Here is a 461,373-nt window from a genome sequence, read left to right on the forward strand (position 1 = left end):
AGGCTCAGCCCGGTGGCCCGCGCGCTCAGGTCCTTGGCCAGCCCGAAGTCGCCGAGGACCAGGCGCTCGTCGGCGGCGAGCAGCGGCGCCGCGTGCACCGGGGCGGCGCCCGCGTCGCCGGCCGGGTCCGCGAAGATCAGCAGGTTGGCGGGCTTGACGTCGCGGTGCACCACGCCGGCCTCGTGCACCCGGCGCAGCGCCAGCGCCACCTCCCGGGCCACCGCGAACGCCGCCCCGGCCGGCACCGGACGGCCGGCCGCGAGCCGGTCCTCCAGGGTGCCGCGATCCGCGTACGGCATCACGAAGTACGGCCGCCCGTCCGGCACCTGCCCGATGTCGTGCACGCCGACCAGCCGGCGCCCGCCGATCCGGCGCAGCAGGCGGGCCTCGTTCAGGAAGCGCTCGCGGATGTCCGGGTCGAGCGCCCACCGCTCGGCGAGCACCTTGATCGCCACGGGGGACTCGAGATCGTCGTCGACGGCGAGGAACACGTCGGCGAACGCGCCGTTGCCCAGCCGGCGCATGATCCGATAACGGCCGATGAATTCGATCTCCACGCTCCCCCGTCGCCATTTGAATACCGCCGGTTATACCATTTCCGGATGCCGCACGACGATCTCCAGGAACTGGCGGAACGGGCCGCCGCCGGGTCCCGCCGGGATCTTCAGGAATTGCTGCACGAGATTCATGTTCGACGGCTCGCACACGGCGGGGCCCGGCGGGTGCTGGCCGACGCGGCGGACGTCGACGACGCCGCCCAGGAGACCCTGATCGCGGTGGCGCGCGGGATTCACACCTTCGAGGGACGGTCCCGTTTCTCCAGCTGGCTGCACCGGGTCGCGGTCAACGCGGCGCTCGAGGTGCTGCGCCGCAAGACCCGGGCCGGCGTGCCGGCCGACGAGGTGCCGGAGACCGGGGCGCTGCGCCGGATGAGTTCGGTGGCGGCCACCCGGATGGACGTGGAAAATGCGCTGAACCGATTGCCCGAGCAATATCGGGAGGCATTGCGACTGCGCGAGTTCGAGCAACGGTCGTACGAGGAAATTGCTGATCTTCTGCATCTCCCGGTCGGCACCGTGCGCTCCCGGATTTCCCGCGCCCGTCGCCTGATCGGGGTTTATCTGAATCTGACGCCCGGTTTGCCGGAGTAAGCGATTACTGAGAGCGCACGGTTGCGTGCGCAATGTAACGGGAACATCACGGGCCCCTGCCGCCGGCATGGAAGGAGCTCTGGTGTCGGTCAGCTGGCCCTGGGCCCTGTACGCACTCCTCGCCGTCCCGCTCCTGCCCGCCGCCCGCTGGTGGTTCCACCGCCGCCGCCGGCGCGCCGCGGTCCTCGTCTCCAGCGTCGCCCTGATCCGCGCCGCCCTGCCCGCCCGCAGCGCGTGGCGGCGGCGCGTCCCGGTGGTGTTGTTTCTCGCCGGGCTGTTCGCGCTGGCGGTGAGCGTGGCCCGGCCGCAGGCCACCGTCGCGGTGCCCCGCGACGACACGTCGATCCTGCTGGCCATCGACGTGTCCGGGTCGATGTGCTCGACCGACGTCGCCCCCAACCGGCTCGCCGCGGCGATCGGCTCGGCCCGCGACTTCATCGCCCGGACCGACAGCCGGACCCGGATCGGGCTGGTCGCGTTCTCCGGGACCGCCGGGCTCGCCGTGCCGCCGACGACGGACCGCAAGCAGCTGCTCGACGCGGTCGGGAAGTTCCGCACCGCCCTCGGGACCGCGATCGGCGAGGCGATCCTGACCTCGATCGACGCGATCGCCGAGGCCAACCCGGCGGTCGCGCCCCGCGGCGTGGAACTGGCCGCGTCCGGCACCGGCGGCTTCGAGCCGGACACCATCGTGGTGCTCACCGACGGGTCGAACACCACCGGCGTGGATCCGCTCGTCGCCGCCGGCCAGGCGGCGGCGCGGCACCTGCGGGTCTTCACGATCGGCTTCGGCACCACCCACCCGGGCCCGATGGTGTGCGATCCCGGTCAGCTCACCTCGGGCTCGTTCGGCGGCGGGCCGGACCCCGGCAGCGGCAGCGGCTACGGGCAGTCCCTGGAGATCGACGAGCGGTCCCTGATCCAGGTCGCCGAGACGACCGGCGGCCGGTACTTCCGCGCCGAGGACGCCGGTCAGCTCGACCAGGCGCTGGGCGGACTGCGCCGGGAGATCGGCCTGCACCGGGAGCGGACCGAGACCACCGTGTGGTGGCTGCTCGCCGCGACCGTGCTGGTCCTGACCGCGATCACGCTGTCGCTGTGGTGGAGCCGGCCCGCGACCCCGCGCCGCCGATGAGGAAGTGAACTACACTCCCGGCGTTCGGTTCCGCGATCCTCGGAGTTGCCCGGCATGTCCCTGTACAGCACCCAGCGCCTTCATGCGCTCCGCATGATCGTCACCGGAGGCGGGACCGGCGGCCACACCTACCCCGCCCTCACCACCGTGCACACCCTGCAGGCCCGGCTGGCCGAGACCGGCACCGCGCCCGAGCTGCTGTGGGTCGGGGTGGCCAGTGGCCTCGAGGCCACCGTCGCCGCCCGCAACGACATCCCGTTCAAGCCGATCATCACCGGCAAGCTGCGCCGCTCGACCAGCCCGCGCGACCTGGCCCGCAACTTCGTCGACGCGTTCCGGATCCCGCTCGGCGTGGTCCAGGCCGCGTTCACCGTCGCGCGGTACCGGCCCACGGTCGTGCTGAGCACCGGCGGCTTCGTCTCGGTGCCGATCGGGCTGGCCGCCCGGCTGTTCCGGGTTCCGCTGCTGATGCACGAGCAGACGCTCAGCCTCGGGCTGGCCAACCGGATCCTGGCCACGGTCGCCACCCGGATCCTGCTCAGTCACGAGGCGTCGCTGGAGCGCCTGCCGGCCAAGGCCCGCAGCCGCGCGGTGGTCACCGGCAACCCGGTCCGGCCCGCGGTGCTGCGCGGCGACGCGGCGAAGGGCCTGGCCGCGTACGGCCTCGACCCGGCCGTCCCGCTCGTGCTGGTCACCGGCGGCGCGTCCGGGGCCCAGCAGGTCAACCGGATGCTCAGCGGGGCGCTGGCCGAGCTGCTGCCGTACTGCCAGATCGTGCACCAGTGCGGCGGCCTGAGCCTGGCCGAGATGCAGGAGGTGGCCCGCGGCCTGCCCGCCCACCTCGCGCACCGCTACCAGGTGTACGACTTCATCCACGACGAGCTGCCCGACCTGCTGGCCGCCGCGACCGTCGTCGTCGCGCGCAGCGGGGCCGGGACGGTGGCCGAGCTGACCGCGCTCGGCAAGACCTGCGTGCTGATCCCGTACCCGTACGCGGCCGGCGACGAGCAGCGGATCACCGCCCGGCACCTGGCCGCCCGCGGCGCCGCCGTGGTCCTGGACGGCGACGAGGCCACCCCGGCCCACCTGCGCGACACGATCGGCGGCCTGCTCTCCGACCCGCGGCGGCGCGCCGAGCTCGGTCAGGCGGCCGCGGGCCAGGGCCGCCCGGACGCCGCCGACCAGGTCGTCACCGAACTGCTCACCGCCGCGGCCAACGCCTGATCCGCGGCTGCTCCGGCCAGGCATTTACTTGCGGCCGAGGATCTTTCGGCAGCCGACCCAATCGGCATCTACAGCGGGAGCAGCGTCCACATCCCGTCATTTTCATTGACGAAGGTGGTGGGCACCTCAAGCGTCCGCTCCTGATACGCCGACGACCGCGAAGCAATATGCACCTCAACATTACCGCTCGGCGTATTCGCAGTCTTAATGAAAACCAGATCCTCATTCGGCAGAAGCTGCCACACCCCATCATCCTCGTTCACAAAAGTAGTAGCCACCTCAAGCGTCCGCTCCTGATACGCCGACGACCGCGAAGCAATATGCACCTCAACATTACCGCTCGGCGTATTCGCAGTCTTAATGAAAACCAGATCCTCATTCGGCAGAAGCTGCCACACCCCATCATCCTCGTTCACAAAAGTAGTAGCCACCTCAAGCGTCCGCTCCTGATACGCCGACGACCGCGAAGCAATATGCACCTCAACATTACCGCTCGGCGTATTCGCAGTCTTAATGAAAACCAGATCCTCATTCGGCAAAAGCTGCCACACCCCATCATCCTCGTTCACAAAAGTAGTAGCCACCTCAAGCGTCCGCTCCTGATACGCCGACGACCGCGAAGCAATATGCACCTCAACATTACCGCTCGGCGTATTCGCAGTCTTAATGAAAACCAGATCCTCATTCGGCAAAAGCTGCCACACCCCATCATCCTCGTTCACAAAGGTAGTGGCCGTTTCCAGCACACGCTTGAGGTAGCAGGTCGCACCCGATGCCAGATGAACCTCGACATGATCGCTAGGAGTATTGCCCGCCTTGATAAAGCCAAGGGTGCCCTTCACCGCCGGCCTGATCACCGTCGTGGGTCTTCTCAGCCACGCTTCGCATGCGATCGCATTCAGCGATGACGCGTCCAGGACTCCGATGGAGTTCCAGGTAAAAACAGAATAACCGGCCGCAGTTCCATCTACCCCGGGTGGGACATTCACACCTAACTGCTGAGCCAGCCAAGCCAGCGATCCGAAGCCGCAGAGTGAAACGCAATGGTCATAGTTGCTGTCAGGCTGGAATCCTGTGCCGAACCACCCCGACCGGCGATCAGCAGCCGCCCAGGCAGCCTCGATCTGGTGCCCTGCTAAACAAACCTTGACAGGACCCTCCGCAATTGCATTCTGAAGAGTCGCAGGATCTAAGAATGCCACGTACCGATAAGGGCCGTCATCGTAGATCACGGAATCGCCCGGAAATCCGTCGATCTGCATCCATGTCAAAACATCGGTATTAGAGGCAATGTCGAGTACGCCATGACCGCTCGCCCAAGATATGACATCGTCATCCGACACGAAAATCTCGGGAGACTCGCATGCCTTGGCGAAAGCTTCCTCGGCACTGACACAGTTTTTGTGGATGTCGTTACCCCACCAAGATATCCTTTCGGGCTTTGTGATGAAATTCTCGGGCGCCACGGCGGACGGAATGTAGGTCAGCGCGGCGTCAATCACGGTACGAGGCGACGGCCGCGCGCCGCGTCTGGGTGACCGGTCCGGCATTCTGACTCCCTTGCCTCAGGACATGTGCGAGAGATCCCCAGGATCGCCGCCCCGAACCGACCAGATTTCCGGTAAGCCGAGAATCCACCGAAAGAGTCGCAGATCTCCCGAGGCAAATGAATGCTATTCGCCAAGATCCAGTTGAGTTCGACACCCCAAAGCCCTTGCACGATGCACTGAATCGGCTTTGTTCACGCGATCAGCCGATCAACGTCGTCGTTTCCTGCCGGCCTCGGCCTACGCACGCCGCTCCTGGACACCAGGCGCACCGACACGCCCGGGCTGGCCGGGCAATTCGGTTGATCAATGCCGCCGCAGCATCAGGCGGTTCCGGTGGTGCGGAAGCGGGCGCGGTAGGTCGTCGGGGAGACGCCCAGGTGCTGGTGGAAGACGCGGCGCATGGTCTCGGCGGAGCCGAAGCCGGCCGCCGCCGCGACCGCCTCGACCGAGTCGGCGCCTTCCAGCAACGCCTGGGCGGCCTCGACCCGGATCGACTCGACGTACCGGCCGGGGCTCAGGCCGGTGTGCGTGCGGAACAACCGGGTCAGGTGGCGCGGGCTGACCCCGGCCCGGGCGGCGAGCCGGTCGGTGGTGTGGTCGGCGGCCGGGTCGCCGGTGACCGTGTCCAGCGCCGCGCGCAGCACCGGATGCTCGGTCTCGCGGACGCTGAGCCGGGCGCTGAACTGGGACTGCCCGGCCGGCCGGGCCAGGAACACGACCAGGTGCCGGGCCACCTGCCGGGCGATCCCGGCGCCGTGGTCCGCCTCGACCAGGGCGAGCGCCAGGTCGATCCCGGCGGTCACCCCGGCCGAGGTGAAGACCCGGCCGTCGCGGGCGAACACCGGGTCGCTGTCGACCCGCACCGCCGGATAGGCCCGGGCCAGCTCGCCGGCCAGCTGCCAGTGCGTGGTCGCCCGGCGGCCGTCCAGCAGCCCGGCCTCGGCCAGCAGGAACGCGCCCGCGCACACCGACGCGACCCGGCGGGCCCGCGGCGCGAGCGCGTGAACCAGGGCCATCGACGCGTCGTCGCGCACCGCCGCGCGCCAGTCCGAGCGCCCCGGCACGACCAGGGTGCCGAGGCGCCGCGGGTGGTCCGGCGCGGGGCCGGCGCCGAGGCGGACGCCGGACGAGGTGGTCACGTCGGCGCCGGTTCCGGAGATGACCCGGACGTCGTAGGCCGCGCCGAACCCGTTGGCCGTGGTGAACACCTCGGCCGGGCCGGCGACGTCGAGGAGCTGGACGCCGTCGAATGCCAGGAGCGCGACGAGATGGGCTACTCGGGCCACGGGGAGTCCTGGATCGTCCGTACAAAATCGGTCTTTGGGAAGTCGGGCACGAAGTGCCCCAGGACGTCGGCCTTGACGGTGCCGAAGGTGGTCGCGGGCTTGGGCGCGACCCCGGCGGTGAAGGCCGCCAGGATGCGGCGCTTGAAGTCCGGCCGCGGGTGCAGCGCGGTGATCTCGGCACGCTCCTCCGGAGAGATCAGATCAAAATCCATTCCCAGTACGTCGTACTCCACGCCCGCCGTCACCAGCGCGACCTCGGGCTCCAGGAACTGCGGCACCCCGGGCGTGGTGTGCAACGCGATCGCCAGCCAGACGCGCCGGACGCTGTCCTCGGGCACGCCGCGCGCCTGCAGGAACCGCCGCGCCTCGTCGGCGCCGTCCACCTCGAAGCGCCGCCCACTGGCGTGGAACCGCTCGCCGAGGCCGAGGTCGTGGAACATCGCACCGACGTACAGCAGCTCGGGGTCGAAGCTCAGGTCCCGGTTGCGGCCCTGCCGGGCGCCGAACAGGTAGACCCGGCGGGAGTGGTGGTAGATCAGCTCGGGGGTGGTGTCGCGGACCAGCTCGGTGGCCTCGCGGGCGAGCTGGGTGTCCGGCACGTCGATCATCGTCATGCGTCGAGTCTTCGGTGCGGCGCGGTTCGCGGCCATGTCCCCGCGGACGAGCATCCCACAGATCCGGCCACGGCTCAGCCGGTCGGATCCTGCGCCCGCAGCCCGTCCAGGAACAGGTCGACGCCGGTGATGAACTGGTCGCGGTCGTTGTGGTCGCCCAGCTCGGCGGCGATCCGGGTGATGAACGGGAACCTGGCCGGGTCGAGGGCGGCCCAGCGCTCGGCCTCCTGCCCGAGGTGCTCGTTCCGGTTCACGCCCGGCTCGACCGTGGTGGCGCGGGAGCTGTCCTGGGCGGTCACCCCGGTGAGGTAGAGGAACAGCGCGGTGGCGGCGGCGAAGTGCCGCCGGGCGGGCAGCGACGTCTCGGCGATCAGCGAACCGACCCGCTCCAGCAGGAGCAGCGCGCTGGGCATCGAGTGGGCCGCGACGACGTGCGGCGCCGCCCAGGAGTGGTCGTCCAGGACGTCGTACATGGTCAGCAGGAGCGTGCGCAGCCGGGTCTCGGCATCCGTTCCGGGCTCCGGGCTAAGCGTCGCGAGCGCGTCGCCGATCACCTTGTCGGTGGCGAACAGGATCAGCTCGTCCTTGTTCGCGACATGCCAGTACACCGCGCCGGCTCCGGTCTGCAGCCGCTCGGTGAGCAGCTTGAACGTGAAACCCCGCTCGCCGTGCTCGTCGAGCAGCTCGACCGCGGCACGGACCACGACGTCCTTCGAGAGGGCGTCGGTGCGGCGACCCCGGCTACGTGTCTGTGACATGACCACATCTTGACATGGACTGGAACGGCATTCCAGACTGTAGGCGTAATGGAACGTCATTCCAGAAGGAGGCTCGTATGAGTGCCGACGTCCTGGAGGTGCCCGTAGCGACGACGGCGCGCTCCGCCACCTCACTGCGGGCCGTCTGGCCCGCCATCCTCGGCCTGTCGGTCGTCTTCCTGGTGGAGATGCTCGACAACACCGTGCTCAACGTGGCCCTGCCGACCATCGCCCGGGAGCTGAACGCGTCCGCGTCGGCCCTGCAGTGGATCACCTCGGGCTACTCACTGCTCTTCGGCGGCCTGATGATCGCCTTCGGCGCGATCGCCGACCGGTACGGCACCCGCAAGATCATGCTGATCGGCCTGACCCTGTTCGCCCTCGCCAACCTGCTGGTCCTGTTCGTCACCACCCCGGGCCAGCTGATCGCCGTCCGGGCCGCGATCGGGATCACCGCCGCGATGACCGCGCCCGGCACCATGGCGCTCTGCTTCCGCCTGTTCGACCAGGAGAACCTGCTGATGCGGGCCACCTCGCTGATCGTCACGGTCGGCCTGGTCGGGATGGCGACCGGCCCGACCCTCGGCGGCCTCGTCCTGCAGGTCCTGCCGTGGCAGACGCTGCTGGTGATGAACGTGCCGATCGCCCTGCTCGCGATCGCCTGCATCCGCTTCGGCATCCCCGCCGACGACCCGGCCAAGCGCAACCCGTCACCGCTCGATCTGCCCGGCGCCCTGCTCGGCACGACCACGATCGTCCTCGCGCTCTGGACCGCCACCCTCGCCGTCGAGGACGGCTGGACCTCGTCCACCCCGTGGCTCGCCGGTGCCGGTGCGGTGCTCGCCGCCGTCGCGTTCGTCGTCCGGGAGCGCACCACCGCCCACCCGATGTTCGACTTCGCGCTGCTCAAGCGCCCGGCGGTGTCGGCCAGCCTGGCCTACGAGGCGTCGCTCGGCCTCGGCATGGCGGTGATCGGCTTCACCGTCACGCTGCAACTCCAGCTGGTCTGGGGCTGGTCTCCGGCGCAGGCCGCGCTCGGCAACCTGCCGCAGGTGGTGGTGATGCTGGCGATCGGCCCGTTCGTCGAGAAGATCGTCGACAAGCTCGGCACCAACCGGGCCGCCGTCCTGGGCGCCTCGTCGTTCCTGGCCGGCCTGCTGATCTACGGCGTGCTCGGCCGGCAGAACTACGTGTGGATCGCGATCGCGCTCGCCCTCACCGCGGCCGGCATGCGGGTCGTCGCCACCATCGCCGGGGTGACCGTGATGCGCGGCCTCCCGGAGGACCAGACGTCGATCGGTGCGGCGATGAGCGACACCAGCCAGGAGGTGGCCAGCAGCGTCGGCATGGCGGTCACCGGCACGATCGTGGCCGCGGCCCTCGGCGGCTCGCTGATCACGATCGGCGCCGGCGCGGCCGGCGCCCACACGTTCGAGAACGCGGTCACGACGGCGACCCTGGTGCTGACCGGCCTGTGCGCGGCCCTGATCGTCTGGGCGGCCCGCCGCGCCGCCAAGGCCCCGGCCACCGCCCTCGCCGCCACCGCCGACTCCGACGACTCCGTCGCCGCTCCGGCCCCGGCCGCGTAGCCGGACCGCACCGATCGATGCCCGCGGCCGGGTCGGCCGCGGGCATCAGCCGTTCGCGGAGTTCACCACCCGCTCCCACTCGCCGAGCAGGCCGTCGGCGAGCATCCGGTCCAGGACGCCGGACTCGATCTCGCCGATGTCCTCCCCGGCCAGCGCGACCATCAACGCCACGTCGTGGTCGGCCGAGATCCGGCAGGCGGCGCCGAGCAGCTCTTTGACCTCGTCCAGGTGCGCCCGGTCCACCTCGCGGTCCAGCTCCGCACCCCACGGCGGCCGAGCCGTGTAGATCGACAACACCAGCCCGTCGGCGAACCTCGGCGGGCCCAGGACCCACGATCGCCGCCCGGCGAGCTCGTCAGCGGCGGCCCGCAGCGCGTCGGCGACCGCCGGCGGCAGCGGCCCTTCCACCGTGACGAACAGGCGATCGATCGGATGCTCGTCCCTCATCGGAGCACCACCGGGCGCTCGAACCAGGTGGAGCTGATGGACCGGTCGCCCTTGACCGCATAGCCGGTGAACGTGCCGACGATCGTGAACCCCCGCGACAGGTGCAGCCCCACGGACGCGTCGTTCGGCAGGGCCACGGCCGCCACGACGCGATGCGCCCCGGTGCCGGACAGATCGGCCAGCAGCCTGTCGTAGAGCCGCCCGCCGAACCCCCGGCCGACCGCGTCGGGCGCGAGGTAGACGCTGGTCTCCACCGTGTGCCGGAACGCCGGGTGCGGCCGGTACGCGCTGCTGGTGGCATACCCGACCACCCGTCGCCCCGCAGCCGCCACCAGCAGCCGATGCGCACCGACCGGGGAATACGCCGACCACCAGGCGCGGCGCTCGGCCAGGCTCACCTCGGCCTCGTCGAAGGTCGCGTAGCCGTGCCGCACGTGATGGTTGTAGATGTCCAGCAGGGCCGGCAGGTCGTCCTCGACCCCGGCCCGGAGATCGACGGTCACCCGCCGCATTCTCCCGGACCGGCCGGCCGGATGTCAGCCGGCGATCTTGTCGAGTTCGGTGAGGTCGTCGTCGGTCAGGGACAGGGCCGCGCCGGCGATGTTCTCGTGCAGGTGGGCGACCGACGAGGTGCCCGGGATCAGCAGGATGTTCGGGGAGCGCCGCAGCAGCCAGGCCAGCGCGACCGAGATCGGCGTCGCCTCCAGCCGGGCGGCCACCGCGGACAGCGCCGACGACTGCAGCGGGCTGAAGCCCCCGAGCGGGAAGAACGGGACGTACGCGATGCCCTGCCCGGCCAGCGTGTCGATCAGCTCGTCGTCCTGCCGGTGGGCCAGGTTGTACCCGTTCTGCACGCACACGATCGGCCCGATCGCCTGTGCCTCCGCGACCTGCTCCGCCGTCGCGTTGCTCACCCCGAGGTGCCGGATCAGACCGTCGCGCCGAAGCTCGGCCAGCGTCGAGAACGCCTCGGCGAGCGACCCCGGCTGCGGCCCCTCGGCGTTGCCCAGCCGCAGGTTGACCACGTCGAGCACGTCCACGCCGAGCGTCGTGAGGTTGTCGTGGACGGCCCGGCGCAGGCTCGCCGGATCCCGGGCCGGCGGCCATCCGCCCTGCTCGTCGCGGACCGCGCCGACCTTCGTGACGATGTGCAGCGACTCCGGGTACGGATGCAGCGCCTCCCGGATCAGCCGATTGGTGACGTGCGGCCCGTACGCGTCAGCCGTGTCGATGTGCGTGATGCCCCGCTCGACCGCCGAACGGAGCACGGCCAGGGCACCGTCGTGGTCGGCGGGCGGCCCCATCACCCACGGGCCGGCGAGCTGCATGGCGCCGTAGCCGAAGCGGCTGACGGTCAGGTCGCCGAGCGTCCAGGCACCACCGGGAAGAGAAAGGTTCATGCGCTTCACTCTGGTGGGGTAACTTCCTGTTGGGAAGTAGGCACCTCAAAGTGCGTAGCCAGGGAGCGACCGATGACGACACCCCGGACCAAGGCGGAGTACGACGCCTTCCTCGCCGTCTGCCCCAGCCACAAGCTGCTGGAACGGATCTCCGGCAAGTGGGTCACGCTGATCCTGACCGCGCTCGGCAGCGGCCCGGACTGCACCGGCGACCCGCGCCCGATGCGCTACTCGGAGCTCGCCCGCCTGCTGGCCGGCGTCAGCCAGAAGATGCTCACCCAGACGCTGCGCAACCTGGAACGCGACGGCCTGGTCAGCCGCACGGTCACGCCGACCGTGCCGGTCACCGTCACCTACGAGCTGACCGGCCTGGGCCTGTCGCTGCACCGGATGATGCGCGGCCTGAAGTCCTGGGCCGAACACCACATGGACGACGTCGCCGCCAACCGTGCCACCTACGACGCCTCCGTCTGACCCCGTTCACGACCGAAAAGACCGATCAAGACCTGATTCGGTACGACCTCCGCCCCGTCATGCGGCACTCGCCCCGGCCGGATACAACGGTTGGGTCACGTCCCCCCGCGGCCCGGCGCCCTCCCCCGCGATCGATCGGTGCGCCCGGCCGGATCGACACACACGCCGTCCCGGAGGGATAGCGCCAGGCCAGTCGCATGTCCGACATGTCGCCGGGGCCTGGGCGGCGACGCAGCCGCCGATCGATAGCGGACACGGGTGGGTGAACGCCGGGCTGAGCTGGGGTGATCCCCCAGTGGCGGCGGTTCGCGCGGAGGGCCATGATCTACGGCATGATGGAGACCGAACTTCCGCGGACCGGGGTGCACGACGTCGACTGGTCACTGGTGGAGGACGGCTCCGCCGTACGCCAAATGCTCTCGAATCTCGCCGGCGGCGACGCCGCGGCCCGGACCACCGCATTGCGGAGTCTCTATCGGATCGCGCCGGACGGCGCCGATGTCCGCCCGTGGGTCGCCGCGGCCCTCCCGGTGCTGCTCGGCCTGGTCGAGGAGCCGGAGCAGGCCGATCGCGGGCGGATCCTGCGCCTGGTCGGCGACCTCGCCGGCGCGGACCGGATGTGGCAGATGTCCGGCGAGACACTGCGGGCGAAACGGATCCTCGCCGAGCACGACCACCTGCTCGCCCTGCTCACCGACGAGGACCCGGAGGTGCGCGACGCCGCGGCCTACACCGTCCGGGCGGTCTGCCGGCTGTCGTCCGAGCTGGTCGAGCTGCTCTGGGAACGCTACATCGAGGAGCCGGACCCGGGCGTGCGCCTGACCCTGGTCGGCAGCGGCGTGCTCGCCGGCGCGGTCGGCACCGGCTGGGAACCGACGAAACGGCTGCTCGCGTGGGTCGCCGACACCGACGCCGACCTGCGGGTCCGGACCACCGCGCTGGCCGAGCTGATGGCGCTGACGAATCCGCCGCCGTTCGACGTGGAGACCGCGCGGGACACCGTGCTGGAGGCCTACCGGGAGGGGCTGAACCGCGAGCCGGCCCGGCTGGACGACCTGGTCGCGCCGCTGCTGGCCGGGCAGTGGCTGGCCGCGCGGCAGTGGACGCCCGGCTATCCGCAGGTGGTCAGCGCGGTCCGGGGCGCGTTCCGGAACGACGTCGCGCCGCAGCTGGACCTGCTCGAACGGATGCTGGAGCTGGACGGCTGGGACGCCCGGCAGGACGCGCTGTACGAGGCCCGCTCGCTGGTCCAGCGCTTCCGCGGACCGTACGGGCCCCTGGTCGACCGGGCCGCCGAGCTGGTGCGGGACCAGGACTCGCAGGTCCGGGCCGCGGCGCTGAGCCTGCTCTGCGGCATCGGCGAACTGGCCCGCCCGGCCGCCGACGCGGTCTGGGCGAACCTGTCCCGGGGCGGCTTCTGGATCAACGACGGCGCGCACGGCCCGATGCTGACCCCGACCGTCCGGCTGCTCGCCGACCTGCGCGACGTGCGCCTGCTGCCGACCCTGGAACGGATGCTCGACGAGGCGCCGGACACCGGCGACCTGCACCCGGCGATCGCCGGGTACGGGATCGCCGCGCGCGGGCTGAGCCGGACGCTGCGGCGGCTGCTGCGCGCGCTGGACCCGGCCGGCGCCGCGGACCGGGCCGGTCTGCTGCGCGCGCTGGCCGCGGTCGCGCCGCACGAGGCCGCCGACCATCTCGCGGACGACCCGATCGACCTGGACACGCTCGCCCTGCTGGCCCGGGCCGGGCGGGCCGCCGCCGGCCGGGCCCCCGACATCAGGGCCGCGCTGAGCTGCGGCGATCCGGGGCTGGAGCTGGCCGCGGCGTACGCGATCTGGCACGTCACCGGCAACGCGGACGCGGCCGCCGAGGTCTATGACCGGTACTTCGACGACCGGCGGGCCGCGCCCGAGCACGCGGTCGCGGCCCTCGACGGCCTGCGGGAGCTGCGGATCCGGGTGAAGGACCGGGCCCGCCGCCTGGTCCGGCTGCGGCGCCGGCAGGCGAACCCGGCGGTGCTGGCGGCGACCGCCGACGCGCTGTGGTGGGTGGCCGGGAATCAGGACGCCGCGCGGGCGATCGGCCCGGTGTGGGAGGCGGCGGCGCCGGAGCGCCCGCGGATCGCCCGGCTCTGGCTGGCGACCGGCGACGTGCGGTACGGCGCCCGCTACGCCCGCGCCGAGCTGGACAATCCGCTGCGGCACAACCTGCGCGGGCACAGCGTCCGCCCGGCCGAGGTCAGCGCGGACGAGCGGCTGCTCACCCTGTGCCGGGAGGTGCTGGCGCAGGCCGGCTGACTACGATCGGCGGGTGGAAGACGCGGAGCTCGTCCGGTGCGCCCGGGGCGGTGACGTGGCGGCGCTCGGCGTGCTGCTGCGCCGGCACGAGGCGGGGATGCGGGCGGTCGCGCTGAGCCTGCTCGGCCACGGGCCGGACGCCGAGGACGCCGTGCAGGACGCGATGGTCAGCGCGGTGCGCCGGATCGGGGACCTGCGGGACCCGGCCGCGGCCGGGGCGTGGCTGCGGACCGCGGTGCGGAACAACTGCCGGATGCATCTACGGTCACGGCCGCCGCTGCCGGTGGCCGATCCGGAGTGGCTGCTGCCCGGGTCGGGCGGGGTCGAGGAGGTCGTCGAGCGGGCCGAGCTGCGGGACTGGGTGTGGTTCGCGATCGGGCAGCTGTCCGAGCGGGATCGGCTGGTGACGATGCTGCGGCACTTCAGCAGCGTCACGTCGTACGAACAAATTGCCCTTGTCTGTGGTCTTCCGATCGGCACCGTGCGCAGCCGGCTCAGCCACGCGCACCGCAGCCTGACCGCGGCGCTGCGGGCCAGTGCCGAGCGGGCCTATCCGGACAGCGACGCGCTCCTCGGGGCCCGGCGCCGGGAGGCGGCCGACGCGATGACCGCGGCGATGCGCGGGGATTTCCGCGATGTCGTGGACGAGCTGTGGTGGCCCGACGCGGACATGACGGTGCCGGCGTCCGGGCAGGGCGGCGGGACCGGGTTCGCGCTGCGCGGGATGGAGTGCGATCTGCGGTCCGGGGTGCGGCAGCGGCTGGTCGACGTGGTGGCCGGCGAGGACGTGCTGATCTGGGAGACCGAGCTGATCAGCGAGCACTGCCCGCCCGGCGCGGTCTGGCTGCACAAGCTGGACAAAGGCCGCGTCCGGCGGCTGACCCTGTGCCATCCGAAAAATTCTTCGGCGTAGAGCGAACTTTCCGCGCCCGCGCGCATCTGGTCCGGTCAGCACCTCATCGGATCGGAGCTCATCGTGACCATCACCACCCACCGGATCAGCGTCGGCGGCGTCCCGCAGGTCTACCACGTCGCCGGCACCGGGCCGATCTGCGTCGCGCACTCCGGCGGCCCCGGCATCGACTGGGCGTACCTGCGGATGCCGCTGCTGGAGCGGCACTTCACCATGGTCTACCCGGAGCCGGTCGGCACCGGGGACTCCGGGCGGCTCGACGGGTACGACCTGGCCGGCTACGTCGAGTTCGTCGACGCGGTGGTCGCCGCGCTCGGCGTGCCCCGGGTGTTCCTTCTCGGTCACTCGCACGGCGGCTTCGTCGTGCAGCAGTACGCGCTCGACCACCCGGAGCGGGTCGCCGGGCTCGCCCTCTACGACACGTCGCCGGTGACCGGGCCGGAGTTCTGGGACGCGGCGATGGCCGGGGTGATCGCCTACGGCGCCGTCGACCCGGCGATCCCGGCGGCGTTCGAGCGGGCCGTCACGGCGACCGACGACGCGGTGCTGTCCGCCGCGTTGCGCGAGGCGGTGCCCGTCTACTTCGCCGACTTCCCGGGCCGGCGCGCCGAGTTCGCCCAGTTCGTCGCCGGGGTCCGGGCCTGGGCAGTGCCGCAGGACGCGAAGCCGTTCGACGTGCGGGCGCGGCTCGGGGAGATCACCGTGCCGACCGTGATCATCGTCGGTGAGCACGACTTCATCTGCGGCCCGGCGTGGGCGGCGATGCTGCACGCCGGGATCCCCGGGTCGCGGCTGGTCACCCTGACGTCCAGCGGGCACTTCGGCCACGTCGAGCAGCCGGCCGAGTTCGCCGCGGCGGTCACCGCCTTGCTCGGCTGACCCTTTCTCTTTGGTACGGGGTGAAGCACGCCCGTGCGGTCGTGCGGGGTGTGCTTGCCCCGCACGACCGCATCGGTGGTTCCAGCCGCTCAACTCGACGAGCTGGGCACCCTGCTGGACGCCGTGCTCGCGAGCTGAGAACTCAGCAACAGCGCACAGAAAGCCGTCCCGAGCAGCACGAACAGTCCGGTGTCGCCGGCCAGGTACTCGTTGACGACGACCGGATGGGTGGTGCTGATCGCATACGCCCCGACCCAGGCGAACGTCGCGTTGTGCGCGAAGTGCGCCAGCACCGGCGGCCAGAGACTCCCGGACCGCAGCCGCAGCCGCCCGAACAGCACCGCGAACGCCAGCACGCTGCCGGTGAACAGCGCGAGCACCAGCGCCCGGTTCCCGTCGTGGTGATAGTCCGGCGTGAGCAGTAGGTACGGCAGGTGCCAGGCGGCCCAGACCACCCCGCTGACCAGGAACGCTCCGCCCTCCCCCAGCCAGAGCAGCCGCGGCAGCAGGTAACCCCGCCAGCCGATCTCCTCGGCGAACGCCAGCACCGGCCCGGTGACGCAGAGCGCCGCCAGATCGGTCAGCCAGGCCCCGCCCGGCACCACGAACCGGGCCAGACCGCAGACGACCACCGCGCCGGCGGCCAGCATGCTCACCCCCACGGTGGTGCCCACCGCGGCCGGCCAGTCCCGCAGCCCGAGCCGCCCGGCCCCGAGCCGCCGCCACCCGTCCCGCCGCCACCCGTCCCGGGTCACCACCAGCAGCATCAGCAGCGTGACCAGCAGCGGCGACAGCACCAGAACCAGCCCGCCGAGCACCCGCGCGGTCCCCAGCGAGACACCCAGCACGAGAACGATGAACGTCAACGCCGAGCCACGGTCAGATAATCGTCGAAACACCCACCCAGTCTTCAAATCCGGACAGCAAAGTCCATCCGTCCAAAGTAGGAGATCCCCCGCCACCCCTCGGCCGCACGGCCGACCGGGCGGCGGCCTGCCGCGATGACGTGCTCAGGACAGGGCGTCGACGGCGTTCTCGACGATGGTCGCGAACTCCTCGGGCGGGATCCTGGTGGTGAAGAACCGGCCCAACTCCTCCGGCACGGGGTGGGTGTCCCGCCAGAACCGGAAGCCGAGGACCACGTCGCCGTCCAGGTAGGCGTAGGTCGAGACGTTGTCGACGATCTCGGTCCAGCGCAGGAACCAGAACCGCTCCCGGAACTCGGTCCGGTCCGCGTGCACCAGCCCGAAGATCTCCTCCGGCGAGCGGCCCGGAAAGGGGCAGGCCGGCAGGTCACCCGCACGGACCCGCTGCGCGTCGGCCCGCATGTAGAAGGCCAGCGACGGCACATAGGCCGCGTTGTCGTCGACGGTCAGCCGCCGCCCGGCCGCCCACACGTCGACCACTCGCAGGCCGGGCGTCGCCACCCCGCCGATCTCCACGGCGAACGTCGCCCGGTCCCCGAATCGCTCAGTCATCGATCGGGGACATTACCGGGTGACGGGTGGCCGGCGGTGTGGCAGAGTGCCCGCCATGAACCGGACCCGAAAGGCCCATGGCGCGTAGATCGCCACGCGCCGTGCGCGAGCAGTCCTACCCACCCCTGGCCCAGCCCGTCGAGGGCTTGTCGGCCCGGGCCAATGCCGAGGTCGCCCGGCTTCAGGGGCGGCATCCCGGTATCGAGGTCAGGCGGGCTCTGGTCGGCTACCGGCGCTCGCTCCGGCACCCCGGGCGGATTCACTTCCACGACGACCACGGGCTCGACGACGACGTGCTCGAGCAGCGGGACATGCTCGGCGACGCGATGCGGCTGCTTCCCGCCGCGGCGGGAAACGAGCTCCGGCGGCTGGTCGACCCGCTGGACGACGAGTTCCTCCGCAGGACGCTGCCCGATCCGCTGGCGCCGACCGTCCCGTGGCAGCGGGACGGCTGGTGGCACCAGCGGATCAGGATCCGCTGAGCTACGTCACCCGGTGCAGGAGACGATCCTGGGCCGGGCGCCGCTGTTGCCGTTCATCATCGTGGTGAAGCCGAACGTGTTGCCGCTGCCGTTCGGGCGCACCGTCATCGTGCCGCCGCTCCAGCTGAAGGTGCCGCTCCACGTGGTGGACACCTGCTGGGGCGAGGTGATCGCGACCGTCACGGTCCAGGCGCTCGACCCGCTGACCGTGACCGACGTGTTGTAGCGGTCGCCCCACACCGTGCCCGGGGTGATCGTGGCCGTGCAGCCGGCACCGGGCTGGGACGACGAGGTGGACGGGGACGGGGACGGCGAGGACGGTGTCGGTGACGAGCCGCCGGTCAGGGTCGGGGTGGACCAGGTGCGCCACTGCGCCAGGTTCCCGGCCTTGGACCCGGCGATGCGGAACGTGCCTGCCGCCGTACCCGATTTGAACAGGTATTTTTGAATGTTCTGTTGAAGCGGCGCGCGCCATTCACCGCGGACCGCGCAGTGCGTCCCGTCGCTGACGTCCGACCAGTAGCTGATGTTGTCACCCGCGCCGAGCGCCTTGTAGATCTCCGCCCCGCCGAGCGCCGCCACGCTGCCGGACCGGGCGGCCAGCCAGTCGATGTGCGGGTTCTCCATGATGAACAGCCCGCGTGGCGCGACCAGCCCGACCACCTCGTGCATGTCGACCGGCAGGCTGTTCGGGTTGCCGGTGAACGAGCTGAACGCGTCGCCGAGCCACGGCTGCTCGCTGTAGGCGCTGCTCAGCGGCTGCGCCCCGGATTCGCCGGGGATGCCGCGCAGGATCGGCACACCCCCGCTGCCGGACTCGATCGGCATGGTCAGCGCGATCCGCTGGTCGAAGGCGCCGATCGCGAACGCGCCCTTGCCGTACCGGGAGCACCCGGTGACGCCGAGCCCGTCGGCGCGCAGCACGCCGCCACCGGACTGCTCGATCACGTCAATGATCCGGCTGACGCCCCAGGCCCACGCCATCAGGACACCGGTTCCGCTGGTCGCGCCGTAGAGCGTGTAGAACGCGCCCTGCTTGTTGTTCCGGGCCGTCCCCTCCTTGCCCACGGCCAGGGGGTCGTAGTTGATCACCGCGGCGCCGGCGTTCCGGATGGTGTCCGTGTCGGCGCCGAAACCCCCGACGACCACGACCGCGGGGTACGGCGCGGACCCGCCCGCGGGCAGCTGGACGCTCGCCGAGAAGCTGGCGCTACGTCCCTGGTCGGACACGTTCACGGTGATGTTCGTGCCGGTCACCGTGCCGGTGACGGTCGCCGGCTTGGCGGGTTTCTGGCCGTACACGTGCCGTTCGGCCATCTCGCGGATCTCGGCCCGCCGGCACCGCCAGTCGCTCGCGGTGGTGATCCGGCTGCCGTCGATGCGGGTGAACGGGTCGGGCAGCTGGGCGTTGCTGATCGTGCTGGTCGCGGGCACGGGGCAGTCGGCGCCGTCGTCCTCGACCGCGGCCGCCGACGCACTGCCGGGGATGGCGAACACGGCCGCCGCGGCGGCGACTACCAGGACGGTTACTCGCTTGATCACGTGGCCTCCTCTCGGGGAACGGGAGGAGCGTCACGTTACGAAGAAGTTTCGGCCGATTCAACGACGTCGATGAATGCGCTGAGCAGGGCACTCCGCGCGGATGCCCAGGTCCGGAACTTACGCCATTCTGCAGAAGTTACGGTCCGCGAAGTGTTATGAGCACGGATTTCCGCCTACGAGGCGCTCCGAAACTTCCGGGGATTCACCTGACCGGTATCGGTGCCGCCGCCTTCATCCCCTCCAGCCGCAGCAGGGTGGTGAGGCGCCGCGCCCCGGCCCGGGTCAACAGGCGCAGCACCCCCTGCAGCTCCCGGCTGTCCGCCGCGGCCACGTGCAGCAGCACGTCGTCCGGCCCGGCCACCGCGTCCGCCCGCAGCACCGCCGGGATGCCGGCGATCGCCCGGATGAACCGGGCGTCCCCCGCGTCCGAGTGCTCCTCCAGCGCCACCAGCACGAACGCCTCCACCCGGGTGCCCACCTTCACCGGGTCGACCAGCGCCCGCACCCCGGTGATCACCCCCTCGGCCCGCAGCCGCTGCACCCGGCGCAGGGTGGCCGCCGGCGACATCCCGAGCCGCCGGGCGAGCTCGACGTTGGGCAGGTCCCCCTGCTCCTGCAGCACTTCCAGAATCACGCAATCTTTGTCATCCAAAACGGCCATGCGCTGATGATAATTGCGTCGGACACCGCTGTGACCTGGTGGAAGTTGTCAACCGCCGGATCCGGTCCCAGGCTGGGCCGCATGTTCAAGAACAGGCCGGAGCCGGCGCTCATCCTGATCACCGCATTCTGGGGCGCCACGTTCCTGACCGTGCAGCACGGTCTCTCGCTGACCGGCCCGTGGGCGTTCGTCGCCCTCCGGTTCGCGATCGGCACGCTCGCCCTGGCCGCCCTGTCGCCGCGGGCGCTGCGCGGCCTGACCCGCCGGGAGCTGGGCGTCGGCGCGCTGATCGGGGTGATGCTCGCGGGCGGCTACGGCCTGCAGACCGTCGGCCTGCAGTCGATCCCGAGCTCCACCTCGGCGTTCCTGACCGCGCTCTACGTCCCGCTGGTGCCGCTGCTGCAGTGGGCCTGGACCCGGCGCGCGCCGAGCGCCGGCGCCTGGGCCGGGATCGTCTGCGCATTCGGCGGCATGCTGCTGTTGACCGGCGGCTCCGCGGCCGGTCTGCACCCGGGCGCCGGGGAGATCGCGACGCTGGTCAGCACGGTCGCGATCGCCGGCGAGATCCTGATCATCGGGCACTTCGCCGGGACCGTCGACCCGCGCCGGGTGACCGTGGTCCAGCTGGCGGTCTGCGCGCTGATCGCGGCCACCATGGTGCCGCTGACCGGCGAGTCGCCGCCGCGGTTCTCCTGGCCGCTGCTGGCCTTCGCCGGCGGCCTCGGCCTGGCCAGCGCAATCATCCAGGTGACGATGAACTGGGCGCAACGCTCGGTCTCGCCGACCCGCGCGACGATCATCTACGCCGGCGAGCCGGTCTGGGCCGCGCTGGTCGGCCGCCTGGCCGGCGAACGCCTCACCCTCGCCGCCCTCGCCGGTGGCGCCCTGATCGTCCTGGCGGTCCTGGTCGCCGAGCTCAAAGACCGATCAAAACCGATTTCGCCGTACGACGGCAGCACCGCTCCACCGATCGGTGGAGCGCCCCTCTCCACCCCGCACCCGGGTGATCGGGTGAGCCACTGACCGGGGTCCCGCTGCGATGCTGAGTCCCGTCAGGACACCGGACGGCGCTCGGCACGCCGCCGGCGCGGCTACTAGATTGTTCGGCCGGGGGGTGAGGTGAACGACATGCGGAGCTGGCAGACGGCCGGGCCGGTGGCGTGGGAGCAGCGCTTCCAGGCGATGGTCACCGTCGTTCCCTACGTGCTGCTCGCCGCGCTGGCCGGGCTCACCGTCGTACTGTCGCCGGATTTTGGTCTTGACCTTGTCCTGTGCGCGGTGGCCGCGGTGTGGAACCTGGTGTTCTTCACCGTGCACCCGCCCTGGCGGCGGCGGCCCGGGATCATGGCGGTGTTCCTCACCGGGCTGATCGTGATCGGGTTCGTGCTGGCCGCCCGGCACGCGTGGTTCGGCTTCTACACCCCGGCGCTGTACTTCTTCGCCTTCCGGATCATCGGCTGGCCCCGCGAGGTGTTCTACATCGCCGGGGTCGCCGTGGTCGCCGGCACCGCCCAGGCCAACGGCTCGGACTACGGCACCTGGGCCGGCCGGCTCACCTGGCTCGCCGTCGTGCTCGCCAACCTGGTCCCGATGTGCCTGCTGGCCTGGCTGACCCAGCTCGGCGCCCGGTACTTCGCGATCCGGGAGGCGGCGCTGGACGAGTCCCGGGAGGCGAACGCCCAGCTCGCCACGGCCCTCGCCGACAACGCGGCGCTGCAGGAGAAGCTGCTCGAACAGGCCCGGGCGGCCGGCGTCCTGGCCGAGCGGTCCCGGATGGCGCGGGAGATCCACGACACCCTCGCGCAGGGCCTGACCGGCATCGTCACCCAGTTGCAGGCGGCCGACCACGCGGCCGGCGACCCGGTCGCGTGGCGGCGGCACCACCAGGCGGCGACCGCGCTGGCCCGGGAGAGCCTGACCGAGGCGCGGCGCTCGGTGAACGAGCTGCGGCCGGAGCCGCTGGAGACCGGGCGGCTGGCCGACGCGGTCGGCGAGGTGGCCGCCCGGTGGTCGGCCCGGCAGGGCATCCCGGTGCAGGTCACGGTCACCGGGGACACCCGCGTGATGCGGCCCGAGGCCGAGGTCGCGCTGCTGCGCACGGCCCAGGAGGCGCTCGCCAACGTGGCCAAGCACGCCGGCGACGCCGGCCGGGTCGGGCTGACCCTCTCCTACATGGACCGGGAGGTCGCGCTCGACGTGCGCGACGACGGCCCCGGCTTCGACCCGGCCGCGCGCACCGGCGGGTTCGGGCTGGAAGCGATGCGGCAGCGGATCGAGGCGCTGTCCGGCACCCTGCAGATCGAGTCGGAGGTGGGCGGCGGGACGGGCATCTCGGCCTGCCTGCCCGCCCAGCTTCCGGAGGTACCCGCGTGACCACTCCCGTCAGACTGCTGATCGTCGACGACCACCCGGTGGTCCGGGACGGGCTCAGCGCCATGTTCGCCCGGGACCCGGAGTTCACCGTGGTCGGCGAGGCGGCCGACGGGGCCGAGGCGGTGCGGCTCGCCGAGGCGGTCACCCCGGACGTGATCCTGATGGACCTGCGGATGACCGGGATGGACGGGGTGACCGCGATCGGCGAGCTGGCCCGGCGCGGCGTTCCGGCGCGGGTGCTGGTGCTGACGACGTATGACACGGACAGTCACGTGCTGCCCGCGATCGAGGCCGGGGCGACCGGGTACCTGCTCAAGGACGCGCCGCGCGAGGAGCTGCTGCGGGCGGTGCGGTCGGCCGCCCGCGGCGAGGTGACGCTGGCGCCGTCGGTGGCGGCCCGGCTGATGAGCCGGCTGCGCGCGCCCACGCCGACGACCGGGCCGCTCAGCCAGCGCGAGCTGGAGGTCTTGCGGCTGGTCGCCGGCGGGAACACGAACCGGGAGGCGGCGGCGCGGCTGTTCATCACCGAGGCGACGGTGAAGACGCATCTGATCAACATCTACGCCAAGCTGGACGTCAACGACCGGGCCGCCGCGGTCGCCGCCGGCTACGACCGGGGCCTACTGGGTTCTTAGCACCTGGCCCGACGGGCCTACGGGGTTCGGGACACCTGGCCCGAGGGCCTATGGGGTTCGGGACACCTGGCCCGAGACGTCGCCGAGGGCGCTGCGGACCCAGTCCTTCTGCGCCAGCCGGAAGTGCAGCTCGTGCAGGCGGGCGGTCCGCCGGCCGGGGTCCGCCGGGCGCACGTGATCGGCGATCACCGCGAGCGGGGTCGCGTCGTCCAGGTCCGCCGGCAGCGGGCAGCGGCCCTCCTGGCGGGCCCGGCGCAGCCCGGCCTGCGCGGTGAGCACGGTCAGCGGCGCGGTGCCCAGCTCCCGGCGCAGGTAGTCGACGTCCACCCGGTCGACCACCTTGTTACCGGCGAAGAACAGCAGGTCGGCGACGCCGGCCGCGGTGGCCAGCTCGAGGTAGCGGCGGGCCACCGTGGTCGACTCCGGGGTCGGCTCGACCACCACGACGATCGCGTCGAACTGGGCGTGCAGCGAGTTCGCGAACGCGTCGGTGCCGGCCACCATGTCGCAGACCACCCAGTCGCCGTCGGCCGGCCGCAGGTGCGACAGCAGGTTCTCCAGGATCGCCAGGTGCCCGTGGTAGCAGCCGCCGCCGATGTCCTCCGGCTCGTAGGTGCCGACGTGCATGACGTGCGTGCGGTCGTCGAGCGCGACCCCGTGCCCGGTCAGCACCGGGTCGCCGGGGTCCAGCGTGACCAGGCGTGACCCGGGGCCGGGCGGGGTGGTGGCGACGAACCGCTCCACCCCGCCGACCAGGGCGTTCGTGCCGAGCAGGTGACGGCGGACCGCGGTGACGTTGGCCGGGTGCGACAGCGCCGCGGTGCGGTCGACGGTCACGCTGAGCAGCGGCGCGAGGTGCACGTTGACGTCCGCGTCGATCGCCAGGACCCGGCGGCCGGCGGCACGCAGGTGCCCGACGAACAGCGCGGCGAGGGTGCTCTTCCCACTGCCACCCTTGCCAGTGAAAGCGATTTTCATTACCGAAACGCTAGGGCCCGGCCCGCCCCCGGGCAAGCGGAACACGCCAATCCGCGATGACAATCATTTCCAGTACGGCGGATGACGCCCGCTGTTCACCCGGCCACCCGTGAGGCTCGTGCCGGCGTGGACCGATCGGCGCGGCGGCAACTGCGCGGCGGGCCGCACCGGCAACATCACCTCGGCCGCTGGTGCGCCCGGCCCGGCCCGCGCCGCTGCCATCGCGGCCGGCGATCGAGGTCGCGCCGGTCGCGGTGTCCGGCGTGGTGTCCGGTCGCGGTGTCCGGCGTGGTGTCCGGTCGCGGTGTCCGGCGTGGTGTCCGGTCGCGGTGTCCGGTCGCGGTGTCCGGTCGCGGTGTCCGGTCGCGGTGTCCGGTCGTGGCTGGTTCCGGCTGGGCGGGGCGGTGAACGACCCGGTGGCGAAGCTGCTCGGCGGCGGCGGGCTGATGGTGGTGGTGGCCCGGGTTCGGCTGCTGCCGGCGTACGTCAAATTGGCTTTTCTGCCTTTGACCTGGTTATTCGCTCTTTCCTGGGCCGGCGGCAGTTCCCGTCGCTCACGCGGTGATCGCCGGGTGGCTCAGGAGATCGCGGCGGCGAAGGTGATCGAGCCGGTGTGGTATTCGATCGGGTCGACGAAGAGCTGGAACGTGCCGGTGGTGGCGAGTTTGACCGCGGTCGAGCCGTTGCTGACGCCGGTGCCGATCACGATGCCGTCCGGACGCTTCATCGACCAGTAGACGTAGCAGCAGCCCAGACCGGCCGACGCGTTGCTGGCGGTGATCGTGATGGTCTGCCCGGCGGTGCCGGTGAAGGTCAGGTAGCCGTTCTGCCCGACGTTGTTCAGCGTCACCGTCTTGGTCGTGCCGTCGGTGGCCAGCGTGCCCAGAGCCGTGTCGGCCGGCACGGTCCAGGCGGCCACCGTGATCGTGCCGGTGCGGATGTCCTGCGGGTCGAACCGGATCTGGTACGTCCCGGTCGCCGGCAGCGTGGCCGTGTCCAGGTAGTCGTTGCCGACCCGGGTCCAGCCCTGCTGCGAGCCGTCCGGCGCCCACAGCCCCCAGTACAGGTAGCAGCAGCCGAACCCGGCCGACGCGTTGGTGGTCTGGATCGCGACCCGCTGCCCGGCGGTGCCGGCGAAGGTGACGTAGCCGTTCTGCCCGGCGTTGCCGAGCGTCACGTTCTTGACGGTGCCGTCCAGCACGACCGCGCCGGCGTTGAGGTCGGTGGCGGCGCTGTACGCGGCGAACGTGATCGAGCCGGTCCGGTTCTCCGCCGGGTCGAGCCGCACCTGGTACGTGCCGGTCGAGGGCAGGGTGACCGCGTCCAGGTAGTCGTTGCCGACCTTGCTCGAGCCGACCCGGGTGCCGTCCGGCGCGTACAGGCCCCAGAGCACGTAGCAGCAGCCGAACGCCGCCGACGCGTTCGTGGTCTGGATCGCGACCCGCTGCCCGGCGGTGCCGGCGAAGGTCAGGTAGCCGTTCTGGCCGGGGAGGCTGATCGACACGCTCTGGTTCGTGCCGTCCAGGGCCAGGACGCCGAGGTTCACGTCCGCCGACGCGCTGTACCCGACGACGGTGATCGAGCCGGTCCGGGTGTCCGCCGGATCCAGCCGCACCTGATACGTCCCGGTCGACGGCAGGGTGACCGCGTCCAGGTAGTCGTTGCCGACCTTGCTCGCGCCGATCTGGGAGCCGTCGGCCGCGTACAGGCCCCAGGTGAGGTAGCAGCAGCCGAACGTGTTCGGGTCGGTGACCTGCAGCGCGACCCGCTGCCCGGCGGTGCCGGCGAAGGTCAGGTAGCCGTTCTGCCCGGGCGTGGTGATCGCCACGGTCTTCGCCGTGCCGTCCAGGATCAGCGTGCCCAGGTTCGCGTCGGCGGCGACCAGCCAGGCGTTCAGCGTGATCGCGCCGGTCCGGAAGTCGGTCGGGTCCAGCCGCAGCTGGTAGGTGCCGTCGCGGGGCAGCGTGGTCGGGTCGAGCAGGTTGTTGCCGTACTTCTTCACGCCGACCAGGTTGCCGTCCGAGCCGTAGATCCCCCAGCTGATCTCGCAGCAGCCGTAACCGGCGCTGCCGTTGCTCGCCTGCACCGAGACGCGCTGCCCGGCGAGGCCGGCGAAGGTCAGGTAGCCGTTCTGGCCCGGCGTGCTCAGCGTGACCGTCTTCGACGAGTTGTCCAGCACCAGCGCGCCGAGGTTCGTGTCGGTCACCGAGTTGACCGTGACGTCCAGGGTGCCGGCCGTGGCCGAGGTGTTCTTCAGGACCAGCGTGCGCGCCCCGGCCACGCCGGTCGCCGCCACGGTCTCGATCCAGCCGGTGCTCCCCCAGCACGACGCGGTCCCCGAACCGGACAGGCCGGTGTCGTAGAGGCGCAGGTCGAACGCGCACAGACTGGGCGAGGCGGCCTCGGCGGTGACCGAGAACCGGTCGGTGACGGTGCCGTCGAACAGCCGCAGCACCGCCTTCCCGGCCGGCACGCTCAGCGTGGTCCTCGTGCCGACGGTGATCCGGCCGGTGCCGCTGACGTCGGCGGTCGCGGTGTTCGACGGGACGACGAACAGGTCCGCGGCGCTGGTGGCGGTGCCGCCGGGCGTGCTCACGGTGATCTTGCCGCCGCCGGCGCCGGCCGGGACGACCACGGTCAGGCTGGACGTGGTCTTCGCGGTGACGGTCGCGGCCACCCCGTTGATCAGGACCGTGTTGGTGTCCGGGTCGGGGTTGGTGACCTGCAGCGTGATCGCGTCGCCGACGGCCGCGGTGGCGGGCGTGAACGAGGTGATCGCCGGCGCCGCGGCCCAGGCCGGGGCGGCTCCCGCCAGGGCCAGGACCAGGGCGGTCACGGTCACTACGATTCCCCTGCGCATGGCCGCTCCCCCGTCGGAATCCCCCTGGTTCAGGGCGTTCTGACCGTAGCCGAGAGCTGGTCGCCCGATCCCCGGAATCCATCGACTCGCATTGACCGGGCATCGACCCGGAGCAACCGCAGCGCCGCCTCGTCCGGCGACCCGGGCGCGGCCGAGTAGGTGAGCAGCCGGTGCCCGTCGTCCTCGGGCAGGTGCAGCGCCTCGAACCGCAGGGTGAGGTCGCCGACCAGCGGATGGTGCAGCCGCTTGGCGCCGGCGCCGCAGACCTTGACCGGATGCTGCGACCAGCAGGCGGCGAACTCCGGGCTCTTCACCACCAGCTCGCCGACCAGGCCGGTCAGCGCCGGATCGTCCGGATGCCGCCCGGCCACCACCCGCAGCGAGGCGACCGCGCGGCCGGCCTCCTCGGCCCAGTCCCGGTACAGCTCCCGGGTGTGCGGGTCGAGGAACAGCAGCCGGGTCAGGTTCGGGCGATCCGCCGGGCGGCCCGGCGCCTCCGGGTCGTGGTGGCCGGCGAAGAGCAGGTGGCCGAGCTCGTTCCAGGCCAGCACGCCGGTGCGCCGGTCCAGGACCAGCGCCGGGACGTCCCGCATCGCGGCGATCAGCTGCCGGACCCCGGGCCGGGCGAACTCGGGACGGGCCGGGCGGGGTGGCTTCCCCGGCCGGGGCCGGGCCAGGTCGTGCAGGTGGGTGCGCTCGTCGTCGGTCAGGGCCAGCGCCCGGGCGAGGGCCTCGATCACCGACTCCGAGGCGTTGGTGCTCTGGCCCTGCTCCAGGCGGGTGTAGTAGATCAGGCTGACCCCGGCCAGCCGGGCCAGCTCCTCACGCCGCAGCCCGGGGACCCGGCGGACGCCGTACGAGGTGATCCCGGCCGCCTCGGGCCGCAGCCGGGCCCGCCGGGTCCGCAGGAAGTCCGCCAGTTCGCTCCGCATGCCGTCCATCCTGCCCGGCGGCCACCCCGCCTGCCTGTCCCTGCCGGTACCAGTCAACGCGGTGGGCTGGCTGCGTCCCGCCCCGGGATCGAGGGTTCGGGGCATGGTTCTCGTCGTACTGCTGACGGCCGCATTCACGCTGGCCGTCGATTTCTCCATCCTCAACGTGGCGCTTCCGGTGATCGGCGCCGACGTCGGCTTCTCGCTGACCGGGTTGCAGTGGATCGCCACCTCGTTCGCGGTCTGCGCGGCCGGGTTCACGCTGCTGTTCGGGCGGGTCGCGGACCTGGCCGGGCGGCGGCGCCTGTTCCTCTACGGGATCGCGCTGCTCGGGGCGTCCTCGCTGGCCGGCGGGCTGGCCGACAGCCCGGCGGTGCTGCTCGGGGCACGGGTGGCGCAGGGGCTGGCGACCGCGGCGGTCACCCCGGCCGCGCTGGCGCTGATGACCGTCTCGTTCCCGGAGGGGCCGCGCCGGGAGCGGGCGCTGGGACTGAACGGGGCGCTGATGGCGGCCGGGTTCACCACCGGGGCGATCCTCGGCGGGGTGCTCACCGACCTGGCGAGCTGGCGCTGGGCGTTCTTCGTCAACGTGATCGTCGCGGTCCTGGTCCTCGCGGTGGCACCGGTCGTGCTGGCCGAGAGCCGGCCGGCGGAACGGCCACGGCTCGACGTGCCGGGGGCGGTGCTGGTGACCGCGGGACTGGTGGTCCTGGCCTTCGGGACACTCTGGTCGACCCTGCTGGGTGGGCTGCTGCTGGTCGCGTTCGGGCTGGTGGAACGGCGGGCCGCGGAACCCCTGGCGCTGCTGCCGATGCTGCGGCGGCGGACCGTGGCCTGGGGGAACCTGGCCGGGATGCTGGCGTTCGCGACCGAGACCTCGCTGGTCTTCCTGCTCACGCTGGACCTGCAGCAGGTGCGCGGGTTCACCGCGCTGGAAACCGGGTTGTCGTTCGCGGTGCTGGGCGTGGGCACGGTCCTCGGCGGGATCCTGGGACCGCGGGTGATCGCGTACCTCCAAAGCCCGCCGAAGGCGGTGGTCCTGGGGTTGACGGCGCAGGCCGCGGCGACCCTGGTCCTGGTGTTCCCGGTGCCCCTGCCGGTCCTGCTCACGGCCACGTTCGCCGGCGGGGTGGCGAATCTCGTCGCGATCGTCGGGTTCATGGTGACCGCGACCGCCGGGCTGCCCGACGGCGAGCAGGGCCTGGCCGCCGGGCTCGCCACGATGAGTCAGCAGATCGGCATCACGCTCGGCATCCCGGCGATGTCCGCGGTCGTCGCCGGGACCGTGCCGGCGCTGGGGATCGGGACCGCGTTGCACGTCGCGGTCGCCGTGAACGCGGCCCTGTGCGTCCTCGGTGCCCTGGCCGTCCGGGTGTTCCTGCCGGCCGCCCGGCCGGCGGTCGCGGTGTGAGGCGTCAGGCCTTGCCGAGGTCGGCGGCGGTCGGGGCCAGCACGATCCGGGGATGCTGGGCCGGGTCGAGCCACTTCAGCAGGGTGACGACGTTCGCGCGGCTGACCGAGACGCAGCCGGCGGTCGAGCCCTTGCCGCTGGCGTGCAGGAAGACCGCGGAGCCGCGGCCGACGTGGGACGGGGTGCCGGTCACGTACTCGCCGTGCGCGGCGTCCCAGCGCACGCCGGCCGGCCGGTTGAAGTCGATCACCGCGGCGTAGGCGTACTGCGTGGGATAGGCCGCCAGGCGCTCGGCCTCGGCGACCCGCCAGGTGCGGTGCTTCGAGGCCGAGGGCTCGAAGAGGTTGTACGTCCGCGGATCACGCTTGTCGCCCACCCAGTAGTCGTTGCCGTCGACCTTGCGGTACGGCAGCCGGGTCCCGGGGTCGGCCCGCACCCCGAACGCCTGGGTGATCGTGAACGTCCCGGCCGGGGTCAGCCCGGTGTCCTGGACCCGGCGGGCGGCCCACGCCCAGCCGCCGTAACCGGTGCGCGCCGGCATCGCCGCGAACGTCTGCCGCCACTTGCCGTCGGCGCCGCGCTGGTAGGCACGCAGGGTCGCGGTGGTCGACTTCCAGCCGTGGCCGGTGACCACGATCAGCTGCCGGGCGTTGCCGACGTGGGCGAGCACCGGCACGGCCGCGGCGACCGGACTGGCCGGCACCAGCACAACCGTCACCAGCAGGGCCAGAAGCACCAGGAGTCTGCGCACGAGCAATGATCCTGACCGATCCGGCCGACAAGATCTAGTGCCGCGTGTGCCAGGTGGCCGTCGCGACCGTCCGGAAGCCCAGCGACTCGTAGAGCGGCCGGCCCGCCTCCGTCGCGGTCAGGGTGCAGACCTGGTCCGGGTGGGCGGCGAAGACACCGTTCATGAGGGCCCGGCCCAGCCCCCGCGACCGGAACTCCGCGAGGGTGGCCAGCCAGTACAGGCCGACCGCGGCGCCGTCGTCGTAGGTGTACGCCGCCGCGGCGGGCTCGCCCTCGGAGTAGGCGAGCCAGACCTTCCAGCCGGGCAGGCCGAGAACCCGCGGCGGCAGCGCCCGGCCGCGGACGACCGGCTGGTAGCGCGGGAACGGGAACCCGTCGATCATCACGCGCTCCGCGACGGCCAGGTCGTCCTCGCCGGTCACCGGCACCACGTTCGGGCCCGGGGCGGACGCGGGCGGGCCGGCCGGGCGGTTCATCACGGGCATGCGCAGCACGGTCGCCGGGGGCGCCGTCTCGTCCGTGCCGAAGACGTCCTCGATCGTCACCGGGCGGGACGTCGTGGCCAGCAGCGGCGCGATCGGGATCGGGCGCCTCAGCAGGATCCGGGTCGCCGCGGGCAGCTCGGCCCGCAGGTGGTCGCCGTGGTCGTGGGACTCCGGGGCCAGCGCGGACAGCATGGCGGCGGCGTTGGTCACGTAGACCTCGGCGTCGTTGGTGAGCACGGGCGCGACTCTAACGCGTACCAAAAAATGATTTGACCGTGCCGATAATCTGATCCTCCGTGCTTGCGGTCGGAGCCGGGAGGGGGCCTCTGCCCTTCTCCCGACTCAGGAGTCATCGATGCGCCGGGCACCCGCCCTCTCCTTTCTGCTGCTCACCGTCTTCCTCGACATGCTCGGGCTCGGCCTGGTCGTGCCGATCCTGCCCGCGCTGCTCGGCGCGGTCACCCCGCACCCCGCGCTCTGGTCCGGGCTGCTCGGGTCGGTGTTCGGGCTGCTGCAGCTCGCCGCCGCGCCGCTGCTCGGGCGGCTCTCCGACCGGTACGGGCGGCGGCCGGTCCTGCTCGCCTCGCTCGGTTGCCTCGGCGCCGACTGGGTGGCCCACGCCCTGGTGTCCGCGCCGTGGCCGCTGCTGATCGTGCACGCGCTGGCCGGCGCGTGCGCGGGGACGAACACCGTGGTGAACGCGTACATCGCGGATGTCTGCCCGGCCGGGGCGCGGGCCCGGGCGTACGGCCTGGTCGGTTCCGCCTTCGGTCTGGGTTTTGTGGCCGGCCCGGTGCTCGGCGGCCTGCTCGGTGGTGTCGACGTGCGCCTGCCGTTCCTGGTGGCGGCCGGCCTGTCGGTCGCGAACGTCGGCTACGGCTGGCTGGTCCTGCCGGAGTCCCGCCCCGGGGACGGTAGGACCGCGCTGAGCCTGCGGCGGGCCAACCCGTTCACCGCGATCGCCGCGGTCCTGGGACGGCCGGTCCTGGGCCGGCTCGCGCACGCCCGGCTGCACGCCGACCTGGCCCGGATGATCCATCAGTCGACCTGGGCGTTCTTCCTCACCTACCGGTTCGGCTGGGACACCACGCGGGTCGGCGTGATGATCGCGGCGGGGGCGCTGGCCGGGGCGCTGTTCCAGGCCCGGGCCGTGGGGCCGGTCGTCGACCGGCTCGGGGAGCGGCCGACCGCCCTGCTCGGCGCCGGGCTGGGCGTCGTCGCGTTCCTGGGTACGGCGTTCGTCACCGAGCCGTGGATGCTCTACGCCGTGCAGGGGGTCGCCGTGCTGTCGTCGGCGGGCGGCGCGGCCGCGAGCGCCTGGCTGTCCCGCGGCATCGGCGCGGCCGAGCAGGGCAGTGTGCAGGGCGCCCTGACCAGTCTGTCCGCGGTCCCGGAGACCGTCGTGCCGCTCCTGGCCGGGGTGGCTCTGACCTGGTCCCTCGCGCACGGGATCCCGGGAGCCGTCTACCTGGGAGCCGCCGCGTTCACGGCGATCTCCGCGCTGTTGCTCGCCACCACCCCGTCACTAAGCTCCGTGGGTGTCCCGCCTCGCTGAGCTACTCGCCGCCCCGGACGAGGCCGTCGTCCCGCTCCTCTGTGGTCTCACCGCGGCGGAGCGGGCGGCTCTCGGCCGGGACGTCGACGCGGTGTTCGCCGTCCCCCGGAACCTCAGCGCCCAGGACCACCACCGGCTGTGCCTGAGCCGGATCGCCACGCTGCCGCGCACCGCCGCACCGGTCGAGGTCCTGCCCCGCACCGACGAGGAGATGCGGATCGCCATCGCCCGGGGCCGCCCGCACGTCCAGGCGATCGCCGAGACCGCGATCCGGGAGCTGGGCTGGGCCGACGGTCTCGGGTGGTCCTTCGCCGGGGTCCGGGAGCTGGAACGGCGCGGCGCGGTCACCCTCCCGGCGGACGACGACTACGTGTGCGCGGTCATCGGCTCCTACCTGGAGAGCGGCAGGTGGCCGGGCGGCGTGTTCACCCCGAACACCGCGAGCTCCCCGCGCACCGCCGAGCGGCTGCTGGCCGAGCCGGACCTGCTCGACCGGGTCTTCTGGCGGATCTTCGAGGTGGACCGGGAGCTGGGCCCGAGCCTGGCGGGCACCGACCGCGGCCTGGTCCGTCCGGGCCTCACCTGGCGGGACGCGGTCCTCGACCTGATCGCCGCCGGGTACGCCGGCCACGGGCGGGTGCTCGACGCCACCCTCGCCGCGCTCGGCCACGCGACGTCGGCGTTCCGGGCCGGCTGGTTCGTCCGGCTGCACCGCGACCTGGCGCCGGGACCGGACCGGACCGCGTCCCGGCAGCCCGCCTACGACCTGCTGCTGCGCTCCCCGATCGGCCCGGTCGTCACGGTCGGCCTGGACGCGTTCCGGGCGCTGCGCGTGACCGACCCGCCGAGCCTGGTCGACGCGGTGCTGTCGCCGGGCAAGGCGGTCGCGCTCAAGGCGCTGAAGCTGGGTGGGCCGGCGCTCGCCGAGACCGCCATTGAACACCCCCATCCCGACGTACGGGCGGCCGCCGCCCGTCTCCTCGGCCGCCCCGCACCGGTCCCGGTCCGGCCGCCGGCCGCCCCCGCGCCGGCCGGGCTCCCCCCGTTGGCCGCGGTGACCCCGATCGCCGGCCACGCGGAGCTGGCCGAGGCGTTCGCGATCCTGGTCGAGGACCCGTCCGACGCCGACCTGATGGAGCGCGCCCTGTGCGCGGCCGCCCGGCTGGGTCCGGATCCGGATCCGGAGCGGCTGCGCACGGTCGCGCGGCGGCTGCGGCGCCGCATCGGGACCGCCCCGTTCGAGACGGACGTCCTGCTCGTGCTCGGCACGGTCGTGTGCGCGGCCGCCGGGCGCCCGGCCGTCGAGGGCCACCGGCCACCGGCCAAGACGGGCCTGCTGGTGGCCCGGGCCGCCGAGATCGCCACGGCGCTGCGGTCCGGCGTCCGGTTCGCGCCGCTGGCCGAGCCGACCCACGCCGGCGGCTGGATCGACCCGGCGGTGCTGGCCGGCCGGGTGGTCGCCGCGGACCGCCCGGCCGACGCGATCGCCGCCCTGCTGCGGCTCGGCCCGGATCCGGCCGCCGGCGGGCCCGAGCCGGCGGCCGAGGTTCCGGGGCCGTTCGGCGCGGCGTTACGGCACGCGCTCGGCGGCCCGGCACCGGCCGGGGTCGACGACCGCCTGTGGATCGCCGCGGCCCGCGCCCGCGCGCCCTACGGCGACCTCACCGACCTGATCGCCCACGGGTGCGACGACGCCGGGGCCGGCCGGGCGCCCGCGCTGACGCCCCGGCTGCTCGCCGACGGTGGGATCGGGTTCCTGGCCGCACGACCGATCCGGCCCGTCAACGCCGATCCGCTGCTGCCCACGGTCGCGCTCGGCACCATCCACGAGCGGCCGGACGAGTTCGTGGCGACCGCGTGGTGGCCGTGGCTCGCCGCGACCTGGCCGGGCAATCTCGACGTCCCGGCCGCGCTCGCCCTGCTCCAGTGGCCGTCCGGGGAGACCGGCCGGGTCACCGGCGAGGGCGTCCTGCGACCGCTGCTCGCCGCCCGCGCCGGGCTTCCGCCGACCGCACGGGTGCTGGTCGCCGCGGTCCTGGGGTCCGAGCGACCGATCGATCGGGTGACCGCCGCCGACGCCGTACCGGATCTGGTTCCTGATCGTCTTTCCCCGGCCGACCTGGGTGCGGCGATGGCCTGGCTCGCGCCGGTGACGCCGCTGCGGCGCTGGGCGTCGTCGCTGCGGGCGGTCGCGGAGGCCGGTCACGGCACTGTCGTCGCGGCGATCCTGGCCGCGCTGCTGCCGGCCCTCGACCGGACCCGGGCCGGCCTGTTCGAGCTGGTCGAGCTGCTGGCCGAACTCGCGCTCCCGGTGTCCGGGAACGATCTGCGGGAGTGGCTCGCCGGCTTCACCGGCACCGGCAAGGCCGCCCGGGCCGCCCGCGCGGCGCTCAGCCCGCCGGGCTCAGGAGACTGAGCACCGCCGCGTGATAGGTCGCCTGGACCGGCGGGATCGACGAGATCAGGATCCGCTCGTCGGTGCCGTGCAGGCCCTCGTAGGTCACCCCGAACCCGGCGGTGGCCGGGATCCCCAGTCCGGCGAGATAGTTGCCGATGTTGGACGGCCCGGCCACCTTCGGCGTCACGGCCAGGCCGAAGGTCCCGGCGGCGGCCAGCATCGCGCGACGCAGCGGCGAGTCCGCGGCCAGCTCGTAGGCCGGCCAGGTCAGCACGTGCTCGATCGTCGTCGCGGGCGTCCCCGGCCAGCGCGGGTCGACGGCCGCGACCGCGCCCCGGATCAGGGTTGCCGCGGCGACCGCGTCGAAGTCGCCGATCGTCCGCACGTCGACGCTGACCATGCACCGGTCCGGGGTGACGGAGAAGCCCGAGCCGCCGTCGACCGCGGTGACCGTGATCTTCCCGCCGGCGGCGTCCAGGGCCGCCAGCGACCGGATCACCTCGGCCGCCTTCACGATCGCGTTCGGGGTGCTGCTCCGGCCGCCGGAGTGCGAGGCCACGCCGTACACCTGGATCCTGAGACGATGGACGCCGCGCCCGCCGATCACCAGGTGGTCCGGGCCGGGATAGCCGATCAGCACGCCGGCCGGCGCCGCCCGGCCCGCGAAGTACGCCTTCGCCCCGCCGAATCCGCCGGTGTGCTCGTCCAGGTCGAACAGCAGCGTGAGGGTGCCGTGCAGGCGGTCCCGCCGCGCCGCGAGCCGGGCCGCGACGTGACAGAAGATCGCGACGCCCGCCTTCGAGTCCGCGCTGCCGCGCCCGTGCAGCCAGCCGTCCTCGACGATCGCGCTGGCCGGCGGGTGCGTCCACCGGCCCTCGTCGCCGAACGGCGCGGTGTCGAGGCAGGCGTCCAGCACGTACCGCGGACCCGGCTGGCTCCCGACGACGTCACAGACGACGGCGACGGCGTTGCCGCCGCCGTCGAGCAGGGTGGTGGAGACCAGGCCGCGACGCGCGAGCCAGTCCGTGAGAAAAAAGACGATTGCCGGGTACGGATCCACGCCGCCCCGGCTGGGAATCGCCACCAGCCCCCGGGTCAGCTCCACCACCGACCCGGCGTCTGCCCGCGCCACCTCCAGCACCCGGCCGACCCTACGCTGTCAACATGATCGATCCCACGGCACCGATCCGCATCGCCCGCCCGAGCCGCGACCTGGCCGCCGCCGAGCGCTTCTACGCCGGCGGCCTGGGCCTGCACGTCCTCTACCGCGGCTCGGCCACCGCCCCCGGCGAGCACGACCTGGTCATGCTCGGCCTGCCCGGCGCGGCCTGGCACCTGGAGCTGGTCGGCGGCGCCAACCTGACCGCCGAGCCGACCCCGACCGACGAGGACCTGCTGGTCATCTACGTCGGCGGCCCGATCGACGAGGAGCTGATCGCCCGCCTCGAGGAGTCCGGCGGCCGGCGGGTCGGGCAGGGCGACTACTGGGACCGCTGGGGCGTCACGATCGCCGACCCGGACGGCTACCGTCTGGTCCTGTCCACCCGGACCTGGTCCAACGGCTGACCCCGCGCGCGGCACGGCGCGGGCGACCGGATCGATAGACTGCGCGGCGGCGAGCCGTAGCGCAGAGGTCGTCGCGTCGCACTGCAAATGCGAAGGACGCCGGTTCGATTCCGGTCGGCTCCGCCACCCCCGCCGGGTGCGGTTGTTAGGCTTCCGGTCGCGGTGGGGCCGGTAGCGCAGAGGTCGACGCACACGGTTCGCATCCGTGGGGACGCCGGTTCGATTCCGGCTCGGCCCCACCGCCCCGACGTCAGCCGGCGGTCACTCCTCCCGGGCCTTCGCCCAGCCCAGCGGCGACCGGCCGTGGTAGGGGTCGTGGTACTCGTTGACGACCTCGCCGGTGACCGCCAGCCACCGCCGCAGATCCGCCACCATGACCTCGTCACCGGCCGGCTCGAACAGGTTGACCAGGCATTCGAGCACAATCCGCCACCGGTACGCGTGGGACCCGTGCCAGGCGCTCCGGTCCTCCGTGGCGGCCAGCGACGCGGCGTACAGCAGGTGGGCCTCCAGCCCGATCCGGGCCGCCACGTGCGGGTTGTTCAGCACCGCCGGGACGATCCGGGTCAGCCGCCAGGCCGACTCGGCCCAGTCGGACTCCGGGCCGCGCTGGCCGACCGTGACCAGGCTCCGGGCGTTGTCCGCGCCGCCGAGCGCCAGCACCTCGTCCGGCACCTCGCCGTCGCGGAGCATCGAGCGGGCCTGGTGCAGGGCCACGCCCAGGGTCATCCGCACGGTGGCGGGGGCGGCCCACTCCTGTTCGGCGTGCGCGGCGAGGCCGGCGTCCACCTCGCGCGCGACGTCGCGGTAGCGCCGCGCCAGGTCCGCCTTGCCGAGCTCCCCGGTGAGCTTGCCGTAGTACGCCGCGGCTCGGACGATGGAGACGCGGTACATCGGCGGCAGGGCCATCGTCTCGCCGATCAGCGACGGGATCTCCGACGCGTCGATCTCGGCCCAGGTGCCGACCGCCACGCCGCCGGCCGCCTCGGCGATCTCGGTGCGCCCCTGCCGGGCGTGCTCGCGCATCGCAATCGTGGCGGCGCAGCGCAGCACGTCGACGTAGTAGTCGTTGTCGCCCTCGAGCGTGTTGATCTTCAGTTGTCGGGCGAGCATCAGCCGCACCACCTGGTCCGCCGAGCCCAGGATCAGATCGGGGTCGCCGTAGTCCGCCATCAGCAGCGCGTTGGTGTAGAGCAGCCGGCAGAGGCCCAGCTCGTGCTCGAACGCGTCGCCGGCCGGCCCCTCGGCCACCACCGCCCGGACCACCCGGTCCATCGCCAGGATCGCGTCGGCCACCCGGCCCTGCCCGTGGAACGCCCGGGCCCGGCGCACCCGGACATCCGTGATCCACTGCGCCGCGTCCGCCCGGCCGCTGTCGAGCGCCGCGCCGTAGGCCTCCTCGGCGGCGTCGAGCGCGGCCAGCGCGTCGTCCGGCCGGCTCACCGCCTGCAGGCTCGACCCCAGTCCGTAGTTCAGCGCGCCGAGCATGACCAGGTCGTCGACGGTGATCTCGCCCTGCGAGGCGATGACCGCGTCGACCAGCTCGACGGCCTGTTCCTGCAGGGGCACGGCCTCGGCGACCCGGCCCTGCCGGAACAGTTCCAGCGACTGCTCCTCCAGCAGGGCGGCCTGCGATCGTCGCGCGTGGTTGGCGTCCTCGTCCCGTGACCTGCGTCCCCACCTCATGGCCGGAATGCTTCCACATCCGCGCTCGGCCATCGTCCACAGTCGCCGGTGACCCGGAGCCGCGGCTCAGCCACCCGGCCGGCATGCCGGTACGAATCCGGCGCGGACCCACCGCCCGGAAACTGGCTGGGGGTCCGGCCCGGTCGATCATTAGACTGCGCGGCGGCGGGCCGTAGCGCAGAGGTCGTCGCGTCGCCCTATCAAGGCGAAGGACGCCGGTTCGAATCCGGCCGGCTCCGCCAGTTCACGGGGAGAGGACGCGGTGGATCTCGAACGGCGGCAGGACCGCGAGCGGTACGCGACGATGCTGGACCTCGCGGCGCCGGCCGGCATGATCGCGGCGGCGACGGCCGCCCGGCTGGCCGGGGACTGGCGGGCCGCCTGTGCCGCCGCCCTGGTCGACGTGCACCTCGACCTGCGCGGCGTGGCCGACGTGTTCGGGGCCGGCCCGGCCGCGAAGATCGAGGCGGACCTGGCCGGGTTCGCCCCCGACTTCGTCCGCCGGCACCTGCCGCGCGAGTTCGACGGCCCGTTCTGGCCGCACCTGCGGGTGGTCCTGTACCGGTCGGCCGAGCCGATCACGGTGAAACGGTGGCGGGGCGCGCCGGTGCTGGTCCTGACTCTGCCCCGGATGAACGACATGGCGCAGCGCCCGGCGTTGCGGGTGGTCGACGCGAGCGACCTGACGGGGACGTGGAAGGAGCTTCCGGCGTGGGCCTGGTACGCCGGCGCGGTGCGGGAGCGGACCCGTGCCTACGAGTCGCCGGCCGGATACGGGCCGGCGGGGTCCAGGTCCCGCGCGCCGCAGGACGCGGCGCTGGTGCGCGCGGGGACGCTGACGCCGGACCAGCTGCATCCGCTGGTGCACGAGGCGCTGTTCCCCGACCGCACCCAGGACTGGCAGCCGATCAGGCACGAGACGTACGGCGCGCACCGGGTCCGGTGCGGCACCGACTGGCATCTCGTCGAGGTGCTCGGCGCGAGCGTGGAGACGCCGTACCACGACGAGGCGGAGCTGCGCCGGGAGGAGACCCTGCGGGCGCTCGGCGGGCGGGTCAGCGGCTGCGCGGCGGCGGCCGCCGGTTTCCGGGCCGGGGGCAAGGGCATACCGAAGGAGATCCGCCGGCATCGGCAGCGCATCCTCACCCGGGCGTTCTACGGCGACACCGACGGGCTGCTCGCCGACCTGGCGGCGGGCTGTGACCCGCGGTTCCGGGACGCGGAGGGCCGCACGCTGATGCACCGGCTCGCCCACGTGGACCATGCCCGGGTGCTGCCGGTCCTGCTGGCCGCCGGGCTGTCGGTGGACGAGCCGGATCACCACGGCCGGACCCCGCTGCACGCGGCGGCGTACTCCGGCGCGGAGGATGTGATGGCGGCCCTGATCGCGGCAGGCGCGCGGGCGAGCGTCCAGGACGCGGGCGAGGTCCTGAGCGTCCACCGGCAGCGGGAGATCGGCAGGTGGACGTGAACCGGGAGGAGCTGGCGGCCTGCCTGGCCGCGCTGGACCGGCTCGACGATCCGGAGCTGGACGCCGATGACCGGCTGGCCCTGGAACGGGCGGTGACCACGGCCGCGCGCAAGATCAAGCAGCGAGCCAAGGCGCGCCGGTCGGCGGCGACCCGGGCCGCAGACCGGGTCCTGCTCGCCGCCGCGACCCGCTTCCACACCGAGATCCCCGCAACGGATCCGGAGCAGTCCGATCCGGATCAGCCGCCGATCGGAACGCTGCGGCGCGGCCGGCTGTGCTACGTGTGCAAGGACGAGTACCGGACGGTGGACGCCGACTACCACCTGATGTGCCCGGCCTGCGCCGAGGAGAACCGGGCCTGGCGGCACGCGCGCACCGACCTCACCGGGCGCGGCGCGATCGTCACCGGCGGCCGGGTGAAGATCGGCTTCCAGGTGGCGTTGAAGCTGCTGCGCGACGGCGCGGACGTGGTGCTGACCACCCGCTTCCCGGCCGACGCGGCCCGGCGGCTGGCCGCGCTGCCGGACTTCGGCGACTGGTCCGGGCGGCTGCACGTCTACGGCCTGGACCTGCTCGACCTCGCCGCCGTGCACGAGTTCGTCGGCTTCGCCGGGCGGCACTTCACCAGCCTGGACCTCCTGGTCAACAATGCCGCGCAGACGCTGTACCGGCCGCCGGCGTACTTCCGTGAGCTGCTCGCCGGCGAGGTCGCGCCGCTGCGCGGGCCGGCGTCCCGGCTGGCGATCACCGGTCCGGTCACGGATCGCGCGCCGGTCCTCGCGGACGACTTCTTCCCGGCCGGGTTCGTCGACGAGACCGGTCAGCAGCTCGACCTGCGCCCGGTCAACTCGTGGACGCTGCGGGACGCCGACGTCACCCCGCACGAGTGGCTCTCCGCGCACGTCGTCAACGCGTTCGCCCCGTTCCTGCTCACCTCGCGGCTGCGGCCGCTGCTCACCGCCGGCCCGCCCCGGCACCGGCACGTCGTGCAGGTCTCCGCGATGGAGGGCAGCTTCTCCCGCGCGAACAAGACCGTCCGGCACCCGCACACCAACATGGCCAAGGCGTCGCTGAACATGCTGGTCCGCACGTCGGCGGCGGACTACGCCACGGACGGCGTGCTGATGAACGCGGTGGACACCGGCTGGGTCACCGACGAGCGCCCGCACCCGAGCAAGCAGGACCAGCGGGCCGCCGGCTTCCGGCCGCCACTGGACGTCATCGACGGCGCGGCCCGCGTCTACCATCCGGTCGTGGCCGCCGAACGGGGCGAGCCGATCAGCGGAAGTTTCCTCAAGGATTATCGGAGCGTGCCCTGGTGACCATGCCGATCCGTTGCCCGGCGATCCAGAACCCGGAGGCCGGCCTGGCCCCGGCGACCGATTTCGATCCGCTGGTCGCCTGGCTCACCGACACTCCCGCCGCCACTCCCGGCCCGCTTCCGGCTCCCGGTCCGCTGTCCGGCGCCGGGCCGTCGACGCTTCCGGCTCCCGGTCCGCTTTCCGGCGCCGGGCCGTCCGGGCTTTCCGAGGACCAGATTTCGCCGTACGGCGTTCCGCCCGCGCCCGCCGTCTTCCCGCGCGGCGCGATGCAGCCCGACGGCCGCCTGGACCTGTGCAAGCAGGGCATCGGCCCGGTCGAGGTGGGCCGGATCGCGGCCGCCGCGGCCGGTTCCCCGCACGTCCGGCACCTGCTGCTGGGCACGAACGCGCTGGGCAGCGAGGGCGTCCGGGCGGTCGCCGGGGCGCTGCGGCCCGGGCACGGCATCGAGACGCTCTACCTGGGCTGCAACCGGATCGGGCCGGACGGGGTGGCGATCCTCGCCGACCGGCTGGCCGGCGACGACACGGTGCGCGCGCTGTGGCTCAAGCGCAATCCGGTCGGTGACGAGGGCGTGGCGCGGCTCGCGGGCGCGCTGGGCGGGACCGCCAACCTCCGTACCCTCGATCTGGTCAACACCGGGATCACCGCGACCGGCCTGACGACCCTGACCGACGCCCTGGTCGCCGGGGGTCCGCGCCTGCAGCGGCTGTTCCTCGGCGGCAACGGCTTCGGGCCGGAGGTGGTGCCGGTGCTGGCCCGGCTGATCCACGAGGCCGGCGTCCGGGAGCTCTACCTGGCGGTGAACCACCTCGGCGACGAGGGCGCCGCCGCACTGGCCTCGGTGGCCGCCGGCGTGCCGATGACTCTCGGACTCGGCGGCAACGGCCTGACCGCGGCCGGCGCCGCCGCCCTGGCCCGGCACTGCGCCGCCTGGCAGGTCCTCGACCTGGCCCGGCCGCCGTCCCAGCAGGCCCTCGGCGGCAGCCCGAACGAGCTGGGCGACGCGGGTGCGGCGGAGTTCGCGGCGGCCCTGCCCGGCGCCCGGCTGCGCCGCCTCGACCTGCGCCTGACCGGCATCCGCGGCCGCGGCGCCCGGCTCCTGGTGGACGCGATCGCTTCCGGTCATCCGACGCTGGAGTACCTGGGCATCAACGGCGGCGTCCCGCGCCGCCAGCGCCGCCGCGCCGGCGACCTGCTGTCGGAGCGCACCCCGACCGCCCCGCACCCGGACATCCGCGCCATCGCCAGCATCTATCGCTGAGGCCGCGGGCACAGTCATGGCCTGCGTCGTCGCGTACCTCGATCGGATCCCGTTCGCGCTCAGTGGCTGGAGCTGATGCCGCGCCGGGGCGGCGGCCAGTGGGGCTGACGCCGCACCGAGACGGCGGTCACCGGATCTGGCGCCGGGGCGGCGGTCAGGCGGGTTCCAGGACGGCCCAGCCGGGGCCGGGGACGAACGTGCCGTTGTCGATGTCGTCGTGGGTCAGGACGGTGCGCAGCGGGCCCTCGTCCAGGGTGAAGTCATGGCCGTGGTCGGCCGCGTTGAGCAGGACGATCAGGCGGCGGTCGCCGTCCGTGGCCTCGTACGCGAACTGCTTGTTGGCCACGTGCAACGGCCGGGTCACCGCCCGGTGCAGCCAGGAGTGCCGGCGCCGGAGCCCGATCAGCTGCTGGTGCAGCCGGTAGGTGGGCCGGCCCAGCTCGGACAGGCCGGCCGGGGTCGCCGGGAACGCCGGGCGGATCTCGTCGTCGCCGAACTCCCGGTCGTGCTTGACGCCGGTGAAGGCCTGCTCGTCGCCGGCGTAGATGCTGGGCACCCCGCCGACGGTGAACAGCAGGGTCAGGGCCAGGCCCAGGTGGCGCGGCTCGGTGAGCGCGCTGGCCAGGCGGGTCACGTCGTGGTTGCCGACGAACGTCAGCGGCGCGAAGTCCCGGGAGAACGTGTTGTGCCGGTCCAGCGCCCAGGCCAGCTCGAAGAAGTTCAGGTCGTTCAGGCCGCTCCAGACGGCCTTCCAGAGCTCGTACTGGGTGACCGAGTCGAGGCCGCCGTCGGTGACCCAGGCCGGGTAGTCGCCGTGGATCACCTCGCCGACGAACCAGCCCTGGTCGATGCGGCCGGCCGTCTTCTTCCAGAACGGCAGGGGCACCGCGTACGCCGCGTCGAGGCGCCAGCCGTCCACCCCGAAGTCCAGCCAGTGCCGCAGCACGCCGGTCACGTAGTCGGCGACGGCCGGCTCGTCGTGGTTCAGCACGACCAGGGCCCGGTGCCCCTCGAAGACCTCGTAGTCGTCGCCGGCCCGGCGGAACCAGCTCGCGAACGCCGGGTCGCCGAACCGGGCGAACCCCCGGCCCACGTGGTTGAACACGCCGTCGAAGAGGACCCGGATGCCCCGCCGGTGGCACTCGTCGAGCAGCCAGCGCAGGTCGTCCTCGGTGCCCAGGCGCGGGTCGACCCGGTAGTGGTCGACGGTGTCGTACCCGTGGGTCTCGGAGGCGAAGATCGGGCCGAGCGCGAGCCCGTTGCAGCCGAGCTCCAGCAGGTACTCCAGCCAGGGTTCGAGGTCGCGCAGGCGCGGGACGGGCGGGGCGCCGGCCGGCAGCGCCGCACGCGGAGCGCCCAGGAACGTCAAGGGGTGGACGTGCCACCAGATCACGTGCTCGGACCAGCCGGTCATCGAAACCCCCGCCTCAGTCAACTACCCGGTCCTGACGGGCCGGGCTGATAGCTCTCTGCCACGCCGGCTGCGAGGTCAGGCAATGGACGGGCGGTTGACTGCGCCCCGGCCCGGACGAATCCGGGCCGTCATGGCTGCGACATCAACGGTCCGCGATAGCCGTTCCCCGATCGCGCGGGTGCGTCGGGACCTCCGCCGTGCCGCGAAAAAACTAGCACGCTTGTTCAGATCGGCGACACAGGCGGCCCGGGAGGGTGATCAGCCCAGCTCGGCCAGCGGGACGGACGGGTCGGCGAGGCGGGCCGGGTCGACCGGCCGGTCGGCGGCGATCAGGGCCTGGATGTCGTCGGTGACGTCCCAGACGTTGAGGTTCATCCCGGCCACCACCCGGCCGCCGACGGTCCAGAACACGATCGCCTCGAGTTTGCCCAGGTCACCGCGGACGACCAGGTCGGCGCCGGGTTCGACGCGGCCGGCGAACTCCATGCCGAGGTCGTACTGGTCGGTGAAGAAGTACGGCACCGCGGTCCACGGGGTGCCGCGGCCGAGCATGGACCGGGCCGCGGCCGGGCCGGAGTTGAGCGCGTTCGCCCAGTGCTCGACGCGGATCCGGCCGTAGCGCGGGTGGTCGACGTTGGCGACGTCACCGGCGGCGAAGACGTCCGGGTCGCTGGTGCGGTGGTAGGCGTCGACCAGCACGCCGTTGTCGACGGCCAGCCCGGCGCGCTCGGCCAGCTCGGCGTTCGGGACCGCGCCGATCGCCACCAGGACGTGGTCGGTGTCGACGACCGCGCCGCCGGCCAGCACGACCTGCTTCTCGCGCAGCTCCTGGACCCGGGCGCCGAAGCGGAAGTCGACGTCGTGGCCGCGGTGCAGCTCGCCGAAGAGGGCGCCGACGCGCTCGCCGAGCGGCTCGCGCAGCGGGACCTGGTCCGGGGTGATCACGGTGACCGCGACGCCGCGCTCACGGGCGGCCGCGGCCACTTCGAGGCCGATCCACCCCGAGCCGACGATCGTCAGATGCCGGGACGCCTCCAGCACCGCCGACAGGGCCGCGGAGTCGTCGTAGGTGCGCAGGTAGTGGCCGCCTTCGACGGGCAGGCGTCGGGGCCGGGCACCGGTGGTCAGCAGCAATTTGTCGTACGAAATAATCTCTTGACTGGTTTTGAGGGTCTTGTCGGCGAGGGACAGCTCCTCGACCCGCTCGCCGAGCCGCAGCTCGATGTCCCGCCCGGAGTACCAGTCCGCGTCGTGCACGAACGGGCTGTCCAGCTCGGCGGTGCCCAGGAGCAGGCCCTTCGACAGCGGCGGCCGTTCGTAGGGGCGGCGCGGATCGTCGCCGATCAGCACCACGCGGCCGGGGAAACCCTCCGCGCGCAGGGTCTCGGCGGCCTTCGCCCCGGCCAGACTGGCGCCGACGATCACGTACGTCTCAGGCATGGTCTTGATGGTCCTTTCGCATCGACGACGGCTCACCCTCGATTCCCCCACGCGGACCCTGTGGTCGGCAAGGCGGCTATAACTGGATCATGCAGACCGAACCGGTGATCGTGGACGTGGACGGGCGGGTCGGGCGGCTGACGCTGAACCGGCCGAAGGCGATCAACGCGCTCACCCCCGAGATGGTGGCGATCATGCGGCGGGCCCTCGCCGAGTGGGCGTCCGACGACCGGATCCGGACCGTGGTGATCAGCGGCAACGGCGAGCGCGGGCTGTGCGCCGGCGGGGACATCCGGGTGATCCACGCCGACGCGGTCTCCGGCGGCACCGCCTCGATCGACTTCTGGGCCGAGGAGTACCGGCTCAACGCGACCGTCGCGGCCTATCCCAAGACGATCGTCGCCGTGATGGACGGCCTGGTGATGGGCGGTGGCATCGGGATCTCCGCGCACGCGTCGGTCCGGGTGGTCACCGAGCGGTCCCGGCTCGCGATGCCCGAGGTCGGCATCGGCATGCACCCCGACGTGGGCGGGTCGTGGCTGCTCTCGCACGCGCCCGGCGAGCTCGGCACGCACCTGGCGCTCACCGGCTCGCCGGTCGGGGCGGCCGACGGGATCGCCGCCGGGCTGGCCGACCACTTCGTCCCGGCCGCGTTGCTGCCCCGGCTGATCGCGGAGCCGGAGGCGGTCGCCGAGCTGGCCACCACCCCGCTGCCGGGCGACTTCGCGGACGCCCGCGAGTGGATCGACGCCTGCTACGCCGGTGACTCGGCCGGCGCGATCGTCGCCCGGCTGGCCGCGCACCCCGCGCCCGGCGCCCAGGCCGCGGCCAAGGAGATCGCGACCCGCTCCCCCACCGCGCTGACCATCACGCTGCGGTCCCTGCGGACCGCCGCCCGGCTGCCGGATCTCGACGCGGCCCTGGCCCAGGAGCTGCGGCTGTCGGCGGCCATGCTGCGCCTGCCCGACCTGGCCGAGGGCATCCGCGCGCAGATCATCGACAAGGACCGCAACCCGCGCTGGCGCCCGGCCACCCTGGACGAGGTGTCACCGGCCCTGATCGACGACTGTTTCGCCGGGTGACGGCGGACCGCCGGGGCGGCACCGCAACGGCAACCGGACGTGACCGGGTTGCTCTCCGGCGGCCCCGATCCTCGTCTGCATGGCCACTCCCAAGCAGGCTCGCCGCGCTGCCGCCCTGACCGTCGCGACCGCCGCCGCCGTCACGCTCGCCTCCGCCCCCGCGGTGGCGGTCACGCGGGCCGCGGGTGCGCACCCCTCCGCTCCGGTCGTCTCGGTCCGGGCCGACAAACCGTCCACCAAGGTGCCGACCGGCAGCGCGGTCCTCCCGGGGTTCGGCTCGACGGCCGGCGGGACGACCGTCACGATCACCGGCAGCGGGTTCTCCACGATCGACATCAGCGACCCGGCCGCGGTGAAGTTCGGGGACGTCAACGCGGCGTCGTACGTGGTGATCTCGGACGCCAAGCTGACCGCGGTCACACCGGCCGGCGACGGCGGCAACGTCTACGTGAAGATCACCAACGTGAACGGGACCAGCACCGGGAAGCTCACCTTCGCCTACCGCACGCCGCTGACCGCCGAGTTCGAGTCGCTGGTCGGGGCGAAACCGGCCGGTGGGACCGTGCTGGCGGTGACGGTCTCCGGCGGCACGGTCGGGACCAGCACGAAGGAGTTCGCCGCCGAGAAGGTCACCGCGCGGGTCGGCGAGACCAACACCACCGTGGGCTGGGTCGACCCGACCCACGTCAAGGTGCTCCTGCCGGCCTCCATGAAGATCGTCCCGCAGACGATCACCCTGATCCACGACGGCGTGATCGGCCCGGTCTCCGAGTCGACGGTCCGGTACGCGCCGGCCGTCACCTCGATCGCCCCGGCGAAGGTGTCCACCGCCGGCGGCGAGACCGTCACGATCACCGGCGCGGGCTTCTCCGACGAGGTCACCGGGGTCACCATCGGGGGCGTGGCGGCGACCAGCTTCGCGGTGAAGTCGGCCACCCAGATCACCGCGGTGGTCCCGGCCGGCGAGAACGGCACCGTCCCGGTGGTGGTCACGTCGGCCGGCGGGACCGGCACGATCCCGCTGACCTACCGGGCGCCGCTGGGCATCGAGATCCCGGACGGCACGGCCGCCCGCGCGAACGGCGGCACGGTCCTGCTCACCGTCACCGGCGCGACCATCGGCGCCACGGCGGCGGCGTTCGCCAACGAGAAGATCACCGCCACGGTCGGCAGCGCCAAGATCTCGCCGGCCTGGGTCGACGCGACCCACGTCCGGGTGGCGATGCCGGCCTCGTCGGCGGCCGCGGGCACTGTCACGCTGCTGCACGACGGTGTCGCCGGCGCCCCGGCCGCGGTCGACTACGTGCCCGTGGTGGCCAGCCTGTCCGGCAACGCCGACAAGCTCGCCGGCGGCGCGAAGGTGATCGTGAAGATCGCCGGGGGCGAGCCGACCAGCGCCAAGGACTTCAAGTTCGGCGGGGTCGCGGCGACCTGCTCGTCGCAGGGCGCGGGCGCCTACGCCTGCATCGTCCCGGCGGCGGAGCAGGCCGGGCCGACCTGGGTGACGTTCACCGCGAGCAGCGGCACGGCCAGCCGGTTCACCCCGCAGGCGACGTTCAACTACACCGACCTGGACTGAAGCACGTGCAGCGCCAGCTCGCCCCAGGAGATGTTCTCCCGCTCGAAACTGATGCCCCGCTGGAGCGTCAGGTACGGCCCGATCCGGTTCCCGGTGGCGAGGAACTCCTCGTGACCGCGGCTGCCCAGGATCTCGGCGAGCTGGCGCTCGTACGCCTCCAGGCGTTGTTCACTCTGTTTGATCCGGGTCTCGATCGAGGACCGGACGGCGGCGCTGTCGGCCCAGGCCAGCGCCTCCACCTGGACCAGCAGCTCGTCGCGGACCGTGGTCGGCCGCGGCTCCCGCCGGGTGAACTCGTGCAGCGCGGCTCTTCCGGTGCCGGTGACCGTGAAGAGCCGCTTGTCCGGGCGTTTGTCCTGCTTGACCACGCGGGCCGAGAGCAGGCCCTCGGCCTCCATCTTGTCCAGCTCGCGGTAGAGCTGCTGCGGCGTCGCGGTCCAGAAGTTGGCGACCGAGACCCGGAACCGCTTGGCCAGGTCGTAACCCGACGACTCCCGGTCGATCAGCGCCGCCAGCAGGGCATTTCTCAGGGCCACAGACGAATCCTACGGGCCCGCTCGCGGAACGCCGGAGTCTCCTTCTTGAGCACCGCGCGACGCAGGATGCCGGTGTTCGGCAGCCGCAGCAACCGCAGCTGCTCCCGGCGTTCGCGCCCGAACGTGCGCCGGGCACTGCCGGTCAGCGCCCCGTCGATCAGGCGTTTCGCCGCGGCCAGGGCGTCCGGCGACTTCGGCAGCAGGCTCTCGGCGAACGCCGTCGCGGCCTTGACCGGCTCGTCGTGCAGCTCGGTGACCAGGCCGAGCTGATGCGCCCGCGCGCCGTCGAACTGCTCGGCGGTCATCGTGAGGCGCTTGGCGACGTCCGGGCCGACCGCCTCGGTGAGGCTGCGCACGCCGGTCATGTCCGGGATGATGCCCCACTTGCCTTCGAGGACCGACCACTTCGAGTCCGCGGTGGCGAAGCGGAAGTCGGCGGCGAGCGCGATCTGGATCCCGCCGCCGTAGCAGTGCCCCCGCACCGCGGCGATCACCGGGACCGGCAGCCGCCGCCAGGCCCAGCAGGCCTCCTGGAACGTGTTGGTGCCGCGCCACGGCGCCGGGACGAACGCTTTGGCGACCCGGCCCGGCGTCTTCATCGTGCCGGCGATGTCCAGCCCGGCGCAGAACGACGGGCCCTCGCCGGCGATCACCACGGCCCGCAGGGTGCGGTCCTTCTTCAGGTCGCGGGCCACGCGGATCAGCTCGTCCAGCGTGTCCAGCGTCAGGGCGTTGAGCTTGTCGGGGCGGTCGAGCCGGACCTGAGCGATGCCGTTGTCGACGGTCAGCGACAGATATTTCATTTTTTGTCTCCGAAATCAGACACGAGCGGCGAGCTCGGTGGCCTGCTTGATCGCCCGTTTGGCATCCACCTCGACGGCGACGTCGGCGCCACCGATCACATGCACGGTCTTGCCGAGCTCTTTCAAGGGCTCGATCATTTCCCGTACGGACGTCTGCCCGGCGCACAGCACGATGGTGTCCACGGCCAGCACCCGGTCCGCGAGATGCAGACCGTCGTCGTCGATCCGCTGGTAGTCGACGCCGCGCAGCATCGTCACCCCGGAGTCCTGCAGCGTCGCCCGGTGCACCCAGCCGGTGGTCTTCCCCAGTCCCTTGCCGAGTGCCGTCTCCTTGCGCTGCAGCAGGTGGACCTGGCGCTTCGCGGCGGTCTTGACCTTGGTGGCCAGGCCGCCCCGCTCGACGTCCGGGTCGGTGACGCCCCAGCGTCGCATCCAGTCGTCCAGCGGCTCGTCCGGCGCGTGCACCAGGAACTCCGCGACGTCGAAGCCGATGCCCCCGGCCCCGATGATCGCGACCCGGTCACCGGCCGGCGCACCGTCGATGAGCTGCTGATAGGTAAGAACAGACGGGTGGTCGATGCCCGAGATTTCAGGAATTCTCGGACGTACGCCGGTGGCGATGACCACCTCGTCGAACCCGGCGAGATCGTCCACCCCGGCTCGTGTCCCCAGTCGCAGCTTCACCCCGCGGATCTCGATCATGTGCTGGTAGTAGTCGAGGGTCCGGGCGAACTCCTCCTTGCCGGGAATCCGCGCCGCGAGCCGGAACTGCCCGCCGATCGCCTCCCCCGCCTCGAAGAGCTCGACCTGGTGCCCGCGCCCGGCAAGCTCCACGGCCGCGGTGAGCCCGGCCGGCCCGGCGCCGACCACGGCGACCCTCTTCGCCCGGCGGGTCGGCAGCAGAATCAGCTCGGTCTCGTACCCGGCCCGCGGGTTGAGCAGGCACGACGCCCGCTGGTTGCGGAACGTGTGGTCGAGGCAGGCCTGGTTGCAGGCGATGCACGTGATGATCTCGCGTTCCCGGCCCTGCTCGGCCTTGACCACCCACTCCGCGTCGGCGAGCAGCGGCCGGGCCATCGACACCAGGTCGGCGTCGCCGTCGGCGAGGATCTGCTCGGCGGCCTCCGGCCGGTTGATCCGGTTCGAGGCGATCACCGGGATCGACACCACGTCGCGCAGCTTGCGGGTGACCCAGGTGAAGGCGCCCGGCGGCACCGAGGTGACGATCGTCGGCACCCGGGCCTCGTGCCAGCCGATCCCGGTGTTGAACAGGCTCACCCCGGCGACCTCCAGCCGCCGGGCCAGCTCGGCGGTCTCGTCCCAGGACTGGGCGTCGTCGACCAGGTCGAGCAGGCTGATCCGGTACTGCACGATGAAGTCGTCGCCGGCCAGCTCCCGGGTCCGCCGGACGATCTCGACCGGGAAGCGCATCCGCTTCTCGGCGGTGCCGCCCCAGGCGTCGGTGCGGTCGTTGGTCCGGGCGGCGAGGAACTGGTTGATCAGGTAGCCCTCGGAGCCCATGATCTCCACGCCGTCGTAGCCCGCCCGCCGGGCCAGCTTCGCGGCGCGGGCGAACGCGGTCGCGGTCCGGTCGACCTGCCGGGACGACATGGCCCGCGGGCGGAACGGGGTGATCGGCGACTTGCGGGCCGAGGCGCCCTGGCTGAACGGGTGGTAGCCGTACCGCCCGGCGTGCAGCACCTGCAGCAGGATCTTGCCGTCGTGCTCGTGGACCGCGTCGGTGACGAGCCGGTGCGCGTCCGCGTGCCGGCCGCTGGTCATCGTGCTGCCGAACGGCGCCAGCCAGCCCCGCCAGGTCGGCGCGTAGCCGCCGGTGACCATCAGGCCGACGCCGCCCTTGGCCCGCTCGGCGAAGTACGCGGCGAGTTTGGGCAGGTCACGCTCGCGGTCCTCGAGCTTGGTGTGCATCGAGCCCATCACCACGCGGTTGCGCAACGTGGTGTGGCCGAGGTCCAGCGGGCTCAGCAGGGTCGGGTACCGGCTCATGGACCAGGACTATACAAAGAGTTGCATAGTAAAGGAAGTGACTACGTCGCCCTGGCGGTCACCCCGTCGACCACCAGCTGCAGCATCCGGCCGGCCTGGTCGACGTCGGCCGCGGCGAGCATGACGCCGGCCATGCTGGCCGAGACGTCGCCCGGCCGGACGTCACCCCGGAGACTGCCGTCGGCCCGGCCGGCCGCGAGGATGGCGTCGATCGCCCCGTTGAGGTGCTCGCGGGTCTGACCGGACGTGATCGCGCCGCTGGCGATCACCGCGCGCAGCGCCTCGGCCATCCCCCGCTTGGTGGCGACGAAGTCCTGGTAGCGCCGCATGAACTCACGCAGCGCGGCGGGCGGGGCCAGGTCGGCGGCCAGCCGCGGGGCCATCGCGCAGAGGCGGGCCAGCTCGCTGCGGTAGACCTCCTCGACCAGGGCCTCGCGGGACGGGAAGTTGCGGTAGAGCGTGCCGACGCCGACGCCCGCCTCCTGCGCGATCGTCTCGATCTTGACCAGGTCGCGGCCGTCGGCGAGGGCCTTGGTGGCGGCGTCGACGATGCGCTGCCGGTTGCGCTGGGCGTCCCGGCGGCGCGCGGGCGGTCGTTCGGGCTCGGAAACGGGGATCACCTCCGAAGCGGAATCGATTCCGCTTCTGCTACGGTCGGCTACGGGAAGCGGAATCGATTCCGCTTCCGTGCCATCGTATCGGGAGGGCCACCATCATGACCAAGTACGGGAAGCTGGGCGACCACGAGGTCCTGCGGGTCGGCTTCGGGGCCATGCAGCTCGAACACGGCGACCCCGCGGACGCCGTCGCGGTCCTGCGCCGCGCCGTCGAGCTCGGCGTCGACCACCTGGACACCGCCCAGTTCTACGGCCCGGGCACCGTCAACGCGCTGATCCGGACCGCGCTGCACCCGTACCCCGCCGGGCTGCGCATCGTCAGCAAGGTCGGCGCCGCGTCGCATCCCACCGCGCGGCTCGTCGCCGCGCAGCAGCCGGCCCAGCTGCGGGCCCAGGTCGAGGAGAACCTGCGCGCCCTCGGCACCGACCACCTCGCGGTGGTCAACCTGCGCCGGGCCGACCTGGCGCCCGGCATCATCGCCACCGGCGACCAGGCCGTCGACCTCGACAGCCAGCTCGCCGAGCTGATCGCCCTGCGCGACGAGGGAAAGATCGGCGGGATCGGGCTGAGCCACGTCAGCCTCGCCCAGCTGCGGCAGGCCCTGCCGGCCGGCATCGTCTGCGTGCAGAACCTGTACAACGTGCTCACCCGCGACCACGAGGACCTGCTGGCCGCGTGCGCCGGGCACGGGGTGGCCTGGGTGCCGTTCTTCCCGCTGGGGTCGGCCTTCGACGGTTTCCCCAGCGTGGCCGGTCACCCGACGGTGGTCGCCCACGCGCAACGCCTCGGCATCACCCCGGCCCAGGCCGGGCTGGCCTGGCTGCTCGGGCACAGTCCGGCGACGCTACTGATCCCTGGTACGCGGAGCCTCGCCCACCTGGCGGAGAATGTGGCGGTCGCCGGGATCACGCTGGACCGGGAGGCGACGACCGCGTTCGACAGCGTGGCCCAGGGGTGACCCCGCCAGTTGGCGGGGAGGATCCGCCGCGTGGCGGTGTGCCGGATCACCGGGCCGCAACAGGATGGTCATCACCCAGCAACACGCCGAGGAGGCACCTCGTGACCATCCAGATCGGCCCACCGCCGCCCTTCGACCCGGAACTCGCCGCCGCGCTCGACGTGCTCGGCGCCAACCTGCCCAGCGCCGTCACCGCCGAGATGATCCAGCCGATGCGCGACGGCGCGCTGCTCGCCGTCGCCGGCGAGCCGGACCTGACCCGGGACGGCGCGTTCACCGTCACCCGGCGCACGGTCCCCGGCCCGGCCGGCGACCCCGGGATCGAGCTGCTGATCGTGGCCCCGGCCGGCGCCGACCGAGCGCTGCCCGGGCTGTACCACATCCACGGCGGCGGCATGATCCTCGGCGACAACACCACCGGCATCGAGGTGCTCCAGGACTGGGCCGCCGAGGTCCCGTCGGTGATCGTCTCGGTCGAGTACCGGCTGGCGCCCGAGCACCCGCACCCGGCCCCGGTCGAGGACTGCTACGCCGGCCTGGCCTGGACCGCCGCGCACGCCGCCGAACTGGGCATCGACCCCGACCGCCTGATCGTCGCGGGGGCCAGCGCCGGCGGCGGGCTGTCCGCGGCGGTCGCGCTGCTCGCCCGGGACCGGGGCGGGCCCGCGCTCGCCGGCCAGATGCTGCTCTGCCCGATGCTCGACGACCGCAACGACACCCCGTCGACCCTGCAGATGACCGGCCGGGGCGTCTGGGACCGCACCTCGAACGACACCGGCTGGACCGCGCTGCTCGGTTCGTCCCGCGGCGGTCCCGACGTGTCCCCGTATGCCGCACCCGCCCGGGCCACCGACCTGGCCGGGCTGCCCCCGACGTTCATCGACGTGGGCTCGGCCGAGACGTTCCGGGACGAGGACGTCACCTACGCCACCCGGATCTGGCAGTCCGGCGGGCAGGCCGAGCTGCACGTCTGGCCGGGCGGCTTCCACGGCTTCGACCTGCTCGCCCCGCAGGCCGCCATCTCGCAGGAGGCCCGGGCCGCCCGCCTCCGCTGGCTCCGCCGCCTCCTGGCCGGATAGCCGGGGGCCCGGGCGGCGGGGCAGGATGTCACCGTGAGGGATCTCGCCGCCCGGCTCACCGCGCTGGACCCCGACGCCGGGGCGGCGCTGCAGGTGATCGCCTACTTCGACCGGCTGACCGAGGCGCGGGCCGGGCTGCAGTCCATCGTCCGGGGCGCCGCCGTCCTGGCCGGCTGCCCGGCCCGCCTCGCCGACGAGCACCGCCGCATCCACCTGCGCGTCCACCCCGACGGCACGAACGCCGCCGCGCCGATCCCCACCGCCGAACAGCCCGGCCGGGCGCCGAGTGCCGCCGCCGACCAACCCGGCCCGGCGCCGACCTCCGCCACCGTCGAACAACCCCGCCCGCCGTCTGACTCCGCCGCCGGGCAGGTCGATGAGGCGTGGATGTCGGTTGTCGTCGCTGACGGGGCGTTGCTGTGGCTGGAGCGCGCCGGGCCGCCCGGACCGGTCGACGCGATGATCCTGGAACGGGCCGCCGGAGCCGCACGCACCGTCCTGGACCGCACCCGCCATCACCCGCCGCCGGCCGACCCCGCCCTGCTGGAGCTGCTCCTCGACCCGGACGCCGCGGAACCGTCCCGGCTCAAGGCCGCCGCCCGGCTCGGCCTCAAACCAGACGCGGAGGTACGGGCGGTCGCCCTCCCCGACGGCCGGGCCCGCCTGCAATCCACCGCCACCCCGCCCCCGGACGCCACCATGCGCGCCGGGATCGGTCCGGCCGGGCCGATCGCCGCGCTGCCCAGCTCCTACGCCGCGGCCCGGGTGGCGCTCCGCTTCACCGCCGAGGGCACCGAGCAGGACCCCGGCCCGCGCGTGGTGCACGCCGACCACCTCGGTGGCCTCGCCCTCCTGGCCGCCGCGACCGACCCCGGCGGCGACCCGATCCCGGACGTCCAGGCCCTGCACCGCACGGCGGCCACCGCCCCCTGGGCCCTGGCCACCCTGGACGCGGTGGCCGAGTCCCCCAGCCTCCGTACCGCCGCCGGCGCCCTCCGGGTGCACCACTCCACCCTGCAGGAGCGGCTGTCCCCTTTCGATCACCTGCTGGGCTGGGACTTCCGTACCCCACAGGGGCGTCTGCGCCTGCAGCTCGCGCTGGCCCTGCACCGCCTCACCCGGCCGCCGAGTCGTTAGGGCCGCACCCGGCGGCGGGACGCGTGCAGCGACGCCAGCAGCCGCAACCGGTCGGCATCCGGGCTGCCCGGCGCGGCGGTCCAGACCTGCATGACCGGGCCCGGGTTGCCGGGCAGCGGATATGTGTCCCAGTCCAGGGTGAGGTCGCCGACCTCGGGCACCCGGAACGTCTTGGTGCCGCGGACCGACTCGCGCACGTCGTGCCGGGCCCACAGCCGCGGGAACTCGGCGCTGCGGATGCTCAGCTCGCCGACGATCTCGGTGGCGCGCGGATGGGTGGGGTCGGTGGCGATCGCCGCTCGCAGCATGCCGATGTAGTCGAGCGCCTGCCGCTCCCAGTCCGCACAGCTGCGCTGCCGGGTCAGCACGTCGTCGAAGAGCAGCAGGAGCATGTTGAGCCGCTCCGGCGGATAGTCCGCCGGGTCGCCGAGCAGTGCCTCGGCCATCGGGTTCCAGTCGAGCAGGTCGAGGTGCCGGCCGAGCACGACCGCCGGGGTGTCCAGCACCCGCAGCAGCCGGCGGGTGCTCTCCGGCACCCGCTCCGGCTCGCGGACCACCCGGGACGGCATCGGCCGGCGGGCGGCGTAGGCCAGCGTGAAGAAGTGCCGGCGCTCCTCGTCGTCGAGCTCCAGCGCCCCGGCCAGCGCGTCGAGCACGTCGTCGGACGGGCGCACCTCGCGGCCCTGCTCCATCCGCTGGTAGTAGTCGGTGCTGAGCCCGGCCAGCAGCGCCAGCTCCTCCCGCCGCAGCCCGGTGACCTTGCGCCGGCCCCCCGGCTCCAGGCCGACGTCGCGCGGGCTCAGCCGGCCGCGCCGGGCGCGCAGGAAATCGCCCAGCTCACGGGCGTACGGATGGCTCATGCCGACAAGTCTGCCCCGCTCCGCCGCGCCCAGGGTAGGACTGCCCGACCTAGGTAGCCGGGAACGATCGAGACCGTCCGCGGTGCTCCTAACGTCGTCGGGGTACCCCGTCGACACCCTCAGGAGCAGCACATGGACCGCATCCCCGACCAGCACGGACGGGTCGCCGTGGTGACCGGCGCGAACTCGGGCCTCGGCCTGGTCACCGCCACCGAGCTGGCCCGCCACGGCGCCCACGTGGTGCTCGCCGTCCGCAATGTCGCCGCGGGCGAGGAGGCCGCCCGGCGGATCGGCGGCGACGTCGAGGTGCGCGAGCTGGACCTGGCCTCGCTGGATTCGGTCCGCCGGTTCGCCACCCGCCTCACCGCTGACCACCCGGCGATCGACCTGCTGGTCAACAACGCCGGCCTGGTCCTGCTCGGCCCGCGCCGCACCACCGCGGACGGCTTCGAGCTGCAGTTGGGCACGAACATGCTGGGCCACTTCGCGCTGACCGGCCTGCTGCTCGCCACCCTGACCGCGGCGCCGGCGGCCCGGGTGGTCAGCCTCAGCTCGATCACCCACAAGAACGCCCACCTGGACTTCGACGACCTGATGTCCGAGCGGGGCTACCGGGCCGCGCCCGCCTACGGCCGGTCCAAGCTGGCCACCACGATCTTCGGCCTGGAACTGGACCGCCGGCTGCGCGCGGCCGGGTCACCGGTGCTCAGCGTGCTCGCCCACCCCGGGATGACCAGGACGAATCTGACCCCGCGCGCGTGGGAGCACCTCGGCCGGGCGGGCAAGGTGCTGGCGGCGGCTGGGCTGATCCTCACCCAGCCGGTCGAGCGGGGCACAGAACCCCAGTTGCGGGCCGCCACGGCTCCCGCCGTACGCGGAGGTCAGTTCTTCGGTCCTCAGGGTTTTCTGGAGATGCGCGGCCGCGTCGGCGACGCCAAGCTCAGCCGCGAGGCCGCCGACCCCGCGGTCGGCCGGCGTCTCTGGTCCGCCGCCGAGCAACTGACCGGGGTCCGCTACCTCGATCAGGCGTAGCGGGCGCTCAGCACTCGATGACGTTGACGGCGAGGCCGCCGCGGGACGTCTCCTTGTACTTGATCTTCATGTCGGCGCCGGTCTCCTTCATCGTCTTGATCACCTTGTCGAGGGAGACGTGGTGCTTGCCGTCGCCGCGCAGGGCCATCTTCGCCGCGGTGACCGCCTTCACCGCGGCCATCCCGTTCCGCTCGATGCACGGGATCTGCACCAGTCCGCCGACCGGGTCGCAGGTCAGGCCGAGGTTGTGCTCCATCCCGATCTCGGCGGCGTTCTCCACCTGCTCGGGCGTGCCGCCGAGCACCTCGGCGAGCCCGGCCGCGGCCATCGCGCACGCCGAACCGACCTCGCCCTGACAACCCACCTCGGCGCCGGAGATCGACGCGTTCTCCTTGAACAGCAGCCCGATCGCGGCGGCCGCCAGCAGGAACCGGACGACCCCGTCGTCGTCGAAACCCGGCACGAACGCCCGGCAGTAGCTGAGCACCGAGGGGATGATGCCCGCGGCGCCGTTGGTGGGCGCGGTCACCACGCGACCTCCGGCCGCGTTCTGCTCATTGACGGCCATCGCGTACGCCGTGAGCCACTCCATGGCGTGCACGGCCGGGTCCCCGGCGGCCCGCAGCTGACGGGCGGTGGCCGCGGCCCGCCGACGGACCTTGAGGCCCCCGGGCAGCACGCCTTCGGCGTCCAGTCCCGCGTTCACGCAGTCGTCCATGACCTGCCAGATGGCGAGCAGCCCGGACTTCACCTCGGCGGCCGGGCGCCACGCGGTCTCGTTGGCCAGCATCAGGCGGGAGATCGACAATCCGGTCGTCCGGGTCAGCTCCAGCAGCTCCGCGCCGGAGCTGAACGGATGCGGGAGCGGGGTGTCGTCCGTACGTACCCGGGAAGTGACCTGATCCACGACGAAGCCGCCGCCGACCGAGAAATAGGTCTTGGCCAGCAGCTCGGCGCCGTCGGCGCCGAGCGCGGTGAAGGTCATGCCGTTGGGGTGCTCGGGCAGCGACCGGCGGCGGTGCAGCACCAGGTCGACGCCGATCTCGTGACCGTTGCTGATCACGATCCGCCCGTCCGTGGGCACCTCCAGGGAGGTGTCGACGGTCTCCGGATCCTCCCCCATCAGGCCCAGCAGCACGGCGCGCGGGGTGCCGTGGCCGTGGCCGGTGGCGCCGAGCGAGCCGAAGAGCTCCGCGCGGACGCGGGTCACCCGGTCGTCGAGGAGCCGGGTGAACAGCCGGGCGGCGCGCATCGGGCCGACCGTGTGGGAGCTGGAGGGGCCGATGCCGATCGAGAACAGGTCGAAGACGGAGACGGCCATGGGTTGTCAGACCTCCGGGTGGAGCGGGTTCATAAGGTTTCCTTGGTTGTTGCCGTTGCCGTTGCCGCTGCCGCTTCGGTGAGCGCCGGGGTCGGCAGTTCGGGCGGCAGTTGGGCGGCGGTAGAACGGGAGCGGGACGACTTCGACCTCTTCGTGGACGCCACGAACATCGACCGCCAGAGCCACCTTGTCCAGATTTTTCGTGACATATGCCAGCGCAATCGGATACCCCAGCGTCGGCGACGGCGCCCCGCTGGTCACCTCACCGACCTTCACCCCGGTCACCGCGTCAACCACGGAATACCCCGCCCGCGGCGACCGACGCCCCTTACCCACCAGCCCGACAAGCTCTTTCCCGGACGAGACGAATTCGCTCCCGCCATCGGCATCTCGCCCCTCGGGCCGGCCCACCAGGTCGTTCCCGGACGAATCGCCCGCCGCGTCCCGCGCAGCCGCCTCCGGCGCAGCCGTGTCCCGCGCAGCCGCCTCCCGCGCAGCCGCCTCCCGCGCAGCCGCCTCGCGCAGCGCCGCCGCCCCGACGAAGTCCCGCTTGTCGAGCGCCACCACCCGCCCCAGCCCGGCGTCGAACGGCGTCGTGCGAACCGTCAGCTCATGCCCGTACAGCGGCATCCCCGCCTCGAGCCGCAGCGTGTCCCGGCAGGCCAGCCCGGCCGGATTCGCCCCGCTCGCCACCGCCCACGCCCAGATCCCGGCCGCATCCGCGTTGTCGCAGTAGATCTCGAACCCGTCCTCGCCGGTGTACCCGGTCCGCGCCAGCAACACGTCCCGCCCGGCAACCTGACCGTTCTTGATCGCGTAGTACGGCAGTTCCGGATGCGCCCCGACGATCCCCGCCGCGCCCGGCCCCTGCACCGCGATCAGCGACCGGTCCAGCATCGCGATCTCCACCGCGAACCCGCCCGAGTGCTCCCCGAGCATCGCGCGCACGACCTGCGCGTTCGCCGCGTTCGCCACGACCAGGAACCGCCGCTCGGCCAGCCGATAGACGACGAGATCGTCAAGCACCCCGCCTGTCGTGTGGCACAGCATCGTGTACTTCGCCCGCCCCACCCGGACCGCGGACAACCGTCCGACCAGGGCAAAATCCAGGAACGCTGCGGCTTCCGGTCCGCTGACCTCGATCTGCCCCATGTGGCCGAGATCAAAAAGACCGACCGACTTGCGTACGGCGTGGTGCTCGGCCACGTCACTGCCGTACCGAACCGGCATCTCCCAGCCGGCAAAACCGGTGAAGGTCGCGCCGTGGCGCTGGTGAACGTCGAAGAGCGCGGTGCGTCTCAACAGGGAGGCTCCTTGTGTGCCGGGGCCTCCCTCGCTCTGTCATCTCTGCCTGAGAGGTTCACCGCTGTCGAGCGGTTTGCACCGTGGGCGCAGCCTCCGAGGAGACTGACTTTCCAGAGTCGCCTGACCGCTGCGGTACGGGGGCCTGAGAGATTCTGAGGGAGAAGTTGCTCCTTCGGCGACCCGCCGGTGTGGCGAGTGCTCTCCCGCAGCGGTTGTCGCGGCGAAGTCTTCACTTGTCGGCTGCGACCATACCGCCTGACGATCGCCCCGGGTAACTCCCTTCTCGATCTTGCCAAGTCGCGTTCATCGCCCGGTCATGGCCCGTGCTGGCCCGCGTTGTGCTTCTCCCCCGCCTGCGCCAGCCGTTCCAGCGCCGGCAACGCCCGCACGATCGCGTCGACGTCGTCCGCGCTCAGCTCCCCGAAGAGCTGGTCGAAGGTCGCCGCGTAGTAGGCGTGCGTCCGGTTCAGCAGGTCCCGCCCCTCCGGCTCGACCTCGACGAGCACGCCGCGGCCGTCCGTCGGGTCGGGGGCGCGGCGGACCAACGCGGCCTTCTCCATCCGTCCGACCAGCTGCGTCATCCCGGGCTGGGACGCCCGGGTCAGGCGCGCCAGGTCGGTGACCCGGGCCGGGCCGTCGTCGGAGAGCCGGCGCAGCACGGACAACGAAATCGAGCTCGGGTTGTCCGGCCCCTCGAGCTGACGCAGGAAGCGCACCAGCTGAGCGAGCACCGGCAACAGCTGTGATCCATGGCTCTCGCCGCTCACCATTTGTATTACTCCATTATTTTTTCAGCGTGGAAACCATCTAGATCTTTTCGTATGCCGAGGTGGCCCTGTGAACGCGCCTCCCGCCCACCCCGGCGGTCCCGCCGTCGACTCCGAAAAGCCGTTCAACCCCACTAAAACCCGGCTTCGCGTACGGCGACAGCCCGACTGCCGCCTCGTGCGATCCCAGGCGCCGACCATTTCGCCCCGCCGGCACCCCTCCCCCACCCGGCACCCTCGACCACCCGACACCCCTCGCCCCGCCGGCACCCTGGCCTCGCCGGCACCCCTCGCCCACCCGGCCACCGAAGTGACGCAGGTGACAGCCCCGTTCGGGCGGGAACGCGCACGGTAGCCTCGCCCGCGTGGATCTTCTCGGGCGGCGGCCAGAACAGGACACCCTCGGCCGGCTGCTCCGGGAGGTGCGGGGCGGGCAGAGCCGGGCGCTGGTCCTGCGCGGCGAGGCCGGCTGCGGCAAGACCGCGCTGCTCGACCACCTCGCGGCGCGGGCGGATTTCGCCCGGCTGCTGCGGGCCTCCGGCGTCGAATCCGAGTCGGAGATGGCGTACTCGGCGTTGCAGCAGCTCTGCGCCCCGCTGCTGGACCACCTCGACGTGCTGGCCGGGCCGCAGCGGGCCGCGCTGAGCACCGCGTTCGGGCTGGCCACCGGGCCACCGCCGGAGCGGCTGCTGGTCGGGCTCGCCGTACTCGGGCTGTTCGCCGAGGCGGCCCGCACCCGCCCGATGCTCTGCGTCGTCGATGACGCGCAGTGGATCGACGACGCATCCGCGCTGATCCTCGGCTTCGTGGCCCGCCGGCTGTCGGCCGAGTCGGTCGCCCTGGTCTTCGCCGCGCGGGACACCGGCGCCGACCGGATCCTCGCCGAACTGCCCGAGCTGCGGATCGGCGGGCTGCCGCACGCCGACGCCCGGGCGCTGCTGGACGCGGTGCTGACCGGCCCGGTCGACGCCCACGTCCGGGACCGCATCGTGGCCGAGACCCGCGGCAACCCGCTCGCGCTGCGGGAACTGCCGCACGGGCTGTCCCCGGCCGAGCTGGCGTTCGGCTTCGGCGTACCCGGCACCGGCCCACTGACCAGCCGCGTGGAGGAGGGCTTCCAGCGGCGGATCGCGGCGCTGCCGAGCCCGGCCCGGACCGTGCTGCTGACCGCCGCGGTCGAACCGGTCGGCAACCCGGGGCTGCTCTGGCGGGCTCTGGAACGGCTGGGCCTCGGCCCCGAGGCCGCGTCGCTCGCCGAGGCCGACCAGTTGATCGAGTTCGGCGCGCGGGTCCGGTTCCGGCACCCACTGGTGCGGTCGGCCGCCTGGCGATCCAGCCCCGCGGCCGATCTGCGGCGGGTGCACGCGGCGCTGGCCGAGGTGACCGACCCGGCCACCGACCCGGACCGGCGGGCCTGGCACCGGGCCCACGCCACCGTGGGCACCGACCCCGGCGTCGCCGCCGAACTGGAGAGCTCGGCCGGCCGGGCCCTGGCCCGGGGTGGCTGGTCCGCGGCCGCCGCCTTCCTCGAGCGCGCCGCCGAGCTGACCCCGGACCCGGCCCGGCGCGGCGAGCTGCTGGTGTCCGCGGCCACCGCACGTGCCGACGCCGGCGCATACGCCCTGGTCCCCGCCATCCTCGCGGCCGCCGAGCTGACCCCGCTCGCCCCGCTGTCGCAGGCGCGCGCCGAGAGCCTGCGCGCCCGGGTCACCTTCATGCTGCACCACGGCCGCGCCGCCGGACCGCCGCTGCTGGCCGCGGCCCGCCGCCTGGGCGGACTGGACCCGGAAGCGGCCCGGGACGCGTTCCTGATGGCGGTCGGCGCGGCCTTCTGGGCCGGCCGGTTCGGCGGCGACGACCTGCGGGTGGCCGCGACCGCCGCCCGGGACGCCGCGCCGCCCGGCGAGGGCTTCCCGGACCTGCTGCTGGCCGGCTTCGTGTCGTGGGTGCTCGACGGACGGACGGTCGCTGTCCCGGCCCTGAACCGCGCCCTCGACGCGATGGGCTCGGCCGCCGACTTCGGGCACGTCTGGCTGGCCGCGGCCGCGGCGCACGAACTGTTCCGGCTGGGCCTCGCCCACCGGATGACCCAGCGGGCGGTCGAGCTGGCCCGGGGCAGCGGCGCCCTGTCGCTGCTGCCGAACGCGCTGACCATCCAGGCGCACAGCCTGATCGACGAGGGCCGGCTCACCGAGGCCGCCGACCTGCTGACCGAGGTGGACACCGTGATCCGGGAGACCGGGGCCACCGTTTACCAGCTGTCGCGGCTGCTGCTCGCCGCGCACCGCGGCCCGGAGCAACAGACGAAGGACCTGCTCGCGGAGAAGCTTCAGGACGCCGCGGCCCGCGGCGACGGCCGCCTGCACACGGTCTGCCGGCGTGCCCTCGCGATCCTGTACAACGGACTCGGCGACTTCCCGGCCGCGGTCGAGGCGGCGCGGGACGCCTGCGCCCACGACGAGATGGCGCTCGCCGTCTGGTCGCTGCGCGAGCTGGTCGAGGCCGCCGCGCTCGCCGGGCGACCGGAGCTGGCCGCCGACGCCCGCGCGCGTCTCGCCGAGCGCACCGCGGTCACCCCGACCCGGGCCGCCCGTGGCTTCCAGGCCGTCGCGGACGCCCTCGCCGGCCCGCCCGGTAACGCCGAAGCCTGTTACCGGGACGCCGTCGAACTCCTGTCGATCGCCGACACCGCCACTCAGGGGCATCGGGCCCGGTTGCTCTACGGCGAGTGGCTGCGCCGGCAGGACCGGCCGGCCGAGGCCCGGACCGAGTTGAAGACCGTCTACGACGCCTTCACCGGGATGGGCGCGTCGTTCTTCGCCGCCCGCGCCGAGCGCGAGCTGGCGGCGGCCGGCGAGCGGGTCACCAAGGCGGCCCGGGCCGGCACGGTCGAGCTGACCACCCAGGAGGCGACGATCACTCAGCTGGCCGTCACCGGCCGCACCACCGCGGAGATCGCCGCCGCCCTGTTCCTGAGCCCGCGCACGGTCGAGTGGCACCTCGGCAAGGTCTACCAGAAGCTCGGCATCAGCTCCCGCCGCGAACTCGCCGCCGCGCTGCCGGCCCGCCGCTGACGCGAGGCCGGCAACCCACCCGCTGAGGAGGCCGGCAACCCATCCCCTGATCATGAGAACTCCGTGCTCAGGGCCAGCTCGCGGCCGGCCTCGACATCCGCGGTCAGCGCATCGAGCCGAGCCTTGGCCAGGCCGTAGGAGTCGGAGCCGAGCAGCTGGTGCAGCGGGGCCCCGCCGTCATCGGCAACCCGGATGATCGCGGCGGCGGCCCGCACCGGGTCGCCGAGCTGGGTGCCGGGCATCTTCAGATGGTCCGACGTCATCTCGCGGATCGCCGGGTAGCCGTCGCCGGCATTCGACGCCAGCGCCAGCGACGACGCGCCCAGGAAGTCGGTGCGGGTGTAGCCGGGCTCGATCACGTTCACCCGGATGCCGGCGCCGGCCACCTCCGCGGCGAGCGCGGCCGACAGCCCCTCCAGCGCGAACTTGGCAGAGCAGTACAGCCCCCAGCCGGGAAAGGCGGTCAGGCCCAGGATCGACGAGACGTTGATGACGTGACCACTACCGGCGAAGCGCATGCCGGGCAGGACCGCTCGCAGCACGTTCCAGACGCCGAAGATCTGCACGCCGAACATCTGCCGGACCTCGGCGTCGGTGGCCTCCTCGACCGCACCGAGAAATCCATAGCCGGCGTTGTTGACGACGACGTCGATGCCGCCGAAGCGCTCGACGGTGGCCCGGACCGCCTCGGCGACCGCCTGCTCGTCGGTGAGATCCAGTTCGAGGGCGAGCAGCCGCTTCCGGTCGGCGGGGCCCAGGGCCGCTTCGAGACGCCGCGCCGATCGCGTCGTCGCCGCGACGGCGTCGCCTCGCTCCAGCAACTGCGTGACCAGTTCGAGGCCGATGCCCCGGGACGTGCCGGTGATGAACCAGGTGGTCATGGTGTGCTCCCTACTCGGTGCCGTTCGACGCATCCCATGGTTCGTCGTCGCGACGGCTCCGGAAACGGCCAGCCAGGCCCAGCTCTGCCTGGGAACGGCATGCCCACCCAGGGCCTGTCCGCGGGCTCGCCGGCGGGCCATTATTGGGCGCATGACAGATCTGGGCGACTTCCTTCGCAGGTGCCGGGCCGGCCTGACGCCGGAGGCTGCCGGCCTGCCCGGTCCATCGAGCGGGCGGCGGGTCCGTGGCCTTCGCCGTGAGGAGGTCGCACGGCTCGCCGGGGTCAGCACCGACTACTACACCCGCTTGGAGCAGGGCCGGCACGCCAGCCCGTCCACCGCGGTGGTCGAGGCGCTGGCCCGGGTCTTCCGGCTCGATCCAGCGGCGTGCGGCCATCTGGCCGACCTCGCGCGGCCGGTCCGGCGGCAGCCCCGGCAGCCGCAGACCCAGCGGGTGCGCCCGGCGATGCGGCAGTTCATCGCGTCGATGACCGGGCATCCCGCGCTGATCCTCGGGCGCCGCACCGACGTTCTCGCGGCGAACGATCTCGCCCGTGCCCTGCTCACCGATTGGACCTTGCTGCCGCCCGCGCAGCGCAACTACACCCGCTGGATCTTCCTCGACCCGGCCGCCCGGGAGATGTTCGTCGATTGGGCCGCGGTGGCCGCCGAGTCCGTCGGCACACTGCGCCTCTACGCGGGCCGCAATCCCGACGACCTCCGCCTCGGCGAGCTGGTCAAAGAGCTAAAGGAGAAGAGCCCAGAATTCGGTACGTGGTGGACCGCCCACCAGGTGCACGAGCGCACGCACGGCTTCAAGCGCATGAACCATCCGGCCGTCGGCCCGATCACCCTGCACTTCGAGGCGATGACGCTCTCGGGTGACGCCGAGCAGACCCTGTTCGTCTATCACACCGACCCGGGCAGCCCGTCCCAGGACAACCTGCGACTGCTCACCATGCTGACCCTCGACCAGCCGACCCGGACCAGGCGATGAGAGCGCACTACGCGGCCCAGCCCCGGGGACAGCCTGCGTGCGCCGGCCCGGAGGTGGCCGGCGCCGGCGAACGAGGGTGAGCAACATGCGCGAGCACGGAGACAGCCGGCATGCCGCAGGCCGGTGGCGGGCCGCGGCGGGCGACAGCGGCGACGGGCAGCGAGGGCCGGCGAGCGGCCAACAGCGGGCGGCAGCGGCCGGCGGGTGACGGGTGACGGCGGCCGGGAGCCGGTGGCGGGCAACCGCTGGCGGGCGGGCCGCTGGCCGGCGGGCGGGCCGCTGGCCGGGACGGGCGGCCGCTGGCCGGTGGCCGGGTCGAGCGGCCGCGGGCCGGGTCCGGGCGGCGGCCGGCGGCGGGGTGATGGACGGCGACGGGTGGGCGGGTGACGGCTGGTGGGTGGTGGGGTCAGGTCGGGGTGGCTGGTGGGGGTGGGGGTGCCGGCAGGCGGATCGTGAAGGTGCTGCCGTGGGCGAGCGTGCTCTCCGCGGTGAGGGTGCCGCCGTGGGCTTCGGTGAGTTTGCGGGCGATGGCCAGGCCCAGGCCGCTGCCGCCGGTGGTGCGGCTGCGGGACCCGTCGGCGCGCCAGAAGCGGTCGAAGATGCGGGGCAGGTTCTCCGGGGCGATGCCGACGCCGGTGTCCCGTACCGAAATCCGGTCTTCGGACGCGGCGAGGGTGACCGAACCGCCTGCCGGGGTGTAGCGGATCCCGTTCGCGACCAGGTTGCCCACCACCTGCCGCAACCGGACCGGGTCGGCGGTGACGACCGGGTCGCCCTGGACCGCGATGGTCAGCTCGACCCCGGCGGCCTGGGCCGGGGCGCGGTGGCTCTCCGCGACCTGGGTGAGCACGTCGCGGACGTACGTCGGCTCGGGGTGCACCCGCAGCGTCCCCGCGTCCGCCGCGGCGAGGTCGGTCAGGTCGTCGATGATGTGCTGGAGCAGCAGCGCCTCGTCGTGCAGCAGCTCCAGCAGCTGGCCGTCGGTGGGCGCCAGATCGTCCTGGGCCGCCTCCAGCCAGCTGCGGATGTTGGTGAGCGGGGTGCGCAGCTCGTGGGCTACGTCGCTGACCATCGCGCGGCGCTGTGCCTCGGCCCGGTCACGGCGCTCGGTCGAGTCGTTGAGCGCGCGGGCCAGGCGGCCGATCTCGTCCTGCGTGGACACCGGGACCGGCCGGTGCCCGTCGGCGGCGTCGGTCAGCGCGCGCAACGGCCGGACCAGGCGGTAGCCGACCAGCACGGTGACCAGGATCGTCGCCAGCAGCACCCCGCCGGTGACGGTCACGATCCGGATCGTGTTCGACCGGGACAGCGTGAACCGGGTCTGGTCGGCGCCGGAGCGCGGGTCGGTGACGAACAGCAGGGCCGGCGGGGCGACGTAGGCCTGCAGCATCGCGCGGCGGGCCTTTTCGACGCAGCCGCTGATCCGGGCGCTCGACGCCGAGGCGACCGGCTGGACCTCGGCGACCTTCACCGAGTCCACGGCGCTCGCGTAGAACACCGAGAAGTCCGGCCACACACCGAGCCGGTACTTCGCGGACAGCCCGGCACAGCTGGTGGCGAGCCGGCCCAGCTGGGCCAGCGGCTTGACCTCGGCCTTGGTCGTCACGAACGCCAGCTTCGACGCGCAGCCGGCCGCGTAGCTGTCCGGATCGAAACCGGACACGACGATCGAGGGCCGGCCGTTCGGCAGGTCCACGACCCGGCCCTGGGCGCCGACCTTGCGGATGCAGGACAGCGCGTCGGCCGCGACCTTGTCGAGTTCGTCGCGCTGCGCGGCGGGTACCCGGAACGGGCCGACCGCCCGCGGGTCGATCCGCGCGGCGCCGCCGGTCAGCGCGGTGTCCCCGTTGAGCGGGCCGCCGGTCAGCGCGGTGTCCACGTTGAGCGGGTCGATCGTGGCGGACGGCCGGGCGGCAGCCAGCGACGGGCCCGGCCCGGAGTCGGCGAGCACCGCCCGGTCCAGGGTCATCAGCGTGATCCGCCGGTCCAGTTTCGCGGCCCGGGCCTGGATCAGCGCGGGCGCGCCGGACCAGTCGCTGTGCGTGGCGGCGTAGCCGAGGAGCATGTCGTAGACGCCCTTGTCGTCGGTCAGCGACTGCCCCTGCTCCTGCGAGATGGCCCGGGTGGCGGTGCTCGCGGCCAGCCACGCCGTCGCCACGATCGCGGCGATCACGATCAGCACCGACGTGACCAGCAGCCGCGTGACCAGGCTGTGCCGCAGCGGCACCCGGATCACGCGGGACCCGCCGAATCTGGCACCGGCCCCGAGGGCAGGCCTGTCGAATCCAGCACCGGCCTCGGGGGCAGACCCGCCGAATCTGGCACCGGCCCCGAAGGCAGACCTGCCGGATCCAGCACCGACCTCGGGGGCAGACCTGCCGGATCCAGCACCGACCTCGGGGGCGGACCTGCTGGATCCAGCGCCGGCCCCGAGGGCGGGCCCGCCGGATCTGGCGCTTTCCCTGAGGGCTGGCCTGCGGCGATCTTGTAGCCGACCCCGTAGACGGTGATCAGCTGGGCCGGCCGCTGCGGATCAGACTCGATCTTGCGGCGGAGGTTCATCACGTGGACGTCGATGGTCCGCTCGGTCGAGCTCCGGTCGATCCCCCGCGTGTGGTGCAGCAGCTGCGCCCGGGTGAACACCCGATCGGGCTGCTCCGCCATCGCGGCCAGGATCGCGAACTCGCCGCGCGTGCACTCGACCTCGACACCGTCCACGGTCACGTGCCGCCCGGTCAGGTCGACGCCGAGCCGGCCGATCCGCCGCACGTGCGAGCCGGCCGGCTCGGACGCGCCCCGCGACGCCCGGCGCAGGAGCGTGCGCACCCGGGCCATCAGCTCGCGCGGGCTGTACGGCTTCGTCAGGTAGTCGTCGGCCCCCAGCTCCAGCCCGAGCAGCAGGTCGTCCTCGCTGGTCCGGGCGGTCAGCATCAGCACCAGCACGTCGGACTCCGACCGCAGCGTCCGGCACACCTGCAGCCCGTCGAGGCCGGGCATCATCACGTCGAGCACCAGCAGGTCCGGCCGCCAGCGCCGGGCCTCGTCGAGCGCGGCCCGCCCGTCGTGCACGACGAGCGCCTCGTGGCCCGCCGCGGTCAGGTACCGCCGGACCACCTCCGCCTGCCGGGGATCGTCGTCGGCGACCAGGACCTTCGCACACATGGCGGCGATGATAGGGCGGCCCCGCGCGGGCGCGGCGAACTTCCTCGCATACCTGACAGCTTTCTAACGATCTCCGGCCACGCTCGTCGCCATGCATCCGAAGGCCGACGCGCCCACCGCCGTGATCCCGATCGTCCCGCAGCCGCCGCCGCGCCGGCCCGGGCGCGTGAAGTGGCTGGTGACGGCGCTGGTCGTGGCGCTCGCGGTGGGCGGCGCGACGGTCGCGGTGACCCGCCACCGGGCGGGTCACCGCGAGCCGGTGGCTGAGGAGAGCGCTCAGGTCGAGACGGTGCCGCTGGCACGCCGTGACCTGTCGACGACGAAGAAACTGGACGGCAGCATCGGTTTCGGCCCGCCGCGCCCCCTCGCCGGGCACACCGAGGCGACCGTGACCTGGCTGCCGGCGGTCGGCACCACGATCAAACGCGGTCAGCAACTGTTCCGCGCCGACGACAAGCCGGTCACCCTCTTCTACGGCAATATGCCGCTATATCGGGCAATAGCGGCGCCCAACCAGATCGGCCGCGACATCCGGATCATTGCCGAAAACCTCAAATCCCTGGGGTACGCCATCGGCCGCCAGCCGTCACCCGGCGAAAGCGTCACCCCCGCCGCGGCCACAGCCGGAGACACCGCCCCGACCACAGCCGGAGACACTCCCCCGAGCACGGACGAAGCCACTTCCCCGGGCGCCGGCGCAACTCAGGCGAAGGTGAAGGCGAAGGTGAAGGTGAAGGTCAAGGACGGCGAGAGCGTCCTCACCCCAGCACTGATCAAGGCGATCAAGAAGTGGCAGGAGGCCATCGGCCGCCCGATCACCGGCCGGATCGCGGTCGGTGACGTCGAGGTGCTGGCCGGCGCGATCCGCGTCGACTCGATCGCGGTCCAGCCCGGCTCCCCGGCGAACGCCCCGCTGATGGCGGTCACCCCGACCCGCAAGGTGATCACGGTCGCCGCGGCGCTGAGCGAGGCCGCCGCCCTGCGACGCGGCGACCGGGTCACGGTGACGCTGCCCGACGACCGTACCGTCAAGGCCCGGATCCTCGCCGTGGGCCGCGACCTGGCCGCGCCGGAGGGTGGCGTCGCCGCAGGCGAGCCGAAGTTGACGGTTTCGGTCACGGTCGACGACCCGAAGACCATCGACCGTCTCGACGCGGCCGACGTCGCGGTCAACGTCACCGGCCGGACCGCCGAGGACGTGCTGGCCGTGCCGATCGAGGCGCTGATCGCGCTGAGCGAGGGCGGCTACGCCGTGCAGGGCCCGAACGGCCTGGTCGCGGTCGTCACCGGGATGTTCGCCGACGGCTTCGTCGAGGTCACCGGCGCCGGCCTGACCGAGGGCATGCCGGTGGTGGTCGCGTCATGATCACGCGGCTCACCCACGACCGCGACCTCGCCGGGTCGCTACCCCGCCGGGGAAAAACCCGCGACGGGCGGCCGGCCCGATGAGCCCGCTGGACCTGCTGGACCTGGGCCTGGTCGGGTTGCGGACCCGCCCCGCCCGGGCCGCGCTCTCCGCCCTGGGGATCGCGATCGGCATCGCCACCATGATCGTGGTGACCGGCATCCCGGCGTCGAGCCAGGCCGCGCTGGTCACGAAGCTGAGCGCGCTGGGCACGAACACCCTGCAGGCGATGGCGGTGCCGGACATGGATCCGCCGGCCGCGCTGCCGGAGTCCGCGGTGGAGATGGTCCGCCGGATCGGCCCGGTCACCGCCGGGAGCGCGGTGGCGAACACCCATGCTTTCGTACGCCGTAACGACCGTCTCGACGCGAACAACGCCGCCGGCCTGACCGTCCTGGCCACCCGCCTCGACCTGCTGCCGACGATCAACGCCCGCGTCCGGTCCGGGTCGTGGCTGACCCCGGCCACCGAGCGGTTCCCGGCCGTGGTCCTCGGCTCGGTCGCCGCGAACCGGCTCGGCGTCACCGATCTGCCGCCCGGCACGCCCGCGCCCCAGGTCGTGATCGCCGACCGGGCGTTCACCGTGGTCGGCATCCTGGCGACCACCCCGCTGACCCCGGACATCGACCGGTCGGTGCTGGTCGGCTGGCCGGTCGCGAAGTCCGAGCTGGGCTTCGACGGGCATCCGACGGTGCTCTACGTGCAGGCCGAGGAGGCGCGGATCGAGGCGGTCCGCGGCGTGCTCGCCGAGACGATCTCCCCGGAGCGGCCGGGCGCGGTGACGGTCACCCGCCCGTCCGACGCGCTGGCCGCCAAGCGCGCCACCGAGCGCAGCTTCTCGGTGCTGTTCCTGGCGCTGGCCGGGGTCGCCCTGGTGGTCGGCGGGATCGGGGTGGCCAACACGATGGTCGTCTCGGTCCTGGAACGCCGGTCGGAGATCGGCCTGCGCCGCGCGCTGGGCGCCACCCGCGGCCAGATCCGTGGCCAGTTCCTGACCGAGTCGGTGGTCCTGGCCACGGCCGGCGGGCTGATCGGCACGGCGCTCGGCCTGCTCGCCACGGCCGGTTACGCGAGCTGGCAGGACTGGCCGGTGGTGCTCCCAGCGCGGTCAGCGGCGCTGGGAGTCGGCGGGGCGATCGTGATCGGGGTGCTGGCCGGGGTGTATCCCTGCGTCCGCGCGGCACGGCTGACCCCGACGCAGGCGCTGGCCACTGTCTAGCCCTTGAGCTTGGCCTAATCCTTGAGCTTGGCGGCGGTCGCGCGCTCGCATCCGGGGATCAGGTCCATCCCCATCGAGATCGAGCGCGCGTCGTTGTCGTCGCCGCCGAGCGCGATGCTGATCCCGTCGTCGCTGACCTCGACGTACTTCACGCCTTTGCTCTTCAGGCATTTCACGACGTCCCGGGCGAAGTCCTTGGACTCGGGATTCGCCGGATCCTTCTCCCACGGCGGCAGCGGGAAGTACTGCGGCTCGCAGATCCGGTTCGCCTCGTCGAACTTCGCCGTGTCCTTGTCCGAGCCCGGCTTCGCCACCGCGCCCTTGGCCAGGTCCGACTTCGAGAGGGCGCCGTGCTCGGCCATGCAGTTGTTGTACGGCGCGAGCATCGCCTCGAACTCCTCGGGCGTGGTGTCCAGGCGTTCGCGCGGGCGCTGCGGCGCCGCCGACGCGGACACCGCCGCGGACGGGCTCGCCAGCGTCGCCACCTCGGGGGCCGCGGTCTCCTTGGCCGGCGAACCGCACGCCGACAGGGCGAGCACCGCCACTACCAGTACGGGGATCCTGTGCATCGATGATTTCCTCTCGTTGACCAACCGGTCGCGGAGGAAGCTTTCCGAGCAGTCGTTTGGAACTGGTCAGATTTCCGGCGGGGCGGCCGATTCTTCTTGTACGTGCCAGCGGATGCCGGAAGGATCATGAGCCTTACCTCTCCGTGGAACCGTTACCTCGCCGTCGTCACGGCGATGGCCGTGGCGCACGTCGTCACGGCGCTGGCCGGCGCTCCCGAGTCGATCAAGGGTGGGCTGGCCGCGGCGTCGGTCGCCGCCGGCCTCGGCGCCACGCTGTGGGGTATCCGCCTGTACCGGCCCGGGGCCCGGTGGCCGTGGATCATGGCCGGCTGCCTGCTCCTGGCCGTGGTCGGCAGCGTGCTCCCGGCCGGGGTGCTGGCCGGCAACGCGCCGTCCGCGGCCGACGCGTGCTTCATGGGCGTGTCCACCGGCGGCGCGCTGACCCTGCTGCTGATCCTGCGGCGGCGCAACCCGGGCCGGGACCTGCCCGGGCTGATCGACGCCGGGATCATCACGGTCTCCGCCGGGCTGTTCTGGTGGATCTACCTGATCGACCCGATCGTCGCCGGCGCCGACGTCGGGCTCCGGACGCGCCTGGTCGCGGCCGCGTACCCGCTCGGCGACCTGATGCTGGCCGCGCTCGGCGCCCGGCTGCTGCTGGACACCGGCCGCAAGTCGGTCGCCGTCTACAGCCTGACCGGCTACCTCGCGCTCACCGTCGTCCCGGACACCATCAGCACGCTCGACACGCTCTCCGGCAGTGTCCGGTGGCACGCGCTGAGCGTCGTGCTCTGGGGGATCTCGCCGCTGGTCGTCGGCCTGTGCTGCATGCACCCGTCGATGCGGGAGCTGGACGCGCCGAGCGCGGTGCCGACCCCGGACATGGGGAACTACCGGCTCGCCACGCTCGCGGTCGCCTCGCTGCTCGCCCCGGCCACCCTGTTGATCCAGTTCCTGCGCGGGGCCGCGCTGCACATCCCGCTGATCTGCGCCACCTGTGGCGTGCTGTTCCTGCTGGTGATCGGGCGGCTGGCCGGGCTGGTCGGGGACATGCGCCGGATGGCGACCACCGACGGCCTGACCGGGCTGCGGACCCGCCGCTTCTTCCAGGACGCGCTCACCCACGCCGGGCAGCGCGACCACGCCGTGATCCTCTGCGACATCGACCACTTCAAGCAGGTCAACGACACGTTCGGGCACGACGGCGGGGACCGGGTGCTGCGCGAGGTCGCGGCCCGCCTGGACGGCGCGATCCGCCAGCAGGACGTGATCGCCCGGTACGGCGGCGAGGAGTTCGCCGTCCTGCTGCCGCAGACCTCCCCGGAGCAGGCCCGCACGGTTGCCGCCCGGATCCACGCCGCGGTCCGCGACCGGCCGATCGCGGTCGGCCCGACCGAGTCGATCACCGTCACGGTCTCGGTCGGGGTGGCCTGCACGCCCGACGACACCGACTCGGCCCGCCTGCCGCTGCTCGCCGACCAGCTCCTCTACCAGGCCAAGGACGCCGGCCGGGACCGCGTGGCCGCCTCCGCCTGAGCACCCCACCCGCCCGGCTCAGCCCGCGATCTGAGCGAACGCGGACGGCCCCGGTCCGCGGACCGGGGCCGTCCGTTCTCAGTGCTGTGTCACTCGGCGATCGTCACGGCGACCGTCGCCTGGTTGGCGCCGTCGGTCTGTCCCGAGCCGATCAGCGCGGTGGCGGTGCCGAGCGAGCCGAGCGGCGTGCCGGCCGGGGCCGTCAGCACCCACTCGAACGTGCGCGTCTCGCCCTCGGCGGTCTGGCCGTCGACCGAGCAGCCGTTGACGAAGCCGTCCGGCGGGGTCGGCAGGATGCCGCCGCCCGTGCAGACGCCCTGCGGGTTGCTGGCCGCCCACGGGTCGATGCCGGCCGGCGTCGCGAGCTCGGTCCAGAGTCCGCTGTTCGGGGCATCGCTGTCGCTGCGGACGCTCACCGGGAGAACCCCGAGGAACGAGCCGTCCTCCTGTCGGTGCAGGGTGACGTCGTTCGCGGTCACGGCGAACTGCGACACGGTGTCCTGCACGTAAGGCTTGGGGTTGGCCAGCTTGCCGGTGGTGGACCGGAAGATCGCGTCGAACTGCGCGGTGGAGCCGGCCGTCTCGACCGTGCCCGGGTCGGGGGCGATCTGCGGGAACGGCTGCGGCTTGGCCGGCGACTGGAAGTTGATCGTGACCACGCCGTTGGCGCCGGGCTGGATCGGGGTCGCGAGCTCGCAGACGGCGGTGACCCGGCCGGACGAGTTGAGCAGGCAGGGACCGGTGCCGACGAACTGGCCGAAGGTGCTGGCGATCGGCTCGGTGATGGTGAGGTAGTCGTTGAACACCCCGCTCGTGCGGTTCTTGATGGTGATCCGGACGCTGCCGGTGTGACCGTACTGCCCGGGCTCGAAGACCAGGCGGTTCACGCTGAAGGTCACGGTGCCGGCGGCCGCCTGGGCGGCGACGCCGCTGCTCAGGACGAGGGATCCGGCCGCGAGCGCGATGGCGCCCGCACGCAGGATGGTACGCATGATGATCTCCCTATATCGATACCCCGTGTGCCGGGCCGCACGGGCCCGGCGCATCGATCGCCGATGAATCTAGCGAAGATCATCAACCTCATCCACCCCGTTTCCTCCACTGTGGTCACAACTTGTAAACATCGATCAACGGCTACCTCGCGGTCATCCGGCCGATCATCCGCAGCGAGCTCTCGACGGTGTCGAAGCCGCGCGGGAGCATCACCCGCTCGTAGGCGGCGACCGCGTCGATCAGATCCTTTCCGGACAGCAGCTCGGCGGCGAGCGTCGCGGCGTCCCGCAGGGCGGCGTTGGCACCGACGCCCCCGGCCGGCGGCATGGTGTGGATCGCGTCGCCGAGCAGGGTCACGGGGCCGGGCCGCCACGGACCGACGCGGTCGCCGGCACGGATGGTGATCGGGAAGAACGAGGTGCTGTCGCCGTACCCAATGAGGGTTTTGATTCTCGGGTCCCAACTGGCTGTAGTCTCGACCACTGTCCGATACGGATCGGGGCCGACCGCGCCCGGCGTGGTGACCATGGCGATCATCAGGTAGCCCCCGGGCCGGTGCCGGAAGCGGACCGGGGCGAAGCCCACGCCGGTGCCGTCGTCCCCGGCGACCCAGCAGAAGCCCCGCCCGAGCGGGGCCGGGATCAGCGGCTCGGTCTCGGCGTTGATCGGCATGCGCCCGTAGACGCAGGTCAGGCCGAGATCGCGCGGACCGTGACCCGGAATCAGCTGCTCGCGCACGGCCGAGCCGACGCCGTCCGCCCCGACCAGCAGATCCCCCTCGTCGGCGCCGCCCTCGGCGAACCGGACCCGGACCCGGCCGGTGCCGGTGATCGTGTAGCCGGCCACCGTCCGCCCGAAGACGACCCGGTCGGTCAGCAGGCCCCGGCGGAACGTGTCGCGATCCACGTTGGAGATCTCGGCATCGGGGATGCCGGGGAACTCCTGCGCGAAGACCTGCTCCAGCCGCTGGGTGAGGGTGGCGACCAGGTCCCCGTTGAGCCCGCTGGTGTCGCGGACCCGGTCGAGGACCTCGGGCGGCAGGCACGCCCGCAGCGCCTCGTTGCCATCGGCGTCGAGGTGCAGGCGATAGCCCTGGTCGCGGGAGTGCGGGGCCGGATCCCGCTCGAAGACGGCGACGTCGAGGCCGCCGCGGTGCAGTGCCTGGGCGAGGGCGAGCCCACCGATGCCCGCCCCGCTGATCAGTACTCGGGTCATGCCCGACACGGTATCAAGCGTCCGCCTGCTTTTGTCAATCAGGTGAATACTTGACTGTCTCAGGCGGCGGTATGATCGACCCGTGACATCTCCACGTCCGCGCAGGTCACCGAAGCCGCAGGAGCGTCAGCGCGACCCCGAGCGCACCCGGCAGAAAATCATCGAGGCGGCCGCCGCCGAGTTCGCCGAGCACGGGTTCGCCGGCGCGCGCACCCGGGCGATCGCCGCGCGCGCCGGCGTCAACCAGCAGCTGGTGTCGTACTATTTCGGCGGCAAGGAGGGGCTGTTCCGGGTGATGACGGAGCAGTGGGTGCACCGCCGCGAGGAGCTGGCCCCGCCCGGCATGCCGGTCCGCGAGCAGCTCCGGGAATATGTGCTGGAGTCGCTGCGCAACCCCGAGGGCGCCCGGATGTTCGCCTGGAGCGGGCTGCAGTGGACCGGCCCCGACGACGATCCGGACCGCGACACCCGCACCCAGATGCTCGGCGACAGCGTCACCGAGCTGCGCGCGATCCAGGCCGCCGGCCGGCTGCCGGCCGAGCTCGACCCGGTCTGCCTGGAGATCATGCTGATGGCCGCGTGCCTGGCCACCACGACGTTGCCGCACGTGATCGAGGGCCTGGTCGGCGCGGATCCGCGCTCCCCCGAGTTCGTCGAGCACTACGCGAACCAGGTCGCCCTGCTGGCCGAGCACATCGGGCTGGGCTGATCAGGCCGCCGCCACCAGGACCACACCGATCGCCACCAGGACCGAGGACAGGATGCGGTAGCGGCCGAACGGCTCGCCGAACCGGAGCACGCCGATCACCGCGGCGATCACCACGCTGCTCTCCCGCAGCGCCGCCACCGGGGCCAGCGCGCCCCGGGTCTGCGCCCACAGCACCAGGCCGTAGGCGAGCAGGGAGAAAACCCCACCCCAAAGACCGATCCAGCGGTACGGCCGGAGCTGCCCGGCAAGCGCACGCCCGCGCGTCACCGCGGCGATCGCCGGGATCACCGGCCCCTGGAGCAGGAACAACCACCCGGCGTACCCGATGGTGGTCCCGGCCTCGCGCACCCCGACACCGTCGATGGTGGTGTACGCGGCGATGCTGACGCCGGTCAGCAGGGCCGCGCCGAGCGCCGGGAGCCGCGCCCGGGTCGGCCGGCCACCCGCGAAGATCAGCAGGATCAGCCCGGCCGACACGGTCACCACCCCGAGCAGCTGGACCGGATGCGGGACCTCGCCGACGAACAGGGCCGCGCCGACCGCCACCAGCAGCGGCGACGTGCCCCGGGTGAGCGGGTAGACCTGCCCGAAGTCGCCCAGCCGGTAGCCGCGCATCAGCAGCAGCGCGTAGATCACGTGCAGCGCCGACGAGATGATCAGAAGCGGCCAGGCCCGGGCGGACGGCATCGGGGCGGCCAGCACCATCGGGACCGCGAGGACGGCGGTGGCCGTCTCGATCAGCACGAAGCCGATCAGGCGGTCCGGGATGGCGTGGGCGATCGCGTTCCACACCGCGTGCAGGACGGCGGCCAGCAGGACGGCGCCGATGATCCCGGCCGACAAACGGCGTCTCCTGACGTGCACTCGGACGGGACGTCCACACGATACGGTCCGGCCGCGCGGAACGACTGGACGCGGGCCCGGCCGGGCTTGTACCTTGCTCTCGACCGCGACACCGCCCGAGGAGGTGAGACCCATGACCGCTGTATCGATGTGGGTGCTCCCCTCGCCGTCCCGGTCGCGCGATTGACGTAGTTGTCGCCGGGAGCGCCCTCCACCAAGGCACTCCCGAAGGGCAACACATGTTTGACGTGATCATCGCCGGCTGCGGTCCGACCGGCGCGATGCTCGCCGCCGAGCTGCGGCTGCACGACGTCCGGGTCCTCGTCCTGGAGCGCGAGCCCGCACCGGTGCCGTTCGTCCGGATCGTCGGCCTGCACATCCGCAGTCTCGAGCTGATGGCGATGCGCGGCCTGCTGGAGCGGGTCCGCGAGCGCGGACGGCAACGCCCGGCCGGCGCCTACTTCGCCGCCATCGACAAACCCGCGCCCGAAGGCGTCGACTCCGCCTACGCCTACCTGCTGGGCATCCCCCAGCCGGTCGTGGTCCAGCTGCTGGAGGACCACGCGATCGCTCTCGGCGCGCAGGTCCGGCGCGGCGCCGCGGTGGCCGCCGTCGAGCCGGACGACGACGGGGTGACCGTCGAGCTGGCCGGCGGGGACCGGCTGCGGTCGCGCTACCTGGTCGGCTGCGACGGCGCGCACAGCACGGTCCGCAAGCTGCTCGGCATCGGCTTCCCCGGCGAGGCCTCCCGCAACGACACGCTGATGGGCGAGCTCGAGGTGACCGAGGCGCCCGAGGAGATCGTCGCCCGGGTGGCCGACACCCGGTTCAGCTTCCGGCCCGCGGGTGGTGGGGCCTATCGCGTCATCATCCCGGTCGCCGGGGTCGGCGATCGCGCGGAGCCGCCCACCCTCGACGACTTCCGGCAGCACCTGCGGGCCATCGCCGGGACCGACTTCGGCGTGCACTCCCCGCGCTGGATGTCCCGCTTCGGGGACGCCACCCGGCTGGCCGAGCGGTACCGGGCCGGGCGGGTGCTGCTGGCCGGCGACTCGGCGCACATCCACCCGCCGATCGGTGGGCAGGGCCTGAACCTGGGCATTCAGGACGCGGTCAACCTGGGCTGGAAGCTGGCCGCGGAGGTGCGCGGCTGGGCGCCGGGGTCGCTGCTGGACACGTACCAGGCCGAGCGGCATCCGGTTGCCGCGGCCGTGCTGGACAACACCCGCGCCCAGGTGGCGCTCTCGTCCGCCGAGCCGGGCGCGCAGGCCGTGCGCCGGCTGCTCACCCGGCTGATGGACTTCGACGAGGTGAACCGTTACCTGCTGGAGCAGATCACCGCGATCGGGATCCGCTACGACTTCGGCCCGGGCCCCGACCTGCTCGGCCGCCGGATGCCGGACGTCGAGGTGAAGTCCGGCCGGCTCTACGACCGGCTGCACCACGGTCGCGGCCTGCTGCTGGACCGCACCGGCCGCCTGACCGCCGCCGGCTGGTCCGACCGGGTCGACCACCTCGACGACCCGGGCGCGGCGCTGGACGTCCCGGCCGCGCTGCTGCGCCCCGACGGCCACGTCGCCTGGCTCGGCGACGACCAGGAGGACCTCGACGCTCAGCTCACCCGCTGGTTCGGCCCGCCGACCGACTGATCCCGGGTCACGGCGGCGCACCGGCTCCGTCACCGCGGATCCACAGGCTCTGGTCAGCCGGTTTTCAGGCTTCCGAGGTTCCATAAGAGCGTGATCTTCGATGGCCGGGAGGGAGAAATCCGGTGACCATTCCTGAGCAGCGTCCGGATACGTCGGCATACGGACCCGGGCAGCATTGGCCGGTCAACACCGGCTGGACTCCGCAGGGGCAGTGGGTGGGCCAGGGCCAGTGGCCGGCCCCGTCCGGCTGGCCCCCGCAGCCGGAGCCGCCCCGGCGGCGCACCGGCCGGACGGCCGCCCTGGTCGGCGGCGGGCTCGCGGTGCTCCTGGTGACCGCGGGCGGCGGCTTCGCGGCGGGCTGGTCGATGAAGCCCGCCCCGGCCGCCCAGTCCAGCGCGACCTCGCCCTACCTTCCGTTCGACCCGGGGGCCGGAAGCGGGTCGCAGTTCGGCGGCGCCGACCCGGGCTCCGGGTCCGGCACCGGCACCGGCACCGGCTCGGGCGGCACCACCGCCTCGGGCGGCGCCACGCAGGACCAGGTCGCCGCGGTCGCCGCGAAGGTGGACCCGGCGCTCGTCGACATCGACACCGTGCTCGGCGCGCAGAACGCGGCGGCGGCCGGCACCGGCATCGTGATCGCCGCCGACGGGATCGTGCTCACCAACAACCACGTGGTCGCGGGCGCCACCAGCATCACCGTCACCGACATCGGGAACCACAAGGCGTACCGGGCGGCCGTGATCGGATACGACCGCTCGCACGACATCGCGGTGCTGCGGCTCTCCGGCGCGTCCGGGCTGACCACCGCGACGCTGGCGACCGCCACGGTCAAGGAGGGCGACCCGGTGGTGGCGATCGGCAACGCCGGCGGCACCGGGGGCACCCCGAGCGCGGTCGGCGGGGCGGTCGCCGCCCTCGACCAGTCGATCACCGCGTCCGACGAGTCGACCGGCGCGTCCGAGAAGCTGACCGGCCTGATCGAGGTCAACGCGGACATCGAGGCCGGCGACTCGGGCGGCCCGCTGCTGACCACCTCCGGCGAGGTGATCGGCGTGGACACCGCGGCGTCGACCGGGTTCCAGTACCAGGCCGCCGGCGGCGACGGCTACGCGATCCCGATCAGCGCCGCGATGAAGATCGCCGACGCGATCCGGGGCGGGACGGCGTCCAGCAGCGTGCACCTCGGGTCGACGGCGTACCTCGGCATCGAGACGACCAGCAGCGAGCGCGGCTCGCAGGGCGTGACCGGGCCGGTGGTCCTCGGCGTGGTCAGCGGCTCCCCGGCCGCCTCCGCGGGCCTCGCCCGGGGCGACGTGATCACCGCGGTGGCGGGCACCCCGGTCGCCTCGGCGACCGACCTGACCAACCTGCTCGACCACTACCACCCCGGCGACAAGGTGCGGATCGCCTGGACCGACGTCAGCGGCCGCTCACTCAGCGCGACCGCGAAGCTGGCCACCGGCCCGGTCGGCTGACCCTCACCACCAGGGCGGCGGGGCTCCTCCGCCGCCCTGCAGCCGACGCCGAAGCCGAGGCCGAACGCGTCACGGGCGCCGGGTGAGGACGCGCGGGCCGGTCTCGGTGATCGCGACGGTGTGCTCGGAGTGGGCGGTCCGCGACCCGTCGGCGCTGCGGATCGTCCAGCCGTCCTTGTCGTACTTGATCTCGTTGGTCGTCGCGCACAGCCACGGCTCGATCGCCACGGTCAGCCCCGGCTCCAGCTTGATGCCGCGCCCGGCCCGCCCGTCGTTGTTGATGTGCGGCGCCTCGTGCATGGTCCGCCCGACGCCGTGCCCGCCGAACTCGAGGTTCACGGTGTATCCGTAGTCCCGCGCGACCCCGCCGATCGCCGCCGAGATGTCGCCGAGCCGCCCGCCCGGCTGCGCGGCCTTGATCGCGGCCTCCAGGGCGACCTCGGTCGCCTCGATCAGCTTCAGGTCGGCCGGGGCGGCGGTGCCGGCCACGACCGAGAGCGCCGAGTCGGTGACCCAGCCGTCGATCGCGATGGCCATGTCGATGCTGACCAGGTCGCCGTCGCGCAGCACGTAGTCCTTCGGCAGCCCGTGCAGGACCGCGTCGTTGACCGACAGGCACAGCACGTTGCGGAACGGCCCGCGCCCGAACGAGGGCGCGTAGTCCCAGTAGGACGACTCGGCGCCGCGCTCCTTGATCCGGCGCCGGGCGTGGCGTTCGATGTCCATCAGGTTGACCCCGACGTCGACCAGCCCGGCCAGCTCGGCGAGCAGCTCGCCGAGGAACTGGCCGGTCACGGCCATCCGGTCGATCTCCGCAGGGGTCTTGAGCTCAATCACGGTTACCCTCCTTATGCGGTATAGTTATACCACCGCCGGAGAGGAGCCCGATGATCCGCCCACCGCTCACCCCCAATCTGATCGCCGCCGGCGAGCGCCTCGGCGCCGCCCTGCGCAGCGCCCGCGGCACCCGCAGTCAGGCCGAGGTCGCCCTGGCCGCCGGCATCTCCCCGGAGACGCTGCGCAAGATCGAGGGCGGCCGGGTGCCGACGCCGGCGTTCGGCACGATCGTCTGCCTCAGCGAGGCGCTCGGCATCCCGGTCGCCGACCTCGCCGAGATCTGGCTCACCGGCACGCCCGCCGGCACGCCTTCCTAAATCAAGGTCAACTTCCTAAATCAAGATCAACCCCGGTTCGCCGTACGGCGGAAAGCCCGGTCTTGATCTGTCAAGCGCTCGCCCGGATCCGTTCCGACAACTCGGGCCAGAGTCCACGACCCGCGCCGATGGTCAACTCGGTGGTGAACTCCGGCCCGCGACCGCCGAGCACCACCCCCGCCTCCTCGGCGACCAGCGCCCCGGCCGCGATGTCCCAGAGGAACGTGTCCAGCGCCACCCCGCCGTCCAGCCGCCCGGCGGCCTGGTAGACGAGGTTGAGCGCGGCCGGCAGCCGCCGGATGTCCCCGACCACCGGCAGCAGCTCCCGGATCACCCGGGCGGCCCGCTCCTTGGTCTTCGGGTTCGGCTGGAAGCTCACCCCGACCAGCGCCTTCTCCAGCGACGCCCCGTCCGGCGCGGTCAGCGGCGCGCCGTTGAGGAACGCGCCGCCGCCGGCGATCGCGCTGAACGTCTCCCCGGCCACCGGCTCGTGCACGACGGCGAGCCGCGGCCGGTCCTCGTGACGCAGCGCGACGCACACCGACCACGGACCGGTCCGGCTGATGTAGTTCCGGGTCCCGTCGAGCGGGTCGACGATCCACGTCCACCCGCTGGTGCCGGCCCGGCCACCGCCCTCCTCGGCCTGCACCGCGTCGTCCGGCCAGGCGGCCCGGATGGCGTCCACGATCAGCTGCTCGCTGGCCAGGTCGACATCCGAGACGACGTCGTTGACGTGCGCTTTCGGCGCGCCGACCCGCAGCGTGTCGCGTCGTTCGAGCTGGAGTTGCCCGGCGCGCACGGCCACCGCGGCGACCAGGTCCCGGGCCGCGAGAAGATCTCGATCCATCCCGGCCACGCTAGCCGACGAGCGCGCCGCCGGGGTCCGGGCCGTCGTCACCATCCGGCGTGACCATTTTCTGACCCGCGAGATGTTACGGTCTGCGGCCGAAGCCGGTCCTGCCTCCGGCGGCACCGGACGAACGGATCTGGGACGACCCGATGGCCCTTCTCGACCGCGTCCACGCCGGTCCACGCGTCGCCCTGCCCCACTGGTGGCGCCGGCCCGACGTGGTGGCCGGCTCCCTCGCCGGCGTGCTCAGCCTGATCTGGGGGCTGTGGCTGGCCCGCGACGCCGGCGACCTGGCCGCGCAGTACGCCTGGACCGCGTTCGTCCGGCACCACCCGGGCTCGGCCTACAACCTGTCCTGGTACGGCGGCATCCACCCCGCGACGTACAGCGTGATCTCGCCGTACCTGATGGCCTGGCTCGGCGTCCGGACCACCGGGGTGCTGGCCTGCACCGGGACGGCGGCACTCGCCGGGTTCCTGCTCTCCCGCTCCGGCGTCCCCCGGCCGCTGCTGCCGGCCCTGTGGCTGTCGGTCGCCGTCTGGGGGAACCTGGCCGCCGGGCGGGTGACGTACCTCCTGGGGTTGTTCTTCGCGCTCGGCGCGGCGATCTGCCTGCTGACCGGAACCGGGCACGGCCGCCCCCGGCCGGTGGCCGCCGCGGTGCTCGGCACGATCGCCACCCTGGGCAGCCCGGTCGCCGGCCTGTTCATCGAGGTGCTGGCCGCGGCGCTGTTCCTGACCGGCCGCCGCCGGCACGCCCTCTGGCTCGCCTCCGGGCCACCGGTGGTGATCGGCGCCACGTCGATGCTGTTCCCGTTCTCCGGCGTCCAGCCGTTCCACTGGTACGCCGCCCTGGTCACGGTCGGCGCCGCGATCGCCGTCGCGGTGCTGACCCCGGCGAACTGGCGGACGGTCCGGGCCGGCGCCTGGGTCTACGCGGTCGGCGTGGTGCTGTGCTGGCTGCTGCCCACCCCGATCGGCAGCAACGTCGAGCGCCTCGCCGTCCTGGTCAGCGCCGCGTTCCTGATCTGCACCGCCGCGATCAGCAAGACCCGGGACGTCAAGACCATCGCGACGTACGTGGTAGCCATCGGTCTCGCCTCGTGGACCGTGATCCAGCCGCTCTACGACTACTCCCGCACCTCGACGGTGACCGCCACGGTCGCCGACGCCCAGCCGCTGATCGCCGAGCTGCAGCGCCGTAACACCGGGCAGCGCCGGGTCGAGGTCGTGCCGCTGCGCACGCACTGGGAGGCGGTCGGGATCGCCCCGTACGTCAACCTGGCCCGCGGCTGGAACCGGCAGACCGACGTCCGGCGTCACCCGCTCTTCTACGACAACACCCTGACCCCGGAGTCGTACCGCACCTGGCTGCACACCTGGAGCGTCGGCTTCGTCGTGCTGCCCACCGCCGAACCGGACGACGCCGGCGTCGCCGAGGCCCGGATCATCGCGGCCGGCCAGGCCTGGCTCCCGCTGGTCTGGAGCGACCCGAACTGGCGGATCTACCAGGTCGAGGGTTCCGACCCGCTGGCCTCGACCCCGGCCACGGTCACCTACGCCGGCCCGGCCGCGGTCACCGTCCACCTGCCCAGCCCCGGCTCCACCCTGGTCCGGATCGCCTGGTCACCGTGGCTGGCCATCCACGGCTCGACGCCGCACGCCTGCCTCGCCCAGAGCGGCGAGTGGACCGAGCTGGTCGCCCAGGCCGCCGGCACCTATACGATCGAGGCCCGCTACACCTTCGACCGCGGCACCCCGTGCCCCACCGCGTCCCCGTCGTCGAGCCCCACTGAGCGGCCGACCCCGCGGTGACCGGCCGGACCGGTCGCGGCGGGGTCATGCCCGATCGCCGTCCACGAGCTCACGCACGCCGGCCGGATCAGGCTGGCGGCCGCCGGCCGCCTCCAGCAGCGCACGGAGCAGGACGTCGAACAGCCCGGGCGACAGTTCCGGCGCGGCGAACACCTCCGCCTGGCCGGGCAGCCCGGACGGCGGCACCGGCAGACCGATCAGCAGCACCCAGGGACGCAGCCCCGGATTGCCGTCCGCGGCCCGGCCCCCGGTCAACTGGCCGGCCAGCAGGCCGACCGCCGTCGCGACATCCGTGGTTCCCTCCTCCGCCGGCACCCGGATCTCGTCGCCCTCGTCGAACGGTTCCCGGAGGACCACCGGCTCCGGACCGGCCGCCACCACCCCGATACCGATGTACCGCACCAGGTCCGGATGCGCGTCCCGGACCTCGAGCAGGTTGCCGATCTGGGTCTCGAGCTCCTCGCGCCGCCCGGTGGTCGGATCGACGACCAGGTAGAGCGTCCAGGGCGGCTGGCCCCAGGCCGGTAGCGGCTCGGCGCCCGGGATCATCCCGGGCGCCGGGCTCAGCAGCTGAGCGGCCGCGCCGACGAACGGCTCCACGTCACTGGACTGGATCAGCCCGTTCGTCAACAACATCTCGAAGAGTTTCTGCCGGTTGTCGCGGTCCGCCCCTTCGAGCCGGGCGAGCACGTTCAGCGCGGTCTCGGTGTCCTGGGGATTGCGCGCCAGATGCAGCGCGATGAGGCTGCGGACATCGCCGATCGGCGCGTCCGGCCGGCGGGCCCTCTCCAGTTCGTGCGCCTGCTCCTGCCGAAGTCGTTCGACCTCGTGCCTTGCCGCCGCCGTCTCGCGATCGAAACCTGCCTCGTAGCGTTTCCGCAGGAAGTCACGGGCCAGCGGGTCGAGCGTCAGATGGACCGCCAAGCGGTACACCGTGATGCCCACCTCGTAGGGCCGCGGGCTGTCGAAGGCGGTCCGCGCCGCGTGTTCGGCCATCGTCACCTCCACCGCCGAGAATCGCCGGCAGACGTCGCGCAGCTCATCGTGCAGCCGGGCACGAAGATGGTCCGTCCCCGAGTTGACGCCGCGCCGGACGATCTCCATCGGGTCGTGGACGCGCCAGCCCACCTGGACCTGGGCGGAGAACGACAGTGCCTCCTCGACACTGGGCAGCCCGTCGAACGTCAGGACCTCCTCGTGATCGGTGACGTCGACCTCATAGGCGAACCGTGCCGACCGTGGCGCCACGCCCCCGTTCGCCACGAAGAGCGAGCCGTCCGCCGTCGAGCAGACCGTCGCCGTGCCGATCCCGGCCATCCGGCGACCGGAGAACAGGCCGACCGCCCGTTGCGACCGGATGAGAGCCTGGCCGTCACCGATCATGAGAGAGAGCTCCTTCGTTCATCGCGGCGAAGACCGCCGCGGCCACGTGGGGTGACGTGCGTGGGGTGCGGTGCGAGACCCAGGTCGTGGCGAGCGTCCGCAGGATGCGCCGGGTTCGGGGGTGATCGCGGGCCATCGACACCACCAGACGGTGAAACGCCGGGCGGATCGCCGGCTGTGCCTCGGCCACCGACGCCCAGACGGTCAGGACGGTCCGGGCGTCCGTGTCGTAGAACCGCTCGTTGAGAACCCGTTGCCACAGGTGCACGACGAGGGCGTCCACCTCGGCCGAGGACTCGGCCAGGGCCAGCAGGGTGGGCCATGAGAACCCGGCCCGGTGCTCCGTGGTCAGATCAGTGGCGAGGACCAGGAAGGCCAGCTGCCCGGTGCGGTTGCGGGACGGATCGCGCACCCGCACCCACTCGGCGATCGTGCGCAGCACGAGGACGGCCGATCGCGGGTCCCACTCGACAAGTTCGGCGAGGCTGTCGGCGACCGCGAGCGACGCGGTCTGCTGGCCCGTTCCGGCCAGCGCATCCAGCCGGGTGAGGGCGGCGCCGGGGTCGACGTGCCCGACGCTCGCGCCGAGGGCTCGTCCCGCCGCCGCGCTCAACGCCGGTGTGCCACTCTCGATCCACCGGTCCAGGGTCCCGCGCACCCGCGCGTACAGGTGCGGGTCGAGGGAGGGCAGATGCAGGGCGCACGCCGCGGCATCGCGCAGCCTCGGGTCACCGTCCCCGGCCCAGGGCTCGACCACCACGTCTCGGACATGGTCGAACGCCAGCGTTGCCAGCATGCCCGCGGCCGTCGCAGCGCGGATGCGGACGGCCTCGTCGGGGTCGCCGCCGAGCCCCAGCAGCCAGTGCAGCAGCACGTGCGGCACGTCGTCGTACTCACTCCAGGCATACCGGAGGACGGCGCTGGGATACGCCGCGTCCCGATACCGGACCGACTCGGTCCGGACCTCACCGTCGGGCGTCGTCGCATAGTCGGCGAACACCTCGGCCCGTAACCGTTCCAGGCGCGCGCTCCGCAGATGGTGCCGGGATGCGCGCGGCACATCGGCGTCGAGCAGCACCGTGACCGCCGGCGCCTCGGCGAAGGCCCGGGCAAGTCGTTCGCCGTGGCGCCGGACCAGGTCGTAGGGCAGTCCGTCGAGCACTGCCAACGCCAGTGCGTGCCCCCGGTCGTCCCAGCCGGGCAGCGCCGCGAACCAGTCGTCGAGCTCGCCCTCGGCACGCCGCCGCAGGTCCCGCAGAGCCACACCGTCGGCGGGCGCCCGGGCGCCGGTCATCCCCTCCACCAGCCGATCCAACTGATGTGGCCGGTTGCCCAGCGCCGGGCCGATGAGCTGCCCGGGCGTCACCCTCGCATCGAGTTCAAAGCAGTCCGCCGCGAGTGCCTGCCGCAGGCCGCCCTCGGGCCGCGCGGCGACCACCAGGCGGGACCGCAGCGGGCCGATCGCGGCGCGGACCAGGCGCAACAGTCCGGCGATGCGGACATCGTCGGCGTCGTCCCCGGTCTGGTCCAGAAGGTAGCCACAGGAGGCGTGGAACTGCTCGCCCATCGGAGTGCTCCGCAGGCCGGCCGCAGTGAGCCGGTACATCCCGTCGTGGTTCTGGTCGCGCAGCAACCGCACGGCGGTCGGCACGCTGACGTCCGGATCATCGGAGAGCAGGACCGTCATCGGCCGATGGGTGCTGAACTTCAGCAGCTCGGCGTAGCCCGCCGAACCGGTGTCGACCGGGTCGGCCAGCGCCATCGTCGCGGCATCCAGCGCGGACGGACCGGTGACCGGCGCGGCCACCGCCGGCTCCGGATACTGGTGGTAGATGACGTCGCCGGCCACGAAGTCGCGGCCGGCCTCCGCCCCGCCGAAGAAGACCCGCCCGGCCAGCCGCCGTGCGCGGGCGAGACGTGAGCCGGCCCCCAGGCCGTTCGGCGGATCGGAGTCCGGGCTCGGCTCAGGACGCGTCATCGTCGCCGGGACGCTGCTGATAGGTCACGTCGCCGACGACGAAGTCCCGCCGAGCCGTCACGTCGCCGTGGATCGTGACTCCGCCCGCCGGAGGCCCGGTTGCCGCGCCCCCGCGGAGACCGAGAACTGTCAGGACGATCGCCGCGATGTTCAGGAACAGGCCGAGAACGCTGGCAAGCTTGTCGGCCCGATCGAGTCCGGCCCGGATCAGGAAGACGCCGAGGCCGGCCAGGAGGACAGCGGCACCGATGAACAGGCAAGCTCGCGCGGCACGACCCATGCCCACATACTGTCACGCTGTCCGCACGCGACAAGGACAGCGCGTCTGTCCTACCCGGACATCCGATGACCGGCCCGGATCAGGTGGCCGGGACGCCGGCTGGTGGGTAGGCCGGGAGGGGCCAGGCGCCGCCGCGGTCCTCCTTGGCGAAGCGGGCGGCGAGCTCCGGCAGGTGCAGGAACGAGCCGGCCGCGCCCATTGCCCGCAGCGCGCCGATCCCGAGCCGGCTCCGCGGGAAACCGAAGCGCAGGATGCGTGGGTTGACCTCGGCCTGGATCCGGTCCACGAACGGGCGCAGGGTCTCTTCGTAGGCGGCCAGGGCGGCGGGCAGGTCCCCGGGACTCTTGTTGATCTCGCCGGCCAGCACGTACGCACCGGCCAGGCCGCCCGAGGTGCCCATCCCGCTGTACGGCGACGGGCAGTAGGCGGCGTCCCCGACGACGGCCACCCGGCCGCTGGACCAGGTGTCCATCCGCACCTGCAGCACCTCCTGCGAGTAGAAGAACTCGGCCGGCTCCATACCGGCCACGAATCGTCCGGTCTGCCAGCCGGCGTCCCGGAACCGCTCGGCCCAGAACCGCTTCTGCCGCTCGACCGGCTGCCGGTGGATCGCGGACGCCTCGGCGGACCGCTCCCACAGCGCGAAGTAGACCTGCGTCTCGGTGGCGTTGTGGCTACGCCGCATGATCATCCGGCCACCGGGCGCGTTGTACGTCTCGCGCATGTCGCTGTCCGACCCGATCCGCGGCACGAACCAGTACGCCATGTGGATGCCGACCGGCCGGTACGGCTCCGGCTCACCGGCCGGCAGCATGGCCCGGCGCACCCGCGACCCCTGCCCGTCCGCCCCGATCAGCAGGTCGAAGTCCTCCTCGACGCCGTCCGAGAACCGCGCCGTGACGTGCCCCTCGTGCTGCGCGAAGCTCTCCACACCACGGCCGAAGGCGAACTCGGCGCGATCCTTCGTGGCGTCGTGCAGGATCCGCACGAGGTCGCCGCGCATGATCTCGTACTCCGAAGTCAGGGTTTGTTTTCCCTGGCCCGAGGTGTTGGCCAGGACCGTGCCCCAGCGCCGGCCGTGCCCGTCGACGAACGCGACGCCGGGCTCGTGCACGAGTCGGCTCCGGACCGCGTCGAGCAGGCCCATCCGCTCGATCGCCTGGACGCCCTGGCCGCGCAGGTCGATCTGCGCGCCGGTGGCCCGCAGCGCCGGGAAGCGCTCCGCCACCGTGACCCGGTGCCCGCCCCCGGCCAGCCAGAACGCCGCGGCCTGACCGGCGATGCCGGCACCACAGATGAGGATCTTGAGACTGGTCATGGCCCAACCTTTCAGTGATAGATTTTTGATGGTTACCTATCACCGATAGACTGTCAAGGTGGCGAAACTGAACCGGGAGACCGTGATCACCGAGGCGCTCGACCTGCTCGACGAGGTCGGCCTGGACGCGGTGAGCACGCGGCGGCTGGCGCAGCGGCTCGGCGTAGAGCAGCCCTCGCTCTACTGGCACTTCAAGAACAAGGACGTGCTGCTCACCGCGATGGCCGAGGCGGCGATGGCGCCGCACGCGACGGCTCCCCTGCCGGGCCCCGCCGACGACTGGCGCGCCTGGTTCACCGAGAACTCGCGCGGTTTCCGCCGGACGCTGCTGCTCCGGCGGGACGGCGCCCGCCTGCACGCCGGGACCAGGCCGCGCGGCGAGGACCTCGACCGGGCGCTGGCCAAGTTCGCGTTCCTGGTCGCGGCCGGGCTGCCCGAGGCCGACGCGCGGACCGCGATGCTGACCGCCGGCCACTTCACCGTCGGCAGCGTGCTGGAGGAGCAGGCCGCCGACGACGACGCGGGCTTCGCGGAGGCGTTCGAGGCCGGGCTCGCGCTGATCGTCGACGGGCTGGCCGCGCGGCTCCGCTGAGTCGTTCGCCACAGATATACAAAAGGACCTTATATAAATGCCGATGACGGGCGGATAGTGACTCGGAGATCCACCCCTCGGAGGTCCTCATGCCGACCAAGAACACCCACGAGACCACCGCCGACAGGCTCAAGAGCCTGCTCGAGACGTTGCTGCAGACCCCCTTGCCGGTACGGCTCCAAGCCTGGGACGGCACCCGATCCGGCCCCGCCGGCGCCCCGCTGGTGATCGTCCGCCACCGCCGCGCGCTGCGCCGGCTGATGTGGCAGCCCGACCAGCTCGGCCTGGCCCGGGCGTACGTGGCCGGCGAGATCGACGTCGAGGGCGACCTCTACGACGCGCTCGCCCGCCTCGCCCCGCTGCTCTGGAACTCCCCCGGCGCCCCGGACGTGCCGCTGCGCGCGATCGCCGGCGAGGCCCTGCGGCTGGGGATCATCGGCAGCCGGCCGAAGCCGCCGCCGGAGGAGATGGTCGTCACCGGCAGCCGGCACAGCCGGGGCCGCGACCGCCGGGCGATCAGCCACCACTACGACGTCGGCAACGACTTCTACCGGATCGTGCTCGGCGAGAGCATGGTCTACTCGTGCGCCTACTGGACGTCGGACGACCCCGGCTACGGGCTGGCCGACGCGCAGCGCGACAAGCTCGACCTGATCTGCCGCAAGCTCGGGCTGCAGCCCGGCATGCGGCTGCTCGACGTCGGCTGCGGCTGGGGCGCGCTGGCGATGCACGCGGCCCGGGAGTACGGCGTGCACGTGCTCGGCATCACGCTCTCCACCGAGCAGGCCGACTTCGCCCGCAAGCAGGTCGCCGCGGCCGGGCTCGGCCACCAGGTGGAGATCCGGGTCCAGGACTACCGCGACCTGGACGACGGGCCGTTCGACGCGATCTCCAGTGTGGGCATGGCCGAGCACGTCGGCACCGGGCCCTACCGGGAGTACGCGGGGATCCTGTACCGCCAGCTCAAGCCGGGCGGGCGGCTGCTCAACCACCAGATCTCCGCGCTGCACCCGGCGCCGGCGGGCGCGCCCCGGCAGCGCAGCTTCATCGACGCGTACGTGTTCCCGGACGGCGAGCTGGCCCCGGCCGGCACCACCGTGACGTTGCTGGAGGACGCCGGGTTCGAGGTCCGCGACGTGCACGCGTTGCGCGAGCACTACGGCCGTACCCTGCGGGCCTGGGTGGTGAATCTGGAGTCGGACTGGGCCGCCGCGGTGGATCTGGCCGGTCCCGGCCGGGCCCGGGTGTGGCGGCTCTACATGGCGGCCTCGGCGCTCGCCTTCGAGCAGGCCCGGATCGGCGTCAACCAGGTGCTCGCGGTGAAGGCCCACCGGGACGGGACCAGCGACCTGCCGCCCACCCGCGGCGGCCTGCTCGGCTGAGCCGGGCCGGCGAGGCTCTGCGGAACGCGAGGTAGGCTGCGATAATGCGGCGGTCGGCGGTCATCGACACAGCCCGTGGTCTGAGCCTGCACGACCACGTCGGCTGGGTCTTCGAGCAGCCCGCCGACTTCCGGGCCAACGCCGGCCAGTTCCTCGCCGACGGCCTGGCCGCGCGCGAGCGGATCCTCTACGTCGGCGGCGCCGGGACAGCCACGCCGCTCGGCCTCGACGGGCTGGCCGCCGCGATCGCCGGCGGCCAGGCCGAGGTCACCTCGATCGGGCAGATGTACAGCGCCGGCGAGCCGATCGAGCCCGAGCGGCAGGTCGACCGGTTCTTCGAGGCCGCCGACCAGGCCCTGGCCGACGGGTGGACCGGGCTGCGGATCGCGGCCGACGTCACCTCGCTGGTCCGGACCGACCGGCAGCGCGCCGCCTGGATCCGGTACGAGCATCTGGCCGACGCGTTCATCGCCCGGCGGCCGGTCGCCGGGCTGTGCGGCTTCGACCGCACGGTGCTGGACCGCACCGCCCTGGCCGAGGCGACCTGCCCGCACGCGGCGCTGACCCCGGGCGGCAGCGAGTTCCGGCTCTACGCCACCGGCGGCCCGGCCGCCGAGCTGGCGCTGGCCGGCGAGATCGACCCGGACAACCGCCGGGTCCTGGCCGCCGTGCTGCGGCACGCCCGGCCGGCCCCGCGGGACGGCCGGCTCACCGTCGACGCCACCGCGCTGGCCTTCGTCGACCATCGCGGCCTGGCCCTGCTCGCGGCGTACGCGAACCGGCTGGGCGTGACCGCGGTGCTCCGGGCGCGGGCCGAGAGCGTCCCGAAGATGATCGCCGATCTGGTGCCGATGGGCGGGCTGGAAGTGCAGGTGGTGTCCGCATGAGGTCCGGGGCCGCGGCCGGCCACTCCGGTTACTTCCACGAGACCGCCTTCTACGGCTCCGACGAGCAGTTCCTCGCCGTGATCGTGCCGTTCTTCACCGACGGGCTGGCCGCCGGCGAGCCGGTGATCTCGACGTTCGCCGCCCGGAACCAGGAGCTGGTCCGCCGGGCGTTCGGCGCCGGCAGCGGGATCGAGTTCCTCGACGGCGGCGAGCAGTACGCGCGGCCCGCCACCGCGATCCGCCACTACCGCAAGCTCTTCGGGGAGTACACGGCCCGGGGCGTGCACCAGATCCGGGTCGCCGGCGACGTCCCGCACCCGGGCACCGGCGCGCGGTGGGACTGGTGGGCGAGGTACGAGGCGGCCATCAACCACGCGTACGACGACTTCCCGGTGTGGAGCATCTGCCCGTACGACACCCGTACCGCCCCGGCGGACGTGCTCGCCGAGGTCCGCCGCACCCATCCGCACGTGGCCGACGCCCACCGGCACGCGGCCAATCCGGCCTTCGTGGACCCGGTCGACTTCCTGCGCGCCCGGTCGGACACCTGGCGTGACCCGATCGAGCAGGGCCCGCCCTGGCTGGAGCTGGTCGACCCGACCCCGGTGCGGGTGCGCGCCGCCGTCACCGCGGCCGCCGCCGGCAGCGCGCTGACCCGCGACGACCTCAACGGCCTGCTGGTGGCGGTGAGCGAGGCGGTGGCCAACGGGCTGCTGCACGGCAAGCCGCCGGTGACCGTCCGGGCGTGGGCGGCGCCCCGGCGCGTCGTGGTCACCGTGACCGACGCCGGGGAGGGCCCCCGGGAGCCGTACGCCGGGCTGCTCCCCGCGGACCGGCCGGCCGGCAGCGGTGGGCTCGGGCTGTGGATCAGCCACCAGATGTGCGGCTTCGTCGGCCTGCACCGGGGCCCGGAGGGCTTCACCATCCGCCTGGTCGCCGGCGAGCTCGACTGAGCGCCCCGGCCAGGGACAAAACGGGCCCCGGCCAGGGACAACAACGCGCTCAGCTCGTGCAGGGAGTCCCGTCGACCCGGCAGTCCTGCGGGGCCGCGTCGATCAGCGTCGCCCCGGTCACCCCGAACGAGATCTCCACCGAGCCGTCCGCCGGGACCCCGGCGGTGTCCGCGTCCGGCGCGAAGGTCCAGGTCGAGCCGCTCTGGGTCGCGGTAGCGCCGGCCACGTTGGTGACCATCAGCGTCGGCCGGGGCAGGGTCACCGTGAGCGCCCAGCCGTCCTTGGCCGTCGCGCCGGGGTTCGCCACGGTGACGGTCATCCTGTAGCCGAGCAGCCCGATCGTCGCCGACGAGATCCGGTAGGACGCGGTCAGCGGCACCACCGCGGTCCCGCTCGCACCCGCCGAGCCGGACGCCACCGGCGGGCGGGACGACGGCCGGGTCGCGGTGACCGCCGCCCCGACGCTCGTCGCGGCCCGCACGGACGCGACGGCCGACGGCGCGGCGGCGGCCGGCGGGGACGGCGCGGCCGGCAGCGCGTCGGCCTCGTCGGGCGACGCGGCCGGGTCGCCCGAGCCCCGGACCAGCAGGATCGCCACCAGGGCGGTGCCGGCCAGCGCGACGACCGCGGCGGCGATCAGGACGTAGCGCCCGGCGCCGCCGCGGGTACGGGGCTCGCGGACCTTCGGGGTCGGCGCGGGTCCGGACAGGACGGTGGAGAGCCGCAGCAACCCGTCGAGGATCACCACGGACAGCGACCGCCGCTGCCGTGGTCCGGTGTCGTTCATCAGGTCTCCGGGAGTCGGTCTCAGGACGGGGGCGCGGAACAAGCGGTTCAGAACGACCGGCTCAGAGTGAGTTCAGGCCGCTGAGCAGGCGGTCCAGCACGTCCGGGGACGCGTCCCGGCGCCGGGCCTCGATCAGGCCGGCCTCGTGCAGGTCGGCGAGCAGCAGCCGGGTCGCCCCGAGCGGCAGGCCCAGGTGCGCGGCGATCTCGGAGAGCGCGACCGGCTCCCGGGCCAGCCGCAGCGCCGACCGCTGGTCGGGGGTCAGGCCGTCCGGCTCGGGGACGTCCGCCATCCGGTGCACGATGGCGCTCATGTCGAGGCCGTCGTGCACCGCCGGGGCGCGTCCGCCGACCCGGGCGTAGAGGCGGACCAGCGGGCCGGCGTCGTCGTCGTACCACGCCTCTTCGGTCGGGCTCATCAGTTGATCACCGGTTCCAGGTCGTGGAGGGTGGTGTCGTTGTCGCTGTCGACCGGGCTGATCAGCGCGGCCGGCAGGTCCACGCCGGCGATCAGGCCGCCGTCGGGTCCGTTGTGCAGGGTGATCGCGATGCCGCTGCGGGCGGCGAACCGGCCGGCCGCGTACAGGCCCCACCAGGTGCCGCCGGCCGGTGGTTCCGGGTCGGCCAGCACCCGGGCCGCGGTGGCCAGGTCGTCCTCGGTCATGCCGGGCCCGACGTCGGTGACCGTGATCCGGTACCCGATCCCGTGCCGCTCGCCGAGCACCCGCACCCGGGTCTCGGCGGGCGCGAACGTCGCGGCGTTCTCGACCAGCTCGGCGAGCAGGTGCATCAGGTCGGTGATCGCGGGTCCGGCCAGGGCGACCGGGTCGATCCGGGAGGTGGAGACCCGGCCGTACTCGCTGATCTCGGCCGCCGCCGCCCGGACCACCTCGCCCAGCGGCATCGGCCGGGACCAGCGCCGGCCGGGGGTGCCGCCGGCCAGCGTGATCGCCTTCTCCAGGTTGCGGCGCATCCGGTTGGCCAGGTGGTCGGCGCGGAACAGGTCGCCGAGCGTGTCGTCGTCGGACTCCCGGCGGGCCAGCGTGTCGAGCAGGCGCAGCTGCCGGTGCAGCAGGCCCTGGTTGCGCCGTTCCAGGTCACGCAGCAGCGGGTCGAGTCCGGCGGCCCGGTCCGGCCCGGCGGCGGCCCGCGCCGGCGAGCGGGTGGCGCCGGTGGTACGGCGGCGGGACCGCAGGGCGGTCAGCAGCACGGCGATCACCGCGATCAGCCCGACCCCACCGATCAGGCCGGCCCGGACGACGGCGGCGACCGCGGTCCCGGCGGTGGCGTCGGTCGCGGCCTGGGCGCCGGAGTTCTGCAGCGCCCACAGCTCGGTGTTGGCCCGGTTGTACGCGGTCGACCAGACCGTCCCGTCGTTCTTCCCGGCCAGCAGCGCGGCCTCCGCGGTGGCCAGGTCGGCGTCGACCGAGGCGGGCAGTCCACCGCCGACCGCGGCGAGCAGCGTCCGGCGGGCGCCGGCCAGGGTGGACAGCCGGGCCCGGTCGGCGTCGGTGCGCTTGGCCGTCCCGGACGTGGCGGCCAGCAGCGCGTCCTGTTCGGCCAGCAGCTCCCGGGCCCGGCTCAGCGCGGACAGGCCGGGCGCCCGGTCGCCGAGCTGGTCCGGGTACACGGTCGGGGTCGTCAGGCCGACCGGGTCGATCAGCGCGGTGTACGCGTCCGCGACCCGCACCGGCGTCAGGGCGCGGGCGTCGACCTGCGCCCGTACGTCGGCAAGTTTTCCGGTCCTGGCCAGCAGAAGGTCGGTCTGCCGGACCGCGTCGGAGCCGGCCAGGTCGCGGGTCCAGCCGTCCCGCGCGGCACTCAGCTCCTGCCGGGCGTGGTCGGTGTGCACGCGCTGGGCGGCCAGCTCGGCGGGCGAGCCGTCGGTCACCGACTGCCGGCGCTCGGTCTCCAGGGACAGCACCAGCGTGCCGGCCGGACCGCCGAGATCGGTCGCCGCGACCCGGGCCGACATCAGCCGGACCGCGTCGGCCAGCGCCGGCCCGGCGGCCGCCACCCAGAGCACGACCAGCAACGTCAGGCCGGTGATCACCTTCGTACGGGAGCTCAATTCTCATCCTTCGTGCCCAGCAGCGTGCGGAGGCGGATCAGCAGTTCCGGACGGCCGGTGACGTCGAGACGCTGCCGGATCCGGGCGAGGTGGTGTTCGACGGTCTTCGCCGAGAGGTAGAGGCGTTCGGCGATCTGCTTGTAGGTGAGGCCGTCCAGGACCAGCGCGGCGACCTCGCGTTCCCGGTCGCTGAGCAGCTGCGGGTCGCGCGCGGCGACCGGCTGCGCGGCCGGCCCGGCGACGCGTTCCTGCAGTGTGCGGGCGCAGTCCAGGAGCAGCGTCATGGCCTTGCGGTCGGTGGTCCGGATCGCCGCCTGCCCGACCAGCCGGGCGCCGTCGCCGATCAGGCCGAGCGCGCTGAGCTCGTGCGCCGCCGCGATCACCGCGTCCGGGTCGGCCCGCCCGGCCAGCACCGCGGTCCACTGGGTGGCCGCGGACGCCACCGCCGCGGTGTACGGGCTGAACTCCCGCAGCCCGGTCAGCGACCCGGTGTGCCGCGCGGCGGCGTCGTGGTCCTCGGCGAGGATCGCGGCGTGCAGCCGGCTCCAGTGCAGCGGCGCGCTCCACAGCGGCGGGTCGCCGAGCGCGGCCAGCAGCCGGTCGGCCTCGGCCAGGTGCCCGGCGACCCGGTGGTGCTCGCCGAGGCGGGCCGCGGTGACCGCCAGCTCGCCGAGCGGGAGCAGGGTGAACAGGTCGACCGGCTGGCCGATCAGCGCGTGACAGGCGTCCGGCCAGGAGCTGCGCAGGCCGACCAGGTCGCTGGCCCGGCGGCTGAGCCCGGCCCGCAGCGCACCGGCGAGGAGCCGGTCGCGGCCGGGACGCCCGTCCGGGACCGGGGGCCGCCCGCCGCGCTGCATCAGCACCCAGGCCTGCAGCAGGCGGTGCCGGTCGGCGAGCAGCGCGCCGCCGGCGCCGGAGTGCACCGCGCGGGCCAGCAGCGCGTCGGCGGTGTCGAGTTCGGCGCAGTGCAGGGCGATCGTCGCGCCGAGCGCGGCGGGGGTGTCCGGGAGCAGCACGGCCGGGCCGGCCGGCTCGATCGTGGTGGCCGCCTGGACCAGCGCGGACAGCGCGGCGGCCGGGGTGCCGGTGACCGACTCGGCCACGCCGCGGGCCATCAGGGCCACCGCCGAGTGCAGCAGGGTCGGCGGCGCGGTGCCGGACCCGGCCGGTGTCTCCGGGTCGTCCAGGTGTCCGGTGGCGATCCGGGCGATCGACCCGAAGCCGGCCGCCACCGCCGACGGCGACCAGCGGTAGAGGGCGGCGGCCTGGGCGGTCTGGCCGCGCTGGGTGAGGACGGCGGCGGCGACGTACGCGGCCTCGGCCCGCTGCTCCGGCGCGTCCGCCGCGAGGGCCTGATCGGCCAGCCGGGACGCCTCGTCGAGGTCACCGGCGAGCGCGGTGGCCAGGGCACGGCGGGCGGCCGTGCCCTGGCCGGCGCCGGCCGCCGCCGCGAACAGCTCGGCGGCCAGCCGGGGGTCACCGCCGAGGGCCTCCTCGCCGGCGGCCGCGTACACCTTGCCGAAACCGCCGCCGGCCGCGTAGACCTCGCCGGGACCGAAACCGAGGCCGAGACCGGGACCGAGGCCGCCACCGGCCGAGCCCGCGACCAGGGCGCCGTCCCGGAGCAGCGGGCGGACCAGGGGCAGGACCGGGCCGCCGCGGGCCAGTTGCAGGGCGGCCAGGCGCTGCCGGACGTCGATCCGCAGACCGATCGGGCCCAGGGCGGCGATCGCCCGGCGGGCCAGCGGGACGAGCGAGCCGTCGGCGGCCAGCAGGCCGGTGGCGCGACCGGCGTCCACCAGCCGGGCGACCGTGCCGGCGTCCGGGGCGGTCGCCGCGTCGAGCAGGGCGGCGACCAGGTCGAACGACAGGCCCGCGCCGGCCTCGGCGGCCAGCAGCACCGTCCGTACGTCGGGATCGAGGTCGTCCAGATCGGCGGCGAAGCCGGCGAGCGCGCCCAGCGGGATCCGGACCGCCGCGGCGTCGGCCGGGGTGAGCGCGTCCGCGACCCGGGCGACGTAGCGGGGCACTCCCCCGGTCTGCTCGGTGACCAGCGCGACCAGCTCGGGCGCGGGATCGGCGACCACCCGCGCGAGCCGGTCGCGGACCTGGGCGGCGGTCAGCGCCGGCAGCCGGACCGGTGGGCGGGCCCGGCGCAGCAGGTCGATCAGGGCGGGCAGGCCGCGGGGCTGCGGCCACGGGCGGTAGGCGACGACGATGCGGGCGCCGGGCCGCTGGGCGTGGGCGATCAGCGCGTCCAGCCGCGGCCCGTCGAGCCGATGCGCGTCGTCGGCGAGCAGGACCTGCTCCCCCACGGCTTCGGCGGCCTGCCACGGGGTCACCACCGTGACACCCGCCTGTCGCCAGACCGCGGCCAACTCGTGCAGCAGGGTGGTCTTGCCGTGGCCGCCGGGTGCGCCGATCGCCGCCTGCACCGGGGCGAGCGGGTCGGCGGTCACCTCGGCGAGCAGGCCGGCGGTGGTCACGGGCGCGGTCATCGATCTTCCGACCGGGCCACGGCGCGGTGCTCCGCCCGGAGTGCGGCGACCGCGACCGGAGGGCGGGGCGGACGGTCGGCGACCACCTGGCCGGCCCGGGCGATCTGCGGCCACGCGTCGGTCGGCATCGTGGCGACCGCGGCCGGCGTCTCCTCCGGCGGGTTCAGCCGGCGGGCCTGCGGCCGCACGGCGAGGGCCGCGCCGGCCGCCACCGTCATCGGCGGGTCCTGGTCGCGCAGCACCGGCACCGGGAAGGCGGCGGCGAGCAGATCAGACACATGGGGATATACGGCCCCAGAGCCCCCGGAGATCAACACCGCGGAAAGATCACCCGGCGCGATCCGGCAGCCGCGCAGCGTGTGCAGCGCGAGATCCACCGTGGGCTGCAGGATCGCCCGCGCGTCGACCGGAGTCGTGCCATCAAGATCAAAGCCGGCCACCTCGTCGACCTCGGCGCTGCCCAGCAGCTCCAGCCGCCCCGGCCCGTGCGGCGCCACCACCGCGACCTCACAGACCGACCCGCCGATCCGGTACGTCAGCAGCAGCCCGCCCACGGCCGGCACCCGCCCCGCCGCCTGGTGGCTCTCCACCACCGCCCGGGCCCGGGTGACCAGCGCGGCGGGCGCCAGACCGGCCTCGCCGAGCGCGGCGTGCAGCAGGTGCAGCCGTCCGCCGCCCCAGCCCGACGGGTGTGCCACCGCGATCCGCTCGGGCTCCTCGTCGCACTGCTGGACGACCCGGTCGACGACCCAGCGGGCCATCGCGGCGACCATGCCGTGCGCCGGGAACCAGTCGCCGCCGAACAGCATCGGCGCGCTGTCCCCGACCCGGCGCAGGTAGCCGCCGACCGCGCTGCCGTCCGCCTGCCGGCCCAGGTCACCGGGGACGACGTCGCCCTCCGGGGTCATCGCCAGCGCCGAGGAGACGGTCCGCGAGCGGATGCCGAGCGGCACCGGCTGCGGCGGCCCCCAGCCGCGGCCGGGACCGGCGTCGGCGCGCCGGCAGACGGCGGCCTTGGTGCTGCCGGCGCCGATGTCGATCCCCAGGACGTAGGGCACGTGGTCGCTCCTCGATAGGTGAGTCGCAACGTTCGTACCAGATGTCCGAGCTGTGATCGTCCCCCAAAAATTCGCGGGCGTGATTCCCCTAATCCCCTAATCCGGATCGGGGACGGTGGCCCGATGTCCAGATGAGGCGGCGTCCGTACGTTGTGGTTCGGTACCGGACACGGCCTCAAAGGAGCCTCATGGACTCGTTTCCGACGTTGCAGGAATTCGTCCTCAACCTGATCTACGACCCGGCCGCCCGCTCGGCGTTCGAGGTCGACCCGGAGTCGGCGCTGCACGCGGCCGGCCTGAGCGACATCACCGCGGCCGACGTGCAGCAGGTGATCCCGCTGGTCGTCGACTCGGCGCCGGTGACCGGCCTGCCGGGCCTGGCCGGCGGCGCCGACGACCTGACCACCGGGGTGGCCAACCTGGACGTCGCCGGGGCGGTGTCGCACCTGCAGGCGATCACCGCGCAGGTCGCGCTCAGCCCGGCCGGGCACCTGAACGCCGAGGTCACCAGCGGCTTCAGCGTGAACGCCGCGGTGCTCGGGGTGGCCGGCGACAGCAACTGGGGTGGGCTGGGCGCGGACCCGGGCGCGCACCTCGACAGTCACCTGGACAACCACCTGGTCACCGACGTGGTGGTCCCGGTGCCGCAGGTCGACCCGGGCCTGCACGCCGGCGTCGGGAGCGTGCTCGACAGCGGAGTGGACACGATCGGCCACCTTCCGTCATCGGTTCCCATCGATCACGTCCCGAGCCTTGACGACTCCGGCCTCGGCGGGGCAACCTCATCGATCGGATCGGTGATTACGCCGGATTTGGGACATGTGCTGTCGCACGACCCGGTCACCACCGTGCACGACACCGTCAGCGGCGTCACCGGAACCGTCGGTGACGTGCTGCACGGCGTGACCGGTACGCCGGCTCAGGAGGCCCCGCACGGGCTGCTGGGCGACCTGCACCTGTAGGAGAACGAGAGACGGAGCGGGCGCGAATGACGAACTGGGAGACCGGACCCACGGCCTATGCGGGTCCGGCCTCCCTCGCCCCGCCGGCGCGGGTGCCGTCCCCTCGGACGGAACCCGATCCGCTGCGAGCCTCCGGGGCCCCGCTCTGGCTCGACGTGCTCGACGCGACCATCCGGACCTGCGCCGAGCACGGCCGCTCCGAGATGGCCGAGTGGCTGTCCCGCCGCCGCGCCCAGCTGCTGCACCCGGAGCTGCGCGTGCTGGTCGTCGGCGCCGCTCAGCAGGGCCGCAGCCAGCTTATCAACGCGCTGATCAATGCCACCGTGTGCGGTGCCGGGGTGCCGACCGTGGTCCGGCACGCCGCGGCGCCGGCCGCGCACCTGATCCGGCGCGGCTCGCCGGCCGCCGACTGGACCGCCCCGGTCGGCGTGCAGGACCGGATCCCGCTCGGCCTGGACGCCCTGGACGCGTCGATCGCCGAGGCCACCGCCCGGCTCCCGGCCGGCGCGCCGGTGCACGCCGAGGTGGCGGTGCCCCGCTCGCTGCTCGCCGGCGGCCTGGTGCTGATCGACACGCCGCCGCTGCCCGGGCTGCCCGGCCCGGCCGACCGCGACGTCCGGGCGGTCACCGACCTGGCCACCAGCGCCGGCGCCGACCTGGTGGTCTACGTCTGCGAGGCCGGCCGCGGGCTCGACGACCCGGAGATCGCGCTGCTGCGCGGCCTGTCCCGGTTCTTCCCCGGGCTGCTGGTGGTCTTCACCAAGACCGACTACGCCGTCGACTGGCGGCGCAACCTGGCCGACGGCCGGGACCGGCTGGCCCGGGCCGGCGTGCCCGCGGCCACCACCGCGGTCTCCTCGGCGCTGCGCCTGCACGCGCTGCGGGCGGACGACACCGCCCTCAACGGCGAGTCCGGCTTCCCCGAGCTGATCGCCCACCTGCAGAAGACGGTGGCCGCCAAGCCCGGCTCGCTGGCCCGCGAGACGGTCGGCCGGCTGAGCCGGATCACCCTCGAGGAGCTGGCCGCACCGCTGCGCGACGACCTGGCCGCCCAGCGCGACGCCGGCATGCCGGAGGCCGTCGCCCGGCTGCACGCCACCCAGCGGCGCCTCGACGACCTGCGCAAGTGCGCGGTCCGCTGGCAGAACGCGCTGTCCGACGAGATCGGCGACCTGATGTCCGACATCGAGCACGACCTGCGCGAGCGGACCCGGGCGGTGCTCGCCGAGGCCGACCAGTACTTCGCCACCGCCGACCCGGCCAAGGCCTGGGACGAGTTCGAGCCGTGGCTGCGCGGGTCGTTGCAGGAGCTGGCCGAGACCAGCACCACCTGGCTGGCCGAGCGGACCGAGTGGATGGCCTACCAGGTCGCCTCCCGGTTCCCGGCCGAGGCCGGCGAGGTGCTGCCGCCGCCCGCGCTGGTCGCGGCCGGTGCGCCCGGGGACGACCGGGTGCCCGGGCTGGACGCGCCGCCGGTCGCCAAGTTCAGCCCCGGCCAGAAACTGTTCATCGGGCTGCGCGGCTCGTACGGCGGCGTGGTGATGTTCGGCCTGGTCACCAGCCTCGCCGGGATGTCGCTGATCAACCCGATCTCGATCGGCGGCGGCGCGATCTTCGGCGGCAAGACGATCCGCGACGAGAGCAGATCGCTGCTCACCAAGCGCCAGGCCGAGGCCCGGCAGATCGTCGCCCGGCACGTCGACGACGTCTTCGTGCGGCTCAACAAGGACGCCCGCGACACCGTCCGCCGGGTCCAGCGCGCCCTGCGCGACCACTTCACCGCGGTCACCGAGGACCTGCAGGAGATCATCATGGACTCGTTGCGCAACGCGAAGGCCGCCGCCGACCAGGACGTCGCCGCCCGTGAGCAGCACAGCCGCCGGATCGAGCGGGAACTCGCCGCGCTCGCCCAGCTGCACACCCAGGCGCTCGCCCTGAACGGCCGCGCGTGATCGACGACGAGGAGCTGGAGCAGCGCGTCTACCGGCTGCTCAACGAGGCCGCGCACGTCTACCGGGCGGTCCCGCCGGCCGCCGCGCTGCTGCGCACCACGCTGGACCGGCTCGCCGACCCGCTCCGGCTGGCCGTCGCGGGCCCGCCGCAGTCCGGCAAGTCGACCCTGGTGAACGCGCTGATCGGCGAGGAGCTGGCCCCGGTCGAGCTGCCCGGCGAACGGCTCACGACGGTCGCCTACCGGGACGCCACCCAGCCGGCCGCCCGGTGGCACGACGCCGAGATCCCGATGGTCCGCACCGGGCACGGCCTGCGGCTCACCCCTGACGCGCGGCACGACCGGCGGCCGGACGACCCCGGCCGGGCCACCATCGCCTGGCCCAGCCGGGTGCTGCGCCGCACCGAGCTGTCCGACACGCACCTCCCGCCTGCGCAGGCGCTGCGCGACGCCGACGCCGTCCTCTACGTCACCCCCCAGCTCGGTGCCGGCGACATTCAAAACCTGCAGACCACGATTGACGTACGGGGTCAGCTCGCCGCCCCGATCCACGTGCTGGTCGTGGTGTCCCGGGCCGACACGGTCGGCGGCGGCCGGCTCGACGCGCTGCTGACCGCCAAGCAGCAGGCCCGGCGCCGCCGCCGCGAGCCCCGGGTCGGCGCCCTCTGCCAGGACGTCCTCGCCGTCGCCCCACTGATCGCCGCGACCGCCCGCACCCTGACCGACGACGAGTTCAGCACGCTGGCCACCCTCGCCGCGCTGCCGAAGTCCGAGTCGGAGCCGTACCTGCTCTCCACCGACCGGTTCACCGCGGCCGGCGCGCTGGCCCCGGTCGACGCCCAGCGCCGCGTCCACCTGCTGCAACGGCTCGGCCTCGGCGGCGTCCGGCTGGCCCTGACGCTCACCCGGACCGGCTGCGACACCGGCGCCGCCCTCGCCGAACGCCTCCAGGAGCACAGCGGCCTCAAGGACCTGCAGGCGTCGATCGCCGAGCTGTTCACCAGCCGCCGGGCGGTGCTGCGCGCCCGGTCGGCGCTGACCACGCTCGACCACCTGCTGCGCACCCATCAGGTCCCGCCGGCCGCCAAGCTGCTGGCCGACCTGGAACTGCTCGTCGCCGACACCCACGAGCTGCGGGAGCTGCGCCTGCTGTCGGCGCTGCGCGGGGGCCGGGTCGCGCTGCCGCCGGAGCACGCCCCGGACGCCCGCCGCCTGCTGGGCGGGACCGGCACCAGCGTCGGCGAGCGGCTCGGCATGTCCCCGGACGCGACGGCCGAGGACACCTGGACCGCGGCCGGGGCCGCCGCGAGCCGGTGGCGCGACCTGGCCCACGGGCGTGCGCTGTCGCCGGCCCAGACCCGCGCCGCCGAGACCGTCCTGGCCACCTGCGACATGATCGCCAACCGCCTGGAGCATCTCGCCGCCCCGGCTCCGCTCTACTGACCCTTTCTTTCCATCGACGGGTGTCAGCACTCCGGTGTTGGGTAACCGGGTGAGATGCGAGGCGGAGTTGCGCAACGCGCGGACGGCGGGGCCGGGGTGTCCCGGCGCGTCGTCCGGCTGTTCGTGCTGCTCGGGCTGGCCTTCGTGGCGTATCTCGGGCTGATGCTTTTCGATCATGCGGCGCGCGCCGACACCGGATCGATCGGTCAGCCGGTCGCTCACACCGCTGTGCCGAAACTGGTCGACTCGGTAAAGACCGCGGCAACCGGCGTAACCAAGGTTGCCCCGAAGCACAAGTCGATCACGCCGAAGGTCCACGTCGCGAAGGTGCCGGCGAAGGTCCGGGTGCAGGTCAAAGTGCCGAAGGTTGGTAAGACCGCGTCCCATGTGGTCCGGGACGTTGCCCGGACCACGGTGCCGGTGGTGCGAAGGTCGGTCGCCCGGAAGGTGTTGCCGACCGCCGTCGAGCTGCTCTCTCCGCCCGTACCGTCGGATCTGTTGCAGGCCGGACCGCCCGCCTTGCCGCAGCTACCCGCCCTGCCCTCGCTGAATTTCCCGGCGCAGCCGCAATTGCCCAGCTCGCCGCCGGCGGAGATCGCCACACTGCCCGCACTTTCCTCCGGCCCGGCCCAGGCCGACGTCGTGCCGCTGCCGCCGGCCCAGCCTTCGATCGAGGCGTCGCCCAGCAGTCTGACGCCCCATGTGCCGGAAAGGGCGCCGGGGACGACGCCGCCCCCGGGCGCGCCGCAGCAGCCTGACCGGTCGACACCCACCGGGCAGACAGCCAACTCCGGCGGCGGCACCGCGCCCGCGACGGGCACCGTCCCGTCGTCGTGGCAGCCCCAGCTCGCGGCCACCGGCCGCGGCCTGGCCAGTGATCTGCTCGCCCGCGGACGCACCGTCCGCTACGCGGGCCCGCCCAGCTGAACCACCTCCCGCAGGAATCCGGAAACCGGCCGGCCCGAGTCCGGCCGTCCCGAAGCTCCGACCCTGGCTGGGAGGCCATCATGATCCGCATTCTGCTCGTCGAACCCGTGACCCTGCTCCGCGGCGCCCTGGCCGCGACCCTGTCCCTGGAGGACGACCTCGACGTGGTCGCCGACCTGGGCGACCTCGATCCGGCGCTGGACATGGCCCGCGCGGTGTCGCCCGACGTCGCCGTGGTCGACATCGCGCTGCTGGCCGGCGACGGCCTGGCGACGTTCGACCGGCTGCGCGCCGGGCAGCCCGGCTGCGCGACCCTGGCACTGGCCGGCCCGGACGAGCCGGTGCTGCTCAACCGGGCGCTCGACCGGCGCGTCGGCGGGGTGGTCAGCACCCAGGCCGCCCCGTGCGAGCTGGTCCGCGGCATCCGCGGCCTGGTCCGGGGCGAGCGGGTGATCGACGCGGGCCTGGCCGTGGCGATGGTCGCGGCGCCGCGCAGTCCGCTGTCGGCGCGCGAGCTCGACGTGCTGAGCGTCGCCGCGTCCGGGGTGCCGTCCACCGAGGTCGCGGCCGAGCTGCATCTGAGCACCGGCACCGTCCGGAACTACATCTCGGCGATCCTGCGCAAGACCGGCGCCCGCAACCGTCTGGAGGCGGTCCGCCTCGCCGAGAACGCCGGCTGGCTGGCCTGACCTGGCTCAGCCGCACCCACCGGGGGTGCGGCTGAGCCGGTGTCACCGATCGATCAGAGCTGGCCGAGCAGCGCCAGGATCGCGTTCAGGAGCGCGGCCAGGCCGCCCGCGGTCGGGGTGCCGTCGAGCAGGTGGGTGATCGCGCACAGCAGGTTGCCGAGCAGGTTGCCGGGCGCCTGCACCGCGGTGATCAGCAGGTGCACCTGGTTCAGGTCGACCACCAGGCCGAGCAGGTCCAGGTGCAGCGGCCCGAGCACCAGGTTCAGCACCTGGCACGTCGCCGCGGCGATGGTCACCGGCATGCTGACGGTCCGCGAGACGGTCCCGACCGTGTCCCCGGACGAGTCGGTGACCGTGCCGGTCAACAATCCGGTGGCCAGCAGGTCGCCGTTCCGCGTCGAGAAGTTCGACGGGGTGAAGGTGCCGGCGAACGAGCCGCCGTTCTCCGCCGTGCCGGTGACCGGGGTCGCGAGAGCGGTCACCGGGGCCGCGGCCGCCGGGGCGCTGGGCGCGGCGCTGGCCACTCCCGCACCCATGAAGCTGAGCCCCATTGCCGCGAGCACTGTTACGACGACCATCGATAGCCGTTGCCGAGATGTCATCGTTCCTCCTGCCGATAAAGGGTTCTGCTGTCATCGGCAAGCCTCGTCGCGGGCGGGGTCGCGCCCCAGTGAGCGGAGTCAGCGAGACCGCTGACATCTGTCACGTTTCGATCCGCTCACTGGGGCCGCGGACCTGGACGCCTATAGTAGGTTCACCGAACCTTCACTGAACCTTCCGGACGGGCGATGGACGACCTCGGGCTGATCAGCATCGGCAGCGCGGCCACGGCCGCCGGGGTGCCGCCCTGGCAGCTGCGCTCCTGGGAGGACGCCGGCCTGCTGACCCCGGTCCGCGCCGCGAACGGGTACCGGCTCTACTCCCCCGCCGACGTCCGCCGCGCGATCGAGCTGCGCACCGCGGCCGGCAGCACGAACCGGCTCGGCGTGTTCGCGGCGCACGGCGACGAGCGCCCGGCCGCGCCGGCGACGGCGGCCCTGACGGCGGCCCCGCCCCCGGCGGACGGCCGGAAGATGCGGATCCTGCGCCGCCTGGCCCACGCGATCCGGCACGTCGACGACCTCGACCACGTCCTCGCCACGGCGCTGGACAGCGCGCTGGGCATGGTGAACGCGCAGATCGGCGCGCTGTCGTACGCGGACATCGCCACCCAGCGCTACGTGCTGGCCGCGCACCGCGGCCTCTCCGACGCCTACGTCCGCGGCATCGACACGTGGAACCTGCACGAGGGCCTGGCCGGCGAGGCGTTCGGCCTGCGCGAGCCGCTGACGATCGCCGACCTGAGCACCAACAGCACGGTCTCCCGGGAGGTCGTGCACGCCGAACGGCTGCGCGGGTACGTCTGCGTGCCGCTGCTGCGCGGCCAGCGCCGGCTCGGGATCGTCGAGGTCTTCGACCGCGAGCCCCGGGTCTTCTCCGCCGACGACGTGCAGTCCCTCGAACTGATCGGCGCGTGCGTGAGCTCGATCGTGGAGAGCATGGTCCTGACCCAGGAGCTGCGCTTCCTGCGCGCCGAGCGGGCCAAGGTGCTGCGCGAGTGGACCGTGCAGGCGCTGTCCGCCGCCGACACCGAGCGGGCCGAGCTGGTCCGGGTGCTGCGCGCCGAGGCCGACGTCCTGGCCGGGACCGGCACCGGCGGCCCGGCCGCGGCCCGGGTCCGGTCGCTGGCCGGGCGGATCGAGTCCGCCGAGCGCGAGTGGGTGGACATGGTCCCGCTGATCCGCGAGCAGATCGTCGACGGCTGGTCCGAGCACGCCCGCAAGCGCGTGCACCTGGAGGTGGCGGACTGGCCGGCGACCCTGCCGCTGGAGCTGACCACCCGGCTCTACCTGCTCATGCACAGCCTGGTGGCGCTGGCGGTGCGGGCCGCCGAGTCCCGGGTGACGCTCCGGCTGAGCGGCGACGACCAGGTGATGTGGATCCAGGTGTGCGACGACCGGGCGGCCGCGCCGAGCGCCGACCAGATCTCCTCGTTCGCCCCGGAGGTGGTCAGCTCGGTCAAGCGGCTGGGCGGCAGCCTGATCACCGTGCGGGACGCGTCCGGCCTGCTCGGCGTGCGGGTGCTGCTGCCGCTGTCGGCGGCCCGGCCGGAGGGGCACGCGCTCACCGCGCGGGAACGACACGTCCTGGAGGCGCTGTCGGTCGGCACCAGCAACCGGGTGATCGCCGCCGACCTGGGCATCTCCCCGAAGACCCTGCAGAACCACCTGACCGCCATCTACCGCAAGCTCGGCGTCACCAGCCGGGCCCAGGCGGTCCGGTTCCTGCGCTGAGATCCGGGAGGGGTCCTATCCCGGCAGCGCGGTAAAGAGCCCATGGAGCTGCGGTAACGCGCTGCCTAACTTCGTCGCCATGAAGATGCTGATTGACGGCACGTGGGTCGGAGCGGGCGACCGCAAGGTCATCGAGGTGACGAACCCCGCGACGGGCGAACTCGTCGACACGGTCCCGCAGGCGACCGCGGCCGACGTCGACGACGCGGTCCGCGCCGCCCGCACGGCCCAGAAGTCGTGGGCGCAGACCTCCGCGCTGGCCCGCTCCACGATCATGCTGGACTTCGCCGGGCGGGTCCGGGAGTCGCAGCGTGAGCTGGCCGAGCTGCTGACCCGCGAGGGCGGTTCGGCGCTGGCCGAGAACATGGACGAGATCCGCTGGGTCGCCGAGGCCACCGAGTTCTACGCCCAGATGGCCCGCAACGTCGGCGGCCGGATCGTGCCCTCGCAGGAGCCCACCCTCACCAACCTGGTGGTCAAGCACCCGATCGGGGTGGTCGCGGCGCTGGCCCCGTGGAACTATCCGGCGCTGCTGCTGGCCTGGAAGATCGCCCCGGCGATCGCGGCCGGCAACACCGTGGTGGTCAAGCCCCCGCCGGAGACCCCGCTGACCGTACTGCGGATGATCGAGCTGTTCGACGCGCCGCCCGGGGTGATCCAGGTCGTCACCGGCGGCCGGGAGACCGGCATCGAGCTGGTCGAGCACCCCGGCGTCGACATGGTCGCGTTCACCGGTTCCCTGGCGGCCGGGCAGGCGATCATCCGGTCGTCGGCCGAGCGGGTGAAGCGGGTCTCGCTGGAGCTGTCCGGGCACGACCCGTTCATCGTCTGCGACGACGTCGACCTGGACGACGCGGTCGAGGCCGCGCTCTGGGCCGGCTTCACCAACGCCGGTCAGGTGTGCACGTCGGCCGAGCGGGTCTACGTCATGCGCGGCATCTACGACGCGTTCGTCGAACGGCTGGCGCGGCGCGCGGACGAGCTGGTCGTCGGCGACCCGATGGACACCGGCACGGACGTCGGCGCGCTCGGCACCCCGGAACAACTGGACAAGACCATCGCGTACGTCGAACGGGCCCGGCTCGCCGGAGGCGAGATCCTGGCCGGCGGCGAACGGATCGCCGGACCCGGGCTGTTCTTCCGCCCGACGGTCATCACCGGCCTCAGCCACGAGTACCTGACCGAGGCCGGCGAGGTGTTCGGCCCGATCATCCCGGTGCTCCCGGTCGACTCGTTCGACGAGGCACTCGACAAGGCGAACGACAGCGCGATGGGCCTCGGCGCGAACGTGCTGACCACCAATCTGGAACGGGCCTGGCGCGCCAGCAAGGAGCTGCGGTTCGGCCTGGTCTGGATCAACAACCCGCTGGTCGACAACGACGCCGGCCCGTTCGGCGGCCAGCGGTCCAGCGGCCTCGGCCGGGAGCTGGGCGAGGAGGGCCTGGAGGCGTTCATGGAGACCTCCCACGTCAGCTTCGACTACCGCCTGGAGCGCAAGTACTGGTGGTACCCGTACTCGCACTACTCCGACGTGATGGGCCTCAACGACGGCCGCGCCGCGGGCTTCCTCGGCGGCCACGCCGGAGCCACGGCGGCCACCCAGGCCGGCCAGTGACCACCATGCGCATGCGAGCGGCGATCTTCGACGGGCCCGGTCACGATCTCGTCCTGACCGACATCGACATTCAAGATCCAAAACACGACGAGGTACGGGTCCGGATCACCGCCGCCGGTATCTGCCACAGCGACTACCGCGTCCTGGCCGGCGAGTGGGGCGCGACAACCCCGCTCGTGCTCGGTCACGAGGGCGCCGGGATCGTCGAGTCGGTCGGCGCCGGCGTGCACAGCCTGCGCCCCGGCGACACCGTCGCGCTGTCCTGGACGCCCAGCTGTAACCGCTGCCGGTACTGCGTGACCGGCCGCCCGCAGCTGTGCCGGTCGGCGGTCGCCAACGCGTACCGCAACGTGCTCCCGGACGGCACCACCCGGCTGTCCCGCGACGGCGAGGACGTCTACAGCTACCTGTCGGTCGGCTCGTTCGCCGAGTACGTCGTCGTCCCGGAGAGCGGCGCGATCCGGATCGACCCGGGCATCGACCCGGCCGTCGCCGCGATCGTCGGCTGCGCGGTCACCACCGGGGTGGGCGCGGCGATCAACACCCGGCCGGTCCGGGTCGGCGAGTCCGTCCTGGTGATCGGCGCCGGCGGGGTGGGCCTCTCGGTGATCATGGGCGCCGCCCTGCAGTCGCCGGGCCGGCTGATCGCGGTCGACATCGCCGACTCGAAACTGCAGCTGGCGAAGTCGTTCGGGGCCACCGACACGATCGACGCCACGGCCGGCGACGTCGTCGAGGCGGTCCGCGAGCTGACCGGCGGGGAGGGCGTCGACCTGGCGTTCGAGGCCAGCGGCCGGGCCGCCGGGGTCGAGCAGGCCTACGCCAGCCTGGCCGCCGGCGGCACCGCGGTCGTCGTCGGGCAGGTGGCGACCGGGGAGCGGATCTCCATCGACCCGATGGCGATGTCCGGGCGCGAGCTCACCCTGACCGGCAGCAACTACGGTTCGGCCCGCCCGGCCGTCGACTTCGGCCGGATCCTGGACCTCTACCGGCGCGGCCTGCTGCCGCTGGACCGCCTGGTCACCGGCCGGATCCGGCTGCCGGAGCTGACCGACGCGTTCCGCACGATGGGCCGCTCGGCCACCGAGGGCCGCTGGGTGGTCGAGTTCCCGTGACCGCCTCGCACGATCGCCACGGCAATCCCTACCGGTCGCGGTCGCTCTGGCTGGACCGGCTCGGCGACCTGACCCGCCGGCCGGCGCTGACCACCGACCTCGACGTGGACGTGGCGGTCGTCGGCGGCGGCTTCACCGGCCTCTGGACCGCCTACCACCTGGCGCTGCGGCAGCCCGACCGGCGGATCGCGGTCATCGAGGCGGAGATCGTCGGCTACGGCGCGGCCGGGCGCAACGGCGGCTGGGCCGGCGCGGGTATCGCCGGGAGCGCCGGTCGCTACGCCCGGCGCAGCGGCTGGCCCCGCACCCGGGAGGCGGCCGCCCTGGTCGAGCAGGCCGTCGACGGGATCGGCGGAGTGACCGAAACCGAGCGCATCGACTGCGGCTTCGTGAAGGGCGGCACCCTGGCCATCGCGACGACCGGGCCGCAGTGGGACCGGCTGCGCGCCCGGTTCGAGGCGCAGACCGGCACCGGCATGCTGGAGTCCGGCAGCAAGCTGCTGGATGCCGCCGAGGCCCGGGCCCTGGTCGCGACGCCGGGCCTGGTCGGCGGCAGTTTCACCCCGCACTGCGCGCGGATCGACCCGGCCCGGCTCGTCCGCGGTCTGGCCGAAGCCTGCGAGGCGCGCGGCGTCCAGATCTTCGAGGGCACCCCGGCCACCGCCGTCGCGGCCGGAACGGTCCGGACCGCCGGCGGCACGGTGACCGCCCGGTCGGTGCTGCTGGCCACCGAGGCGTGGACCACCGGCCTGTCCCGGTCCACCGCCTCGTTCCTGCCGCTGACCTCGATGATGATCGCCACCGAGCCGCTGCCGGCCGCGGTCTGGGACGAGCTCGGCTGGCCGCACGGCCTGACCGTTCGCGATCAGCGGCACCTGTTCTTCTACGCCCAGCGGACCCCGGACGACCGGATCGCGATCGGCGGGCGCGGCGCCCCCTACTCGCTGCGCGACCCCCTCGCCGAGTTCGACGCGCGCAACAGCGAGGTCTGGGCGCGCCTGGAGAAGACCCTGCACGAGCACTTCCCGGCGACCGCGCGCTACGCGGTCACCCACCGCTGGGGCGGCGCGCTGGCGGTGCCGCGGGACTGGAGCATGTCGGTCGGCTACCACCCGGCGACCGGCCTGGGCCACGGCGGCGGCTACTCCGGGCACGGCGTGATCGCGTCCTACCTGGCCGGCCGCGCGCTCGCCGACCTGGTCGCGGGGCTCGACACGCCGTACACCCGGATGCCCTGGATCGGACACCGCAGCCGCCGGTGGGAACCCGAGCCGCTCCGCTACCTCGCCGCCAACGCGATCGTGCGCCTGCTCGAATCCGCCGACCACCACGAGGACACCACCGGCCGGTCCGCCCGTCGCGTGCGTCTGCTGCGCCCCGTCCTGCCACCCGCTTGAGGAGCCAAAACCATGAAAACCACGATTGACGTACGGACGTTGCCGGCGGCCTGGATCGGCGGCGAGCCGGTCGAGGGTGACGGCACCGCCATCGACGTCATCGACCCGTCGACCGGCGAGACCATCGCCGCCGTCGGGCGCGCCGCCCGCGACACCGTCGAACGCGCCGTCCGCCGCGCCCGGGACGCCTTCGACGACTGGGCCGACACCACCCCGGTGCAGCGCGACGACCTGCTCAACGCCCTGGCCGCCCGCCTGCTGGAGCAGAAGGACGACCTCGCCCGCCTGGAGGCCCGCAACACCGGCAAACCGCTGCGGGTGGCGCTCGGCGAGATCGACAGCGCCGCCGACCAGCTCCGGTTCTTCGGCGGCGCCGCCCGCGTCCTGGAGGGCAAGGCCGCCCGCGAGTACCTGCCCGGGCGCACCTCGTTCGTCCGGCGCGACCCGGTCGGCGTGATCGGCCAGATCACCCCGTGGAACTACCCCCTGGTGATGGCGATCTGGAAGATCGGGCCGGCCCTGGCCGCGGGCAACACCGTCGTGCTCAAGCCCAGCGAGCTGACCCCGCTGAGCACGCTGCGCCTGGCCGAGCTGGCGGCCGGGATCCTGCCGCCCGGGGTGCTCAACGTCGTCGCCGGCGACGGGCCGGGCACCGGCAACGACCTCACCACGGTGCCCGGCGTCGACATGCTCTGCGTGACCGGCAGCGTGGCCACCGGGCAACGGGTGCTGCGGAACGCGGTGCCGCGGATCGCCCGTACCCATCTTGAATTGGGTGGAAAAGCTCCGGTGGTGGTCTTCGCCGACGCGGATCTCGACCTGCTCGTCGACCAGATGCGCGTCGCCGCCTTCTGGAACTCCGGACAGGACTGCACCGCGGCCGCCCGGATCCTGGTCCAGGACGACGTCTACGACCGGGTGGTCGACGCGCTGGCCGGGATGGCCGCGACGATCCGGGTCGGCGGACCGTTCGCCGAGGGCGGCAGCGACATGGGACCGGTGATCTCCGAGACACACCGGCAGCGGGTGCTCGGCTACCTCGACCGGGCCGTGGACGCCGGGGCACGGATCGTGACCGGCGGCAACGCGCTGCCCGGGCCCGGCTGGTTCGTCGCGCCGACCGTCGTCACCGGCGTCAGCGCCGACGCCGAGATCGTGCGCAGCGAGGTGTTCGGGCCGGTCGTCACGGTCGAGCGGTTCGGCGACGAGCAGCAGGCCCTGACCCTGGCCAACAACAGCGACTACGGCCTGAGCGCGTCCGTCTGGACCAGCCGGCTCGACCGGTCGATGCGGATGGCCCGGAAGCTGCGCTCCGGCGCGGTCTGGCTCAACGACCACCTCACGGTGGCCGACGAGATGCCGCACGGCGGCTACAAGATGTCCGGCTACGGCAAGGACCTCTCCACGTACGCGATCGAGGACTACACGGTCGTCAAGCACGTCATGGCACGCATCTCCTAGCACCTTTCTCCCTGGCGTCTCCTGAGAGGAACCACGGTGACCACCCCCATACCGCACACCCTGACCTGGCGCGACGGCTTCGCGCTGACCCTCGTCATCCCGATGGGCATCTTCGCCACCCTCGGGCCCCTGATCGGCAGCGTCGGATCGGGCACGGTCGCCGCGCTCTACGTCGCCTGCGGCGTCCTCGCGATGATCCAGAACTTCTTCCACGCCGAGATGGCGTCGATGTTCCCGGACAAGGCCGGTGGCATCCCGCTCTACGCCCACGAGGCGTGGAAGAAGTACCTGCCGGCGATCGGCGCCGTGGTCACCTTCGGCTACTGGGCCGGCTGGGCGTTCAGCAACGCGGTGTACGCCCTGCTCATGGGTCAGCTGATCCAGGGCGAGTTCTTCCCGGACGCGACCTGGAGCTTCTCCACCGGCACGTCGCAGCTCGGGCTGCCCGGCCTGATCGGCATCGCCACGCTGATCGTGGTGTGGCTGCTGAACGCGTACGGCGTCCGGCAGACCGCCCTGATGAACAAGATCCTCGGCTCGCTCGCGGTCCTGCTCATCGTGATCCTGGTGGTGCTCCCGGTGCTCCAGGGCAACTTCCACAGCTCCGGCATCACCTGGGGCCTGACCTCGGACGGGCCGTGGCACGGCTGGCGGCTGGTCTTCGCGTTCCTGTTCGTCTTCGCCTGGACGACGTACGGGACGGAGGCCGCCGCGGTCTTCACCCCGGAGTACCGCAACCCGCGCAAGGACACCCCGAAGGCACTGCTCTCGTCCGGCGCGTTCACCGTCGTCATGGCCGTCGCCCTCACCCTGGGCCTGGGCGGCACCCTGGGCGACAAGCTGATCGCCGAGGACCCGGGCTCGATGTACGTCCAGGCGTTCGCCAAGGTGATCGGCCCGGCCTCGGCCGTGATCACGATCCTGCTGGCCGCCGCCCTGTTCGTGATCATGAACTCGTGCACCGCGGTGGCCGGGCGCGCGCTCTACGCCCTGGCCAAGGACGACATGACGGTCAAGCAGTTCAACCACCTCAACGAGCGTGGCCTGCCGGCCCGGGCGATGTTCGCCGACCTGGTCCTGAACGTCATCATGATCGTCTTCGTGGGCAACACGCTCGGCATCATCTTCGCCTCCAACATCGGCTACCTGGTCGCCACGGTGATGGTGCTGATCGGCTTCGTCCTGCTCCGCAAGGACCGCCCCGACTGGCCCCGGCCGATCCGGGTGCCCGGCGTCCTGGTCCCGCTCGCCGCCCTACTCGCCCTGGTCAACGCGGTCTTCCTGGGGGTCGCCTTCCTGTTCCCGGGCGACGCCGGGTACGGCGGGGTGGCCGAGCAGATCATCGGCGTCGGGGTGCTGCTGGCCTCGCTCGCGCTCTACGCCTACCGCCGCTACGTCCAGGACCGCCACGCGGCGCCGGCCACCCCGCTCCCCGACCGGATCGAGACCGGCCAGTGAGGTCGTGTACCGCGGATGCGGTACCGGAGATGACCGCGGTGGGTTGATGCGCCGGCGCGGAACCGGCGCGATGCTGGCAACCGCTGTCCCTCTCCCCCCTGGAGCCCGGGTGGACGCCCCGCCACGTCCACCCGGGCTCGCCCCGTTCCGCCGGAATGCCGATCTCCGTGATCGTGGGCCGTCCGGCCTGGTGATATTGGCCTACCAAGTCGATCCGGCGGGTGCGAGGACGAGTGACTGAGAACGGCCGCTACGCGTGGCGGATCTGGCTGCCGCCGCTGCTGGTCGTCATGATCATGGTCTGCAGCGTCGCCTATCAGGACGGCCGGGCGAGCCGGGCGCCGACCGGCGCCCAGCTGATCCTGATCTTCCACAGCGCGGCCGCGCTGCTGGTGCGGCAGCGCTATCCGCTGGCGGTGGCCGTCGTGACGGTCGCCGCCGGCGTCGTCCTCCCGGTGACCGCCCACCACCTGGTGCTGGTCGACGTCGCCGCCATCGTCGCGCTCTACACCCTCGCCACCCTGCGGGGCCGGCGGATCTCCTGGATCACCGGCGCGGCCGCCGCCGTGGCGCTGACCGCCGCGGCCATCCCCTGGCAGGCCGATGGCCTGTTCGACATCGGCAACCTGATCCCGGCCAACTACGTCGGGCTGGCGGTCGCGGTCGGCTACGCGATCCGCAACCAGCGGGCCCTGCTCGCCGAGATCCACGAACGCGCCGCGCTCGCCGAGCGCACCCGCGAGCAGGAGGCCCACCAGCGGGTCCGGGAGGAGCGCATCCGGATCGCCCGCGACCTGCACGACGTCCTGGCCCACCACATCACGCTGGTCAACGCGCAGGCCGGCGTCGCGCACCACCTGATGGCCGAGCACCCGGACAAGGCCCGCGAGGCGCTGGCCGGAATCCGGGACACCAGCCGGGCCGTCCTCGACGAGCTGCGCGCGACGGTCGGCCTGCTGCGCCAGGACGACGACGCCGCGCCGAGCCGGCAGCCGGTGCCCGGGATCACCGACCTCGACGCGCTGTTCGACGGGTTCCGCTCCGCGGGCTTCGCGATCGAGGTCACCCGCTCCGGCGAGCCCGCGCCCCTGCACGGCGTGGCCGACCTGGCCGCCTACCGGATCGTCCAGGAGGCCCTGACCAACGCCGGCAAGCACGGCACCGAGCGGCACGCCGGCGTGGACCTGCACTACACCCCGGCCGGCCTGCACCTCACCGTCACCAACCCGGCCCACCCGGCCCGCCGCGGCGACGGCACCAGCCACGGCCTGATCGGCATGCGCGAACGGGCCCAGGCCGCCGGCGGCACCCTGACCACCGCGATGGACACCGCCGGCACCTACACCGTGCACGCCCGCCTCCCCCTGCACCCGGCACAGACGTAGGGCCCGTGCCGCTGCGGCGGCACGGGCCCTACGGGTCGGGGCGTCAGCGGATCACTGGTGGTGGCCGGCGCCGGCGAGCACCGCCGGCTCGTGGTCGGCCGGTGCTTCCGCGGGGCCCTCGACGGACACCTTCGGGGTGATCTTCTCGGCCCAGCGCGGGTAGAACCAGTTGGCCCGCCCGATCAGCGTCATCAGCGCCGGGATGAGCGTCATCCGGACCACGAACGCGTCGATCAGCACGGCCACCGCGAGACCGATCCCGATCATCGAGACGATGCGCTCGCCACTGAAGCCGAACGAGGCGAAGACGAACAGCATGATGGTGGCCGCCGCCGCGATGACCTGGGCGGTCTCGGTCAGGCCGACCCGGATCGAGCGGAGGTTGTCCCGGGTGTGCGTCCACTCCTCGTGCATCCGGCTGACCAGGAACACCTGGTAGTCCATCGACAGGCCGAACATGATGCCCATCACCAGGACCGGGACCAGGTAGGTGATCGGCGCGCCGGTGCCGACGCCGAGCAGCCCGGTGCCCCAGCCGAACTGGAAGATCGCGGTGACCGCGCCGAGCCCGACCAGGATGGTGGCGATGTTGCTGATCGCGCCGATCAGCGGGACCAGCAGGCTGCGGAAGGCAACGGCGAGGAGCAGGAAGCCGAGCAGCGCGATCAGCCCGAGGTAGAGGGGCAGCTTGCTCAGCAGCGCCTCGGCCAGGTCGATCGTGCTCGCGGTGCTGCCACCGACGTACACCCGCAGGTTGTTGCCGTTCTCGGCGGTCGTGATGACCTGGTCACGCAGGTTGGTGACCAGGTCGGTGGTCTCCTGGGTCTGGGCGCTGGTGACCGGGGTGACGGTGGCCACCGCGATGGTCTGGCCGTCCTTGATCGGCGCGGCCGAGACCGAGGCGACGTCGGCGACCGACGGCAGCTGCTTGACCAGGGCGGTGAACGCGGCGGCCGACGCGGCGTCGGGCACCTCGGCGACCAGCAGCAGGGAGGCGTCGAAGCCGGCGCCGAACCCGGCGGCCATCAGCTCGTAGTAGTTGCGGGAGTCCGAGCCGACCGGGTCGCTGCTGGCGTCGGCGTCGCCGATCCGGATGCTCAGCACCGGCGAGGCCAGGATCACCACGGCCAGCACGGCGCCGGCGACCGCCCGCAGCGGGTTGCGCTGCACCAGGCCGGCCCAGCGGGCGCCCCGGGTCGGCTTCGCCGCGACCGGGACGGCCGGGATCCCCTCGGCCAGAGCCTTGCGCTGGCGGCGGGAGAGCACCTTGCGGCCGAGGATGCCGAGCAGGGCCGGCAGCAGGGTGATCGCGGCGGCGACGGTGAACAGCACGGTGACGGCGGCGGCCTGGGCCATGCCGGTGAGCACGCCGAGCTTGACGACGTACATGCCGAGCAGGGCGACGATCACGGTGAGGCCGGCGAAGACGACGGCCCGGCCGGACGTGTTGACCGCCTTGACGATCGCCTCGGGGACGCTGTCGCCGGCCATCATCGCCTTGCGGTAGCGGTTGACGATGAACAGCGCGTAGTCGATGCCGACGCCGAGACCGATCAGCGCGCCCATCGTGATGCTGGTCGAGGCCAGGTCGATCACGTGCGCGGCCAGGACGACGACCAGCAGCGAGGTGGCGACGCCGACGATGCCGGTGATGATCGGCAGGGCCGCGGCCCACGCGGAACGGAACACCAGGAACAGGATGACCAGGGCGGCGAGCAGGCCGACGACCTCCGGGCCGTGCGAGCCGCCGGGGATCGTCTCGAAGGCCTGATCGCCGAGGGCGACCTGGACGTCCGGGCTGCGCAGCGCGGTGGCCGCGGTCTCGATAGCGGCGGTGTCGGTGTCCTTGGCGACGGTGATCGTCGCGTACGCGGTGCTGGTCCTGGTGTTGATCTGGCTCTTGCCGGCCGCGTCGTAGGGGCTGACCACGCCCTGCACGCCGGGCAGCGCGCTGATCTGCTTGAGCATGGCGGTGAACTGCTGCTTGACGGCCGCCGAGTCGACCGCGGCGCCGGTGTGCCAGACGATCGTGCCCGACTCGGTCGCGGCGCCGGATCCCTGGGAGCCGGCCTGCTGGGCGCCCATCTGGGCCATCAGGCTGTAGGCGGTCGCCGACTCGCTGTCCGGCATGCCGGGGTCCTCGGAGAACGCCGTCCCCGACCCGATCGTCAGCGCGACCAGAGCGACCAGAGCGGCGACCCAGCCGCCGAGAACGGCGAACCGCCACCGGAAGCAGCCACGGGCAAGTGATGTCACGACGGTTACCTTTCGAGGGAGAATTCCGACCTCGTCCAGAGTCGCCGTGACGTGGCGTTTCGTCGTCAACCCAGCGCCGTGGCCGGTGTACCGCAGGTGCGGTACGCCGTCATTCGTCCAGCGGCCGGCTGAGACCCAGGACCCGGTCGAGCCATCGATGGCGGAACGCGGCGCTGAGCGTGGCGAACCAGGGCAGCAGCGCGAGGTGGACGACCAGGTAGACCACCCGGACGTGGGTGATCAGGCCGAAGTACGAGGACAGGGCCGGCACCAGGACGACCGCGCTGAAGACCAGCAGCAGGCCGACGACCAGCAACGCGGGCCGCCGGTCACCGGTCGGCCGGGTCCAGGCGGCGAAGATCCGGGCCGGCGGGGCGAGGAACAGCAGCAGGACGAACGAGGCCAGGCAGAAGAACGTCGACAGGCCGGTCTGGGCGGTGATGGTGGCCGACGCGGTCGCGAAGTCCGTGCCGCTGCCGTAGGCGAGGCCGGTGTAGCGCTCGAACTCGGCCACCACCTTGGCCGGGGCGAGCCCGGAGCTCAGGCCGCGCAAGGTGAGCTGGTAGAGGGCGGCGTAGATCGCGGCGCTGAACGAGGCGGTGATCACCGCCGCGGGGATCACGAACCGGGCCATGTTGCTGAGCAGGCGCGGGTCCGGTGGCGCCGGCTTCGCCCAGACGGTCAAGGAGAACGTCGGGATGCCCACGGTCAGCAGGGTCAGCCCGACCTGGGCCGGCGAGTACGGGAAGCCCAGCCCGAGCATGGTCACGGTGAGGATCACCAGGCCCTGGGTGGCGACCCGGGCCAGGAAGACGTACAGCGAGATGCTGATCCCGGCGATGATCCGGCGGCCCTCCCGCCGGGCCGGCAGCAGCGCGGCCAGGGAGTCACCGGTCAGCACGATGTCGGCCACGTCCCGGGTGACCGCGCTGCCGCTGCGCATGGCGACGCCGACCTGGGCCTGCTTGAGGGCGCGGGCGTCGTTGACCCCGTCACCGATCATCGCGACGTACCGGCCCTGCCGGCGCAGCGACCGGACGATCCGCTCCTTGTGCTCGGGCGCGACCCGGCCGAAGACCGTCGTGCCGGCCACGACGCGGTCCAGGGCGCCGTCGTCGAGCCCGTCCAGCGCGGCGCCGGGCACCGGCTCGCCGGGCTCGATGCCGGCCGACGCGGCGACCGCGGCGACGGTCCGGGGATCGTCGCCGGAGAGCACCTTGAGCGCCACGCCGCCCTCCTGGAAGCCCCGGACCGTGTCCGGCACCTCGGGACGCAGCTCGTCGGCGAGCACGATCAGCCCGACCGGTCGCAGCCCCGGCAGGCACGGCCGGCCGTCGCCGTCGCGGAGCTCCGCGCCCGGCTCCTCGGCCCGGGCCAGCAGCAGGACCCGCAGGCCCCGCTCGGTGCGGCTGCTGATCCCGCCGTCGTCCAGCGCACGGCCGAGGTGCCCGGCCAGGGCGTCCGGGGCGCCGAGGATCCAGGTGCCTTCGTCGGCGGTGACGCCGGACCAGCGCAGCGCGGAGCTGAACGGCACCTCGTCGTGGATCGTCCACCCGGTCGCGGGCAGCGCGGCCATCAGCGACCGGGCGGTCTGGTTCGGGGCGGCGGCGTTGTGGACCAGACCGCCGAGGGCCCGGGTCACCTCGGCGTGCTCGTGCCCGCCGAGCGGCACGAGCTCGTCCAGCGCGAGGCGGCCGGTGGTCAGCGTGCCGGTCTTGTCGGTGCAGACCACGTCCACGTTGCTGACCGACTCGACCGCGTTGACCTGCTGGACCAGCGCCCCGGCGCGCGCGATCCGGGCCGCGCCGGCGGTGTAGGCCACCGCGATCAGCAGGAACAGCCCATAAGGGATCAGACCCGACAGTACGGCCGTGATCTGCACGACGCGCAGCAGCGAGAACCCCTCCAGCGCGGCCTGCGCGAGGATGGCGCCGGCCATCAGCACGGTCAGGGCCATGACCAGCCGTACCACGAAGTCGATCCGCCGCTGCAGCGGCGTCTTGTCGGTGGTCGACCGGCGGGCCTCGGCGGTGAGCCGCCCGGCGTAGCTGTGCGCACCGACGTCGCGCGCCCGCTGCCGGCCCTCGCCGGCCACGCACAGGCTGCCCGAGCGCAGGTCGTCGCCGGGCTGCTTGGCCACCGGGTCGGACTCGCCGGTCAGCAGCGACTCGTCGGCCTCGACCCGGTCACCGTCGAGCAGCGGGCCGTCGACCACGATCTGGTCGCCGGCGCGGATCCGCAGCAGGTCGCCGCGCACCACCCGATCCGCGGCGACCGCCACCTCGGCGCCGTCGCGGATCACCACGACGTGGCCGGCGTCCAGCAGCTGCAGGCGATCGAGCTTTCGTTTGGCCCGGACCTCCTGCGCGGTGCTGAGCAGCGCGTTGATCAGGCCCAGCCCGACGCTGATCAGGGCGTCGCTGTAGCGGCCCAGGCTGAGCAGCGCCACGCCGATCACGAACAGGATGACGTTGAAGAACGAGAACAGGTTGGTCCGCAGGATCGCGCGATAGGTGCGCGAGCCGCCGCCGGGCACGGTGTTGCCCGCACCGTTCCGCCGCCGGGACTCCGCCTCGGCCGCGGAAAGCCCGGCCGGCGGGGCCGGGAGCGCCACTGACTGCGTCATGCAGCCGGTTCTACCAGCGACGTCGCCCGGTTGCGGCAATTCGGCGGCCGGGATACCGCAGCCGCGGTACCCCGGCCGGGACGCGTGGTACCGCGGTACCACCGCGCCCGGGAAGATCGCACCGCGGTACGACGGATCGGCGCCCGCCCGGCCCTAGCGTTTGCCCCGAACAGACGCGAGAGGACAGCGATGATCGAGGCACGGCAGCTCACCAAACGGTACGGCGACAAGACCGCCGTCGACGGGATCGACTTCACCGTCCGGCCCGGGGCGGTCACCGGGTTCCTGGGGCCGAACGGGGCCGGCAAGTCCACCACCATGCGCATGATCATCGGGCTGGACGCGCCGACGTCCGGGACGGTGACCGTGAACGGGCGCCGCTACGCCGAGCACACCGCCCCGCTGCACGAGGTCGGCGCGCTGCTGGAGGCCCGGTCGATCCATCCCGGACGGTCGGCGTTCGACCATCTGATGGCGCTCGCGTACACCAACGGCATCTCGCGGGCCCGGGTCCACGAGGTGATCGAGCAGGCCGGGCTGCAGACGGTGGCCCGCAAGCGGGCCGGCGCGTTCTCGCTCGGCATGGGCCAGCGGCTGGGCATCGCCGCGGCGCTGCTCGGCGACCCGCAGACGATCATGCTGGACGAGCCGGTCAACGGGCTCGACCCGGAGGGTGTGCTGTGGATCCGGAACCTTCTCACCGGGCTGGCCGCGGAAGGCCGTACCGTATTCGTCTCCTCGCATCTGATGAGTGAGATGGCGCTGGTGGCCGACCACCTGGTGGTCGTCGGCCGGGGCCGGGTGCTGGCCGACACCACGGTGCAGGAGCTGGTCCTGCAGGCCGGCGGGGACGCCGTCGTGGTCGCCACCGCCGACCCCACGGAGCTGCGCCGGGTGCTGGCCGGTCCCGGTGTCGAGATCACCGGGCGGCCGGGCTCGGAGCAGCTGACCGTGACCGGGCTGCCGGCCCGCACGATCGGGCTCAAGGCGGCCGAGCACGGTCTCGCCCTGTTCGAGCTGACCGCCAAGACCGTCTCTCTGGAGGAGGCCTTCATGGACCTGACCCGCGAATCCGTGGAGTACCACGCGACCGGCATCCCGGTGAGCGCGGCATGACCGTCGACACCCGCCTCAAGGTCACCGGGCCCCGGGTCCTGCGCTCCGAGTGGGCCAAGCTGCGGTCGTTGCGCTCGACCTGGATCACGCTCGGGCTCGCGCTGTTGTTCCTGCTCGGCCTCGGCGTCATCGCCACCCTGCGCTACAAGTCGGGGATCGGCGACGACCGGCCGGCCGATCGGGACTTCGCCGACGCCACCACGTACAGCCTCTCGCTGTTCGGGGTGTCGTTCGCGCTGATCGCGATCGGCGTGCTGGGCGTGATGACCTCGTCCGGCGAGTACACCTCCGGCATGATCCGCTCGACGCTGGCCGCGGTGCCCCGCCGACTGCCGATGCTGTGGTCGAAGGCGGCCGTCTACGGCGCGCTCGCGTTCCTGGTCGGCGTGGCCGGCGCCGTGCTCGTGTTCCTGATCGGCAGCGGCATCCTCTCCGGCACCACCATCGCGATGAGCGTCTCGGACGACGGGGTGCTGCGCGGGGTGCTCGGCGTCGGGCTCTACCTGGGGCTGGTCGGCGTGATCGGGGTGGCCCTGGGCGTCCTGCTGCGCTCGACCGCGGGCGGCATCTCGCTGCTGATCGGCACGTTGCTGCTGGTCCCCGGCCTGAGCCAGCTGCTGCCGGCGTCCTGGCGGTCGAACCTCACGCCGTACCTGCCGTCCGACGCGGGCGAGTCGATCTACGCCCTGCACCACGTCGACGGCACGCTGTCGGCCGGCGCCGGGCTGCTCGTCCTGCTCGGCTGGACGGTGCTCGCGCTCGGCGGCGCGGCGTACCGGCTGACGCGCTCGGACGCCTGAGCGCCGGTTGGTGGAGGATGGTGCCGTGAGCAGCGAGGACAGCGCGGCCGGGGCCCTCATCGGGCACCCGGTGGCCGCCCGGCTGTTCCAGGCCGGGCGGCGTCTGCGGGAGCTCGACGCCCGCCGCCCCTGGCTGCTGGACACCGCCGTGGTGCTGCTGGTCTTCCTGGTCACGTGCACGACCGACCTGCTCCCCCGGCACGGCCACGACGACTCGCCGCTGATCATCACGGATCGCCCGGTGGCACAGACCCTGGCCCTGCAGGCGGCCCTGGTGCTGCCGCTGTGGTGGCGGCGCCGGGCCCCGCTGGCCGCGTTCAGCGCCGTGCTGGCCGCGCTGCTGGTGGAGTGGGCCGCCGGGATCATCCTGCGCGCGGACGCCGCCGTCCTGGTCGCGATCTACAGCCTGGTGCTGCACGGCCGTCTGCGCCGGCTGCCCTGGGCGGTGCCCGGGCTGGCCGTCGCGGTCACCGTGGTGCTGGTCCGGCTGTCCGGCGTCGTCCGGGTCTGGGACGTGCTGTTCTTCGTCGCCAACGTCGGCACCGCGGCGGTGGCGCTGGGCTTCGCCGTCCGGATCCGCCGCGCCCAGCTCGCGGTGCTGCGCGAACGCGCCGTCCGGCTGGAGGTCGAGCGCGATCAGCGCAGCCGGCTGGCCGCGGCCACCGAGCGCACCCGGGTGGCCCGGGAGATGCACGACATCCTCGGCCACAGCCTGTCGGTGATCATCACGCTCGCCGACGGCGGCAAGTACGCCGCGGACCTCGACCCCGAGCGCGGCAAGGAGGCGCTGCGGTTGATCGGCGACACCGGGCGTACCTCCCTGGCCGAGCTGCGCCGGATGCTCGGCCCGCTGCGCGAGCAGAACGGTGAACCGGCCCTGAGCCCGCAGCCGGGCGTCGCCGACCTGGACCCGCTGTGCCGGCAGATCCGGTCCGCCGGGCCGCAGGTCGAGTACCAGAGCGCCGGCGTGCTGGACACCCTCGACCGGGGTGTGCAGCTGGCGGCCTACCGGATCGTGCAGGAGGCGCTGACCAACGCGCTCAAACACGCCGGGCCGCGCACCCGGATCCGGCTGAGCCTGCGCCGGCAGGACAACGAGTTGCGGATCTCGGTCCGCGACACCGGGCCGGGCGACGGTGACCGGCCCGAACCCGCCGCCGGCGAGGGCCACGGCGTGCTCGGCATGCGCGAGCGCGCCGCCATCTACGGCGGGACGGTCACCGCCGGGCCGGCCCCGGACGGCGGCTGGGTCGTGGACGCCGGACTAGATCTGGAGAACGCGCCGGCATGATCACCGTGCTCATCGTGGACGACCAGCCGCTGCAGCGCCTCGGCTTCCGGATGCTGCTGGAGAGCCACCCCGACACCCAGGTGGTCGGCGAGGCCCGCAACGGTGTCGAGGCGGTGCGGCAGGCCAAGGAGCTGCGCCCGGACGTCGTGCTGATGGACGTCCGGATGCCCGGGCTGGACGGCATCGAGGCCACCCGGCGGATCATCGCGGACGGCGGCCGGTCGCACGTCCTCATGCTCACCACGTTCGACCTGGACGAGTACGTGCACGCCGCGCTCCGGGCCGGGGCCAGCGGCTTCCTGCTCAAGGACGCCTACCCGGAGGAGCTGCTGTCCGGCATCCGCGCGGTCGCCGGCGGCGACGCGGTGATCGCGCCCGCGCTCACCCGGCGCCTGCTCGACGCGTTCGCGGACCATCTGGACGGGGGCCGGCCGTCGAACGACCCGTGGCTGGCGACGCTGACCGACCGGGAACGCGAGATCCTGGTCGCGATCGGCCGCGGCTGGACCAACGGCGAGATCGCCGCGCGCCTGGTCCTGTCCGAGTCGACGGTGAAGACCCACGTCGGCCGGGTCCTCGCCAAGATCGGCGCCCGCGATCGGATCCAGGCCGTCATCTTCGCCTACGACCTCGGCCTGACCAGCCCGAACAGCCCGGGCTGAGGGCAAAATTCAAAGACTCAGAATCAGCTTGCGTACGTCGTCAGGCCGCGACAGAAACGGATGATGACCGGCGTCGATCTCGACAGTCCGGCCGGCCCGCCTGGCGAACTCCCGCTGCATCCGGGCCGGCGTGCCCCGGTCGTCGGCGCACACCAGGTAGGTCGACGGGATGTCGTGCCAGGCGGCCGCCCCGACCGGCTGCCCGGTCACCCGGACGCTCTGCCGCGCGAGGTGTTCCGGCGCCTGGGCCCACACGTCCGCGTCGCAGTCCTGCAGGAACGTGTCGACGAGCAGGCCGGGGTCGACCCCGAAGGTGCCAGCGACCGGGTCGATGTCCAGGAACGGGGCGGGCCCGCCGTCGCCGAAATCGGACAGGCTCTGCCCGATCTCCGGCAGGTAGCTGGAGATCAGGAGCAGGTGCCGCACCGAGCCGATCCCGGCGGCCGCCTCCGCGGTCACGATGCCGCCGTAACTGTGCGCCACGACGATCGTCGGCTCGTCGCCGTCCAGCAGCACCCGCCGTACGGCCGCGATGTCCTCAGCCAGGCCGGGGCCGTCGGTCCCGGCCGCAACCCCGGCCTCGCCGCAGCTGGGGAGCGCCGGCGTCACGCTCGCCACGCCGTGCTCCGCCAGCAGCGCCGCCGTCCGGTGCCACCACCACGATCCATCCCGCACGCAGGCGCCGTGCACGAACACCACTCTCATCACTACCTCCACGTCCGCCCTGGTCAGGCCGTCCCGATCAACGGTAGACGTAGCGATCGTTACGCGAAAAGATGGGGCGATGGGACGGCGGACGCAGCCCGAGATCAGGGAACGGTTGCTCGACGCGTGCACCGATCACGCGCTCGCGCACGGCCTGCCCGACCGGCTCGGGCCACTGGCGCGCGGCACCGGCACGTCGGCGCGGATGCTGATCTACCACTTCGGCACCCGGGACGCGCTGCTGCGGGCCGTGCTCGGGCGCGCCCGGCAGCGCCAGCTCGACACGTTCGGTGACCTGCTGCGGGCCCGGCCCGGCGAGGACTACCCGGCCACGCTGCGGCAGGCCTGGGCCGCGATGACCGGGCCGGCCGGGCGGCCGTTCCTGCGCATGTTCGGTCAGCTGCAGCGAAGCTCGGACCTGTGGCCGGACTTCCGGCGGATCGCGACGACGGACTGGCTGGAACCGCTCGCCGCCGGCTTGCGCACCATCGGCCGGGAGGAACTCGCCACCCTGCTGCTGGCCGTGATCCGCGGCCTGCTGATGGACCTCGACGCCACCGCCGACACCACCCGCGCCGACCAGGCCTTCCACCAGTTCCTCACGATGCTGGACCCGGCGCCGGCGCCGTGACGCCCTCCGGATCGCGGGCGGCCAGCACGACCGCGACCGCGACGCCACGGCGGACGGCCAGCCGGCGCCGCCGCCGCACCTGCGCGCCGGTGCGCGGCCGGAATTTCGGCTCGCGACCACAGCCGCACGCCTCGAAACCCTCGTAGCGCAGCCCCGCGGCGAGCACCGCGGCCACGGCTGCCCAGCCGGCGGCGTCCCGGCGCCGCGGGGCGGCGAAGTCCCGGCCCGCGAGCACCATGGGTGCACGGCACCGCGGACACGGATGGTCCACTCCGTCCTGCGGCTGCTTGCCGCTACTGCGACACGGCACGCACACGTAGTGAACCCGGTAAGGGCTTCCCCAGCACATCCGGATGGCCCGCCCGACCCGCGCGCGTCAGCCGGTGACCATGCGGATCAGGGCGTTGCCGCCCAGCATGATCAGGTCCGCGCCGGCGACGAAGGCCATGCTGCGCCGCATCCAGTGCGCGCTCTCCTCCGGGTCGGCCCCGGTGATGCCGCGCGCCGCGTAGACCAGCGCGGCCAGCACCAGCGGGATCCCCGGCAGGAGCAGGAACGCGTTCGACCGCGGCGCGTTGCCGCCGGTCACCAGCAGGGTCAGCATCACCGCCGGGAGGACTCCGAACAGGAGCACGGCGACCCCGCCGTACCAGCGCAGTGTCCGCACGTCCGTCATGCGGCAGAGCTTAGCCGCGCGGTCGCCGGACGGTCAGGCGGGGACGCCGCCGAGGCCGGTCCGCAGCTTCGCGAGCGCCTTGGTGAGCAGCCGCGACACGTGCATCTGGGAGATCCCGATCTGCTCGGCGATCTGCGACTGGGTCAGGTTCCCGTAGAAGCGCAGGCTGATGATCTTCTGCTCGCGCTCGTCCAGGGCCGCCATCGCCGGGCCGAGCGCGACCCGCAGCTCGGCCTCCTCGAAGCCGGCGTCCAGGCAGCCGAGCGTCTCGCCGAGCTCCGAGCCGTTCTCGCTGACCGGCGTCGACAGGCTGGCCGAGTTGTAGGCGCGGGCGCCCTCCAGGCCCTCGATCACCTCGTCCTCGGTGACGCCCAGGTGCTCGGCGATGTCCGCGACGGTCGGCGAGCGGCCCAGCGTGTGGCTGAGCGTGTTGTTCGCGCCGGTGATCGCCAGGCGCAGCTCCTGCAGCCGGCGCGGGACCCGCACCGACCAGGTCTTGTCCCGGAAGTGCCGCTTCAGCTCGCCGACGATGGTCGGGATCGCGAAGCCGGCGAAGTCGACGCCGCGGTCCGGCTCGAACCGGTCGGCGGCCTTGATCAGCCCGAGCACCGCGACCTGGTAGAGGTCGTCGCGCGGCTCGCCCCGGTTGGCGTACCGGCTGGACAGGTGCCGGGCCAGTGGCAGCCACGCCTCGATCGCGCGGTCCCGCAGGCCGGGCCGGGACGGGTGCCCGGCGGGCAGCGCCGCCATCGCGGTGATCAGGTCGCTGGCCAGGTCCGTGCTCGCGGACGCGTCGACGTGCACATCGGCGTGGACTGCGGGTTCGGTGATCACGGTCATCCGGCTGCGCTCCTCGGTGTCGGCTGTTCGGCGGGGCGACCCGCGGGCACCTATTCCCCCGGGCGCATGCTGCCGGAAACCATCCTTTTGGTTAACGGTTCATGTCCGTGTGTCTGTTGCCAATCGATCGTCCATCCACTAGTGGCGGCGCATGTGGACACGAGCAGCAACAGCCCCGCCACCAGGTTCGGGCCGGACACCGAACCCCCGTGGTGATGACCGGCGAGCGTCATCAACGATCCGTGCGCGGCCAGCATCGCCGCGGTCATCGCCGCCGTCATCAGCCAGGTCACGCGGTCCGGGCCCCGCCACAGCCGCGCCACGCACGGCAGGCACAACACCGACATGCCCAGCGCCAGCCCGGCCAGGCCGAGGTTGCCGGTCCGGATCCCGGCGTACGCCGTCGACAGGTGGGCCACCGCGCACACCACGCCGAGCCCGGCCGCGAACCGGGCCCACCCCCGCCCGGTCACCCGGCCGTGTCCAGCGCCGTCCAGGCCAGCGCCACCGCCGCGTCGAGCAGCGCCTTCTCGGCCGGCCCGCCGACGCAGTGCGCGGCGAACTCCCGCTGGTGGTTCAGCGCGGGCAGCGACCCGATCCCGACGTACGGATGAATCGCCGGCACCACCAGCGACACGTTCCCCATGTCGGTCGACGCCCGGTTCATCCGCGCCGCGTCGCTCCCGTCCGCGAACCGCCGCCCGAGCGCGACCGCGTTCGCCCGGTAGAACCCGAGGGCCCGCGCGTCGGCCCGGAACTCCGAGTACGGCTCGCTCTCCGGCTCGACGGTGAGCGTGCAGCCGGTCGCCAGCGCCCCGGCCTCGAAGCAGCGCCGCACCCGGGGCTCCACGGTGGCCAGTTCGGCCAGCGTGGCGGCGCGGACGTACCAGCGCCCCTCGGTCTGCTCGGGGATCGCGTTCGGCGCCTCCCCACCCCGGGTCAGCACGCCGTGCACCCGCACCGAGGCCGGCAGCTGCTGCCGGAGCAGCCCGATCGCCACCTGGGCCACGGTGAACGCGTCGGCCGCGTTCACCCCGTGCTCCGGGTAGGCGGCGGCGTGCGCGGCCTTCCCCCGGTAGGTGACGTGCGAGTGGGTGACCGCGAACGGCTCCGCCTCGGCCACGTCGACCGGCGCCGGGTGAGCCATCATGGCCAGGTCCAGGCCGGCGAACGCACCCCGTTTGAGCAGCTCGATCTTGCCGCCACCGCCCTCCTCGGCCGGGGTGCCGTAGACCTCGACGGTCAGGCCGAGCTCGTCGGCCAGCGGCGCGAGCGCGAGGGCCGCGCCGACCGACGACGCGGCGATCAAATTGTGCCCGCAGGCGTGCCCGAGCCCGGGCAGCGCGTCGTACTCGGCGCAGATCCCGACCCGGAACGGGCCGGAGCCGTAGGTGGCCAGCAGCGCGGTCGGGAAGCCGAGGTAGTTCGCGGTGACCGTGAAGCCGGCCTCGGCGAGCAGCGCACCGACCCAGTCCGCGGCCCGGTGCTCCTCCCACGCCGTCTCCGGGTGCGCGTGCAGCCGTTCGGAGAGCGAGATCAGCGAGTGCGCGGCCCCGGCGACGGTCGCGGCCGCGGCGGCCTTACTCATCCCCGGGTACGCCGTACGCCGGCGCCCCGGACGGCCGCAGCGCCCGGGTCACGTAGTCGTCGCGCTGCGGCAGCCAGCGCCCGACCAGGTCACGCATCGCCGCGATCGGCGTGTCGTGCCAGTCGACGCGCAGGTCGGTCTCCGGCCACGGCACCCGCCGGACGACGATCAGGCCGGCCGAGTGGACCGGGCCGGCCTCTCCCCCGGCGGCGAGTCCCGCTTCCAGGGCGGCGAGCAGCCGGAGTTCCAGGTCCCCGTCGGCCGCCTCGAACGCGGCGGTCATGGCGGCCGGGACACCCGGGTCGGCGAGCAGGTTGCCGGCGGCGACCGCGGACGGGCCCGAGATCGCGCCGGTCACGCCGAGGGCGTCCGGGCCGGTGTAGTGCGCGCTGTCGCCGTACGCCGAAATCGTGGTGAGTTGCCGGAAGCGGATGTCGCGGCCGGAAGCGGTGACCGACGCCAGGGCCGCGGCGGGTTTCTCGCCGGCGGCGAGGAGATCCAGCAGCGCAGGGCCGAGGCGCGGGTCGGTGATGTTCTGCGAGCAGACCGCGCCGACGCCGGGCCGCACGTGCGCGCAGCGGGCGGCGACGGCCGGGCTCGATGACGCGATCGCGATCCCGAGCGCCCCGGAGTCGTCGGCGGCGGCGATGCTGAACGTCACGGCAGCACCGCGATCGCGTCGATCTCGACCAGCCACTCCGGACGGGCCAGACCGGAAACGATCAGGCCGGTGGAGATCGGGTGCACGCCCCGGGTCCACCGCCCGACGGTCCGGTAGACGGGCTCCCGGTAGCGCGGGTCGACCAGGTAGATGGTCAGCTTGACCAGGTGCTCCATCGCCGCCCCGGCCTCGCCGAGCAGCATCGCGATGTTGGCCATCGCCCGCTCGGCCTGCGCCTCCACGTCACCGATCCCGACCGACCCACTGGTCTCCAGGTCCTGCCCGATCTGCCCGCGGACGTAGATCGTGTTCCCGGCGACCACCGCCTGGCAGAGGTCGTTGTCGAGGCGCTGATCGGGGTAGGTGTCGCGGGTGTTGAACGGGCGGATCCGGGTGTGCCCGCCGGCGACGATCGGGGGGTTCATGCGGCCTCTCCGACGGCTAGATATCCACGCTGTGTCTGAATGTGACCAGCGACGTGCTTGGCGTCGTGCCAGACGCCCCAGATGAAGCTCGACCCGCGCCGGGACAGCCACGGCAGGCCGAGGAAGTAGATGCCGGGCTCGGCCGCGACGCCGCGCCGGTGCCGGGGCCGGCCCTTCTCGTCGAACGTGTCGACCTGCAGCCAGCCGTAGTCGGCGGCGAACCCGGTCGCCCAGACGATCGAGGTGACGCCGGCGTCCGCGAGGTGCAGCGCCCCGGCCGCGGCTTCCGGCGCCGGGCCGAGCAGCCGAGCCTGCGGCTCGTCCGGAAGATCAATCCCATTGCGTACGACGTACGCGTCGGCCTCGTCCAGCAGCCCCAGATAGCTGGCGTCCCCGGCCGCGATGTTCGCCCCGAGATCGTCGGCGAAGGTGAGCGTCCCGTCCTGAAAGGAGCTGGTCATCCCGACCAGCCGGACCCCACCGGCGGCCAGATCCCGGAAGTCCACGGTGTGCCCGCCGCGCGCCCCGCTGACCGCGATCGTCACGTGCTCGGCCCCCTGCGGCGGCGTCTCCATGTCCCACTTGCCGAGCACCCCGAGCCACCAGCAGAAGTCCCGCCCGCGGTAGTCGCGCGGCGGCCGCTCGTGCGGGCCGACCGACAGGAACACCTCGCGCCCGGAGCGCCGCAGCTCGTCCGCGATCTGCACCCCGGACGAGCCGGCGCCGACCACCAGGACCGCGCCGGCGGGCAGCTGCCCCGGGTTGCGGTACGCACTGGAGTGGAGCTGGTCCACGACCGCGCCGGCCGGGACGATCGGCGGGATGACCGGCCGCTGGAACGGCCCGGTCGCGGCGACCACGAAGCGCGCGTCGACGATCCCGTCCGAGGTCGCCACCCGGAAGCCGGGCCGGCCGGCGTGCCGCCGTACCGAGAGCACCTCGACGCCGGTGCGGATCGGCGCGCCGATCTTCTCGGCGTACGCGGTGAAGTAGTCGGCGACCTGCTCCTTGCCGGCGAACCCGGCCGGGTCCACGTCGGTGAACTCCAGCCCGGGGAACCGGTCGTGCCAGGCCGGCCCGTTCGCCACCAGCGAGTCCCACCGCTCGGAGCGCCAGCGCTCGGCGATCCGGTGCCGCTCCAGCACGAGATGCGGCACCCCGGCGTCGCCCAGGTGCTCGCTCATCGCCACGCCGGCCTGTCCGGCGCCGACGACGAGGACTTCCACCTCTTGTCTCAAGGCCCCTCCTCGGGTTGCTGAGTCGAGCATCAGCGCACCCCTTCCATTAAGCAAACAGATGTTTTCGGGGAACTACATCTGTCCGGCAGATGCAATGAGGTCGGCCGCCCGCTCGGCGACGACCATGACGGTGACCACCGGGTTCACCGAGGGGATGACCGGCAGCACCGAGGCGTCCACCACCCGCAGCCCGGCCACGCCACGCACGCGCAGCTCCGGGTCGAGCACGTCGCCGAGCGCGCACGTGCCGGAGACGTGGTAGACGGTCTGGTGGGTGGCGCGCAGCGCCGCGGCGAGGTCCCGGTCGCCCGGGAACACCTCGCGGACCAGCCAGGACTTGAACGGCTCCTGCTCGGCGATCCGCCGGGCGGCGCGGATGCCCTCGATCAGGATCCGCTCGTCGTGCCCGTCCGGGTCGGTGAAGTACCGGTAGTCGATCGACGGCGGCACGTCCGGGTCGGCCGAGGTGATCCAGACGCGACCGCGGCTGCGCGGCCGGGCCACGTTCGGCGCGATCTGCACGAGGTGTTCGGGCAGTTCGACGCCGTAGTTCGCGGCGTGCACGGCCCACGGCTCGACCGGGAAGTGCATGAGCACATCCGGCCGGGCCGGATCGCCGTCGACGCTCAGCATCGCCCCGGCGTCCCACCCGCTCGCGCAGGCCGTCGGCGGCGGCTTGGCCGCCTCCCACAGGATCAGCCCCTCGGCGTGATCCATCAGGTTCTCGCCGACCCCGGGAAGATCAATTTCCAGAGGTACGCCGGCGGCCGCCAGCACCGCGCGCGGCCCGATCCCGGAGAGCTGCAGCAGCCTCGGCGAGTCGATCGCGCCGCCGCACAGAATGATCTCCCGCGCCGCCCGGAACGTCCCGCTGTCCGTCACGACGGCCACCGCGCGTCCGCCCTCGATCAGGATCCGGGTGGCCCGCACCCCGGTCCGCACGGTCAGGTTCGGCCGGTCCAGCACGTCGTGCAGGTAGTGGATCGAGGTCGACCCGCGGATGTTCGTCGCCGGCTCGTAGCCGACCTCGAAGAACCCGGTGCCCTCGGCCCGCTCGTCGAGCCGCCCGTCGTTCCAGCGCTCCTGAACCGGCACGCCGAGCGCCGTCGACGCCGCCTCGACGACGTCGGCCACGAACGGGTTGCGGTCCTCGGGCGCGACCGGCTGGATCGGCACCCGCAGCCGGTCGAAGTACGGCAGCACCTCGTCCGGCCCCCAGCCCTCGACCCCCCAGTCGCGCAGGTCGGCGGCGAGCGGACGCCAGGCGATCATGGTGTTCGCGGTCGAGCAGCCGCCCAGGATCCGCAGCCGCGCCTGCCGGATCGCGCTGTTGCCGCGCTCCTGCGGGACGCTGCGGTAGTCCAGGTCGTACTCGCCCTCGATCATCTCGGCCCACCGCCGCAGCGCGCGGGCCCGCGGCTCGCCGACGTCGGACGGCCCCCATTCGAGCAGCTCGACGGTGACGTCCGGATTCTCCGAGAGCCGGGCGGCGAGCAGGCAGCCGGCCGTCCCGCCGCCCACGATCAGGTAGTCGCTCACCGGTAGTTCACCCAGGTCGTCTTGAGCGCGGTGAACTTGTCCAGGGCGTGCGCGGACAGGTCCCGGCCGAAGCCGGACTGCCCGAACCCGCCGAACGGCACGGTCACGTCGAGCGCGTCGACGGTGTTGACCGAGACCGTCCCGGCCCGCAGCCGGCCGGCCACCCGGTGCGCGCGGCGCAGGCTGTCCGACCAGACCGAGGCGGCCAGCCCGTAGATCGAGTCGTTGGCCAGCGCGACCGCCTCGTCCTCGGTGTCGAACGCCTGGACCGCGAGGACCGGCCCGAAGATCTCCTCCCGGGACAGCCGGCTGTCCGGCCCGACCTCGAAGATCGCCGGCCGGACGAACGCGGGCCGCCCCTCTACCGGGCCGCCCGCCAGGATCGCCCGGCCCTCCACGTGCCCCAGCTCGATGTAGGACAGCACCCGCGCCGCCTGCGCCGCACTGACCAGCGGCCCCATCGTGGTCCGCGGGTCGAGCGGGTCGCCGAGCCGGATCCGCCCGGCCTTCTCCGCGACCAGGGCCAGCAGATCCGGCAGGACCGCGCGCTCGACCAGCAGCCGGGAGTTCGCCGAGCAGACCTGGCCGGCGTTGGTGAAGATGCCGAAGCAGACGCCGTCCGCGACCGCGTCCAGGTCGGCCGCGTCGGCGAAGACCACGTTGGCGCTCTTGCCGCCGCACTCCAGCCAGACCTGCTTCATGTTCGACTGGCCGGCGTACTGCAGGAACAGCTTGCCGACCGGCGTCGACCCGGTGAACGTCACCGCGTCCACGTCCGGGTGCCGGCCGAGGGCGCGCCCGGCGATCGGGCCCTCCCCCGGCACCACGTTCAGCACGCCGTCCGGCAGGCCGGCCTCGACCGCCAGCTCGGCCAGCCGCAGCACCGACAGCGGGGACTCCTCGGCCGGCTTGAGCACCACGGAGTTGCCCGCGGCCAGCGCCGGGGCGATCTTCCAGATCGCCATCTCCAGGGGGTAGTTCCACGGGACGACCGCCGCCACGACGCCCAGCGGCTCCCGGCTGACCAGGGCGAGGTCGCCCCGGGCGGTGGGGGCGATCTCGCCGTACGTCTTGTCGATCGTCTCCGCGTACCACTGCAGGATCGCCGCCGAGCCGGGCACGTCGATCGTGGACGTGTCGCCGATCAGCTTGCCCGCGTCCAGGCTGTCCAGCACGGCCAGCTCGGCCGCGTTGGCGCGGATCAGCTCGGCCAGCCGGAGCAGCACGGACTTGCGCCGGCCCGGTGCCGTACCGGCCCATCTGTGGTCCTCGAACGCACGCCGCGCCGAAGCCACCGCCCGGTCCACGTCCTCGTCGCCGCAGGCGGCGATCTCGGCCAGCACCGCGCCGGTCGCCGGATCGACCGTCGGGAGGCGCCGGCCGTCGGCCGCCGGCACCGGCTTGCCGTCGATGAACGCGTCCGAGCGGAACTCGACCGTGCCGGCGATCGCGTGCCAGTCCGTCATGATCAGGCCTCCTGGACGGCCGGCGCGGGTGCCGCGCTGCGCTTCATCAGCACGTAGTAGAGCGGGCAGATCACCGCGAGTCCGACGATCCACGAGATGTCCACGCCGCCGAGGCCCTTCGCGATCGGCCCGGTGAACAGCGTCGTGCTCAGGAACGGGACCTGGATCAGGATGCCCAGCACGTAACAGACGATCGCGTTGACGTTGAACCGGCCGTAGACGCCGCCGTCCCGCTCGAACAGCGAGGCGATGTCGTACTCCCCGTGCTTGAGGTAGTAGTAGTCGACCAGGTTGACCGCGGTCCACGGCACCAGCACGCAGAGCAGCAACAGCATGAAGTTGGTGAAGTTGACCAGGAAGTTGTCCTTGCCGGCCAGGGCCATCACCATCGCCACGGCGAAAAGGACAAAAGAGATTACGGTACGACCGGTGGCCCCGGCCTTCCAGCGCGGGAACAGCGTCTGCCCGACCGTGATCGTCGACAACGCCCCGCAGTAGAGGTTCATCCCGTTGCTGACCGCGATGCACAACCCGAAGATCGCGACGACCAGCGCGCCGACCCCGGAGGTCAGGTGCGACAGCCCGGTCACCGAGTCGTCCGCCGGGAACGCCGCGCCGACCAGCACGCCGAGCACCATGGTCAGCAGCGAGCCGGCCACCGCCCCGCCGTAGGTGGCCCAGAACGCCGGCCGGACCCCGGTGTCCCGGGGCATGTAGCGGCTGTAGTCGGAGACGTAGGGCGCGTACGCGATCTGCCAGAGCGCGGCCAGCGACAGCACCCCGAAGAAGCCCAGCCAGGTGAACTCGCCACCGGACGCGGCCCCGGCCGGCAGGCCGTTCACCCCGAGCGCCCAGACGAACGCGACGACCAGCGCGGCCCCGGCCACCACGCTCATCAGCCCGCCGAGCAGGTGCAGGAACCGGTAGCCGAGCAGCGGCCCGAGCAGGCTGATCGCGCCGACCAGCACGATCGACGGGGTGTCCGGCAGGCCTGTCACGTTCGCCAGTGCCTGCCCGCCGAGCACCATGTTCGAGGCGAAGAACCCGACGTACATCAGGATCACGATGCCGACCACGAGCAGGCTGCCGTACGAGCCGAACTGCGCCCGGGTCTGCAGCATCTGCGGGACGCCCATCTGCGGCCCCTGCGCCGCGTGCAGCGCCATGACCACCCCGCCGACCAGGTTCCCGATCGCCAGCGCGACGATCGCCGGCCAGACCGGCAGGCCGTAGACCGCGGTCGCCACGGCCCCGGTCGCCACGGTCAGCAGCATGATGTTCGCGCCGAACCAGATGGTGAACAGACTCCGCGCGGTGCCGTGCCGCTCGGTGACCGGAATATGCTGAATAGTGTGTGACTCGACCTGAAGCGTCGAGGAGTGCTGTCCGTCCATGGCGTCTCCTGGAGGGCCGTGGGCTGATGTGTGGACTGCACTATCAGCCGCCCCGACCCCATCGGACAAACATCAGTAACCGGCACTCTGCATCTGTTCAGTTGATGCAATCACGAGACCTCACCGCCGGTAACCGCAATGACATCCCGGCCACCCCCGAGTTACCGGACAGTGTCCGTGCATCAGCCACACCGATGCCCTGAACCGCAAAAACCGATGCAGCCCGCGGCCACTACCGGTAGGCGTCGCGGGCCATGGTGAGGAAGGCTCGGGCTCGGTGGGTCAGGCGGACGCCGCGCATCCAGGCCACCACGATCTCCAGGGGCTCGACCTCGTCCCGCAGGCGGAGCGGGACGACCGGGCTGCCGTCGTAGGTCGAGTCGCTGGCCGGGCGCTGGTTGAGCAGGGCGTAGCCGCGCCCGTGCGCGACCAGCGCCCGGACCGTCTCGAACCCGGTCGTGCGGTGCCGGATCGTCGGCGCGATGCCGGTGCGGGCGATCAGGCCCTCGAAGTACGTCCCGCTGTGCGGCAGGTCGAGCAGGATCATCGGCTCGACCGCGAGCTCGGCCAGGGACACCTCGCCCCGGGCGGCCAGCCGGTGCCCGGCGGCGACGATCGCGTACGGCGGCGACGCGTCGATCACCTGGCGTTCGATGTCGTCGGCCAGGTCGTACCCGTAGGAGACCGCGACCTCGCACTCCCCGGCCCGCAGCGCGCGCTGCAACGTCGCGTGCTCGGCCTCCAGCACGTCGACCCGCACCTGCGGGTACTCCGTCTCGTAGCGGCTGAGCAGCCCGGGCAGCCGGAACGGCGCGAGCGTGGAGAAGCAGCCGACGGTCAGGTCGCCGATCAGGCCCTGGCCGGCGATCCGGGCCGACTCGGCCAGCTCGTGCGAGTGCGCCAGGAAGCTGCGCAGTTCGCGGTGGAACGCCTGGCCGGCGGCGGTCAGGGTGAGCCCGCGGGCGTGGTGGCGCAGCAGCAGCTGCACCTTCAGCTCCTTCTCCAGCTGGGCGACCGCGGTGGAGACCGCGGACTGGGAGACCCGCAGCTCCTTGGCGGCGGCGGTCATGCTGCCCAGCTCGGCCGCGGCGGCGAAGTAGCGCAGCTGCAGGAACGTGAACGCGGGGTCGGCGGCCATGGTCAGCCCTTCAGCTCGACGCCGGTGGCCAGCGTCAGGTAGGCGAGCAGCCCGGCGCGGGCCCGCTCGGGCGGGACGTGCGGGTTGCGGCCGGCGATGTGCAGCCCGAACCCGTCCTCCAGCGCGACCGCGTTCGCGGCGATCTGGTCGGCGGTGGCCGGGTCGAGCGGGATGGCGCGCAGCACCTGGCGGTAGAGCGACACCTCCCGGTCGAACAGGGCGGTCATCAGCACCGCGTGGGTGCGGTTGCGGGCGGCGTGCACGTGCAGCTCGTAGAGGACCAGGCAGGTCGGGTCGTCGGCGCCGCTCGCCACGCCGGCCCGGACCAGCGCGGTGAGCTGGGCGGCCGGGCTGCTCGCCGCCTCGATGGCGCGCAGCCGCTGCCAGTAGAACCGGTCGACGGCGTCCTGGTGCACGTCGGCGAGCAGGTCGTCGAAGTCGCGGTAGTAGTAGCTCACCGAGCCCGGTGACAGGCCGGCCTCCTGTGCGACGTCCTTGATCCGCAGACCGGCGAGCCCGCGGGCGACGATGGCCCGCTGGGCGGCGGCGACGATCTCCCCGCGCCGCGCGGTCTGCTCCTTGGGCCTGGCCAAGAATCGCTCCTCACCTGCGGCTATGCGCTGAGTTGATGCCGCGCATCAAAAAATACCTTCCGGCATTTCACCAGTTTGAAATGGATCTCCGGCAAGGTCAACCGCCAAAGTTTGGGTCACATCGCAAAGAACTCCAGGAGGCCTGTTGTGACATCCGCGGACTGGATCTTCCACGGCGGCGCGATCCACACGATGACCGGCCGGGCTGCGGCCGCGGTCGCGGTGGCGGCCGGCAAGATCATTGCAACCGACGACGACGTACGGGCGGTACGCGGCCCGAAGACCGAGGTCGTGAACCTGGCGGGCGGCGCCCTGCTGCCCGGTTTCCAGGACGCGCACGTCCACCCGGTCCCGGCCGGCCTGCAGCTGACCGGCTGCGATCTCGCCGCCGTGCACGGCCTGGACGACTACCGCGCGCTGATCGCCGCCCACGTCCGCGACCACCCGGGCCCCGGCTGGGTGCTCGGCTCGGGCTGGTACGGCGACGTCTTCCCGGGCGGCTTCCCGGACCGGCACGAGCTGGACCGGCTGATCCCGGACCGGCCGGCCGCGTTCCTCAGCCACGACGCGCACGGCGCCTGGGTCAACTCGGCCGCCCTGGCCCGCGCCGGGATCGGCCGGGACACCGCCGACCCGCACGGCGGGGCGATCCACCGCGACGCCGCCGGCGAGCCCACCGGGATGCTCAGCGACGCCGCGTCCGACCTGGTCATGCGCCTGGTCCCGCGGCCGGACCGGGCCGCCCAGGAGCACGCGCTGCGGACCGCGCAGCGGCACCTGCACGCGCTCGGGATCACCGGCTGGCAGGACGCCGCGGTCGGCGACGTGTTCGGCACGCCCGACCCGTTCGAGGTGTACCGGGCCGCCGAGTCGGCCGGCTGGCTGACCGCCAAGGTGACCGGGGCGCTGTGGTGGGACCGGGACGCCGGCGCCGAGCAGGTCGAGCGGCATCTGGCCCGGCGCGCCGAGACCCTCGGCGGACGGTTCCGGGCGACCGCGATCAAGATCATGCAGGACGGGGTGTGCGAGAACCTGACGGCCGCCGTGCTGACGCCGTACGCCGGAAATCCGCATCTCCACGGACCCAGCTTCCTCGCCCCGGAGGTCCTCGCCGAGGTGGTCCGGCGCCTCGGCGCCGAGCGGTTCGACGTGCATCTGCACGCGGTCGGCGACCGCGCGGTGCGGGAATGCCTGGACGCGGTGGAAGCCTCCGACCCCGGCTGGGACCACCGGCACCAGATCGCGCACCTCGACCTGATCGACCCGGCCGACGTGCCCCGGCTGCGGGCCCTGCGCGTGATCGCCAACCTGCAGCCGCTGTGGGCCCGGCTCGATCCGGTGCTGGTCGAGACGAAGTTGCCCTACCTGACCGCCGGGCAGCAGCGGATGCACTTCGCGTTCGGCACCCTGGCCGCGGCCGGCGCGCCGCTCGCGATGGGCTCGGACTGGCCGGTGTCCAGCCCGGACCCGCTCTGGGGCATCCACACCGCGGTCAACCGGACCGCGCCCGGCGCCGACCCGCACGCCCGGGACGAGCGCGCGCAGACCGAGCCGCTGCTCGCGCACGAGCGGCTCGTCGTCGAGGCGGCGCTGGCCGCGTACACGATCGGCGCGGCCCGGGCGAGCCGGCGCGACGACACCACCGGTTCCCTCGAGGTCGGCAAGGCGGCCGACCTCGTGATGCTCGACGCCGACCCGGCCGCCGTGCCGGCCGGCGAGCTCTCCGCCATCCGCGTGCAAGCGACGTTCGTCGACGGCGTGCCCGTCTACGGCAGATAACCCCGAACAGGAGTCCTCGTGGACCTCTCCACCAGCCTCGCGCGTGAGCAGACCGGCCGTCTGCACCGCACGCTCGGCCGCTTCGACATCATCTTCCTCATGATCGCCGCGGTGGTCGGCCTGGAGACGCTCGGTCAGGTCGCCGGCTACGGCGGCGAGGCGTTCACCTGGGCGCTCGTGCTCGCGGTGACGTTCCTGATCCCGTACGGGCTGATCTTCGCCGAGGTCGGGTCGACGTTCCGCGAGGAGGGCGGCGCGTACATCTGGGTGCGGACCGCGTTCGGCCGGGGCCCGGCCGCGATCGCCGCGCTACTCACCTGGGTCACCCAGCCGGTCTGGGTGGGCGGGTCGATGGCGTTCCTGGCCGCCGAGACGTTCTCCGGGCACCTCACCGAGCTGCGGCCGGGGTCGGCCGGGGACTACGCGTTCAAGCTGATCTTCATCTGGATCACCGTGGCGGCCGCGATCGTCAGCCTGCGGCGCGGCAAGTGGCTGCCGACGATCGGGGCGGTGGCCAAGGTCGGGCTGCTGGTGATCTTCGTGGTGACGGCCGGGATCTACGCCGTACGCAATGGTGTGGTTGATCTTTCGGTGGGCAGTTTCTCGCCGACCCTGGCCGGGTTGTTCGGATCGGTGCCGGTGCTGCTCTTCGCGTATCTCGGCTTCGAGTCGTCGAGCAGCGCGGCCGGCGAGATGAAGAACCCGGCCCGGGACGTGCCGATCTCGATCGCCCGCTCGTGCGCGACCGCGGCGGCCTGCTACCTGATCCCGATCCTGGCGATCCTGCTGGTCATCCCGGCCGACCGGATCACCGGCATCGGCGGCCTGCTCGACGCGGTGCACACCGTCTACTCGGTGTACGGCGCCGCGGCCGGCCCGATGCTCACCATCACCGCGGTCGTGCTGATCTTCATCCTGGCCAGCCAGGGCTCGGCCTGGATGATCGTCTCGGACCGGATGCAGGCGATGGCCGCCGCCGACGGCTCGTTCTTCGGCGGCTTCTTCGGCAAGTTCTCGGCCACGCTGGGCACGCCGGTCCGGGTGAACCTGCTCTCCGGCGTGGTCGCCACGGTGTTCATGCTCGCGTCGATGCGGATCACCGGGGACAGCGCGGCGGTCTTCGGCGTGGTGCTGACCATCTCGATCTCCACGTTCCTGCTCAGCTACCTGCTGGTCATCCCGGCCGCGATCCGGCTCCGCCGGGTCGACGCCGAGCGGCCGTTCCGGGTGCCGGTCTCCGACCGCGGGTTCGCGCTGCTCGGCGGGCTCTGCTTCGCGTGGGTGCTGCTCGGCTCGTGGGTGGCGGTCTTCCCGGGCACCCTCGAGGCGCTCTTCGGCGTCGACTACGCGTTCACCGACGTCTGGGGCGTCAGCCAGGCCCGGTTCGAGGCCTTCACCCTCGGCACCCTGGCGGTCCTGCTGATCCTCGGCGCGGCCGGTTACCTGCGCGGCGCCCGGGTCCGTTCCTGAGGTTTCCTGATTCAGGTCATCAGCAATCACCTGCCTCAAGCACCAGCTCGCAGTGCCATACTTTGCGACGCACCGCAAAGAACAAGGAGAGCCGCCGTGACCCACCCCCTGGACCGTCTGACCCGTGACGAGATCGCGCACAACCGGCGGATCCTCGACGAGCACGGGCTGATCGGGCCGGCCACCCGCTTCCCGCTGGTGATGCTGGTCGAGCCGGCGAAGGCCGCGGTCCTGGCCCACCGGCCGGGCGATCCCTGGGACCGGCGGGTGGGGACCGTGCTGCTCGACCGGGCCACCGGCGAGGTGCGGGACGTGCTGGTCTCGCTCACCGACGGCAAGGTCCTCGACGCCCGGGTGGTGGACGTCCGGGCCGAGGGCCAGCCGCCGATCATGGGCGAGGAGTTCGCGCTGGTCGAGAAGATCCTCTGGGCCGCGCCGGAGTGGTGCGCGGCGATGGCCCGGCGCGGGCTGACCGAGCCGTCCCGGATCCGGATCTCGGCGCTGAGCGCCGGGGTGTTCGACATTCCGGGCGAGGAGGGCCGCCGGCTGGTGCGCTGCCTGTCGTTCCTGCAGCTCGGCGACGACGACAACGTGTGGGCGCACCCGGTCGACGGGATCGTGGCCTACGTCGACCTGATCACCGGCGAGGTCGTCGAGCTGATCGACGACGGCGACTTCGCCGTGCCGCTGGCCGCCCAGGACTTCCACCTCCCGCAGGTCGAGCGGGTCAGCCAGAAGCCGATCCGGATCACCCAGCCCGAGGGGCCGAGCTTCAGCGTCGACGGGAACGTGGTGACCTGGGAGAAGTGGCAGTTCCGGATCGGGTTCGACCAGGTCGAGGGGCTGACCCTGCACCAGATCGGGTTCGCCGACGGCGGGCGGGTGCGGCCGATCGTCTACCGGGCGTCGGTGGCCGAGATGGTGGTCCCCTACGGCGACCCGTCGCCGGTGCGGTTCTGGCAGAACTACTTCGACGCCGGGGAGTACTCGCTCGGCAAGGACACCAACGCGCTCACGCTCGGCTGCGACTGCCTCGGCGAGATCCACTACTTCGACGCGGTGATCGCCGACGACGACGGGCACCCGCGGCACCTGCCGAACGCGATCTGCATGCACGAGGAGGACTACGGCCTGCTCTGGAAGCACACCGACATGTACAACGGGTCGTCGTCGGTGCGGCGCCAGCGGCGGCTGGTCATCTCGTTCTTCATCACCGTCGGCAACTACGACTACGGGTTCTACTGGTACCTGTACCTGGACGGGACGATCGAGCTGGAGTGCAAGGCGACCGGGGTGGTGTTCGCGTCCGCGCACCCGGGCGGGGACTACCCGTGGGCCAGTGAGATCGCGCCGGGGGTCGGGGCCCCGTACCACCAGCACCTGTTCTCGGCGCGGCTGGACATGGCGATCGACGGGGCCGGCAACGCGGTCGACGAGGTGGACGCGGTCCGGGTGCCGGTCTCGGCGGCGAATCCCTACGGGAACGCTTTCACCCGAAAGGCCACCCGATTGCGTACGGAGTCGGACGGCGCCCGGATGGCCGACGGCACCGTCGGCCGCACCTGGCACATCTCCAACCCCGCGGTCCTGAACGCGGTCGGCCGGCCGGTCGGCTACACGCTGCACCCGGAAGGGCAGCCGACCCTGCTCGCCGACCCGTCGTCGTCGATCGCCCGCCGGGCCGCCTTCACCACCCGGCACCTGTGGGTGACCGCGCAGGACGACACCCAGCGCTATCCGGCGGGCCGGTTCGTGAACCAGAACCCCGGCCTGACCGGCATCGACACCTGGGTCAAGGCGGACCGGGAGATCGACGGGACCGACATCGTGGTGTGGCACACCTTCGGGCTGACGCACTTCCCGCGACCGGAGGACTGGCCGATCATGCCGGTCGACCGCACCGGGTTCACGCTCAAGCCGTCCGGCTTCTTCGACCGGAACCCGGCCCTGGACACCCCGGCCCCGCAGGCCCACCCCGCCCCGGGCGGCTCGTGCTGCGCCGGCTGAGGTCAGGTCGCGTGGAACTCGCGGCTGCCGGGGTCGGCGCCACTGTCGCGCGGGGCGTTCCGTAAGCCGGCGATCAGCGAGTCGACCAGGAAGCGGAAGCTGCGGTCGACGTCGCGGGGCAGGCCGAAGCCGCCGGCCACCTCCAGGCTGACGAAGCCGTGCACGGTCGAGCGCAGCACCCGGGCGGCGTCGACGGCGTGCGTGCCGTGCAGCTCGAAGCCGGCCAAGACGTCGTACATCAGCCGCATGACGTCGTTGCTGACCCGGCGGAACGCCTCGTCGTCGTCGCCCGGCCCGGGTGCCCGGACCGTGGCGGCGTACCGGCCGGGGTGGTCCAGCGCCCAGCGCCGGAACGCGTCGGCGAACGCCCGGACCGCGCCCTCGCCGGACTGGCCGACCGCGGCCCGGGACACCGTCTCGGTGAACTCGCCGATGGCCCGCAGCGTGATGCCGCGGCGCAGCGCGTCCAGCGAGTCGACGTGCTTGTAGAGCGACGGGGTGCGCACGCCGAGCCGCTCCGCGAGCAGGCCCATGCTGAGCTTGTCGAAGCCGATCTCGTCGGCGAGCGCGGCCCCGGCCTCGATCACCGCAGCCGGGGCGAGGCCGGCCCTAGGCACGGGCGTTCGCCTGCAGGAAGGTGACCATCAGGGACACCGTTTCGTCGGGGAACTGCACGTGCGGGTAGTGACCGGCGCCGTCGATCATCGCAAGGCGGGCCCGGCCGGCCGGCATCGCGGCCACGATCGCCTCGCCCTCGGCGCGCGGGTCGGTCCAGTCCGGGTCGAGCGTGCCCTCGACGATCAGCGCCGGGCAGCGGACGTTGCCCAGCTGGGCGCCGGCGTCGGCGGGCGAGGTCTGGGTCATCTTCTGCAGCGCCTTCATCCGGCCCGGCTCGCGCAGCATCGCCTCGACGCCGGCCAGGTCGGTGGCCCAGTCGGCGGGCTTGGCGCCCGGGTAGGCCAGCTCCAGGTAGCCCTTCCACGAGGAGAGGCTGCCCAGCATCGTGCCGGCCATCTTGACCGTGCCCTTGCGGTACGCACGGTGCGTCAGGTCGCCCAGCTTGAACGCCATCGCCCGGGTGAACGGCGCCAGCTCGACGATCCCGCTGATCAGGTCGGGCGCCTGGGCCGCGGCGATGGTGGCGGCGCCGCCGGAGATCGAGTGCCCGACCAGCACGGCCGGGCCGCCGAGGTGCCGGATCAGCGCGACCAGGTCCCCGGCGATGTCGGTGCGCGAGTAGGACGCCCACTGCGCGCTGGACTCGCCGGCACCGCGAATGTCGGTGGTGGCGACCCGGTAGCCGGCGGCGGCCAGGCGCGGCGCGACGAACCGGTACGCGCTGCGGCTGTTCCCGATGCCGGGCGCCAGCACGACCAGCGGCCCCTCGCCGGTCACGTCGTAAGCGATCGTCCCGCCGTCGACGGTCAGGTACTCGGTCATGTCGTTCTCCCCAGATTCGGTTCGGCTATCTCCGTTAGCCAGAAAGCTACTCGGATTAGCTTTGCCCGTCAAGCCGCCCCCGGATCGCTGATCTCCAGCCGGCCGAGCTCCTGGGTGCAGCGGGTCAGCGCCACGTACAGCCCGTTCCAGCCGCGCGGCTCGGCGGCGATGCCGTCCGCGTCGATCAGCAGGGTGGCGTCCCACTCCAGGCCCTTGGCCTGGGTCGCGGTCAGCACCGGCACGCCGTCGAGCGCGGCCCGCAACTCGGCGACGCGGGCCGCCGGGGCGACCACCCCGACGGAACCTCCGGACCACCGCCGGCCGAGCTCGGCGACCGCCTGCGACGCGGCCGCGGCGACATGCGCCGAGGCGACGGTACGGATCCACGGGGCGATGCCGGACGACCGGACGGCCCGCGGCGGCGCGTTGCGGCTGCCCGCCGCGGCCAGCACCGGCCCGGTCAGCTCCATCACCTCGCGCGGCGTGCGGTAGCAGACGGTCAGCTCGGCCGCGGTCCAGCGCTCCCCGAGCACCGCGTGCACGGCCCGCTCCCAGCTGGTGTTGCGGTGCGACGCCTCGGCCTGGTCGATGTCGCCGACCGCGGTGATCGACCGGGCCGGGCAGCGCCGCACGACCATGTGCCACTGCATCTCGGACAGCTCCTGGGCCTCGTCGACGACGACGTGGCCGTACACCCAGTCGCGCTGGTCGCGGGCGCGGTCGGCGACCGGGACGCCGTACGGCGAGGAATTTCCGGTCTTGATCTCCCCGAGCAGATCGGCGACCGCGTCGAGCAGTGGGATGTCCCCGGGCGCCCACGCCTCGGGCTCGGCGGTGACCAGCGCGATCTCGGCTTCGGCGAGGTCCGGCGCGAACCGGCCGAGCAGCGCCGGATCGCCGAGCAGCAGCCGCAGCGTGTGCGCCGGGTCCCGGGTCGGCCACCAGGCCTCGACGAACCGGGCGATGGCCGGATCCTCGGCGATCCGCTCGCGCAGCTCCTCGACCTCCTCCTCGGAGAGCAGGCCGTCGATGTCCGAGCCGGTCTGCGCGGTCCGCTCCGGGCCGGGTTGCGCGCGCCGGTCGAAGTTCGCGAGCAGCTCCTCGTAGCCCTCCTCCATCTCGGCGAGGAGCGCCTCGCGCTGCTCGGCGACCGCCCCGGCGAGCAGGTGGTGCAGCTGGTCGGCGAAGGCGGCGCGGGCCCGGTGGTACGAGCGCCCCCGGGTCGCCGAGGCCAGCGCCTGCCGCACCGCCTCGGCCTCGATCCGGTAGAACTCGCCCGCCCAGCGCAGCCTCAACGGCCGGGCCGGCGGGAGCAGCGAGGTCACGTACCGGTCCAGCGCGTCCTGCCAGAGCGCCCGGCCCTTGATCTCGGACACCGTGCGGCTCTCCGCCCGGCCCACCGCGACGCCGGGCAGCAGCGTGTCGCAGGTGGCCGCGACGATCGCGGTCTCGCCGAGCGCCGGCAGCACCTGCGCGATGTAGTCCAGGAAGCGCGGCGACGGGCCGAGCACCAGCACCGCCTGGTCGGCCATCTGCTGGTGGGTGAAGAGCAGGTAGGCGACCCGGTGCAGGGCGACCACGGTCTTGCCGGTGCCCGGCCCACCCTGCACGATCAGCGGACCGGTCGCCTCGGCGCGGATGATGTCGTCCTGCTCGCGCTGCAGCGTCGCGATCGCGGTCGACATCCGGCCGGTGCGCCGCTCGTCGAGCGCGGCCAGCAGCGCGCCCTCGCCGACCAGGTCACCACCCGCGGAGCCGTCGAGGGGCTCGTCGTCGACGCCGGTCACCAGGCCCGCGCCGGTCCGGATGTGCCGGCGGCGCGCCTGGCCCAGGGGTTCGCGCGCGGTCGCGGTGTAGAACGGGCGGGCGGCCGGGGCGCGCCAGTCCACGATCAGCGGGTCGGCGTCCTCGTGCTCGTGACGCAGCCCGGCCGGTCCGATGTGCCGGATCGTGCCGTCCAGCCCGTCCAGCCGGCCGAACACCAGGCCGTCGCCGGCGCGGCCCAGGTCGTGCAGCTGTTTGCGGAGGCCGCGCTGCCGGGCGGCGGCCAGTTCGTCGCCGGCGGTCGCCAGCTCGGCCCGCAGCTGCTCCAGCAACTGATCGCGGCGGGCCATTGCCACGTCCAGGAATTGCTGCTCCTCGGCGACCGCTCGCATGTGCACTCCCCGTATCAATGGTTCCGTTCCGTCGAACGGAAACAATAACCACGGAATCGTCATTCGGCCGGTGAGAAGGCAGACATTGCATTCGACGGCCGGGTCATGTCTCGCCATCCGAATTACATTCTTGACGGCCCGCCGAAATTGTGGCCCCACACGATTCCGGGCCGGCCGGGCGGGCCGCGCCGGCCCGGGGCCGTTTGGCAGCCAGTTTAACTATTAGGACTCCTAACCTTGCGGCACGGCCATCGATACCTGAGGATGTACCGCAGCGGCGCCGCCCTCCCCCGCTCCCCTGAGGCATCGAGGTATCCACGTGGCCAGAAAGCTGCTCAGACGCGCCCTAGCGGCGACGATCGCCCTGCTCACCACGGTCGCCACCGGCCTGGTCGGGCACTCCGCGCCGGCCGTCGCGGCCACCCCGTTCAAGGTGCTGGCGTTCTACAACGGCACCTGGGACGCCGCGCACATCGACTTCGACAAGGAGGCCCGGGACTGGTTCCCGAAGGCCGGCGCGCAGAACGGCTTCACCTGGGAGGCCACCACCGACTGGAGCCGGCTGAGCGCCTCCGGCCTGGCCGGCTACCAGGTGATCATGTTCCTGGACGACGGGCCGCCGGCCGAGCGCCGGGCCGCGTTCCAGACCTACGTGCAGAACGGCGGCGGGTTCCTGGGCTTCCACGTCAGCGCGTTCACCACCGACGCGAACTCCTGGAGCTGGTACTACAACACGTTCCTGGGCTCGGGGAACTTCGTCTCCAACACCTGGGGGCCGACCGCCGAGACGCTCAAGATCGAGGACCGCAACCACCCGTCCACCGCCGGGCTGCCCGCGACCATCCAGTCGTCGGTCAGCGAGTGGTACTCGTGGAGCAACGACCTGCGGCAGAACCCGAACATCGACATCCTGGCGTCGCTCGACCCGTCCACGTTCCCGGTCGGCAGTGACCCGAACCAGCAGTGGCGCAGCGGCTACTACCCGCTGATGTGGACGAACAAGAACTACAAGATGCTGTACGCGAACTTCGGCCACAACGGCATGAACTACGAGACCAACACGCGTACGTCGTCGACGTTCGAGAGCGCCCAGCAGAACCAGTGGCTGATCCAGGGCCTGCTCTGGCTCGGCGGCCAGACCACCACCACACCCCCGCCGACCGGCACCATCGACCCGGCCGCGTGGTACTCGGTGATCAACAAGAACAGCGGCAAGTGCGTCGACGCGAAGGGCGCCGGCACCGTCAGCGGCACCGCGATCCAGCAGTACACCTGCAACGCCTCGACCGCGCAGCAGTACCAGTTCGCCACCACCAGCGGCGGTTACGTGCGGATCAACAACCGCGGCAACGCGGCCCAGGCGCTCGACGTGACCGACGTTTCCACCGCCGACAATGCCAAGATCCAGACTTGGACGTACGGCGGCGGCAACAACCAGCAGTGGCAGCCGGTCGCCGAGACCGGCGGCTACTACCACCTGGTGAACCGCAACAGCGGCAAGTGCCTGGACGTCCCGGCCGCGAGCACCGCGGACGGCGTCCAGCTGGTCCAGTACACCTGCAACGGCACGGCGGCCCAGAGCTTCCGCCTGCAGTGACCGCTCCGGCGGCCCGGGAAGTCCCGGGCCGCCGGCCGGTGTCACTCGGCGGCCTTGCTCTTCTTCCACTTGAACGGCGACGAGACCAGCCCGGCGACCGACGACGCGGCCTTCCCCGCCGCCGAGCCCGCCGCGCCGGCCACCGACGTCGCCGCACCGGCGGCCGAGGTCGCGGCCCCGGCGATCGCGGCCCCGGCGCCCTTGACCACGGTCAGCGCCTGCGCCTCGTCGGGAATGCCGTCGCCGTCCAGGTCCACGCTCTGGAACGGACGCGCCACGGTGCCGGCGACCGTGCCGACCCCGCTCCCGATCGTCTGCGCGGACCCGCCCAGCCAGTTCCCGGTCGAGCGGGCCGCGTCCTGCATCGCGGCCAGCGCCCGGTTCGGCTCGAGCTCCTCCTCGGTCTTCTCCCGCAGCTCCAGGTGCGCCGGGAACTGCTCGGGCGCGTCGGCGAACGCCTCCCGGGCCGCCTCGATCACCTCGCGCCCGAACGTGAAGCGGGTGACGCCGCCGGCCACCGCGCCGGCGCTGTACTCCACCAGGGCCTGCTGCTTCGCGCCCAGGCCGGTGCGCACGTCCTCCAGCTTGCCGGTCTGCATGCCGCGCATCAGCTGCTGCGCGGCGCCGGCCGGCAGCGTGTGGGCGAGCGTGTCGGCCCAGTGCGACCAGTCCTGCCGGCCGCCCGCGATGGTCCGGCCGACGTCGACCGCGCCCGACGACCGGGCCAGATCGGCGGCCATGCCGGCGATCTGGCCCTGGGCGACACGCTCGTTGGTCAGGCCGTAGATCAGGGTGTGGGTCTTGTCCTGGTCCAGGACCATGCCGTGCAGGTCGGCCAGGGCCAGGGCGTAGAGCGCGGTGATCTCGAACTGCAGCTGCTCGTCGCCGGCCGGCAGCACCTTGGTCACCACGTGCTGGGCACCCATCTTCGTGGCGTTCAGCGCCATCTCCTTGGCGACCCGCTTCGCGGCCACCTTCGCCGCCTCCCGGCCGGCCACCTTCGCCGCGCCGCCGCCGGGAAGCAACCCGATGCCGACCTCCAGCGCGATGCTGCCGGCCGTCACCAGCCCACCGGCCACCGTGATGGCGGTGAGGTAGTGGCGCTCCAGAACCGTGACGATCTCCGCGGGCGTCGCGGCGGGATTGCGGCCCCGCACCCACATCACATACTTCCGCGCGACGGAATGCCGCCCCTTGACCGCGTTCTCGATGCCGCGCCCCGCGGCCTCCTCGGTCAATTCGGCTTCGATGACGTAGGTCTCGATATCAGTCACGGCTCATCTTTCCGGGCGCACGATATTCCATCCGGCAATTCGGGCGAATTACCGGCCCGGAATTGCTCGGTGGCCCACCGTACCCGGCATTCGGCCGGAATTCATCAGCCGGGTGTCGGGCCTGGACAGTGCCGTTCGGCCGATGGTCAGAGCCGATCGAACGGTGCCCATCCCTTGACCGCGAACGCGTCGCCGTGCCGCTCGATCTCCAGGGCGCCGTGCCCGCTCAGGTGCGCCGGCAGCACCAGCGCGTTGCTGTCCGCCGCCCAACCGAGCAGCTCACGACGGCTGCGAACGGCCTCGGCCGGGTCCTCGCAGAAGCAGCTGTTGTGCCCCAGCTCCCGCAACTGCAGCGGCGTGTGGATCAGGTCGCCGGCGAACAGTCCCCGATCGGAACCGGACACCAGCTTCACCACACCGGCACCCGGGGTGTGCCCCGGCGCGGCCGCCAGCCGCAGATTCCCGTCAATCACGTGGTGCCCTTCCCACAATTGCACCTGTCCGGCGGCGAGCACCGGCGCGACGCTGTCCTCGAACGCATTCTGGTTGACGTGCCCGACGAGTCCCGGGTGATTCGCCGGGTTCCAGTACTCGACATCGACGCGCGGCATCAGATAGGTGGCGTTCGGGAAGGTCGGCACCCATTCCCCGCCGACCATTCTGGTGTTCCATCCGATGTGGTCGAGGTGCAGGTGGGTGTTGACCACGACGTCGACGTCCTCCGGCCGCACCCCGGCCCGGGCCAGGTTGCCGAGGTAGTCCAGATCCAGGTGATCCCAGGCCTCGACGGCCGGCCGGGACTTCCCGTTGCCGACCCCGGTGTCGATCAGGATCACCCGGCCCTCGCTGCGCAGCACCCAGCTCTGCATCGCGGTGTGCACCATCTCGCCGCCGAGATGGTCCGGGGTGAGCTCGTCCCGCTGCCGTTCCCAGGCCGCGCCGGGAATGGTCGGGAAGAACGCCCCGGTCGGCATGATCGGCCCGTGCATCTCCTCGACCCGGCTCACCAGAACGTCGCCCAGCTTGATCTCGTTCATATCCGTTCTCCGTTTTTCGGGCGCACGGCAGCACCGCACGCATTGCCAGATCAAAAGAAAGAGAAGAATTATTCGGTACGGAGTGGGCGCGCCGATTCCGTCGATTCCGCGAACGCGACACTGTGCGCCAGCAGCGCCATCGCCGCCCGCGACGGTGACCCGGCCACCGTCGTCGCGATCACCACGGTGTGCCCCTGCTCGGTCTGCAGCGCCTGCTGGGTGACCGTCATCGCCCCGACCAGCGGGTGCCGCATCGCGTAGGTCGCGTCCCCACCGGCCTTGACCCGGTGCGCCGCCCACATGTCGGTGAACTCCGCACTCCGCACCGTCAACTCCCCGACCAGCGCCGACAGCGCCGCGTCGTCGGGGTACCGCCCGGCCGCCACCCGCAGCGTCCCGACCACCGCCCGCGCCTTGACCGGCCAGTCCGCGTACAGCTCCCGGGTGTGCGGGTCGAGGAACACCAGTCGCGCCAGGTTCGGCCGCTGCCGCACGTGATCCGGCGCGGCCGGGTCGAGGTGCCCGGCGAACAGGGCGTGCCCGGTCCGGTTCCAGGCCAGCACGTCGCTGTGCCGGCCGAGCACCACCACCGGCGCCTCCCCGAGCGCCTCGACCAGCTGCTCCAGCTCGGCGGTCATCCGTTCCGGCGGGGACCGGCGCGGCGCCGGCCGGGCCCGGGTGCCGGCCGCCAGGTCCCGCAGGTGGCGGCGCTCGGCGTCGTTGAGCCGCAGCGCCCGGGCGATCGCGTCGAGCACCTCGGGCGAGGCGTTCAGCGAATAGCCCTGCTCCAGCCGGGCGTAGTAGGAGGCGCTCACCCCGGCCAGCAGCGCGAGCTCCTCGCGGCGCAGGCCGGGCACGCGCCGGCGGTCGCCGTACTCCGCCAGGCCCACGTCCGCCGGCCGCACCTGCGACCGGCGGGTCCGCAGAAACTCCCCGAGGTGCCGTCTGTTGTCCACGGATCGAGTATCGGCGGCGCCCCGGCAGCCAGCCACACCCTGCCGTGGGTAGGCATGGTCCACGCGGTTGACACATCGAGGCTTGTCGAATAAACCTTGTTTCCAATGGTGACTGACATCGATGTCATTGTGGAGGGCCGCGTGCTCAGATCCCGTACCGTCGCAGTGCTGTTGGGGGTTGCCTTGAGCGTCCCGATCGGCGCTGTCGCAGCTCAGGCCGCATCTGTACCGCTCGTCGACGATCCCGCGGCCTACGTCGACCCGTTCATCGGCACGACGAACCTCGGCAACACCTACCCGGGCGCGGTGACCCCGTTCGGGATGCTGGCGTGGAGCCCGCAGACCTCGCGCGGCAACCAGATCTCGACGCCGGCGCCGGGCGGCTACCAGTACACCGCCACGAAGATCCGGGGCTTCAGCCTCACCCACCTCAGCGGCGTGGGCTGCTCCGGCGGCAACGGGGACATCCCGGTCATGCCGCAGGTCGGCGACGTCGCCACGTCCCCCACCGCGGACGCCACCGACGCGGCGTTCGCCAGCACGTTCGCGCACGCCAACGAGAGCGCCAAGCCCGGCTACTACGCCGTCGACCTGGACAGCGGCGCCGGCGCCGAGCTGACCGCGACGCCGCGCACCGGGGCCGGGCGGTTCACCTTCCCCGCCGACAAACCGGCGAACCTGCTCTTCCGTACGTCGTTGTCGGAGACCGGAAGCGAAGCCGCGACCGTGCACCTCGACGCGGCCACCCGCACGGTCACCGGCTCGGTCCGCGCGGGGAACTTCTGCGGGCCGCAGAGCACCGACAACAGCCACGCCTACTACACGCTGCACTTCGTCGCGGTGCTCGACCAGCCGTTCGCGGCGACCGGCACCTGGAAGGACGCCACGCTCACGCCGGGCGGCACCGACGAGAGCGGCGGCAGCGGGTACAGCGCGGCCGGGCGGCCCAACGCCGGCAAGGGCTCCGGCGGGTACGTGACGTTCGCGCCCGGCACGACCAGCGTGGGCATGCGCGTGGCCGTCTCGTACGTCAGCCTCGACGGCGCCCGCGCCAATCTCGCCGCCGAGAGCGAAGGCCGCGGCTTCGACCAGATCGCGGCGAAGGCGCGGGCCGCGTGGACCGCCCGGCTGAAGAAGATCGCGATCGGTGGCGGCACCGAGGCGCAGCGCCGCACGTTCTACACCGCGCTCTACCACGCGCAGCTCGAACCGACTCTGACCAGCGACGTCACCGGTCAGTACAGGGGCGCCGACGACGTCGCGCACGCGCTCCGCGGCAAGCAGCACGCCCAGTACGGCACGTTCTCCGGCTGGGACGTCTACCGCGCCCAGGTGCAGCTGCTGACGATCCTGGACCCGGCGATGGCCAGCGATTTCGCCCAGTCGCTGTACAACTACGCCGGTCAGCGCGACGGCGAATGGGACCGCTGGCTGCTGGTGCACGGCAAGACCGCGGTGATGTCCGGCGATCCTTCGGCGGCGGCGATCGCGGCCATGCACGCGTTCGGCGCCCGGGATTTCGACGTCAAGGGCGCCTTCGATTCCTTGGTACGGGCGGCCACGGTCCCGACCGCGAACGACAGCAGTGACGCCGGCTGCAACGTCGAATGCGTCGGCCAGCGCCCCGCTCTCGACAAGTACCTGCGGCTCGGCTACGTGCCGGCCGACGACTGCCACTGCTGGGGCGGCGCCGCCGAGACCCTGGAGGACGCGGCCGCCGACTACGGACTGTCCCGGCTCGCCGGGGCGCTCGGCGACAAGGCGAACCAGCAGACGTTCCTGGACCGGTCGCACAACTGGCGCAACGTGTTCGACCCGGCCGCGAAGGCCGACGCCGGTCTGGAGCACAACATCCGGGAGCAGATCGCGGCGGTCACCGCGAGCGGCGAGAACCCGCCGTACGAGGGCAAGGCCAAGGCGTTCGACGGGGACCGCGGCACGAAGTGGCTCACGTTCGCCACCACCGGCTGGGTGCAGGCGCAGCTCGCGCAGCCGCAGACGGTCACGACGTACGCGCTGACCTCGGGCAACGACGAGCCCGGCCGGGACCCGAAGGACTGGCGGCTGCTCGGCAGCGACGACGGCGCGACCTGGGACGTGGTCGACGCGCGGACCGGGCAGGCGTTCGCCCAGCGCGGGCAGACCGTCGAGTACACCGTGGCGGCGCCGAAGCCGTACCGGTACTACCGGCTCGACGTGACCGCCAACGGCGGCGAGGACATCGTGCAGCTCGGCGAGCTCGAACTGGCCGACCCCGCGGTGGCGACGCCGACCCCGCCGGACGGGCCGTTCGTGGGCTGGATGCGGGACCGGTACGCCGACGGGAGCTGGGCGCCCGGCTTCAGCCCGTCGACCGGGACCGGGTTCGTCGAGGGCAGCAGCGCGCAGTACACCTGGATGGTCTACTCCGACGTGCCGGGGCTGGCCGCGGCGATGGGCGGCAACGCGGCGGCGGCCGAGCGGCTGGACGCGTTCTTCCGCAAGCCCGACGGGACGTTCGACCTGACCGCGACGAGCAGCACGAAGTTCGACGCGACCAACGAGCCGGACATCCAGACGCCGTACCTCTACAACTACCTCGGGCAGGCGTACAAGACGCAGGAGACGGTCCGGGCGATCATCGACGGGCGCTGGAGCGACGGCACCGGCGGGATCCCCGGCAACGACGACGCCGGGACGATGAGCGCCTGGTACGTCTTCTCCGCCCTCGGCCTCTACCCGACCGTGCCGACCCGGGCCGAGCTGGCGCTGACCACGCCGCTGTTCCCGCGCGCGGTCGTGCACCTGGCCGGTGGGCGGTCGCTGAGCATCGACGCGCCCGGGGACGGGAACTACGTCACGGGCCTGAAGCTGGACGGGAAGCCCCGGAGCAAGGCGTGGCTGCCGGCGACCGCCGTCCGCGACGGTGGGCGCCTCGTCTACACCCGGGCGGCGACGCCCAGCCGCACCTGGGGTTCCGGGGCCGGTGACGTACCCCCGCAGAATTAACGGTTTTTGCTGGTGACAGCCGTCTCGACGGGGTGGCGTCGAGACGGCTGTCGCCAGGTCAGCGCCGCCCGCACCGGGCGGCAGGGCCGATCAGTCGCCGCGGTCCCGTTCCGGCCCGCGGCGCGCACTGTCCGCCCATAGAGATAGACGCCCGGCACCGCCCGGACGTTGCCTCGACAGGGGCATGATCGCCGTCACACGATCCGGTAGAAAAGTGGGATGACCCTCGACATCGCCGCGGAGATCGCCGCGTCCGTGCTCGCCCGCCCGCCGGTGTCCGGCATCCGGATCGTCGGCGTGGACGGGCGCAGCGGGACCGGCAAGAGCTTCCTCGCGGGCCGGCTGGCGACCCTGCTGGCGGCTCCGATCATCGAGATCGACGACTTCGTGTCGTGGGACCGCTTCGCCGGGTGGTGGCCGCGCTTCGAGGAGCAGGTCCTCGTGCCGCTGCTGGCCGGCCGGGACGCGACCTACCAGGCCCGGGACTGGACCGACTGGTACGGCTCCACCCTCGGCGACTGGAAGACCCAGCCGTGGGCGCCGACGATCATCCTCGAAGGCGTGACCTGCACCCGCCGGGACACGATCGGGCGCCTGACCTACGCGGTCTGGGTGGACGCGCCCGCCGAGCTGCGGCTGGCCCGCGGCCTGGCCCGGGACAGCGCCTTCCCCGGCAAGGAGGCGCTGTGGCAGACCTGGATGCGCGAGGAGGACGACTTCTTCACCGCCGACGCCACCCCCGACCGAGCCGACCGCATCGTCGACACCTCGGCCTTCGGCGCCGGCGGCTGACCGGGGAGACGCCCGAACGGGCGAACCTCGGCCGGCAGGTCGTCGCGGGAATCCGGATGTGTACCACATGGTACATTGACTGAATGCGATACGAGGAGACGGTCCTCATCGACGCGCCGGTCGCGGTGGTCTGGGGCCTGACCACGCGGATCGCCGACTGGCCGGCCTTCCTGCCGACCGTGCGGCGGCTGACCCGGCTGGACTCCGGGGAGCTCCGGGTCGGCAGTGCGGCCCGGCTCGACCAGCCCGGGCAGACCCCCGCGATCTGGACCGTGACCCGCCTGGAGCCGATGCGCGAGTTCACCTGGGCGACGCGGCGGACCGGGTTGCGCCTGACCGGCCGGCACCTGCTGGAACCGGCCGGCGCGGGCACCCGGATGACGCTCGTGCTGGAGACCGCCGGCCCGCTCGCCGGGGTGACGTCGGTGCTGTTCGGCGCCCTGCTGCGGGCGTCGCTGCGCCGCGAGAGCGAGGGTTTCGCCCGCCGGGCGACCGCCGTGCGCTGACCCCGCCGGGGTGCCGGACTCGGTCCAGGTCTCGCCCTGTCGGCCGCGGCGCCGGGCGAGCCCGATACGGTTATCCCTATGACGACCTACTCCGGGCCGGCGAGGCTGACCCTGATCGACGGCACTCAGGTGTCGGGCATGGCTTCGCTCAGCACCAATCAGCGCGGAGGCATCGAGGGCTGGGGCGGCACCTTCCGGCCGGACCAGACGAGTGAAGACCTCCGCAACGCCAGTGACGGCCTGTCGCTGGAATTACCGTATGACCAGATCGGGCCGGTGGCTGTCACCGGAGTCCGGAAGCTGCTCGCGACGCAGATGCTCGTGTCGCTGACCGGCAGCGGTCCCGCCCCGTTCTGATCCCCGAGACCGCCGTCGGCGTGCCCATCCTGCGGACCTGGTCGCCGCAGCGGACGCACGTCGCGGGCGGACGGGAGCCGCGCGCGCCGAGGCCTGACGCGAAAGGGCCGGCTCGGAAGCCGGCCCTCCCCCTGATCGACAACCGCCGGGTCAGGCCCCGATCGCGCAGGTGCCGGGCGGCGCCGACGGCGTGCCGATCTGCGCCATCGACTGGTTGACCTCGGTGAACGTGGCCAGGTCCTGGAACTTCGACCCGATCACCACGTCGACCACGTCGGTGGTCCGGGTGGGCACGTACTCCGGCTTGGCCTCGCCGAGGAAGTAGGCCCGGATCCACTGCGCGGCGCCGATCGCCTTCGGCCCGTACTGAATGACGGCGACCTGGGCGACCTTGGTCTTGTTGTCCTTGGCCGGCTGCATCACGAAGCCCCGGTCCTTGAACTCGTCGCTGACCGCCTCGGCCAGACCCGGCGTCTTGGTGCCGTTGAGCACCCGCAGTTTCACCTGACTCGCCTCTTTCGGCAGCGCGAGATTGGCCGGCGTGGTGCCCGCCGGGCAGTCACTGCCCGCTGTCGTCCCGCCCTGACTGTCCCGGAACACCGCGATCCCGACGGCCACCATCGCGGCGACCACCAGGACGCCGACCACCAGATACGCCCTCAGGCGTGTGAAACCCATGTCTGTATGACGCTCGTCGATCCGATTAGGTTGCCTCCGGGATCAAGGTTGAGACAAATTCCACCTCATTTTTGCGTACGGAGGGTGAGCTGCTCCCGCAGCCAGTGGTAACTCGCCCGGGGTGTCCGGGTACCGGTCGAATAGTCCACGTGGGCGAGCCCGAACCGTGGACCGTAGCCCCGCGCCCACTCGAAGTTGTCGATCAGTGACCAGTAGAAGTAGCCGCGCAGGTCCACCCCCGCGTCGGTGACCGCCCGGGCCGCCGCGGCCAGGTGCTCGGCGACGAACCGGATGCGGGCCGGGTCGGCGCCGGGGTCGTCGCGCACCTCGGCGACGCCGTTCTCGGTCACGTAGACCGGCGGCAGGCCCGGGTACCGCCCGGCCAGCCCGGTCAGCGTGTCGTAGAGGCCCTGCGGCTCGATCGGCCAGCCCAGGTCGGTGAGCGGCACCCCGGGCCGGGGCGCCGACCGGACCCCGATGTCGTTCGCGGTGCGTTTGACCGGGTCGCTCTGCTCGTACGGCACGTCGGCGGCGTGGATCCGGTAGTAGTAGTTGACCCCGAGGAAGTCCAGCGGGGCGCCGATCAGCTCCAGGTCACCGGGGCGCCGGAAGGACAGGTCGCTCACCCCGGCGTAGAGGCGCTCGAACCCGTCCGGGTAGGTACCGCCCAGGACCGGGTCGGTGAACTGCCGGTTGAGCAGCAGGTCCATCCGGTTCGCGGCGGCCTCGTCGGCGGCGGTGGCGGTGGCCGGCACGGCCGGGGACAGGTTGAGCGTGATGCCGACCCGCGCCTGCGGGCGGACCGAGCGCAGCGCCTCGACGGCCAGGCCGTGCCCGACGAGCAGGTGGTGCGCGGCGGCGAGCGCCCCGTGCCCCTCCCGGGCCCCGGGGGCGTGGCGGCCCTCGGCGTAGCCGGCGATCGCCGACACGTACGGCTCGTTGAGCGTGATCCAGTCCCCCGCGCGGTCGCCGAGCCGCCCGGCGACCACCGCCGCGTAGTCGGCGAAGCGCTCCGCGGTGTCCCGGGACCGCCAGCCGCCCTCGTCCTCCAGCGCCTGCGGCAGGTCCCAGTGGTAGAGCGTGACGAACGGCCGGATGCCCCGTTCGCACAGCGCGTCGACGAGCCGGTCGTAGTGGTCCAGGCCGGCCCGGTTCACCGCGCCGTGCCCGGCCGGCAGCACCCGGGGCCAGGCGACCGAGAACCGGTACGCGTCCACCCCGAGCCCGTCCAGCAGGTCGACGTCGTCGCGCCAGCGGTGGTAGCTGTCGCAGGCCACCGCGCCGGAGCCGCCGCCGGCGATCACGCCCGGCCGGCGGCAGAAGGTGTCCCAGATCGAGTCGCCGCGGCCGTCCTCGGCCACCGCCCCCTCGATCTGGTAGGCCGCGGTGGCGGCCCCCCAGACGAAGCCGGCCGGCATCTCGGGCAGGTCGAACGGGTTCATCCTTTGATTGCTCCTTGCATGATGCCGCCGACGATCTGCCGGCCGAGGACCATGAAGATCACCAGGATCGGGAGCGTGGCCAGCAGCGTGCCGGTCAGGGTGAGCGTGTAGTCGGTGGTGTAGCCGCTGGCCAGCGAGGAGAGCGCGACCTGGACGGTGGCGTTGTTCTGCAGGACGACGAGCGGCCAGAAGAAATCGTTCCACGCCTGCATGAACGTGAACAGCCCGAGCACCGCCGCCGCGGGGCGGGCGGCCGGCAGCACGACGTGCCAGTACAGGCCGAAGGTGGTGCAGCCGTCGATCCGGCCGGCCTCGAGCAGCTCGTCGGGGACCGCGCGGCCGAGGTACTGGGTCATGAAGAAGACGCCGAACGCGGTGACCAGGCCGGGCACGATCACCGCGGCCAATTGGTCGGTCCAGCCGAGCTTGGCCATCAGCAGGTAGAGCGGGATGATGCCGAGCTGCTGCGGCACCACCGAGGTGGCGATCGCGAGCACCAGCAGCGGTTTCCGGCCGCGGAAGCGCAGCTTGGCGAAGGCGAACCCGGCGAGCGTGGAGAAGAACACCACGGAGACCGTGACCGACGTGCTGACCAGCAGCGAGTTGAGCAGCGCCCGGGCGAAGTCGGTGGTGTCGAAGACCCGCGCGATGTTGTCGAACAGGTGGCCGCCGGGGATCAGGACCGGGGGCACCTGGGCGACCGCCTCGCTGGTCTGCGACGACACGACCAGCGACCAGTAGAGCGGGAAGACCGACCCGGCGACGACCGCGAGCAGGGCGCCGTACGTCCAGACGGACGCCCGCCGCGGGTAGCCGAGGCCACGGCGGCGGGATCGGCGCGGGGGCGGTGCTCCGGCCGTACCCGAAGAAGCAGTTGATCTTTGATCTAGAACGGTCACGGCGGGGCCTACTCCTCGTCGTCGGCGATGCGCCGGGTGAGCAGGTAGTTGGCGACCGCGAAGACCGCGATGACCAGGCAGAGCGTCCAGGCGATCGCCGAGGCGTAGCCGAACCGGAACTCCCGGAAGCCCTGCTCGTACATGAACAGCGCGGCGGTCTGGAACTGCCGGTCGGAGCCGCCGGTCGGGGTCGAGGTGCCGGCGAACAGCAGCGGCTCGGCCATGATCTGCAGGCCGCCGATCGTGGAGATGACCGCGGTGAAGATGATCGTCGGGCGCAGCTGCGGCACGGTGATCCGCCGGAACTGCTGGCCGGACGACGCGCCGTCGAGCTCGGCGGCCTCGTAGAGGTCGTGCGGGATGGCCTGCATCGAGGCCAGGTAGATCAGCGCGTTGTAGCCGGTCCAGCGCCAGGCCACGATGACCGAGATGGCCAGGTGTGAGCTCCAGGTGTTGGCCTGCCAGTCGACCGGGCCGACCCCGATCAGGCCGAGCAGCCAGTTGATCATGCCGAAGTCGCGGCCGAACATCTGGGTGAAGACGATCGTGACGGCCACGATCGAGGTGATGTTCGGCAGCAGCACGCCCATCCGCAGGCTGGTCCGGGCGCGCAGCCGGTGGTTGAGCAGGTGCGCGATCCAGAGCGCGGCGAGCAGCTGCGGGACGGTGGAGAGCAGCCAGATGCTCAGGGTGTTGCCCAGCGCGTTCCAGAAGTACGGGTCGTGCAGCAGCTCGCGGTAGTTGGCCAGGCCGACCCAGGTGTGCTCGCCGGCGTCCAGCAGGTTCCAGTCGTTGAACGAGACGTACCCGGTGTAGATCAGCGGGAACAGCCCGAACGCGCCGAAGAGCAGGAAGAACGGCAGGACGTAGAGGTACGGCGAGCCCTTCGTGTCGAGCCGGCTCAGTGCGGGGAGGGTCATCGTCAATCCTTCGTCACCGGGGTGGCCGGCGGTCCCCCCAAGGACCGCCGGCCGTGCGAGGTTGGCCTATTTCTTGAGACGTCCGACGTCGCTGACGGTCTGCTGCCAGGACTGTTCGGAGGTCTGCTTGCCCTGCTCGACCCGGACGAGGCCGTCGCGGATGGTGGTCTGGATGTCACCGGTGCGCGGGCCCTGGTACTGCGGTTTGAGCTGCTTCGCGGCGGTGGTGAAGATCGTGCCGACCGGCGCGTTGTTGAAGAACGGATCCTTGAACTGGGCGATCTCCGGCTTGTCGTAGAGCGCCGGGATCGACGGCAGCAGCCCCTTCGAGGTGAAGATCCGGGCCTGCTGCTCCGGGGCGGTCAGCCAGGCGGCCAGCTTCTTCGCCTCGTCGACGTGCTTGCCCTGCTTGGGGACGGTCAGGTACGACCCGCCCCAGTTCCCGCCGCCACCGGGGACCGCGGCCACGTCCCACTTGCCGGCGTACGCCTTGGCCTGGTCCTTGATCTTGGTCATCATCCAGGCGGGACAGGCGATCGTGGCGAACTGGCCCTTGGCGAAGCCGTTGTTCCACTCCGGCGAGCTCTCGATCAGCTTGGCCGACAGGTTGCTCTGGATCGCCTGCACGACCAGGTCCCAGGCCTTGCGCACCTCGGGGTTGGTGCCGACCACGATGCTGTCGTCGGCGGCGTAGAAGCCCTCCGGCGCCTGCCCGATCACGGCGTTGTACAGCGCTCCCCCGCCGTCGAAGAACGCCGTGCCCTTCGGCGCCTTCGCGGTGTACTGCTTGCCGGCCGCGATGTACTTGTCCCAGCCGGAGGCCCACAGCGCGGACACCGCGTCCCGGTCCGCGGGCAGGCCGGCCTGCTCGAACAGGTCGCGGCGGTAACAGATGGCCAGGCCGCCGACGTCGGTGCCGTACCCGATCTGCCGGCCGTCCTTGGTCAGCGACGCCTGCCACTTCCAGGGCAGGTACTGCGACGCGCGGTCGGTGCCCAGGTCGGTGAACTGCTTGCCGACCGCCCGCATCTGCGCGATGAAGCCGGTGTCGACGCCCTCGATGTCGCCGGCCCCGGTCCCGGTGGCCAGGTGGGTGGCCAGGTCCCGGTGGTGGTCGTTGTAGGCGGCGGTGTGCTCGGCGATCTTGATGGTCGGATGCGCCTGCGAATACTCCTTGTACAGCTCCTGGTAGCCGAAGTTGCCGAACAGGTTGACGTTGAGCGTGATGTCGCCGCCGTCGCTGCCGGCGCCACCGCCGGAGCCGCAGGCGGTCAGCATCACTGCGGCGGCCGTGGCCGCGGCGAGGACGCGCGCTGTTCGGGACAGACGCATGCCGAAGTCTCCCTTCATCGGGTGTAACCGGTTTCATGAAACCGGTTACACGACGCAGAGCACGAAAAATCAAAACCAAGTTGGCGTACGGGGGAAGCAGCCGGATCAGGGTGCGCGGCGCTCCGGATCGGGGTGGGGTGTGCGCCCTTGAGCCAAGAGTTTGCCGTCATCGATGCCCGCCATGTCAAGTCACGAACCGGTAACGAGATCCACGTCGTTGACCCGCGCGACACGTCGATGTTACGGTCATGAAACCGGTTACATAGGGGCGTATCAGGGTGTCCAGCATCAGGGAATTGGCACGTCGGTGCGGCGTTTCCGTCGCCACCGTCTCCCGGGTCTTCAACTCACCGGAGGTGGTCAGCCAGCAGACCCGTCAGCTCGTGCTCGGCATGGCCGTCGAGATCGGCTACCTGCCGAACGAGTCGGCCCGCACCCTCGCGACCAAGAAGTCCAACATGGTCGGCCTGGTCTGGGACACCGACCACCGCCGGCCCGGGTGGCGGCACCCGTTCCTGCAGGACATCCTGGTCGCGCTGAAGAGCGCGCTCAGCGCCCAGGGGCTGCACCTGCTGATGCTCGCGCCCGACCAGAGCCCCGGGCTCGACGAACGGCAGCGCTTCCGGCGCGCGGTCCAGCGGCACAACGTCGACGGCGTGGTGATCATCGACAACGGCAGCCGGGACCCGGCCGTGCTCGCCCTCGCCGACGCCGGGGTGCCCTGCGTCGCGCTGGACCTGCGCTTCACCGGGCCGTCCTGCACGTACGTCACGTCGGACAACACCGGCGGCGGGCGCCTGGCCGCGCAGCACCTGATCGAACGCGGTCACCGGCGGATCGCGACCATCACCGGGCCGCCGCCCGCCTGGCCGGCCGTGGACCGGCTGGCCGGGTTCCGGGCCGCGCTCGCCGAGGCCGGCGTGCCCCTCGACGACGCCGACGTGGTGGCCGGTGACTGGTATCTGGAGAGGGGCTACATCGCCATGAAGCAGCTGCTCGCGCGGGATCCCCGGCCGACCGCGGTGTTCGCGGCCGGCGACGAGATGGCGGTCGGGGCGCTGCGGGCCGGGCACGAGGCCGGCCTGCGGGTGCCCGGCGACCTCGCGATCATCGGGTTCGACGACATCGAGGTGGCGGCGCTGATCCCACCCGGACTCACCACGATCGCCCAGGACAAGACCGGCATCGGCACGGCCGCCGCCGAATCGATCATGGCGATGCTGCTCGGCACCGCCACCCCGGCGCCGACCGCGTTGCCCACCACCCTGATCGTCCGCGGCTCGACCTGATCAACCCGCTGTTCGTCCACGGCCAGACCCCTCCGGCGGCGATCAGGCGGGTGGCTTCGGGGCGTGCCGCTGCTGGTGAAGGGCCGCGGCGTAGAGAGCCGTGACGACCGCGAAGCCGGCGGCCGGCCAGAAGGTGTGCAAGCCGTAGATCGCCGGGCCGAGCTGGAGCATGGTCAGGCCGAGCAGGCCGATCAGCACCCAGGGCTGGTAGGACGGCTTGCCGCCGGGGAGCAGGAAGTCCCGGAACCGGCCGCGCTTCCCGGCCCGCCACACGATGAACCGCACGATCTCCGACACCAGCGCCCCGAACATCAGGGCCAGGCCGGCGAACGCGACGCCGAGTCCGATCCAGTCCCGCACTCATCCCCCGAAATGTGCCACGGTCGGCGTGCGCCGGCCCATGGCCATCCTATTGACCGTGATCAAGGTGGTTTCGGGGCTGACGGCGTACGTCGGCAAGCATGTGATCGTGAAAGTCAGCGGCGGGCGCGACCGAAGGCCGCGAGGGCGTGGAAAGCGGCCTTGGGGGTCCAGGAGCCGTCGGGCAGGACCCGGACGACGCCGCGGGCGGCCAGGTCGAAGTCGCGGGCCGGGTCGCCGGTGGTGGGCAGGTGCCGGTTGGCGAACGTGTAGACGAACGCCGCCTCGACCCCGCCGGCCTCGTAGTCGCGCAGCAGGTCGACGAGGTAGCGGGCCTGGCCCTCCTCGTCGCGGTCCAGGTCCGCGGTGAGCTCGGCGGCACGGCCGTGCTCGTCGTAGGTCACCGGCTCGCCCGCGCCCGCGACGTCGGCAGCGCCGCGGTACGTGCAGCAGCCGAACTCGGTCGCGGCATACGGTTTGCCCTGCCCCACCGCCGCCGCCAGGCTCTGCGGGAACGTCGCGGCGTTGCTCGCGTCCCGGTAGCCGGCGTCGCTGGCGATGATGTCGAACCCGGCCCAGTCGACCGCCTCGAACGGCAGCGACGCGTAGGTGATCGGGCCGCCGAACCGCTCCCGCACCGCGGGCACCGCCTCGGCGAGGAAGTCCCGCACCGCGGCCCGGGCGGCCGGGATCGCCGCGCGCAACCGTGCCGGGTCGGTCAGCAAAGCCATCCGTTCGGGCAGGTCACGGCCGGGCAGGAAGCCGTCGGTGACCATCGCGAGCTCGGAGCCGGTGACGTAGACGACCGCCGCGCCGGACCGCCGGAGCCGCTCGGCCCGCTCGGCGCCGTCCAGGACGAACGCCAGGAGCCCGGCGCGGTCGAGTCCGTTGGTGAACGGGCAGTACCAGACCTCGAGGCCGGCCTCGGCGGCGAGCCGGGCGGTCAGTTCGAGCCGGTCCTGGATCCCGCCGGTGATCCGCACGGCGTCGCAGTGCAACTCGTCCCGGATGACCCGCAGGTCGCGCCGCACGGCCGCGGGATCGAACGGCTCGTGGGTGGTGGACCCGGCGCTCACGAAGCCGGTGTCGTAGGTCATCCCGAAGACGCGCACAGGAGCCCTCCTCGCAAAAAAGGTACTGGCCGTACCCTATAGAGTACGGCCAGTACCTTTCAAGACGGGAGCGCCGGAGGTCAGTTGCCTTCGGCGGCGGAGCGCTGACGCATCTGGGACGTCGGCGCGAGCTGCACCGTCCAGGTGCGCGCCGCGCCGATGACCTCACTGGCCCGGCACAGCAGATCGCAACCCATCTGGGTGGTGCCTTCCGCGAAGCCGCGGTTGATGAGGCTGATCGCCCTCGCGTGGTCGCCGGCTTCCAGTGCATCCTCTAGCCCGGCCGTGAGGACCCGGGCGAGAGCGGCGTGGAAACTCGCCGCTCCCCTGTCGCGCAACGTTGAGGTGGTTACCGTGGTCGGAACTGACACGAGAGTGGTTCTCCTCTGGTCTCGGTGGTGCACGGTCACACCGGGCCGATCGGCCAGGCGTCAGTCATGCACTCCGAAGTCGATGGCGCACGGATTCGCTCGGCCCTTGAACCTGGAGGTTGTCGGTAGGGACCGCCGAGACTCGCAGAGCGCCCGGTAGACGCCGGCCTGCCGATGACACCGGCAGACCGATCCGTACACCACTCTACGGGATGAACGTGGCAGTTCCTGTGATGGGGATCGCCGGATTGAAACGAGCGGCGCCGAAAATTTTCTGTGCTACGTTCGTTGCGTTGCAGTTTTGATTTCCAAAGACGTTTTCAACGCCTGACGGGTTATCTCAACCTGGCGGGCGTTTTTTCGTTACGTGTCGGTTCGGCGCGGGTGATCAACGCAGCGGCGTGCGAGGAGACCGCACAGTGTGGTCTCCAGCAGCCTGCGAAGGAGCAGACATGGTTACAGGTACCGTGAAGTGGTTCAACGGTGACAAGGGCTTCGGCTTCATCGCCCAGGACGGTGGCGGCCCCGACGTCTTCGCCCACTTCTCCGCGATCTCGGCCAGCGGTTTCCGTAGCCTCGACGAGAACCAGCGCGTGGAGTTCGACATCACGCAGGGCCAGAAGGGCCCGCAGGCGGAGAACATCCGCTCGCTCTGATCCAGATCTGAAGAACGGCGGTCCCACCGGTTCGGTGGGGCCGCCGTTTCTCGTTTGCCATGGACACCGGAAAATGTAACGACCGGCCTGATCTTGTTTCTGGGTCGGCGCTCTGCCTACGGTTGCCGGCGTGAGCCGGGTAATGGTGGTGGGGGCGGGGGCGATCGGCCTGACGGTCGCGCACGAGCTGGCGGTCGCCGGTCATCGGGTGCGGATCGTCGCGGACCGGGCGGCGCGGGACAGCGTCTCGGCGGTCGCGGCCGCGATCTGGTTCCCGCACGACGTGGCCGTCGACGACGGCGTCCTGGAGTCGGCGCGGGTCACCTACCGGCGGCTCGAGAGCCTGGCCGAGGATCCGGCGAGCGGTGTGGTGATGCGGTCCGGCCTGGTCCGGATCCGGCACGCCGACCCGGACCTGGCCTGGACCACCGCGATCCCCCGCAGTGAACGTGTCCCGGACGGGGTGCGCTGCGTCCTGCCGGTCGTCGAGACCGGCCGCTACCTGGAGTGGCTCGGCGCCCGGGTCGCGGCACTGGGCGTCGCCACCACCCGGGCCGAACTTGACGACCTCGCGGACCAATCGGACGACCTGATCGTCGTGGCGGCCGGGCTCAGGTCCGGGGCGCTGCTCGGCGGGGACGACGAGGTCTACCCGATCCGCGGGCAGGTCGTCCGGCTGGCGAACCCCGGCCTGACCGAGTGGATCCTCGACAACGACCACCCGGACGGGCTGACCTACGTCGTGCCCCGGGCCGGCGACGTGGTCTGCGGCGGGACCGGGCAGGCCGGCGACTGGAACGAGCAGGTCGACCCGGCGACCGAGGCGGCCATCCTGGAACGGGCGCGCGGACTCGTCCCGGCCCTGGCCGGGCAGCCGGTGCTGTCCCGCGCGGTCGGGTTGCGCCCGGCCCGGTCGCAACGGCGGCTGGAGCGGATCGGGCGGGTGGTCGCCTGCTACGGGCACGGTGGCTCCGGCTTCACCCTGTCCTGGGGCGACGCGGCCCGCGTGGTGGAGCTCTGCGCCCGATGACGCGGGCGGTGACGCATCCCGGGGAGCCGCACGACGAGTCCGCGGCCGGGCGGCTCAACTGGCTGCGGGCCGGCGTGCTCGGCGCCAACGACGGCATCGTGTCGACCGCCGGGCTGGTCGTCGGCGTGGCCGGCGCGACTACGTCGACCGGGCCGATCCTGACCGCCGGCCTGGCCGGGCTGGTGGCCGGCGCGGTCTCGATGGCGCTCGGCGAGTACGTCTCGGTCAGCAGCCAGCGCGACACCGAGCGGGCGCTGCTGGAGAAGGAGCGCCGGGAGCTGGCCGACTTCCCGGAGGAGGAGTTCGAGGAGCTGGCCGTGCTCTACGAGGCGAAGGGCCTGACCCCGGCGACCGCCCGGCAGGTGGCCCTGGAGCTGACCGCCAACGACGCGTTCGCCGCGCACGCCGACGTCGAGCTGCACCTGGCCCCGGACGAGCTGGCCAACCCGTGGCACGCCGCGCTGGCGTCGGCGATCGCGTTCACCACCGGGTCGCTGCTGCCGCTGGCGGCGATCCTGCTGCCGCCGCCGCACGTCCGGGTCGTCGTCACGTTCCTGGTGGTGATCGCCGCGCTGGCCGCCACCGGCTACCTGAGCGCCCGGCTCGGCGGCGCCCGGCCGGTCCGCGCGGTGCTGCGCCTGGTGCTCGGCGGGGCGCTGGCGATGGCGGTGACGTTCAGCGTCGGCGCGCTGGTCGGCTGACGGCCCGGTGCCCATGGCGCGTTCGTAGGATGACGCCGTGCCACGTACCAGGACCGGGAGCTATCCCACCGGCCGCCGCCGCCGCGAGCGCATCGTCGAGGCGGCCGTCGCCCAGTTCGCCGAGCGCGGCTACCACCGCACCTCGCTCGCCCAGATCGCCGCGGCCGCCGAGATCACCGAGGGCGGCCTGCTGCACCACTTCCCGTCGAAGCGGCACCTGCTGCTGGCGGTCGCCGAGCACCGGATCGAGGCGACGGCGACCTGGTGGGACGAGCTCGGCCCGGCGCCGTCGCTCGCCGACGTGCTCGCGCACCGGGCCCGGACGATGGCCCGGTTCCTCGACCAGCCGGGGTTGATCCAGCTGAACGTCCTGGCCGCCGCGGAGGCCGCGGACCCGTCGAGCCCGGCGCACGCGGCGCTGGCCGATCGCTACCGGGCCGCGGTCGACGGGCTCGCCGCGATCCTCGAACGCTGCACCGACCGGGCGAGCCTGCCGGCCGGGACCGACTGCACCGCGCTGGCCCGCGAGTTCGTCGCGGTCAGCGACGGCCTGCAGCTGCAGTGGGTGCTCTCCGACGGCGCGATCGACCTGGTCGCGGGCATCCAGGAGCACAGCCGCCGCTTCCTGCCGCCGGCCCCGACTTGAGATCAAAATCCGATTGCCCGGGTACGGCTACCGGTACGGCCGGCCGGGGATGGCGGCGGTCACCGTCGTGCCGTCCGGGCCGGTCTCGATGGACAGCTCGGCGGTCAGGTGCCGGCAGATCCACAGGCCGCGCCCGCCGTCACCGGCGGTCGGGCTGGGCCGGACGTGCCCGGCCGAGCCGCCGACGATGCCCGGGCCGTCGTCACTGACCTGGCAGAACAGCGCGTCGTCGCGCTGCCAGAGGCGGATCCGGCCGCCCCCGCCGCCGTGCCGCACGGCGTTGGTGGCCAGCTCGCTCGCCACGATCAGCAGGTGGTCGATCTGGTCCTCGTCGGCGCCGAGCCGGTCGGCGTGGGCGCCCAGGGTCTCGCGCAGCTCGTACAGACCGTCGCCGGTGAAGGGCTGGTCGACCTCGAACACCGGGAGCGCCGGGCCGGCCGGGCCGTACGGGGGCGGCTCCGGACTGGTCACGGACACAGGCGTACCCGAAGCCGGGGCGCTTCAGTCCCGCCGATCGCGTCCAGCACCGTGGCGACCCGCCGGCGACAGGTCACCGTCATCCGCCGGGAGGCCGGCAGCCGGACCGCGGCGGCGACGATCACGGTGGCGCAGGCGCCGTCCAGGTAGTCCAGGCCGGCCAGGTTGACGTGCGGGTTCCGGTCCAGCCGCAGCGACTCGGCCAGGGCCTGTTCCAGGATGTCGCGGTGCTGGTAGTCGATCTGACCGGCCAGCCGGATCCCGGGCGGACTGTACTGCCGGCAGACCCGCAGCAGCGCGTGCTCGAAGTACACCTGCGCGGCGACCGTCTTCGGGTGCGCCTTCGCGGCGAACGCCAGGGTGACCGCGTCGAACCGGTCCCGGTCGTACTGACAGATCAGGCAGAGCCGGCCGTCGGCGAACAGCTCGGCGACCCCGGTCTCGAACGCGATCAGCTCCTCGGCCGCCGCCATCGGCCGGGTCGCCCAGGCCATGTCCGCGGTCACCCGCAGCCCCGGGTAGCCCTCCCGGGTCGCGGTGTCCAGCTCGGCGGCCAGCACGTCGACCATCGCCCCGGCGCTGTCCGCGTCCTCGCCGAGCAGCGCGCCGGTCATCGGGGCCAGGCGCAACTGGCCCCGGCGCAGCGCCGCGCCCAGCCGCACCGACCGGGTGGTCAGCTGCCCGGCCAGGCGTTCCGGGGTGATCGCGTCGGTCCAGCAGACCACCTTGCACCCGGCCCGGAGGCCGTCCCGCACGAACGCCGCGATCAGGTCCAGCCGTTCCTCACCGTCGGTGAACGTCAGGCACGCATGATCACCCGCGTCGACCGTGTCCGTGGTGACGGCGTTGGTGATGACAGCATCCGACATGGATCCCCGCTCGCGACGTGTTCGAAGGCGACATCAGGGTAGAGGACGACGAACGGTCCTTCTCGGGGTGGAGAAGGACCGTGGACGATCGTGTCAGGCACCGGCCTGCTGCTGGCGCTGATGGCTCTCGTTCTGCCGGAGGGCCTCGGCCAGCTGGTCCTCCAGGATGATGATCCGGACGGCGGCCTCCAGAGCGGTGCCCTGGTCGACCATCTCCCGGGCCCGCGCCGCCAGCCGCAGCTGGTAGCGGGAGTACCGGCGGTGGCCGCCGGCCGATCGGAAGGGGGTGAACAGTTTCGCCTCGTCGAGCCGCCGCAGGAAGTCCGGCGAACCACCGATGATCTCCGCGGCGCGGCCCATCGTGTAGGCGGGGTAGTCGTCGTCACCGAACATGTCGTCGGGTTGGGCCATATACGCATCACTCCATGACGAGGGCCCCGGCGCGGAAGCGCCGGGGCCCAGGGTTACGGGATAAAAACACCATCTGCCGACGGGTTCGTCGGTTTGACGTATCCGCATCTGTCGCCGAGGGCGACATGACGACGCGGGGATCGCGTAAGCGTGACCGGAGACCACCTTTCGTTCGATGGAAACTGCGGTGTCCGCCCAGGATCGGAACTGACTCCTGAGAGCGGGCGATCCAACGGTGTTCAGCCCTCCCTTTCCTCTGCTTCCAAAACCTCTGTGGCACTTGATCTGTTGCCCGCCGGTGCCGGAACCCCACGCCAACCTCATGGCCCCGTGCACGTGCGACGGCCCTACCTGCCCTGACCTGGAATGACGTCAAGGTCTTGTCGTGCTGATGCTGCGGGCGGTGACATCCGTGTCCACCGCGGTGCCGAGCGAGCCACGAAACCTTCCGGGCCCTGCGTAACGCTCGGTCTTCGTCTGCGTGTTCCGCGAACTGCTCTGTCAACACCAGGAACACTAGCCGCTCCTGGTGACAAAGTCTAGTCCGTACGTCAGAGGTTTTCTCGGCGTGGCGTCGAACTGTCCGGCCCGTCGGTCCCGGCGGCGGCGAATTGATTGACGATCATCGCTGATTTCGCCGATGTTCTTGACGGGCTGGGCGGGGGCGGGCAACGTTCGGCGGGTGACGATCTCACGCCGTACCTTCATGGTTGTGGCTGGTGCCGGAGTCGCGGCCGCGACCGCGACGCCCGCCCTGGCCGGCGGGCGCTCGGTGGTCCGGCCGTGCGCGCTCCGGCCCGGTGACCGGGTCCGGGTGGTCGCGCCGGCCGGGGTGCCCGACACGCGGCTGGCCCGTGGCATCCAGATCCTGGAAAGCTTCGGGCTGGTGGTGGAGACCGGCGCGCACCTCTACGACCGGTTCGGCTACCTGGCCGGCACCGACGCGGACCGGCTCGCCGACCTCAACGCGGCCTTCCGCGACCCCGGCATCCGCGGCGTCTTCGCCGCCCGGGGCGGCTACGGCACCCAGCGGATCATCGACGGGCTGGACCTGGCCGCGGTGCGCCGGGATCCGCGGGTCTTCGTCGGGTTCAGCGACCTGACCGTGCTCAGCGGGCGGCTGTGGACCGCGGCCGGCCTGGTCAGCTTCTACGGGCCGATGGTGAACTGGACCGACTCGCGGACCGGGCCGGCCGAGATCGAGTCGCTGCGCCGGGCCGTGATGACCGCCGAGCCGATCGTGCTGACCAGCGACCCGGCCGAGCCGAGCGCCGCGGTGTCGGTGCCCGGGACCGCGACCGGGACGCTGCTCGGCGGGAACCTGACCATGCTGCAGGCCAGCGTGCACACCCCGGACCTGCCGGATCTGCGCGGGGCGATCCTGGTGTTCGAGGACACCGACGAGGGGCCGTACAGCTACGACCGGATGCTGACCCACCTGATCCGCTCCGGGGCGCTGCGGCGGATCGCCGGGGTGGCGGTCGGCCAGTTCACCAACGCGACCGGGTCGGCCGGCCAGTGGACCGCCGCCCAGGCGGTGCAGGACCGCCTGGGCGGCCTGGGCGTCCCGGTGCTCGGCGGGCTGCGGATCGGACACGGCAACGGGCAGCTGACCGTGCCGCTCGGCAGCCGCGCGACCATCGACACCGCGGCCGGGACGCTCACCGTGCAGGCCGGGGTCCGGGCTACGCCGGAATACTGACCAGCTCGCCGCCGTCCAGCCGGTAGGCGGCGGCCAGCTCGGCGGCGGGCAGCGTCGCCAGGGCGAGGACGGCCGCGCCGATCGCCGCCGGGTCCGGTACGCCGGCCAGCCGGGCCCGGAACTCGGCCGCGGTGATGCCGGAGCTCGCCGCGTACGCCTCGATCCCGGTCTCCCCGACGGTCGTGCCCGGGGTCATGCCCGGCAGCAGGGTCGTCGCCACCAGCCCCTGCGCGGCCGCGTACGCCGTGGTCAGCCGCACCGTCGCCTTCGCCCCGGCATAGCTGCCGCTGAGCGGGGACCCGCGCAGCTCGGCGGCGCTGCCGAAGACGATCGCCCGGGCGTCCGGACCGAGCGGCAGGCGCAGCGCCTCGCGCAGCCAGGTGAACGCGATCCGCACATCCGCGTGCAGGTTCACCGAGAAGCTTTCCCAGGTGTGCTCGGTGAGCGGGCGCATCACCGGCGGCGCGCCCGCGGTGATCACCAGCAGGTCGGGCCGGACCCCGGCGAGCACCTTCGCGGCGAAGGTCTCGTCGGTGGCGTCGCCCTGCTCGCCCTCGCCGGTCAGGTGCCGGGCGACGACGGTCACCCGGGCGCCGGCGTCCCGGGCCGCCCGGGTGACGCCGAGTCCGAGGCCACGCGTGCCGCCGACCACCACCATCGTCTTTCCTGCCAGTGTCGTCATCGCAATCCTCCACAGCTGTCGGTTGTCAGCTGTGCAGATCCGGCTGGTCCGCCGGACTCACCGGCAGGCCGAACATTCCGAACAACTCCGGCTGCAGGAAGATGTGGATCCGCCGGATGCCGCCGGCCGCCGGCTCCAGGACCTGCACCGCGTGCGGGACGAGAGCGCCGGTGTACAGGCCGAGGGTGGGCAGGCCGTTGGCGAGCCGGGGCGGCACCCGGACCGTGAAGCGGCCGGGCTCGCTCAGCACGTGGGCGGCGAGGAAGCCGAGCACCGGCGCGCGGCCGGCGAACCAGGTGGCGTGCGGGGGCATCTCCAGGGTGACGTCCTCGCGGAGGACCGTGGCCAGGGCGGCGACGTCGGCACGGGACCAGGCTTCGACGTACCGTCGCAATCGGGTTTTGATCTCGGGGTTGTCCTGCTCGGTGATCTCGTGCGGGTCGAGGTCGGCGCGGGACAGCCGGTCCCGGGCCCGCAGCAGGGCGCTGTTGACCGCGATCGTGGTGGTGCCCAGCGCGGTGGCCACCTCGTCGGCCGGCATGTCGGCGACGTCGCGCAGGATCAGCACGGCCCGCTGCCGCGGCGGCAGGTGCTGCAGGGCGGCGATGAACGCCAGCCGGACGCTCTCCCGCACGCCGGCCACCTCGGCCGGATCGAGCGGCAGCGGACCCACCCAGAGCGTCTCGGCCGGGGCCGGGCGGGCCCGCGGCCGCCAGTCCGGCTCGGCGTCGCCCAGGCCGGCCGGCAGGGTCCGGCGCCCGCGCTGCTCCAGCAGGCGCAGGCAGGCGTTCGTGGCGATCTGGTGCAGCCAGGTCCGCACCGAGGAGCGCCCCTGGAAGCGCTCGAAGCCGCGCCACGCGCGCAGGAACGTCTCCTGGACCGCGTCCTCGGCATCCGCCGCCGAGCCGAGCATCCGGTAGCAGTGCGCGAGGATCTCACGCCGCAGCGGCCCGGCCGCCTCCTCGAATTCCACCGCATCGCCCCCTTCGCCGGTGTGGATCCGCGCGCCCGCCGGAACTCACCGGGCGGGCGATTATTCGGTGAACTCGGCGCTGGAGACGACCCGGTCGAAGCGGCACTCGGCCAGGTCGGCCCGGGCGATCATGAAGCGGGCGTTGACGTACTCGTGCATCGGGTCGGGCAGGCCGAACTGGGCCAGCGGGCGCCAGTCCCGCAGCACCTCGGCCTCCCGGTCGTCGCCGGCCGACTCACCGTAGAGCTCGGCGGCCACCGTCGACTCCGCCGAGTACTGCGCCTCGAAGCCGTGCCCGCCAATGATCATCGTCTCCCGGTCCGGCCAGCTCACCTCGGTCCACTGCCGCTCGGCGAGCGCGCCCAGCTCACTCCAGTGCGGGACCCGCCGCTGGAAGTCCTCGTCCTCGTCCAGCTCGTCGGGCACGCTCAGCCGGACCGACGGAAAAAGATCATTCCTTGGGTACGCGGTCACGACCGCCGCCCCGTCGTCCCCCAGCGGCACCGGCGTCTCCCCCGCACCGTCGGGCACGTGCAGCACCCGCATGTTGTCCCGCTCCGCGTGGCCGTCGCCCACCGCCCAGAACGTCCGCTCGTAGTCCAGGAAGAACAGCAACGTGCCGGACTCGGGGACGACCACGTCGACGCCGTCGCGGGGCACCGCCGCGCAGTGGATCGCGGCGACGAACGGCAGCGCCCGCCCGTCCCGGCTCACCGGCCAGGGCAGCTCCGGCGGCAGCGCGGGCAGCCCGCCGATCCGGCCGGCGACCGGCCCGGACCCGGCTCGCGCGTCCAGTTGCACGCAGACCCGCGCGACGCCGAGCCAGGCCGCCACCTCGTCCGCCGGGATGCCGGACGCCGCCGCGGCGTCCCGGAAAGCCCCGATGCCCGTCATGGTGAACCTCGATCCGATCGCCGGAATACCGTCGCCCATGATCACGTACCGGCGCCACCGGTTGGTTCGAACAGGTGACCGCTCCGTTACCTGATGAACTTTCTCCACACCGGATCGACCCGGTGGCACCGGACCCGTAGCCTGACGAATCGGAAAACGTCAGGTGACGAAAGGTTTGACGGATGACCGCCACGACGGTCGACATCGGCACCAGCCCGGACGGCACCCTCGTCATCCGGCCGCACGGCAGCCTGGACGACACCGACGCGGTCGACCTGCAGCGCACGCTGGTCCACGCGATCCGGCACACCCGGCCGTTGCGCCTGGTGGTGGACCTGATCGAGGTCGGCGAGCTGGACCCGATCAACCTCGGCACCCTGGCCGCCGCCTGCCACCTCGGCGACGAGCACCAGGTCGCGGTCTTCCTCGACCACCCGCAGCAGGCCATCGCCGACCGGCTCGCCTCGGCCGGCGTCCCGGCGCACCGGGTCCGGGACGTCGGCACCCACACCGGGTAGCGGCCGCCTCAGTTGTTGTCGTGGATGACCCACATCTGGTCTTGGAGACCCGCGATGCACGGCCAGACGATCGCGTGCGTCCCGGCGTCCTTGGAGCTGCCCGGGATGGCCAGGCACTTGCCGGTCTTCACGTTCTTCAGCGTGTAGGTGTAGAGCTGGCTGCCGGCCGGCGTCTTGATCCAGAGCTGCTCGGTGTTGCCGACCTGGTTGGTGATCTGGTTGACCGGCTGGCTCGTCCCGGCGACCGAGCTGTTCACGCTCATCGCCATCCACCCGGCGGTGGCGGCGTTGCGGAACCGGACGTACGAGCCCTCGGTCTGCATCAGCCAGTCCTGGCGCGGGCTGGGCTGCTGGATGATGCTGATCGGGTCGAAGAAGGTCTGCAGGATGGTCACGCCGTACTCGTCGGTGCGGCCCTGCAGGGCCAGGTTGCTGTGGTCGTTGATGATGCGGGACCAGCCGTCACCGGCGGTGGCCTGCGCCGGGCCGGCCGGCACGACGACGACCGCCGCGGTGATCGCCACCGCGAGGGCGGCGATGCAACGTCGGAACATGGAATCACTCCCCGTTGATGCGAGAGGGGCCGCGCCGCGGGATGGGCGACCCGCCATCGAGGACGCTAGCGACGCCAGGGATCGATCGGGATCGAACGAACGGGTGATCGTCGATCAGTGCGGGGTGGGGGCCGGGCGGTGGAACGGGAAGGCCAGGGTGGCCCGGATCGGGGTGCCGGTCAGCAGCATGACCAGGCGGTCGACGCCGAGACCCAGGCCGCCGGTCGGGGGCATCGCGAAGTCCAGCGCGGTCAGGAACGCCTCGTCGAGCTGCATCGCCTCGGGGTCGCCGGCGGCCGCCCGCAGGGACTGGGCGGTGAGCCGGTCGCGCTGCTCGACCGGGTCGATCAGCTCCGAGTACGCCGTGCCCAGCTCCATCCCGAAGGCGACCAGGTCCCAGCGTTCGGCCAGCCGCGGATCGTCGCGGTGGGTCCGGGTCAGCGGGGACGTCTCCAGCGGGAAGTCGGTGTAGAACGTCGGGTACGTGGTCTGCTTCTCGACCAGCGCGTCGTACAACTCCAGGACCAGCTCGCCGGCGGTGGCGTCGGCCGGGGCGTGGACGTTGTGGCGGGCGCAGACCTCCCGTACCGAAGCAATCGGGGTCTGTGAAGTCACATCTGAGTCAGTCGCGCGACTGACCGCGTCGTGCACGGTCACCACCGGCCAGGGCGCGCTCAGGTCGACCGGGCCCTCCGGCCGGATCGCCACCGGACGGCCGTGCACCGCGGTCGCGACCTCCAGGATCAGCTCCCGGGTCAGCTCCCGCATCGTGGTGTAGTCGGCGTAGGCCTGGTACGCCTCGAGCGAGGTGAACTCGGGGTTGTGGGTGGCGTCCACGCCCTCGTTGCGGAAGTTCCGGTTGAGCTCGAACACCTTCTCCATCCCCGCCACGCAGAGCCGCTTCAGGTACAGCTCCGGCGCGATCCGCAGGTACAGCTCCATGTCGTAGGCGTTGATGTGGGTCCGGAACGGGCGCGCGGTCGCGCCGCCGTGCACGGCCTGCAGCATCGGGGTCTCGACCTCGGCGAAACCGCGCACGGAGAACGCCTCGCGCAGCGCCCGCACCGCGGCGCTGCGATGCCGCAGCACCCGCATCGCGTCCGGGTTGACCAGCAGGTCCAGGTGACGCTGGCTGACCCGGGCCTCCGGATCGGTGAAGCCGGCGTGCGCGTCCGGCAGCGGCCGCAGGCACTTGGCGGCCATCACCCAGGTCGCGGCCAGCACCGACAGCTCACCGCGCCGGGAGGTGACGATCTCGCCGGTGACGCTGACGTGGTCGCCGAGGTCGACGGTCCGCCGCCACCGGTCGCGCTCCGGCTCCGGGGTGTCCTTGCCGGTCAGCATCACCTGCAGGGTGGCGTCGCCCTCCTGCAGGACGGCGAACCGGACGCCGCCGAGATCGCGCAGCGCCCGGACCCGGCCGGTGACCGAGACGACCGCGCCGGTCCGCGCGTCCGGCGCCAGCCCCGGGTGCGCGGCCCGGACCTCGGCCAGTGTCGCCGTGCGCGGCACCGCCACCGGGTACGGCTCGGCCAGCCGGTCCCGCTTCGCCAGCCGGGCGCGTTGCTGCTGGCTCAGCCGCCGCTGCGGGCGCACCGGACGCAGCAACTCCTGCTCCTGGGCCCGGACCGCGTCCAGGAACGGCACCTCGCCGACCAGTTCGCTCGCCGGGTCGGGCGCGGGCGGGGCCAGCGACGGCAGGAACCCCTCGGCGATCCCGGCGGCCAGCACCGCGCGGCTCAGCGTCAGCGACGAGTCGTAGCAGAGGAACCGCGGCACCCAGGCCGGCCGGTACTTGGCGTTCGCCCGGTACAGCGACTCCAGCTGCCAGAACCGGGACGCGACCGACAGCACCGCGTCGGTCATCCGGGTGACCGGGCCGGCGCCGACCATGTCCGCCGAGCTGAAGACCGACCGGAACATCGCGAAATTCAGAGAGATATGGCGTACGCCCAGATCCGGCCCCGCCTCGATCAACGCCGCCACCATGAACTCGGTCAGCCCGTTCTCCGCCTGCCGGTCCGCGCGCATCAGATCCAGCGACAGCCCGCGCACCCCCCACGGCACGAACGTCAGTACGCCCCGGACCACCCCGGCCGGATCGTGCGCGGTCACCACCACGCACCGCTCGTCCGCCGGGTCGCCGAACCGGCCCAGCGCCATCGAGAAGCCCCGCTCCGAGCCGTCCCCGCGCCAGGCCGCGGCCAGCCCGTCCAACTCGGCCAGCTCCGCCGCGCCGATCGCGCCCTGCCGCCGGACCGAACACGTGTAGCCGGCGTTGCGGACCCGCGTCACCGCCCGCCGGACCGGGCGCATCGCCGGCCCGGCCAGGTGGAAGCCGCCGACCTCCAGGATCGCCTCGTCGCCGATGCTCAGGGCTTTCAGACCGGCTTCGACGTACGCGTTCGCCCCCGCCTCACTCGCCGACAGCACCGCCGGGAACCAGCCGTGCCGGCGCGCCTCGGCCCGCCACTCCTGGATCGCCGCCGGCCACGAGCCGACGTGCCCGATCGGATCCGCGCTGGCCAGGCTCACCGAGGCGACCACCCGGTAGGTGATCGCGGCCCGCCCGTCCGGCGAGAAGATCACCGACTTGTCCCGCCGGGTCGCGAAGTAGCCCAGCGAGTCCCGCTCGCCGTCGGCCAGCACCAGCCGGCGCAGCCGCACCTCGGACTCGGCGCCCAGGTACTGCTTGGCCCGCGCCGAGCGCAGGAACACGCTGACCGCGCCGAGCAGCACCAGCGCCGACAGCGTCGACGCGGCCACCGACAGCCAGTGATGCCCGTGGTGCCCGTGCAGCCCGGCGTTGTCGCCGGCCGCGCTCAGCCCGAGCGCCGAGTGGTTCGCCCAGGCGACCCGCTCCCGCACCCCGCGCAGGGTGTCCGGGAAGACCCAGGTCCAGGCGAACGCGACGGCCCAGGCGGCGGCCAGGCCGCCGATCAGGACCGCCATCGCCGTACGGCGGGAGGCATGCGCCAGCCGGGCCGGGAACGCCTTGCGCGCCCGCCACAGCAGCACGGTCACCACGACCCCGATCGGGGCCGCGGCGATCGTCACGATCAGCTCGGTCCGGGACAGGTCGAGATCGGCCTTCGCCGGCTCGTTCCAGTACGCGATCCCGATCGCCGCGATCGCCGCGTCCACCAGCGTCGCCAGGATCTGGTAGACGAACAGCAGCAGGAACGCGGCCCGCAGCCGGCGGCGCAGCGCGCTGCCCATCAGCAGCAGCACCGCGGCGATGAACAGGTTCGGCGAGGCCGGGACGTTCACCAGCCCGAACGCGTAGTCGACCGTCCAGGTCCAGTGGAACGCGCGCAGCGGGAAGCTGAGCAACACCCAGGCCCCGGCGATCGTGACGATACGTCCGGGCCAGGCCGCGATGCGGTCCTGACCCCCGGGCCCTGCGCTGCCGACTGATGCCACGATCGCTCACGCTATCGGAGGTGCGCTCACCGGCCTGCCCCCGGTGATCACGCCGGGTAGAGGCGGGCCATCGCGCGGACGTGGTCGGTGAGGTAGGTGACCAGGTCCGGGGGTGCGACGACCTGTGCCTCCGCGCCGAGCCGGAGCAGCAGGCCGGCCGTGTGCGGGACGCTCTCCATCGGAATGGTGACCCGCTGCCGGCCGTCCGGCTCGTCCGGTTCCAGGGTGGCCAGGGCCAGCCGGGCGGCCTTCGGCCCGAGCACGCCGGGCAGCGCCCGGACCCCGTCGGCGGTCAGCCGGACGACCGCGACCTCGCCGGTGTCGGTCCGCTCGTAGCGGTCGACATGCTCCCGCCAGAACCCGGCCAGGTCGAAGCCGTCGGGCCGGAGGAAAACGTCGGGCAGGGCGGTCAGCGACACGATCGACGAGACCCGGTACGTCCGCGGCCCGCCCCGCCCGGCGGCGACCAGGTACCAGACGCCGGCCTTGAGGATCAGGCCCAGCGGGTCCAGCCGCCGGGTCACCTCGCCCGGCTCCGGGGACCAGCGGCGGTAGCGCACCTCGACCGACCGGTCCTGCCAGAGCGCCTCGGCCACGGCGAGCAGGTGCGGCACCGCGTCCGGCTCCCGGTACCAGCCCGGCGTGTCCAGGTGGAACCGTTGCCGGATCCGGGTCGAGGCCTCCCGGTACGGCGTCGGCAGTGCCGCCGTCAGCTTCAGCTCGGCCGCCGCCAGCTGCGCGCCCAGGCCCAGCTCGGCGGCCGGCTGGGACAGCCCGGTCAGGAACAGCGACTCGGCCTCGTCGGCGGTCAGCCCGGTCAGCCGGGTCCGGTAGCCGTCGAGCAGCTGATATCCCCCGGCCGGCCCCTGCTCGGCGTAGACCGGCACGCCCGCCGCCGCGAGCGCCTCCACGTCCCGGTAGATCGTCCGGACGCTGACGCCGAGCTCGGCGGCCAGCTGGGTGGCGCTCATCCGCCCCCGGTTCTGCAGCAGCATCAGCAGGGACAGCAGTCGACTGGCACGCACTCCACAGAGTCTGCCAGCCCCCTGACAGAAGATGTCAGGGGTAGCCCGCGACGATCTTCCCCGTGAACGACTTCGACTTCTTCATCGGCTCCTGGACCGTCGTCAACCGGCGCCTCAGCACGCTGTTCGCCGGCAGCGACGACTGGCAGACCTTCCCCGGCACCAGCGTCTGCCGGCCGTTCTTCGACGGCGGCGGCAACACCGACGAGATCATCTTCCCGACGCTCGGCACCCGGGGCTTCACCCTCCGCCTGTACGACGTGGACCACGCCCAGTGGTCGCTGTACTGGGCCAACGACCGGTCCGGGGTGCTGTTCCCGCCGGTCGTCGGGTCGTTCGCGGACGGTCGCGGCGACTTCTACGGCGACGACACGCACGAGGGCAAGCCGATCCGGGCGCACTTCATCTGGTCGCACATCACGCCTGCCTCGGCCCGGTGGGAGCAGGAGTTCTCCGCGGACGGCGGCCTGACCTGGGAGTCCAACTGGATCATGGAGTTCACCCGGGCATGACGATCACCGATGAGCAGCTCGCCGCGGCCGGCAACGTCGTCGACGACGACTACCGGCACGTGACCAAGCAGATCTCCGCCGGCGAACCGCTCGTGCTGCCGGGCACGATCCTCAAGTGGTACGGCCTGTGCCGCGCCGACCAGGTCGTCGACTCCGCGGCGGCGCGCGCGTTCGTCGCCGCCGAGGTCACCGCCGGGCGGCTGCCGATCGCCGGGGACCTGGGGTTCGTCATCCACCACCTGTCCGGCGAGCACGTTCACCTGCTGCTGGTGTGCACGTGGCGGGGGAACAACGAGATGTGGGAGACGATCTACGCCCGGGACGACCGCGAGGACACCGGCTTCGGCCTGATGGGACAGACCCCGCACCGGGGCGTGATGTGCGTGTGGGAGTTCGGCGCGGTCGCCCACGAGCATCGGGCCTGGACCCGGTACCTGCGCTCGGCCCGCGACGCCCCGGCCAAGCGCGCCTACGTCGAGTCGTCCGTCACCGGCCCGATCTGACCTCAGGCGGCGGTGAGGGTCGCCGCCGCCACCGCCAGGAACTCGGTCAGCAGCGGGTTGGTGTCCGAGTTCCGGGACGCGACCACCACGTGGGTCGGCTCGGCGTCGGCCAGCGGCACCGTCGCCAGGTGCGGATGGGCCGCCGGCCGGTGATCCCCGGCCGGCACCACCAGCACCGACTCCCCGGCCGCGACCAGCTCCAGAGTGTCCTCGAACGACTCGTAGACGGCGGGCGCGTCCAGCACGGCGACGCCGCCCGCCCGCGGTTCGAGCCGGGCGAACCCGTTCCACGCGCTGCTCGCCGCCGCACAGGTCGGGAACGCCTCGCCGGTCAGGTCGCCGATCGTGATCGACTCCTTGCCGGCCAGCCGGTGGCCGGCCGGCAGGACGGCGACGCGCCGCTCCGCGTACAGCTCGGTGACCCGCAGATGCTCGGTGGCGAACGGGATCGGCGTGTAGAGGACCACCGTGTCGACCCGGCGCTCGGGCAGCGCCCGGCCGTCGGTGCAGCGCAGGTGCCGGGTCCGGATCCGGGCGTCGGGGTGCCGCCGGCGCAGCACCGACACGGCCGGGGTGATCACCAGGTTGCCGAGGTATCCGATGGTCAGCTCGCGCGGCGCGGCGGCCTCGCGGGCCGCGACGGTCGCCCGCTGCGCGGCGCCGAGCAGCTCCCGCGCCTGCGGCAGGAACGCCCGGCCGGCGTCGGTGAGCCGGCTGCCCTGCGGGGTGCGCTCCAGCAGCCGCACGCCCAGATGCTCCTCGAGGCGCTGGATCTGCCGGCTCAGCGACGGCTGCGCGACGTGCAGCGCCGCGGCGGCCCGCCCGAAGTTGCCGTGCTCGGCGACGACCGTGAAGTAGCCGACCAGCCGCAGATCGAGCTCGGAACCAGGCACGCGCACCTGGCCAGCGTACCCATGCCCGGAGCGCATGACGACGTGCGAACCAGGTCTTGGACGCGGCGGCGGCGCCGGCCGTTGGATGGAGACGTCCCCGGAGACACACGGACAGACCATCAAACCCGAGGAGCAAAACCATGATTTCGTACGCCGGGAAGACCGCCGTCGTCGCGGGCGGCACCAGTGGCATCGGCCTGGCGATCGCCGCCCTGCTCAGCGCCGAGGGCGCCCGGGTGCTGGTCACCGGGCGGTCCGCGGAGGCGCTGGCCGCCGCGCGCGACAAGCACGGCGTGCTGACCGTCCGCAGCGACGCGACGGTGGCCGCCGACCGGGCCGGCCTGGCCGAGCGGGTGCGCGCGGAGCTGGGCCCGGTCGACGGGCTGTTCGTCAACGCCGGGGTCGCCGGGGCCGGCCCGTTCGAGCAGGTCACCGAGGCGGAGTACGACCGGGTGATGGACGGCAACACCCGGGCCCCGTACTTCACCGTGCAGAGCCTGTCCCCGCTGCTGGCGCCGGGCGCGGGCGTGGTGCTGACCACCTCGATCGTGAACGAGTCCGGGCCGGCCGACCTGAGCGTCTACTCGGCGAGCAAGGCGGCGCTGCGCTCACTGGCCCGCACCCTGGGCCGGGAGCTGCTGCCCCGCCGGATCCGGGTGAACGCGGTCAGCCCCGGGCCGATCGACACCGGCATCCTGCAGCGCTCGCTGCCGGCCGAGGTGGCCGGGCGGATGATCGACGAGTACACCGCGGCCAACCCGATGCGGCGGATGGGCGAGCCGGACGAGGTGGCCCGGGCCGCGGCGTTCCTGGCCTTCGACGCGACCTTCACCACCGGCGCCGAGCTGGCCGTCGACGGCGGCGCGTCGCAGCTGTGACCGGAGCCGTCCCGCGCACCTCAGCAGGACCATCCGGCACTCCGGCAGAACCTCGTCACCGCTGGTCGCGACATCGGCGAAGGCGGCCCCCGGGCGACCTAACCTGAGGACATGTCGTACGTCGCCACCCGTGACGGGCGCAAGAATCGCAGCGCCGCGCACCGGGCTCCAGCCGTCCCTGACCGGATCGACGACCTTCACGGAAGCAGCCTCGGCGTCCTCGAGGTCCCGCATCACATGGCCTGCGGGCACGCCAGCCGCCGCCGGTACGACCTCGAGGATCCCGCCCAGCTCCGGCACGCCTACGAACAGGTGCTGTGCGAGGCGGCCGGCTGCGGCGAGGTCGAGGACCTGATCAACCCGGCGATGCTGCGCCGGGTCTGGCGGGACCTGCACCTGCCGTCCCGGGTCCGGGAGGCGTGGGAGAGCCGGCATCCGAGCCTGCGCCGCACGATCAACCGCACCCGGCCCGGCGCGCCCACCGAGGACGCGTTCACCGTCCGGACCCCGAGCCGGGGACCGGCGCCCCGCGGCTTCGCCCGGCGCGGCCGCGGCCAGGTCGGCCGAACCACCACCGTCCGCGGCGTCGCGGCCTGATCCTCAGGCCGGGGTCGGCGTTGCCTGATCTCAGGCCGGGTCGGCGATGTCGGCGGTGACCGCCGAGGTCGGTCGGCCGACGCAGGTCAGGACGTAGCCGTCGGCTCGCTGGGCCGGGGTCAGGCAGTTCGGCTCGCCCATCACGACCGAGCCGGCGCGCAGCCGCACCACGCATTCCCCGCAGTTGCCGACCGTGCACGAGTACGGCATCGGCACCCCCGCGGCCAGCCCGGCCGACAGCAGCGTCTCGCCGGGCCGGACCGTCACCGCCGCGACCGGGTGGCCGTCGTCCTCGACGGTCATCCGGTGCGGGCCGGTCGCCGGGCCCGCCGGAGTGTCCGCCGCGCTGGTGTAGCTCTCCCGGTGGATCCGGTCGGCCGGCACCCCGCGTCCGGTCAGCACGTCGTGGACGGTCCGCATCACCGGCTCGGGCCCACACAGGAGGTAGTGGTCGCGCGGCCCGGCCGTGGTCGTGTCGAGCCAGGCCTGAACCGCATCGGGGTCGAGGCGGCCGCGGCCGCCGGTCCACTCCGGGCCGGGGCGGGTCAGCCGGTGCATCACCGACAGCCGCACCGGGTGCTCGCGCCGGAGGCGGTCGAGTTCGGCGGCGAACAGGACACTCGTCTCGTCCCGGTTGCCGCAGAGCAGGGCCAGCCGGCTGTCGCCCGGCACGGCCAGCGCGCTGCGGATGACGCTCATCATCGGGGTGACGCCGCTGCCGGCCGCGACCAGGACCAGGTCACCGCCGGGGCCCGGCCGGAACGTCCCGGACGGGCCGCGGACCGTCAGCCGGTCGCCCGGGCGTAGCACCTCGGTGGCGTGGGTCGAGAAGAGACCGCCGGCGGTCCGCTTGACGGTGATCTCCAGGCGGTCCGCGCCCGGGGCCGAGGACGCCGAGTAGGCGCGCCGGACCGGCCGGCCGTCGATCTCGGTGACCACGGTGAAGAACTGGCCCGGACGGAAGTCGATCGGGCGGCCCGGATCGGTGGTGTCGACGAGCACGATCGTCACCGCGTCCGGGGTCTCCGGTCGTACGTCGGCGATCGTCATCTCCCGGGATGCGGTCGCGGCGCGGCCGGAGCCCTGGTCGTAGCCCTCCTTGCGGATCTGCGAGCGGAGCTCGGCGCCGAGCACCCGGCTCATCGGGCGGGCCAGGAGGGTCAGGGCTTTCGACAAAAGGCGCAGGGGGCGGTTGCCCGCGCGGGCGGCATTGGCCGCGGCATGCCGCGCGGCCAGGACATTCAGATCCGGTACGGCGTGGCCGGCGACGTGCGTGGACACCTGCCAGAGGCGCGCGGCCGCGACCGCGGGGCTCGCCGACACCTCGGCCGCCTCGACCCGGATCAGCAGCGCGGCGTGCGGCGGCATCCCGCGCAGGGCCATCGTCGCGAGCAGCCCCGGGTCGTCGGTGATCGTGGCCGTGCCGCGCAGGCGCAGAATCTGATCGCGGCCGGGGCGCAGGGCGGCGAGCGCGATGCGATCGTCCTGCAGGAGGTTGCGCAGGGTGTCGGCGCGCCGGTTGCCCTTGCGGTCCGGGATGGCGATGGTCTCCGCGTCGAGAATCCGGACGAAACCGGGGCGGTCGCCGCGGGGGCTGGTGTCGCTGCCGCCCTCGGCGTCGCCCGAGGTGACCACGAAGAACGGCATGGCGGCAAGGAAGTCGCGGACGCCAGGCCCGTCCAGTGGACCGTTTCCGATCAGGTCCTGGGGTGCCCGCCGGGCGGCTCTGGCCGGTGGTTGCCAGAGCTGGGAGCGCATGATGCACCGGGCGCAGTGGACGTAGGCCTCGTCGACGTCGACGCGCAGCCGCCCGTTGTCCCGGCCGGCGGCCGTTCCGTTGAGCCGGAGGGTCTCGCCGACCCCGGGCAGCAGGAAGACGAACGAGACGCCGCCGGTGATCTCCTCGGCGACGTCCACGGAGAGGTGCCGGGGGCTGTGGACCGCCGGCTTTCCGCTGACGAAGGTGGCCTGGCGATCGCCGTGGGCGTCCAGATAGCCGAAGCCGGCGATCGGCGAGTTCGCCAGCACCGTGACGCAGCCGTCGTCGAGGCGGTCGATCTGCTTCAGGTCGATCAGCGAACTCGGCCGGCCGACCGCCGCCTCGATCTCGGCAACCGTCGTCAGACTTGAGTATTCCCAGCTCATGACACTATTGTGAGCAAGAATTCAACTTTTTGGTACTCGCTTTCCGGGGGTCTGGATGCCGCAGCGCAACGAGCCTCGTCGCAGGCCGCGACAGGTGCGGGCGGAGCTCACCCGGGAGCGGATCCTGGCGGCGGCTGCTCACGTTTTCGTCGAGTCCGGATACCAGGGCGGGACCACCAACCGGATCGCCGAGCGGGCGGGCGTGTCGATCGGGTCGCTCTACCAGTACTTCCCCAACAAGGACGCGATCCTGGCCGAGTTGCTCGTCCAGCACATCGACGACAGCGCGCCGCCGCCGGACCCCACCGGACTGGACCTGACCGGGGCGGTCCGGCAGTTCGTCCGCCAGGCCGTCGACCACCACCGGATCGACCCGCGGTTGTTGCGGATGATGGTGGAGGAGGCGCCGCTCTCCGAAGATCTGAAAACCAAGATTTCCCGGTACGACCGGAAACGGTCGGCCGAGTTGCGGACGCTCGTAGCGGCGTTCCCGGAGGCCCGCCTGACCGACCCGGACACGGCGATCCGCATCATCGTGACCACGGTCGAGATCGTCACCCACACACTGATGGCCGCGCCGGACCCGGTCGACCCCGCACGCCTGGAGGACCAGTTGGTCGAGCTGATCACCAGCTACCTGCGCTGATCTTCCGGACGCTCGGCACTCGGCCAGATCGCCACCGCAGTCCGGTCGTCCATGTAGCCCCGTTTCGCGAAGTCGAGCTGCGCCGCGAACGCCAGCGGTTCCGGCGGTTCCCGCCACACCTCGGAAAGAAACGTTCCGACGGGACCGGAAGCGGCGAGCAACGGTCCGCCGAGGCCGTCGGTCATCAGTACCAGCACTTCACCGGGCCGCAAGGTGTCCCTGGTCGGCCAGATCCCCGATTCCGGTTCCAGCGGTAGTACCGGGATCGGCCTCGTAGGGATCTCATCCACGTTCCTGAGCACACTCAACGACTCCCAGTTCCCGTTCTGACGCAGGAGCCACGCGGCGGAGTCACCGAATCCGCAGTGGTACAGCGAGTAGCCGTCGGCTGAAGGAACAAGATCGATCACGCCGAAGTACGCCGTCGCGGCCATGTGTGAAGCAACAGCACGACGGTCGAACGGCCGTCCGCCCGCCGGCGCGTGGAGGTAGCTCCCCGCGAGCGCCCGGATCTCCTCGCCCAGCTGATATGTCAAAGCGGTCCAGTCCAGGTCCTCCGCTGATCCCGAGGCGAGCCCGGAAGCCATCAGCTCGCAACCCCGGCGAGCAACCAGTGTGGCGGCGAGGTGGGAAAACCGGCCAGTGCTCACGCCGTCGGAGACCGTGACAACCAGATAGCGACCGTCGTCGGTGCGACGGAACGCATAGTCGTCCTGACGGACTCCGCCTTCATGACGATGCGCGTGCCCGCGCAAACTGGCCGCGCGCAGGTCCAGCCGCGCGACCCCCTGGGCATCCTGGATCTCAGCTCCGTCGAGGACGGCATCACGGCGACTCCAATCCGCCGGGCCCGGCACCGCGCGAGCCAGCGCTGTCCGGCCGGGGTGGCCCACCGAGTATCTGGTGAATCCGCCTGCCCAACCCTGGTTCGGAGGTGCGGGCTCCGGTGGAGTTTCCGATCGCGGCGTCAGGTCCGAAAGAAACTGGTCCGCAACCGCACAGACCGATTTGCTGTCGTCCTTCGCGAGACCACGAATCTCGTCCAGGACGATGCCTCGAACAACATCGTTACCCGTCGAGTGCAAGCGCATCAGATCGCGCAGGGCAACGTGCCGATAGTCGACGATCGGGCTGTTCAAGCCGGCCCGCACGTACTCCGGCAAGGCCCAGTGGACATTCCGGGCGACGAAAATGCGTCCGGAGATGTCCTCCTTCTTCTTCGGACGCTGCTGCGGCATGACCCTGACGACGTTGTCGTGGACGAACGCGTACAGCTCGTCGAGGGCGATCTCGCCGTCCCCGTCGGCATCAGCGCTGCCGTCCCGGATACCGTCGACGAAGAATCTGGTGAACACCGACTGACTCGCCGAGCCACTCACCTGGTCGTCCTCGAAGGCGTACTGCGTGGCATCCGACGAGGTGAGGACCACGCGCCCGCGGCCACTCAACCGGCTCAGGGTGTGGACCGCGTCGTCGCCCTTCACCCCTCGGCCGGCCGGATAGGACCCGCTGTAACAACAGTCGAGGACCAGCACCTGCTGGTGCGAGACCGCCGCGTCCATCGTCTGATCGATGTGCTCGGCCGACAGACCGCTGAACATCAGGCCGTCGCGCCTGGTGTCGGTCATCGCGAGGTAGAGCTTGCCCGCGTCGTCCTTGAGGCCGTGGCCGGTGAAGTACAACAGGGTCAGATCGTCGCGCCGCCGGTCCCGATAGAGATCGCTGATTGCCCGGCCCACCCGCGAATACGGCTCGTTGATCAGGGTGGTCACCTCGAATCCGGCGATCGCCGGATCCTGCAGCACCTCGGCGAGCGCTTCCGCATCGTGCGCGGGCGCGGTCAGCCGCCGGAGACCGGCGTCCTGATACTCGTAGGTGGCGACCAACAGTGCCAATCGGCGGCCCACGGACTCAGTCCTGTCCCCCGCCGGTGTGCCGTCGCAGGAACGCCTCGACGATCCGCCGCCGTTCCTCGTCCGACGCCCGGTCCAGCTCGATGCTGTCACCGTCGATGGTGATCGCGATCCGATGGCGGCCGGACTGGCGCTCGATCCAGCTCCGGATCGTCTCGATCATCGCGGTGAACACGCCGCCGGAGGCGCCGAGCGCCACGATGATCGCCCCGATCGTCACCGGGTCGGCGGCTTTGGCACCCGACGGGAGTTCACCGGGGCCGACCCGTTCGATCCGGTCCACGTCGAGCTCGGAGATCTCCGCGACGAGCCGGCGGGTCAGCCGGTCCGCCGCCTCGTCATCGATCTCGGGATCCGGGGTCAGCACCAGTCCCACGGTCATCAGCTCGGCGTCGTCGGTCTGCACACGAACACCCTAGGACTGGTCAGCCGGGCACGAAACGCCCATGCGGTGCGTCCGCGCCCGCCCGAAAGGCCACGGCCGTGACCCGGCGGAACCGGATCACGGCCGTCAGCGGCGTCAGGCGGCGGCGAGTGCGTCGGCGGAGACCTGCTCCAGGGCGGTGCTCAGGATGTCCCGGACGTCCGACACGATGTGGACCGTGAGGGCGTCGAGGACGTCCTGGGGGACGTCGTCCAGGTCGGGCTCGTTGCGCTGCGGGATGAAGACCTCGGTCAGGCCGGCCCGCTGCGCGGCGAGCAGCTTCTGCTTGACCCCGCCGATCGGCAGGACCCGGCCGGTCAGGGAGACCTCGCCGGTCATCCCGACCTCGGCCCGCACGTTGCGGCCGAGCAGCAGCGACACCAGCGCCGTGGTCATCGTGACGCCGGCCGACGGGCCGTCCTTCGGGACCGCGCCCGCCGGGACGTGCAGGTGGATCGGGTGGTCCAGCTGCTCCGGGGAGATGCCCAGCTCATCGGCGTGGGCCCGGACGTAGGAGAGGGCGATCTGCGCGGACTCCTTCATCACGTCGCCGAGCTGGCCGGTGACCGACAGGCCGCCCTTGTCGCCGGGGAGCAGGGACGCCTCGATGTAGAGGACGTCGCCGCCCATGCCGGTGACGGCCAGGCCGGTGGAGACGCCGGGGACCGCGGTGCGCTCGGCCGACTCCGGGGTGAACCGGGGGCGTCCGATCAGGTCCTTGAGGTCCGCGGCGTCGACCGTGGCGGGGAGCTCGCCCAGGGCGGCCTTGCGGAACGCCTTCGCGAGCAGGCGCTCCATCGACCGTACGCCCGCCTCTCGGGTGTAATTGGCGGCGATCTCGCGCAGCGCGTCCTCGGTGACCGTCACCTCGCCCTCGGACAGCGCGGCCTTCTCCAGCTGGCGGGGCACCAGGAAGTCGCGGGCGATGGCGACCTTGTCGTTCTCGGTGTAGCCGTCGATGCCGATCAGCTCCATCCGGTCGAAGAGCGCCTGCGGGATCGTCTCCAGGGTGTTCGCGGTGGCGATGAACAGCACGTCGGACAGGTCCAGGTCGAGGTCGAGGTAGTGGTCGCGGAACGTGTGGTTCTGCGCCGGGTCCAGCACCTCGAGCAGCGCCGCGGCCGGGTCGCCGCGGTAGTCGCTGCCGATCTTGTCGACCTCGTCGAGCAGGACGACCGGGTTCATCGAGCCGGACTCGCGGATCGCCCGGACGATGCGGCCGGGGAGCGCGCCGACGTACGTACGCCGATGTCCTCGAATTTCCGCCTCGTCGCGGACGCCGCCCAGGGCGACCCGGACGAACTTGCGGCCCAGGGTGCGGGCGACCGACTCGCCGAGCGACGTCTTGCCGACTCCGGGCGGGCCGGCCAGCAGGATCACCGCGCCGGAGCCGCGGCCGCCGACGACCGACAGGCCGCGGGACTCGCGGCGGGCGCGGACGCCCAGGTACTCCACGATCCGGTCCTTGACCTCGTCGAGGCCGTGGTGGTCGGCGTCGAGCACCGCGCGGGCGGCGGACAGGTCGGTGTTGTCCGTGGTGCGGACCGCCCATGGCAGGTCGAGCACGGTGTCGAGCCAGGTGCGGAGATAGCCGGCCTCCGGGTTCTGGTCGCCGGCGCGCTCGAGCTTGTCGACCTCGCGCAGCGCCGCCTCGCGGACGGCGTCGGGCAGCTCGGCCGCCTCGACGCGGGCCCGGTAGTCGTCGGTGCCGTCGGCCTCGCCCTCGCCGAGCTCCTTGCGGATCGCCTTGAGCTGCTCGCGGAGCAGGTACTCACGGTTCCGCTTCTCCACCGATTCCCGTACGTCGGTCTCGATCTTGTCGTTGACCTCGGACTCCGCCAGGAAGTCCTTGGTCCACTCGATCAGCAGCCGCAGCCGGGCCTCGACGTCGGGCGTCTCGAGCAGCTCGCGCTTGCGGTCGCTGGACAGGTACGGCGCCCAGCCGGCGGTGTCGGCCAGGTCACCGGGGTCGTCGATGGCGCTGACCGAGTCGAGCACCTGCCACGCCTCGCGGCGCTGCAGGACCGACACGACCAGCTTCTTGTACTCGGCGGCGAGCTCCCGGGCCGGCTCGCCGACCGGGGCGGGAACCACCGGCTCGGCCTCGACCCAGAGCGCGGCGCCGGGGCCGGTCACGCCGCTGCCGATCTTGGCGCGGGCGCCGGTCCGCAGGACGGCGGCGGGGGCGCCGCCGCGGAGCTTGCCGACCTGCTGGACGGTGGCCACCACGCCGTAGGAGGCGTAGCGGTCCTCGAGCCGGGGGGCGATCAGCAGCTCGGAATCGGCCGAGGTGCGGGCGGCGTCGACCGCCGCCTGGGCCTTCTCGTCGAGCTCGACCGGCACGACCATGCCGGGGAGCAGGACGATGTCGTCAAGGAACAACACGGGAAGTCGCTTGCTGGTCACCGGGTACCTCCGAGGAGTTGAGTACATGCGGCTCAACCGTGGCGGGGGTGCCGATCTTCCGGCGTTCACTGCCAGCGAAATCAGGGCCTCGATCAGGGCTGCAGGATCTGCTCCCAGAGGATGACGTCGTGCCAGGCCCCGGCCAGGTAGATGTGCTCGCGGGCCACCCCGTGCGGGCGGAAGCCGTTGCGGCGCAGCACGGTCTGCGAGGCCAAATTCTCGAACCGGGTGGTGGCCTCGGCCCGGTGCAGGCCGAGCTCGCCGGTCATCACCTCGAGGATCTCGGCGACGGCCCGGGTGGCGTGCCCCCGGTTGTGGAAGACGCTGCCGATCCAGTAGCCGACCGAGCCGTTGCGCAGGTACGGCTGCGGCAGGATGGTCCCGACCGTGACCTGCCCGGCGACCACCCCGTCGACCAGCACCACGCCCGGCCAGGTGGTGCCGGCCCGGTGCCCGGCCAGCAGGTTCTCGATCATCGTGGCCTGGCCCTCGACCGTGCTGAAGTTGCCCGGCCGGGCCGGCTCCCAGCGGGCGAAGGCCGGCTCGTCGCGGACCCGGTGCTCGGCGAGGGCGGGCGCGTCGGCCGCCTCGATCAGCCGGACGGTCGTCTGGCTCCCCGGCTCAGTCAAGGCAGAACTCGTTGCCCTCGACGTCCTGCAGGGTGATGCAGGACTCGTTCTCCCCGTCGGCCTCCTGGACCAGCACGATCGAGGCGCCGAGCGCGACCAGCCGGGCGCACTCCGCCGTGAGCACGGCCAGGCGCTCCGCGCCGGTGAGGCCGGTGCCGACCCGGACGTCGAGGTGCACCCGGTTCTTGACGACCTTGCCCTCGGGGACGCGCTGGAAGAACAGGCGCGGGCCGACACCGGTCGGGTCGGAGCAGGAGAACCAGGCGCCGCGGCGGTCGGCGGGCTGCGCGTGCTCGTAGTCGGACCAGGAGGCGAAGCCGGCCGGGGGCGGAGGCACCTGGTAGCCCAGGATCTCGCACCAGAAGCGGGCGACCCGCTCCGGATTCTCGCAGTCGAAGGTGACCTGAAATTGTTTGACCGACGCCATCGGCCCACCCTAAACGGATCATCTCCGGCCATGGGGGCGGGCCGGCGCCGATCAGAGGCCGGGGACGGGCCGGCCCAGGGATCGGCTCCGCCCGCGGAACTCGGCGATCACCTCGTCGTCGGCCGCGCGCCGCACGGTCACGTCGTAGAGCCCGGACCGCCCCCGCCGCACCCGCTCCACGGCCCGGGCGCGCAACCGGTCCCCCACCCGCGCCGGCTCGAGGAACGTGATGTCGAACCCGGCCGCCACGGTCACCTCGCCGTAGGAGTTGCAGGCCACCGCGAACGCCGAGTCGGCCAGCGTCGCGATCAGCCCGCCGTGGCACAGCTCCCACCCGTTGGTCATGTCCGGCCGCACGGTCATCGACACCTCGGCGGTGCCCGGCCCGACCTCGTCCAGGCTGATCCCCAGTGCCCGGCTCGCGGTGTCCGCGGCCAGCATCACCTCGGCGCTGCGCCGGGCGATCTCGTCCACCGGCCCTCCAGCCATTTACCAACCGATCGGTCTGCAATAACGTAACAGGTGTGCTCGATCTCACCCCGCGCGCCGAGGATCTCGACCCGGCCGAGCGCGCCTCGGTCGACGAGCTGCGCGCCCTGCAGCTGGAGCGGCTCCGGTGGACGCTGCGGCACGCCTACGACAACGTGCCGTTCTACCGCCGGAAGTTCGACGCGGCCGGCGTGCACCCGGACGACTGCCGCGCGCTGAGCGACCTGACCCGCTTTCCCTACACCACAAAACAAGACCTCAGAGACAATTATCCGTACGGCATGTTCGCCGTCCCCCGCGACCGCATCGCCCGCATCCACGCCTCCAGCGGCACCACCGGCCGCCCCACGGTCGTCGGCTACACCCAGCGCGACCTGGACACCTGGGCCGCCGTGATGGCCCGCTCGATCCGCGCGGCCGGCGGCCGCCCCGGTCACCGCGTGCACGTGGCGTACGGCTACGGCCTGTTCACCGGCGGCCTCGGCGCCCACTACGGCGCGGAGCGGCTGGGCTGCGCGGTCATCCCGGTCTCCGGCGGCATGACCGAGCGTCAGGTCCGCCTGATCGTCGACTTCGAGCCGGACGTCATCATGGTCACCCCGTCGTACATGCTGACCATCCTCGACGAGTTCGAGCGCCAGGGCGTCGACCCGGCCGGCACCAGCCTGAAGGTGGGCATCTTCGGCGCCGAGCCGTGGACCGAGGACATGCGCCGCGAGGTGGAGAGCCGGCTCGACATGCACGCCGTCGACATCTACGGCCTGTCCGAGGTGATGGGTCCGGGCGTCAGCCAGGAGTGCGTGGAGACCAAGGACGGCCTGCACGTCTGGGAGGACCACTTCTTCCCGGAGATCATCGACCCGTCGTTCGAGAACCCGCTGCCCGACGGCGAGCTGGGCGAGCTGGTGTTCACGTCGCTGACCAGGGAGGCGATGCCGGTCATCCGGTACCGCACCCGGGACCTGACCCGCCTGCTGCCCGGCACGGCCCGCCCGATGCGCCGGATGGCGAAGGTCACCGGCCGCAGCGACGACATGATGATCCTGCGCGGCGTCAACGTCTTCCCCACCCAGGTCGAGGAGCTGATCCTGCGCGTGCCCGGCCTGGCGCCCCACTACCAGTGCGTCCTCGATCGGCCGGGCCGCCTCGACGAGATGACGGTCCGCGTCGAATCGCGCTCCGACCGGCCCGTGGCGGGCGCCGGCCCGAGCCTCGCGGATCTGATCAAACACAACATCGGCGTTTCGGTACGGGTCGAGGTCGTCCCCCCGGCCACGCTGGAACGCTCGATCGGCAAGGCCCGCCGCATCGTCGACAACCGTCCCCGGGCATAACCCTCGGCACCGCTCCCGGCAACGGTGTGCGGGGTCCGCGGGATGGCGGCCGTCCGCCGATCCGTGCCACCTCAGACCACCACGGTGAGTCCGCCGGCCGGCGAGGCCGGATAGACGGCCTGGTACCGGGAGTTGCCGGGCTTGTCCCACCTCCGCGTGGTCGAGGACCGGTAGTTAAAGAACAGGGTGGGCACCGGCCCGCGCCGACCGGCGTCGATGACGCGGCGGACCGCGGCGACATCGGGGTGTTTGAATTTCGCGCCGTTGGTGGACACCAGGAATCGCGGTGAGCGGATCAGGGCGAGCAGCTCGGTGGTCACGTTGGCGGCGCTGCCGTGGTGAGGCAGCTTGACCAGGTCCACATCCAGGACCTTCAGGCCGCGCTCGGCCAGCAGGCGCCGCAGCCCGGCGGCAAGAACGGGGCTGTGTCCGTCGCCGGTGAACAACGCCGACCGGCCGGCGTGCTCCAGGAGGAACGCGATGCTGGATGCGTTGGCCACCGAGCTGTCCAGCCGCTCGCCGCCGAGCGTCCCGTCCAGACCTCGGAGTTCGGGTCGTTGCCGGAGCCGTTCGAGCACCTCGTCCTGCCGTCCGGGGGTCATGCCGGCCAGTGCCAGGACGCGGACCCACTGGGACCGAAGCTTGCGCAGCTGGTCCTCGCCGGGTGAGAGCACCGTGGCCCGGGCGCCGCAGGGCAGCTGGAGAACGGGAAGCGGCCCGCGCCCCGGCACCATGATCGCCCGATCGTTGGCCGGCAGCGAGTGTCGCCTGATCATGGCGCCGACCATCTCGCCCTGGTCGGCGCCGAGCGTCGGCGCGAAGGGTTCGAGCTGGCGCCAGCCGTTGAACCAGACCTCGCCCACCGTGGCCCGGAGCGGCTTCCAGTCCTGCAGCAGCCGGACGACACCCTCGATGTGATCGGCGTCGATGTGTGTGACGACCAACCGGTCGACGTGGCGGTGCGCGACCGGCAGTGCCCGGACGCGGTCGCGCACCGCCGTGTACGTCGTCCGCGGGCCACCGTCGATGAGCATCCGGCCGCCATCCCACTCCACCCAAAGCGCGTCCCCGTGCGCCGCCGGAAGCATCGTCACGCTGATCATGTCCCGCTCCGGGCCGGCACATCCCAATCGGCGTCGCCGAACGCCACCACGGAGAAGGCGATCGCCAGCCCCTTGGCGAGCAGCGCCCGCCGCGCGGCCCGCATCAGATCGCCGAACCGGCGCGGCCCGCCGGCGATGGCAACGGCGATCTCACACGCCGCCTCGGCGGCCTGTCCGCCCAGCGTCTCGACGACCGTTCCGATCACCACCGCGGCTGAGCCGTACCGGAACCGGCTCACCGGGTCCTGCCACGGGGTGTCCGAGATCGCGGTGTTGCATCCCAGGAGCACCACCACCGGCCCCGGTACGCCGGCGTCCTGCCTGGGCGGCACCACGTACTCCGTACCGACCACGTCGATCAGAACCTCGCTTTTCTGGCCGATCTGCAGCACGCGCGTGTTCTGCTCCCGCCCCTCCGTGTTATGCGAGAGCAGCACCAGCAGAGGCGGGCCGTGGCTGTCCACGAGTCTGCGCCACTGCCGCCACGAGGTGGCCTCGTCGACGCGCAGGCCGAGACGGCGGCGGTAGGCGTCCCGGATGCGGCCGCGATCGGCGGCGCTGACCGGTCCGTGCTTCGCCGCGAAGACCATCGCATCGATCTCCCGAAGCGAACGGCGCCCGGGCAGCGGGTCGGTCTGGAAGACGGCGGTGCCCCGGGTGGCACCGGCGCCGGCCAGCATCCGCCGTTCGATGACCATCCGGATGCCCCAGAAGCCCAGCGGGCAGATCACTCGCCGGGCCTTGGTACCGGGTGCTTCCGGGCAGTCGCAGCGGCCGGTGTCGAGGGCCTGCCGCCACCGGCGGCAGAGCCGGGCGTGCGCGTCCGGCACGCCACGGTCGTACACCATCTCGATTGGCCAGGCGCCGTCCTTCTCGGACGTGACCACCTGCACGAAGACAGCTCCGGAGAGGTGGGCGAACCCCTGCCGGACAAGTTCCTGGTAGAACGCGATGCCGAATCGGGCCAGGTCACGCAGCATCGCGGTCTGCTGCGCGCTACCGGGCCGGGCGTTCACCGCACCGTCCTCGCCGACCGCGCGCCGCAGGATGTCGGTCAGGTTGCGCTGCAGCTCCGCGAGTTCCACCGTGTCGAGTCGTGCGGGACGATCGGCGCCGACGATGACCGCCTCCCCATCGCCCCCGGCGTAGAAGCCGAGCGACGCGTCGAAGGGCTGCCGTGCCCCGGTGCCGGCCGGCATCGGCCGCAGCAGGCTCCGGACCGCCGACAGGCGGGCGCCGCCGACCGTGACGTCCTCGTCCGCGACCGGGCCGACCAGGTCCAGCACCTGCACGACGCGATTCTGCTGGTACACATGGACGGACAGGCGCAGCGTGTCCTGGGCGGCCGGCACGTCGAAAGCGAACGAGAGTTCACGGGACGCCCCCTGCCGGGGCAGCACCAGGGTCCTGGGTTCGGTTGCCAACACCCCGGTGGTGAGGTTGACGGTCAGGAACACCCGGACCGTGGCGCCGTGCTCGTCCCAGTCCAGCGGCTGCTCCTCGATCGGCCCGGAATCCAGCCAGGTGTCGTCGTGCGGTCCGATCCGGACGCTGATCTCGTGCCGGGCGCCGCGCCGGAACGCGCGCCGCCGGCGGATCCCGGCCGAGTCGTAGACCTGAACTGCGAGGTAGCGCGGTTCGTCGTCGATGACAGGGCTCGACTCGGATCCGTCGCTGGGCAACGGGCGTCCCTCCCGGGCCGGATCGGCGGCGTCGGGTTCCGGGGGCGGCTCGGTCAGCAATGCCTCGGGGTGCGCGACGATGATCGCGAACTGTCTGATCGCCACATCCAGCGGCTGGTGGTGCGCCGCCGCGTCCACCAGACTCCGTACCGCCTCGTCAAGCCCGGCGTCGCCGATCGCCCACATGCCGGCCGACATCAATTCGGCGGCAGCGCCGATCGTCCGGAGTACGGCCGCGCCGGGCAGCCCGCCGGGCGCCAGCGTCAGAAGGATCCGCGCGCTGAACGCGCCGGCCCGATCCAGGTCGCGATAGTCGTCGAGGACCAGCACATCGCAGGCCCCGGCGGCGTCCGTCAGCACCCGTAGCTCGGCGGGAACTCCGGTCAGCGAGCCGATCATCGATGAGCCCGGGAGCACGCCGATACGCAACCGATCGTCGCTCAGCGGGAACGGGCACAGACCCTCGTCAGCGAGGAAGGCCGAGGCGACTCCGGTCGCCTTCCGCAGACGCGCGAGCGTCGGCGACGCGTCCGCCAGTTCCACGCCGCTGACGGCCAGCCGGATGCCGCCCGGCGACTCGTCGATCACGGTTTGCCAGGATCCGATCAGTTGAGCCGGGTCGGACCTCGCCAGCCGCGGACCGGCGTCGTCACCGTGCCAGGCGAGCGGCTGCGCGAGATCGGTGAGCTGGTCGGCCCGGAGACCGGCGTCGGCGAACGCATCGGGATCGAACGATGAAAGATTTCCGGCCATGGGCAGTCCCGGCTGTCTCGTCCCCGCGAGGTCTGATGCGACCACTGTGGCTGGCCGGCGACGGGTTGTCCGTCGTACGGCCGACAGCGGCGTCCCTTCGCGGCCTTGACGGAACCACACGTCGGGTACGTAGCCTGTGGCAGAACGTGCGCGTGTTCCGGCGGCGAGGCGAGGCGTCGATGGTTGTCTACCACCTGAGGGACCACGAGCAGAGCGAACTGCGCCGGCTGCTGCAGGCGGTCTTCGACGGCCCGGAGGACTTCGACGAGTTCCTGCAGTACCGCCTGAACGAGCGCCTCTGGAACATCGCGGGCCCGACGGACACCTTCCCGCGGGCCCTGTTACGGGTGATCCGCCGGGCCGACGCCAAATTGTGGTGGCCGTCCCTGGTGGTCGAGGCGAGAAGAGCCGTGCCGGACGACGTCGCCCTGCTGACGTTCGCCGCCCGGCACGGTCTCGCCTCGACGATCGTCGCGGACGGCCAGGAGATCGAGGACGCCGGCCATGTCGAGGCGACGGTCAAGCGCGGCGGCGAAACCTACGACGCCGTGGAGTGGCTCGCCTGCTTCCAGAGAGTCGGGGGCCAGGTGTGCAGGATCGACGTCGGCGGCCGGTCGGGCACGGGCTTCCTGGTGGGGCCGGAGACCGTGCTGACGAACCACCACGTGGTGTCCGAGGTTCTCGACGGGGACGTCGGGCCCGCCGAAGTGAGATTGATCTTCGACTACAAGTCGTTGCCGGACGGTCTGCGGGTGTCCAGCGCGACAGTCGTCCGGCTGGCCGCCGACTGGCTCGTGGACGCCAGCCCGCACAGCGCCCAGGACGCCGTCCCTGACTCCGGCACCGATCCCGAGCCCGACCAGCTCGACTTCGCCCTGCTGCGGCTGGCGCGGCGCCTCGGTGACGAGCCGATCGAGGGCGCGGAGGCCGGACCGCGCGGATGGGTACGGGTGCCCGCGCAGGCACACGACTTCGCTCGCCATCGTGCCATCACCATCGTCCAGCACCCGGACCGCCGGCCGCTGAAGTTCGCGGTCGAGACGAACGCGGTGGTACGCGTCAACCAGAACCGGACCCGGGTCCGTTACACGACGACCACGGCCGGAGGTTCATCCGGATCCCCCTGCTTCACCATGGACTGGCGATGTGTGGCGCTGCATCGTGGCACCGAAGCCACCCGGCGCGGACAGCTGCCGCGGTTCAACGTCGGCGTGCCGGTGGCGGCGATCCGGCGGCTGACGGCCGCCCGCGGCACCGACGCCGCGTTCGCGAGCTGACCGGCCCGCCATGCCCGAGATCAGATTCGGCGGTCCGCAGGAGATTCGGCTCGTCGACCTCCTGATCAACTCGTTCGGCGACGACGACATGGACGAGCTTCTCGCCAAGACCGACCATCGCTACGACCAGTTCAAGATCCATGGCGCGAGATCGCGTGCGCATGTCCTCGCCGCCATCCGGGAGGCCACCACCGACGGCTGGCTGCTCGACCTGCTCGAGAAGGCGTGTACGGCGGCGCCTCGTGAGCCGGAGCTCCGGCGGATCTTCACCGAGTTGACCAACCCGGCGACGGCCGCCGCCGCGGAGGCGGCGACGGCCGACCATCTGTCGCTGGCGCTGATCTTCGCTGAGCGCGACGGCACGGCCGCCGCCCACGACGTGGCCGACGCACTCGCCGAGCTGCCGGTCACCGTCCGGGACAGGACGGCCGCCAACCGTTTCACCGGCGCGGACGCCGTGGTGCTGGTCCTCACTCGCCGCGCGGTCGACGACGATGTCTGCCGGACCGAGATCGACCAGGTCCTGGCACGCGAGCTACCGGTCGTGGTGGTACGGGCCGACCCGGACGTCCCGGTACCGTCCCGGCTCGCCGAGGCACCGGCTGCTGGCCTCAGCACCGACCCGGCCACGGGCCTGCCGGGCCTTCGGGACCGGATCTCGTACCTCGCCTCACCGGAGTACCGGCTGGCGGCTCTGGTCACGCGGCGCGACTCGTTGCAGCGGCGCGCCGACAGTGCGAACCCCGCCACGCGCCGGTGGTTCGATGCCGAACTGGCCGTCTTGGACCGCCGGATCCGGGAGGCACGGGCCCGCTGCGACGATCCCGCCGCGGCACAGGGCCGCGTCGACGACGAGCTCAGCGAAGGGATCCAGGAGGAGTACGAGCCGGATGCCGCACCCGACGACCAGGCGGGCATCGTCTGTGTCGGCCGGCCGCCGGCCAGCCCGCCCAACGAGTTCCGCAACCGCGTCCAGGAGATCAGAGACCTGGAGAACTACCTCGCCGACGGGAACGTCCGGCTGGTCGCCCTGACCGGTGCGGCCGGCATCGGCAAAACCGGGGTGATCGGGCGGATGCTGGGCCGCGCCGGCACCCCGCGGTCCCCGGTGACCGCACGACGGTTCGTCTACCTGCCGATGCTGGGCCACGACCCGGTGAACGCCGGCACGCTGGTCTGGAGGCTGGCACGGACGGTCATCGAACCCGAGGCGAGACGGCCGCTGCTCGTTGTGCTGCGTAGCCAGCAGCCGGTGACCGACAAGCTCGACGCCGTGCTGCGGACGCTGCGCCGGACCGAGGTCGTCGTCTTCGTGGACAACGCCGAGGAGCTGATCGACGACCATGGCGAGCTGTACGACCGGGAGCTCAGCCGGCTCGTCGACTGCCTGCTCGACGGCGACGATCACCGCGTACGGATCGTCCTCAGCTCCCGGAAGGCGCCGGACTGCCTGCTCGACCGGGCCGGCGAGCACGGCCGGAGGTTGCCGATCGGCGAAGGGCTCTCGCTCGACCACTCCCGCGACTTCCTGCGGCGCCTGGACGGCGAAGGTCTCGGCATCCTCTCCGGGGCGGACCGGCACGACGTGGATTGGCTCGTCGAACTGACCGGCGGCTCACCCCGGCTGCTGGAGCTGGCATTCGGGGTGCTGCGCAGCTCACCCGGCCAGACACTGTCCTGGCTGGTCCACCGGATGGCCCCGGTCCGTCCCGACGCGCTGGGCCGCCGGCTGATCGAATGGACCTTCGACGAGCTGGACTCGGTCGACCGCAGGATCGTGCAGGCGCTGGCGATCTACCGCTGGCCCGTGAAGCCTTCGGCCGTGGTCCATCTGCTGCGGGATTTCGTCCCCGGGCAGAGCGTCGGCGAGCGGCTGGCCGACCTCTGCCGGCGCCGGCTGGCGCGCTGCGACGGCCCCCACTACTTCCTGCCTCGCGACCCGGACGGCGACTATGTCCTCGCCACCATCGACAGGGGAGACGCGTCCGAGACGCCGCAACTGACGCGCGAGTTCCTCTTCCGGCGGGCGGCCGAGTACTTCGCCGCACTGCGCAAGCCCACGGCCCAGGTCCAGAGCGCCGAGGATCTCCACCCGAACTTCGTGGAGATCGACCTACGCCTCTGCGCCGGGCAGTTCGACCGGGCCGTGGATCTCATCGCGGCCATCGAGGACGCCCACCTGCTGCGCTGGGGGCAGAACGGCGCGCTGATCCCGGCCCTGAAAGGGGTGCCGGAATTTCCGGCGGACTTCGACCGGGACTTCCTGCGCCGGGCGCTCCTCATCCGCGCGTACAAGCAGGCCGGCGATCTCCGGAGCGGGCTGCGGTGCGCCGAGGAGGCCACGGTCACCGCCCGGCGGTCCGGCCGGAAAGCGGCGATCTCCCGCGCCCTGAGCCACGCCGGCGCGGCCCACTTCGAGTTGGGCGAGATCGGCCGGGCGATCGACTGCTACCGGGATGCGCTGCGGACGGTCAGCGTGACCCAGCGCTGGCACCTGCCGTACGAACGTATCGTGGCCCACGAAGGGCTGGCCCTCTCCCTCGGCCGGGCCGGCAAGCTGTCCGGCGCGCTGCGGCACCGCGCCGCTGCTGTCCGGCTCCTGCCGAGGCTCCCGCAGGACCGGGACCCCCGAATCGAGACGTTCCTGTCGATGGCCGCCGGCTGGGCCGAGACACAACGCGGCCATCCGGATCGCGCACGCGAGCTGTTGCGCACCGGCTACGAGGTGGCCCGGGGACGAGAGATCTGGCTGCTGGCCGGGCAATGTCTGCAACTCGAGGCTGACGCTCTGGTTGATCTCGGCGATCGCGGTGACGCCGTCACGATCGCCGGTCAGGCCGCCGACCTGGGGCTGCGCTGCAACAGCGGCGTCCTCTGCCGGACCGCCAACGAGACGCTGGCGCTGGCGTTGCTGTTCGGTCGCCGCCTGCCGGAAGCCGCCGCGGCGGCGGCGCTCGCCACCCGCCAGGAACCCGGCCTGTACGGACTGGTGCTGTCCGGTCTCATCGCCGTGCATCGAGATGACGGGGAGGCGTCCCATCGGGCGTTCGGCCTGGCCCGCGACCTGGCCGAGCAGCTGCGCGAGGCCGACGACACCGACTTCCAGGTACGCGATCTGCACGGGGTCGCCCTCCTCGGCCTGGCGCGGTACGACCGCTCCGGATCCGTCGAGGACGCGTGCGAGGCGTTCCAGGACGCCCGGCGCGCCACCTCCGCCCGGGGCGCGGTGGGCCGGGTCCAACGGCTGCTACGGCAGTTCGAGGGCCACACCGACACCCCGTCATTGACCCGGGCGCGGCGGGCGGCCGGGCACGCCTAATGCGCGGCGGCAAAGACGCCCAGGCAGACCAGGATCAGCACCACCGACACCAAGACGATCAGGACCACGTGGCTGTTGGATTTTCCGGCACCCTTTTCCGGGTCAGGCGCGAGATACCGCCGGTTCAACATCGTGACCGCCTCTCGGCCGGGTTCCGCCCGAACCGGCCCTCCGGAATCCGACGCTAGGAGCGCGGGCGGGCGCGGGTCCATGACGCATCGATGCGGGCGTGACCATGACGGCCCGGGCAGCGGCACGCCGCGAACGGTGATGGCCCCGGCGGCGGCCATGGGTGAGGATCTCAGGCGCACCCCGCCAGACCCGACTCCCGGAGGATCGCGCATCGATGCTGGCCCGCGTCGCCGTTTCGGATCCGCTGCCGCTGTTCCGCCGTGGCGTCATGGCGGCGCTGGCCGATGCCAGCGTTGCCGCCGAGGTGCCCGACGATCTCATGGCATGGGTACGCACTGACGAACGCCGCATCGTGCTGCTCACCGCCCGGACGCCCGAGGACTGGGCCCTGCTGGCCGAAGTCTGCGCGGCCCGCGACGCAACGATCGTGATCGCCGTCGTCGAGGACCCGAGCGTGACCGTGCACCTGCGGGCGCTGACCGCCGGAGCGGTTGGGGTGCTGTCCCGTGACACCTCCCCCGAGCAGCTACGGGAGGCCCTGGCCGCGGTGGCGCGGGGCAGCAGCATCCTGCCGATCGCCGTGGTCCGGGAGCTGGCGGCGCGGGCCGGCGGCGCTCCGCCGGGCGACGCCCGGACCGGCCCGACGACCGAGGAGATCGGCTGGCTCCGGGCACTGGCCGGAGGTAGCAGCGTCGCAACCGTGGCCGACCAGGCCGGCTACTCGGAACGGATGATGTTCCGGCTGCTCCGCCAGGTGTACACCCGGATGGGCGCCGCCGGCCGCACCGAGGCCCTGATGCACGCCCGCGCAGCCGGCTTGATCTGACACGCGGGACACCGCTGTCGACCCGGTGTGATCAGAGCGGCGCCGCCTCGCCCGGGCGGACCAGGCCCGCTCTGGTACGCGATCACCACCAGCTGCGCCCGATCGCGCGCGCCGAGCTTCATCATCGCCCGGTTGACGTGCGACTTCACGGTCAGCGGCGAGACGTACAGACGCTCGCCGATGATCCTGCGCGGCGTCAACGTCTTCCCCACCCAGGTGGAGGAGCTGATCCTGCGCGTGCCCGGCCTGGCGCCCCACTACCAGTGCGTCCTCGATCGGCCGGGCCGTCGAGACACCGGCCGTACCCTCGCGAATTTGATCAAACTCACCATCGGCGTTTCGGTACGGGTCGAGGTCGTCCCCCGGCCACGCTGGAACGATCGATCGGCAAGGCCCGCCGCATCGTCGACAACCGGCCGCGCCCGGCTCAGTCCGGGCGCGTGCGCGCGTGACCGGTCGCCCAGGTGAGCGCGTAATCGGCCACCTGCTCCCAGCCCGGCTCCACCCCGGTGAAATGGGAACGGTCGGAGAACTCGTAGTACTCGGTGAGCGCGTCGGAGTCGCGGTACTTCTTCGCGTTGGAGCGGATCACCGACGGCGGCATCAGGTGGTCCCGGCCGCCCGCGAGGAACAGCAGCGGCGCCCGGTCGTCCAGGTCGTAGTCGACCCAGGTCTCCTGGTGGCCGGGCTTCCAGTTGGCGATCAGGCCGTAGGCCCACACCCAGTTGCCGGGCGCCGGGATGTGCAGCCGGTCGTACGCCGCGTCGGACTCCTCCCGGCTGACCGTGTTCGCGAACGCGTAGTGGAACTGCTCCTTGGTGAAGCCCACCGCGCGGTGCCGGTTCGCCGGGTTCTTCAGGACCGGGAACAGCGACCTGATCTGGGACGGCGGGTTGACCCGGACGCCCTCGGGCGGCGCCGAGTCGATCGTCACCGCGGCCGCCCCCAGTCCCCGGTTGACCAGCAGCTGGGTGAAGGTGCCGCCGAACGAGTGGCCCATGATGATCGGCGGCCGGTCCAGGGTCTCCACCACCTCGGTGAGATGTTCGAGGGTCTCCGGCACCGAGGCGTCCTCGATCACCTTGGGGTTCGCCCGCAGCGCCTCCACCTCGATCTCGAATCCCGGGTAGCTCGGCGCGACGACCTGGTGGCCCTTCGCCCGGTAGTGGTCGACCCAGCGGTCCCAGCTGCGCGCGGTCATCCACAGCCCGTGGATCAGCACGATCGGCAGCGGATCGGTCGGCTCGCTCATGATGCTCCTTCCGTCGGGGGTTATCACGGGTCCCAGCCACGCAGGTGCCGGACGGACAGGCGGTACTCCCACTCGATGGCGTCCTTGAGCAGGTGCGCCAGCCGCCCGCCACTGGTGAACCCGGCGACGTCGGCGACCCCGCGGCGGACCCCGACCGACACGACGAAACCCTTGTCGTGGAACGTGAACGCCTCCCGCGAGCGGCCCGCCAGCTCCGCGTGCAGGTTGCGGGCCACGGTCTCGCCCTCCTCCAGCGCCACCTGCGCCAGCGGGGGCAACACGTGGCCGCTGTCCGGGTCGGTCACCGAGGCCAGGTCGCCGGCGACGTAGATGTCCGGGTGGTCCAGGGCGCGCAGGTACCGGTCGACCTTGACCCGGCCGTTGTGGCCGGTCGGCAGCCCGGATTCGGCCACCAGGCCGGGCGCTTTCACCCCACCGGCCCAGACCACGACACCACCGCGCACCACCTGGCCGTCAGTAAGCCGGAAGCCCTCCTCGGTGGCGGCGGCGACCACCGCGCCGGTGCGCACCCGGACGCCCAGGCCGGCGAGAATCCGGGTGGCCTCGTCGACCAGCTTGGTAGAGGAGCCGGCCAGGATGGCCGGGCCCGCCTCGATGAGCAGCACGGCGGGCCGGTCCGGCGCCAGGCCGTGCCGGACGGCCACCTCGGGCAGCATCTCGGCCAGCTCGCCGGCCAGCTCCACCCCGGTGGCGCCCCCGCCGCCGACCACCACGGTCGCCCGGCGGCGTTGCTCCTCGGCATCGGTGGCGAGCGCGGCGTCGTCGAGCGCCCGGCCGACCGCCGCCCAGACCCGCTCGGCGTCACCGACCGAATACATCGGCAGCGCGCGCTCGGCCAGGCCGGGAATGGCGAAGTCGTTGGGCCGGCTACCCAGGGCCAGCACCAGCCGCCCCCAGCCGATCGGCCCGGCCACGGTGCGCAGTTGCCGCCCGGCCGGGTCGAGGCCGGTGATCTCGGTGCGGACGAACCGGACCCGCTCGGCCAGCAGGTCCGGCAGCGGCAGGCGCACCGCGTCGGCGGCGCGGGTGCCGGCGGCGACCCGGGGCAGTTCGGTGAGGACCTGGTGGTAGTCGTTGCGGTCGACCAGGATCAGCTCCACCCCGGGGTGGTCGCCGAGCCGGGCGGTCAGGCGCAGGGTGACGTGCAGCCCGGCATAGCCGCCGCCGGCGACCACGATCGGGCCGCTCGGGCCGGGGGCGGGTTCCTCCACGCCGTCCGGTGTAACACCCGGGCCCGCGGCCGGAACTCATCCGTGCGGGATGAACGGCCCGGCATGATCAGAGCGGCGCCGCCTCCCCCGGGCGGACCAGTCCGCTCTGGTACGCGATCACCACCAGCTGCGCCCGATCACGCGCGCCGAGCTTCATCATCGCCCGGTTGACGTGCGTCTTCACGGTCAGCGGCGAGACGTACAGGCGCTCGCCGATCTCGTCGTTGGACAGGCCCGCGGCGACCAGCGCCATCGTCTCGCGCTCCCGCTCGGTCAGCGCGCCGAGCCGCTCCGGGGCGGGCAGCGGGCCGGGCTCGGGCTGGGCCAGGAACCGGGTGATCAGGCCGCGGACCGCCTTCGGGGAGAGCAGCGCCTCGCCGCGGGCGACCACCCGGATCGCCTCCTGCAGGTCGGCCGGCTCGACGCTCTTGCTGAGGAAGCCGCTCGCCCCGGCCCGCAGCGCGCGCAGCACGTTCTCGTCGAGCTCGAACGTGGTCAGGATCAGCACCCGCACCCCGGCCAGGTCCTCGTCGGCGGTGATCGCCCGGGTCGCCTCGATGCCGTCCATCCCGGGCATCCGGATGTCCATCAGGATCACGTCGGCGCGGGTGCTCGCGGCCAGCGCGACCGCCTCGGCGCCGGACGTCGCCTCGCCGACCACCGTCAGGTCGGGCGCGCTGTCGACCAGCACGCGGAAGCCGGCCCGGATCAGGGTCTGGTCGTCGGCGAGCAGGACGCGGATCGTCATGCGGACTCCTCGGGGATCGGCAGGAACGCGTCGACGGTGAAGGTGCCGCCGGGGTCCGGGCCGGCCCGGACCGTGCCACCGACCGAGCTGACCCGCTCGCGCAGGCCGATCAGGCCGTGGCCGGTCCCGGTCGCGGCCCCGCGTCCCGGCCCGGCCGGGTTCCGGACTTCCAGACCGAGACCCTTGCCGCCGTACGCGATCAGCAGCCCCGCCGTCGCCGAACTCCCGTGCTTGTGGGCGTTGGTCAGCGCCTCCTGCACGATCCGGTACGCCGCCAGGTCCACCGCCGACGGCAGCGGACGGGCCGCCCCGTCCTGTCGTTGCTCGACCCGCAGACCGGCCGCGGCGAACGACTCCAGCAGCTGCGGCAGCCGGCTCAGCCCGGGCGGCGGCGCGGTCTGCTCCCCACCTGGGCCAGCCTCCCCGCCCTCCCCACCCTCGCCGGAGCGCAGCACGTCGAGCACGGTGCCCAGCTCGGACAGCACCTCCCGGGCCGCGCCCCGCACGTGGGTGAGCGCCTCCTCGGCCCGGTCCGGCTGGTCCCGCAGCAGGTGCACGGCGACGCCGACCTGCACGTTGATCACCGCGATGTGGTGCGCCACCACGTCGTGCAGGTCCCGGGCGATCCGCAGCCGCTCCTCGACGACCCGGCGGCGGGCCTCCTCGTCCCGGCCGTGCTCGGCCTGCCGGGCCCGGTCCTCGACGGCGCGCAGCTGCGAGCGGCGGCTGCGGACCGCGTCCCCGACGGCGACGGCGACCGCGCCCCAGGCGACGATCGTGGCGTTGAGCGGGTTCGTCCAGGTCCGGCCGGCGCCGATCACCACCGCCACGTAGACGGTGACGATCGTGACCGCGCCGGCCAGCACGGCGACCCGGCGGCTGGTCCGGGACGCCACCGTGTACGTCCCGATCACGCTCGCCGCGAGCAGCGGCCCGGCCAGCGCGGCGTGCAGGTTGAACGCCGCCGTCGCGACCGTGATCGTGGCGAAGACCGGCAGCGTCCACCGGCGGCGGGCGGCGATCAGCAGCACCGCCAGCGCACCTTCCACGAGGTCCTCCACACCGAGCGTATGGGCGTACATGTCGGCGGGACCGAACCGGCGGGCCAGCAGCACGACGCCGACGACGAGCACGCCCAGCGCCGCGTCGCCGAGCCGCGGATGCGCCCGGAGCTGACGGCGGAGACGGGCGAACCCGCGGTCTTCCATGGACGGCACGCTATCCGGTGCCCCGCGCCGGAACGTCGTCTCCCCGCAGTAGCCGCGATCTACTGCGCCGGGACGACGTGGACTACCGAGCCGGCCGGTGATCGTCATCGCCATGAATCAGCACAGTGGACTCGGTCGCCGGCGCCTGCTCCAGGCGGCCGGGGTGATGGCGCTGGCCTCGGTGGCCGGTTGCGACAAGGCCGCGGGCGGCGCGACCGCGGCCGGCGACGAGTACGGCGGCAAGCTGCTCACCTCGGACGCGAAGCTGCCCGAGCCGTTCACCACCCGCCTGCCGATCCCGCCGGTCAAACGCCCGTCCCGCAGCACCGGCGACACCGACCACTACGAGCTCACCGCGCGGGAGACCACCGCGGAGATCCTGCCCGGCCTGCGTACCCCGATCTTCGGCTACGACGGGATCTTCCCCGGCCCGACGATCGCCGCCCGGCGCGGGCGCAGGACCGTGGTGCACTACCGCAACCAGCTCGGCGTGCCGACCGTCGTGCACCTGCACGGCGGGCACACCCCGGCGGAGAGCGACGGCTTCCCGACCGACCTGGTCCTGCCGGCGGCCGGCGGCTCCGGCTACGCCGCGCAGGCGGTCGGCGGCACGGCCAGCACCGGCACCCGCGACTACACGTATCCGATGGACCAGCGCGCGGCCACGCTCTGGTACCACGACCACCGGATGGGGTTCACCGGCCCGCAGGTCTGGCGCGGCCTCGCCGGGTTCTTCCTGATCACCGACGACGAGGAGCAGGCGCTGCCGCTGCCGCGCGGCGCCCGGGACATCCCGCTGATGATCACCGACCGGGCGTTCGCGGCGGACGGCGCGCTCAAGTACCCGGCGATGGACCCGCACCTGCTCGCCATGCCGGGCATCGACGCGGCGCACATGCAGGGCGCGGCCGGCGACGTGATCCTGGTCAACGGCGCGCCCTGGCCGGAGCTCGAGGTCGACGCGGCCCGCTACCGGTTCCGGATCCTGAACGCGTCCAACGCCCGCCGCTACGAGCTGACCCTCGACCCGCCGGCGCCGATCACCCAGATCGGCTCGGATCAGGGCCTGCTCGAGGCGCCGGTCGAGCACACCACGATCGCGGTCGCCCCGGCCGAACGCTACGACGTGGTCGTCGACTTCACGTCGTACGCAAAAGGCTCGAAATTGATCTTGAAAAATGGCGATGGGCAGGTGATGCGCTTCGTGGTGACCGGGAAGGGCGCCGCCGACGAGAGCCGGATCCCGGCGCGGCTCGCGGCGATCGAGGCCCTGCCGCGGAGCGCCGCGCAGACCCGGGACTGGATGTTCCGCAAGGGCCGGGTGACGAGCATGGGCGCGGAGGCCGACGGCTGGATCATCAACGGCCGCGAGTTCGACCCGCAGCGCGTCGACGCCACCCCGCGCCTGGGCGAGGTGGAGATCTGGCGGCTGGCTTCGGACGCCCACCACCCGGTGCACATCCACCTGTCGCCGTTCCAGGTGATCTCCCGGGACGGCGGCGCGCCCGGCCCCGGCGACCACGGTTGGAAGGACACCGTCGACCTGCGCCCGCACGAGCTGGTCGAGGTCGCGATCCGGTTCGACGACCACGCCGGGCGCTACCTGCTGCACTGCCACAACCTGGAGCACGAGGACATGGCGATGATGGCCACCTTCCGGGTGAGTCGCTGATCCGACCCGGCCCGGCGTGACCACGAGCGCGATGGATGCGTACTGTATTGCCGGTCTTGTCTTTCCATGATCGTGAATGGGTTGGCCGATGAAGAGCCCGTTGCGTCCCGGCGACCCGCGCTCGCTGGGTGGCTACGAGCTGGTCGCCCGGCTCGGCGAGGGCGGCATGGGCGCGGTCTTCCTCGGCCGGCGCGCCGACGGACTGCAGGTCGCGGTCAAGGTGATCAAGTCGGAGTACGCGCACGAGGAGGAGTTCCGCGGGCGGTTCCGCAGCGAGGTCAAGCGCGCGAGCCAGGTGCCGCCGTTCTGCACGGCCGCGGTGCTCGACGCCGACCCGGAACACCGCACGCCGTACCTGGTGGTCGAGTACGTCGACGGCCCCAGCCTGGACGAGGTGATCCAGCGCCACGGCCCGATGTCCGACGGCCAGCTGCACAGCGTCGCGGTCGGGGTGGCGACCGCGCTGACCGCGATCCACGGCGCCGGCGTCATCCACCGCGACCTCAAGCCCCGCAACGTGCTGCTGGCGATGGGCGCGCCCAAGGTGATCGACTTCGGCATCGCCCGCGCGCTCGAGGTGACCAGCCAGCACACCCATCCGGACCAGATGGTCGGCACGGTCGCGTACATGGCGCCGGAGCGCTTCGACGGCATCCACCGCGAGATCACCCCGGCCGCCGACGTGTTCGCGTGGGGCGCGGTGATCGCCTACGCGGGCACCGGCCGCACCCCGTTCCGGGCCGACTCGCCGGTCGCCACCGCGGCCCGGATCCTGACCCAGCCGCCGGACCTGACCGGCCTGTCCGGACCCCTCGCCGACCTGGTCGCATTGTCGCTGGCCAAGGACCCGCAGGACCGGCCGACCGCGCACGAGCTGCTCAACCTGCTGCTCGCCCAGCACACCGGCGGCCAGGTGATGAGCCCGAACACGCTGGATCCGCGGTTGCGCCGGGCCGCCGAGGCCGCCCAGCTGTCCGGCCGCCACGTCTCCGGCGGCCACCAGGGCCTGGGCACCCCGATTCCACCCCCGAAACCTAAAAACCGCCGCTTGCGTACGGCGACAGCCGTCACCGCCGCGGCCGCCGTCCTGATGGCCGGCGCCGGCCTGTACTCCCGCAAGTTCGGCGGCACCGAGCCGGCCGCGGCGCCCCAGCCGACCGCGTCCGCCGCGGCCCCGCTGCCCGCGATGCCGACCCCCGGCGCGGTCCTCGGCCCCTGGGTGGTCGACGCGCTGGACCGGCCCGGCCAGTGGAAGAACTCGACCGACAACTACGGCGGCCGCTGCGCGTTCACCGGCGGCGCCCTGAAGATGACCACCCCGGACATCGGGATCGAGTGCCCGGGCACCACCCAGACGTTCGCCGGCGACCAGGCGATCAGCGCCACGGTCACGGTGGCGACCCCGACGTCCTGCGCGACCGTCTCGTTCCGGGCGGCCGGCGACGGCGCCTACTGGCTCGACCTGTGCCCGGCGACCGTGCGGATCCGGCACCAGGGCGCCGTCCAGACCACCACGCTGGGTGAAACGGCCACCGACCTGTTCGCCCCGGGCCAGGCCCGGTCGGTCGTGCTGACCCTGCGCGGCGATCGGGCGAGCCTGGCCGTCGACGGAGCCGCCGTGCTGACGGCCGGGCTGACCGATCCGAGCCTGCTGGCCGGCAAGGTCGCGTTCGGCGTCGCCCCGGTCCAGCTGGACAGCGAACCGGACCCGTCCGCCACCGCGGTCGTCGCCCACGCCGAGATCCGGCCGATCCCGGCCGCCGCGCCGGCGCCTTCGGCGTCCGCGCCGACCACGATCAAACCCTTCACCGACGTACGGCGGGAGAACGCCGAGTCGATCGTCATCGTGCACGCCTACACCCCGAAGTCCCACTCGATGGTGGTGGAGCCGGTGCTGTTCATGTCCGGTGACGAGTACTGCAAGACGTTCGCCCTGAAGCCCTCGGCCGACGCCCCCTGCGAGCGGGAGTGGGTGACCGAGGACAGCCGGATGACGGTGACGTTGCCGACCTCGGCCACCCCGAAACTGACCAGCTGGCTGGACGACACCGAGCGCTGCGCCGGCGATCCGGTCACCGTCGGGACCTGCAAAATCAGCGCTGAGCAGCTCGCCGAACGGCTCACCGACGGTGCGCTGGCCCAGGTCACGACGAAGAACGGCGTGATCGTGGCGGTGGCGGAGGTCTTCACGCCCTGACCGCCGTACCGGAGCGGGCTTGACAACGATCTTGAATTTCGCAAAATTCATCACCCTGGTGGTCAACTTTTTCGGCCCCGGGCACGTCTTCTATGTATGCAGGAACCAGCGGCACCCCCTCGAATGCGAGAGCCATGATTCAGCGACGTAAGGTAATCATCGGCACACTGGGTGTGGCCGCGGCGGCCACGACCGCCGGCTGTTCCGCGCACGCCTCGGCGAGTTCCGGCAACACCGTCTGGACCGACCCGGTGGCGGACACCGAGGCCGCGTCCGCGGCGCCCACCGCCGCCGCGGTCCAGCTGACCGTGACGCCGGCCGACAAGGCCTCCGGGGTCGCCCTGACCAAGCCGATCACCGTCGCCGCGCAGTCCGGCACGCTGCAGTCGGTCACCGTCACGGCCGGCAAGACGAAGATCGACGGCTCGATCCAGTCCGACGGCACCTGGCAGTCGACCGACGACCTGGCCTACGACAAGTCGTACAAGGTGGTCGTCAAGGCCGCCGACGGCTCGGGCGTCGCGACCGAGCAGACCTCCACGTTCAGCACGGTGAAGCCGAAGGGCATCGCCCGGATCACCTTCCAGGCCAACGCGATGAACGCGCTGCACAACGGCGGGACCTATGGCGCCGGCCAGCCGGTGATCATCGCGTTCAGCAAGGCCGTCGACAAGGAGGTGGCGGAGAAGGCGATCGACATCACCACCTCCCCGTCCGTCGAGGGCAAGTTCTACTGGGTGAACAACAGCACCGTGCACTGGCGCCCGGCGAAATACTGGACCGGCGGCACCACCGTCAAGGTCAGCGTCAAGGTGCTCGGCGCGAACCTGGGCAAGGGCATCTACGGCGAGAAGAACGCCTCGGCGAACTTCAAGATCGGCCGCCAGCTGGTCGCGCTCGCCGACACCCGGACGCACCAGACGAAGGTCTACATCGACGGCAAGCTGGTCCGCACCATGAAGAGCAGCATGGGCATGGGCGGCACCACCAAGGGCGCCAACGGTCAGGAGATCAACTTCTGGACGGCGGGCGGACCGCACGTGGTGCTCTCCAAGGAGCGCACGCACAGCATGAGCTCGTCGAGCTACGGCGTCACCGACCCGAACAACCCGTATTACTACGGCGCCGAGACCATCGAATACTGCACCCGCATCTCCTACTCCGGCGAGTTCCTGCACGCCGCGCCGTGGAACCACGCGCTCGGCATGGCGAACAAGTCGCACGGCTGCGTCAACCTGAGCGTCGCGGACGCCAAGTGGGTCTACGAGAACTTCATGGTCGGCGACGTCGTGGACGTGAAGAACAGCCCGCGCACCCTGCAGATCTGGAACGGCCTCGGCGACTGGACCGTCTCCTACGACAAGTACGGTCGCTGACCCCGGCGGGCAGCGCGCCGGCCGGTCACCGGGCCCGCGCTGCCCCAACGCCCGTCCCGCCGCGCCCGGCTCGCCGCGCCGGCCCTGGTGAGCTGACCCGCTGCCCGGCGACCGCCAGCCGATCCACCCCGCGCATCACCGCCTGCCCGCCGCCCAGCCACGCCGCGCTGCGCCACCCCGTCACGCCGCCCTCCAGGCCGCGCCGTGCCACGCTCCCCCGCCACGCCGGTCCCTCTGGCCACGCCGCGCCGCCACGCCGCGCCGCCACGCCGCTCTCCCTGCCAGGCCGCTCCGCGCCGCCTTCCCAGCCACGTTGCCACCACACCGCCACGCCGGGCCACGCCACCCCGCCACGCCGCGTCGCCGGGGTGCGGGTATCGCAGCCAGGTGCGGGCTGCGGCGGCGGTTAAGGTGGAGCGCGTGGTCGATGTCGCGGGCCGGCCCGCGCGGGTGGAAGACGTGCACGAGCTGGCGTCGGGGATGCCGCACGTCACCGTCGAGCACGGGACCGGCGACAATCCGGTCTATCAGGTCGGCCGCAAGTCGTTCGTCTTCTTCCGCAATCCCCGGCCGGACGCGGTCGATCCGGTCACCGGCGAGCGCTACCCCGACGTGATCGTCTTCTGGGTGCCCTCCGAGGAGGACAAACAGGCCCTGGTCCAGGACGCGGCATCGCCGTTCTTCACCACCAAGCACTTCAACGGTCACCCGTCGGTCCTGCTCCGGGCAAGCCGACTGGACGAGCTGAGCCGCGCCGAGCTGGCCGAGGTGATCCAGGACGCCTGGCTGTCCCGCGCCTCACCGACCCGGGCGGCAGCCTGGCTGGCCGCGCACCCACCCTCCGAGCGCTGAACGTCCTCAGGAGGTGCGGGGTAGGGCGGGCAACTCCGGGCGGTCCAGCCAGGCGGCGAACAGGTCGTCCAAGGGGCGGGCCGCGAACCGTGCGGCGTGTTCGCGGAACTGCTCGGTGGTCACCGTCCCGTGCCGGTGCTCGGCGACCCAGGACCGGACCAGCGCGAAGAACGCCGCCTCCCCGACCCGAGCCCGCAGCGCGTGCAGGGTCAGCGCCCCCCGCTTGTAGACCAGCGGGTCGAACATCCGGTCCACGCCCGGGTCGGCGACCGTGATCGTGGCCGGCTGCGCCGCCGCCCAGGCGTGCCACTGCGCGGCGTGCGCGGCCGCCGACGGCCCGCCCGAGGCGCCGGACCACAACCATTCCGCGTACGTCGCGAACCCCTCGTTCAGCCAGATGTGCCGCCAACTGGCCACGGTCAGGCTGTTGCCGAACCACTGGTGGGCCAGCTCGTGCACGACGAGCCGTTCATGGGTGCGCTTCCCGTCGACGTGGTTGCGCCCGAAGACGGCCATGCCCTGCGCCTCGATCGGGTCGTCCAGGTCGTCGTCCGCGACCACCACCACGTACTCCCGGAACGGGTACGGCCCGAACAGGTGCTCCAGCGCCGCCATGATCTCGCCGTGCCGGCCGAAGTCGTACCGGAAGTTCTGCTGCACGCGCGGCGGGATCGCGGCCCGCTGCACGATCCGCCCCGGGGCCAGTTCCACCAGGTCGTAGCGTCCGACCTGGATTCCCATCAGGTACGGCGCGGTCGGCTCGTTCCGTTCGTACACCCAGGTGGTGGTCGTCGTCGCGCGGCGCCGCGCGACGAGGTCGCCGGTCACCACCACCGCGTACGCGGACGGCGCGGTCAGCGTCACCAGGAAGCTGGCCTTGTCGTCCGGCCGGTCGTTGCACGGGAACCACGACGGCGCCCCGTTCGGCTGGCTAGCGACCAGGGCGCCGTCGGTCAGCTCGTCCCAGCCGATGTCGCCCCACCGCCCGGAGATCGGGGCGGGCCGGCCGCCGTACCGAATCTCGATCTTGAAGGTGGCGCCGTAGGCGATGGGTTTTTCCGGGCGGATCCGGAGCTTGTCCGGCCGGTGGTCGAACTTCGCCGGCCGGCCGTCCACGTGCACGTCGCGGACCCGGAGCCGCCCGAGGTCGAGCGAGAACCGGGACAGCGACTGCGCGGCCCGCGCGGTGATCACCGCCTTGCCGGCGATCCGGTTCTGCGTGATCCGGTATTCCAGCTCCAGGTCGTAGTGCAGGACCCGGTAGCCGCCGTTGCCGTGCCGGGGCAGGTACGGATCGGTCGAATGCTCGGCACCCGGCGACGCGCCGACCGGCCCCGGTGGGGTCACGGCCGGCGGACAGCCGGGGCCGGCCAGGCCGCGATCGGGTTGCCGAGCCAGCGGCTGCCGCCGGGCACGGCGTCGCCGCGGGTCACCAGCGAGCCGGGGCCGACCGTAGTGCCGTCGCCGATGCTCGCGCCGGGCAGCACGATGCCGTGCGGGCCGAGCGTCGCGCCCGCGCCCAGAGTCACCTCGTCCATGGCCATGATTCGATCATGGAACAGGTGGGTCTGGACAACGCAGCCCCGGTTCACCGTCGCGCCGGCGCCGAGCCGGACGAGGTCGTACTCCGGAAGCCAGTAGGTCTCCAGCCAGACACCGCGGCCGATCTTGGCGCCGAGCGTGCGCAACCACATGCTCAGCAAGGGGGTGCCGTTGGCGAAGCGGAACAGCCACGGCGCGGCGAACGCCTCGACGAACGTGTCGGCGAGCTCGTTGCGCCAGACGAACGACGTCCAGAGCGCGTGCTCGGTGACCCGGAACCGGCCGACCAGCAGCCACTTCGCGGCCGTCGCGAGCAGCGCGGCGGCGATCGCCCCGGCCAGCAGGACCGGACCGGCGGCCAGCGCGGCCACCCAGCCGCCGGCGTTCTGCCAGATCAGCGCGAGCGTGGCCAGGACCAGGGTGACCAGCGTGCCGGCGGCCATCACCGGGACGACCCGGCACAGCTCGATCACGGCCCGGGCCACCTTGAGCCGCAGCGGCGGGGCGTAGGTGCGGTTGGCGTCGGACGCCTCGACGGTGCGGCGCAGCGGCATCGGCGGGGCGCCGAGCCACGACGAGCCCTTCTTCGCCTTGCGCGGCGCCGAGGAGAGCACGCCGACCAGGCCGCGCTTCGGCACCGAGCGGCCGGGGGCGGCCATCCCGGAGTTGCCGAGGAACGCCTGCTTGCCGATCCGGGCCGGGGCGACCCGCAGCCAGCCGTGGCTGAGCTCGTAGGTGGCGACCATGGTGTCGTCGGCCAGGAACGCCCCGTCGTCGACGGTCGTCATGGCCGGCAGCGCGAGCACCGTCGAGGCCTCCACGTTGCGGCCCACCTTGGCGCCGAGCAGGCGCAGCCACACCGGGGTGAACAGGCTGGAGTAGATCGGGAACAGCGCGACCCGGGCCATCCCCATCAGCCGCTCGGTGGTCCACACCTGCCAGGCCCGCCGGCCCTGGACCGGGTGGAAGCCCTCCCGCAGCCCGATGCTCAGCAGCCGGACCGCGGCCAGCACGACGATCGCGTATCCGAGCAGGTAGGTGACGGCCGCGACCGGGGCGGCGAGCAGCGCGGCCCCGACGGTCGGCCGTTCGGCGACCGCCCAGCCGAGCACGGCCAGCGGCGGCAGCGCGGCCACCACCGGCACCATGCTCAGCAGGTGCGCGGTGAGGCTGTACGCGGCCACCCAGAACCGGGAGCCGAGCGGCGACCGCGCCGGGCGCTCGACCGGCCAGCCGGCCCGGTCCTTGGCCGCGACCGGGACCGCGGGCGAGCCGCCCCAGCGCTGGCCGGCCGGCACCGCGCCGGAGACGGTCGAGCCGGCCGCGATCTTCGCGCCCTTGCCGACCCGGGCGCCGGGCATCAGCGTGCTGCGGGAGCCGACCCGGGCGCCGGCCCCGACCCGGACCATGCCGATCCGGACGATGTCGCCGTCGATCCAGTAGCCGGACAGGTCGGCCTCCGGCTCGATCGCGGCCCCGCGGCCGAGCTTGAGCAGGCCGGTGACCGGCGGCGCGGAGTGCAGGTCGACGTCCCGGCCGATCCGGGCGCCGAGCGCCCGGGCGTAGGTGATCATCCAGCCCGCGCCGGCGACGCCGTTCGCCCCGGTCAGCTCGGCGAGCCGCTCGGCCGCCCACAACCGCAGGTGGACGCTGCCGCCGCGGGGATAGTTGCCGGGTCCGACGCCGCGCAGCAGCAGCCGGGCGCCGCCGGCCGCCACCGCGATCCGGCCGCCCGGGCTGAACAGCACCGCCCAGCTCGCGGCGATCCACCACCAGGAGAGCTGCGGCGCCCACGGCGCCGGGGCGAGCAACGCGAGGATCTTGCCGAGCGCGGCGAGGACGGTCAGCCAGCGCAGCCCGACGAGCGCCAGCATCGGCAGCATCAGCAGCGCCTGGACCAGCCCGGCGCGGCGGGCGGTGGGCCGCACCTCGCGGCCGGACGCCTCCTGCGCGCCGAGCGCCTCGATCGCCGTCGCCATCTGCGACAGCCGCGGGTTCTGGTAGATGTCGGCGACCGACATCTGCGGGTACGTACGCCGGATCCAGGCCACCAGCTGGGCCGCGTTCAGGCTGCTGCCGCCGTTGCTGAAGAAGTCCGCGTCGGCGTCGGCCGGGCGCAGGCCGAGGATCTCCTCCCACCCGCCGGCCAGCCAGTCCTCGGCCGCGGTCAGCTCGGCCGCGGACTCCCCGGCGACGATCAGTGGCCAGGGCAGGGCGGCCCGGTCCACCTTCCCGGACGTCCGGGTCGGCAGGTCCTCGATCACCGCCAGCAGCGGCACCAGCGCGGCCGGCAGCTGCTCCCGGATCAGCTGGTTCGCCGCCGCCACGTCCAGCTCGGCGTCGCCGCGGGGCACCAGGTAGCCGACCAGCAGCTGGTTGCCGGCGGCGGTCTTCTTGATCGCGACGGCGGCGCCGGCGACCCCGGGCAGCGCCTGCAGCGCGGCGTCGATCTCGCCCAGCTCGATCCGGCGGCCGCCGAGCTTGACCTGCTCGTCGCCGCGGCCCAGGAACAGCAGGCCGTCGTGCTCGGCGCGGACGATGTCGCCGCTGCGGTACGCCCGCGGCCAGCCCATCGACGGCAGCGGCGCGAACTTCTCGGCGTCCTTGGCCGCGTCCAGGTAGCGGGCCAGCCCGACGCCGCCGATGACCAGTACGCCGGTCTCGCCCATCGCGACCGGCTCGCCGTCCGGGCCGACCACGACGAGCTCCCAGCCGGCCAGCGGCAGACCGATCCGCACCGGGCCCTCGCCGGTCAGCCGGGCGGCGGTGGCGACCACGGTCGCCTCGGTCGGCCCGTACGTGTTCCACACCTCACGGCCCTCGACGGCCAGCCGCTCGGCCAGCTCCGGCGGGCACGCCTCGCCACCGAAGATCAGCAGCCGGACGTCCTCCAGCGCCTCGACCGGCCACAGCGCGGCGAGCGTCGGCACCGTGGAGACCACGGTGATCCGCTGCTCGGCGAGCCACGGGCCCAGGTCGACGCCGCTGCGCACCAGCGAGCGCGCGGCCGGCACCAGGCAGGCGCCGTGCCGCCAGGCCAGCCACATCTCCTCGCAGGACGCGTCGAAGGCCACCGACAGCCCGGCCAGCACCCGGTCCGGCGGCCCGAGTGGCTCGGTGCCGTCGTCGACCAGGAACAGCTGCGCCTCGGCGTCCACGAACGCGGCGGCCGAGCCGTGCGAGACCGCGACCCCCTTCGGCGTGCCGGTCGAGCCGGAGGTGAAGATGATCCAGGCGTCGTCGGCCGACCCCGGTCGTCCCGGAACCCCGTCCGGCGTCCGGCGCATCGCGACGGTCAGGCCGTCACCGAGCACCGCGCAGACGTCCGCCTCGGCGAAGACCAGCGCGGCCCGCTCGTCCGGGTCGTCCGCGTCGACCGGCACGTAGGCCGCGCCGGCCGCCAGCACCCCGAGGATCGCCAGGTAGAGCTCCGCCGACCCGGACGAGATCCGGATGCCGACCCGGTCGCCGACGCCGACCCCGTGCTCCACCAGCACCAGCCGCAGCGCCTCGACCTCGTCGGCCAGCTCGCGATAGGTGAGCGTCACGTCGCCGGCGTCGATCGCGGGCGCTCCGGCGTGGTCGCGCACGGTCGCGTCGAGAACGTCGACCAGGGTGCGGCGCAGCGGGGCGGAGCTGGACCGGAAGACCGCCGGCGCCTCGGGCTGGACGGCGGACTCGGGAAGTTCGATCAGACGCAGGTCAGTGGTCACCGTCACCGGGCGCGCTCTCCTTCACCACAGGTTCGACATCGGCCAGGGGCACGGCGTCGAGCCGCCCGGGGCAGCACTCCAAGTTACGGGAAGGAAACACATTTCGGCGGGTGATCGCCCCATACGTGTCCACTATTACAGCGCCCAGCCCGGCACCCAGGTCCCGGCGCGGTCCGGAACGGCCACCGCGGCGGTGAGGTGGGCGCGCAGGGTGGCCAGGCCGGGGTGCGGGTTGTCGCGGTGCCACAGCAGCGCGTGCGGATAGACCGGCATCGGCCCGCTCACCGCGACCCGCCGCAGCCCGTGGCTTTCCGGCCAGACCAGCCGGGTCAGCTCGCCGATGAACGTGGCGAGCGCCGGCGTGTCGGCGATCGTGTCGAGCAGCGCGTCCGAGCCGAAGTTCGGCCCGGTCGCCTCGATGGTCAGGCCGAACTCGGCGGCGAGCGCGTCGTAGTAGGCGCCCCACTCGGTGCCCGGCGCGATCCCCGGCATCCAGATCCGGTGCCCGGCCAGCCGCGCGAGCGGCACCGACCGCGCCGCCGCCAGCGCGTGTCCCGGGCCGACGAGCAGCTGCAGCGGCTCGTCGAGCACCCGCACCGCGGCGATGTCGTCCGGGAGCGGCCGGCCGGGCATCGCGACCGCCCGGAACGACGCGTCGAGCACGCCGGACCGGATCGCCTCGACCGCTGCCTCGACATCGAAGAGCTTCACCACATCAAGATCGATTGCGGGGTACGCCCGATGGAAGTCCCGCATCAGCCCGGACGTCGCCAGCCGCGAGGCGATCACGTCCACCCGCAGCGGCCGGCGCCCCGGGCTGACCGAGGCGACCGCCCGTTCGGCGACCCGCAGCAACTCCCGCGCGTGCGGCAGGAACGCCTGCCCGTCGATGGTCAGCTCCGCCCCGCGCGGCGTCCGGGTGAACAGCCGCACCCCGAGGTGGCGCTCCAGGGCGGCGATCCGCTTGGAGACGGCCTGCTGGGTGATCGACAGCTCGGCGGCGACCTCCTGGAACTGCCCCGCCCCGGCGGCGGCCACGAAGGTGCGCACGGCCTCGAAGTCCATGCCCGCGAACCCTACCCGCACAACCATCGGTTGTGGCCTTCCGGCGTGGCGGTTGTTTGATTCGCAGCACCGCCCCTTGCTTGGATCTGACCGGTCAACGTCGAGTTGTGGAGGTCGGATCCGTGGGACGGCAATTCCGGTGGCTGTGGGTGTCGTTCACGGCGAGCACGCTCGGCACCTGGCTCGGGTTCGACGCGTTCCCGCTGATCGCGATCCTGGTGCTGCACGCCGGGCCGGTCCAGGTGTCGCTGCTGGCCGCCGCGGGGCTGGCCGCCGGAGCGGTCCTCGCGATCCCGCTCGGCCCGTGGGTGGAGTTCCGCCGCAAGCGGCCGGTGATGGTGACGATGGATCTGGTGCGGTTCGCCGTGCTGGTCAGCGTGCCCGTCGCGTACGTCGGAAATCGTCTTTCGTTCTTGCAGCTCGTGATCGTGTCGGTGGTCTCCGGGGCCGCCGACATCAGCTTCCGGGCGGCCAGTGGTTCGTTCCTGAAGTCCCTGGTCAAGGGCCCGGATCTGCTCGTCGCGAACGGCCGGTTCGAGGCCACCACCTGGACCGCCACCGTGCTCGGCCCGCCGCTGGGCAACGCGGCGATCGGCATGCTCGGCCCGGTCGTCACGGTGCTGGCCGACGCGGTCAGCTACCTGCTCTCGGCGGTGGCGATCGGCGCGATCGGGGGCCGGGAGCCGCGCCCGGCCCGCACCGATCGCCCGCGCCCGCGGCCCGGCGACCTGCTCGACGGCTGGCGGCACATCCTGGCCCATCCGGCGCTGCGACCGCTGTTCGTCAACACCGTCCTGGTCAACGGCCTGATCCTGGCGACCGCGCCGCTACTCGCGGTGCTCATGCTCGGGCGGCTCGGGTTCGCGCCCTGGCAGTACGGGCTCGCCTTCGGCCTGCCCTGCGTCGGCGGTCTGATCGGCGCCCGGCTGTCCGGCCCGCTCGTCGCCCGGTTCGGCGAGCGCCGGGTCCTGCGCACGGCAGGCACCCTGCGCGCGTGCTGGTCGCTCGGGCTCGCGTTCGTCGTCCCGGGCACCGCCGGGCTCGCGCTGGTCATCGCCGTCCAGTTCGGCCTGGTCGCCTGCATGGGCGTGTTCAACCCGGTGTTCGCCACCTACCGCCTGGAGCAGACCGCGCCGGACCGGGTGGCCCGCACGCTGTCGGCGTGGTCGGTGACCAGCAACGCCACGATCGCCGCGACGACCGCGCTGTGGGGCCTGCTCGCCGCGCTCGCCGGCGCACGCCTCGCGATCGCCGCCGCCGGCCTGCTCCTGCTGCTCACGCCGCTGCTGCTGCCCCGGCGTGAGCCCGCTCCGACGCCTGCCGGTCGCCCCACCCGGTCGGCAGGGCTCACCCGGTCGGCAGGGCTCACCCGGTCGGCAGGGCTCACCCCGCCGGCAGGGCTCACCCCGCCGGCAGGTGAAGGGTGAACATCGTGCCGCCGGCCGCCGACGGGCCCGCCGTGATCGTGCCCGCGTGGGCCTCCAGGATCGCCTTGGTGACGGCCAGGCCCAGCCCGGTGCCCTTGATCCCGGCCTGGGTGGCGTTGCTGGCCCGGAAGAACCGGCTGAACAGGTGCGGGTACTGCTCGGCGGGGATGCCGATGCCGTTGTCGCTGATCTCGACGGTGATCCCGGCCCCGGTCCGGCGGGCGGCGATCACGACCGTACCCTCGTCGGGGGTGTATTTGATCGCGTTGGACAGCAGGTTGTCGAGCGCCTGCCGCAGCCGCCGGCCGTCGGCGTGCAGCGTCAGCCCCTCCTCGATCCGGTCGACGACGGTCAGGCGCTTCGCGGTCGCGCTGGGGCCGTGGCTCTCGATCACGTCGCGGATCAGGTCGCCGACGGCCAGCGGGCCCGGGTCGACGCTGATGTGCCCGGTGGCCAGCCGGGCCAGGTCCAGCAGGTCGTCGACGAGGCCCTGCAGGTGCAGGGTGGTGCGCTCGATCACGTCGGCGTAACGGCGCTCCCGCTCGCCCAGCGTCGCCGACTCCAGCAGCGTCTCGCTGTAGCCGCGGATCACCCCGACCGGGTTGCGCAGCTCGTGGATGACGACCGCGGCGAGCTCGTCCTTCATCTGGTCCAGGGCGCGCAGCTGCTCGACCTGCCGGCGCTCCTGTTCGAGCAGCTCCTCTCGCCGGTCGGCGAGCTCGCGCCGCTCGGTGACGTTGGTGCTGAGCCCGTCGACGAAGTACCGGTCGTCGTCCCAGCGGGCCTTGGCCCGGGTCCAGACCCATCGGGTCTCGCCGTCGAACCCGAGGATGCGGCACTCCAGCTCGGCCGCGTCGCCGTCGGCGAGGTCCCGCTGGAAGGCGACCATCAGGTCGGCGTCGTCAGGGTGCAGGCGCCCGGACAGCGTCGGGGTGTCCGTGTCGTCCGGGATGACGCCGAACACGCCGGAGGCGTTGGGGCTGCCGTAGACCAGCCGGGGCGGTTCGCCGCCGATTCCCTCGACCGTCCAGACGTAGTCGTTGACCTGCTCGACCACCCGGTTGAAGCTGCGCCGGGCGTCGGCCAGGGCCAGCGACATGTCCTCGGCCCAGCGGCGCTCCAGGAAGTGCCCGAGGTGGGCGCCGACCGCGTCGAACATGCCGGCGGTGTCCGGGTCGTACGGCAGGTCCGCGTCGGTGTAGAACGCGAGCACCCCGAGGGTCCGGCGGCCGGAGCGCACCGGCACCCCGACCGCGACCCGGATGCCGACCTCCCGCAGCGCGTGCCGGCCGAACGACACCATGTCCTCGGGCATCACCCCGGTCCGCCACCACACCTCGTTGTTGCGGTGCCAGACCAGCCCCGGCAGGCCCTCGCCGCGGACGAACGCGAGCGGCTGCTCGCCGCTGAACGCGGACAGGTCGCCCTCGCCGGTGGCGTGCGAGCTGAGCCGGACGATCTGCTCCCGGTCGTCGGTGACCTGCCAGTACTCGCCGCAGAGCCAGCCCAGCTCGTCGGTGATCGCGGCGACCGCCCGGATCGCGGCGTCCTCGGCGTCGGTCGCGACCGAGAGGATCTGCGCGACCGCGTGCCGGGCCCGGCGCAGCTCCTCGGCCCGGTACGCCTCGGTCACGTCCTCGATCACCGAGACCGCGCCGAGCCGCCGGCCGTCGGCGGTGTCGATCGGGCGCGCGTTGGAGATCACGTGCCGCCGCTCCTCGCCGCGCCAGATCAGCAGGCGCTCGCCGCGCACCACCTCGCCGGCCTGCGCCCGGGCCAGCGGCAGCTGCCCGGCCGGGTGCCGGCCGTCCGGCTCGTAGATCCCGTAGTGCCCGGACCAGTCGCCCATCGCCAGGTCGGCGGAGGCGTCCTTGCCCCCGACCATGTCGCGCAGGCTGCGGTTGAAGTAGGTGAGACGGCCCTGGTTGTCGCAGGCGGCCACGCCGGCGTCCAGGCTGTCCAGCAGCGCCTGCAGGAACGCGCTGTCCGGGGCGAACGAGTGGTACAGCACGTCGTCGACGAGCTGCGACATCATCTCGGCCGGGAACTCCTTGCCGTTGTTGCCGGCCACCGTCACCGGGATCTGCTGGCCGAGCACCGAGGGCAGGTCCCGGAACCGGTCCGGGATGATCAGCTCGGCAAGGGCGCGGCCCCGGGCCTCGGCGGCCGGGTAGCCGAACATCCGCTCGGCGGCCGCGTTCCAGGACAGCACGTGGCCGGCGTGGTCGGTGCCGATGAACGCGTCGTGGGTGCCCTGCAGGATCGCCTCGGTCCGTTGCCGGGCCGCGGTCTCCCGGGCGCAGGCCAGCCGCAGCGCGACCTCGGTCGAGGCGGCGGCGGCCAGGTCGGCGAGGATGGCCAGCTGGTCGGCGTCCCAGTCGCGCCGCCGGGCGTCGACGACGCAGAACGAGCCGAGCACGCACCCGTCCGGGGCGGCCAGCGGATAGCCGGCGTACGCGATGGCCCGGTCGTCGGCGATGTCCCGCAGCCGCGGGTCGGCGCGGGCGTCCGGCACGATCAGCGGCGCCTCGTCCTGCACCACGAACTTGCAGTAGGAGCGCTGCAGCGGGGTGTCGGCGGGGAGGTCCGGGAAGCCGTGCGAACTGACGAAATGCTGCCGGTCGATGTCGATCAGGGTGACCAGGGCCCCGCCGGCGTCCAGCAGACGCGCGGCCAGAGACGTCAACCTGTCCAACGACGGCACCTGACCGGCATCCAGCAGGCCGGTGGCACGCAGCGCCTGCCGGCGCCGCTCCTTCACGCTCTGTGACATGCCCGCCACTATCGGTAGGACAGATGAGCGCTTGAGATGAACTGCTCCCCCGGTGCAACTAGCTCCGGGACGGTGGCCGCGGCAGCGGCGCGGGCCGATGAACCGGCCCGCGCCGCGCAACCTCAGTGCAACTCGGCCGCGTAGAGCGAGCCGATCTCCGCGTCGGTCAGGGCCCGCCCGAAGGCGTGCACCTGGTCGATGCCGCCGGACCAGTAGTCGGTCTTGTTGCCGGCGTACTTCGCCCGCCCGACCGACAGCGGCCCGGTGCTGATCACATCCGGTCCCGCGGTGGTGGCCGCGACCCGCTTGCCGTCCACGTAGAGCCGGACCTCACCGGTGGCGTGGTCCCGGACCCCGGCCAGCTGGTACCAGCGGTTCAGGTCGGGGGTGACCACCTGCCGGGCCCGGTTGCCGCCCGGCGTGCTGAACGCGAACGCGCCCTGCCCGTACTGCAGGTAGAACGGGTTCTCGGTGACCCGGCCGTCCTGGCTGACCACGGTCGCGTAGTTGCCGGGCAGCTTGTCCAGGGTGACCCAGGCGGTGATCGTGTAGTCGCCGGTGGTGTCGACGACCGGCGCGGTGGTGTCCGCGTAGTCGCCGTCACCGTCGAACTTCAGCGCGGAGCCGGACACGCCCGGCGCCCAGGTGGCGTTCCCGGCCAGGGTCAGGTCGCTGGCCCCGCCGCTGTCGTGCGCGACCGTGCCGGTGTTCTCGTCCAGAGCCCAGTCGCCGTGACCGGGCGGCGGCGGCTTCAGCGCGGCTGCGGCACCCGCCGCGATGACGCGCTGATTGACCGCCCGTACGGCCGCGGGGTCGACCTTGATCTGTCGCCGGTCGTAGGTCCACAGGCCGTTGAGCTCGGTCTCCAGATCGGTGATCTGGGTGTAGACCGATCCGGACAGCTCGGCCCCGGCCGCCTCCAGGTAGAAGCGCTCGGTGTTGTCGACGTACTTGGCGGTCAGCGCCGCCTTGTCGGCCACGCCGCTGTAGATCACCGCGGGCGTGCCCGGCCACATGTGCCCGGGGGTGCGCAGGGTGAAGCCGCCGTGCTCGCCGTCCATCGCGACCCGGGTCGCGTCCGGGTAGGCCGGGTCGGTGTTGTTGTAGTCGTGGTGGTCGATCACGTCGCCCTTGCCGGAGTCACCCTTCGACGAGCAGCAGTTGACGCCGCTGTGCGCGTTCACGATCCGGGTCGGGTCGGCCGCCTTGACCTGCTCGGCGAGCTGACCGGTGGTGGTCCGGTCCCACTCGCCCCAGCCCTCGTTGAACACCACCCAGCCGATCACCGACGGCGAGTTGTGCAGCTGGTTCATCATCTCCCGGCCCTGGCTGAACCAGGCCTGCTGACCCGCCGTGCCGGTGATGTCGGCCGACACGAAGTCCTGCCAGACCAGCAGACCCAGCTCGTCGGCGTGCCGGTACCAGCGGGCCGGCTCGACCTTGATGTGCTTGCGGACCGCGTTGAAGCCGAGCTTCTTCGTCTCCACCAGGTCGAACCTCAGCGCCGCGTCACTCGGCGCGGTGTACAGCCCGTCCGGGAAGAACCCCTGGTCCAGGGTGGCGAGCGAGAAGATCGGTTTGCCGTTCAACACCAACTTCGGAAAACCCGCCACCTTTTGTACGGCGATGGACCGCATCCCGAAGTAGCCGCCGACGGAGTCCCGCCCCAGCGTGACGTCCAGGTCGTACAGGTAGGGGTCGTCCGGCGTCCAGAGGTGCGGCTTGGCGATCGGCAGGCTCAGCTCCGCCCCGACGACACCGGTCACCGTGCCGACCTTGCGGCCCTTCTTGTCCCGCGCGACGGCGGTGACCTTCGTGCCGGCCTTGGCGGACGCCGACTTCACGGTCACGTGCAGCGCGTTCGCCGCCAGGTCCGGCGTGGTGACGATCTCGTCCACCGCGACCGCCGCGACCGGCTCCAGCCAGACCGTCTGCCAGATGCCCGACGACGGGGTGTAGACGATGCCGCCCGGGTTCAGCGACTGCTTGCCCTTCGGCTGATCCGGACCGGTCAGGTCGGTGACCTCGACCAGGATCTCCTGCGGCCCGTGGCCCCGCAGCGCGCCGGTGATGTCCGCGGTGAACGCGGTGTAGCCGCCGGTGTGCTCGGTGACCAGGGTGCCGTTGACGTACACCTTGGCCTGGTAGTCGACCGCGCCGAAGTTGAGCTTGACCCGGTCCTTCCAGCCCTTCGGGACGGTCACCAGCTTGCGGTAGAACATGTGCGACTCGCGGCGCTCGATCCCGGACAGCTGCGACTCGACCGGGAACGGCACGATGATCCGCTCGCCCAGCTTCTTGCCGAAGACCGGCTGCTCACCGGCGGTGGCGCCGGCGAACTCCCACGGGCCGTTCAGGTTCAGCCAGTCGTCGCGGGTCAGCTGCGGGCGCGGGTACTCCGGCAGCGGGTGCCGGGTGTCGACCTTGTCGCCCCACGGCGTGGTCAGCCGGTGCGTGGACGCGTTGGTCGCCGAGCGGATGATCTGCGGGACGGTCTCGCCGCCGACCGCCAGGCCGCCCGCGCCGTCGTAGTTGACCCGCACCTTCTGCCCGGCCTGGATCGGCTCGGCCAGGGTGACGGTCAGCCTGGTCCCGCTCGCCTTGATCGACGAGATCGGCATCGGCGTGGTGTCCGCCTCGATCACCAGGTGCGCCGCGGTGGTGCTCGCGGTGACCGGCGCGTCGAAGGTGGCGACCAGCTTGCGCCCGTCCGCCCCGACCTCGAAGCTCGCCGGGAAGACCTGGAACCCGTCCGGCGGCGTGAAAGCGCTCTCCGGGACGATCTGCTTCGAGAGCCCGGCCCCCGACCAGCGCAGGAACAGATTCGCCCCGCCGACGTCCTGGAACATCTCCACGCGCACGTCGTGGGCCTCGCCCGCGGTCAGGTGCACGGTCTGGCTGGTCTGCTCGACGTCCCAGTCACCGACCCAGTGGTCGATCACCGGCTGCCCGTCCAGGTAGAACCGGAACCCGTTGTCGCCGATCAGGTAGAACGTGTAGTCCCCGGTCGCCGGCGCGGTCAGCTTGCCGGTCCAGCGCGCGGTGGTGTTCTCGGTCCGCCCGAGGAACGACTGAAACGTGCCGGTCAGGTCGGACAGGTCGATGTTCGGGTCCAGCGAGATCCCACCCAGGTCGGTGAAGTCCCGAGCCCCCGGGGCGGACATCCGGAAGTACTCCCCCTTCAGCCCGTGCACGGTGACGGCTTGAGCTTTCGCGTCGGCTTGCGCTCCTACCGGCGCGACCAGGACGGACAGGACCAGCAGGGCGGCCAGGAGTAGCGGCCTCCACGGCGATCGCGGCATCGAGTGTTTCCCTTCGCCATACGACGTAACACGTTCACATTGAGGCAGTTACATGTGTGATGTCAACGAAAAGAAACAGGAACAAACGCGTTCGCAAGATTTTCCGTACGCGCCCCGCCCCACACAGCCCCGCACAGCCCCGCCCCGCACAGCCATCGATCACCGCCGTGACGGCGTGACCCAGCCGGAAGCGCCCCCAAGCGAACCCACCAACAACCCAGCCCCGGCCGCACCACCGAACAGCCCTCAACCCGGCCCCGCCCACACCCCGGCACCGCCCTCACCCCCCGCCGCAGCCCTCAACCCCGCACCGCTCCCACCCCGGCACCGCCCTCACCCCCCGCGCCGCCCCACCCGCGCACCGCTCCCACCTCGGCACCGCCCTCACCCCCCGCGCCGCCCCCACCCGCGCACCGCTCCCACCTCGGCACCGCCCTCACCCCCGCACCGCCTCCACCCCGACGCAGCCTCACCCTGAGCGCAGCGCACAGCACGAGCCCCCAGTGCAAGGCCCGCGCGGAAACAGCGGAACGGCGGCAAATCGCGTCGCGATGGGGACGGACGTGTGTTTGGGTGACGGCATGGGTCAACCCACGTTGCGGAGTGAGCGGCTGCTTCTCGTCCCGCTCGCGGACCGGCATTTCGACCTCGAGGTCGACCTGGACGCGGACGCCGAGGTACTCAAGTACATCTGGGGCCGGGCCCGGACCAGGGACGAGGTGGTCTCGTCCCACGTCGAGCGAATGACGCTCGGCACCAAAGTGGACGGCCTCGGCTTCTGGATGGCGTTCGGGTCAGACGGCGGCCGCCGCGACTCCGGCCTGCCGGAGAGCGAGACCGAGGGCGAGTTCGTCGGCCTGATGATGTTGCCGCCGGCGCACGGGGACGACCAGCCGGACGATCCGACCGTGGCCGAGCTGGGCTACCGGCTGGCGCGAAAATACTGGCGCCAGGGCCTGGCCAGCGAGGCCTCACGGGTACTGCTACGGCACGCATTCGACACCGTCGGGCAGAGCCGGGTCTACGCGCAGACCATGGCGGTGAACACCGGCTCGCGCGGAGTGATGGAGACCATCGGGATGCGGTACCTCCGGACGTTCCACCCACTCTGGGACGACCCGCTGCCGGGAAGCGAGGCCGGCGAGGTGGAATACGAGATGACCCGCGCGATGTGGGAGGCCCGGCGCGGGACGCTGTAGAACCACGGTCACCGCTCGCGCGTATCCCGCATTGCCGTTGCTCGTGATGGTTTTGTGCCGGAATCGTGGAGATGTCGTGCACGCGGGCCGCGATCCGCGCTGACGGTGATGGAATCCGGCCATGCTGAGGACCGTCAAGGCCGCCGCCTACGCCCTGTATGCCCGTCGCCTCCGGGCCCGGCTCGCCGGTGCCACGCTCCCCCGCCACGTCGCGATGGTGATGGACGGGAACCGGCGCTGGGCTCGGCAGATGGGCTTCGACGACCCGCGGGTGGGGCACCGTTACGGCGCCGAGCATCTGGGCGAGGTGCTCGGCTGGTGCCGGGAGATCGGCGTCCGGCACGTCACGGTCTTCATCGCCTCGGTCGACAACGTGACCAAACGGGACGCCGGCGAGGTCGACAACCTGATGCGGATGATCGAGCAGGTGGTCGCCGCACGGCTGAGCCGGCCGGGCAGCCGGTGGCAGGTTCACCTCGCCGGCCGCCTGGACGTGCTGCCGGACTCGACGCGGCACGCGCTGAAGCTGGCCGAGGAGGCGACCCGGGACAGCGGCGCGGACTCCCATGTCACGATCGCGATCGGTTACGACGGCCGCGACGAGATCGTGAACGCGGTCCGCTCCCTGCTGGAGTCCGAGACGGCCGCCGGGCACGGTGTCGACGACATCGCGCAGCGGCTGACCGCCGACCGGATCGCGGAGCACCTTTACACCCACGGCCAGCCCGATCCGGACCTGGTCATCCGCACCAGCGGGGAGCAGCGCATGTCCGGCTTCCTGCTGTGGCAGGCCGCCTACTCGGAGCTGCACTTCTGCGACGTGTACTGGCCCGGCTTCCGCAAGGTCGACTTCCTGCGGGCCCTGCGCTCCTACGCCGCCCGCCACCGCCGCTTCGGCGCATGACCAGCCGCGGCGGCGTTCATCGCAGCGCATAGCGGGCCAGCTCAGCACGAGTGAAACGGACCCGATCGGTCTCCTGGCCACCGGCCGCGGCCAACTGGTCGGCCAGATCGTGAGCAGCCTCCAGCCGATGCCGCCGACGACGCCGCTCAGCCGAACCGCCACCGCCCTTGGCCCCGCGACGGCGACCGCCGCCGCCCACGGCACCAGCACCAGCACCAGCACCAGCACCAGCACCAGCACCAGCACGGTATCGGCGGCGCTGTCGCCAGCCCCCGGACAGGGCATCCGCCTCTTCCGGGGTGAGCACACCGGAGGCCACCTCGGGCGCCACCACCGCCCGCATCGCCTCGCGCTCCGGCCGCACGGTGATCTGGAAGACCGCGGTCACGATCGCGAACGCCAGCAGCGTGATCCCGATCAGCAGCGCGAGCAGAACGGTCCCGTTGCCCTGGGCCAACGCGCTGGTCGAGTCCCACAGGAAGTGCAACAGCATGGCGAGCAGCATCAGGAGCACGCCACGGGCCGGACGGCGCCGCTGCCCGGGCGTGCCGAGCAGGTAGATCAGGCCGGCGCCGAAGACCGCGGAGTACAGGATGTGCGAGGAGAAGCCGGTCAGCAGCCGCAGCAGGACCGTGCTGAGGCTGGTCCGCAGCTGGTGCGAGCCGAACTGCTCGGGGGCGGACTGCAACGCGTACAGAATGTCCTCGAGGATCTCGAAGCCGAGCCCGCAGAACGCGCCGAGGATGAACCCGTCGTAGGCGGTGCGGACCACCTTCGGGGCCAGGTAGAGCAGCAGCAGGACGCCAGCGCCCTTGCCCAGCTCCTCGAAGAACGGCGCGGTCAGGCCCGCGCCCCAGTCGAGGGCGAAGTCCTGACCGAACAGTTTCTGGTAGAGGTTCATCAGGCTGCTGTTGCCGTTGATCGCGATCGTCCAGGTCGCTCCGAACGCGCCCCAGACGAACGCGGCCACGCCGAGCCCGACCGGCTGGCGGGAATACCGGTCGATGCGGGCGGTGAACCACCAGAACAGCAGGCCGTACACCGCGAAGATCGCGCTGGCCGCGGCCAGAGCCGGACCGTAGACCCGGACCTGGGAGTTGACCAGGCCGAACGCATACCAGGAGCCGTAGCCGACCACGGCCACGTAGACCCAGAAGCAGGCGTTGCGCGGCTGCCACGGGTGGAAGCGGTTGCCCCAGCCGGTCCGCTCGATGGCGGCTTCCCGGGAGAGCGTGGGCGACGTCATGCGGCCACCGCCCGGACCGAACGGATCATCTCGGTGACCGCGGGCGCGGAGCTCTCGTCCACGCTCTCCGGCCCGATCGCGATGATCTCGACGCCGGTGCGCCCGAGGACGAACGCGGCGACCAGGCCCTTGGCCTCGGTGCCGTCGAAGTGTGCGAGCACGCCCCGATCCCCCGCGCTGTTGGTGAGGGTCACCGGATCGCCGGTCACCCGGAAGCCGCCGTTGCCGCGGAAGCCCTCGTTGTTCCGCTTGATCTGGGCCAGCAGCTGGGCCGGAGTGCCGTCATAGGTGTCCGCCACGACGCGGAAGGTGATTCCCCGATACGTCAGCACGACGTGATCCGGAAAGCCGGCCGCGGCCGTGGCCGCACCGCGCCGCAGCCCGTCGACCAGGTTGGCGCCGGTCACCGGCACGAACTCGACTCCCGGCCCGACCTGGATCACGTCGCCGGCGTGGATCGGATCGTCGACCGGCACCGCGTCGTCGATGCCGGGCACGATCCACAGTGCCAGCGCCACCAGCAGGGCGACCAGCCCGGCCGGCAGCAGCGTTCGCCGATCCAGACCCAGGAACCGGCGCTCGACGGGCACCCACTGATCCCGCCACCGACGGTCTTCCGGACTCAGCGTGATCGACTCCGCCATGTCCCCTCCCCCACAGCCACGGATCTGGATGCCGACGCTAACAAAAGATCAGCTACTGATCGATGGTCGCCAGGTTGCTCTGCGTCACCTCCGGAGCGTCGGCGACCACGCCCCCGAAGCCGGCGACGGCCTCCCGCCCGCTCCTCTGGTTCTCGGTGACATAGGGACGCAGCTCCCGCTCATACCTCTCGAAGGCGACCGCGTGGTCGCCGCCGGCCTCCACCAGGCAGCGGGCCAGGACGGACGCGGCCAGCAGGGCCTGCGACGTGCCCATGCCGCTGGTCGGTGCGGAGCAGTAGCCCGCGTCGCCGAGCAGCGCGACCCGGCCGACGGACCACGAGTCCAGGTGGACCTGGCTGGTGGAGGCGAAGTAGAAGTCCTCCGCGGTCGCCATGTCGGCGAGCAGGCGGGGCACGGCCGGCCACGGATGGTCGGCGAACGCGGTGCGCACGGCGGCCTCCTGTGCGGCACGGTCCGGGAAGGAGTCGGCGGCCGTGCTCGCGAACGACAGGCTCACCGTCATCCGCGCCGGGTCGCCGGCCGAGAACGCGTAGACGGCGCGCCCCGGCCCGGCCTGCAGCAGCCCGCGATGGTCGAGGCCGAACTCGTTGGCGCTGGTGAAGCCCGCACCGGACATGCCGAGGTGCAGGATCGGGTCGATGCCGGGAAACGCGAGCCGGCGCACCGCGGAATGCACGCCGTCGGCGCCGAGGACCAGGTCGAAGTCCCGGGTCGGCGCGCGCTCGAACGCGACCGTCACCCGATCGTCGTGCTGGGTAAGAGCAGTGATGGTGTCGTCGAACAGCGGCTCCACGCCGGCCACCCGGTGCAGGATCCGGGTCAGCGCGCTCTTGGGGACCTCGAGCTCGCCGCCGAACGCGGAGGCGGGCAGCTCCCCGACGGTCAGGCCGGACTGGTCCAGCAGGGTCGTGCCCCGCATCCGGATCTCGTGGTCGCGGACCTCGTCCAGGATGCCCATCTCGTCGAGCACCGCGAGCGCGGCGCCGCGGAAGTCGACCGCGTAACCGCTGTCGCGTGGGCCGGGCGCCCGCTCGACGACGGTCACCTCCCATCCGTCACGCCGCAGGAACCAGGCCAGGGCAGGTCCGGCGACGCTGGCGCCGGAGATCAGTGCGCTCTTCATGCCGATGACCCTAGCGTCGATTTATCCATCCGGTCAATCCGTATGGATAAACCACGCGGTTAAAAAGTGCGGTAGCATCGGGCTCGTGGGAAATCGGGATGCCCTCATCGAAGCGGCGAAGCAGTGCCTGACCGACCGAGGCTGGGCGCGCACCACCGTGCGCGACATCGCCTTCACGGCCGGCGTCAACCATGCCGCGATCGGCTATCACTTCGGCTCGCGCGAGTCGCTGCTGATCTACGCGCTGGTCGAGGCGGTCGAGGAGCTGTCGGACACGGTCGCCGACAAGGCCCGCGACGGGACACCGGAGGAGCGCTGGCAGGCGTTGATCGACACGTTCGGCACCCATCGCGCGCTGTGGATCGCCCAGCTCGAGGCCGCGGTGCAGGCCGAGCACTCCCCCGAGCTGCGCGAGCGACTCGCCGCCGCCCAGCGCCAGGGCCGGGAGGGTCTCGGCGGGTCGGTCCCCCTCGCCGTCCTCTCCGGCCTGATGATGCAGTGGCTGATCGATCCCGACCATGCTCCCGACGGCGCGCAGGTGGTCCGCGAGCTGCGCGCCCACGCCACGGAGGTGTGACCGCCATGCCCGACGTCCGCGGCGCGCTGGCCACCGCCCTGCCCGGCTATGTGGTGGAGTCCGTGTCACTGCTCGGCGAGGGGCTCGACAACACCGCTTTTGAGATCAACAACGAATTGATCGTACGATTCAGCAGGTCCCCTGATCCGGAACGGACAGACCGGGAAGCGCGCCTGCTGACGTTGCTGCACCGGATCTCACCGCTGCCGGTCCCGGAGCCGATCATCGTGCCCGGCGAGCACTGGCTGGCCTACCGCAAGCTCCCCGGCACCCCCCTGCTCAATCTGGCGGCGCCCCCGCACCCGGCGAAGATCGCCGCCACGCTCCGCGACTTCCTCCGGGCCCTGCACGCGGTGCCCGCCGACCAGGTCGCCGGCCTCGTCGACACCGATGATCAGTCACCGCGGGAGTGGCGGAGCGACGCCGCCGAGATCTACTCGGTCGTCGCCAAGCACGTGCCGTCGCTGTTCCGCCGCCGCATCGAGGCGTTCCTGAACGCCGAGCCCCCGCCGGCGACGTCCCGGCTCGCGTTCTCGCACAACGACCTGGGCATCGAGCACGTCCTCGTCGACCCGCGCACCGGGGCGGTCACCGGCATCATCGACTGGAGCGACGCCGCCCTGGTCGACCCGGCCTACGACTACGGCCTGCTGTTCCGCGACCTCGGCCCGGTGGCCCTGCCCCCGGACGACGACATCGAGCCCGGGATCCGTGAGCGCGCCGTCTTCTTCGCACGATGCAGCGTGCTGGAGGACTTGGCATACGGGGTGGAGACCGGCCGGCAAAGGTATACCGACAAGTCCCTTGCCGCCCTGAGCTGGCTCTTCCCCGCCACGGAGCCCTCGGGCGGGCAACCAGAGGGCGGCGCGCGATGAAGCGAGTCGCGCCGCCGACCCAGGTCACGGCAACCGGCAACGACCAGGCCTCCCCGCCAGAGCCGGAGACCGTGACCCCGGTCCAGGGCGGGGCCACGACCGGCGACCGGGTGTCGAAGCAGGCAACGCCGCAGATCCGGGACGTGGCGGCGGCCGCCGGGGTGTCACACCAGACCGTGTCCCGGGTGCTGAACAACTCGCCGAACGTGCGACCGGACACCCGGCAGCAGGTGCTCGACGCGATGGAGCGGCTGCGGTACCGGCCGAACCGGTCGGCCCGCGCGCTGGGCCTGGGGCGGGCGAACGCGGTCACGGTGGTGACGGCGAATACCACGCTGTACGGGTATGCGGGGGTGCTGCAGGGCGTCGAGGAGGCCGGCCGGCTGCTCGGTCTGACCGTCGGGGTCCGGGTGGTCGAGTCGGAGGCGGCCGGCGACGTGCGGCACGCGGTGGAGTACGTGACCGATCCGAGCTGTGGAAACGTGATCGTGGTGGCGTTCGACCCGGCGGGTTCCGGGGTGTTGCGGGCGATGCCGGAGGGCGTGCCGATGGTGGCCGCCACCGAGGCGGGCGGGCTGCCCGGCGTCGATCGGCGGATGATCTACCTGGACGAGCGGCAGGCCGCGGCCGACGCCACCCGGCATCTGCTCGACCTCGGGCACCGGACCGTCCATCATGTGGCCATCCCGTCCGAGATCCGGGACAGCGCCCGGCAGAGCGGCTGGCGGGTGGCCCTGGAGCAGGCCGGGGCGGAGATCCCCGAGGTGGTCCAAGCCGGCTGGGACCTGGCGTCCGCTCATCGAGCCGGTCAGCTCCTGGCGGCAAACCCGCTGGTCACCGCGGTCCTCTGCGGCAACGATGACACGGCGCTGGCGGTGCGGCGCGCGCTGCACGAGGCGGGCCGTGACGTTCCGGGCGACGTCAGCATCGTCGGCTTCGACGACGTTCCGGGCGCGGCCTACTGGACGCCGGCCCTGACGACGGTCCGGATGGACTTCGCCGGCCTCGGCCGCGCCTGCGTCGCCGCCCTGGCCCACGCCACCACCCCGACGCGCCTGGACCCACCAAGCCTGATCATCCGCGAGTCCACAGCACCCCCGCCCGACGAATCACGACCCAGATGACGCGAAGCCGAAACAGCACAGAAGCGAAGACGCGCCAAGCGCAGCGCGAGCGACAAGCGGCAAACGCAGCCCGAGCGACGGGCGCGGCCCGGCCCGGCCCGGCCCGGCGCGGCCCGGCCCGGCCCGGCGCGGCGCGGCGCGGCGCGGCCCGGCGCGGCCCGGCGCGGCCCGGCGCGGCGCGGCCCGGCCCGGCGCGGCCCGGCGCGGCCCGGCGCGGCCCGGCGCGGCGCGGCCCGGCGCGGCCCGGCGCGGCCCGGCGCGGCCCGGCGCGGCGCGGCCCGGCCCGGCGCGGCCCGGCGCGGCCCGGCGCGGCCCGGCCCGGCGCGGCCCGGCGCGGGCGCGGCCCGGCGCGGGCGCGGCGCAGCGCAGCGCAGCGTGGGCCGGGCGCGGCGCAGCGCGGCATGACGCGGGCGCAGCGCGAGGGCGGCGCGGCGCGAGGGCGGCGCGGCCAGCGCGTGCGGCGTGCGGCGGCTGGCTGGGAAGCGGCGGCGGGCTGGGGCCGCGAGTGGCGGGTTTCGATATCTGTTGGTAACGAAAGCGTAACGCAGTCTTCCGCACCAACCGTGTGACCGGTCACACTCAGGCCATCCACCGACCATGTGACCGGTCACATCTCCATGAAGGAGACCCCCGTGCGATCGAGACACATCACCGCCTCAGTGCTCGCGGCCACCGTCCTGGCCGCGAGCATCCCCGCCACCCCGGCCCTCGCCGCTACCTCGCAGTTCACCGTTGACCTGGGTGTCAGCACCGGCGCGCTGCGCTATGGCGCGACCGGCTTCCTCTACGGCCTCGGTGACGAGGGCATCCCCAACGAGACCATGCTCGCCGCCCTCAAACCGCAGGTCACCGCCCAGAAAGCCCCCGACGGCCTGCAACACCCGAACGGCGACGCCCTGAAGATCGCGCCGATGTTCAAGCGCGCCGGCGGCCGCGAGATCCAGATCTACATGCAGGACGTCTACCAGCAGTGGCCCTACGAGAACCTGGGCCTCGCCGACTACCTCGCCAAGGTCGACACGATGACCCGCAAGGTCGTCGCCGATCCGTACCGCAGTTCCTACGTCTACGTCCCGTTCAACGAGCCCGACCAGATCTGGTACAGCGGCAACCTCACCGCCCTGCTCTCCGACTGGAAGACGGTCTACCAGCGGATCCGCTCGATCGACGCGACGGCGCGGATCGCCGGCCCGAACTTCGCCGCCTACCGTTCGGCCGACCTGCGCGCCTTCCTCACGTTCGCGCGGGACAACAACGTCCTGCCGGACGTGATGACCTGGCACGAGCTGGGCGACGACTTCTTCACCAGCTGGCAACAGCACTTCGACGACTACCGGGCGATCGAGACCAGTCTCGGCGTGAGCAAGCGGCCGATCTCGATCAACGAGTACGCCCGCTCCTCCGGCGACCTGGGCGTCCCCGGCAACCTGGTCCAGTACGTCGCGAAGTTCGAGAACAGCAAGGTGGACGGCTGCCTCGCCTACTGGACCACGGCCGGCGGCCTGAACGACCTGGTCACCCGCAACAATCAGGCGACCGGCGCATGGTGGCTCTACAAGTGGTACGGCGACCTGACCGGCACCACGGTCGCGGTCACGCCGCCGTCGGCGAGCGGTTCGCTGCAGGGCCTGGCGGCGTGGGATCCGGCGAAGAAGCAGGCGCGGGTCATTCTCGGCGGCAACAATCCGGCGACCGGCACCTACGACACGAACGTACTGGTCAAGGGCGTCCCGTCGGACCTCGGCACGACCGTGCACGCGACCGTCTGGGGTGTCGACAGCTCCGGCACCAACCCGTCGACCGGGCCCTACGTCGTGAAAGAGGGCGACTTCACGGCGTCGAACGGCCAGGTCACGGTGCCGTTGACCGGTCTCAAGGGGCAGTCCGCGTACCAAATTATCTTTGCGCCCAACAAGGACCTGACCGCGGCCTCGACCACCCGCTACGAAGCGGAATATGCCGCCTTCGGCGGCACGGCGAAGCTCACCTACGGCAGCAATTCCGGATATTCCGGAACATACTTCATTGAGGGGTACGGCGGCAGCAGCACCGCCTCCACGAACTTCGTGGTGACCGCGCCCGCCGACGGCTACTACAACCTGGCGCTGCGCTACTCGGCCGGCCCCTACACCGGCGCGCCGGCGACCCGGTCGATCCGGCTGCGGGTCAACGGCACCGACCTGACCGACGTCAGCCTGCCCGGGACCACCGACTGGAACACCTGGAAGACCGCGACCACTCGGGTCTACCTGCCGGCCGGGATCAACCGGATCGACTACCACGCGTTCGCGAGCGACGACCGGGACGCGGTCAACCTGGACTATCTCGACGTCGCCGCGACCACCGGAACGGTCACCGCCTACGAGGGCGAGAGCTCGGCCAACACGCTCGCCGGCGCGGCGGCCGTGGTCAGCGACACCGCTGCCTCCGGCGGCAAATATGTCGGCTGGCTGGGCGCGGGCGCGGCCAACACGTTGCGCTTCAACGGTGTGAGCGCGCCGGCCGCGGGCCGGTATCGCCTGGTCGTCGGCTACGCGAACGCGGAAGTGGTCGGCGAGCACGACTACAACACCAACATCGTCGATCGGTACGCCGAGATCAGCGTCAACGGCGGCGCGGCGAAGAAGGTGTTCTTCCGCAACACGCTCGCCTGGTCCACCTACTGGACGACGGTCGTCGACGTCGATCTGGCGGCCGGCACCAACACCATCACGTTCGGTAACGCGTCGACCGGCTACGCACCGAACATCGACCGCATCCAGGTCGCCGCGGTCCTGGGCTGAGCAGCCGGGCCGCGAGCACCCCGAGAGCAAGGAGCACCACAGGTGGAATGGGGAAACCTGGTCATCGACGTCAGCGGGGACGGACCGGCGCGACTGCACGGCTCCGGGCAACCGCTGGTGGAGATCCTGGCCGCCGGCGAGGGTCGTGACCACGTGTCACGGCGCTTCTCGGAGACCGCGATCGGCCGCCGACTGCGCGTCACCGGTGTCGCGGAAACTCGCGACGGGATCTGGCGTGGGCTGCGGCTCGACCAGCACGACGAGCGGACCGGCATCGCCGTACGGCTGGATCTGCGGTCCTCGGGACCAGCGGCCTTTCAGGCGCGGACCACGGTGACCAACGGCGGACCCGATCCGATCCTGCTCCTCGGCGTGACCTCGTTCGCCGCCGGCCTGCCAAGGCCGGCGGCAGAGCGAGGATCCGGCCTGCCAGGGCCGGCGGCGACCGGAAATGATCCGCACGCGGATCGGCTCGACCTGCTCACCGGGGACAGTGAGTGGCTGGGCGAGGGTCGCTGGACCCGGCGGCCGCTGCGCACCGTCGTCCCCGATCTGAACCTCCGGATGCACGGTCAGGACGGGCGCGGCTGCTACACCGTGACCAGCGCCGGAACCTGGTCGACCGGCACCCACCTGCCCACCGGCGCGCTGCTCGACCGGGTCACCGGAGACGGCTGGTACTGGCAGGTCGAGCACAACGGCCCGTGGCGCTTCGAGATCGGCGAGCGACGGGACGGCGTCTACCTCGCGCTGCTCGGACCGACCGACATGGATCACCAGTGGCAGCAGCCGCTGGCCCCGGGCGAGTCGTTCACGTCGGTGCCGGTCAGCCTCGCGGAGTCGGTGGCGGCGCTCACCGCGCACCGCCGGGCCCTGGTCGGCGCGCCGACGGAGCACCCGGTGATCTTCAACGACTACATGAACACGCTGATGGGCGACCCGACCACGGCGAAGCTCCGCCCGCTGATCGACGCCGCGGCCGCGGCCGGAGCCGAGGTGTTCTGCATCGACGCCGGCTGGTACGACAACGACGCCGACTGGTGGGACAGCGTCGGCGAGTGGCAGCCGTCCTCGACCCGGTTCCCGGACGGGCTCGGCGAGGTGCTCGACCGGATCCGCGGCCACGGCATGATCCCCGGCCTGTGGCTGGAGCCGGAGGTGATCGGCGTCCGCAGCCCGATGGCCGACAAGCTGCCGGACGCCGCGTTCCTGCGGCGGGGCGGCGTGCGCACGGTCGAGCACGGCCGCTACCACCTGGACCTGCGGCACCCGGCCGCGGTCGGGCATCTGGACGAGGTGGTCGACCGGCTGGTCGAGGAGCTCGGCGTCGGCTACCTGAAGCTGGACTACAACATCGACCCCGGCCCGGTCCCCGGCCTGCTGGACCACAATCGCGCGCATCTGGCCTGGCTGGACCGGCTCCGCGCCCGGCATCCCGCGCTGATCCTGGAGAACTGTGCCTCCGGGGCGATGCGCGCCGACTATGCCCTGCTCAGCCGGATGCATCTGCAGTCGACCAGCGACCAGCAGGACTTCCGGCTCTACCCGCCGATCGCGGTGGCCGCACCCCTGTCGATCCTGCCGGAACAGGCCGCCAGCTGGGCTTATCCGCAACCCGGGATGTCCGACGAGGAGATCGCGTACGCGATGTGCACCGGCCTGCTCGGCCGCCTGTACCTGTCCGGACGCCTCGACGTGATGCGCCCCGGCCAGCGGGAGCTCGTCCGGGACGGCGTTCTCGCGTACCACGGGATCCGCGAGATCCTCGGCGCGGCGACGCCGTTCTGGCCGCTGGGGCTGCCGCGCTGGGACGACGGATGGCTGGCCCTCGGCCTGCGCGCCGGCGACACCACCTTCCTGGGGGTGTGGCGGCGGCCGGGTGCCGCCGAGAAGATCACGATCCCGCTGCCGGGCGAATTCGAGACGGTCTATCCCCGCAGGCTGCCCGAATGGTCCCGGATGCAGAGTTCACACGCGACAACCCTCACCGCCAGTGCTCCCTACACCGCTCGGATCTTCCAGATCCACCAACCATGAGGACGACATCCATGAGACGTTTGATAACCGCCGCCGGCGCGCTTCTGCTCACCGCCGGGCTCGCCGCCTGCACCGACCCGGGCGCCCCCGACGACGTCGCCGCGGCCGAGACGATCACCTGGGCCGACCCGACCGCCAAGCTCGACGGTGTGCAGCTGACCATCTGGGCCGCGCAGAACAGCAACACCGTGCCGAAGAAGGTGATCGAGGGCTTTCAGCGGGCCACCGGCGCCGCGGTCCGGGTCGTGACCATTCCCGACCCGTACGAGCAGGGCATTCAGACCAAGGTCGCGACCGGCGACAAGCCGGATCTGGCGTTCTGGCAGCCGACGGCGTCGATGCTGACCGCGATCAACGCGAAGGCGAACCTGCAGCCGCTGACCGGCGCGCCCTGGCTGGGCAAGCTCGACCCGAAGCTGACCGACATCACCGGGCTGCTCGACGGCACCCGGTATGCCGCGCTGGTCACCAGCCCGGCGGTCGAGGGCGTCTACTACAACAAGGAGGTCTTCGCGGCGAACGGGATCACCACCCCGCCGAAGACCTTCGACGACCTGGTCACGCTGGCCCGCACGCTCAAGGGCAAGGGCGTCACCCCGTTCTACGAGATGGGCGCGGACCGCTGGGCGACGCAGTGGTGGGTGCAGGTCCAGCTCGCCGACGCGGCCCGGGCCGGGCTCTGGGATCGGATCAATACCGGTCAGGAGAAGTTCACCGACAAGACCGTCCTGGACGCGATCACCCGCTATGACGCGCTGATCAAAGAGGGTCTTTTCAACAAAGACATCAAAACCGCCAAATTCGAGGATCAGGGTACGGCGTTGCTCGGCGGAAAGACCGCGATGGTCGTTCAGGTGAACTCGTTCTTCGGACAGTTGCAGGCCAAGGCGGACACCGCCACGCTGAACCAGAAGATCGGCTTCTTCCCGATCGCGCCGTCCGGCAACGTCGGCACGTTCATCCCGGACCAGTCCAACGCCCTGGTCGCGTTCCAGACCGGCGACGACAAGCGGGAAGCGGCCGCCCGGCAGCTGCTGGCCTACTGGATGGGCCCGGGCTACGCCGACTTCGTCACCGACCGTAACACCGTCTCACTGGAGACCGGCGTGCCGAACCCGGCCGGGGTGCCGCAGGCGCTGCTCGACGTGCACGCCGCGGTCGCCGGCTCGGCCGGATCGATGCAGGCCCTGGCGGTCGCCAACCCCGACCTGTACCTGAACCTGGCCGACATGATCGCCGGGACGATGACCCCGGCGCAGGTCGCCAAGGCCACCCAGGACCAGTTCGAGCAGCTCGCCAAAGCGGCCGGTTACTTGAAGTGACGACCGCGCTCGGTACGTTGACGAAGGCCCGGGCGCTGCCGGTGGCGGCCCCGGGCACCATCACCCGGCGGACGCATCCGTTGTGGTTCCTGCTCCCGGCGTACGCAATCCTTCTGATCTTCTTTGTTCTTCCGACGGTTTATCAGTTCGCCTACGCGTTCACCGACTGGTCGGGATTCAAGGCGTCGATAAATCCGGTCGGGGTGGACAATTTTGTGCAGCTCGCGTCGGACGGCACGCTGTTCCGGGCGCTGCGGATCACGGTCGTCTACGCGGTGCTGGTGGCGATCTTCCAGAACCTGTTCGGTTTCGGTCTCGCGGTGCTGCTGGAACGGGACACGGTGATCAATCGGATCGCCCGGACGTTCCTGATGCTGCCGGTGCTGATGTCCGCGCTCGCGGTCGGCTACATCTTCCAGGCGCTGCTCAAGCACACCGGCGCGCTCGCCGACACCACGTGGACGATCGTGGTGGTCAGCCTGATCCACGCCTGGAAGTGGATGGGCCTGGCGATGTTGATCTACCTGGCCGGGCTGAAGACCGTCCCCGAGGACGTCGTCGAGGCCGCCCGGATCGACGGCGCGTCACCGTGGCGCGCGTTCTGGGCGGTCCGGGTGCCGCTGCTCGCGCCGGCGATCACGTTCAACGTGGCGACCGCGCTGCTCGGCTCGATGAACGGCTTCGACGTGGTGCAGGCGACGACCGGCGGCGGCCCGGCCCGGACCACCGAACTGCTCAACATCTTCATCTACCGCACGTTCGGACAGGGCCTGTTCGCCCAGGCCACCACGATGAGCCTGGTCCTGTTCCTGCTGGTGGCGCTGCTGGCGTTCCCGGTGATCGTGCTGCTCCGCCGGCGTGAGGAGATCCTGTGAGCCGCCGTCTGCAACCCGTCGCCGCGATCCTGCTGGTGGCGGCGCTGATCGGGGTGCCGCTCTGGCTGGTCGTCGCGACCGCCGGCAAGTCCCGGGCCGAAGCCGTCGACCCGAACCTGTCCCCGCCCGGCCAGTGGCATCTGTTCGACAACCTGCGCCAGGTGTGGACCGAGGCGGACGTGCCGGCGGCGTTCTTCGGCAGCCTGCTGATCGTCGTGCCGACCGTGGCCGGGGTGCTGATCCTGGGCTCGATGGCGGCGTGGATCCTGGCCCGGCGCACGTCGCGGCTGACGGCGGCCCTCTACGCGCTCGGCATCAGCGGGATCATCCTGCCGCCGGCCGTGGTCACCGTGGTGCTGCTGCTGCGGCAACTCGGGCTGGCCGGGACGGCACTCGGGATGATCGGGGTCTACCTGGGCATCTACCTCTCGACCGTGATCTTCTTCGTGACCGGATTCGTGCGTACGATCCCGGCCGCGCTCGAAGAGGCCGCGCGCATCGACGGCGCGGGCCCGGTCGACGTGTTCCGCCGGATCGTGCTGCCGCTGCTCCGGCCGGTGCTGGCCACCGCGACGATTCTGATCTGCCTGTATGTGTGGAACGACGTGTTCTACGCGTTCTTCGTGGTCGGGGGTCGCCTGGACACGCTGCCACTGAACCTTTTCCGGGTGGCCAGTGCGGGACTGTATCTGAACAATTGGCACCTGATCTTCGCGTACGTAATCCTGATGAGTCTGCCCTTGATCGTGGTCTTCGCCGTCGCCCAGCGGAAGATCATTTCGGGGATCACCGGTGGCGCCGTCAAATAGAGGTGTCGCTTATCCGCCAGTCGGTATCAGCACGGGCGGCGTTAGCCTCTTCACGCTCAGTGGGCTCGACGCGAAGGGTGACCATGGACGCTCTAGCCGGCCGTCTGGCGGCCGAAACTGACATTCGCACGCTGCAGATGGGCCAGTACTCAGGCTATTTCGACGATCTTCCGACGCCCCGGCACGGGCTGCAACCCGACGGCCGGTTCCACCTCGGCGACGTGCTGGTCGACCTGCCGCCGACCGAGCCGATCGGCGACGTCGGCTTCCAGAACTGCGTGCCCGCCGCGATGGCGCTGCTCGCGCAGTCCTGGTTCGCCGCGGCGAAGGAGCAGTACAACCCGACCCTCGACGACACCCTCAAGATCTACGAAAAGGTGTCACCGTTCCGCCGCGACCCGGGGCCGGCCGCGCTGGCGCGCACCGCCCAACCGCATTCCGGCCATCGAGAAGCACACAACGATTTCGGTACGAGCCTGCTGCTCGCCCTGAAGGTGTGGGTGCACCAGGACCAGCCGCTCGCCGGGCTGCTCCCGGAGGCACGATCCTTCCTGGAGATCGAGCCACGCAGCCTGGACCAGGTGCGCGACGCGGTCCAGCGTTTCGGTGGGGTGCTCGTCGGGCTCTCCCTTCCTCAGTCGATCAAGGACACTTCGGGGGCGGTGCGGGACTCGTGGTTCGTGCCCGGTTACGGGCCGGTCTACGACGCGACGCCGGGCAGCCTGTCCAGCCACTGCGTGGCGATCACCGGGTACTCGCAGCGCGAGTTCTTCTGCCTGAGCGCCGGACGGATCCGCCGGTTGTCGCCGGAGTTCCTCCTCACATACGTGGAGGAGGCGTACACGGTGGCGACGCCCGGGGCACTGGACGCCAATCCGCCGTTGCGGGATCGCATCCAGGCCGATCTCGAGGACATCCGCAAGAGCGATCGGCCGGCGGGGATGCCCGCTTTCAACCACCGGTGGCGTGGCGGCAACATCATGTGATTCGGGCAGCGGCTCCTTTCTTCGTGCCCGATCCATTTTTCCGGATTCTGCTTTCCTGCTTTCCTGATCCTTCTTCCTGATCCTCCTTTTCCGCATGACGGGTCTTCGCCTGCCGCAATCGCGGCTAGCTCCGGCTTGCTCGCGCGGTCGGTTCGTCAATCGCTTTCCGGCAGCCCTTTGGTCCGTTCGTAATGCGGGCCGAGGGGCTGCCCCATGTGGGCGGCCCTCGCGGTCTCCGGCCATGTTATGCCGTTGGCGGGGCGCTCGGTGCGTTGTCCACACCAGGGAGTTATCCACAGGCCGTCGGCATGATCTTGCGGTTTTGCGGGATAATGGCGAGGTGGCGGGATGCCCCCTGGTAGGGCGGGGAAAGGCCGAATGCGGATGATCTAGGTGGACATTTGGCGCATTCGGCGGCTGGACACGAACTTTCCGCGGAATGGCTGGGGGCTGCGGCGGGCTGGTCTGTTGCGGGCTGGCCTCTTGCGCGGCGAAGGCACCCCTCGCGGGGCCGAGTTGCTGGGTTGGGCCGGTGTCCCGGACCGGGCAAGCCCGCTGCGCCGGGCCGATCATCGGCGTGAGGCTGGATGCCGGCTCGGGGCTGGATGACAGCTCGGGGCTCACTGCCGACATAGGGCCGGCTCCGTGCGTCGGGTCGGCGGCGGCCGGGAGAGGGCCAGCGGGAGGTGCCTCGGCAGGGGCAGCGGCGGCGGGAGGTGCCTCGGCGGGGAGAGTGGCGGCGGCGCGTTCGCGGATCTGGCGTAGGCGCTCGGCGTGCCGTCGCTTCAGGCCCCACGCGCGATGCCTTTCGTGCTCCCGGCGGAATTCATCGCGGCTCGCCGAATAATTACGGGACAGAGTCCGGTCCCGCATCCGACTGGTATCGCTCCTGCTGAACAACGATAATTGCGTCGCCTGCGCCATACCTAAATTGTCCCGCTCTTCACGGAACAAGTGTAAGTATTCGATCATGCCATTCGCAGAAAATCACGAAAAAGACCAGCGACCCTAGTCATATAATCGTGCCAGCTAAATGCAACACCAGCCACCCAGAACCACAACCGGCGCCACCAGCCACAACCGGCCGCCACGCCGCCTGGCAAGCCACCCTCGACCCACAACAATGCCCAACCCTAATCGCCACCAGAAGCCCCCGCAATGTCGATCAGAAAAACCGATCGAGAGGCCACCTCAGGAAGACTCACCCCGATAAAGCAACGCCGCCTCCCACCGATTCCCCACCCCCAACTTCGCCAAAACATTAGAAACATGCACACTGACAGTCTTCTCCGAAATATCCAGACTACGAGCAATCCGCCCATTCGTATAACCAAGCGCAATCAACTCCAAAACCTGCCCCTCCCGCCGGGTCAACCCCCACCGAACAACCGGCACCGCCAGAACCGGCCCCGACTCCAGCACCACCCCCGCCAGCTCAGCCATCCGACTCAACTCCCGGGTAACCCCCCGAGCCCCCAACCCCTCAGCCACCCGAGCCGCCCCCACAAGCTCCTTGTGAAGAGCCGAAGTAGCCCCCCGCCGAAGCAGACAATCCGCCAGCCGAACCCGAGCCTGAACTTCCGGATACGGATGCCCCATCACCCGCCACGTCTCCACCACCGCACCCCAGGCCGCCTCCTGAGGCTCCCCCCGAACCCGGAGCAGCGAAGCCCCGGCAACCTGACTCAACGCCTCAGCAACCGGAAGCGCCCCAGCCCGACGCAACTCCGCCATCGACTCGGAAACCCGCTCCGCAAGCGATTCCGCCCACCCGAGCCAATGCTCAGGAGCCGCCTGCCGGGCAAACGCCTCCCCCGCCGCCTGCAACCCGCAAACCGCCAGCCGAAGCGCCGGAAATGCCCCTTCCCCATCCCCCAGCTTGGCCAGCCCTTCATCCACCGCGCGCCGGGCCGCGCGCCAATTCCCTTCAGCGATCTCCAACGCCGCCAGCGCCGAATAGGCATGACCCACGAAGTCCTGATCGGTCTTCCCCACCGACCGGCTCATCACGAGATCCAGAATCCCCCGAGCCGCCGGCAACTCGTCCCGCGCGACACACACCTCGGCCCGCACATATTGGATGTACAGCGGAAGATCATCAGCCGCTTCCCCGGGCAGCACCTCCCCGATCAGCCGCTCGATCTCGTCCCACCGCCCGAGGTCGAGCAGAATGTCCGCGGCATTCCCGACCAGCACCATCCCGGTCGTCATCCGCAGCCCGAACCCGGCCGCCAGATCACACCCCCGCCGCGCCAGCGCCAGCCCTTCCTCCAGCTCGTTCAACATCTGCAGGCAATAGGTCAGATTTGTGTACGCCCGCAGAATGTTCTCTTTGCTGTCCGTGCTCTCCGCGAGTGCCAGCCCTTCCCGCAGTTGCGTGACCCCGGCCTCCCGCTCCCCCAGGATGAACCGCACGGTCCCGAGCGTGACCAGCAGATATCCCCGCTCCACCGGCGACTCGGCGAGCGCCAGCGCGGCCGACGCCTGCTCGATCGCGGCCCGGTAGTGCCCGCTGAGCATCAGCACCCGCGCGTACACCTCCCCGGCCCGCGCCTGCAGCGCCGGATCGGACAGCCCGTCGAGCAGCGCGATCGCCCGCCGGGCCGCCGCGACCGCACCGGGCGTGTCGTTGGCCCGCCACCGCAGCCGGGCGAGGTGCTCGTGCAGCGCCGCCTGGTCCCGCGGGTCGGACCCGACCATCTGGATCGCCTCGCTGGTCAGCTCCACGGCCCGCTGCGGGTCCCCGGCGTAGTCGAGCACCTCGGCCGCCTCGTCGAGCAGCCGTGGATAGGTGCATTCGCAGAGGTCGGCCGCGTCCGGCACCCGCCGCCACAGGTCGAGCACCCGGCCGTACTGCCGGCGCGCCTCGGCGTAGGCGTGCACGGTCGCCGCCGACCGGGCCGCCCGCAGGGTCCAGAACAGCGCGTCGTCGTCCTTCTGCCCGTGGAACCAGTGGTGGGCGAGTTCGGCCTGGACGATCGGCGACGCGTCGGGGCCGGCCGAGCCGGCCAGCGCGGCGGCGACCGCCCGGTGCAGGCCGGCCCGTTCACCGGGCAGCAGGTCCTGGTAGAACGTCTCGGCGGTGAGCGAGTGCCGCAGCTGGTAGCTCTCCTCCGTGGTACGCACGAGCACCTGCCGGGTCACCGCGTCGCGCACGCCGGAGCGCAGGGCCGGGCCGGCCAGGCCGCTCGCGGCTTCCAGGAGCGCGCCGGAGACCGGCCGGCCGGCGGCGGCGACCACGCCGACCACCTGCTGGCCCTCGTCGGAGAGCCCGTCGACCCGCATCATCAGCAGGTCGCGCAGGTGGTCGGGGACCGGGCCGCCGGGGTTGCGGCGTTCGGCGGCGAGGATCTCCTGGGCGAGGAACGCGTTGCCGCCGGAGCGTTCGTGGACCTTGGCCACCACCTCCGGAGCGAGGTCGCCGCCGAGCAGTTCGCCGAGGTCGTCCCGGCCGAAGCGGCCGAGCTCCAGGTAGGTGGAGGACCGGCCGCGGATCAGCTCCCCGAAGACCACCCGGTGCCGGGAGTCCTCGTTGAGCTCGTCGGTGCGGAAGGTCCCGGCCAGCAGCACCGGCACCCGCCGGAGGTTACGGCTCAGGAACAGCAGCAGGTCGAGCGACGACGCGTCGGCCCAGTGCAGGTCCTCGAGGAGCAGGACGAGCGGCCGTTTCGCGGCGAGCCGCCCGAGCAGTTCGAGGAAGAGCGAGAACAGGTGCGCGCGGGCCAGTTGCCCGCCCTCGGAGGGCCGGCCGGCGTCGGACAGCGCCGGGATCAGCGCGGAGAGCGCGGCCTGGTCCCCGCGGGCGCCGTCGACCAGCGCGTCCGCGCCGACCGCCGCCTCGACCGCGTGCATCGCGGCGAGCCACGGACTGTACGGCAGCTCGCCGGCCCCGACCGACACGCACGCGCCCCGGGCGAGCAGCAGGTCCTGCCCGTCGCAGCGGTCCTCGAACTCCTCGATCAGGCTGGTCTTGCCGACCCCGGCCTCGCCGGCGATCAGGACGGTCCGGGGGTCACCCCGGATCGCGTCGCCGAGTGCCCCGGCGAGGGCCGCGAGTTCGGCCGCACGCCCCACGAAGCCCTTCCACGCCGGCATGCCTCCTTTCTATCCCGGTTTCGACCCGCGGGATAGGACCGGTCCGAGCGCGAGATCGGAACGATTCACGCGTAAGACAGGACCGGGAAGACGTGGGCCAACTGCGCCCGGTTGGCCACCCCGAGCTTGCGATACACCTTGGACAGGTGGAACTCGACCGTCTTCGGGCTGAGGAACAGCTGCTCGGCGGTCTCCCGGGTGGACACCCCGGTGGCCACGATCCGGGCGACCTCGAGCTCCGCGGGGGTCAGCCCGGGCCGGCTGAGAGTCTCCGCGGTCCCGTTCAGCTCCCGCTCGGCGCGCTGCAGCCACGGCGTCGCGTCGAGGTCCTGGAACGTGTCGCGGGCGAGCCGCAGCTGATTGCGGGCGGCCCGCCGGTCGCCGTCGCGGCGCAGCCGTTCGCCGTGCGAAAGGTGCACCCGCGCGTTGTCGAACGGCAGGTCCATCGCGTCGTGCAGCCGGGTCGCCCGGGCGAAGCAGTCGCCGGCGCCGTTCGGGCTGGTCAGGCCGAGGACCCGCCAGGCGTTCGCAGCGATCGGCGCGGTGCTGGAGCGGGTCATCCCGTGCAGGGTGCTCAGGTCGCGCGGGCTCAGCGCGCGGTTCCGGATCAGGCGGCACTCCAGCAGGTCAGGAAGGAATTCGGCCGCCGGCGCGGCCTCTTCCGAGGCATCCGGGCGGCGGTGGGCCAGGCCGGCGAGCAGCGCGAGGCCGATGCCCACCGGGTCCGACGGCGAGGGTACGACGTCAGCCCCGGCATGTCCGCTCAACACGTTCAGCAGCGTCCGGGTGTGCCGCGCCCGCGCCACCGCCTGCTCGTCCCCGTACAGCGGCGCCAGCGTGAGGGCCTGCTCCGCGTCCGCGGCCGCCCCGGCCAGGTCCCCGGCCCGGGCCAGCGCCCAGCTCCGCATCGACAGCACGCTCGGCAGCCGCCGGATCGCCCCGGTCGCCCAGAACCGGCCGGCGATCGCCGCTAGGCCCCGTTCCGCCGCCCGGTAGCGGCCCCGCGCCATCTCCCGCCGCGCGTCCGCCACCGCGTCGCCGACCAGCGGCGCCCGCAGCGGCTCCCCGGTCGCGGCGGCGCGGCGCAGCAGGTCGGCGGCCCGGCCGGGCTCGCCGGCCAGTTGCGCGTCGGCGGCCGCCAGGGTCAGCAGCCGGCGGCGGCCGTCCTGGGCCACCTCGGCGGCCAGCTCCAGGGCGGCCGCCGCCGCGGCGTGTCCGGTCGCGCCGCGGGCCACCGTGGAAAGATGCTCCAGGATCTCCACGGTCGGACGCTCGGCAAGGGCGGCCACCGGACGGGGGCCGGCGAGGGCGGTCATCGCGGGCCGCCGAACGCGGTCGCGATCACCCGGCGGGCCCAGGCCATTCGCCGTACGGCGAACTCCGGCACCTCGCCGTAGCAGGCCGCCACCTCGGCCGCGCAGCCCCGTGATCCGTGGTAGTCGCGGACCATCGCGCGGACAATGGCGTCGACCTCGTCCCGGGCCGGCCGGGATCCGGTCGGCAGATCACTGACGAACAGCGCGTCGGTGCGCGCCACGCTCAGCATCATCGCGGACATCACTCGCTCCCCCCGCCGTTTCCGGCTTTCCTGGAGAGCTTCGGGCGCGCGCCCGCCCGTACGTTAGGAAGGTCTTCCTAGCCCGCGGCGGCACGCCTCCCTAGTCGGCCGGCTCGACCTCCCTAGAGCGGCCGCGGCGCCGCCAGGCGACGATCGCGAAGTTGAGCCAGATCGCGGCGGCGAGGATGCCCTTGGTGGTGCGCTCGAGCCCCGGCCGGTTCTCCCCGGCCAGCGCGTCACCGGTCCAGATGACCGCCATCAGGATCAGCCACCAGTAGCTGCGCAGCGGCGGCAGCCGGTCGGCCTTCACCATGATCGGCGACCACAGCGTGGCCAGTCCGATCAGCACGGCCAGCACCAGCAGCCACATCAGCCACGTCATGCGCACCAGTATGTGGTACACGATCATCGATGGCCGACCCGCCGTCGTCACCGGGGCGTCATGATCGCAGGATGTCCGACCGCGCTGTCGTCCAGAAACTGATCAACGAGGCGGCCCGAGCCACGCTCGCGCCGCTCGGGCTGAGGCAGAAGGGCCGGTCCCGGCTCTGGTTCGACGACCGCGGCTGGTCCCTGATCGTCGTCGAATTCCAGCCCGGCCGCGGTCCCGGCACCTACCTGAACGTCGGCGTGATGTGGCTGTGGGCCGAGCGGAACCACTGGGCTTTCGACGAGGGCGCTCGGGTGTACTGGCGCGACGACGAGACGTTCACGTACCGGCCCGAATATGGCGAGCGCGGCTGGAACCAGCATGTCGGCTTCATCCGGGCCGGCCATTTCGCGCGGGACGTCGCGCCGGCCGCCCGGGTCGCGGCAGCCGTGGTGCGGCATTTGCGGGAGCGGTTCCCGGACCTCGCCGCGACCGCGGCCGAGCTGGCGGGCGCTTCGGCCAAGGTGGGCCAGGATCCGCTGTGGCACGCCTACCATGCCGGCGCCGCGGCCGCGCTCGGCGGCGATCCGGCGTTGTCCGACCGCTTCCTGGCCGAGGTTGCCTCGACGGACTCGTCCCGGCCGTGGGCGGTCGACCTGGCCCGGGGGGCCGCCGAGCTCCTCCGATGTGATCACGCCGCCCGGCGGGACCGCCTGGTCGCCACCATCGGGCGCACCCGCGCCCTGCTCGCGGTGCCGCCGGTGACAGCGGGGTGAGAGCGGTTCGAGAGCGGGGTGCGGGAGCATCGGGCGCGCCGGGCGGGGTGCGGACGCCCCCAAGCCCCGCCCGGCCCGTGCGCGGGCCCGTATCGGGGAGGGGCCCGCGCACGGTGCACATCCTCAGCTCAGGGTCTGGATCACCCCGCCGGTGAGCAGCGACTGGTAGTAGGCGCCGCCCGGGTAGTACGACGCCGTCGTCGTCCCGTCGGCCGCGTCGATCGCCCAGTTCACCGCGAGGGTCTGCAGCGCCGCCACGTTCGCCGCCTTCGACGTGCCCGCGGTGAGCGTGCACAGGAAGTTCGTGCTGGCGCCCTCGGCGTCGCAGTGCGAGCCGGTGGTCAGCCGCACGCCGAGGAAGTCCCGGTCCAGCCGGTCGGTCAGCTCGACGGTGCCGCTGGCGTTGCTGTTGGCCAGGTACGGCGGCGACGAGATCGCCCGGATCGGCAGGGTCGTGCCCGCCAGCCCGGTCAGGCCGGTGGCCATGTTGTCGCCGGCGATCGACTTGACCGGGTCCAGCAGCTGCAGGTACCTCAGGTGGGCGAAGGCGGCCGGATACGTCGTACGCAAAATCTCGGCGATGTAGGTGACCGCCTCCCCGCCGGCGGAATGACCAGCGAGGATGTAGTTTGCCGGCAGCGTGCTGCCGGTTCTTCCGGCGGTCCTGGCCGCCGCGGCATAGCTGGTGGCGAGCGCCGCACCGGGATCGGCGGCCTGGCCGATCCACGCGGCGACGTTGCTCAGGAACACGGTGTTGTTGCCGAGGTTGTTGACGGTGCAGCCGTAGATGTCCGCGGACGGCAGGGTCGGCGCGAAGACCAGAAAGCCGGCGGCCTGGTACCTACGGGCCAGGTCGGCGACGTTCGCGTTCGATCGGGAGAAGCCGTGCTGCAGGTAGACGAGGGCTTTCGGGCTGGTGGTGGCCGGGAAGTACCAGTCGGCGTCGGGCGTGTAGGTGAACGTGTAGCAGGGGACGGTGATCGATCCGTCGACCTCGGTGGCCGCGGCGTGGGCGGCGGCGGGAGCGGCCGTGAGGGTGGCAGCGGATAGGGCGAGAGCAGCGAGAACACGGCGCAGCGACCGGAACACGGGACCTCCATGGGGTCATCCGTAACACTCTCCGAAACAGTGTTTCCATTAGCGTGCGTCCATCGGGAACTGTCAAGGGCTCCGCCCGGGGCGCCGGACCGTCACCGATATCGATCACGCCGGCAGCGCAACAGCCGCTCACGCACCCCCCGCCGAGCGGTAGGGTCGTGCACCGCGATCTTGTATTTCGACCGAATTTGCTCACTCAACCTCAAGCGGGCCCCGAAGTGGCCGATCGTCGAGCACAAGGAGCAAGACGCCCGGATGAGGAGGAGCATGATCGGCTGGTCGGCGGTGATCCGTCACGCCCGCGCCGCTGCCTTCCTCACCGGCCTGCTGGTGCTGGTGTTCAGCGTGTTCTCCAGCGCGCTCGCGGCCCGCGAGAAGCAGGTCGCCACCCAGGACCATGCCCTCGACCTGACCCTCGGGCAGCAGGTCGCGGCGGTCAAGAACTACTTCGAGCAGTCCCGCGCGATCGCCGAGGTGCTCGCCGACAGCCCGGTGTTCATCGACTTCTACCAGGCGCCCGGCACCACCGAGCAGAAGATCGCCAAGGGCGGTCCGCTGCTGGAGCGGGTCGACGACGCGCTCGCCTACCTGGAGCAGCTCTACCCCGGCCGGATCGGCGAGGCCTGCTTCGTCGACAGCGACGGCCGGCAGATCGCCCGGATCGTCGACGGCGTGCCGTCCAAGGCCGCCGAGCTGCGGCAGTACGAGAACAAGACGCAGTACTTCAACCCGACGCTGAACCTCGGGCCGGAGCGGGTCTACCAGGCCCAGGCCTACGAGTCACCGGACACCCACCACGCGGTCATCTCCAACTCGATCGTCGTCTCGGCCAGCGGGCACACCGGCATCGTGCACTTCGAGATGGCCCTGGACAGCCTGCGGATGCCGGCCACCACCGGCGGGCGGGCCGCGTCGATCATCGACGCCGGCACCGGCCGGGTGATGGTCGACTCGCGGGCCGCGACCAGCACCACCGGCACCGGCGACCAGACGTTCGACCCGCTGGTCAAGCACGGCGGCCTGGCCGGCATGACCACGCTGGAGGACCGCCGGGTGGCGTACCAGCGACTGCCGGCCACCCTGAACAACGCCAACGACTGGTACGTCGCGGTCTCCGCCCCGGTCTACGGCGCCGGCTGGACCCGCGGCTTCAGCGTCGGCTCGCTCGCGCTGCTGCTCGGCGCCCTGGTCACGATCCTGGTCTCCGGCGTGAGCTGGCGCAGCCACATGCGCTCGGTGCGCCGGGCCGCGACCCACGACGCGCTCACCGGCCTGCCGAACCGGGCGCTGTTCACCGAGCGGACCCAGGCCGCCCTGCGCGGCGGCCGGCCCGCCGCCACCCTGATCATCAACCTGCGCGGCTTCCGGAACGTCAACGACGTGCTCGGCCACAAGCACGGCGACCAGCTGCTCAACCAGGTCGCCCAGCGGCTGTCCGACGGGGCCCCGGCCGGCGCCACGGTGGCCCGGGTCGGCGGCGCGGACGACTTCGCCGTGCTGCTGCCCGGCGCCGACCTGGCCGGGGCGCGGGCGACCGCCGAGGCGCTGCTGGCCGTCCTGCACCGGACGTTCCTGATCGACGACTTCCACGTCGACGTGGAGGCGAACGCCGGCCTGGCCGCCGCCCCGGAGCACGGCGCCGACGCGGAGACCCTGCTGCGGCACGCCGACAACGCGCTGCACCTGGCGAAGGAGCAGGCCAGCGGCGTCCAGCAGTACGACGCCGAGCACGACGGGAACACCGCCAGCCGCCTGGAGCTGCTCGGCGACCTGCGCCGCGCGATCGGCACCGCCGACCAGCTGTCGCTGCACTACCAGCCGAAGGTGTCGCTGGCGACCGGCCGGGTCACCGGCGCCGAGGCGCTGATCCGCTGGCAGCACCCGGTCCGCGGCAAGGTGTTCCCGGACGTGTTCATCCCGATGGCCGAGTCGACCAGCCTGATCCACCCGCTGACCAGTTACGTGCTGGAGCTCGCGGTGGCCCAGGCGAAGACCTGGGCGGACCGGGGCACCCCGATCCCGGTCGCGGTCAACCTGTCCACCCGCTGCCTGCTCGACCCGGGCTTCGCCGCCCAGGTCTTCGGCCTGCTCTACCGGACCGGGCTGCCGGCCTCGCTGCTCAAGCTGGAGATCACCGAGAGCGTGGCGATGGCCGACCCGGAGAAGGCGCTGACCGTGCTGCGCGCCCTGCACGACGGCGGGATCAGCCTCTCCATCGACGACTTCGGCACCGGGCACTCGTCGATGACGTACCTGCAGCACCTCCCGGTCGACGAGTTGAAGATCGACAAGTCGTTCGTGCAGGCGATGGCGACCAGCCACGGCGACGAGGTGCTGGTCCGTACGGCGATCACGCTCGCGCACAACCTGGGCCTGTCGGTGGTCGCCGAGGGCGTCGAGGACGAGGCCGCGGTGATCGCGCTGCGGGCGCTGGACTGCGACATCGCGCAGGGCTACCACTACGCGCGGCCGATGCCGGTGCCCGATTTCGATCAGTGGCTCGCGGACTACACGGCCAAGCTCGCGGCCCGGGTCGCCTGAATCCACCAGCCATGCCAAAGCCTGTCGCATCGATCGGGAACACTTCTCAGCGCGGGAGGATCCGGGCAGGATGAGCGGAGGCCCCGGTCGTCGCGGGGCCACCGGCCCGGCGCCACGGGACAGGCGTCCAGACCCGAAGGCCGTGATCACGATGACCGTCACCGCCTACGAACTTGCGTCCGACGGCGGGCTCGTCACCATCCGCCTCGCCCGGCCCGGCGACCGCACCGGCCCGCTGCGTTTCACGCTCGCCGCGCACGCCGACGAGCACCTGACCCTGGTCGCGCTGGACGGGCCCGCCCTGATCGGGGCGGCGGCCTGCGCCCGGCTCGGCGAGGGCAGCCCGACCGCGGAGGTGGTCTGCCACGTCGCCCCGCACCACCGCGGGCGCGGCATCAGCACGCTGCTGCTCGATCACCTGTCCGCCCGGGCCCGCCCGGTCGGCATCACCGAGTTCGTCGGCGAGATCCCGGACCGCGGCGTGGAGCTGCGGCCGCTGCTCGAACCCCGCTCGGTCGTGGTGATCGGGGCCGGGTCGCGGCACGGCGGCGCCGGCCACGAGACGTTGCGCGCGCTGCGCGACTACGGCTTCGCCGGCCGGCTGTACGCGGTCAACCCGGCCGGCCGCCCGGTCTGCGGCATCCCGGCGCACCGCGGCGTCTCCGACCTGCCCGAGATCCCGGACCTGGCGGTCGTCGCCGTCCGGGCCGATCTCGTCCCGGCCGCGCTCAAGGAGGCCGGCCAGTTCGGGGTGCGCTGCGCGGTGGTGCTGAGCAAGGGCTTCGGGCCGTCCGGCCCGGTGAACCGGCAGCGCCGCGCCGAGGTCCTGCAGATCGCCCGCGAGCAGGGCATCCGGGTGCTCGGGCCGAGCAGCATCGGCGTGCTCAGCACCGCCGAGCGGGCCCGGCTCAACGCCTGCCTGTCCCCGGAGCGGCCGCCGGCCGGCGGGCTCGCGGTCGCGTCGCAGTCCGGCGCGGTCGGCATCGCCCTGCTCGCCGACGCGGCCCGCAGCGGCTGCGGGCTGTCCGGCTTCGTGTCGCTCGGCGAGGTGCTCGACATCGACGAGAACGACCTGGTCGCGTACTGGTTCGACGACCCGGGCACGCACGCGGTCGCGCTCTGCCTGGAGTCGATCCGGGACCCGGGCGAGTTCGCCCGGATGGTCCACGCCCTCGGCCGGCGCAAGCCGGTCCTCGCGGTCACCCGGGCCGGCGCCCTGCTCGAACAGGCCGGCGTCATCTGCACCACCGGCATCGGCGAGATGCTGGACACCGCCCGGGTGCTGATCGGCCAGCCCCCGCCGGCCGGCGCGCGGATGGCGATCGTCGGCAACGGCGGCGGCCTGACCGCGCTCGCCGCCGATCGGGCCGAGGCGTCCGGGTTCACCCTGCTGCCGCTGACCACGCCGACCCGCCGCCAGGTGCCGCGCGGCCGGGACAACCCGATCGACCTCGGCATCGACGCGAGCCCGGCGGCGATCGCGTCGGCCGCCGAGTGCGTCGCGAACAGCGGTGAGGTCGACATCCTGCTGCTGATGATCGTCGGGACCCGGGCGAACTGCCCGATCGGGATCATGACGGCCCTCGGCTCGGTCGTCGACAACCATCCCGACGTGACCATCGCGGCCGTGCTGACCGGCGGGAACGACGGGATCCAGACGTTCGGCGAGCGGGGCGCGCCGGTCTATCCGGAGGCCGAGCGGGCGCTCCGGGCGCTGGCCTACGCGCACCGCTACGCGCTCTGGCGGCAGCAGCCGCTGGGCCGGCGGCCCCGCCTGGAGGCCGCCTCGTGACAGCTTTTTAACGACCGGAAATCTTGACTCCGTCGATGGACGGGAGTTGCGTGTCACCTACGGCTTCACATAACGAAGTTACGTAGGGAGACACCTGCATGTTGATCCCATCCAGACTGAGGTACCGGGTCACCGCCGTCGTCGCGCTGGGCGCGGCCGTCGTCTCGGTCGCCGGCGCGACCCCCGCGCAGGCCTCGCGGCCGGGCCGGCACACCCTCAACGGCAGCAAGCCCCGGTGGATCGGCCGGGCGAAGGACGCCGGCACGCCGGCCGCCGCCAGCACCGTCAATTTCGGCCTGCTGCTCACCGTGCGCGACCAGGCCGCCGCGGAGGCGCAGCTCGCCGCCCTGTCCGACCCGGACGGCGCGAGCTACGGCAAGTACCTGACCGACGCCCAGTTCACCGCGGCGTACGCCCCGTCGGCCGCCGACGTGAAGTCGGTGACGTCCTGGCTCGCCGGCCAGGGCCTGCGGGTCCGGGACACGCTCGCCGGCGGCCTGTACGTCGAGGCGTCCGGCACCGTGGCCCAGATCGACAAGACCTTCGGCACCACCGTGCGCGACTACACCTACCAGGGCACCACGGTCCACGCGAACAGCACCGACCTGTCCCTGCCCGAGGACGCGCCGGCCGTGGTGACCGGCCTGGTCAACGCGGTCGTCGGCATCGACCAGGGCTCGCTGCTGAAGAAGCCGGCCGAGACGCTGCCGCCGCCGGCCGACGGGTTCCGGGCGGCCACGCCCTGCTCGTCGTACTACGGCGAGAAGACCGCGACCACCCTCCCGGCCGCGCCGGACGGCAAGAAGAAGCCGTACGTCGTCTGCGGCTACACCCCGAAGCAGTACCAGAGCGCGTACGGTGTCACCGACCAGCTCAAGCAGGGGCTCGACGGCCGGGGCGTCACGGTCGCGGTCACCGACGCGTACGCCTCCCCCACGATCGCCAAGGACCTGGCGACCTACAGCCGCAAGTACGGCCTGCCGGCCCTCAAGCCCGGCCAGTTCTCCCAGATCACCCCCGCGCCCGACGGCTACAACAACGTCGAGGAGTGCGACGCCGCCGGCTGGTACGGCGAGGAGACCCTGGACATCGAGGCCGTGCACACGATGGCCCCGGGCGCGAAGATCGTCTACGTCGGCGCGAGCGACTGCTTCGCCGGCATCGACGAGGCCTGGGCACAGACCATCGACGACCACGTCGCCGACATCGTCACCAACTCGTGGGGCTCCGGCACCGACGACGTCGCGCTGCTCGGCGCCGAGACGGTCAAGTTCTACCAGCTGTTCTCGCTGAAGGCGGCGCTGACCGGGATCACCGTCGACTTCTCCAGCGGCGACGCCGGCGACCAGACCTCGGGCGGCACCGACCTGCCGTCGAAGTCGGTCAGCTTCCCGTCCGACCTGCCGTACGTGACCGCGGTCGGCGGCACCAGCGTCGGCATCGACAAGCGGGGCGAGCGCGTCTGGGAGCACGGCTGGCAGAACGCGTACCAGACCCTGACCAACGGCGCGTGGGCCCCGTCCGCCTACACCTCCGGCGGCGGTGGCGGCACCAGCATCCTGTTCCCGCAGCCGTTCTACCAGAAGGGCAAGGTACCGGGTTCGATCTCCAAGTACTTCTCGCCGACCCCGGCACGGGCCACCCCGGACATCTCGATGCCCGGTGACCCGAACACCGGCTTCCGGGTCGGCCAGACCCAGACGTTCCCGGACGGGGTCTACTACGACGAGTACCGGATCGGCGGCACCAGCCTGGCGTCCCCGCTGCTCGCCGGCGTGCAGGCGGTCGCCGACCAGAAGGCGCGGCACCCGCTCGGCTTCGTGAACCCGCTCTACTACCGCGAGCTGGGCACCTCGGCGCTGAACGACATCACGGCGCCGCGCACCCCGCTCTACGAGGCCCGCGCCAACTACGTCAACGGCGTGGACGCCTCCGAGGGCCGCGCGTACATCCTGCGCCAGGTGGACGTGCAGTCCACCACGATCCACAGCACGCCGGGCTACGACGCCGAGACCGGCGTCGGCGTACCGGGGGAGAAGTTCTTCGCGGCCGTTCCCGGCCGCTGGTGAGATCGGCCGGGCAGGGTTTCCCCGCGGAGACCCTGCCCGGCTCGGCGTCCGCTTCTTCGCTCAGCTCAGAGCTTTGCTTCGGTACGTCGGGAAGTCCGCCCGGCTCAGTCGCATCGCCCCGAGGAACGCGTCCAGCTCCGGCCCGTCCGGCACCGGAACGGCCAGCACCGACGCGCCGACCCGCATCGTCACCACGCCGATCCCCCGGTACCGCGGGTGGTCCTCCACCGCGGCCGCGGTGATCCGCGGGCGCGCCAGGATCGTCCGGGCCAGCGAGTGGTCGTCCCCGGCCGGCGTGAACCAGTCCCGCCGGTGCAGCACCTGGATCTCCCGGTCGTCGCCCACCACGATCGACGCGTGCATGGTCATCGGCCGCAGCCGCTGCACGATCGGGCTGAACGGCCCGGCCGCCGGCGACACCACCCGGCGCGCGGCGGCGTGCACCACCCACATCCCGGGCTCCTGCGCGACCACCTCCCGGTACGCCTTGACCAGCGCGATGTCGGACGGCCCGAGGTACGGCTCCGGCCGCGCCACGTCCGGGCCGGGCACCACGCCGAACGGCAGGTACGACTCGCGCAGCAGCCGGGTCAGCTCCAGCACCAGGGGCCGCGACGACCCGTTGTACCGGATCGCGATCGGCGGCCCGTCCAGCGTGTGCAGGGTGTACCGCCCGTCCAGCATCCGCACGCTGTCCTCGATCGCGACGATCCGGTCGAACGGCAGCCGGACCGTCGCGTACCCCGACGCGGTGCGGGTCAGCACGGTGAGCAGCTCGTCCCCGACGGCGATCAGCACGTCGTAGAGGTCCATCGCCGGGTTCGCGTCGCGCCGCTCGATGTTCCGCGGCACCTTCAGTACCAGCCGGAACGCCGCCGGCTCCAGCTCCGCCGCCCGGAACAGCCGCGGCACCTCGTCAACCGTCCGCACCGGAACGATCCACGGCCCGAACGCGTCGAACTCCTTGCTGCTCACGACGGCGAACTATAGCGTTCGGGGCCTGCGCTGATTAGCGTTCGGGGGCGTGACCAAGGCTCTCGTTCTCGGCGGCGGTGGCGTGACCGGCATCGCCTGGCATCTCGGACTGCTCTGCGGGCTCCGGCGGGCCGGTGTCCCGCTCGGCGACGCGGACACGATCATCGGCACGTCGGCCGGGTCGGTCGTCGGCACGCTCGTCGCGGCCGGCGTGGACCTGGAGGCCGCGGTGGCGCTGCAGGAGCAGGAGGTGGTCGTGCCGGCCGGGCGGTCCGGGCCGCGCCCCGGCACCTGGATGGCCGCCATGTCCGCCCTGCTCGACCCGTCGATCCCGGCGCGGGAGGCGCGCGCCCGGGTCGGGGCGATGGCGCTGGCCGCGTCCACCGTCGACGAACCGAAGTGGCTCGCGCGGATCGCGGAGCAGCTGCCGGCCCGCGAGTGGCCGGCCGGGGACCTGCGGATCGTCGTCGTGGACACCGCCGACGGGCAGGACACCGTGCTCGACGCGGCGTCCGGCGCGCCGCTGCTGCAGGCGGTCGCGGCGAGCTGCGCGGTGCCGGGGCTGATGCCGCCGGTGACGATCGGCGACCGCCGGTTCATGGACGGTGGCGTGCGGCTGGGCGCCGGGGCCGACCTGGCCGCCGGGGCGGACCGGCTGGTGGTGCTCGCGCCGATGGCGATGCTGACCCGGGACCGGATCCTCGACGAGATGGCCGCCTCGGGGGCGGCGAAGACGCTGCTGATCGAGCCGGATCCGCTCGCGCTGGAGGCGTTCGGGCCGAACTTCATGGATCCGGTGCGCCGGCCCGCGGCGGTCCGGGCCGGACTGCGCCAGGCGGGCGACCTGGCTGACGCCGTACGGACGATGTGGTGGTGATCTAAACCGATTTCAACATCGACACCGCGGCGCGGCCGGGACCGGTCCGCGCGACCGACTCGCGGATGATCACGTGGATGGACCGGACCGGCGTCGGGCGCACCACCGGGATGATCACCACGCCGGGCGGCGGCAGGTCGGCGCCGAGCGCGGGCAGCACGGTGATGCCGATGCCGGCCGCCGCGAAGGCGAGCGCGGACCGGTAGTCGTGCGCCTCGACGTGGAACGCGGGCCGGAAGCCGACCGCGGCGCACGCGTCGAGCGCGACCCGCCGGCAGTGGCCGTGGCTGAAGTCGTTGTCGATCCAGCGCTCGGCCGCCAGCTCGGCGAGCTCGATCTCGGCCCGGCCGGCCAGAGGATGACCGTCGGGCAGGACGACGACGTACGGATCGTCGCGCAGATGTTCCGCGACGAAGCCGGCCCGCGCCGGCACGTCCCCGGTCACCACCAGCTGCAGGTCGGGCCGCTCGTCGACCCGGTCGGCGATCTCGTCGCAGAGCCGCAGGTCCAGCCGCACCCCGGGGAAGTCCCTGGTCAGCCCGGTCACCAGGGCCGGCATCCAGACGACGCCGGCCGACGGGAAGTACGCGATCGACAGCGACCCGGTCCGCCCCGACCGCAGGTTCGCGACCAGCTCCTCGGCGGCGCCGACCCGGGCGAGCAGCTCGTCGGCCTCGGCCGCCAGCGCCAGCCCGGCGGAGGTCGGCCGCAGCCCGCGACCGGCGCGTTCCAGCAGCACCAGCCCGGTCTCGCGCTGCAGCGCGGCGAGGTGCTGGCTGATCGCGGACGGCGTGTAGCCGAGATTCGTGGCGGCGGCGTGCACCGAACCGCTGGCCACCACCGACCGGAAGATCCGCAGACGATGCAGGTCGAGCATCTCCGCACTGTAGCGCGGCTGAACGGTCCACCCGGTCCGGGCAGTCGCACTGAAGTGCCCACAGTGGACTCACAAGCATTGACGCATCGACAAACGTAATGACATAGTGCAGCGTTGTCGGCCTACCGCAAGGAGGCAACAATGCGTTACTTCCACTGACCCGCGCCGGTGGGCGGCTGCGACGGCCGCGGCCGCCCGCAACATTCCGGGAACGACATGGAAACCATTCCCGATCCGTTCTTCGATCCGCTGTCCGCCGATGTGATCGCCGATCCACATGTGGCTTATCGGCGGTTACGTGACCGCGATCCGGTCTACTGGCACGCCCAGCTGGACTCGTGGGTGATCACCGGGTACGAGCAATGCCGGCAGGTCCTCGGGGACGTGGCCGCGTTCGGGTCCGACTTCCGCCGGGTCGGCGCGGACGTGCCCCCGGCGCACCTCAGCGTCCAGTCGCTCGACCCGCCGGAGCACGGCCCGATCCGCCACCTCCTCGTCACGGCGCTGCGGGAACAGCCCCCGGCCGCGCTGAACCGGGACGTCGCCGCGATCGTCGCGGACCGGCTCGCCGCCCTGCCGCGCGACGGGGCGGTCGTCGACCTGGTCCCGGCGTTCGCGCGGCCGGTCGCGCGGGCCACCATCGAACGGTTCCTCGGTGGAGAATTGCCCGATGGGCCGGAATTCGAGAAACTGTCGAACGCGATTGTCCGGAGCATGGACGCGGGATTGGCACCGGATCGCGCCGGGCCGGGTGCGGCGGCCCGGGCGGAGCTGAGCGCGATGATCGAGAAATGGCTCGCGGATCCCCCCGAAAACGGATTTCTCGGCGCGGTGCGGCGGGCGAAAGAAGACGTTTCCGAGGCAGTCGTGGCGAATTCCCTGCGAACCGTGCTGCACGCCGGATACGAGTCGGTGAGCCGGTTGATCGGGAATGCGCTCGGACGTCTCGCCCGGGACGGGCTGCGGGCCGATCCGGGACTGGCCGACGAGCTGGTGCGGCTGGACGGGCCGGTGCAGGCCGACGCCCGGGTGTGTGTCCGGGAGACGCGGGTCGGGGCTCATGTCGTACGCGAAGGACAGATTTTGATCGTGATGTTGGCGGCGGCGAACCGGGACCCGGCGGTCTTCCCGGACCCCGACCGGGTCGACGGCGGGCGGGCGCGCGGGGTGCATCTCGGGTTCGGCCGCGGCGCGCACGCCTGCCTCGGTGCGGCGCTCGGCCTGCGGCAGCTCCAGGAGGTGTTGCGCGCCCTGCGCGACGGCGGGATCACGCTGGTCCCGGCCGGTCCGCCGCGCCTGGACCGGACCGCGACGCTGCGCGGGTTCAGCAGCCTTCCGGTCCGGCTGGCATGACCGACGGCTACGCCGGCGCGGCCGGACTCTACGACCTCTTCGCCGCCGCCCAGGGCCGGGCCGCGCTCCCCCGCGTCGCCGAGTTCGCCGCGCTCGCCCGGCCCGGCATGCGGGTCCTCGACGTCGGCGCCGGGACCGGCCGGGTCGCCCTCGCGGTCGCGGAGCTCGGCGCCGCGGTCTGGTGCGTCGAACCGTCCGCCGACATGCGCGGCGTGCTGCTCGCCAAGATCGCCGAACGGCGGGCGATCTGGTCCCGGATCACGGTCCTGGCCGGCGCGGCGCCGGAGCTCCCGGTCCGGGGCCCGTTCGAGTACGCCTACCTGGCCGGCTCCCTGCAGTTCCTGACCGCCGCGCAACGTCCGGTCGCCTTCCGGGCGCTCGCCGACCGTCTCGGGCCCGGCGGGGTGCTGGCCCTCGACATGGTCGGCGACGTTCCGGCTCCCCCGCCGGGCGTGACCGAGATCGCCCAGGTCCGGGTCGGCACCCGCCGGCACGTGCTGACGGCCGAGGTGATCACCGCCGAGGCGGGCGCGACCCTGGTCGAGTACGGCTACGACGAGCTGCGGATCCGGCGCTGGTCCCATGCCCATCCGCTGCCCGACGTGGCGGCCGACCTGGCCGCCTGCGGGTTCTCGGCCACCTCCGTCCGGGATCGTGCCGCGGTGCTGGTGGCGACCCGCTCATGACCGATACCGACAAGCCCGCCGCCCGCACCCGGCAGCTGTTCACGGCCGGCTACCGGCGGCCCACGCTCGGCGTCGTGGTGGTGCTCACGCTCGTCGCGTTCGAGGCGTACGCGGTGCTCACCGCGCTGCCGCAGGCCCTCGGCGACCTGCACGGCGTGCGCTGGTACGGGATGGCGTTCGGCCTGAACCTGGCCGGCGGCCTGTTCGCCAGCGTGATCGCCGGCGGCCTCACCGACCGGTTCGGGCCACTGCCGCCGTTCCTGGGCGGCGGCCTGGTCTTCGCGCTCGGCTCGCTCGCCGTCGGCGCCGCCCACGATCCGGTGACCTTCCTGGCCGGCCGGACCCTGCAGGGCCTCGGCGGCGGCCTGCTCTCGGTCGTCGTCTACGTGCTGGTGATCCGCCGCTACGCCGAGGAGCTGCGCCCGAAGATGTTCGCGGTGATGGCCAGCGCCTGGATCGTCCCGTCGGTGGCCGGCCCGCCGCTCGCCTCCCGGATCACCGAGCTGGCCGGCTGGCGCTGGATCTTCCTGGCGATCGCGCCGCTGCTCGTGCCCGCGCTGCTCGCGCTGATCCCGGACCTGCGGGCGGCCGCCGCGCCGCCGGAGCAACCCCCCGCCGACGCGGAAACTGATCGCCCTGGCCGCCGGGACCGCGGTCGGCGCGACCCTGCTCCAGTACGCGATCCAGGCCCGCACCCCGGTCACCGTCGCCGTCGGCATCGTGGTCGCGCTGGCCCTGCTGGTGGTCAGCGTCCCGCCGCTGCTGCCCGCCGGCACCCTGCTCGCCCGTCCCGGGGCGCCGGTGTTCGTGCTGCTCCGCGGCCTGCTCGCGGGCGCGTTCTTCGGCGCCGAGGTGCTCGTCCCGCTGCTCGCCGCGGCCCGGCCCGGCGGCGGCCCGGCCCTGAGCGGCCTGCTGCTGGCGGCCGGCTCGCTGGGCTGGGCGGCCGGCTCCTGGATCCAGGGCCGCCGGGCCGACCCGCGCCGGCTGATCGTCGGCGGCTGCCTGCTGATCACCGGCGGGACCCCGCTGATGCTGACCGGCGCCGTCCCGGTCGTCGCGGGCGGCTGGTTCCTCGCCGGGATCGGCATGGGCCTGGCCTTCGCCACCGTCAACCGGCTCGCCCTGGAGGCCGCCGAGCCCGCCGAGCAGGGGCGGACGTCGAGCGCGCTGCACGTCAGCGACACCGTGGCGAGCATCCTCACCACCGGGGTCGGCGCCACGGTGGTCACGGCGACCGGGCGGTTCGGGGCAGCGCTCGCGATGACCGCCGGGTTCGCGGCGGTCGCGGCGGTGATCGCGCTGCTCCGGACGCATCCTCGGGAACCCGGGATGGTGGCGGCCGATTCGGCCTAGCCTGCCGGATATGCGAGATCTTCCCGGGCGCAGCGGCACGGCACTGGCAACCGCCTTCCAGCTCTTCGCGGCTTTTATGGCTTTTGCGGCTTTTGCGGTTGCCGAACCGGCTGCGGCTTTTGCGGCCACCGCGCCGGCTGCGGCTTTTGCGTCGGCCGCGGCTTTTGCGTCGGCCGCGCCGACTGCGCCGACTGCGGCGGTTCCGGCGGTGCCCCGGCCGGCGGCGGCGGACTGGGCGCAGGACGGTCACGATGCCGGACACAACGGCTTCAACCCGGACGAATACGCCATCACCGCCGGGACGGTCACACGCCTCGCCCTCCGCTGGACGATCGCCACCACCGCCGGGGCAACCCAGCAACAAACCCCGATCATTTCCGGTACGCAGTTGTTCCTCGCCGACAGCACGGGCATCGGCGCGCACAGCGCCACCACCGGAGCCCTCGACTGGCGATTCCCGCTCCCCAGCGTCCCGGGACAGCGCCCGCCCGTGCTCGCCACCGACGGGCAGACCCTGCTCGCGTACCTGCGCTCCGGCGAGCCCCCGGCCGAACCGGCCGGCGAGCTGGTCGCCCTGGACGCGCTGACCGGCGCGGTCCGCTGGCGCGCGCCGGTCCCGTCCGGCGCCCCGGCCGGCCGGCTGCTGCTGGACCACGGCGTCGCGGTCGCCGGCGGCAACGACGGCGTGACCCTGGGCGCGTGGGCGTTCGACGTGGCGACCGGGCATCCGCTGTGGCAGAAGCTCGGCCTGGACCCGCAGTGGCCGGTCGCCGACGGCAAGCTCCTGCTGTCACGGCCGTACCAGGGCGGGACGCTGGCCGCCGACCTGGTCACCGGCCGGGTGGCCTGGGAGAACGGCAACGACTGGTTCGGCTACGCGGCCGACCCGACCGGCCGGTTCTTCCTGGTCGGCCACGACGCCGAGCTGCTGAAGATCCGCGCCGACACCGGCTTCGTGGTGTGGCGGCGGGCCGGCCTGTGGGGCAACCCGGCGATCGACCACGACCGCGTCTACACCAGCACCGAGGACGACCCGGAGACGGTCGTCGCCGTCGACCTGTACTCCGGCGAGACCCGCTGGACCCTGGCCGCCGGCGGCACCCCGTCGGTGGCCGGCGGCGTGCTCTGGACCAGCCACAGCACCCCGGACTCGGGCTGGCGGCTGGAGGCCCTCGACCCGGCCACCGGCGTCCCGCTCGACCTGCCCGCCCTGGTCCACAGCGCCGGCGGCCCGGACCGGGCGGTCGTCGCGCACGGCTGGCTCTACACCACCGACGGCGCGACCCTGCGCGCCTTCACGGTCGGCTGAGGCTCATTCGGTCGCGGCCGGGTCGGTGACCCGGAAGCGGGGCAGGCGGATGCCGCACGCGTCGACGTGCTCCGGCCGGGGCTCGCCCTCGACCACGAAGCCGAACAGCGCGCCGAGCGCCTCCTCCCCCAGTTCCAGCGGGTGGAACGGCAGCGGATAGGGCTCCTCGACCGGATCGTCGTCCTCGACCGGGTGGGCGCCGTCCCAGAACGGGCGCTCGAAGGCGAACGGCTCGCCGAGGTTCTCCGCGATCCCGCCGTCCGGCGACAGGCTCAGCGACCGGACCAGCGAACCGTCCTCCCACACCGCGAAGCACAGCCAGTCGACCACCGAGTGCATCCCGTGCATCAGGATCCGCCGGCCAGCCCCGAGCGCGAGCAGGTGCCCGGGCAGCTCCGACGGGCGGTCGAGCACCAGCCGGCGATCGGCGAGGAGGTCGGCCCCGCGCAGCACGGTCGCACAGGTGACGTCGTCCGGCGGATAGCAGCCGTCGAACAGATCGCTGTCGTCGTAGGGCGTCACGCCGTACCCCGGGAAAGCCCGCCGGACCAGCCCCTCGGCCGGGCCGGAAGGACCCGCGGCCCGGAGATGTTCCCGCAGGTCACCGTCGGCGAATGCGAGCAGTGCTGTCTTCGCGCCCATGTCACCCCTCGTGCGGCCGCTCTCCCCGTTGACCATCATCGCAGCGTTAGGGTGAGACATGGACGTCATCGACGATCTTGAGGCCGAGCAGGATCGGCTGGAGTCGGTGCTGGCCGCGTTGACCCCGGCCGACTGGGCGCACCCGTCGGCCGCGGCCGGGTGGACCGTCGCCGATGTGGTGCTGCACCTGGCGCAGACCGAGGAGGCGGTGGTCGCGTCGGCCGCCGGCGATGCCGGCGGCATCGACTGGCGTCGCTTCGGAAAAACCGTCGACGAGGGCATGGCGGCGATGGTCCGGGCCCAGCGGGCTTCGCCGGAAGAGATTTTCGTACGGTGGCAGGCCGCCCGCCGAGCCGCGATCCGCGCCCTGCGCACGGCCGATCCGCAGCGCCCGCTGCGCTGGGTCACCGCGTCGCTGAAGCCGCGCACCCTGGCCACCACCCGGCTCGCCGAGCACTGGGCGCACGCCCTGGACATCACCGGCCCGCTCGGCATGGACTATCCGGACACCGCCCGCCTGCGGCACGTCGCGTGGCTGGCGCACAGCACGCTGCCGTACGCGTGGCACCTGGCCGGGCGCCCGGCCGTGCCGGTCCACTGCGACCTGACCGGGCCCGGCGGCGAACGGTGGGAGTTCGGCGACCCCGCCGCCGAGTCGGCGATCAGCGGCGCGGCCGGCGCCTTCTGCCGGGTCGGCGCCCAGCGCCTGTCCCCCGCCGGCTCCGGCCTGCACACCCACGGCCCGCACGGCGCCGAGGCCCTCGCCCTGCTCCGCAACTACGCGGTCACCTGAGCGCTCCGTGCCGCCGCGATCAACGCGCCGGGAGGTTTCCGACCCGAGACCCGGCCGACCTGACCGATCGTCGGCGGCGGCGAGCCCGACGGGTCCGGGCCGGCTCAGTCGAACGCGATGGTCATCTCGGCGACCAGGCCGTCACGGCGGAGCAGGGTGAGGGTGCCGGTGCCGCCGCGGGACCAGGCGAACGTGATCACGTCGCGGGAGCCGTCCGAGCGGACGCCGTGGATCTCGATGGTGTCGTCGGGCGGCTGGGCGGCATAGGCGGCGGCGATCGCCTCGCGGCCCCGGAACGGCCCGGCCGGTGGGCCGATGAACGCCATCACCGCGTCCGGGTGCAGCGCGGCGAGGAACACCGCCCAGTCCCCGGTGGTGACCGCCGTGTTGAAGCGGGCGACATGCACCGCGGCCTCGCTCATGGCGGTCACCGTACCGGGCCGGCCGGTCAGGGCAGGGCGTTGAGGAACGGCTCGTGGCTGTTCCGGAACTCCCAGCCGTAGAACCTGTCCCAGTTGATCGACCAGGTCATCAGGCCGCGGAAGTTCGGGTTGGTGCCGCTGCGCGGCGCGTACGAACCGCAGCTGACGCCCTTGACCAGGCAGTTGACCGCCTCCTGGACCGCGGCCGGGGCGACGTAGCCGTTGCCGGCGCTGACCGAGCTCGGGGCGCCGAACGCGATCTGGTCCTCGCGCAGCGCGGGGAACATGTTGGCGGTGTTGCCGGCGACCGGGAAGCCGGCCAGCATCATGTCGGTCATCGCGATGTGGAAGTCGGCGCCGCCCATCGAGTGGTACTGGTTGTCCAGCCCCATGATCGAGCCCGAGTTGTAGTCCTGCACGTGCAGCACGGTCAGGATGTCCCGGACGGCGTAGATCACCGGAAGGTACGAGCCGGCGCGCGGGTCCTGGCCGCCCCACGGGCCCGAGCCGTAGTACTGGTAGCCGAGCTGGACGAAGAACGTCTCCGGCGCCATGGTCAGCACGAAGCCCGTACCGTAGCGGGTCTTCAAGGTTTTGATCGCACTGATCAGATTCACGATCACCGGCGTGGTCGGGTTCTTGAAGTCGGTGTCCCCGGTGTTGAGCGACAGCGAGTGGCCCTCGAAGTCGATGTCGACCCCGTCCAGACCGTACTTGTCGATGATCGCGCTGACCGAGCTGACGAACTTGTCGCGGGCCGCCGTCGTGGTCAGCTGGACCTGGCCGTTCGCGCCGCCGATGGAGAGCAGCACCTTCTTGCCGGCCGCGCGCTTGGTCCTGATCGCGGCGATGAAGTCGGCCTCGGACTCGACGCCGGGGCACTCGGCGACCGGGCAGAGCTTGAACTGGATGTCACCGGAGGTGGCGCTGGTCGGCTCGCCGAACGCCAGGTTGATGATGTCCCAGTCGGCGGGCACGTCGGCCATCCGCAGGTAGCCGGAGCCGTTGGCGAAGCTGCTGTGCAGGTAACCGATCAGCGCGTGCTTCGGCAGCCCGCCCACCGGGATCGGGGTGCTCGGCGAGGTCGACGGCGTCGGGGAGGCCGATGGCGAGGTCGACGGGCTCGGTGACGCCGGAGTGGAGACGGACACCGACGGCGACGGGTTGGTGGTGCCGCCGCAGGCGCCGTTGTTCACCCACACGTCCCATTGGCCGCTGTGCGTGGCCGGGTCCTCGTTCTGGGTCCACCACTTCGCGGTGTAGTTGTTGCCGCCCTTGGCGGCGACGTTGTCCTTGACGTAGGTGGCGCTCGCGCTCCAGGCCGGAGCGCAGGCCGTGGCGGCGCTCGCGGAGGCCGCGACATAGACGGTTGAGCATGCAGCGGCCAGGGCAGCCACCGCCGCAAGGATCACGGATCGACGCATGCGCAATTATTAGGACTGTTAACTGAAGATGTAAAGAGGTGACTACCAATTGGCCAGCACGCGAGCCTGACCTCCGGAGCCGCCCTCGTAGGGAATCAGCCCCACGAATATCTTCGCGCCCTGGCGCGGCAGGTGCGCCAGATTCGCCAGGTTCTCGATCCCGTAGCGATCAGCCGCGGTCAGCGCGTGGTGCGTCTCGAACGCCGTGGACGGCGCCGGATCGAGGCTGAGCGTGTCCACCCCGAGGGCGCGGATCTTCCGCTCGCGCAGCAGCCATCGGCAGGCATCAACCCCGAAACCCGGAAAATGCGCACGGTACGCCGCGGCGTCGCCCACCTTCGCACCCCAGCCGGAGTACATCAGCACCGCCGCCTCGTCCGGTATCCGGCCGTAGCGCCGCTCGAACGCGCGCAGATCGTCGACGGTCACCACGGTGTCCGGGCTGCGCGCCGCCCGGGCCGCGATGTCGATCACCACGGCCGGCAGGTACAACTCGGACGGGCGCAGCTCGGTGGAGGTCCGGCCGCCGGCGGTGAAGTGCGCGGGCGCGTCCACATGGGTGCCGATGTGCTCCAGGACCCGCCACTCCTGCATGAAGTAGCCGTCCGCCTCGATGGTCGTCACGGTTCGCCGGACGGCCTCCTCGCCGGGCTCGAACCCCGGGAAGGCCGGCCCCAGCCGGTACGTGAGGTCCAGCAGCCCCGGCCGGCCGGCGGCGACCGCGGGCGCGGTCAGGGCCAGGGACGCGGCGATCCCCGCGCCGCCGAACAGGGCGGCTCGGCGGCTCAGATGTCTGGTGCACATGGACGGTCGGCCCCCTCCGGACGATGTGGCTGCGCCCCCATCCTCCCGTCCGGGCCACGATCCCCGCGCGAAGTGCCGGAATCCGTCACCCGCCCAGGTGGCCGGAGACCTCGTCGAGCGCCCCGCCGCTCCGCCTGTGACCTGCGGCACGGCTGAAGATCAAACCCAGGACCGATTTCTTCCCGTACGGCGTCAGAGGTCGAGCACGACGTCCCCGTCCGGCCTCGCGCAGCAGAGCAGCGCGTCCCCCGGCCCCGGCAACTCCAGCGGCCGCGGGTCGTAGCCGACCTCCCCGGCCAGCACCGGCGTCACGCAGGTGTGGCAGACCCCGGACCGGCACGCCCACCGGGTCGGCACGTCGCACGCCTCGGCCAGGGTGAGCAGCGACGTCTCGCTCGCCGGCCAGCGGGTCGACAGGCCGGCCCGGGCGAACGTCACCCGCGGCCCGGTTCCCGGCGGGCCGGGCGGCTGGTGCGGTGGTCCGGTCACGGCACCGGTCACGCCGGGATTGATCGCCGAGCGCTCACCGAACCGCTCGGTGTGGACCGCGCGCGGGTTCAGCGCGGCCAGCGCCGTACCCAGGTCGTCCATGAATCGCCGCGGCCCGCACAGATAGGCGGAGGCCTGGACGGGAAGGCCCAGGCTGGTGATGGTGTCCGCCGTCAGGCGCCGGCCCTCCGCGGTCAGGAAGACGTGCTGGTGGGCGTGCGGCAGGCCGGCCAGCAACGCGGTGACCTCGGCGGCGAACGCCAGCTGGGCCCGGTCGCGGGCGGTGTGCAGCCACCACACCGCACGGCCGGTGTGCTGCGCGGCGAGCCGGTGCAGCATCGCCAGCAGCGGCGTGACGCCGACCCCGGCGGAGATCAGCAGCACCGGCTCGGCGCCGTCGGCGAGGACGAAGTCGCCGCGCGGCGCCGCGACGTCCAGGGTCATGCCGGCCCGCAGCTCGCGGTGCAGCCACGAGCTGACCCGGCCGTCGCGCTTGACGCTGATCCGGTAGGCGGGCTCGCCCGGCGCCGACGACAGCGAGTAGCTGCGCACCGGCGCCGGATCGCCGGGCACCCGCAGCGTCAGGTAGCGGCCGGCCTCGGCCGGCGGCAGCGCGGTCCCGTCCGGCGCGGCGAGCCGGATCGACCGGATCGACGCGCTCTCCGGAACGATCTCGGTCACCACCAGCGGCCGGAAGCCGGTCCAGCCCGGTTCGGCGCCGACCGGCGGCGCGCCGCCACCGGCCAGGATCTCGCGGAACGACTGCTGCCAGCCGGGGCTGAGCGCCGGGATGTCGGCGGCCAGCCGGACCCGGTCCAGGTCCCGGCCGGGCAGGTAGAGCAGGGCGTCGATCTCGGCCACGGTCATCGCGTGCCGGCCCTTCCCGACCAGCACGATGTCGTCGCCGGCCCGGACCTGCCCCTCGGTGATCACCCGCAGGTAGAAGCCCGGCCGCCGGTGCGACACCAGCAGCGCCGGCAGGGTCGGCGCGTCCATCCGCATGCCGAGCCGGTAGCAGGTGACCCGCGGCTGGGTCACCTCGAAGACGGCCTCGCCGATCCGGTACCGGTCGCCGACGCAGACCTCGTCGTCGGGCAGGCCGTCGACGGTGAAGTTCTCCCCGAACTGCCCGAACTCCCAGCCGTCCCGGCCGAGCTGGGCGCTCCAATAGGCGAGGGACTCCACCTGGTAGACCAGCACGGCCCGCTGCTCGCCGCCGTGCCCGGCCAGGTCGCCCTGGCCGTCGCCGTCGAGGTTCAGCCGGCGGGCCATCCGCGGACCGGTGACCGGCGTCTTGCCGATCCCGGTCCGGACGGTCCGGCCGCGCCAGGCCACGTCCTTCGGCATGCCGACGTTCACCGACAGCAGCGTCGCCATCGTGCTCCTCCGTGCCAGGTGGAAATCCCTCAGCGCATTCTTACTTGCCGGCGGGCGGTGCCGGTTTCTTACCTGCCGGCGGTGCCGGTTCTTACTTGCCGGTGGTGCCGGTTCTTACCTGCCGCGGTGCCGATTCTTACTTGCCGGTGGTGCCGGTGGCGGCGGCCATCCGGTCGATCGCCTCCTGGTGCACGTGCAGGCCGGCGCCGAGTTCGAGCAGCTGCTCGCGGCTCAGCGGCACGTCCGCCTGGATGGTCGCGTAGACCTTCGGCGACACCAGGATCATCAGCTGCTGGGTGGGACCGATCCCGTGGATGACGGCCGGGTGCCCGCCGACGGTAACTTTCTCCCCGTCGTCGGTCCCCTCGCGGTAGAACTTCGGCTCCAGGTAGATGCCGATCTTGCCGCCGAGGTCGCGCGGGTCGTACATCGGCGCCTTGGACGGGTCGATGCCGGCCGGCGGGTTCCGGACCGCGTCCGGCGCGATGGTCAGGCCGCCCTCGTCGTCGTTCTGCACGAAATAACCCTCCGGCACCTTGTCGACGGTGAAGTTCTTCGGCTGCTCGCCGGCGTAGTCGACGAGCCGGAGGCCGCCGGCCGCGGTGCTCCCGGCGACGGTGCTGCTCCCGGCGACCGGCGGCGCCGTCGGCGTGCCGGTCACCGCGCCGGTGACCGAGATGGTGGCGACGATCGCGGCGACCCCGAAGGCGGCGACCGCCGCGGTCTGGAACGTCCGGCGGCGGCGCGCGGCCCGCTGCCCGCGGGCCACGTCGGCGGCCACGAGGTCGGCGGAGGCGGCCTCGATCGGCCCGCCGAAGCGCTGAAGCCTGGTCTGCAGATCCATGTCAGTTCACTCCCACTTCTTGAAAGGTGTCCAGGCCGGCGCGCAGTTTCTCCAGCGCCCGGGCGGTCTGGCTCTTGACCGTGCCGACCGAGCAGCCCAGCGCCCGGGCGGTGTCGGCCACGTCCATGTCGTGCACGAACCGGAAGACGATCGCCGCGCGCATCCGGGGCGGCAGCTCGCCCAGCGCCCGCGCCAGCTCCGGGTCGCCGTCGTCCGCCGAGGGCGTGCCGGGCTGGTCCGGCACCTCGGCGAAGGGCCGCTCGAAGCGCCGCCACACCCGGCGTTTCTCGTCCAGGAGGGCATTGAACAAAGCCCTCCGGACGTACGCGTCGGGGCTGCCCGCCCGCCGGAACGCGGCCCAGGACACGTACAGCTTGGTCAGCGCCGTCTGCACGAGATCCTCGGCGAGATGAGCGTCGCCGGCGGTCAGCAGGCGGGCGGTGTGCAGCATCCGCCCCCGGTGCTCCCCGACGAACCCGGCGAACTCCTGGTCACGCTCGTCTACTTTCATGCCCCTCAAGACCGTCGCGGGTGCGCGCCAGGTTGCACGGCACCCGGCACGAAACATGTAGGCCATCATTCTGCAAACCTTTGCAACTCCTTGTGATCACATCGACGGGTGCCTATCGTCCACAGGAAAGCGCTTTCCCCCGCGTGATGCACATCCCCGAAGACGAAGGTGAGACACCCCGAATGAGACGATCAGTCGCCCTGCGATGGGCAGCCGGCGGAGCCACCGCGATCACCACCGCCGCGATCATGCTGATGCTCCCGACGGCCCAGGCCATGGCCGCCGACAACCTGAGCCTCAGCTCCACCGCCGGTGCCGACGGCTCCAGCAAGGCCAGCGGCACCAGCTACGGCAACGTCCGGGACGCCAGCACCACCACCTACTGGGCGCCGAACGCCACCACCGGCTACGTCTCGGTCAAGTGGAGCAGCGCCCTGACGGTTTCCTCCGCCGTCATCCAGCAGGCCTCGGGCGGCGGCACCATCACCGCCTGGCGGATGCTCAACGGCGACTCGGGATCCGTCCTGACCAGCGGGAGCGGCAGCCCGGGCACGATCACGTTCACCGCCACGTCGCTGAAGAAAATCACCTTCGAGATCACCGGCGCGTCCAGCGCGCCGCGGATCGCCGAGTTCGAGACCTACAACGGCGGGACGACCCCGACCACCAGCCCGACCGCCACCGCCAGCCCGACGCCCAGCTCGACCGGGGGCAGCGGCAGCACGCCGACCGGCGCGTGGCCGTCCTCGGCCGGGAACGTCTCGGTCTCCGGCACGATCAACGTCACCGGCACCTACGACGGTGGCATGAAGACGTTCTGCTGCATCGGGGACGGCTCGCAGAGCGAGTCCCAGGACCCGATGTTCTCCATCGCCAACGGAGGCACCCTGCAGAACGTCATCATCGGCTCCCCCGCCGGTGACGGCGTGCACTGCGAGGGCACCTGCACGATCAAGAACGTGTGGTGGAACGACATCGGCGAGGACGCCGCAACGTTCAAGGGCACCGGCGGCGGCACCAGTTACGTCATCGGCGGCGGCGCCAAGGCCGGCAGCGACAAGACGTTCCAGCACAACGGCAACGGCACGGTCAGCATCTCCGGCTTCTACCTGAGCGGCTCCGGCAAGCTGTACCGCGCCTGCGGCAACTGCACCAACTCGTACCAGCGCAACGTCAAGATCGACAACGTGCTGCTGAACGACATCGACATGGTCGCCGGCATCAACACCAACTGGGGTGACGTCGCCACCATCACCCGCGTCACGATCACCAACGCCTCCAGCGCGGTGGTCTGCGGCCAGTACAAGGGCGTGGCCAAGGGCAGCGAGCCGACCTACCTCGGCCCGGGCTGGAACAACGCCAACTGCAAGGTCACCCAGAGCGACGTGACCTACAAGTAGGCCGGTTCCCGGGCGGGGCGCTCACCGTAAGGTGGGCGCCCCGCCACCCTCGCGCCCCGCCACCCTCGCGCCCCGCCACCCTCGCGCCCCGCCACCCTCGCGCCCCGCCACCCTCGCGCCCCGCCACCCCCGCGCCCCGCGCTGCCGCACCCCGCACCCCGGCGCCACCGCGCCCCGCGCTGCCGCACCCCGCACCCCGCGGGGCCGCACCCCGGCGCCGCGCCGCCGCCGAGCCCAGCCGCCACAGCGCCATCTCACCGGCAACCGCTGAGCCACGGGCGGCCGGTTCAGTCCCTGCCGCGGTGCTTGTCGCTGACCGCCGCCTCCACCTCGGCGAAACCATCCACCGCGTGCCGGCGGATCAGTGCCGCCGCCGGACCAGCCGCCGGACGGCGACCGCCAGCCGCTGAATCCTCGTCAGCAACAGGTCCCCGAGCACATACCGCGGCGCGAGCAGCGTGATCCTCCGCATCAGTCCGCCGCCGACGACAGATAGGCCAGCCAGCCCCCGTGCCCGGTGATGTCCGGGGCGCCGTCCATCGCGACCGGCTCACAGAGGAACCCGGTCACCGAGCTCCCGTCGGCGAGCCGGACCTTCCCGAGCGCCATCGGCTCGGGCAGCCCCGCCAGGAACGGCCCGAGCGCCGCCGGCGGCACGTCCCACACCTCCCCGTCGATCGCGGCGCCACCGGCGAGGACCCGGACCAATCCGGGTTTGCCGGCCGGCAACGCGTACAGCCGGTACTCCGGCGCGGTCCGGACCGCCCCGACCAGCCGCGCCCCCACCGAGGTGAGCTGATGGTTGAGCGGCTGCCCGGCGAGGTGCGCCCCCACCACCAGCAGCGGCAGCCCGCGGACCGGCGCCGGCGCGGGCGGCTCCCCGACGATCAGCGCCGCGATGTCGGCGGCGACCGCGTCCGCGAAGCCGCGGGTGACCACCTGCACCCCGATCCCCGGCGCCGGCACCGCGACCGCGGCCAGCCCGAACAGGTTGCAGAAGTTGGTGTACGTCCCGACCAGCGCGTTCACCCCGATCGGATCCGCCCGGACCTCGGCGATCGTCGGGTGGACCGGCGCGGTCGGCAGCAGCAGCGCGTCCGCGTCCCCCCACTCCGCCATCGCCGCCCGCCGCAGCTCCGCCAGCCGTTCGGTGTCGGTGACGAGCACGTGCGCCGGGATGTCCCGGGCCTTGCCGATGATCGCGCCGACCGTCGGGTCCACGTCGCCCGGCGCCGTGTCGACGAACGCGCCCACGGCCGCGTACCGCTCGGCGACGAACCCACCCTCGTACAGCAGCTTGGCGGCCTCGAGGAAAGGCTCCAGGCGGATCGGCCGCAGCCGCGCCCCGGCCGCCTCCAGGGATTTCGCGGCCCGTTCGAAGGCCGTGACCCATTCCGGCGACATCCCGGGCAGCTCGGTGGGCACGGCGACGACCGGCCGCGGTGGCGCGGCGAGCGGCGCGTCGGCCGGGTACACCGGATCGCTCATGATCGCGATCGCCTCGCGGCCCTCCGGGAGGGTCCGCGCGAAGATCGTCACGCAGTCGAGGCTCCGGCAGGCCGGCACCACCCCCGCGGTCGGCACCAGCCCGAGCGTCGGCTTGACCCCGACGATCTGCTGGAACGCCGCCGGCACCCGCCCGGATCCGGCGGTGTCGGTGCCGATCGCCAGGTCCACGATCCCGAGCGCGACCACCACCGCCGACCCGGAGCTCGACCCGCCGGAGACGCGGTCCGGATCCCGGACGTCCCGCACCGCCCCGTACGGGCTGCGGGTCCCGACCAGCCCGGTGGCGAACTGATCCAGATTGGTCTTCCCGATCACGATCGCCCCGGCGTCGACGAGGCGCTGCACGGCCGGCGCGCTGACCGCGGGCCGGTACGCGAACGACGGGCACCCGGCCGTCGTCGGCAGCCCGGCCACGTCGACGTTGTCCTTGACGGCCAGGAGTTTCCCGGCGAGCGGCAGGTCCGCCCCGGCGGCCAGCCGGTCCTCGAGCGCGACCGCCTCCGCGAGCACCGCCGCGCGGTCCCGCAACGAGATCCACGCCTCCGGCCGTTCCCCCAGCGCGAGCTGGTCGAACGCGGCCCGAACCCGGTCCACCGGCGTCATCAGGACTCCTCTCCCACGATTACCACCAACGGGTTGCCGGGCGCGACCTGCGCTCCGGGCGTGACCAGAACATCCGCGACGATCCCGCCGCGGGGTGCGGCGACGACCGTCTCGAGCTTCATCGCCTCCAGCGCGAGCAGCGGCTGACCGGCGACGACGACGTCCCCGGGCCGCACGTCGACCCGCCACACGCTGGACACGAACGGCGCCTCGACCAGGGTGCCGCCGGCCGGCACGGCGACCTCGCCGACGGCGACCGGCGCCGGCGGTTCGGGCCGCGGATCGAACTCCCCGGCAGCCGCCCATGCCGCGCGCTCGTCCCCGAACGCCGCCGCCTGCTTGGCGCGGAAGGACGCGATCGAGTCGGCGTTGTCGTCCAGGAACGCCTGGTACTCGGCGAGGCGGAAAGTTCCTTCGTCGATCCGGAACCGGTGCCGGCCGGCGGCCACGTCGGCGCGCAGGTCGAGCAGTTCCTCGGCGCCGACCGGGTACCACTGGATCCGGTCGAAGTGTCGCAGCAGCCAGGGCGTTCCCTGCCGCGCCCACCGGTTCCAGACCTGCACGGTCCGCCCGACGAACTGGTAGCCGCCGGGCCCCTCCATGCCGTAGACGCAGAGGTACGCGCCGCCGATCCCGACCGCGTTCTCCGGCGTCCAGGTGCGCGCCGGGTTGTACTTGGTGGTGACCAGCCGGTGCCGCGGGTCGAGCGGGGTCGCGACCGGCGCGCCGAGGTAGACGTCACCGAGCCCGAGCACCAGGTAACTGGCGTCGAACACGGTCCGGTAGACGTCGTCGACGCTGTCCAGCCCGTTGACCCGCCGGATGAACTCGATGTTCCACGGACACCAGGGCGCGTCGTCGCGGACCCCGGCCATGTACCGCGCGATCGCCTCCCGGGTCGCCGGGTCGTCCCAGCTCAGCGGCAGGTGCACGACCCGGCTGGGCACTTCGAGGTCCTCGGTCGCGGGCAGTTCGAGGGACCGGACCACGTCCAGGAGTTTCCGCACCGGCAGCACCGCGGGGTCGACGTGGATCTGCAGCGACCGGATCCCCGGCGTCAGGTCCACGACGCCGGTCAGCCCCTCCGCGCGGAGCCGGTCCATCAGCGCGTGCCCGCGCATCCGCAGCCCGAGGTCGAGCGTCATCGGCCCGAACTCGACGAGCAGATTGTCATCCCCGGACCGCCGGTAGGTGACGTCCTCGTCCCGCGCCAGGATCCCGTCGTCGGAAGTTTTCTTCAAAGGCCCAAAATCAAGATCATTGACGGGTACGAACGTGACCGTGTCCCCCGGGCTGAGCTGCCCCAGCTTCCACCGCTCGGCCGTGATCACCGTTGCCGGGCAGACGAACCCGCCCAGGCTGGGACCGTCCGGCCCGAGCAGGATCGGCACGTCCCCGGTGAAGTCGACCGCCCCGACCGAGTAGGGCGTGTCATGAATGTTCGACGGATGCAGCCCGGCCTCACCGCCGTCGGTCCGCGCCCACCGCGGCTTCGGCCCGACCAGCCGCACCCCGGTCCGCGCCGAGTTGAAGTGCACCTCCCAGGTGGCGGCGTAGAACGCGTCGACGTCCTCCCGGGTGAAAAATTCCGGCGCCGCATGCGGCCCCTCGGTAACCCTGATCCGCCACTCCCGCCGAATCACCGGCCGCTCCCCCACCGGCACCACCCCGCCGGCACCGTCCCACCCCCCAGCACCACCCCCGCCGGAGCCGGCCCATCCCACGCCGCCACCCCGCCCGGAACCAGCCACCAGCCCACCACCACCCCCGCCGGAGCCGGCCCGCCTCGCCTTGCCATCCCGCCCAGCCCTCGTCGGCAGCACACCATCGCCCCCGCCGAAGCCAGCCCGCCCCACGCCGCCACCCCGCCGAGGCCCCGGCGGCAGCACACCACCGACCACGCCGGAGCCGGCCCGCCCCACGCCACCATCCCGCCCGGCTCCGGTCGGCAGCACACCACCGACCTGGTCTGACCTGGTCAAAAGCTCGTCGCCAGCCCGGCCGGAACCGGTCCGGAGCACGTCGCCGATCCGGAGCGCCCGCCCACCGTGCCCACCGAACTGCCCGAGCGTGAACGTCGCCGCACTCCCCAGATACCGCGGAACATCGAGTCCCCCGGCAAACAGCACGTAGACCCGCAGCCCACCGTCCCCGACCCGCCCCACGTCGAGCACCGAGCCGGCCGGAACGGTGACGGCTTCCCACCGCGGCACCCGAGCCCCATCGACGGTCACCGGCGCCGCCGCCCCGGTCACGCAGATCGTGGTAGCGGCACTGAACCGAAGCGCCGGCCCGTCCACCGTGCACTCCAGCCCGGGCGCACCTTCATCGTTCCCGAGCGCCTTGTTCCCTAGCCGGAACGAAAGGTCATCCATCGGCCCGGACGGCGGAACCCCGACCTCCCACAACCCGATCCGCCCAGGCCAGTCCTGCACCGTGGTCAGCGTCCCGGCCCGCTCCACAACAACCCGCGGCTCCTCGTCAACCACGGTGGAAAGCGTCGCCGTCGAGTGCGTAGCGGAAAGAACCTGCGGCTCGATAACCGCAGCCCGCAGCAGCCCGAGATTGGTCTCGATCCCATCAACCCGGGTCTCCCGCAAAACCTCCAACATCTTCGCGTACGCAAGTTCACGAGTCGCCGCAAAAACAATTACCTTCGCCAACATCGGGTCATAAGCGGTGGAAACTTCCGTCCCAGCCGCCACCCACCCATCAACCCGCACCGAACCCGACGTGGCAAAAATTTCCTTCCCGGCCGCCTCTGCCCCGCCCACGCAATCTGCATCCCGAGCGGCGAAAACTTCCTTCGCGGCCGCCCCTGCCCTGCCCACGCAATCTGCATCCAGAGCGGCGAAAACTTCCTTCGCGGCCGCCTCTGCCCTGTCCACCCGCGCCCCATCGAGGACGGCGGAGGTTTCCTTTACCGTCGGCACCCGGTCTGGCGCCTGCACCCGCACCTTCGCCTGCACCTCGTCCGGGAACCGCACGTTGGTGATCAGTCCCGCGCTCGGCCGGTAGCCCTGGGTGGGATCCTCCGCGTAGACGCGCGCTTCGACCGCGGCGCCGGCCGCCTGCAGTGGCGTATCCAGGAAACCGGCGTCGCCCTGCGCGAGTCGCAGCATCCACTCCACCAGGTCGATGCCGAAAATTTCCTCCGTGACCGGGTGCTCCACCTGCAGACGCGTATTGACCTCGAGGAAGGAGATTTCTTCCCGGGTGGCGTCGTAGACAAATTCCACTGTGCCCGCCGACCGGTAGTTCACCGACGCGCACAACGCCACCGCCGACTCCTGCAGGCGGGCCCGCACGGCGTCCGGCAGTCCGGGGGCCGGCGCTTCCTCGATCACCTTCTGATTGCGCCGTTGCAGGCTGCAGTCCCGGTCCCCGAGCGCGACCACCCGGCCCAGCCCGTCGCCGAACACCTGTACCTCGACGTGCCGCGCCCGCTGGACGAACCGTTCCAGGAAGACCCCGCCGCTGCCGAAGTTGGCGACAGCGAGGCGCTCGACCCGGCCGTATGCCTCCACGAGGTCCTCGGGGTTCTGGCACGCTTGCATGCCGATGCCGCCGCCCCCGCCGGTCGCCTTGAGCATGACCGGGTAACCGATCCGCTCGGCCTCGACCAACGCCTGATCGATTCCGGACAGCAGCCCGGTCCCCTCGATCATCGGCACGCCGGCCTGACGGGCCAGGTCCCGCGCGGTGTGCTTGGCGCCGAACGCGGTGAGCTGCTCCGGCGTCGGCCCGACGAACATCAGGCCCGCGGCGGAAACCTTCGTCGCGAAACCGGCGTCCTCGGAAAGAAACCCATATCCCGGGTGCACGGCGCCGGCACCGGTGGAAAGCGCCGCGTCGAGTACCCGGTCGGTGAGGAGATAACTTTCGCGGGCCGGCGCCGGGCCGAGCCGGACGGCCAGGTCGGCCATCCGGACGTGCGGCGCGGCCCGGTCGGCGTCGGAGTAGACGGCCACGGTCTTCAGGCCCATCCGCGAGGCGGTGCGGATGATCCGGCAGGCAATCTCGCCGCGGTTCGCGACAAGCAGGGTGTCGAACATGGGAGCGGCCCTTCCGTTGAGGTACGGCATCCGGCTGGCCCTGACGGCTGCTCCCGGCTCCGGAAACAGCCGTCAACGCCACCCGACACCCGGCGGGCCCGGCACGCAGGCACCGGCAGCGGCCTCGCGGGAGATCGACGGCTGGTGCTGAGGGCCGAATCCGGAGCCGGGAGCACCCGTCAGTGCCAGTCGGCGGTCGGCGGCGTGGGTGGGACCGGCGACGGTCTGGCGTTGGGTCGGTTGCGGCAGGTCAGGCGTGGGTGGGACCGGCGACGGGCTGGCGTTGGGTCGGTTGCGGCAGGTCAGGCGTAGGTGGGACCGGCGACGGGCTGGCGTTGGGTCGGTTGCGGCAGGTCAGGCGTAGGTGGGACCGGCGACGGTCTGGCGTTGGGTCGGTTGCGGCAGGTCAGGCGTGGGTGGGACCGGCGACGGGCTGGCGTGGGGGTCGGTTGCGCGGGTCAGGTGACGGGAGGTGAGGTGGCCGGGGCGGCTCAAGTGGTTATGCGCATTTGGACTGGGGTGGGGTCGAAGCCGTTGCACGGGTTGTTGATCTGGGGGCAGTTGGAGATCAGGACCAGGACGTCCATCTCGGCGCGCAGGGAGACCGAGAGGCCGGCGGCGGAGATTCCGTCGACGATGCCGAGGCTGCCGTCCGGGTCGACCGGGACGTTCATGTACCAGTTGATGTTCGAGACCAGGTCGCGTTTGCCCAGGCCCCAGCGGCTGCCTTCGAGAAGGAAATTTTCTACGCAGGCGTGCTGGTGCTTGGTGTGGTGCCCGTAGCGCAGCGTGTTCGACTCCCGGCTGCACGCTCCGCCGACCGTGTCGTGTCGGCCGACCTCGTCGGCGACGACGGTCATCAGCGGCCGGCCCTCGCTGGACCGCAGTACGGTCCCGGTGGTGAGGAAGATATTTTTCTGCGCCGCGACGGTGTCCGGCGCGGAGTACCGCTCGGCGGTGTCGTCCGCGTTGTAGAGCAGGCAGTCGACGGCCTGGTTGCCCTTGAGGTCGACGATGGTCAGCGTCTGGCCCGCCTTCACAACCGCGGACCACGGCGCCCGCGCGGCGACGGTCTGATCGAGGACGGTCGTCATGCGAGACTCCCGCCGCTCAGGTGGGCGGTCTGACCGAGATCAGTCCTCGCGAGCCCCCGGCCGCTCAAGTGGGCGGTCTGAGCGAGAACGGTCGTCACGCGAACCTCCGGGCGCTCAGGTGGGCGGGGTGGTCGAGGAAGGTCGTCACGCGAGCCTCCGGACGCTCAGGGAGCCGGTCTGGTCGAGGACGGTTGTCATGTGAGCCCCCGGGCGGTCAAGTAGTCGGCGGTGTTGAGGAAGGCGCGCTCGCCCTCCGGCGAGCGGGTCCAGAGCGCGTCGGTGGGTGCGGTGGGCGGGCCGGGCCAGGCCTTCAGCCGTACCGCGGAGCAGGTGTACTCCTCCCGCGGGTCGAGCGGATGCGGCACGTTGGCGAGCAGGACCGTCACCGGCATCTCTGCCCGCAACTCCACGACGCCGCCCGCGCCCGCCGAGCCCAGCCAGGTGAACCCGCCGTCGTCGCCGACCCGGACGCCCTGGAAGAAGGAAATATTCGGCGGAATGTCGCGGCGGGTCAGGCCGTGCTTGGCGGCGGCGAGGGTGAAAAGTTCCCTTCCGGCCGGGGTGGGTCCGTGCGGGGTGCCGTCGCCGTAGCGTTCGGTGTTGCTGAGCAGAGTGGACGTTCCGCAGAAGGTGTCCGAGCGGTCCCCCGCCCCGGCGAGCACCGAGGCGAGGACCCGGCCCTGGTCGGAGAGGAGCAGGTGCCCCTCGCCGACATAGGCTTGCCAGAGCACCTTCACGGTGTCGGCGATGTTCAACCGTTCCCACGGCTCGTCCGCGTTGAAAAGCACCACCGAGACGCAGCCGTCGCCGTACTGGTCGGTGATCTGCAGTGTCGTGCCGCGGGCCAGGCGCCTACTCGCGTAGCCTCCGCCGGGAATGGTTTCCTCCCAGGTCAGACCGGGGGAAGCCGGCACCGTCGGCATGTGCTCGACGATCGTGCCGCCCTGGGCGCGGGCGTGCTCGCGGGCCCCCGCGGTGGTCGCCGTGCTCACGCGGGCTCCTCGGCGACGACCGCAACCGGCGCAACCGGCGTGGTTGCGGCAACCGGCTCCGCTCCGGCAACCACCGCGACCGGCTCCGCTCCGGCAACCACCGCGACCGGCTCCGCTCCGGCAACCACCGCGACCGGCTCCGCTCCGGCAACCACCGCGACCGGCTCCGCTCCGGCAACCACCGCGACCGACTCGGCTGCGGCAACCGGCGCGACCTGGGCGACCGGGCCGACCGGGGCATCGGCGGGGGCCGATCCAGGAAGCGGCAGGTGCAGCGACATCACGCGGGTGCGGAAGCGCAGGTACGCGAGTCCCCCGGCGATCAGCGCCCCACCGACGAAGAGCAACGAGAAGTAGTGCAGGTACCAGTGCGCCCCGGCCGGGTCGTAGACCTCGGAACGCGGCCACCCCAGGTTGAGGATCATCCCGATCCCGTAGACGACCGCCAGCACGTTCACGACCAGGCCGAACTTCCCCAGGGAGAAAAGTTTCCCACCACGTTCGGTGGTCTCCGCCGAGACGCCCGGCCACCCCTTCAACCGGCGGACCAGCAGCGGGATCGTGACCAGTGCGTAGGCGATGTACAGCATCACGATGCAGACGCTGGTGATCGCGGTGAAAAGCGCCGGCTGCCCGATGTTGACCAGCAGCACCCCGGCCGCGCCGACCCCGACGACGATCGCCGGCAACACCGGGGCGCCGGTCCGCGGCGAAACCTTTCGCAGCGCCGCGGAGAACGGAAGAACATTGTCGCGGGCCATCGAGAAGACCATCCGGCTGCCGGCGGTCTGGATGGCCAGAGTGCAGACCGCGATCGCGATCGCCACGTCGACCAGCAGGATCCGGCCACCGGTCTCGCCGAGTCGGCTGGTCAGCACGTAGGGCAGGCCCTCGGTGGCGAGGCGGCCGTCGGTCAGGCTGGGCGCGGCCATCAGCGCGGCGATCAGCATCAGGCCGCCGCCGATCCCGGCCGCGGCGAGCGCCCGCAGGATGGTCCGGGGTGCGGTGTGCCGCGGGTCCCGGGTCTCCTCGCTCAATTCACCGGCAGAATCGAAACCGACGACGACGTACGCCGCCATCAGCGCCGACACCAGGAACGGCCCGACGTAGCCGAGACCCGAGCCGGTCCCGCCGGTGTCGAAGACGACGCCCGGTCCACGCTCGGCGTGCGTGAGCAGCAGCACGACCACCGCCGCCACCCCGATGATCTCGAGGGTGACGCCGATGCTGTTGACGACGGACATCAGGCGTACGCCAATGATGTTGATGATTGTGGTTATCGCGATCAGGATCGAGCCGAGGATGACCGCGTTGGTCGCTCCGGTGGTCGAGGTGAGCGCCGGGTCGCCGCCGACCAGCTGGAATCCCGACCAGATCGAGGGCAGGACGACCTGCAGGGCGATCGCGGCGGCGGCGACCGTGGCGATCTGCGCGATGATCATGACCCAGCCGGCGAACCAGCCGACGGTGGCGTTCGCGAGGCGGCGCGACCACTGGTAGATGCAGCCGGAGATCGGGTAGCGGGCGGCCAGCTCGGCGAAGGTGAGCGCGACCATGAACTGGCCGGCGAAGACCAGCGGCCAGGTCCAGAAGAAGGCCGGCCCGCCGAACGAGAAGCCGAACGCGAAGAGCTGGAAGACCGTGGTCAGGATCGAGACGAAGGAGAATCCGGCGGCGAAGCTCGCGTAGCTGCCGATGCTGCGGCGCAGTTGCGGCTCGTAGCCGAAGCCGCGGAGATCCGCGCTGTCGGTGTCGGGCGGGGCAGAGGTTACGGACATGGCAGCCTCCTATCGACAGGCGGCTCGACCACGCCGCCTCCAATTTCTGTCAGTTGACAGATTCCGGTGACCGGCATCGACAGCGGTTTCTCCGGCGTAAACGTTGGGTTGCCGGCTGTGTCGGTGGCGTTACGCCGCGGCCGTCCCCGGCGGGCGTGGCACCATTCAGGCGTGAGTACCGCCCCCTCGGTCGGCCGCCCGCGCTCCGGCGCGCGGCGACTACCCGCTGCCACCGCCCGCGAGGAGATCCTCGACGCCGCCGCCGAGCTGTTCGCCCAGCGTGGCTACGCGGCGACGTCGACCCGGCTGATCGCCGAGCGGGTCGGGATCCGGCAGGCGTCGCTCTACTATCACTTCGACACCAAGGAGCAGATCCTCGCCGAGCTCCTGGAGGCGACGGTCCGGCCGTCGTTGGAGCACGCGGCCTCGCTCGGCGAGCTGAGCCCGCCGGACGCGCTGCGGTCGCTGGTCCGCTTCGACGTCGGGGTGCTGCTGTCCGCGCGGTGGAACATCGGGATTCTGTACGCGTTGCCGGAGATCGCCGCCGAGCCGTTCGCCCGGTTCCGCCGCGAGCGTGACGAGCTGCGTGCCGCGTACCGTCGCCTGACCGGTGCGGACGTTACCGGCGACCTGGTGTTCGGCCTGGTCGAGAGCGTGATCGGGATGCGCCGCGACCTGCCCGGCCTGCCGCCGGCCGAGGTGCTGCGCGACACGGTGGCCGCGGCCGCGCTGCGGATCGTCGCGCCGATTTAGGCACCGCGCCGTTTACGATCGGCCGGCGTGGACTGTCACTGGCCTATACCGGTCGGTGGCGGTCGGTGGCGGTCGGTGCCGGTCGGTGCCGGTCGGTGCCGTGTCTGGACCCGCCAGGTCGATGGCGGGTCGGTCGCCGCCGGCTCATGACTCCGGCGGGACGACCAGGGCCTGGAAGCACGGGCGGAGCAGGTCGATGATCTGCTCCGGCGAGGCGTCCGCGAGCCGGCCGAACCGGAGCAGGTAACGCTCGACGATCACTCCGTGGATGATCGCGCTGAGCAGATTCGCGCGCAGGTCGGCGTCGGCGACCGGGAGCGCGGCGGTGAGCTGGGCGACCTGGGACTCGCCGGCGGTGCGGTAGCGGGCGGCGGCGTCCGCGTTGGTGAGCATCGAGCGGAGCACGGCGAGGGAGGCGGTCGGCTCGGCCTCCAGGCGCGTGGCCAGCGAGTCGAGCAGCGCCTCGGCCACCTGGTCCGGCGTCCTGATCCCGAACTCGGCGGCCTGATCCGGTCTGCCGGCGCCGATCGCGGCTGCCTGACCGGGCGTGCCGGCACCGAGCTGGGTCGCTTGACCGGGCGCGCCGGGACCGAGCTCGGCCGCTTGATCAGGTGCGCCGGCACCCAGCTGGATCGCTTGATCAGGTCGGCCGGCACCCAGCTGGGTCGCTTGATCAGGTGCGTCTGGACCGAGCTGGGTCGTGGGGAGCTCGGCGGCTCGCGCGAACAGCTCGTTCTTCGAGCCGAAATAGTGCATGACCAGTCCGGCATCGACGGCGGCCACCTTGGCCACCGCACGGATCGTGGTGCGGTCGAAGCCCAGGTCGGCGAACATCTGGCGGGCGGCGGCGAGGATGCGGGCCTCGGTCTGGCGGCGCTGTTCCGCCCGGGTCGGTGTCACCTTTTCATTCTACGGATGTTGAATGAGCCGGCCATGCGTTCTACGGTCGTTGAATGAATACCCGCACGGGAGGTCGTTGAATGAGTTCCGCACGGGAGACCGTCGAACGGATGCTGGCCGCGGGCCGCGAATCCGATGTCGACACAGTCGTGGAGTTGATGGCACCCGACGGATACATCGAATGGCCATACCGCCCGGCCGGCGTCCCCGGCAGACTCCAGGGGCGCGAGGAGATCCGCCGATTCCTGACCCAGGCGGCCAAGGGCTTCATCCGGTTCGACGAGTACCGCAACGTGACGATCCACGAGACCACCGACCCGGAAGTGATCATCGTGGAGTACGAGGCCCACGGCACGGTCGTCGCCACCGGCGCCCCGTTCCAGCAGGTGATCATCGCCGTCTTCCGCGTGCGAGCCGGCCTGATCGTGTCGTATCGCGACTACATCAATCCCCTCCCCCTGGCCGAAGCCCTGGCCAGCATCAAGCCCGCCTGACCCGCCGACCACACGGAGGCCGACCACACGGAGTCAGTGCCCCCGGCAACAACAGCCGGCCCAACTGCCGACCGCGCCGCAGAGCCACGACCAGCACAGCAATCCCACAACCAGCCACGGCCAGCCCGCACCAGCAAAAGCCAGCCCGGCGATTCGCGCCGCGGACCCACCGACCAGCACAGCCGGCCCGCGCCCCGCCCCGCGCCGCACGCCCGCGCCCCACGCCGCACGCCCACGCCGCACGCTCGCGCAATGCAAAACCAGCTCGGCGGCAATGCTCATGGCTCAGTGCCACCTGCTCGGCCGGAACGCCGATGGCCCACGCTCGGCCTCGCTCTCACACCAGGTCGGCGAAGCGGGCGACCACCTCCTCGCGGTAGGCACGCTGCTGCTCATCGGTGGGCGGCAGCCAGGAGCAGGCGATGTGCACGGCCGCGACCCGGCCGGTCGCCACGAGCAGCGCACATGCCGCCAGGACCTCGTCGACGGACGGACCGCCCGGGACCGGGAACTTCAGCCCGGGCAGATCAGCGGGGTCGATCACGTCGAGGTCGACATGCAGCACCAGTTTGCCCTCGGGCACGGCGCTCGCGGCCACCCCGGCGACCGTGATCCGGCCGGTGGGGCTGGTCGCCAGATAGTCCGCCTCCGCCGGATCCAGGTCGCGTGCGTCGACCAGGATCGCGCGCTCCGGTGCCAGCGGCCGCAGCCCGAACGCATCCGCATACAGCTCCGGATGCGCCCCGGTCGCCAACCGTAGGGACATCCCACCCAGGTAGCCGGACGTGCTCGTCTCCACCGTCTGCACGTCACCGTGCCCGTCGAACCAGACGACCGCCGGGTCCACACCGGCCCGCTGCACGCCCGCGATCACCGCGCCGCCGACCAGACAGTCCCCGGAGAACACCACCGGGACGCCACCCGCGGCGACGACTGGCGCCACCGCGGCCGCGGTCGCCTCGCACAGCGCCCCGACCTGCCGCCACGCACCACCACCGGGGAACTCCGGGGCGACGGTGACCTCCGCCCGGACCGGGATCTCAACCATCTCGTCTTGGTGAAAGGGAACGAGGATCATCGTAACCTCCTAATTCTATCGATGCGGGCAGGAAGTCCTGGGTCCCGAGAACCCGCACCAGCTCCAGCCGCTGACGGGCCTCGGCGTCGGCCGGGGTGAGGACCAGCAGCTGCTGGCGCAGATCCGGTGTAACGAGCGTTTCGCAATCCAGCAGGATCGGGCCGACGTGGGGATGGACCATGGTCTTGCGGTCGGCGCGCCGCACACCGACCTCGTGCCCCTCCCACCACTCCTGGAAGCTCCGGCTGTCCCGGTGCAGCCGGGCGATCAGGTGCTCGACGACCGGGTCGCCGGGCCTGCGGCCGGCCGCCGCGCGCAGGTCGGCGACGAGCTGGCGGGCGTGGCGGGCCGTCTCCTCGGGCGGATGGATCACCCGTGACGCCGGCTCGGTGAACCATCGGTAGATCATGAAACGGCGGTCGCCGGTGAAGACCGAGTGGTCGCCGATGAGCAGCATCGACATCTGATTCTGCGCGAGGACCTCGCCGAGATCCGAGATGACCATGGCCGGGGTGTCGCCGAGCAGGTCCAGCATGCGGACGAGACCGGCCCGGGCCAGCCGAGCCGCGCCTTCGGTGGGTGGCGGCTGGTGGCCGGCCAGGTAGAACAGGTGGTCACGCTCGTCGTCGGAGAGCCGCAGCGCGCGGGCGAGGGCGGCGACCAGCTGGGTGGACGGCTGGCTGCTGCGGCCCTGCTCCAAGCGGACGACATAGTCCACCGACATGCCGGCGAGCCTCGCCACCTCCTCACGGCGCAGGCCGGGGATGCGGCGGCGGGGACCGCCGTCGGCGATGCCGACCTCGGACGGCCGGATCGCCTCACGGCGCCGGCGGAGGAAGTCGGCGAGTTGGTCACGCTGCATGCCCCCATGCTGCCTCGCCGCGGGCGCCGCAAACAGGGAGAGCCGCTCCTACGATAAGCGCTCCTCTCCCGGCCGGGCCTTTGCCGGAGCAAGGTGGTCGGCATGCAGACACGAACTCTGGGCACCAACGGACCGGCCGTCTCCGCTCTCGGACTGGGAGCGATGGGCATGACGAACGGCGTCTACGGGGCGAACGATCGCGCCGAGAGCATCGCCACCGTGCACGCCGCGCTGGACGCCGGCGTCACCCTGATCGACACCGGTGACCACTACGGCACCGGCCACAACGAGATGCTGCTCGCCGAGGCGCTGCGTGACCGGCCGCGCGACAGCTATCTGCTGAGCGTCAAGTTCGGCGCGCTGACCCAGCCGGGCGGCGGCTTCAACGGGCAGGACGGGCGACCGACCGCGGTGAAGAATTTCCTGGTCCACTCGATGACCCGGCTCGGCGTCGACTACATCGACATCTACCGCCCGGCCCGCCTCGACCCGGCCGTGCCGATCGAGGAGACGGTCGGCGCGATCAAGGAGATGATCGAGGCGGGATACGTGCGGCACGTCGGGCTCTCCGAGGTCGGCGCGGAGACGATCCGCCGGGCCCACGCCGTGCACCCGGTCACCGACCTCCAGATCGAGTATTCACTGATCTCCCGGGCGGTCGAGGCCGAGGTGCTGCCGACGCTGCGGGCGCTCGGGATCGGCATGACGGCGTATGGCGTGCTGTCCCGCGGCCTGATCTCCGGCCACTGGGATCCGTCCGCGGCCGGCCGGGCCGGTGACAACCGGGGGCGCATGCCGCGCTTCCAGGGCGAGAACGCCGAGCACAACCTCGCCCTGGTCGAGGCGCTGCGCCGGGTCGCCGAGACCCGGGGCTGCACGGTCGCGCAGCTCGCCATCGCCTGGGTGGCGGCCCAGGGCGACGAGATCGTGCCGGTGGTCGGCGCCCGTACCCGGAAGCGGTTGAACGAAGCCCTGCCCGCCGCGGACCTGAAGCTGTCCGCGGCCGATCTAGAAGAGATCGAGAAGGCGGTGCCGAAGGGCGCGGCCCGCGGCGACCGCTACCCCTCGGCAATGATGTCGACCGTCGGCGTCGGGAACTAGGGAATGAGCCAAGGCGCCCGGACCGCCCTCGTTCGTCCCGCCGGAATCTCGGCCCACGCCCAGCGGCCCGGGCGGGGCTCGACCCAGGCCCGCAGCCGATCGAGCCTCAACTCAGGCCCTGCAGTCGGCTCGAAGCTCGGTCCACGCCCTGCGGTCGGGTCGAAGCTCGGCCCACGCCCTGCGGTCGGGTCGAAGCTCGGCCCATGCCCTGCGGCCCGGGCCGAGCCTCGGGGATGAGCTAAGCGGTTGCCACCGACGTCTCGCCCGGGGGCGGGCTCGTCGGGTCGAGGTGGCGGTCGGCGTCTTCCGCCTGGTCCTCCGCTTTTGCCTCGTCGTCGTCGGTCGGTTCGGTGCCCGGGGGTTCGCGGTCCGGGGTGGGCTCGCCGTCCGGGTGGTGGACCAGATAGCGGATGGCGGTGTTGAGCACGGCGAGCAGCGGCACGGCGACCAGGCCGCCGACGATGCCGGCGACCACCACGCCGGCGGCGATCGCCAGGATCACGGCGAGCGGGTGCAGCGCTACGGCCCGGCCCATGATCAGCGGCTGGAGGACGTGTCCCTCCAACTGCTGGACGGCGATCACGACGGCGAGGATGCACAGCGCGGTCACCGGCCCGTTGGCCACCAGCGCGATCAGCACGGCAACCACGCCGCTGATGGCCGCGCCGACCACCGGGATGAACGCGCCGAGGAAGACCAGAGCGGCCAGCGGCAGCGCCAATGGCACGCGGAAGGCGAACAGGCCGATGCCGATACCGACAGCATCGACGAAGGCGACGAGGACGGTGGCGCGGACGTACGACACCAGCGTGTGCCACGAGTAGTGCCCGGCCCGCGCGGTCGGCACCCGGGCCTCCCGAGGCAGCAGCCGGCACAGGAACGCCCAGATCTGACCGCCGTCGCGCAGGAAGAAGAAGAGCGTGAACAGGACCAGGAAGAACCCGGTGACCACCTCGCCCACGGTCGTCGCGGTGCTCAGGGCGCCGCTGGTGATCCCGCCCTGGCTCGCGGTGAACGACTCCCGCGCCTTGTCGATGTACTGGCTGAGCTGCTGGTCGGTGATGTGCAGCGGGCTGTTCGCCAGCCAGCGCTGGACCTCGTCGATGCCGTCCCCGACCTGGGTGGAGAGCTTGTCGACCTGGCTGATGAAAGTGCGGACGATCAGACCCAGCCCGCCGAAGACGACGAGCAGCGCGGCGACCTCGACCAGCCCCGCGGCCAGCGACTTCTTCATGCCGTTGCGCATCAGTTTCGCGCTGAGCGGCTGGAACAGCGCGGCCAGCAGCATGGCGACGGCCACCGGGATGAGCACGATGTGCAGCAGCGCGACGATGCGCAGCACCAGGTACGCCGCGACGACGAAGAGGATGAACCGCCACGCCCAGGCACCGGCCGTGCGTACACCACGGGGCAGCACGTCGGCGGCGGAGGTGGGCTGGTTCATGACCACGACGGGCGTGGTGGCGTCGCGGAATTCGGGACCGGCCGTGAACGGCGGCGGCGCGGTGCGGCTGGCGGCGGTCGCCAGCGTCGTCCGGGCGCGGTCCCGGACAGTCTGTGCCCAGCTCATGAGGTTCCCCTTCGGTTGTTGCCTCGATGCCCGGCGGCGCGTGATTTCATGCTTGATCACTCGGTTTAGGGTCAGCGCATGTGGCGAATCGCGCGATGGGTGCTCGTGGTGCTGTGGCTGGTCGCCGCGGGCGCCGCCTGGTGGGGTGCGCCTCGCGTGACCGGGAACGAGCGGGCGCTCTCGGACATCGCCGCGCACCGGGTCGTCGCGTACGACTTCGGCTCGCGGTGGCGGGACGAGTCACCGGACCGGTGGTTCGCGGTGCCGGACCTGGTGTCGGACGCCTCCAACCCGGCGATCTTCGCGTGGCGCACGTCCGACGGCCGGGCTCACTGGACCGACGTCAGCGACGTTCGCGGCTTCCAGGAGCAGCTGCGCGGGATGGCGTATCACTCGACGAACGTGCTGGTCCTGAGCACTCTGATCAACGGGATCGGGCTGCTGTTCACGCTGATCTTCCTCGCCGTGCTGTGGGCCGGGCCGGCGCCGGTGACCGCGACGCGGTGGTACTGGTGGTGGCTGTTCGCGCTGGTGCCGTTCGGGCTGGGGTTGCTGTACTGGGCGTTCCGGGAGGTTCCGTGGGAGCGGCCGGAGATTCCCGCGGAGCGGCTCGGGGGCTGGCGGGGGCTCGGGCTCGCGTTCGTCACCTCGGTTGTGATCTCGCTGGTCCTTCTCGGTCTGACCTGGCTGTTCGGCAACAACGCGTTCCCGGATCTGCTCACCCCCTGACCCGGACCGACACGGCGCGGACCGGCCCAGCTAGCCCGGAAACCGGCACGGCACGGCTCGCGCCGAATGGGCGCGGACCGGCACGCGCTGGGCCCAGCGCGGCACGGCGGGCACGGCGCGGCACGGCGGGCACGGCGCGGCACGGCGGGCACGGCGCGGCACGGCGGGCACGGCGCGGCACGGCACCGTGGCACGGCACGGCATGGCACGGACTGGACCGACACGCACCGGCGCGACTCGGCGCGCACCGGTGCAGCACAGCTCGCGCTGAACGGGCTCGGACCGGCACGTGCCGGACCCGGACCGGCGCGGACCGGCGCGGACCAGCGCGGACCAGCGCGGACCAGCGAGGACCAGCGAGGACCAGCGAGGACCAGCGAGGACCAGCGAGGACCAGCGAGGACCAGCGAGGACCAGCGAGGACCGGCGCGGACCAGCGAGGACCGGCGCGGGTCCCTAGTTGCCGAGGTCGGTCAGGCGGTTCTTTAAGTAGTTCTGCTCGGCGGAGGCGTTGGTTAGGTCGATGGCGTTTCGGTATGCGGCGGCGGCTGCACCGTGTCGGCCCAACCGTTCGAGCAGGTGGGCCTGGGCTGCCAGGCCTGGCTGGAAACGGTCGATCGGCAGGACGTCGAGGCGGGCGAGTCCCGCTGCGGGTCCGCCTATCTCGGCTTCCACCATGGCGAGTGCGACGCTGCCGCCCAGCGCCTTGGTGTACACGTCGAACTGGTGCCGGGCCTCGGCGACGACCTCTTCGCTGAGCTCCCCGCCGGCGGGCTTGGCGTAGTGCATCAACAGCGCGTACCGCATGATCTGTCCCTCTCGTCGCACGGATGTTCACCGGTATGACGAGCCGGCCCGGCCCGAATCGTCACACCGGGCCACCTTTCCCCGGGACGAGCCGCGAAACGACCGCGACGAGCCGCGAAACAAGCAGCGAGACGACCAGGACGAGCGGCGAGACGAGCAGCGGCACCGGGGCAAGCAACCGGGACGACCGGGGCGACAGCGGGACGAGCGGCGGAAAACACCCCCGGAAACCGGAACTACCCGCATTCCGCGGCAATATTCCGGCACCGAAAAGAACAGGGCAGATAACTCCGTAATGAATTTTCGGGACCATTACCCGTGCTGTACTGAATCGGTCAGAAACCGATTAACGGAAGAAGACGAAAATGTCTAGGGCGAAAATTCTTGCGGTAGCGATCGGCCTGTGCACGCTGGTCGGTCCGGTCCCGGCGAACGCCGCACCGCAACCGCCGCGCGATTTCGACACGATCGGGTACTTCCCGTCCCAGCACGACTGCCAGTGGGTCGGCGACACCGGCCGCTCGCAGCGCCAATGGATGGGCTTCGACTGCGACCGGGCCGGCGGCCCGTACCGTGGCCTCTGGCAGCTCACCGTCCAGCGGTACGGCTCGACCCGATTCCCGGGCGGTCCGATGGGCAATCCGGGACGGCCCGACTGGCCGCCGCACGGCCCGCGCCACCCCTGATCAGAATCGGGCGTTCAGCGCCACAACCGTAAGACCCTCAACTCGCAACCATCCGTGCCGATCTCTTGACATGCGACGGAAAGTCCATGATGAGGGAGGCGAATGGTGGCCCGCTGGCGAGGCTGGTTCACACCGATCGCCGTCGTCATGGCCGTGGCGGAGGTGCTGCTGATCGCGCTGGGCACCCGCACCGGCTTCCCGAAACTGCTGGTGTGGGGCCCGGCGGCGGCCGGCGTCGCGATGGCGGTCGCCGCGTTCCGCGCCGCCGCCCTGACGACCGGAAGACAAACCCCCAGAGCAAACCGCGATTTGGGTACGTTCTGGGCCCGGCTCTCCGTGGCGATGGGCGCCGTCCTGGCCGCCACGCTCAGCCAGACGGTCGACATCGTCACGAAGCCGAACACCGGCATCCCGCCGATCAGCGCCCACACCCTGGTCCTCTACGTGATCGGCACGGTGCTGGCGATCGCCGGCCTGCTCCGGCTGCCCGGTGGCGGCAGCTCGTGGCGGCAGCTGACCACCGCGGTGCTGGACGTCGCCGTGGTCGCGGTGACCGGCGGCATCGCCGCGTCCGAGTACGTCGGCTGGTTCATGGACCGGTTCGGCGTCAGCACATCCGCGTGGTGGCTGAACATCGCGATGATGGCGATCGCGGTCGCCGGCGCGGTGGTCGTCGTCAAGATCATGACGGCGCGGCGCAGCCCGGTCCCCCGCGCGTCGCTGTGGTTCCTGGCCCCGATCGGGCTGGCCGGGCCGCTCTCCACGGTCTTCATGACCCTGCTCAAGCCGTGGCCGCACCTCAACGGCAGCGCCGCGGTCCTGCCGTTCGTCGGCCTGTTCGGGGCGCTCGCCGCGCACGCCCAGCAGCGCGGTCTCGCCGCCGCCCGGGATCGCCGCCCGCGGGCCGAGGATCTGCCCGGGCACCGGCGCGGCACCGCGATCCCGCTGGTCGCGACCGGGCTGACCAGTGTCCTGGTCGCCACGGTCTTCCTGCGCACCGGACACCTGAGCACCGTCCAGGTGGCCGGGACCGCCCTGCTCCTGCTGCTCGTGGTCGCGCGGCAGGCGGTGGCGCTCGCCGAGAACGGCACCCTGCTCGCCACGGTGGCCCGGCAGGCCATGCACGACGAGCTGACCGGCCTGTTCAGCCGCCGGTGGTTCACCACGGCGGTGGCCGGCGCGGCCGGGCCGCACACCGTGGTGCTGATCGACCTGCGGGAGTTCCGGGCGGTCAACGACGGACTCGGCTCCACGGTCGGGGACGCGTTGCTCATCGCGTACGCAAATCGTCTTGGTCTTGTCGCGGGCGACCGTGCCGTGATCGCCCGCCTGGGTGGGGATGAATTCGGTCTTCTGCTGCCCGGGCTCGCGCCGGAGGTGGTCGCCCGGCTGCTCGCCGCGAACGCCGAGCCGCTGGACGCGGCCGGCCACGAGGTCCTGGTGGAGGTTTCCGTCGGGATCGCCTCCGGCGGAATTGACACAGCCTCCGGCGATGACGATCTCTACCGGCAGGCCGAGACCGCGTTGCGCGAGGCCGCCGGCGGTACGGGCGGGCGCGTGGTCCGCTACGACGCGTCGCTCGAACAGCGGCTCAGCCGTCGGGCGACGATCGCCGCCGACCTGCGCCGGGCGCTGACCGCGGGCGAGTTCCACCTGCTGTACCAGCCGATCGTGGAGCTCCCGCACGGCCGGATGACCGGCGTGGAATCCCTGGTCCGCTGGTCGAAGGACGGCACGGTGATCTCCCCGGCCGACTTCATCCCGGTCGCCGAGGACACCGGGCTGATCGTCGAGCTCGGCGCGTGGATCCTCGACACGGCGTGCGCGCAGGCCGCGGCGTGGCGGCGGCGGCACGGCGCCGGCGCGCTCGGCTCGGTCGCGGTCAACGTGTCCGCGCGGCAGCTGCTCGACCCGGGCCTGCCGGACCTGGTCGCGGCCGCGCTCGCCCGGCACGGCCTGCCCGCGTCCCAGCTCACCATCGAGATCACCGAGACCGCGGTGTTCGCCGGCGGCCGCGCGCTGGCCACCGTGACCGCGCTGTCGGCGCTGGGCGTCAGCATCGCGCTCGACGACTTCGGCACCGGGCACTCGTCGCTGGGCCTGCTGCGCACCTGCCCGGTCGACGTGATCAAGGTCGACAAGTCGTTCGTCGACGGGCTCGGCGGCGGGCCGCAGCAGGAGGCGATCGCGATCGCGCTGACCGGGATCGCCGAGACGATGGGCCTGCGGACGGTGGCCGAGGGCGTGGAGACGGCGGCGCAGGCACGGCGGTTGTACGAGCTCGGCTACCGCCAGGCGCAGGGCTTCCACTTCGCCCGCCCGATGCCGCCGGAGGCGATCGACGCCCTGCTCGACGAGCGCGACCGGGCCGCCGCCTGACCGGCCCTACTCCCGCCGCGGGAAGACCGGCCGCGGGGCGGCGACCACCCGGCCGTCGCCCAGCTGGGCGGCGAGGCGAGCGGCTCCGGCCGGGACGAACGGGGTCAGTTCACGGGCCAGGCAGCGGCAGGCCGCGACCAGGACGGCGAGGACGGCGTCGAGCCGCTCGCGCCCGGCCGGTTCCCAGGGGCGCTCGGCCTCGATCAGGCGGTTGGCCGCGGCGACGACGGCCCCGATCGCGTCGGTGGCCGCCCGGAAGTCGAACGCCGCGAGGGCCCGATCGATCGTGGCGGGCAGCCCGGCGCACCCGTTGGTCAACTCGTGGCCGATGTCCGTCGTGGCGGGCCGGGCCGGGACCACGCCGTCGCGGTACCGGTGGACCAGCGACAGCGTGCGGTTGACCAGGTTGCCCAGGCCGTTGGCGAGGTCCTGGTGGTAGCGGGTCAGCAGCCGCCGCTCGGTGAAGTCGGTGTCGCCCAGGCTCGCGACGTCGCTGAGCAGCCACCAGCGCAGCGCGTCCTCGCCGTAGCGGCCGGCCAGCGCGTACGGGTCGACCGCGGTACCGGCGCTCTTGGACAGCTTGACGCCGTCCACGGTCAGGTACTCGTGGACGAGGATCGCGGTGGGCAGCGGCCGGCCCGCCGAGAGCAGCAACGCCAGCCAGTACACGGCGTGGAAGCGGACGATGCCCTTGCCGATCACGTGCACCCGTTCCGCGGAGTCGAGCCACCACGTGCGATACGCGGTGTCGTCCAGGGCGGTGACGTAGTTCGCGAGGGCGTCCCACCAGACGTAGACGACCTGGCCGGGATCGTCCGGGACCGGGATGCCCCACCCCGCGGCCCGCGCCGCCGGCCGCGAGACGCTGATGTCGGTCAGGCCGGCCCGGACGAAGGACAGCACCTCGTTGCGCCGGGCGGGTGGCTCGACACGGACCCGTCCGGACTCCAGCGCCGCCAGCACCTCCCCGGCGTAGCGGGAGAGCCGGAAGAACCAGTTGGACTCGGTCACCGTCTCCGGGACGACGCCGTGCTCCGGGCAGCGCCCGCCGGCCAGCTCCGCCGGGTCGTAGAACTGCTCGCAGCCCGGGCAGTAGCGGCCGGCGTAGTCGCGCCGGTAGAAGTCGCCGCGTTCGGCGCTCGCCCGCCACAGCCGCCGCACCCCGGGTGCGTGGCGCGGGTCGCCGCTGGTCCGGATGAAGTCGTCGAACGACAGCGACAGCGCGCCGGCCAGGCCGGCGAACCGGTCGGCATTGGCGGCCACGAACGCGGCGACCGGCACCCCGGCCGAGGCGGCGGCGGTGACGTTCTTCAGCGCGTTCTCGTCGGTGCCGGTCAGGAAGCGGACCGGTTGACCGCGCAGGCGCCGGTGCCGGGCGAGCACGTCCGCCTGCACCAGCTCCAGCGCGTGACCGAGGTGGGGTGCGGCGTTGACGTACGGGATGGCGGTGGTGACGTAGAAACCGCTCATGACGGGTCTCCGATCTGCTCCGGGAACGCAGGGGCAGATCGACTCCGGCCGGCCCCTGACGACAGGGGCTGGTGGCGGTTAGCGCACGCCGACGGGCCCCGGGTCGGGGCGCGTCATTCGCTGGGCGTGCGGTGCCATAGCCGGCATGATGCCAGAGCCGGGTCGGCCGGCGCGCGCCGTTAACTCCCGGTCGCCAGGGCGATCAGGCCGGCCGGGGTCGGGCGGAAGCCGCACCGGTTCAGGTAGAAGTGCTCCAGGTGCGGCTCGAAGTCGACGTGCAGCCACTCGCAGCCGGCCGCCCGGGCCTCCGCGGTGGCCGCCTTGACCAGCGCGGCGCCGATCCCCCGACCCTGGCAGTCCGGGTCGACGGCGGTGTCCAGGACGAACGCGTGCGCGCCGCCGTCCCAGCAGACCTGGACGAAACCGGTCAGGCGGCCGCCGTCGAACGCGCCGATCCAGGTCAGCGCGTGCCGTTGCAGGCGCTGCGACCAGGGCTGGACCCGGGCCGGATCACCGCCGAAGGCCCGGGCGTGCAGGGCGCTCAGCTCCTGGTCGTCGACCGGGAAACGGGACAGCAGGTTCACTCCGGATGGGGGCACGCCGCCCATTCAATACCAGAACGGCCTACGCCAGATCGACCTTGGCCTCGAGGGGCGCGGTCGGGGTCGCCGACTCCGGGGCGTTCTCCACCGTGACGCCGACCGCGGCCGCGCTGGGCAGGTCCGGAACGACCTGGGCGGACGTGGACTGGCCCTCGTCGAGCGCGCCGGCCGACGCCGGGACGCCCGAGCGGATCGTCCACAGCTGGTAGACCTTGCCGCCGGCCGGGGCGTGGTCGGCATCCAGCACGATCACGCCCGCGTCCCGCGCCTCGGACGTGGCGACCCGGACCCGGCCGCCACTGAGCAGGGGCTGCTCGTGCCACACCACGTCCGGGGCGGTGAGGATCGCGGCGAGCGTCTGCTCACGCCGTACCCGCTGATCTTGAATGGCATAGACGGCCGCGCCCGCGCCGACCGCCGCGAGCACGACGGCGGCCGCGGCGACCCACCGCAACCGGCGCGCCGGCCGGATGGCCGCCGCAGCCTTGGCCGAGGTCTTGGCCGGGGTCTTTGCCGGAGCCTGCGGGGTCTCGGCGATCCGGGCGAGGACGTCGTCACGCAACTGCGGCGGCGGCACCGACCAGGAGCCGGTGGCCAGCCGGGACGCGGTCTCGCGCAGCTCGTCGGCCTCGGCCCGGCAGCTCTCGCACTCGCGCAGGTGGCGGTCGAAGGCGGCCCGTTCGAGGTCGTCGAGGGCGTCCAGCGCGTACGCCCCGACCAGGGAGTGGATGTCCGCGGTCACGCCGTCACCTCCACGCCCAGGCAGTCGCGCAGGCGGATCAGGCCGTCGCGCATCCTGGTCTTGACCGTGGCCAGCGGGACGTCCAGCACCTTCGACACCTGCGGGTAGGAATGACCATCGTAATAGGCGAGCGTGACGGCCTGCCGCTGCAGGGCGGTGAGGTCGCCGAGGCAGTCCCGGACCTGTTCGCGCTCCAGCCGGCCGGTCACCTCGTCGGCGACCTCGTCGTACGGCGTGTCCAGGGAGGCCGCGCCGACGCTGCGGGTCCGGTCGGACGAGGCCTGCTCGGCGCGGGCCCGGTCGACGGCCCGGCGGTGCGCGATCGTGAACATCCAGGCGGTCGGCGACCCGCGGGACGGGTCGAACCGGGCCGCGGTGCGCCAGATCTCGACCAGCACCTCCTGCGCGACCTCCTCGGCCTGCGCCGAATCCCGCAGGACCCGCCGGATCAGGCCGAACACCCGGGGCGCGATCAGGTCGTACAGCCGGCCGAAGGCTTTCTGGTCGCCCTTGGCGACCGCCTCCAGCAGGCCGGCGGCATCGGACACCGCGGGGATGTCACCGATACCGGGCTCTGCCATGCGCCTCAGGATACGTTTCCGGCACCGGCTGTCACCTCCGCAGGGTCGACCGGGGCGAGGGTGCCGAAAATCGACACCGCCCGGTAGTAGACCCAGGCCAGGGTCAGGCAGCCCGGGCGGGCCGCGGACGGGTAGGTGGCGCACTTGCGCTTGAGGTCGGTGTAGAGAGCGACGTCGATCCGGTTCTTGTTCGCGCCGAAATCCCCGGCGATCTTGTAGTTGTGGTACCCGAAGTCGTGCCGCCAGCAGGCGAGCCGGAAGTCGAAGCCGAGCGGCCGGTCCGGGCTCGCCGAGCAGTAGTCGGTGCCCCAGTCGAAGTAGTCGTACGCGTCGCGGTCCAGGCGCGCCGCGGTCCAGGCCTGATAGCTGGCGGCGGTGGTCTGGGTGAAGGACGCGAGCACGGCGAGCCGGTCCGGCGCGGTGGCGGCCCGGGCGGGCGCGGCGGTGCCGGCGACCACGGCCGACACGGCCGCCAGGGCGACAAGACTGCGGTACATCCGGGGCCTCCTCGGGGCGGGGCCGCTCAGTCTGGCCGCCGCGGCCGGGCCGGGGCATTGGTTACCGTCGCTGTTTGCCGGCCGCCGCGCAATCGGGCCCGGCGGCCGCTACGGTTCGAGGATGATCGATTCCGCACGTCTCGTCGTGGTCTCCGGCGGCGCGACCGGCATCGGGCGGGCGATCGCCCGCCGCTTCGCCGGGCACGGCGACCGGGTGGTGATCGTCGGCCGGCGGCGCGAGCTCCTGGACCGGGCCGCCGCGGAGATCGGCCGGACCGCCGGGACCGGGCGGGTGATCCCGGTCGGCGCCGATCTGACCGACCCCGGCCAGGTGCGCGACGCCGCGGACCGGATCATCGGCCTGGGCCCGGTGGACGTCCTGGTGAACAACGCCGGCGCGATCGTCACCCCGCCCGACGGCGCCGGGCTCGGCGCGCTGGCCGCCGCCTGGCGCCGCGACCTGGACACCAACCTGATCACCGCGGTGCTGCTGACGAACGCGCTGCTGGAGCGGCTGAGCCGGCCCGGCGGCCGGGTCGTCATGATCAGTTCGGCGGCCGCGCAGCGGGGTGGCTCCGGCCCGCACTCGGCCGGGTCGTACGCGGCGGCCAAGGCCGCCCTGCACGGGTGGGCGCTCGGGCTGGCCCGCCAGCTCGGCCCGGACGGGATCACGGTCAACGTCCTGGCCCCGGGCTACATCCAGGACACCGACATCTTCCACGGCCGGGACACCCCCGAGTTCACCGCCAGCAAGATCGCCGACACGCTGGTCGGCCGCCCGGGGACGCCGGCGGAGGTCGCGGCCGCCGTCGCCTACATCGCCTCGGCCGAGGCCGGCTACCTCACCGGCCAGATCATCGGGCTCAACGGCGGCGCCGTGCTCGGTCGATAAAGGACCCATCCGGGCCGGCCCCGGCTCCGAATCCCCGGCGGACGAGGACTCGGGGGTGCGCGATGACCGGCGTGGACAGGACCGACGATCGGGTGGGTGGCCGCTACCGGCTGCTGGAGGTCGTCGGCTCCGGCGGGATGGGCCGGGTCTGGCGGGCCGAGGACGATCTGCTGCTGCGGACCGTCGCGGTCAAGGAGATCACCGTGCCCTCGTCCGCGACGCTGGTCGCCGAGGCGATGCGGGAGGCGCGGGCGGCCGCCCGGCTCGACCATCCCGGCGTGGTCAAAGTCTTCGACGTGGTGTGGCGGCAGGGGCGCTGCTGGATCGTGATGGAGTACGTCGAGTCACGATCGCTGCAGCGGGTGATCCGGGAGGACGGGCCGTTGCCGTACCGGGAGGTCACCCGGATCGGCCTGGCCGTCCTCGCCGCCCTGCGCAGCGCGCACGCCGCCGGTGTCCTGCACCGCGACGTGAAGCCGGACAACGTGCTGCTCGCCCCGGACGGCCGGGTGGTGCTGACCGATTTCGGACTGGCGACGGTGGGTGGGGCGGACGGCGGGCCGGATCCACGGCTCGGGTCGCCGAGCTACATCGCGCCGGAGCGCCTGGAGTCCGGGGACGCCGGGCCGGCGTCCGACCTGTGGTCGTTCGGGGCGATGCTGTACGCCGCGGTCGAGGGCCGGCCGCCGTTCGCCCGCCCGGACGCCGCCGCGTCGATGCGGGCGCTGCTCGCCGAGCCGCCGGATGCGCCGGAACTGGCCGGGCCGCTCGCGCCGGTGATCCTCGGGCTGCTCGACAAGGCTCCCGCCCGGCGGCCGTCCGGGGCGGAGGCCGAGGCGCGGCTGCGGGCGGTGCTCGCACACCGTCCCGGGCGGCGCCGGACCCGGCTGATCCTGGCGTCGCTGGCGGTGCTCGGGCTCGCCTCCACGGTGACCGTTATCGGCCACCAGTCGCAGGGCCCGCACTCCCTCCTGCCCGCCGCGATGCTGTCCCTTCCGGCCGCGCCGCCCACCGAGGCGCTCGCGGTCAGCGCGCCGAGCCCGTGCGGAACCTCCGGCGTCGCCGTCACCCCCGCGACCCGCGGCGTCCCGGCGGATCTCCCGGCCGGCTGGATCTGGTTCCGCGACCCGGCCGGCTTCGCCCTGGCCCTGCCGCCGGGCTGGCGCCGCTCCCCCGGCGACTCCGACTCGCCCAGCGACGACGGCGTCTGCTTCAGCGACCCGTCCGGCCACCAGGCGCTCACCGTCCGGACGGTCGCCGCGGGCCCGGCCACGCCGTACTGGGCGAAGCAGGAGGCGGCCGGCCGCCTGCCCGGTTATCGCCGCCTCCGCCTCGGCCCGGACTGGGAGTACACCTGGCATCCGGCCGGGGCCGCGGTCCGCCACGAGCGCCGGGTCCTGGTGTCCGCTTCGGATCACCAGTCCTACCTGCTGCGCTGGCGGGCCGCGGAGATCGACTGGCCGGCCGCCGACCCGATCCAGCGCGCCATGATCGCCCGTTTCCGCGCAATGCCCTGAGTCAGAAAAAATCCAACAATCAACCGATTTTCCCGTACGCGGTGAGCAGCGCCCCGCCCACGGTGGCGACGGACCCGGCGATCCGGGCCGAGCACCGGCCCCGTGCCGCTCCGGTCAGGCGTCGTCGCCCGGGACCGACATCGGATGGCGCACCTCGTCGCGCGCGGCGAGCCCCTCGACCGCGCGCCGGTACTGCTCCGGGCTGATCTCCCGCTCGAGCAACTGGCCGACGAGGACGCCCTCCAGGCTGTCCGGCGCCCGCTTCCGGCCCTCGGCGACCGGCTCGGATGTCGGCGTGGCCCGCGCGGAAGACGAAGTGGACGGCCAGACCGCCCACACCCCGATGGCGAGCGCGGTCAACCACAACAGGATCACGATGATCATCGCCACCCCTTCCATCGATTCATCCTCGCCCCGCGGGGTACCGGGCGGCAAGGTCCAAAGTCCCGGCCCGATCATGCGATGCCCGGGCAAGTCGGTACCCCGAGATCACGCCGGAACACTTCGCGGCGGGCGAGTTCGGTGTCAGCATGGTCCGATGACGATCCGAGTCGCTATGTGGTCGGGGCCGCGGAACATCTCGACGGCCATGATGCGCAGTTTCGGCGAGCGCCCGGACACCCTGGTGGTCGACGAGCCGCTCTACGCCCACTACCTCGACGCGACCGGGATCGATCACCCCGGGCGGGAGCTGGTGCTGGCCAGTCAGCCGCGCCGGTGGGAGGACGTGGCGGCCGGGCTGACCGGTCCGCTGCCCGGCGACCCGGCCGTCTTCTACCAGAAGCACATGACCCATCACCTGCTGCCGGGCATCGGGCGGGAGTGGCTGGGCGGGCTCACCCACGCGTTCCTGATCCGGGATCCGGCGCACGTGGTCGCGTCGTACGCCAAGGTCCGCGGCGAGCCGACCCTGGAGGACCTCGGGTACCCGCAGCAGGCGGAGATCTTCCGGGCCTTCGGCGGGCCGGTCGTCGAGGCGTCCGACGTGCTCCGCGACCCGGCCGGCACGCTGGGCCGGCTCTGCGCGGCCCTCGGCTTCGCCTTCGACCCGGCGATGCTCTCCTGGGCGCCGGGTCCGCGGCCTGCCGACGGGGTGTGGGCGCCTTTCTGGTACGACGCGGTCAACGCGTCCCGTGGCTTCGCCGCCTACGATCCCCGGCCAGCCGTGGTGCCGGACCGCCTCGTCCCGCTGGTCGAGGCGGCTCGGCCGTACTACGCGGAGCTGGCCCAGCACCGCCTCTGACCTGCTCCTCAACCCCGGCCCGCCACTGCCCCGTGCCCGGGTTCAACCCCGGCCTGGCGCCGCCCCGGCCCCCGGCCGGGCCCGCGGCCTCAGTCCTGGACCGCCGCCGCCGGCTCGTCGATCACTCGCTCGCCGTGGAGGGCGGCGTGCTCCTGGTAGCGCCGGGCGATCCGCTGGGTCATCGGGCCGACCCGGCCGGTACCGATCGTCCGGCCGTCGATCGTGGTGACCGCCGCGATCTCGCCCATCGTGCCGGTGCAGAAGACCTCGGCGGCGGTGTACATCTCGGCGAGGGACACGTCCCGCACGGTCGCCGGGATGCTGTCGGTGGCGGCCAGTTCCAGCACGGTCTGCCGGGTGATCCCCTCCGGGCAGGCGGCCGTGGTCGGGGTGACCAGGGCGCCGTCCACGACCGTGAACAGGTGGGTCGCGTTGGTCTCCGCCACGAAACCGCGCTGGTCGAGCATCAGCGCGTCGTCGGCGCCGGCCGCGTTCGCCTCGATCTTGGCGAGGATCGAGTTGAGCAGGTTGTTGTGGTGGATCTTCGGGTCGAGCACGTCCGGGCCGGGGCGGCGGACGCTCGCCGTGATCAGGGTGAGGCCGCCGGTGTCGTAGACCGGCGGCTTGTGCTCGGCGAGGACGATCAGCGTCGGACCGTCCCGGTTGAGACGGGGGTCCATACCGCTGGTGACCTTACGGCCGCGCGTCAGCGTCAGGCGGACGTGCACCCCGTCGTACATCGAATTGGCTTGTAAGGTCTCCCGGACCGCCTCGATGATCGTCTCGTCGGCGGGGATCTCGGCGAAGCCGAGGACGGCCGCCGACCGGCGCAGCCGGGCAAGGTGCGCGCCGAGCCCGAAGATAGCGCCGCGGTACAGCCGCAGCCCCTCCCAGACGCCGTCGCCGCCCTGCACGACCGAGTCGAACGGCGAGATCCCGGGCTCGTCGCGGTGCAGGAGGCGGCCGTTCACCCAGTAGCGCAGATCGCGGTTGCGCTCGTCGTATCGCTGCAGCATCCCTCAGTTCTATCCGGTGATCCACCCGGCCGGCACGGTTCCCGCGGTGTGGTGACCGATCAATCGGAAATGGAGCAGGGTAGATCGGCCCGGTTCATCGCCCTACGATCCACATCGGACAATCAGAAATTCCCTGGACCGAGCGACCAGCCGGTACCTGGGTCGCGGTCAGCTCTGACGCCTTACGGGCAGTTTTCGTCGCAGTCGCCGAGCGGGATCAGCAGGTCGGCGCTGTCGCGCTCGGGCGGCCAGAAGCCGTCGAAGCTGACCGCGATCCAGTCGCTGGCCGGCGGCCGGTCGAAGTCGAACCGGTAGCTGCCGTAGTACTGCAGCTCCTTGGTGACGCTCTCCTCGCCGGGCGGAACCGGGTTCCAGTACTGGACGGCGAGGACGTAACGGTCATCGCCCGTGCTGGAGAACTCCATGGTGGCCTGCTGCCGTGGGATGCTGATCCATCGGTCGAGTACGATCCTCTCCGGGTCGGGCAGATCCAGCGAGGGAGTCCCCTCGGTGATCTGCACGTCCGCGAGGCGACGGGGCAGCTCGCTCGGTTGGAACGGCTTGTCGTTCAGGGTCAGGCCGGTCTGCCACGGCTCGCCGTCGCGGGTCGGTGGCGGGGAGACAACCTGCAGCCGCCGATAGAGCGCCGGGGCTGGATGCGTCGTCGACACTTCGACCTTGGCATACGGACGGTCGAGAGGAGCCCCCACCGCGAACCGGAGAGCATGCACACATGCACCGGCCAACTCGAAGGCCGCCTCGCTAACCCCAATACCCGTCATGACTAAGCCATCTCCCTGACCGAACTACCAACACACCAACGACAACGGATGATCCGGACGTCGAGAATCGAAGGGTGGCCATACCAGGCATGGCCGACGTTCCTTCTCGTCCCACCCCGCAGATCGCGGACGACCTCACCGCGACCTGGCGGTCGTACCTGCCAGAGCATGCCATCGATCTCCTGCGGACGGCCGAAACTGTCGGCAATCCGCCGATGATCCAACACGACGACGCGGTTGTCCTCTTCGCCGATGTCGCCGGTTTCACCGCGATGGCCGAGAGCCTGGCCGGATCCGGCAGCTTCGGCACCGAGCGCCTGACCTCGGTGATCAATCGCTGGTTCGCGGTCACGGCGGAGGCGATCACCAACGCCGGAGGCAGCGTGGTGGACTTCGCCGGGGACGCGCTGGTCGGTCTGTTCCGGCACACGCCGGAATCGGCCCCGGCGGTGGCTCGCCGGGCGATCCACTGTGCGGAGCTGATCCGCGAGGCCACCGCTTCGGTCACCCCCGTGCCCACCCCGAACGGACAGCGGTCGCTGGCCATCCGTGTCGGCCTGGCCAGTGGCCCGCTGCATCTGATGGTGCTCGGCGACCCGGCCATCCGGTTGCAACATCTCGTCGCCGGGCCGGCGCTGGACCGTGCGGTCGCGGCCCTGCATCGCGCCGAGCGGGACGAGATCGTCGTCGACGCGGACCTGCTGGAACAGGCCGCTCCGGACGCTCCGCCTCTCCCGGTGGTCCAGGAGGAGCCGATCGCCGACCTGGAGGAGTTGCTGACGCCGTTCCTGCACCCGGCGATCCGGGCGCGTCTCCGGTCCGGCCGGAACGAGCTGGTGAACGAGCATCGGAAGGTCACCACCGCGTTCGTCCGGCTGCCGGACCTGTCGGTGGACGATCCGCAGACGATCGAGGCGTTGCAGCGCTATCTCGGCGCGGGGGTGGCGATCATCGATCGCTACGGCGGTCACCTCCGTCACCTGATGGCCGACGACAAGGGCACCGTGCTGGTCGCGGTGTTCGGGACCCCGGTCAGCCACGAGGACGACGAGGAACGAGCGCTGCGGTGCTGCCTCGAACTGCTTGCCCTGCCCGATGGTCCGTATCGGGGCGGGGTGACCACTGGCCAGGTGTTCTGTGGCGAGGTCGGCTCGGACATCCGCCGCGAGTACGCGGTTGTCGGCGACACGGTCAACCTGGCCGCCCGGCTGATGCAGGCGGCACCGCCCGGGCATCTTCTGATCGATCAGGCCACCCACGACCGGGTGGGCGACCTCATCCTCGGCGGCCGACCGGCCGCAGTGAGCGCCAAGGGCAAGACCAGTCCGGTTCCGGTGTGGATCGTTCGAGAGGCACGCGAGGTCGGCCCACCGGTGGCCGCTCCGGCGCCGGCACGGGGGCCCCTCGTCGGCCGCGCCCCGGAGTTGGGTCTCCTCGACGCATTCGCCCAGCACGTGCGCGCCGGCCGGGGGCAGCTCATCTGGCTGCACGGCGAGGCCGGCATCGGGAAGACCCGGCTCGCCGACGAGGTGTGCCGCCGGACCAGGGAGCTGGGCTTCACCGAATACGGTGGCGGCTGTCGGTCACAGGGCCGCAGCACCAGTTACCTGGTGTGGCGGCCGATCTGGCGGGAACTCCTCGGCGTGGACCGGGACCAGCCGATCTCGGCGCAGCGCGCAACTCTCACCGAGCGCGCCGCCCGGTACGGCGGCTCCGGCCTGCGCGCCCCGTTGCTCGCCGCCGTGGTCAACGTGCCGATGACGGACACCGAGCTGACCGCCCAGCTCGAACCGGCCGGCCGTGAGGAGCTGCTCCGTTCCACCCTGCTCTCCTGCCTGCGCGATCGAGCGGCGGCCGGGCCGTTGATCCTGAGCCTGGAGGACTGTCACTGGATCGATCCGGCCTCGCTGGCGTTGCTGGAGCATCTCGTCCATCACATCGCGGACCTTCCGGTGTTGGTGGTGGCCACCTCGAGGGAGCCCATGCCGGAGCGGCTCGCCGGCCAGACACATGTCGCCGATCTGCGGCTGGACCAGATGACCGACGAGGACGCCGAGCAACTCGCCGCCCTGCGGTTCCGCGAGCGATACGGTCCTGACGCGGCCGTGGCGCCGGAAGTGCTGCACCAGGTCTCGGAGCAGGCCGGCGGCAACGCGTTCTACATCGAGGAACTGATCAGCTACCTGCACGGTGGTGGCGTCGATCCGGGCGATCCACGCGCGCTCGCCGGTGTGGCGGTGCCGGACAGCCTGCAACGTCTGGTCATGGCCCGTATCGATCAGCTCAGCGACGACCAGAAGGCCACCCTCAAGGTGGCGAGCGTGATCGGCCGGCGGTTCCAGCCGCCTTGGATCACATCGGTGTACCCGGCGGCCGGGACGATCATTCAGGTCGCGGGCCACCTCAATCATCTACAGACGCTGGATCTGACGCCCCGAGTGCACAACGAAGCCGAACCGGAGTATGAGTTCAAGCACCCGGTCACTCAGGAAGCCGCGTACCAGAGCATCACCTACGACACCCGGGCTTCGCTGCACGAGCGAATCGGTCAGTTCATCGAGGACTACTACGCCGACCGGCTCCCCCAGTACGTCGACGTCCTGGCTCACCACTACGCGCGGACCGAGCGGACCGACAAGCAGCGCACCTGGTTCCGGGCCGCCGGCGACCGGGCCAAGGCGATCTTCGCCAACGAGACGGCGACCTACTACTACGGATTGCTGCTTCCGCTGCTGTCCGAGGCGGAGAGCGCGGAGCTCCACGTCGAGATCGGCAGCGTCAATCAGCACACCGGGCAATGGACCGAGGCCGAGGATCACTACCTTCAGGCGATGCGGCTCGCCCGCACCACCAAACGGCGCGATGTCCTCGCCGGTGCCCAGCGGCAGCTCGGAGACCTGCTGACCTACACCCGCTCGGACGCGGAGCCGGTCACCTGGCTGCAGCGGGCGCTCACCGAGTTCGAACAGCTGGGCGATGCCGAGGGTCAGTCCCGCACGATGAACCGGATCACCTTCGCGCTGTACCGGCAGGGCTCCTATGCCGAGGCTCTCACGATGGCCCAGCGTCATCTGGCCATGGCCCGCGAGACCGGCGACCTCGCCGCGATGAGCGCGGCCCTGGGGCACACCGGACTCGTCTACGTCAACACCGGCCGGATCGAAGAGGCACAGGAGCACTTCCGGCGGGCGCTGACGACGGCCGAGGAGGCCGGTGACCGGCAGGCCATGCTCCTCTCGGCCGCCAATCTCGGACTGGCCCTGATGCGGGGCGCCGACCACGCCCAGTCGATCGCCTCCTACCGGTATGCCCTGGACGTCGCCCGGGACATCGGCGCCGGGCATACCGGCACCATCACGGTCGGGAACATGGGTGAGATCTACCGCTACGAGGGTGACTTCGAGCCCGCCCGGACCTGCGCCGTCCACTCCCTGCGTGTCGGCCTCGAACTCGGCGACTGGCTGATAGTGGCCGACCAGCTCTCCAACCTGGGTGCCATCGCCGCCGCCGAGGGCGACAGCGACGAGGCGCAACATCTCTTCGAGCGTGCCGTGGAACTTGCGCGCCGGCTCAACGCGCCCTACTACCTGTGCGACTGGTTGCACCGGCTCGCCCGGCTGCACCTGGCCGCCGGCCGAGCCGCCGAAGCCGAGCGACTCAACGGCGAGGCCCTCCAGATCGCCGAGGAGCAGGATCAGCGGGACGCCCGGGTCAGCGCCTACATCCTGTCCCTCCGGCTGCGGGTCCGAGCCGGGCACCTGCCACCCGGCGCCGCGACCGACATGCTGCGCAAGGCGAGCGAGGAGTGGAGCGAGCCGCACGAGGTCGCGGCCCTGCTGGACGCGGTCTGGCAGCTCGACCCGGACGACGACCACGCCCGGACGACGGCCGCGGACATCTACCGCACGCTCTACGAAAGGGCTCCGAGCATCGAGTATCGCCATGCCTACCGGCAGCTGACCGGCGAGCTGTTGCCACCCGGCCCGCCGCTTCCGGAGTTGCCCGCATGGATCGCCGCCGAGGGTGGTGCGGATCTCGACGACCTGCTGCGGCGGATCGACCGCTCGGCGCCGGAGCCCCGAGCGGCCTGAACCCCAGCTAGCCTCCGACGATCGTGTTGCCGGAGAGCAGGTGGAGGGCGCGGATCGACGGGGCGAAGGCGTACACCGCGCCGGTGGTCGTCACGAACCCGCCGAACGCGGCCGCCGGGATCCCCCGCACCACCTCGGGCGCCAGCGTCTCCCCCGCGACCTGCGCGTTCGGCCCCAGGACCGGGTCGAGGCCGTCGACGCCGGGCGCCGACCGGCCGTACCGGGAAAGGGTTGACGCCGGGAATCCGGGATCGCCCGCCCACCGCCGCTGCACGTACTCGAACTGGTCCTCGATGTTCGCCATGTACGCGTTGAACAGCATCCCGCGCTCCAGCCCGTCGTCGGGCAGCCCGCGGTCCAGCCGGGAGCCGAACGGGATGCCCCGGCGCAGCATCTTGTGCCCGCGGTCGCGGAACACGCCGTCCTCGCGCGGGTTGACCTTGCGGATGTGCGCGTACCGCGGCGTGCGGGTGCCCGCGTCGTCGCCGTGGTACGTGAACGCGTTCAGCTCTCCGTCGTGCACGGGCGCGGCGAGCGGCCGCCCGTCGAGGTGCCGTCCGAGCGCGCGGGCGGCGGCGTCCTCGGGCGTGTCGCCGTCCGGGCCGGCCATCGCCGACATGTGTCCCCACCAGCCGGCCACGTCCTGCCGGAGCCGGCGGAACACCTGGAACGAGCCGTCCCGCATCCACGGGGCCGGGGTCGGCCGCGGCGTCCAGGACGGCGGGCGCCGCTCGCCCGGGTAGCCGAGCACGAACTCGCCGGCGGCGATGACCGCCGCGCCGGGGCGCACGGTGTCGGCGAAGCCGCGGACCCCCGGCTGGGAGATGCCGTCGGCGAAGCCGAAGTGCTCGATGCGCTTGCCGTCGTCGTTGCGCAGCGCGTCGCCCCACTGGACGAGCAGCACCTCGAGGCCGTGCCGGGCCGCCTCGCGGACCTCGCCCTCGACCGCGTCCTGCAGCCCGCTCAGGTCGTGGGCGGCGACGGTGAGCAGCGCGTCGACAGGCCGGCCCGGACCGCCGACCACCCACTGTGCCGGGTCGCCGGGGCCGAGGTCGCCGAGCAGGGCCGGCGCGCTGGTGATCGCGCCGGCGTCGTCGAGGCGGGTGCCGAGCGGCCCCTGCCAGAACGCGGCGTGCCCGACCAGGTCGCCGGACACCTCCGGGTGCAGCAGGACCAGGCCGGACGAGGTCAGGCCGACGTTCAGCAGGGCCCGCTCGTGACGCTGCCGCGGCACGTCGTCGGATCCGGTGGCGCGAGTGGCCGCCGTGGCCAGCCAGGACCGTGCGCCGGGGCGGTCGCTGCGGAACGACAGGAAGAGAAAGGCCTGGTGGTCGCCACGGAACGGCCGCAGGATGTTGCCCTGGATCTGGGATGAGTCGGACAGCGGGGATGCCATCGTCGGAACGCTCCTGCTTCGGTTCGGGTGGATCAGGCATTGATTGCCTTCGGACGATCCCCGACCGTAGCCCGATCCGGCACCCCTCCTGTCGCAAATCCGTCGATCAATGAAGCCCACTCGTGACCATCAGTCCACGGTGATCACCACCTTGCCGCGGCCGTGGCGGGACTCGACGTCCCGATGCGCGTCGGCGGCGCGCTCCAGCGGATAGGTGGCGCGCACGTGGATCCGCAGCCGGCCCCGGGTGTGCAGGGCGACGAGTTCGGCGAGCCGGGCCGCGGACCGCGCCGGCGGGGTGACCCGGATGCCGAGCTCCGCCGCCCTGCCGTGCTCGACCAGGGTGAGGATCCGGCTCCGGTCGGCGACCAGGTCGAGGGAGACGGCCAGCGCGTCACCGCCGGCGCCGTCGAGCACCGCGTCGACCCCGTCCGGCGCGGCTTTCCGGAGTCGTTCGAGCAGGCCCTCGCCGTACTCGACGGGTTCGGCGCCGAGTTCGCGAAGGTACTCGTGGTTCTCCGGCCGGGCGGTCGCGATCACCGTGGCGCCCCGGTCGACGGCCAACTGCACCGCGGCGGTGCCGACCCCGCCGGCCGCCGCGTGGATCACCACGGTGTCCCCCGCCTCGACACCCAGCGTCTCGAGTGCGATGTGCGCGGTCTGCGACCCGGCGCTGAAGCCGCCCGCCACCTCCCACGGCATGCCGGCCGGTTTGACCACCACCTGGTCGGCCGGGACGACCACGAACTCCGCGTACGCGCCGAGGCGCCCGAATCCCAGCACCTCCGCGCCGAGCGCCACGCCGCCGCCCGGATCGGCCGGCGCGGCGCCGACCTGGTCGATCACGCCGGCGAACTCGTTGCCGGGGATCCGGGGCAGGTCCCCCGTCAACCCGGGTGGGGTCCAGCCCGCCCGGAGCGCGCAGTCGAACGGCTGCACCCCGGCGGCCCGAACCCGCACCCGGACCTGCCCCGGCCCCGCCTCGGGCGTGACCGGCTCCATCAGGCGAAGCACGTCCGGCCCGCCGGGCTCGAAGAATCCCGCTGCTCTCATGGCAAACGAGTCTCCGATCTCAACCCGGGTTGAGGTCAACCCCGCCTCAGGCATCACGGCTCCGCAGCACGATCGCCCCGGCCGTCAGGGCGGCCAGCGTCCACAGCGCGAGCACGCCCAGCCCCTTCCACGGGTCGATCAGCGGATCGGTGGCCGTGGACTGGACGGCCAGGCCGGCGCTGACCGGCGCATACTTCTCGAAGCGGTCGTGCCAGGTCTGGTCGCTGACGACGGTGATGATGATCGGAACGGCGTAGAGCACGGCGAGCACCGTCCCGATCGCCGCCGCCGGGCTGCGCACCGCGGTGGCGAGACCCAGGCTGAGCAGCGCGATCAGCACCAGGTAGAGCACCGACCCGGCGGCCGGCCGGAGCATCGCGTGATAGGCGGGCAGCAGGATCTCGCCGGCCGCGACCGCACCGGCCACCGCCAGGGCCGCCGCGACCGTCACCACGGCGGCGACCACGACCGCCTTGCCCAGCAGGACCGGCAGTCGCCGGGGCACCGCCGCGAGGGTCACGGTGATCATGCCGGTGCTGTACTCGTTCCCGATCGCCAGGACCGCGAGGATGGCCACCGCGGCCTGCCCGAGTTGCACGCCGGTCAGCGCGACGTCCGCCCCGCAGGTTCCGCCGGAGCAGGCCGCGGCCACGATCGCGCTGAGCCCGGCCGTCCCGGCGACGACCAGGAGGAGCAGCCCGAACGTGCCCGGCGAGGTCCGCAGTTTGGTCCACTCCGCGTGCAGGGCCCGGCCGGGCTGCAGGGCCCGGCCGGGTGTCGCCGTGCTCACGCGTCCCTCCGGCGCAGGAGCACCGCGGCGGCGGCCAGGACCAGCACGGTCCAGCCCACCAGGACCGCGAGGCCGGCCCACGGCGAGAGCGGGAAGTACCCGGTGGCGGGGGTGTACTGGTCGTCCACCTGCGGGTACTGCTTCACGGCCTGCTGCAGGGCGAAGGCCGCGGCCGGGGTGACGCTCAGCAGCCGCCGGGCGGCCTCGGCCGGCAGCACCGACACCGCCAGCAGGTACGGCAGCACGATGGTCACGATCGCCACGGTGACCGCAGTGACGCTGCGTCGCAGGAGCGTGCCCAGCCCGAGCGCCAGCACCGCGGAGACGGCGAGCAGCGCGCCGGTGCCGGCGACGATCCGCACCTCGGTCATCGTGGACGCGTGCAGCAGGCCCACCCCGTTGGCCCGCAGCACCCGTTGTCCGAAAACGACCACGATCGCGGCCGCGACGACGCCGCTGACGAACGTGACCCCGCCGACCACCGCGGCCTTCGCGGCGAGCACGTGCAGGCGCCGGGGGCCGGCCGCCAGGGTGGTGCGGATCAGGCCGCGCCGGTACTCCGTGCTCATGAAGACCGCGCCGAGCACGACCACGGCGATCAGGCCGGTGAACGTCCCGACCAGGGTCTGCGTGACCGAGACGCCCGCGCCGGTGGGACCGACGTCGCCGGAGCCGGTCAGTTGGAAGGCCGTGCCGTTCTGCTCGGGGTCGGGCAGGTCGGACCAGTCCGGCCGGCCGCCGATCCAGTCGGTGTGCCAGGCCGTGCCGCTCCAGCCCGCGCCCGGTGTGAGCTGCTCGAACGCGGCGGTCGCCCGGCTCGGCCCGCCCTCCGAGCCGTTGAGCAGGCCCTCGTGGAACTCGACGCTGTACTGCGGGGAGGTGACGAACAGCCCCACCTCCGCGGTGGCCGGCAGCCCGGTGAGGCGCGTGGAGCCGACGTCCGTCCAGGTGGTGCCGTCGGCGGAGGCCTCGGTCGTGACGGTCTCCCCGGTACGGGACAGGCGAAGCCATCGGGGCCCGGTGCCGGACGGACCGGCCTTGTCGTGGGTGAAGTCCCACTGCATGCGCACGCCGTGTGCGCCGGTGAGCAGGACCGCGGCGTACGTCGAACCCGGTTTTGTCCCGGATTTGATCATGAGACCGGCCTTGGCCCAGGGTGCCAGCCCGGGGCGATCGACGCCCGGCCCGCCGAAGATCGCGCCGGTCAGCGACGCGACGCGGACGGTGACGCTGCCGTCGCCGGCGAGCGGCTGATGCACGAACGTGAAACCGTCCCGCACCTCCTCGCCGCCCGGCCCGACCAGCGGCGTGCACTCCGACGCCGGCCCGTGCTTCCCGCAGGACCCGGACATGCCCGGGGCCAGCCCGAACAGCATGATCAGACCGGCCGCGGCGACCACCCCGAGCACCCAGCCGCGCACGGTCCGGAATTTGGTCCACTCGGCACGCAGCAGACTCATCGCGGAGCCTCCGCCCGGAACTCGACCGCGTCGCGGGTCAGCTCGAGATAGGCGTCCTCGAGGGTGGCCCGGTGGGCCGCGAGCTCGGAGAACGCCACACCGTGCCGCTGCAGCACCGCCACGATCGACTCCGCCGGCAAGCCGGCGATCGAAAGACCACCATCGCCGGCAGGCGTGACCTCGGCTCCGGCCGCGGTCAGGATTTCCGGCGCCTCCGGCGATTGCGTGTGTACGGTGATCCGGCCGCCGGACGCCGACTTGAGCAGCTCAGCGACGGTCGCGTCGGCGATGACCCGCCCGCGCCCGACGACGATCACGTGGTCGGCGGTGCCCTGCAACTCCCCCATCAGATGGCTGGAGACCAGCACAGCGCGGCCCTGGCCGGCGAGCGAGCGCAGGAAGCCGCGCATCCAGATGATGCCCTCCGGGTCCATCCCGTTGAACGGCTCGTCCAGCATCAGCGCCGGCGGGTCACCGAGCAGCGCGGCGGCGATGCCGAGCCGCTGCCGCATGCCCAGCGAGAAGCCGCCGGCCCGGCGCCGGGCGACCCCGCCGAGCCCGGTCTGCTCCAGCACCTCGTCGACCCGGCGGGCGCCGAGGCCCTGCGAGTGGGCCAGCCACAACAGGTGGTTGCGGGCCGTGCGGCTCGGCTGCAGCGCGCCGGCGTCGAGCAGCGAGCCGAGGTGCCGCATCGGGTCGGCCAGCTCGCGATACCGCTTACCCGCCACCAGCGCGTGGCCGGCGTCCGGCGCGTCCAGGCCGAGGATGACGCGCATGGTGGTCGATTTGCCGGCGCCGTTCGGCCCGACGAAGCCGGTGACCAGGCCGGGACGCACCTCGAAGGTCATGCCGTCCAGCGCGACGGCGCTGCCGTATCGCTTCCGTATTCCGCTGACGAGAATCATGGCTGCCGTTCTACGCCGCGGCCGGTGTCAGCCAGGTGTCAGCGGCTGTCACCTGGTTGTCACCTCCGGCCTGGCATCGTGGACGGATGCGAGTTCTGGTGGTTGAGGATCACGAAGTTCTGACCCGGGCGATCGGGGTCGGCCTGCGCCGCGAGGGCATGGCCGTCGACCTGGCGTTCGACGGTGACGAGGCGCTCGACCGGCTGTCGGTCAATCGCTACGAGGTGGTGGTGCTCGACCGGGACTTACCCGGCACCCACGGCGACGAGGTGTGCCGAAGAATAGTCGCGAAGCATCAGAGCAGCCGGGTGCTGATGCTGACCGCGTCCGGCACGGTTCGCGACCGGGTCGAGGGCCTGGGGCTCGGCGCCGACGACTACATGCCCAAGCCGTTCGACTTCGCCGAGCTGGTCGCGCGGATCCGGGCGCTCGGCCGGCGCCCGTCGGTGCTGGTGCCACCGGTGCTGCGGGCCGGCGACCTGACGCTGGACCCGACGCTGCGGGTCGCCTCCCGCGGCGGGCGCCGGCTCGACCTGAGCCCGAAGGAGTTCGGCCTGCTGGAGTGCCTGCTCGCCGCGGGTACCCGGCCGGTGCCGGCCGAGGAGCTGCTGGAGCGGGTGTGGGACGAGGCGGCCGACCCGTTCAGCACGGTGGTGAAGACGACCGTGCGCCGGCTGCGGAACAAGCTCGGCGCCCCGCCGATCGTGCACACCGTGCGCGAGGGTGGCTACCGGGTCGGTGAGCCATGACCCTGCGAACCCGGCTGATGCTGCTCTACGCGGTGCCGTTCTTCGTGGTCGGGTCGGTGCTGGTGACCGTGCCGCTGCTCGGCGTGCGGGAGTCCGCCCCGGTGGGCAGTGGGCCGGATCCGCATCCGGCGCCGGAGGTCACCCACTTCCCGATCGGCACCTGGGCGGTGGCGCTGGCCGGGCTGGTGATCGCGTCGTTCGCCCTGGGCTGGGTGGTGTCCGGGCGGTACCTCCGGCCGCTGCGCACGATGACCGAGACGGCCCGGGAGATCTCCGCGACGAACCTGCACCGCCGGCTGGGCGGCACCTCGCGGACCAGGGACGAGCTGACCGAGCTGGCGGCCACGCTGGATCAGCTGTTCGGGCGGCTGGAGATGTCGTTCACGTCGCAGCGGCACTTCGTGGCGAACGCCTCGCACGAGCTGCGCACGCCGCTGACCGCGGAGAAGACGCTGCTCCAGGTGGCCCTCGCCGACCCGGACGCGTCGGCCGGGTCGTTGCGGGAGACGTGCGAGCAGCTGCTCCTGCTGACCGACGCGCAGGAGCGGCTCATCGACGCGCTCCTCACCCTCGCCGACGGCCAGCAGGGCGTGGAGCGGCCGATCCAGATGGACCTGGCCGAGATGACGGCTACCGTCCTGGCCGCCCGGCCGGCCGGTGGGGTGTCGGTGGAGAGCCGGTTGGCGCCGACCCTGATCTGGGGCGACACCCGGCTGATGGAGAGCCTGGTGATCAACCTGGTCGACAACGCGATGCTGCACAACGTGCCGGGTGGCCGGGTCGAGGTGGTCACCGAGCCGTTCCAGCGCGAGGTCACGGGTCCCGGCTTCCACGGCCCCCTCGGCCCCCTCGGCCCCCTGGATAGACGACCCGATGAACGTTCCGGCAACGGCTCCACGGACGAACCACCAGGCGCGGGTTCCGGCCGAGGCCGCACGGAACGGCGAGGCCGCACGGAAGGCCGCGGCCGCACGGAAGGCCGCGGCCGGGCAGAGGGCCGAGACGACGGGCGTTCCGACGGTGGCCGGGCCGATGGGCGGATCACGATCCGCAACACCGGGCCGGTGGTGCCGCCGGAGGAGCTGAAGCGGCTGTTCGAGCCGTTCCAGCGGTTGCACGGCACGCGGCTGCACGGTCGGGGGCACGGTCTCGGGCTGGCGATCGTCCAGGCCATCGCGGACGTGCACGGTGCAGAGGTCGACGCTTGGACCAGGCCCGAAGGCGGCCTCGACATCACCGTCACCTTCCCGGCCGATGCGTTCCCACGGAGCTGACCCGCCATCGGCGCCGTTGCTCGGCGAGTCGCGGCTGCCTTTCGGTCGGCGGGGCTGGGCGCGGGGGTCAGAGGCTTCGGAGGTAGGCGGCGCACTCCTTGTCCACGGTGGTCCACGGCTTGCCGAGGGCGGACTGCGACGCCCCGTCCAGGCCGATGCCGTACTGGACCGCGCCCTGGAAGAACTGGAGCGCCTTGGCCTTGCCGTATTTGTCGATCAGATAGGTCAGCGTGTAGTAACCGACGGCGTACCGGCTGTCGGCGTCGATCAGGCCGGCGCTGTCGGCCGGCGGCTCGACCGCGACCGAGCGGAGCGGTCGCTGCCGCAGCAGGTGGTCCAGGGCGTACCGCTTGCGGTAGGTCGTGACGCCCGGCCGCTGGTTCTGGACGTAGTCGGCCATGCCCTCGACCAGGAACCACACGTCGTCCCGGCCGTAATAGGTGTCGTTGCGCAGGGTGGCGACGTGCGCCAGCTCGTGGGTGAGCAGCTCGTCGGAGAAGCCGGCGGTCAGCTGGGAGTCGAGCACCTCGACCTCGATCCGGTTCGGCCCGGTGGGGAACGCCTGGCCGGCGGTCCATTGGCCGGGGTCGCCGTCGTACCAGCGCTTCCAGGACGCGTCGTCGGCCACGAAGACCCGGTAGCGGTCGATCGGGCCGTCGCCGACCAGGTAGCGGTCCGCGACCGCGGCGGCCTTCTCCGCACGGCGGGACACCTCGTCGAGCCGGTCGCGGTCCGCGATCGGGACGGCGACCAGCGTGCGGGGGCCGACCTTGGACACCAGCTCGGTCGTCTCCCAGGGGCGGCTCAGCGGGCCGGTCTCCCGGGAGGCGCAGGAGACGCAGGGCGACTTGCGGTCGTGCCGCCGGAAGCCGGACAGTCGCAGGCCGTCCGGAGTCTCCACCCACGTGCTGTCGAACACGGCCTCGTCGGTGGCGCAGTCGGTCTCCACGAAGCAGTGGGTCACGATGTGCGTGACCTGCCAGGTGCCCTTCGTCGGCAGGACGTGCGGCTGCACGTCGATGCGCTGGTCGAAGCGGGTCACGTGCAGCGCGCGCAGGGTGCGGAACCGGCGCTGCAACTCGGCCAGCAGCGCCTTGTCGCCCGGTCGCGCGGCGACGGCGAACTTGTCGAAATCGCCGCTGAGCAGGCCCTCGGTCTCGGTCTTCATGGCGGCCCGGACCTCCTGGCCGACCCAGGCCTGGAACTCGGAGGTGGGTGCGCCGGCGCTGGGGCGTGGCCGGCTCGACGGGGTCGCCTCGGGCACCGGCGCCGCCGAGCCCGGCGAGGAGGCGCTGGCCACGGCCGGCGTGGTCCCGGCCCGGCAGGCGCTCAGGGCGCCGGCGGCCAGCAGCGCGGCGGCGAGCGCGGCCCACCACCGGCGGGGATTGATCGTCACGAGCGGGCAGCATAGACGCCCGCAAGATCATCTCGTAGCGGGGTCGGTGCGGACGGTCGACCCGGACCAGGGCTGGCACGGCCAGGATCGCGCAGGGCCGGTGCGGGCGGTCGGCCCGGATCACGGCACGCGCGGCGGTGACCGCGAGGGATCAGTGGGGGTGGTCGGCTCGGATCAGGGCTTGGGCGGCGGTGATGGCGCGGGTGGCGGTGGTGTCGATGGTGAGGGCGCCGCGGTTGAAAAAGCCCTCGGCGAACAGGGTCGTGTAGCCGTGGGCGACCGCGATGATCGCCTCGACCAGGGCGACGGCCTGCTGGTAGGTGCCGACCTCGGTGGCGAACGCCAGGTCCAGGAGCGTCTCCATCAGCGCGCGGGTGTGGGCGCGGCGAGCCTCGTCCGGCACCTCGTACAGCTCCGCGGCGTAGATGACGTGCAGGCCGGCGCCGGTTCGCACCACGTACCGGAAATAGGCCCCCGCCAGCGACGCCAGGCGCGAAGATGGATCGGGCCCGGCCGCGTCGGCGGCCGTCAGGATCGCGGACCGCAGGTCGCGGGCCGCGGCCGCGGAGACCGCGGAGAGAAGGTGGTCACGGTCCGGGAAGTGCCGGTACGGCGCGGCGGAGCTGACGCCCAGCCGGCGCGCGACCGCGGCGACCGAGAAGCGCCGCAGCCCGACCTCGGCGAGCAGCCCGAAACTGGCCTCGACCAGGGCGGCGGGCAGGTCACCGTGGTGGTAACCCCGATCACGCGACTCGCCCATCGTGTCCCCTTGCTCCGGTGTAAGTTCGCTCTTACATTACCAAGTGAGAGACCTCTTACATGAAACTGGGGACAGCATGACCATCCGGCTCGGCTACCAGATCCCGAACTTCACCTACCCCGGTGTGCCGAACGAGCAGCTGTTCGACACGGTGGCCGCGCAGGCCAAGGAGGCCGAGGCCGCGGGCTTCGACACCGTCCTGGTGATGTTCAGTGTCGCTTGTAGACGATGACCTGCAGAAACAGCGTTTATGCAGGTCATCATGCTTGCGCAAACTCGACCGTGCTCGATCGCAGGAGAGCAAATTCGACCGTCTGGTGACCCCGTGGGGAAACGGGGGAAGGTACGGTCCCGTCTATGGCTTCCTCTCCCGAACACCGCGGCAACTCGGTCCGGATCACGTGGTTGCTCGGCGGCAGCCGGGGTGGGGCGAAACAGTCGTGCACCTTCAGCGGACCGCCGGCCGCCCGGCTGAAGCTCGCTCTCGCAGCGAAGAAGCTCGTCGAGGCGCGCAGTCACGACATCACTCGCGATGAGTGTTACGAGGCAATCCTCGGTTCCCCTGCTGCCGGCCCGGATGTGGTGCCTACGTTCAAGATGTGGGCTGAGCAGTGGCTTGAGATGTTGCATCGGACGAAGGCGGTAGAGCCGGAGGTCCTCAAGCAGTACGAGCGCTATCTTCGGATGCGTGCGATGCCGTACTTCGGTCACCGGCGGCTGCCTGATATCACCCGTGAGCATGTTCTTGAGTGGGTGGCACAGCTGAAGTCGGCGCGGGTCACGTATGGGAACAAGAATCGGCGTGTCGGTAACCGTTTACTGAAGGCTTGGACAATCCGCAAGCAGTTCACGATTTTTGCGGCTTGCCTGGGCGCGGCTTCGCCGCGTTGGATTGGGGTCAATCCGGCGGCTGCGGGTCCGGGCGACAGGAAGCGGGTGTTCGGTCTTCCGCCGGTCGGCCCGTCGGAGGGCATTTTTCTTACCGCCGATGAGGTGTCGCTGATTCTTGCGAAGTGCGGGCCTGATCTCCGGGATCTGATCTTCCTGGGGGTTCGGACCGGGTTGCGGATCGGCGAGTTGTTCGCGCTCGATGTTGAGCATGTTGTGTTTCCGAGAACCGGTGGTGCGACCATCTTGGTGCGGCAGAGTCTGCGCGAGGACGGCACGCTTGGAAAGCCCAAGACGCCGGCCAGTGTTCGCGACGTCACGGTCGTTGGACCTGCTGCGGACCTTTTAGCTGCCCGTGTAAAGGGGAAACGCCCTCGAGCGCTGCTGTTCACCAGTCCGCGGGGGTGTAGGTGGAATCATCGCAATTTCCGCCAGCAGTGTTGGTATAAGGCGGTTGCGGCGGCTCAGCGGTGCCCGGAGCATCCGCCGGTCGTGCCGTTGACGGAGAAGGGCAACAAACGGGGCCCGAATATCTACGAGATTTCGGATTGCGGTTGCGAGGGCGTGCTGGCGGCGCACCGTCGGCCGTCGCCGCATGACCTGCGGCACACGCATGCATCGGTGTTGATCGCGCAGGGGTGGCATTTCAGGAAGATTCAGGGCCGGCTGGGTCACGCTCGGTTTCAGACGACTATGGACATCTACGGGCATCTGGCGGATCTGGGCGACGACAGTGAGTTGCTGGGGCTGGAAGATTTCTTTGCGCCGGAGTCCAAGGAGGTTAGGCGTCCTCGCGTAGTTCGCGGATCAGGTTTTCGGCGAGGGCGTCGCGTTCGCGTGCGGCACGTTGCTGGTCTGCGCGTAGCAGCCTGATGATCTTGGCTTTGGTCGCGTCGGGCAAGTCGCTGTTCCGGACGCGGGCAAGAGACGGCTCCTCGTCCTGGCTCAGGGCTGCGTCGTTGGCGTGAGGTGTTGCGGTATCGGGATGTTCGGTGGCCGCTGGCCGTGTCGCGACGGTTGCTTCGCCGCCTTCGGCGATGGTCCGGGCGCTTCCGGCGGTCCAGTGGAGGGCTTGTTCGAGTTTGGCGAGGGTGGTGCGGTCGAAGTTGCTGCGGCGTCCTGTTTCGATGTCGCCGAGGATGCGGTAGCTGATGCCGCTGGCGGTGGCGAGGTCGTCGCGGTTGGGCATCTTGAGTTCGATGCGCCGGCTGATGACGGTGTCGCCGAGGCGTTTCCAGTCTGACATGGCTACATCATGGTGGCGACAAGTGGTGACGTGAAGTAGAGACGTAGGCTTTTCTTGAAGCGTTACTGCAGCGGAACCCGGGGTGGCTCCTGCGGAGCAGGGAGTGGCCGTTGCAGTCTTGCGTCGCCCGATGAGGCGATTAGCCATTTCGAGCCACACAACCTTGCCCAGCTAGCCACTTGTAGCCTATTGTCGCCATCATGCGATCGATGACTGACGGTACGGAAGTCCGTCGGCTCCGCGAGCACCAACAATCCACCGCTCGCGAACTCGTGGCCGAGGCCGGCGCCAAACACCACGATCTAACGCGGCTCCAGAGCGGCGCCTGTGGACACATCGCCACTCCTTGCCCTGTCATCGCAGGCACGGCCCACGCCGATCTCGACGGCTCCAAACTCTGGACGTTCAGCCGCTGCAATGCGCAGGCCGCGACATGAGGCCCGGCCCCTGGACCGCCGACGAGGTGCAACAATTTCTCAGTTTGATCTTGTCCAACCTTCAAATCAGTAACGCCCGGACACGAGGTGCTACGCCTATCAAAGAGGTGGCCGAACTCTGCGGCTTCTCCCCCACCAGCCTCGTCAAAGACTGCCGAGCCGACAAATTCGAGCATTGTAATTACGGCGATGGTCGCTCCATGACCCCTGATCAAGTCGAGAAATTCCTCGCCAAGGTCACCCGTGGGGGTGACTACGCCGTGATAGACGAGCAGGGTCGCGACGAGATGGCCGAAGCACGCGCCGCTTCACTCAAGTCAGCTGGCCGCCAGCGCCCGCGAAAGGACGCCGCATGAGCCTGGCAACGATCACCCAGGCTTCCCGTAGCAGGGCTCGCCGACGATAGCGAAGGCGAGCTTCTCGTTCTAGCAGCCGGATCGGCGACTACACCGAGGATCAGTTGACCGATCTCGGCAACCGGGGTCGTCGATCAGCACTACCTGCCGCAGCTGTGGGGTCTGCTGCAGGTAGTCAGCGCCCGGCAGGGCGGCGTGCGTACCCCGTTCCGGAACCTGATCTTCGCGGCCGACGGCCCCAAGCCCGAGCTGGTACTCGCCGATGCGGTCAGTAACACCATCGAGATCGTGAAGAACGCGCAGTTCTGCCTGGTGTGCGACCGGCCGCTGAGCGAGAGCGGGCTCAGCTGGGCGGAGCTGGTCGCCTGGTGGGCCGATCGGAACGCCGAGCCCGGCATCAGTGAGTGCGATGCCGCCACTCAGCTGTACCGCCGCCCGGCCCGCTCGCTCGACGCTGGCCGAGAGCGGGCTGCGGAGCCCGGACCCGAGCGGCTGACGTTCCGGGCCTACCGGGAGCTGCTGGCCGAGCACGGGTTCGGCCTGCCGGCGTTGATCCCGCAGGTCTATCTGCATTTCGACCCGAACACCCAAGGCCGCCGGTCCGGCGCGGCCGGTCCGCTGCCCCGCCGGCGCATGGACTACCTCATGCTGCTGCGCGGGCGCCGCCGCCTGGTCATGGAGATCGACGGCAAGCACCACTACGCCGACGGCGCGAGTCCCCCGCCTGTACGCGGAGATGATGCGCGAAGACCGGGCGTTGCAGCTGGAGGGCTACGAGGTGTTCCGGCTCGGCGGCGACGACCTCTTCGACGCCGGACAGGCCACCCTCATGGTCCGCGACTTCCTCGAGCGCATCCTGCGCACCCACGGTTACCTGCCCCCGAGGGAGGGGCCTGCGGGTCGCCCGGTCTGAGCCAGGCAGCCGCCAGCACAGCACCAGCCGTTGGAAACTGCCGAGCCGGTGAAACGCGGTGAACCCGCCCAGCAGGAACGCGTGCGCCGCCAGATAGGGCCGTACCTCGTCACCGACCCACGGCGGCGCGGCGGCCCGGAACTCGGCCACGGTGCGGCCCAGCATGGCCTCCCACCGCTCGGCGGGCCAGTCCCAGTAGCTGCCGGCACCAGGCTGCGCGCACCGCGTCAACACAAGCGCGACCACGTCCAGCATGGCGCGGCGCCGGTGCGGGGTCGGCGGGGAGTCCAACCCGGCGTTGACCGCGTCCAGCAGGCGCAGCAGCCGGGCGATGACCGGCCAGCCCGGCGCGGCCGGATCACCGGTCTTGAGCCGCCGCAGGGTGGCCAGCCCGAGTTCGCCGATGGCGGCGGCTTCCTCGGCTCGCACGACGATCCGCAGCCGAGGTTGTCCCACCGCGACATCGACGCTGACTGGGGACAAATTCTCCCTATCATCGCTGCTGCCATCGGGAGCCGCATCGGTGGCGTCGCTGGAGCGGTTATCGGCGGGCTCATCGGAGGCGGATTCGTCTGGTGGTATAAGAAATACTGCACTCGCGACCATGGAGCGGTCTTCACCGCAACAGTAAGGGCTCACAAGGTGTGGCGTCTCTCCTACCCGGACAAGTGGGGCTCGGTGTTCCACTGCGCTCGATAAGTGCGTCGGCGTCGTCGGCCAGCCAGACTTGCGCTGGCCGACGACGCCACCTTCGGCCAACAACAGCGCCCGGCGACGAAGCCGAACGGGATCATCACGACCAGCACGAAGCAGATCACGGCGGCGAGGTCGCAGCCCAGGAACATCAGGAAGCCGCTGCCGAAGTTGAACCACAGAAACGTTGAGAATGAAGCGACCGGTCTTCAAAACACCAGAGACCGACAGTCGGCAAGAGGAGACCTCGCAATGACCCACACCGTGCCGGTGACTTTCCAAACGACTCTCGGCCAACGCCTTCAACATGCTGGTGCCGCAGGATTCGCAGGCATGGTGACGGTAGCAGTGTTAACGCAATTCTTCGCTGCAAGTAACCGGCCAATTACTCACAGAATTATCATCGGCCTCATAGCCTTTGCCGCGCCGGCAGTGGCCGGCTACACCAGCCTTCTACCAATACGCGTCGTCGCTGACCGCGCCGGCATCCTCGTTATCACACGCAGTCGCTTGTCGACGACATTTACGCCCTGGGCACAAATTTCCCACGTGCAGACGCGGCGCCGCTTCGGACAAACCAAATTAGTAGTAGCGACATTGTCCGGAGCGACGATGGTGCTCCCGGTGCCGTACAGTGGCCTCCTACTCGAACGAAACCGTTGGTTTGCAGAAAATATTCAAGCAATACTAATTCTCAAGAACGAGTCGTTAGAAACCGGCAGCAACGAGTAAATTCCGAAGCCAGGCCGCGCTGTTCAGTGAGATGCTTCTATAGCTGTTAAGTGCTGCTGATGGCAGGGTTGGCGCCGTTCAGAGTCCGGAAGAGCTGTCTGCTGATGTAGCGCTTGAGGCTGCGCATGATCTCGCGTTTTGTGCGGCCCTCGCTGGTGCGGCGGGCGACGTAGTCGCGGGTGCGCGCATCGTGGCCCATGCGGACCAGCGCGACGGTGTAGAGCGGTCGGTTGAGGCGCCGGTCGCCGCCGCGGTTGAGCCAGTAGCGGGTGGTGTTTCCTGATGATGCCGGTAGGGGTGACGCGCCGGCCAGGGCAGCAAACGCCGCCTCGGATCGGATGCGTCCGGGGTGTGACCAGGCGAGTAGCACGGTTGCGGCGACGACGGCGCCGACGCCGGGCAGGGCGAGCAGTTGCGGCGCTTGCGTGCTGACGGCTTGCTGAAGTGCCGTGTGGTTGGCGGCGAGTTCGGCGTCGAGAGCGCGGATGCGCCGGGCCAGCCGGATGGCCTCGGCGCGGCAGATGACCATCGTGGTGCCGTTGTTCCGAGTGCGCCAGGCTGCGATGGTCGCGATCGTCGTGGTGGTCAAGGCCCGGCGGGCGTCAACGCCGAAATCGACCGTTCGCAGCAGCGCGGTCAGCGCGTTGACCGCGCGGGTGCGCTCGCCGCTCATCTGATCGCGAGCTGCTGTCAGGACTCGCAGGGCGGTGCGATCGCGGGCCTGCCGCGGCCAGCACAGGTGGTCGAGTTCCAGGCTGCGGGCGGCCTGGGCCATCGCGACGGCGTCCACGACCGATCACACCAACCATCATCACTCTTCGTGGGAGAACCCGGCACCAGCGGGCCTGTTTCCGATTGCGGCGGCGCAGCGTGGACAGGCTGAGCTGTGGACGACCCAGGGCTCGCCAGATTCGGGCGGTGGTCCACGCTTTCGGGGTCAGCAGCAGTCGGTGGATGCGCTGGCCGAGTTTCGGGCTGCCCGCTGCGGGGGCGGCCGCTGCGGGGCCGGTCGGACAGCCCCCGGTCCTTCGGTGTGGTGGTGCTTACCGACGGGACCCTGCTACGAATCCTGCAGGTCTACCAGGAGTAGTTGAAGTCTGCCTTCCTCGCTTACACGTCGCCGGCGTTTTCGCATGGCGGTCGTGAGTTCGGGATCCCAAGGCGTTGCAGGAACTTGTCGCGGCGTGAATGGCTCCCCCTCGCTTTGTCCTGCCGCGTAGTCGGCCGCGGTGAGCCGCCAGGGAGTCGCCGCTGTACCCGCGTAGCGCATCAGTGCGATGGCGCCACGAAGGCCTCCGGGCTCAAAATCGGAGGACACCTTTACTTGCCATCCGGCGGCGACAGCAGCCTTGACGAGGTGGGTGACTGCCACGCTCGGTATACCGCTGCGGCACAACACTGGGGCGCAGACTCGCTGTCCGGCGATGGCAGCGAGCACGCTGATGCCCTCGACGACCCATACGGTGTTGGTGTTCGGTGTTGGCGGGGCGCAGAGCGGTCGGCTGCTGCTGGTGAGTAGTCCGATCGTGAGGACCGCAGGTTCGTTGACTGCTTGGTAAGCGCTGGCGACTGCGGTTGCGGGGTGGTCGGGGTGAAGGGGCAGGTTCCAGCCGATGGCTTGGCTGGATATGTTGTCGGCCCATACGCCGACGGCGGCCCAGCTGACTCCTCGAACCCGCCCGCCGGATCGCCGACGTCGTCGCCTGGTCCATCTTCCGGCGCCGCCATCAAGCCACCGCGATACCAGCCACTACGCCCGCCAAGCCCTCACAGAACCGTAAAACGGATCTCCTGCTGGAGTACTAACCGAGCGGGTTGCGTACCGACTTTCGGGCTACCTGCTTAGATAATGGACTCGTTTCCCCGGAATGGTGCGGGGCGAGGAAGGTCGCCGTAACCTTCCTCGCCCCGCACCATTCTTATAGATCTAGATGTGCTTTGGTTTCCGACTGATCTTTATGGCGGGCTCGTAATCACCCTCAGCCACCTGCCATCCAGCTGCTTCAAGGATTTTGCGAAGCGCTTCATACATTGCATTGATCGACTTATACAATTGATTGGTGTCCGGTTCCCCTTCTTTCGGCACCGTGTCGAGCAGCCCAGCGCTTGGCTTCCATCTGGCGAAAACGCCACCTTCATCGTCCTGGGACGATGGATCATAGTAGACGACAAATCCTTCGATCAAGTTTACGGAGCCGGTAAAGCAATCGCCTGCTTCTTCAACTTTCAAGCCGATGAATCGAAGATCTGCAGCAACTGCCTGTGCCAGCTCTTGGAGGTTGCCTTCTTCTTCTGGAGACACCCTTCCGACTACCATATCGCTCCTATCGTCCGCCATCGGATCCTACCGTTATTCGCCACGCCGATATTTAGCTTTTGCAACTAGCTTGCTCAGCTCGCCGGTCTCGAATTGATTCTTCGCCCTGCCAAGCTCGGTCTTTCGAGTATGCCAGTCTACCGAGTAGGTTATATCTGCCTCATCAAAACGCTTGTCCATCTCCAGCATCGGGTCACAGCTGTCTGGGCACGGCTTCCGCTCGGAGTAGAGTTCTACTACTACGTCGTCCGGCTTCAGCTGATCAATGATCCTCTTCTCTGAGTGTCCCGATGGGCCGCTCGAGCTTTCGACAATACGTGTCGTTCCGTCCGGCGCCCGAACTCTGGCAACAGCGACATTGTGCTCGGCGTCCCAAAGTCCGTTTCCTCGCCGGAAGTCGGCGGCCCGGCGTGATAGGTCGTGATCGTCTGAGTCGTAGTCGATCTTCCTCGGGCAATTGAAATTGTGCACCAGGATGGGCGTGTTACCGGCGATCACGTAGTACGTGTGGATGCGGTCGACGGTCAGGTTGTACATGGTCATGCTGCCGGTGAAGGTGCGCACCGATGTGACCGCAGTGGTGATGCCGTTGGTACTGCTCAGGGTTGTGCCGGCAACGAGGTTCTGGGCGTCGGTCCATTCTTGGTTTTCGGGTGTCCAGAACGGGTGGTGTGCGGTGGTGTGGATTACGGAACCGTCGGCGAGGGTGAGGTCGGTGAGATCGGTGTCCGTGTTGATGAGTAGTTCGGTTACCGGCCGGGCGGAGGCCGTCTGGCTGGAGGGGTCACCGGCCAGCACGAGCTGCCCGGGGCGAATGTCCTGAATGGCGGTAGTGCTGCCGTCCGCCATGAGTACGGGGGTATCACCGCGGAAGCTGTTGAAGGGGAGGCATTCCTGGCGGACACCATTACGTCCACGGAGGAACTTTCGGATCAGGTCGTAGACGTCGTAGACCGTCGCCGCATCATCAATTTTGCCGCTAAGGTTTTCGCTAGCCCAAAGGTCGATTGCGCAAATTGAAGAACTTGCATAGTCCGTACATCCCGTGGTGAAGATGTCTCTTTTGCGTACGGTAAGAAGGTTTCCGCCGTGGTCGTACCATCTTTGCTCGTCCACGTACTTGTAGATTATGAAACGTTCGTAGTCATCGACGGTGCAGTCTTTTACTCCGAGTTCGCACAGCCACGGTTCTTCTTTTTCTCCGGCGCGGTCGTAATATTCTCTGGCCAGCGTTCTGACGCCTTGACATACTGCTTGGCACAGGCCAGTTTCAGCATCCCAGAAAAGAACTTGCCCGCTGAACTGATCTTGGTCTTCAGCGTGCGACGTCGGAACGAAGGCGGTGCCTTTTTCCACATAGAGGCTCAGGTCGACCTGGAAGTTCGGGTCCTCGTCCTGGACGCCGCCGGTGTGGGTTCGCACCATGTCGGTGGTGCCGAAGGATGTGTTGTTCAGGCGGTAGATGTCGGTCTTCGTCATCGCGAAGCCGGCGTTGGTGCCACTCGACAGTTCGAGTGATTCGCCGATGACCGTCATCGCGCCGATTGCATCGATCCTGGCGAGCCTCAGGGTCGGCGGCTGGGATTCCTGCTGTGATATTTCTGCCATGACGTACAAGGCGTTGTCGGCGTATGCCATGTACGAGCCCGAGACGTGGTAGCGAAGGTTGTTGTTGATCTCGGAGATGGTGCCGATGGAGCGCCCCACCTGCTTGCCGCCTGTGTCCTCGGCCAGCACTGTCGTTCTTGTTTGGTCATTGACGATAAAGACACCGGACTCGAAGGCGGCCATCAGGGCCTCGGCGGGGAGATCCTGTCTGACTTTGTTGGTGATGCCGCTTTTGAGTCCGTATTGGTACAGGGTGTTCGACTGGTCAATGGTGTAGAGGAATTCGCCGGCTATGGAGGATCGCTGGTTTGCCGACGCTTGCAAGGTGCGGGTGGAACCGGTGGCCGGGTTGACTGCGCGAAGGCCGCAGACGGAGTCGGAGACGTAGATCAGTGATCCGTCGTACCCGACGACGGACGCGCTGTAGAACATCGCTTGGTCGCCGGTGTTCGCGTCGCCGCATCCGGATCTGTAGCCGCCGGCCACCGTGGTGGTCTCGCCGGTGTAGATGTTGGTCTTCGATACTTTCGATCCTGAAGCGGTGTAGGCGTACCAGCCGAGGACAGTGACGCCTGACCGGATGTCAGGCAGGTTGGCGATCTTCTTCTCAGGCGAGTCGATTCCGAGCTTCGGACCGTCCCCATCGGCGATAGGGGACGTGAAGTCTCGTGAAGCTTTGCTGATGACGTAGAGGCCGTGCTGGCCAGCGGTGTAGAGGTTGGTGTTGTCGGCGGCGATGCCGACGGTGGTGGAGAGCAGGTCGTCGTTGTGGGCACCGTCGCCGGCGACAATCTGCTGGCTGCCGTCGGTCTTGCTGATCCGGCTGAGCAGGTTCTGTCCGTCGGCGAAGTAGATGTAGTTGCCCACAGAGAGAGCTGCGAAGACGAGTTTGTTGGGCATGGAGAACGTTTTGTTTTCGGCGGTGTTGCCGTTCAGTGCGAGACCGCGGAGCGAGCCGGCGCTGTCGAATCCCCACAGGTACGTATCGTCGGCAGCGAGTGGGCCGTTCATCGTGACGCCGTCGAAGACGCGGGTGGTTACGCCCGTTCCGAGGTCGTAGCGTGAGATCTTTCCTGCGCTGTCGGCGCTGTAGAGGTTTCGCCCGGCGACCGCGGTGCGCCCGCCTGCCGCAGGTCCGATCGTGGTGGTCGTGCCGTCTGCTGGTTTGACCGTCCGCAGTCCACAGGTCGGGTCATTGATGTAGATCAACTCGCCGTCGTTGCCGATGATGTTGGCGTTGTAGAAGCGCGCCTGGGCGCCCATGCCCATGTCGGCTTTGTCGCAGCCGGACGCGTCGCTGCCGGCGATTGTCGTCGGTGTGGGGTCTTTGCCCGGGAGAACCCCAACCCGTACGACCTTGGTTCCCATGCCGATGTAGGCGAAGCCGTCGAGAACCGTCATGCCCAAGGCCCACCTGTCGGGGCCGGTCCGGGTAACCATCCCGGAGTCCAGGACCGGGCCTTCGGCGGGGCTCGCGAAGGTACGGTCGACGGACGTCAGTTTGGCGAGGCCGTGTTCGCCGGAGGTGTAGAGGTATTTGCCGTCGGTGGCGATGCCGCTGGTGGTGTGCAGCAGACCGCCGTGGGCGCCGTCGCCGGCGACGATCTGCAGGCTGCCGTCGGCTTTGTTGATGCGGCTGAGCAGGTTGCGGTTGTCGGTGTAGTAGATGTAGGTGCCGGCCGACTGGGCGGTGGTGACGCCGTTGCCGGGCAGCGGGAACGTCTTGGCCGTGGGGCTGCCGTCGAGGGCGAGGCGGTAGAGCTTGTTGTCGGAGTTGTTGAATCCCCACAGGTAGCTGTTGTCAGCAGCCAGAACGCCGTACATGTCGATGTTCTCGAACATGCGGGTGGTTTGGCCGGACTGCAGGTTGTAGCGCCAGGTACGGCCGTAGCTGTCAGCGGTATAGAGGTTGTTGCCGGCGATGGTGGAGCTTGCTGCGAAGGGCGCGGGAACGGTGCGGGTAGCGCCGGTGTTCGGGTTCACTGCCCGCAGCGCGCAGTTGAAGTCGGCGACGTAGATCAGGGAGCCATCGGTGCCGATGACGCGGGCTCCGCTGGAGAAGCGGGCCTGGCTACCGTTGCCAGCGTCGCCACATCCGTAGCCATCGCTGCCGGCTACCGACTGTGCGGTAGCGGTCGCACCAGCGGCGAGGTCGTAGCGGACGACTTTGGCGCCTACGACGGTGTACGCGTAGCCGCCGAGCACGGCAATGCCGCCGCTGTTTACATCGGCGCCTAGCGGACGGACATCGCCGAAGTCGACGGCGGCGTGGTCGGCGGGCTCCTGGAATACACGGGGGGTGGAGGTGAGTTTGGCGAGGCCGTGGTCGCCGGCGGTGTAGAGGTAGGTGCTGTCGGCGGCGATGCCGGTGGTGTTGTAGAGCAGGTCGTCGTCGTGGGCGCCGTCGCCGGCCACAACCTGCAGGCTGCCGTCGGTCTTGCTGATGCGGCTGAGCAGGTTGCGGTTGTCGGTGAAGTAGACGTAGTCGCCGGCCGACCGTGCGGCGGTGACGCCGTTGCCGGGCAGCGGGAACGTCTTGCTCGCGGTGCTGCCGTCCAGGGCAAAGCGGTTGAGCGTGTTGTTGGAGTTGTTGAACGCCCACAGGTACGTGTCGTCGGCGGCCAGCATGCCGTACAACTCGATGTTCTCGAACAGACGAGCCGTCTGACCCGACTGCAGGTTGTACCGCCACATCCGGCCGTTGTTGTCCGCCGTGTAGAGGTAGTGACCCGCAATGATCGAGCTCGCGGCGTACGGCGCGGTAAGGGTGCGGGTGGTGCCGGTATTCGGGTTGACTGCGCGCAGGCCGCAGTTGAAGTCGGCGACGTAGATCAGCGAGCCGTCGGTGCCGATGACTCGAGGGACGTTGTAGAAGCGTGCCTGGCTGCCGCTGCTGGCATCGCTGCATCCGTAGTCGTTGCTACCGGCAACCGTCTGAGCAGGGGCGTTCTTGCCGGCGGTGACGTCGTAGCGGACGACTTTGAGGCCTACAACGGTGTACGCGTAGCCGCCGAGCACAGTCACGCCGCCGCTGTTGACATCCGGGCCGAGCCCGTTGACCGTGCCGGAGTCCACGACGGGGCTGGTGGCAGGTGGTGTGAAGGTACGCACGGTGGAGGTGAGTTTGGTGAGGCCGTGGTCGCCGGCGGTGTAGAGGTAGGTGCTGTCGGCGGCGATGCCGGTGGTGTTGTAGAGCAGGTCGTCGTTGTGGGCGCCGTCGCCGGCGACGATCTGCAGGCTGCCGTCGGTCTTGCTGATGCGGCTGAGCAGGTTGCGGTTGTCGGTGAAGTAGACGTAGTCGCTGGCCGACCGTGCGGCGGTGACGCCGTTGCCGGGCAGCGGGAACGTCTTGCTCGCGGTGCTGCCGTCCAGGGCAAAGCGGTTGAGCGTGTTGTTGGAGTTGTTGAACGCCCACAGGTACGTGTCGTCGGCGGCCAGCATGCCGTACAACTCGATGTTCTCGAACAGACGAGCCGTCTGACCCGACTGCAGGTTGTACCGCCACATCCGGCCGTTGTTGTCCGCGGTGTAGAGGTAGTGACCCGCAATGATCGAGCTCGCTGCGAAGTTTGTTTGGATGGTTCGTGTGGCCCCGGTGGCGGGGTCGACGACCCGGAGGCCGCAGATGAAGTCCGCGACGTAGATCAGCGAGCCGTCGGTGCCGATGACCCGGGCGCCGTTGTAGAAGCGTGCCTGGCTGCCGCTGCTGGCGTTGCCGCATCCGTAGTCGTTGCTACCGGCAACCGTCTGAGCAGGGGCGTTCTTGCCGGCGGTGACGTCGTAGCGGACGACTTTGAGGCCTACGACGGTGTACGCGTAGCCGCCGAGCACAGTCACGCCGCCGCTGTTGACATCCGGGCCGAGCCCGTTGGCCGTGCCGGAGTCCGGGGTGGGTCCGGTGGCGGGTGCGGCGTAGATCTGCCAGGGGAAGGAGGTGCTGCCCGCGCGCCCGTTGTCGCTGGTGGCGGCGACGGTGACGGTGAAGGTTCCGGCGGAGCGTGCGGTGCCGGTGATGACGCCGGTGGTGCTGTTGATCGTCAGGCCGTCGGGCAGGCCGTCAGCGGTCCAGGTCAGTGGCCCGGCGGACTCGGTGACGGTGATCGGCGGCTGTGCGACGGGCTGACCTTGGTCGGTCGCGTTCGGGGTGGGCGCGGTCAAGGTCAGAGCCGGGGCGGCGATGACGAATGAGAAGGTCACCGTGCTGGTGTTCTTCAGGATGTCGGTGATGGTGACGGTGACGTTCGTGGTGGTCCCGCGTGTGGGGGTGCCGCTGATGAGACCGGTGCCTGCAGCGAGGGTCAGGCCGGCGGGCAGGCCGGCGGCTGTCCAGGTATATGGGGCTTTGCCGCCGGTGACGGTCAGCTGCTGGGAGACCTCGATACCGAGAGTGCCCTGCACGGAGCCGGGGTTGGCCAGGCTCGTGGGGCTGACGATCGTCCAGGAGAGGTTGAGGATGCCCGCTGTGCCGGAGGAATCGGTTGCGGTGATCTTGACGGTTCCGGTCATAGCCGTGGTCGGGGTGCCGGAGATGACACCGGTCACGGTGTCGAGGGTCAGGCCGGCGGGCAGGCTGTCGGCTTTCCAGGTGTAGGTGCCGGCGCCGCCGGTGGCTGCCAAGGTGAGCTGCGCGCTGATGCCGACGGTGCTGTTCTGCTCGCCGGGGTTGGTCACCGCGACCGCTGCTGTGACGGTGATGGTGAAGGAGACGCTGCTGGTGCGGCCGACGTTGTCGGTGACGGTAGCGGTGGCCCGCGTGGCGCCGGCGGCGGTCGGGGTGCCCGAGAGCACGCCGCCGCTGGTGACGGCAAGACCGGAGGGAAGGCCGGTCGCGGTCCACGTGTACGGGCTTGTGCCACCGGTCGCGGTCAGGGTGAGGGTGCCGGCGAGGCCGACCGTGCCCGTCTGCGCGCCCGGGTCGGTGGCGGCTACCGGCACGGCGATCGCCCAGGTGAAGGTGCGCGTCAGCGTGCGGCCAGCCGCGTCCTTGACTGTCGCGGACACGGTGGTGGTCGCCGCGGTTGTGGGGGTGCCGGCGATGACGCCGGTGGTCGTCGCGGACAGTCCCGCGGGCAGGCCGGTTACCGTCCAGGTGTAGGGGCTGGTGCCGCCGTCAGCGGACAGTGTTAGCGAGCCTGCGACGCCGACGGTGCCCTGCTGGGTGACCGGTGCGGTGAATGTCAGCGGGCCGGCGACGTTCCAGGTGAAGGTGGTGCTGCCGGTGCGCCCGTTGGCGTCCTTGGCGGTGAGCGTGACCGTCGACGAGCCGGCGGTGGTCGGGGTGCCGGAGATGACACCCGCCGTGCTGATGGCCAGCCCGGCGGGCAGACCGGTCGCGGTCCACGTGTACGGGCTGGTCCCGCCGGTGGCGGTCACGGTCAGGTTCGTGATCGCCGCACCGGTGGTGCCGTTCTGGGTGGTCGGGGCGGTGACCGACGGGCCGGCCGCGACAACCCAGCTGAACGTGCGGGCCAGCGTGCGCCCGGCCGCGTCCTTGACCGTCGCGGAAACCGTGGTGGTCGCCGCGGCTGTAGGCGTGCCGGAAATGACGCCAGCCGTTGTCGCGGACAAGCCGGCCGGCAGGCCGGTGACCGTCCAGGTGTAGGGGCTGGTGCCGCCGTCAGCTGACAGGGTCAGCGTGGTCGGCTGACCGACGGTTGCCTGTTGCGTGGCTGGCGCGGTGAATGTCAGCGGGCCGGCGACGTTCCAGGTGAAGGTGGTGCTGCCGGTGCGCCCGTTGGCGTCCTTGGCGGTGAGCGTGACCGTCGACGAGCCGGCGGTGGTCGGGGTGCCGGAGATGACACCCGCCGTGCTGATGGCCAGCCCGGCGGGCAGACCGGTCGCGGTCCACGTGTACGGGCTGGTCCCGCCGGCAGCGGTCACGGTCAGGTTCGTGATCGCCGCACCGGTGGTGCCGTTCTGGGTGGTCGGGGCGGTGACCGACGGGCCGGCCGCGACAACCCAGCTGAACGTGCGGGCCAGCGTGCGCCCGACTACGTCCTTGACCGTCGCGGAAACCGTAGAGGTCGCCGCGGTCGTGGGGGTGCCGGAGATGACGCCGGCGGTCGTCGCGGTGAGTCCTGCGGGCAGGCCGGTGACCGTCCACGTGTAGGGGCTAGTGCCGCTGCTCGCGGACAGGGTCAGCGAGGTGGCCTGTCCGATCGTGCCCTGCTGGGTGGCCGGTGCGGTGAACGCCAGGGCGTCCGCCACGTCCCAGGTGTATGACAACGGAGCGCTCGGGATCTTCGACGCGGCGGTAGCGGTGACCTTCGTCGTGAACGAGCCGTTGGCTGTGGGTGTGCCGGTCACCGCGCCGGTCGACGAGTTGATCGTCAAACCGGTGGGCAGGCCTGTCGCCGACCATACGTACGGCGTTGTCGCGCCACTTGCCGAGTGCGTGATGCCGGACACCGCGGTGCTCCGGAGGCTGGTCCGGTATCCCGGAGCGGCGAGGGCGGCTACTACTGGTGCGGTGCCTGTCGTCCATGAGAACGAGGCGGTGTTGGAAAGGTTCGCGGCGTCCTTAGCGGTCACTTTCGCCGCGTAGGTGCCTGCCGTTGTCGGGGTGCCCTTGATGACGCCCGTGAGGGCATCGATGGTTAGGCCGGGTGGCAGGTTGGTGGCTGACCATGCCAGCGGCAGTGTGCCCCCGGAGGCGGTCATTGCCAGGTCGCTGACCGGATTACCGACGCCGCTGAACTGGCCCGCCGGCACGGTGACCGCCGGAGCGGTGGCGGCCTGCGCGGCTGGAGCCTGCAGAAGGGTGGCCAGCACCGCTATGACGGACAGCATCACTGTTGCGGTGATGCGGCGTGTTGGTCGAGGCGCGCGCCGTGGCGTAGGTAGCGAAGCCGCGCTGGCCTTGTGACTACTTTCCATTCCCACCTTATTCCGAGCAGACGGATACAGAGCAAGGGTCCGTTTTGCGGCATATGAAAGGAACGGCCGTTTGGGCGGCCACCTGTCCGGGCCGCTCATCCGACCCGCCTTCGCGTGCCAATGGTCATGCCCGATCGGATGAGTCGGCGGCTTCCAGCCTGCCGATACGAGCCCCTGGGGACGCAATGCGCTGCACGCACCACAGCCGTTTCGAGGTTGATCGCGAGCCGAGTCATCTCACTGCCGGGCGTTCTCAGCTTCTGTACGGCCGAGCCGCCGACGGCCGGGCTGACTGCGTCTGCGATCTGCCATGCATGGATCGCAGTGCGCTCCAGCGTGAATTACCCGACCGGATGGAATGAGCACGGCCTCAGCGATCATCGCGAACCAGCGGGCGTGCCCACACTGGCCAGCACTTTGCTCTTCCGGGCGTCACCACGAGCTACCCATCGCCCCCGGCAGCATCCTGGGCACCGACGTCGGGGTGCTGCGCAACAGCGCTTTCTTCCCGCCGACCCGCGGGATCACTATCGGCGCTCTCAGACCCGAGGATCAGTACGGTCTCGCGACAGCGCCGGATGCCGAGGCGACCACGGCCAGCGCGAGAAGCTGTTGCGGCCGGCCGACAGCGGCCGATACAGCCTTCTTGCTTTCAACCTCGGGCAACCAGCAGGCACCCGACGCACAAGCCATTGCCTAACCGAGGGTCTCGGCCTGCCGAACGAGCCAGTTCGGCTGGAATCGGACACGGCAGGTGGCGCGCTCAGCGGGGTGAAAACCTGACAGCCAAGCCCTAAGGAGCTCGGATCTCAGGGCGGGGCTGGTGTACGAACATCCTGGTCAGCCGAAATTGTCGTACGTCCGTTCGATAATAATGGCCAAGCTCATCTGAAGGGAGGAGCAGCAATGGCTCCCGCGCCGCTGCCATTCACCGCGCTTGCTTCTAGGATCACTGCCATGCGACACGACCGTCAGGGGCAGGTGACAGCTCTCATCGCCCTGCTCCGACGGCCCGGCGCCCACTGGCACGAGATCACCTCGGACGTACTGACCGGCGGCGACGCCATAAGTGTCCTCGAGCGGACGCTCGGCGACCGCGACACGCTGTTTCCCGATGATGCCGCGGTGACCACCGCTCTCAACTCCGCTCTTACCGAGGTACAGGCGTGGGAAGCCGACGGCATCGGGGTGCACACTCTGTTCGACACCACGTATCCGGCGCGGCTACGCGACATCCGGGAGATGCCGCCGCTGGTATTCACCCGCGGCACCTTGGCTGAGGACCGACGTGCCGTTGCTGTCGTCGGAACCAGAAAACCCACCGACCGTGGCATCGACACCGCCGAGAAGATCGCTTCAGCCCTTGCGGAATCAGGATGCACCGTCGTCTCCGGACTCGCTCTGGGCATCGACACCGCCGCGCATACGGCCGCACTGCGAGCCGGTGGTCGCACGGTCGCTGTCATCGGCACCGGAGTCAACCGGTACTACCCTGCGCCGAACCGGCCCTTGCAGCAGCGCATCGTCCGTGACGGCCTGGTAATCAGCCAGTTCTGGCCGGAGGCCTCGCCGACCAGACAAAGCTTCCCTATGCGGAACGCCGTGATGAGCGGCTACTCCGCTGCGACTGTCGTCGTCGAGGCTGCTGAGAAAAGCGGTGCGCGCATCCAAGCTCGTCTCGCGTTGCAGCACGGCCGGCCGGTGGTGCTCGCCGACTCGCTGCTGGTACATGAGTGGGCCCGTGACTACGCCAGTCGGCCCGGCGTCGTCGTAGTCGGCACGGCCAGCGAGCTCATCGCGGCCGTCGAACGCATCGTCCAGCAGATCCCGGATTCCGACGACGCGCTGGAGGGTCTGCCGCGCCTTGCCAACACTTAGAGAGTGGACGGCCGCACAGACGGCCGAAGTCGACCTGGTTCAGCGGCAGAGCACCTACCTGCGTAATCCCCTTCCGCCCGGTGCCGGCATCTGCACGGTATGCCGCAGCAGCGCCAGCGAAGGATTTCAACTCTGCTACCAGTGCGACCAGCATCGCATGGAGGCCCGCGGCCAGCTGGCCGATGTGGTCGCGCCCATCTCCTATGCGATCAAACACACGCAGCATGCGCACAACCTTGCCGTCTACAAGGCCGCGCCACCCTCCGTTCAGGCTAAGCGCAGCCTTTCCTCGCTGGCGATCATATTCATCGCCTATCACTGGGAATGCTTGACCGCCGCCCTCGGCGGTCCGTTCACGCACATGGTCACCGTGCCGTCCACCAGGGCTCGAGCGGGAGTTCATCCCCTCAATAGCATCGTTGCCAGCCGGCTGTGGCTCCCTGCGCTCAATCCTCAGGCCAATCCTCGCTATCCGGCGGAAGACCGTCGCTTCCATACCGACAGGTTCATCCTCCCGCCCGGCGGTGCTGCGGGGGCTCGCGTGATGCTCATCGACGACACTTGGACCACCGGCAGCCGCACCCAGTCACTGGCTTTCGCGCTCAAAGCAGCTGGCGCCACAGCGGTTGCCGCCATACTCCTCGGCCGGCACGTCAACCCCGACTACGGTCCGTCCAAGGCACTGGTTGACCGTCTCCGCACGGGACCAGACTTCGACTACAGACGATGTGCATTCGAGGCCGCCCCGGTGTGGTGACCCGCTCCGGATGGGCTGCTGTCAATGTGCGGTCCCAGGGCATGCTTGACCGTTTGTTATCGGGACATGCTTGACGATCAGGCCCGACAGTTGATCTTCTTCTCGGCGCCCCGTTCGGGTGGCTCGGGGCGGTCGTGGATCAGCAGGCTTTGGTCGAGTACCGGTGATTATGTCGGCGAGAACGAGGGCCGTTTCTAAGCGAGTTTCGGAGCCGGCTCGGGCTGGTCGGCTTGATCAATGTCGGTGAGTTTGAGCGCCACTCTCGCGCGAGTTGGCCGCCCGCCCAGGCCGTGATCCGCCGGGTTCGGGCGAGGTCTCGAGGCGTTGGCGGGTGAGTGCGAGCATGTCGATCAGCCATCCGGGCCCGCCGGTGATGTGCCTGGCTTGCAGCAGGTCGTCGAGGTCGTGGTGGACGGCGGGAGCAGCGTGGGCGAAGAAGTCTTCGCAGATTTCGAGCAGTAGCGGCAGGAGGTCGTCGCGGGGTTCGTCGGTGTCCATGAGCCGACCGGTTCAGGTTTGCGTGCGAGTCGCGTCTTCGGCGCGGGCTCGGGTCTGGGCGAGGCGGTAGGAGTCGGTGCCGGTCTCGATGATGTTGCCGCCAAAGGTGATCCGGTCGACGATCGCGGCGCAGAGCCGCGGGTCGGTGAAGGTCTTGGACCAGCCGGAGAACGACTCGTTGGAGGCGATCGCGACCGATGCCTTCTCCTCGCGTTCGGTCAACACTTGGAAGAGCAGCTCAGCGCCGCGTTTGTCGAGTTCCATGTAGCCGAGTTCGTCGATGCAGAGCAGGTCGACGCGGCCGTAGCGGGCGATGGTTTTGGCGAGGATCTTGTCGTCGGCGGCTTCGACGAGTTCGTTGACGAGTTTGGTGGCCAGCACGTAGCGGACGCGGAAGCCGGCCATCGCGGCTTCGGTGCCCAGGGCGATGAGCAGGTGAGACTTGCCGGTGCCGGAGTCGCCGATCAGGCAGAGCGGTAGGCCCTTCTTCACCCAGTCGCAGGCGGCGAGGGTGTGGACGACGGCGGGGTCGACGTTCGGGTTGGCGTCGAAGTCGAAGGTGCGAAGGCTCTTGTCGCGCGGGAACGCGGCGGCCTTGATCCGGCGTTCGGAACGCCGCCGGGCCCGATCGTCGCACTCGGCCATCAGCAGTTCGGCGAGGAAGCCGCGGTAGGTCATCTGATCGCGGGCAGCAGCCTCGGCCAGCTCACTGAACTGCGAGCGGATGGTGGGCAGTCGCAGCAGCCGGCAGGCGGAGTCGACGGCGGCGTCAGCGGCCTGCTCGGTGAGTCCTCGGTGTCGTGTCATGGCCCGGTCCCTTCGACGGTGCGGCGATGGCGCAGGAGCTGGTCGTAGGCGGTGACCGTGGGCAGCGGCCGCCGGTCGGGTGGCAGTTGCGCCAGCCGCCGCTCGGTCAGCGACACCACGTTCCCGGCCGGGTGCCGCATCGTCGGGCCATCCAGCGACCGGTGGTCGTCGGTCTCGGCGAACTTGCGAGCCTCCAACGCGACCGCGTCGGCAGTCAACGCGCCGGCGCGGACAGCGGTGGCCAGGCCGGCGACGACATGGTCGTGAGGCATGTGCCGGTGCAGCAGCAAGACCTCGATCAGGGCTCGGGTGCCGGCGGCGTCGCCGTGGACCCGGCGGACGGCTTCCCACCAGGCGTCGTGCACCGGCGTGAACTTGCCCGCCGCCCGTGCTTGCTCCAGCGCGGTGGCCCCGGGAAGCGCGCCGGGTTTGCGCAGCAGCGCTTCCAGGTAGTGGTCGAGATCGAGCCGGGATCGGGACTTGGCCATCAGGCGTTCGTGCCGGGCCACTGGGGTGCGGCCGTCATAGATCACGAGGTCGGAGGCGTGCAGCTGGACCCGGACCTGCCGGCCGACCAGGCGGACCGGCACGGAGTAGCGATTCGTGCGGACGGTGACCTGGCTGAACCGGTCGACCCGTGGTGTCAGCCAGGTGCCGGTCTCGAACTCCTCGTCAGGCAGCGGCGTGAGTTGCGGCTGCTCGACGGCGAAGTGCTCGCCGATGGTGTGCGGGCGGGTGCCGATGCGGCGGGCGTCGTCAGCGGCGTCCCACTCGTCGACCATGGCGTTGAGCTGCTCGAACGAGTCGACCTGTGGGACTGGGACGAGGTGGTTGCGGCGGAACCAGCCGATCTGCCCTTCGACGCCGCCCTTCTCGTGGGCGCCCTGGATGCCTGGTTGACAGTAGAAGGCGTCGATGCCGTAGTGGGATCGGAAGGCGATCCACCTGGCTGTTTCCACCCGCTGGCGGGTGAAGCCGAGCACCTGGGCGACCGCGGCCTTCAGGTTGTCGTAGCGGATCTTGCCCGTCGGAACACCGCCGAGCGTGGTGAACGCGTGGACATGGCCTTCCAGGAATGCCTCGGTGCCGCCCGAGGCGAAGATCCGGTGCACCGCCTTGCCAGAGAACGACAGCCGCAGCGAGAACAACATGCAGGTCACCGGCTCGCCGCGCAGGTTGATCACAACCTCACCGAAGTCGACCTCGGCCTCCTCACCCGGCCGGTGCGTCTGGGGGAGGAACACATTGACCGGACCGCGGCCAGCCTCGGCCCGAATCTTCGGCTTGCGTTCGGCGACATAGCCCCGGACGACCTGGTAGGAGACGCCGTGCATGCCGTGCTCGTCGATCAGCCGGTCGTAGATCCGTTTCGCGGTGTGCCGCTGCTTGCGCGGCGCGTCGAGATCCGCCTTGAGGATGTCGTCAATGACGGGCTTGAACGGGTCCAGCACCGACGGCCGTGGCGGCAACGGCTTGCGTTCCCGGGGCCATGCCGACGCCAGCGCGTCGCTGACCGTGTGCCGGCTGACCCGGTACTTGGTCGCGATGGCCCGTCCGGACATGCCCGCCCGCGACTCCCTACGAATCGCCGCGAACAGCTCGACCTTCGACATCCGCGGCATCGGCGGACCTCCGTCCCGACCAGCCGATGCTCCCACCGCAGTCCGTGGCGCTGAAACTCAGCGACATCGAATACACCCGATCGAGGCGGCCAGCCGGTGGCGCTCGAACTCGGTAACAAATCCAAGGTCAGCGCCCTGCGCTGTCTTCTACACCTGAGATGATCTTTCAATGCAGTCGTTGCCTCAATCCGATGACCTGACCTCGCTAGTCCTTCGCACGGACTTCGACGACGATCGTCGCTGGGAAGCTTTCATGGAGAGTCTGAGCAGGATCGGCGACTACCGGATGGCCACCTTCGTCAGCGACACCGTGTATGCCGGCGCGACGGTCCAACAACTCGTTGACGCAGACGCCGCCGCCGACATCGACGACAAGGTGTTCTACCTGTTTGTCGTCGACTCGAAGACTCTGGCTGATGATGAGCACCCGCTTCTCGCTGTCGATCTGGACACTGAACCAGGCCGCAGCTTCCGCGTTCCGGTGCAGTTCTACGCCGATGTCTCGGCGAACCTTTCGATCGCCAACATGGATTTCGCCGACTTCGCGGACGCTGTAGACGCGACCGGAACCTACCGAGGCTTCGACTAACCCACAGACCTCGCCGCCGAGGCTCTCGCGCCGCCAGGGACCAGGCTCACCTGAACGTGAAAATGACGGTGGCGCCGAAACTCACCGACACGAGCTCGCGGCAGAAGTTAGTGGCGCCCGAGAACGGATAGATCTGGCGCTGACACTGACCGACAGAACCATACCGGTATCAGGCGGTGCGTGTGGCGCTGGCGAGCGCGTCGATCACGCAGGTCGCTGCCCAGTACAGGACATCGCGGCAGTCGCTGCATACGTGGCGGGCCCGTTTCGAGGCCGACGGCAAGCCCGGACTGGCGGAGACGCGCCGTTCGAGCTGCTCTCGGGCAACGGCACGCAGTTCACCGGCCGGCACGGCCAGGACCGGCCAGTTGCGGACCCCCACCGCCGACTCAGCAGCTGACGGCGAGGAGCTTGCCATCCGGCCTCGCGAGGACACCACACCGATCGCGCGTCTCCGAGCCCGCGGCAAAGACGCCCACCCTGGCTGACGTCAAGCATGTCTCGACGACAAACGGTCAAGCATCTCCTGAGACCACACACCGACAGCTGCGGATCGTTACCGCCGCGGAACAGCACGGTGTGTCGTCAGGGGTATGAGTGGTCAAACCCGGCCTCTCGCCAACAAAAGGACCGGTCTCTGCGCTGCCTCACAACTCGAAGCCCTCATTGAGCGCTACACCGGGGGCGGTGACGGCTCTGTGACGATCCGGTGATTTTGTCAGCGACAACGGGGTTCCGTCCCGCCAAGAGTGATCGATGTTCATCGTGATCACTCGTTGAGTGACGGTGTGACGAGGTCATAGGCCGGCTGCCGTCTCATCTTGAACCAACAGCCGGGCGGTGAACTCAGCAGCCGACACCTGGCTGGAAGAGAGCGCGAAGTAGGCGCACTGGTGCACGGGCATGCGCCGGACACTACGAGGGCACCACAACAAGGCCTCGAGTAGTCGCTGAGACTTGACCCTTCGCGATATCGGTGGTCTAACCAGGCGGCTCCGGAGGAACGTTGCCCAGGCCCGCACCGCCCTCCAACGACGTCCGCAGGTACTGCTGCGGGGGACGAGCCAGCCACTTGTGGTCGCGCAGGTACTGCCGCAGCTGGTGGATCATGTCCTCGGGCGCGGGGAACTCCGGCGGCTGCCCGTTGGCGATCCGGAACCGGGCGTCGCCGGAGATGCCCATGACCATCTCGATGGCCGGCTGGCCGGAGACCATCAGGCGCAGCAACTGCCGCTGGGTGAACTCCACCGGCTTGTCGTCCTCGGAGCCCTCCTCGGTCAGGCCGGTCCGGTGCAGCGGCAAGCTGATCCGGTCGCTGGCCGTCTCCAGGCCGCCGACGTCCTGCAGGTGGTACTCCTTGGTGCCGTCGGCGATGGTCGCCCCGGTGCTCATCTCCCAGATGCACTCGTAGGTGGAGAAGCGGTAGTTCGTCGCGAACACCACCAGGATCTTGTAGTGCGAGGCCCGGACCGCGTTGTCGTCGCCGATCGCGAACCGCAGGTCGAAGCCGTACGCCGAGGCCGGGAAGCCGGAGAAGACCAGCAGGTTCACACCCCGCTGGATGGTGAGCTCGCCGCTGGGGTTGATCTTCAGCTGGCGGTTGGCGTTCCCCACCGCCAGGTTGGTGCCCTCGGTGAGGTAGCCGTCCATCTCCTCGTCGGTGGCGCGGGGGTACGCGCGGGCCATCGCTTCGTTGTACGCGTTGCGCCGGTTGATCAGGTCGCGGGCGCCGCGGAATCCGCCCACAACGCCGGCAATGAGCAGGATCAGCACGAGACAGGCACCGCTTCTGGCACTCGCCGTGATGAGCCCGATCAGGACCAGCACCCCGCCACCGACGGCGAAGATCCCGGGCTTGGTGTAGTCGGGCGGCTGCGGGACGCGAACGAAGTACTTGCCGACCCGCTCGGGGCGGGCGGTCAGCTGCTGGGGATACATCCCACTACGGCTGCTGGCTTCCGCTTGGTCATTAGGCTCTTTCTGGTGATCCTGGACCCGGCGCATCAGATCAGCCATACCCGCGTCAGCATCGAATCGCAGGTGGCGCGCCGCTTCGGCGGCGGCCCGGTCGAACAAAATTCGCTCTTCGGCGGCCGGCACGTCGCGCGATGCTTCATCCTTCGTCATTGCTCGCCTCCCATGCCGCCAATAGTTCCCGAAGCTTCTTCCTGGCCTTCTGCAAATGGGTACGGGCCGTCGTGTCTCTGATACCAAGATGCGCGGCAATCTCCGGCGTTGTCCAGCCTTCCGCCTTCCGGCCCAGAACCTGGCGCTGCTGATCCGGAAGACTGCGCAGCAGATCAAGCACCGGCGTTCCGGCTTCACCCCCTCCGGGGGTCTCATCCCATTGGACGTAGGAGGTCTTCTGCCGGTTACCGATCTTGTCCAGCAGCTGAGCAAGACGGCCATGAGCACGGTGCTGGTCGTATGCCCCGTTTCGGATCGATCGGACTACGTAAGCTTCCTGACGCTCATAGCCCAGGTCACGAAGCTTGTCCCACGCCAGGTAGGCACCGAGCATCGCGTTCTGCACGATGTCAGCAGCATCGTGGTGGCTCAGCCCGCAAGCAATCCCATACGAAATGAGATCGACAGACGCTCTCTCATAGAACTGCCTGAAGCCTGCCGAGCTGTCCGGCGAGGAGTCCTCGCCGGACAGCTCGAAGCTGCTGGTCGTGGCCATGCAATCAGTCGATCGCCGTGTCCTGGCCGCGATCCGCGCGCAGGTGCAAGCGCGACCCCCCGAGCTCGGTGAGAGTAAGTTCCACCGTCTGCGCCTCCCGTAGCTCTTTGAGCGCCTCGATGATCAGCGACCGACTTCGACAAGCGCGGACTATAGTGACCATCGCTCCAAGACCACCAGTAAGCGCGGTCATGATGACGGGGATCCAGATCTCCACGACTCCTCCTGCACTCGGGTCAGGCAGTGCCCGGCTTCACCTGGCAGACGTCTGAAGACGGTGAAGTGTCTACTAGAGGGCGCTCGTCGGCTTCAGGCTGTGCCCAGAACCGAGACGGCCGGGGCCACCGCGGCCATCTCGCTGCCTGCGGCTCACCGGGCCGAACAGGGTGAATATCTGGCAACGCTCGGCGCCGGACAGGCTGGCACCGACCCCGGCTGATACCTGGCTGCATGGCGTCGACGACCGCGGCCGGTACGTATCGGCGGCCCGCCGCCCAGCCTCGCCGCTCTTCCAGTACGCCCGCTCGCCCGGGGTCATCTTCTCGGCGAACGCACGCTGCAGGGTGCGCAGCCCCGCCGGTGCGGCGCCGCTCCAATCATCGATCAGGAACTGCGGCGCCGGCACCCCGGCCGCCCGGGACTCGCCGGCGACCAACGCGGCCCGAGCCCGAGCCAGCGCGGCGATGCTGCAGCGGACGTACCCGTACGTCTCCCGGCCGGTGTCACTGAGCCGGTGCCACTCCGGCCGGGCGCCCGCTGCTGCTGGCCGCCGCGTTGCAGCCACCGGCGGACGGTGCGCTCGTCGACGCCGTGCCCGGCTTCGGTCAGGCGCACGTGCTCGCCGGTCAGTGTCCCGGCCCGGCGCAACTGCAGCAGCCGGGCCACCATCGCCGCCCGCTGCTCCGCGGGGGACCTGCCGGTTCACGGGTGGGCGCTACCGGTTCGGCAGCGGCCGGCGGTTCTTCACCGCCCAGAACAGGTTTCCCGCGCACACGAGCGCGCAGGCGCCGAACGTGGCCGGCAGCCACCCCGTTCCGCCCGGGTTCACCAGGAGGCCGGCGCGAGCCACGCGAAGACGATCAGCAACACCGTCAAGCCGATAACGAACCACGGCACACTACGACCGGCCACACGCCTCCACCGTGCTCGTCTCACCGGCACCGGCACGGCGACGTCCGAGAAACGCCGCACAGTCAACAACACGCAAAAGTCGGCGAGCAACGATGCCGTGTGTAGCCCGGCCGAGTGACGAAGCCGGACCGCAGAGCACCACCCAGGCGCGACGAGCGGGCAACGTGCGCGGCCACGGCCGACGTACTGACATTTGGCGATCTCGTGGGGCTGCTGGACCGGTTCGTGAAGGTCGGCGTCGACTCTGGACGGCGCAGCCGCCCTTGTCGAGTACCTGCACCCCGCCGACGATCCCGGCAGCCAGCACACGATCTCCGCTACCTACCAGGCCAAGGATCTGCTGCGGCACCTGGCCGGCATCACCGGCGCGGCCCCAGCAGAGGCGCTTCCGGCGCGAATGGTCGCCAGCGACGTCGTACTGGCCGCCCAACAACGCGGACGAGCCCGCGTGAGTGTCCGCAGCAACGCAAGCAACGTTGGGGCCGAGCCCGGCTCATGGCCGCATAACCAGTCAGGCTCGGCGAACGTTCATACCCAACGCGCTAGCCGGTGAACGTGCCTGTGCTGAGCAGATCGGGGGCCAAGGTACGCAGCCAGGTGTAGGTGCTCGATGCCAGGTCTTCGGGATACTCGGCGTCACGGGCGCGCATCAGTTCGCCGACGAGGTTGCGGAGTTCGGCGAGGTGTCCGGCGGCGTGTTCGATGCGCATGAGGTCTTGCCAGGGTCCGTCGTCGCCGCGGTCCGGGTCGGCGGTCCAGGCCTGTTGGACCGCCCAGCGGGCGTTGGTGTGGTCGCCGCTGTCGAGGTAGAGCTCGGCGAGCCGATGGGCGGTGTCGACAATGGCGGACACGATGTGTCCTGGATAGAGCTCTGACTCGGGGAGCCAGGCGTACGGGGTGCGGGCGCCGACGGCGTAGGCGCGGTCGGCGCCGTCGAGCGGGGTGCCGTGGACCAGGTCGAGGGCGGCGCGCAGGTAGGGGATGCCGGCGGGGCCGAGGGCCTCGCCGCGGGTGCGGGCGCGGCGGAACAGGTGCCAGTCGAGCAGGACGCCGGGGGTGAGCCGGTAGAGCCGGTCGGAGCCCATTTCGGGGAGCCATTGCTCGCCGGTCGGGGTTTCGCCGAGCCAGCGGCGGACGCGGGTGATCGCGACGCGCCTCGATGAGGGGGAGACTTTCTGGTTGGGCCAGAGGGCTTCGCTGATCTGGTCTCCGGTGATGCCGCGGGTGCCGCGGCCGGTCAGCAGGACGATGATTTCGGCGTAGAAGCGGCGCCGGTCGGGTTCGGTGCCCGGGGCGGTGACGGTGACGGGTCCGAGGATGCTGACCAGGGGGCGGGTCGGGTCCTGGTCGTGCCAGGCTTGCAGGTCGGCGTCGAGGTCGGGGTCGGCCGGGCTGCGGTGCTGCGGCGGGACCGGCCGGGTGTCGCGGCAGGCCGTTGTTTCGAGGGCCGGGACGGGGTGGATGGCCGGCTGGCCCGGCGCGGGCTGGGCGTCGACGGGTGTGGCGGCGGCCGGTGCGGCCGGCTGGTCCTGGTTGCCGGCCGGGACCGTGGTGGGATCGGGTGCGGCGGTGAACAGGTGGTGCGGGAGCAGGCCGCCGGCCGCATCGGCGCCGAGGGCCCACGGTTCGGGTTCGGCGGCGGGCGGGACCGGTTCGTCGGTGGCGGCCCGGGCCTGCGTCATGATCTCGGCGAGGGGGGCGAGTTCGGCGACGGGCAGCGTCGCGGCGCGGATCTCGGTGGCCAGGAACGGGGTGCCGTGCGCGGCGAGGCTGATCTGCAGCACGCCGTTGTCGAGCAAGGTCAGGGTGTGCTGGTCGTGGCCGGGGCTGCTGACGGTGGTGGTGGCCACTACGGTCGCGGCGGCGCACCGGCCGGCGGCCGTCAGGTCGGTGCCGAGGTCGTCGAGGGCGGTCCGGGCCGGGGCGTCCGGGTCGGCGACGAGCAGGATCCGCGGCGCCCAGGCTTCGCCGGTGTCGGTGAGCCGCCCGGTCAGGGTGTCGGCGGTGCCGGTGTCGTGCAGCGTGGTGGTGACGGTCGTGATCCGGCGCCGTATCCGGGCGCAGGCGGCGGGGATGTCGGTGGTGGCCTGGATCCGGTCGGGGTTGAGCGCGGCGAGCAGCACGGTTTCGGCCTCGGGAAGGCCGGCGCTGGTGATGTCGGCGTCGTCGGACCACCGGTTGCAGGCCAGTTCGGTGATCAGGTATCGCAGCAGGCCGCTGGTGTTGGCGCGGGTACCGACGACGGTGACCCGGCCGAGGCGTTCGAGGTCGAGCAGCAGGTGCTGGCCGGGCTGGGAGCCGACGGTGACCAGGGCGGGCAGCGGGGTGAAGTGCTCGGCGCTCGGGTCGAGGTCGACGTCGGCGGGCAGGATCCAGTGGGTGCCGTCGGACAGCCACGGCGCCGGCGGGTTCGGGCAGGCCCGGGTGAGGATCAGGGAGATGACCGGGGCGCCGCCGTGCTGGTCGTGGCCGGTGGTGATCCAGGCGCCGGCGATGTCCGGCAGGTTCTGGACGGGGTAGCCGGCGAGGCTGGCGGCGAGGTGGTGCAGGGCGGCGTCGAGCCGGTCGACGTCGGCGGGCTGCGCGGCGGCCAGCAGCGCCTGTTCGGTGGCGCCTGCCGCGGGGTGTGGCAGGCGGCGGCCGGTCCGCCGGTGCTGGCGCTGCCGGGTGCGGCGCCGGTAGAGGATGCTCAGCAGCAGTGCGGCCAGGATGCCTGCCCCGGCCAGGGTGCCGGTGATCGCGGCGTCGACGGCGTCGCTGGACTCTGCGGCAGGGGCAGCCGGGGCCGCAGGCTGGTCAGGCGCGGCCGACGGCCCGGCGGCGGGGGTGGATGCGGGCCCGCTGGCTGCGGTGTGGGCCGGGCGCGCGGCGGTGGCTGCGGCGGTCGGAGCGGTGGGGGTGGTCGCGGCCTTGCTGGGTGCGCCGGTCGAGGTCGCGGCCGCGGAGGGCACCGGCATGCTGGTGGCGGCGGTTGCCGGGCCGGTGCCGGGGGTGCTGGCGGGCGCTATTGTCGCCGGCGGCGGTGCGGTGGCGCCGGCCGGGCCGGCCTCGTCCTGACCCGAGACCTGGCCTGTTGTGCCTGGCGCGCCGGGTGTGGCCGGCTGGGGTTTGGGGGCGGGGTGCAGGACGGTGCCGTGGGCGTGGTCGCGGCTGCCGTGGTCCTGCGCCCCGGCGGGGAGCCGGATGGTCCAGCCGGGTTCGATGTGGTCGGGGAAGCGGTGGTCGCGGCGTTCGAGGGCCGGGTTGGCGTGGGCGATCTCCGGGTAGCGGTCGTCGTCGGCGAGGAAGCGGTCCGCGATGGCGGCCAGCCGGTCGCCGGGCGCCACCCGGTACACCCCGGGCGCCTGCTGGCTGGCCGGCGTGGTGTGGGCGGCGTGGTGTGGGCCGGCCGGTGATGCCGGGGTGGCGGGCCCGGCGGTGTGGTGCACGACCGCGGTGCTGGTGGTGAGTGGGGTGGCGTAGGCGGGTCCGGGGGTGGCGGCGGCGAGCGCGGGTGATGACGTGAGCAGCCCGATCGCGGTCAGCAGCCCGGCGGCGACTTTCTGCGGGGTGGTGAACGCGCGCAGCCGGGGGGTGCGTACACCGCGGAGCCGGGCGATCGCTTCGATGATCACGGGGATGGTGAACCAGGCCCAGGCGATCCAGCCGAGCACGGTGATCGTGGCGAGGAAGGTCGTGCCGTCGTCGGGGCGGGTCAGCAGGTCGCTCAGGGCGGTGAGGGTGGGCAGGTGGCCGGGCAGCGGGTTCCCGCCGAGCCAGATCAGGGCGGCCGGGGCGCCGGCGGCGATCGCGAGCAGGCAGATCAGCGCGGCGAGCCCGGTGAGGATCTGCCCGGTGCGGCGCACAGCACGTGAGGCCATGGTGTTCCCCCTTTTGTTCTGGTCAGCCGGTGAGCAGCTGCGCGGCGCCGTGGCCCTCGACGGTGAGCCGGCCGTAGCCGAGGATGCCGAGGAAGATCGTGTTGTAGTGGTCGGTGGCGGTCACGGTGACCTGTTGCCGGTCGGCGCTGATCGTGATGGTGCCGGTGACGCCGGCGACGGCCAGGTACTGCTGCCCGGCGGCGGCCGCGGCGTCCGGGTCGAGCCGTTTGTTGCCGGTGGCGGCGGCCTCGTTCAGGTCGATGGCCTGCCCGGCGGCGCGGGCCGCTTCGGCGGCGATGTTGTCGGCGTGCTGCAGGGTGCGCATCCGACCGCCGCCGTCGACGGCGAGGCCGATCGCGGCGAGGACCCCGAACGCGGCGACCGCGACGAACAGCGAGATGCTGCCCTCATCGGGCCGGGCCCGGCGAGAACAGGCCTGCATGCCGGGGTCAGTTATGGCACGCCGCGCGGTCATCGCCGGTGCTCATCGCGTTCAGGTCGGGGTCGGCGCGCACGGCGCAGTCGCCACCACGCCAGCGGCAGCAGCGCCAGCGCGTAGCCGGCCACGATGACGATGCTGCTCCACGGCTGGTCCAGCGGCCCCGCCACCAGACTGGTCACTAGTTGCACGGTGATCATCAACCCGATGAACAGGACCCACAGCAGGGCGTCGTCGGGGATAGCCGATGCCGGCCCGCCGGTGCCCGCCGGTGTGGCCGGAGAGTCGTCGACCACCGGCGTGGCAGGAGCGTCGTTGCCGGTTCGGCTGGTCTTCGGGTCGTCCCACCAGTCGTCCTTGGACCGGCGTGGCTTTTCAGGCTTTCGCTTCGGAACGCTCATCCGAGAAATCCGTTCATCGGCGAGATGTGTGACCTGTGCCGGCTATCGACGGTTGTAAAGTGCCCTGGCCGCACGAGCCGGGACGAACGTCGATCGATGACGCCCTGCGGGCGGGTCATACGGCACCGCCGCGGTGGTTGACGGCGGGCGGCGCTACGGGGCTGCCGAGCCCAACGGTTCTGCCCCGGTAGACGTCGATCACGCTGGTGAAACTGCTGGTGATGCGGCGGGAGCCGGGCAGGCCGGGCCCGGTCACGTCCGCGAACGAGACGGTGCAGCCGATGGTGACCCGGACGGTGCCGACCTGTCCGGCGGGGGCAGCGAAGCCGCTGGTGTCGACGACCACGTCCGGGGTGCAGGACAGTCCTTGCTGGCGCAGCCCGGCGCGGGCGGTGGTGATGGCGGCCGCGGCGGCGTCGCCGGCGTTGCGGGTGAGGCTGGCGGCGCGGGCCGCGTCGTGCGCTGCCCCTTCGATCGTGGCGCCGGCGACCTCGATGCGCATCCCGATGATCGCGAGGGCGAGCAGGGTGAGCAGCGGCGGGGCCAGGATGACCAGTTCCAGGGCGGCGGACCCGTCGTCGCGCACCGCAGGCCGGCGCAAGGGTCGCCAGGTCATTCGATCCACCTCTCCACCGGGCCGGTGGCGCTCTGCCGGATCTGCCAGTGCAGGCCGGGTACCAGCGACAGGCTGGAGCCGGTGACGGTTACGGTGGCTTGGGTCGCGGTCCGGGTGACGGACACGTGCGTGTCGGTGAGTAGGTCGCCGCCGGCCCGGGTCACGAAGTCCTGGGCGCGGGCGGATCCGGCGGCCGCGCTGCCGTTGTAGCCGCGGGCTGCGGTCAGGCCTTCCTGCGCGGCGTTGAGGGCGACGGACCGGGCGACGGAGTACATCGCCACCTGGATGCTCAAGAACAGCAGGAGCAGCACCGCGGGGATCACGACGACGATCTCCATGGTGGCCGCGCCGTCGTCGCGGGCTGCTGCCGGCCGCCACCGGCGCAGCCGCTCCCAGCGAGAGCGGGGGGTGCCGGTCAGACGATCGACGCGGAGCGACTCTTGATCGCCGCCGTGATCACCGCGGCCAGCGCCACGGCGGCCAGCAGCAGGGCCACGGTGATGACGACCTGCTCGACCGACAGTGCGCCGTCGTCGCGGCGGGCCTCCCGCGCGCGGGCCTTCATCCAGGTGGTCGCCACGGTCACGTACACCAACAACATGGGTGCTCCTCGGGTGAGACGGCAGGCGGGTCATGGGGCGATCAGCCGGGACAGGAACGGATAGCCGACCAGGGCGAACAGGACCATCACCATCAGGCTGGTCGGCACGTACAGCAGGGTGGTACTGGTGTTGGCCCGCTCGTGCTCGCGGGTGCGTAGCGCGACCTGCAGCGACTGGGCGCGGCTGACCAGGGTTTGGTAGACCTGGGCGCCTTCGGTGCCGGACAGTCGCATGATGTCGCCGACGTCGCCGAGCGCCGGGACGCCGATCTCGTCGGCGACCTGGCTGAGCCCGTCCCACGGGGGGATCCCGGCGATGCGGGCCCCGTCGAGGGCGGCCCGGATCCGGTCGAAGACCCAGCCGTCGCCGACCTGCGCGGCCCGCTCGAGCGCTTCGACCGGGCCGTGCGCGGCCGAGCGTTCCAGTGCGACCAGCCGCAGGTAGGTCGCCACCGCGCGGGAGAACTGTTCGCGGGCCTCGTCGGCCTGCTGGCGGATCAGGACGTCGACGAGGAGGAAGAACAGCACGGCCATCGTCAGGCTGCCGGCGACCGGCAGGACGAACGGCAGGTGCACCCCCATCGTCGCCAACAGGAATGTCAGGGCCGGCACGAACAGCAGACCCACGACCGGCAGCCCGATCTTCTCGAGCATGTACCGTTCGGAGGTCTTCCCCAGCAGGCGCAGCTGCTGGGCGGGCACGTGCAGCCGGTGCTCGAGGCGGGCGGCCAGCCACCGGCCGATCGGGCTCTGCGACCCGGTGTCCGCCGTGGTGGTGACGGTGTCCAGGCGTTGCAGGGCCAGGTCCAGGCGCGGCGCCGCCGGCAGGATGCCGCGCAGGATCAGGTAGACGCCGGCGCCGGCCAGGACGCCGAAGAACAGTGCGACGCGCAGAGCATCGCTCATGACGGGTCACCGCCGTCCAGGATCCGCGGCGGTTTCTTGCTGCCGGAGAGCTTGCGGACCCACAGCAGCAGGCCCAGGAACGCCAGCGTGCTGCCGACCATCACCGTCTGCCCGATCAGACTGCTGTACGGGCGGGCGTACGGCGGGTTGATGACCAGCAGGCTGAACGCGGCGATGCCCAGCCCGGTCATCACCTTGCTGGTCAGCCGCGGGTCGGCCCGGTTGGCCCACACTTCGCGCCGGTCGGTGATGTCGTCGGCGACGTTGGCGCTGGCCATGTCGAGGATGTCGGCCAGGCTCTGGCCCCGGTCGGTGGCGTGCAGCCGCAGGGCGACGATCACCTCGTCGGCAGTGGCGTCGGCCAGCCGGCCGGCGAGCCGGTCCAGGGCGGTGGGGATGGGGACGCCGCCGCGCAGGTGCGCTTCGAGCAGCCGCAGGTCGTCGCCGATCGCGGCGGGGGCGTCGCGGGTGCTGACCAGGATCGCCTCGTTGAGGCCCAGCCCGGTGCGGACCACCGCGGTCAGCTGCCGGGTCCACGTTTCGAGGGCTTCGAGCTGGGCGATCGCGCGTTGCTCGGCGGCGCCGGCGCCGAACAGCCACGGCACGCCGACCACGGCCGCGCCGGCGATGATTCCGGCCACCGGGATCGCGGTGATCAGCCACACCGCCACGGTCACGGCGACTGCGGCGGCCAGGGACAGCTGCCGGGTCCGGCGCCGCCGGTCGGACAGTCCGGCTCCGGTCCAGGAGCGCAGCAGTCGCTGCCGCCACCGGGCCGGGCGGGCCACCGCCGGCGACGCACCGACCGCTCCGGTGATCGCGAGGATGATCCCGAGGACGGCGGCGGCGACGAGTAGGGCGAACATCAGCGGCGTCATGTCACCGCTCCCGGGGCCGGGGCTGCGGGCGCGAGTCCGGATCGAGCAGCAGCCGCGTGTTGAACCCGGCGTACTCGAGGGCCTCCAGGATGTCGGGGCGGGGCCGGACCCCGGTGGGCATGCCCAGCCCGCCCGGCTCGCGCGGGGCGAACAGGTTGCTGCGGGCGATGCCCTGGCCGTTCTCGTTCAGGCCGTTGATCTCCACGATGTGGGACACGTAGTGCCGGTCCGGCAGGCCCTGGCGTTTCTCCAGCCGCTGGAAGACCATCAAATCGATCGCGTCGGCGATCTGCATGTAGGCGCCCACTGGGGTCGGGCTGCCGCCGTGCCGGATGAGCAGGTGCGCCATCCGGTTGAGGGCGGCGTCCGGGCTGCGGGCGTGGATCGTGGACAGGGTGCCTTGGGTGGTGGTTCCGGCGTCGAGCATCGCCACGATCTCGGCCTCGCGGACCTCACCGACCACGACCCGCTGCATGTTCATTCTCAGCATCGCCGGGAACAGGTCGACGAGTTTCAGCTCGCCCTCGGGCCGGCCGTGGACGTCTTTGGCGCCGTGCCCCTGGCGTTCCTCGAACTCGACCGCCCACGGATGCCGTACGGGGTCCAGGCCGAGCTCGCGTTCGGTCTCCATCACCGCGAACCACTCCTCGCGGGGGATCTCCGACGCGATCGCCCGCAACGTGGTCGTCTTGCCCGAGCCGGCCAGCCCGAGGATCACCATGTTCAGATGCCCGGCGACCGCGGCCCGCAGGAACGCCGCGGCGCTCGGACTCAACGTCTGCAGTTCGACCAGGTCGTCGAGGGTGACCTTCCTGATCCGGTGCCTGCGGATCACCACCACCGGCCGCGGGGTAACCGCGATCGTCGCGACCAGCCGGTCACCGCCTTTACCGAGCCGCAGATGCAGGACCGGGTGCCCGGTCGACAGCGACCTCTCGGTGATGCCGTCGCGGGCGGCGCGGTGCTGCAGCAGCTCGATCAGCTCGTTGTCGCTGCCCGCCGCCGTGTACGAGGTCTCGTCGATCCGGCCGTCGGCGAACTCGACCCGTACCTGGTTGTGCCCGAGGACGTGAATGTTCTTGACCTGCGGGTCATCCAGCAGGGGCTGTAGTCGGCCCATCCCGAGCAGGTGGGCGGCGACCGCGTCGGCCAGTGCGGACGCGTAGCCGGCCGGCACCCGGTCACCGCCCTTGAGCCGGTTGTCGAGGTGTTCGCGAACGACCATGTGGGTTTCGTCGGTGGTCAGCTGGCGCTGCTCGGCGGTGGTGACGCTCCGGCCGCGGATCTGGTCACTGACCCGGTCGCTGACCAACGTCTGCAGTGCCCGCACGACGTCGTAGTCGACCTCGACCGGTGCGCCGCCCGGTGTGGGGCGGGTCGGGATCGGCGGCGGAGGCGGCAATAGCCGCGCCGGCGCCCCGATCACCGGCGTGCCGTTGTGCCCGGCCGGCCCGGGGGGCGGCCGGTACAGGTGCGGAGGGCGTCGTTGCTCAGGCAAAGGTCGCCTCCCGCGACGAGGGCCCGGCCACCGGGGCGGGCACGGCGCGGCGCGCCTCGATCAGGGTGTGCATGGCGGGGATCGCTGAGTTCAGCGCCCGCAGCAGGGTGGCGCTCGGCCGCGGCGTGCCGGCGCCGGTGGTGAGCATGGTGGCGGCCTTGTCGTCCTCGGGCAGGTCGGCCAGCAGCGGCACACCCAGGTGCTGGGCGATCTCGCCGGCGTCGTAGTCGCCGCTCCCGCGTACCAGCAGCTGCAGGTCGCCGCCGCCCTGGTCGACCTCGCGGCGCAGCTGGGGCAGCCGGACCCGGGCCGCCGCGATCGAGGTCAGCGTCCGGCCGACCAGCATCAGGGTCAGGTGCGCGTACCGCAGCAACGGCAGTGGCCCGTGCAGGGCCGGCAGCCGGCCGCAGTCGGCGATGACGTCGACCGGCGGGTCGGAGCGTTCGAGCTGGCGCAGATGATTCCCGAGCTGCGCCCACAGCCCGGTCAGCCCGGCCGACTGCGCCGGGTCGGTCACCCCGGGCAGCAGCAGTCGGTACGGCGCCGTCTCGGTCAGGGAGATCAACTGGTCGTCGAACGCGTCGTAGAACTGGCCGTGGTAGTCGGCGACCGCCAGCCCGGCGATACCCCGGTCGGCGGGAATTTGCCCGCCCAAGTATCCGGTCAGGACGCTGCCTCCGGCCGGGTCGCACTCGGCCAGCAGCACGTCGCGGGGCCAGCTCAGGGTCAGGGCGAGGCTGGTGACGGTGGCGCCGGTCGACGCCTTGCCGCCCACCACGGCGATCAGAGACACCGGCTACCCCGCGACCAGCGCGATCGAGACCCGGCCCTGCTGGGCCAGGTCGACCAGGCCGGGCCCGTACGCCTCGGCGATGACCACATCGACGACCGAGGTGCCGTCGGCGGCCTTGTCCCCGATCCCGGCGACGGTCGCGGGAATGGTCAGCGGCCGCGGCAACGCCGGCGTGGCGGTCTTCGCGCCGACGGTGACGTTGCGCGGATCCGACGTGATCACCAACGTGATCGGCTCGGCCGGGCGCAACTTTCGGCCCGGCAACTGCCCCGGCTTGAGCTCCAGACCGATCAGCTGCTTGCCGGGGCCGGGCACCGCGGCGTCGGTGACCTGCCCGCCGGTCAGCAGGGTGCCCTCGACCAGTTCGACGGCCGCGTACTTGCCGATCACCGTGTTCTGCTGGTCGGCGGGGATCGGGGTGAGCCCGGACCCCCGATTGACCTGCACCGTCTTCAAGTCGGCGGCGCTGATCTGGTGCCCGGCGGTGATCGTGGTGGCCACGGCCAGGACCGGGACGGCGTCGCCGGCGTTGCGCGCGAACGCGTACGCGCCGAGGGTGGCCAGCACGGTGACGACCACCCCGGCGGCCAGCAGCCCGGGCCGGCGCCGGCGCGGCATCCGGGCCGCGACCGCCGCGGATATCGGCCGCGGCCCGGCGGGCCGGGTCTCGGTCAGGCTCATCGGTTGACCACCTGCGCTTCGTCGATCCGGACAGTGGTGCTCGAGGTGCGGGTCTGGTCGATGACCCCGGTCTGGCCGCCGCCGGCCCAGGTGACGCGCCACGCGCTGGTCCCGGTCACCGTGTACGCGCCGCCGCGCTGGGTGCGGCTCGGCTGGGGATAGCCGTCGTACCCGCACGTCGGGGAAGGCCGGTCCGCCTCACCGGCGCCCTGCTTGGTGCCGGGCGCGGTGCAGGTCACCGAGTCGCCGTTACCCATGTCCCAGACAATCTGCTCCGTACGGGCGGTGATCGTCACCGTCAGCCCGCCCGCCGACGCGGACGCGCTGATCGGGCCCCACGTGTTCGGGGTGACCGTGGTCCACAGCCAGACCGGGGTGAACACCAGTCCCGCGGTCCCGATGCCGATCGCCGGGCCCTTGAGGGTGATCGTCGCCAGGGCGCGGCGGGCGAGTTCCTCGGGGCTGGGGCCTTGCGCGGCCGCGAACCACATGGGGATGCCGACCGACAGCGAAGCGTTGGGGGCGAAGCAGGTGGCCCAGTACCAGAAACCTTCGCCGTTGGCTGGGTCCGGGTTGGGGGCGGCCATCGGTTTGAGATAGCAGGGGCTGCTCCACCAGCCGAGGTCACCGCCGTCGCAGGGCACGGTGATGCTGGCGAAGTGGCAGCCGTCGCTACCGCCGTCGTCGGAGCCCCCGCCGCCCGTGCCACCGTGGTCGCCTCCACTGCCGGGCTGGGTGCCCCACGCCCCGCAGTCCGGCCCGTTACAGGCGCCGCCACCGTCGTCGGCCAGGGCGGACGACGGGTGCAGGACCAGGCTGGCGACGAGGGCCCAGGCCACCACGGCGGCCCGGCGCCGGCGGGTCAGCACGACCGGTCCTTGAAGATCTGGGACTTGGTGAACAGCCAGCCCTTCTTGCCGCCGAAATCCTTGGCCTGGGTCTCGTAGACGTTGCGGCGTGAGCCGCTGGGCACCGGCACCGGCGAGTTGCTCTTGGTGTAGAACAGCAGGTACTTGGTGGTGTCGTAGCACTCGGTGACCGTCGCGGTCTTGGCCTTGAGATCCAGTGTGGTGACTTCAGGCGTCGACTGGGTCTCGCCCTTGTAAGCGGCGCCGTGAACGTGGGTCTCCAGCAGGAACCTGACGACGTTCTGCTTGAGCGGATCGACCAGGTACTGGGTCAGCGCCGTGCTCTTGTAGTCAGCGGTCAGCCCTGCGGCGTCGTACGCCTGCCGGAACGACCTGAACCGGTCGAGGATCTCGGCGGTGGCGACCGCCGCCGCCGGATCGGTGGACGCGGCCGCGGACGGCGCCGGTGGCGGTGTCGATGCCGGCGGCTTGGCTGGTGTGTCCGAACAAGCGGCGGCCATCAGGACCACCGCCGCGGCGGTTGCCGCTGGGCGCAAAGCATCAACTACGCGCATGCCGTTCGTCGCCTCCCCGTGGCGTCTACGGGAGTGCACGCGGTAATGGCCCGTGCACCCACTGTGGATCACGCTCGCGTGGCGGGACTTTAGCGGATTGACCGATGGGCTGAACAGGCACTAACTTCCCATCCGCGTCGATGATCACTGATGACGTGACTGAAAGTGATCAATAGGACGTGGGTGCGGGAATGCGCTTATGGAGCATCTCGGACACCTATGTGACGGTCCGGTAACCCGACGCACGCTGAGTGTCGAGCCAACCGCAGAGGGTAGCCGAGGATGCCGTCTTGATCCGCTTTTATGTTACGTGCAGTAAAACTTCGGCGACCCTACGACGGATCCCGATGGGCGGGACGCAACCGTCGCGTTCTGGGATGTTTGCGTGAACAATCACTCCGGCCCGCCCGCAACCGACCCGATCCACCCGTCACGTCCCGACCGGATCCGGCAGGCCGGCCGATGGCTCTCGCCCCTGGCGTGGCTACGCGTGCTCACCGCCGCCTTCCTCGTGCCGTACGGCACCCGCCCACAGTGGCACTGCCCGGCCTGCGGCACCCCCCGCGCCGGCCGAGCCGGCCCGGCGCTGACCGCGACCGGCCGCTGCACCCGATGCCATGTCGCCGCCGGGCCCGGCCCGTGGGCGCTGGAGGCGCTCGTCGTGGCCGCGGTGCTGCTGGTGCTGACCGGCGCCCGGACCGGACTCGAGCAGCCGGCCTTCCTGTGGTTCGCGGTCCTCGGCGTGGTCCTGGCCGTGGTGGACGGCACCGTCCGGCGACTCCCCCACGCGCTCACCGCCGCCTGGGCGGCCGGCACCCTCGCCGGCCTGCTGATCCCCGCCGCACGCTTCGACCGCTACGACGACTGGACCCGGGCACTGCTGGCCGGGACCGTCACCGTCGTGATCTTCGCGGTCTGCGCGCTGGCCCGGCCCGGCTCGCTCGGCTGGGGCGACGTCACCGCGGCCGCCGGGTTCGGGATCGCGCTGGGCTGGCTGGGCTGGCTGCCGCTGTACGCCGGCACGTTTCTCGCCTTCACCGCCGCGCTGGTCTACGTCCTGGCCCGCCAGCTCGTACGGCGGGCAACGCACCTGCCCTTCGGCCCGTTCCTGGTCGGCGCCGCCGTGCTCGTCGGCGCGCTGCTGCCCGCCGGCCGGTAGCAACCCGGGCGCCCGACTGATCCGGGTGGCAGTCCTGCCGGCCCGGGTGACGCGGGATGCGGTTACGGTGCGATGGATTGACCGCACCTGGATACTGGGTGATCGATGGAGGGTTGGTGCGGGATGCTGTTCTGGATGTTGATCGTGGGAGTGCTGGGTGGCCTGGCGCTACTGATGTGGCGGGCCCTGGACGAACTCACCGCGGAATCCGTCCTACTGCTCACCCTGGCCGGAGTTCTCCTGCTGAGTCTGCCGGTCGGGGCGTTCTGGCTGCTGGGCCACGCCGCCGGCCTTCCGGTCGGCGGCCTCGCCGACCCCGCGGTCAAACTGGCGGTCCTGGCCGGCGGCGCCCTGGTCATCTACGCGGTCGAGGTGTACGCACTGTCCAGAGCCGACCGTCGAACAGCAGACTCGGCCCGCCCGGCTGCCACCCTGCGGTCGAGGCCGCTAGGCCCTGACACCCGGGCCTGGCCGAACGCCACCGAATCCGACCTGCAGGCCCTGCCAACTCCCGGCACACACATCGGCCGGCTGCCGGCCCAGCAGAGAAATCCCCGATGAACGCGCTGACCGCAGTCACCGGGATCATCGCCGGAGCGCCCATCGCCTACACCGCTGTCATGGCGTTGCGCTTCGGATGCACGGCCCAGCTCGAGCTGTGGACTACCCGGGGCGAGGCGGTCATGGCCAGCCGGTGGGTGCCGGATCTGCCGGCCGCGCGCCGACGGCGCCAGCGTCGAGCTCTGCTCGGCCTCACCACCGGGATCGGAGTGATCGCCGGCATCACGATCGCACTCACCGGCGACACACACTTCTGGTACGGGCTGGTCATCGCGGCCATCAGCGCCGTCGCCTACTGGGCGAGGGTCCGACCGGTAGAGCACGCCGACAGCGCACTGCCCGCCGATCTTTAGCCCCACCCGGGTCAGGACAACCCGGCCGGCGGCCGTGCGATCACCGCCCGGCTCGCCGGGCGCCACGACAGGAACGTCCATGGCGGCGTGGCAGTCAGTCGAAGTGAGCCTCAGCGAACGCGGGAACGCCGCCGGCGGCCAGAACCTGCGCGAACGCCTGGGCGTAGGCGGCGTGCCGCACCGCTGACTGCTCTGCCTCCACGGGATTGAGTGTCGGCACCCGGTCGGGCCCGACCAAGGACCTGCTCATGACGGCGATGCCACCCTCGTAGGTGTCGCGGCGAGCTTGGGAGGTACGTATCAGCCAGCGGGCGAACCCGCCCGACGCTGGACGGATCCTGATCCACGCGTGCCCGCAGACGCCGAGACCGTAGCCGCTCGGGCCGGGCTCGAGGAACGCCGCGATCCCGGCCTGGTCCGCCGCCTCGACCAGGGCCTTCCATCGCTGTTCCTGCACCGCGGTCACGGCCGCAACGTATCGCGGCCCCGCACGCCTGAACCGGATTTCCGGCAGGAACACCTGCGGCACTGCCGTCTGGGGGCAGGCGCCGCCAGCAATGTGGCCCGGGGTCATCCTCCGCAAGGATGAAAGGTTTTCGCTGGTGGCGCGTTTGCGTTCTCACCCGATGGGGCTATTCTAGTGACTAGGAAGCCCTTGGTTTCCGACCCAGCCTTAGGCCCCGCCGCGTGCGGGGCCTTCGTGCATCCGGGCCTTGGTCAGGGGTACCAGCAGTCCTGGTGACCGACGCGCGGCTCGATCCGGGCCCACAAGGCGGCGTTGGCGCGGGTGGCGCGCGCGTCGGTCTCGGTGTGGGTCTGCACCCGGCGGTAGAGGAAGACGACCAGGTCGATCGCCTGGACCAGCCGCGATGCCGAGGACGGCGCGAAGTGCATGGTGTCGACGATGCGGGTGAGCTGCCGGGCGTCGGTGCCGGTCCGCAGGTAGTCGTGCAGGTCGGCCCAGTGTTTCGACTGCTCGCCGACCTCGTCGGCGATGACCAGCACATGCTCGTCGTGCCGGTCGGCGTACTCGTCGATCTGCTCGAGCAGGTGCTGCAGCACCCTGCGGTGCCGCGAGCTCGCACTGGTGTGCCGGCCGCCCGCGTTCATCCCGCGCAGCAGCAGCACGGTGCAGTGCGCGCCGATCGCGGTGAACACCTCGTTGTAGACGCCGATCCGCGCCCGGACCGGCACGTCCTTCCACCAGCCGACGCCGTTGAACAGCTCGTAGCCGTGCAACTCGGCGTCCTTCGGCACCCCGAAGGAGTCGACCGCCTTGGCCACCACGGCGTCCAGCGCGGACGTGATGGCCTGGGCTCCCGGCCCGTCGCAGAGCATCGCCGCCATGTAGTACCACTCGGGGCTATACGACTCGTCGACGTACGCCAGCAGCACAGCAGTCCCTCCGTCCTCGGCTCGCGGTGAGGGCGCACCTCCGGCTTTCTGGTGCTTCCTGCGTCAGCAACGAGTCAGCGGGCCGGGAGGACACGCTCGGCTCCCACGAACGGATGATTTGGGCACGGGCCGGCCTTGGGGCATCCCGAGCCCGGTGAGGGCAGCGTGGACCAACTTCGGTAAACGGTGATCGGCGGGCGGGTCTGCGGCCGATGCTCGACCCTGTGCGGGCACCGACGGAAACCCTGCTCCCTGCCCGGGTAGCGCCGATGCTGGCCACACCCGGCGACGTGCCCACCGGCCCGGGCTGGTCCGCGGAATTCAAGTGGGACGGGATGCGCGCGCTGGCCTCCAGCGCCGGCGGCAGGTGGCGGGTGCTGACCCGGGCCGGCCGAGACGTCTCCGGCGCGTTCCCCGAGTTGTCCGTACTGCCCGACCTGGTGGACGGGCGCACGGTCACGCTGGACGCGGAGATCGTGACGTTGGACCCGGCAGGCCGCCCGGACTTCGCCCGCCTGCAGCGCCGCATGGGCGTCAACCGCCCCGAGCCGGGGCTGATCCGCCAGGTCCCGATCCGGCTGTACGTGTTCGATCTGTTGCACCTGGACAACGACTCGGCGTGCGCCGAGCCGTACCTTCGCCGCCGGGAACTTCTGCAGGGCCTGGCGCTGCGCGGGCCGGTGATCGACATCCCGCCCCACTTCCCGGGCGCCGGCGCCGATGTGCTGGCCGTGGCGGCCGAGCAAGAGCTGGAGGGTGTCGTCTGCAAGCGGGACGACAGCCGCTACACCCCCGGTGTGCGTGCCCGGACCTGGGTGAAGACGGTCATCCCGCACACCGCCGAGGTGGTGATCTGCGGCTGGCTGCCGGGCCGGGGCCGGCTGCGTGACTCACTCGGCGCGCTGCTGCTCGGCGCCTACGACCGGACCGGGAACCTGCACTACGTCGGCCGGGTCGGCACCGGCCTGACCGGCGCCGACCGCCGGCGGCTGCTGGCCGAGCTGACCGCGGTGCGCCCCGCCGGCGCACCCCCGCACGCAGAGGCGGCCGCCATGGCCGCGGCGACCTGGGTCGAGCCGCGCCTGGTGGCCAGCGTCAACTACCGCACCTGGACCCCGCAGTCCCACCTGCGGCACCCGTCCTGGCGCGGACTGATGCCCGACCACGAACCCGGCAACGCGCTGCTGCCCGACGACCTCCCCGCCAGCCGCCCCTGACCGCACGACGGCCTCCGGGCCGGTGCGGGCTATCCGCGGTCTTCCTGCTCAGTGGCGTCGCGCCCGGTCAGGCGCAGGTGTGCAGCGCGCCGCGAGGTCGGCTTGCCGGGCCCGGTGCGGGCCGCGCTGCGCAGCGCCTCCCACGGGTCGGCCGGCACCGGCGAGGGCTGCATCTGGGCCCACAGCTCGTTGGGCGGCGCTGGTGGCGAGGCTGCGGCCGTGGCACACCTTGTAGTTGCTGTGGTACTTGAGCACTCCGTCGTTCTGGACGTGGGCGGCGCACCACGCGGCCGGGGCACCGTCTTGCAAGACCACGGTCCAGAAGGTGCCGGGTAGGTCCAGTTCCTCGGGCCGGCTTGAGGCCGGCGATGACAAGAACGCCACCCGCCAACACCGAGATATTGATCATCAATCTTCGGGCCGCCGGGGCACGTCATAGACCTTCACCACTGCAATCTTTTCCTAGGAGTGAAGGACAAGTTCGGTGAGTCGTTGAATCTCGGCGATCGTGGCTTGGCCTGGGGCAGTGGCTCCGATGGCGGACGGCGGGCGGTGGCGTGTTCCGGCTCTGACCGGTTCGTCGGCGCTCGCCGAGGTGACGCGCCGGCTGGCGAGCGTGGCGGTGATGGTGGTCAGCAATTCGGTGATCTCCGCGAGGTCCTGCCGGTATGCCGCCAGTTGCTCCGCATGTCCAGCACCCGTCAGTTGATCATCGCTGTTCTCGGGGTCGAAGGTCTGCCCCAGCGCCAGGAGGAGCCGGAAGGTCTGGTGGCAGACCGGCAGGATCGTCGTGCTGTCGAATTCCGGACCGCCCGGTACACCGCCGGACGTGGAGGCCGTCCGACGGCCGTCACTGAACAACCAATCCGAAGCCGAATCCTGATGTTCTTCGCTGCCGAACATCTCGGCTTCCAGGGCGCGCAGGGCCTCCGCGACCTGGCCGGCCTCATGCTGGCACGTCGGCAGCATGTGCGTGAAGATCGCCGGTGGTGCCGTGTCGTCGAGGGGAAGCCCGGCGGTTAGTGCCCGGGAGCGGGCCCGGCCGATGGCGATGAGGGCGCAGGCGGTGGCCGCGGTCAGGGCGGCGGTGCCCAGCTCCCACGTCACGAGGTTGGCTATGCCGCTCACCGCCTGGCCCACCGCGAGCACGGCTCCCACACCCAGCACGCCCAGCGCGGCGATAGTGAAACCGAGACCGGACGTCCGGCGCAGCGCCGTCTCGAGATTCCACACCGCCCAACCGGAACCGCCGGCAGGCTGAACCAGGTCCGTACCCCGGTCGGGCGCCGAGGTCACCCAGGACTCCCCGTAGCTCATCCGCCAGCTTTTCGCGGCCAGCGGGCGTCGCGGCACCGGCGGGCGGTGGTACTGCCGACGCAGTGCCACCACCGACGCCACGCTCATCAGGGTGCTGGCCGCGGTGCCAAGGATCGGTGGGAGCCCGAAGTGGCGGAGTATGGCCAGGACGGCAAGCTGACCGGTCAGCAGTCCCAGCGCGACCGACGTCAGGCGCCGCCAGTCCGGGCCGCGGGTCTGCGGCTGGCTATCGCCGGTAGGCTCCACCGTCATTGGAGTTTCCTTTCGGGTTCGGTGGCCTTGGGCTTCGCTGCCACCCGGGCACATGAGTGAGGTCGCCCGCGAGATCGGACACGGTCGCGTCCTACCAGGCAGCTTCGTGATCATCATATTTGGCCCGATCAATCGGCCAGTCGTGGCGGGAACATGCCAGCAACGTTGCCGAAGATTCCGAGCGCTCCGCCGACCAGCACACCCAAGTTGATTCAGATCAAGCCGAAGCCCGGCATGGGCACGCTGCCTACGGGCAGCAGGATCTGCATGATTCCGATGACGGCGCAGTATGGAAGCTATTCAATTCGCCGCTCGGGCGGAGCCTTCGCCATCTGCGCGGCGTAAGGTCGCTGGCTCACGCGAGGGCTCCTTCGCGGGTGGGGTCCTCCTGGTCGCCGACGGCGAACGGGCCGTTGGCGTCGTACCAGTCGATGAAGCGGCTGACCGAGCCGCCGAAGTCGGCGCGGATCCGGTCGTGGATGGCCCGCTGGTCGTGGCCCTGGGACCAGTCCCCACGGGTGACCGTCTCGCCGCAGCCGCATCGGCAGGTTGCCTCGTCGAGGGGATCGGCCCAGTACAGCACCGGGAAGCGACTGGTCGATGCGGTCGGGTCGCCGCCGCCGACGAACTTGTCGTGGACGGGGTGGCCGGGGCGCAGGATGTCGCCGCCGAACGCGCGCCGGTCGCTGTCGGTGGCCCACTGTTTGATGGCGATCGCCATCCGGATCTGTCCGCCCGCGAGGACCAGGGCGTAGCGCTCCTGTTCGGCCCGGGCGTTGACCCGCCACCAGCCGCGTGCGGCGTCGTATACCTCGCCGTCGGTCATGGTCGGATCCCAGCCGGCGTGCCGGCGGGGCAGGAAGGGATCCGTCGCCTCGGTGTCGCCGACGTACCTGCGGTCACTGAGCTTGATCCTCAACAATGTCTTTTCTCCCCGTCGGTGGTGTCGGTAGTTGCTATCAAAGACTATAGAACCACCTATCGGTTTAACAAGAATGCGTCTGACCCGTTCTGGCGGATCGGCGGTCTACGGCCGGTTGGCTGACGCCAACGGAGCTGGAGGGCTTGTTCTTCCTGGACGACTTCGACCAGGACCTGGTGGCCCGGCGCCGACCGGCGGCGGCTGCTGGCCGAGCTGACCGCGGTGCGCCCCGCCGGCGCACCCCTGCACGCAGAGGCGGGTCGCCATGGCCGCGGCGACCTTGGTCGAGCCGCGCCTGGTGGCCAGCGTCAACTACCGCACCTGTTCTATTGACCGGACTACCGGGCGACACGCCGAGCTGGTCAGTTAGCTCTGCCGTGATTTCTCGGTAGACAACGCACCTCTTCGAGAAGGTGCGTGGCGATGGTGGATCAAGACGAATGTGACGGACTGATGCCCGACCACGAACCCGGCAACGCGCTGCTGCCCGACGGCAGTTCCTGAGACCGCACGACGGCCTCCGGACCGCTACCGGCTATCCGAGGTTCTCCTGCTCAGTGGCGTCGCGCACGGTCAGGCGCAGGTGCGCAGCGCGCCGCGAGGTCTGCCTGCCAGACCCGGTGCGGGCCGCGCGGCGCAGCGCCTCCCACGGGTCGACCGGCACCGGCGAGGGCTGCATCTGGGCCCACAGCTCGTTGGGCGGCGCTGGTGGCGGGCTCACCGCGACCACCGGCGACGGCCGTAGGAAAGGCGGCCGACTCGGGGTTGCGGGGCCGACGATGGTCGCGGTCCGCGACCGGGCCGCGCGGCCGCGGCCGTCCGCCTGAACCTCGGTGATCTGGGTGCGCAGCCGGCCGTGCCCGCCGCCGAGACCTTCCCAGCGTTGCCCGGTGCGGCGCAGGGTGACGTCGGCACCAGGCCACTCCCCTATCGGGAGCAGGACCGTCCCGCGTTGCCGGGCCCGGGCCGCGAGCCGGCCGGCCACCGCAGGGCTGACCGGGCCGGGCGGCCGGACCGCCACCAGATCGACGCCGTCGATCAACGCGGCAACGATGGAGGGCCAGTCCGGACCGGGGTCGGGGACCAGGGCCAGCCGGTCGAGCGGGATCCCGTTCTCGGCGGCCGCAAGCACCCCAAAACCGGGCATTCCAGTCACGCATGCCCATGCGCCTTCGCGCATTGCCGCCGCGAGGAGCAACTGCAACAGCGTGGTCGAGCTGGCGACCGCCACGGTGGCGCCCCGACGCAGGCCGGCCCACGGCAACAACGGCCGGATCGCGTCGAAGGCCGGCAACAGCCTGGTGATGTCCGGCGTATCCAGGGCGGCGTGCCCGGCCGGCTGCACCGCGTGAGCCAGCGCACCGGTCGTGCCGCGTCGCTCGGCGTCCGCGTTGACGCGTTGCAGCGCGGCGAGCGCGTCACCGACCCCGGCGATCCGCCCGGACCCGTCCCACCTCGTGCTCCCAGACATAGTTCTCCCCAGCGCCTGAACGCCGCAGGGGAAGCGCGGCGGTGCATGCCGTACCCGATCGGGGTGGCTTCGCAACACCAACCCAGATGGGAACATATGTTCTAACATGCAGAGTAGCGCCCGCGCAGAGGGTATGCAGCAGCAAATGTGACGGACAACGGTAGTTGTCACTCGAACAGCGGTAGTTGTCACCACCACCTTCCCCGCGTGGCGTGACTCAGCTTTCTCGTTGGGCCAGCGAGCAACTTTCTTGGTCGAACCTTGTCCGGTCCCTTGCCTCTTCCTGGCCGGCTCCTGGGGTGTTACTGCCTAGCGTCTTCGATGTCCCCCAGAGATGGACGCCGACCTGGTTCGGCGGTTATGGAAGAGGCCCTGTCGTGAAGCTGAAGCTGATCATCCCCGTTGCTCTGCTCGCCATCGCTGGTCTGTCGGCGTGCTCGCCCGCGACGGAGACGGCGGCGCCGGCCAGCAACCAGCAGGCCGCTGGCGCGCAGGCTACTGCTGAGGACAACGACGGCGGCGGTGCTGGTGAGACTAAGGAGGAGCCGTTGACCGGTGAGCTGAAGGAGAAGGCGGAGGCGGCGGCCTTGGCGAAGTTCCCGGGCACGGTCAAGAAGAGCGAGCACGACAGCGAGAAGCCCGGCTTGTACGCGGTCGAGATCGAGAAGAAGGCCGGCGGCACGGTCGAGGTGTACCTGGACACCGAGTTCAACGTCGTGAGCACCAAGGACGAGGCCGGCGACAAGGACTGACTGGCGCTGAACTGCGCGGGTGGCCGTGCCCGTACCCCTTCGGGGACGGCCGCCCGGCCGATCGGGGATCTAGCAGGTGGGAGCGGACGACGGTGTTGAGTGCGGGTCAGGCCGGGAGGGCGGTAACGCCGGTGCGGGTGCTGCTCGTCGAGGACGATCACCGGATCGCCGGGCCGCTGGCCGAGGGGCTGGGCCGCTATGGCTTCGCCGTGGAGCACGTCGGCACCGGCGCGGAGGCGCTCGCTGCCGGGCCGGCTGACCTGGTGCTGCTGGACCTGGGCCTGCCGGATATCGACGGGATCGACGTGTGCCGGGAGCTGCGGGCCGTCTCTGCGGTCCCGGTGATCATGTTGACCGCCCGGGACGCTGAAAGCGACCGGGTGGTCGGGCTGGAGCTCGGTGCCGACGACTATCTGGCGAAGCCGTTCAGCCTGCGGGAGCTGATCGCCCGCATCCGGGCGGTGCTGCGCCGCGCCCATGCCGAACCTGTGCCGTTCGTCGCGGCTGTGGCGTATCTGGCCGTGGCTGTCCCGGCGCCGGCTGCGGTAGCTGAGGTGCCGCCGCAGGTCGGTGTGCAGGAGCTCGGGCCGCTGGCGCTGGACCGGCGGGCCCGGCAGGTGCGGGTCGCCGGGCAGCCGGTGGCGTTCGCGCCGAAGGAGTTCGACCTGCTCGCGTTGCTCGCCGAGGACCCCGGGGCGGTCTACTCCCGGCAGCAGATCCTGGACAGCGTCTGGGACCCGCACTACTTCGGGCCGACCAAGACCCTGGACGTGCACGTGGCCGCGGTGCGCCGCAAGCTCGGCGATCCGGAGGCGATCGAGACGATCCGCCGGGTCGGTTTCCGGCTGGCCTGGACCGGCGAGAAGGTGGCCAGATGACGCGTCGGCTGCTGGTCAGCTACCTGTCGCTGGTTCTGCTGGTGCTGCTGGCGCTGGAGATTCCGCTCGGCGTCCTCTACACGCGCGGCACGGCCGACCGGTTCCTGTCCGCGATGGAACGCGACACCGTTGTGCTGGCCGAACGGTCGGAGGAGGCGATCGAGGAGGGTGAACGCGACCGGGTTCCCGGTCTGCTGGCCGACTACACCCGCAGCATGGGTGGCCGGGTCGTGGTCGTCGACCACGACGGTCTGCTGGTGGCCGACAGCGCCTCCGGCCGTTTGGCCCCGTCGGATCCGTCGGCGCTCACGGCCGCCCTGCATCAGCGGCGCTCGTCGGGGTACGAGGCGGCCTCCGACGAGTGGGTGGTCACCCTGCCGGCCGCATCCGGGACCACCATCCGCGGCGCGGTGCAGGTCAGCTTCCCCGCTTCGGTCAGCGCCGTGCAAGCACGTCAGGTGTGGTGGGTCCTCGGCGGCGTAGGCCTGGCCGTGCTGCTGGTCGCGGCTGCGGTCGCCGCGGGTCTGGCCCGGTGGATGGCCCGGCCGTTGCATCACCTGGAACAGGCGACCGCGCAGCTCGCCGACGGGGCCGTTCCCGATGCGAAACGCCTCGACCAAGGACCGCCAGAGGTGCGCCGGCTGGCCGCGACGTTCACCGCAACCGCGGACCGGTTGCAGCGGCTGATCGCTGGGCAGCGCAGCTTTGCCGCAGACGCGTCGCACCAGCTGAAGACCCCGCTGACCGCGCTGCGGCTGCGCCTGGAGAACCTGGAGCCCGCCGTTGACCCGGGGGCCCTGGGCAGTCTCGAGGAGGCCGTCGCGGAGACCGATCGGCTGGCCCGGATGGTGCAGGGCCTGCTCGCTCTGGCCCGTCTCGATGATGCGGCCATCGCGCCGGTCCCGGTCGACGCCGATACGGTGATCGCCGACCGCGCTGGAGGCTGGGCGGCGTTCGCTCACGAGCAGCACGTGAGCGTGACCGTGTCCGGGCCGCCGGCCGGGGAGGTCCTGGCGGTGCCGGGCGCGCTCGAACAGATCCTGGACAATCTGCTCGCCAACGCGTTGCGGGTCGCTCCGGTCGGCAGCACCCTGACCATCGCCACCAGCGTCACCAGTCCCGGTGCGACGACGATCCACGTGATCGACCAAGGGCCGGGGATGACCGCCGGCGACCGCAAGCGGGCCTTCGACCGGTTCTGGCGCTCGCCGCAATCCCGCGACGACGGCTCCGGCCTCGGCCTGGCCATCGTCGAGCGTTTGGTCCACGCCAGCGGCGGCCGGATCCACCTCGACCAGGCCCCGGGCACCGGCGTTGACGCCGTCATCCGGCTGCGCCCGGCCCGCCGCCCTCGACCAGCGGCGCTCGCGCGGCGTCCGCGTGCGCAGGTCCTGCAACACCTGAGTTGATACCCGAGGCCGAAGGAGGCAACTGGAAGAATCGCAGCGGTAGTCGCGGCCGTCCCCTCCGGCGCGCGTGAACCAGCACGCCTGCAAGAGGGAGAACCGATGATGTCATCGCGACCGGGCCGACGAGCGTCCGGTGAGGCCAGGCTGGTGTCGGCGATCCGGACGAACGCGCTGATCCTGGTGGTGGCGCTGTCGCTGGTGACGTTGGCGCCCCGGTTCGGCTACCTCGAACACGACCAGTACGTGAGCTACGCGGTCAGCTACGTCGCCTCGATCGCGGCCGCCGCCGGGACCTGGCTGCGCCTGCCCGGCCGCAGCCTCGCGCTGCTGCTCACGGCGCTGGCAGTGGCGATGATCGCGACCGTGTGGATGGCCGTCGACATGGTGCTGGCCACCTAGATTCCGCCCGAACCACCGGCATCTCCGCACCACGAACGTGTTTTCTGCTCGGCCTGAGACCGACTGCGACACCGGCCGGGTGCTTCGCGCTGCCCCGAAAACCGAGAGGAAAGAGGCTCACCATGTACGAGGACCCGCGACGCCCTGCACGCCGGACCGGCAGCGAGCCCCGATCGGACGTCTCGACCGGACCCACCTCTGGCTGGGACCCGCAAGATCTACTGGACCACGAACCGCGGATCGACGCCCGGGTCGCGTACGGCTACAACCCGGACGAGGAAGGCAGCTACTTCCCGGACCCGGAGGACTACCCGCCAGCCTCCGACGATGTTGCCGATCAAGCCGGGTTGGCTGCCGGTGGGCCGCGTACGGCATCGGGCAACTGGCGGCGGGAGTCGGACCGGCCGCCAGGAGAACCCGAGCCTGGATCGGCGTCGTCGCCGGCCCGGTTCGCGCGGATCGCCGTAGCCGTGGTGGCGGTCGTGTTCGGCCTGGCCGCCGCGGTAGCTGGCGTCTACGAGCTGACCGGCACGTCCGGCCAACCGGCTGTACCAGCGCCGCCCGCCGATGTCAGCATCCCGGACCAGAAAACACCCGTCGAGTCCACCCTCCCGGACGTACCTCTGCCGGACGAGTCGGTACCGGAGACGACCGAACAGCCTGCCGCCGGACCGTCCGCGGACTCGACCTCAACCAGTCCGCGGCCGACGCCGCCGCAGGACGGCGGTCGCGACGACGACCAGGACGACGGCCGCGGCGACGGCGACTGAGCCGGTCCGGTGCAGCGCGGGTTCAGCGGTTGAGGCCGGTGAGGCGGCTGAGCGCGGCGAAACCATCGTCGGTGCCGGGCCAGTGCCGACGGACCGCGTCGAGGCCGGCCCGGCGCACGGTCGAGCGCAGCACCGCGGTGACAATGATCGCGTCGTCGGCGTAGCCCAGGATCGGAATGAAGTCCGGGATCAGGTCGAACGGCACCGCCAGGTACACCAGAAGCAATCCGAGCCTGATCCGCACACCGCGAGGAAGAGTCGGGTCGCTGGCCAGCCGGCGCAACAACCTGAGCAAGTCCGGCAGCAGCCGCAGCGCCTCCTTGAGCTGCGCCTTGTCCGGTTTGGCGACGAGCAACGCGATCAGCAGAGCCAGCCAGATCAACAGCAGCGCGACGCCGATGCTGATCAACAGTTGCCACCACCAGGCCATGTGGGCTCAGTCCTTCCGGTCGGCGTGCCTATGGGTGGAGACCGGCGGGATGTCGCGGGCCTCGGTGTTGAGTGCGGCGGCCTCGAACGCGGCCAAGGCCTCGGCACACCGCTCGACCGCGGCTTCGGCGCCGGCACGCCCGGACGCCTGGAAGTAGTCCCGGGCGTTGATTTTCGCCAGCCAGCTGCGAAAACGTTCCAGGTCGGCCTCTGACTCCTCCACCTCTGCGTAGATGGCACGCCCACGGGCGGTCTCCGTGGCGATCTCGTCAAGCATCGCCGGGGTGCGTTCGACGACCTCGGCGTACTCGCCGTCACGCGCGGCATTGAACTGCTCGATCAGGGCGGCTTGGTCGCTCGGGTCGACGACCTCTATGCGCAGGACCTGGCCGGTCCCGCCGTCCGTGTGGACCCGGGCCAGCAGCCGCCGGACCTGCTGCTCGATCGGCTCCCGGGCGGGAAGGAGGCAGACGGATTGTTGCAGGTAGTGGGCGCCCAGCGAGCGAAGCTTGCGCCAGACCGCGACGCGCAGGCTGTCTGGGCCACCCGCGCTCGAAATGCTCACCAGCAGGAAACCCATCCGGTCCGGCGCCGAGTCCATGTTACGAACGTAACATCTGCCAGGTTCGTTCGTTGCCGACCCCAGGGTTTGGGCGGCTGGTGTCTCAGGACGCGGGCGTGGCTGGGTTCGATGGATGATCGATGCTCCAGGCGAGGTCGGCTGCGTACCGCTCGCACAGGGCATCGAGCCGCGGATAGTGCTGGTCGGGCTCGTTGTTCCGGATCCGCCACCAGGCGCGGTCGATGTCGAGGCCGCGGTCTTCGGGGCTGCCTGGCCGGAAGCCGGGTGCCGATCGGCGATGGGGTGCGAAAAGGTGTTCGCCTTGGGTGACTTTGGTCCAGATCAGGGCCGAGACGGTGTTGCGCTTGCGTTCGCCCCAGTTGGTACGCCCGACGCGGCGCAGATGGGACAGCAGGTGCTCCCAGCCGTCGTCCGGGATGACCCAGTGGGCCATGGCTCGGCGCCGCAGACCGTAGTCGGGTAGGCGATCGCGGATCAGGGCGCGTTGGTTCAGTTCGGCGCACAGTCTGTCGACGACCTTGAGGTATTGCTGGGTCTGGCCGGTCTGGCGCAGCCAGGTCCGCAGCTCGTCGCAGGCGTGTTGGGCTGCTTCGCTGGATACATCGAGAAAGTCGGCCGCGTCAGGGATATGGCATGGTTCCGCCAGTTGGATGAGCATGACGGCGGTGGCCCGGCGCAGCAGGCGCGGTGAGAAGCCGGCCGCGAAGCCGGCCAGGTATCGCTCGTTCCAGTCATCGGTGAGAAAGGCCGGGATATGCCAGGCCCGATACCGCCCAGGCCCGTCCTGCGGTAGCGGGGAAGGCAGGACGGGCCTGGGCGGTAGTGCGCGCGAGGCTCTGGCCGGCCGGGACCGGCGGCGAGGTGAGGGTCGGGGACTTGCCGGAGGTGGACGTCGACGTCGGCGTGGCCGCGTGGTCTCTGCGGCGTCGGCCGTGGGGCGTATCCGGGGACGCAGGGCTGCGACGTACGGGGCGATGGCGGCGACCATGCCGGGTGAGCAGTACTGCTCGGCGCGCAGGAAGTGCGACGCCCAGCGTCTGCCGGTAGTTCCGATGATCAGGTCGCCGAGAACGTCCGGTTCGCCGTCGAGCACGGTGGCGGCCATCGCCAGCAACGCGCTCGTGGTGGCCGCGTCAGCCGGTGGCTGGTCCAGGATCGCGTGGTACTGGACTTTCTCGCCGCCGTCCCTGCGGGCGGCGAAGGTGTCGCGGATCTGCCGGACATGGCGATCGACCTGCTCTGCGTCGGCGGTGGTGGACGCGAGCGCCTGACCCGCCGGCCAGGTTGCGCAGATCAGATTGGTCAGCAGCCGCAGGTCGGTGAAGTAGGTGCTGACCGCCACCGGGACGGCGAACGTGGTCGTGGTCTCGGGGCCGGCGGGGTCAAGCATGCAGGTGAGCCGTTCCTGCAGTTCGGCCGCTGTCGAGGTGACCTGCGTAGCGGGTTGGTCGTCGCAGTTGTCGAGGCGACGCCCGCATACCGTCGGCTGCCTTCCAGACCGGGCTGGGCCGATCGGGTTGCGGCATTGGGCCGGGTGCAGGCCCGGCACGGTGGGTGACGGGACGATCCGGCCGCGGCCTTTGGCCAAGAGCATCGGTGGCTGCCCGCATCCGGGACACCGGTGCTGCAGCAGGCACCGGTGGCGTAGGCAGGCGAACGTGGGTGGCAGTCGCCAGGCGCGCTGCCAGCAGCCGCCGTGCAGTGTTTGCGCCGGGCTGCCGTCCCCGGCCAGACAGCCCGGGCAGTAACGGCTCCACCGGCCGAACACCCACCGCTCGCTGGTGGTCAGGCGGGCCGGGTCGCGGCGGCGACCGAGGTAGGTCGAGCTCAACGGCGAATATCGTGCCGCGAGGCCGGACAGGCACAGTTCGCGGACTTCGTCGCTGCTGAGACCGGTAGCCGTGCTGAAGGCTCGCATGCTGGCGGGCTCGAGGTAGGTGATCGGGCCGAGGATCGGCCCGATCGCGGCGAGGCCGACCAGTTCCAACATCCGTGCGGGTGTGCGATCCAGCCGGTAGGCCAGGCGGAGCAGGTAGCCCGGCAACGATTCGCCGGTGAGCGGGTCGAGGCTGCGCGGCAGGACCGCGACACTGGGGCTGGTCATGCGGTGGCCGCGGCGGGGCCGTGGTCGTCGAAGACAGTGTTGCGGCTACGACGCCGTGGCGGCGGCTTCTCGGGAACGGCAGGGACCTCGCCGGCGGCCGGGTCGCGGCCATGGTCGTTGCCGAGGCTGATCGTGACCGTGTCGAGCAGGGCCTCGGTGAGGGCTTCGACGCCGGTGTCCAGGGCTTCCGTGCAGCCTTGTTCGATGAGGCGTTCCAGCAGCCCGACGACGCCTCCGGTGCGCCGGAACAGGTATTCGGGCATGACACCGCCGGTAAGCATGCCGGGTGTGGCGTGCAAGAGCCGCAAGTGCTGTTCCAGGCCGGTGAGGTGATCGACCCAGGCCTGGATATGCGCTGCGGTGTCGTAGGCGAACGGGTCGAGTTGCACCAGGTCGAATCGACGTTCGGTCTGGGTGGCCGGGTCGTCGTGGTGATGTCGCGCCGGCGCGGGGAACGCCCATTGGCCTGTCCCGGGATCCTGGCAGCCCTCGCGCAGCAGCCCGGAGCCGGGGATGTTCACCCCGATCAGGACCAGGGTGGTATTCGTGCTCATCAGCGCGCGAATCAGGTCGAGAGTGTCCTGGTCGTCGGCCCGGTGCATCTTGAGCCGGGTGATGTCGTCGAGCAGCAGGACCCGGGTGCCGTGGTCGTGCAGGGACTGCCGGACGGCGCGGGTCAGCTGGGGCAGGGTCATCTTGCGGTGATCGGCGCCGAAGAAGTCCAGGATTGCCTGGCAGGTGCTTTTCGGTTTCGCGGTGACCGGTGTCTGCACGTACGCGACCGGGGCGTGCAGGTCCCTGCTGCCGGGCACCGCGGCCGGGTTGAGCTGCTGGTTCAGGTCAAGCCAGGCGTCTTCGAACGCGGCGGCGATCTCGCAGGCCGTCTCGGTCTTGCCTTGGTAGCCACCGCCGGTGATCATCAGGCCCGGACGGGTCGTGGGCCGGTGTTTGAGTGCGTTGGTCCGCAGCCGCGATCGCATCAGCCGGGCCACCGCGGTACTCATCGGTGTGTCCTGCAGCGGCAGGTTCGCGTGCGTGGCAGCCCGATGAAGATCGTGTAGTTGCCGGTCGCGAGGGCTCAGCATCCGATACTCGGCCAGAGTCAACGCAGGCGCGGGCACGAACGCATGGCGGGTCTGGCGCCAGTGCGTCCAGCCGTTGACCGTTTCCCGGTCCGGGATGCCGGCAGGCAGCAGGAACGCCGAGGTCGGCGTGGCCGGCAGCGGGCGGGCCGTCATGGCGCCGGGTCCGATCCGGGGTTGTCGTCCGGTGCCGAGGTGCCGGGCAGCAGGAACAGGTCCGGGCGGCGCGAGCCTGTACCCAGCCGTGGCGGTGGCACCGCCGGTCGGTCGCCGACGGCGCTCCGGCGGCGCTGTGTTCGGTCGGCGTCCACCGCCGCTCGCGCGGCATTTTGCCGGTGCGGCCAGGTCATCGGTGGTGGTTCGGCCGGCCGGGGTGCAGGGATGTCGGTGCCTGCCGGGCGGTCGGCGGCCGCGGCGGCCGCCCGTGCCCGCGCTCGACCGGCTCGGCCGGTCCTTGCAGGACCTCATCACGACCGTCGGCGGCCTGCGTAAGCAGGACGTCGGGTTCCGCAGCCTGCACGAAAACCTCGACACCACCACCCCGGGCGGCCGGCTGATCTTCCACGTCTTCGCCGCGCTGGCCGAGTTCATCCGCGAGCTGATCGTCTCCGGTACCCACGAGGGCCTGGCCGCCGCCCGCGCCCGGGGCCGGGTCGGCGGCCGGCCCAGCGTGATCAGCCCGGAGATCCTGCGGGCCGCCCGGGACATGCTGCCCAACCCCGAGGCCAGCGTCGCCTCCATCGCCAAGCTGCTCGGCGTCAGCCCCGGCACGCTCTACAACCACATCCCCGAGCTGCGCGAGCTCCGCGCCGCCGGCCGGGCCCGGGCCGCGGCGATCACCGCATGATCCGCCTGCTTCCCCGCCGGTTCCGCGGCCAACCCCGCATCCCGCTTACCGCCGTAGGCCACGGCCGCATCCACCACGAGCACCTGCCCGCCAAGACCCGCAAGTCCCTGGGCCGGTTCGTCGACACCACGCCCCAGCAGTGGGGCCTGCTGTTCGTGCTCGACGGCCGCGGCCGCCGCTGGACCCTCTACTCACCCGATCCCGACTACACCGCCCTCTTCGCGCCCACCGCCCACACCCTGGACCTGACCTTCGACGTCTTCGCCAGCAAGTTCCCCTGCTGGAACACCGAGTGGCACGTCACCTGACCAAGGCGCCCGGCCGTGCAGCCCTCGCGGCCCGGCCGGGCAACCACTACTCCGGAGCGACGATCTCGCTGCGCTGCCTCAGCACCGGTTCGAGATAGCTGTCCGAGCCGGCCGGAACCGGAGACATGGCACCGCCAGCGTCAACGATCCACGCCGCGATCGGCACCTCGTAGGCCGTCGCGTCGTCCTTGTCGTCATCCCAGAGCTTCAGCTTCCATCCCGGCGCGGCCGGAACGGCACCCACCACCTTCCCCACCGAGACCAGGCGTTTGAACCCTTTCAGGGCGCGGGCCTCAAGAAGACAGCCGCGGCGCTCATCGGCGACCAGCGCATCGCCGTCGGCGCTCCAGCGCTCGACGGGGCGCCACACCACCTGGCCGGTGGACTCGGACGGGTCAAACTCGGCTGCCCAGCCGGAAGGCGAGAAATCCATGACAGCCATTGTCTCCGGGTCGCCGTTCGAGCGTCACCTGTTGCTCTCCAGCACTGACGTTCCGGTGGCAATCGCCGCTGACGTTCGGACGGCATTCAACACAGGGCTTCCACGTCGCCGGGCGACCGGGCGTTATGCCCCGCCCGGCGAGAGCCTGCCGCCCGGTCAATCGCCGGGGTGGTCTTTCTTGTTGATCGCCTGGTGTATCGCCGTCGGGCACCCCACCGGGTTCCCGATCGCCCGCATCACCGTCCCCGCCTCCCGTACCGCCAGCCGCTGGCGCACCCAGATCGACAACATCACCGCCGGCATCGCCCTCAGCTGCTGGCCCGACCCCGCCGCCGCGACCGACCCCGCCGAGGGGGCACGCCCGATAAGCTGGTCGAGCACCGGACGCTGCTGGACGACGAGCGGGAGTTGGTCGCGGGCAAGCGTGGGCCGACTCGGCTCGGGTTCGCGCTTCTTTGTAGTTCTATATCTGAGCCGGCCGGTTTCCGCGCGGCCTCGGCGAGCTGCCCGGCGAGGCGGTGGAATTCGTGGCCCTACAGGTCGGCGTTGAGCTGGCCGAGCTCGAACGCCGTCTCTGCCACCAGTCACAGCGCTACATCAGGCGGTTTCTTTTGATCCCTGGCCGCACGTTTGTTAGCAACGCCTCAAGACCCGCAAGTCTCACGGCGTCATCCGGCCGATCCCGGCCGCAGGGTGCCAGGATCGTCGGCCCTCCCGGCCGCGATCGCCTGTACTGTCGCCTACCGGACATATCGGTAATATTGGATTCTATGGTGCTCGCGCAACACCGGCCGGGTTCCAGGATTATCGGCCCAAACGGCCCCGAGCATCCCCACCGCCACATGCCCCAAAGGACGGTCGTTGGAGTCGGTGATGGCGTACTCGCGCAACAAGGGCAGGGTGTCAGGATCGTTAGGCCAACCGACCGCGATCGCCTGCACCGCCGCGTGCCGCACAAAATCGTCGTCGTCGGTGGTGGCGCGCTCGCGCAACCAGGGCAGGGTGTCAGGATCGTCGGGCCAACCGACCGCGATCGCCTGCACCGCCAACTGCCGCACCTCCGACTCGTCGCCGGTGGTGGCGCGCTCGCGCAACCAGGGCAGGGTGTCAGGATCGTCGGACCAGCCAGCCACGATCGCCTGCACCGCCACCTGCCGCACAGAATCGTCGTCGTTGTTGGTGGCGCGCTCGCGCAACCAGGGCAGCGTGTCAGGATCGTCGGACCAGCCAGCCACGATCGCCTGCACCGCCATCTGCCGCACCTCCGACTCGTCGGAGGTGGTGGCGCGCTCGCGTAGCCAGGGCAGAGTGTCAGGATCGTCGGGCCAACCGGCCGCGATCGCCTCCACCGCCCTCGCCCCCTCAAGACTGCACCTGTTGGTGGCGTACTCGCGCAACGAGGGCAGGGTGTCAGGATCGTCGGGCCAACCGGCCGTGATCAACTGCACCGCGCACAGCCGCTCCCAGTCGCCGCCGTTGGTGGCGCGCTCGCGTAGCCAGGGCAGGGTGTCAGGATCGTCGGGCCAACCGGCCGCGATCGCCTTCATCGCCACCTCCCGCACCACCTCCTCGAAGCCGTCATCGGTGGCGCCACGCTCGCGCAACAAGGGCAGGGTGTCAGGATCGTCGGACCACCCGGCCGCGATCGCCTGCACCGCGCACAGCCGCTCCCAGTCGCCGCCGTTGGTGGCGCGCTCGCGTAGCCAGGGCAGGGTGTCAGGATCGTCGGACCACCCGGCCGCGATTGCCTGCACCGCCGCGTGCCGCACAGAATCGTCGTCGTCGGTGGTGGCGCGCTTGCGCAACCAGGGCAGGGTGTCAGGATCGTTAGGCCAACCGACCGCGATCGCCTGCACCGCCGCGTGCCGCACAGAATCGTCGTCGTCGGTGGTGGCGCGCTTGCGCAACCAGGGCAGGGTGTCAGGATCGTCGGACCACCCGACCGCGATCGCCTGCACCGCCGCCCGCCGCACAGAATCGTCGTCGTCGGTGGTTGCGCGCTCGCGCAACCAGGGCAGGGTGTCAGGATCGTTAGGCCAACCGACCGCGATCGCCTCCACCGCCGCCCGCCGCACCTCCGACTTGTCGTCGGTGGTGGTGGCGCGCTCGCGTAGCCAGGGCAGGGTGTCAGGATCGTCGGACCAGCCGGCCGCGATCGCCTGCACCGCCGCCCGCCGCACATACCAGTTGGCATCGGTGGTGGCGCGCTCACGCAACCAGGGCAGGGTGTCAGGATCGTCGGACCAGCCGGCCGCGATCGCCTGCACCGCCGCCCGCCGCACCTCCGACCTGTCGTCGGTGGTGGCGCGCTCGCGTAGCCAGGGCAGGGTGTCAGGATCGTCGGCCCAGCCGGCCGCGATCGCCTGCACCGCCGCCGACCGCACGATGCCGTTGGAGGCGAAATGGCTCAGCCAGGGCAGGGTGTCGGGATCGTCGGGCCTGCCGGCTGCGATCGCCTGCACCCCCGCCCGCCGCACGATGTCGGTGGTGGCGAACTGGTGAAGCCACGGCAGGGCGGCGGGATCGTCGGACCAGCCGGCTGCGATCGCCTGCACCCCCGCCCGCCGCACCTCCAACCTGTCGTCGGTGGTGGCGCGCTCGCGTAGCCAGGGCAGGGTGTCAGGATCGTCGGCCCAGCCGGCCGCGATCGCCTGGACCGCCGCGTGCCGCACAGAATCGTCGTCGTCGGTGGTGGCGCGCTCGCGTAGCCAGGGCAGGGTGTCAGGATCGTCGGCCCAGCCGGCCGCGATCGCCTCCACCGCCGCCCGCCGCACCTCCGACCTGTCGTCGGTGGTGGCGCGCTCACGCAACCAGGGCAGGGTGTCAGGATCGTCGGACCAGCCGGCCGCGATCGCCTGCACCGCCGCTTCGCGGCTAGCCCAGATGCCGTTCGCGGCATTGTGGTGGAGGGCGTCGAGGTTGTCGTTGTTGAGTGCTGCGTCAACGGTGGCGGCGGTCCGGGCCACGGTATGTTCATGAGCGGCCAGCCGATAGCCGGTCCGGCGGTACCAGCACTGGTAGAGGTCGGTGGCAAGCCAGGTGAGGCCGAAGACGCCGGTCAGGTATGGGCTAAGCCGTTTGACCGCGTCGGGGAGTGTCCGGTCGTTTCTTTCCTCGTGGCCGGCAGCTTCTTCGAGCAGGCTGGTCAGGGCACGGGTCAGGGCGGGTGCGTGGGCGGCCAGGGCAGCAGTCTTGCGGATCTCGGTGGTGGCCTGCAGGGCGAGCAACAGATGCCGGGGGAGCCTGTCGCGTACCCGCCAGTAGGGGTCGGCGGTTAGGAGCCGAGCGATGGCCTGGGTAGCGATTCGATCCGGGATCATGCCGGTGAGTAGGAGCAACACCTCGGCCCAGGCTGGATCGTTCCACCGACGGTCGTAGATGGCCAGCACCTGTTCGGGAGTGAGGTCGTAGTCGGTCAGGCGGCGATTCAGGTCGGCGGCGGCAAGGTATTCCAGGAACGCCCGGTGGACGAACCCGTACACCTCGGACCCGAACCGGGCCAGGATGAAGTTACGTTCCCGGAACTGGGCCAGCATCGCCCGCGCTGCGGGGATGGACCGCTCGGCGGGCATCCCGAACCGTTCTTCCAGATAGCTACGGAACCAGTCGATCAGGCTCGGGCCGGATACGTGGTTGCCGGCCAGGCCACCCGGGGCGTCCTGCATGTGCCGGGCCACCAACTGCAGCAACTCGAGTTTGTCGCGGACGTCGAGCAGGTCGACGGGAATCCGCTCGTCGCGCAGGTATCGGTTGACGTCCCATTGCTCGACCAGCAGGGTGACCGCGTGTTCGTAAACGCCGAGCCGGTCCCGCGGCAGTTCCCGGCGCCGGCCGATGATCGCCAGGATCGTCAGCAGCATCGGGTTCCCTGCCAACTCCCCCACTGCGGGCGAGGCCGTGATCGCGGCTAGCAGCCGCCTTTGCAACCGCGCCGCCTCCGCTTGATCGTCCGGGCAGGACTGGTCGTACCAGCCGGTGACGAAGGCCTGGATCTGGCCCTGATCGAGGTCCTGCAGCATCCAGTGCTCGAACCCTGCCGCGTCCAGCAGTTGCCGCCGGTAGCCGATCACCCGGGAAGTCACCACCACCCGGGCCTGCGGGTAGCGGGCTGCGAACCCCTCGATCTGCGCGGTGACCTGCTCCCGTATCCGCAGATCGAACACCTCGTCCAACCCATCGAAGACCACCACTGCCGCACCGCCGGAATCCAGATACGGCTCCAGCACCGACCGCGGCAGGCCCACGTCCTGACTGGTATGCAGATGATCGATCAAGTCCAGAAACGACCCGTCACGCCCGACCCGCCATCCCGGCTCGGCATAGGTGCGTAATTCCACCAGCATTGGCAGACATTTGGACAACCCCGCTGGCAGCGGACCCCGCATCACGTCCGGTTCCCCGGCGGCATCCGCGTCCTGGCCCGAGGTGTGGATGGCCACCAGCATCAGCAGCAGATAGCGGGCCAGCGTTGACTTACCCGCCCCGGGATCGCCCAGCAGCACCGCTTTGCGGCCAGCCGGCTCGGCGATCACTTCCAGCACCGGCCGGGACGGCCGTTCCCGGTAGGCGCGCAGCGCCGCTTCCAGCTCGTGCTGGTCGATCTGCTCGGGCAGATGCGCGTCAGCATCTTGTCCGGCCGCGGCCAGCCGCTGCCACACCTCCCGCGGCACCTCCACCGGCGGGGGATCTGCCCGTACCTGCTGCGCCACGAACACCCGATCCAGCAGGATCACCGGATGCTTCTCCGGATCGGCCGGCGACATGAGGATCTCCAAATCCACCCGCCCGTACCGCTCCCGCAACCGCTGCATATACCTGTCCCGGGCCACCACGAACGGCGCCGCCGGCCCCGCACCGGTCTCTCGATCGAACAACATCCGCAACGCGGCGGCCTGGTCGACAGCGAACCGGCCCGCCGTCACCATCTCCCGATGCGCCGCCCTACCACTGTGCTGGCGGTGATACGACTCGCAGGCCCGCACCACCGCTGCGATCGTCGGCCACCGCGGCTCACGCGGTTGTTTGGTCGGACCGGTCAGCAGGTCATGCACCGTCGTCCGGGCCGCCTGTTTCTTCCCCTCCTGGGTGGAGGGCATGCATTCCATCAACGTATCCAGCCCCGGGCCGCCGACATCGGCAACCAGCAGGTTGACAGCGGCACGCGTCCGGGGGATCGGATCTCGAGCTACCACACTCACCACCTCCGGCGCGCCGTGACCACAGGAATGCCAAGCGTATCCATGCCGGGCGAAACGTCGTCCGGTGTCCGGTTCCAGAGACCGGACCGGACCGGACCCCCACCCGCCGACGCTGATCGTCATGAACAACGACCCCACCCCACCAGCCCCGACCCCCACTCCGGACACCAAGCAGGCCCCGCCCCACCATCCCGTGGGCACACCCCACCGCTTCGCCCAGCACACCCTGCGGGTCCTCGCCTACGGCCTGCTGACCGGCGCGGCCACCGCCGCAGGCAAGGCCGTCATGGACATCGTGATCACGCTGATCCACCAGCACTGACTCCGGGTCCACCACGGCGATCCCCCTTACAGCCGGTCCTGGTTCGCCGGTAGCGGCTCGGACGCACACCACGTCACGGCGCCGCAACCGGGGCGTCCAAATCACCCACGGTTGCGTCGGATCGCAATGGCCGCCCGGACATGCCAGCCCGTGACCCGCGGCGGAGGTCCGCGGACAGCAACTCCCGACATCGAATCCACCCGATCGAGGCGGCCGCCCGCCAGGTATCCGCATTAGCGCCTCACCCGGGAAACCAGTTCCGGTTCACTTCATTCTCCAGTCGATCCCGGCGTCCACCTCGACTCCGGTGATGATTTGGGGCGGTGTCCGGAGCTGCGGTAGGAACGGAAGCGAGGTCCCAAGAAATGATCAGAACGAACCTCCTGGCCACGTCTGCTCCCACCTCGGCATAGCTGCTGCTTCTCTCGGGATAGTCAGGTTCGGCGTGGTGCACGAGGGCGCTGTACGAGGCGTCCAGCTGCCCCCCGGGTCACCCGGCACATTGTCCTGGTGCTGTCGCGGGCGCACGTCCGCGAGGCGGCGGCGTGCACTGTCGCCGCGGCCTCGCCGTAGATCCACTCCTGGATCCATCGGGTGCCAGCGTCGTGCCGGGCGGTGAACTCGGGCTGGTTCGCCCGCGGAAAGCCGCCGGGTGAACCCCGGACCTGTTGGGCGAATCGCGCTCATGCGGGGCGCCGCGGCGTCGCCGGGGGCCCCGTGCGCGACGACGCCGCGGCGGTGGCGCTCCTGGCAGCGCTGCGGGCCGAGTTTGAGCGTGTCGAGGCGGTACGGTGAGCTGCGGTTGGTCAGAAGGCCAGCCTTCTGGAGACGACGTTGCTGATCTCGCCGATCGACACGTCCGTGCGGGTGGGGTACATACGGAGGTCCCAGGAGACGGTGAAGCTGAAGGGGACGCCTACCTCGACGGTCAGGGCCAGGTCGGTGGTCTCGAACGGGGGCCCGTCGGGGACACCCACCGCGCGGACGGCCTCGTACAACCCGACCAGATGTCCTTGCAGCTCACAGCTGACCCTGCTGCGCTGCAGCCATACGTCGGCGATCTCCAACTCGGCTTCGAGGCTCACGGCGGTGGTGGGCTGGGTGGCGTCGGTCTCGACGCTGCCGGTCTCGGCGCACTCCTGATCGACGAGCTGGTCGGCGAGGGCGGCGGCCTCGGCGACGACGGCGTGCATGCCGTCGAGGATGAGTTCTTCCCAGGGGCGCTGGCAGAGGTCCTCGACCCAGGTGGACCTCATGCGGCCTTGCGTGTCGCAGGCCAGGCTCACCCAGAGCGTGTCGTCGCCCAGGCGCAGACCGATATTGCGGTACGTCCAGAAGTCGACCAGCCGCTCGTCGATGCGAGCGAGGTTCTGCACCACGGCCGGGGCATGCAGGCGGAACGCCCGGCGTGTCCGCGGGTCGCGCAGGTCCGCGCGGACCGCGGTGACCAGCCCGCGGGCAACATCGTTGGCACTGGTGTGCGTGTGAACCCGGCGGATCACCTCAGGGCTGTGCTCCCGCGCGCGGTCCAGGGTGATGGTCAGGCTCAGGGTCTGCAGGTTCCGGTCGCGTTTGGCGATGTTGCAGGGCCCGCAGATCAGCGCCAGGTTCGCGGGCCGGTCGACGTGAAAGCCGGCGTCCAGCCCGTGGAACTCGATCAGGTAGCGCAGGGTGTCCGGGTCGACGGTGTGCGGGATCACGTGGTCGATCTGCGTGTCGGCGAAGTCCTTGGCCTGCCGGCAGCTGTGGCAGGTGTTGCGCCACACCTCGTAGAGCGCGGTGCGCAGGACCACGTTGTCACCGCCGTGACGGTAGCCGACCTCGTCGGCCGGCAGTCTCCCGATCACCGGTCGGCCGATGGTTTGGCGGGCGCCGGGGTGAAGCCGCCGGCGAGCGCGTCGACCAGTTGCTGGTAGCGGCGCTCGGCGGCGGCCTGCTGCTGTTCGGCGGTGGCGGCCCGCTGGGTCAGGTTCTCGGTCTGATGGGTGGCCTCGGCGCGGGTCAGGTCCAGGTCGGCCTGTAGCTGGGCGGCGCGCTGTTCGGCGGCCGCGGTCTTCTGCCGGGCCTGCTCGACACCGGTGGCGAGCACGTCGGTCCGGGTCGTCAGTGCCTCGATCTCCCGGCGGCCGGCGCGCAGCGCTGCCTGGGCCTGGCTCAGTTCCTGCTGGACGGCGGCGAGCTGCTGCTGATGGTCCAGGCGCAGGGCAGCGTCGGCGCGGCCGGCGGCGGCCAGTTCCTCGCGGACCCGGGTCAGTTCCTGGCGCAGGTCGTCGACGCTGTGCCGACTGACCCGCAGGTCCTGCTCGGCATCCTCGGCCCGGGCCACGGCCTCGCGGGTCTTCTGCTCGGCGGCCTCGCGGGCGCTGATGGCCCCGCCGCGCTCGCGTTCGGCCAGCGCCAGCCGGTCGGTGGCCTCCCGGACCCGGAGATCGGCCTCGGTGGTGACCTCGCGGGCGCGGGCTTCGGCGGCCCGGGCCTTGTCGGCGGCGGCCGCCGCCTCGGCCTCGGCGGTGGCCTGGGCGCGCAGGGCCTGCTCGGCCTGCTGCTCGGCGGCGGCGGCCTGGGCGCGGGCCTCGTCGGCGGCCTGGGCGGAGTCGCCGGCCTGGCTCAGCGCGCGGTCGGCGATCGTCTCGATGTGGGTGTCCAGGGCGTCGAACTGCTCCAGGGTGGCCTGCAGCTGCTCGCGCAGCGGGCCGTTGCCCTGCCGGAGCTGGTCCGCGGCGGCGTGGAAGGCGGGCAGCAGCGCCTCGAGCCCGGCGGCCTCGGCGGCGGCCTGCTCGGCCAGGGCCATCTCCCGGCAGGTCTTGCCGTGCGCGGCGCGGCGCCCGTCGTCGGTCCACCGCTTGTCCAGGCAGTACTTGTACCGTGCGCCCTGCCCGGTTTGGGCGGTGTGGCAGACGATAATGACTGGTTATCATCTGCCACATGACGATGACGCCCCCGCCCCGCCCGGGCCTGGCCCCCCGCCGGCGGCAGCGGGGGGCCGGCGGCGCCGAGCCGGTCGCTCTGCCGCCGCACGGGCGCTGCCCGGCCCCGAACACCCACCGGCACGCCGGGCAGGCCTGACCCGTGGCCGTCACCGATCCCGCACCGGTCACCGCCGAGCAGGAACACCAGGGCCAGGCCGAACTGCACTGCCGCGAGGCTGCCAACCACCTGAGCTGGATCCACGCCGGACTCGACGACGGCAACACCGCACACGCGCTGCTGTCGGCCGAACGCCTGGCCGCCGCCGCGATCCACCTCGTCCGGCACCTCGCCGCGCTCGACGCCCTGCGTAACGACGGCGCCGCCGGCCCGCGCACCGGCACACCGCAGGAGCACGACCGATGACCGCCGTGCCGCCCCGCCAGCCGGACTGCCTGCAGACCGGGCCGGCGCCCGTGACCCCGGCTGGCTGATCTGCTGTGCACCGGCCACCGCGAACGGATCGCCCGCACCCGGATCTGGCCCGACGGCTTTCACCTCGGTGCCGACGCGTGCGCCGACTGCACCCGCCATCCCAGTGACGGCTCGTGGCGGACCCAGGCGCTGCCGTCACTCGACCTTTCCACCACGCTCGCGATCCACGAGGCCGGGCATGCCGTCATCCACCTCGCCCAGGGCACACCGGTGGTCGCCGCCGAGCTCGGCGAGACCAGCAACGCCACGATCGGCGGCCACGTCACGATCGGCGGTGACGGCCAGCAGACCTGGGAAGGTGTCGCGGCCGGCGCCTGCGCGGTCGCGAGGTGGGCCGCCCGGCACGGGCTCACCGCGCCGGCCGACCGGGTGGACGCGGCCTCGACGGGGGCCGGCGACTTCCAGCTGTCCCACGATCATGACGTTGCGAAGCAGGACATCGCCCGCCGGATGGCGACCGCCGACCGGCTGGTCGTCGTGCACTGGCCGGCGATCGCCCGGGTCGCGGACGCGCTCGTGACGCGCGGCCGGCTCACCGGCGACGAGATCGCCGGCCTGGCCGGGTTCGGCGTGACCCGGCTGAGCGCCGCACCGGTCACCGCCGCCCCGACACCCGGGCCGGGTGACCACTCCCGTCCCGAATCCGCCCGCCTCCAGCCTCGCGCCGGCCTGGACATCGACGTGCAGCAGGAGCACGACCGGTGACCGCCGTGCCCGTGCCGGGCGGCGGCGAGGACACCGCCCGGATCGTCGCCGCGGCGACCGCGCTGCTGGCGGCGCTGCCCGAGGTGCGGGCCCTGCTCACCAGTACGGGATCGGAGAAGCGGTGACCCAAGCGATTCTTCCTGCCGGTCCGACCGGCGACGGGCTGACCACAGTGGCGCGACAGATCGCTGCCTGGGCGGCGAACCTGCCCCGGCTGCCGGCCGACGACGGCAGCCGGTACAGCGTTCGCCGGCTCACCGCTTCCTGGAACCTCGAGAACTGGGGCAACTCGTCGCGCACCGCCGTCGCGCACCGCCGGGACCTGTCGGGATACCTGCGCTGGTGCGTGCAGGAACGCCTGGACCCGCTCACCGCCCGGCCCACCGACCTCGCCCAGTTCCGGGTGTGGCGCGAACTGCAGGCCGGCGCCGGCGGGGGCACAGCCTCGGCCAGCACCGTCGCCCGCGCCCTCGCGTCGGTGTCGAGTTGGTACCAGCACCTGATCGCCAACACCGACGGCCTCGTCGCCCGCAACCCCGCGGCCGCGGTGAAACGACCGAAGGTGCCGGCCACCTCCACCACCGCCGGGCTGACCGAGGACGAGATCGACGCGCTGCTCGCTCGGGCCGACACCGACGCGGCCGACCGGGCCGCCGCCTGGCGGGCGACTCCCACCGACTGGTATCGGGGCCGGTATCTGGCCGCGCTGCGCGACCGGGCGCTACTGCGGCTGCTGGCTGATCTCGGGCTGCGCATCGGTGAGGCCCTCGATCGAGATCTGACCGATCTGCGGTACAACGCCGGGCACCGCACCCTCAAATTCTTGGCCAAGGGCAAGGTCGAACGTGAGGTTCCGATGCCGCCGCACACCCTGGAGGCCCTCGATGAGTACCTGACCATCCGCGCGGCCGTGGCCTGCACCAGCGTCGCCGCATTGGCGGGGCCGTTGTTCGCCACCACCGGCCCGGACGGGCGCCCCGGCCGGCTCGGTCAACCTCGGGTCTTCGAGAGCATCCGTCGCCTGGCCACCGCCGCCCAGATCCCCTCCGCCGACCAACTGTCCCCAGATTCACTGCGCCACGCGTTCGCCACCAGCTCCCGCGCCGCCGGCGTTCCCCTCGAGGACGTGCAGGACGCGATGGGGCACGCCGATCCGCGCACCACCCGCCGCTACGACCGCGACCGGGACAATCTCCATCGGCATCCCGGACACCTGCTCGGCGCCCGCCGGGCGAGCCGGCGACGGGTCGACACCGAGCAGACCGAGCCGGAGGAATAGGGACGGAGCCGGCCCGCTCCCGTCGGCTGGCGGCACCGCCGTTCCCCAGCAGCACCTGGGCCTCAGAACCGATCACGCAGTCGCGGCGCCCCATCCCGGGTGTCCCACTATATGGAATGCCTGCGGTCGAAAACCACCTCTCGAAAACAGCTTCTTGCCGACCACAGAGTGCTTAACTATGAAGAAGCTTTGTGGTCGGCAAGAGGTCAATCACCTTCAAGATCAGGTCCGTGGATTGTGGCCGCGGATCGCACACGCTGGGGGTGTCGAACAACGGCGAAGGCCCGGCGACCGGAGATCCCTGACAAAGATCCGGAAGACCGAGCCTCCACTGCATGAAACCCCCTGGAGCGTGACACATGCCGAATGTGACTGACCAGCCCTGGCTGTTCCTCGCGTTGATGGCGGCCATACCGCTGATCTTGATCACGATCGTGACGGCCATCGTGGCGATCCTGGCCCTGGCCGCTCGCCGGCCCGGGAGCCGTCGGCATTCGATGGCGGTGCTGAACGCGTTGACCGGCTTTGCCCGAGTGCTGCGGAGCCCGCGTTGAGTAACTCCACCGCCCCGGCCGCCGGAGCGGCCGACGAGCCGGGCGATGCAGCTCGCATCGCCCGGCTGAGAAGGCTGCGGAGCGCCCTCGACGGGGCGGACCGGCAGAAGACGCTTGCTGGCGGCGTCACCGAGCGCCTGGATCACCTGTGGCGCACCGGCGGGCAGGACCATGCGACAGCCAGGGGAATCCGTCCCGACTACATCCAAATTCGCGAGCGGTTCATCCGCGCCACCCTCGCTGACGAACTGGGCCCAACCCTGCCGAGGCTGCTGCAGACCCAGGGTCTGCAGGTGCGCCTGCAGTTGCTGCTGATGTTCGACGCGCAGTGCCGGTACCACCCCGGCATGCCGGTACATAACGTGCGCAGTATTGCCCGCCGCGCCGACGACCAGTTCGCGGGCTGGCGTGAGCTGGTCCTCGCCGACGTGCAGCCCTCGCAGGCCTTCGGAGGACCGGACGCGACGTCGAAGGTCAGGGGTGCCCTGCGCCGGCGGCAGATCACCGAGGCCCTGGTCCGGCTCGAGGACCAGCATCTCGTGACAATTCCCCGGCATCCCAAAGGCAGCCGGCGGTACGACGACTTCCAGCTGCTGTCGGAGGAAGGCAGCCGCGAGCATCCTCCCTACACTGGTCCCAGAACGACGGTGTTGTCGCTGCCCAGGCACTTCTTCACCAGCGGGTGGGTGTGGGTGCTCTCGGACACCGAGATCGCCACATACCTCATGCTGCGGCACATGCGTGCCGCGCGGCCGGCCGCGCACGCGGACTCCGGGGTGTTCGTCACGTCGGGCGACCGAGAGACGCTCTATCGGCAGCACCGCTCGACCTGGCGCTCGGCCGACATGCTTTACCGCCTGCGCTTGATCGACAGAATGCCGACCACCGGGCGCAACTTCCGGACCGGCAAACTCGGCAATCCGAAGATCAAGGACAAGACGGCTCGCAAGCCGCTGGTCCGCTACAAGATCAACGACGACGCGCTGCAGGACAACGCCTTGGCCACGGCGTGGCAGGTGCTGACCGACCCCAGCACACAGGACGTGATTCGCCGTGACCACGGCCCGCTGGCAGAAAAGGCGGATCCCAGCGTTTCGTTGCTCTTCTCCACGCGGACGTGACCTGGGCAGAGCCGACCTGATCACACCGGTCTGATCGAGCAATGCCGGTAGCCGCCCCGTAACCCGCGCCTGCGGGAGGGGCATCAGCCGGGTGAGCTGACGCCCCTCCCGCAGGTGGGCGTGCCGCGCCACCGGTTCCTTGGCCGCGGCACCGGTTCCTTGAACAAGGTCGCTGGCGCCCACCTGCGACGACAAGCAGACCGCGACGCTCCCTTGCCCTCGTGGCATCGCCCGATCGCCCCCGGTGCGCCGGCCGGAAGCGTCCGCATCACCGGTAACGCCCGCAAGTACCGGCCAGCCTCCGGCCATGAACAACAGACTGATCAACCTGGCAAGCCGATCACGCCCGGCACCCGGCATACCGGCAGACGGTCCCGGCCTGAACCAGCCGCCGGCCGCCCCGTCACCGCTCCAGATGGATCTTCCCGCCATCCGTGCGGGGCTCGAGGCCCAGGTCGACGACCTCATCGCGACGGTCGAGGCCCAGCAGGCGCGCCTCGACGACCTGGCCCGGCAACTCGCCCGACGAGCCGCGAACTGACGTGGCCGGCAAGCGACAGCGCGCCGAGCTCACCGATGAGCAGAAGGCGGTGGCCGAGGCCACCCGGATTGCCAAGCTCGCGGACCTGCAGCAGAGGATCACGACCGCGGTGGGGGGACCAGCTACGGTGATCGGATGATCTCCGGTATCGAACCGCTGGCCGGCAGCCATCCTGACGTGGCCGCTGCCAACATGATCGCCTTCGCCGCCGAGGTGCGAGCCCGGGCCGAGGCGGAGGGCGAGATCCGCGGCAATACCGCGAGCGTGGGGGAACCGGTCCGGGACGAGGCAGCCGATCAGGATGGCTGGTTCGGCTGGACGTTGCCGGTCAACGGCCGGGACCAGCGGGTGTTGATGCCCGGTCTCGACCTGGCGGCGGTGCGCAGCACGGCGTCGACGGCAGCGCGGGTGCAGGTCAATGACTCCCCGTGGTGGTGGAACGACGCCGCGGGCATGGCCGTACCCCTGCCGGACCACCAGCCCTGGCTTGACGGCGGTCCCGCACGAGGCCGCTCTGAGATGGCCTGACCTGGGTCTCGACCGGCGACTGCGCAGGAACGGCCGACGGGGTCGGGCAGGCTCTATGCCCTCAGCCGCGAACCGCACGCCGCGCTGCTCGGCGAGCGTCCCGCTCACGCATCTGACGTCGGCGCGCACCTGCGACAGGTCGACGGCGACCATCGACGCTCGCACTCCCCGCCGGTCCGCCCCGCTCGCGATCGGCAACGCCGGGCTGCACGTTCTCCATTTACGACATCGGACTGGTGTCTGCAGCTTGCTGCTGGCGCTCCATCTCGGCCACCACCTCGTCGTTGACCCGCTCTCGCGGCCCGGCGACCACGACGATCCGGGGGCGGTGAGGCGGGGGCTGTACTGCCGCCCGCGCTCGTGGACGAACTGTCGCAGCCGCGAGGTCGCGGCATCCCGCGGCTCCTGGTCGGCCAGATACGAATAGATCATCCAGTAGCTCAGGTAGTGGTATATGTCGTCGGTGGTGCGCCCGGCGCGCCAGAGCTCGGCGAGGGTGGCCAGGTGCGGCCAGGCGTCGAGGACCTGCTGGACGCCGGCGTGGGCCTGCTCGCGGGTCAGGCCGACCCCGCCCATGGTCGGGCGGACTTCCAGCCCTTCGCGTTCACGCGGGATGTCGATCTGCATCCAGCCCCACAGGATCTTCGGTTCGCTCATCGCTGTTCGTCCTCCGTAGGTCCGGCCGGCAGGTAGCCGGCTTCCCGGCCGGGCAGCGGCCCGGCGTCATTGGTCTTGAACTCGTTGTTCCGTGCCCGCCCGCACGTCCGCGCGGGCGGGCGGGCGGGCATTCCGGATGGCGCTGGCGCGAGGGACATGCTGCTGGCGTTCGGTTCGTCGTCACGATGATGCCGAACCGGACGCCGTGCCGGGTTACCGCCGGCCGTCGCGGATCTGGTAGAGCCGGGCTTCCTTCAGCCGGGCGGCGCTGGCGATCCGGGTGCGCGGAGCGATGTCGGGCGGCTCCAACATGAGAGAGCGCACCAGCAGGTCGCGGCGGTTCATCGCGAGTTCCAGTACCGCCGCCGCCGTCATCAGTTCGCTGAACTGGTCGTCGATGCTGGCCTCGACCTCGGCATACAGGGCGTTGTCGCTGGGCTCCCACGGCCCTACCCGGGTCATCCCGCGGGTTTCGAGGATCTGGTCCGCCTCGGCCATCGCCTGCTCGTCGTCGCCGCCGATCTCGACCGACAGGTCGGTCACGTACATCTGGTCGCCGCTGATGATGTACACGTCAGTCGTCTCGTCCCCGTCCAGGTTTCCGGCGATCTCCGTCCCGGCCGGGAAGATCCTCAGGTCACAGTGGTCGCCGGCGACGACATCCGGCGCCGTTCCGATGGTGGCGATGTGCGTGGTGGTCATCTCGTCTCCCTCTCCATCCGCTACCACCACCCTATAGCGCGCTATAGATTAAGTCTATAGCGCGCTATAGGGTGCGATTGAAAGATTGGCACGCGGGCCGCCAGCTCAACCCCCACCACACCCCAGAGACCCCCGGCGCCGCACCGAGTCCCACCAGGCCAGCCCGGGCGCCAGTGGCACTGTCCCGTGCAGCGCAGCCGCCCGTGTGAACAGGTACTCCCGGTAGCGCCGCCGGCTATCCAGCCGGCAACGCTACGGCCAGCAGCGCCCAGCGAGGGTGAAGCACGTGCGCGGCCGCGCACACGATCACCTTCACCGGGAGGATTCCGTGACGGCTGAACTTCTGCAGCTGGCCCAGCATGCTCAGGTGCTGCTCGACACCAGACCGGGGCAGCAGCCCCGGTTCTCGCCGGGGCTGGGAGCCGGGCGGTGACCGGCCCGGCTCCGGATCAGGCCCGCGACGCCGGGTGGGAGGCGCATCGGGCCGCGATCGCCCACCTCGAGGCCTGCGGCGAGGCCATGTACACCGAGGAGGAGACCGGCGTCGAGGTGGAGTCGCCGGCGGTCGGCCCGTACTGCGGCTGTTCGGACTGCGACATCCGCGAGGTGCTGGCGGTCGCCTGGCCGATCCTGCTCGACGACGCCGCCGGGACGGTGGAACGCGGCGGCCATCCCGGCGCGGCAGCGCTACTGCGCGCCGAGATAACTCGCCTCCGGCAAGTCTTGGCGGTCGTTCCGGCAACTACGCACTGATCCAAGACTGAGTCCTACGGCTTCACCCCGGCCCGATATGAGGGGGCGTCCGGACAAAGACCCGCCCCATACGCCCCCTGATTCAAGGCGGGACCTTGCCCGGACGCCCGTGCTCGCCGGGCTGGGGTGAGGTGGGCGCTCTCCACCGCTAGACACCGAGCCCGACTACCAGGGGTTGTCCGCACTGGCCGAGCGAGGAGCGGGCTTGTCGACTCGGGAGAGCCAGACCGGGACATACCGCAGGGCCGGACACCCCAGAGGGATGCCCGGCCCTGCGGGTAACTCCGCTACTCAGCCGCGCCGGGTGGCCCCGAGCAGCCGCAGTCGCGCGCCCGCCACGTCTTTGGCCTGCGTGTTCAGGCTGTGGGCATCCGGCGTTGCGATGTCGGGGTCCCAGAGGCCGTAGCCGACGTACAGCACGCAGCGGCCGTGCCGGTTCGCGGCGTCGCGCCATGCCGGGGAGAGCCGGGCGACCCCGTCGACAAGCAGGTGTCCCGAGGGCATCCGGACGCAGATGGTCGCTTTGCCCGGCCCGGCCGGGGTGATCGTGACCGGCCAGCTCAGCAGCGGCTCGGGTGCGCGCACGAAGTCGATGTCGGTGGTCATCCCGGCGGCCGCGAGGGCGCCCACGAGAATGTTCCGGTCGGCCGGGCCGCCGACCTCGGTGGCGGTCATGGCCTGCAGGACCGGCTGGACGGCGAGGACCGGCAACGCACGGCTGCCGTGGTTCTGCAGCACCGCGGCCAGTTGCATCGGTACGGCGGCCGGGGCGGCGGTCGCCAGGGTTCCGGCGGGCAGCAGCCGGACCTGGGAGGTGCCGCAGTCGGGGTGGGTGAAGCCGATCACGACGCTGTCCTGGTCCTGCCAGACCACGACGTTGACGGGGCCGTGCAGCGGCAGCGGGCTGCGGCAGTCCTGGCAGCGGCCGCCGGCGAGGGAGGTGCCGGTGACCTGTCGGGTGTTGTCGGGGCCCAGGAGTTCCTGGACTGCGGTGCTGAGGTGGATGGCAATGCTGGTCATGTCGGTCTCCGCGGGAGTCGTGAGAGAAACGATAAGGGAGTCGCTGACCTGCCCCGGTCTTGCAAGGGCTTGAGACCGGGGCAGGTCAGGCGCTCAGCGGTGGGGCCGGCTACCGGTGGCCGGCGCCGGTCCGGGCGAGGGTCGGCGGATCTCCGGGATGGCGGTGCGGCCGCCCGGACCGGTGAACGCCTGTCCGGGGCCGCCCGCCGGCCGATCGGGACCGGCCGGCGGGCGTGCCGGCAGCGGGGTGAACGCCTGCGCGGCCGCGGCGGCCGCGCCCGTTCGGTTACGGATGCGGTCACCGACCTCGGCCCAGCCCACGCTGGTCTCGTCCGCCCAGGTGGTGTGGTGGCGGGGGTTGTGCAGTTCGGCCTCGCCGATCAGGCGCAGCGCGGTCTCGGTGTCGCCGGCTCCGGCCAGTGATCGGATCAGGGCGGCGAACATTTCGGACTGGGCGTTGCGGTCGGCGCGCAGCGCCCGCCGCTGCTCGAGCGGGCGCGTCAGGATGCTCTGGTCCTGCTGCATGACGTCGGCGGCGGCCTGGACCACGGGGATCAGCCCGAACCGGCGGGTCTCGTCCGCGAGCTGGTGCTGGGCGAGGTGGACGGCGGTTCCGGCGATCCCGTAATCCTGTGATCCGCCGAAGAACTCGGCGGCGGTGTCGATGACCACGATCTTGATTGCCGAGCGGTCGGCCGGTTGCATCGGCGCGACCCCACCGGCGGGCGGCGCTTCGGCCGGTTGCGGGCCGGGCCCGGGAGTTGCCGGTCGTGCGGGTGCCGGCTGCGGGTCGGCGGGGTCACCGTCGTGGGCCGGCTGGCCGGTGGGGGGCGTGGCCGGGGCGGCGGTCGCCGCGGCGGTGCGGGGCTGTTCCTGCGCCAGGGGGCCGGCCGGTGCGGTGGCCGGGGCCGGCGGGCGCGCGGGCAGGATCGCCTTCCAGATGCTCGCCAGCGCCGCGGCGGCCGTCTGCCGGGCGGCCCGGGCCCTTGCGATGATCGTCCGCTGGTCGTCGGGCATGGGCTCCCCCATCGGGTTGGCCGGGTAGGTGGCCAGGTCGTGCTCGGCGTCGCGGGCGGCCCGCGACGCGACGGTCAGGGCCTGGGCCAGGTCGGCCGGGATCTGGTCGCGGTCGAGCAGCCCGGCGATCGTTGCCCAATCCGCTTCGACCAGCACGCCGTCCCCGGAGCGTTCTTCGAGGCGGGCGCCGGCGTGGTAGACCCGGAACTGAACGTGGTCGTTGATCTCGTCGACCGTGGTGGTGTGGGTGAGCGCGTCGACCGTTCCCGGGGCGTCCCACCAGTCGCCGACTGCGGTCCCGGACCGGAGGGCCGCCGCCGCGAGCGCCCACACCAGTCGCGGTTCGGTCTCGGTCGCGAAGTCGGCCAGGATCGCGTGGGCCTGCGGCAGCAGGGCGAACCGGTCGGTCTGGGCAGGTTCCTGCGCGACCTCGCCGTGGTGGGGATCGGTGGTGGGGGTCGTGGCCGGCACGCGCCGGTCAGGGGCCTGGACAGCCGGGGCGGCCTGGTCGGGCGACTTGGCGTTCGGGGCTGCGCCGGGTCCGGATCGTTCCGGGCTCGGGGGCTCGGCACCGGCCGACGGGGCGTGCCCGGCACCAGAATGGCCGCCTGCGGGTACGGGTGTAGGCGCTGGCGTGGCAGCGCCCGGGGCGGTGCTGCTGGGCGTCGGCGGGGGCGGGGCGTTCCCGTTGGTGGCCGGGACCAGGGTGGGCCGGGCGGGCACGGGGCGGGCTGGCTGTTCGGGGGACGCCGCTGACGCCGGCGTGGCCGGCCGCTCGGCTGAGACGGCGGGTGCCGCCGCATCTACGCCGACGGCGGTCTCCGCACGGTCGGTGCGGGGCATCGCAGCAGGGTCTGCCGTCGTGTCCGCGGCGCGAGCCGTGGCGAGCGTGCCCGCCTGCGCGCCGGTGTCCTGCGCCCCGGTGCCAGGCACGGCGGTCACCGGCTCGGACGTCACCGAGGTGTCCTCGTGCACGGGCTCGTCTGCGAGGGCAGGAACGTGACCGGCCGGCTGCGGCATCGCCGCGCCGAAGTCCGCAGCGTCTTCGGCTTCGGCCGGGGGGCGACCGTCGGTGCTGGCCGGATCCGGCCCCGGCGATTCGTCGGCTGCGACGGTCGATGCGGACTCAGTCAATGCGACCTTTCCCTGTTCGGTGGCCGCGCCCGCTTGCGCGGTGGGCTGCTCGGCTGCGGTTTCGGCTGCGTCCTGCTGCGGCGTTGTGTTGTGCTTCTGGGCCTCGACGGCTCTGGCGCTGGAGGCCAGCGGCAGATCCGTCACCCACGCCAGCGAACCCAGCTCGAGGCCCAGCTGGGCGCGGGTGACCGCGACGTACGCCAGGCGGCGCTCTTCGGCGTCGGGTAGCCGGACTTCACCGGTCTCGCGATCCGTCTCGGGCTGGGGCCAGTCGGAGGCGATCCGGACGAAGTCCCATTCCAGGCCCTTGGCCTTGTGCCCGGTGCAGACGATCACGTCGTAGGCCGGCTTGCCGTCCTCGGTCGTGGCCTCCTCAGAGACCAGGTCCCGGGCCATATCCAGCAACTTCTGGGCGCCACGGCTCTGGACCAGGCGCACAAACGCACGCAGCGACTGGGCGCCGTTCTCCTCGTTCTCGACGGCTTCGACCACGGACGTCCAGTCCTCGAAGCCCTGCAGGTCGGGGTGGCCGGTACGCCGGCCCGCCTGCAGCTTGAGCGCGGCCTTGGCGATGTCCTCGATGACCTTGCTGCCGCCGACCAGCGCGACGCGGCGGTTCTGGTCGAAGGCCTCGAACACCGCGGCGACCGCGCCGGCATTGGTACGGGCCAGAACCGCATCCGGATACGGAATGGGGCCGATCTTGCTGTTCAGCGCGGGGGTGCCCTGCAGCTTCCACCGGGAATTCAAACTGGTCAGCAGCCGGTTGCCGAGGTCGGCGGTGGCCGAGCCGAAGCGATGCGACTGAGTCAGGGGCAGGGTCACATCGGCCGGCCACCGGATGATCGCGTCGCGGGCGCCGAGGAAGCCGTAGATGGCCTGGTTGGAGTCGCCGACGACGACCACCTGCGTGCCGGCGGCCTGGTGATCCTGGACGACCTTCTCCATGACCGGGTTCAGGTCCTGACCTTCGTCGTAGAAGATCACGTCGTAGGGCAGCTTCGGGTTGGTCAGCGCCCAGATCTTGCGGTAGTCGTCCGGGTTGAACGGCAGTGTCCCGGCGAGGTTGTTCTTGTCGGCCCACGCCTGCTCGGTGTGGCGCAGGACCATCTCGCGCAGTTCCCGCGATCCCTGAGCCACGTTGTCGGGAAGGTGCCGCGCGCTGATCTCCGGATCGGCGCTGTGCCGGAAGGCGGTCAAGGTACCCATCACCGCGGCGGCGACGCGCTCCGGCATCACCAGCTCGCTCGGGCGATCTTTGTGCCGGATGAGAACTTCCTCGATGCCGAGCTTTTCCGCCCATTCCTGGGGCCAGCCCTCGTTCAGGAGCACCCGTCGTAGTTTCGGAGCGATCGGGTGGTTACGCAGGCCGGTCATGGCGAAGGAATGGCTGGTCGCGGCGTACACGTTCGTCCCAAACTTGCCCTTGGCCTCGTCGGCGACCGATCGGTTGAACGCGAAGTAGGCGATCTTCTTGTCCGGGAAGATCTCGGCGAGCAGGACGAGGGTGGAGGTCTTGCCGGTACCCGCCAGCGCCAGCACCGCGATGTTCTGCTCGGCGCGGTAGGCGTCGATGATGGCCTGCTGCTGGGCGGTAGGTGTGAAGCGCTTGCCAGGCTTCGTCACCGTTCGCGGCGCCGCCGTTCGCGCGGCTGCCGGGCCGGTGGCCGGTGCCACGGCTTCGGCTTTCAGCCAGTCGCTCACTTTCTCCGCGGCCAGCCGGGCCTGAGTTGAGGTGCCGCGCAGGACCCACATGCCGCGGTCAGCCCAGAGATAGAACCGCAGACCGCCCTGGAAGTTCGCCGGGTTCTTGAGGAAGTCCCGCAGCGGGCCCTCGGCCGGGCTGCCGGTCGTGCCGCTGACCTGGGCGAAACTACCGTCCGTGGTCACCAGGATGTGGTCCAGTGCCCTGGCACCGGTGGTTGCCGTGTCGGGCATGGTCGTCGCCTCCGTGCTGGGGTCCGGGTCGCCGGCGGCCGCCGGGACGAGGTCAGGAAGGTGTGCGGGTTCCGCCGCAGCGCTGGGCACCATGTCGGAGCGGCTGTCCGGGTCCGAGCGACCGTCAGCCGGGGCCGCAGCTATGGGCTCAGCGGTTGCCCGATCGGGTGCTGGCTGATCGGGTTGCGGATGCGCCCGAGAGGAGGTCTCGCCAACCGGCGGATCCGCGGGTGTGGGCTGGTCACCGGGTTCGATCGCACCGAGGGTAGGGGTAGGAAGGGTTTGCGGCGCCATGGTGAACAGGTCTCCCTGCGCCGGTTCCAGCACCTCGGGCGCGGCGGCCAGCCCAGGCCGGACCGGCTCGCTCTGCTCGAGCTCGGCGGCGGCCGGCGTGTGCTGCGGTGCCGCAGCGGCTGCCGACCTGGCAGGTGAGCGCACGATCGCGGCCGCGCTATGCAGGTCCGGAGCGGGTTGGTCGAACAGTCGCTGCCATCGATTGGGCTTGCGGGCGGTGGCGACCAGGTCCCCGGCAAGGGTGTCGGCGGCACGGACCACGCTGGAGAGCATGTTGACCAGCCCTCCGTCAGCGGCCGGGTTCAGCTTGCGCAGTGCCGCCCGGGACTGCTGGGCCAGCGCCACCGACCAGAGCAGCAGGTCCGTCGGGTCGGTGGCGTCGAGGTTGATCTGTTTGACCACCTCGATCGTGGCCACCAGCGGTGGTCCGACCTTGCTGGCCGCGCCGCGGGTTCGCAGCAGCGCGTTGCTGGCGATCTTCACATCCCGTAGGGGCCCGCGGATGCGTTTGGTCGACGTGTACGGCTCGCCGTCATCGAGGCCTTTCAGGTCTTGCGTCCGCAGCTCCGGCGGGACCGGGGTGGTGTCAGCCAGTGCGGCGGAGCCCGCAGGTGCGGCGCCGGGGCACGAGGGGTCTGGGACCGTGCGGGTGTGGCTGCCGTCGAAGCAGGCTTCCAGCAGCGCCAGCCCCGCCGGTTCGGCCTGGTCGAGATCAGCTTGTGCGTAGGCAGTGCACAGTGGGCAGACGCAGCCGCTGATCTCGGCGGTGTACGGGCCGAGTTTGTCCGCGCTCACCCCGAGGTCCAGGGTCAGCGGCGCGAGTGGATAGCCGTGGTCGCGGGCCAGGCGGCGAGCCGCCCGGACGGTGTCCTCGTACTCGAGTTCCGTCATGGCGAACAGGTCCGCCTCGTGGAACTCGCCGTGTGCGACGGTGACCGCGGCACCCCACGCCTGGTCGACGAGTCCGACTACCTGCTCATCCGGCACGTGCACGACATCGCCGAAGAAAATGTCGTCGGGTGTGGTGGCCATGTTGATCGCGTCGTAGGCCGCTGCGGTGCTGGCGAAGGTCCACACCCGAATCCCGTCGACCGGAGCTGGCTCGGCGGCCGGCTCGGGTGTGGTCCACATCGTTGTGGCCCGCACGACCGACCGGTTGTAGGTGTCCGAGGTGCTCGCGCACGTCCAGCACCGGCACACGTCGGGCCCTTCGAGGTCGAGCTCGGCGGCCCGCAGGGTCTGCACGGCGTTCGCACCGAGCATTCCCCGCGGGTCGTTTGAGCCGTCCGACCAGGTCGGCGTCGAGCACAACACGCACGTCCCGACGTAGCGTGCGACCCGGGGACCGGAGAAGTCCCGGTAGGTCTGCACCGGTGTCTCGGCCGCGTCCCGCGCGGACAGTTTCGGCGTGTCGACGGGCAACGGTTCGCCGTCGGCCAGACGGTAGAGGCTCGCCGCGTACCGAGCGCGGGCCTGGTCGACGTTGGTAACCGGCCTGGTCACGGCCAGCACGCTGGTGTCGACGTCCGCACCGGAAACATCGAAGGACTTCGCGGGCAACGACTCGGCAAGCAGATCGGGACCGAGCAGTGCCATCAAGTCGGTACTAAACGGGTCGCTGCGCTGGTCAGGGCGGCCGGGCAGGATGGCCACCAGCCGGCCGCCTTCGGCGAGCATCAACCAGGCGATCCGGACGTGATCGGCCCAGATCGTGCGGTTTCCCGGGACGGAGTACGGCGGGTTCATCACGATCAGCTCGAACGGCTGGTCGTTGCGCTGGCGCCACAGTGCCGCGTAGTCCTCGATCGTGGTGTTGTGCAGCCGCACCTGGTCGCCGTGATCGGCGGCGATGGCGGTGGCCCGGTCGAGGCTCGGTTCGACCGCAGTTACATCAGCGTCCGGGGCGGCGGCGAGCACCGCCCGGATCAAGGAGCCGTCACCGGCGGACGGCTCCAGCACCCGCAGTGGGCGCGCACGTCCGTCCAGCTCCGCGAAACGGGCTACCACGTCGGCCGCCAGCAGGTCCGGGGTACGCACCCACCCGGCCGTCGTGCGTTCATGTTGCGGTGCCGGTCCGCCGGCCAGGAACGCGGCCAGGTCGGCGGACCGGTCGGTGGGGAACCGGTACGGCTGGCCAATTCGGCGGCCGCCGGTGGCGCCCATGACGGTGAAGGTGGTGTGTACTGCCTGCCACACCGTCCTCGGCAGCGGTTGCGTCGGCAGGATGACCCGGGTGTCGAGGATGCGCGAACGCGCCAGCACGGCCCGCACGTCGTCCAGGCCGTCCCCCGCGGAGATGAACTGCTGGTGCGCCTGAGCCGGCTCGGTCGGTGCCGTCGTCGGTCTGGTATCTGGGGTCGGCTGCGGCTCTACGGCAGGCTGCGGCGTGTCCGCGGCGTCCGGGAAGAGGGATGGCTGCTCGTCGGCCGCGTCCGCTGTCGGGTCCGGCGACGTCTTAGGCCGGTCCATGGCCGGGGCGGGCCGGGCCGCGACGCCGGCGGCATGCTGACCGGGCGGGCCGCCGACGGGCTCCGCCGGTTGCGGCGGGACGGCAGGTGCAGCCGGCGGCGGGGCAGCGACACGTGGCACGGGTTCGACCTGCGCGCCAGCGGCGCGATCCGGGCCAGGATCGGGGTCGGTCGGTGCGGAGGCGGCCGCCAGCAGCTTGTATCGCGAGGTCAGGCTGGACAGCGTGGCGCCCTTGCCGCCGACCAGGCGGATCTTGCCGTCGATCCCGATTCGGTCGACGGTCATCACCGCATTTCGGACCATGATCTGGTCGCCGGGGTTGAGGCTGCCTGCCAGCACAGTCCGGCCAACTTTGTCGGCGTGCTCGTGAAAGCGGCGCGGCTGTACGCCGCGGCCGATGATCCCGAGCAGGCTTCTGGCGCCGCTGACGTGGTCGGCTTCGACGCCGCGGATGGTCGTGCCGTAGGAGGTGCGATTGCTGGGGATCGTCTTGGTGGCCCGGCTCGCGACGATCGCGCGCAGGTCCGCGCTGAGGTCGGCCCGGTCGTCGGGATCGAGCCCGAGGTACTCCTGCACGGTGAGCCGCCCGTATCCCTCGAGCGCGTCAACACCGTAGGTCTCGAAGCTGGCGAGCGCGTCCAGGGCCTGTTGCTGCGCCGCGTTCCACACCGGCCTGGCATCGGACCAGGCACGCAGGGTGGCCCGAGCCATTGCCCGTTCGTGGTGGTCAGGTGAGGTGAGGCTGTCCTGCAGGCCAGCGGTCACCGTCGCCCGGTCGGCGGCGGAGAGAACGGACAGGTCGGCCATGGTGGGCGCGAGAGGGTGCGGGTACCGGTCGGTCACGGCGGTCAGATGGAATGTTTTGATCCACGACTGGCGGCGTACCGACCACGGCTCCCCCCGGCCGTCACGGAGTTGGTACAGCAGTCGCTGCTGGCGGTCGGTGAGTTGCTCACGGCCACGGCTGTCCTGATCGGGCGTGGGCTCGGCAGCCGGCTGCTGGGCGGCGGACAGCTGGTCGCCTGGCTCCGCAGTGTGGTTGCGCGGTTCAGCAGCCGCCTTGGAGCCGGCCACGGCCGCCGTGGCGGCCTGGTCGGCAGCGGCGCGGTAGCCACGGCTGAAAGCCGCGAACACCTGGTCCGCGCCTGCCCCGACCGGCCAACCGGTTACCAGCGCCAGCGTGTGTATGTCAGCGCCGGGCGCGGACGGGCGGCCCTGCGCGTGCGCGTTACGTCCGAACTGCTCGGCCTGTTCCAGTAGACCGGCGCTCACTTGCGGCACGTGCGTCGGCGGCAAGGCCTGCTGCGCCACGTGGCGTGCCCAGTTGTTGCGCTCGCTGGCGTACGTGGACGCGCCCGGTCCGCGCTTCCAGCCGCATGAACAGTGTCCGTGCACCAGGTGCGGCAGGTCGGACGCGGTGGGCTGGAACTGGTGCGCCGCGTCGGTGACCGGTTCGGCGAACCCGTCCAGCCCAGTGATGATCGGCATCTGTGACTGTTCGCTGGTGGTCAGGGTGACCAGCAGCCCCGGCCGCGCCTTCTGGGGGCTGCGTGACACCCGGCCCGTCGCGGTCCGGCCTGCGACGCTGACCGTCGACGGTGCCGCCTGCACCTGTCCGGTGCTGTACGAGAGACTGCCGTACTTGTCGATGCCGCAGACGTATACGTGCTCGCCGCCGCGCAGCTGGTCCACCCGGACCGGGGCGGGCACGGCCGCCGGCGTGGCGTCACCACCAGCACGGTCGCCCTGCGCGCCCGGTTCGACGCCGTCCGGTCCCCGGGCCGGTGACTGGTCGCCGACCGCGGTGGACGTTACGACGCTGGCCTGTTGCCCGGCTGCGGCTTCCTGGCCGGGTTCACGGCGTTCCGGCTGGCGCGCTTGATCGACGGCGTCGCCGGGAAGGTTCGCGTCACCGGCACGGACCGGTGCCCAGTCCAGGTCGCGCTCGATGATGGTCAGCCCAACGTTGAGCTTCTCCAACTCGGGCAGGTACGAGTAGCCCCATTCGAGGCCGTCGAGGGCGTTGCCCGTGCCGCCGTAGCCAAACGCCTCTCCGGTGGCGGGGTCGTATTCGGCGATCCAGTAGTCCCGGCTGCCACCGAAGTAGTGCAGGTAGATGGCCTTTTCGGCCTTGGGGATGCCGTCAGTGGCGTACAGCGGTGGAATCTGCGACAGCAGGTCGGCGGGCGGATAGAACGCGTGACCACGCCGGCGTCGCTGGGTCTCCGGCAGCCCTGCAGCAGCCGGCTCCGGGCCGGCCAGCTCAACGGACGGGCCGGGTTCGGCCATGGGGCTGTCCCCCGGAGCCGGCTGCTCCGCTCCCGGCGCCGCTGGTGCCGGAACTCTCAGATCGGCGGCACTCTCGTACAGGTAGGCGCTGACTGTGGTGATGAATTCGTCGGTCTGGGGGCCGTCGTGTCCGGTGAGTTTGCTGTGCAGGTCGAACCCGTCGTCGCCGAGCTCGTCGCCCGCGACGAACGAGGCAAGGTCCGCGATCGGGTTCGCGACGGCGTGGTGAAAGTTCTCGTAGTCGTTCGCTCGAGCTGCCGCCACGGTCCGTGGCTCCCTGGCCAACATGTCGATCTTGCTCATCAGCCAGAGGCGTTGCTGGTCGGTCAGGTCGCGCTCGTTCAGCAGGTGAGTCAACCGGGCGGTGGCAGGCTCTGCGGTGTCGCTGGCGTCAGGCTCGGCGGGCTCCGCCAGTGTCTGGGTGGTGGGCTGGTCCGGTCTCGCGGGTGTAAAGGGGTCCTCGATGCGGGCCTGGGCGTATAGGTGGCGTCCGGCGGCCTCGAGGAACGGGCCGCGGAACACGCCTTCGGTGTCGTCGAAATACCTGACCAGCAGTGACATTGCGTCAGCCAGGGACGGTTCGTTGCCGGCATCGGCGATCAGTTCGTCGAGTCGCTCGTGCAGGATGTTGGCAACCCGGTCGTGCGAGTTGGCGCGGGCAAAGGACTGGATTCGTTCATCGCGGGCCAGCTCGGTGAGGCGGCGAGTCAGCCACTGCTGCTGGTCGATGGGCAGATCGGCGACGATGGACGTGAGCTGGGACGCGCTATCGGCCTTCTGCTGGGGCAGGGGTACGTCGGGAACTGCGGGGATCTCGGCGTCGTCGCGGATGAACACCTGGGTGCGGTGGCGGGAGATGATCACTCCCCAGTCGGTCACCGCGATGGGTGCGCCGGCGCCCTCGGCGGCCGCGAGGTGACGGCGCACGTCATGCCGGTCCCAGTGCGCGCCGCTGCCCGGCATGCCCTCGGCGTAGTGCCATCGTCCGGTAGTGCCGACATCGAGCGTCGCGGCGTCCCCTGGCTGCAGTGCCCGCCATGGCAGGAGCAGCGGCCTCGCACTGTAGAAGGTGTTGCCGTCCGGGAACCGGACGGTGAACCGGTGTCCGTCAAAGGCGACCGGGTTACCTGAGTCGGGCTGCCATCCCTGGTGGCGCAGCATCTGCTCCGGGTCGTCCGGGCCGACCTGCAACGTCGTTCTCGGTCCGGCGCCCGGCATGCCGGGCGCCGTCACCACCCACATCGTGGGTGGGGTGATCGGGCCGTCGTAGGTCGCTTCCGGTGTCGGTTCGGCCGCAGAGTTCGGCGTGCCTGCCGTTGCCGGTGATATCACAGTGGGGTCGGTGGCCGTTACGCTTGGCGGGTCGGCCGGCGGTGAAGGTGTTGGCGCTGAAGGCCCGGCTGTGGCGGGCAGGCCGCCGCGATGCGGTAGTGCCACGACGGCGCGCGGCGCGCCAGGTTCGTCCATGGAAGGCGCGCCGGTCTCGGGTGCGCTGCCCGGCGTGGTCGGGTCGAGCACGCCGAGCTCCTGGACCAACCGCTCAAGGTCACGCTTCGCCTGTTCCAGGGCTTCCTGCTGGGGGTATGGCAATCCGGCGCGGCTGGTCGCGTTCGCGATGTTGGCTTCCAGCCGGGCGATGGTGCTCACAAATTCGTCTCGAACGCCGTCGAGCCCGGCAATCCGGTTCTCCAGCTTGCGGATGGTGCCGACCGCGTCCTGTTCGCCGCGAGCGATCGCGGCCAGCTCTGTGCCGGTCAGGCTGATTCGGTCAGCCGTCCACACTCCTTGCAGGTCGAGATGCATCTGGCCGTAAAGCTCGGTGGCGGTGATCGAGATGCCGCCGAGCACGGCGACGTCGACGTCTGTGGGACGGTCACGGGACGCGGCCAGGGCGAGCAGCCGGGTGGCCAAGGCCTGGCCGGCGTCCACTCGTTTGGTGTGGCTGGCGCCGTTGATGGTCATCCGGAACGCGTCGCCGCGGGTCTCGGTGCGAGCCGCGAGGAGCGCGTCCACGGTGCTGATCTTCGCGGTAGTGCCGGCGATAGTGCGCCGGTTCTGTTCGATGGTGGCGGCGAGGGTGAACTGTTCGTCGTGCCAGATCCGCTGCTCGAGTTTGAGGGTGGCCACGGCTTCTTCGAGCCGGGCCAGATCGAGTAGTTCGGGTTTGCCGGTCGCGACGGCCAGCATCACCGACGGGTCGATCTTGCCGCCGTTGTCGTCGACGTCGGTCAGGTCGATGACGTTGGTGGTGTCGTCCGGGTCCAGGATCTGCCGGAAGAAGCGGGCCTTGTGGTCGACCTTCTGCCACAGGAACGGGTCGTAAGAGCCCTCGGTGACCACGAAGATGTGGTGGATGGCGGGGTTCGCGTTGCCCTGCCGCTGGGCGCGGCCCAGGCTCTGTTCCAGCAGGGTGTAACGCCAGGTCGCGTCCAACTGGACGACGGCGATCGCCCGGCGCTGGATGTTGCGTCCGGTGCCCAGCCCTTCCCGGTTGCCCAGCAGGACGGCCACCTTGCCGTCGCGGGCGTCCTGGTCGAGGCGAGCACGTTGCCGCGGGTTCTTGGCGTCCTGGTCGAACCGGATCAGGTCGCGCGGCATGCCTCGGCGGACCAGTTCGTCGCGCAGCCCCTCGTACACGTTCCAGTTGTCGCTGGGCACCCCCAGATCGCAGAAGACCAGGATGAGGCTGCCGCGGACCGGTTCAGGGGTGCCGTCGGCGCGGTGGTAGACGTCGTCGCGGTGCTCACCCCAGATCTGCATGATCCGGTCCGCGGTGGCGTCTACCTTCTCCGGCTCGCTGGTCTGCCGGCCGACGAGCCGGACGGCGAGCGACGCCTTGCGGCCATCGGTGGACATCCACAGCGGGTTGTCCTCGCGCAATTCGCCGCTGACCGTGTATCGAATCTGGGGATCCCGGGCGCGGTAGTCCCGCGATCGGATCGCGATGTCGCGCATCTGCTCGCCGAGCTCCTCGGATCCCGGCACGGCCAGAATCTCGGGCTTCCCGCCAATGATGGTCGGCTCGCCCAGGTCGAGGTGCTCTTTGAGTTTGACGTCGGCCCATGCGAACAGCAGGTGCCGTTTGAGGGCGTTCACGTTGACGTAGACCACGTGGCGGCTGCGAGACTCGAAGCCTGCCCCGTCCGCGCGCATCTCGATGCGTCGGCGAGGTTGGATGAACGCGGCCACGAACTGGTCGTGGGTGTGCAAGCCCATCTCGTCGAGAAGTTCCGGCGCCCCGTACCTGATCATCGAGTACAGCTCGGACGGCGAATTGTCGATCGGGGTGGCGGTGGCCAGGGTGATGACCCGGCGCCGGCCACTGGCGCGCAGGTACTCCAGCGTCATTTCCAGGTCGACGCTGCGCTGGTTGCCCTCGGGGTTGGCCAACTCTCGGACTGCGGAGATGATTGGCAGCTTGCGGAACTTCTGGACCTCGTCGACGACCAGGTAGTCGATGCCGGTGCGTTCGAACGTGGTCGCCGGGTCGCTCTTCTTGTCCTGCAGCTCTTTGATCTGCTCGTCAAGCTTGGCGATCTGCTTCTCGACGTCCTTGACCGTGTACCGGTCGGCGTCGGTGACGCCCTCGAGGTGCTTTTCCAGGCGGGCGACTTGCCGCTTGCGGTAGTCCAGTTCGACGTCACGGCTGACCGGAATCGACTTGAACGCCTCATGGCTGAGGATGATCGCGTCCCATGCACCGGTGGAGCAGCGGGCGACGAATTTGCGGCGCTGGTCGCCGGTGAGGTCTTCGGAGTCCGCCGCAAGGATCCTCGCGCGGGGATAGGCCTGCAGGAATTCCCGCTTGAACTGGCCGAGCACCCCTTTGGGGACGATGTAGCACGGCTTGTTGACCAAGCCGAGCCGTTTCAGTTCCATCCCGCCGACGATCATTTCGAGGGTCTTGCCGGCGCCGGTGCCGTGGAACAGGCCTGCGCCTGGCGTCTCGCGCATCCGGATCACGGCGGCGTGCTGGTGCGGGCGCAGCTCGAACACTGTTGACATGCCGGGCGCTTCGACGCGTTCACCGTCGTAGGTGCGCATGATCCGGGCGTTGAACGTGTCGTTGAATAGCGTGACCAGGGTGCGGGAACGGTCCGGGTCTTCCCACAGCCACTGCCGGAACCGGCTGTCGAGCTGCTCGGCCTTGGCCTGGGCGCATGCGGTTGCTTCGGGGTCGTTGACCGTGCGGCTGCCTGCGGCCGTCTCGATCGTTTTGGTGAGCTGGATGTCCTGCTGGTTGAGCCTGGTCTGCGCCAGCGCGGTGGCGGATCGGTGTTCGGTGCCCCACACGGTAGTGCTCAGGATGCTGGCGGTTTTGCCTCCGCCCACGGACCACTTTCCGGCCACCTCGGCGACAGTGATCGTGCCGTCTTGCAGGATCTCTCGCAGGAAGTCCTGGACGGTGGCCGCCGGGATCCACGGTGAGCCGAGTTGCGCGCCGATCTCCGCCGGCGTGCGGTCACGAGGCAGGACCGCTTCCAGCGCCCGCACGTTGACCGCGAACTGCGGGTCGTCCTGTGCGGCGGCACGGGCAGCGGCCAGTTTGCGGCGCACGTTGCCCGACAAGTACTCGGCCTTACGGATCAGCTGGCCGGTGCCCGGCTCGTCGTAGACGGTCTCGCCGAGCAGTTGGCGTGCCTGATCCTCGGTGTCGGTGCCGAGCAGCGACGCGATCACGTCGAGCCGGATCGTGTTGTGCCGGTCCCAGCACACGGCGACCGCGTCCGCCGGGTTGCCGACCCGGTCGACCGGGTCGGGGACCGCGATGACCCGCTGGTAGAACACCTCGGCGAGACCGGTGACCTCGCCGAGCGTGTCGTCGAAGACCTCCAGAGCCTGCAGGTACGGAAAGTACGGGTCGTCGCGGAAGCCACCCATCTGCGGGTACCGGTGTCTGCGCTGCTCGACCCGGTTGCCGTCCTTGTCGGTGCGGGTCGCGGTGTGCACCTTGCACCGGTTGATCGGCTCGTGGGCCGCCGCGTACTGCTGGTACTGCTGCTGCAGCAACTGCCGCAACGCACTCATCCGGGCGGTGTCTTCGCGATGGGCGGCCTCCTCATTGAGCAGGGCGACCACGGTGTTCCGCAGCTTGATCAACGCCTGGAGCTCGACGACTTGAGACGCCGGCGGGTGTACCTGGTTACGTTCGCCATTGCTGATCTGGGTGAACGTTGCGTTGCCTTCGTCGAAGAACATGCCGTCTTCGGGGTCCGGGTCGGGCACGGTCAGCATGACCGGCGCCGCCGCGACGGCCGGCGAGGTGTGAGACGTGGCCAGGCGCGCGGTCGCGGCGCGCAGCAGGTCAGCTGCAGTGCGATGGCCCGGGTCGACGGTGAGCATCGGCCGGTTCCGGCCGCTGCTGGCCGTCATCCTGCCGAGCACCGCGTCATCGAGGTGACTCAGGAAGTACTGGTTGATCGGGAACTGTTCAAGCTGGCCAGGCTTCTCCGCGTGCGGCACGCTGACGGTGGTGGTGGTGAGCCAGTCCGCGTCGGGGCTGGCCGTGCCGCGGTCGTGGCGGCGTAGGATCAGCAGGTCGGTGACCGTGTCGGTACCGGCGGCCTTCTGGTGGGCGCCGGTGGGTAGCCGGTACGCGGCGATCAGGTCGGCTTGGGCGGCCAGTTGTTCCCGGGCCACCTGGTGCGAGCGGCTGGCACCGTCGAGGGTGTAGCTGGAGGTGATGAGGGCGATCAGTCCTCCGGGCCGGACCGCGGCGGCGGCTTTCAGGCTGAAGTGGTTGTGGATCGGCTGCTTGCGGCCCGGATTGTGCGCCGGGTCGTGCAGGTGGTGCTGGCCGAATGGGACGTTCCCGATGGCCAGGTCCATGCTGGCCGGGTCGATGCGGGTGTCCGCGAACGACTCGGCTCGGATGTACGCGTGCGGGTAGAGCGCCTGCGCGACGGCGGCGGTCGTCGGATCGACTTCGACGCCGGTGAGGTGGATGCCGGCGGGGGCGAAGCCGATGAAGTTTCCGCTTCCGCACCCGGGCTCGAGCACCGTTCCACCGGTGAACCCGAGTCGGCCCACCGTCTCCCAGATGGTTTCGACCAGAGCGGCATCGGTGTAGTGCGCGTTGAGGGTGGTGCCGCGCGCCGACCGGTACCCGTCTTCGCCGAGCAGTTCACGCAGTTCGGCGCGCTCGGCGGCGAACCGGCCCGCGAATTTGGCTCGCTCGTCGAACAGCGCGGGGACCGCACCCCAGCCGGACCACGCGGCCAACGTCGGCTGGTGCTGCGTCGTTGTCGGCTCGCCGCTGGTCAGGAGCCGGACAACGGCCATGTTCGCGCGGATCCGCGCGATCTCGCCGGAGGGCGCCAGGTCGAGCTGGCCGGTAGGCCGGAACGGTGCCCGGTCACTTGGCTGCGGGCCGGTGTGCCCGGCCGCGGCGGCTAGTCCAGCAGGTAGCGGCGTGTTATCTCGCTCTCCGCCTCGCTGCGGGCCGTCTTCAGCCGGCGGAGCCGCTGCAGGTAGTTCTCCGCTGCCGGCGTCGGCCCGGCTTTCTGACGGGTTACGTCCTCGACCGTCTGCGCGATCTCCTCGCCCAGCCGGGTGAAGTGTTCCTGTGGGTCCGGCAGCGCCAGGAACTCGTCGTTGCGGCTGGCCCGCCAGTGCTCCATCATCTGTCGGCCGTACCGGTTCATGCTGATCTCCTAGCTGCTGCGGGGCCGGGGCGTCGGCGGGCGGATGGTCGCTCGGCATCCCGAACAGGAAGTCGATGCTGAGCTGCTGCGGTTCGTTCGACGGCGCACTCAGTGTCCCGGTCGTGGCGGGCTGTTCGACGCTCCCGGCGGCCGGTGTGGCCGGGAGCGGTTCCGCCGCCGGCGCGGGTGCGGGCGTGTCATCAGACGGGTTCACGGGGTCGGATGTCGTGGGATCGGCGGGGTGGGCGTCGCGGCCTGGACCCGTGGGCAGGCTGGGGTCGGACATCGGAATGCCTCGGACGTAGCGGTCCAGGTCGTCGGCGGCGCGGGTCAGCTCGGCGTTGGTCTGCCCGGGTTTCAGCAATGCCAGCCGCAGCTGCTCGAACTGCTGGAAGTCCGCTCTGAGATCACCGGTGTGCAGCTGGGAGCGGATACCGCCGCAGCAGTCGTGGCAGCGCAGGCTCCCGGCGAACGTCGGGCGGAAGGGGTGTTCGCCGCCGTCCCACGCGTACACGTCGACGATTTCTTCCCGCGCCCGGAACTTGTGCTGCTCGATGGGGGTGGTGGCGCGGTTTCCCCATTCCTCGCATGCGGTGACGTCGGCATAGGCGATGGTGGCCGGCTTCTTGTCGATCGTCACCTCGAGCCCGGCGCCCGTGACACGGTTGACCCGCAGGCCTTGAGGGTGGTCGGCGGTGAACACCTTGTTCTTGGAGTGTTTCCAGGTTCTGAAGTGCGCGGGCTGCCAGCCGGTCGCCCCGTTCGGGATCACGGTGACCAGCTGTGAGCCCCACAGGATGTGCTGCTCGAGTGGCCGCTCACCGTCTCTGGCCCCTTGGACCAGGTACTGCCGATCCCCAGCCTCGTTGGCGGGCCGGTCGGCGAGCAGGGTCGGCTGGCTGTACAAGAACAGTCCTGGTGCTCCGGGGATCTCGCTGCCGATGACGACGTGGGCGCTCAGGTGGTCCACGCGCGTCGGAACCCCGGCGATGTGATCGGGTCTGGGATCAGCCGGAAGCCCGTACATGACGTCAACGCTGGGCTGCTGTAGTTCGCCCGACGGCGCACTCGGTGTGTCGTTCGGGGGGTTGTACGGGGTGGCGGCCGCGGCTGGACCAGCGGGGTGCTGGGCTGCGGCCGGTAGCAGCCCTGGACCGTCCGCAGATTCGGGCCGCATCGCCGAGGGCGGCCGGCTCACGTCGCCGGTGTTCTCCCGCCGTTGTAGCGCCGCGCTCACTTCGGCGATCGGGTCCACCTGCGGGTCAGGCAGGTTCACGCCGTCTTCCCAGTCGTAGGCGCCACCGAATTCCGACTCCGCCGTCTGGTGGATCTGTTGCCGCAGCGCGAGCAGGGTGTCGGCATCGGTTCGCGGGTGCGCGACTTCGACGACCCATCCCTCGAACTCGAGGCTGGGGTTCGGGGTGGCAATCGCGATCACAGGACTGATCGGCAGGGCCGACTCGATGCGCCGGGCGAAGTCCATGGCCTGCTCGAAGTTGCGGCCGTACTTGCTGCCACCACCGAGCCGGCTGAAGACCACGTAGTGCGTGTGGGCCACGGCTGACGGCCCGGCGAGTTTGGGGGCTCCTGTCGGGACTGCACCCTGATCCGGGGATGAGGTTGGCCGGCCGGTGACCGTGAAGGTGGCGCCGGTGACCGGCACCTGTACCTCCAGCACGCGTTCACCGGAGCCGACTCCGTGCGGAGCGTGCGGGTCCGGCACCCAGAGCATCACGGTGACGGTGTCGACGAGGGCGGTGCGGTGGCTGCGGCTCCACCACCGGTCCAGTCGGCCGTGCACGGTCTGTTCGACGCCGTCAACCAGGCCCGTGATGGCGCCGTAGGCATCTTGACGGATGCGATGCAGCGGTACCGGACCGGACGGCTCGGGTGGGACCGGCCGGCCGTCGGCGATCGCCTCGTCGATGAATCGCTGCTGGATCAACGGGCGACGACGGTGGTTCTGTCCGGCTGACAGCAGTTGCGTCAGCATGTCCTCGGCCGCGTGCTCGCCGAAAAACACGCGGCGGAAGCCAGGGATGGTCCAGGCTGGCCGGCCAAGGTGGTCGACGGTGTCCTGCACCTGCATGCCGATCTCGGCAAGGTGCGCAACGACCTGCTCGTGCGCAGTGCCGGGTCTCCTCCACGGCTGCGCAGCCGGCGGCATGCCCGCGGCGGGTTTCAGGATGCTGACGGTGGCCTCGTTTGGCACGGCGATGTTGACGCCGCCGAGGGCGTCCGGATGCGCGGCGACGGTCATGAGGTGGTGCTGGGCGGGCACCCAGCCCTCGTAGCCTTCGTTTTCTCCCGTCTCGATCACATAGCCGGTGACCGTGCCTGTGCGGCCGTCGGCCATCAATCCGTGCAGCCGGGCGTACGCGCCGGCGGCTACTTCGGCTGCGGTGATCGTGTCCATCACCGGTGCGGTGTCGCCGCGCGGGTCCTGCAACTGGTGCAGGGTCGTGTCGTATAGCGACGGCGCGGTGCTGTGGGGCTCGTCGGGCTCGACCGGCGGCGAAGTGCTGGCGGCGAGGGTGAACAGGGACGGCTGCTGCTCGGCGAGTGTCTGGGCGGCCGGGTTGGGCCGGTGGATGACTGTGAAGGTGGCACCCCCGGCGGGCACGGCGACAGTGACGACCCGCCGCCCGTCTGGGCGCGGTGAGGGAAGGTCGTCCGGAATCCGCAAATGGACGTCAACGAGGTCCGACTGGTGGCCTCGCCGGGTACGGCGCCTCCAGAAGTCCAGCGTGCCTTCGATGGTCTGTTTCTGCCCGTCGACCAGGCCGGTGATCCGGCCGAAAGCGCCGCGTGGCACCTGCCGTAGCGGGCGCGAGCCGGCGGCCGGGCCGGCCCAGCGGCCTTCGGCGAGGGCTTGGTCGACGAATTCCTGCCGCAGCACCGGCGGATCGGTGTTCGCGCCCCAGGATGCGGCCAAGTGGGCGAGCATCATCTTGTCGGCGTCCGGCCCGACATACGGCTCGTCGACACCGGGCAGTCGCCATCCGGGCGACCCCCGGCCAGCCGGCTCCAGTTGCTGGCCGAGCTGTGCGAGAGCGGCGACGACCAGATCGTGCCGCAGTGGCCGCCGCCACGGTGCGGTGCCGCGCGGCATCTCGTCGGGGGCCTCCATGACGGTGACGTCCGTGCCCGGAGGGACGGCGATGTCCACGCCGTCCAGCGCGTCCGGGTGTCCGGCGACCGTCAGCAGCAGGTGTCCCCCGGGCACCCAGCCGCCCCAGCCGTCGAACACCGATCGCGTCGCGATCAGGTAGCCAGTGAGAGTGCGGCTGCTGCCGTCCGAGAGCTGCCCGCCCACTTGGAGGTAGGTGCCGTCGAGGACATCGCCGGGCGGCAGGGAGTCGAGCCGGGCTGCGTCCTCGGGTGCCGGAGAGTGCAGGATCCGGACTGCCGTCTCGAACGCGTCGTTCGCCGGTCCGATCAGCGGTGTGGTGGTGTCGGTTTCTGGGTTCAGCCCGGTGGTCGCGGCCTCCGGCCCGGCCGGCAGCTGGGTGGCGGCCGCAGCGGGACGAGACTGCTGCCGGCCGCCGGTGTGGGTTGGCCGGATGGCCGCCCACGCCTCAGCGGCCGTGGCCTCAGCCTCGGCCGCATGCGTGGGGTCCAGGTTGGATCCTGCGGCGTCGTTCCACCGGGCGGCTGCCACGTTCACCTGGCGAATCTGTTCAGAGGAAAGCTGGTCGGCGCGGACCTGCGCGGCCAATTCGCGCCAGGTTGCCGAGAACACCGGCGGGGTGTTGTCGTCCTCGATGAGGTGATAGCCGCGGCGATCGTGGCGGAAGCGTCGTTGCGGGCCGCCGGCCTGCGGGTCAAGAGTGCCGCCGCCGTTTGGTCCGGCCTGGAACCCGGAGTGTTCCCAGCTGTGGGTGATGGCGGCGGCGTGCAGCGCGGTGGTGGCGCCGGCCGCCCACACCAGCAGGTCGCGGGAGGTGTCCGGGCCGGCGGCCGCGAGGATCTCGAGGGCCTCGGCGCGCAGGTGGTCCGGGCGGGTTTCCCGGTCGGCGGCGGCGATCAGGATGAACAGCACGGTGCGGTCGTGGTGGCGCACGGCCCGGTTGGTGGATACGTGCCACCACGACCAGGCAGCGTCCGCGGTGATGAATGGGCCGACCGTGCTCGCCTGCCGAGTGCGTCGGTCGGCGATGACGGCGTACACCATGCCGTGCACGTCGCCGATGTGTTCCAGCGCGGCCAGGTGGGCTGTGGTCAGCGTGATCTGGTTGCCGGGCGATGCCGGTCTGCCGGTGTCGAGCCGGAACGCGTGTGCCGACGTGAGGGGCGCAGTGTGCAGGCCGAATCCGGGGTCGTCGAGCCGCGGCATGCCGGCCGGGTTGTTGTCGCGGGCGGGCAGCGGCCAGGTGTCGACGTCCCAGCCGGGCACGAAGTCGGGGTGGTTCGCGGCGGCGTGGGCCAGCCACATCGACCGTACGGCGTCGAGGGTCAGCAGGTCTCCTGGGCTGCGTTCGCAGCCCGTGACCGGGCAGAGCCAGGAGTATTCGCCGCGACCCTGCCGGACGGGCGGGTAGCCGAGCGCGTACCGGCGGGCGGAATCCTCGACGACGTTTTGCGAGAACCGGGGGTCGCCGATCTTGGCGAGCTTCTCCTCCAACGCGGGCCCTGGATTGACCGCGATGTCACGGATCGCCTGCCGGCGAGCGAGATCAGGGTGCTCGAGTACCGCGGCGGTGGGCGCCGGTTCGGGGATGGCGGCGGCCGGTGTCTCGTCGGTGTCCGGGGTGTGCGGTGAGGCCGCTTCACGCTGCTTGTCGGCGACGAATTCCCGCAGGGCCGGCCAGGTGTCGGTGCCGAACGGCCGGTGGTTCGGGTCGAGCAACTCGCCGCGGTCGATCAGGTCGAGTGCCCGCTGGTAGTCGCCTGCGGTGAAGGCGGCATCGGTGGCGGCGAGGACCTGCTGTACGCCGGCGGTGCGGTCGGCGGCGAACGCCTGCCGTTTCGCCGGGGTATCCAGGTCCATCAGCTCGGGCCGGACGGCCAGGATTTCGCGGGCGGCCGCGGCGACGGCCTTCCACCGCTCGCCCGGCGCCATGTCGTGGAGGCTGCCGCCTTCGCCGATGTACCGGCCGACCGCGGTCGGGTTCCGGCCGATCAGCGGTGAGGCCGCGTACTCGCCGGCCCGGTCCTCGACCTTGACCCGGATCCGTGCCTGCTCGAGCGGGGTGAACCCGGCCAGCGCACCTGTGGTCGCGGCCGGCGGCGGCGCTGGGAGGTCGTCCTCGGGCTCGGCGGCCCGACTATCAGTGTCGCTGATGCCGGGGTGTTGCGGCGTCCCGGCCGGGGTTTCGGCGGGAGTTCCGGACAGTTCGCGGCGTGCCACGATCGCCCTGAGTCCGTCCCAGGTGTTCTGCTGGCGGCGGTGCCGGTAGTGCGGGTCGGTGAGTTGTCCCTGGTCGAGCAGGTCGTAGGCGGTGGCGACATCGCCGGCGTGCAGGGCGGTGCCGGCGGCAGTGGCGAGTTCGGCGCATTGCTGGGCGCGACGGTCCGCGTGCGCGGTGACCTGCTCGATGGTGCGGGTCAGGATCTGGTCGCGGTCGTGGGCGGCCCGCGCGTACTCCTCGACCGCCTCCCACACGAGGCCGAACCCGTACCGGGCGGCGAGGTCCTGCAGGTGGCCTTCGGTGATGTACCGGCCGACCGGCGCATAGTCGATCTCGGCGCCCGGGCTGGGCCGGAACATGGGGTTGTCGATGATGCCGGGGCCGTGGTCGTCGACGGCGACCCGCAGCTGGGCTTGGGCCAGCGGCGACAGCAGCGCCAGCCGCGGACCGGTGGCCGGGTCGGCGGCCGCGGCGGCCAGTTCGCTGATGCGTTCCTGGACCTGGTGTTCCTGGACCCGGTCGCGGAGCACGTCCCCGTCGGCGATCGCGGCGGGGCTCGGCTCGGGTACCGGGTCGCCGGTCACCGTGCCGCGCCAGAGCCGGACGTCGATCGGCACGGCCGGGGCGGGCATGACCGGCGTCTGCGTGGTGACGGTCAGGGTCGTGGTCGGGCCGTGCCCACCGGGGTAGCCGGACAGGGTGAGGGTGGTGTCGGTGCGAGCCGCCACGTAGCCGGTCCTGGTCCGGACCCGGCCGTCGAGGTCGGGGGCGGTGACGGTGATGTGGTCGTCGGCGCCGACCTGGCCGGCGGACCGTTGCGCGGGAGTGGCTGTCATCGGGGTCTCCTGGCTCATCGGGTCACCGGCCGGCGGATCGCGGCGATCTGGCTGCGCCAGCTGCTGACCGGGGTGACCTTGACGACGTCGCCGGTCTTGGGTGCTTGCACCAGGTAGGGGCGGCCGTCGCCGGCCGTGCCGATGTACATGCCGACGTGGCGGGGGTTGGCGCGGGTGCCGTCGCTGCCCGGGATGAAGATCAGGTCGCCGGGTTGCATCGCCGCGATCGTGGTGACGGCGGTGCCGGTGTGGACCTGGTCGGTGGTGACCCGGGGGATCGTGACCCCGGCGGCGGCCCACGCCTTCTGCATCAGCCCGGAGCAGTCGTAGCTGTCCGGGCCGGCGGCGCCGAACACGTACGGTTTGCCGACCTGGGCCAGGGCGAACCGGACGGCGGTGGCCTGCTGGGCGTCGCTGGGCAGGGTGTAGCCGGCCGGGATGCCGGCGCCGGGTTCGCCGGGCAGGCCGTCGCCCTCGTCGCTGGTGCAGGTGACGCCGAGTCCGCTGCTGATCGCGTCGACAAGTTGCTCGGACTCGGGCTGCCATTTCGCGTACGCGTCCGGGTAGGCCGACCGCTGCACCTGTTGCGCGGCCTGGGTCAGCGGCATCGTCTGCCAGCCGTCGACGCGCAGCAGGGCCTGGTAGAACTTTCCGGCGGCGTAGTCGGGTTGCAGGATCTGCGCCGGGCTGCCCCAACCCTGGCTCGGGCGTTGCTGGAACAGCCCAAGCGAGTCGTGGTCGTTGCGGGCGCCGAGGTCGCCGTAGTTGTGCAGGGTGGATTCCTGCATCGCGGTCGCGACCGCGATCACCCACCCGTAGCGCGGCACCTGCAGCTGTGTGCCGACGGTGACGATGGTGGCCGCGTTGCCGGTCTGCTCCGCCGACCAGTTCCCGACCCCGGCCGCCGCCGTGCTGGCGCTGGGGCCAGGACTGGTGGTGCTGGTCGCGGTGCAGGTGGTGCCGGTGCCGAAACTCGCGACCGCGGCGACACCCAGCAGGCACGGGGCGAGCAGCAGCACGGCGCTCCCGCCGGCCACCCAGGCCCAGGTCCGGCCGGTCACGGCAGCCCCGCCGGGGTGATCTCGAACGCGGCCACCCGCCACCCGCTGTCGGTGCGGGTCAGCCGGCAGGCCACGATGCTGGTCTCGGCCGGCCCTCGCCAGCCGTGCTCGCCGACCGGGGTCGCGGTAACCCGCGCCCAGCGGCGGGCGCTGCCCGGGGTGTCGGTCGCCGGCCGGGCGTCGTTGTCGTCGCGGACCGTGGTGGACAGCCGGGCCTGATGCGACCGCCAGGTGTCCCAGCGGCCGTCACGGGCCGCGGCCGGGGCCTGCGCGGCCAGGGCCCCGTCCATGTCGGTGGCGGCGCGCGCCCAGGCGGCGCCCGGGTCGCGGTCGCGGCGGGTGTCCGCGCTGTAGAGGGCGGCGGTGAACCGGCGGCAGACCGTCGCCGGGTCGCGGTAGTCGGCGAGCGCCGCGGTCGGCGGGCTCACCGCGGCCACCACCGGCGCCGAGCTCGCCGGGGACACCACGGTGGTCGGGGTCGCCGGGGCGACCGGAGTGAGGGAACAACCGGCGGCGGCCAGCACCAGCGGCAGGCCACAGCAGCGCACGATCACGTTCATGCCGGCGACGCTCGCAGCCCGGTAGCGGCGCTACCGCTGCTGCTCACCGCCGGTAGCGCCAGTGCTGCCGCGACCGTAGCGGCGGTAGCGGGTCGAGCGACGCGAGCGACAACACCTGCCCGGCAGCGTGCTCAGCGTTCGCCCCGCCCAGGGGCGTGCTCCTCACCTTCGGGAGTTGTTGTGCACGTTCAGTTGATCGTTGAGCAGGTTCTCGCCGCGCCGATGCCGGATCCGACGGCGGTCGCGCCGCCCGGCCTGCAGGAGATCGGCGGGCAGTTCCTCGGCTGGATGAAGTGGATCCTGCGCGCCTGCGGCGTCGGTGGGCTGCTCGCCTGCGGAATCATGATGACCGTCGGCCGCCGTAACCGGTCGAGTTTTGCCGCTGATGGCGCGTCCGGAATCCCGTGGGTTTTGGGTGGCCTGACGCTCGGCTCGATGGCCGTGCTCCTCGCCGGCGCCTTCGCCTAGCGCCCGCTCGGCCCCGGCGGATGTTCCTCTCCCGTGCCCGACCGGGGCCGGCCTGGCCTTTCACCGCTCGCTGCCTGCGCCCCGCCGTGCTCCCGGATATTCGCCGTGCCTTCGCGCCGGTCCGGGCACAGCCGGGTGCCGCTGACCCGACTCTGCGGGGGTACCACCGATGTTCGGTTTGAACCCAATCAACCTGTTAATCAACGGCGGGGCGGAAGCCGTCGGCAAGGCCCTCGCCTATCTGGCGGGCGCCCTTGCCGGCTGGCTCATGACGACGTCCAAGGACATCTGTCCCACCACCGGCTCGAATCCGGCGACGTGGGATCCGAACTGGTTGCAAACCTGCAACCAGAGCGCGTCGGCGGCGCAGCACCTGCAGCATTTGATGTTGCCGCTGACCGGGCTCGTACTGGCCGGGGGCCTGCTCTGGCAGGCGACCTTGATGGTGATCACCCGCAAGGGTGAGCCGCTGCTGCAGGCCGGGCGCGGTCTGGTCAACACCGCCCTGTGGGGCGGCATCGGCATCGGTGCCGCGCACCTGATGCTCAAGGCCGGCGACGTCTTCAGCGCGTGGGTGATCGACCAGAGCGTGGCCGGCGACGGGAATCCGACGGAGAAGATGCGGACCGTCGTGCTCGCGATGGTATCGGCGCCCGACAATGCCGATCCGCTGCTCGGGCTGACCGTCAGCTCAATCGCAATGATCTTCATCATCGCGCAGATCCTGCTGATGGTCTTCCGGGACGGCGGCGTCATCTTCCTCGCCGGCACCAAACAGTTCTCCGCGGCCGGCAAGACACTCTCCCCGAACAACGAGTGGGACTCCAAGACCACCAGCTGGCTGTGCACCCTGTGCGCGTACAAGCCGATGATGGCCCTGATCTACGCCACCGCGTGGCGGCTGCTGCACGGCGAGGTCCGGGACATGTTCACCGGCCTGAGCATCGTGATGCTCTCGGTCATCGCGATGCCGGCGTTGATGAAGTTCTTCACGATCTTCACCGGTCACATCGCCAACGCCGGCGGCGGACTCGCCTCCGCCGCGGCCGGCGCCGGCGCCGCCCTGCACGCCACCGCGTCGCTGCGCGGCGCCGGCGGCAACAGCGCCGCCGAACACGCCCGGTACATGGACAGCACCGGACCGGGCAGCACCGCACCCACCGGCGCCGCCCCGCAGCCGGCGAGCCCCCTGCCGACCCCGAGCGCCGGCAGTCCCGGCGGCACGAGCACCGCAGCCGCTTCTGCGGCCGGGCCGGTGCTCGTGGGCACCGTGCACGCCGCCACCGGCGCTGCCCGCGCGGCCGGGAACGCCGCTGACTCCGCCACCGGCGGCCGGAGCGGGTCGTGACCGGCGAACAGATCCGCACCTACGGGGGCTGGCGTCGCAGCCGCGGCATGGGCCTGCTCGGGCTGGGCCCGGCACAGACCGCGACCGTGCTCGCCGCGGTCACGGTGCTGGCCATGTCCGGGTCGCTGGGCCTGTCGGTCCTGGCCGTGACCGCAGGGCCCTGCGTGCTGGTGGTCATTCTGCTGCTGGCCCGGTGGGACGGCGTGCCGCTGGCGGCGGGGATCGCGCAGCGGGTCCGCTGGCTGGCCGGCACCAGTCGCGGGTCCACCCGCTACCAGTCCGGGATCGCCGCGGCAGGAGAACACGCGTGGCAGCTGCCGGGGGTGCTGGCCCCGACCCGGCTGCTGGCCGTGCCCGACCCGGGCGGCGACTACGGCATCGTGCACAACGAGCGGCTCGGCACGATGGCGGTCACGGTGCGGTGCGCGGCCACCTCCACGTGGCTGTCCGACGCCGCGACCACCGCGTCCTGGGTCGCCTCGTGGGGTGGGTGGCTGGCCAACCTCGGCTATCTGCCGATCGTCGATCATGTCGCGGTCACCGTCGACACCGCCCCCGACCAGGGGTCCCGGCTCGCTGAGCACGTCGGGCGGCGGATCGTGCCGAACAGCCCGGCCGCGGCCCAGCAGGTGCTGCGCCGGCTCGTGCAGGTGTCCCCGGCGGCGTCCGCCGACGTGGAGACCCGGGTGACGATCGTGTTCCGGCCCGCGGCGTCGCCGGCCAAGCCCCGCGATCTGCAGGAGGCGGTCGACGAGATCAGCCGCACGCTGCCCGGGCTGCAGGACGCGCTGGGCGGCTGCGGGCTGACCGTGCTGGGCCGCGCCACCGCCGAGCAGCTCACCACGATCGTGCGGGGCGCGTTCGACCCGGCGATCCGCGGTGACCTGGCCCGGCTCTCGCAGCACGACCTGGCCCGGTGGATGGACTGGCAGACCAGCGGGCCGGTCGCCGCCCAGGAGCACCTGGACCGGTACGAGCACGACTCCGGGGTCAGCGTGTCCTGGGCCTGGCACGAGGCGCCGCGCCAAGCCGTGCACGCCGATGTGCTGGCCCGGCTGCTGTGTCCCGGCCCGTACATGAAGCGGGTGACGTTGCTGTACCGGCCGCTGCCCGCCGGTGAGGCCGCCCGGGTCGCGGAGGCCGAGGTCAACGCGGCGTCGTTCCGGCAGGCCTACCACCGGGCGCAGAAACGCGACGAGACCGCCCGGGACCTGGCCGACCGGGAACGCGCGCAGCAGACCGCCCGCGAGGAGGCCACCGGCGCCGGCGTCGGCCTGCTGAGCCTGTTCGTCACCACCACCGTCCTGGACGCCGACGATCTGGGCCGGGCGGTCGCCGACGTCGAATCCCGCGCCGACGTCGCGAAGATCCGGCTACGCCGCCAGCGCGCCGCGCAGGCCGCCGGCTTCGCCGCGACCCTGCCGTGCGGGGTGTGCCCACCGCAGCTGGCACGGCACTGGCCGCGCTGACCCCCGCCACCGCCCAACGCCAATACCCCCTTTTTCGTGAGAGGTCTGGAATTGAGATGAGTCTGTTCGATCAGCTGGCCGATCGGCTCCGGACCGCGGCCCAGCGGCGCGCAAGCAGCCAGCCCGTTGCCGGGGCCGAAGCCGGGATCCGCGCCGGGCAGGCCGCGTTCGCCGCCGCGCCCGACGACCACGCCCGCAGCGCCGCGTTGTCCGGCCTGGCCGGCCTGCACGAGCGCCTCGGCGCGCTGCAACCTGCCCAGGCGGGTGCCCGCGCGCAGCAGGCCGGGCTGCTGTACGACCTGGCCGAGGTCTATCACGCGCGGAGCGCGGCGTCGCCGCCGAGCCGGCCGTGGGCGCACGGCCCGGCCCCGGACGTGGTCACCGGTTCCCTGCGCGAGATGGCCCAGACCGACAACCTGAGATTCCACCGCACCAGCCTGCTGCTGGCCCGGAAGGCGATCGGCCGCGGCGATCCGCGGGCCGCCGCGATCGACCTGGTGACCAGCGCCTTGGCCGCCACCCTGCGCCGGCCGGGCACCGGCCAGCACCACGGTCAGCCGGTCGCGCAGGCATTCACCCGGCTGCGCCCCACCCCGGCACCGGCCCCGCCGCCGGCAGCGTCGGCGACGGGGCGTGCCGGCGCGGCTGAACGGCGCGGCCGGTGAGCGAGCTGCGGTTCCGGATCGAGGACGGGCCCCTGCAGGGCTGGTACGCCGAGTACCACGCAGCCAGCGCGCAGCTGCGGCCGCTGTCGCAGACGCTCATCGTGCAGCCGCCCGCGCACCTGGACGCGGCGGCGCTGCGGGTCAGCCTGAGCCTGACGATCCGCCCGGGCGACCCGCAGTGGGAGGTCATGAAGACCCTCGCCCGGCAGCAGGCGAACACCGCGCACGCCCAGCAGACCCGCGCAGCCGCGTTGGGGCTGCTCCTGCCCCGGGTGCGCGCGGGGATGGCGGTCCGCGACGGCTGGCACGTGCAGCGCGGCTCGTCGCCGACCCCGGCGATCAGCGGCCGGCTCACCGATCTGACCGGCCCGGAGAGCACGGTGCGGGTCAGCGCCGCCGACAACTGGCGCCCCGCCGACAGCCGGCGCCAGTTGCACACCCGGATCGCCCGGGACGGCCTGGACACCACGTTCGGCTGGGTGCGCCAGAACGCCCTGGCGACTCCGGGCCTGCCCGCCGGGCAGAGCCGTCCGGAGTGGACCGGGCACACCGAGCAGTTCCTGCGGACCCCGCTGCCGGGCCAGCCCCGGCCCGGCCAGTACGTCATCGAGTTCGTCAACGCGACCGCCAGCCACGGACTGCACCGCCGGATCGCCGACAACGTCGAGCAGGCGCAGCACTGGGCGGCCACCCACCGGCCGTTCAACAACACCGACGTCACGGTCGCCCTGGTCGTCGGGGTCGACAACGGCTGGCCGGTCACCGAGCCCGTCGACCTGGGGCCGGCCGCCCGGCCGGGCCCGCATCGGCCCGCGGCCGCCGCCGCGTTTCCGGTGCCGCCGGCCGCCCGGCCCTCCACCGGCGCTCCCCCACCGGCCGAGACCACCGGGCCGCCGGTGGTCCGCAACACCCCGCCCGGCGCCCGCCGCTAACCCCCGGGGCCTGCCCGCCGCCGGGTGCTGCCCGGCAACCAGCCGATTGGAGCTTCTCATGGGGATCATCTCGACCGTCACCGCCCGGCTGCGCTCGCTCACCCACCGGGCCGCGCCGGCCGGCCCCGACACGCCGGCCGCCGACCCCGGCATGGTTGGTGACCTCGACCTCGGCGACCGGCTCGCCCGACTGGCCCGGCTCACCGAGCGCCTCGCGGTCCTCGCCCCGGCCGACACGGTGCCCTGGCAGCGGCACGCCCTGATGCTGCGCGCCCTGTCCGGCGCCTACTACCGGCGGGCCGGCCTGCACCTGCCGCACCCGGACCCGGCCCGCGCGTTCCCGGCGGTCGCCGAACTGCTGCAACAGCTGCAGGTCACCGGCGGCCGGACCCGCCAGGCCGCACTGCTGGGGCAGATCCACGCCGCGCTGCACGCCGCCGACGGGCGTGACCCGGCGCTCGACGCCGTCCGGGTCGCAGCCGCCGAACTCGCGGCACCCCCGCTGGGCGCGCAGCGGCCGCCAGCCCGGCCGGCGCAGGACACGTACCGGCCCGCCCGGCCCGAGAGCACCGCAGGGGCCGGTCACAGCCCGACGCCCGCCGCCGCTGCCGGGGCCCGGCCGTCCGGAGCCCGGCTCGCCTCGCAGTTCCCCCGGTGGGGGTCCGCGACGACGGCGCGGCCGGTGGTCGCCCCGGTGCTGCGCAGCCCGGCCGCCCGCGCCGACGGCCTGCGCCCGGCAGGCCGCTCCCGGTGACCGGACCGCAGGACGACCCGGGTGAGGCGGTCCTCAACCCGGAGCTCGCGTTCCGACCGGGCCATCCGCCCGACGATGTGCAGGCCAAACAGGTGCCGGCCGGGGCCTGGGATCTGGCGATCGGGCCCGCAGGCGAGGGTGCCCACCCGTTGTTCGTCGTCGCCGTGCTCCTGCCCCGCCCCGATGCGACCCGCCCCGGCCACCACGTCGACCAGACGCCGCGGTGGCTGGCCGTCAGCCATCGCGAGGCCGCAGTCCGGGCGGCGGCCCTGCGCTGGCAGGCGTCCGCGGCCACGCTCACCCTCAGCGACCGGATCCGGTGGCAGCCCACCCCGCCGCGATCCACGCCGCCGGCCGGGCAGCGGGACCTGACCACGCTGCTCGGCCACGCCGAGGCCGAGCAACTGCGCACCGCCATGACCGCCGCCGGGACGGCCCGGCCCGCCCGCCCGCTGATGGCCGCATTCCCGCCGCTGCGCCCCGCCGCCGGCGCTACCGCCGCTACCCCCATGCCGGCCGCCGGTTCCGACCGGGCGCAGCGCCCCGGCCCGCCGCAGCGCTAACCGGCCACGCCCACCCTTCGATTCGCCCCTGCCACCCGTCATGAGGAGCACCCCCACGATGAGATCGCGTACCCCGCTCGCCCCGGCCTGGGGACACCGCGGTCCGGCCGCCGGCCGGGCCGCGCACGTCGCCCCCGGCATGGAATACCAGGGCACCACCCAGCAGCTATGCGGGCTGTACCCGTTCGTCGCGGGCTCCGGAGCGCCGACGATCGGCGTCCCGATCGGCCGGCACATGCTCTGGGGCGAGGTCGTCTGCCTCGACCCCCTCGAGTGGCTGCGCGAGGGCCTGGTCACCAACCCGGGGGTCTTCGTCCTCGGTCAGCCCGGCTCCGGCAAATCCACGATCGCCAAGCGGCTGATCACCGGGATGTGCGGCTTCGGCGTCAACACGCTGATCCTGGGCGACACCAAGCCGGACTACACGCCGCTGGTCGAGCACCTCGGCGGGCAGGTGATCCGGGTCGGCCGCGGCTTGGACAGGATCAACCCGCTGGACTCCGGGCCGCTGGGCGCCGCGCTGACCCGGATGGGCGTCGAGGAGGCCCGCAAGTTGCGCCTGGAGGTCCGCGGCCGGCGGATGTCGCTGCTGCTGGCCCTGTGCGCCCTGGTCCGCGGCACCCCGCTGTCGAACACCGAAGAAGTAATCGTCGGCCGAGCCGTCGATGTGCTCGCCGAGCGCCTCGACCACGACCCGACCGTCCCGGACGTGCTGCATCTGGTCGAGACCGGCTGCGACGAGCTGATGGCGGCCGCCCGGGCCCGCTCCGACGGCGAGTTCCGGCGCCGCGCCGCCGAGCTCGTGCCGACCCTCGCGCTGCTGTGCGAAGGGTCGCTGCGCGGGATCTTCGACGGCCCGACCAGCCGCCCGCTGGATCTGGACGCCCCGGCGGTCAGTGTGGACATCTCGCAGGTCGCCGCCGCCGGCGACCAGCTCGTGGCCGCCGCGATGCTGTGCACCTGGGCATACGGGTTCGCCGCGGTCGACGCCGCCAGCGTCCTGGCCGATCAAGGCCTGGCGCCGCGCCGGCAGCACCTCGGCGTGATGGACGAGCTGTGGCGGGCCCTGCGCGGCGCGTCCGGCCTGGTCGAGCACGCCGACGCGTTGACCAGGTTGAACCGGGCCAAGGGCATGGCCTCGATCATGGTCACCCACTCGCTCGCCGACCTGGACGCGCTGCCGACCGAGGCGGACCGGGCCAAAGCTCAAGGGTTCGTCGAGCGGGCCTCGATCAAAATTCTGGCCGGGCTGCCGCCGCGCGAACTCACCCGGGTCAACGAAGTCGTCCGGCTCTCCAGTAGGGAACGGGACCTGGTCGCCTCGTGGGCGGCGCCGGAGGCCTGGCACACCGGGTCGGTCCACCCGGGCCGCGGCAAATATTTGATCAAAACCGGGGAGCGGCCGGGCCTGCCGGTGTCGCTGACGCTGGTCGACGACGAGTGGCGGCTCTACGACACCGACGCCGCCATCCGGCTGCCCGGCACCACGTCACCCGGCCAGCGCTGACCGGGCGGGGTCACGACGATGATGACGCGACCTGTCGAGCCGCGCGGCACCGCCGGCGGCGCCACCACCGCCTGGGTGCTGCTCGGACTGTGGTGGGCCGCGATCTGCCTGCTCTGGCTGTCCTGGGCGGCCGGACGGATCGCCGCCACCCTCACCCGCCGGCCGGCGACCGGACCCCGGTTCGGCACCGACTTCGTGCAGCAGCTGGTCCGCGCCGACTGGCACACCTTGTGGCCGGGCGTGTCACCGACCCTGGTGGCGGTCACCTACGGGCTGCTGCTGGCCTGCGCTACCGCCCTGGTCACGGCAGGGATAGCGGTGTGGCAGCGGCACCGACCGGACGCCGAGGACCCGCTCCCGTCGCTCGCCAGCCGCTCCGAGATCACACCGATGACCGCACCCGAGGTCGCGGCGAAGGCCCGCCGGCTGCGGACCTCACTCAAAGATGTCCCGGTCAAGGAGATCGATCCGGAGGCCGCCGGGGTGCTGCTCGGCGCGCACCGGCGGCGCCGCGGCACCGGTGCCCGGGTGTTCGCCGGGTGGGAGGACGTCGTGCTGGCCATCATGGCGCCGCGCTCGGGAAAGACCACCGCGCTGGCCGTCACCGCGGTGCTCCACGCGCCGGGGGCGGCGCTGGCCACCAGCAACAAGGGCGATCTGTGGGCCACCACAGCCGGAGACCGGCGCGAGCACGGCGCCGTCTGGACGTTCGACCCGCAGGCGATCACCCACACCCCGCAGACCTGGTGGGTGGATCTGCTCGCCACGGTGGAGACGGTCGAGGACGCGCTGCGGCTGGCCGACCACTTCGTGCAGGAGATCCGCTCCCAGGACGGCAACGATGACTTCTGGGCCAAGGGCGCCCTGGACCTGCTCGCGTCGCTGATCCTGGCGGCGGCGGTGAGCACCGGCAGCCTGGACTCGGTGCAGGAATGGCTGTCGGATTCGATCACCCGCGAGCCGGTGCAGATCCTGGAGCAGGCTGGGTTCGTCGCCTCCGCGCGGGCCCTGGCCGGGCGGCAGGCCGGCGCCCCGGAAACCCGGGAAGGGATCTACGAGACCGCACGGACCGCAGCGGCGTGCCTGTCCAACCCGGAAATCATGCGCTGGGTCTGTCCTCCGGAAGACCGGCGGCTGCCGGCCCTCGACGTTGACGCGTTCGTCGCCTCGCGCGACACCCTGTACCTGCTGTCCAAGGACGGTGCGGCCGCGGCCGCACCGCTGGTGGCCGCGCTCACCGACCAGGTGCTGCGTGCCGGAGTCCTGCTCGCCGAGGCCAACGGCGGGCGACTCGATCCCCCGCTGGTCGCGGTCCTCGACGAGGCCGCCAACATTTGCAAGATCAAAGATTTGCCGGACCTCTACAGCCATTTCGGCTCCCGCGGGATCTGCCCGATCACCATCCTGCAGTCCTACCGGCAAGGCACCCGGGTGTGGGGCGACCGGGGCATGGACGCCCTGTGGTCGGCGGCCACCGTGAAACTCATCGGCGCCGGGATCGATGACGCCCGCTTCGCTGAAGACCTGTCCCGGCTCGTCGGCGAGCACGACGTCACGGTCGCCTCCCGCACCCGCGACGGCCAAGGTGGCACCTCGCACCAGGTCTCCATCCGCCGGCAGCGGATCCTCGACCCGGCCCAGATCCGGGCGCTACCGAAAGGCACCGCGCTGCTGCTGGCCACCGGCGTCCGGGTGGCCATGCTCACCCTGCTGCCCTGGTACGACAGTGCCCGCGCCGACCAGCTGGCCGCCGCGGTCGCCGCGTCCACCGCTGACATGACCCGCCGTGCCCAGCAGGCCCGCGCCGCCCGGCAGGCCCGCCTCAAGCTGCGCACCGCCCACCGCGCAGGCCGCGCATAACGCCATGATGACTGCCGCCCACCAGCCCGCAGCCGACCCGCACCTCGGCCGGCTGCGGGCCGCGACCGGGGCCGCCGCCGACTTCTACCGGACACACCTCGCCCACGCCGACACCCTGCACACCTACCTGCACCACCGGCGGCTGCAGGCGCTGGTCAACCGCAGCGAACCGTGGCAGATCGGGTACGCCCCGCCCGGCTGGCAGCACCTGACCCAGCACCTGCGCGCCGCCGGGTTCACCGACGACGAACTCGTCGACGCCGGCCTGAGCCACCGCCACCACACCGGCCGGATCTACGACGTCTTCCGCGACCGGCTCATGTTCCCGATCCGCGACCAGCACGGCCCGGTCGCCTTCACCGGCCGCGCCGCCCCGCACGCAGGACCGGACGAGCCGAAATACGTCAACACCCCGGCAACCCGCCTCTACGACAAGAGCGGCATGCTGTTCGGGCTGGCCGAGCAGCAGGACCGGATCGCGCAGGGCTGGCCGATCGCGCTGGTCGAAGGACCCACCGACGTGCTCGCCTGCTGGTTGTCCTACGCCCGCTCGGGCGGGCCGGGCGTCGTCGCGCTCGCCCCCTGCGGCACCGCGCTGACCGACGCGCAGGCCGCGATCGTGTGCGAGCTCCCCGGCGCCCAGCTCGGCATCACCGCCGCGTTCGACGCCGACAACGCCGGCCGCGCCGCCATCACCAAGGCGTGGCACCTGCTGCACGCCCGGCACCCGTCCCGGCTGCTGCGCGCCGCGACCCTGCCATCGGGCGCCGACCCGGCCGCGCTGCTGGCCCGGCCCAACGGCCGCGCCCAGGTCCGCGCGGCGCTGGGCGCCCAGACCCGGCCACTGCTCGAGGCGGTCGTCGACCACCGCCTGACCGGATGGGTTACCCGCTGGCCCCAGCTCCTGCAGGACATCGACGGCCGGTGCGCAGCCGCCCGCGGCCTGATCGACCTGATGTTCCAGGCCGACGACAGCGAAGAGGCCGCCCGCGTCGCCCGGCAGATCGTCCGGCGGACCGGCGTGCACCCGGAGGTGATCGCCCAACTCGCCCTCGAACGCGCCGAGGCAACCCTGGAGTCCGCCGACGCCGGAGGGCTGACCGGTAGCAGACCGGCACCGTCCCACCCCGGACAGGCCTTCCCCGCGTTCCAGGCAGGTCGCGCCCCCGCACCGCGCTCCCCGCCGACCGGGACCCGAGTCCCCCGCGCGGCCCCACACCGATGACCTGATCGATCAATACGCCAGCAACCTTGGAGAGGCACAACATGGATCTGGACCGCGTCGAACACAGCGGCACGCTGCCCGATGGCCGCCGGGCAGAGATTGTCATGGTGGTCGACGAAACCAACTACGTCGAGCACGAAGTACTGGTCCTCGCGGTATGTGACCACGCATGGTCGAACCCCACCTACCTGTACAGCACCTATCGCGACGGCCCCGGCTGGGAACAACTGCATACCGGCTTGGTCGGCGAGCCGCAGGATCTGGTCGCCGCCTACCAGTTGTGGTCCGCACATCACCTGGACCCGTTGCCGCTCGGCTACCTCGCGCTCGCCGCGCTCGAAGGCCACCTGCGTGATTCGCAAGAGCCGTTCGCCGCCCTGCTGCCGGCAATACCCACCGATCGGCTCGGCGCCGCCCTCGACGCCCTCATGGACCTGCGCATGGTCGGGCTGCGCCCCGACGGCTACTTCGGGCTCACTGCCCGCGCCGAGGCGGTGCTGCGCCCGGACTCAGCACAAGAACTACAGCACTTTGCTGCCGCCATCACTGCGGCAATGCACCCTGGCGACGCCGCGATGCCGCTGGCCAGGCACGCCTTTCTCCCACTGCCCGGCTCCACCGTCAAGCCCACTTCTTCGGGCGACATGCCGCCGCCGCCCGGCCCGCCTCGGCCGGCTTCCGGGCGCTGATCCTGCTGGCAGGGCCGGGCCGCGCGGCGGCGAGGTGGTGCCGTCGCGCGGCCCGGATCCGCACCGCAGGGCACGTCAGAACAGAGGCTGCTCGATCACCGTGCCGCGGTCGATGCCCGCCGCCGCCGGTGGTGGCGGCAGTTCCCGCAACGGCTGACGGCGCAGGCTCGGCGGCTGGAACCTCGGATCGAAGCCGAGATAGGCGATCCGGCGCAGCTCTTTGTCATGGTTCGCGAGCCGGTCGGGCTTCGGGTAGTACAGGCCCAGGCCGGCTGCAGGCGGCGCCGTGAGGTAGTCACCGCACGGGCAGCCGGCCACATGCAGGCAGCGCTCCAGGTCGTTGTTGCAGCCGACGCAGAGCAGCCCGCGGATCAGTCCGGTGAAGTGGTCATGATCCAGGTAGGCGCCGGGCAACTCCCGGCAGATGTGGCAGTGCGCTCCCAGCGCGGCGACCAGGGCTGCGCGCTCCCGGCCGCCGGGCCGGTCTGCCCCCTGATAGCCGGGCCAGCTGGCGCTGATCGGACAGCGGCGCCGGCCACGGATCAGTGCTGGGCCAACCGGGTCGCCGGTGAGCACCACCTGCCACGAGGCGGTGATCCAGCGGCTCTGCCCCAGCACCAGCGACAGCGTCTGCTGATCCCATGCCTCGGCCGGGGCCTGGACCCGGTAGCGGGTGCCGTCGGTCCACGACAGGCAACTCTGGTCATGCAGGTAGCCGTCCGGCGGCGCTTGGTGGTTCTTCCGGCGCGCTATGTAGGACAGCATGCTGGCGCACTCGGGGATGCCGCCGCGAAGCAGGTGGTACCGGCCGTCACTACCCAACCGTGCCGTGTACTCGTCGGGCCGGCGGCCCGGCGACAGGTGACGACAGGCCCCTCCCGCAGCGGCCCGGATTTGGCGTCCAACTCGGCGACGGTGTAGTCGAACATGAATCGCCAGATCAGCGCCTTCTGGCGATGCGCCGGCATCGCCCCCAGTCCCCCACCGGTCTCGCTCACGCCGCGCCACCTTCGCATCGCTCGGTTGCCGCTGACCGGGGCCAGCGGTCGGAGCTGGGCCAGGTCAGCCGGTGACCGCATTCTCGTAGAGGCCGATGCACGGGTCGCGCGGACCCGCTGGTGCGCGCTTTCATCCGGGAGCCGGCCAGCATCGCTCGGCGCACCCGGATCGCCAGCACGGCCCGCCGGAAGCACGCCCGGAGCAAACGCCGGTGGGGCTGTCCCCGATGCCGTTCAGGCCACCGGGAACAGCCCCACCACCGGGCCGGCCAGCAGGATCAGCCGGTCAGGTCCACCAGTTCCACCAGTCGGCCGGCGCCGTCTCGGTCTCCGCGATCGGCGGGAGCTCGTGCCGGACGCCGCGCTCGCCCTTGCCGGCGCTGCAGGCGCGGAACGGGCCGTCCTCGCCGCACAGGATCGGCAGGTTGTGGTCGAGCAGCTGCAGCCAGCCGACCATGCCGGTCATCTCCAGGCGGGCGTTCTCCCACGCGTACCAGAGCGCCATCATGCGGGTGACCGCCTCGTCGTGGGCCCACCAACTGCGGCACCAGTACCAGCGGGTCATGCCGACCGCGCCGTACGGGCGCGGGAACGTCGGCAGCAGGTACGTGTTGACCCACTCCTCGACGTTCGGATAGATCGGGTCCTGGCCCTCGTCCGTACCTGCGGCGGCCGGGCTGGGCGTGGCCCGTTCGGCGAGCTGCTGCTCGGCCTGCTCCAGGCGGCTGGTCAACGCCGTGACCCGGGCGAGGAGCTCCTCGACGGCCACCTGATCCGGTTTGCCGGCCCGCGCGCCACGCGCCGTTGTGCCGTTCGTCGTGGTCATCGCAGCGCACCTGCCCGCCGGGCCGCCGGACCGCCCGGCACCGTCACCGGAGTACCGGCCCGCGTCGACGGGGGTGCGGCCGGCCGCAGCGGCGGGAAGGCCTGCGCGACCGCCGCCCGGACCCGCCCGGCCGGCTCGCCGGCGGCGGGCCCGCTCGCGCGGCGTGCGGCTGCGGCGGCGGTCTGATCGGCGGCGCCCTGCAGTCGCGTGCTGTCGGCCTGCCCGGCGGTGTGCTCGTCGGCGGGGGTGGCCGGCACATCAAGCACGCCGGCGCGGGTGCGGCTGTCGGCGCGCAGCGCGTCCTCGATGATCCGGGCGGCCATCAGTTCGCTGGTGGGGGGCATGGCCGGCGCCTGCTGGGCGCAGTAGGTGCGCAGCAGGTCCAGGCCGCTGCCCGTCATGACGCCCTGGCGGCGCATCTCCTGCTGGAACGCCGCGATCGTGTCCGGGTTCAGGTCGCGGGCCAGCACCGCGACCTCGGCGCGGACGGCCTGGTCGAACGCGTCCAGGCCGCCGGGACGATGCTGCAGCGCCCCCGCCGCGTACGACTGCCCCGGCTGTGCCCGCGGCCCCCATTTCGCGCGCCACCACCGGTCCGCGGCGTCCGCCATCGCCTCGTGCACCGGGACGCCGTCAGCGCGCAGCCGGTCGTAGCGCTCCATCAGGTCGGGCTCGAGGTGGCGCAGCCGCAGGTCGGCGTCGTCGGCGATCTGCGCGGCCATCGGGTCGCCGCCACGGCGGGCCATCCCCCACTGCCAGGCGTGCGCGGCCTCGCCGAGCGACGCCTCCTCCCGCAGCCACTTGCGGTCCGTGCCGATCTGCTCGGCGTGTTTCTGCCACTGGGCGTCCTCAGCCTTACGCAGCCGCGCCGCCTGTTCCTGCAGCCGGCGCGCGTTCTCCTGCTGCCCGGCGGCGCGTTCCTGCGCCGCGGCCTGGTTCTGCACGCCGACCGCCCACACCCGGGCGGCCGCCTCGAACACCGTCACCAACGACCCGACCGCCTGCAGCGCACTGCGGGCACCCTCCGCGAACGGATCATCGTGGACTTGCTGACCGAGACTCACTCGCCAGCTCACCTCCCTGCTGTTCCCCGGCCGGGCCGGGCGCGCCGGCCGCCGCCCACTGTCCGCGGCGGAGTGGGCCGCGACGTCGCCGTCAGCGCTACCGGCGCCCGCGCGCCGGCCGCGATCCGCCGTAGCGCGTCGGCCGCGGCCCGCGCGTCCTGCGCCTGATGCAGCCGCTGCTGCGCGGTCCGCAGTTCGTCGATCGCGTCGGCGAACCGGGCCAGCTGCAGCACCAGTTGCAGGGCCGCGTACCCGTCCTCGTCGCCGGAGATCCGGCCCATCAGCCAGATCAGCCGGGCCAGCGCCCGCAGATCGTGGGATCGGCTGGTCGGCGGGGCCACCCGCCCGTACCGGCCGCGGGCCGCCCGGTCGAACAGGTCGGCGGCCCGGTGCAGCGGGCCGCGCCAGTCGCCCTCGCTGGCGGCCGCGAGGGTGGCCAGCACGTCCGCGGTGGCCGCGACCGTCGCCTGCACCCCCGCACCGTCGCCGGCGGTGCCGTCCCGGACGGCCTGCGCGGCGTTCTCCGCTGCCTGCGCGGCCTGGCGCAGCGCGACCGCGCGGGCATGCCGGTCGACCGTCGGCCGGCGCCCAGGGTCCGGTGCGACACCCCAGCGGATCCGGAGCTTGGGCAAGGTCAGATCGGCGGCGAGTTTCCCGCCGCCGAAGTAGATCGGCGTCTGGTCAGGGCCGGCGGTCCGGACGCCCGGTAGCGCCACCGCGTACCCGGTGATCTGCTCGCCGTCCTCGGTGCCGGCTCGCAGCCGCACCAGCACCCCGCCGCGGCGCAGCACGTCGAAGAAGTCGGCTTCGCCGCGCGCGGCCGCCGCGGCGGTCCGGACCCGGCGCCGCAGCTCATCGCGTGGGGTGCCGGCCCGGCGGGTCCGGGCCGCCTTGTTGACCTCGACGCTGTGCGGGCGCCGGTGGGCGGTGCGATCCGCGGGCCCGACCTGCCGCAACCCGTAGCGGGCCTCCAACCGGCGGGCGGTGCCCTGGGCTCGCCACCGTTCGTTGCTGCACCGCGGGATCTGCCGGTCCTGCCGGACCAGGGTCGCGACGATGTGAATGTGATCGTCGGCGTGCCGGACCGCGACCCACCGCACCGCCTGGGCGTCGCCGTGCGGGGCCAGCCCGGTCCCGGCGAGCATCTCCCGGGCGATGTCCGCCCACTCCGCATCCGTCAGGGTCCGGTCCGAGGCGTGATTGCGGACCGCGCAATGCCACACCGGCCGCGGCGGCGCCCGCACACCCATCCGGGTCGGCTGCTCGAGCATGTCGGCCAGCCGCTGGACATCGAGGCGCCCCGAGGCGTCCCGGACCGGCTCGAGGCCTGCCAGCGGCGGCGCCGTGCTCCACGCCGCGACCAAGCGCGGATCGGTGTGCTCCTCGCGGCGGCCCGGCCCGTACAGGTAGCGCAGCAGGCCGCGCACGTACGTGCCCCGCGCGGCGATCTTCGGGATCACCGCAGTTCCTGGTCGACGCGGGCGATCACCTGCTCGACACCGGCCAGGCGCCGCTCGCATCGCCGGCTGACCTGCTCCAGCCAGGCCGGGGCCTGACCGGTGCGGTGGAACGCCGCGACCGCCTGGTTCAGGTTGACGCCGATGTGCTGCACCTCAGCCCGCACGGCGAACAGGGCGGCCTGCAGTTCGCAGAGCGCTTCGCGGTGCGGGTCGAGGCGGGCGGGCCGACTGTCGGCGGCCGCCGCGAGCGCGGCCTCGGCGACGTACCCGGTCGGGGTCATCCCCACCCGGGTCGCGGCGGCCTCCAACAGCGCTTTCTCCGCGCTGGTGAGCCGCACCGCGATCCGCTCGTCACGGCCCGGGAACTGATGGGTGCGGTCACGGCCCCGGAGCCGCACGGGTCGGGGCGGATCCTGCTGCGGGACTTGCTGGTCTGTCACCCGCCGAGCGTCGCCGCGGGGTGTTGCCGCTGCCGTTAGCCGCTACCGCTGATCACCGGCGTCAGCCGGCCCCGACGGACCGCGCCCGGTCCGATGGGGACATCCGGCGCCCACTGGCACAACTTGCTGCCGATCGACACCCACCGCTGCGCCTCCCCCTGGGGCAGCAAAAATGTCCTGGCCGGCCGCGCTGTTCGGTGTCCAGGGCTACTTCTCGGGATCTGCTGCGGTGTCGGCGTCGTTGTCTTCCTCGCCGAGATCGAAATCCGCGAGCATGGCGACGAGGTCAACGCCGTCGGGCGCCCAGGTTTCGAGGTAGCCCTCGCCCTGGCGCTGATACGCCATCCACCTCATGGCCTGCTGGAACTGCGAGACGGCAACTTCGTTGGCGATCGCCTGCTCCGCGATCTCAATGACCTTCATCTGCGCGGCGATCGTCGCGGCCTGGTCCATGGCGATGCGCACGATGAGCCGGTCGTCGGAGCGGCCTGTCCCGGCGCGCCCGGACGCGAGCGCGGTGAGCCGGATGGAATCAGCGGTGAGGCTGTCGCGGAGCCAGGTGATCATGTGGTCGGTCATTCAGTACATGCTGCCAACGAGGGCGGTCGACTCGCCGCACACCCGGGCCGCTGACGGAAAGGCTGTCGGCGATCACCGACATCCAGCGGACGCTCGGCTCGGACGATGCTCGAATCGGTCCGCGGCAGGGGTGCGCCGTCCGTCTCGCCCACTCGGGATGAGGGGAGTTTTCGCACCTCAGCACGCCTTTAAGCCACCATTTTTTCTTGTTTTTGAGGTATCATTATAGGTAGTTGATGAGGTTGTCTCCGTGGAGGAAGTCATGACCGATCGCACCGAATGGGCAATTCCCGCTCCGGCCGGCGTGATGAGCAGCGACACGGTTCTTGTCGCCACCCTGACCGTCACCGTCACCACCCGCGCTGGCCTTGATGACGCCATCCGCCTGCTCATGACCGGCCGTCCCGCAACCGTCGGCGGGGACATCGCCTTGGTCGACCCCGACAGCGGGGCCGACGCTCACGCCGCTGATGACGATGCTGGATGGAACAGCCCGCCGTGTGCGCGTTCTTCGGCACCGGATTCGGCGCCGACGACTGCGCTGGCGTCTACGACGGTGCCAACACCGACGCCGCCGAGGACAACTGCCCTGCGTGTGCCGACTTCGAGCGGACCCTGCTAAGGCCGATCCCGCCGGGGAGTTCATCAGCCCGGACGTGACTGCTGGCAGCAGCGGTGCCGGGTCCTGCCGCTGTGCCGCAGCCTTCGCAGGTCCGGGCCGCCGGGCCGCATGACGAATGGGGACGAGACGAATGAGGGCACCGTGAGCGAGAAACGCGCGGGTATGCAGGACATCGCACACCACACGGTGCGCGGGCGGGCCGACACCGTGACCGTGACGTCGTGGGTCGGCACGTCCGGCTTGTCGTTCGACGTGACCGACGACGCCACGGGCCTGTGCCTCACCGTCCAGTCGCTGGACAACGAGCCGGCGCCGAGCGACATCGAGAGTCTGGTTGACGACCTGGCCGACAAGGTCGACGCCGGGATGCTCGACCGCTATTTCGACGGTGCCGGTGACCTGCTGGCAGGGGTGGTCGGCTCACGTTGATCGTGTCAAGCGGCGGGCGACCGCTCGTTCCGCGATTGGCAGGCCCGAAACCGACCAGTGGCACGCCGCGCAGTGCCGACCTCACATCGCCTGACCGGCAGGGGGTGGTAGCGCCTGGCCGCTGCCGCCCGCATAGCAGCCGGCCGTTGCTGCCACCGCTACTGCGGCGAGCACGACCAGCACTGACCCCGCACACCTTGCCCGCGCCCCCGAGTGCCCGGGCCCTCGAAAGGACCTCGCCATGTCGTCGCCCATGCTCGCCCTCGCCGACCCTGACCGGGACGATCCCGCAGTCCGCGACGCCTCTCGCGGCGCGTTCGACGCCCGGGCGCACAGTGCCGCGGTGCGCTGCCGATTCGCGGCCACCTGCCTGCGGGAGTTGTTTCCCGCCGCGACCCGTGCCGTGTTGACCATCGTCGGTGAGGCCGACGTCGACGTGACCGACCTCGGCGCGGTTTACGGCCCGGATGGGCTCCTGTGGGCTGCCGCCGAGTTCCGTCACCACCGCGACGTTGCCGCCTATTGGCAGGCGGTGAAGCACGACGGCCGCCCCCGGGTGCCGAGACTGCACCCGGGCAGCCGCCGCGTCATCGCCCAGGCTGTCGGTGACGCCCTCGTCGATGATCCCGGCCACCTCGACGGCGTCGACCCGGGCGGCATCGACCTGGTTGACGTGCGCGCCGTGGAGTTGGACATCGTCGTCGCGCTCGCCTACACCGCGCCCGGCGACGCCGCCCCACCGCCGGCGCTGCTACCGCTCGCCCCGCAGGCGGACCCCGTCATACAGATCGGCAGTCGTATTCGCGTGCTGACCGCGGTCGCCGAGCGCGCTGGTTGCGCCGATCACGCGCAGGTGGCGGATCAGTTGGGCTGTCCGCCCGATCCGCACGACCTGGCCGCTTTGCAGGTTGCGCTAACCGGGCGGCCGGCGCGGCTCGTTCAGCCGCGCCCGGGGGTGTACGAGCTGACCGCTGCGGGGCTGCGGGATCTGGCGCGTGCCGAGAACCTGGCCGCGGTGCTGATGCCGGCGGATCCGGGCACCGTCGGCCCGGTCGAGCCCGATCTGGCCCCCGAGGTGGCCGCGAGCATGCCGGGCATCGCGGTGGCCGGTGCGCAGGCGTTCCTGTCCTTGGATGCTGCCGGCGTGTTGGTGCTGTCGTTGCATGTGGATACCGGCGAGGTCGCGCCGTGGCTGGTGCGGGCCGATGGGTGCATTCCGATGCGGGTGACGGTCAACGGTGACCCGTTGTTCGTCGACGACCATCCCGCGCTGGCCCGCCTGGAGGCGAGTGCTGCGGAGCGCGGCTTCGCGGCGCTGACCGACCCGCAACAGCGTGCGGCTATGCGGGAGATTTTCGAGATCTTGGAGTACGACGCGGACGGTCTGCCAGGCATCGAGTGGTCCGCAGACACCGTCCAGAACCTCGGCGACCTGTTCGTCCGCTTCGGGATCGAATTCACCAGCCGCGACGACACGGAGGACGCCGCCTCGGCGGCCGACTCGGAGAGCACCGCGCTGGACTGGACGGTTGCTCCTGGTGGGCTCGGCCGGAACGCGGCCAGCGGGGTCCGGCACCTCACCACCGGCCTGACCGGACGGTACGGGGTACAGGGCGCCGGGGACGGCCGGTGGACTGCCGCCCTGACGGTCGGCTGCGGGGCTGAGGTGCCGCAGGCTTCGACGGCGCTCGGGGACTTCGAGGACGAGGACGAGGCGATGGCCGCCGCGGAACGCCATGAGTTCCTGCTAGGCCTCGCGGCGCAAGGCGGCCGGCGGTGATCCGGTTTGACGTCGACGGCGGGTTTGACGTACGGCCCCCGGTGCCGGCCGGCACCGGGGGCGCGGCCGGCGGCGACACCGACGTGGCTCCGGCACCCCCGTAACAAGATCGATCGGGGTGCATGGCCCGGGACTGCGGATTCGCGGAAAGCTGGCAGATCCGACCGATGATCGGCGGTGAAGTCCGGCCGGCAGGTCGTTGCCGGGGCGGGCAGCGCCGCACCGGCGTACGCGCGCCCTCCCCGGCCACGTCGCAGCCCGTCTGATCCGGTTGCCGAGCTGGGCGAACACCGCCATGGCGTAACTGCGAACTGAGGCACTGCGGCCCGCGCAACACATGGATCACCGCATCGGCTCGGTGACGACCGCTCGGGATGGCCGCGCCGGGACGCCTCGCCCGGGCTACTCGAACGCGACGGCAACTGGCTGCGTGCGGGCCGTGCTAAATCGTCGGCACAGTCAGCCCGATGCCTTCTCGGCTCGCCGGACGTGACGGAGACGAGTTGGCATCTGTCGACCGAACAGTGCTCCATTTTCTCGGATGTAAGGGTATCATTATAGGCATCAGCCGGGGTTGCCCGGTCCATTCCCCCTGCGAGGAGTCCGGCCATGGGCGAAGCGCTCGCCAGCTACCAGCACGCCGACGAGGTTCAGGTCCTGACCGAGCGCATCCGGCACGCGCACGCCGACGCGCATGCCGACGCGACTCAGTACGCCCGGGCCATCGACGCCATGGGCCTGCCGCCGAGGTCGCAGGCGCCCTTGCTGGTCGCCGCTCACCGGCGCCTGGCCACCGGGCCCCTCGCCGAACTCGGGCATCCGGACCAGGTCGCCGACGACGTGCTCACCGCAGGGTTCTACACCGCCCGCGACATCGACTGGGCCGCCACCGCCGTGCAGGTCACCGAGGTTACCGGCGGCTGGTACCTCTGGCTGAACGACGGCCTCAGCGGGCACGGCATGACGGTGCCGGACGAGGATGTCACCCTCGCGCACCGGTCGCTGCCCGTCGAGACGCGACGCTCGTGACCAGGCTGCCGCACCTGGCACCGACCGGCGTCCACACCCCGCCGCCGGTGCACAGCCCGAACGTCACCCAGCTGAGCTTCGACAACGCGCTGTTCGATGCCGGGTGGTGCCAGCGCACCACCCGGCGCGTCCAGTCCTGGCGGCACATCAGCGAGGGCGGCTTCAACCAGCGCCGCTACAGCGTCCTGACGATCTCCGAGGAGGTCGCCCGGGCGTTTGTGCTGCTGCACCACTACTCCCGCTCCATCGGTTCCCTATTGAATCTGCGTGTCGATGCAGCTCACGCAGAGGATGGTCATGCCTGGTTGGCGGGTGTTTTGGGTGCCGCAAGAGCACGTGGGCGGCGGTGTCCGGCGAGCGGTTCTGGACGGGTGGGGAGATCTTCAGGAGCGTGAGGAGGCGGCTGGCGTACGTGCTGGTGACCCGATCTTCCTCTCGCCCGACCATCGCGTTGATCCCCTGCTTGGCGCGTACGTCCGATCGAGGACGTTCCGCAGGTACACGGCGGAGACGAAGCGGAACTACGCCACGGACCTTTCGCTGTTGCTGACGTTCCTGTGGCGCCGTGGGCGTGGGTGGGCCGCGGCGCGATCGCGTGATCTGACCGATTTCGAGGACTGGCGCCGGTTCGCGGAAGCGAATCCGAAGCGGATCGGCGGCTCGAAGTGGGATCGGGAGCAGGCGGCGTTCTACTCGCTCTACAAGTGGGCGAAGGACAACGGGCACGTGACCAGCATCCCGGTGTCGACGGTGCAGAGCCGGGATTATCACGGCAGCCTGGTGACGACGCCGACGCGGTCGAAGGACGCGAGGCCGGCGAACGTGCATTGGCTGACGCCGCGGACCTGGCGGCGCTGGATCGATGTGGGGCTGCGCGGGCACACCGCGGCCGGGGTGGTCGAGTCGGGGTGGGCCGGCCGTACCGAGGATCGCAACGTCGCGTTCGTGCGTCTGCTGGTCTCGTCCGGCCTGCGGCGGGCCGAGGGCGGTGCCCTGCTGACCTTCGAGGTTCCGCAGCGGCGGTTGGAGGGTGGCCGCTACTACCGGGGGCAGGTCGCGGCCCAGGTGACGCGGGGCAAGCGGATGCGGACGTTCTACGTCGCGTCCGAGGCGGTCGGTGAGGTCGAGGTTTACGTCGAGTCGTCTCGAGCGCTGGCGGTGCGACAGGCTCAGCGTTTGGGCCGCTACGAGCATCTGGCGGGCATGCGGCTGGTCGACGAGGTCACGCGGGGGCTGAAACCGAAGGTCCGTTGGCATGACCGGCTGGGCGTCGAGGGTGAGCGGGAGCTGAACCTGCTGACGGCCGGCGAACGCGCGTTGCTGTTCACCGAGGGCCGACGGGGCCCGGAGCCATTGTGGTTGTGGTTGAACGAGCAGGGACTTCCGTTGGGGGTCCACTCCTGGGACGGGGTGTTCCGGGAGGCGAACCAGCGGTGCGCGCGGGTGTTGACGCCGCCGTCGCGGCTGGGCATGGATCCGCATCGGGTGTTCGCACCGTATGCCACACCGCACTCGGCGCGGCATTCGTTCGCGCTGTACATGCTGGTCGTCCTGGAGCGGCTCACGGATCTGCGCTATGGGCTGAGTCCGGAGGAACGCCGGGACTTCCGGCTGCTCTACGGTGATCCGTGGTTTCTGGTTCAGACCTTGCTCGGGCACGCCTCACGCGACACGACGGTCCGGCATTACCTGGCCCCGGTCGCCGACCTGCAGTTGCGATCGATGCTGGATGCGATCGACGTCCCGGCGCGGGCACCGATGCCGGAGCTGGACGACACGTTCGCGCGGATCGCCCGCGAGTCGGCGGGTATTCAGGACTTCGGCGACGAGATCACGCCGCCGGGAGCCGGGGCATGAACGGCCGAGGGAGCAGGGCGTCGACGCCTCCGGCCGATCACGCAGCGCCGGAGGTGTTGTCGGAGAACGGGCTGCTCGTTCGTCACCACAACCGGCGCGGCATGGTTCGGTCCTATGACTTTTCCACCTTGCCGGTTGCCGAGCCGCTGCAGCGGTCATTGGCGGTCCTGTTCGCGGCGCGCTGTGTTCCGCACCGCTGGTCGGTGCACGCCAGCTCGCAGAGCCATTGGTATTGGGTGAAGGCGTTCGCCGAGCTGGTGGCGACGGTGCAGCAGCCGCCGGCCGATCTGGACGAGCTGACGGCCGCGCACGTCAAGAGGTGGCGGCTCGGTGCCGGGAGCGCGGCCGGCTACCGGGCAGTCGTCCAGCTGCTGCGCCAGGACCCGCGGTTGCGGTCGGGGCCCGCGGCCGATGAGCTGGGCCGCAGGGTCGCGGTGCCGGCCTCCAAGGTCCAGTCGTACGCGCAGGTCGACTTCGACCAGGTGAAGCTGGCCGCGCAACGGGATTTCCGGGCTGCGTTGCAGCGGATCCGCCGCAATGCCGCTTACCTGCAGCGGTGGCAGGCCGGGGCGTTCGATCCTGGCAGCCGCGAGTACGTAATCGGCGAGGCACTGGACCTGTTGGCCCGGACCGGCGATCTGCCGCGGACTCACAATCCCGTGAAGGACGGAACGATCCTCGGCCGATACCGCAGCGCCCTGGGCGGCTGCGGCTACGACGTGACGTGGAAGCGGCTGTTCCTGTCGTCGCGGGAGGCGGTGTCGTTGGGGGTGCTGCTGATGGCGACCTTCGGCTGGAACCTTTCGGTGATCGAAACAGCCGAGGTCCCGCGGGCGCTGCCGGACCAGGGCACGGACGGGCATCCGGTCTACCGGATACCGGTGGAGAAGTTCCGGCGGGGCCCGCGACTGCATTTCGAGACCAGGAACGTCGCCGACGACGGCGCAGCCTCCAAGGGACGCTTGATCACCGAGGCGTTGGAGGCCACCCGCTACGCCCGCACGGTGGTTGAGGAATTGGCCCCAGGCACAGACCGCCTGGTGGTCTGGCGGGCCGCCAAGCGCGGGCAACCGCGACGTGAGCTCGATCGGCATCCGCCGGTCGGGAAGTTCCGGTTCGGCATCGACAGCCAGACAACCACGAAGTGGGGCCGCGATTTCGGACTGGACGGGTCGCCGTTCCAGCGAGGGCGCCGCACCGTGCTGGTCGTCGACCGGCGGGAACCGGCCCAGCACAGCCAGGACACCCACGACCGCAGCTACGCACTGGTCGACAAGCGGGTCCAGGCCGAGGCGATCGCGGTCGTCGCCGCCGGCGCCGATGAGGCCGTCGAGAAGGCCCGCACGGCGACCCTGCAGGCACAGCTGGTGGCCGGACAGCTCGCCGGGGACGTGCCCACCGCGATCGCCGACTGCCAGGACCTGACGGCCAGCCCTTACCCTGCCGCCGATGGCCGCTGCGCAGCGTCGTTCCTGATGTGCCTGGGCTGCCCGAACGCACACATCCATCCCGGGCACCATCCCCGGCTCGCCTACCTGCACCAGGCTCTGAACGGACTGCGTTCGGCGTTGCCGGCCGCGACCTGGCAGGCCGACTGGGCGGACAGTCACACCCGCCTGGAAGATCTCCAAGGCAAGGTCGGAGCGGCAGTCTGGAACACTGCCCTGACTCACATCACCGACACCGACCGGGACACCGTCGGGCTGCTGCTGACCGGAGACCTGGACGCGTGACCGCCGCCGCCGAACCCGACCCCTACCTGCTCCCGCGACCTGGCCCGGACACGCCGGTCATCCGCGATGACCTGATCGTCGGCTCCAGCCATCGCGGCAACGCCCGCTACAGCGACCCGCAATGGCCCCTGGACCTGCTGTCGGGCAACCCGAGCGGCGCACGCACGTCCATCCTCTGGACCAAGTGCCCGGCGGTGTTCGAGGCCGAGCTTCGACTGGCCGCCTGGAACATGATCAACGGGCAGCTGCGGCCGAGTTTCGTCAAACGCAAGCAGCGCGGGGCGATGCGGCAGCGGGTAAGCGCCAGCCACCTCTACAGCACCGTCCTTACCTGGATGGACCTGGCGTCGTGGCTGGCCACGCAAGGCATCAGCACGCTCGCCGCCTGCGACCCGCACAAGTTGGACGCCTACGCGCGGCACCTTGCCGACTCCGGCGCCAGCCGGGGCAAGCTCGAGAAGGCCACGTCGGCGATCACACGCCTATGGGCCTTCGACCAGCTCAGCGCCCGGCCCTGCGGGATCGGACGCCCCCGGTGGGAAGACATCGGGATCGACGACTACCTGCCGGCCGCCACCCCCGGCGGTGAGAACGCCACCGAGCCGCTGGCCGAGGCCACGATGGGACCGCTGCTGATCTGGGCGATGCGCGTGGTCGACGACTTCGCCGACGACATCCTCGCCGCCTCGGCGGAATACCGCCGCCTGATGACCGACGCGGCCAGCACGCCCGCCACACCGCACGGGCTGCAAGCGGTGCGGGACTTCCTGGCCCCGCGCGTCGAGGCCGGGCTACCGCTACCTGCTATTGCCATGAACGGCACGATGCGAGTGGCCAGGCACTACATCGCCGACAGCGTCGGCGCGCAGGTCCGCCAGGTCGACCAGGTCCTCGAGACGCTGCTGCAGAAACGGCAGCGGGGAAAGACCATGCGCCGACCCCAACGGGGACCGTTCACGCTCAACCTGACCGGGCGGTGTCCGCTGGACACGCCGATCACAGGACGAATCTCTGGCCGTCCCTGGCGCCCGGCCATCGACATTGACGAAGCTCACACGCTGCTACGGCATCTGGGCACTGCGGCGTTCATCGTGGTGTCTTACCTGACCGGCATGCGTCCCGGCGAGGTTCTCGGACTGCGGACCGGCTGCTGCCCCGATCCCGACCCGAACGCCAGATCGAGACACCACCTGATCCGCGGCAACGAATACAAGACCGCGCTCGACGAGGACGGCAACCACCTCTCGACCGGGATCGAGCGAGGCGTCCCGTGGGTCGCGATCACGCCGGTGGTCAACGCGATCCGGGTCCTGGAACGCATCGTGCCGCCCGGAGCTCTGCTGTTCGACGCCGCGGCACACAGTTCCTCCGAGCTGCGGTCACCAGCCGCAGGAGCGATCAGGAACTCGACTCTTCGCGACCGGATCGAGTCGTTCGTGGCCTGGGCGAACGAGTTCGCCGCAGCGCACGCGCTCGATCATGAGCTCATCCCGCTCGACGCGCATGGGCCCATCGGGACCAGGCGTTTCCGCCGCACGCTGGCCTGGCACATCGCCCGACGGCCGGGCGGGCTTGTCGCATTGGCCGTCCAATACGGGCACCTGCGCACTGCTGTCTCCGGCGCGTACGCCTCCCGAGGCCGCGGCGGCATCGACGACCTTCTGGACGTCGAAACCGTCCGCGCTGTCGCCGACACGGTCGCCGACCTGGGCGAGCATCTCCAAACCGGCGGCGGGGTATCGGGACCCGCAGCCCGTCACGCCATCAAGACCGCCGTAGCGGGACCGGCCTTCGCCGGCGTGGTCATCAACGCCACCACCGCACGCCGGCTGGCCGCGAACCAGGACATCATGCTCTACGAGAACCCGAACGCGTTCCTGCTCTGCCGGTTCCGCCGCGAGCAGGCACTCTGCCAACGCGATGACACCAGCGACGTGCCGCGGCTGGACCGGTGCCGCCCGGAGTGTGGAAACGTTGTTCGTACCGACCGCCACGCCCGCCAACTACGCGATCACGCGGACAACCTCGATCTCCGCGGAGCCCACGCGCCTGGCCCGCTCGGCGACCGGCTCCGCGGCAACGCTGCCAAGCTGCGAGCCTTCGCCGACCACCACGACCGCACTCGCGTCACGCTGCAGGAATCCACAGCATGAGCGACCCACTCGATGAACGGGCCCGCATCCGCGAGGCCATGCAGCGTATCTTCGACGGAACCCCACACCGTTCCACCGGCGGGCTGACGATCGTCGCCCTCGCGCAGGAGGCGGGAGTACCTCGTAATGCCCTCACCCAGCGGCACACCGACCTGCGCAACGAGTTCTACGAGACAGTGAAGCAACGCGGCGGTCTACCCGATGTCGAGGTTCGGCTGCGCAATCAGATCGCGAAGCTGAAGAACACCGTCGCGAACAAGGACACCGAACTGGCCCGACTACGCTGCGACGTCCCCGCGCTGGTCCGGGTGGTCAACCAACTCACCGCCGAGAACGCCGAGTTGCGCGAGGCGCTGCGGATGCCGCCGGCCAATGTCGTGCCCTTGCATCCCGCTGACCGCGGTCTTCGCGCAGAGGACCAGGACGGCGACGGCTGATGTCCGTGAAGCGGAATCGCTATCTCCGCTGGCCTGGGCAGGGGGATCCAGGTCAGGCGATTGAGTCGATCATCCGACCGCGGGCAGCGGGCCGACTCGTCGAACCGCAAGAAGCGGCATCAGCCGGGCCCTCACACACCGTTACCTTCGAGGCGGGGTCTGGCGACGACGCAGGTCAGCGACCCGGGGGTGATCGACGAGCCGTGGCCAGCGAACCATGCGAGGCCGGTGGCGCCGATCAGCCGATGCCGAGGAAGGCGGCTTCGGCCCTCCCCGGCATCTGCTTGTCCATTGAGCTATCGCGGCCAGGTTTGGCGGCTGGGGCCGCGTGCTCGATCAACATCTCGGTATCGCGTTCGTCCCTCCTTTCTTCTTCTTCGCCGTGTCGCCTCTTGGGGCCGACGTTCTCGTGTCGGCCCCAAGAGCGCGGCGGGGAGGTGGAATCAGGGCTCGGGGACGTGTTGGCCGTTCGGGGGAGCTGACAACGTCCAGGGCCACGGGACTTGCGCGGGTCGGCCCCTCGCCCCGGGGCGATTCAGGGCGGTGACCGCGGGTTGTTGCCGGCGGCGCCGGGCGGGCGCCCGTCGTTTGCTGCCGGTGTCGGCGAGGTGACCGGTCGCGGTGGGGAGGGTGCCGGCTGGGCGCCGGACGGGGCGGGTGGCGCCGGGGGCGGCGGCGGTTCGTCGAAGCTGGCGCCGATCAGGGCGTCGAACTCGGCGCGGACCAGGTCGGGGTCGCCGCAGATGAGTTCGGTGAACGCTTCGTCGAAGCCGCGGTCCCACTCGGGGGACAACGCGGTGCCCGCCTGCGCTACAAGATTGCTGGTCATGCCGGTCACCACCCGCCACGTCCGGTTCTTACTGAGGAGGGAAGCTGGCCTTGGCGAACCGCCAGGTCAGCCGGTGATCACCTTCTGCTCGGTGTGGTCGCGGCCGGCCACGCTGATCTTGCGGGGCTTGGCCTTCTCGGCGATCGGGATCCGCACGACGAGCACACCGTTGTCATAGGCGGCGTCGATGTGGTCGGTGTCCAGCGCGTCGCCGAGGAACAACTGCCGGGAGAACACCCCCAGCGGGCGTTCGCTCAGCTGGACCGTGGCCCGCTCACCCAGGTCGATCGGGCGACGCTCGGCGCGCACGGTCAGCACGTTGCGTTCCACGTCGATGTCGATCGCGTCGGCGTCCACACCGGGCAGATCGAACGCGATCACGAACTGGTCGCCGTTGCGATACGCGTCGGCCGGCATCGCCGTCGGACGTGACCAGGTCCCGGTCGCCGGCACCCCGAACAACTGCTGGGCGAGCCGGTTGACCTCGGTGAAGGGTTCGCTGCGCATCAACATGGTTCCCACCTCCTGCGGTCTCGACTTGATGGTCAATGCGCGATACCGTTTTTCTAACACGTCATCGCGGCGATGACAAGCATTTCGTCATCGAAAAGATGACGCGAGAGCGGAAGGGGACGCATGCCCGACACACCCGCCACCAGCACAGGCCCACCGCCCCAACGCCACGATCTCGCCGAGGTCGTCGCCGCGGTCGCCGCCACCGCGCGGGCGGTCGCGCAGCCCGCCGCCGACAACCCGACCAGCAGCGCCGACCTGCTCGACGCCCTGGTCCTACTGCGCCGAGCCCAGACCGAACTCGCCGGCCTCGAACCGATCCTGATCGCCGCCGCCCGCGCCGCCGGGATCTCCTGGCAAGCCCTCGCGCCCGCCCTGGGAGTGGCCAGCCGCCAAGCCGCCGAACGCCGCTACCTGCGCAGCACCGCCGGCCCCACCGGCCAACCGGACGCCACCCGCGACGAGCGCGTGCAAGCCGAACGCGACCGCCGTGCCGGCAACCGCGCCGTCGACCAATGGGCCAACAACAACGCCGCCGACCTACGCCGCCTCGCCGGCCAGATCACCGCCCTGACCGACCTCGACTCCGCCGCCACCACCGACCTCGCCCAACTCCACCACGCCCTCGGCGACACCGACGCGACCGCCCTGCCCCAACTCCTCGCCGCGACCCACCAACACCTGCCCGACCACCCCGACCTCGCCGCGCAAATCGACACCATCACCGGCCACACCGACCAGATCCGCCGCGAACACCCACGCCGCACAGGGAACACCACATAAACCCAGGCCAGACCGATAACGTGAGCCGACCCCAGATCAATCACGTGAGCGCCCACAAGAACAGTCCGACACGCCCACTTGACAGGGAACTACCCGGCCGGCCGCCTGGCGTACGGCATGTTCGAGGGCCACCACCTCGTCGGTGTGGCGGTGCTCGGCGAGCCGATGCACCCGCGGGTCATCACCAAACCGCTGCCGACGCTCGACAACCGCACCGCCGCCGAACTGTCCCGGGTGGTGCTCCTCGACGAGGTGCCGGCCAACGCCGAGTCGTGGTTCGTGCGCCGAGTCTTCCGGGACGCGGCCACCCAAGGCCTGCGCGGGATCGTCGCGTTCTCCGACCCGATGCCCCGCCCGCAGATCGGCATGCCCGGACACGTCGGGCACTTCTACCGTGCACTCGGCCTGGACTACTGCGGCCGCGCCACCCGGCGCACGCTCTCGTTCCTGCCCGACGGCACGGTGTTCTCCGACCGCTCCGCCCAGAAGATCCGAGGCGGTGAGCAGGGTGCCGCTGGGCAGATCCGGCGGCTCGTCGCGCTCGGCGCGACCCCGCCGCCGCCCGGCCTCGCCGACGCCGGCTGGCTCCGCGACGCCTTCGACGAGGTGCGCGTTCGGAAGGTCCGGCACCACGGCAATCACCGCTTCGTCGCCCGCACCGGCGACCGCGACGTCCGCCGCTGCACACCGCTCGGTCTGGCCAGTGAGCCCTACCCGCTGGCCGCCGACCCCACCCCCAAGGAGCTGATCAACGCATGAACAACCCGATCGCCGAGGCATTCCGGCTGCTTCGCACCATGCACCCGACCGCGACCCGGATCGTGGTCGAGGACACCGAGGAGACGATCTGGCTGTGGGCCGTCCGCGGGCCCGCCGACGAGCTGCTGTGGTTCGACCAGGACAACTACGGCCATCACCCCGACGCCGACGCTCTCTGCGGCAGCCCCGAGTTGGACTACGCCCCCGAGGTCATCAGTGAGGTGGTGAACCTGCTGCTGAGGGGGCCCTACCCGAACGCCTTCGACGAGGCCTTCACCACCGACTACCTGCGGCTCCGGTACCCCGAGGATCGAACGCTGCTCAGCCTGAGGGCAGCTTCCAGTGGTTGATCACGACCATGTCGAAGCCGCAGGGTCCGTGACCTTGCGCAATCCGACCGGGCCGCGGCCTCGTCCCGCCGACGCGGCCCGGTCCGGCGGCCCCGAATTCGTCGCGGTCGAACCCGGCTGGTGGGCAGTCTGCGTGTTCGGACTGCTCACCAAGCTCGGGTTCGAGCACCTCGACTTCCCGCATTACTGGGGTCGCCGCGGAGACGGCACCGCATGGCGGGTCGCCCGCCACGGCGACGTCCCGGACGGCACGTTCATCTTCACCAGCTGGCAGGAAGCCCGCGACACCGTCACCCAGGTGTACGGCGACGTGCAGAACCTGCGCCCGCTCATGGGGTGGATCGAAATCCCTTCCCAGAGCCAACGGATGCGCGCCGCCGATCGGCGCGCACCACGGTCCCGTCGGCCGGGCGACATTTACGCCTCCCGATCGGATCTGGCGCTCTCCCGGCGGATGTCACCGGACTCGTTCGCCGAGTACGTTGCCGTCGAGACCGCGCTGGGTGATTCATTCCAGCAGGACAAGCCCCTCGCCCTGGTCGAGGCGGCGCCGGGGCCCGGCAGTTTCGACGTGCACTGGCTGACCTGCCCGCAATGCGGTGTTCCGGTCCTGGCCAGCACTCGCGAGCCGCACCGGGCGTGCCCCGCACATGCCGCACGAGGCGCCTGGAATCTGCCGCGGCCGCGGCGCGCGGGCAACCGCCGATGCGTCCAGGCCAAAGCGCTGTTCGAGACCTGACCTGTGTCCCGGCCCGGAGCGCCGGTGCGCTCCGGGCCGGCTCACCTCACGACATCCGATATCACCACACCAGGAGGGAAAACCATCATGGACGACCGCGACGAACGGATCGCGTTGCCGATCGAGCTGCCGCACGGGGTGAGCGCGCCCCTGTCGACGCACGCCGCGGGCCAGGCCATCGCGCTGCGCGGCAGCCGCAACGAGGTCGAGACACTACTGGTCAAGGCGCTGGCCGACCTCACCGGCGACTCGATGATCGCGGAGTTGACCGCCGACGAGATCGTGTGCGTGATCCGGACTCTCGGCGAGTGCAGCGCCATCGGTCTCGACGTCGACCTGGTCGACGAGTTGAGCGAGCGGCAGCAAACCGTCGCCGACCGGGTCGGCCAGCTGTGGTCAGCTGACGTCCACGGCCACGACATGAACGCCGGCGAGCCGCGATGAGCTCAAATGGCTGGTGGAGATCGTTTGTGACGGTCCCGGCGCTGCTGCGTGCCCGGACTCCGCTGCACGTGCGGACTATGGGTCCGCCAAAGAGGTACGCGTCCTGATTTGCGAGCAGGGCTGAGCGGGGCGGGGCTCCCGGGCGGCAACGACCGATGCCCGCAGTGCCGCAGTGCAACGCAGTCGACGGCGCGGGACCTCGAGTCCCGATGGATGCGCGGGCCCGCCCGCAGGAGCAGCACAAATGTGTAAGGAGAGTGCAGGATGATCCGCTCACCGCGGTGATCCCGGATCCGGGCGGCGGCCGCCGATACACTCCAGGCACGCTCCTGGGCGGTGCCACCGCTCGAGGACCCTGGTCGCGGCAGGCGGGCCGGCCCGGGGCGGAGCCTGATCCGTGGATGGTGTGGGGAGCCGATGAAGACCTGGGATGTCGACGGCCGGACCGCCACCAATAGGGCCGGCGCCGCCGAGCATTTGGGCCTCAGCCCGGCCACGATCGACATGTACGCGTCACCGACCGGTCAGCGCCGCTACGGGTTCCCGGCGCCGCTACCCGGCGGGGCCGGCCTGCCCCAGCTGTTCGACCTGCAGGCGCTCGAGGCGTTCGCGGCGGACCGGCGGCCCGGCCGTCAGCAGGCGCCCGGGGCCGGCCAAGCCGACACATCCGCTCAGAGCGCAGGAGCACCTGACGACCTGGTCGACTCTCGCGGTTTCGCGAAATTGATTGGCGTCAAACCCGACACTTTTCACCGGTACCTAACCGACTCCTGGACGGCCTGGAATCAGGACCGCGAGGGGTATCTGCCGCGGCCGGACAACTGGCCGGGCCGGGCTGCGAGCCTGACAGATCAGGTCACCGAACGGCTGCCGGAGGTCGCGACCCGGTGGGCGACGGACAGCGGTGAAGTGGTCAACGAGGCGGCCGTCGCCGCTCGCCTGGGACGCGACCTCACGACGGTGCGCCGCTATCGGTCCGCCTCACACCGGCCGCAGGACTTCCCTGGGCCGGTCCAGGGCCGACTCGACGGACAGGTGGTGTACGAGGCGGCCGCTGTTGACGCCGTGGCCCCCGCCGGGCCGGCCCGGCGCGGGCGCCCCCGTACGCCGGCGCTGATCTTCTGCGCGCGGACCCCGGCACGGCGGCTGGTCAATCAGCCCGGTATCGGCCAACTGATGGGGGTCGCACCTGCCACGGTCGTCCGCTACGCGACGTCGGAAACGCACGGCTTCCCGAACCCGGTGGAAGGCCCGGTCCAGCACGGACCGTGGTACGAACTCTCCGACGTTCTCGTGTTCGCGGCCCAGTGGGCGACGACGCATCCGATGTGGCTGCGATCCACTGTCGCTGCGTGGTCGTCCGGCGACAGGAAACGCACCGGCGGCCGGAAACCGGGCCCCCGTCCCACGGCCGCCGATCTGCGGGCCGTGCTGGCTGATGCCGAGACAGCCGGCGAGCAGCTAACCGTCGCGGAGGTCGCCGGGCGGCTCAGCGAGCGGTTGGGCACCGACGTCAGCGCGCAGGTGGTCCGCCGGCTCAAACGGGCGCTCTGAGTCTCCTCGGCACGGTGGCGCTACCGGTAGCGGTTGGCACTACGGCCCTGGTCAGGCGCATTCCGGCTGAAGCGACCGTGGGTAGCGACACCGTCCTGACCGGCTGCACCGATCACACCGCCGGCCCGCACACCGCGCCGGGCCAGCCGTGTCCGGCCTCGTTCCTCCACCAGCGCACTGATCACCGAGACCGGGCTGCGCCGCGACGTCGTCTACGAGCACCCGGAACTCGTCGACGAGTTCAAGGCCGGGATCAGGGCCCAGTACTCCGCCCCGGTGGCGTTCCAACACCCTCACCGCCCAGAACACCGCGCTCGCCGCCCCTAAGCAGCAGCTGGGTGAAGAGCAGGCGACCGCGAGCACCCTGCGTAAGGCGTTCGCGGAGCTGTCGCTGGAACTGAAGCAAGCCCGCGAAGAGCTCGCCGACATCAGCGAGGTGATCCCGCTGCACCGCCCCGGCCGCGACGGGACGCGCTGACACATCCATGCCCTTGGGCCCGGCCGCCCGGCGGCGTAAACTGCGCGGTGGCACGGCTACGCGTGCCCGCTCCGAGTCATGCCGGCCCACGTCCGGCACGGCGGCGAAGACAAGGTTCCCACCCGAATCGCGTAGCAGCGTTTCGCCAGGTCAGTCATGTACCCACGGCGGGACCGGACGTGGGACGTCCCGTGAGACGGAGCACATGATGACCCGTAACCGCCGCCGCAAGACCGCAATCCGCGCCCGGCAGGCCGAGACCGGAACCCCGTACCTGGTGGCCCGCCGGCAGCTCGCCGAACCCGCTTCGGCCGCACCGGCGTCTGCCATTAAGCCGCCCGCCGGAGTCGAGATCCTCCCTCCCCTGGCCTCCTGGACCCGGCCGCATGACTGCCGCTGGTGGGCCGAGACGACAGCCGCCCACGGCCCGCTGATGGCCGTGACCATCAGCGGCGCCGACCGCTGGTGGGAGCTGGACGACTTGGCCCGGGAGGTCGCCGGCGCGATACAGGACCGCCCGGCCCAGGAGCGAGGCCTGTGGACCAACCACGGCCGGTACTACGTGACCAAGCGGGAACACCTGGCCGGCATCGCTGCGGCCTTGGACGCCGCCGGCGCGCTGCCGCGGCTGACCGTCCGCGCCGTTCCTGACGCGTCTCGCTGCGAGCACACCAGCTGCCGCCGTCGCCGCGGCGAGCCGCCTGTCCAGGGCACCGCCATACGCCGGCCAGCCACGCCGCCGTCAGTGGTGTTCGGGCCGATGCCCAGCCTCACCGAGGTGATGGAACAGCACCCGCTGCTCACCTACTTCGGCTTCGGCGTGTCCTGGCGCCGGGGTCAGACGGCCGAGGAACGCCGAGCCGAGCTCGCCGACGGGCGCACCATGCTGGCTCGGTACGAGGATTCGGTCCGGGAGATCGCCGACTGGCTGCGGGACAACGTCACGCCGATCAAGACGCCCACGGTCGGCAGCTACGGCATGAAGCACGTGGTCGAGAACACGATCGGCCGGTACGTGTCCAACGGCGAGTTGATCGCCGCAGCCCTGATCGCCGGCTACCCCCACCGGCACATCGACGGCCCGAACGCCGATTTCGGCATGAGCGCCCGAGACGTCGACCGGCTCCGCAAGGCGGCACGCACTGCCTGAGACTGCGGCTTTCGAGGTTTCTGACGTCTGGCCCCCGTGCAACCCTCGGGTTCTGCGTGGGGGCCAGTTCAGAGCGGTGCGGCGAAACACCGAAACCACATCTGATCAGGCTGGCACGCCGCCTGTAGATGCTGCCACGGGCTGAGCAGCACCCGTTCCCCGCGCCGAGCGGCCGGAGCGGTCGGGCACCGTCGTGGGCGCTCGACCGGGTTGACGAAATCCGGGAGTGGAACGTCAACCGGCCGGGGCAAGGCGTGGGCGGTGGGCGTCCCCGCGTCGTGAGCCCGACCGAACAGCCCTCGACCGGCCCGAGTAGCCCAGGCAGTCGCTGCCGGCGCTTCCCGCATGCCGGAGCCACGGAACGCTCCGAGTCAGCCTCCCGGCACTCCGCCCCCCTGAGGTATCACCCCAGGTGCGGGTGCAGATCAACTGCGCGGCGTTGTCTTGACCTGGACACTACGGCCGGGCCCATCGCGGCGAGCGGTCGGCGAGACGGGCACACCACCGGCCCCGGGGATTCCGCCGTGCCGCACCCCGCGGCGGCTACCGCGAATGCGCTGCTGGCTGGCACATCAAGCGTCATTCAGGCGGCCCGCCCGGTCGTGCACCGTCGGCTGCGCCCGCAGCGATGTAGCGGCCGGGCAGCAGGTCCCTTCCCCGGGTGCGTGCCGGCTCCGGGCCCGCCGCTCGCCCCGGATGCGGTCGCCGACGAACGCCGGACCAGCGCCGCGCCTCGAACCCTGAGCGCACCCTGCGGGCACTGTCGGCTCCGGCGGGGCGGCGGCGGTGACCAGGCACCTGAGGCCACAGCGACGAGCGGACCCGGTGGGCGATGGCCTGTCGTTATACCTCGAGCACGCCCTGGTCACCGGGCGCCAGCCGGTCCGGATCGGATTCCTCCCCGCCCTGTAATTTCATCTAAGATAGGGGTATCATTATAGGCAGCGGGTGAGTTGCCGGTCAGGCCGGCGCTTGCTCTGCATCAGCTCCGGGTGGCCGTGCGCCGAGATCAGCTCCGCGCGGCCACCCGGCTCAAACACACCACGGGCGGGGAGTGACGGCATGGTGCTCAGGACCAGTTACCGGCGCGAAGGCGAGGCCGGCTGGGTGGGCGTGCTGCGCGACGGCCGGGCCCCGGTCGTTGAGTGCGGACATCGTCACCACCACCGCGACCTGTCCACCAGCCGGGGTGAGGCCGCCCAGGTGTGCGCCCGGATGATCCTGCGGGGCGCCGAGAACGACGCCGCCGCCCGCGACCGCGCCCACCGCCTGCGGACCGCGTGGCAGGCCCTCGCCTCGGCCGGAGGCTTCCACGTTCCGGTGTCCACGGTGGAGAGCGCCAAGTATCAGGGGTCGTTCGCCCGGCACGCGCGCACCTGCGCGGAGCGGCTCGCGGACCAGGTCCGCGCGGACGGCGATGACGTGCAGGTGCTCGTGCTTTCCGCGTTGCACGGCCTGGTCGCCCTGGACGACGTGCTGGATCCGTACGACGTCGAACTCGGCGATCCGGGCAGCATCACCCGCGACCAGCTCGCCGTCCAGGCCCAGTTGTACGGCCTCGACGGGGACGGCAGCACGGTGCAGTTGTTCCTGGCCAACGACTACGACCGGCTGCTGTCCGCGGCACTACAGAGTTTGTACGTCTACCCGCTGTCCGGGTTCGAGGGATGCGCCGGCAACGGCGAGCAGCGCCGGGTCTTGTCGCTGGCCAGCCGGCCCGACACCCCCGAGGCCGGCACCGGGTCCGCGGGGCTGCAGGTCTGGGTCGGCGCGGACGCCAGCGGCTTCGCCTGGGGTCAGAAGATTCTGGTCAACTACGGCCGGCTCCGTGAGGTGGTCACCCTGCCGGTCGCGCTCGCCGCCTGGGTGTGCGACAGCCGCGCCTTCACTGAGATCGGCCAGTACCAGGGGTGGCGGTTCACCGCCCGGCAGTACGCCGCCGATCTTCTCCGGTTCGCTGCCGAGATCGGCAAGCTGCAGTGGGCCGCGCCGATGGACTGGCCGGCGTCCGCGGCACTGCTGGCCATCACCGGGCTGACCGAAGACGTGCACCAGGACTACACCACGGACTCGGTGATCGAGCTGCGGCACCTGGTCGACGGGAAGGTACACATCATTCCGGTGGTCACCGGCACCACCCTCGACGGCTACCTTCGGCACGGCGCGAAGTACGCGGCCGCTGGCATCGACCTCACCCGGGAACCGCTGGTCGGGATCGGCGCCCTCGTCGGCCGGCCAGCGGCCGAAGCCGCCGCGATCGTGCGGGCCCTGCACGCGGCCGGTGTCACCAGGCTGCACGGGCTCGGCGTCAAAAACGAGGTCGTGGAACTGGTAGGACCACTGCTGACCAGTATCGACTCGGCCAACTGGAGCCGGGACGCCCGCTACGAGGTGGGCCGGTGCCCGCACGGTGAGGCATCCGGTGTCGTCTGGGAGGCCAACTGCCCGATCGCCGCGGCCGAGTTCGCGGCGGCGCAGCGTGACCTCGCCTCCGGGCGGCCGGTGCAGGAGATGTTGCCCCTGTTCGCTGGCATGGGTACGCCCCGATGATCGGCATGTCCGGAGCCAGGGCGCTGCGCACCGAGACCGATCTGCTGCGGACCCTCACAACAGGTACATACCGGCTGCAGGAATTGCACCAAGTTGCGGAACAGGTCAGGGTCGCCGACCGGCGCCGGCGGCCGCACGGTCATCCAGGACGGGCAGCAGCAGTACAAGCGGCCTGTCCGGTCCGCGTTGCAAGCGCCGCGGCGGCAGGGCCGGGCGCTTGCGCGAGGTGGCGCGGGCCTGGGCCCAGCCGCGCTTCCCCTGTTCGCGGCCGTAGGCGCCCCGCAGTTGCCGCGACGGCCAGCTGGTGAGGGCGCTGCGGCCCAAGCAGCCGCGCCGTCGCGCGCTCGGGTATCGGGTGTCACCGGCTCCTCGGCTGACGTCGCGCGGGGTACGTCTTCGACGGTGCCGGGTCGCGGGGTGCGGCTTCGCGGCGAGGGCGTGGCGGGCCCGGAAACGCCGTAGGGGCTGGGGAGCGCAGCCGGTTGAGGTGGGTGAGGTCGGCGGCCAGATCGGTGATCGGGGTGTCGGTGCGTGTGGCCGGGCGCCATAGCTGTGTGATCACGTAGATCAGTGATTGGTGGGGCCGTTGGAGGGTTTTCTCGTTGACGAGCAGGTTGCCTCGGGTGACTGCGGCGGGCAGGCCGTTGGCCAGGGCGCCGGCCAGCGACAGCAGGTGCGGGGCCAGCCGGGCGACCTGCGGAGAGTCGGGCTGTGACCTGGCGCTGTCGTCGGCGGGACGCAGCCAGCGGAGTACCTCGGCGAGTTCGTCGGCGACGGCCTGGTCCGGGCCGCAGGCCGGAATGCCGCGCAGTGCGGCGGCGCCGGATGCTGCAGCGCGCCACCACGGCTGCTCGGCTCTTCCTGCGTGGACGGCCGCGGTCAGGCCTAGCCGGGTCGCGATCTGCAGATGGGCTGCGGTGATGTCTTCAGGATGCCGCCGTAGCCAGAACTCTGCGGCGGTAACGGCAATGATGGCCTGGTCGGCGGTGTCGGCTGCCGGTGCCGGGTCGATTGGGTGCCGCAGCACGTCGAGGTCGTTGACGAGGTTTACGGCGGGTTCCGCGCCGTTGATCATTTGTCGGGCGGCAGCTTCAAGCGCGGCAGTCGGGTCACGCAGTGGTGGGGTGCCGTCGGCGGCGGTCGCCGATTCGTTGGTGAGGCCAACCCAGGCGGGCAGATGCTGGTCGACGGCGATCAAGGCGAGCGTCAGGTCAGCTAGGTCAGCGAGTGCGGCGGGTACGCCTGCTCCGGCCCGGATCGCGGCACCCTCTCGAGAGCAGGGGCGCTGACCTGGTGGTACGTGGCCGGCGAGAATGTCACCGATGACACCGACACCGTCGGCGGCGCGTTGCAGTAGCTGTACGCCGGGGTGAGCGTCGGCCGGGGCTGCGTCGCGGATCGTTCCGGCGGCGGCGCACAGCTGGTCGTAGAAGTCGGCGAGGCCGGGCTGCGGGCGGCGGCGGGTCTTGCCTTCCTGCGGTACGGACCATTTCTCTGATGGAGGGCCGTTAGTAAGCAGCGCGGTCGCCCGGGCCAGGCCGTTGTAGATTTTCGAGCGGGCGGCGAGGGCCGAGTAGCCGTCGGAGGGGGCCGCGGGTGGTTGTGCCCGGATGGCGCTGACTGCTGCGGTCAGGGCGGCGGCCACTTCGGTCCGCCAGTATCCGACCGTCACCCGAGCACTGCCAGCGCACGGCGCAGTTGGATGGATCCGGCCTCGTGTTCGAGGCGCTCGTCCAGGGAGTCGGTGCCGGTGGCTGCGCGCTGGGCGTGGTGGTCTGCAAGCTGTCCAACGAGCTGCTGTAGCAGGGCGCGGGTCGGCCCGTCGTCGTGCGGCGGGTCGGCCTGGACCTCGACTTGGACCTGGACGTAGAGCATTTGCTGCACAGCCAGGACATCCAGGCCGAACAGGTCCCAGGCGGTCGGGTCACCGGCAGCGAGGGTGCGCCATGCCCGCAGGGCTAGCGCCACCGCCGCCGCCAGCGCCAGCTCATTGCCGGCTTTCAGGTCCTCGATGACCGCCCGGGCGGCCTGCGTGAATTCCATAGTTGTGAGCCTGGGACACCTGCCTGCCAGGTGTCCATCCCCGCCGGCGTCTTCTGTGGACAATCCGGCGCCGTGGCTCGCAGTCGTGATGTCGGCGGCGCGGATCCACCACTGGCGCTACCCAGCGTGCATCTGCCGGTTGTAGGGACTGCGGCACGATACATTAGGCAGCCGGTGCCACCAGGTTCTGGTCCGCCGCAGATTTGGGTAGCGTTCCGGTGCTGCCGGTGTTGCCGCGGCAGCGTGCGCCTGGTCGAGCAGCGATGACGGAGACACGGTGGAGATCAGAACCATCGGTGGGCAGGCCGCCATTGATCGCCGCGGCGTTGCCGAACGGCTCGGGCTGTCGGTCAGCACGGTCCGGATGCTTTCTACTCCCCTGCGGCGGGCTGTCACCGGTTTTCCTGAGCCGTTGCCCGAGCGGTTTGAGGACCGCGACTGGTTTTCGGTGGCCAGTGTCGATGCGTTCCAGGCTGTGCGGCCTGTCCCGGTCCGGCATCTACCGGCCGGTGATCCTGATGAACTCCTCGACGTCGCCGCGCTTGCGCAGTTGCGTGGTGTCGCTACAGCGACGATTTCCGCCTACGTCAAACTGTCGCTCAATGCGTGGGAGGACGGCCAGGACGGCTACCTGCCGTTTCCCGACGACATTGAGCCGGCCCGTCGCGGCAACACCTATCGGTGGACTCGCGCTCACGCGATCGGTTGGCTGGTGCCGGAGCGCCCGAGGCGTGGCGGCCGGACTCCGGGCCGAGCACCCACAGTGGCCGATCTCGAGGCCGTTTTGTCGCAGCCGGGCGGCCTGGGTTTGAAAAACCGGGACGTCGCCGCTGCGCTCAGTGCTCGCTTGGACGGTAGGCCCGTCAGTGTGCAGGTCGTGCAGCGGCTCAAGCGCCGCGCGCGAGGCCCTTCTGATGTCTGAAGGCTTGCGGTCGCGGTCCCACGCTGCGATCGCCGGCGAGAAGACCGCGTTTTAGGTTAGGCCGTCGATGCGTGGGCGAAGTGTCGCCGGTTTGGCATTGTCTTCGGTGTCCGGCTCGAGCGTCCGGGTGCAGGCCAACGGCGGGAACGCCCGCACTGGCCCGTCGCTTCGGCCGTCGGCGGGCAGATCTCGACGTCTGTCAGATGTGGGTCGGCTGTCAGTAGCGTCCCGAGAACGCCGTCGCATCCGGGAGGTGCTACCGGTAGCGCCTTGCCCGCGGTCGTCGGGGAATCGCGTGCAGTCGGTGTCGCGTGGAGCTTTGGTGGCTTTCCGGTTTTCAGGATTGTCGCCTCGCGAAAGTGTCGTAGTTGCAGGTCAGGGCGGTCGTAGCGTCGCTTGCTGCTGTCGTTTCTCCTAGCTGGTTTCGGTAGTGCTGGCGATCTGTCGTTTCCTTGCAGACGCTTTGGCATAGGTCGTTGGGTGGAGTGTGTTCCGTTGGCCTGTTGCCTGCGGTCTGACGCACGCCTGTGTCTATGTGTAGCTGCCTGTCGAGTCAGTCGATGGCTTCGCCGTGGGTGGCGCTATGACGGCGACAGTAGTAGCGGTGGCGGCCATCGCAGCGGGAAGACGACAGGCAACTGTCGGGCTCGACGATAGTGACGCGCGAGGCGGTGCAGCTGACGCTGATCTGGCGCCGACGCCTTATGGATGTTCGGCCCGGCCGCTGAGCCTGGCGGGTACATGCATACCCGGCGGGACCTGCAGTGCAAGAGCCAGTCCAGTGTGATCGTTTTGCTGTGCCGGTAGGGGCAGGGCTGATGCTGGTCGCTGCTACTGGTGACTAGCGAGCAGTCGCCGAACTTGGGGTCGCATCGCTTGGGAGGTGTGCGGTCGTCCACACACGACCCATAAGGGGTATCATTATATAGGCCCGCCTGACCTGGACGGAGGTACGTGCCCACATGACCAGCCGGCCCGACCCTGCCCACCGGGGCCCCGAAACCTCCGCATCAGTGCTGATGGGGCGCGGCCCCACGAGAGCCAAGTGAGCATTTATCTTGATGAATCGACGTGTCCGATCATGAGGGGGTGGACGAGCGGTGATGCCGCTTAACAGCGCGATCGCCAGCTATGGGGCCGTCCTCGTCCTGGCCGGCGGTCTGCTCGGCGTCCTCCTCCTGATCAGCTTCGGGATCTGGGCGAAGCGATCGGGCAAGCCGCTGCGCCCGATCGCGCTGTCCTTCAGCATGAACCTCGCGCTGCTGCTCAACGCCGAGGGCATGTGGGTGATCGCGACCGAACAGCTGCACCTGCCGAAGGTGTTCGCGGTGCTGGTCTTCGCGGTCTTCGAGATCTGCTTCCTGACCGCCACCTCGCTCGCCGCCGAGCAGTACCGCAACACCTCGGTGTACGACGAGGACGGCAAGATCGTCACGCCCGGCCACCCCGGGCCGATGCTCTGGATCGCCGCCCTGATCGCCGCGGTCTCCGGCATCATCGTCGCCAGCAACGCGGTCACCGGCACCGAGAAGCTGCTGCGTCTCGCCGTGCCCTGCGTGATCTTCCTGATGTGGTGGGCCGCGCTGACCGCGGCCGGGCAGCGCGTCCGTCACGGCCGGTTCGCGTACAGCCCGCGGCGTCTCGCCGAGCGCTGGGGCTGGCTGATCCCGGACGACGACCCGGACCTGGAGCGGATGGCGAACGAGCGCCAGATGCGCCGCATGGTGGTCAACCACCACCGGGTGAGCTCGGGCCGCTGGCCGAAGTCGTGGTGGCGCAGCCGGCTGCTGAAGGATGTGCAGATCGTCGGGGAGCCGGTCGTCGAGGATGTGCTTGCGCAGCTCGCTCGAATACAGCAGGTGGTGAGCTTATTGGAGCCGGGCGGTGTAGCTGCGGCCCTGCAACGTGCGCAGAGCAGAGCACCGTCGACGAAACAGCCGGTGAGCGCAGCGGGTGGACCGTACTTGGCGCCGGTATCGGGAGGCGGCAGCGATCCGCGCGTCCCGCAGCCCCCGGTTCTGCGAGGACGTCACCGCGCCATCGCCGGTTCCGCCGGTACAGCGTCGATCGCCATAGCGGCTGGAAATGTGCCGGCGGCCTCATCCGAGCCGATCCAACAGGTCAGAACCGTCCGGATGCCGGGATACAGCCCCGCTCGGGCACGGACCGTGGAGCCGGCACCGTCTGAGGCCGGCTCAACTGTGATGACGATGGCCCCGGCGAGGTCAGCCAGCAGCATGGCTTCGGAACCTATCGAGGGTCGGGACGAGCCTGCAGCTCACGGGTCCTCCGCGTCGGCATCCGTGCTATCGCAGGCACGGCGATCCACGACTGTTCCGGAGTCGGCAGTTGCGGCCCTGATGGCCCATCGTGACCGGGTCACGGCCGTTGTCCGGTCGGGCGAGATGGATGCCAAGTCGGAGAAGTGGAAACGGGCGGATGCGCGGGAGCTGTGCCGGGCGGCGCGTGCCGCCCAGGTGCGGCTTCTCGGTACCGAACTCGGCGCGCTGTATGGAAAGAACCCGCGGTGGGGGCAGCGGCGGATCGCTGACGTCAGCTGACTGCGCCGCGGGCACGACCGCCGCCAGCGGTAGAGGCGAGTAATAGGCCGGGCCGCGCCCCTGTAGTCGTGCGTTTGTCCGCTCCTGCTTGAGGCAGCCGCAGCGTTGCCAGTAGCGCCCGCATAGGTGCTTCACCCTCTCGAGCATGAATCCAGTTAGCGGACTCAAATCGGTATCTAGCAGTCATCCCGTGGTCGGTCCTGCCATGTTGTCGACCGACGACAGTCAGGACGCCCGGTGGGATCCTGATCGGGCCGGGGTTGAGTCGGCGTCCCACGAGATGATCAGCGTGGTTGTCGCCGCTCAAACAGCGGCAATGCGCCATTTCACGGCTGTCGGCGACACGCCCCGAGTGCGGGCGCTCGCCCAGCAGCGAGACGCCACTGCCCAACTACGCAGCAGCATCGTCGGTCTCAGCACCGGCGAGCTCACGGCGCTGATGAGGTCGCTTCGAGCTACGGCTGAACAGCTTCGAGCGGACACGGTATGACCGCCACGCTCAGCGAGGCCGGGTTCCGGCGGATCTTTGAGAACGACATCGTCGCGACCGAGTTCACGGCCCTCACCAGGAGCTCGCACCCCACGGCCGTGTTCGTCGGGGGCCCTCCGGGTTCGGGCGTGCATACCCTGGCCGCGGCGGTCGCTCAAAAGTTCCGGCAGGTCAGTGGCGCTGTCCCCGCAGTCATCAACCCCGCTTTCCTCGAGCCGTACCATCCCAATTTCGTTCTGCCTACGCCGTCGGGACGCGACATCGCACCCGATGTGCGGGCGGCGGGGCGCCGTTGGGCGCAGCTCGCCGTTGATACGGTGCAGCAGGCAGGCGCCGATGTCGTGCTCGAGATGCCGATGGACAACCCGCAGGCAGTGGCCGAGACGGCGGCGCGGTTCCGCGCCGCCGGCTACTACCTCGGGATGTCTTTGCTGTCGGTGCCGAAGGTGGTGAGCCAACTCGGGACATTCGCCGAGTTCCATTACCAGTTGGCCCACACACACGGCGGTCGGCTCGTCAGCGGCGCGGACCACGACAGCGCCTACGACGGGATGCTTGCCGTCGCTGAGCTCGTAGACCGTGACCACCTGGTCGACCAGGCGCAAATCCACGGCAGGACTGGTCTGGTCGCGGCTAACTACCTGACCGCTGACCGGGCCTGGCGGTGGCCGGACATCTCCATGGCGGATGCTGTTGGCGCCGAACGATCCCGCACCTGGCATCCGCAGGAACGGCAGCAGTTCACCGACCTGGCGCACCGGGTTGTTCGCGCCCTGGGCGACAGATGGCATCCAGAGCTACAGGCGATCACGGCCTCGGCTCCGATCCCGAAGCCAGCTGCGCAGGCATTCCCCCATGCCCGTTCCGGTTTCGGAGCTCAGGCCGCGAGGCAGCCAAGTACCGCACAGCCGGCGGCATCCCAGTCGACCGCAGCTCGGCATCGGCGTTAGACGCGGCCGCGTGGGCGCGACTCCGGGCTGCGCGGTGTACGCCACGCAGCCCGGCGACTCTCTGGGGTGAGGTGCCGGTTCGTGCTGCCACCGAAGATCCAACCCCCACGTAATATCCGTTTTATGGGCAAAACTATGTGGGTGGATCCTCGCAAGGTTGCTTCGGCTGCGGACATCTTCGGGTCGAAGACCCGGCCGGACACGATCGAGATGCAGGTTGATCACGTGTTCGAGTTGGCCGTATTCGCCAAGACGCTTGTTTACCTGTTGAGTGATAGCCCCGTCCGGGGGACGGTTCCGGCCAAGGCGGTGGAAGCATTGGCGCAGATGGACGGTTTCCGTCATTTCAAGGCTCTGTTGCCGACAGCGCTGGGTGCTCTTCTGACCGGCGAGAACGCGCGTCAAACTGTCGCGGTTGAGGCCGAGGACACCTGTTCCATCGTTGAGGCTTTACTGGTCAAGTCGGGACACTTTCGGCGTCCCGGCAAAGGCGTGTTTCTGGAGCGTGCTGACCAGCCGAGCGAGTGACCGGTCGCGAGCCGGGGTCCGCACACGAGGTTCACGGTGATGGTGTCGAGTCGTGGCCGGTGACGGTGTTGGCACCGTGTCCGGCCGCAACTCTTCGCGGGCGAGTGTCCGGCCGCGTCGCGGCGTTGGTGGCTTAACAGACGGGCGAGGCCGGCAAACCTCACTGGCAGAAACGATCACCGGCACGAGGGACACACCTCGATGGCAAACGGCAGTGGCCCACCCAGATCCGGTGCTTCAAGACCGCGAGGCGACGTAGACGTCGGTGCGCTTCTGGTTCGGCCGGTCACGACCTCGTGGCAGACGTGTTCCCGATCCAGCCACGCCGGCAGCTCCCGGCACAGGGTGCGGGCGACCTGACTGCTCTGGGCCACCGTCCGGCCTACCGCGATGTCCTGGATCAGCTCGCAGAACGGCACGGACTCGGTGATGTCTTCGATCGCCGCCGCCAGCGTGAGCAGATCTGGCTACGGTTCCCCGGCTAATCGGCCAGCGTATGCAGCAGGTCGTTCCACGATATGACCCGGACGGTCCGCCCGTCCCGGACGCCCCGCAGCAGCCGACCGTCGTTCGGCAGGTCCATGCCGAGCCGGCTCTCCGCTTGCCGGCCGAGCGCCCGCAGTAGCGGCTCGCGGATCACCAGCACCAGCACCAGCACCAGCGTCGCCGAGCTCAGGCACGACCTGTGCGCTCGCCTGATGTGGCGACTCCGCATCTGGGCCTGATCGGGTCGAGTTGCAGGTAGCGCAGCACAGCCGCTACTCCCCTGCTCCTCTATCGACCCGTGCTCGGAGGTCGCTCGACAGCAGCGGCTACGGCTACTCGAGACGGTGAAGATGCGTTTCGAGGTCGTCACCGGGTGAGCAACCTGGCGAAGACCTTCCGGATCAGGTCCTGCCTGAGTCTCGCCACCACGATCGCTTCGCTGGAGGTTCCGTGCCCGCCGTGTTCGCTGCCACCTGTCCCACGTACTGCACCCGTAAACACGACGAGGAGCCAGGCGAAGTGATTGTCCACGAAAGCACACCAGTCCTGATATCCCAGCTCTCTGCTCCAAGGCCCGGCCGTCCCTTGGCGTTGCAGGTATCCGAGGCCAGTGACGACCCCACGGTGCGACTACATCTGAATGCCTATGAGTTCGGCCTAGAAGCTGCCGAGACACTTCTGAGGGCGCTGACGGCGAAGGTTGAGCTAATGCGCGCTGCACAGAAGGGTCCGCAAAACGCTGCCGGACCTGACTCGAAATAAACCCCCGCCAAGGGTTTTCCCATCCCGCCGATCGTTCTCATGCGGTTCGTTCCATTCCCGGATGGCGTTGGCCGCCACCTACGGCACCACTTGATCCTGATGTGGAACGCACCCAGCCTGCGCCGGCGTCCAAGGTCGCAAGAACCGACGCCACCATCGAGCTGAATCTGACCTGCGCGGCGAAGGGCACAGCGGATACCCCTCTTCATCGAGGGTGTCTGACCTAACCGGCCAACAGCGCCCTTCGCTCTGCCGTTTCAGGGGCAGCGGTCGATCAACATACGCTCGTGTAGCTACGGGTGGGCGGTCGACCTGCCAGCGGCCCCATTAGTCAGTACTGAAAGTGTTCGCTATCATTGCCGGAAATACAATCATGCGGGTTTCTGTCATTCCCGATGACGCCCCGGGCCGAATGGGAGCTCACCTCATGGCAAAGCAGCAAGTCATCGTTCTCACCGACGACCTCGACGGCTCCACAGCGGATCGGACAGTTGAGTTCAGCCTCGATGGCGTCAGCTACACCATCGATCTGTCCGAGGGCAACGCCGGGAAGCTGCGTACGGCGCTCGACCCGTACATCAGCAACGGGAGCCGACAGGCGCGTGCCAGTCGGGTGACTCGGCGCGGGCAGGAGCCGATCCGCACGTTCACAAACCGTACGCCGCGGGACCAGAATCAGGCGATCCGTGAGTGGGCGAGGAGCAACGGTCACGAGTTGTCCAGCCGGGGCCGGATCCCCGCCAACGTGGTCGAGGCGTTCAACCAGGCGCACTGACCATCTGGGGCGGCATGACGCAGGCGCCACTTCAGACCCACCGGGGTATCTGAAGCGGCGCTGCCATGTGCAGTACTCGTCGACTCAACGCTTTCCGCATCGGCATCGATGAGAGCGGCGAGTAACACGTTCGCTTTACCCGGGCAGCGCAGACCGGCCAACAGGTTCATCTCCTTGTTGCGCGTCAGGGGTGTCCGGCAGCCCTGGCCTTGGTCGAGGCAGACCTGGCCACCAAACATCCAGCCTTCGTGTCCAGCTCTCGACCCGAAGCGGGTGGGCGGGTTGGCAGCGACAGCACTACGCCGGTAGAGTCCGCTGTCGATGCCAGCAGCGCCCTCCGGGAGCTGCCGAATTTGTTGCCATCACCTACCGAGCTGTCGGTGATGGTGCTCCTGTTCCCCACACGCGTGGGGGTGCTCGTTCCAGCAGCTGCCCGGAAATCGGAGAGAGCTGCCGCGCGGCGCATGCGCCCAACTGCTCAGCGTGAATCGCATCAGCAGTAGGCGGCCACCCGCGCGGTCGAATCTCAACCCTTTCCCTCGGCATGCCCGGCTGGAACCACCCACCATGCCAGGGAACCGGAGGACAGATGCAACGGCCACCCCGCTTTTTCTGCGGGATCGACTGGGCCAGCCAGGTCAACGACGTCGCCGTGATCGACACCCGCAGCGGCGCGGTTCAGCACCTGCGTATCGCCGCGACACCTGAGGGCGTAGCGGAGCTTCTCACCGTGCTCTCCGGTTTGCTGGCCAGCCACCAGCACTCCCGCAAACTCGTGCCGATAGCGATCGAAACGAATCAGGGCCTACTGGTGCATGCACTACGGGCCCGCGGCCAGACGATATTTCAGATTCCACCGACGGAGATGGCGCTCTACCGCCGCTACCGGTCGGTGACGAAAAAGAAAGCCGA

The 461,373-nt window shown here is 71.7% G+C and carries 389 protein-coding genes, 1 tRNA gene, 6 pseudogenes and 1 riboswitch (2 of these 397 running past the window's edge); of the genes and pseudogenes, 186 read left to right on the forward strand and 210 right to left on the reverse strand.

What is annotated here, in order from left to right:
• Positions 1-557: the start of a serine/threonine-protein kinase gene (locus tag L3i22_RS28295; protein ID WP_221320573.1), read on the reverse strand. The gene continues 898 nt to the left of window position 1, outside the view; only the first 557 of its 1,455 coding nucleotides appear in the window; the start codon lies at positions 555-557; its stop codon lies beyond the left edge, outside the window.
• A gap of 45 nt (positions 558-602) precedes the next feature.
• Between L3i22_RS28295 and L3i22_RS28300 the strand changes: the two genes are divergently transcribed.
• From L3i22_RS28300 to L3i22_RS28310, 3 genes are all read left to right on the forward strand, one after another.
• Complete coding sequence (locus L3i22_RS28300) at positions 603-1,151, forward strand: RNA polymerase sigma factor (RefSeq protein ID WP_221320574.1); 549 nt, start codon at positions 603-605, stop codon at positions 1,149-1,151.
• 82 nt (positions 1,152-1,233) lie between these two features.
• The gene (locus L3i22_RS28305; protein ID WP_221320575.1) at positions 1,234-2,286 is read left to right on the forward strand and encodes a VWA domain-containing protein; all 1,053 of its coding nucleotides are present in this window, start codon (positions 1,234-1,236) and stop codon (positions 2,284-2,286) included.
• Between the two features lie 54 nt (positions 2,287-2,340).
• A complete protein-coding gene (locus tag L3i22_RS28310) occupies positions 2,341-3,510 on the forward strand; it encodes a glycosyltransferase (protein ID WP_221320576.1) in 1,170 nt (389 codons plus the stop codon).
• 68 nt (positions 3,511-3,578) lie between these two features.
• On the opposite strand, the gene L3i22_RS28315 is transcribed toward L3i22_RS28310, so the two are convergent.
• The 4 genes from L3i22_RS28315 to L3i22_RS28330 form a co-directional block, all read right to left on the reverse strand.
• On the reverse strand, positions 3,579-5,012 hold the full coding sequence (locus L3i22_RS28315; RefSeq protein ID WP_221320577.1) for a hypothetical protein: 1,434 nt from the start codon (positions 5,010-5,012) through the stop codon (positions 3,579-3,581).
• 368 nt (positions 5,013-5,380) lie between these two features.
• Positions 5,381-6,346 carry a GlxA family transcriptional regulator gene (locus tag L3i22_RS54420; RefSeq protein ID WP_221320578.1) on the reverse strand — a complete coding sequence of 322 codons (966 nt, stop codon included), beginning with the start codon at positions 6,344-6,346 and terminating at the stop codon, positions 5,381-5,383.
• Positions 6,334-6,960: an HD domain-containing protein gene (locus L3i22_RS28325; RefSeq protein ID WP_221320579.1), complete on the reverse strand. Its 627-nt coding sequence runs from the start codon at positions 6,958-6,960 to the stop codon at positions 6,334-6,336. The genes L3i22_RS54420 and L3i22_RS28325 overlap by 13 nt, the downstream gene beginning before the upstream one ends.
• A gap of 74 nt (positions 6,961-7,034) precedes the next feature.
• On the reverse strand, positions 7,035-7,718 hold the full coding sequence (locus tag L3i22_RS28330) for a TetR/AcrR family transcriptional regulator (RefSeq protein WP_221320580.1): 684 nt from the start codon (positions 7,716-7,718) through the stop codon (positions 7,035-7,037).
• A gap of 77 nt (positions 7,719-7,795) precedes the next feature.
• On the opposite strand from L3i22_RS28330, the gene L3i22_RS28335 reads away from it, so the two are divergent.
• Positions 7,796-9,307: an MFS transporter gene (locus L3i22_RS28335; RefSeq protein WP_221320581.1), complete on the forward strand. Its 1,512-nt coding sequence runs from the start codon at positions 7,796-7,798 to the stop codon at positions 9,305-9,307.
• A 45-nt stretch (positions 9,308-9,352) separates the two neighbouring features.
• Here L3i22_RS28335 and L3i22_RS28340 read toward each other — a convergent pair whose 3' ends face one another.
• Genes L3i22_RS28340 through L3i22_RS28350 form a run of 3 tightly spaced genes read right to left on the reverse strand, consistent with a single transcriptional unit; the run spans position 9,353 to position 11,154 of the window.
• Positions 9,353-9,754, reverse strand: coding sequence for a hypothetical protein (locus L3i22_RS28340; RefSeq protein WP_221320582.1), 402 nt, complete (start codon positions 9,752-9,754; stop codon positions 9,353-9,355).
• Entirely contained in the window at positions 9,751-10,257 is a 507-nt protein-coding gene (locus L3i22_RS28345; protein WP_221320583.1) for a GNAT family N-acetyltransferase, read from the reverse strand. The genes L3i22_RS28340 and L3i22_RS28345 overlap by 4 nt, the downstream gene beginning before the upstream one ends.
• Before the next feature lie 33 nt (positions 10,258-10,290).
• Positions 10,291-11,154 (reverse strand): aldo/keto reductase family oxidoreductase, encoded by an 864-nt coding sequence (locus L3i22_RS28350; protein ID WP_221320584.1) that lies wholly within the window; start codon positions 11,152-11,154, stop codon positions 10,291-10,293.
• Positions 11,155-11,226: 72 nt separating this feature from the next.
• On the opposite strand from L3i22_RS28350, the gene L3i22_RS28355 reads away from it, so the two are divergent.
• The 4 genes from L3i22_RS28355 to L3i22_RS28370 all read left to right on the forward strand — a co-directional run bounded on the left by L3i22_RS28355 (position 11,227) and on the right by L3i22_RS28370 (position 15,723).
• The gene (locus L3i22_RS28355) at positions 11,227-11,628 is read left to right on the forward strand and encodes a helix-turn-helix domain-containing protein (protein WP_221320585.1); all 402 of its coding nucleotides are present in this window, start codon (positions 11,227-11,229) and stop codon (positions 11,626-11,628) included.
• Between the two features lie 332 nt (positions 11,629-11,960).
• Complete coding sequence (locus L3i22_RS28360) at positions 11,961-13,931, forward strand: HEAT repeat domain-containing protein (protein WP_221320586.1); 1,971 nt, start codon at positions 11,961-11,963, stop codon at positions 13,929-13,931.
• 13 nt (positions 13,932-13,944) lie between these two features.
• Positions 13,945-14,844 (forward strand): RNA polymerase sigma factor, encoded by a 900-nt coding sequence (locus L3i22_RS28365; protein ID WP_255657192.1) that lies wholly within the window; start codon positions 13,945-13,947, stop codon positions 14,842-14,844.
• A 63-nt stretch (positions 14,845-14,907) separates the two neighbouring features.
• Positions 14,908-15,723, forward strand: a complete 816-nt coding sequence (locus L3i22_RS28370; RefSeq protein ID WP_255657193.1) for an alpha/beta fold hydrolase — start codon at positions 14,908-14,910, stop codon at positions 15,721-15,723.
• A gap of 89 nt (positions 15,724-15,812) precedes the next feature.
• On the opposite strand, the gene L3i22_RS28375 is transcribed toward L3i22_RS28370, so the two are convergent.
• Both L3i22_RS28375 and L3i22_RS28380 read right to left on the reverse strand, forming a co-directional pair.
• Positions 15,813-16,589, reverse strand: coding sequence for a CPBP family intramembrane glutamic endopeptidase (locus tag L3i22_RS28375; protein ID WP_221320587.1), 777 nt, complete (start codon positions 16,587-16,589; stop codon positions 15,813-15,815).
• A 144-nt stretch (positions 16,590-16,733) separates the two neighbouring features.
• The gene (locus tag L3i22_RS28380) at positions 16,734-17,201 is read right to left on the reverse strand and encodes a hypothetical protein (protein WP_221320588.1); all 468 of its coding nucleotides are present in this window, start codon (positions 17,199-17,201) and stop codon (positions 16,734-16,736) included.
• 101 nt (positions 17,202-17,302) lie between these two features.
• On the opposite strand from L3i22_RS28380, the gene L3i22_RS28385 reads away from it, so the two are divergent.
• Positions 17,303-17,683 carry a hypothetical protein gene (locus L3i22_RS28385; RefSeq protein WP_255657194.1) on the forward strand — a complete coding sequence of 127 codons (381 nt, stop codon included), beginning with the start codon at positions 17,303-17,305 and terminating at the stop codon, positions 17,681-17,683.
• Positions 17,684-17,689: 6 nt separating this feature from the next.
• On the opposite strand, the gene L3i22_RS28390 is transcribed toward L3i22_RS28385, so the two are convergent.
• A complete protein-coding gene (locus tag L3i22_RS28390; RefSeq protein ID WP_221320590.1) occupies positions 17,690-19,225 on the reverse strand; it encodes a cellulose-binding protein in 1,536 nt (511 codons plus the stop codon).
• A gap of 202 nt (positions 19,226-19,427) precedes the next feature.
• Positions 19,428-19,886 (reverse strand): Lrp/AsnC family transcriptional regulator, encoded by a 459-nt coding sequence (locus L3i22_RS28395; protein ID WP_221320591.1) that lies wholly within the window; start codon positions 19,884-19,886, stop codon positions 19,428-19,430.
• A gap of 81 nt (positions 19,887-19,967) precedes the next feature.
• On the opposite strand from L3i22_RS28395, the gene L3i22_RS28400 reads away from it, so the two are divergent.
• From L3i22_RS28400 to L3i22_RS28410, 3 genes are all read left to right on the forward strand, one after another.
• Positions 19,968-20,909 (forward strand): DMT family transporter, encoded by a 942-nt coding sequence (locus L3i22_RS28400; RefSeq protein WP_221320592.1) that lies wholly within the window; start codon positions 19,968-19,970, stop codon positions 20,907-20,909.
• Between the two features lie 105 nt (positions 20,910-21,014).
• A complete protein-coding gene (locus L3i22_RS28405) occupies positions 21,015-22,259 on the forward strand; it encodes a sensor histidine kinase (protein ID WP_221320593.1) in 1,245 nt (414 codons plus the stop codon).
• On the forward strand, positions 22,256-22,894 hold the full coding sequence (locus tag L3i22_RS28410; RefSeq protein ID WP_221320594.1) for a response regulator transcription factor: 639 nt from the start codon (positions 22,256-22,258) through the stop codon (positions 22,892-22,894). The genes L3i22_RS28405 and L3i22_RS28410 overlap by 4 nt, the downstream gene beginning before the upstream one ends.
• A gap of 48 nt (positions 22,895-22,942) precedes the next feature.
• Here L3i22_RS28410 and L3i22_RS28415 read toward each other — a convergent pair whose 3' ends face one another.
• The 3 genes from L3i22_RS28415 to L3i22_RS28425 all read right to left on the reverse strand — a co-directional run bounded on the left by L3i22_RS28415 (position 22,943) and on the right by L3i22_RS28425 (position 27,664).
• On the reverse strand, positions 22,943-23,872 hold the full coding sequence (locus tag L3i22_RS28415) for an ATP-binding protein (RefSeq protein WP_221320595.1): 930 nt from the start codon (positions 23,870-23,872) through the stop codon (positions 22,943-22,945).
• Positions 23,873-24,449: 577 nt separating this feature from the next.
• Positions 24,450-26,732, reverse strand: coding sequence for an IPT/TIG domain-containing protein (locus tag L3i22_RS28420; RefSeq protein ID WP_221320596.1), 2,283 nt, complete (start codon positions 26,730-26,732; stop codon positions 24,450-24,452).
• A 29-nt stretch (positions 26,733-26,761) separates the two neighbouring features.
• Complete coding sequence (locus L3i22_RS28425; protein ID WP_221320597.1) at positions 26,762-27,664, reverse strand: helix-turn-helix transcriptional regulator; 903 nt, start codon at positions 27,662-27,664, stop codon at positions 26,762-26,764.
• A gap of 103 nt (positions 27,665-27,767) precedes the next feature.
• Here L3i22_RS28425 and L3i22_RS28430 point away from each other — a divergent pair, with 103 nt between their 5' ends.
• Entirely contained in the window at positions 27,768-29,075 is a 1,308-nt protein-coding gene (locus tag L3i22_RS28430) for an MFS transporter (RefSeq protein WP_221320598.1), read from the forward strand.
• Positions 29,076-29,079: 4 nt separating this feature from the next.
• On the opposite strand, the gene L3i22_RS28435 is transcribed toward L3i22_RS28430, so the two are convergent.
• The gene (locus tag L3i22_RS28435) at positions 29,080-29,826 is read right to left on the reverse strand and encodes a L,D-transpeptidase (protein WP_255657195.1); all 747 of its coding nucleotides are present in this window, start codon (positions 29,824-29,826) and stop codon (positions 29,080-29,082) included.
• A gap of 34 nt (positions 29,827-29,860) precedes the next feature.
• Positions 29,861-30,547, reverse strand: a complete 687-nt coding sequence (locus L3i22_RS28440; RefSeq protein WP_221320599.1) for a GNAT family N-acetyltransferase — start codon at positions 30,545-30,547, stop codon at positions 29,861-29,863.
• A gap of 118 nt (positions 30,548-30,665) precedes the next feature.
• Here L3i22_RS28440 and L3i22_RS28445 point away from each other — a divergent pair, with 118 nt between their 5' ends.
• Positions 30,666-31,865 carry an MFS transporter gene (locus L3i22_RS28445; RefSeq protein WP_221320600.1) on the forward strand — a complete coding sequence of 400 codons (1,200 nt, stop codon included), beginning with the start codon at positions 30,666-30,668 and terminating at the stop codon, positions 31,863-31,865.
• Positions 31,849-34,281 (forward strand): DUF6493 family protein, encoded by a 2,433-nt coding sequence (locus tag L3i22_RS28450; protein ID WP_221320601.1) that lies wholly within the window; start codon positions 31,849-31,851, stop codon positions 34,279-34,281. Before L3i22_RS28445 ends, L3i22_RS28450 begins: the two co-directional genes overlap by 17 nt.
• On the opposite strand, the gene L3i22_RS28455 is transcribed toward L3i22_RS28450, so the two are convergent.
• Positions 34,256-35,404 (reverse strand): M20 family metallopeptidase, encoded by a 1,149-nt coding sequence (locus L3i22_RS28455; RefSeq protein ID WP_221320602.1) that lies wholly within the window; start codon positions 35,402-35,404, stop codon positions 34,256-34,258. The genes L3i22_RS28450 and L3i22_RS28455 overlap by 26 nt on opposite strands.
• A gap of 23 nt (positions 35,405-35,427) precedes the next feature.
• Here L3i22_RS28455 and L3i22_RS28460 point away from each other — a divergent pair, with 23 nt between their 5' ends.
• A complete protein-coding gene (locus L3i22_RS28460) occupies positions 35,428-35,829 on the forward strand; it encodes a VOC family protein (protein WP_221320603.1) in 402 nt (133 codons plus the stop codon).
• A gap of 165 nt (positions 35,830-35,994) precedes the next feature.
• Positions 35,995-36,067: transfer RNA gene (locus tag L3i22_RS28465), tRNA-Ala, on the forward strand.
• A 23-nt stretch (positions 36,068-36,090) separates the two neighbouring features.
• Here L3i22_RS28465 and L3i22_RS28470 read toward each other — a convergent pair.
• Positions 36,091-37,515, reverse strand: coding sequence for a hypothetical protein (locus L3i22_RS28470; protein WP_221320604.1), 1,425 nt, complete (start codon positions 37,513-37,515; stop codon positions 36,091-36,093).
• Positions 37,516-37,777: 262 nt separating this feature from the next.
• Between L3i22_RS28470 and L3i22_RS28475 the strand changes: the two genes are divergently transcribed.
• Genes L3i22_RS28475 through L3i22_RS28485 form a run of 3 tightly spaced genes read left to right on the forward strand, consistent with a single transcriptional unit; the run spans position 37,778 to position 41,570 of the window.
• Positions 37,778-38,986 carry an ankyrin repeat domain-containing protein gene (locus L3i22_RS28475; protein ID WP_221320605.1) on the forward strand — a complete coding sequence of 403 codons (1,209 nt, stop codon included), beginning with the start codon at positions 37,778-37,780 and terminating at the stop codon, positions 38,984-38,986.
• Complete coding sequence (locus tag L3i22_RS28480) at positions 38,977-40,308, forward strand: SDR family NAD(P)-dependent oxidoreductase (protein WP_255657196.1); 1,332 nt, start codon at positions 38,977-38,979, stop codon at positions 40,306-40,308. Before L3i22_RS28475 ends, L3i22_RS28480 begins: the two co-directional genes overlap by 10 nt.
• 2 nt (positions 40,309-40,310) lie before the next feature.
• Complete coding sequence (locus L3i22_RS28485; protein ID WP_255658722.1) at positions 40,311-41,570, forward strand: gala protein; 1,260 nt, start codon at positions 40,311-40,313, stop codon at positions 41,568-41,570.
• 154 nt (positions 41,571-41,724) lie between these two features.
• On the opposite strand, the gene L3i22_RS28490 is transcribed toward L3i22_RS28485, so the two are convergent.
• Both L3i22_RS28490 and L3i22_RS28495 read right to left on the reverse strand, forming a co-directional pair.
• Positions 41,725-42,984 carry an alpha-amylase family glycosyl hydrolase gene (locus L3i22_RS28490; RefSeq protein WP_221320606.1) on the reverse strand — a complete coding sequence of 420 codons (1,260 nt, stop codon included), beginning with the start codon at positions 42,982-42,984 and terminating at the stop codon, positions 41,725-41,727.
• 258 nt (positions 42,985-43,242) lie between these two features.
• Positions 43,243-44,424, reverse strand: coding sequence for an NAD(P)/FAD-dependent oxidoreductase (locus L3i22_RS28495; protein ID WP_221320607.1), 1,182 nt, complete (start codon positions 44,422-44,424; stop codon positions 43,243-43,245).
• Positions 44,425-44,513: 89 nt separating this feature from the next.
• Between L3i22_RS28495 and L3i22_RS28500 the strand changes: the two genes are divergently transcribed.
• Together L3i22_RS28500 and L3i22_RS28505 are read left to right on the forward strand one after the other, a co-directional pair.
• Entirely contained in the window at positions 44,514-45,506 is a 993-nt protein-coding gene (locus L3i22_RS28500; RefSeq protein ID WP_221320608.1) for an enoyl-CoA hydratase/isomerase family protein, read from the forward strand.
• Between the two features lie 79 nt (positions 45,507-45,585).
• Positions 45,586-47,085, forward strand: coding sequence for an IPT/TIG domain-containing protein (locus tag L3i22_RS28505; protein ID WP_221320609.1), 1,500 nt, complete (start codon positions 45,586-45,588; stop codon positions 47,083-47,085).
• Here L3i22_RS28505 and L3i22_RS28510 read toward each other — a convergent pair.
• From L3i22_RS28510 to L3i22_RS28525, 4 genes are read right to left on the reverse strand one after another with little or no spacing between them, the layout of a single operon-like run.
• A complete protein-coding gene (locus L3i22_RS28510; RefSeq protein ID WP_221320610.1) occupies positions 47,067-47,621 on the reverse strand; it encodes a PadR family transcriptional regulator in 555 nt (184 codons plus the stop codon). The two genes, L3i22_RS28505 and L3i22_RS28510, sit on opposite strands and share 19 nt — an antisense overlap.
• A complete protein-coding gene (locus L3i22_RS28515; RefSeq protein ID WP_221320611.1) occupies positions 47,612-48,424 on the reverse strand; it encodes a crotonase/enoyl-CoA hydratase family protein in 813 nt (270 codons plus the stop codon). The genes L3i22_RS28510 and L3i22_RS28515 overlap by 10 nt, the downstream gene beginning before the upstream one ends.
• 15 nt (positions 48,425-48,439) lie before the next feature.
• Positions 48,440-50,431: an NADPH-dependent 2,4-dienoyl-CoA reductase gene (locus L3i22_RS28520; RefSeq protein WP_221320612.1), complete on the reverse strand. Its 1,992-nt coding sequence runs from the start codon at positions 50,429-50,431 to the stop codon at positions 48,440-48,442.
• 41 nt (positions 50,432-50,472) lie between these two features.
• A complete protein-coding gene (locus L3i22_RS28525; RefSeq protein ID WP_221320613.1) occupies positions 50,473-51,051 on the reverse strand; it encodes a TetR/AcrR family transcriptional regulator in 579 nt (192 codons plus the stop codon).
• 95 nt (positions 51,052-51,146) lie between these two features.
• Here L3i22_RS28525 and L3i22_RS28530 point away from each other — a divergent pair, with 95 nt between their 5' ends.
• From L3i22_RS28530 to L3i22_RS28540, 3 genes are all read left to right on the forward strand, one after another.
• Positions 51,147-52,007, forward strand: coding sequence for an aldo/keto reductase (locus L3i22_RS28530; protein ID WP_221320614.1), 861 nt, complete (start codon positions 51,147-51,149; stop codon positions 52,005-52,007).
• 101 nt (positions 52,008-52,108) lie between these two features.
• Positions 52,109-53,086 carry an alpha/beta hydrolase gene (locus tag L3i22_RS28535; protein WP_255657197.1) on the forward strand — a complete coding sequence of 326 codons (978 nt, stop codon included), beginning with the start codon at positions 52,109-52,111 and terminating at the stop codon, positions 53,084-53,086.
• Positions 53,087-53,119: 33 nt separating this feature from the next.
• On the forward strand, positions 53,120-54,223 hold the full coding sequence (locus tag L3i22_RS28540; protein ID WP_221320615.1) for a helix-turn-helix domain-containing protein: 1,104 nt from the start codon (positions 53,120-53,122) through the stop codon (positions 54,221-54,223).
• On the opposite strand, the gene L3i22_RS28545 is transcribed toward L3i22_RS28540, so the two are convergent.
• Positions 54,220-55,083, reverse strand: coding sequence for a helix-turn-helix transcriptional regulator (locus L3i22_RS28545; RefSeq protein ID WP_221320616.1), 864 nt, complete (start codon positions 55,081-55,083; stop codon positions 54,220-54,222). The two genes, L3i22_RS28540 and L3i22_RS28545, sit on opposite strands and share 4 nt — an antisense overlap.
• A 132-nt stretch (positions 55,084-55,215) precedes the next feature.
• Between L3i22_RS28545 and L3i22_RS28550 the strand changes: the two genes are divergently transcribed.
• Complete coding sequence (locus tag L3i22_RS28550; protein ID WP_221320617.1) at positions 55,216-56,115, forward strand: oxidoreductase; 900 nt, start codon at positions 55,216-55,218, stop codon at positions 56,113-56,115.
• Between the two features lie 7 nt (positions 56,116-56,122).
• Here the strand turns inward: L3i22_RS28550 and L3i22_RS28555 are convergent, their stop codons facing one another.
• The 3 genes from L3i22_RS28555 to L3i22_RS28565 all read right to left on the reverse strand — a co-directional run bounded on the left by L3i22_RS28555 (position 56,123) and on the right by L3i22_RS28565 (position 59,511).
• Positions 56,123-57,436, reverse strand: a complete 1,314-nt coding sequence (locus L3i22_RS28555; protein WP_221320618.1) for an L-serine ammonia-lyase — start codon at positions 57,434-57,436, stop codon at positions 56,123-56,125.
• Positions 57,437-57,442: 6 nt separating this feature from the next.
• Entirely contained in the window at positions 57,443-58,738 is a 1,296-nt protein-coding gene (gene gcvT, locus L3i22_RS53750) for a glycine cleavage system aminomethyltransferase GcvT (RefSeq protein ID WP_255657199.1), read from the reverse strand.
• 123 nt (positions 58,739-58,861) lie between these two features.
• Positions 58,862-58,957, reverse strand: a riboswitch (glycine riboswitch).
• 98 nt (positions 58,958-59,055) lie between these two features.
• The gene (locus L3i22_RS28565; RefSeq protein ID WP_221320619.1) at positions 59,056-59,511 is read right to left on the reverse strand and encodes a MarR family winged helix-turn-helix transcriptional regulator; all 456 of its coding nucleotides are present in this window, start codon (positions 59,509-59,511) and stop codon (positions 59,056-59,058) included.
• A 362-nt stretch (positions 59,512-59,873) separates the two neighbouring features.
• On the opposite strand from L3i22_RS28565, the gene L3i22_RS28570 reads away from it, so the two are divergent.
• Positions 59,874-62,582, forward strand: a complete 2,709-nt coding sequence (locus L3i22_RS28570) for a LuxR family transcriptional regulator (RefSeq protein ID WP_221320620.1) — start codon at positions 59,874-59,876, stop codon at positions 62,580-62,582.
• A 50-nt stretch (positions 62,583-62,632) separates the two neighbouring features.
• Here L3i22_RS28570 and L3i22_RS28575 read toward each other — a convergent pair whose 3' ends face one another.
• Positions 62,633-63,463: an SDR family NAD(P)-dependent oxidoreductase gene (locus L3i22_RS28575; protein WP_221320621.1), complete on the reverse strand. Its 831-nt coding sequence runs from the start codon at positions 63,461-63,463 to the stop codon at positions 62,633-62,635.
• A 151-nt stretch (positions 63,464-63,614) separates the two neighbouring features.
• Here L3i22_RS28575 and L3i22_RS28580 point away from each other — a divergent pair, with 151 nt between their 5' ends.
• On the forward strand, positions 63,615-64,460 hold the full coding sequence (locus L3i22_RS28580) for a helix-turn-helix transcriptional regulator (protein ID WP_255657201.1): 846 nt from the start codon (positions 63,615-63,617) through the stop codon (positions 64,458-64,460).
• 406 nt (positions 64,461-64,866) lie between these two features.
• Here L3i22_RS28580 and L3i22_RS28585 read toward each other — a convergent pair whose 3' ends face one another.
• Both L3i22_RS28585 and L3i22_RS28590 read right to left on the reverse strand, forming a co-directional pair.
• Positions 64,867-66,696 carry a cell wall metabolism sensor histidine kinase WalK gene (locus L3i22_RS28585; RefSeq protein ID WP_221320622.1) on the reverse strand — a complete coding sequence of 610 codons (1,830 nt, stop codon included), beginning with the start codon at positions 66,694-66,696 and terminating at the stop codon, positions 64,867-64,869.
• A gap of 236 nt (positions 66,697-66,932) precedes the next feature.
• Positions 66,933-67,622, reverse strand: a pseudogene (locus L3i22_RS28590) (response regulator transcription factor); the annotation flags it as partial.
• Between the two features lie 91 nt (positions 67,623-67,713).
• On the opposite strand from L3i22_RS28590, the gene L3i22_RS28595 reads away from it, so the two are divergent.
• Both L3i22_RS28595 and L3i22_RS28600 read left to right on the forward strand, forming a co-directional pair.
• Positions 67,714-68,988 carry an HlyD family efflux transporter periplasmic adaptor subunit gene (locus L3i22_RS28595; RefSeq protein WP_221320624.1) on the forward strand — a complete coding sequence of 425 codons (1,275 nt, stop codon included), beginning with the start codon at positions 67,714-67,716 and terminating at the stop codon, positions 68,986-68,988.
• A gap of 79 nt (positions 68,989-69,067) precedes the next feature.
• A complete protein-coding gene (locus L3i22_RS28600; RefSeq protein ID WP_221320625.1) occupies positions 69,068-70,246 on the forward strand; it encodes an ABC transporter permease in 1,179 nt (392 codons plus the stop codon).
• Between the two features lie 14 nt (positions 70,247-70,260).
• Here L3i22_RS28600 and L3i22_RS28605 read toward each other — a convergent pair whose 3' ends face one another.
• Complete coding sequence (locus L3i22_RS28605) at positions 70,261-70,815, reverse strand: hypothetical protein (protein ID WP_221320626.1); 555 nt, start codon at positions 70,813-70,815, stop codon at positions 70,261-70,263.
• Positions 70,816-70,941: 126 nt separating this feature from the next.
• On the opposite strand from L3i22_RS28605, the gene L3i22_RS28610 reads away from it, so the two are divergent.
• Complete coding sequence (locus tag L3i22_RS28610; RefSeq protein WP_221320627.1) at positions 70,942-72,351, forward strand: diguanylate cyclase; 1,410 nt, start codon at positions 70,942-70,944, stop codon at positions 72,349-72,351.
• Positions 72,352-72,440: 89 nt separating this feature from the next.
• Here the strand turns inward: L3i22_RS28610 and L3i22_RS28615 are convergent, their stop codons facing one another.
• Both L3i22_RS28615 and L3i22_RS28620 read right to left on the reverse strand, forming a co-directional pair.
• Entirely contained in the window at positions 72,441-73,343 is a 903-nt protein-coding gene (locus L3i22_RS28615) for a hypothetical protein (protein ID WP_221320628.1), read from the reverse strand.
• Between the two features lie 142 nt (positions 73,344-73,485).
• Positions 73,486-74,559: an NAD(P)/FAD-dependent oxidoreductase gene (locus L3i22_RS28620; RefSeq protein ID WP_221320629.1), complete on the reverse strand. Its 1,074-nt coding sequence runs from the start codon at positions 74,557-74,559 to the stop codon at positions 73,486-73,488.
• 82 nt (positions 74,560-74,641) lie between these two features.
• On the opposite strand from L3i22_RS28620, the gene L3i22_RS28625 reads away from it, so the two are divergent.
• Positions 74,642-75,268, forward strand: a complete 627-nt coding sequence (locus tag L3i22_RS28625; RefSeq protein WP_221320630.1) for a TetR/AcrR family transcriptional regulator — start codon at positions 74,642-74,644, stop codon at positions 75,266-75,268.
• Here the strand turns inward: L3i22_RS28625 and L3i22_RS28630 are convergent, their stop codons facing one another.
• Positions 75,269-76,111, reverse strand: coding sequence for an EamA family transporter (locus tag L3i22_RS28630; protein WP_221320631.1), 843 nt, complete (start codon positions 76,109-76,111; stop codon positions 75,269-75,271). It lies immediately after the preceding gene.
• A 239-nt stretch (positions 76,112-76,350) separates the two neighbouring features.
• Between L3i22_RS28630 and L3i22_RS28635 the strand changes: the two genes are divergently transcribed.
• Both L3i22_RS28635 and L3i22_RS28640 read left to right on the forward strand, forming a co-directional pair.
• Positions 76,351-77,760, forward strand: a complete 1,410-nt coding sequence (locus L3i22_RS28635; protein WP_221320632.1) for an FAD-dependent monooxygenase — start codon at positions 76,351-76,353, stop codon at positions 77,758-77,760.
• A 122-nt stretch (positions 77,761-77,882) separates the two neighbouring features.
• Positions 77,883-79,235 carry a S1C family serine protease gene (locus tag L3i22_RS28640; protein WP_255657204.1) on the forward strand — a complete coding sequence of 451 codons (1,353 nt, stop codon included), beginning with the start codon at positions 77,883-77,885 and terminating at the stop codon, positions 79,233-79,235.
• 69 nt (positions 79,236-79,304) lie between these two features.
• Here L3i22_RS28640 and map read toward each other — a convergent pair whose 3' ends face one another.
• Positions 79,305-80,072: a type I methionyl aminopeptidase gene (gene map, locus L3i22_RS28645; RefSeq protein WP_221320633.1), complete on the reverse strand. Its 768-nt coding sequence runs from the start codon at positions 80,070-80,072 to the stop codon at positions 79,305-79,307.
• A 50-nt stretch (positions 80,073-80,122) separates the two neighbouring features.
• Here map and L3i22_RS28650 point away from each other — a divergent pair, with 50 nt between their 5' ends.
• Positions 80,123-80,389, forward strand: a complete 267-nt coding sequence (locus L3i22_RS28650; protein ID WP_221320634.1) for a helix-turn-helix domain-containing protein — start codon at positions 80,123-80,125, stop codon at positions 80,387-80,389.
• A gap of 70 nt (positions 80,390-80,459) precedes the next feature.
• Here the strand turns inward: L3i22_RS28650 and L3i22_RS28655 are convergent, their stop codons facing one another.
• Complete coding sequence (locus tag L3i22_RS28655; RefSeq protein ID WP_221320635.1) at positions 80,460-81,236, reverse strand: inositol monophosphatase family protein; 777 nt, start codon at positions 81,234-81,236, stop codon at positions 80,460-80,462.
• 152 nt (positions 81,237-81,388) lie between these two features.
• Here L3i22_RS28655 and L3i22_RS28660 point away from each other — a divergent pair, with 152 nt between their 5' ends.
• Positions 81,389-83,053: an MFS transporter gene (locus L3i22_RS28660; protein ID WP_221320636.1), complete on the forward strand. Its 1,665-nt coding sequence runs from the start codon at positions 81,389-81,391 to the stop codon at positions 83,051-83,053.
• Positions 83,054-83,077: 24 nt separating this feature from the next.
• Here L3i22_RS28660 and L3i22_RS28665 read toward each other — a convergent pair whose 3' ends face one another.
• From L3i22_RS28665 to L3i22_RS28680, 4 genes are all read right to left on the reverse strand, one after another.
• On the reverse strand, positions 83,078-84,436 hold the full coding sequence (locus tag L3i22_RS28665; RefSeq protein WP_221320637.1) for a hypothetical protein: 1,359 nt from the start codon (positions 84,434-84,436) through the stop codon (positions 83,078-83,080).
• Positions 84,426-86,414 carry a hypothetical protein gene (locus L3i22_RS28670; protein ID WP_221320638.1) on the reverse strand — a complete coding sequence of 663 codons (1,989 nt, stop codon included), beginning with the start codon at positions 86,412-86,414 and terminating at the stop codon, positions 84,426-84,428. Before L3i22_RS28670 ends, L3i22_RS28665 begins: the two co-directional genes overlap by 11 nt.
• Positions 86,401-86,694, reverse strand: coding sequence for a hypothetical protein (locus tag L3i22_RS28675; protein ID WP_221320639.1), 294 nt, complete (start codon positions 86,692-86,694; stop codon positions 86,401-86,403). Before L3i22_RS28675 ends, L3i22_RS28670 begins: the two co-directional genes overlap by 14 nt.
• A 79-nt stretch (positions 86,695-86,773) precedes the next feature.
• Entirely contained in the window at positions 86,774-88,012 is a 1,239-nt protein-coding gene (locus L3i22_RS28680; protein ID WP_255657208.1) for an FAD-dependent monooxygenase, read from the reverse strand.
• A gap of 58 nt (positions 88,013-88,070) precedes the next feature.
• On the opposite strand from L3i22_RS28680, the gene L3i22_RS28685 reads away from it, so the two are divergent.
• The 4 genes from L3i22_RS28685 to L3i22_RS28700 all read left to right on the forward strand — a co-directional run bounded on the left by L3i22_RS28685 (position 88,071) and on the right by L3i22_RS28700 (position 91,826).
• Positions 88,071-88,604, forward strand: a complete 534-nt coding sequence (locus L3i22_RS28685; RefSeq protein ID WP_221320640.1) for a TetR/AcrR family transcriptional regulator C-terminal domain-containing protein — start codon at positions 88,071-88,073, stop codon at positions 88,602-88,604.
• Between the two features lie 89 nt (positions 88,605-88,693).
• On the forward strand, positions 88,694-89,986 hold the full coding sequence (locus L3i22_RS28690; RefSeq protein WP_221320641.1) for a cyclopropane-fatty-acyl-phospholipid synthase family protein: 1,293 nt from the start codon (positions 88,694-88,696) through the stop codon (positions 89,984-89,986).
• A gap of 44 nt (positions 89,987-90,030) precedes the next feature.
• Positions 90,031-90,873 carry an MEDS domain-containing protein gene (locus L3i22_RS28695; protein ID WP_221320642.1) on the forward strand — a complete coding sequence of 281 codons (843 nt, stop codon included), beginning with the start codon at positions 90,031-90,033 and terminating at the stop codon, positions 90,871-90,873.
• Entirely contained in the window at positions 90,870-91,826 is a 957-nt protein-coding gene (locus L3i22_RS28700; protein ID WP_221320643.1) for an anti-sigma factor RsbA family regulatory protein, read from the forward strand. Before L3i22_RS28695 ends, L3i22_RS28700 begins: the two co-directional genes overlap by 4 nt.
• A gap of 49 nt (positions 91,827-91,875) precedes the next feature.
• Here L3i22_RS28700 and L3i22_RS28705 read toward each other — a convergent pair whose 3' ends face one another.
• The 5 genes from L3i22_RS28705 to L3i22_RS28725 form a co-directional block, all read right to left on the reverse strand.
• The gene (locus L3i22_RS28705) at positions 91,876-92,613 is read right to left on the reverse strand and encodes a cellulose binding domain-containing protein (protein WP_221320644.1); all 738 of its coding nucleotides are present in this window, start codon (positions 92,611-92,613) and stop codon (positions 91,876-91,878) included.
• 61 nt (positions 92,614-92,674) lie between these two features.
• Positions 92,675-93,031, reverse strand: coding sequence for a DUF742 domain-containing protein (locus tag L3i22_RS28710; protein WP_221320645.1), 357 nt, complete (start codon positions 93,029-93,031; stop codon positions 92,675-92,677).
• Positions 93,031-94,683 carry a nitrate- and nitrite sensing domain-containing protein gene (locus L3i22_RS28715; protein WP_221320646.1) on the reverse strand — a complete coding sequence of 551 codons (1,653 nt, stop codon included), beginning with the start codon at positions 94,681-94,683 and terminating at the stop codon, positions 93,031-93,033. Before L3i22_RS28715 ends, L3i22_RS28710 begins: the two co-directional genes overlap by 1 nt.
• The gene (locus tag L3i22_RS28720; protein ID WP_221320647.1) at positions 94,680-97,181 is read right to left on the reverse strand and encodes a LuxR C-terminal-related transcriptional regulator; all 2,502 of its coding nucleotides are present in this window, start codon (positions 97,179-97,181) and stop codon (positions 94,680-94,682) included. Before L3i22_RS28720 ends, L3i22_RS28715 begins: the two co-directional genes overlap by 4 nt.
• Positions 97,178-98,239 carry a hypothetical protein gene (locus L3i22_RS28725; protein WP_221320648.1) on the reverse strand — a complete coding sequence of 354 codons (1,062 nt, stop codon included), beginning with the start codon at positions 98,237-98,239 and terminating at the stop codon, positions 97,178-97,180. Before L3i22_RS28725 ends, L3i22_RS28720 begins: the two co-directional genes overlap by 4 nt.
• Before the next feature lie 188 nt (positions 98,240-98,427).
• Between L3i22_RS28725 and L3i22_RS28730 the strand changes: the two genes are divergently transcribed.
• From L3i22_RS28730 to L3i22_RS28750, 5 genes are all read left to right on the forward strand, one after another.
• Positions 98,428-99,201: an IniB N-terminal domain-containing protein gene (locus tag L3i22_RS28730; RefSeq protein ID WP_221320649.1), complete on the forward strand. Its 774-nt coding sequence runs from the start codon at positions 98,428-98,430 to the stop codon at positions 99,199-99,201.
• A gap of 26 nt (positions 99,202-99,227) precedes the next feature.
• Positions 99,228-101,153: a GTP-binding protein gene (locus L3i22_RS28735; RefSeq protein ID WP_221320650.1), complete on the forward strand. Its 1,926-nt coding sequence runs from the start codon at positions 99,228-99,230 to the stop codon at positions 101,151-101,153.
• Positions 101,150-102,595 (forward strand): hypothetical protein, encoded by a 1,446-nt coding sequence (locus tag L3i22_RS28740; RefSeq protein ID WP_221320651.1) that lies wholly within the window; start codon positions 101,150-101,152, stop codon positions 102,593-102,595. Before L3i22_RS28735 ends, L3i22_RS28740 begins: the two co-directional genes overlap by 4 nt.
• Positions 102,596-102,691: 96 nt before the next feature.
• Complete coding sequence (locus L3i22_RS28745; protein ID WP_221320652.1) at positions 102,692-103,522, forward strand: hypothetical protein; 831 nt, start codon at positions 102,692-102,694, stop codon at positions 103,520-103,522.
• A gap of 80 nt (positions 103,523-103,602) precedes the next feature.
• Positions 103,603-104,211: a response regulator transcription factor gene (locus L3i22_RS28750; protein ID WP_221320653.1), complete on the forward strand. Its 609-nt coding sequence runs from the start codon at positions 103,603-103,605 to the stop codon at positions 104,209-104,211.
• A 53-nt stretch (positions 104,212-104,264) separates the two neighbouring features.
• Here L3i22_RS28750 and L3i22_RS28755 read toward each other — a convergent pair whose 3' ends face one another.
• Positions 104,265-104,789, reverse strand: a complete 525-nt coding sequence (locus L3i22_RS28755) for a hypothetical protein (RefSeq protein WP_255657216.1) — start codon at positions 104,787-104,789, stop codon at positions 104,265-104,267.
• A gap of 210 nt (positions 104,790-104,999) precedes the next feature.
• Here L3i22_RS28755 and L3i22_RS28760 point away from each other — a divergent pair, with 210 nt between their 5' ends.
• The 7 genes from L3i22_RS28760 to L3i22_RS28790 all read left to right on the forward strand — a co-directional run bounded on the left by L3i22_RS28760 (position 105,000) and on the right by L3i22_RS28790 (position 114,975).
• A complete protein-coding gene (locus L3i22_RS28760) occupies positions 105,000-106,544 on the forward strand; it encodes a LuxR C-terminal-related transcriptional regulator (protein WP_221320655.1) in 1,545 nt (514 codons plus the stop codon).
• Positions 106,545-106,623: 79 nt separating this feature from the next.
• Positions 106,624-108,159 (forward strand): aldehyde dehydrogenase, encoded by a 1,536-nt coding sequence (locus tag L3i22_RS28765; RefSeq protein ID WP_221320656.1) that lies wholly within the window; start codon positions 106,624-106,626, stop codon positions 108,157-108,159.
• Between the two features lie 5 nt (positions 108,160-108,164).
• A complete protein-coding gene (locus L3i22_RS28770) occupies positions 108,165-109,274 on the forward strand; it encodes a Zn-dependent alcohol dehydrogenase (RefSeq protein WP_221320657.1) in 1,110 nt (369 codons plus the stop codon).
• On the forward strand, positions 109,271-110,671 hold the full coding sequence (locus L3i22_RS28775; RefSeq protein ID WP_221320658.1) for an FAD-binding oxidoreductase: 1,401 nt from the start codon (positions 109,271-109,273) through the stop codon (positions 110,669-110,671). Before L3i22_RS28770 ends, L3i22_RS28775 begins: the two co-directional genes overlap by 4 nt.
• A 12-nt stretch (positions 110,672-110,683) precedes the next feature.
• Positions 110,684-112,132 (forward strand): aminobutyraldehyde dehydrogenase, encoded by a 1,449-nt coding sequence (locus tag L3i22_RS28780; RefSeq protein ID WP_221320659.1) that lies wholly within the window; start codon positions 110,684-110,686, stop codon positions 112,130-112,132.
• 36 nt (positions 112,133-112,168) lie between these two features.
• Positions 112,169-113,590, forward strand: a complete 1,422-nt coding sequence (locus L3i22_RS28785; RefSeq protein WP_221320660.1) for an APC family permease — start codon at positions 112,169-112,171, stop codon at positions 113,588-113,590.
• Between the two features lie 233 nt (positions 113,591-113,823).
• Positions 113,824-114,975: a sensor histidine kinase gene (locus tag L3i22_RS28790; RefSeq protein WP_221320661.1), complete on the forward strand. Its 1,152-nt coding sequence runs from the start codon at positions 113,824-113,826 to the stop codon at positions 114,973-114,975.
• Between the two features lie 51 nt (positions 114,976-115,026).
• On the opposite strand, the gene L3i22_RS28795 is transcribed toward L3i22_RS28790, so the two are convergent.
• Both L3i22_RS28795 and L3i22_RS28800 read right to left on the reverse strand, forming a co-directional pair.
• The gene (locus tag L3i22_RS28795; protein WP_221320662.1) at positions 115,027-117,231 is read right to left on the reverse strand and encodes an MMPL family transporter; all 2,205 of its coding nucleotides are present in this window, start codon (positions 117,229-117,231) and stop codon (positions 115,027-115,029) included.
• Positions 117,232-117,340: 109 nt separating this feature from the next.
• A complete protein-coding gene (locus tag L3i22_RS28800) occupies positions 117,341-119,857 on the reverse strand; it encodes an HAD-IC family P-type ATPase (protein WP_221320663.1) in 2,517 nt (838 codons plus the stop codon).
• 189 nt (positions 119,858-120,046) lie between these two features.
• On the opposite strand from L3i22_RS28800, the gene L3i22_RS28805 reads away from it, so the two are divergent.
• From L3i22_RS28805 to L3i22_RS28820, 4 genes are read left to right on the forward strand one after another with little or no spacing between them, the layout of a single operon-like run.
• Positions 120,047-120,973 (forward strand): ABC transporter ATP-binding protein, encoded by a 927-nt coding sequence (locus tag L3i22_RS28805; RefSeq protein ID WP_221320664.1) that lies wholly within the window; start codon positions 120,047-120,049, stop codon positions 120,971-120,973.
• Entirely contained in the window at positions 120,970-121,773 is an 804-nt protein-coding gene (locus L3i22_RS28810; RefSeq protein WP_221320665.1) for an ABC transporter permease, read from the forward strand. Before L3i22_RS28805 ends, L3i22_RS28810 begins: the two co-directional genes overlap by 4 nt.
• A gap of 25 nt (positions 121,774-121,798) precedes the next feature.
• A complete protein-coding gene (locus L3i22_RS28815) occupies positions 121,799-123,064 on the forward strand; it encodes a sensor histidine kinase (protein ID WP_221320666.1) in 1,266 nt (421 codons plus the stop codon).
• Positions 123,061-123,726 (forward strand): response regulator transcription factor, encoded by a 666-nt coding sequence (locus L3i22_RS28820; protein WP_221320667.1) that lies wholly within the window; start codon positions 123,061-123,063, stop codon positions 123,724-123,726. The genes L3i22_RS28815 and L3i22_RS28820 overlap by 4 nt, the downstream gene beginning before the upstream one ends.
• 9 nt (positions 123,727-123,735) lie before the next feature.
• Here L3i22_RS28820 and L3i22_RS28825 read toward each other — a convergent pair whose 3' ends face one another.
• Entirely contained in the window at positions 123,736-124,431 is a 696-nt protein-coding gene (locus L3i22_RS28825) for an alpha/beta fold hydrolase (protein WP_221320668.1), read from the reverse strand.
• A gap of 79 nt (positions 124,432-124,510) precedes the next feature.
• Between L3i22_RS28825 and L3i22_RS28830 the strand changes: the two genes are divergently transcribed.
• A complete protein-coding gene (locus L3i22_RS28830; RefSeq protein ID WP_221320669.1) occupies positions 124,511-125,062 on the forward strand; it encodes a TetR/AcrR family transcriptional regulator in 552 nt (183 codons plus the stop codon).
• Here the strand turns inward: L3i22_RS28830 and L3i22_RS28835 are convergent.
• The 13 genes from L3i22_RS28835 to L3i22_RS28895 all read right to left on the reverse strand — a co-directional run bounded on the left by L3i22_RS28835 (position 125,031) and on the right by L3i22_RS28895 (position 136,620).
• Positions 125,031-125,300 (reverse strand): hypothetical protein, encoded by a 270-nt coding sequence (locus L3i22_RS28835; protein WP_221320670.1) that lies wholly within the window; start codon positions 125,298-125,300, stop codon positions 125,031-125,033. The genes L3i22_RS28830 and L3i22_RS28835 overlap by 32 nt on opposite strands.
• 138 nt (positions 125,301-125,438) lie before the next feature.
• Positions 125,439-125,738 carry a hypothetical protein gene (locus L3i22_RS28840; RefSeq protein WP_221320671.1) on the reverse strand — a complete coding sequence of 100 codons (300 nt, stop codon included), beginning with the start codon at positions 125,736-125,738 and terminating at the stop codon, positions 125,439-125,441.
• Positions 125,739-125,771: 33 nt separating this feature from the next.
• Positions 125,772-126,578, reverse strand: coding sequence for an RNA polymerase sigma factor SigF (locus L3i22_RS28845; protein ID WP_221320672.1), 807 nt, complete (start codon positions 126,576-126,578; stop codon positions 125,772-125,774).
• Positions 126,579-126,628: 50 nt separating this feature from the next.
• On the reverse strand, positions 126,629-126,997 hold the full coding sequence (locus tag L3i22_RS28850; RefSeq protein WP_221320673.1) for a hypothetical protein: 369 nt from the start codon (positions 126,995-126,997) through the stop codon (positions 126,629-126,631).
• A 50-nt stretch (positions 126,998-127,047) separates the two neighbouring features.
• On the reverse strand, positions 127,048-128,166 hold the full coding sequence (locus L3i22_RS28855; protein ID WP_221320674.1) for a M20 family metallopeptidase: 1,119 nt from the start codon (positions 128,164-128,166) through the stop codon (positions 127,048-127,050).
• Positions 128,159-128,827 carry a DUF1028 domain-containing protein gene (locus L3i22_RS28860; RefSeq protein ID WP_221320675.1) on the reverse strand — a complete coding sequence of 223 codons (669 nt, stop codon included), beginning with the start codon at positions 128,825-128,827 and terminating at the stop codon, positions 128,159-128,161. The genes L3i22_RS28855 and L3i22_RS28860 overlap by 8 nt, the downstream gene beginning before the upstream one ends.
• Positions 128,824-129,252: a RidA family protein gene (locus tag L3i22_RS28865; protein ID WP_221320676.1), complete on the reverse strand. Its 429-nt coding sequence runs from the start codon at positions 129,250-129,252 to the stop codon at positions 128,824-128,826. The genes L3i22_RS28860 and L3i22_RS28865 overlap by 4 nt, the downstream gene beginning before the upstream one ends.
• The gene (locus tag L3i22_RS28870) at positions 129,249-130,490 is read right to left on the reverse strand and encodes an NAD(P)/FAD-dependent oxidoreductase (protein ID WP_221320677.1); all 1,242 of its coding nucleotides are present in this window, start codon (positions 130,488-130,490) and stop codon (positions 129,249-129,251) included. The genes L3i22_RS28865 and L3i22_RS28870 overlap by 4 nt, the downstream gene beginning before the upstream one ends.
• Positions 130,491-130,562: 72 nt before the next feature.
• A complete protein-coding gene (locus tag L3i22_RS28875) occupies positions 130,563-132,029 on the reverse strand; it encodes a GMC family oxidoreductase (protein ID WP_255657226.1) in 1,467 nt (488 codons plus the stop codon).
• Positions 132,026-133,495, reverse strand: a complete 1,470-nt coding sequence (locus tag L3i22_RS28880; protein ID WP_221320678.1) for an aldehyde dehydrogenase — start codon at positions 133,493-133,495, stop codon at positions 132,026-132,028. The genes L3i22_RS28875 and L3i22_RS28880 overlap by 4 nt, the downstream gene beginning before the upstream one ends.
• Positions 133,496-133,497: 2 nt before the next feature.
• The gene (locus tag L3i22_RS28885) at positions 133,498-134,889 is read right to left on the reverse strand and encodes a cytosine permease (protein ID WP_221320679.1); all 1,392 of its coding nucleotides are present in this window, start codon (positions 134,887-134,889) and stop codon (positions 133,498-133,500) included.
• 232 nt (positions 134,890-135,121) lie between these two features.
• A complete protein-coding gene (locus L3i22_RS28890; RefSeq protein ID WP_221320680.1) occupies positions 135,122-136,027 on the reverse strand; it encodes a LysR family transcriptional regulator in 906 nt (301 codons plus the stop codon).
• A 2-nt stretch (positions 136,028-136,029) separates the two neighbouring features.
• Positions 136,030-136,620 carry a TetR/AcrR family transcriptional regulator gene (locus L3i22_RS28895; RefSeq protein ID WP_221320681.1) on the reverse strand — a complete coding sequence of 197 codons (591 nt, stop codon included), beginning with the start codon at positions 136,618-136,620 and terminating at the stop codon, positions 136,030-136,032.
• 147 nt (positions 136,621-136,767) lie between these two features.
• Here L3i22_RS28895 and L3i22_RS28900 point away from each other — a divergent pair, with 147 nt between their 5' ends.
• From L3i22_RS28900 to L3i22_RS28910, 3 genes are read left to right on the forward strand one after another with little or no spacing between them, the layout of a single operon-like run.
• Positions 136,768-138,399 carry an amidohydrolase gene (locus L3i22_RS28900; RefSeq protein ID WP_221320682.1) on the forward strand — a complete coding sequence of 544 codons (1,632 nt, stop codon included), beginning with the start codon at positions 136,768-136,770 and terminating at the stop codon, positions 138,397-138,399.
• Between the two features lie 18 nt (positions 138,400-138,417).
• Positions 138,418-139,869 (forward strand): APC family permease, encoded by a 1,452-nt coding sequence (locus L3i22_RS28905; protein ID WP_221320683.1) that lies wholly within the window; start codon positions 138,418-138,420, stop codon positions 139,867-139,869.
• Positions 139,870-139,926: 57 nt separating this feature from the next.
• A complete protein-coding gene (locus L3i22_RS28910; protein WP_304523477.1) occupies positions 139,927-141,876 on the forward strand; it encodes a primary-amine oxidase in 1,950 nt (649 codons plus the stop codon).
• 2 nt (positions 141,877-141,878) lie between these two features.
• Here the strand turns inward: L3i22_RS28910 and L3i22_RS28915 are convergent, their stop codons facing one another.
• The 3 genes from L3i22_RS28915 to L3i22_RS28925 all read right to left on the reverse strand — a co-directional run bounded on the left by L3i22_RS28915 (position 141,879) and on the right by L3i22_RS28925 (position 145,472).
• A complete protein-coding gene (locus L3i22_RS28915) occupies positions 141,879-142,493 on the reverse strand; it encodes a TetR/AcrR family transcriptional regulator (protein WP_221320685.1) in 615 nt (204 codons plus the stop codon).
• On the reverse strand, positions 142,486-143,316 hold the full coding sequence (locus tag L3i22_RS28920; RefSeq protein ID WP_221320686.1) for an alpha/beta fold hydrolase: 831 nt from the start codon (positions 143,314-143,316) through the stop codon (positions 142,486-142,488). The genes L3i22_RS28915 and L3i22_RS28920 overlap by 8 nt, the downstream gene beginning before the upstream one ends.
• Positions 143,317-143,384: 68 nt before the next feature.
• Positions 143,385-145,472 carry a UvrD-helicase domain-containing protein gene (locus tag L3i22_RS28925; RefSeq protein WP_255657228.1) on the reverse strand — a complete coding sequence of 696 codons (2,088 nt, stop codon included), beginning with the start codon at positions 145,470-145,472 and terminating at the stop codon, positions 143,385-143,387.
• 319 nt (positions 145,473-145,791) lie between these two features.
• On the opposite strand from L3i22_RS28925, the gene L3i22_RS28930 reads away from it, so the two are divergent.
• Positions 145,792-147,069: an RICIN domain-containing protein gene (locus tag L3i22_RS28930; protein ID WP_255657230.1), complete on the forward strand. Its 1,278-nt coding sequence runs from the start codon at positions 145,792-145,794 to the stop codon at positions 147,067-147,069.
• Positions 147,070-147,110: 41 nt separating this feature from the next.
• Here L3i22_RS28930 and L3i22_RS28935 read toward each other — a convergent pair whose 3' ends face one another.
• From L3i22_RS28935 to L3i22_RS28945, 3 genes are all read right to left on the reverse strand, one after another.
• A complete protein-coding gene (locus tag L3i22_RS28935; RefSeq protein WP_221320687.1) occupies positions 147,111-148,343 on the reverse strand; it encodes a hypothetical protein in 1,233 nt (410 codons plus the stop codon).
• A 146-nt stretch (positions 148,344-148,489) separates the two neighbouring features.
• On the reverse strand, positions 148,490-149,380 hold the full coding sequence (locus L3i22_RS28940) for an MBL fold metallo-hydrolase (RefSeq protein WP_221320688.1): 891 nt from the start codon (positions 149,378-149,380) through the stop codon (positions 148,490-148,492).
• A 68-nt stretch (positions 149,381-149,448) separates the two neighbouring features.
• Positions 149,449-150,336: a helix-turn-helix domain-containing protein gene (locus tag L3i22_RS28945; protein WP_221320689.1), complete on the reverse strand. Its 888-nt coding sequence runs from the start codon at positions 150,334-150,336 to the stop codon at positions 149,449-149,451.
• A 105-nt stretch (positions 150,337-150,441) separates the two neighbouring features.
• Between L3i22_RS28945 and L3i22_RS28950 the strand changes: the two genes are divergently transcribed.
• From L3i22_RS28950 to L3i22_RS28965, 4 genes are all read left to right on the forward strand, one after another.
• Entirely contained in the window at positions 150,442-153,324 is a 2,883-nt protein-coding gene (locus L3i22_RS28950; protein ID WP_255657233.1) for a GH92 family glycosyl hydrolase, read from the forward strand.
• 219 nt (positions 153,325-153,543) lie between these two features.
• Entirely contained in the window at positions 153,544-154,116 is a 573-nt protein-coding gene (locus L3i22_RS28955) for a uridine kinase (RefSeq protein WP_221320690.1), read from the forward strand.
• 83 nt (positions 154,117-154,199) lie between these two features.
• Positions 154,200-154,622 carry an SRPBCC family protein gene (locus L3i22_RS28960; protein WP_221320691.1) on the forward strand — a complete coding sequence of 141 codons (423 nt, stop codon included), beginning with the start codon at positions 154,200-154,202 and terminating at the stop codon, positions 154,620-154,622.
• A gap of 78 nt (positions 154,623-154,700) precedes the next feature.
• Positions 154,701-154,979, forward strand: a complete 279-nt coding sequence (locus tag L3i22_RS28965) for a hypothetical protein (protein WP_221320692.1) — start codon at positions 154,701-154,703, stop codon at positions 154,977-154,979.
• A 150-nt stretch (positions 154,980-155,129) separates the two neighbouring features.
• Here the strand turns inward: L3i22_RS28965 and L3i22_RS28970 are convergent, their stop codons facing one another.
• From L3i22_RS28970 to L3i22_RS28990, 5 genes are all read right to left on the reverse strand, one after another.
• Entirely contained in the window at positions 155,130-155,657 is a 528-nt protein-coding gene (locus tag L3i22_RS28970) for a LytR C-terminal domain-containing protein (RefSeq protein ID WP_221320693.1), read from the reverse strand.
• 65 nt (positions 155,658-155,722) lie between these two features.
• The gene (locus L3i22_RS28975; protein WP_221320694.1) at positions 155,723-157,099 is read right to left on the reverse strand and encodes a GH1 family beta-glucosidase; all 1,377 of its coding nucleotides are present in this window, start codon (positions 157,097-157,099) and stop codon (positions 155,723-155,725) included.
• Positions 157,096-157,875 carry a carbohydrate ABC transporter permease gene (locus tag L3i22_RS28980; RefSeq protein ID WP_221330209.1) on the reverse strand — a complete coding sequence of 260 codons (780 nt, stop codon included), beginning with the start codon at positions 157,873-157,875 and terminating at the stop codon, positions 157,096-157,098. The genes L3i22_RS28975 and L3i22_RS28980 overlap by 4 nt, the downstream gene beginning before the upstream one ends.
• Before the next feature lie 131 nt (positions 157,876-158,006).
• Entirely contained in the window at positions 158,007-158,918 is a 912-nt protein-coding gene (locus L3i22_RS28985; protein WP_221320695.1) for a carbohydrate ABC transporter permease, read from the reverse strand.
• Positions 158,919-158,984: 66 nt separating this feature from the next.
• Positions 158,985-160,250: an extracellular solute-binding protein gene (locus L3i22_RS28990; protein WP_221320696.1), complete on the reverse strand. Its 1,266-nt coding sequence runs from the start codon at positions 160,248-160,250 to the stop codon at positions 158,985-158,987.
• Positions 160,251-160,546: 296 nt separating this feature from the next.
• Between L3i22_RS28990 and L3i22_RS28995 the strand changes: the two genes are divergently transcribed.
• Complete coding sequence (locus tag L3i22_RS28995) at positions 160,547-161,539, forward strand: LacI family DNA-binding transcriptional regulator (protein WP_255657234.1); 993 nt, start codon at positions 160,547-160,549, stop codon at positions 161,537-161,539.
• A gap of 42 nt (positions 161,540-161,581) precedes the next feature.
• Here the strand turns inward: L3i22_RS28995 and L3i22_RS29000 are convergent, their stop codons facing one another.
• The 3 genes from L3i22_RS29000 to L3i22_RS29010 all read right to left on the reverse strand — a co-directional run bounded on the left by L3i22_RS29000 (position 161,582) and on the right by L3i22_RS29010 (position 163,382).
• Complete coding sequence (locus L3i22_RS29000; RefSeq protein ID WP_221320698.1) at positions 161,582-161,899, reverse strand: hypothetical protein; 318 nt, start codon at positions 161,897-161,899, stop codon at positions 161,582-161,584.
• 116 nt (positions 161,900-162,015) lie between these two features.
• Positions 162,016-163,011, reverse strand: a complete 996-nt coding sequence (locus L3i22_RS29005) for a hypothetical protein (RefSeq protein ID WP_221320699.1) — start codon at positions 163,009-163,011, stop codon at positions 162,016-162,018.
• Positions 163,012-163,091: 80 nt separating this feature from the next.
• Positions 163,092-163,382 carry a hypothetical protein gene (locus L3i22_RS29010; RefSeq protein WP_221320700.1) on the reverse strand — a complete coding sequence of 97 codons (291 nt, stop codon included), beginning with the start codon at positions 163,380-163,382 and terminating at the stop codon, positions 163,092-163,094.
• Positions 163,383-163,834: 452 nt separating this feature from the next.
• On the opposite strand from L3i22_RS29010, the gene L3i22_RS29015 reads away from it, so the two are divergent.
• From L3i22_RS29015 to L3i22_RS29030, 4 genes are all read left to right on the forward strand, one after another.
• Positions 163,835-164,038: a cold-shock protein gene (locus L3i22_RS29015; protein ID WP_221320701.1), complete on the forward strand. Its 204-nt coding sequence runs from the start codon at positions 163,835-163,837 to the stop codon at positions 164,036-164,038.
• Between the two features lie 130 nt (positions 164,039-164,168).
• Positions 164,169-165,068, forward strand: a complete 900-nt coding sequence (locus L3i22_RS29020) for an FAD-dependent oxidoreductase (RefSeq protein ID WP_255657235.1) — start codon at positions 164,169-164,171, stop codon at positions 165,066-165,068.
• Complete coding sequence (locus L3i22_RS29025) at positions 165,065-165,769, forward strand: VIT family protein (RefSeq protein ID WP_255657236.1); 705 nt, start codon at positions 165,065-165,067, stop codon at positions 165,767-165,769. The genes L3i22_RS29020 and L3i22_RS29025 overlap by 4 nt, the downstream gene beginning before the upstream one ends.
• 37 nt (positions 165,770-165,806) lie before the next feature.
• On the forward strand, positions 165,807-166,415 hold the full coding sequence (locus L3i22_RS29030) for a TetR/AcrR family transcriptional regulator (protein ID WP_221320702.1): 609 nt from the start codon (positions 165,807-165,809) through the stop codon (positions 166,413-166,415).
• Positions 166,416-166,442: 27 nt separating this feature from the next.
• On the opposite strand, the gene L3i22_RS29035 is transcribed toward L3i22_RS29030, so the two are convergent.
• The 3 genes from L3i22_RS29035 to L3i22_RS29045 all read right to left on the reverse strand — a co-directional run bounded on the left by L3i22_RS29035 (position 166,443) and on the right by L3i22_RS29045 (position 168,172).
• Positions 166,443-166,886, reverse strand: coding sequence for an ATP-binding protein (locus L3i22_RS29035; protein WP_221320703.1), 444 nt, complete (start codon positions 166,884-166,886; stop codon positions 166,443-166,445).
• Entirely contained in the window at positions 166,883-167,761 is an 879-nt protein-coding gene (locus tag L3i22_RS29040; protein ID WP_221320704.1) for an MEDS domain-containing protein, read from the reverse strand. The genes L3i22_RS29035 and L3i22_RS29040 overlap by 4 nt, the downstream gene beginning before the upstream one ends.
• Before the next feature lie 93 nt (positions 167,762-167,854).
• On the reverse strand, positions 167,855-168,172 hold the full coding sequence (locus L3i22_RS29045; protein ID WP_221320705.1) for a MerR family transcriptional regulator: 318 nt from the start codon (positions 168,170-168,172) through the stop codon (positions 167,855-167,857).
• Positions 168,173-168,878: 706 nt separating this feature from the next.
• Between L3i22_RS29045 and L3i22_RS29050 the strand changes: the two genes are divergently transcribed.
• A complete protein-coding gene (locus L3i22_RS29050; protein ID WP_221330212.1) occupies positions 168,879-169,874 on the forward strand; it encodes an LD-carboxypeptidase in 996 nt (331 codons plus the stop codon).
• Here the strand turns inward: L3i22_RS29050 and L3i22_RS29055 are convergent.
• From L3i22_RS29055 to L3i22_RS29065, 3 genes are read right to left on the reverse strand one after another with little or no spacing between them, the layout of a single operon-like run.
• Positions 169,858-170,556 (reverse strand): SDR family oxidoreductase, encoded by a 699-nt coding sequence (locus L3i22_RS29055; protein WP_221320706.1) that lies wholly within the window; start codon positions 170,554-170,556, stop codon positions 169,858-169,860. The genes L3i22_RS29050 and L3i22_RS29055 overlap by 17 nt on opposite strands.
• Positions 170,557-170,581: 25 nt before the next feature.
• Entirely contained in the window at positions 170,582-171,556 is a 975-nt protein-coding gene (locus tag L3i22_RS29060; protein WP_221330213.1) for an RNA polymerase subunit sigma-70, read from the reverse strand.
• A gap of 33 nt (positions 171,557-171,589) precedes the next feature.
• Positions 171,590-172,423 carry a DUF1963 domain-containing protein gene (locus L3i22_RS29065; RefSeq protein ID WP_221320707.1) on the reverse strand — a complete coding sequence of 278 codons (834 nt, stop codon included), beginning with the start codon at positions 172,421-172,423 and terminating at the stop codon, positions 171,590-171,592.
• A gap of 182 nt (positions 172,424-172,605) precedes the next feature.
• Between L3i22_RS29065 and L3i22_RS29070 the strand changes: the two genes are divergently transcribed.
• Complete coding sequence (locus L3i22_RS29070) at positions 172,606-172,941, forward strand: STAS domain-containing protein (RefSeq protein ID WP_221320708.1); 336 nt, start codon at positions 172,606-172,608, stop codon at positions 172,939-172,941.
• A gap of 8 nt (positions 172,942-172,949) precedes the next feature.
• Here L3i22_RS29070 and L3i22_RS29075 read toward each other — a convergent pair whose 3' ends face one another.
• The 3 genes from L3i22_RS29075 to L3i22_RS29085 form a co-directional block, all read right to left on the reverse strand.
• Positions 172,950-173,495, reverse strand: a complete 546-nt coding sequence (locus L3i22_RS29075) for an RICIN domain-containing protein (protein ID WP_221320709.1) — start codon at positions 173,493-173,495, stop codon at positions 172,950-172,952.
• Between the two features lie 114 nt (positions 173,496-173,609).
• Positions 173,610-176,918, reverse strand: coding sequence for a bifunctional lysylphosphatidylglycerol synthetase/lysine--tRNA ligase LysX (gene lysX, locus L3i22_RS29080; protein WP_221320710.1), 3,309 nt, complete (start codon positions 176,916-176,918; stop codon positions 173,610-173,612).
• 47 nt (positions 176,919-176,965) lie between these two features.
• Entirely contained in the window at positions 176,966-177,943 is a 978-nt protein-coding gene (locus L3i22_RS29085) for a YafY family protein (RefSeq protein WP_221320711.1), read from the reverse strand.
• A gap of 62 nt (positions 177,944-178,005) precedes the next feature.
• Here L3i22_RS29085 and L3i22_RS29090 point away from each other — a divergent pair, with 62 nt between their 5' ends.
• Together L3i22_RS29090 and L3i22_RS29095 are read left to right on the forward strand one after the other, a co-directional pair.
• Positions 178,006-178,455 carry a hypothetical protein gene (locus L3i22_RS29090; protein WP_221320712.1) on the forward strand — a complete coding sequence of 150 codons (450 nt, stop codon included), beginning with the start codon at positions 178,006-178,008 and terminating at the stop codon, positions 178,453-178,455.
• Positions 178,452-178,958 carry a hypothetical protein gene (locus L3i22_RS29095; RefSeq protein ID WP_221320713.1) on the forward strand — a complete coding sequence of 169 codons (507 nt, stop codon included), beginning with the start codon at positions 178,452-178,454 and terminating at the stop codon, positions 178,956-178,958. The genes L3i22_RS29090 and L3i22_RS29095 overlap by 4 nt, the downstream gene beginning before the upstream one ends.
• A gap of 2 nt (positions 178,959-178,960) precedes the next feature.
• Here L3i22_RS29095 and L3i22_RS29100 read toward each other — a convergent pair whose 3' ends face one another.
• Positions 178,961-179,857, reverse strand: a complete 897-nt coding sequence (locus L3i22_RS29100; protein WP_255657237.1) for a LysR family transcriptional regulator — start codon at positions 179,855-179,857, stop codon at positions 178,961-178,963.
• A gap of 134 nt (positions 179,858-179,991) precedes the next feature.
• Between L3i22_RS29100 and L3i22_RS29105 the strand changes: the two genes are divergently transcribed.
• Both L3i22_RS29105 and L3i22_RS29110 read left to right on the forward strand, forming a co-directional pair.
• Positions 179,992-180,729: an SDR family oxidoreductase gene (locus L3i22_RS29105; protein ID WP_221320715.1), complete on the forward strand. Its 738-nt coding sequence runs from the start codon at positions 179,992-179,994 to the stop codon at positions 180,727-180,729.
• Between the two features lie 111 nt (positions 180,730-180,840).
• On the forward strand, positions 180,841-181,326 hold the full coding sequence (locus L3i22_RS29110; protein ID WP_221320716.1) for a hypothetical protein: 486 nt from the start codon (positions 180,841-180,843) through the stop codon (positions 181,324-181,326).
• A 30-nt stretch (positions 181,327-181,356) separates the two neighbouring features.
• Here the strand turns inward: L3i22_RS29110 and L3i22_RS29115 are convergent, their stop codons facing one another.
• Positions 181,357-183,471 (reverse strand): 2Fe-2S iron-sulfur cluster-binding protein, encoded by a 2,115-nt coding sequence (locus L3i22_RS29115; RefSeq protein WP_221320717.1) that lies wholly within the window; start codon positions 183,469-183,471, stop codon positions 181,357-181,359.
• Positions 183,472-183,565: 94 nt separating this feature from the next.
• On the opposite strand from L3i22_RS29115, the gene L3i22_RS29120 reads away from it, so the two are divergent.
• Positions 183,566-184,117 (forward strand): TetR/AcrR family transcriptional regulator, encoded by a 552-nt coding sequence (locus L3i22_RS29120; RefSeq protein ID WP_255657238.1) that lies wholly within the window; start codon positions 183,566-183,568, stop codon positions 184,115-184,117.
• On the opposite strand, the gene L3i22_RS29125 is transcribed toward L3i22_RS29120, so the two are convergent.
• The 6 genes from L3i22_RS29125 to paaI all read right to left on the reverse strand — a co-directional run bounded on the left by L3i22_RS29125 (position 184,105) and on the right by paaI (position 190,405).
• Positions 184,105-186,123 (reverse strand): caspase family protein, encoded by a 2,019-nt coding sequence (locus tag L3i22_RS29125; RefSeq protein ID WP_370644256.1) that lies wholly within the window; start codon positions 186,121-186,123, stop codon positions 184,105-184,107. The two genes, L3i22_RS29120 and L3i22_RS29125, sit on opposite strands and share 13 nt — an antisense overlap.
• Entirely contained in the window at positions 186,029-186,436 is a 408-nt protein-coding gene (locus L3i22_RS29130) for a hypothetical protein (protein ID WP_221320720.1), read from the reverse strand. The genes L3i22_RS29125 and L3i22_RS29130 overlap by 95 nt, the downstream gene beginning before the upstream one ends.
• 114 nt (positions 186,437-186,550) lie before the next feature.
• Complete coding sequence (gene lon, locus L3i22_RS29135; RefSeq protein WP_221320721.1) at positions 186,551-188,887, reverse strand: endopeptidase La; 2,337 nt, start codon at positions 188,885-188,887, stop codon at positions 186,551-186,553.
• Positions 188,888-188,952: 65 nt separating this feature from the next.
• Positions 188,953-189,489: a GNAT family N-acetyltransferase gene (locus tag L3i22_RS29140; protein WP_221320722.1), complete on the reverse strand. Its 537-nt coding sequence runs from the start codon at positions 189,487-189,489 to the stop codon at positions 188,953-188,955.
• Positions 189,482-189,916 (reverse strand): VOC family protein, encoded by a 435-nt coding sequence (locus L3i22_RS29145; RefSeq protein ID WP_221320723.1) that lies wholly within the window; start codon positions 189,914-189,916, stop codon positions 189,482-189,484. The genes L3i22_RS29140 and L3i22_RS29145 overlap by 8 nt, the downstream gene beginning before the upstream one ends.
• A gap of 51 nt (positions 189,917-189,967) precedes the next feature.
• Positions 189,968-190,405, reverse strand: coding sequence for a hydroxyphenylacetyl-CoA thioesterase PaaI (gene paaI, locus L3i22_RS29150; protein WP_221320724.1), 438 nt, complete (start codon positions 190,403-190,405; stop codon positions 189,968-189,970).
• A gap of 35 nt (positions 190,406-190,440) precedes the next feature.
• Here paaI and paaK point away from each other — a divergent pair, with 35 nt between their 5' ends.
• Positions 190,441-191,739 carry a phenylacetate--CoA ligase PaaK gene (gene paaK / locus L3i22_RS29155; protein ID WP_221320725.1) on the forward strand — a complete coding sequence of 433 codons (1,299 nt, stop codon included), beginning with the start codon at positions 190,441-190,443 and terminating at the stop codon, positions 191,737-191,739.
• 71 nt (positions 191,740-191,810) lie between these two features.
• Here paaK and L3i22_RS29160 read toward each other — a convergent pair whose 3' ends face one another.
• Both L3i22_RS29160 and L3i22_RS29165 read right to left on the reverse strand, forming a co-directional pair.
• Positions 191,811-192,827, reverse strand: a complete 1,017-nt coding sequence (locus L3i22_RS29160; protein ID WP_255658723.1) for a ComEC/Rec2 family competence protein — start codon at positions 192,825-192,827, stop codon at positions 191,811-191,813.
• Between the two features lie 11 nt (positions 192,828-192,838).
• A complete protein-coding gene (locus L3i22_RS29165; RefSeq protein WP_221320727.1) occupies positions 192,839-195,277 on the reverse strand; it encodes a hypothetical protein in 2,439 nt (812 codons plus the stop codon).
• Positions 195,278-195,429: 152 nt separating this feature from the next.
• Here L3i22_RS29165 and L3i22_RS29170 point away from each other — a divergent pair, with 152 nt between their 5' ends.
• Together L3i22_RS29170 and L3i22_RS29175 are read left to right on the forward strand one after the other, a co-directional pair.
• Positions 195,430-196,554: a trypsin-like peptidase domain-containing protein gene (locus tag L3i22_RS29170; RefSeq protein WP_221320728.1), complete on the forward strand. Its 1,125-nt coding sequence runs from the start codon at positions 195,430-195,432 to the stop codon at positions 196,552-196,554.
• Positions 196,555-196,564: 10 nt separating this feature from the next.
• Positions 196,565-199,873, forward strand: a complete 3,309-nt coding sequence (locus tag L3i22_RS29175) for an ATP-binding protein (RefSeq protein WP_221320729.1) — start codon at positions 196,565-196,567, stop codon at positions 199,871-199,873.
• Here the strand turns inward: L3i22_RS29175 and L3i22_RS29180 are convergent.
• Positions 199,870-200,163, reverse strand: a complete 294-nt coding sequence (locus L3i22_RS29180) for a hypothetical protein (RefSeq protein ID WP_221320730.1) — start codon at positions 200,161-200,163, stop codon at positions 199,870-199,872. The two genes, L3i22_RS29175 and L3i22_RS29180, sit on opposite strands and share 4 nt — an antisense overlap.
• 56 nt (positions 200,164-200,219) lie before the next feature.
• On the opposite strand from L3i22_RS29180, the gene L3i22_RS29185 reads away from it, so the two are divergent.
• On the forward strand, positions 200,220-200,831 hold the full coding sequence (locus tag L3i22_RS29185) for a DNA-binding response regulator (RefSeq protein WP_221320731.1): 612 nt from the start codon (positions 200,220-200,222) through the stop codon (positions 200,829-200,831).
• Positions 200,832-200,896: 65 nt separating this feature from the next.
• Here L3i22_RS29185 and L3i22_RS53755 read toward each other — a convergent pair.
• Positions 200,897-201,013, reverse strand: a pseudogene (locus L3i22_RS53755) (response regulator transcription factor); the annotation flags it as partial.
• Between L3i22_RS53755 and L3i22_RS29195 the strand changes: the two are divergent.
• Positions 201,012-201,299: a hypothetical protein gene (locus tag L3i22_RS29195; RefSeq protein WP_255657240.1), complete on the forward strand. Its 288-nt coding sequence runs from the start codon at positions 201,012-201,014 to the stop codon at positions 201,297-201,299. The pseudogene L3i22_RS53755 and the gene L3i22_RS29195 sit on opposite strands and share 2 nt — an antisense overlap.
• Here the strand turns inward: L3i22_RS29195 and L3i22_RS29200 are convergent.
• The 4 genes from L3i22_RS29200 to L3i22_RS29215 form a co-directional block, all read right to left on the reverse strand.
• Complete coding sequence (locus L3i22_RS29200; protein ID WP_221320732.1) at positions 201,259-202,083, reverse strand: alpha/beta hydrolase; 825 nt, start codon at positions 202,081-202,083, stop codon at positions 201,259-201,261. The two genes, L3i22_RS29195 and L3i22_RS29200, sit on opposite strands and share 41 nt — an antisense overlap.
• Before the next feature lie 23 nt (positions 202,084-202,106).
• Positions 202,107-203,315: an NAD(P)/FAD-dependent oxidoreductase gene (locus tag L3i22_RS29205; RefSeq protein WP_221320733.1), complete on the reverse strand. Its 1,209-nt coding sequence runs from the start codon at positions 203,313-203,315 to the stop codon at positions 202,107-202,109.
• A gap of 67 nt (positions 203,316-203,382) precedes the next feature.
• Complete coding sequence (locus L3i22_RS29210) at positions 203,383-204,063, reverse strand: response regulator transcription factor (RefSeq protein ID WP_221320734.1); 681 nt, start codon at positions 204,061-204,063, stop codon at positions 203,383-203,385.
• Entirely contained in the window at positions 204,060-205,271 is a 1,212-nt protein-coding gene (locus L3i22_RS29215; protein ID WP_221320735.1) for a sensor histidine kinase, read from the reverse strand. Before L3i22_RS29215 ends, L3i22_RS29210 begins: the two co-directional genes overlap by 4 nt.
• Before the next feature lie 112 nt (positions 205,272-205,383).
• Here L3i22_RS29215 and L3i22_RS29220 point away from each other — a divergent pair, with 112 nt between their 5' ends.
• The 4 genes from L3i22_RS29220 (at position 205,384) to L3i22_RS29235 (ending at position 211,368) form a co-directional block, all read left to right on the forward strand.
• Positions 205,384-206,943, forward strand: a complete 1,560-nt coding sequence (locus L3i22_RS29220; RefSeq protein WP_221320736.1) for a multicopper oxidase family protein — start codon at positions 205,384-205,386, stop codon at positions 206,941-206,943.
• Positions 206,944-207,031: 88 nt separating this feature from the next.
• Positions 207,032-209,140 carry a serine/threonine-protein kinase gene (locus L3i22_RS29225; protein WP_221320737.1) on the forward strand — a complete coding sequence of 703 codons (2,109 nt, stop codon included), beginning with the start codon at positions 207,032-207,034 and terminating at the stop codon, positions 209,138-209,140.
• Positions 209,141-209,274: 134 nt separating this feature from the next.
• Positions 209,275-210,516: an Ig-like domain-containing protein gene (locus L3i22_RS29230; RefSeq protein ID WP_221320738.1), complete on the forward strand. Its 1,242-nt coding sequence runs from the start codon at positions 209,275-209,277 to the stop codon at positions 210,514-210,516.
• Between the two features lie 420 nt (positions 210,517-210,936).
• Entirely contained in the window at positions 210,937-211,368 is a 432-nt protein-coding gene (locus L3i22_RS29235) for an MmcQ/YjbR family DNA-binding protein (protein ID WP_255657241.1), read from the forward strand.
• A 6-nt stretch (positions 211,369-211,374) separates the two neighbouring features.
• Here the strand turns inward: L3i22_RS29235 and L3i22_RS29240 are convergent, their stop codons facing one another.
• The 3 genes from L3i22_RS29240 to L3i22_RS29250 all read right to left on the reverse strand — a co-directional run bounded on the left by L3i22_RS29240 (position 211,375) and on the right by L3i22_RS29250 (position 217,688).
• Positions 211,375-212,715: a M1 family metallopeptidase gene (locus L3i22_RS29240; RefSeq protein ID WP_221320739.1), complete on the reverse strand. Its 1,341-nt coding sequence runs from the start codon at positions 212,713-212,715 to the stop codon at positions 211,375-211,377.
• Entirely contained in the window at positions 212,712-216,629 is a 3,918-nt protein-coding gene (locus L3i22_RS29245) for a Pls/PosA family non-ribosomal peptide synthetase (RefSeq protein ID WP_221320740.1), read from the reverse strand. The genes L3i22_RS29240 and L3i22_RS29245 overlap by 4 nt, the downstream gene beginning before the upstream one ends.
• Positions 216,630-216,758: 129 nt before the next feature.
• Entirely contained in the window at positions 216,759-217,688 is a 930-nt protein-coding gene (locus L3i22_RS29250) for a LysR family transcriptional regulator (protein ID WP_221320741.1), read from the reverse strand.
• A gap of 122 nt (positions 217,689-217,810) precedes the next feature.
• Here L3i22_RS29250 and L3i22_RS29255 point away from each other — a divergent pair, with 122 nt between their 5' ends.
• Positions 217,811-219,115: an MFS transporter gene (locus L3i22_RS29255; protein ID WP_221320742.1), complete on the forward strand. Its 1,305-nt coding sequence runs from the start codon at positions 217,811-217,813 to the stop codon at positions 219,113-219,115.
• Here the strand turns inward: L3i22_RS29255 and L3i22_RS29260 are convergent.
• Together L3i22_RS29260 and L3i22_RS29265 are read right to left on the reverse strand one after the other, a co-directional pair.
• Entirely contained in the window at positions 219,090-221,888 is a 2,799-nt protein-coding gene (locus tag L3i22_RS29260; RefSeq protein ID WP_221320743.1) for an ATP-binding protein, read from the reverse strand. The genes L3i22_RS29255 and L3i22_RS29260 overlap by 26 nt on opposite strands.
• Before the next feature lie 122 nt (positions 221,889-222,010).
• Complete coding sequence (locus L3i22_RS29265; protein WP_221320744.1) at positions 222,011-225,190, reverse strand: LamG-like jellyroll fold domain-containing protein; 3,180 nt, start codon at positions 225,188-225,190, stop codon at positions 222,011-222,013.
• A gap of 581 nt (positions 225,191-225,771) precedes the next feature.
• Between L3i22_RS29265 and L3i22_RS29270 the strand changes: the two genes are divergently transcribed.
• Both L3i22_RS29270 and uppS read left to right on the forward strand, forming a co-directional pair.
• Positions 225,772-226,389, forward strand: coding sequence for a GNAT family N-acetyltransferase (locus L3i22_RS29270; RefSeq protein ID WP_221320745.1), 618 nt, complete (start codon positions 225,772-225,774; stop codon positions 226,387-226,389).
• 121 nt (positions 226,390-226,510) lie between these two features.
• On the forward strand, positions 226,511-227,293 hold the full coding sequence (uppS, locus tag L3i22_RS29275; protein WP_221320746.1) for a polyprenyl diphosphate synthase: 783 nt from the start codon (positions 226,511-226,513) through the stop codon (positions 227,291-227,293).
• A 16-nt stretch (positions 227,294-227,309) separates the two neighbouring features.
• On the opposite strand, the gene L3i22_RS29280 is transcribed toward uppS, so the two are convergent.
• From L3i22_RS29280 to L3i22_RS29290, 3 genes are read right to left on the reverse strand one after another with little or no spacing between them, the layout of a single operon-like run.
• Positions 227,310-228,539: a PrsW family intramembrane metalloprotease gene (locus tag L3i22_RS29280; RefSeq protein WP_221320747.1), complete on the reverse strand. Its 1,230-nt coding sequence runs from the start codon at positions 228,537-228,539 to the stop codon at positions 227,310-227,312.
• A complete protein-coding gene (locus L3i22_RS29285; protein ID WP_221320748.1) occupies positions 228,536-229,183 on the reverse strand; it encodes a hypothetical protein in 648 nt (215 codons plus the stop codon). Before L3i22_RS29285 ends, L3i22_RS29280 begins: the two co-directional genes overlap by 4 nt.
• Before the next feature lie 52 nt (positions 229,184-229,235).
• Positions 229,236-230,327 (reverse strand): FAD-dependent monooxygenase, encoded by a 1,092-nt coding sequence (locus L3i22_RS29290; RefSeq protein WP_221320749.1) that lies wholly within the window; start codon positions 230,325-230,327, stop codon positions 229,236-229,238.
• A gap of 85 nt (positions 230,328-230,412) precedes the next feature.
• Between L3i22_RS29290 and L3i22_RS29295 the strand changes: the two genes are divergently transcribed.
• From L3i22_RS29295 to L3i22_RS29335, 9 genes are all read left to right on the forward strand, one after another.
• Complete coding sequence (locus L3i22_RS29295; RefSeq protein WP_221320750.1) at positions 230,413-230,904, forward strand: TetR/AcrR family transcriptional regulator; 492 nt, start codon at positions 230,413-230,415, stop codon at positions 230,902-230,904.
• Between the two features lie 5 nt (positions 230,905-230,909).
• The gene (locus tag L3i22_RS29300) at positions 230,910-231,779 is read left to right on the forward strand and encodes a phosphotransferase family protein (RefSeq protein WP_221320751.1); all 870 of its coding nucleotides are present in this window, start codon (positions 230,910-230,912) and stop codon (positions 231,777-231,779) included.
• The gene (locus L3i22_RS29305; RefSeq protein WP_221320752.1) at positions 231,776-232,903 is read left to right on the forward strand and encodes a LacI family DNA-binding transcriptional regulator; all 1,128 of its coding nucleotides are present in this window, start codon (positions 231,776-231,778) and stop codon (positions 232,901-232,903) included. The genes L3i22_RS29300 and L3i22_RS29305 overlap by 4 nt, the downstream gene beginning before the upstream one ends.
• A 632-nt stretch (positions 232,904-233,535) precedes the next feature.
• Positions 233,536-235,686 carry a CBM35 domain-containing protein gene (locus tag L3i22_RS29310; protein WP_255657242.1) on the forward strand — a complete coding sequence of 717 codons (2,151 nt, stop codon included), beginning with the start codon at positions 233,536-233,538 and terminating at the stop codon, positions 235,684-235,686.
• Positions 235,687-235,728: 42 nt separating this feature from the next.
• Entirely contained in the window at positions 235,729-237,723 is a 1,995-nt protein-coding gene (locus L3i22_RS29315) for a glycoside hydrolase family 36 protein (protein WP_221320754.1), read from the forward strand.
• An 11-nt stretch (positions 237,724-237,734) separates the two neighbouring features.
• The gene (locus L3i22_RS29320; protein ID WP_221320755.1) at positions 237,735-239,045 is read left to right on the forward strand and encodes an ABC transporter substrate-binding protein; all 1,311 of its coding nucleotides are present in this window, start codon (positions 237,735-237,737) and stop codon (positions 239,043-239,045) included.
• Complete coding sequence (locus L3i22_RS29325; RefSeq protein WP_221320756.1) at positions 239,042-239,920, forward strand: carbohydrate ABC transporter permease; 879 nt, start codon at positions 239,042-239,044, stop codon at positions 239,918-239,920. The genes L3i22_RS29320 and L3i22_RS29325 overlap by 4 nt, the downstream gene beginning before the upstream one ends.
• Positions 239,917-240,729, forward strand: coding sequence for a carbohydrate ABC transporter permease (locus tag L3i22_RS29330; RefSeq protein WP_221320757.1), 813 nt, complete (start codon positions 239,917-239,919; stop codon positions 240,727-240,729). The genes L3i22_RS29325 and L3i22_RS29330 overlap by 4 nt, the downstream gene beginning before the upstream one ends.
• 137 nt (positions 240,730-240,866) lie before the next feature.
• On the forward strand, positions 240,867-241,715 hold the full coding sequence (locus L3i22_RS29335) for a hypothetical protein (RefSeq protein ID WP_221320758.1): 849 nt from the start codon (positions 240,867-240,869) through the stop codon (positions 241,713-241,715).
• Positions 241,716-242,906: 1,191 nt separating this feature from the next.
• On the opposite strand, the gene L3i22_RS54425 is transcribed toward L3i22_RS29335, so the two are convergent.
• From L3i22_RS54425 to L3i22_RS29355, 4 genes are all read right to left on the reverse strand, one after another.
• A complete protein-coding gene (locus tag L3i22_RS54425; protein ID WP_221320759.1) occupies positions 242,907-245,810 on the reverse strand; it encodes an AAA family ATPase in 2,904 nt (967 codons plus the stop codon).
• A 65-nt stretch (positions 245,811-245,875) separates the two neighbouring features.
• Entirely contained in the window at positions 245,876-247,072 is a 1,197-nt protein-coding gene (locus L3i22_RS29345; RefSeq protein WP_221320760.1) for a helix-turn-helix transcriptional regulator, read from the reverse strand.
• Between the two features lie 50 nt (positions 247,073-247,122).
• A complete protein-coding gene (locus L3i22_RS29350; RefSeq protein ID WP_255657244.1) occupies positions 247,123-247,368 on the reverse strand; it encodes a hypothetical protein in 246 nt (81 codons plus the stop codon).
• 100 nt (positions 247,369-247,468) lie between these two features.
• On the reverse strand, positions 247,469-247,750 hold the full coding sequence (locus L3i22_RS29355; protein WP_221320761.1) for a hypothetical protein: 282 nt from the start codon (positions 247,748-247,750) through the stop codon (positions 247,469-247,471).
• Positions 247,751-247,821: 71 nt separating this feature from the next.
• Between L3i22_RS29355 and L3i22_RS29360 the strand changes: the two genes are divergently transcribed.
• Entirely contained in the window at positions 247,822-248,514 is a 693-nt protein-coding gene (locus tag L3i22_RS29360; protein ID WP_221320762.1) for a hypothetical protein, read from the forward strand.
• Positions 248,515-248,637: 123 nt separating this feature from the next.
• Here the strand turns inward: L3i22_RS29360 and L3i22_RS29365 are convergent, their stop codons facing one another.
• Positions 248,638-249,603: an alpha/beta hydrolase gene (locus L3i22_RS29365; protein WP_221320763.1), complete on the reverse strand. Its 966-nt coding sequence runs from the start codon at positions 249,601-249,603 to the stop codon at positions 248,638-248,640.
• 276 nt (positions 249,604-249,879) lie between these two features.
• Between L3i22_RS29365 and L3i22_RS29370 the strand changes: the two genes are divergently transcribed.
• The 3 genes from L3i22_RS29370 to L3i22_RS29380 all read left to right on the forward strand — a co-directional run bounded on the left by L3i22_RS29370 (position 249,880) and on the right by L3i22_RS29380 (position 256,014).
• The gene (locus tag L3i22_RS29370; protein ID WP_221320764.1) at positions 249,880-252,153 is read left to right on the forward strand and encodes a bifunctional diguanylate cyclase/phosphodiesterase; all 2,274 of its coding nucleotides are present in this window, start codon (positions 249,880-249,882) and stop codon (positions 252,151-252,153) included.
• A 151-nt stretch (positions 252,154-252,304) separates the two neighbouring features.
• Positions 252,305-253,945: a GNAT family N-acetyltransferase gene (locus L3i22_RS29375; protein ID WP_255658725.1), complete on the forward strand. Its 1,641-nt coding sequence runs from the start codon at positions 252,305-252,307 to the stop codon at positions 253,943-253,945.
• Positions 253,946-254,043: 98 nt separating this feature from the next.
• Positions 254,044-256,014, forward strand: a complete 1,971-nt coding sequence (locus L3i22_RS29380) for a protease pro-enzyme activation domain-containing protein (RefSeq protein WP_221320766.1) — start codon at positions 254,044-254,046, stop codon at positions 256,012-256,014.
• A 60-nt stretch (positions 256,015-256,074) separates the two neighbouring features.
• On the opposite strand, the gene L3i22_RS29385 is transcribed toward L3i22_RS29380, so the two are convergent.
• Positions 256,075-256,989 (reverse strand): hypothetical protein, encoded by a 915-nt coding sequence (locus L3i22_RS29385; protein ID WP_221320767.1) that lies wholly within the window; start codon positions 256,987-256,989, stop codon positions 256,075-256,077.
• A 49-nt stretch (positions 256,990-257,038) separates the two neighbouring features.
• Between L3i22_RS29385 and L3i22_RS29390 the strand changes: the two genes are divergently transcribed.
• On the forward strand, positions 257,039-257,866 hold the full coding sequence (locus tag L3i22_RS29390; protein WP_221320768.1) for a patatin-like phospholipase family protein: 828 nt from the start codon (positions 257,039-257,041) through the stop codon (positions 257,864-257,866).
• A 1-nt stretch (position 257,867) separates the two neighbouring features.
• Here the strand turns inward: L3i22_RS29390 and L3i22_RS29395 are convergent, their stop codons facing one another.
• Entirely contained in the window at positions 257,868-258,743 is an 876-nt protein-coding gene (locus L3i22_RS29395) for a LysR family transcriptional regulator (protein ID WP_221320769.1), read from the reverse strand.
• Between the two features lie 216 nt (positions 258,744-258,959).
• Here L3i22_RS29395 and L3i22_RS29400 point away from each other — a divergent pair, with 216 nt between their 5' ends.
• The 5 genes and pseudogenes from L3i22_RS29400 (at position 258,960) to L3i22_RS29420 (ending at position 263,444) form a co-directional block, all read left to right on the forward strand.
• Positions 258,960-260,096 (forward strand): cytochrome P450, encoded by a 1,137-nt coding sequence (locus tag L3i22_RS29400; RefSeq protein ID WP_221320770.1) that lies wholly within the window; start codon positions 258,960-258,962, stop codon positions 260,094-260,096.
• The gene (locus L3i22_RS29405; RefSeq protein ID WP_221320771.1) at positions 260,093-260,782 is read left to right on the forward strand and encodes a bifunctional 2-polyprenyl-6-hydroxyphenol methylase/3-demethylubiquinol 3-O-methyltransferase UbiG; all 690 of its coding nucleotides are present in this window, start codon (positions 260,093-260,095) and stop codon (positions 260,780-260,782) included. The genes L3i22_RS29400 and L3i22_RS29405 overlap by 4 nt, the downstream gene beginning before the upstream one ends.
• Positions 260,779-261,333, forward strand: a pseudogene (locus L3i22_RS54655) (MFS transporter); the annotation flags it as partial. The gene L3i22_RS29405 and the pseudogene L3i22_RS54655, both read left to right, overlap by 4 nt.
• Before the next feature lie 169 nt (positions 261,334-261,502).
• Positions 261,503-262,135, forward strand: a complete 633-nt coding sequence (locus L3i22_RS29415; protein WP_221320772.1) for an MFS transporter — start codon at positions 261,503-261,505, stop codon at positions 262,133-262,135.
• Between the two features lie 208 nt (positions 262,136-262,343).
• Positions 262,344-263,444, forward strand: coding sequence for a PQQ-binding-like beta-propeller repeat protein (locus L3i22_RS29420; RefSeq protein ID WP_221320773.1), 1,101 nt, complete (start codon positions 262,344-262,346; stop codon positions 263,442-263,444).
• Positions 263,445-263,447: 3 nt separating this feature from the next.
• On the opposite strand, the gene L3i22_RS29425 is transcribed toward L3i22_RS29420, so the two are convergent.
• Positions 263,448-264,086, reverse strand: a complete 639-nt coding sequence (locus L3i22_RS29425) for a hypothetical protein (RefSeq protein ID WP_221320774.1) — start codon at positions 264,084-264,086, stop codon at positions 263,448-263,450.
• Positions 264,087-264,144: 58 nt separating this feature from the next.
• Between L3i22_RS29425 and L3i22_RS29430 the strand changes: the two genes are divergently transcribed.
• Complete coding sequence (locus L3i22_RS29430; protein ID WP_221320775.1) at positions 264,145-264,879, forward strand: maleylpyruvate isomerase family mycothiol-dependent enzyme; 735 nt, start codon at positions 264,145-264,147, stop codon at positions 264,877-264,879.
• Positions 264,880-264,983: 104 nt separating this feature from the next.
• Here L3i22_RS29430 and L3i22_RS29435 read toward each other — a convergent pair whose 3' ends face one another.
• From L3i22_RS29435 to L3i22_RS29460, 6 genes are all read right to left on the reverse strand, one after another.
• Positions 264,984-265,301, reverse strand: coding sequence for a nuclear transport factor 2 family protein (locus tag L3i22_RS29435; protein WP_221320776.1), 318 nt, complete (start codon positions 265,299-265,301; stop codon positions 264,984-264,986).
• Between the two features lie 26 nt (positions 265,302-265,327).
• Positions 265,328-266,725 carry a chitinase gene (locus tag L3i22_RS29440; protein WP_221320777.1) on the reverse strand — a complete coding sequence of 466 codons (1,398 nt, stop codon included), beginning with the start codon at positions 266,723-266,725 and terminating at the stop codon, positions 265,328-265,330.
• Between the two features lie 42 nt (positions 266,726-266,767).
• Positions 266,768-267,529 carry a cyclase family protein gene (locus tag L3i22_RS29445; RefSeq protein WP_221320778.1) on the reverse strand — a complete coding sequence of 254 codons (762 nt, stop codon included), beginning with the start codon at positions 267,527-267,529 and terminating at the stop codon, positions 266,768-266,770.
• A 192-nt stretch (positions 267,530-267,721) separates the two neighbouring features.
• Positions 267,722-269,395 carry an MOSC and FAD-binding oxidoreductase domain-containing protein gene (locus L3i22_RS29450; RefSeq protein ID WP_221320779.1) on the reverse strand — a complete coding sequence of 558 codons (1,674 nt, stop codon included), beginning with the start codon at positions 269,393-269,395 and terminating at the stop codon, positions 267,722-267,724.
• 136 nt (positions 269,396-269,531) lie between these two features.
• On the reverse strand, positions 269,532-270,239 hold the full coding sequence (locus L3i22_RS29455; RefSeq protein ID WP_221320780.1) for a hypothetical protein: 708 nt from the start codon (positions 270,237-270,239) through the stop codon (positions 269,532-269,534).
• Between the two features lies 1 nt (position 270,240).
• A complete protein-coding gene (locus L3i22_RS29460) occupies positions 270,241-270,750 on the reverse strand; it encodes a SigE family RNA polymerase sigma factor (protein ID WP_221320781.1) in 510 nt (169 codons plus the stop codon).
• Between the two features lie 182 nt (positions 270,751-270,932).
• Between L3i22_RS29460 and L3i22_RS29465 the strand changes: the two genes are divergently transcribed.
• The gene (locus L3i22_RS29465) at positions 270,933-272,150 is read left to right on the forward strand and encodes a pectate lyase (RefSeq protein ID WP_221320782.1); all 1,218 of its coding nucleotides are present in this window, start codon (positions 270,933-270,935) and stop codon (positions 272,148-272,150) included.
• Positions 272,151-272,621: 471 nt separating this feature from the next.
• Here L3i22_RS29465 and atzF read toward each other — a convergent pair whose 3' ends face one another.
• The 5 genes from atzF to L3i22_RS29500 form a co-directional block, all read right to left on the reverse strand.
• The gene (atzF, locus tag L3i22_RS29470) at positions 272,622-274,262 is read right to left on the reverse strand and encodes an allophanate hydrolase (protein ID WP_221320783.1); all 1,641 of its coding nucleotides are present in this window, start codon (positions 274,260-274,262) and stop codon (positions 272,622-272,624) included.
• Positions 274,262-278,317 carry a biotin carboxylase N-terminal domain-containing protein gene (locus L3i22_RS53770; protein WP_255657246.1) on the reverse strand — a complete coding sequence of 1,352 codons (4,056 nt, stop codon included), beginning with the start codon at positions 278,315-278,317 and terminating at the stop codon, positions 274,262-274,264. The genes atzF and L3i22_RS53770 overlap by 1 nt, the downstream gene beginning before the upstream one ends.
• A gap of 491 nt (positions 278,318-278,808) precedes the next feature.
• A complete protein-coding gene (locus L3i22_RS29490) occupies positions 278,809-279,411 on the reverse strand; it encodes an urea amidolyase associated protein UAAP2 (RefSeq protein ID WP_221320784.1) in 603 nt (200 codons plus the stop codon).
• Positions 279,412-279,605: 194 nt separating this feature from the next.
• Complete coding sequence (locus L3i22_RS29495; RefSeq protein WP_221320785.1) at positions 279,606-280,403, reverse strand: urea amidolyase associated protein UAAP1; 798 nt, start codon at positions 280,401-280,403, stop codon at positions 279,606-279,608.
• Entirely contained in the window at positions 280,400-282,181 is a 1,782-nt protein-coding gene (locus L3i22_RS29500) for an amino acid permease (protein ID WP_255657247.1), read from the reverse strand. Before L3i22_RS29500 ends, L3i22_RS29495 begins: the two co-directional genes overlap by 4 nt.
• A gap of 171 nt (positions 282,182-282,352) precedes the next feature.
• Between L3i22_RS29500 and L3i22_RS29505 the strand changes: the two genes are divergently transcribed.
• Complete coding sequence (locus L3i22_RS29505; protein WP_221320786.1) at positions 282,353-282,934, forward strand: TetR/AcrR family transcriptional regulator; 582 nt, start codon at positions 282,353-282,355, stop codon at positions 282,932-282,934.
• A 144-nt stretch (positions 282,935-283,078) separates the two neighbouring features.
• Here the strand turns inward: L3i22_RS29505 and L3i22_RS29510 are convergent, their stop codons facing one another.
• Positions 283,079-283,834, reverse strand: coding sequence for a TetR/AcrR family transcriptional regulator (locus L3i22_RS29510; protein ID WP_255657248.1), 756 nt, complete (start codon positions 283,832-283,834; stop codon positions 283,079-283,081).
• A gap of 80 nt (positions 283,835-283,914) precedes the next feature.
• On the opposite strand from L3i22_RS29510, the gene L3i22_RS29515 reads away from it, so the two are divergent.
• Positions 283,915-284,328 carry a nuclear transport factor 2 family protein gene (locus L3i22_RS29515; protein ID WP_221320787.1) on the forward strand — a complete coding sequence of 138 codons (414 nt, stop codon included), beginning with the start codon at positions 283,915-283,917 and terminating at the stop codon, positions 284,326-284,328.
• Between the two features lie 337 nt (positions 284,329-284,665).
• Here the strand turns inward: L3i22_RS29515 and L3i22_RS29520 are convergent, their stop codons facing one another.
• Together L3i22_RS29520 and L3i22_RS29525 are read right to left on the reverse strand one after the other, a co-directional pair.
• Positions 284,666-285,376: an arginase family protein gene (locus L3i22_RS29520; RefSeq protein WP_255657249.1), complete on the reverse strand. Its 711-nt coding sequence runs from the start codon at positions 285,374-285,376 to the stop codon at positions 284,666-284,668.
• Positions 285,369-286,268, reverse strand: a complete 900-nt coding sequence (locus L3i22_RS29525; protein ID WP_221320789.1) for a helix-turn-helix transcriptional regulator — start codon at positions 286,266-286,268, stop codon at positions 285,369-285,371. The genes L3i22_RS29520 and L3i22_RS29525 overlap by 8 nt, the downstream gene beginning before the upstream one ends.
• A 102-nt stretch (positions 286,269-286,370) precedes the next feature.
• Between L3i22_RS29525 and L3i22_RS29530 the strand changes: the two genes are divergently transcribed.
• Positions 286,371-287,369, forward strand: a complete 999-nt coding sequence (locus tag L3i22_RS29530; protein WP_221320790.1) for an aldo/keto reductase — start codon at positions 286,371-286,373, stop codon at positions 287,367-287,369.
• A 238-nt stretch (positions 287,370-287,607) separates the two neighbouring features.
• On the opposite strand, the gene L3i22_RS29535 is transcribed toward L3i22_RS29530, so the two are convergent.
• The gene (locus tag L3i22_RS29535; RefSeq protein WP_221320791.1) at positions 287,608-288,939 is read right to left on the reverse strand and encodes an AI-2E family transporter; all 1,332 of its coding nucleotides are present in this window, start codon (positions 288,937-288,939) and stop codon (positions 287,608-287,610) included.
• 78 nt (positions 288,940-289,017) lie between these two features.
• Between L3i22_RS29535 and L3i22_RS29540 the strand changes: the two genes are divergently transcribed.
• Positions 289,018-289,668: a hypothetical protein gene (locus tag L3i22_RS29540; RefSeq protein ID WP_221320792.1), complete on the forward strand. Its 651-nt coding sequence runs from the start codon at positions 289,018-289,020 to the stop codon at positions 289,666-289,668.
• 456 nt (positions 289,669-290,124) lie between these two features.
• Here the strand turns inward: L3i22_RS29540 and L3i22_RS29545 are convergent, their stop codons facing one another.
• Positions 290,125-290,475, reverse strand: a complete 351-nt coding sequence (locus L3i22_RS29545) for a hypothetical protein (RefSeq protein ID WP_221320793.1) — start codon at positions 290,473-290,475, stop codon at positions 290,125-290,127.
• Between the two features lie 365 nt (positions 290,476-290,840).
• Between L3i22_RS29545 and L3i22_RS29550 the strand changes: the two genes are divergently transcribed.
• The gene (locus tag L3i22_RS29550; RefSeq protein ID WP_221320794.1) at positions 290,841-291,161 is read left to right on the forward strand and encodes a hypothetical protein; all 321 of its coding nucleotides are present in this window, start codon (positions 290,841-290,843) and stop codon (positions 291,159-291,161) included.
• A gap of 102 nt (positions 291,162-291,263) precedes the next feature.
• Positions 291,264-293,540: a bifunctional diguanylate cyclase/phosphodiesterase gene (locus L3i22_RS29555; RefSeq protein ID WP_221320795.1), complete on the forward strand. Its 2,277-nt coding sequence runs from the start codon at positions 291,264-291,266 to the stop codon at positions 293,538-293,540.
• A gap of 6 nt (positions 293,541-293,546) precedes the next feature.
• Here L3i22_RS29555 and metG read toward each other — a convergent pair whose 3' ends face one another.
• The 5 genes from metG to L3i22_RS29580 form a co-directional block, all read right to left on the reverse strand.
• A complete protein-coding gene (gene metG, locus L3i22_RS29560) occupies positions 293,547-295,010 on the reverse strand; it encodes a methionine--tRNA ligase (protein WP_221320796.1) in 1,464 nt (487 codons plus the stop codon).
• A 179-nt stretch (positions 295,011-295,189) separates the two neighbouring features.
• Positions 295,190-295,609: a GNAT family N-acetyltransferase gene (locus tag L3i22_RS29565; RefSeq protein ID WP_255657250.1), complete on the reverse strand. Its 420-nt coding sequence runs from the start codon at positions 295,607-295,609 to the stop codon at positions 295,190-295,192.
• Between the two features lie 25 nt (positions 295,610-295,634).
• On the reverse strand, positions 295,635-296,354 hold the full coding sequence (locus L3i22_RS29570; RefSeq protein WP_221320798.1) for an anti-sigma factor domain-containing protein: 720 nt from the start codon (positions 296,352-296,354) through the stop codon (positions 295,635-295,637).
• Positions 296,351-296,935, reverse strand: coding sequence for an ECF RNA polymerase sigma factor SigK (gene sigK / locus L3i22_RS29575; RefSeq protein ID WP_221320799.1), 585 nt, complete (start codon positions 296,933-296,935; stop codon positions 296,351-296,353). Before sigK ends, L3i22_RS29570 begins: the two co-directional genes overlap by 4 nt.
• 5 nt (positions 296,936-296,940) lie before the next feature.
• A complete protein-coding gene (locus L3i22_RS29580; protein ID WP_221320800.1) occupies positions 296,941-297,432 on the reverse strand; it encodes a phospholipase in 492 nt (163 codons plus the stop codon).
• Positions 297,433-297,553: 121 nt separating this feature from the next.
• Between L3i22_RS29580 and L3i22_RS29585 the strand changes: the two genes are divergently transcribed.
• Together L3i22_RS29585 and L3i22_RS29590 are read left to right on the forward strand one after the other, a co-directional pair.
• Entirely contained in the window at positions 297,554-298,324 is a 771-nt protein-coding gene (locus L3i22_RS29585) for an SDR family NAD(P)-dependent oxidoreductase (protein WP_221320801.1), read from the forward strand.
• A gap of 62 nt (positions 298,325-298,386) precedes the next feature.
• The gene (locus tag L3i22_RS29590) at positions 298,387-299,841 is read left to right on the forward strand and encodes a serine/threonine-protein kinase (protein ID WP_221320802.1); all 1,455 of its coding nucleotides are present in this window, start codon (positions 298,387-298,389) and stop codon (positions 299,839-299,841) included.
• A gap of 114 nt (positions 299,842-299,955) precedes the next feature.
• Here L3i22_RS29590 and L3i22_RS29595 read toward each other — a convergent pair whose 3' ends face one another.
• Positions 299,956-300,225: a hypothetical protein gene (locus L3i22_RS29595; protein ID WP_221320803.1), complete on the reverse strand. Its 270-nt coding sequence runs from the start codon at positions 300,223-300,225 to the stop codon at positions 299,956-299,958.
• A gap of 154 nt (positions 300,226-300,379) precedes the next feature.
• Here L3i22_RS29595 and L3i22_RS29600 point away from each other — a divergent pair, with 154 nt between their 5' ends.
• Positions 300,380-301,084, forward strand: a complete 705-nt coding sequence (locus tag L3i22_RS29600; RefSeq protein WP_221320804.1) for a sulfotransferase — start codon at positions 300,380-300,382, stop codon at positions 301,082-301,084.
• Positions 301,085-301,173: 89 nt separating this feature from the next.
• Here the strand turns inward: L3i22_RS29600 and L3i22_RS29605 are convergent, their stop codons facing one another.
• Positions 301,174-302,100 (reverse strand): aminotransferase class IV, encoded by a 927-nt coding sequence (locus L3i22_RS29605; protein WP_221320805.1) that lies wholly within the window; start codon positions 302,098-302,100, stop codon positions 301,174-301,176.
• A 182-nt stretch (positions 302,101-302,282) separates the two neighbouring features.
• Positions 302,283-302,831, reverse strand: coding sequence for a hypothetical protein (locus L3i22_RS29610; protein WP_221320806.1), 549 nt, complete (start codon positions 302,829-302,831; stop codon positions 302,283-302,285).
• A gap of 140 nt (positions 302,832-302,971) precedes the next feature.
• On the opposite strand from L3i22_RS29610, the gene L3i22_RS29615 reads away from it, so the two are divergent.
• Complete coding sequence (locus L3i22_RS29615) at positions 302,972-306,973, forward strand: tetratricopeptide repeat protein (RefSeq protein WP_221320807.1); 4,002 nt, start codon at positions 302,972-302,974, stop codon at positions 306,971-306,973.
• Positions 306,974-306,980: 7 nt separating this feature from the next.
• Here L3i22_RS29615 and L3i22_RS29620 read toward each other — a convergent pair whose 3' ends face one another.
• The 5 genes from L3i22_RS29620 to L3i22_RS29640 all read right to left on the reverse strand — a co-directional run bounded on the left by L3i22_RS29620 (position 306,981) and on the right by L3i22_RS29640 (position 312,577).
• A complete protein-coding gene (locus tag L3i22_RS29620; RefSeq protein WP_221320808.1) occupies positions 306,981-308,369 on the reverse strand; it encodes a Dyp-type peroxidase in 1,389 nt (462 codons plus the stop codon).
• Positions 308,370-308,498: 129 nt separating this feature from the next.
• Positions 308,499-309,422 (reverse strand): NADP-dependent oxidoreductase, encoded by a 924-nt coding sequence (locus L3i22_RS29625; RefSeq protein WP_221320809.1) that lies wholly within the window; start codon positions 309,420-309,422, stop codon positions 308,499-308,501.
• A 46-nt stretch (positions 309,423-309,468) separates the two neighbouring features.
• Complete coding sequence (locus L3i22_RS29630; protein ID WP_255657251.1) at positions 309,469-310,212, reverse strand: ABC transporter permease subunit; 744 nt, start codon at positions 310,210-310,212, stop codon at positions 309,469-309,471.
• Positions 310,209-311,672: an ABC transporter permease subunit gene (locus tag L3i22_RS29635; RefSeq protein WP_221320810.1), complete on the reverse strand. Its 1,464-nt coding sequence runs from the start codon at positions 311,670-311,672 to the stop codon at positions 310,209-310,211. The genes L3i22_RS29630 and L3i22_RS29635 overlap by 4 nt, the downstream gene beginning before the upstream one ends.
• Positions 311,669-312,577 carry an ABC transporter ATP-binding protein gene (locus tag L3i22_RS29640; protein ID WP_221320811.1) on the reverse strand — a complete coding sequence of 303 codons (909 nt, stop codon included), beginning with the start codon at positions 312,575-312,577 and terminating at the stop codon, positions 311,669-311,671. The genes L3i22_RS29635 and L3i22_RS29640 overlap by 4 nt, the downstream gene beginning before the upstream one ends.
• A gap of 86 nt (positions 312,578-312,663) precedes the next feature.
• Here L3i22_RS29640 and L3i22_RS29645 point away from each other — a divergent pair, with 86 nt between their 5' ends.
• Positions 312,664-313,326: a response regulator transcription factor gene (locus tag L3i22_RS29645; protein WP_221320812.1), complete on the forward strand. Its 663-nt coding sequence runs from the start codon at positions 312,664-312,666 to the stop codon at positions 313,324-313,326.
• Positions 313,323-314,600 carry a HAMP domain-containing sensor histidine kinase gene (locus L3i22_RS29650; protein ID WP_221320813.1) on the forward strand — a complete coding sequence of 426 codons (1,278 nt, stop codon included), beginning with the start codon at positions 313,323-313,325 and terminating at the stop codon, positions 314,598-314,600. The genes L3i22_RS29645 and L3i22_RS29650 overlap by 4 nt, the downstream gene beginning before the upstream one ends.
• Positions 314,601-314,667: 67 nt before the next feature.
• Here the strand turns inward: L3i22_RS29650 and L3i22_RS29655 are convergent, their stop codons facing one another.
• Both L3i22_RS29655 and L3i22_RS29660 read right to left on the reverse strand, forming a co-directional pair.
• The gene (locus L3i22_RS29655; RefSeq protein WP_221320814.1) at positions 314,668-315,996 is read right to left on the reverse strand and encodes a hypothetical protein; all 1,329 of its coding nucleotides are present in this window, start codon (positions 315,994-315,996) and stop codon (positions 314,668-314,670) included.
• 151 nt (positions 315,997-316,147) lie between these two features.
• Entirely contained in the window at positions 316,148-316,756 is a 609-nt protein-coding gene (locus tag L3i22_RS29660; RefSeq protein WP_221320815.1) for a TetR/AcrR family transcriptional regulator, read from the reverse strand.
• Positions 316,757-316,832: 76 nt separating this feature from the next.
• Between L3i22_RS29660 and L3i22_RS29665 the strand changes: the two genes are divergently transcribed.
• The gene (locus L3i22_RS29665; RefSeq protein WP_255657252.1) at positions 316,833-316,988 is read left to right on the forward strand and encodes a hypothetical protein; all 156 of its coding nucleotides are present in this window, start codon (positions 316,833-316,835) and stop codon (positions 316,986-316,988) included.
• Positions 316,989-317,113: 125 nt separating this feature from the next.
• Positions 317,114-318,517 (forward strand): site-specific integrase, encoded by a 1,404-nt coding sequence (locus L3i22_RS29670; protein WP_221320816.1) that lies wholly within the window; start codon positions 317,114-317,116, stop codon positions 318,515-318,517.
• Here the strand turns inward: L3i22_RS29670 and L3i22_RS29675 are convergent.
• Positions 318,426-318,890, reverse strand: a complete 465-nt coding sequence (locus L3i22_RS29675; RefSeq protein WP_221320817.1) for a helix-turn-helix transcriptional regulator — start codon at positions 318,888-318,890, stop codon at positions 318,426-318,428. The genes L3i22_RS29670 and L3i22_RS29675 overlap by 92 nt on opposite strands.
• A gap of 209 nt (positions 318,891-319,099) precedes the next feature.
• On the opposite strand from L3i22_RS29675, the gene L3i22_RS29680 reads away from it, so the two are divergent.
• Together L3i22_RS29680 and L3i22_RS29685 are read left to right on the forward strand one after the other, a co-directional pair.
• On the forward strand, positions 319,100-319,327 hold the full coding sequence (locus L3i22_RS29680; RefSeq protein WP_221320818.1) for a hypothetical protein: 228 nt from the start codon (positions 319,100-319,102) through the stop codon (positions 319,325-319,327).
• A 26-nt stretch (positions 319,328-319,353) separates the two neighbouring features.
• A complete protein-coding gene (locus L3i22_RS29685; protein ID WP_221320819.1) occupies positions 319,354-319,683 on the forward strand; it encodes a hypothetical protein in 330 nt (109 codons plus the stop codon).
• 673 nt (positions 319,684-320,356) lie between these two features.
• Here L3i22_RS29685 and L3i22_RS29690 read toward each other — a convergent pair.
• Complete coding sequence (locus tag L3i22_RS29690; protein ID WP_221320820.1) at positions 320,357-321,202, reverse strand: hypothetical protein; 846 nt, start codon at positions 321,200-321,202, stop codon at positions 320,357-320,359.
• A 339-nt stretch (positions 321,203-321,541) separates the two neighbouring features.
• Here L3i22_RS29690 and L3i22_RS29695 point away from each other — a divergent pair, with 339 nt between their 5' ends.
• Positions 321,542-322,021: a hypothetical protein gene (locus L3i22_RS29695; RefSeq protein WP_221320821.1), complete on the forward strand. Its 480-nt coding sequence runs from the start codon at positions 321,542-321,544 to the stop codon at positions 322,019-322,021.
• 46 nt (positions 322,022-322,067) lie between these two features.
• On the opposite strand, the gene L3i22_RS29700 is transcribed toward L3i22_RS29695, so the two are convergent.
• From L3i22_RS29700 to L3i22_RS53775, 6 genes and pseudogenes are all read right to left on the reverse strand, one after another.
• Positions 322,068-322,811, reverse strand: coding sequence for a transposase (locus L3i22_RS29700; protein WP_255657253.1), 744 nt, complete (start codon positions 322,809-322,811; stop codon positions 322,068-322,070).
• Positions 322,812-322,851: 40 nt separating this feature from the next.
• Positions 322,852-323,041, reverse strand: a pseudogene (locus tag L3i22_RS54660) (IS630 family transposase); the annotation flags it as partial.
• A gap of 40 nt (positions 323,042-323,081) precedes the next feature.
• Positions 323,082-323,768, reverse strand: a complete 687-nt coding sequence (locus tag L3i22_RS54665) for a DUF2399 domain-containing protein (RefSeq protein ID WP_221330218.1) — start codon at positions 323,766-323,768, stop codon at positions 323,082-323,084.
• Positions 323,749-323,793, reverse strand: a pseudogene (locus L3i22_RS54670) (hypothetical protein); the annotation flags it as partial. The gene L3i22_RS54665 and the pseudogene L3i22_RS54670, both read right to left, overlap by 20 nt.
• Positions 323,794-323,948: 155 nt before the next feature.
• On the reverse strand, positions 323,949-324,323 hold the full coding sequence (locus L3i22_RS29715; protein WP_221320822.1) for a hypothetical protein: 375 nt from the start codon (positions 324,321-324,323) through the stop codon (positions 323,949-323,951).
• 48 nt (positions 324,324-324,371) lie between these two features.
• Positions 324,372-332,735: a putative Ig domain-containing protein gene (locus tag L3i22_RS53775; protein ID WP_255658726.1), complete on the reverse strand. Its 8,364-nt coding sequence runs from the start codon at positions 332,733-332,735 to the stop codon at positions 324,372-324,374.
• A gap of 1,044 nt (positions 332,736-333,779) precedes the next feature.
• On the opposite strand from L3i22_RS53775, the gene L3i22_RS29750 reads away from it, so the two are divergent.
• Both L3i22_RS29750 and L3i22_RS29755 read left to right on the forward strand, forming a co-directional pair.
• On the forward strand, positions 333,780-334,700 hold the full coding sequence (locus L3i22_RS29750; RefSeq protein ID WP_221320823.1) for a DNA-processing protein DprA: 921 nt from the start codon (positions 333,780-333,782) through the stop codon (positions 334,698-334,700).
• Positions 334,687-335,457: a hypothetical protein gene (locus L3i22_RS29755; RefSeq protein ID WP_221320824.1), complete on the forward strand. Its 771-nt coding sequence runs from the start codon at positions 334,687-334,689 to the stop codon at positions 335,455-335,457. Before L3i22_RS29750 ends, L3i22_RS29755 begins: the two co-directional genes overlap by 14 nt.
• Positions 335,458-335,691: 234 nt before the next feature.
• On the opposite strand, the gene L3i22_RS29760 is transcribed toward L3i22_RS29755, so the two are convergent.
• The 3 genes from L3i22_RS29760 to istA are packed head-to-tail and all read right to left on the reverse strand — an operon-like array spanning position 335,692 to position 338,375.
• Complete coding sequence (locus L3i22_RS29760) at positions 335,692-335,955, reverse strand: hypothetical protein (RefSeq protein ID WP_255657254.1); 264 nt, start codon at positions 335,953-335,955, stop codon at positions 335,692-335,694.
• A gap of 12 nt (positions 335,956-335,967) precedes the next feature.
• Positions 335,968-336,762: an IS21-like element helper ATPase IstB gene (istB, locus tag L3i22_RS29765; protein ID WP_221320825.1), complete on the reverse strand. Its 795-nt coding sequence runs from the start codon at positions 336,760-336,762 to the stop codon at positions 335,968-335,970.
• Positions 336,759-338,375, reverse strand: a complete 1,617-nt coding sequence (gene istA, locus L3i22_RS29770) for an IS21 family transposase (RefSeq protein ID WP_221330219.1) — start codon at positions 338,373-338,375, stop codon at positions 336,759-336,761. The genes istB and istA overlap by 4 nt, the downstream gene beginning before the upstream one ends.
• A 178-nt stretch (positions 338,376-338,553) precedes the next feature.
• On the opposite strand from istA, the gene L3i22_RS29775 reads away from it, so the two are divergent.
• On the forward strand, positions 338,554-338,973 hold the full coding sequence (locus L3i22_RS29775; protein WP_221320826.1) for a hypothetical protein: 420 nt from the start codon (positions 338,554-338,556) through the stop codon (positions 338,971-338,973).
• 167 nt (positions 338,974-339,140) lie between these two features.
• Positions 339,141-339,461, forward strand: a pseudogene (locus L3i22_RS54675) (hypothetical protein); the annotation flags it as partial.
• Between the two features lie 493 nt (positions 339,462-339,954).
• On the opposite strand, the gene L3i22_RS29780 reads toward L3i22_RS54675, so the two are convergent.
• From L3i22_RS29780 to L3i22_RS29860, 18 genes are all read right to left on the reverse strand, one after another.
• Positions 339,955-340,911 carry a hypothetical protein gene (locus L3i22_RS29780; protein WP_221320827.1) on the reverse strand — a complete coding sequence of 319 codons (957 nt, stop codon included), beginning with the start codon at positions 340,909-340,911 and terminating at the stop codon, positions 339,955-339,957.
• 175 nt (positions 340,912-341,086) lie between these two features.
• Positions 341,087-341,656, reverse strand: a complete 570-nt coding sequence (locus tag L3i22_RS29785; RefSeq protein ID WP_221320828.1) for an RNA polymerase sigma factor — start codon at positions 341,654-341,656, stop codon at positions 341,087-341,089.
• 4 nt (positions 341,657-341,660) lie between these two features.
• Positions 341,661-341,873 (reverse strand): hypothetical protein, encoded by a 213-nt coding sequence (locus L3i22_RS29790; protein ID WP_221320829.1) that lies wholly within the window; start codon positions 341,871-341,873, stop codon positions 341,661-341,663.
• Between the two features lie 72 nt (positions 341,874-341,945).
• Complete coding sequence (locus tag L3i22_RS29795) at positions 341,946-342,440, reverse strand: hypothetical protein (protein ID WP_221320830.1); 495 nt, start codon at positions 342,438-342,440, stop codon at positions 341,946-341,948.
• A 150-nt stretch (positions 342,441-342,590) separates the two neighbouring features.
• Complete coding sequence (locus L3i22_RS53780) at positions 342,591-342,725, reverse strand: hypothetical protein (protein WP_255657255.1); 135 nt, start codon at positions 342,723-342,725, stop codon at positions 342,591-342,593.
• A gap of 604 nt (positions 342,726-343,329) precedes the next feature.
• Positions 343,330-346,647, reverse strand: a complete 3,318-nt coding sequence (locus tag L3i22_RS29800; protein WP_221320831.1) for a LysM peptidoglycan-binding domain-containing protein — start codon at positions 346,645-346,647, stop codon at positions 343,330-343,332.
• 22 nt (positions 346,648-346,669) lie between these two features.
• The gene (locus L3i22_RS29805; RefSeq protein ID WP_221320832.1) at positions 346,670-347,122 is read right to left on the reverse strand and encodes a pilus assembly protein TadG-related protein; all 453 of its coding nucleotides are present in this window, start codon (positions 347,120-347,122) and stop codon (positions 346,670-346,672) included.
• Entirely contained in the window at positions 347,119-347,487 is a 369-nt protein-coding gene (locus L3i22_RS29810) for a hypothetical protein (RefSeq protein WP_221320833.1), read from the reverse strand. Before L3i22_RS29810 ends, L3i22_RS29805 begins: the two co-directional genes overlap by 4 nt.
• Before the next feature lie 115 nt (positions 347,488-347,602).
• Positions 347,603-348,103, reverse strand: a complete 501-nt coding sequence (locus L3i22_RS29815; RefSeq protein WP_221320834.1) for a TadE/TadG family type IV pilus assembly protein — start codon at positions 348,101-348,103, stop codon at positions 347,603-347,605.
• A complete protein-coding gene (locus tag L3i22_RS29820; RefSeq protein ID WP_221320835.1) occupies positions 348,100-348,441 on the reverse strand; it encodes a TadE family protein in 342 nt (113 codons plus the stop codon). The genes L3i22_RS29815 and L3i22_RS29820 overlap by 4 nt, the downstream gene beginning before the upstream one ends.
• A 77-nt stretch (positions 348,442-348,518) precedes the next feature.
• Positions 348,519-348,704, reverse strand: a complete 186-nt coding sequence (locus L3i22_RS29825) for a hypothetical protein (RefSeq protein WP_221320836.1) — start codon at positions 348,702-348,704, stop codon at positions 348,519-348,521.
• Between the two features lie 30 nt (positions 348,705-348,734).
• The gene (locus L3i22_RS29830; RefSeq protein WP_221320837.1) at positions 348,735-349,610 is read right to left on the reverse strand and encodes a type II secretion system F family protein; all 876 of its coding nucleotides are present in this window, start codon (positions 349,608-349,610) and stop codon (positions 348,735-348,737) included.
• On the reverse strand, positions 349,607-350,488 hold the full coding sequence (locus L3i22_RS29835; RefSeq protein WP_221320838.1) for a type II secretion system F family protein: 882 nt from the start codon (positions 350,486-350,488) through the stop codon (positions 349,607-349,609). The genes L3i22_RS29830 and L3i22_RS29835 overlap by 4 nt, the downstream gene beginning before the upstream one ends.
• A 1-nt stretch (position 350,489) precedes the next feature.
• Positions 350,490-351,986 carry an ATPase, T2SS/T4P/T4SS family gene (locus L3i22_RS29840; protein ID WP_221320839.1) on the reverse strand — a complete coding sequence of 499 codons (1,497 nt, stop codon included), beginning with the start codon at positions 351,984-351,986 and terminating at the stop codon, positions 350,490-350,492.
• Entirely contained in the window at positions 351,979-352,779 is an 801-nt protein-coding gene (locus L3i22_RS29845; protein WP_221320840.1) for a ParA family protein, read from the reverse strand. The genes L3i22_RS29840 and L3i22_RS29845 overlap by 8 nt, the downstream gene beginning before the upstream one ends.
• Positions 352,780-352,782: 3 nt before the next feature.
• Entirely contained in the window at positions 352,783-353,460 is a 678-nt protein-coding gene (locus L3i22_RS29850; protein WP_221320841.1) for an SAF domain-containing protein, read from the reverse strand.
• Positions 353,457-354,329, reverse strand: a complete 873-nt coding sequence (locus L3i22_RS29855) for a hypothetical protein (protein ID WP_221320842.1) — start codon at positions 354,327-354,329, stop codon at positions 353,457-353,459. Before L3i22_RS29855 ends, L3i22_RS29850 begins: the two co-directional genes overlap by 4 nt.
• Positions 354,323-354,829: a hypothetical protein gene (locus L3i22_RS29860; RefSeq protein ID WP_221320843.1), complete on the reverse strand. Its 507-nt coding sequence runs from the start codon at positions 354,827-354,829 to the stop codon at positions 354,323-354,325. The genes L3i22_RS29855 and L3i22_RS29860 overlap by 7 nt, the downstream gene beginning before the upstream one ends.
• A 439-nt stretch (positions 354,830-355,268) precedes the next feature.
• Here L3i22_RS29860 and L3i22_RS29865 point away from each other — a divergent pair, with 439 nt between their 5' ends.
• The 3 genes from L3i22_RS29865 (at position 355,269) to L3i22_RS29875 (ending at position 356,956) form a co-directional block, all read left to right on the forward strand.
• Positions 355,269-356,042 (forward strand): prepilin peptidase, encoded by a 774-nt coding sequence (locus L3i22_RS29865; protein WP_221320844.1) that lies wholly within the window; start codon positions 355,269-355,271, stop codon positions 356,040-356,042.
• A gap of 135 nt (positions 356,043-356,177) precedes the next feature.
• A complete protein-coding gene (locus tag L3i22_RS29870; protein WP_221320845.1) occupies positions 356,178-356,603 on the forward strand; it encodes a hypothetical protein in 426 nt (141 codons plus the stop codon).
• Positions 356,600-356,956: a hypothetical protein gene (locus L3i22_RS29875; RefSeq protein WP_221320846.1), complete on the forward strand. Its 357-nt coding sequence runs from the start codon at positions 356,600-356,602 to the stop codon at positions 356,954-356,956. Before L3i22_RS29870 ends, L3i22_RS29875 begins: the two co-directional genes overlap by 4 nt.
• A 94-nt stretch (positions 356,957-357,050) precedes the next feature.
• Here the strand turns inward: L3i22_RS29875 and L3i22_RS29880 are convergent, their stop codons facing one another.
• Both L3i22_RS29880 and L3i22_RS29885 read right to left on the reverse strand, forming a co-directional pair.
• Positions 357,051-357,422, reverse strand: coding sequence for a hypothetical protein (locus tag L3i22_RS29880; RefSeq protein ID WP_221320847.1), 372 nt, complete (start codon positions 357,420-357,422; stop codon positions 357,051-357,053).
• A gap of 251 nt (positions 357,423-357,673) precedes the next feature.
• Positions 357,674-358,351 (reverse strand): DUF3800 domain-containing protein, encoded by a 678-nt coding sequence (locus tag L3i22_RS29885; RefSeq protein WP_255657257.1) that lies wholly within the window; start codon positions 358,349-358,351, stop codon positions 357,674-357,676.
• 269 nt (positions 358,352-358,620) lie between these two features.
• On the opposite strand from L3i22_RS29885, the gene ligD reads away from it, so the two are divergent.
• A complete protein-coding gene (ligD, locus tag L3i22_RS29890) occupies positions 358,621-359,568 on the forward strand; it encodes a non-homologous end-joining DNA ligase (protein ID WP_221320849.1) in 948 nt (315 codons plus the stop codon).
• Positions 359,569-359,597: 29 nt separating this feature from the next.
• On the opposite strand, the gene L3i22_RS29895 is transcribed toward ligD, so the two are convergent.
• From L3i22_RS29895 to L3i22_RS29910, 4 genes are all read right to left on the reverse strand, one after another.
• Positions 359,598-359,741 (reverse strand): hypothetical protein, encoded by a 144-nt coding sequence (locus L3i22_RS29895; RefSeq protein WP_221320850.1) that lies wholly within the window; start codon positions 359,739-359,741, stop codon positions 359,598-359,600.
• Positions 359,742-360,030: 289 nt separating this feature from the next.
• Positions 360,031-361,137 (reverse strand): hypothetical protein, encoded by a 1,107-nt coding sequence (locus L3i22_RS29900; protein WP_221320851.1) that lies wholly within the window; start codon positions 361,135-361,137, stop codon positions 360,031-360,033.
• A gap of 355 nt (positions 361,138-361,492) precedes the next feature.
• Positions 361,493-362,056, reverse strand: a complete 564-nt coding sequence (locus L3i22_RS29905; protein ID WP_221320852.1) for a hypothetical protein — start codon at positions 362,054-362,056, stop codon at positions 361,493-361,495.
• Between the two features lie 538 nt (positions 362,057-362,594).
• Positions 362,595-363,530: a hypothetical protein gene (locus L3i22_RS29910; RefSeq protein ID WP_221320853.1), complete on the reverse strand. Its 936-nt coding sequence runs from the start codon at positions 363,528-363,530 to the stop codon at positions 362,595-362,597.
• A 377-nt stretch (positions 363,531-363,907) separates the two neighbouring features.
• Here L3i22_RS29910 and L3i22_RS29915 point away from each other — a divergent pair, with 377 nt between their 5' ends.
• The 5 genes from L3i22_RS29915 (at position 363,908) to L3i22_RS29935 (ending at position 367,738) form a co-directional block, all read left to right on the forward strand.
• Positions 363,908-364,282: a hypothetical protein gene (locus L3i22_RS29915; protein ID WP_221320854.1), complete on the forward strand. Its 375-nt coding sequence runs from the start codon at positions 363,908-363,910 to the stop codon at positions 364,280-364,282.
• 131 nt (positions 364,283-364,413) lie between these two features.
• Positions 364,414-365,160 carry a response regulator transcription factor gene (locus L3i22_RS29920; protein ID WP_255657258.1) on the forward strand — a complete coding sequence of 249 codons (747 nt, stop codon included), beginning with the start codon at positions 364,414-364,416 and terminating at the stop codon, positions 365,158-365,160.
• Positions 365,157-366,569: a HAMP domain-containing sensor histidine kinase gene (locus L3i22_RS29925; protein ID WP_221320856.1), complete on the forward strand. Its 1,413-nt coding sequence runs from the start codon at positions 365,157-365,159 to the stop codon at positions 366,567-366,569. Before L3i22_RS29920 ends, L3i22_RS29925 begins: the two co-directional genes overlap by 4 nt.
• 99 nt (positions 366,570-366,668) lie before the next feature.
• On the forward strand, positions 366,669-366,968 hold the full coding sequence (locus L3i22_RS29930; RefSeq protein WP_221320857.1) for a hypothetical protein: 300 nt from the start codon (positions 366,669-366,671) through the stop codon (positions 366,966-366,968).
• Between the two features lie 122 nt (positions 366,969-367,090).
• Positions 367,091-367,738 carry a hypothetical protein gene (locus tag L3i22_RS29935; protein WP_221320858.1) on the forward strand — a complete coding sequence of 216 codons (648 nt, stop codon included), beginning with the start codon at positions 367,091-367,093 and terminating at the stop codon, positions 367,736-367,738.
• A 22-nt stretch (positions 367,739-367,760) separates the two neighbouring features.
• On the opposite strand, the gene L3i22_RS29940 is transcribed toward L3i22_RS29935, so the two are convergent.
• The 4 genes from L3i22_RS29940 to L3i22_RS29955 all read right to left on the reverse strand — a co-directional run bounded on the left by L3i22_RS29940 (position 367,761) and on the right by L3i22_RS29955 (position 372,092).
• Positions 367,761-368,168, reverse strand: coding sequence for a YkvA family protein (locus L3i22_RS29940; RefSeq protein WP_221320859.1), 408 nt, complete (start codon positions 368,166-368,168; stop codon positions 367,761-367,763).
• Between the two features lie 6 nt (positions 368,169-368,174).
• The gene (locus tag L3i22_RS29945) at positions 368,175-368,768 is read right to left on the reverse strand and encodes a Chromate resistance protein ChrB (RefSeq protein ID WP_221320860.1); all 594 of its coding nucleotides are present in this window, start codon (positions 368,766-368,768) and stop codon (positions 368,175-368,177) included.
• Between the two features lie 64 nt (positions 368,769-368,832).
• Positions 368,833-370,854 (reverse strand): TniQ family protein, encoded by a 2,022-nt coding sequence (locus tag L3i22_RS29950; protein WP_221320861.1) that lies wholly within the window; start codon positions 370,852-370,854, stop codon positions 368,833-368,835.
• On the reverse strand, positions 370,851-372,092 hold the full coding sequence (locus L3i22_RS29955) for a TniB family NTP-binding protein (RefSeq protein WP_221320862.1): 1,242 nt from the start codon (positions 372,090-372,092) through the stop codon (positions 370,851-370,853). The genes L3i22_RS29950 and L3i22_RS29955 overlap by 4 nt, the downstream gene beginning before the upstream one ends.
• 268 nt (positions 372,093-372,360) lie before the next feature.
• Between L3i22_RS29955 and L3i22_RS29960 the strand changes: the two genes are divergently transcribed.
• Both L3i22_RS29960 and L3i22_RS53785 read left to right on the forward strand, forming a co-directional pair.
• On the forward strand, positions 372,361-372,783 hold the full coding sequence (locus tag L3i22_RS29960; protein WP_255657259.1) for a recombinase family protein: 423 nt from the start codon (positions 372,361-372,363) through the stop codon (positions 372,781-372,783).
• The gene (locus L3i22_RS53785) at positions 372,780-373,091 is read left to right on the forward strand and encodes a hypothetical protein (RefSeq protein ID WP_255657260.1); all 312 of its coding nucleotides are present in this window, start codon (positions 372,780-372,782) and stop codon (positions 373,089-373,091) included. The genes L3i22_RS29960 and L3i22_RS53785 overlap by 4 nt, the downstream gene beginning before the upstream one ends.
• Before the next feature lie 46 nt (positions 373,092-373,137).
• On the opposite strand, the gene L3i22_RS29970 is transcribed toward L3i22_RS53785, so the two are convergent.
• From L3i22_RS29970 to L3i22_RS29980, 3 genes are all read right to left on the reverse strand, one after another.
• Entirely contained in the window at positions 373,138-373,524 is a 387-nt protein-coding gene (locus L3i22_RS29970) for a hypothetical protein (protein WP_221320863.1), read from the reverse strand.
• Positions 373,525-373,689: 165 nt separating this feature from the next.
• Positions 373,690-373,914 (reverse strand): hypothetical protein, encoded by a 225-nt coding sequence (locus tag L3i22_RS29975; RefSeq protein WP_221320864.1) that lies wholly within the window; start codon positions 373,912-373,914, stop codon positions 373,690-373,692.
• A gap of 359 nt (positions 373,915-374,273) precedes the next feature.
• Complete coding sequence (locus L3i22_RS29980) at positions 374,274-378,854, reverse strand: HEAT repeat domain-containing protein (protein WP_221320865.1); 4,581 nt, start codon at positions 378,852-378,854, stop codon at positions 374,274-374,276.
• Here L3i22_RS29980 and L3i22_RS29985 point away from each other — a divergent pair.
• Positions 378,853-379,053, forward strand: a complete 201-nt coding sequence (locus tag L3i22_RS29985) for a hypothetical protein (protein ID WP_221320866.1) — start codon at positions 378,853-378,855, stop codon at positions 379,051-379,053. The genes L3i22_RS29980 and L3i22_RS29985 overlap by 2 nt on opposite strands.
• Positions 379,054-379,859: 806 nt before the next feature.
• On the opposite strand, the gene L3i22_RS29990 is transcribed toward L3i22_RS29985, so the two are convergent.
• Both L3i22_RS29990 and L3i22_RS29995 read right to left on the reverse strand, forming a co-directional pair.
• Positions 379,860-380,900: an HNH endonuclease gene (locus L3i22_RS29990; protein WP_221320867.1), complete on the reverse strand. Its 1,041-nt coding sequence runs from the start codon at positions 380,898-380,900 to the stop codon at positions 379,860-379,862.
• Positions 380,897-381,844 carry a hypothetical protein gene (locus L3i22_RS29995; protein WP_221320868.1) on the reverse strand — a complete coding sequence of 316 codons (948 nt, stop codon included), beginning with the start codon at positions 381,842-381,844 and terminating at the stop codon, positions 380,897-380,899. The genes L3i22_RS29990 and L3i22_RS29995 overlap by 4 nt, the downstream gene beginning before the upstream one ends.
• Before the next feature lie 134 nt (positions 381,845-381,978).
• Between L3i22_RS29995 and L3i22_RS30000 the strand changes: the two genes are divergently transcribed.
• The 9 genes from L3i22_RS30000 to L3i22_RS30035 all read left to right on the forward strand — a co-directional run bounded on the left by L3i22_RS30000 (position 381,979) and on the right by L3i22_RS30035 (position 387,183).
• Positions 381,979-382,119, forward strand: a complete 141-nt coding sequence (locus L3i22_RS30000) for a hypothetical protein (RefSeq protein ID WP_221320869.1) — start codon at positions 381,979-381,981, stop codon at positions 382,117-382,119.
• A gap of 3 nt (positions 382,120-382,122) precedes the next feature.
• On the forward strand, positions 382,123-382,386 hold the full coding sequence (locus tag L3i22_RS30005) for a hypothetical protein (protein WP_221320870.1): 264 nt from the start codon (positions 382,123-382,125) through the stop codon (positions 382,384-382,386).
• Between the two features lie 279 nt (positions 382,387-382,665).
• Positions 382,666-383,160: a hypothetical protein gene (locus L3i22_RS30010; RefSeq protein WP_221320871.1), complete on the forward strand. Its 495-nt coding sequence runs from the start codon at positions 382,666-382,668 to the stop codon at positions 383,158-383,160.
• Positions 383,157-383,285, forward strand: coding sequence for a hypothetical protein (locus L3i22_RS53790; protein ID WP_255657261.1), 129 nt, complete (start codon positions 383,157-383,159; stop codon positions 383,283-383,285). Before L3i22_RS30010 ends, L3i22_RS53790 begins: the two co-directional genes overlap by 4 nt.
• On the forward strand, positions 383,282-384,439 hold the full coding sequence (locus L3i22_RS30015) for a tyrosine-type recombinase/integrase (protein WP_221320872.1): 1,158 nt from the start codon (positions 383,282-383,284) through the stop codon (positions 384,437-384,439). Before L3i22_RS53790 ends, L3i22_RS30015 begins: the two co-directional genes overlap by 4 nt.
• A 368-nt stretch (positions 384,440-384,807) precedes the next feature.
• Positions 384,808-384,993 carry a hypothetical protein gene (locus L3i22_RS30020; RefSeq protein WP_221320873.1) on the forward strand — a complete coding sequence of 62 codons (186 nt, stop codon included), beginning with the start codon at positions 384,808-384,810 and terminating at the stop codon, positions 384,991-384,993.
• Entirely contained in the window at positions 384,990-386,114 is a 1,125-nt protein-coding gene (locus L3i22_RS30025) for a hypothetical protein (RefSeq protein ID WP_221320874.1), read from the forward strand. The genes L3i22_RS30020 and L3i22_RS30025 overlap by 4 nt, the downstream gene beginning before the upstream one ends.
• A 307-nt stretch (positions 386,115-386,421) precedes the next feature.
• Entirely contained in the window at positions 386,422-386,655 is a 234-nt protein-coding gene (locus L3i22_RS30030) for a hypothetical protein (protein ID WP_221320875.1), read from the forward strand.
• A gap of 135 nt (positions 386,656-386,790) precedes the next feature.
• Positions 386,791-387,183 carry a hypothetical protein gene (locus tag L3i22_RS30035; protein ID WP_221320876.1) on the forward strand — a complete coding sequence of 131 codons (393 nt, stop codon included), beginning with the start codon at positions 386,791-386,793 and terminating at the stop codon, positions 387,181-387,183.
• Positions 387,184-388,053: 870 nt separating this feature from the next.
• On the opposite strand, the gene L3i22_RS30040 is transcribed toward L3i22_RS30035, so the two are convergent.
• Positions 388,054-388,542 carry a hypothetical protein gene (locus tag L3i22_RS30040; RefSeq protein WP_221320877.1) on the reverse strand — a complete coding sequence of 163 codons (489 nt, stop codon included), beginning with the start codon at positions 388,540-388,542 and terminating at the stop codon, positions 388,054-388,056.
• A 429-nt stretch (positions 388,543-388,971) separates the two neighbouring features.
• On the opposite strand from L3i22_RS30040, the gene L3i22_RS30045 reads away from it, so the two are divergent.
• Positions 388,972-389,295, forward strand: a complete 324-nt coding sequence (locus L3i22_RS30045; protein WP_221320878.1) for a hypothetical protein — start codon at positions 388,972-388,974, stop codon at positions 389,293-389,295.
• A gap of 291 nt (positions 389,296-389,586) precedes the next feature.
• On the opposite strand, the gene L3i22_RS30050 is transcribed toward L3i22_RS30045, so the two are convergent.
• The 4 genes from L3i22_RS30050 to L3i22_RS30065 form a co-directional block, all read right to left on the reverse strand.
• Positions 389,587-390,315, reverse strand: a complete 729-nt coding sequence (locus L3i22_RS30050; RefSeq protein WP_221320879.1) for a hypothetical protein — start codon at positions 390,313-390,315, stop codon at positions 389,587-389,589.
• A gap of 93 nt (positions 390,316-390,408) precedes the next feature.
• Positions 390,409-412,305, reverse strand: a complete 21,897-nt coding sequence (locus L3i22_RS30055; protein ID WP_221320880.1) for a UvrD-helicase domain-containing protein — start codon at positions 412,303-412,305, stop codon at positions 390,409-390,411.
• Positions 412,302-413,348, reverse strand: coding sequence for a C40 family peptidase (locus L3i22_RS30060; protein ID WP_255657262.1), 1,047 nt, complete (start codon positions 413,346-413,348; stop codon positions 412,302-412,304). The genes L3i22_RS30055 and L3i22_RS30060 overlap by 4 nt, the downstream gene beginning before the upstream one ends.
• Positions 413,345-413,908 (reverse strand): hypothetical protein, encoded by a 564-nt coding sequence (locus L3i22_RS30065; protein ID WP_221320881.1) that lies wholly within the window; start codon positions 413,906-413,908, stop codon positions 413,345-413,347. Before L3i22_RS30065 ends, L3i22_RS30060 begins: the two co-directional genes overlap by 4 nt.
• A 180-nt stretch (positions 413,909-414,088) precedes the next feature.
• On the opposite strand from L3i22_RS30065, the gene L3i22_RS30070 reads away from it, so the two are divergent.
• From L3i22_RS30070 to L3i22_RS30120, 11 genes are all read left to right on the forward strand, one after another.
• Positions 414,089-414,376, forward strand: a complete 288-nt coding sequence (locus L3i22_RS30070; RefSeq protein ID WP_221320882.1) for a hypothetical protein — start codon at positions 414,089-414,091, stop codon at positions 414,374-414,376.
• A gap of 169 nt (positions 414,377-414,545) precedes the next feature.
• Positions 414,546-415,724 carry a hypothetical protein gene (locus tag L3i22_RS30075; RefSeq protein WP_221320883.1) on the forward strand — a complete coding sequence of 393 codons (1,179 nt, stop codon included), beginning with the start codon at positions 414,546-414,548 and terminating at the stop codon, positions 415,722-415,724.
• Positions 415,721-417,193 carry an SCO6880 family protein gene (locus L3i22_RS30080; RefSeq protein ID WP_221320884.1) on the forward strand — a complete coding sequence of 491 codons (1,473 nt, stop codon included), beginning with the start codon at positions 415,721-415,723 and terminating at the stop codon, positions 417,191-417,193. The genes L3i22_RS30075 and L3i22_RS30080 overlap by 4 nt, the downstream gene beginning before the upstream one ends.
• Positions 417,194-417,249: 56 nt before the next feature.
• Positions 417,250-417,858: a hypothetical protein gene (locus tag L3i22_RS30085; RefSeq protein WP_221320885.1), complete on the forward strand. Its 609-nt coding sequence runs from the start codon at positions 417,250-417,252 to the stop codon at positions 417,856-417,858.
• Positions 417,855-418,790: a hypothetical protein gene (locus L3i22_RS30090; protein ID WP_221320886.1), complete on the forward strand. Its 936-nt coding sequence runs from the start codon at positions 417,855-417,857 to the stop codon at positions 418,788-418,790. The genes L3i22_RS30085 and L3i22_RS30090 overlap by 4 nt, the downstream gene beginning before the upstream one ends.
• Positions 418,791-418,848: 58 nt before the next feature.
• Positions 418,849-419,544, forward strand: a complete 696-nt coding sequence (locus tag L3i22_RS30095) for a hypothetical protein (RefSeq protein ID WP_221320887.1) — start codon at positions 418,849-418,851, stop codon at positions 419,542-419,544.
• Positions 419,541-420,107, forward strand: a complete 567-nt coding sequence (locus L3i22_RS30100; protein ID WP_221320888.1) for a hypothetical protein — start codon at positions 419,541-419,543, stop codon at positions 420,105-420,107. The genes L3i22_RS30095 and L3i22_RS30100 overlap by 4 nt, the downstream gene beginning before the upstream one ends.
• 58 nt (positions 420,108-420,165) lie before the next feature.
• Positions 420,166-421,614 carry a hypothetical protein gene (locus L3i22_RS30105; protein WP_221320889.1) on the forward strand — a complete coding sequence of 483 codons (1,449 nt, stop codon included), beginning with the start codon at positions 420,166-420,168 and terminating at the stop codon, positions 421,612-421,614.
• Between the two features lie 18 nt (positions 421,615-421,632).
• Positions 421,633-423,474, forward strand: coding sequence for a TraM recognition domain-containing protein (locus tag L3i22_RS30110; RefSeq protein WP_255657263.1), 1,842 nt, complete (start codon positions 421,633-421,635; stop codon positions 423,472-423,474).
• A gap of 7 nt (positions 423,475-423,481) precedes the next feature.
• On the forward strand, positions 423,482-424,699 hold the full coding sequence (locus L3i22_RS30115; protein ID WP_221320890.1) for a toprim domain-containing protein: 1,218 nt from the start codon (positions 423,482-423,484) through the stop codon (positions 424,697-424,699).
• Positions 424,700-424,740: 41 nt separating this feature from the next.
• Positions 424,741-425,388, forward strand: coding sequence for a hypothetical protein (locus L3i22_RS30120; RefSeq protein ID WP_221320891.1), 648 nt, complete (start codon positions 424,741-424,743; stop codon positions 425,386-425,388).
• A 75-nt stretch (positions 425,389-425,463) separates the two neighbouring features.
• Here the strand turns inward: L3i22_RS30120 and L3i22_RS30125 are convergent, their stop codons facing one another.
• From L3i22_RS30125 to L3i22_RS30150, 6 genes are all read right to left on the reverse strand, one after another.
• On the reverse strand, positions 425,464-426,153 hold the full coding sequence (locus L3i22_RS30125; RefSeq protein ID WP_221320892.1) for an endonuclease domain-containing protein: 690 nt from the start codon (positions 426,151-426,153) through the stop codon (positions 425,464-425,466).
• Between the two features lie 519 nt (positions 426,154-426,672).
• A complete protein-coding gene (locus L3i22_RS30130) occupies positions 426,673-427,212 on the reverse strand; it encodes a DUF4913 domain-containing protein (RefSeq protein WP_221320893.1) in 540 nt (179 codons plus the stop codon).
• Positions 427,209-428,276 (reverse strand): hypothetical protein, encoded by a 1,068-nt coding sequence (locus L3i22_RS30135; protein WP_221320894.1) that lies wholly within the window; start codon positions 428,274-428,276, stop codon positions 427,209-427,211. The genes L3i22_RS30130 and L3i22_RS30135 overlap by 4 nt, the downstream gene beginning before the upstream one ends.
• 8 nt (positions 428,277-428,284) lie before the next feature.
• On the reverse strand, positions 428,285-429,736 hold the full coding sequence (locus tag L3i22_RS30140) for a relaxase (RefSeq protein ID WP_221320895.1): 1,452 nt from the start codon (positions 429,734-429,736) through the stop codon (positions 428,285-428,287).
• The gene (locus tag L3i22_RS30145; RefSeq protein WP_221320896.1) at positions 429,733-430,176 is read right to left on the reverse strand and encodes a DUF1778 domain-containing protein; all 444 of its coding nucleotides are present in this window, start codon (positions 430,174-430,176) and stop codon (positions 429,733-429,735) included. Before L3i22_RS30145 ends, L3i22_RS30140 begins: the two co-directional genes overlap by 4 nt.
• A 207-nt stretch (positions 430,177-430,383) precedes the next feature.
• Positions 430,384-430,755: a hypothetical protein gene (locus L3i22_RS30150; protein WP_221320897.1), complete on the reverse strand. Its 372-nt coding sequence runs from the start codon at positions 430,753-430,755 to the stop codon at positions 430,384-430,386.
• A gap of 262 nt (positions 430,756-431,017) precedes the next feature.
• On the opposite strand from L3i22_RS30150, the gene L3i22_RS30155 reads away from it, so the two are divergent.
• From L3i22_RS30155 to L3i22_RS30190, 8 genes are all read left to right on the forward strand, one after another.
• Positions 431,018-431,377, forward strand: coding sequence for a hypothetical protein (locus L3i22_RS30155; protein ID WP_221320898.1), 360 nt, complete (start codon positions 431,018-431,020; stop codon positions 431,375-431,377).
• Positions 431,378-431,518: 141 nt separating this feature from the next.
• Positions 431,519-431,806, forward strand: a complete 288-nt coding sequence (locus tag L3i22_RS30160) for a hypothetical protein (RefSeq protein WP_221320899.1) — start codon at positions 431,519-431,521, stop codon at positions 431,804-431,806.
• A gap of 241 nt (positions 431,807-432,047) precedes the next feature.
• Positions 432,048-433,586: a hypothetical protein gene (locus L3i22_RS30165; protein WP_221320900.1), complete on the forward strand. Its 1,539-nt coding sequence runs from the start codon at positions 432,048-432,050 to the stop codon at positions 433,584-433,586.
• 609 nt (positions 433,587-434,195) lie between these two features.
• A complete protein-coding gene (locus L3i22_RS30170) occupies positions 434,196-434,615 on the forward strand; it encodes a hypothetical protein (RefSeq protein WP_221320901.1) in 420 nt (139 codons plus the stop codon).
• A gap of 273 nt (positions 434,616-434,888) precedes the next feature.
• A complete protein-coding gene (locus L3i22_RS30175; protein ID WP_255658728.1) occupies positions 434,889-436,472 on the forward strand; it encodes an integrase in 1,584 nt (527 codons plus the stop codon).
• Positions 436,473-436,525: 53 nt separating this feature from the next.
• A complete protein-coding gene (locus tag L3i22_RS30180; protein ID WP_221320902.1) occupies positions 436,526-438,205 on the forward strand; it encodes a hypothetical protein in 1,680 nt (559 codons plus the stop codon).
• Positions 438,202-440,358, forward strand: a complete 2,157-nt coding sequence (locus L3i22_RS30185) for a hypothetical protein (protein WP_221320903.1) — start codon at positions 438,202-438,204, stop codon at positions 440,356-440,358. Before L3i22_RS30180 ends, L3i22_RS30185 begins: the two co-directional genes overlap by 4 nt.
• A complete protein-coding gene (locus L3i22_RS30190) occupies positions 440,355-440,795 on the forward strand; it encodes a hypothetical protein (RefSeq protein ID WP_255657264.1) in 441 nt (146 codons plus the stop codon). The genes L3i22_RS30185 and L3i22_RS30190 overlap by 4 nt, the downstream gene beginning before the upstream one ends.
• 535 nt (positions 440,796-441,330) lie before the next feature.
• Here the strand turns inward: L3i22_RS30190 and L3i22_RS30195 are convergent.
• Together L3i22_RS30195 and L3i22_RS30200 are read right to left on the reverse strand one after the other, a co-directional pair.
• The gene (locus tag L3i22_RS30195) at positions 441,331-441,624 is read right to left on the reverse strand and encodes a hypothetical protein (protein WP_221320904.1); all 294 of its coding nucleotides are present in this window, start codon (positions 441,622-441,624) and stop codon (positions 441,331-441,333) included.
• Positions 441,625-441,690: 66 nt separating this feature from the next.
• On the reverse strand, positions 441,691-442,137 hold the full coding sequence (locus L3i22_RS30200) for an Hsp20/alpha crystallin family protein (protein ID WP_221320905.1): 447 nt from the start codon (positions 442,135-442,137) through the stop codon (positions 441,691-441,693).
• A 123-nt stretch (positions 442,138-442,260) separates the two neighbouring features.
• On the opposite strand from L3i22_RS30200, the gene L3i22_RS30205 reads away from it, so the two are divergent.
• From L3i22_RS30205 to L3i22_RS30240, 8 genes are all read left to right on the forward strand, one after another.
• Positions 442,261-442,920: a hypothetical protein gene (locus L3i22_RS30205; RefSeq protein WP_221320906.1), complete on the forward strand. Its 660-nt coding sequence runs from the start codon at positions 442,261-442,263 to the stop codon at positions 442,918-442,920.
• Between the two features lie 78 nt (positions 442,921-442,998).
• A complete protein-coding gene (locus L3i22_RS30210; protein WP_221320907.1) occupies positions 442,999-443,679 on the forward strand; it encodes a hypothetical protein in 681 nt (226 codons plus the stop codon).
• Entirely contained in the window at positions 443,676-444,029 is a 354-nt protein-coding gene (locus L3i22_RS30215; RefSeq protein WP_221320908.1) for a hypothetical protein, read from the forward strand. Before L3i22_RS30210 ends, L3i22_RS30215 begins: the two co-directional genes overlap by 4 nt.
• Entirely contained in the window at positions 444,022-444,768 is a 747-nt protein-coding gene (locus tag L3i22_RS30220; RefSeq protein WP_221320909.1) for a hypothetical protein, read from the forward strand. Before L3i22_RS30215 ends, L3i22_RS30220 begins: the two co-directional genes overlap by 8 nt.
• 87 nt (positions 444,769-444,855) lie before the next feature.
• Positions 444,856-445,212, forward strand: coding sequence for a hypothetical protein (locus tag L3i22_RS30225; RefSeq protein WP_221320910.1), 357 nt, complete (start codon positions 444,856-444,858; stop codon positions 445,210-445,212).
• A gap of 504 nt (positions 445,213-445,716) precedes the next feature.
• Complete coding sequence (locus L3i22_RS30230) at positions 445,717-446,766, forward strand: hypothetical protein (protein ID WP_221320911.1); 1,050 nt, start codon at positions 445,717-445,719, stop codon at positions 446,764-446,766.
• 686 nt (positions 446,767-447,452) lie between these two features.
• Positions 447,453-448,394 carry a hypothetical protein gene (locus L3i22_RS30235; protein ID WP_221320912.1) on the forward strand — a complete coding sequence of 314 codons (942 nt, stop codon included), beginning with the start codon at positions 447,453-447,455 and terminating at the stop codon, positions 448,392-448,394.
• A gap of 1,062 nt (positions 448,395-449,456) precedes the next feature.
• Positions 449,457-450,944 carry a hypothetical protein gene (locus tag L3i22_RS30240; protein WP_221320913.1) on the forward strand — a complete coding sequence of 496 codons (1,488 nt, stop codon included), beginning with the start codon at positions 449,457-449,459 and terminating at the stop codon, positions 450,942-450,944.
• A gap of 358 nt (positions 450,945-451,302) precedes the next feature.
• Here the strand turns inward: L3i22_RS30240 and L3i22_RS30245 are convergent, their stop codons facing one another.
• The gene (locus L3i22_RS30245; RefSeq protein WP_221320914.1) at positions 451,303-452,616 is read right to left on the reverse strand and encodes a hypothetical protein; all 1,314 of its coding nucleotides are present in this window, start codon (positions 452,614-452,616) and stop codon (positions 451,303-451,305) included.
• Positions 452,613-452,987, reverse strand: a complete 375-nt coding sequence (locus L3i22_RS30250; RefSeq protein ID WP_221320915.1) for a hypothetical protein — start codon at positions 452,985-452,987, stop codon at positions 452,613-452,615. Before L3i22_RS30250 ends, L3i22_RS30245 begins: the two co-directional genes overlap by 4 nt.
• Positions 452,988-453,264: 277 nt before the next feature.
• Here L3i22_RS30250 and L3i22_RS30255 point away from each other — a divergent pair, with 277 nt between their 5' ends.
• The 4 genes from L3i22_RS30255 to L3i22_RS30270 all read left to right on the forward strand — a co-directional run bounded on the left by L3i22_RS30255 (position 453,265) and on the right by L3i22_RS30270 (position 458,438).
• Entirely contained in the window at positions 453,265-453,909 is a 645-nt protein-coding gene (locus L3i22_RS30255) for a hypothetical protein (protein ID WP_221320916.1), read from the forward strand.
• 1,103 nt (positions 453,910-455,012) lie between these two features.
• A complete protein-coding gene (locus L3i22_RS30260; RefSeq protein WP_221320917.1) occupies positions 455,013-456,470 on the forward strand; it encodes a hypothetical protein in 1,458 nt (485 codons plus the stop codon).
• Between the two features lie 486 nt (positions 456,471-456,956).
• On the forward strand, positions 456,957-457,910 hold the full coding sequence (locus L3i22_RS30265; protein ID WP_221320918.1) for a zeta toxin family protein: 954 nt from the start codon (positions 456,957-456,959) through the stop codon (positions 457,908-457,910).
• 141 nt (positions 457,911-458,051) lie between these two features.
• A complete protein-coding gene (locus L3i22_RS30270; protein WP_221320919.1) occupies positions 458,052-458,438 on the forward strand; it encodes a hypothetical protein in 387 nt (128 codons plus the stop codon).
• Positions 458,439-458,919: 481 nt separating this feature from the next.
• Here the strand turns inward: L3i22_RS30270 and L3i22_RS30275 are convergent, their stop codons facing one another.
• Positions 458,920-459,090 (reverse strand): hypothetical protein, encoded by a 171-nt coding sequence (locus tag L3i22_RS30275; protein WP_221320920.1) that lies wholly within the window; start codon positions 459,088-459,090, stop codon positions 458,920-458,922.
• A gap of 1,023 nt (positions 459,091-460,113) precedes the next feature.
• Between L3i22_RS30275 and L3i22_RS30280 the strand changes: the two genes are divergently transcribed.
• Both L3i22_RS30280 and L3i22_RS30285 read left to right on the forward strand, forming a co-directional pair.
• A complete protein-coding gene (locus L3i22_RS30280) occupies positions 460,114-460,461 on the forward strand; it encodes an Lsr2 family protein (RefSeq protein WP_221320921.1) in 348 nt (115 codons plus the stop codon).
• A 589-nt stretch (positions 460,462-461,050) separates the two neighbouring features.
• Positions 461,051-461,373 carry the beginning of a transposase gene (locus tag L3i22_RS30285; protein WP_221320922.1) on the forward strand. 922 nt of this gene lie beyond the right edge of the window, so 323 of the gene's 1,245 nt are visible here — the first part of the coding sequence; the start codon lies at positions 461,051-461,053; its stop codon lies beyond the right edge, outside the window.

It is taken from the genome of Actinoplanes sp. L3-i22, assembly GCF_019704555.1.
Lineage (GTDB): Bacteria > Actinomycetota > Actinomycetes > Mycobacteriales > Micromonosporaceae > Actinoplanes.

What these genes read in the sequence shown, in the direction of transcription:
- L3i22_RS29600 (WP_221320804.1), top strand. Translation starts at nt 300,380, where the DNA reads ATGACGATCCGAGTCGCTATGTGGTCGGGGCCGCGGAACATCTCGACG.
- L3i22_RS28425 (WP_221320597.1), bottom strand. Translation starts at nt 27,664, where the DNA reads ATGCGGAGCGAACTGGCGGACTTCCTGCGGACCCGGCGGGCCCGGCTG.
- L3i22_RS30115 (WP_221320890.1), top strand. Translation starts at nt 423,482, where the DNA reads ATGACTGCCGCCCACCAGCCCGCAGCCGACCCGCACCTCGGCCGGCTG.
- L3i22_RS28515 (WP_221320611.1), bottom strand. Translation starts at nt 48,424, where the DNA reads ATGAAATATCTGTCGCTGACCGTCGACAACGGCATCGCTCAGGTCCGG.
- L3i22_RS29540 (WP_221320792.1), top strand. Translation starts at nt 289,018, where the DNA reads ATGTGGCGAATCGCGCGATGGGTGCTCGTGGTGCTGTGGCTGGTCGCC.
- L3i22_RS30035 (WP_221320876.1), top strand. Translation starts at nt 386,791, where the DNA reads ATGATCTCCGGTATCGAACCGCTGGCCGGCAGCCATCCTGACGTGGCC.
- L3i22_RS29535 (WP_221320791.1), bottom strand. Translation starts at nt 288,939, where the DNA reads ATGAGCTGGGCACAGACTGTCCGGGACCGCGCCCGGACGACGCTGGCG.
- L3i22_RS29160 (WP_255658723.1), bottom strand. Translation starts at nt 192,827, where the DNA reads ATGCTTCCGGCGGCGCACGGGGACGCGCTTTGGGTGGAGTGGGATGGC.
- ligD (WP_221320849.1), top strand. Translation starts at nt 358,621, where the DNA reads ATGCTGGCCACACCCGGCGACGTGCCCACCGGCCCGGGCTGGTCCGCG.
- sigK (WP_221320799.1), bottom strand. Translation starts at nt 296,935, where the DNA reads ATGGCAGAGCCCGGTATCGGTGACATCCCCGCGGTGTCCGATGCCGCC.
- L3i22_RS29320 (WP_221320755.1), top strand. Translation starts at nt 237,735, where the DNA reads ATGAGACGTTTGATAACCGCCGCCGGCGCGCTTCTGCTCACCGCCGGG.
- L3i22_RS30235 (WP_221320912.1), top strand. Translation starts at nt 447,453, where the DNA reads ATGACCCGTAACCGCCGCCGCAAGACCGCAATCCGCGCCCGGCAGGCC.
- L3i22_RS28400 (WP_221320592.1), top strand. Translation starts at nt 19,968, where the DNA reads ATGTTCAAGAACAGGCCGGAGCCGGCGCTCATCCTGATCACCGCATTC.
- L3i22_RS29500 (WP_255657247.1), bottom strand. Translation starts at nt 282,181, where the DNA reads ATGTCCGTAACCTCTGCCCCGCCCGACACCGACAGCGCGGATCTCCGC.
- L3i22_RS28505 (WP_221320609.1), top strand. Translation starts at nt 45,586, where the DNA reads ATGGCCACTCCCAAGCAGGCTCGCCGCGCTGCCGCCCTGACCGTCGCG.
- L3i22_RS28750 (WP_221320653.1), top strand. Translation starts at nt 103,603, where the DNA reads ATGATCCGCATTCTGCTCGTCGAACCCGTGACCCTGCTCCGCGGCGCC.
- L3i22_RS29450 (WP_221320779.1), bottom strand. Translation starts at nt 269,395, where the DNA reads ATGGCGACGCTGCTGTCGGTGAACGTCGGCATGCCGAAGGACGTGGCC.
- L3i22_RS28700 (WP_221320643.1), top strand. Translation starts at nt 90,870, where the DNA reads ATGAGGTCCGGGGCCGCGGCCGGCCACTCCGGTTACTTCCACGAGACC.
- L3i22_RS29895 (WP_221320850.1), bottom strand. Translation starts at nt 359,741, where the DNA reads ATGCAGCCCTCGCCGGTGCCGGCCGACCCGTGGGAGGCGCTGCGCAGC.
- L3i22_RS30055 (WP_221320880.1), bottom strand. Translation starts at nt 412,305, where the DNA reads ATGAGCCAGGAGACCCCGATGACAGCCACTCCCGCGCAACGGTCCGCC.
- L3i22_RS29595 (WP_221320803.1), bottom strand. Translation starts at nt 300,225, where the DNA reads ATGATCATCGTGATCCTGTTGTGGTTGACCGCGCTCGCCATCGGGGTG.
- L3i22_RS29995 (WP_221320868.1), bottom strand. Translation starts at nt 381,844, where the DNA reads ATGGCCCTGGCCGAGCAGGCCGCCGCCGAGGCCGCCGGGCTCGAGGCG.
- L3i22_RS28340 (WP_221320582.1), bottom strand. Translation starts at nt 9,754, where the DNA reads ATGAGGGACGAGCATCCGATCGATCGCCTGTTCGTCACGGTGGAAGGG.
- L3i22_RS30120 (WP_221320891.1), top strand. Translation starts at nt 424,741, where the DNA reads ATGGATCTGGACCGCGTCGAACACAGCGGCACGCTGCCCGATGGCCGC.
- L3i22_RS29115 (WP_221320717.1), bottom strand. Translation starts at nt 183,471, where the DNA reads ATGAGCTGGGAATACTCAAGTCTGACGACGGTTGCCGAGATCGAGGCG.
- L3i22_RS29940 (WP_221320859.1), bottom strand. Translation starts at nt 368,168, where the DNA reads ATGGCCTGGTGGTGGCAACTGTTGATCAGCATCGGCGTCGCGCTGCTG.
- L3i22_RS28735 (WP_221320650.1), top strand. Translation starts at nt 99,228, where the DNA reads ATGACGAACTGGGAGACCGGACCCACGGCCTATGCGGGTCCGGCCTCC.
- L3i22_RS28520 (WP_221320612.1), bottom strand. Translation starts at nt 50,431, where the DNA reads ATGAGCCGGTACCCGACCCTGCTGAGCCCGCTGGACCTCGGCCACACC.
- L3i22_RS29800 (WP_221320831.1), bottom strand. Translation starts at nt 346,647, where the DNA reads ATGGCCTCACGTGCTGTGCGCCGCACCGGGCAGATCCTCACCGGGCTC.
- paaI (WP_221320724.1), bottom strand. Translation starts at nt 190,405, where the DNA reads ATGGCTGGAGGGCCGGTGGACGAGATCGCCCGGCGCAGCGCCGAGGTG.
- L3i22_RS30075 (WP_221320883.1), top strand. Translation starts at nt 414,546, where the DNA reads ATGTTCGGTTTGAACCCAATCAACCTGTTAATCAACGGCGGGGCGGAA.
- L3i22_RS28670 (WP_221320638.1), bottom strand. Translation starts at nt 86,414, where the DNA reads ATGACGCGTCCTGAGCCGAGCCCGGACTCCGATCCGCCGAACGGCCTG.
- L3i22_RS28820 (WP_221320667.1), top strand. Translation starts at nt 123,061, where the DNA reads ATGATCACCGTGCTCATCGTGGACGACCAGCCGCTGCAGCGCCTCGGC.
- L3i22_RS29445 (WP_221320778.1), bottom strand. Translation starts at nt 267,529, where the DNA reads ATGTGCACCAGACATCTGAGCCGCCGAGCCGCCCTGTTCGGCGGCGCG.
- L3i22_RS29055 (WP_221320706.1), bottom strand. Translation starts at nt 170,556, where the DNA reads ATGACGACACTGGCAGGAAAGACGATGGTGGTGGTCGGCGGCACGCGT.
- L3i22_RS30175 (WP_255658728.1), top strand. Translation starts at nt 434,889, where the DNA reads ATGCAGCTCACGCAGAGGATGGTCATGCCTGGTTGGCGGGTGTTTTGG.
- L3i22_RS28575 (WP_221320621.1), bottom strand. Translation starts at nt 63,463, where the DNA reads ATGACCACCTGGTTCATCACCGGCACGTCCCGGGGCATCGGCCTCGAA.
- L3i22_RS29465 (WP_221320782.1), top strand. Translation starts at nt 270,933, where the DNA reads ATGAGACGATCAGTCGCCCTGCGATGGGCAGCCGGCGGAGCCACCGCG.
- L3i22_RS28635 (WP_221320632.1), top strand. Translation starts at nt 76,351, where the DNA reads ATGTTTGACGTGATCATCGCCGGCTGCGGTCCGACCGGCGCGATGCTC.
- L3i22_RS28720 (WP_221320647.1), bottom strand. Translation starts at nt 97,181, where the DNA reads ATGACCGCGCCCGTGACCACCGCCGGCCTGCTCGCCGAGGTGACCGCC.
- L3i22_RS28350 (WP_221320584.1), bottom strand. Translation starts at nt 11,154, where the DNA reads ATGAACCTTTCTCTTCCCGGTGGTGCCTGGACGCTCGGCGACCTGACC.
- L3i22_RS29250 (WP_221320741.1), bottom strand. Translation starts at nt 217,688, where the DNA reads ATGGACTTCGAGGCCGTGCGCACCTTCGTGGCCGCCGCCGGGGCGGGG.
- L3i22_RS29220 (WP_221320736.1), top strand. Translation starts at nt 205,384, where the DNA reads ATGAATCAGCACAGTGGACTCGGTCGCCGGCGCCTGCTCCAGGCGGCC.
- L3i22_RS30040 (WP_221320877.1), bottom strand. Translation starts at nt 388,542, where the DNA reads ATGACCACCACGCACATCGCCACCATCGGAACGGCGCCGGATGTCGTC.
- L3i22_RS29200 (WP_221320732.1), bottom strand. Translation starts at nt 202,083, where the DNA reads ATGAGCGAGCCGACCGATCCGCTGCCGATCGTGCTGATCCACGGGCTG.
- L3i22_RS29185 (WP_221320731.1), top strand. Translation starts at nt 200,220, where the DNA reads ATGCTGGCCCGCGTCGCCGTTTCGGATCCGCTGCCGCTGTTCCGCCGT.
- L3i22_RS28355 (WP_221320585.1), top strand. Translation starts at nt 11,227, where the DNA reads ATGACGACACCCCGGACCAAGGCGGAGTACGACGCCTTCCTCGCCGTC.
- L3i22_RS28605 (WP_221320626.1), bottom strand. Translation starts at nt 70,815, where the DNA reads ATGCACAGGATCCCCGTACTGGTAGTGGCGGTGCTCGCCCTGTCGGCG.
- L3i22_RS29635 (WP_221320810.1), bottom strand. Translation starts at nt 311,672, where the DNA reads ATGAGTCTGCTGCGTGCCGAGTGGACCAAATTCCGGACCGTGCGCGGC.
- L3i22_RS29195 (WP_255657240.1), top strand. Translation starts at nt 201,012, where the DNA reads ATGATCCTGCGCGGCGTCAACGTCTTCCCCACCCAGGTGGAGGAGCTG.
- istA (WP_221330219.1), bottom strand. Translation starts at nt 338,375, where the DNA reads ATGTCGAAGGTCGAGCTGTTCGCGGCGATTCGTAGGGAGTCGCGGGCG.
- L3i22_RS29045 (WP_221320705.1), bottom strand. Translation starts at nt 168,172, where the DNA reads ATGGCCCAACCCGACGACATGTTCGGTGACGACGACTACCCCGCCTAC.
- L3i22_RS28555 (WP_221320618.1), bottom strand. Translation starts at nt 57,436, where the DNA reads ATGGCCGTCTCCGTCTTCGACCTGTTCTCGATCGGCATCGGCCCCTCC.
- L3i22_RS28975 (WP_221320694.1), bottom strand. Translation starts at nt 157,099, where the DNA reads ATGAACCCGTTCGACCTGCCCGAGATGCCGGCCGGCTTCGTCTGGGGG.
- L3i22_RS30195 (WP_221320904.1), bottom strand. Translation starts at nt 441,624, where the DNA reads ATGACCAGCAATCTTGTAGCGCAGGCGGGCACCGCGTTGTCCCCCGAG.
- L3i22_RS28595 (WP_221320624.1), top strand. Translation starts at nt 67,714, where the DNA reads ATGCATCCGAAGGCCGACGCGCCCACCGCCGTGATCCCGATCGTCCCG.
- L3i22_RS28690 (WP_221320641.1), top strand. Translation starts at nt 88,694, where the DNA reads ATGCCGACCAAGAACACCCACGAGACCACCGCCGACAGGCTCAAGAGC.
- L3i22_RS29850 (WP_221320841.1), bottom strand. Translation starts at nt 353,460, where the DNA reads ATGAGCCTGACCGAGACCCGGCCCGCCGGGCCGCGGCCGATATCCGCG.
- L3i22_RS53785 (WP_255657260.1), top strand. Translation starts at nt 372,780, where the DNA reads ATGATCCGCCTGCTTCCCCGCCGGTTCCGCGGCCAACCCCGCATCCCG.
- L3i22_RS29335 (WP_221320758.1), top strand. Translation starts at nt 240,867, where the DNA reads ATGGGCCAGTACTCAGGCTATTTCGACGATCTTCCGACGCCCCGGCAC.
- L3i22_RS30225 (WP_221320910.1), top strand. Translation starts at nt 444,856, where the DNA reads ATGGACGACCGCGACGAACGGATCGCGTTGCCGATCGAGCTGCCGCAC.
- L3i22_RS30250 (WP_221320915.1), bottom strand. Translation starts at nt 452,987, where the DNA reads ATGGAATTCACGCAGGCCGCCCGGGCGGTCATCGAGGACCTGAAAGCC.
- L3i22_RS28380 (WP_221320588.1), bottom strand. Translation starts at nt 17,201, where the DNA reads ATGACTGAGCGATTCGGGGACCGGGCGACGTTCGCCGTGGAGATCGGC.
- L3i22_RS28615 (WP_221320628.1), bottom strand. Translation starts at nt 73,343, where the DNA reads ATGCGTACCATCCTGCGTGCGGGCGCCATCGCGCTCGCGGCCGGATCC.
- L3i22_RS29460 (WP_221320781.1), bottom strand. Translation starts at nt 270,750, where the DNA reads ATGAAAGTAGACGAGCGTGACCAGGAGTTCGCCGGGTTCGTCGGGGAG.
- L3i22_RS29075 (WP_221320709.1), bottom strand. Translation starts at nt 173,495, where the DNA reads ATGTTCCGACGTTGCATCGCCGCCCTCGCGGTGGCGATCACCGCGGCG.
- L3i22_RS28655 (WP_221320635.1), bottom strand. Translation starts at nt 81,236, where the DNA reads ATGGATCGAGATCTTCTCGCGGCCCGGGACCTGGTCGCCGCGGTGGCC.
- L3i22_RS28855 (WP_221320674.1), bottom strand. Translation starts at nt 128,166, where the DNA reads ATGAGTAAGGCCGCCGCGGCCGCGACCGTCGCCGGGGCCGCGCACTCG.
- L3i22_RS30130 (WP_221320893.1), bottom strand. Translation starts at nt 427,212, where the DNA reads ATGACCACGACGAACGGCACAACGGCGCGTGGCGCGCGGGCCGGCAAA.
- L3i22_RS54425 (WP_221320759.1), bottom strand. Translation starts at nt 245,810, where the DNA reads ATGCCGGCGTGGAAGGGCTTCGTGGGGCGTGCGGCCGAACTCGCGGCC.
- L3i22_RS28665 (WP_221320637.1), bottom strand. Translation starts at nt 84,436, where the DNA reads ATGATCGGTGACGGCCAGGCTCTCATCCGGTCGCAACGGGCGGTCGGC.
- L3i22_RS29360 (WP_221320762.1), top strand. Translation starts at nt 247,822, where the DNA reads ATGTCCGACCGCGCTGTCGTCCAGAAACTGATCAACGAGGCGGCCCGA.
- L3i22_RS29110 (WP_221320716.1), top strand. Translation starts at nt 180,841, where the DNA reads ATGTCGTACGTCGCCACCCGTGACGGGCGCAAGAATCGCAGCGCCGCG.
- L3i22_RS29875 (WP_221320846.1), top strand. Translation starts at nt 356,600, where the DNA reads ATGAACGCGCTGACCGCAGTCACCGGGATCATCGCCGGAGCGCCCATC.
- L3i22_RS28825 (WP_221320668.1), bottom strand. Translation starts at nt 124,431, where the DNA reads ATGAGAGTGGTGTTCGTGCACGGCGCCTGCGTGCGGGATGGATCGTGG.
- L3i22_RS28580 (WP_255657201.1), top strand. Translation starts at nt 63,615, where the DNA reads ATGACAGATCTGGGCGACTTCCTTCGCAGGTGCCGGGCCGGCCTGACG.
- L3i22_RS53775 (WP_255658726.1), bottom strand. Translation starts at nt 332,735, where the DNA reads ATGCTGTCCGTCATAGCGGTGCTGGCCACCCTTCTGCAGGCTCCAGCC.
- L3i22_RS28335 (WP_221320581.1), top strand. Translation starts at nt 7,796, where the DNA reads ATGAGTGCCGACGTCCTGGAGGTGCCCGTAGCGACGACGGCGCGCTCC.
- L3i22_RS29805 (WP_221320832.1), bottom strand. Translation starts at nt 347,122, where the DNA reads ATGACCGCGCGGCGTGCCATAACTGACCCCGGCATGCAGGCCTGTTCT.
- L3i22_RS29590 (WP_221320802.1), top strand. Translation starts at nt 298,387, where the DNA reads ATGACCGGCGTGGACAGGACCGACGATCGGGTGGGTGGCCGCTACCGG.
- L3i22_RS29670 (WP_221320816.1), top strand. Translation starts at nt 317,114, where the DNA reads ATGGCTTCCTCTCCCGAACACCGCGGCAACTCGGTCCGGATCACGTGG.
- L3i22_RS29305 (WP_221320752.1), top strand. Translation starts at nt 231,776, where the DNA reads ATGAAGCGAGTCGCGCCGCCGACCCAGGTCACGGCAACCGGCAACGAC.
- L3i22_RS29525 (WP_221320789.1), bottom strand. Translation starts at nt 286,268, where the DNA reads ATGCAGCGTGACCAACTCGCCGACTTCCTCCGCCGGCGCCGTGAGGCG.
- L3i22_RS29935 (WP_221320858.1), top strand. Translation starts at nt 367,091, where the DNA reads ATGTACGAGGACCCGCGACGCCCTGCACGCCGGACCGGCAGCGAGCCC.
- L3i22_RS30170 (WP_221320901.1), top strand. Translation starts at nt 434,196, where the DNA reads ATGGGCGAAGCGCTCGCCAGCTACCAGCACGCCGACGAGGTTCAGGTC.
- L3i22_RS29285 (WP_221320748.1), bottom strand. Translation starts at nt 229,183, where the DNA reads ATGGCGGAGTCGATCACGCTGAGTCCGGAAGACCGTCGGTGGCGGGAT.
- L3i22_RS28730 (WP_221320649.1), top strand. Translation starts at nt 98,428, where the DNA reads ATGGACTCGTTTCCGACGTTGCAGGAATTCGTCCTCAACCTGATCTAC.
- L3i22_RS28925 (WP_255657228.1), bottom strand. Translation starts at nt 145,472, where the DNA reads ATGCGAGCGGTCGCCGAGGAGCAGCAATTCCTGGACGTGGCAATGGCC.
- L3i22_RS29775 (WP_221320826.1), top strand. Translation starts at nt 338,554, where the DNA reads ATGCAGTCGTTGCCTCAATCCGATGACCTGACCTCGCTAGTCCTTCGC.
- L3i22_RS29555 (WP_221320795.1), top strand. Translation starts at nt 291,264, where the DNA reads ATGGTGGCCCGCTGGCGAGGCTGGTTCACACCGATCGCCGTCGTCATG.
- L3i22_RS29180 (WP_221320730.1), bottom strand. Translation starts at nt 200,163, where the DNA reads ATGGCCGCCGCCGGGGCCATCACCGTTCGCGGCGTGCCGCTGCCCGGG.
- L3i22_RS30150 (WP_221320897.1), bottom strand. Translation starts at nt 430,755, where the DNA reads ATGACCGACCACATGATCACCTGGCTCCGCGACAGCCTCACCGCTGAT.
- L3i22_RS29870 (WP_221320845.1), top strand. Translation starts at nt 356,178, where the DNA reads ATGTTGATCGTGGGAGTGCTGGGTGGCCTGGCGCTACTGATGTGGCGG.
- L3i22_RS29215 (WP_221320735.1), bottom strand. Translation starts at nt 205,271, where the DNA reads ATGGAAGACCGCGGGTTCGCCCGTCTCCGCCGTCAGCTCCGGGCGCAT.
- L3i22_RS28885 (WP_221320679.1), bottom strand. Translation starts at nt 134,889, where the DNA reads ATGGACGGACAGCACTCCTCGACGCTTCAGGTCGAGTCACACACTATT.
- L3i22_RS29515 (WP_221320787.1), top strand. Translation starts at nt 283,915, where the DNA reads ATGAGTTCCGCACGGGAGACCGTCGAACGGATGCTGGCCGCGGGCCGC.
- L3i22_RS29405 (WP_221320771.1), top strand. Translation starts at nt 260,093, where the DNA reads ATGACCGACGGCTACGCCGGCGCGGCCGGACTCTACGACCTCTTCGCC.
- L3i22_RS28395 (WP_221320591.1), bottom strand. Translation starts at nt 19,886, where the DNA reads ATGGCCGTTTTGGATGACAAAGATTGCGTGATTCTGGAAGTGCTGCAG.
- L3i22_RS28620 (WP_221320629.1), bottom strand. Translation starts at nt 74,559, where the DNA reads ATGACCCGAGTACTGATCAGCGGGGCGGGCATCGGTGGGCTCGCCCTC.
- L3i22_RS28940 (WP_221320688.1), bottom strand. Translation starts at nt 149,380, where the DNA reads ATGAACGAGATCAAGCTGGGCGACGTTCTGGTGAGCCGGGTCGAGGAG.
- L3i22_RS28415 (WP_221320595.1), bottom strand. Translation starts at nt 23,872, where the DNA reads ATGAAAATCGCTTTCACTGGCAAGGGTGGCAGTGGGAAGAGCACCCTC.
- L3i22_RS28490 (WP_221320606.1), bottom strand. Translation starts at nt 42,984, where the DNA reads ATGACCGGCTGGTCCGAGCACGTGATCTGGTGGCACGTCCACCCCTTG.
- L3i22_RS28695 (WP_221320642.1), top strand. Translation starts at nt 90,031, where the DNA reads ATGCGGCGGTCGGCGGTCATCGACACAGCCCGTGGTCTGAGCCTGCAC.
- L3i22_RS29580 (WP_221320800.1), bottom strand. Translation starts at nt 297,432, where the DNA reads ATGTACCGCAGTCTTGTCGCCCTGGCGGCCGTGTCGGCCGTGGTCGCC.
- L3i22_RS29835 (WP_221320838.1), bottom strand. Translation starts at nt 350,488, where the DNA reads ATGACGCCGCTGATGTTCGCCCTACTCGTCGCCGCCGCCGTCCTCGGG.
- L3i22_RS28760 (WP_221320655.1), top strand. Translation starts at nt 105,000, where the DNA reads ATGGACGACCTCGGGCTGATCAGCATCGGCAGCGCGGCCACGGCCGCC.
- L3i22_RS29860 (WP_221320843.1), bottom strand. Translation starts at nt 354,829, where the DNA reads ATGGCCGCCGCTTGTTCGGACACACCAGCCAAGCCGCCGGCATCGACA.
- L3i22_RS28990 (WP_221320696.1), bottom strand. Translation starts at nt 160,250, where the DNA reads ATGCGTCTGTCCCGAACAGCGCGCGTCCTCGCCGCGGCCACGGCCGCC.
- L3i22_RS28755 (WP_255657216.1), bottom strand. Translation starts at nt 104,789, where the DNA reads ATGGTCGTCGTAACAGTGCTCGCGGCAATGGGGCTCAGCTTCATGGGT.
- L3i22_RS29900 (WP_221320851.1), bottom strand. Translation starts at nt 361,137, where the DNA reads ATGACGGTGGAGCCTACCGGCGATAGCCAGCCGCAGACCCGCGGCCCG.
- L3i22_RS28330 (WP_221320580.1), bottom strand. Translation starts at nt 7,718, where the DNA reads ATGTCACAGACACGTAGCCGGGGTCGCCGCACCGACGCCCTCTCGAAG.
- L3i22_RS28765 (WP_221320656.1), top strand. Translation starts at nt 106,624, where the DNA reads ATGAAGATGCTGATTGACGGCACGTGGGTCGGAGCGGGCGACCGCAAG.
- L3i22_RS29810 (WP_221320833.1), bottom strand. Translation starts at nt 347,487, where the DNA reads ATGAGCGTTCCGAAGCGAAAGCCTGAAAAGCCACGCCGGTCCAAGGAC.
- L3i22_RS28880 (WP_221320678.1), bottom strand. Translation starts at nt 133,495, where the DNA reads ATGACGGACTGGCACGCGATCGCCGGCACGGTCGAGTTCCGCTCGGAC.
- L3i22_RS30230 (WP_221320911.1), top strand. Translation starts at nt 445,717, where the DNA reads ATGTACGCGTCACCGACCGGTCAGCGCCGCTACGGGTTCCCGGCGCCG.
- L3i22_RS29695 (WP_221320821.1), top strand. Translation starts at nt 321,542, where the DNA reads ATGACCCACACCGTGCCGGTGACTTTCCAAACGACTCTCGGCCAACGC.
- L3i22_RS29680 (WP_221320818.1), top strand. Translation starts at nt 319,100, where the DNA reads ATGACTGACGGTACGGAAGTCCGTCGGCTCCGCGAGCACCAACAATCC.
- L3i22_RS28420 (WP_221320596.1), bottom strand. Translation starts at nt 26,732, where the DNA reads ATGCGCAGGGGAATCGTAGTGACCGTGACCGCCCTGGTCCTGGCCCTG.
- L3i22_RS30050 (WP_221320879.1), bottom strand. Translation starts at nt 390,315, where the DNA reads ATGACCAGCATTGCCATCCACCTCAGCACCGCAGTCCAGGAACTCCTG.
- L3i22_RS29945 (WP_221320860.1), bottom strand. Translation starts at nt 368,768, where the DNA reads ATGGACTCGGCGCCGGACCGGATGGGTTTCCTGCTGGTGAGCATTTCG.
- L3i22_RS29615 (WP_221320807.1), top strand. Translation starts at nt 302,972, where the DNA reads ATGGCCGACGTTCCTTCTCGTCCCACCCCGCAGATCGCGGACGACCTC.
- L3i22_RS29065 (WP_221320707.1), bottom strand. Translation starts at nt 172,423, where the DNA reads ATGACGGGCATCGGGGCTTTCCGGGACGCCGCGGCGGCGTCCGGCATC.
- L3i22_RS29260 (WP_221320743.1), bottom strand. Translation starts at nt 221,888, where the DNA reads ATGTCACAGAGCGTGAAGGAGCGGCGCCGGCAGGCGCTGCGTGCCACC.
- L3i22_RS29785 (WP_221320828.1), bottom strand. Translation starts at nt 341,656, where the DNA reads ATGGCCACGACCAGCAGCTTCGAGCTGTCCGGCGAGGACTCCTCGCCG.
- L3i22_RS28470 (WP_221320604.1), bottom strand. Translation starts at nt 37,515, where the DNA reads ATGAGGTGGGGACGCAGGTCACGGGACGAGGACGCCAACCACGCGCGA.
- L3i22_RS28500 (WP_221320608.1), top strand. Translation starts at nt 44,514, where the DNA reads ATGCAGACCGAACCGGTGATCGTGGACGTGGACGGGCGGGTCGGGCGG.
- L3i22_RS29165 (WP_221320727.1), bottom strand. Translation starts at nt 195,277, where the DNA reads ATGGCCGGAAATCTTTCATCGTTCGATCCCGATGCGTTCGCCGACGCC.
- L3i22_RS29370 (WP_221320764.1), top strand. Translation starts at nt 249,880, where the DNA reads ATGATCGGCTGGTCGGCGGTGATCCGTCACGCCCGCGCCGCTGCCTTC.
- L3i22_RS28675 (WP_221320639.1), bottom strand. Translation starts at nt 86,694, where the DNA reads ATGGGTCGTGCCGCGCGAGCTTGCCTGTTCATCGGTGCCGCTGTCCTC.
- L3i22_RS29395 (WP_221320769.1), bottom strand. Translation starts at nt 258,743, where the DNA reads ATGCTCGACCTGCATCGTCTGCGGATCTTCCGGTCGGTGGTGGCCAGC.
- L3i22_RS28325 (WP_221320579.1), bottom strand. Translation starts at nt 6,960, where the DNA reads ATGACGATGATCGACGTGCCGGACACCCAGCTCGCCCGCGAGGCCACC.
- L3i22_RS28530 (WP_221320614.1), top strand. Translation starts at nt 51,147, where the DNA reads ATGACCAAGTACGGGAAGCTGGGCGACCACGAGGTCCTGCGGGTCGGC.
- L3i22_RS28485 (WP_255658722.1), top strand. Translation starts at nt 40,311, where the DNA reads ATGCCGATCCGTTGCCCGGCGATCCAGAACCCGGAGGCCGGCCTGGCC.
- L3i22_RS29280 (WP_221320747.1), bottom strand. Translation starts at nt 228,539, where the DNA reads ATGACGTCGCCCACGCTCTCCCGGGAAGCCGCCATCGAGCGGACCGGC.
- L3i22_RS29825 (WP_221320836.1), bottom strand. Translation starts at nt 348,704, where the DNA reads ATGTTGTTGGTGTACGTGACCGTGGCGACCACCTGGATGAAGGCCCGC.
- L3i22_RS29625 (WP_221320809.1), bottom strand. Translation starts at nt 309,422, where the DNA reads ATGAGAGCAGCGGGATTCTTCGAGCCCGGCGGGCCGGACGTGCTTCGC.
- L3i22_RS29665 (WP_255657252.1), top strand. Translation starts at nt 316,833, where the DNA reads ATGACCATCCGGCTCGGCTACCAGATCCCGAACTTCACCTACCCCGGT.
- uppS (WP_221320746.1), top strand. Translation starts at nt 226,511, where the DNA reads ATGCTGAGGACCGTCAAGGCCGCCGCCTACGCCCTGTATGCCCGTCGC.
- L3i22_RS30085 (WP_221320885.1), top strand. Translation starts at nt 417,250, where the DNA reads ATGAGTCTGTTCGATCAGCTGGCCGATCGGCTCCGGACCGCGGCCCAG.
- L3i22_RS28840 (WP_221320671.1), bottom strand. Translation starts at nt 125,738, where the DNA reads ATGACGGACGTGCGGACACTGCGCTGGTACGGCGGGGTCGCCGTGCTC.
- L3i22_RS29225 (WP_221320737.1), top strand. Translation starts at nt 207,032, where the DNA reads ATGAAGAGCCCGTTGCGTCCCGGCGACCCGCGCTCGCTGGGTGGCTAC.
- L3i22_RS29435 (WP_221320776.1), bottom strand. Translation starts at nt 265,301, where the DNA reads ATGAGCGAGGCCGCGGTGCATGTCGCCCGCTTCAACACGGCGGTCACC.
- L3i22_RS28780 (WP_221320659.1), top strand. Translation starts at nt 110,684, where the DNA reads ATGAAAACCACGATTGACGTACGGACGTTGCCGGCGGCCTGGATCGGC.
- L3i22_RS28890 (WP_221320680.1), bottom strand. Translation starts at nt 136,027, where the DNA reads ATGGCCGCCGACCCCGCGTTCACGTTCCTGCAGCTGCGCTACTTCGCC.
- L3i22_RS30240 (WP_221320913.1), top strand. Translation starts at nt 449,457, where the DNA reads ATGGTGCTCAGGACCAGTTACCGGCGCGAAGGCGAGGCCGGCTGGGTG.
- L3i22_RS29400 (WP_221320770.1), top strand. Translation starts at nt 258,960, where the DNA reads ATGGAAACCATTCCCGATCCGTTCTTCGATCCGCTGTCCGCCGATGTG.
- L3i22_RS29950 (WP_221320861.1), bottom strand. Translation starts at nt 370,854, where the DNA reads ATGACCAGCCCCAGTGTCGCGGTCCTGCCGCGCAGCCTCGACCCGCTC.
- L3i22_RS29350 (WP_255657244.1), bottom strand. Translation starts at nt 247,368, where the DNA reads ATGTCCGCGATGATGCTGAGCGTGGCGCGCACCGACGCGCTGTTCGTC.
- L3i22_RS29355 (WP_221320761.1), bottom strand. Translation starts at nt 247,750, where the DNA reads ATGACGTGGCTGATGTGGCTGCTGGTGCTGGCCGTGCTGATCGGACTG.
- L3i22_RS30095 (WP_221320887.1), top strand. Translation starts at nt 418,849, where the DNA reads ATGGGGATCATCTCGACCGTCACCGCCCGGCTGCGCTCGCTCACCCAC.
- L3i22_RS29290 (WP_221320749.1), bottom strand. Translation starts at nt 230,327, where the DNA reads ATGAAGAGCGCACTGATCTCCGGCGCCAGCGTCGCCGGACCTGCCCTG.
- L3i22_RS30260 (WP_221320917.1), top strand. Translation starts at nt 455,013, where the DNA reads ATGCCGCTTAACAGCGCGATCGCCAGCTATGGGGCCGTCCTCGTCCTG.
- L3i22_RS28985 (WP_221320695.1), bottom strand. Translation starts at nt 158,918, where the DNA reads ATGACCCTCCCCGCACTGAGCCGGCTCGACACGAAGGGCTCGCCGTAC.
- L3i22_RS29690 (WP_221320820.1), bottom strand. Translation starts at nt 321,202, where the DNA reads ATGGTCGCGAGTGCAGTATTTCTTATACCACCAGACGAATCCGCCTCC.
- L3i22_RS30265 (WP_221320918.1), top strand. Translation starts at nt 456,957, where the DNA reads ATGACCGCCACGCTCAGCGAGGCCGGGTTCCGGCGGATCTTTGAGAAC.
- L3i22_RS29440 (WP_221320777.1), bottom strand. Translation starts at nt 266,725, where the DNA reads ATGCGTCGATCCGTGATCCTTGCGGCGGTGGCTGCCCTGGCCGCTGCA.
- L3i22_RS28430 (WP_221320598.1), top strand. Translation starts at nt 27,768, where the DNA reads ATGGTTCTCGTCGTACTGCTGACGGCCGCATTCACGCTGGCCGTCGAT.
- L3i22_RS28920 (WP_221320686.1), bottom strand. Translation starts at nt 143,316, where the DNA reads ATGACCGAGTACCTGACCGTCGACGGCGGGACGATCGCTTACGACGTG.
- L3i22_RS28550 (WP_221320617.1), top strand. Translation starts at nt 55,216, where the DNA reads ATGGACCGCATCCCCGACCAGCACGGACGGGTCGCCGTGGTGACCGGC.
- L3i22_RS29265 (WP_221320744.1), bottom strand. Translation starts at nt 225,190, where the DNA reads ATGCCGCGATCGCCGTGGAGGCCGCTACTCCTGGCCGCCCTGCTGGTC.
- L3i22_RS29640 (WP_221320811.1), bottom strand. Translation starts at nt 312,577, where the DNA reads ATGATTCTCGTCAGCGGAATACGGAAGCGATACGGCAGCGCCGTCGCG.
- L3i22_RS53770 (WP_255657246.1), bottom strand. Translation starts at nt 278,317, where the DNA reads ATGTTCGACACCCTGCTTGTCGCGAACCGCGGCGAGATTGCCTGCCGG.
- L3i22_RS29270 (WP_221320745.1), top strand. Translation starts at nt 225,772, where the DNA reads ATGGGTCAACCCACGTTGCGGAGTGAGCGGCTGCTTCTCGTCCCGCTC.
- L3i22_RS29645 (WP_221320812.1), top strand. Translation starts at nt 312,664, where the DNA reads ATGCGAGTTCTGGTGGTTGAGGATCACGAAGTTCTGACCCGGGCGATC.
- L3i22_RS29660 (WP_221320815.1), bottom strand. Translation starts at nt 316,756, where the DNA reads ATGGGCGAGTCGCGTGATCGGGGTTACCACCACGGTGACCTGCCCGCC.
- lon (WP_221320721.1), bottom strand. Translation starts at nt 188,887, where the DNA reads ATGTACTCAACTCCTCGGAGGTACCCGGTGACCAGCAAGCGACTTCCC.
- L3i22_RS28445 (WP_221320600.1), top strand. Translation starts at nt 30,666, where the DNA reads ATGCGCCGGGCACCCGCCCTCTCCTTTCTGCTGCTCACCGTCTTCCTC.
- metG (WP_221320796.1), bottom strand. Translation starts at nt 295,010, where the DNA reads ATGAGCGGTTTCTACGTCACCACCGCCATCCCGTACGTCAACGCCGCA.
- L3i22_RS29040 (WP_221320704.1), bottom strand. Translation starts at nt 167,761, where the DNA reads ATGTCGGATGCTGTCATCACCAACGCCGTCACCACGGACACGGTCGAC.
- L3i22_RS29015 (WP_221320701.1), top strand. Translation starts at nt 163,835, where the DNA reads ATGGTTACAGGTACCGTGAAGTGGTTCAACGGTGACAAGGGCTTCGGC.
- L3i22_RS28950 (WP_255657233.1), top strand. Translation starts at nt 150,442, where the DNA reads ATGGTGACTGACATCGATGTCATTGTGGAGGGCCGCGTGCTCAGATCC.
- L3i22_RS29210 (WP_221320734.1), bottom strand. Translation starts at nt 204,063, where the DNA reads ATGACGATCCGCGTCCTGCTCGCCGACGACCAGACCCTGATCCGGGCC.
- L3i22_RS29520 (WP_255657249.1), bottom strand. Translation starts at nt 285,376, where the DNA reads ATGGTTGAGATCCCGGTCCGGGCGGAGGTCACCGTCGCCCCGGAGTTC.
- L3i22_RS28610 (WP_221320627.1), top strand. Translation starts at nt 70,942, where the DNA reads ATGAGCCTTACCTCTCCGTGGAACCGTTACCTCGCCGTCGTCACGGCG.
- L3i22_RS28300 (WP_221320574.1), top strand. Translation starts at nt 603, where the DNA reads ATGCCGCACGACGATCTCCAGGAACTGGCGGAACGGGCCGCCGCCGGG.
- L3i22_RS28770 (WP_221320657.1), top strand. Translation starts at nt 108,165, where the DNA reads ATGCGCATGCGAGCGGCGATCTTCGACGGGCCCGGTCACGATCTCGTC.
- L3i22_RS29530 (WP_221320790.1), top strand. Translation starts at nt 286,371, where the DNA reads ATGCAGACACGAACTCTGGGCACCAACGGACCGGCCGTCTCCGCTCTC.
- L3i22_RS28460 (WP_221320603.1), top strand. Translation starts at nt 35,428, where the DNA reads ATGATCGATCCCACGGCACCGATCCGCATCGCCCGCCCGAGCCGCGAC.
- L3i22_RS29955 (WP_221320862.1), bottom strand. Translation starts at nt 372,092, where the DNA reads ATGACGGCCCGCCCGCTGCCGGCCACGCCGACCTCGGCGTTCCTGCTG.
- L3i22_RS28705 (WP_221320644.1), bottom strand. Translation starts at nt 92,613, where the DNA reads ATGAACGACACCGGACCACGGCAGCGGCGGTCGCTGTCCGTGGTGATC.
- L3i22_RS29760 (WP_255657254.1), bottom strand. Translation starts at nt 335,955, where the DNA reads ATGGACACCGACGAACCCCGCGACGACCTCCTGCCGCTACTGCTCGAA.
- L3i22_RS29175 (WP_221320729.1), top strand. Translation starts at nt 196,565, where the DNA reads ATGCCCGAGATCAGATTCGGCGGTCCGCAGGAGATTCGGCTCGTCGAC.
- L3i22_RS29105 (WP_221320715.1), top strand. Translation starts at nt 179,992, where the DNA reads ATGATTTCGTACGCCGGGAAGACCGCCGTCGTCGCGGGCGGCACCAGT.
- L3i22_RS30205 (WP_221320906.1), top strand. Translation starts at nt 442,261, where the DNA reads ATGCCCGACACACCCGCCACCAGCACAGGCCCACCGCCCCAACGCCAC.
- L3i22_RS30190 (WP_255657264.1), top strand. Translation starts at nt 440,355, where the DNA reads ATGAGCGACCCACTCGATGAACGGGCCCGCATCCGCGAGGCCATGCAG.
- L3i22_RS29050 (WP_221330212.1), top strand. Translation starts at nt 168,879, where the DNA reads ATGGTTGTGGCTGGTGCCGGAGTCGCGGCCGCGACCGCGACGCCCGCC.
- L3i22_RS29380 (WP_221320766.1), top strand. Translation starts at nt 254,044, where the DNA reads ATGTTGATCCCATCCAGACTGAGGTACCGGGTCACCGCCGTCGTCGCG.
- L3i22_RS29650 (WP_221320813.1), top strand. Translation starts at nt 313,323, where the DNA reads ATGACCCTGCGAACCCGGCTGATGCTGCTCTACGCGGTGCCGTTCTTC.
- L3i22_RS30280 (WP_221320921.1), top strand. Translation starts at nt 460,114, where the DNA reads ATGGCAAAGCAGCAAGTCATCGTTCTCACCGACGACCTCGACGGCTCC.
- L3i22_RS29605 (WP_221320805.1), bottom strand. Translation starts at nt 302,100, where the DNA reads ATGCTGCAGCGATACGACGAGCGCAACCGCGATCTGCGCTACTGGGTG.
- L3i22_RS28600 (WP_221320625.1), top strand. Translation starts at nt 69,068, where the DNA reads ATGAGCCCGCTGGACCTGCTGGACCTGGGCCTGGTCGGGTTGCGGACC.
- L3i22_RS30125 (WP_221320892.1), bottom strand. Translation starts at nt 426,153, where the DNA reads ATGCTGTCCTACATAGCGCGCCGGAAGAACCACCAAGCGCCGCCGGAC.
- L3i22_RS29620 (WP_221320808.1), bottom strand. Translation starts at nt 308,369, where the DNA reads ATGGCATCCCCGCTGTCCGACTCATCCCAGATCCAGGGCAACATCCTG.
- L3i22_RS29750 (WP_221320823.1), top strand. Translation starts at nt 333,780, where the DNA reads ATGCGACACGACCGTCAGGGGCAGGTGACAGCTCTCATCGCCCTGCTC.
- L3i22_RS29930 (WP_221320857.1), top strand. Translation starts at nt 366,669, where the DNA reads ATGATGTCATCGCGACCGGGCCGACGAGCGTCCGGTGAGGCCAGGCTG.
- L3i22_RS29910 (WP_221320853.1), bottom strand. Translation starts at nt 363,530, where the DNA reads ATGTCTGGGAGCACGAGGTGGGACGGGTCCGGGCGGATCGCCGGGGTC.
- L3i22_RS28545 (WP_221320616.1), bottom strand. Translation starts at nt 55,083, where the DNA reads ATGAGCCATCCGTACGCCCGTGAGCTGGGCGATTTCCTGCGCGCCCGG.
- L3i22_RS30065 (WP_221320881.1), bottom strand. Translation starts at nt 413,908, where the DNA reads ATGAACGTGATCGTGCGCTGCTGTGGCCTGCCGCTGGTGCTGGCCGCC.
- L3i22_RS28650 (WP_221320634.1), top strand. Translation starts at nt 80,123, where the DNA reads ATGATCCGCCCACCGCTCACCCCCAATCTGATCGCCGCCGGCGAGCGC.
- L3i22_RS29830 (WP_221320837.1), bottom strand. Translation starts at nt 349,610, where the DNA reads ATGAGCGATGCTCTGCGCGTCGCACTGTTCTTCGGCGTCCTGGCCGGC.
- L3i22_RS29925 (WP_221320856.1), top strand. Translation starts at nt 365,157, where the DNA reads ATGACGCGTCGGCTGCTGGTCAGCTACCTGTCGCTGGTTCTGCTGGTG.
- L3i22_RS29980 (WP_221320865.1), bottom strand. Translation starts at nt 378,854, where the DNA reads ATGACGATCAGCGTCGGCGGGTGGGGGTCCGGTCCGGTCCGGTCTCTG.
- L3i22_RS28805 (WP_221320664.1), top strand. Translation starts at nt 120,047, where the DNA reads ATGATCGAGGCACGGCAGCTCACCAAACGGTACGGCGACAAGACCGCC.
- istB (WP_221320825.1), bottom strand. Translation starts at nt 336,762, where the DNA reads ATGACACGACACCGAGGACTCACCGAGCAGGCCGCTGACGCCGCCGTC.
- L3i22_RS29550 (WP_221320794.1), top strand. Translation starts at nt 290,841, where the DNA reads ATGTCTAGGGCGAAAATTCTTGCGGTAGCGATCGGCCTGTGCACGCTG.
- L3i22_RS30105 (WP_221320889.1), top strand. Translation starts at nt 420,166, where the DNA reads ATGAGATCGCGTACCCCGCTCGCCCCGGCCTGGGGACACCGCGGTCCG.
- L3i22_RS28680 (WP_255657208.1), bottom strand. Translation starts at nt 88,012, where the DNA reads ATGACCAGTCTCAAGATCCTCATCTGTGGTGCCGGCATCGCCGGTCAG.
- L3i22_RS29145 (WP_221320723.1), bottom strand. Translation starts at nt 189,916, where the DNA reads ATGGCGTCGGTCAAACAATTTCAGGTCACCTTCGACTGCGAGAATCCG.
- L3i22_RS29585 (WP_221320801.1), top strand. Translation starts at nt 297,554, where the DNA reads ATGATCGATTCCGCACGTCTCGTCGTGGTCTCCGGCGGCGCGACCGGC.
- L3i22_RS29095 (WP_221320713.1), top strand. Translation starts at nt 178,452, where the DNA reads ATGACGATCACCGATGAGCAGCTCGCCGCGGCCGGCAACGTCGTCGAC.
- L3i22_RS28835 (WP_221320670.1), bottom strand. Translation starts at nt 125,300, where the DNA reads ATGGTGCTCGCGGGCCGGGACTTCGCCGCCCCGCGGCGCCGGGACGCC.
- L3i22_RS29490 (WP_221320784.1), bottom strand. Translation starts at nt 279,411, where the DNA reads ATGACGACCGTCCTCGATCAGACCGTCGCCGCGCGGGCGCCGTGGTCC.
- L3i22_RS29820 (WP_221320835.1), bottom strand. Translation starts at nt 348,441, where the DNA reads ATGGAGATCGTCGTCGTGATCCCCGCGGTGCTGCTCCTGCTGTTCTTG.
- L3i22_RS28810 (WP_221320665.1), top strand. Translation starts at nt 120,970, where the DNA reads ATGACCGTCGACACCCGCCTCAAGGTCACCGGGCCCCGGGTCCTGCGC.
- L3i22_RS29970 (WP_221320863.1), bottom strand. Translation starts at nt 373,524, where the DNA reads ATGGATTTCTCGCCTTCCGGCTGGGCAGCCGAGTTTGACCCGTCCGAG.
- L3i22_RS29430 (WP_221320775.1), top strand. Translation starts at nt 264,145, where the DNA reads ATGGACGTCATCGACGATCTTGAGGCCGAGCAGGATCGGCTGGAGTCG.
- L3i22_RS28865 (WP_221320676.1), bottom strand. Translation starts at nt 129,252, where the DNA reads ATGAACCCCCCGATCGTCGCCGGCGGGCACACCCGGATCCGCCCGTTC.
- L3i22_RS28955 (WP_221320690.1), top strand. Translation starts at nt 153,544, where the DNA reads ATGACCCTCGACATCGCCGCGGAGATCGCCGCGTCCGTGCTCGCCCGC.
- L3i22_RS30165 (WP_221320900.1), top strand. Translation starts at nt 432,048, where the DNA reads ATGTCGTCGCCCATGCTCGCCCTCGCCGACCCTGACCGGGACGATCCC.
- L3i22_RS29070 (WP_221320708.1), top strand. Translation starts at nt 172,606, where the DNA reads ATGACCGCCACGACGGTCGACATCGGCACCAGCCCGGACGGCACCCTC.
- L3i22_RS29780 (WP_221320827.1), bottom strand. Translation starts at nt 340,911, where the DNA reads ATGTATCCCCAGCAGCTGACCGCCCGCCCCGAGCGGGTCGGCAAGTAC.
- L3i22_RS30110 (WP_255657263.1), top strand. Translation starts at nt 421,633, where the DNA reads ATGATGACGCGACCTGTCGAGCCGCGCGGCACCGCCGGCGGCGCCACC.
- L3i22_RS28965 (WP_221320692.1), top strand. Translation starts at nt 154,701, where the DNA reads ATGACGACCTACTCCGGGCCGGCGAGGCTGACCCTGATCGACGGCACT.
- L3i22_RS28970 (WP_221320693.1), bottom strand. Translation starts at nt 155,657, where the DNA reads ATGGGTTTCACACGCCTGAGGGCGTATCTGGTGGTCGGCGTCCTGGTG.
- L3i22_RS29300 (WP_221320751.1), top strand. Translation starts at nt 230,910, where the DNA reads ATGCCCGACGTCCGCGGCGCGCTGGCCACCGCCCTGCCCGGCTATGTG.
- L3i22_RS28495 (WP_221320607.1), bottom strand. Translation starts at nt 44,424, where the DNA reads ATGCCTGAGACGTACGTGATCGTCGGCGCCAGTCTGGCCGGGGCGAAG.
- L3i22_RS29815 (WP_221320834.1), bottom strand. Translation starts at nt 348,103, where the DNA reads ATGACCTGGCGACCCTTGCGCCGGCCTGCGGTGCGCGACGACGGGTCC.
- L3i22_RS29425 (WP_221320774.1), bottom strand. Translation starts at nt 264,086, where the DNA reads ATGGGCGCGAAGACAGCACTGCTCGCATTCGCCGACGGTGACCTGCGG.
- L3i22_RS28710 (WP_221320645.1), bottom strand. Translation starts at nt 93,031, where the DNA reads ATGAGCCCGACCGAAGAGGCGTGGTACGACGACGACGCCGGCCCGCTG.
- atzF (WP_221320783.1), bottom strand. Translation starts at nt 274,262, where the DNA reads ATGACGCCGGTGGACCGGGTTCGGGCCGCGTTCGACCAGCTCGCGCTG.
- L3i22_RS28800 (WP_221320663.1), bottom strand. Translation starts at nt 119,857, where the DNA reads ATGACGCAGTCAGTGGCGCTCCCGGCCCCGCCGGCCGGGCTTTCCGCG.
- L3i22_RS28660 (WP_221320636.1), top strand. Translation starts at nt 81,389, where the DNA reads ATGGCCCTTCTCGACCGCGTCCACGCCGGTCCACGCGTCGCCCTGCCC.
- L3i22_RS29025 (WP_255657236.1), top strand. Translation starts at nt 165,065, where the DNA reads ATGACGCGGGCGGTGACGCATCCCGGGGAGCCGCACGACGAGTCCGCG.
- L3i22_RS30155 (WP_221320898.1), top strand. Translation starts at nt 431,018, where the DNA reads ATGACCGATCGCACCGAATGGGCAATTCCCGCTCCGGCCGGCGTGATG.
- L3i22_RS30200 (WP_221320905.1), bottom strand. Translation starts at nt 442,137, where the DNA reads ATGTTGATGCGCAGCGAACCCTTCACCGAGGTCAACCGGCTCGCCCAG.
- L3i22_RS29985 (WP_221320866.1), top strand. Translation starts at nt 378,853, where the DNA reads ATGAACAACGACCCCACCCCACCAGCCCCGACCCCCACTCCGGACACC.
- L3i22_RS28960 (WP_221320691.1), top strand. Translation starts at nt 154,200, where the DNA reads ATGCGATACGAGGAGACGGTCCTCATCGACGCGCCGGTCGCGGTGGTC.
- L3i22_RS29230 (WP_221320738.1), top strand. Translation starts at nt 209,275, where the DNA reads ATGATTCAGCGACGTAAGGTAATCATCGGCACACTGGGTGTGGCCGCG.
- L3i22_RS28310 (WP_221320576.1), top strand. Translation starts at nt 2,341, where the DNA reads ATGTCCCTGTACAGCACCCAGCGCCTTCATGCGCTCCGCATGATCGTC.
- L3i22_RS29375 (WP_255658725.1), top strand. Translation starts at nt 252,305, where the DNA reads ATGACCGTCACCGCCTACGAACTTGCGTCCGACGGCGGGCTCGTCACC.
- L3i22_RS30215 (WP_221320908.1), top strand. Translation starts at nt 443,676, where the DNA reads ATGAACAACCCGATCGCCGAGGCATTCCGGCTGCTTCGCACCATGCAC.
- L3i22_RS28845 (WP_221320672.1), bottom strand. Translation starts at nt 126,578, where the DNA reads ATGACCGTGATCACCGAACCCGCAGTCCACGCCGATGTGCACGTCGAC.
- L3i22_RS30030 (WP_221320875.1), top strand. Translation starts at nt 386,422, where the DNA reads ATGAACAACAGACTGATCAACCTGGCAAGCCGATCACGCCCGGCACCC.
- L3i22_RS29545 (WP_221320793.1), bottom strand. Translation starts at nt 290,475, where the DNA reads ATGCGGTACGCGCTGTTGATGCACTACGCCAAGCCCGCCGGCGGGGAG.
- L3i22_RS30000 (WP_221320869.1), top strand. Translation starts at nt 381,979, where the DNA reads ATGACGATGACGCCCCCGCCCCGCCCGGGCCTGGCCCCCCGCCGGCGG.
- L3i22_RS29675 (WP_221320817.1), bottom strand. Translation starts at nt 318,890, where the DNA reads ATGTCAGACTGGAAACGCCTCGGCGACACCGTCATCAGCCGGCGCATC.
- L3i22_RS28360 (WP_221320586.1), top strand. Translation starts at nt 11,961, where the DNA reads ATGATGGAGACCGAACTTCCGCGGACCGGGGTGCACGACGTCGACTGG.
- L3i22_RS28565 (WP_221320619.1), bottom strand. Translation starts at nt 59,511, where the DNA reads ATGGTGAGCGGCGAGAGCCATGGATCACAGCTGTTGCCGGTGCTCGCT.
- L3i22_RS28830 (WP_221320669.1), top strand. Translation starts at nt 124,511, where the DNA reads ATGGGACGGCGGACGCAGCCCGAGATCAGGGAACGGTTGCTCGACGCG.
- L3i22_RS28405 (WP_221320593.1), top strand. Translation starts at nt 21,015, where the DNA reads ATGCGGAGCTGGCAGACGGCCGGGCCGGTGGCGTGGGAGCAGCGCTTC.
- L3i22_RS29455 (WP_221320780.1), bottom strand. Translation starts at nt 270,239, where the DNA reads ATGGATCTGCAGACCAGGCTTCAGCGCTTCGGCGGGCCGATCGAGGCC.